Source organism: Prescottella soli, from assembly GCF_040024445.1.
Classification (GTDB): Bacteria; Actinomycetota; Actinomycetes; order Mycobacteriales; family Mycobacteriaceae; genus Prescottella; species Prescottella soli.
In genome coordinates this window covers 1,033,947-1,487,704 of record NZ_CP157276.1, presented here as the reverse complement: position 1 = coordinate 1,487,704, position 453,758 = coordinate 1,033,947, and the positions used below count along the sequence as shown (strand labels likewise).

423 protein-coding genes, 2 tRNA genes and 3 rRNA genes (2 of these 428 cut by a window edge) are annotated in these 453,758 nt (G+C 68.9%); 245 read left to right on the top strand and 183 right to left on the bottom strand.

Annotated elements, in window-relative coordinates; translation table 11 throughout:
• On the top strand, positions 1-439 hold the 3' portion of the coding sequence (locus ABI214_RS06930) for a glycosyltransferase family 2 protein (protein WP_348611370.1). It extends 392 nt beyond the left edge of the window; 439 of the gene's 831 nt are visible here — the last part of the coding sequence; the start codon falls outside the window, past its left edge; the stop codon is at positions 437-439.
• 28 nt (positions 440-467) lie between these two features.
• Here the strand turns inward: ABI214_RS06930 and ABI214_RS06925 are convergent, their stop codons facing one another.
• Positions 468-1,922 (bottom strand): exopolysaccharide biosynthesis polyprenyl glycosylphosphotransferase, encoded by a 1,455-nt coding sequence (locus ABI214_RS06925; RefSeq protein WP_348607776.1) that lies wholly within the window; start codon positions 1,920-1,922, stop codon positions 468-470.
• Complete coding sequence (locus tag ABI214_RS06920; RefSeq protein ID WP_348607773.1) at positions 1,919-3,076, bottom strand: methyltransferase domain-containing protein; 1,158 nt, start codon at positions 3,074-3,076, stop codon at positions 1,919-1,921. Before ABI214_RS06920 ends, ABI214_RS06925 begins: the two co-directional genes overlap by 4 nt.
• A 62-nt stretch (positions 3,077-3,138) precedes the next feature.
• Between ABI214_RS06920 and rfbC the strand changes: the two genes are divergently transcribed.
• Positions 3,139-3,696 (top strand): dTDP-4-dehydrorhamnose 3,5-epimerase, encoded by a 558-nt coding sequence (gene rfbC / locus ABI214_RS06915; protein WP_348607770.1) that lies wholly within the window; start codon positions 3,139-3,141, stop codon positions 3,694-3,696.
• Between the two features lie 7 nt (positions 3,697-3,703).
• Here the strand turns inward: rfbC and ABI214_RS06910 are convergent, their stop codons facing one another.
• From ABI214_RS06910 to efeU, 7 genes are all read right to left on the bottom strand, one after another.
• Positions 3,704-4,744: an NAD-dependent epimerase/dehydratase family protein gene (locus ABI214_RS06910; RefSeq protein ID WP_348607767.1), complete on the bottom strand. Its 1,041-nt coding sequence runs from the start codon at positions 4,742-4,744 to the stop codon at positions 3,704-3,706.
• Between the two features lies 1 nt (position 4,745).
• On the bottom strand, positions 4,746-5,396 hold the full coding sequence (locus tag ABI214_RS06905; protein ID WP_348607764.1) for a PIG-L deacetylase family protein: 651 nt from the start codon (positions 5,394-5,396) through the stop codon (positions 4,746-4,748).
• The gene (locus ABI214_RS06900) at positions 5,393-6,187 is read right to left on the bottom strand and encodes a glucose-1-phosphate cytidylyltransferase (protein WP_348607761.1); all 795 of its coding nucleotides are present in this window, start codon (positions 6,185-6,187) and stop codon (positions 5,393-5,395) included. The genes ABI214_RS06905 and ABI214_RS06900 overlap by 4 nt, the downstream gene beginning before the upstream one ends.
• 24 nt (positions 6,188-6,211) lie before the next feature.
• Positions 6,212-7,438: a class I SAM-dependent methyltransferase gene (locus ABI214_RS06895; protein WP_348611365.1), complete on the bottom strand. Its 1,227-nt coding sequence runs from the start codon at positions 7,436-7,438 to the stop codon at positions 6,212-6,214.
• A gap of 711 nt (positions 7,439-8,149) precedes the next feature.
• Positions 8,150-9,451, bottom strand: coding sequence for an iron uptake transporter deferrochelatase/peroxidase subunit (gene efeB, locus ABI214_RS06890; RefSeq protein ID WP_348607758.1), 1,302 nt, complete (start codon positions 9,449-9,451; stop codon positions 8,150-8,152).
• Entirely contained in the window at positions 9,432-10,565 is a 1,134-nt protein-coding gene (efeO, locus tag ABI214_RS06885) for an iron uptake system protein EfeO (protein WP_348607755.1), read from the bottom strand. Before efeO ends, efeB begins: the two co-directional genes overlap by 20 nt.
• A gap of 26 nt (positions 10,566-10,591) precedes the next feature.
• On the bottom strand, positions 10,592-11,497 hold the full coding sequence (gene efeU, locus ABI214_RS06880; RefSeq protein WP_348607752.1) for an iron uptake transporter permease EfeU: 906 nt from the start codon (positions 11,495-11,497) through the stop codon (positions 10,592-10,594).
• Positions 11,498-11,764: 267 nt separating this feature from the next.
• Between efeU and ABI214_RS06875 the strand changes: the two genes are divergently transcribed.
• The 6 genes from ABI214_RS06875 (at position 11,765) to ABI214_RS06850 (ending at position 16,396) form a co-directional block, all read left to right on the top strand.
• Positions 11,765-12,547, top strand: coding sequence for a lytic transglycosylase domain-containing protein (locus ABI214_RS06875; protein ID WP_408586134.1), 783 nt, complete (start codon positions 11,765-11,767; stop codon positions 12,545-12,547).
• A 204-nt stretch (positions 12,548-12,751) separates the two neighbouring features.
• A complete protein-coding gene (gene eno, locus ABI214_RS06870) occupies positions 12,752-14,047 on the top strand; it encodes a phosphopyruvate hydratase (protein ID WP_348607746.1) in 1,296 nt (431 codons plus the stop codon).
• 302 nt (positions 14,048-14,349) lie between these two features.
• Positions 14,350-14,763, top strand: coding sequence for an FtsB family cell division protein (locus ABI214_RS06865; protein WP_348607743.1), 414 nt, complete (start codon positions 14,350-14,352; stop codon positions 14,761-14,763).
• Complete coding sequence (locus tag ABI214_RS06860; RefSeq protein WP_348607741.1) at positions 14,760-15,293, top strand: DUF501 domain-containing protein; 534 nt, start codon at positions 14,760-14,762, stop codon at positions 15,291-15,293. The genes ABI214_RS06865 and ABI214_RS06860 overlap by 4 nt, the downstream gene beginning before the upstream one ends.
• Positions 15,290-16,246, top strand: coding sequence for a Ppx/GppA phosphatase family protein (locus ABI214_RS06855; RefSeq protein ID WP_348607738.1), 957 nt, complete (start codon positions 15,290-15,292; stop codon positions 16,244-16,246). Before ABI214_RS06860 ends, ABI214_RS06855 begins: the two co-directional genes overlap by 4 nt.
• Positions 16,247-16,322: 76 nt before the next feature.
• Positions 16,323-16,396: transfer RNA gene (locus ABI214_RS06850), tRNA-Leu, on the top strand.
• 309 nt (positions 16,397-16,705) lie between these two features.
• On the opposite strand, the gene ABI214_RS06845 is transcribed toward ABI214_RS06850, so the two are convergent.
• The 4 genes from ABI214_RS06845 to ABI214_RS06830 all read right to left on the bottom strand — a co-directional run bounded on the left by ABI214_RS06845 (position 16,706) and on the right by ABI214_RS06830 (position 19,907).
• Complete coding sequence (locus ABI214_RS06845; protein ID WP_348607735.1) at positions 16,706-16,993, bottom strand: hypothetical protein; 288 nt, start codon at positions 16,991-16,993, stop codon at positions 16,706-16,708.
• 742 nt (positions 16,994-17,735) lie between these two features.
• Positions 17,736-18,188 carry a DUF5994 family protein gene (locus tag ABI214_RS06840; RefSeq protein WP_348607732.1) on the bottom strand — a complete coding sequence of 151 codons (453 nt, stop codon included), beginning with the start codon at positions 18,186-18,188 and terminating at the stop codon, positions 17,736-17,738.
• Positions 18,189-18,850: 662 nt separating this feature from the next.
• Positions 18,851-19,186 carry a GNAT family N-acetyltransferase gene (locus ABI214_RS06835; RefSeq protein WP_348607729.1) on the bottom strand — a complete coding sequence of 112 codons (336 nt, stop codon included), beginning with the start codon at positions 19,184-19,186 and terminating at the stop codon, positions 18,851-18,853.
• A gap of 7 nt (positions 19,187-19,193) precedes the next feature.
• Positions 19,194-19,907, bottom strand: a complete 714-nt coding sequence (locus ABI214_RS06830; protein ID WP_348607726.1) for a class I SAM-dependent methyltransferase — start codon at positions 19,905-19,907, stop codon at positions 19,194-19,196.
• A 135-nt stretch (positions 19,908-20,042) separates the two neighbouring features.
• On the opposite strand from ABI214_RS06830, the gene ABI214_RS06825 reads away from it, so the two are divergent.
• Positions 20,043-20,702 (top strand): response regulator transcription factor, encoded by a 660-nt coding sequence (locus tag ABI214_RS06825; protein WP_348607723.1) that lies wholly within the window; start codon positions 20,043-20,045, stop codon positions 20,700-20,702.
• Here ABI214_RS06825 and ABI214_RS06820 read toward each other — a convergent pair.
• Both ABI214_RS06820 and ABI214_RS06815 read right to left on the bottom strand, forming a co-directional pair.
• Positions 20,678-21,859 (bottom strand): sensor histidine kinase, encoded by a 1,182-nt coding sequence (locus ABI214_RS06820; RefSeq protein WP_348607720.1) that lies wholly within the window; start codon positions 21,857-21,859, stop codon positions 20,678-20,680. The genes ABI214_RS06825 and ABI214_RS06820 overlap by 25 nt on opposite strands.
• Positions 21,860-21,886: 27 nt before the next feature.
• Entirely contained in the window at positions 21,887-23,524 is a 1,638-nt protein-coding gene (locus tag ABI214_RS06815; protein WP_348607717.1) for an acyl-CoA dehydrogenase family protein, read from the bottom strand.
• 156 nt (positions 23,525-23,680) lie between these two features.
• Between ABI214_RS06815 and ABI214_RS06810 the strand changes: the two genes are divergently transcribed.
• Genes ABI214_RS06810 through ABI214_RS06800 form a run of 3 tightly spaced genes read left to right on the top strand, consistent with a single transcriptional unit; the run spans position 23,681 to position 26,501 of the window.
• Positions 23,681-24,769 (top strand): LLM class flavin-dependent oxidoreductase, encoded by a 1,089-nt coding sequence (locus tag ABI214_RS06810; RefSeq protein WP_348607714.1) that lies wholly within the window; start codon positions 23,681-23,683, stop codon positions 24,767-24,769.
• On the top strand, positions 24,766-25,392 hold the full coding sequence (locus ABI214_RS06805) for an FMN reductase (RefSeq protein ID WP_348607711.1): 627 nt from the start codon (positions 24,766-24,768) through the stop codon (positions 25,390-25,392). The genes ABI214_RS06810 and ABI214_RS06805 overlap by 4 nt, the downstream gene beginning before the upstream one ends.
• A 53-nt stretch (positions 25,393-25,445) precedes the next feature.
• Positions 25,446-26,501: an alpha/beta fold hydrolase gene (locus tag ABI214_RS06800; protein WP_348607708.1), complete on the top strand. Its 1,056-nt coding sequence runs from the start codon at positions 25,446-25,448 to the stop codon at positions 26,499-26,501.
• 3 nt (positions 26,502-26,504) lie between these two features.
• Here the strand turns inward: ABI214_RS06800 and ABI214_RS06795 are convergent, their stop codons facing one another.
• Positions 26,505-27,302, bottom strand: a complete 798-nt coding sequence (locus ABI214_RS06795; protein ID WP_348607705.1) for an SDR family NAD(P)-dependent oxidoreductase — start codon at positions 27,300-27,302, stop codon at positions 26,505-26,507.
• Positions 27,303-27,467: 165 nt separating this feature from the next.
• Between ABI214_RS06795 and ABI214_RS06790 the strand changes: the two genes are divergently transcribed.
• Positions 27,468-28,601 carry a class I SAM-dependent methyltransferase gene (locus ABI214_RS06790; RefSeq protein WP_348607702.1) on the top strand — a complete coding sequence of 378 codons (1,134 nt, stop codon included), beginning with the start codon at positions 27,468-27,470 and terminating at the stop codon, positions 28,599-28,601.
• Here ABI214_RS06790 and ABI214_RS06785 read toward each other — a convergent pair whose 3' ends face one another.
• Complete coding sequence (locus ABI214_RS06785; protein WP_348607699.1) at positions 28,602-28,949, bottom strand: hypothetical protein; 348 nt, start codon at positions 28,947-28,949, stop codon at positions 28,602-28,604.
• Between the two features lie 244 nt (positions 28,950-29,193).
• Here ABI214_RS06785 and ABI214_RS06780 point away from each other — a divergent pair, with 244 nt between their 5' ends.
• Positions 29,194-30,036 carry a Bax inhibitor-1/YccA family protein gene (locus ABI214_RS06780; RefSeq protein ID WP_348607696.1) on the top strand — a complete coding sequence of 281 codons (843 nt, stop codon included), beginning with the start codon at positions 29,194-29,196 and terminating at the stop codon, positions 30,034-30,036.
• Positions 30,037-30,204: 168 nt separating this feature from the next.
• Here the strand turns inward: ABI214_RS06780 and ABI214_RS06775 are convergent, their stop codons facing one another.
• A complete protein-coding gene (locus ABI214_RS06775) occupies positions 30,205-31,422 on the bottom strand; it encodes an acetyl-CoA C-acetyltransferase (RefSeq protein ID WP_348607692.1) in 1,218 nt (405 codons plus the stop codon).
• Between the two features lie 282 nt (positions 31,423-31,704).
• On the opposite strand from ABI214_RS06775, the gene ABI214_RS06770 reads away from it, so the two are divergent.
• The 4 genes from ABI214_RS06770 (at position 31,705) to ABI214_RS06755 (ending at position 36,467) form a co-directional block, all read left to right on the top strand.
• Positions 31,705-33,087, top strand: coding sequence for a cystathionine beta-synthase (locus tag ABI214_RS06770; protein WP_348607689.1), 1,383 nt, complete (start codon positions 31,705-31,707; stop codon positions 33,085-33,087).
• Positions 33,088-33,164: 77 nt separating this feature from the next.
• Positions 33,165-33,755, top strand: coding sequence for a hypothetical protein (locus ABI214_RS06765; RefSeq protein WP_348607686.1), 591 nt, complete (start codon positions 33,165-33,167; stop codon positions 33,753-33,755).
• Positions 33,756-33,789: 34 nt separating this feature from the next.
• On the top strand, positions 33,790-34,941 hold the full coding sequence (locus tag ABI214_RS06760; protein ID WP_348607683.1) for a cystathionine gamma-synthase: 1,152 nt from the start codon (positions 33,790-33,792) through the stop codon (positions 34,939-34,941).
• Positions 34,942-35,105: 164 nt separating this feature from the next.
• Complete coding sequence (locus ABI214_RS06755) at positions 35,106-36,467, top strand: bifunctional lytic transglycosylase/C40 family peptidase (protein WP_348607680.1); 1,362 nt, start codon at positions 35,106-35,108, stop codon at positions 36,465-36,467.
• A gap of 69 nt (positions 36,468-36,536) precedes the next feature.
• On the opposite strand, the gene greA is transcribed toward ABI214_RS06755, so the two are convergent.
• Both greA and ABI214_RS06745 read right to left on the bottom strand, forming a co-directional pair.
• Positions 36,537-37,031 carry a transcription elongation factor GreA gene (gene greA, locus ABI214_RS06750; protein ID WP_280762760.1) on the bottom strand — a complete coding sequence of 165 codons (495 nt, stop codon included), beginning with the start codon at positions 37,029-37,031 and terminating at the stop codon, positions 36,537-36,539.
• Between the two features lie 247 nt (positions 37,032-37,278).
• Positions 37,279-37,704 (bottom strand): DUF4307 domain-containing protein, encoded by a 426-nt coding sequence (locus tag ABI214_RS06745; protein ID WP_348607675.1) that lies wholly within the window; start codon positions 37,702-37,704, stop codon positions 37,279-37,281.
• Positions 37,705-37,909: 205 nt separating this feature from the next.
• Here ABI214_RS06745 and mca point away from each other — a divergent pair, with 205 nt between their 5' ends.
• From mca to ABI214_RS06730, 3 genes are read left to right on the top strand one after another with little or no spacing between them, the layout of a single operon-like run.
• Positions 37,910-38,785, top strand: coding sequence for a mycothiol conjugate amidase Mca (gene mca / locus ABI214_RS06740; protein ID WP_348607672.1), 876 nt, complete (start codon positions 37,910-37,912; stop codon positions 38,783-38,785).
• Positions 38,786-38,787: 2 nt separating this feature from the next.
• Entirely contained in the window at positions 38,788-39,108 is a 321-nt protein-coding gene (locus ABI214_RS06735) for a hypothetical protein (RefSeq protein WP_348607669.1), read from the top strand.
• A 9-nt stretch (positions 39,109-39,117) separates the two neighbouring features.
• Positions 39,118-41,133 (top strand): thioredoxin domain-containing protein, encoded by a 2,016-nt coding sequence (locus tag ABI214_RS06730; protein ID WP_348607666.1) that lies wholly within the window; start codon positions 39,118-39,120, stop codon positions 41,131-41,133.
• A gap of 69 nt (positions 41,134-41,202) precedes the next feature.
• On the opposite strand, the gene ABI214_RS06725 is transcribed toward ABI214_RS06730, so the two are convergent.
• From ABI214_RS06725 to trhA, 6 genes are all read right to left on the bottom strand, one after another.
• Complete coding sequence (locus ABI214_RS06725; RefSeq protein WP_348607663.1) at positions 41,203-41,343, bottom strand: hypothetical protein; 141 nt, start codon at positions 41,341-41,343, stop codon at positions 41,203-41,205.
• A 976-nt stretch (positions 41,344-42,319) separates the two neighbouring features.
• Positions 42,320-43,297: an alpha/beta hydrolase gene (locus ABI214_RS06720; protein ID WP_348607660.1), complete on the bottom strand. Its 978-nt coding sequence runs from the start codon at positions 43,295-43,297 to the stop codon at positions 42,320-42,322.
• Between the two features lie 80 nt (positions 43,298-43,377).
• Entirely contained in the window at positions 43,378-44,445 is a 1,068-nt protein-coding gene (locus tag ABI214_RS06715) for an alpha/beta hydrolase (protein ID WP_348607657.1), read from the bottom strand.
• Positions 44,446-44,830: 385 nt separating this feature from the next.
• On the bottom strand, positions 44,831-45,022 hold the full coding sequence (locus tag ABI214_RS06710) for a hypothetical protein (RefSeq protein ID WP_348607654.1): 192 nt from the start codon (positions 45,020-45,022) through the stop codon (positions 44,831-44,833).
• A gap of 165 nt (positions 45,023-45,187) precedes the next feature.
• A complete protein-coding gene (locus ABI214_RS06705; protein WP_348607651.1) occupies positions 45,188-46,606 on the bottom strand; it encodes a wax ester/triacylglycerol synthase domain-containing protein in 1,419 nt (472 codons plus the stop codon).
• A gap of 136 nt (positions 46,607-46,742) precedes the next feature.
• The gene (gene trhA, locus ABI214_RS06700) at positions 46,743-47,420 is read right to left on the bottom strand and encodes a PAQR family membrane homeostasis protein TrhA (protein WP_348607648.1); all 678 of its coding nucleotides are present in this window, start codon (positions 47,418-47,420) and stop codon (positions 46,743-46,745) included.
• Between the two features lie 185 nt (positions 47,421-47,605).
• On the opposite strand from trhA, the gene ABI214_RS06695 reads away from it, so the two are divergent.
• Entirely contained in the window at positions 47,606-48,373 is a 768-nt protein-coding gene (locus ABI214_RS06695; protein WP_348607645.1) for an isoprenyl transferase, read from the top strand.
• Positions 48,374-48,407: 34 nt separating this feature from the next.
• Here the strand turns inward: ABI214_RS06695 and ABI214_RS06690 are convergent, their stop codons facing one another.
• Positions 48,408-49,058, bottom strand: a complete 651-nt coding sequence (locus ABI214_RS06690; protein WP_348607643.1) for a TetR/AcrR family transcriptional regulator — start codon at positions 49,056-49,058, stop codon at positions 48,408-48,410.
• Between the two features lie 106 nt (positions 49,059-49,164).
• On the opposite strand from ABI214_RS06690, the gene ABI214_RS06685 reads away from it, so the two are divergent.
• Entirely contained in the window at positions 49,165-50,499 is a 1,335-nt protein-coding gene (locus ABI214_RS06685) for a flavin-containing monooxygenase (protein WP_348607641.1), read from the top strand.
• Positions 50,496-51,635 (top strand): serine hydrolase domain-containing protein, encoded by a 1,140-nt coding sequence (locus tag ABI214_RS06680; RefSeq protein WP_348607639.1) that lies wholly within the window; start codon positions 50,496-50,498, stop codon positions 51,633-51,635. Before ABI214_RS06685 ends, ABI214_RS06680 begins: the two co-directional genes overlap by 4 nt.
• 51 nt (positions 51,636-51,686) lie before the next feature.
• Here the strand turns inward: ABI214_RS06680 and coaA are convergent, their stop codons facing one another.
• A complete protein-coding gene (gene coaA, locus ABI214_RS06675) occupies positions 51,687-52,619 on the bottom strand; it encodes a type I pantothenate kinase (protein WP_348607636.1) in 933 nt (310 codons plus the stop codon).
• Between the two features lie 160 nt (positions 52,620-52,779).
• Between coaA and ABI214_RS06670 the strand changes: the two genes are divergently transcribed.
• Together ABI214_RS06670 and glyA are read left to right on the top strand one after the other, a co-directional pair.
• Positions 52,780-54,009 (top strand): DUF885 domain-containing protein, encoded by a 1,230-nt coding sequence (locus ABI214_RS06670; protein ID WP_348607633.1) that lies wholly within the window; start codon positions 52,780-52,782, stop codon positions 54,007-54,009.
• 58 nt (positions 54,010-54,067) lie between these two features.
• Positions 54,068-55,378 carry a serine hydroxymethyltransferase gene (gene glyA / locus ABI214_RS06665; protein ID WP_348607630.1) on the top strand — a complete coding sequence of 437 codons (1,311 nt, stop codon included), beginning with the start codon at positions 54,068-54,070 and terminating at the stop codon, positions 55,376-55,378.
• A 102-nt stretch (positions 55,379-55,480) separates the two neighbouring features.
• On the opposite strand, the gene ABI214_RS06660 is transcribed toward glyA, so the two are convergent.
• On the bottom strand, positions 55,481-56,254 hold the full coding sequence (locus ABI214_RS06660) for an SDR family NAD(P)-dependent oxidoreductase (RefSeq protein WP_348607627.1): 774 nt from the start codon (positions 56,252-56,254) through the stop codon (positions 55,481-55,483).
• 364 nt (positions 56,255-56,618) lie between these two features.
• Here ABI214_RS06660 and ABI214_RS06655 point away from each other — a divergent pair, with 364 nt between their 5' ends.
• The 3 genes from ABI214_RS06655 (at position 56,619) to kstD (ending at position 60,750) form a co-directional block, all read left to right on the top strand.
• On the top strand, positions 56,619-57,929 hold the full coding sequence (locus ABI214_RS06655) for a PhoH family protein (RefSeq protein WP_348607624.1): 1,311 nt from the start codon (positions 56,619-56,621) through the stop codon (positions 57,927-57,929).
• A 573-nt stretch (positions 57,930-58,502) separates the two neighbouring features.
• Positions 58,503-58,994: a hypothetical protein gene (locus ABI214_RS06650; RefSeq protein ID WP_348607621.1), complete on the top strand. Its 492-nt coding sequence runs from the start codon at positions 58,503-58,505 to the stop codon at positions 58,992-58,994.
• A gap of 52 nt (positions 58,995-59,046) precedes the next feature.
• Positions 59,047-60,750, top strand: coding sequence for a 3-oxosteroid 1-dehydrogenase (gene kstD, locus ABI214_RS06645; protein ID WP_348607618.1), 1,704 nt, complete (start codon positions 59,047-59,049; stop codon positions 60,748-60,750).
• On the opposite strand, the gene ABI214_RS06640 is transcribed toward kstD, so the two are convergent.
• The 5 genes from ABI214_RS06640 to glpX form a co-directional block, all read right to left on the bottom strand.
• On the bottom strand, positions 60,737-61,147 hold the full coding sequence (locus ABI214_RS06640; protein WP_348607616.1) for a carboxymuconolactone decarboxylase family protein: 411 nt from the start codon (positions 61,145-61,147) through the stop codon (positions 60,737-60,739). The two genes, kstD and ABI214_RS06640, sit on opposite strands and share 14 nt — an antisense overlap.
• Positions 61,148-61,286: 139 nt before the next feature.
• Positions 61,287-62,411 (bottom strand): hypothetical protein, encoded by a 1,125-nt coding sequence (locus ABI214_RS06635; RefSeq protein WP_348607614.1) that lies wholly within the window; start codon positions 62,409-62,411, stop codon positions 61,287-61,289.
• 197 nt (positions 62,412-62,608) lie between these two features.
• On the bottom strand, positions 62,609-63,022 hold the full coding sequence (locus ABI214_RS06630) for a limonene-1,2-epoxide hydrolase family protein (protein ID WP_348607611.1): 414 nt from the start codon (positions 63,020-63,022) through the stop codon (positions 62,609-62,611).
• Between the two features lie 4 nt (positions 63,023-63,026).
• Entirely contained in the window at positions 63,027-64,445 is a 1,419-nt protein-coding gene (locus ABI214_RS06625; RefSeq protein WP_348607608.1) for a class II fumarate hydratase, read from the bottom strand.
• A 91-nt stretch (positions 64,446-64,536) separates the two neighbouring features.
• Positions 64,537-65,577 carry a class II fructose-bisphosphatase gene (gene glpX / locus ABI214_RS06620; RefSeq protein ID WP_348607605.1) on the bottom strand — a complete coding sequence of 347 codons (1,041 nt, stop codon included), beginning with the start codon at positions 65,575-65,577 and terminating at the stop codon, positions 64,537-64,539.
• Positions 65,578-65,759: 182 nt separating this feature from the next.
• Between glpX and ABI214_RS06615 the strand changes: the two genes are divergently transcribed.
• Positions 65,760-66,329 (top strand): DUF4245 domain-containing protein, encoded by a 570-nt coding sequence (locus tag ABI214_RS06615; protein ID WP_348607602.1) that lies wholly within the window; start codon positions 65,760-65,762, stop codon positions 66,327-66,329.
• 5 nt (positions 66,330-66,334) lie between these two features.
• Here the strand turns inward: ABI214_RS06615 and ABI214_RS06610 are convergent, their stop codons facing one another.
• The 3 genes from ABI214_RS06610 to ABI214_RS06600 are packed head-to-tail and all read right to left on the bottom strand — an operon-like array spanning position 66,335 to position 68,420.
• The gene (locus tag ABI214_RS06610) at positions 66,335-66,565 is read right to left on the bottom strand and encodes an exodeoxyribonuclease VII small subunit (protein ID WP_348607599.1); all 231 of its coding nucleotides are present in this window, start codon (positions 66,563-66,565) and stop codon (positions 66,335-66,337) included.
• Positions 66,562-67,818 carry an exodeoxyribonuclease VII large subunit gene (gene xseA, locus ABI214_RS06605; protein ID WP_348607594.1) on the bottom strand — a complete coding sequence of 419 codons (1,257 nt, stop codon included), beginning with the start codon at positions 67,816-67,818 and terminating at the stop codon, positions 66,562-66,564. Before xseA ends, ABI214_RS06610 begins: the two co-directional genes overlap by 4 nt.
• Entirely contained in the window at positions 67,815-68,420 is a 606-nt protein-coding gene (locus ABI214_RS06600) for a lipid droplet-associated protein (RefSeq protein WP_348607591.1), read from the bottom strand. Before ABI214_RS06600 ends, xseA begins: the two co-directional genes overlap by 4 nt.
• Positions 68,421-68,541: 121 nt before the next feature.
• Here ABI214_RS06600 and ABI214_RS06595 point away from each other — a divergent pair, with 121 nt between their 5' ends.
• Entirely contained in the window at positions 68,542-69,546 is a 1,005-nt protein-coding gene (locus ABI214_RS06595) for a 4-hydroxy-3-methylbut-2-enyl diphosphate reductase (protein WP_348607587.1), read from the top strand.
• A gap of 64 nt (positions 69,547-69,610) precedes the next feature.
• On the opposite strand, the gene ABI214_RS06590 is transcribed toward ABI214_RS06595, so the two are convergent.
• Positions 69,611-70,444 (bottom strand): DUF6542 domain-containing protein, encoded by an 834-nt coding sequence (locus tag ABI214_RS06590; protein ID WP_348607584.1) that lies wholly within the window; start codon positions 70,442-70,444, stop codon positions 69,611-69,613.
• Positions 70,445-70,676: 232 nt separating this feature from the next.
• Here ABI214_RS06590 and ABI214_RS06585 point away from each other — a divergent pair, with 232 nt between their 5' ends.
• Together ABI214_RS06585 and ABI214_RS06580 are read left to right on the top strand one after the other, a co-directional pair.
• Complete coding sequence (locus tag ABI214_RS06585) at positions 70,677-71,870, top strand: metallophosphoesterase family protein (protein ID WP_348607581.1); 1,194 nt, start codon at positions 70,677-70,679, stop codon at positions 71,868-71,870.
• On the top strand, positions 71,867-74,848 hold the full coding sequence (locus ABI214_RS06580) for an SMC family ATPase (protein WP_348607579.1): 2,982 nt from the start codon (positions 71,867-71,869) through the stop codon (positions 74,846-74,848). The genes ABI214_RS06585 and ABI214_RS06580 overlap by 4 nt, the downstream gene beginning before the upstream one ends.
• On the opposite strand, the gene ABI214_RS06575 is transcribed toward ABI214_RS06580, so the two are convergent.
• Complete coding sequence (locus ABI214_RS06575; protein WP_348611361.1) at positions 74,845-76,068, bottom strand: AI-2E family transporter; 1,224 nt, start codon at positions 76,066-76,068, stop codon at positions 74,845-74,847. The two genes, ABI214_RS06580 and ABI214_RS06575, sit on opposite strands and share 4 nt — an antisense overlap.
• A gap of 186 nt (positions 76,069-76,254) precedes the next feature.
• On the opposite strand from ABI214_RS06575, the gene ABI214_RS06570 reads away from it, so the two are divergent.
• On the top strand, positions 76,255-76,752 hold the full coding sequence (locus ABI214_RS06570) for a hypothetical protein (RefSeq protein ID WP_348607576.1): 498 nt from the start codon (positions 76,255-76,257) through the stop codon (positions 76,750-76,752).
• Here the strand turns inward: ABI214_RS06570 and ABI214_RS06565 are convergent.
• On the bottom strand, positions 76,733-78,340 hold the full coding sequence (locus ABI214_RS06565) for an FMN-binding glutamate synthase family protein (protein ID WP_348607573.1): 1,608 nt from the start codon (positions 78,338-78,340) through the stop codon (positions 76,733-76,735). The two genes, ABI214_RS06570 and ABI214_RS06565, sit on opposite strands and share 20 nt — an antisense overlap.
• Before the next feature lie 96 nt (positions 78,341-78,436).
• Here ABI214_RS06565 and ABI214_RS06560 point away from each other — a divergent pair, with 96 nt between their 5' ends.
• The 6 genes from ABI214_RS06560 to ychF all read left to right on the top strand — a co-directional run bounded on the left by ABI214_RS06560 (position 78,437) and on the right by ychF (position 83,463).
• On the top strand, positions 78,437-78,868 hold the full coding sequence (locus ABI214_RS06560) for a MarR family winged helix-turn-helix transcriptional regulator (RefSeq protein WP_348611358.1): 432 nt from the start codon (positions 78,437-78,439) through the stop codon (positions 78,866-78,868).
• 86 nt (positions 78,869-78,954) lie between these two features.
• Positions 78,955-79,410 (top strand): MarR family winged helix-turn-helix transcriptional regulator, encoded by a 456-nt coding sequence (locus ABI214_RS06555; protein ID WP_348607570.1) that lies wholly within the window; start codon positions 78,955-78,957, stop codon positions 79,408-79,410.
• A 70-nt stretch (positions 79,411-79,480) separates the two neighbouring features.
• Complete coding sequence (locus tag ABI214_RS06550; protein ID WP_348607567.1) at positions 79,481-81,157, top strand: MDR family MFS transporter; 1,677 nt, start codon at positions 79,481-79,483, stop codon at positions 81,155-81,157.
• Between the two features lie 81 nt (positions 81,158-81,238).
• Positions 81,239-81,826, top strand: a complete 588-nt coding sequence (locus ABI214_RS06545) for a class I SAM-dependent methyltransferase (protein WP_348607564.1) — start codon at positions 81,239-81,241, stop codon at positions 81,824-81,826.
• A 66-nt stretch (positions 81,827-81,892) separates the two neighbouring features.
• Positions 81,893-82,309 carry a CD225/dispanin family protein gene (locus tag ABI214_RS06540; RefSeq protein WP_348607561.1) on the top strand — a complete coding sequence of 139 codons (417 nt, stop codon included), beginning with the start codon at positions 81,893-81,895 and terminating at the stop codon, positions 82,307-82,309.
• A 74-nt stretch (positions 82,310-82,383) separates the two neighbouring features.
• The gene (gene ychF / locus ABI214_RS06535; RefSeq protein ID WP_348607558.1) at positions 82,384-83,463 is read left to right on the top strand and encodes a redox-regulated ATPase YchF; all 1,080 of its coding nucleotides are present in this window, start codon (positions 82,384-82,386) and stop codon (positions 83,461-83,463) included.
• A gap of 407 nt (positions 83,464-83,870) precedes the next feature.
• Here ychF and ABI214_RS06530 read toward each other — a convergent pair whose 3' ends face one another.
• On the bottom strand, positions 83,871-84,920 hold the full coding sequence (locus tag ABI214_RS06530) for a DUF389 domain-containing protein (RefSeq protein ID WP_348607555.1): 1,050 nt from the start codon (positions 84,918-84,920) through the stop codon (positions 83,871-83,873).
• A gap of 986 nt (positions 84,921-85,906) precedes the next feature.
• Positions 85,907-86,272, bottom strand: coding sequence for a hypothetical protein (locus tag ABI214_RS06525; RefSeq protein WP_348607552.1), 366 nt, complete (start codon positions 86,270-86,272; stop codon positions 85,907-85,909).
• 781 nt (positions 86,273-87,053) lie between these two features.
• On the opposite strand from ABI214_RS06525, the gene ABI214_RS06520 reads away from it, so the two are divergent.
• Positions 87,054-87,572, top strand: coding sequence for a hypothetical protein (locus ABI214_RS06520; RefSeq protein ID WP_348607549.1), 519 nt, complete (start codon positions 87,054-87,056; stop codon positions 87,570-87,572).
• Between the two features lie 117 nt (positions 87,573-87,689).
• On the opposite strand, the gene ABI214_RS06515 is transcribed toward ABI214_RS06520, so the two are convergent.
• The 4 genes from ABI214_RS06515 to ABI214_RS06500 form a co-directional block, all read right to left on the bottom strand.
• Positions 87,690-88,664 carry a pseudouridine synthase gene (locus tag ABI214_RS06515; RefSeq protein WP_348611352.1) on the bottom strand — a complete coding sequence of 325 codons (975 nt, stop codon included), beginning with the start codon at positions 88,662-88,664 and terminating at the stop codon, positions 87,690-87,692.
• Complete coding sequence (locus ABI214_RS06510; protein WP_348607546.1) at positions 88,664-90,280, bottom strand: FAD-dependent monooxygenase; 1,617 nt, start codon at positions 90,278-90,280, stop codon at positions 88,664-88,666. The genes ABI214_RS06515 and ABI214_RS06510 overlap by 1 nt, the downstream gene beginning before the upstream one ends.
• A 254-nt stretch (positions 90,281-90,534) precedes the next feature.
• Positions 90,535-91,536, bottom strand: a complete 1,002-nt coding sequence (locus ABI214_RS06505) for a hypothetical protein (protein WP_348607543.1) — start codon at positions 91,534-91,536, stop codon at positions 90,535-90,537.
• Positions 91,537-92,120: 584 nt separating this feature from the next.
• Complete coding sequence (locus ABI214_RS06500; protein ID WP_348607540.1) at positions 92,121-92,390, bottom strand: GlsB/YeaQ/YmgE family stress response membrane protein; 270 nt, start codon at positions 92,388-92,390, stop codon at positions 92,121-92,123.
• 393 nt (positions 92,391-92,783) lie between these two features.
• Here ABI214_RS06500 and ABI214_RS06495 point away from each other — a divergent pair, with 393 nt between their 5' ends.
• The 5 genes from ABI214_RS06495 to ABI214_RS06475 all read left to right on the top strand — a co-directional run bounded on the left by ABI214_RS06495 (position 92,784) and on the right by ABI214_RS06475 (position 97,022).
• Entirely contained in the window at positions 92,784-93,794 is a 1,011-nt protein-coding gene (locus tag ABI214_RS06495) for an ABC transporter substrate-binding protein (RefSeq protein WP_348607534.1), read from the top strand.
• Positions 93,791-94,633, top strand: coding sequence for an ABC transporter permease (locus ABI214_RS06490; RefSeq protein ID WP_348607528.1), 843 nt, complete (start codon positions 93,791-93,793; stop codon positions 94,631-94,633). The genes ABI214_RS06495 and ABI214_RS06490 overlap by 4 nt, the downstream gene beginning before the upstream one ends.
• Entirely contained in the window at positions 94,606-95,340 is a 735-nt protein-coding gene (locus ABI214_RS06485) for an ABC transporter ATP-binding protein (protein WP_348607523.1), read from the top strand. The genes ABI214_RS06490 and ABI214_RS06485 overlap by 28 nt, the downstream gene beginning before the upstream one ends.
• Complete coding sequence (locus ABI214_RS06480; protein ID WP_348607519.1) at positions 95,337-96,434, top strand: LLM class flavin-dependent oxidoreductase; 1,098 nt, start codon at positions 95,337-95,339, stop codon at positions 96,432-96,434. Before ABI214_RS06485 ends, ABI214_RS06480 begins: the two co-directional genes overlap by 4 nt.
• Positions 96,435-96,533: 99 nt before the next feature.
• Positions 96,534-97,022, top strand: a complete 489-nt coding sequence (locus tag ABI214_RS06475) for an FBP domain-containing protein (RefSeq protein WP_348607514.1) — start codon at positions 96,534-96,536, stop codon at positions 97,020-97,022.
• A gap of 35 nt (positions 97,023-97,057) precedes the next feature.
• On the opposite strand, the gene ABI214_RS06470 is transcribed toward ABI214_RS06475, so the two are convergent.
• Positions 97,058-97,675: a hypothetical protein gene (locus tag ABI214_RS06470; protein ID WP_348607511.1), complete on the bottom strand. Its 618-nt coding sequence runs from the start codon at positions 97,673-97,675 to the stop codon at positions 97,058-97,060.
• Between the two features lie 115 nt (positions 97,676-97,790).
• Positions 97,791-98,690, bottom strand: coding sequence for a carboxymuconolactone decarboxylase family protein (locus tag ABI214_RS06465; protein WP_348607507.1), 900 nt, complete (start codon positions 98,688-98,690; stop codon positions 97,791-97,793).
• 165 nt (positions 98,691-98,855) lie between these two features.
• Between ABI214_RS06465 and ABI214_RS06460 the strand changes: the two genes are divergently transcribed.
• Positions 98,856-100,052 (top strand): RtcB family protein, encoded by a 1,197-nt coding sequence (locus tag ABI214_RS06460; protein ID WP_348607503.1) that lies wholly within the window; start codon positions 98,856-98,858, stop codon positions 100,050-100,052.
• A gap of 262 nt (positions 100,053-100,314) precedes the next feature.
• Here the strand turns inward: ABI214_RS06460 and ABI214_RS06455 are convergent, their stop codons facing one another.
• Both ABI214_RS06455 and ABI214_RS06450 read right to left on the bottom strand, forming a co-directional pair.
• Entirely contained in the window at positions 100,315-100,794 is a 480-nt protein-coding gene (locus ABI214_RS06455) for an SRPBCC domain-containing protein (RefSeq protein ID WP_348607496.1), read from the bottom strand.
• 52 nt (positions 100,795-100,846) lie between these two features.
• Positions 100,847-101,767, bottom strand: coding sequence for an SDR family oxidoreductase (locus tag ABI214_RS06450; protein ID WP_348607491.1), 921 nt, complete (start codon positions 101,765-101,767; stop codon positions 100,847-100,849).
• Between the two features lie 194 nt (positions 101,768-101,961).
• On the opposite strand from ABI214_RS06450, the gene ABI214_RS06445 reads away from it, so the two are divergent.
• From ABI214_RS06445 to ABI214_RS06435, 3 genes are all read left to right on the top strand, one after another.
• Positions 101,962-102,447, top strand: coding sequence for a VOC family protein (locus ABI214_RS06445; protein ID WP_348607488.1), 486 nt, complete (start codon positions 101,962-101,964; stop codon positions 102,445-102,447).
• 40 nt (positions 102,448-102,487) lie between these two features.
• Positions 102,488-103,057, top strand: a complete 570-nt coding sequence (locus ABI214_RS06440; protein ID WP_348607482.1) for a mismatch-specific DNA-glycosylase — start codon at positions 102,488-102,490, stop codon at positions 103,055-103,057.
• Between the two features lie 124 nt (positions 103,058-103,181).
• Positions 103,182-103,784, top strand: a complete 603-nt coding sequence (locus tag ABI214_RS06435; RefSeq protein ID WP_348607475.1) for a methyltransferase family protein — start codon at positions 103,182-103,184, stop codon at positions 103,782-103,784.
• Between the two features lie 16 nt (positions 103,785-103,800).
• Here the strand turns inward: ABI214_RS06435 and ABI214_RS06430 are convergent, their stop codons facing one another.
• Together ABI214_RS06430 and ABI214_RS06425 are read right to left on the bottom strand one after the other, a co-directional pair.
• Positions 103,801-104,814 (bottom strand): alcohol dehydrogenase catalytic domain-containing protein, encoded by a 1,014-nt coding sequence (locus ABI214_RS06430; protein WP_348607473.1) that lies wholly within the window; start codon positions 104,812-104,814, stop codon positions 103,801-103,803.
• Positions 104,815-104,996: 182 nt separating this feature from the next.
• On the bottom strand, positions 104,997-106,694 hold the full coding sequence (locus ABI214_RS06425) for a fumarate hydratase (RefSeq protein ID WP_348611348.1): 1,698 nt from the start codon (positions 106,692-106,694) through the stop codon (positions 104,997-104,999).
• 239 nt (positions 106,695-106,933) lie between these two features.
• Between ABI214_RS06425 and ABI214_RS06420 the strand changes: the two genes are divergently transcribed.
• On the top strand, positions 106,934-107,695 hold the full coding sequence (locus tag ABI214_RS06420) for a CPBP family intramembrane glutamic endopeptidase (protein ID WP_348607470.1): 762 nt from the start codon (positions 106,934-106,936) through the stop codon (positions 107,693-107,695).
• A gap of 18 nt (positions 107,696-107,713) precedes the next feature.
• On the opposite strand, the gene ABI214_RS06415 is transcribed toward ABI214_RS06420, so the two are convergent.
• Entirely contained in the window at positions 107,714-108,838 is a 1,125-nt protein-coding gene (locus tag ABI214_RS06415) for a winged helix DNA-binding domain-containing protein (protein ID WP_348607467.1), read from the bottom strand.
• A 55-nt stretch (positions 108,839-108,893) separates the two neighbouring features.
• On the opposite strand from ABI214_RS06415, the gene ABI214_RS06410 reads away from it, so the two are divergent.
• A complete protein-coding gene (locus tag ABI214_RS06410; protein ID WP_348607464.1) occupies positions 108,894-109,490 on the top strand; it encodes a TetR/AcrR family transcriptional regulator in 597 nt (198 codons plus the stop codon).
• Between the two features lie 3 nt (positions 109,491-109,493).
• Here the strand turns inward: ABI214_RS06410 and ABI214_RS06405 are convergent, their stop codons facing one another.
• The gene (locus tag ABI214_RS06405; protein ID WP_348607462.1) at positions 109,494-110,420 is read right to left on the bottom strand and encodes an alpha/beta hydrolase; all 927 of its coding nucleotides are present in this window, start codon (positions 110,418-110,420) and stop codon (positions 109,494-109,496) included.
• Between the two features lie 21 nt (positions 110,421-110,441).
• Positions 110,442-111,377, bottom strand: a complete 936-nt coding sequence (locus ABI214_RS06400; protein WP_348607459.1) for an SDR family NAD(P)-dependent oxidoreductase — start codon at positions 111,375-111,377, stop codon at positions 110,442-110,444.
• A 276-nt stretch (positions 111,378-111,653) separates the two neighbouring features.
• Between ABI214_RS06400 and ABI214_RS06395 the strand changes: the two genes are divergently transcribed.
• Positions 111,654-113,591: a flavin-containing monooxygenase gene (locus tag ABI214_RS06395; protein ID WP_408586027.1), complete on the top strand. Its 1,938-nt coding sequence runs from the start codon at positions 111,654-111,656 to the stop codon at positions 113,589-113,591.
• A 177-nt stretch (positions 113,592-113,768) separates the two neighbouring features.
• Here ABI214_RS06395 and ABI214_RS06390 read toward each other — a convergent pair whose 3' ends face one another.
• The 3 genes from ABI214_RS06390 to ABI214_RS06380 are packed head-to-tail and all read right to left on the bottom strand — an operon-like array spanning position 113,769 to position 115,994.
• Positions 113,769-114,320 carry a hypothetical protein gene (locus tag ABI214_RS06390; RefSeq protein ID WP_348607457.1) on the bottom strand — a complete coding sequence of 184 codons (552 nt, stop codon included), beginning with the start codon at positions 114,318-114,320 and terminating at the stop codon, positions 113,769-113,771.
• Between the two features lie 49 nt (positions 114,321-114,369).
• A complete protein-coding gene (locus ABI214_RS06385; RefSeq protein ID WP_348611341.1) occupies positions 114,370-115,107 on the bottom strand; it encodes a class I SAM-dependent methyltransferase in 738 nt (245 codons plus the stop codon).
• On the bottom strand, positions 115,107-115,994 hold the full coding sequence (locus ABI214_RS06380; protein WP_348607455.1) for a hypothetical protein: 888 nt from the start codon (positions 115,992-115,994) through the stop codon (positions 115,107-115,109). Before ABI214_RS06380 ends, ABI214_RS06385 begins: the two co-directional genes overlap by 1 nt.
• A 102-nt stretch (positions 115,995-116,096) precedes the next feature.
• On the opposite strand from ABI214_RS06380, the gene ABI214_RS06375 reads away from it, so the two are divergent.
• Entirely contained in the window at positions 116,097-116,690 is a 594-nt protein-coding gene (locus tag ABI214_RS06375) for a hypothetical protein (RefSeq protein WP_348607452.1), read from the top strand.
• 16 nt (positions 116,691-116,706) lie between these two features.
• Positions 116,707-116,997, top strand: a complete 291-nt coding sequence (locus tag ABI214_RS06370) for a transcriptional regulator (protein WP_348607449.1) — start codon at positions 116,707-116,709, stop codon at positions 116,995-116,997.
• Here the strand turns inward: ABI214_RS06370 and ABI214_RS06365 are convergent.
• A complete protein-coding gene (locus ABI214_RS06365) occupies positions 116,925-117,524 on the bottom strand; it encodes a hypothetical protein (RefSeq protein WP_348607446.1) in 600 nt (199 codons plus the stop codon). The two genes, ABI214_RS06370 and ABI214_RS06365, sit on opposite strands and share 73 nt — an antisense overlap.
• A gap of 69 nt (positions 117,525-117,593) precedes the next feature.
• Here ABI214_RS06365 and ABI214_RS06360 point away from each other — a divergent pair, with 69 nt between their 5' ends.
• Entirely contained in the window at positions 117,594-119,012 is a 1,419-nt protein-coding gene (locus ABI214_RS06360) for a cellulase family glycosylhydrolase (RefSeq protein ID WP_348607443.1), read from the top strand.
• A 3-nt stretch (positions 119,013-119,015) separates the two neighbouring features.
• Here the strand turns inward: ABI214_RS06360 and ABI214_RS06355 are convergent, their stop codons facing one another.
• Complete coding sequence (locus tag ABI214_RS06355; RefSeq protein ID WP_348607440.1) at positions 119,016-120,200, bottom strand: CaiB/BaiF CoA transferase family protein; 1,185 nt, start codon at positions 120,198-120,200, stop codon at positions 119,016-119,018.
• A complete protein-coding gene (oxc, locus tag ABI214_RS06350) occupies positions 120,197-121,879 on the bottom strand; it encodes an oxalyl-CoA decarboxylase (RefSeq protein WP_348607436.1) in 1,683 nt (560 codons plus the stop codon). Before oxc ends, ABI214_RS06355 begins: the two co-directional genes overlap by 4 nt.
• Positions 121,880-122,060: 181 nt before the next feature.
• Between oxc and ABI214_RS06345 the strand changes: the two genes are divergently transcribed.
• From ABI214_RS06345 to ABI214_RS06335, 3 genes are all read left to right on the top strand, one after another.
• Entirely contained in the window at positions 122,061-123,116 is a 1,056-nt protein-coding gene (locus tag ABI214_RS06345) for a saccharopine dehydrogenase (protein WP_348607433.1), read from the top strand.
• On the top strand, positions 123,113-123,724 hold the full coding sequence (locus tag ABI214_RS06340) for a TetR/AcrR family transcriptional regulator (RefSeq protein ID WP_348607430.1): 612 nt from the start codon (positions 123,113-123,115) through the stop codon (positions 123,722-123,724). Before ABI214_RS06345 ends, ABI214_RS06340 begins: the two co-directional genes overlap by 4 nt.
• Positions 123,725-123,912: 188 nt before the next feature.
• Positions 123,913-124,983: a zinc-dependent alcohol dehydrogenase family protein gene (locus tag ABI214_RS06335; protein ID WP_348607427.1), complete on the top strand. Its 1,071-nt coding sequence runs from the start codon at positions 123,913-123,915 to the stop codon at positions 124,981-124,983.
• 31 nt (positions 124,984-125,014) lie between these two features.
• On the opposite strand, the gene ABI214_RS06330 is transcribed toward ABI214_RS06335, so the two are convergent.
• The 5 genes from ABI214_RS06330 to ABI214_RS06310 all read right to left on the bottom strand — a co-directional run bounded on the left by ABI214_RS06330 (position 125,015) and on the right by ABI214_RS06310 (position 130,142).
• Positions 125,015-126,484, bottom strand: a complete 1,470-nt coding sequence (locus tag ABI214_RS06330) for an FAD-dependent oxidoreductase (RefSeq protein ID WP_348607424.1) — start codon at positions 126,482-126,484, stop codon at positions 125,015-125,017.
• A 91-nt stretch (positions 126,485-126,575) separates the two neighbouring features.
• A complete protein-coding gene (locus tag ABI214_RS06325) occupies positions 126,576-126,992 on the bottom strand; it encodes a carboxymuconolactone decarboxylase family protein (protein ID WP_348607421.1) in 417 nt (138 codons plus the stop codon).
• The gene (locus tag ABI214_RS06320) at positions 126,989-127,843 is read right to left on the bottom strand and encodes an NAD(P)-dependent oxidoreductase (protein ID WP_408586136.1); all 855 of its coding nucleotides are present in this window, start codon (positions 127,841-127,843) and stop codon (positions 126,989-126,991) included. The genes ABI214_RS06325 and ABI214_RS06320 overlap by 4 nt, the downstream gene beginning before the upstream one ends.
• A 50-nt stretch (positions 127,844-127,893) precedes the next feature.
• The gene (locus ABI214_RS06315; protein ID WP_348607415.1) at positions 127,894-128,643 is read right to left on the bottom strand and encodes an SDR family oxidoreductase; all 750 of its coding nucleotides are present in this window, start codon (positions 128,641-128,643) and stop codon (positions 127,894-127,896) included.
• 26 nt (positions 128,644-128,669) lie between these two features.
• Complete coding sequence (locus ABI214_RS06310; RefSeq protein WP_348607412.1) at positions 128,670-130,142, bottom strand: aldehyde dehydrogenase; 1,473 nt, start codon at positions 130,140-130,142, stop codon at positions 128,670-128,672.
• Between the two features lie 192 nt (positions 130,143-130,334).
• On the opposite strand from ABI214_RS06310, the gene ABI214_RS06305 reads away from it, so the two are divergent.
• The 10 genes from ABI214_RS06305 to ABI214_RS06260 all read left to right on the top strand — a co-directional run bounded on the left by ABI214_RS06305 (position 130,335) and on the right by ABI214_RS06260 (position 141,851).
• Entirely contained in the window at positions 130,335-130,895 is a 561-nt protein-coding gene (locus ABI214_RS06305) for a TetR/AcrR family transcriptional regulator (RefSeq protein ID WP_348611336.1), read from the top strand.
• Positions 130,896-130,899: 4 nt separating this feature from the next.
• A complete protein-coding gene (locus ABI214_RS06300; protein ID WP_348607409.1) occupies positions 130,900-132,105 on the top strand; it encodes a cytochrome P450 in 1,206 nt (401 codons plus the stop codon).
• The gene (locus tag ABI214_RS06295) at positions 132,105-132,908 is read left to right on the top strand and encodes an SDR family oxidoreductase (RefSeq protein ID WP_348607406.1); all 804 of its coding nucleotides are present in this window, start codon (positions 132,105-132,107) and stop codon (positions 132,906-132,908) included. Before ABI214_RS06300 ends, ABI214_RS06295 begins: the two co-directional genes overlap by 1 nt.
• Positions 132,905-134,326 (top strand): cytochrome P450, encoded by a 1,422-nt coding sequence (locus ABI214_RS06290; RefSeq protein ID WP_348607403.1) that lies wholly within the window; start codon positions 132,905-132,907, stop codon positions 134,324-134,326. The genes ABI214_RS06295 and ABI214_RS06290 overlap by 4 nt, the downstream gene beginning before the upstream one ends.
• Before the next feature lie 2 nt (positions 134,327-134,328).
• Positions 134,329-134,523, top strand: a complete 195-nt coding sequence (locus ABI214_RS06285; protein WP_348607400.1) for a ferredoxin — start codon at positions 134,329-134,331, stop codon at positions 134,521-134,523.
• Between the two features lie 51 nt (positions 134,524-134,574).
• On the top strand, positions 134,575-135,126 hold the full coding sequence (locus tag ABI214_RS06280) for a nuclear transport factor 2 family protein (protein ID WP_348607397.1): 552 nt from the start codon (positions 134,575-134,577) through the stop codon (positions 135,124-135,126).
• Positions 135,120-136,382, top strand: a complete 1,263-nt coding sequence (locus ABI214_RS06275) for a hypothetical protein (RefSeq protein WP_348607394.1) — start codon at positions 135,120-135,122, stop codon at positions 136,380-136,382. The genes ABI214_RS06280 and ABI214_RS06275 overlap by 7 nt, the downstream gene beginning before the upstream one ends.
• A gap of 26 nt (positions 136,383-136,408) precedes the next feature.
• Positions 136,409-138,034 carry an acyl-CoA synthetase gene (locus tag ABI214_RS06270; protein ID WP_348607391.1) on the top strand — a complete coding sequence of 542 codons (1,626 nt, stop codon included), beginning with the start codon at positions 136,409-136,411 and terminating at the stop codon, positions 138,032-138,034.
• 544 nt (positions 138,035-138,578) lie between these two features.
• The gene (locus ABI214_RS06265; protein ID WP_348607388.1) at positions 138,579-141,173 is read left to right on the top strand and encodes a beta strand repeat-containing protein; all 2,595 of its coding nucleotides are present in this window, start codon (positions 138,579-138,581) and stop codon (positions 141,171-141,173) included.
• A 9-nt stretch (positions 141,174-141,182) separates the two neighbouring features.
• The gene (locus ABI214_RS06260) at positions 141,183-141,851 is read left to right on the top strand and encodes a class F sortase (protein WP_348607385.1); all 669 of its coding nucleotides are present in this window, start codon (positions 141,183-141,185) and stop codon (positions 141,849-141,851) included.
• Between the two features lie 21 nt (positions 141,852-141,872).
• Here the strand turns inward: ABI214_RS06260 and ABI214_RS06255 are convergent, their stop codons facing one another.
• Positions 141,873-142,094 (bottom strand): PLDc N-terminal domain-containing protein, encoded by a 222-nt coding sequence (locus ABI214_RS06255; RefSeq protein WP_348607382.1) that lies wholly within the window; start codon positions 142,092-142,094, stop codon positions 141,873-141,875.
• Positions 142,095-142,267: 173 nt separating this feature from the next.
• On the opposite strand from ABI214_RS06255, the gene ABI214_RS06250 reads away from it, so the two are divergent.
• Complete coding sequence (locus ABI214_RS06250; protein WP_348607379.1) at positions 142,268-143,881, top strand: amidohydrolase; 1,614 nt, start codon at positions 142,268-142,270, stop codon at positions 143,879-143,881.
• A 79-nt stretch (positions 143,882-143,960) separates the two neighbouring features.
• On the opposite strand, the gene ABI214_RS06245 is transcribed toward ABI214_RS06250, so the two are convergent.
• Positions 143,961-145,067 (bottom strand): hypothetical protein, encoded by a 1,107-nt coding sequence (locus tag ABI214_RS06245; RefSeq protein WP_348607376.1) that lies wholly within the window; start codon positions 145,065-145,067, stop codon positions 143,961-143,963.
• A 143-nt stretch (positions 145,068-145,210) separates the two neighbouring features.
• Here ABI214_RS06245 and ABI214_RS06240 point away from each other — a divergent pair, with 143 nt between their 5' ends.
• The 5 genes from ABI214_RS06240 to ABI214_RS06220 all read left to right on the top strand — a co-directional run bounded on the left by ABI214_RS06240 (position 145,211) and on the right by ABI214_RS06220 (position 149,759).
• Entirely contained in the window at positions 145,211-145,795 is a 585-nt protein-coding gene (locus tag ABI214_RS06240; RefSeq protein WP_348607373.1) for a TetR family transcriptional regulator, read from the top strand.
• Between the two features lie 121 nt (positions 145,796-145,916).
• Positions 145,917-147,353 (top strand): FAD-dependent oxidoreductase, encoded by a 1,437-nt coding sequence (locus tag ABI214_RS06235; protein ID WP_348607370.1) that lies wholly within the window; start codon positions 145,917-145,919, stop codon positions 147,351-147,353.
• Between the two features lie 119 nt (positions 147,354-147,472).
• Positions 147,473-148,441, top strand: coding sequence for a restriction endonuclease (locus ABI214_RS06230; RefSeq protein ID WP_408586036.1), 969 nt, complete (start codon positions 147,473-147,475; stop codon positions 148,439-148,441).
• 141 nt (positions 148,442-148,582) lie between these two features.
• Complete coding sequence (locus ABI214_RS06225; protein WP_348607363.1) at positions 148,583-149,317, top strand: DUF1906 domain-containing protein; 735 nt, start codon at positions 148,583-148,585, stop codon at positions 149,315-149,317.
• A 79-nt stretch (positions 149,318-149,396) separates the two neighbouring features.
• Positions 149,397-149,759 carry a hypothetical protein gene (locus ABI214_RS06220; protein ID WP_348607360.1) on the top strand — a complete coding sequence of 121 codons (363 nt, stop codon included), beginning with the start codon at positions 149,397-149,399 and terminating at the stop codon, positions 149,757-149,759.
• A gap of 69 nt (positions 149,760-149,828) precedes the next feature.
• On the opposite strand, the gene ABI214_RS06215 is transcribed toward ABI214_RS06220, so the two are convergent.
• From ABI214_RS06215 to ABI214_RS06205, 3 genes are all read right to left on the bottom strand, one after another.
• Positions 149,829-150,329, bottom strand: a complete 501-nt coding sequence (locus tag ABI214_RS06215) for a nuclear transport factor 2 family protein (RefSeq protein WP_348607357.1) — start codon at positions 150,327-150,329, stop codon at positions 149,829-149,831.
• Positions 150,330-150,441: 112 nt separating this feature from the next.
• The gene (locus tag ABI214_RS06210) at positions 150,442-150,684 is read right to left on the bottom strand and encodes a maltose regulon activator MalT (RefSeq protein WP_348607354.1); all 243 of its coding nucleotides are present in this window, start codon (positions 150,682-150,684) and stop codon (positions 150,442-150,444) included.
• A gap of 345 nt (positions 150,685-151,029) precedes the next feature.
• A complete protein-coding gene (locus ABI214_RS06205; RefSeq protein WP_348611333.1) occupies positions 151,030-152,412 on the bottom strand; it encodes an MFS transporter in 1,383 nt (460 codons plus the stop codon).
• A gap of 175 nt (positions 152,413-152,587) precedes the next feature.
• Here ABI214_RS06205 and ABI214_RS06200 point away from each other — a divergent pair, with 175 nt between their 5' ends.
• Positions 152,588-153,070 (top strand): MarR family winged helix-turn-helix transcriptional regulator, encoded by a 483-nt coding sequence (locus tag ABI214_RS06200; protein WP_348607351.1) that lies wholly within the window; start codon positions 152,588-152,590, stop codon positions 153,068-153,070.
• Here the strand turns inward: ABI214_RS06200 and ABI214_RS06195 are convergent.
• From ABI214_RS06195 to ABI214_RS06185, 3 genes are all read right to left on the bottom strand, one after another.
• Positions 153,067-153,405 (bottom strand): hypothetical protein, encoded by a 339-nt coding sequence (locus ABI214_RS06195; RefSeq protein WP_348607348.1) that lies wholly within the window; start codon positions 153,403-153,405, stop codon positions 153,067-153,069. The two genes, ABI214_RS06200 and ABI214_RS06195, sit on opposite strands and share 4 nt — an antisense overlap.
• Positions 153,406-153,463: 58 nt before the next feature.
• Positions 153,464-153,769 (bottom strand): alkylmercury lyase, encoded by a 306-nt coding sequence (locus tag ABI214_RS06190; protein ID WP_348607345.1) that lies wholly within the window; start codon positions 153,767-153,769, stop codon positions 153,464-153,466.
• An 80-nt stretch (positions 153,770-153,849) separates the two neighbouring features.
• Positions 153,850-154,587 carry an Rv1157c family protein gene (locus ABI214_RS06185; protein WP_348611330.1) on the bottom strand — a complete coding sequence of 246 codons (738 nt, stop codon included), beginning with the start codon at positions 154,585-154,587 and terminating at the stop codon, positions 153,850-153,852.
• 388 nt (positions 154,588-154,975) lie between these two features.
• On the opposite strand from ABI214_RS06185, the gene ABI214_RS06180 reads away from it, so the two are divergent.
• Positions 154,976-156,244: a mannosyltransferase gene (locus tag ABI214_RS06180; protein ID WP_348607342.1), complete on the top strand. Its 1,269-nt coding sequence runs from the start codon at positions 154,976-154,978 to the stop codon at positions 156,242-156,244.
• On the opposite strand, the gene ABI214_RS06175 is transcribed toward ABI214_RS06180, so the two are convergent.
• Positions 156,186-156,476 (bottom strand): 4a-hydroxytetrahydrobiopterin dehydratase, encoded by a 291-nt coding sequence (locus ABI214_RS06175; protein ID WP_348607339.1) that lies wholly within the window; start codon positions 156,474-156,476, stop codon positions 156,186-156,188. The genes ABI214_RS06180 and ABI214_RS06175 overlap by 59 nt on opposite strands.
• A gap of 33 nt (positions 156,477-156,509) precedes the next feature.
• Between ABI214_RS06175 and ABI214_RS06170 the strand changes: the two genes are divergently transcribed.
• Entirely contained in the window at positions 156,510-156,902 is a 393-nt protein-coding gene (locus tag ABI214_RS06170) for a (deoxy)nucleoside triphosphate pyrophosphohydrolase (RefSeq protein WP_348607336.1), read from the top strand.
• 9 nt (positions 156,903-156,911) lie between these two features.
• Here ABI214_RS06170 and ABI214_RS06165 read toward each other — a convergent pair whose 3' ends face one another.
• Positions 156,912-157,094 (bottom strand): hypothetical protein, encoded by a 183-nt coding sequence (locus ABI214_RS06165; protein WP_005514508.1) that lies wholly within the window; start codon positions 157,092-157,094, stop codon positions 156,912-156,914.
• Positions 157,095-157,223: 129 nt separating this feature from the next.
• Complete coding sequence (locus tag ABI214_RS06160) at positions 157,224-158,636, bottom strand: FAD-binding oxidoreductase (RefSeq protein WP_348607331.1); 1,413 nt, start codon at positions 158,634-158,636, stop codon at positions 157,224-157,226.
• Between the two features lie 112 nt (positions 158,637-158,748).
• Between ABI214_RS06160 and ABI214_RS06155 the strand changes: the two genes are divergently transcribed.
• The 4 genes from ABI214_RS06155 (at position 158,749) to mshB (ending at position 164,816) form a co-directional block, all read left to right on the top strand.
• Entirely contained in the window at positions 158,749-159,873 is a 1,125-nt protein-coding gene (locus tag ABI214_RS06155; RefSeq protein ID WP_348607327.1) for a LuxR C-terminal-related transcriptional regulator, read from the top strand.
• A gap of 253 nt (positions 159,874-160,126) precedes the next feature.
• Positions 160,127-162,022: a translational GTPase TypA gene (typA, locus tag ABI214_RS06150; protein WP_348607324.1), complete on the top strand. Its 1,896-nt coding sequence runs from the start codon at positions 160,127-160,129 to the stop codon at positions 162,020-162,022.
• Positions 162,023-162,141: 119 nt separating this feature from the next.
• Positions 162,142-163,917 (top strand): ABC transporter family substrate-binding protein, encoded by a 1,776-nt coding sequence (locus ABI214_RS06145; RefSeq protein ID WP_348611327.1) that lies wholly within the window; start codon positions 162,142-162,144, stop codon positions 163,915-163,917.
• Positions 163,918-163,937: 20 nt separating this feature from the next.
• Positions 163,938-164,816, top strand: a complete 879-nt coding sequence (gene mshB, locus ABI214_RS06140) for an N-acetyl-1-D-myo-inositol-2-amino-2-deoxy-alpha-D-glucopyranoside deacetylase (RefSeq protein ID WP_348607321.1) — start codon at positions 163,938-163,940, stop codon at positions 164,814-164,816.
• A 93-nt stretch (positions 164,817-164,909) separates the two neighbouring features.
• Here the strand turns inward: mshB and ABI214_RS06135 are convergent, their stop codons facing one another.
• The gene (locus ABI214_RS06135) at positions 164,910-166,652 is read right to left on the bottom strand and encodes an alpha/beta fold hydrolase (protein ID WP_348611324.1); all 1,743 of its coding nucleotides are present in this window, start codon (positions 166,650-166,652) and stop codon (positions 164,910-164,912) included.
• A gap of 374 nt (positions 166,653-167,026) precedes the next feature.
• On the opposite strand from ABI214_RS06135, the gene ABI214_RS06130 reads away from it, so the two are divergent.
• Positions 167,027-167,185, top strand: coding sequence for a hypothetical protein (locus tag ABI214_RS06130; RefSeq protein ID WP_348607319.1), 159 nt, complete (start codon positions 167,027-167,029; stop codon positions 167,183-167,185).
• A gap of 49 nt (positions 167,186-167,234) precedes the next feature.
• Positions 167,235-167,642 (top strand): hypothetical protein, encoded by a 408-nt coding sequence (locus tag ABI214_RS06125; RefSeq protein WP_348607316.1) that lies wholly within the window; start codon positions 167,235-167,237, stop codon positions 167,640-167,642.
• Positions 167,643-167,688: 46 nt separating this feature from the next.
• Here the strand turns inward: ABI214_RS06125 and ABI214_RS06120 are convergent, their stop codons facing one another.
• Together ABI214_RS06120 and ABI214_RS06115 are read right to left on the bottom strand one after the other, a co-directional pair.
• Positions 167,689-169,308, bottom strand: a complete 1,620-nt coding sequence (locus ABI214_RS06120; RefSeq protein WP_348607313.1) for a 4-hydroxyphenylacetate 3-hydroxylase family protein — start codon at positions 169,306-169,308, stop codon at positions 167,689-167,691.
• Between the two features lie 25 nt (positions 169,309-169,333).
• On the bottom strand, positions 169,334-169,897 hold the full coding sequence (locus tag ABI214_RS06115; protein ID WP_348607310.1) for a flavin reductase family protein: 564 nt from the start codon (positions 169,895-169,897) through the stop codon (positions 169,334-169,336).
• 200 nt (positions 169,898-170,097) lie between these two features.
• Here ABI214_RS06115 and ABI214_RS06110 point away from each other — a divergent pair, with 200 nt between their 5' ends.
• The gene (locus ABI214_RS06110) at positions 170,098-171,024 is read left to right on the top strand and encodes an AraC family transcriptional regulator (RefSeq protein ID WP_348611321.1); all 927 of its coding nucleotides are present in this window, start codon (positions 170,098-170,100) and stop codon (positions 171,022-171,024) included.
• 15 nt (positions 171,025-171,039) lie between these two features.
• On the opposite strand, the gene ABI214_RS06105 is transcribed toward ABI214_RS06110, so the two are convergent.
• Positions 171,040-171,810 (bottom strand): IclR family transcriptional regulator domain-containing protein, encoded by a 771-nt coding sequence (locus tag ABI214_RS06105; protein ID WP_348607307.1) that lies wholly within the window; start codon positions 171,808-171,810, stop codon positions 171,040-171,042.
• Positions 171,811-172,015: 205 nt separating this feature from the next.
• Between ABI214_RS06105 and catA the strand changes: the two genes are divergently transcribed.
• The 3 genes from catA (at position 172,016) to catC (ending at position 174,386) form a co-directional block, all read left to right on the top strand.
• On the top strand, positions 172,016-172,873 hold the full coding sequence (gene catA / locus ABI214_RS06100; protein ID WP_348607304.1) for a catechol 1,2-dioxygenase: 858 nt from the start codon (positions 172,016-172,018) through the stop codon (positions 172,871-172,873).
• A gap of 73 nt (positions 172,874-172,946) precedes the next feature.
• The gene (locus tag ABI214_RS06095; RefSeq protein ID WP_348607301.1) at positions 172,947-174,074 is read left to right on the top strand and encodes a muconate/chloromuconate family cycloisomerase; all 1,128 of its coding nucleotides are present in this window, start codon (positions 172,947-172,949) and stop codon (positions 174,072-174,074) included.
• 30 nt (positions 174,075-174,104) lie between these two features.
• On the top strand, positions 174,105-174,386 hold the full coding sequence (gene catC, locus ABI214_RS06090) for a muconolactone Delta-isomerase (protein ID WP_348607298.1): 282 nt from the start codon (positions 174,105-174,107) through the stop codon (positions 174,384-174,386).
• Here catC and ABI214_RS06085 read toward each other — a convergent pair.
• Both ABI214_RS06085 and ABI214_RS06080 read right to left on the bottom strand, forming a co-directional pair.
• Positions 174,383-175,915: a PH domain-containing protein gene (locus ABI214_RS06085; protein ID WP_408586045.1), complete on the bottom strand. Its 1,533-nt coding sequence runs from the start codon at positions 175,913-175,915 to the stop codon at positions 174,383-174,385. The two genes, catC and ABI214_RS06085, sit on opposite strands and share 4 nt — an antisense overlap.
• Positions 175,912-176,391, bottom strand: a complete 480-nt coding sequence (locus ABI214_RS06080) for a PH domain-containing protein (protein ID WP_348611315.1) — start codon at positions 176,389-176,391, stop codon at positions 175,912-175,914. The genes ABI214_RS06085 and ABI214_RS06080 overlap by 4 nt, the downstream gene beginning before the upstream one ends.
• 133 nt (positions 176,392-176,524) lie before the next feature.
• Between ABI214_RS06080 and ABI214_RS06075 the strand changes: the two genes are divergently transcribed.
• From ABI214_RS06075 to ABI214_RS06045, 7 genes are all read left to right on the top strand, one after another.
• On the top strand, positions 176,525-176,752 hold the full coding sequence (locus ABI214_RS06075; protein WP_348607295.1) for a hypothetical protein: 228 nt from the start codon (positions 176,525-176,527) through the stop codon (positions 176,750-176,752).
• 41 nt (positions 176,753-176,793) lie between these two features.
• A complete protein-coding gene (locus tag ABI214_RS06070; RefSeq protein WP_348607292.1) occupies positions 176,794-179,418 on the top strand; it encodes a bifunctional FO biosynthesis protein CofGH in 2,625 nt (874 codons plus the stop codon).
• A 155-nt stretch (positions 179,419-179,573) separates the two neighbouring features.
• Complete coding sequence (fdxA, locus tag ABI214_RS06065; RefSeq protein ID WP_348607289.1) at positions 179,574-179,897, top strand: ferredoxin; 324 nt, start codon at positions 179,574-179,576, stop codon at positions 179,895-179,897.
• Positions 179,898-179,933: 36 nt separating this feature from the next.
• Positions 179,934-181,034 carry a succinyldiaminopimelate transaminase gene (dapC, locus tag ABI214_RS06060; protein WP_348607286.1) on the top strand — a complete coding sequence of 367 codons (1,101 nt, stop codon included), beginning with the start codon at positions 179,934-179,936 and terminating at the stop codon, positions 181,032-181,034.
• Between the two features lie 201 nt (positions 181,035-181,235).
• Positions 181,236-182,885: an L-glutamate gamma-semialdehyde dehydrogenase gene (gene pruA / locus ABI214_RS06055; protein ID WP_348607283.1), complete on the top strand. Its 1,650-nt coding sequence runs from the start codon at positions 181,236-181,238 to the stop codon at positions 182,883-182,885.
• Entirely contained in the window at positions 182,882-183,850 is a 969-nt protein-coding gene (locus ABI214_RS06050; RefSeq protein WP_348607280.1) for a proline dehydrogenase family protein, read from the top strand. The genes pruA and ABI214_RS06050 overlap by 4 nt, the downstream gene beginning before the upstream one ends.
• 25 nt (positions 183,851-183,875) lie before the next feature.
• Positions 183,876-185,306 carry an acyl-CoA synthetase gene (locus ABI214_RS06045; protein WP_348611312.1) on the top strand — a complete coding sequence of 477 codons (1,431 nt, stop codon included), beginning with the start codon at positions 183,876-183,878 and terminating at the stop codon, positions 185,304-185,306.
• 22 nt (positions 185,307-185,328) lie between these two features.
• Here the strand turns inward: ABI214_RS06045 and ABI214_RS06040 are convergent, their stop codons facing one another.
• Positions 185,329-186,186, bottom strand: coding sequence for a 3-hydroxyacyl-CoA dehydrogenase (locus ABI214_RS06040; RefSeq protein ID WP_348607277.1), 858 nt, complete (start codon positions 186,184-186,186; stop codon positions 185,329-185,331).
• A gap of 92 nt (positions 186,187-186,278) precedes the next feature.
• Here ABI214_RS06040 and ABI214_RS06035 point away from each other — a divergent pair, with 92 nt between their 5' ends.
• Positions 186,279-187,313 (top strand): NADP-dependent oxidoreductase, encoded by a 1,035-nt coding sequence (locus ABI214_RS06035; RefSeq protein WP_348607274.1) that lies wholly within the window; start codon positions 186,279-186,281, stop codon positions 187,311-187,313.
• Positions 187,314-187,316: 3 nt separating this feature from the next.
• Here the strand turns inward: ABI214_RS06035 and ABI214_RS06030 are convergent, their stop codons facing one another.
• From ABI214_RS06030 to dapD, 6 genes are all read right to left on the bottom strand, one after another.
• A complete protein-coding gene (locus ABI214_RS06030; protein ID WP_348607271.1) occupies positions 187,317-188,279 on the bottom strand; it encodes a TauD/TfdA dioxygenase family protein in 963 nt (320 codons plus the stop codon).
• A 4-nt stretch (positions 188,280-188,283) separates the two neighbouring features.
• Positions 188,284-188,934, bottom strand: coding sequence for a TetR/AcrR family transcriptional regulator (locus tag ABI214_RS06025; protein WP_348607268.1), 651 nt, complete (start codon positions 188,932-188,934; stop codon positions 188,284-188,286).
• A gap of 92 nt (positions 188,935-189,026) precedes the next feature.
• On the bottom strand, positions 189,027-189,836 hold the full coding sequence (locus ABI214_RS06020; protein ID WP_348607265.1) for an enoyl-CoA hydratase: 810 nt from the start codon (positions 189,834-189,836) through the stop codon (positions 189,027-189,029).
• A gap of 127 nt (positions 189,837-189,963) precedes the next feature.
• Positions 189,964-191,283 (bottom strand): YncE family protein, encoded by a 1,320-nt coding sequence (locus ABI214_RS06015; protein WP_348607262.1) that lies wholly within the window; start codon positions 191,281-191,283, stop codon positions 189,964-189,966.
• A gap of 126 nt (positions 191,284-191,409) precedes the next feature.
• Positions 191,410-192,798 (bottom strand): amino acid permease, encoded by a 1,389-nt coding sequence (locus ABI214_RS06010; protein ID WP_408586051.1) that lies wholly within the window; start codon positions 192,796-192,798, stop codon positions 191,410-191,412.
• 10 nt (positions 192,799-192,808) lie between these two features.
• Positions 192,809-193,762, bottom strand: a complete 954-nt coding sequence (gene dapD, locus ABI214_RS06005) for a 2,3,4,5-tetrahydropyridine-2,6-dicarboxylate N-succinyltransferase (RefSeq protein ID WP_348607259.1) — start codon at positions 193,760-193,762, stop codon at positions 192,809-192,811.
• 118 nt (positions 193,763-193,880) lie between these two features.
• Here dapD and dapE point away from each other — a divergent pair, with 118 nt between their 5' ends.
• The 10 genes from dapE to ABI214_RS05955 all read left to right on the top strand — a co-directional run bounded on the left by dapE (position 193,881) and on the right by ABI214_RS05955 (position 202,365).
• Positions 193,881-194,978, top strand: coding sequence for a succinyl-diaminopimelate desuccinylase (dapE, locus tag ABI214_RS06000; RefSeq protein ID WP_348607256.1), 1,098 nt, complete (start codon positions 193,881-193,883; stop codon positions 194,976-194,978).
• Positions 194,979-194,996: 18 nt separating this feature from the next.
• Entirely contained in the window at positions 194,997-195,806 is an 810-nt protein-coding gene (locus tag ABI214_RS05995) for a TIGR00730 family Rossman fold protein (protein WP_348607253.1), read from the top strand.
• Positions 195,803-196,360 (top strand): TIGR00730 family Rossman fold protein, encoded by a 558-nt coding sequence (locus tag ABI214_RS05990; protein WP_408586054.1) that lies wholly within the window; start codon positions 195,803-195,805, stop codon positions 196,358-196,360. Before ABI214_RS05995 ends, ABI214_RS05990 begins: the two co-directional genes overlap by 4 nt.
• A gap of 89 nt (positions 196,361-196,449) precedes the next feature.
• Entirely contained in the window at positions 196,450-198,225 is a 1,776-nt protein-coding gene (locus ABI214_RS05985; RefSeq protein ID WP_348607248.1) for a long-chain-acyl-CoA synthetase, read from the top strand.
• Positions 198,226-198,254: 29 nt separating this feature from the next.
• Positions 198,255-199,163 carry a dihydropteroate synthase gene (folP, locus tag ABI214_RS05980; RefSeq protein WP_348607246.1) on the top strand — a complete coding sequence of 303 codons (909 nt, stop codon included), beginning with the start codon at positions 198,255-198,257 and terminating at the stop codon, positions 199,161-199,163.
• Entirely contained in the window at positions 199,160-200,083 is a 924-nt protein-coding gene (locus ABI214_RS05975) for a glucosyl-3-phosphoglycerate synthase (protein ID WP_348607243.1), read from the top strand. Before folP ends, ABI214_RS05975 begins: the two co-directional genes overlap by 4 nt.
• 45 nt (positions 200,084-200,128) lie before the next feature.
• Positions 200,129-200,473, top strand: coding sequence for a DivIVA domain-containing protein (locus ABI214_RS05970; RefSeq protein ID WP_348607240.1), 345 nt, complete (start codon positions 200,129-200,131; stop codon positions 200,471-200,473).
• Positions 200,470-201,069 (top strand): DNA-3-methyladenine glycosylase I, encoded by a 600-nt coding sequence (locus tag ABI214_RS05965; protein ID WP_348607237.1) that lies wholly within the window; start codon positions 200,470-200,472, stop codon positions 201,067-201,069. The genes ABI214_RS05970 and ABI214_RS05965 overlap by 4 nt, the downstream gene beginning before the upstream one ends.
• A gap of 154 nt (positions 201,070-201,223) precedes the next feature.
• Entirely contained in the window at positions 201,224-201,391 is a 168-nt protein-coding gene (locus ABI214_RS05960; RefSeq protein ID WP_003931055.1) for a DUF3117 domain-containing protein, read from the top strand.
• Between the two features lie 101 nt (positions 201,392-201,492).
• The gene (locus ABI214_RS05955; protein WP_348607230.1) at positions 201,493-202,365 is read left to right on the top strand and encodes a putative RNA methyltransferase; all 873 of its coding nucleotides are present in this window, start codon (positions 201,493-201,495) and stop codon (positions 202,363-202,365) included.
• On the opposite strand, the gene glgA is transcribed toward ABI214_RS05955, so the two are convergent.
• Positions 202,352-203,524 carry a glycogen synthase gene (gene glgA, locus ABI214_RS05950; protein ID WP_348607228.1) on the bottom strand — a complete coding sequence of 391 codons (1,173 nt, stop codon included), beginning with the start codon at positions 203,522-203,524 and terminating at the stop codon, positions 202,352-202,354. The two genes, ABI214_RS05955 and glgA, sit on opposite strands and share 14 nt — an antisense overlap.
• A gap of 100 nt (positions 203,525-203,624) precedes the next feature.
• On the opposite strand from glgA, the gene glgC reads away from it, so the two are divergent.
• On the top strand, positions 203,625-204,839 hold the full coding sequence (gene glgC / locus ABI214_RS05945) for a glucose-1-phosphate adenylyltransferase (RefSeq protein ID WP_348607225.1): 1,215 nt from the start codon (positions 203,625-203,627) through the stop codon (positions 204,837-204,839).
• A gap of 3 nt (positions 204,840-204,842) precedes the next feature.
• Here glgC and ABI214_RS05940 read toward each other — a convergent pair whose 3' ends face one another.
• The gene (locus ABI214_RS05940; protein WP_348607222.1) at positions 204,843-205,475 is read right to left on the bottom strand and encodes an O-methyltransferase; all 633 of its coding nucleotides are present in this window, start codon (positions 205,473-205,475) and stop codon (positions 204,843-204,845) included.
• Between the two features lie 414 nt (positions 205,476-205,889).
• Between ABI214_RS05940 and sigE the strand changes: the two genes are divergently transcribed.
• The 4 genes from sigE (at position 205,890) to tatB (ending at position 208,932) form a co-directional block, all read left to right on the top strand.
• Positions 205,890-206,471: an RNA polymerase sigma factor SigE gene (gene sigE / locus ABI214_RS05935; protein WP_348611306.1), complete on the top strand. Its 582-nt coding sequence runs from the start codon at positions 205,890-205,892 to the stop codon at positions 206,469-206,471.
• Positions 206,472-206,485: 14 nt separating this feature from the next.
• Positions 206,486-206,845, top strand: a complete 360-nt coding sequence (locus tag ABI214_RS05930) for an RNA polymerase subunit sigma-70 (RefSeq protein ID WP_348607219.1) — start codon at positions 206,486-206,488, stop codon at positions 206,843-206,845.
• A 103-nt stretch (positions 206,846-206,948) separates the two neighbouring features.
• Positions 206,949-208,457: a S1C family serine protease gene (locus tag ABI214_RS05925; protein WP_408586059.1), complete on the top strand. Its 1,509-nt coding sequence runs from the start codon at positions 206,949-206,951 to the stop codon at positions 208,455-208,457.
• 82 nt (positions 208,458-208,539) lie between these two features.
• Positions 208,540-208,932 carry a Sec-independent protein translocase protein TatB gene (tatB, locus tag ABI214_RS05920; protein ID WP_348607217.1) on the top strand — a complete coding sequence of 131 codons (393 nt, stop codon included), beginning with the start codon at positions 208,540-208,542 and terminating at the stop codon, positions 208,930-208,932.
• Between the two features lie 82 nt (positions 208,933-209,014).
• On the opposite strand, the gene ABI214_RS05915 is transcribed toward tatB, so the two are convergent.
• The 4 genes from ABI214_RS05915 to ABI214_RS05900 form a co-directional block, all read right to left on the bottom strand.
• Positions 209,015-210,151 carry an Mrp/NBP35 family ATP-binding protein gene (locus tag ABI214_RS05915; protein WP_348607215.1) on the bottom strand — a complete coding sequence of 379 codons (1,137 nt, stop codon included), beginning with the start codon at positions 210,149-210,151 and terminating at the stop codon, positions 209,015-209,017.
• Positions 210,152-210,185: 34 nt separating this feature from the next.
• Complete coding sequence (locus tag ABI214_RS05910) at positions 210,186-211,247, bottom strand: lytic transglycosylase domain-containing protein (protein ID WP_348607212.1); 1,062 nt, start codon at positions 211,245-211,247, stop codon at positions 210,186-210,188.
• A 213-nt stretch (positions 211,248-211,460) separates the two neighbouring features.
• The gene (locus tag ABI214_RS05905) at positions 211,461-211,994 is read right to left on the bottom strand and encodes a DUF1003 domain-containing protein (protein ID WP_348607209.1); all 534 of its coding nucleotides are present in this window, start codon (positions 211,992-211,994) and stop codon (positions 211,461-211,463) included.
• Positions 211,987-213,258: a magnesium transporter MgtE N-terminal domain-containing protein gene (locus ABI214_RS05900; RefSeq protein WP_348607206.1), complete on the bottom strand. Its 1,272-nt coding sequence runs from the start codon at positions 213,256-213,258 to the stop codon at positions 211,987-211,989. The genes ABI214_RS05905 and ABI214_RS05900 overlap by 8 nt, the downstream gene beginning before the upstream one ends.
• A gap of 56 nt (positions 213,259-213,314) precedes the next feature.
• On the opposite strand from ABI214_RS05900, the gene ABI214_RS05895 reads away from it, so the two are divergent.
• Both ABI214_RS05895 and ABI214_RS05890 read left to right on the top strand, forming a co-directional pair.
• Positions 213,315-214,277, top strand: a complete 963-nt coding sequence (locus ABI214_RS05895) for an HpcH/HpaI aldolase/citrate lyase family protein (protein ID WP_348607203.1) — start codon at positions 213,315-213,317, stop codon at positions 214,275-214,277.
• Between the two features lie 95 nt (positions 214,278-214,372).
• Positions 214,373-214,861 carry a general stress protein gene (locus ABI214_RS05890; RefSeq protein ID WP_348607200.1) on the top strand — a complete coding sequence of 163 codons (489 nt, stop codon included), beginning with the start codon at positions 214,373-214,375 and terminating at the stop codon, positions 214,859-214,861.
• Here ABI214_RS05890 and ABI214_RS05885 read toward each other — a convergent pair.
• The gene (locus ABI214_RS05885) at positions 214,792-216,276 is read right to left on the bottom strand and encodes an MFS transporter (protein ID WP_348607197.1); all 1,485 of its coding nucleotides are present in this window, start codon (positions 216,274-216,276) and stop codon (positions 214,792-214,794) included. The genes ABI214_RS05890 and ABI214_RS05885 overlap by 70 nt on opposite strands.
• A 256-nt stretch (positions 216,277-216,532) precedes the next feature.
• Between ABI214_RS05885 and ABI214_RS05880 the strand changes: the two genes are divergently transcribed.
• From ABI214_RS05880 to ABI214_RS05860, 5 genes are all read left to right on the top strand, one after another.
• Positions 216,533-217,138, top strand: coding sequence for a suppressor of fused domain protein (locus ABI214_RS05880; protein ID WP_348607194.1), 606 nt, complete (start codon positions 216,533-216,535; stop codon positions 217,136-217,138).
• Between the two features lie 35 nt (positions 217,139-217,173).
• Positions 217,174-218,067, top strand: coding sequence for a PHP domain-containing protein (locus tag ABI214_RS05875; RefSeq protein WP_348607191.1), 894 nt, complete (start codon positions 217,174-217,176; stop codon positions 218,065-218,067).
• Entirely contained in the window at positions 218,064-218,387 is a 324-nt protein-coding gene (locus tag ABI214_RS05870; RefSeq protein ID WP_348607188.1) for a hypothetical protein, read from the top strand. Before ABI214_RS05875 ends, ABI214_RS05870 begins: the two co-directional genes overlap by 4 nt.
• A 382-nt stretch (positions 218,388-218,769) precedes the next feature.
• Positions 218,770-219,960 (top strand): NAD(P)-dependent malic enzyme, encoded by a 1,191-nt coding sequence (locus ABI214_RS05865; RefSeq protein ID WP_348607185.1) that lies wholly within the window; start codon positions 218,770-218,772, stop codon positions 219,958-219,960.
• A 113-nt stretch (positions 219,961-220,073) separates the two neighbouring features.
• Positions 220,074-220,949 carry an alpha/beta fold hydrolase gene (locus ABI214_RS05860; protein WP_348607182.1) on the top strand — a complete coding sequence of 292 codons (876 nt, stop codon included), beginning with the start codon at positions 220,074-220,076 and terminating at the stop codon, positions 220,947-220,949.
• On the opposite strand, the gene ABI214_RS05855 is transcribed toward ABI214_RS05860, so the two are convergent.
• Genes ABI214_RS05855 through ABI214_RS05840 form a run of 4 tightly spaced genes read right to left on the bottom strand, consistent with a single transcriptional unit; the run spans position 220,912 to position 224,389 of the window.
• Positions 220,912-221,619, bottom strand: coding sequence for an ABC transporter permease (locus tag ABI214_RS05855; RefSeq protein WP_348607179.1), 708 nt, complete (start codon positions 221,617-221,619; stop codon positions 220,912-220,914). The two genes, ABI214_RS05860 and ABI214_RS05855, sit on opposite strands and share 38 nt — an antisense overlap.
• A 1-nt stretch (position 221,620) precedes the next feature.
• On the bottom strand, positions 221,621-222,301 hold the full coding sequence (locus tag ABI214_RS05850; protein ID WP_348607176.1) for an ABC transporter permease: 681 nt from the start codon (positions 222,299-222,301) through the stop codon (positions 221,621-221,623).
• Between the two features lie 4 nt (positions 222,302-222,305).
• Entirely contained in the window at positions 222,306-223,427 is a 1,122-nt protein-coding gene (locus ABI214_RS05845) for an ABC transporter ATP-binding protein (RefSeq protein WP_348607173.1), read from the bottom strand.
• Positions 223,424-224,389, bottom strand: a complete 966-nt coding sequence (locus tag ABI214_RS05840) for an ABC transporter substrate-binding protein (protein WP_348607168.1) — start codon at positions 224,387-224,389, stop codon at positions 223,424-223,426. Before ABI214_RS05840 ends, ABI214_RS05845 begins: the two co-directional genes overlap by 4 nt.
• 212 nt (positions 224,390-224,601) lie before the next feature.
• On the opposite strand from ABI214_RS05840, the gene ABI214_RS05835 reads away from it, so the two are divergent.
• A complete protein-coding gene (locus tag ABI214_RS05835) occupies positions 224,602-225,456 on the top strand; it encodes an ABC transporter substrate-binding protein (RefSeq protein ID WP_348607166.1) in 855 nt (284 codons plus the stop codon).
• A 21-nt stretch (positions 225,457-225,477) separates the two neighbouring features.
• Here the strand turns inward: ABI214_RS05835 and ABI214_RS05830 are convergent, their stop codons facing one another.
• The 4 genes from ABI214_RS05830 to ABI214_RS05815 form a co-directional block, all read right to left on the bottom strand.
• On the bottom strand, positions 225,478-227,820 hold the full coding sequence (locus ABI214_RS05830; protein ID WP_348607163.1) for a hypothetical protein: 2,343 nt from the start codon (positions 227,818-227,820) through the stop codon (positions 225,478-225,480).
• The gene (locus tag ABI214_RS05825) at positions 227,810-229,666 is read right to left on the bottom strand and encodes an HSP90 family protein (RefSeq protein WP_348607159.1); all 1,857 of its coding nucleotides are present in this window, start codon (positions 229,664-229,666) and stop codon (positions 227,810-227,812) included. Before ABI214_RS05825 ends, ABI214_RS05830 begins: the two co-directional genes overlap by 11 nt.
• Positions 229,667-229,750: 84 nt before the next feature.
• Positions 229,751-230,581, bottom strand: a complete 831-nt coding sequence (locus ABI214_RS05820) for an SDR family NAD(P)-dependent oxidoreductase (RefSeq protein ID WP_348607155.1) — start codon at positions 230,579-230,581, stop codon at positions 229,751-229,753.
• Complete coding sequence (locus ABI214_RS05815; RefSeq protein WP_348607150.1) at positions 230,578-232,179, bottom strand: flavin-containing monooxygenase; 1,602 nt, start codon at positions 232,177-232,179, stop codon at positions 230,578-230,580. Before ABI214_RS05815 ends, ABI214_RS05820 begins: the two co-directional genes overlap by 4 nt.
• Positions 232,180-232,251: 72 nt before the next feature.
• Between ABI214_RS05815 and ABI214_RS05810 the strand changes: the two genes are divergently transcribed.
• The gene (locus tag ABI214_RS05810; RefSeq protein ID WP_348607144.1) at positions 232,252-232,860 is read left to right on the top strand and encodes a TetR/AcrR family transcriptional regulator; all 609 of its coding nucleotides are present in this window, start codon (positions 232,252-232,254) and stop codon (positions 232,858-232,860) included.
• A 26-nt stretch (positions 232,861-232,886) separates the two neighbouring features.
• Here ABI214_RS05810 and ABI214_RS05805 read toward each other — a convergent pair whose 3' ends face one another.
• The 3 genes from ABI214_RS05805 to ABI214_RS05795 form a co-directional block, all read right to left on the bottom strand.
• Positions 232,887-234,293: a selenium-binding protein SBP56-related protein gene (locus ABI214_RS05805; protein ID WP_348607141.1), complete on the bottom strand. Its 1,407-nt coding sequence runs from the start codon at positions 234,291-234,293 to the stop codon at positions 232,887-232,889.
• Positions 234,294-234,466: 173 nt separating this feature from the next.
• Positions 234,467-238,207, bottom strand: coding sequence for a multifunctional oxoglutarate decarboxylase/oxoglutarate dehydrogenase thiamine pyrophosphate-binding subunit/dihydrolipoyllysine-residue succinyltransferase subunit (locus ABI214_RS05800; RefSeq protein WP_348607138.1), 3,741 nt, complete (start codon positions 238,205-238,207; stop codon positions 234,467-234,469).
• Between the two features lie 112 nt (positions 238,208-238,319).
• On the bottom strand, positions 238,320-242,138 hold the full coding sequence (locus tag ABI214_RS05795; RefSeq protein ID WP_348607133.1) for an ABC transporter ATP-binding protein: 3,819 nt from the start codon (positions 242,136-242,138) through the stop codon (positions 238,320-238,322).
• Between the two features lie 88 nt (positions 242,139-242,226).
• On the opposite strand from ABI214_RS05795, the gene ABI214_RS05790 reads away from it, so the two are divergent.
• Positions 242,227-243,084, top strand: coding sequence for a DUF1707 SHOCT-like domain-containing protein (locus tag ABI214_RS05790; protein WP_348607129.1), 858 nt, complete (start codon positions 242,227-242,229; stop codon positions 243,082-243,084).
• A 2-nt stretch (positions 243,085-243,086) separates the two neighbouring features.
• Positions 243,087-243,959, top strand: coding sequence for a DUF1707 SHOCT-like domain-containing protein (locus tag ABI214_RS05785; protein WP_348607125.1), 873 nt, complete (start codon positions 243,087-243,089; stop codon positions 243,957-243,959).
• 12 nt (positions 243,960-243,971) lie between these two features.
• Here ABI214_RS05785 and ABI214_RS05780 read toward each other — a convergent pair whose 3' ends face one another.
• The 8 genes from ABI214_RS05780 to ABI214_RS05745 all read right to left on the bottom strand — a co-directional run bounded on the left by ABI214_RS05780 (position 243,972) and on the right by ABI214_RS05745 (position 250,651).
• The gene (locus tag ABI214_RS05780) at positions 243,972-244,748 is read right to left on the bottom strand and encodes an ABC transporter permease (protein ID WP_348607122.1); all 777 of its coding nucleotides are present in this window, start codon (positions 244,746-244,748) and stop codon (positions 243,972-243,974) included.
• Positions 244,745-245,848 carry an ABC transporter ATP-binding protein gene (locus ABI214_RS05775; protein WP_348611300.1) on the bottom strand — a complete coding sequence of 368 codons (1,104 nt, stop codon included), beginning with the start codon at positions 245,846-245,848 and terminating at the stop codon, positions 244,745-244,747. The genes ABI214_RS05780 and ABI214_RS05775 overlap by 4 nt, the downstream gene beginning before the upstream one ends.
• Before the next feature lie 123 nt (positions 245,849-245,971).
• Positions 245,972-246,631, bottom strand: coding sequence for a DUF305 domain-containing protein (locus ABI214_RS05770; RefSeq protein ID WP_348607117.1), 660 nt, complete (start codon positions 246,629-246,631; stop codon positions 245,972-245,974).
• Between the two features lie 62 nt (positions 246,632-246,693).
• Positions 246,694-247,092 carry a DUF6153 family protein gene (locus ABI214_RS05765; RefSeq protein ID WP_348607112.1) on the bottom strand — a complete coding sequence of 133 codons (399 nt, stop codon included), beginning with the start codon at positions 247,090-247,092 and terminating at the stop codon, positions 246,694-246,696.
• 31 nt (positions 247,093-247,123) lie between these two features.
• Complete coding sequence (locus tag ABI214_RS05760) at positions 247,124-247,942, bottom strand: alpha/beta fold hydrolase (protein ID WP_348607109.1); 819 nt, start codon at positions 247,940-247,942, stop codon at positions 247,124-247,126.
• A 28-nt stretch (positions 247,943-247,970) separates the two neighbouring features.
• Positions 247,971-248,711 (bottom strand): hypothetical protein, encoded by a 741-nt coding sequence (locus ABI214_RS05755; RefSeq protein ID WP_348607106.1) that lies wholly within the window; start codon positions 248,709-248,711, stop codon positions 247,971-247,973.
• A gap of 123 nt (positions 248,712-248,834) precedes the next feature.
• Entirely contained in the window at positions 248,835-249,812 is a 978-nt protein-coding gene (locus ABI214_RS05750) for a glutathione S-transferase family protein (protein WP_408586140.1), read from the bottom strand.
• Positions 249,813-249,946: 134 nt separating this feature from the next.
• Complete coding sequence (locus ABI214_RS05745; protein WP_348607100.1) at positions 249,947-250,651, bottom strand: GNAT family N-acetyltransferase; 705 nt, start codon at positions 250,649-250,651, stop codon at positions 249,947-249,949.
• 120 nt (positions 250,652-250,771) lie between these two features.
• Here ABI214_RS05745 and ABI214_RS05740 point away from each other — a divergent pair, with 120 nt between their 5' ends.
• Together ABI214_RS05740 and ABI214_RS05735 are read left to right on the top strand one after the other, a co-directional pair.
• Positions 250,772-253,141 (top strand): ATP-binding protein, encoded by a 2,370-nt coding sequence (locus ABI214_RS05740; RefSeq protein WP_348607097.1) that lies wholly within the window; start codon positions 250,772-250,774, stop codon positions 253,139-253,141.
• Between the two features lie 148 nt (positions 253,142-253,289).
• Complete coding sequence (locus ABI214_RS05735; RefSeq protein ID WP_348607094.1) at positions 253,290-254,159, top strand: alpha/beta fold hydrolase; 870 nt, start codon at positions 253,290-253,292, stop codon at positions 254,157-254,159.
• 3 nt (positions 254,160-254,162) lie between these two features.
• Here ABI214_RS05735 and ABI214_RS05730 read toward each other — a convergent pair whose 3' ends face one another.
• Entirely contained in the window at positions 254,163-255,308 is a 1,146-nt protein-coding gene (locus ABI214_RS05730; protein WP_348607092.1) for an acyl-CoA dehydrogenase family protein, read from the bottom strand.
• Between the two features lie 108 nt (positions 255,309-255,416).
• Here ABI214_RS05730 and ABI214_RS05725 point away from each other — a divergent pair, with 108 nt between their 5' ends.
• The 4 genes from ABI214_RS05725 (at position 255,417) to ABI214_RS05710 (ending at position 259,555) form a co-directional block, all read left to right on the top strand.
• Entirely contained in the window at positions 255,417-256,226 is an 810-nt protein-coding gene (locus ABI214_RS05725) for an enoyl-CoA hydratase/isomerase family protein (protein ID WP_348607090.1), read from the top strand.
• Between the two features lie 84 nt (positions 256,227-256,310).
• Positions 256,311-257,831, top strand: coding sequence for a class I adenylate-forming enzyme family protein (locus ABI214_RS05720; RefSeq protein ID WP_348607087.1), 1,521 nt, complete (start codon positions 256,311-256,313; stop codon positions 257,829-257,831).
• Positions 257,821-258,582 carry a crotonase/enoyl-CoA hydratase family protein gene (locus ABI214_RS05715; protein ID WP_348607084.1) on the top strand — a complete coding sequence of 254 codons (762 nt, stop codon included), beginning with the start codon at positions 257,821-257,823 and terminating at the stop codon, positions 258,580-258,582. Before ABI214_RS05720 ends, ABI214_RS05715 begins: the two co-directional genes overlap by 11 nt.
• 4 nt (positions 258,583-258,586) lie before the next feature.
• Positions 258,587-259,555, top strand: a complete 969-nt coding sequence (locus tag ABI214_RS05710) for an adenosine deaminase (RefSeq protein WP_348607081.1) — start codon at positions 258,587-258,589, stop codon at positions 259,553-259,555.
• A 42-nt stretch (positions 259,556-259,597) separates the two neighbouring features.
• Here the strand turns inward: ABI214_RS05710 and ABI214_RS05705 are convergent, their stop codons facing one another.
• Positions 259,598-261,553, bottom strand: coding sequence for a heavy metal translocating P-type ATPase (locus ABI214_RS05705; RefSeq protein WP_348607078.1), 1,956 nt, complete (start codon positions 261,551-261,553; stop codon positions 259,598-259,600).
• On the bottom strand, positions 261,550-261,936 hold the full coding sequence (locus ABI214_RS05700) for an ArsR/SmtB family transcription factor (RefSeq protein ID WP_348607075.1): 387 nt from the start codon (positions 261,934-261,936) through the stop codon (positions 261,550-261,552). Before ABI214_RS05700 ends, ABI214_RS05705 begins: the two co-directional genes overlap by 4 nt.
• A 175-nt stretch (positions 261,937-262,111) precedes the next feature.
• On the opposite strand from ABI214_RS05700, the gene ABI214_RS05695 reads away from it, so the two are divergent.
• Positions 262,112-262,252: a hypothetical protein gene (locus ABI214_RS05695; RefSeq protein WP_348612091.1), complete on the top strand. Its 141-nt coding sequence runs from the start codon at positions 262,112-262,114 to the stop codon at positions 262,250-262,252.
• A gap of 28 nt (positions 262,253-262,280) precedes the next feature.
• On the opposite strand, the gene ABI214_RS05690 is transcribed toward ABI214_RS05695, so the two are convergent.
• From ABI214_RS05690 to ABI214_RS05670, 5 genes are all read right to left on the bottom strand, one after another.
• Positions 262,281-263,564 (bottom strand): MFS transporter, encoded by a 1,284-nt coding sequence (locus ABI214_RS05690; RefSeq protein WP_348607072.1) that lies wholly within the window; start codon positions 263,562-263,564, stop codon positions 262,281-262,283.
• Positions 263,554-264,225 carry an ArsR/SmtB family transcription factor gene (locus tag ABI214_RS05685; RefSeq protein ID WP_348607069.1) on the bottom strand — a complete coding sequence of 224 codons (672 nt, stop codon included), beginning with the start codon at positions 264,223-264,225 and terminating at the stop codon, positions 263,554-263,556. Before ABI214_RS05685 ends, ABI214_RS05690 begins: the two co-directional genes overlap by 11 nt.
• A 116-nt stretch (positions 264,226-264,341) precedes the next feature.
• Positions 264,342-265,514 carry a thiolase family protein gene (locus ABI214_RS05680; RefSeq protein ID WP_348607066.1) on the bottom strand — a complete coding sequence of 391 codons (1,173 nt, stop codon included), beginning with the start codon at positions 265,512-265,514 and terminating at the stop codon, positions 264,342-264,344.
• A gap of 82 nt (positions 265,515-265,596) precedes the next feature.
• Positions 265,597-266,943, bottom strand: a complete 1,347-nt coding sequence (locus ABI214_RS05675) for an amidase family protein (RefSeq protein WP_348607063.1) — start codon at positions 266,941-266,943, stop codon at positions 265,597-265,599.
• Positions 266,944-266,993: 50 nt separating this feature from the next.
• Complete coding sequence (locus tag ABI214_RS05670; protein ID WP_348607061.1) at positions 266,994-268,304, bottom strand: D-arabinono-1,4-lactone oxidase; 1,311 nt, start codon at positions 268,302-268,304, stop codon at positions 266,994-266,996.
• Between the two features lie 77 nt (positions 268,305-268,381).
• Here ABI214_RS05670 and ABI214_RS05665 point away from each other — a divergent pair, with 77 nt between their 5' ends.
• Both ABI214_RS05665 and ABI214_RS05660 read left to right on the top strand, forming a co-directional pair.
• Positions 268,382-269,053 carry a TetR/AcrR family transcriptional regulator gene (locus ABI214_RS05665; protein ID WP_348607057.1) on the top strand — a complete coding sequence of 224 codons (672 nt, stop codon included), beginning with the start codon at positions 268,382-268,384 and terminating at the stop codon, positions 269,051-269,053.
• Positions 269,054-269,101: 48 nt separating this feature from the next.
• Positions 269,102-270,280: an amino acid deaminase/aldolase gene (locus ABI214_RS05660; protein ID WP_348607055.1), complete on the top strand. Its 1,179-nt coding sequence runs from the start codon at positions 269,102-269,104 to the stop codon at positions 270,278-270,280.
• 9 nt (positions 270,281-270,289) lie between these two features.
• On the opposite strand, the gene ABI214_RS05655 is transcribed toward ABI214_RS05660, so the two are convergent.
• Positions 270,290-273,760 (bottom strand): TM0106 family RecB-like putative nuclease, encoded by a 3,471-nt coding sequence (locus ABI214_RS05655; protein WP_348607052.1) that lies wholly within the window; start codon positions 273,758-273,760, stop codon positions 270,290-270,292.
• Between the two features lie 101 nt (positions 273,761-273,861).
• Between ABI214_RS05655 and ABI214_RS05650 the strand changes: the two genes are divergently transcribed.
• On the top strand, positions 273,862-274,497 hold the full coding sequence (locus ABI214_RS05650; protein WP_348607049.1) for an alpha/beta hydrolase: 636 nt from the start codon (positions 273,862-273,864) through the stop codon (positions 274,495-274,497).
• Positions 274,497-275,252, top strand: a complete 756-nt coding sequence (locus ABI214_RS05645; RefSeq protein ID WP_348607046.1) for a maleylpyruvate isomerase N-terminal domain-containing protein — start codon at positions 274,497-274,499, stop codon at positions 275,250-275,252. Before ABI214_RS05650 ends, ABI214_RS05645 begins: the two co-directional genes overlap by 1 nt.
• A 62-nt stretch (positions 275,253-275,314) precedes the next feature.
• Here the strand turns inward: ABI214_RS05645 and ABI214_RS05640 are convergent, their stop codons facing one another.
• From ABI214_RS05640 to ABI214_RS05625, 4 genes are all read right to left on the bottom strand, one after another.
• A complete protein-coding gene (locus ABI214_RS05640) occupies positions 275,315-277,102 on the bottom strand; it encodes an AMP-dependent synthetase/ligase (RefSeq protein WP_348607043.1) in 1,788 nt (595 codons plus the stop codon).
• A gap of 164 nt (positions 277,103-277,266) precedes the next feature.
• Positions 277,267-277,986, bottom strand: a complete 720-nt coding sequence (locus tag ABI214_RS05635; protein ID WP_348607040.1) for a heme peroxidase — start codon at positions 277,984-277,986, stop codon at positions 277,267-277,269.
• A gap of 68 nt (positions 277,987-278,054) precedes the next feature.
• Complete coding sequence (locus tag ABI214_RS05630) at positions 278,055-278,699, bottom strand: phosphoribosyltransferase (protein ID WP_348607037.1); 645 nt, start codon at positions 278,697-278,699, stop codon at positions 278,055-278,057.
• A gap of 272 nt (positions 278,700-278,971) precedes the next feature.
• Positions 278,972-280,255 carry a TrpB-like pyridoxal phosphate-dependent enzyme gene (locus ABI214_RS05625; protein WP_348607034.1) on the bottom strand — a complete coding sequence of 428 codons (1,284 nt, stop codon included), beginning with the start codon at positions 280,253-280,255 and terminating at the stop codon, positions 278,972-278,974.
• 297 nt (positions 280,256-280,552) lie between these two features.
• On the opposite strand from ABI214_RS05625, the gene ABI214_RS05620 reads away from it, so the two are divergent.
• Both ABI214_RS05620 and ABI214_RS05615 read left to right on the top strand, forming a co-directional pair.
• Positions 280,553-282,343: a DEAD/DEAH box helicase gene (locus tag ABI214_RS05620; RefSeq protein WP_348607031.1), complete on the top strand. Its 1,791-nt coding sequence runs from the start codon at positions 280,553-280,555 to the stop codon at positions 282,341-282,343.
• A gap of 170 nt (positions 282,344-282,513) precedes the next feature.
• Entirely contained in the window at positions 282,514-283,116 is a 603-nt protein-coding gene (locus tag ABI214_RS05615; protein ID WP_408586080.1) for an NlpC/P60 family protein, read from the top strand.
• Here the strand turns inward: ABI214_RS05615 and ABI214_RS05610 are convergent, their stop codons facing one another.
• From ABI214_RS05610 to ABI214_RS05600, 3 genes are all read right to left on the bottom strand, one after another.
• Positions 283,117-285,006, bottom strand: a complete 1,890-nt coding sequence (locus tag ABI214_RS05610) for an ABC transporter ATP-binding protein (protein WP_348607028.1) — start codon at positions 285,004-285,006, stop codon at positions 283,117-283,119. It lies immediately after the preceding gene.
• Positions 285,007-285,101: 95 nt separating this feature from the next.
• Entirely contained in the window at positions 285,102-285,743 is a 642-nt protein-coding gene (locus ABI214_RS05605; RefSeq protein WP_348607025.1) for an AMIN-like domain-containing (lipo)protein, read from the bottom strand.
• An 85-nt stretch (positions 285,744-285,828) separates the two neighbouring features.
• The gene (locus tag ABI214_RS05600; RefSeq protein WP_348607022.1) at positions 285,829-286,605 is read right to left on the bottom strand and encodes a deoxyribonuclease IV; all 777 of its coding nucleotides are present in this window, start codon (positions 286,603-286,605) and stop codon (positions 285,829-285,831) included.
• A 115-nt stretch (positions 286,606-286,720) separates the two neighbouring features.
• Between ABI214_RS05600 and ABI214_RS05595 the strand changes: the two genes are divergently transcribed.
• The 9 genes from ABI214_RS05595 to ABI214_RS05550 all read left to right on the top strand — a co-directional run bounded on the left by ABI214_RS05595 (position 286,721) and on the right by ABI214_RS05550 (position 297,709).
• Positions 286,721-287,482, top strand: coding sequence for an SDR family NAD(P)-dependent oxidoreductase (locus tag ABI214_RS05595; protein ID WP_348607019.1), 762 nt, complete (start codon positions 286,721-286,723; stop codon positions 287,480-287,482).
• A gap of 82 nt (positions 287,483-287,564) precedes the next feature.
• Positions 287,565-289,919 (top strand): arylsulfatase, encoded by a 2,355-nt coding sequence (locus ABI214_RS05590; RefSeq protein ID WP_348607016.1) that lies wholly within the window; start codon positions 287,565-287,567, stop codon positions 289,917-289,919.
• Positions 289,920-289,991: 72 nt separating this feature from the next.
• Entirely contained in the window at positions 289,992-290,759 is a 768-nt protein-coding gene (locus ABI214_RS05585) for an ABC transporter ATP-binding protein (protein WP_348607013.1), read from the top strand.
• Positions 290,760-290,763: 4 nt separating this feature from the next.
• Positions 290,764-293,289 (top strand): ABC transporter permease, encoded by a 2,526-nt coding sequence (locus ABI214_RS05580; RefSeq protein WP_348607010.1) that lies wholly within the window; start codon positions 290,764-290,766, stop codon positions 293,287-293,289.
• A 60-nt stretch (positions 293,290-293,349) separates the two neighbouring features.
• Positions 293,350-293,793 carry a hypothetical protein gene (locus tag ABI214_RS05575; protein WP_348607008.1) on the top strand — a complete coding sequence of 148 codons (444 nt, stop codon included), beginning with the start codon at positions 293,350-293,352 and terminating at the stop codon, positions 293,791-293,793.
• Positions 293,794-293,884: 91 nt separating this feature from the next.
• Complete coding sequence (locus tag ABI214_RS05570) at positions 293,885-295,060, top strand: acyl-CoA dehydrogenase family protein (RefSeq protein ID WP_348607006.1); 1,176 nt, start codon at positions 293,885-293,887, stop codon at positions 295,058-295,060.
• Between the two features lie 8 nt (positions 295,061-295,068).
• Positions 295,069-296,202, top strand: coding sequence for an acyl-CoA dehydrogenase family protein (locus tag ABI214_RS05565; protein ID WP_348607003.1), 1,134 nt, complete (start codon positions 295,069-295,071; stop codon positions 296,200-296,202).
• Positions 296,203-296,237: 35 nt separating this feature from the next.
• Complete coding sequence (locus tag ABI214_RS25430; protein WP_408586083.1) at positions 296,238-297,242, top strand: BTAD domain-containing putative transcriptional regulator; 1,005 nt, start codon at positions 296,238-296,240, stop codon at positions 297,240-297,242.
• Entirely contained in the window at positions 297,239-297,709 is a 471-nt protein-coding gene (locus ABI214_RS05550; protein WP_348607000.1) for a MarR family winged helix-turn-helix transcriptional regulator, read from the top strand. The genes ABI214_RS25430 and ABI214_RS05550 overlap by 4 nt, the downstream gene beginning before the upstream one ends.
• Positions 297,710-297,761: 52 nt before the next feature.
• On the opposite strand, the gene ABI214_RS05545 is transcribed toward ABI214_RS05550, so the two are convergent.
• From ABI214_RS05545 to ABI214_RS05525, 5 genes are all read right to left on the bottom strand, one after another.
• Positions 297,762-298,220 carry an acyl-CoA thioesterase gene (locus tag ABI214_RS05545; protein WP_348606997.1) on the bottom strand — a complete coding sequence of 153 codons (459 nt, stop codon included), beginning with the start codon at positions 298,218-298,220 and terminating at the stop codon, positions 297,762-297,764.
• 29 nt (positions 298,221-298,249) lie between these two features.
• Positions 298,250-298,732 carry a DUF6328 family protein gene (locus ABI214_RS05540; RefSeq protein ID WP_348606994.1) on the bottom strand — a complete coding sequence of 161 codons (483 nt, stop codon included), beginning with the start codon at positions 298,730-298,732 and terminating at the stop codon, positions 298,250-298,252.
• Positions 298,733-299,563 (bottom strand): shikimate 5-dehydrogenase, encoded by an 831-nt coding sequence (locus ABI214_RS05535; protein ID WP_348606991.1) that lies wholly within the window; start codon positions 299,561-299,563, stop codon positions 298,733-298,735.
• A 68-nt stretch (positions 299,564-299,631) separates the two neighbouring features.
• Positions 299,632-300,672: an ABC transporter substrate-binding protein gene (locus tag ABI214_RS05530; protein ID WP_348606988.1), complete on the bottom strand. Its 1,041-nt coding sequence runs from the start codon at positions 300,670-300,672 to the stop codon at positions 299,632-299,634.
• Between the two features lie 88 nt (positions 300,673-300,760).
• Entirely contained in the window at positions 300,761-301,147 is a 387-nt protein-coding gene (locus ABI214_RS05525; RefSeq protein ID WP_348606985.1) for a carboxymuconolactone decarboxylase family protein, read from the bottom strand.
• A 254-nt stretch (positions 301,148-301,401) separates the two neighbouring features.
• Here ABI214_RS05525 and ABI214_RS05520 point away from each other — a divergent pair, with 254 nt between their 5' ends.
• The 5 genes from ABI214_RS05520 to ABI214_RS05500 all read left to right on the top strand — a co-directional run bounded on the left by ABI214_RS05520 (position 301,402) and on the right by ABI214_RS05500 (position 306,616).
• Complete coding sequence (locus tag ABI214_RS05520) at positions 301,402-302,496, top strand: AraC family transcriptional regulator (RefSeq protein WP_348606982.1); 1,095 nt, start codon at positions 301,402-301,404, stop codon at positions 302,494-302,496.
• A 235-nt stretch (positions 302,497-302,731) separates the two neighbouring features.
• Positions 302,732-303,787 carry a 3-keto-5-aminohexanoate cleavage protein gene (locus ABI214_RS05515; protein WP_348606979.1) on the top strand — a complete coding sequence of 352 codons (1,056 nt, stop codon included), beginning with the start codon at positions 302,732-302,734 and terminating at the stop codon, positions 303,785-303,787.
• Between the two features lie 92 nt (positions 303,788-303,879).
• Entirely contained in the window at positions 303,880-304,905 is a 1,026-nt protein-coding gene (locus ABI214_RS05510) for an ABC transporter substrate-binding protein (RefSeq protein WP_348606976.1), read from the top strand.
• Positions 304,902-305,807: an ABC transporter permease gene (locus ABI214_RS05505; protein WP_348606972.1), complete on the top strand. Its 906-nt coding sequence runs from the start codon at positions 304,902-304,904 to the stop codon at positions 305,805-305,807. The genes ABI214_RS05510 and ABI214_RS05505 overlap by 4 nt, the downstream gene beginning before the upstream one ends.
• Complete coding sequence (locus ABI214_RS05500) at positions 305,804-306,616, top strand: ABC transporter ATP-binding protein (RefSeq protein WP_348606969.1); 813 nt, start codon at positions 305,804-305,806, stop codon at positions 306,614-306,616. Before ABI214_RS05505 ends, ABI214_RS05500 begins: the two co-directional genes overlap by 4 nt.
• A 91-nt stretch (positions 306,617-306,707) precedes the next feature.
• Here the strand turns inward: ABI214_RS05500 and ABI214_RS05495 are convergent, their stop codons facing one another.
• The 4 genes from ABI214_RS05495 to ABI214_RS05480 are packed head-to-tail and all read right to left on the bottom strand — an operon-like array spanning position 306,708 to position 309,626.
• Entirely contained in the window at positions 306,708-307,352 is a 645-nt protein-coding gene (locus tag ABI214_RS05495) for an NAD(P)-dependent oxidoreductase (RefSeq protein ID WP_348606966.1), read from the bottom strand.
• On the bottom strand, positions 307,349-308,170 hold the full coding sequence (locus tag ABI214_RS05490) for an SGNH/GDSL hydrolase family protein (RefSeq protein WP_348606963.1): 822 nt from the start codon (positions 308,168-308,170) through the stop codon (positions 307,349-307,351). The genes ABI214_RS05495 and ABI214_RS05490 overlap by 4 nt, the downstream gene beginning before the upstream one ends.
• Positions 308,167-308,871, bottom strand: a complete 705-nt coding sequence (locus ABI214_RS05485; protein ID WP_348606960.1) for a hypothetical protein — start codon at positions 308,869-308,871, stop codon at positions 308,167-308,169. Before ABI214_RS05485 ends, ABI214_RS05490 begins: the two co-directional genes overlap by 4 nt.
• Complete coding sequence (locus tag ABI214_RS05480; protein WP_348606957.1) at positions 308,868-309,626, bottom strand: SDR family NAD(P)-dependent oxidoreductase; 759 nt, start codon at positions 309,624-309,626, stop codon at positions 308,868-308,870. The genes ABI214_RS05485 and ABI214_RS05480 overlap by 4 nt, the downstream gene beginning before the upstream one ends.
• A 46-nt stretch (positions 309,627-309,672) precedes the next feature.
• On the opposite strand from ABI214_RS05480, the gene ABI214_RS05475 reads away from it, so the two are divergent.
• Positions 309,673-310,161 carry a MarR family winged helix-turn-helix transcriptional regulator gene (locus ABI214_RS05475; RefSeq protein WP_348606954.1) on the top strand — a complete coding sequence of 163 codons (489 nt, stop codon included), beginning with the start codon at positions 309,673-309,675 and terminating at the stop codon, positions 310,159-310,161.
• A 27-nt stretch (positions 310,162-310,188) separates the two neighbouring features.
• On the opposite strand, the gene ABI214_RS05470 is transcribed toward ABI214_RS05475, so the two are convergent.
• A complete protein-coding gene (locus tag ABI214_RS05470; RefSeq protein ID WP_348606951.1) occupies positions 310,189-310,506 on the bottom strand; it encodes a hypothetical protein in 318 nt (105 codons plus the stop codon).
• Between the two features lie 90 nt (positions 310,507-310,596).
• Between ABI214_RS05470 and ABI214_RS05465 the strand changes: the two genes are divergently transcribed.
• The 3 genes from ABI214_RS05465 to ABI214_RS05455 all read left to right on the top strand — a co-directional run bounded on the left by ABI214_RS05465 (position 310,597) and on the right by ABI214_RS05455 (position 315,025).
• Entirely contained in the window at positions 310,597-313,404 is a 2,808-nt protein-coding gene (locus ABI214_RS05465) for a DEAD/DEAH box helicase (RefSeq protein WP_348606948.1), read from the top strand.
• The gene (locus ABI214_RS05460) at positions 313,401-314,204 is read left to right on the top strand and encodes an SWIM zinc finger family protein (RefSeq protein ID WP_348606945.1); all 804 of its coding nucleotides are present in this window, start codon (positions 313,401-313,403) and stop codon (positions 314,202-314,204) included. Before ABI214_RS05465 ends, ABI214_RS05460 begins: the two co-directional genes overlap by 4 nt.
• A 323-nt stretch (positions 314,205-314,527) precedes the next feature.
• Positions 314,528-315,025, top strand: coding sequence for an SRPBCC family protein (locus tag ABI214_RS05455; protein WP_348606942.1), 498 nt, complete (start codon positions 314,528-314,530; stop codon positions 315,023-315,025).
• A 5-nt stretch (positions 315,026-315,030) separates the two neighbouring features.
• Here the strand turns inward: ABI214_RS05455 and ABI214_RS05450 are convergent, their stop codons facing one another.
• Both ABI214_RS05450 and ABI214_RS05445 read right to left on the bottom strand, forming a co-directional pair.
• On the bottom strand, positions 315,031-315,360 hold the full coding sequence (locus tag ABI214_RS05450) for a DUF1330 domain-containing protein (protein ID WP_348606939.1): 330 nt from the start codon (positions 315,358-315,360) through the stop codon (positions 315,031-315,033).
• 31 nt (positions 315,361-315,391) lie between these two features.
• Complete coding sequence (locus tag ABI214_RS05445) at positions 315,392-315,757, bottom strand: nuclear transport factor 2 family protein (RefSeq protein ID WP_348606936.1); 366 nt, start codon at positions 315,755-315,757, stop codon at positions 315,392-315,394.
• A gap of 127 nt (positions 315,758-315,884) precedes the next feature.
• Here ABI214_RS05445 and ABI214_RS05440 point away from each other — a divergent pair, with 127 nt between their 5' ends.
• The 3 genes from ABI214_RS05440 to ABI214_RS05430 all read left to right on the top strand — a co-directional run bounded on the left by ABI214_RS05440 (position 315,885) and on the right by ABI214_RS05430 (position 319,178).
• Positions 315,885-316,658: a helix-turn-helix domain-containing protein gene (locus tag ABI214_RS05440; RefSeq protein WP_348606933.1), complete on the top strand. Its 774-nt coding sequence runs from the start codon at positions 315,885-315,887 to the stop codon at positions 316,656-316,658.
• 75 nt (positions 316,659-316,733) lie between these two features.
• Positions 316,734-318,062: an alpha/beta fold hydrolase gene (locus tag ABI214_RS05435; protein WP_348606930.1), complete on the top strand. Its 1,329-nt coding sequence runs from the start codon at positions 316,734-316,736 to the stop codon at positions 318,060-318,062.
• A gap of 123 nt (positions 318,063-318,185) precedes the next feature.
• Entirely contained in the window at positions 318,186-319,178 is a 993-nt protein-coding gene (locus tag ABI214_RS05430) for a linear amide C-N hydrolase (protein ID WP_348606927.1), read from the top strand.
• Positions 319,179-319,241: 63 nt separating this feature from the next.
• Here the strand turns inward: ABI214_RS05430 and ABI214_RS05425 are convergent, their stop codons facing one another.
• Positions 319,242-320,918, bottom strand: coding sequence for a sulfatase-like hydrolase/transferase (locus tag ABI214_RS05425; RefSeq protein ID WP_348606924.1), 1,677 nt, complete (start codon positions 320,916-320,918; stop codon positions 319,242-319,244).
• 215 nt (positions 320,919-321,133) lie between these two features.
• Here ABI214_RS05425 and ABI214_RS05420 point away from each other — a divergent pair, with 215 nt between their 5' ends.
• The 6 genes from ABI214_RS05420 to ABI214_RS05395 all read left to right on the top strand — a co-directional run bounded on the left by ABI214_RS05420 (position 321,134) and on the right by ABI214_RS05395 (position 327,824).
• Positions 321,134-322,642 carry a CoA-acylating methylmalonate-semialdehyde dehydrogenase gene (locus ABI214_RS05420; RefSeq protein WP_348606921.1) on the top strand — a complete coding sequence of 503 codons (1,509 nt, stop codon included), beginning with the start codon at positions 321,134-321,136 and terminating at the stop codon, positions 322,640-322,642.
• A gap of 96 nt (positions 322,643-322,738) precedes the next feature.
• Positions 322,739-323,884, top strand: a complete 1,146-nt coding sequence (locus ABI214_RS05415) for an acyl-CoA dehydrogenase family protein (RefSeq protein WP_348606918.1) — start codon at positions 322,739-322,741, stop codon at positions 323,882-323,884.
• Between the two features lie 46 nt (positions 323,885-323,930).
• On the top strand, positions 323,931-325,079 hold the full coding sequence (locus tag ABI214_RS05410) for an acyl-CoA dehydrogenase family protein (RefSeq protein ID WP_348606915.1): 1,149 nt from the start codon (positions 323,931-323,933) through the stop codon (positions 325,077-325,079).
• Complete coding sequence (locus tag ABI214_RS05405) at positions 325,076-326,143, top strand: enoyl-CoA hydratase/isomerase family protein (protein ID WP_348606913.1); 1,068 nt, start codon at positions 325,076-325,078, stop codon at positions 326,141-326,143. Before ABI214_RS05410 ends, ABI214_RS05405 begins: the two co-directional genes overlap by 4 nt.
• Entirely contained in the window at positions 326,140-327,051 is a 912-nt protein-coding gene (gene mmsB, locus ABI214_RS05400) for a 3-hydroxyisobutyrate dehydrogenase (RefSeq protein ID WP_348606911.1), read from the top strand. The genes ABI214_RS05405 and mmsB overlap by 4 nt, the downstream gene beginning before the upstream one ends.
• Positions 327,048-327,824 (top strand): enoyl-CoA hydratase, encoded by a 777-nt coding sequence (locus ABI214_RS05395; protein WP_348606909.1) that lies wholly within the window; start codon positions 327,048-327,050, stop codon positions 327,822-327,824. The genes mmsB and ABI214_RS05395 overlap by 4 nt, the downstream gene beginning before the upstream one ends.
• Before the next feature lie 71 nt (positions 327,825-327,895).
• Here ABI214_RS05395 and ABI214_RS05390 read toward each other — a convergent pair whose 3' ends face one another.
• Together ABI214_RS05390 and ABI214_RS05385 are read right to left on the bottom strand one after the other, a co-directional pair.
• On the bottom strand, positions 327,896-328,432 hold the full coding sequence (locus tag ABI214_RS05390) for a MarR family winged helix-turn-helix transcriptional regulator (protein WP_348606906.1): 537 nt from the start codon (positions 328,430-328,432) through the stop codon (positions 327,896-327,898).
• Positions 328,433-328,484: 52 nt separating this feature from the next.
• Positions 328,485-329,744 carry a multidrug effflux MFS transporter gene (locus tag ABI214_RS05385; protein ID WP_348606903.1) on the bottom strand — a complete coding sequence of 420 codons (1,260 nt, stop codon included), beginning with the start codon at positions 329,742-329,744 and terminating at the stop codon, positions 328,485-328,487.
• Between the two features lie 529 nt (positions 329,745-330,273).
• On the opposite strand from ABI214_RS05385, the gene ABI214_RS05380 reads away from it, so the two are divergent.
• From ABI214_RS05380 to ABI214_RS05360, 5 genes are all read left to right on the top strand, one after another.
• Positions 330,274-331,221 (top strand): 3-oxoacyl-ACP synthase III family protein, encoded by a 948-nt coding sequence (locus ABI214_RS05380; RefSeq protein WP_348606900.1) that lies wholly within the window; start codon positions 330,274-330,276, stop codon positions 331,219-331,221.
• A gap of 1 nt (position 331,222) precedes the next feature.
• Entirely contained in the window at positions 331,223-331,972 is a 750-nt protein-coding gene (locus ABI214_RS05375; RefSeq protein ID WP_348606897.1) for an SDR family oxidoreductase, read from the top strand.
• Positions 331,972-333,033: a phosphotransferase family protein gene (locus ABI214_RS05370; protein WP_348606894.1), complete on the top strand. Its 1,062-nt coding sequence runs from the start codon at positions 331,972-331,974 to the stop codon at positions 333,031-333,033. The genes ABI214_RS05375 and ABI214_RS05370 overlap by 1 nt, the downstream gene beginning before the upstream one ends.
• The gene (locus tag ABI214_RS05365) at positions 333,026-334,189 is read left to right on the top strand and encodes a CaiB/BaiF CoA transferase family protein (RefSeq protein WP_348606891.1); all 1,164 of its coding nucleotides are present in this window, start codon (positions 333,026-333,028) and stop codon (positions 334,187-334,189) included. The genes ABI214_RS05370 and ABI214_RS05365 overlap by 8 nt, the downstream gene beginning before the upstream one ends.
• A gap of 181 nt (positions 334,190-334,370) precedes the next feature.
• Positions 334,371-335,222, top strand: a complete 852-nt coding sequence (locus ABI214_RS05360) for an alpha/beta fold hydrolase (RefSeq protein ID WP_348606888.1) — start codon at positions 334,371-334,373, stop codon at positions 335,220-335,222.
• Positions 335,223-335,227: 5 nt separating this feature from the next.
• Here the strand turns inward: ABI214_RS05360 and ABI214_RS05355 are convergent, their stop codons facing one another.
• From ABI214_RS05355 to ABI214_RS05340, 4 genes are all read right to left on the bottom strand, one after another.
• Positions 335,228-336,577 carry an alpha/beta hydrolase domain-containing protein gene (locus ABI214_RS05355; protein WP_348606884.1) on the bottom strand — a complete coding sequence of 450 codons (1,350 nt, stop codon included), beginning with the start codon at positions 336,575-336,577 and terminating at the stop codon, positions 335,228-335,230.
• 173 nt (positions 336,578-336,750) lie between these two features.
• A complete protein-coding gene (locus ABI214_RS05350) occupies positions 336,751-337,899 on the bottom strand; it encodes a sulfotransferase family protein (protein ID WP_348606881.1) in 1,149 nt (382 codons plus the stop codon).
• A gap of 22 nt (positions 337,900-337,921) precedes the next feature.
• Complete coding sequence (locus ABI214_RS05345) at positions 337,922-338,704, bottom strand: SDR family oxidoreductase (RefSeq protein ID WP_280760802.1); 783 nt, start codon at positions 338,702-338,704, stop codon at positions 337,922-337,924.
• 2 nt (positions 338,705-338,706) lie between these two features.
• Positions 338,707-339,873: a hypothetical protein gene (locus ABI214_RS05340; protein ID WP_348606877.1), complete on the bottom strand. Its 1,167-nt coding sequence runs from the start codon at positions 339,871-339,873 to the stop codon at positions 338,707-338,709.
• Between the two features lie 92 nt (positions 339,874-339,965).
• Between ABI214_RS05340 and ABI214_RS05335 the strand changes: the two genes are divergently transcribed.
• From ABI214_RS05335 to ABI214_RS05315, 5 genes are all read left to right on the top strand, one after another.
• A complete protein-coding gene (locus tag ABI214_RS05335) occupies positions 339,966-340,901 on the top strand; it encodes an IclR family transcriptional regulator (protein ID WP_348606874.1) in 936 nt (311 codons plus the stop codon).
• A 126-nt stretch (positions 340,902-341,027) separates the two neighbouring features.
• A complete protein-coding gene (gene cysD / locus ABI214_RS05330; protein WP_408586098.1) occupies positions 341,028-341,954 on the top strand; it encodes a sulfate adenylyltransferase subunit CysD in 927 nt (308 codons plus the stop codon).
• Positions 341,954-343,807: an adenylyl-sulfate kinase gene (gene cysC, locus ABI214_RS05325; protein ID WP_348606871.1), complete on the top strand. Its 1,854-nt coding sequence runs from the start codon at positions 341,954-341,956 to the stop codon at positions 343,805-343,807. The genes cysD and cysC overlap by 1 nt, the downstream gene beginning before the upstream one ends.
• A complete protein-coding gene (locus ABI214_RS05320) occupies positions 343,804-344,922 on the top strand; it encodes a 3'(2'),5'-bisphosphate nucleotidase CysQ (RefSeq protein ID WP_348606868.1) in 1,119 nt (372 codons plus the stop codon). Before cysC ends, ABI214_RS05320 begins: the two co-directional genes overlap by 4 nt.
• Positions 344,923-344,950: 28 nt before the next feature.
• Positions 344,951-345,205 carry a helix-hairpin-helix domain-containing protein gene (locus tag ABI214_RS05315; protein WP_348606865.1) on the top strand — a complete coding sequence of 85 codons (255 nt, stop codon included), beginning with the start codon at positions 344,951-344,953 and terminating at the stop codon, positions 345,203-345,205.
• Between the two features lie 26 nt (positions 345,206-345,231).
• Here ABI214_RS05315 and ABI214_RS05310 read toward each other — a convergent pair whose 3' ends face one another.
• The 3 genes from ABI214_RS05310 to ABI214_RS05300 all read right to left on the bottom strand — a co-directional run bounded on the left by ABI214_RS05310 (position 345,232) and on the right by ABI214_RS05300 (position 349,415).
• Positions 345,232-345,705 carry an SRPBCC family protein gene (locus ABI214_RS05310; protein WP_348606862.1) on the bottom strand — a complete coding sequence of 158 codons (474 nt, stop codon included), beginning with the start codon at positions 345,703-345,705 and terminating at the stop codon, positions 345,232-345,234.
• Positions 345,702-346,055, bottom strand: coding sequence for an ArsR/SmtB family transcription factor (locus ABI214_RS05305; RefSeq protein WP_348606860.1), 354 nt, complete (start codon positions 346,053-346,055; stop codon positions 345,702-345,704). The genes ABI214_RS05310 and ABI214_RS05305 overlap by 4 nt, the downstream gene beginning before the upstream one ends.
• A 66-nt stretch (positions 346,056-346,121) precedes the next feature.
• Positions 346,122-349,415 carry an arabinosyltransferase domain-containing protein gene (locus ABI214_RS05300; RefSeq protein ID WP_408586142.1) on the bottom strand — a complete coding sequence of 1,098 codons (3,294 nt, stop codon included), beginning with the start codon at positions 349,413-349,415 and terminating at the stop codon, positions 346,122-346,124.
• Between the two features lie 102 nt (positions 349,416-349,517).
• Here ABI214_RS05300 and ABI214_RS05295 point away from each other — a divergent pair, with 102 nt between their 5' ends.
• A complete protein-coding gene (locus ABI214_RS05295) occupies positions 349,518-350,555 on the top strand; it encodes a TIGR03617 family F420-dependent LLM class oxidoreductase (protein WP_348606855.1) in 1,038 nt (345 codons plus the stop codon).
• Between the two features lie 22 nt (positions 350,556-350,577).
• Positions 350,578-351,837: a hypothetical protein gene (locus tag ABI214_RS05290; RefSeq protein WP_348606852.1), complete on the top strand. Its 1,260-nt coding sequence runs from the start codon at positions 350,578-350,580 to the stop codon at positions 351,835-351,837.
• Between the two features lie 62 nt (positions 351,838-351,899).
• Here the strand turns inward: ABI214_RS05290 and ABI214_RS05285 are convergent.
• The 3 genes from ABI214_RS05285 to ABI214_RS05275 all read right to left on the bottom strand — a co-directional run bounded on the left by ABI214_RS05285 (position 351,900) and on the right by ABI214_RS05275 (position 353,787).
• Positions 351,900-351,972: transfer RNA gene (locus ABI214_RS05285), tRNA-Arg, on the bottom strand.
• 180 nt (positions 351,973-352,152) lie between these two features.
• Positions 352,153-352,878 carry a DUF305 domain-containing protein gene (locus ABI214_RS05280; protein WP_348606849.1) on the bottom strand — a complete coding sequence of 242 codons (726 nt, stop codon included), beginning with the start codon at positions 352,876-352,878 and terminating at the stop codon, positions 352,153-352,155.
• Positions 352,879-352,887: 9 nt separating this feature from the next.
• Complete coding sequence (locus ABI214_RS05275; protein ID WP_348606846.1) at positions 352,888-353,787, bottom strand: DUF3105 domain-containing protein; 900 nt, start codon at positions 353,785-353,787, stop codon at positions 352,888-352,890.
• Positions 353,788-353,954: 167 nt separating this feature from the next.
• Here ABI214_RS05275 and argS point away from each other — a divergent pair, with 167 nt between their 5' ends.
• The 8 genes from argS (at position 353,955) to prfA (ending at position 364,404) form a co-directional block, all read left to right on the top strand.
• Positions 353,955-355,607 carry an arginine--tRNA ligase gene (gene argS, locus ABI214_RS05270; protein ID WP_348606843.1) on the top strand — a complete coding sequence of 551 codons (1,653 nt, stop codon included), beginning with the start codon at positions 353,955-353,957 and terminating at the stop codon, positions 355,605-355,607.
• Positions 355,604-357,025 (top strand): diaminopimelate decarboxylase, encoded by a 1,422-nt coding sequence (lysA, locus tag ABI214_RS05265; protein WP_348606840.1) that lies wholly within the window; start codon positions 355,604-355,606, stop codon positions 357,023-357,025. Before argS ends, lysA begins: the two co-directional genes overlap by 4 nt.
• The gene (locus ABI214_RS05260) at positions 357,022-358,335 is read left to right on the top strand and encodes a homoserine dehydrogenase (RefSeq protein WP_348606837.1); all 1,314 of its coding nucleotides are present in this window, start codon (positions 357,022-357,024) and stop codon (positions 358,333-358,335) included. The genes lysA and ABI214_RS05260 overlap by 4 nt, the downstream gene beginning before the upstream one ends.
• Positions 358,332-359,423 (top strand): threonine synthase, encoded by a 1,092-nt coding sequence (gene thrC / locus ABI214_RS05255; RefSeq protein WP_348606834.1) that lies wholly within the window; start codon positions 358,332-358,334, stop codon positions 359,421-359,423. Before ABI214_RS05260 ends, thrC begins: the two co-directional genes overlap by 4 nt.
• A 35-nt stretch (positions 359,424-359,458) precedes the next feature.
• On the top strand, positions 359,459-360,391 hold the full coding sequence (gene thrB / locus ABI214_RS05250) for a homoserine kinase (protein WP_348606830.1): 933 nt from the start codon (positions 359,459-359,461) through the stop codon (positions 360,389-360,391).
• Between the two features lie 327 nt (positions 360,392-360,718).
• The gene (gene rho / locus ABI214_RS05245; RefSeq protein ID WP_348606828.1) at positions 360,719-362,782 is read left to right on the top strand and encodes a transcription termination factor Rho; all 2,064 of its coding nucleotides are present in this window, start codon (positions 360,719-360,721) and stop codon (positions 362,780-362,782) included.
• Between the two features lie 159 nt (positions 362,783-362,941).
• Entirely contained in the window at positions 362,942-363,175 is a 234-nt protein-coding gene (rpmE, locus tag ABI214_RS05240) for a 50S ribosomal protein L31 (RefSeq protein ID WP_348606825.1), read from the top strand.
• 149 nt (positions 363,176-363,324) lie between these two features.
• Positions 363,325-364,404: a peptide chain release factor 1 gene (gene prfA, locus ABI214_RS05235; protein WP_348606822.1), complete on the top strand. Its 1,080-nt coding sequence runs from the start codon at positions 363,325-363,327 to the stop codon at positions 364,402-364,404.
• A 6-nt stretch (positions 364,405-364,410) separates the two neighbouring features.
• On the opposite strand, the gene ABI214_RS05230 is transcribed toward prfA, so the two are convergent.
• Positions 364,411-364,818 carry an amidohydrolase gene (locus ABI214_RS05230; protein WP_348606819.1) on the bottom strand — a complete coding sequence of 136 codons (408 nt, stop codon included), beginning with the start codon at positions 364,816-364,818 and terminating at the stop codon, positions 364,411-364,413.
• Between the two features lie 141 nt (positions 364,819-364,959).
• Here ABI214_RS05230 and prmC point away from each other — a divergent pair, with 141 nt between their 5' ends.
• From prmC to ABI214_RS05165, 13 genes are all read left to right on the top strand, one after another.
• Positions 364,960-365,853: a peptide chain release factor N(5)-glutamine methyltransferase gene (gene prmC / locus ABI214_RS05225; protein ID WP_348606816.1), complete on the top strand. Its 894-nt coding sequence runs from the start codon at positions 364,960-364,962 to the stop codon at positions 365,851-365,853.
• 33 nt (positions 365,854-365,886) lie between these two features.
• The gene (locus tag ABI214_RS05220; protein ID WP_348606813.1) at positions 365,887-366,549 is read left to right on the top strand and encodes an L-threonylcarbamoyladenylate synthase; all 663 of its coding nucleotides are present in this window, start codon (positions 365,887-365,889) and stop codon (positions 366,547-366,549) included.
• A gap of 63 nt (positions 366,550-366,612) precedes the next feature.
• Entirely contained in the window at positions 366,613-367,791 is a 1,179-nt protein-coding gene (locus tag ABI214_RS05215; protein WP_348606810.1) for a glycosyltransferase family 4 protein, read from the top strand.
• 51 nt (positions 367,792-367,842) lie between these two features.
• A complete protein-coding gene (locus tag ABI214_RS05210; RefSeq protein WP_348611291.1) occupies positions 367,843-368,307 on the top strand; it encodes a hypothetical protein in 465 nt (154 codons plus the stop codon).
• A 388-nt stretch (positions 368,308-368,695) separates the two neighbouring features.
• Positions 368,696-369,475 (top strand): F0F1 ATP synthase subunit A, encoded by a 780-nt coding sequence (gene atpB / locus ABI214_RS05205; RefSeq protein ID WP_348606807.1) that lies wholly within the window; start codon positions 368,696-368,698, stop codon positions 369,473-369,475.
• A 70-nt stretch (positions 369,476-369,545) separates the two neighbouring features.
• Positions 369,546-369,800, top strand: coding sequence for an ATP synthase F0 subunit C (locus ABI214_RS05200; RefSeq protein ID WP_280760776.1), 255 nt, complete (start codon positions 369,546-369,548; stop codon positions 369,798-369,800).
• Positions 369,801-369,807: 7 nt separating this feature from the next.
• Positions 369,808-370,368: a F0F1 ATP synthase subunit B gene (locus tag ABI214_RS05195; RefSeq protein WP_280760775.1), complete on the top strand. Its 561-nt coding sequence runs from the start codon at positions 369,808-369,810 to the stop codon at positions 370,366-370,368.
• 5 nt (positions 370,369-370,373) lie between these two features.
• Positions 370,374-371,198 carry a F0F1 ATP synthase subunit delta gene (locus ABI214_RS05190; RefSeq protein WP_348606803.1) on the top strand — a complete coding sequence of 275 codons (825 nt, stop codon included), beginning with the start codon at positions 370,374-370,376 and terminating at the stop codon, positions 371,196-371,198.
• A 61-nt stretch (positions 371,199-371,259) separates the two neighbouring features.
• On the top strand, positions 371,260-372,903 hold the full coding sequence (gene atpA, locus ABI214_RS05185) for a F0F1 ATP synthase subunit alpha (protein ID WP_348606800.1): 1,644 nt from the start codon (positions 371,260-371,262) through the stop codon (positions 372,901-372,903).
• A 48-nt stretch (positions 372,904-372,951) separates the two neighbouring features.
• Positions 372,952-373,932: a F0F1 ATP synthase subunit gamma gene (locus tag ABI214_RS05180; protein ID WP_348606797.1), complete on the top strand. Its 981-nt coding sequence runs from the start codon at positions 372,952-372,954 to the stop codon at positions 373,930-373,932.
• Positions 373,933-373,935: 3 nt separating this feature from the next.
• Positions 373,936-375,384 carry a F0F1 ATP synthase subunit beta gene (gene atpD / locus ABI214_RS05175; protein WP_348606794.1) on the top strand — a complete coding sequence of 483 codons (1,449 nt, stop codon included), beginning with the start codon at positions 373,936-373,938 and terminating at the stop codon, positions 375,382-375,384.
• 6 nt (positions 375,385-375,390) lie between these two features.
• Complete coding sequence (locus ABI214_RS05170) at positions 375,391-375,759, top strand: F0F1 ATP synthase subunit epsilon (RefSeq protein WP_348606791.1); 369 nt, start codon at positions 375,391-375,393, stop codon at positions 375,757-375,759.
• A gap of 48 nt (positions 375,760-375,807) precedes the next feature.
• Positions 375,808-376,230, top strand: coding sequence for a DUF2550 domain-containing protein (locus tag ABI214_RS05165; protein ID WP_348606788.1), 423 nt, complete (start codon positions 375,808-375,810; stop codon positions 376,228-376,230).
• An 83-nt stretch (positions 376,231-376,313) separates the two neighbouring features.
• Here ABI214_RS05165 and ABI214_RS05160 read toward each other — a convergent pair whose 3' ends face one another.
• Entirely contained in the window at positions 376,314-376,892 is a 579-nt protein-coding gene (locus ABI214_RS05160; RefSeq protein ID WP_348606785.1) for a cob(I)yrinic acid a,c-diamide adenosyltransferase, read from the bottom strand.
• Between the two features lie 55 nt (positions 376,893-376,947).
• On the opposite strand from ABI214_RS05160, the gene murA reads away from it, so the two are divergent.
• The 4 genes from murA to rrf all read left to right on the top strand — a co-directional run bounded on the left by murA (position 376,948) and on the right by rrf (position 383,980).
• Positions 376,948-378,207, top strand: coding sequence for a UDP-N-acetylglucosamine 1-carboxyvinyltransferase (gene murA, locus ABI214_RS05155; RefSeq protein ID WP_348606782.1), 1,260 nt, complete (start codon positions 376,948-376,950; stop codon positions 378,205-378,207).
• 551 nt (positions 378,208-378,758) lie between these two features.
• Positions 378,759-380,275 (top strand): 16S ribosomal RNA (locus tag ABI214_RS05150).
• A gap of 326 nt (positions 380,276-380,601) precedes the next feature.
• Positions 380,602-383,731 (top strand): 23S ribosomal RNA (locus tag ABI214_RS05145).
• Positions 383,732-383,863: 132 nt separating this feature from the next.
• Positions 383,864-383,980: ribosomal RNA gene (gene rrf, locus ABI214_RS05140) — 5S ribosomal RNA — on the top strand.
• The 16S, 23S and 5S rRNA genes sit together here, the layout of an rRNA operon.
• 260 nt (positions 383,981-384,240) lie before the next feature.
• On the opposite strand, the gene ABI214_RS05135 is transcribed toward rrf, so the two are convergent.
• A complete protein-coding gene (locus tag ABI214_RS05135; protein WP_348606779.1) occupies positions 384,241-385,842 on the bottom strand; it encodes an adenylate/guanylate cyclase domain-containing protein in 1,602 nt (533 codons plus the stop codon).
• A gap of 43 nt (positions 385,843-385,885) precedes the next feature.
• Between ABI214_RS05135 and nucS the strand changes: the two genes are divergently transcribed.
• Positions 385,886-386,575, top strand: a complete 690-nt coding sequence (gene nucS / locus ABI214_RS05130) for an endonuclease NucS (RefSeq protein WP_348606776.1) — start codon at positions 385,886-385,888, stop codon at positions 386,573-386,575.
• Between the two features lie 31 nt (positions 386,576-386,606).
• Complete coding sequence (locus tag ABI214_RS05125) at positions 386,607-386,936, top strand: ATP/GTP-binding protein (RefSeq protein ID WP_348606773.1); 330 nt, start codon at positions 386,607-386,609, stop codon at positions 386,934-386,936.
• Here ABI214_RS05125 and ABI214_RS05120 read toward each other — a convergent pair.
• Together ABI214_RS05120 and mce are read right to left on the bottom strand one after the other, a co-directional pair.
• A complete protein-coding gene (locus ABI214_RS05120) occupies positions 386,933-387,874 on the bottom strand; it encodes a hypothetical protein (protein WP_348606770.1) in 942 nt (313 codons plus the stop codon). The genes ABI214_RS05125 and ABI214_RS05120 overlap by 4 nt on opposite strands.
• A gap of 98 nt (positions 387,875-387,972) precedes the next feature.
• Positions 387,973-388,452 carry a methylmalonyl-CoA epimerase gene (gene mce / locus ABI214_RS05115; RefSeq protein ID WP_348606767.1) on the bottom strand — a complete coding sequence of 160 codons (480 nt, stop codon included), beginning with the start codon at positions 388,450-388,452 and terminating at the stop codon, positions 387,973-387,975.
• A gap of 91 nt (positions 388,453-388,543) precedes the next feature.
• Between mce and ABI214_RS05110 the strand changes: the two genes are divergently transcribed.
• From ABI214_RS05110 to ABI214_RS05100, 3 genes are all read left to right on the top strand, one after another.
• On the top strand, positions 388,544-389,734 hold the full coding sequence (locus ABI214_RS05110; RefSeq protein ID WP_348606764.1) for an acetyl-CoA C-acetyltransferase: 1,191 nt from the start codon (positions 388,544-388,546) through the stop codon (positions 389,732-389,734).
• A gap of 108 nt (positions 389,735-389,842) precedes the next feature.
• Positions 389,843-390,214: a DUF3817 domain-containing protein gene (locus tag ABI214_RS05105; protein WP_348606761.1), complete on the top strand. Its 372-nt coding sequence runs from the start codon at positions 389,843-389,845 to the stop codon at positions 390,212-390,214.
• Positions 390,215-390,324: 110 nt separating this feature from the next.
• Positions 390,325-391,230: a tetratricopeptide repeat protein gene (locus ABI214_RS05100; protein WP_348606758.1), complete on the top strand. Its 906-nt coding sequence runs from the start codon at positions 390,325-390,327 to the stop codon at positions 391,228-391,230.
• Positions 391,231-391,242: 12 nt separating this feature from the next.
• Here the strand turns inward: ABI214_RS05100 and ABI214_RS05095 are convergent, their stop codons facing one another.
• From ABI214_RS05095 to ABI214_RS05085, 3 genes are read right to left on the bottom strand one after another with little or no spacing between them, the layout of a single operon-like run.
• Complete coding sequence (locus ABI214_RS05095) at positions 391,243-392,685, bottom strand: neutral zinc metallopeptidase (RefSeq protein ID WP_408586775.1); 1,443 nt, start codon at positions 392,683-392,685, stop codon at positions 391,243-391,245.
• 40 nt (positions 392,686-392,725) lie between these two features.
• The gene (gene glgB, locus ABI214_RS05090) at positions 392,726-394,921 is read right to left on the bottom strand and encodes a 1,4-alpha-glucan branching protein GlgB (protein WP_348606755.1); all 2,196 of its coding nucleotides are present in this window, start codon (positions 394,919-394,921) and stop codon (positions 392,726-392,728) included.
• Entirely contained in the window at positions 394,918-396,927 is a 2,010-nt protein-coding gene (locus ABI214_RS05085; RefSeq protein ID WP_348606752.1) for a maltotransferase domain-containing protein, read from the bottom strand. The genes glgB and ABI214_RS05085 overlap by 4 nt, the downstream gene beginning before the upstream one ends.
• 158 nt (positions 396,928-397,085) lie before the next feature.
• Between ABI214_RS05085 and glgP the strand changes: the two genes are divergently transcribed.
• Positions 397,086-399,686 (top strand): alpha-glucan family phosphorylase, encoded by a 2,601-nt coding sequence (gene glgP / locus ABI214_RS05080; protein ID WP_348606749.1) that lies wholly within the window; start codon positions 397,086-397,088, stop codon positions 399,684-399,686.
• A gap of 120 nt (positions 399,687-399,806) precedes the next feature.
• Positions 399,807-400,457, top strand: a complete 651-nt coding sequence (locus ABI214_RS05075) for a zinc ribbon domain-containing protein (protein ID WP_348606746.1) — start codon at positions 399,807-399,809, stop codon at positions 400,455-400,457.
• A gap of 43 nt (positions 400,458-400,500) precedes the next feature.
• Here ABI214_RS05075 and gabT read toward each other — a convergent pair whose 3' ends face one another.
• The 6 genes from gabT to ABI214_RS05045 all read right to left on the bottom strand — a co-directional run bounded on the left by gabT (position 400,501) and on the right by ABI214_RS05045 (position 408,458).
• Positions 400,501-401,853, bottom strand: a complete 1,353-nt coding sequence (gabT, locus tag ABI214_RS05070; RefSeq protein ID WP_348606743.1) for a 4-aminobutyrate--2-oxoglutarate transaminase — start codon at positions 401,851-401,853, stop codon at positions 400,501-400,503.
• A gap of 17 nt (positions 401,854-401,870) precedes the next feature.
• Positions 401,871-403,520: an ABC transporter permease gene (locus ABI214_RS05065; RefSeq protein ID WP_348606741.1), complete on the bottom strand. Its 1,650-nt coding sequence runs from the start codon at positions 403,518-403,520 to the stop codon at positions 401,871-401,873.
• Positions 403,517-404,437, bottom strand: a complete 921-nt coding sequence (locus tag ABI214_RS05060; RefSeq protein WP_348606738.1) for an ABC transporter ATP-binding protein — start codon at positions 404,435-404,437, stop codon at positions 403,517-403,519. Before ABI214_RS05060 ends, ABI214_RS05065 begins: the two co-directional genes overlap by 4 nt.
• 70 nt (positions 404,438-404,507) lie before the next feature.
• Positions 404,508-406,568, bottom strand: a complete 2,061-nt coding sequence (locus tag ABI214_RS05055; RefSeq protein WP_348606736.1) for an ATP-dependent DNA helicase — start codon at positions 406,566-406,568, stop codon at positions 404,508-404,510.
• A gap of 25 nt (positions 406,569-406,593) precedes the next feature.
• Positions 406,594-407,169 (bottom strand): isochorismatase family protein, encoded by a 576-nt coding sequence (locus ABI214_RS05050; RefSeq protein WP_348606733.1) that lies wholly within the window; start codon positions 407,167-407,169, stop codon positions 406,594-406,596.
• A complete protein-coding gene (locus tag ABI214_RS05045) occupies positions 407,166-408,458 on the bottom strand; it encodes a nicotinate phosphoribosyltransferase (RefSeq protein ID WP_408586777.1) in 1,293 nt (430 codons plus the stop codon). Before ABI214_RS05045 ends, ABI214_RS05050 begins: the two co-directional genes overlap by 4 nt.
• A gap of 145 nt (positions 408,459-408,603) precedes the next feature.
• Here ABI214_RS05045 and clpS point away from each other — a divergent pair, with 145 nt between their 5' ends.
• The 7 genes from clpS (at position 408,604) to rdgB (ending at position 413,703) form a co-directional block, all read left to right on the top strand.
• Positions 408,604-408,945: an ATP-dependent Clp protease adapter ClpS gene (clpS, locus tag ABI214_RS05040; RefSeq protein WP_348606727.1), complete on the top strand. Its 342-nt coding sequence runs from the start codon at positions 408,604-408,606 to the stop codon at positions 408,943-408,945.
• Positions 408,946-408,991: 46 nt separating this feature from the next.
• Positions 408,992-409,567 (top strand): DUF2017 domain-containing protein, encoded by a 576-nt coding sequence (locus tag ABI214_RS05035; protein WP_280761030.1) that lies wholly within the window; start codon positions 408,992-408,994, stop codon positions 409,565-409,567.
• A complete protein-coding gene (locus tag ABI214_RS05030; protein WP_348606723.1) occupies positions 409,564-410,652 on the top strand; it encodes a P1 family peptidase in 1,089 nt (362 codons plus the stop codon). Before ABI214_RS05035 ends, ABI214_RS05030 begins: the two co-directional genes overlap by 4 nt.
• 108 nt (positions 410,653-410,760) lie before the next feature.
• Positions 410,761-411,363: a rhomboid family intramembrane serine protease gene (locus ABI214_RS05025; protein ID WP_348611285.1), complete on the top strand. Its 603-nt coding sequence runs from the start codon at positions 410,761-410,763 to the stop codon at positions 411,361-411,363.
• A 123-nt stretch (positions 411,364-411,486) separates the two neighbouring features.
• Entirely contained in the window at positions 411,487-412,245 is a 759-nt protein-coding gene (locus tag ABI214_RS05020) for a cyclic nucleotide-degrading phosphodiesterase (protein ID WP_348606721.1), read from the top strand.
• A 67-nt stretch (positions 412,246-412,312) separates the two neighbouring features.
• A complete protein-coding gene (gene rph, locus ABI214_RS05015; protein ID WP_348606719.1) occupies positions 412,313-413,095 on the top strand; it encodes a ribonuclease PH in 783 nt (260 codons plus the stop codon).
• Entirely contained in the window at positions 413,092-413,703 is a 612-nt protein-coding gene (gene rdgB, locus ABI214_RS05010; RefSeq protein WP_348606717.1) for an RdgB/HAM1 family non-canonical purine NTP pyrophosphatase, read from the top strand. The genes rph and rdgB overlap by 4 nt, the downstream gene beginning before the upstream one ends.
• A gap of 71 nt (positions 413,704-413,774) precedes the next feature.
• Here rdgB and ABI214_RS05005 read toward each other — a convergent pair whose 3' ends face one another.
• On the bottom strand, positions 413,775-414,155 hold the full coding sequence (locus tag ABI214_RS05005; RefSeq protein WP_408586554.1) for a DUF3817 domain-containing protein: 381 nt from the start codon (positions 414,153-414,155) through the stop codon (positions 413,775-413,777).
• A complete protein-coding gene (locus ABI214_RS05000; protein ID WP_348606715.1) occupies positions 414,152-414,568 on the bottom strand; it encodes a transcriptional regulator in 417 nt (138 codons plus the stop codon). Before ABI214_RS05000 ends, ABI214_RS05005 begins: the two co-directional genes overlap by 4 nt.
• 267 nt (positions 414,569-414,835) lie before the next feature.
• On the opposite strand from ABI214_RS05000, the gene rpsP reads away from it, so the two are divergent.
• From rpsP to ABI214_RS04970, 6 genes are all read left to right on the top strand, one after another.
• Positions 414,836-415,291, top strand: a complete 456-nt coding sequence (rpsP, locus tag ABI214_RS04995) for a 30S ribosomal protein S16 (protein ID WP_348606713.1) — start codon at positions 414,836-414,838, stop codon at positions 415,289-415,291.
• Complete coding sequence (locus ABI214_RS04990) at positions 415,291-415,533, top strand: RNA-binding protein (protein WP_005513947.1); 243 nt, start codon at positions 415,291-415,293, stop codon at positions 415,531-415,533. The genes rpsP and ABI214_RS04990 overlap by 1 nt, the downstream gene beginning before the upstream one ends.
• A 7-nt stretch (positions 415,534-415,540) precedes the next feature.
• Positions 415,541-416,107, top strand: a complete 567-nt coding sequence (gene rimM, locus ABI214_RS04985) for a ribosome maturation factor RimM (protein WP_348606709.1) — start codon at positions 415,541-415,543, stop codon at positions 416,105-416,107.
• A gap of 10 nt (positions 416,108-416,117) precedes the next feature.
• Entirely contained in the window at positions 416,118-416,816 is a 699-nt protein-coding gene (trmD, locus tag ABI214_RS04980; protein ID WP_348606707.1) for a tRNA (guanosine(37)-N1)-methyltransferase TrmD, read from the top strand.
• A gap of 67 nt (positions 416,817-416,883) precedes the next feature.
• Complete coding sequence (locus ABI214_RS04975; protein WP_348606705.1) at positions 416,884-418,257, top strand: flavin monoamine oxidase family protein; 1,374 nt, start codon at positions 416,884-416,886, stop codon at positions 418,255-418,257.
• Between the two features lie 76 nt (positions 418,258-418,333).
• Positions 418,334-418,951: a transglutaminase-like domain-containing protein gene (locus ABI214_RS04970; protein WP_348606703.1), complete on the top strand. Its 618-nt coding sequence runs from the start codon at positions 418,334-418,336 to the stop codon at positions 418,949-418,951.
• 15 nt (positions 418,952-418,966) lie between these two features.
• Here the strand turns inward: ABI214_RS04970 and ABI214_RS04965 are convergent, their stop codons facing one another.
• Positions 418,967-419,908, bottom strand: a complete 942-nt coding sequence (locus ABI214_RS04965) for a serine hydrolase (protein ID WP_348606701.1) — start codon at positions 419,906-419,908, stop codon at positions 418,967-418,969.
• A gap of 73 nt (positions 419,909-419,981) precedes the next feature.
• Here ABI214_RS04965 and ABI214_RS04960 point away from each other — a divergent pair, with 73 nt between their 5' ends.
• Entirely contained in the window at positions 419,982-422,357 is a 2,376-nt protein-coding gene (locus ABI214_RS04960; RefSeq protein WP_348606699.1) for a Tex family protein, read from the top strand.
• A gap of 75 nt (positions 422,358-422,432) precedes the next feature.
• On the opposite strand, the gene ABI214_RS04955 is transcribed toward ABI214_RS04960, so the two are convergent.
• A complete protein-coding gene (locus tag ABI214_RS04955; RefSeq protein WP_348606698.1) occupies positions 422,433-423,104 on the bottom strand; it encodes a GAP family protein in 672 nt (223 codons plus the stop codon).
• Positions 423,105-423,266: 162 nt separating this feature from the next.
• Here ABI214_RS04955 and ABI214_RS04950 point away from each other — a divergent pair, with 162 nt between their 5' ends.
• The 9 genes from ABI214_RS04950 (at position 423,267) to dprA (ending at position 430,594) form a co-directional block, all read left to right on the top strand.
• Positions 423,267-424,190 carry a formylglycine-generating enzyme family protein gene (locus tag ABI214_RS04950; protein ID WP_348611281.1) on the top strand — a complete coding sequence of 308 codons (924 nt, stop codon included), beginning with the start codon at positions 423,267-423,269 and terminating at the stop codon, positions 424,188-424,190.
• Positions 424,190-425,074: a hypothetical protein gene (locus ABI214_RS04945; protein ID WP_348606697.1), complete on the top strand. Its 885-nt coding sequence runs from the start codon at positions 424,190-424,192 to the stop codon at positions 425,072-425,074. Before ABI214_RS04950 ends, ABI214_RS04945 begins: the two co-directional genes overlap by 1 nt.
• 75 nt (positions 425,075-425,149) lie before the next feature.
• On the top strand, positions 425,150-425,491 hold the full coding sequence (rplS, locus tag ABI214_RS04940) for a 50S ribosomal protein L19 (RefSeq protein WP_137797915.1): 342 nt from the start codon (positions 425,150-425,152) through the stop codon (positions 425,489-425,491).
• A 154-nt stretch (positions 425,492-425,645) separates the two neighbouring features.
• A complete protein-coding gene (lepB, locus tag ABI214_RS04935) occupies positions 425,646-426,368 on the top strand; it encodes a signal peptidase I (protein WP_348611278.1) in 723 nt (240 codons plus the stop codon).
• Entirely contained in the window at positions 426,365-427,045 is a 681-nt protein-coding gene (locus ABI214_RS04930) for a ribonuclease HII (protein WP_348606696.1), read from the top strand. Before lepB ends, ABI214_RS04930 begins: the two co-directional genes overlap by 4 nt.
• Positions 427,046-427,082: 37 nt before the next feature.
• Positions 427,083-427,400, top strand: a complete 318-nt coding sequence (locus ABI214_RS04925; protein ID WP_280761046.1) for a DUF2469 domain-containing protein — start codon at positions 427,083-427,085, stop codon at positions 427,398-427,400.
• A 211-nt stretch (positions 427,401-427,611) separates the two neighbouring features.
• On the top strand, positions 427,612-427,968 hold the full coding sequence (locus ABI214_RS04920; RefSeq protein ID WP_348606693.1) for a YraN family protein: 357 nt from the start codon (positions 427,612-427,614) through the stop codon (positions 427,966-427,968).
• Positions 427,968-429,476, top strand: coding sequence for a YifB family Mg chelatase-like AAA ATPase (locus ABI214_RS04915; protein WP_348606692.1), 1,509 nt, complete (start codon positions 427,968-427,970; stop codon positions 429,474-429,476). The genes ABI214_RS04920 and ABI214_RS04915 overlap by 1 nt, the downstream gene beginning before the upstream one ends.
• Positions 429,473-430,594: a DNA-processing protein DprA gene (gene dprA / locus ABI214_RS04910; protein ID WP_348606690.1), complete on the top strand. Its 1,122-nt coding sequence runs from the start codon at positions 429,473-429,475 to the stop codon at positions 430,592-430,594. The genes ABI214_RS04915 and dprA overlap by 4 nt, the downstream gene beginning before the upstream one ends.
• A 13-nt stretch (positions 430,595-430,607) precedes the next feature.
• Here dprA and hadA read toward each other — a convergent pair whose 3' ends face one another.
• Positions 430,608-431,141 carry a (3R)-hydroxyacyl-ACP dehydratase subunit HadA gene (gene hadA / locus ABI214_RS04905; RefSeq protein ID WP_348606688.1) on the bottom strand — a complete coding sequence of 178 codons (534 nt, stop codon included), beginning with the start codon at positions 431,139-431,141 and terminating at the stop codon, positions 430,608-430,610.
• A 150-nt stretch (positions 431,142-431,291) separates the two neighbouring features.
• On the opposite strand from hadA, the gene ABI214_RS04900 reads away from it, so the two are divergent.
• Both ABI214_RS04900 and ABI214_RS04895 read left to right on the top strand, forming a co-directional pair.
• Positions 431,292-432,425: a GIY-YIG nuclease family protein gene (locus tag ABI214_RS04900; RefSeq protein WP_348606686.1), complete on the top strand. Its 1,134-nt coding sequence runs from the start codon at positions 431,292-431,294 to the stop codon at positions 432,423-432,425.
• Between the two features lie 71 nt (positions 432,426-432,496).
• A complete protein-coding gene (locus tag ABI214_RS04895) occupies positions 432,497-433,276 on the top strand; it encodes a siderophore-interacting protein (RefSeq protein WP_348606684.1) in 780 nt (259 codons plus the stop codon).
• A gap of 17 nt (positions 433,277-433,293) precedes the next feature.
• Here ABI214_RS04895 and ABI214_RS04890 read toward each other — a convergent pair whose 3' ends face one another.
• Positions 433,294-434,451, bottom strand: a complete 1,158-nt coding sequence (locus tag ABI214_RS04890; protein WP_348611275.1) for a multidrug effflux MFS transporter — start codon at positions 434,449-434,451, stop codon at positions 433,294-433,296.
• 85 nt (positions 434,452-434,536) lie between these two features.
• On the opposite strand from ABI214_RS04890, the gene ABI214_RS04885 reads away from it, so the two are divergent.
• A complete protein-coding gene (locus tag ABI214_RS04885) occupies positions 434,537-435,475 on the top strand; it encodes a tyrosine recombinase XerC (RefSeq protein ID WP_348606682.1) in 939 nt (312 codons plus the stop codon).
• On the opposite strand, the gene ABI214_RS04880 is transcribed toward ABI214_RS04885, so the two are convergent.
• Entirely contained in the window at positions 435,460-436,029 is a 570-nt protein-coding gene (locus tag ABI214_RS04880; protein ID WP_408586564.1) for a M23 family metallopeptidase, read from the bottom strand. The genes ABI214_RS04885 and ABI214_RS04880 overlap by 16 nt on opposite strands.
• Before the next feature lie 330 nt (positions 436,030-436,359).
• On the opposite strand from ABI214_RS04880, the gene rpsB reads away from it, so the two are divergent.
• The 7 genes from rpsB (at position 436,360) to ABI214_RS04845 (ending at position 442,690) form a co-directional block, all read left to right on the top strand.
• A complete protein-coding gene (gene rpsB, locus ABI214_RS04875) occupies positions 436,360-437,184 on the top strand; it encodes a 30S ribosomal protein S2 (RefSeq protein WP_069854996.1) in 825 nt (274 codons plus the stop codon).
• A gap of 114 nt (positions 437,185-437,298) precedes the next feature.
• The gene (gene tsf, locus ABI214_RS04870; protein ID WP_348606679.1) at positions 437,299-438,123 is read left to right on the top strand and encodes a translation elongation factor Ts; all 825 of its coding nucleotides are present in this window, start codon (positions 437,299-437,301) and stop codon (positions 438,121-438,123) included.
• Between the two features lie 276 nt (positions 438,124-438,399).
• Positions 438,400-439,128 (top strand): UMP kinase, encoded by a 729-nt coding sequence (gene pyrH, locus ABI214_RS04865; protein ID WP_280761057.1) that lies wholly within the window; start codon positions 438,400-438,402, stop codon positions 439,126-439,128.
• 67 nt (positions 439,129-439,195) lie between these two features.
• A complete protein-coding gene (frr, locus tag ABI214_RS04860; RefSeq protein WP_348606676.1) occupies positions 439,196-439,753 on the top strand; it encodes a ribosome recycling factor in 558 nt (185 codons plus the stop codon).
• A 2-nt stretch (positions 439,754-439,755) separates the two neighbouring features.
• Positions 439,756-440,616, top strand: coding sequence for a phosphatidate cytidylyltransferase (locus tag ABI214_RS04855; protein ID WP_348606674.1), 861 nt, complete (start codon positions 439,756-439,758; stop codon positions 440,614-440,616).
• Complete coding sequence (locus ABI214_RS04850; protein ID WP_348606672.1) at positions 440,613-441,344, top strand: class I SAM-dependent methyltransferase; 732 nt, start codon at positions 440,613-440,615, stop codon at positions 441,342-441,344. Before ABI214_RS04855 ends, ABI214_RS04850 begins: the two co-directional genes overlap by 4 nt.
• A gap of 59 nt (positions 441,345-441,403) precedes the next feature.
• Positions 441,404-442,690 (top strand): lipase family protein, encoded by a 1,287-nt coding sequence (locus tag ABI214_RS04845; RefSeq protein WP_348606670.1) that lies wholly within the window; start codon positions 441,404-441,406, stop codon positions 442,688-442,690.
• A gap of 2 nt (positions 442,691-442,692) precedes the next feature.
• Here the strand turns inward: ABI214_RS04845 and ABI214_RS04840 are convergent, their stop codons facing one another.
• Positions 442,693-443,526: an HpcH/HpaI aldolase/citrate lyase family protein gene (locus tag ABI214_RS04840; RefSeq protein WP_348606668.1), complete on the bottom strand. Its 834-nt coding sequence runs from the start codon at positions 443,524-443,526 to the stop codon at positions 442,693-442,695.
• 70 nt (positions 443,527-443,596) lie between these two features.
• On the bottom strand, positions 443,597-443,983 hold the full coding sequence (locus ABI214_RS04835) for a LapA family protein (RefSeq protein WP_348606666.1): 387 nt from the start codon (positions 443,981-443,983) through the stop codon (positions 443,597-443,599).
• An 80-nt stretch (positions 443,984-444,063) separates the two neighbouring features.
• Between ABI214_RS04835 and rlmN the strand changes: the two genes are divergently transcribed.
• Positions 444,064-445,176 (top strand): 23S rRNA (adenine(2503)-C(2))-methyltransferase RlmN, encoded by a 1,113-nt coding sequence (rlmN, locus tag ABI214_RS04830; protein WP_348606664.1) that lies wholly within the window; start codon positions 444,064-444,066, stop codon positions 445,174-445,176.
• Between the two features lie 128 nt (positions 445,177-445,304).
• The gene (locus ABI214_RS04825; RefSeq protein ID WP_348606662.1) at positions 445,305-446,972 is read left to right on the top strand and encodes an alkaline phosphatase D family protein; all 1,668 of its coding nucleotides are present in this window, start codon (positions 445,305-445,307) and stop codon (positions 446,970-446,972) included.
• Between the two features lie 70 nt (positions 446,973-447,042).
• Here ABI214_RS04825 and ABI214_RS04820 read toward each other — a convergent pair whose 3' ends face one another.
• Entirely contained in the window at positions 447,043-447,312 is a 270-nt protein-coding gene (locus tag ABI214_RS04820; protein WP_348606660.1) for a DUF2631 domain-containing protein, read from the bottom strand.
• 148 nt (positions 447,313-447,460) lie between these two features.
• On the opposite strand from ABI214_RS04820, the gene dxr reads away from it, so the two are divergent.
• The 4 genes from dxr to ABI214_RS04800 all read left to right on the top strand — a co-directional run bounded on the left by dxr (position 447,461) and on the right by ABI214_RS04800 (position 452,042).
• Positions 447,461-448,618 carry a 1-deoxy-D-xylulose-5-phosphate reductoisomerase gene (gene dxr / locus ABI214_RS04815; RefSeq protein ID WP_348606658.1) on the top strand — a complete coding sequence of 386 codons (1,158 nt, stop codon included), beginning with the start codon at positions 447,461-447,463 and terminating at the stop codon, positions 448,616-448,618.
• A 6-nt stretch (positions 448,619-448,624) separates the two neighbouring features.
• The gene (locus ABI214_RS04810) at positions 448,625-449,854 is read left to right on the top strand and encodes a M50 family metallopeptidase (protein WP_348606656.1); all 1,230 of its coding nucleotides are present in this window, start codon (positions 448,625-448,627) and stop codon (positions 449,852-449,854) included.
• A 61-nt stretch (positions 449,855-449,915) separates the two neighbouring features.
• Positions 449,916-451,079, top strand: coding sequence for a flavodoxin-dependent (E)-4-hydroxy-3-methylbut-2-enyl-diphosphate synthase (gene ispG, locus ABI214_RS04805; protein WP_348606654.1), 1,164 nt, complete (start codon positions 449,916-449,918; stop codon positions 451,077-451,079).
• Between the two features lie 126 nt (positions 451,080-451,205).
• Entirely contained in the window at positions 451,206-452,042 is an 837-nt protein-coding gene (locus ABI214_RS04800) for a DUF4081 domain-containing GNAT family N-acetyltransferase (RefSeq protein WP_348611269.1), read from the top strand.
• Between the two features lie 43 nt (positions 452,043-452,085).
• Here the strand turns inward: ABI214_RS04800 and ABI214_RS04795 are convergent, their stop codons facing one another.
• Both ABI214_RS04795 and ABI214_RS04790 read right to left on the bottom strand, forming a co-directional pair.
• Positions 452,086-452,886, bottom strand: coding sequence for a transporter (locus ABI214_RS04795; RefSeq protein ID WP_348606652.1), 801 nt, complete (start codon positions 452,884-452,886; stop codon positions 452,086-452,088).
• Between the two features lie 49 nt (positions 452,887-452,935).
• On the bottom strand, positions 452,936-453,758 hold the 3' portion of the coding sequence (locus tag ABI214_RS04790; protein ID WP_348606650.1) for a helix-turn-helix transcriptional regulator. 44 nt of this gene lie beyond the right edge of the window; only the last 823 of its 867 coding nucleotides appear in the window; the start codon falls outside the window, past its right edge; it ends in the stop codon at positions 452,936-452,938.

The window sequence follows — 453,758 nt, the reverse complement described above, 5'->3', positions numbered from 1 at the left end:
GGGAATCCCGGGGCTCGACGGTTGGCAATCGCCCCGTACGCTCGCTCGTAGCATTGTCCGACGCGGACCGGCGGACTTCGGTCCCACGGCAGCAGCGATGTTCCGGCGTGAGCACTTCGATCGGGTAGGTGGCTTCAGGGGCGACTTGGTCTTCCCGATGGACGTGGATCTATTCGTTCGCGTCTCATCCTTCGGCATGTTCTTCGGAATGTCCGAATGTATTGCGGCATGGCGTGACTCGGACTTCAACCTGTGCAGCAGGACGTCCTCGTTCAGCAAGTTGACGGACATGATGCGCTTTCACCACCGAATCGCGAAGGAATACTCGGATCTGGTTTCCATGGGGGACGTGATCGCCGGCGACGCGAGATTGGCGCGTGCGGCACTCGAGCGGGTTTCGGTGCGATCGCGCGGGCTGGTCGCGTCCGTGCGCCCCTGAGTTGTCGCTCGGCGGTTCCCCGTGCACGTCAGCCACCCTTCATCGTGAGCACGGCTGACACAGTCCTCAACACGATCTTGGTGTCGAACCACAGTCCCCAGTTCTCGATGTAGTAGTTGTCATGCCTGGCACGCGACGAGATCGACGTGTCGCCACGCAGGCCGTTCACCGCGGCCCAGCCGGTCAATCCTCCCGGAACACGCTGTCGTGCAGAGTAATCAGGAACTGTCACGTTGAACTGTTCGACGAAGTGTGGCCGCTCCGGGCGTGGACCGACGAGCGTCATATCGCCGCGGACGACGTTCCACAACTGCGGCAGTTCGTCGAGGGATGTCGAGCGAAGGAGTTTGCCGACGCGCCCGAGTCGTGCGTCGTTCGCGATGCACCAGTTGGTGGCTGCTTCGTTCTCGTTCGCCGGCATCAGAGTGCGAAACTTCAGCAGCTCGAAGGCCTTTCCGTCCATGGTTATTCTCTTTTGCCGGAACAGGATCGGCGCCGACCGATCCGAGAGCCACACTGCTGTGGCGGTAACGAGGAGAGCTGGTGCAAGGAAGGCCATTGCGGCAGCGGCGATCAGTCGACCCATCCACAGTTTGATCCCCCACCGCAACGAACGATGGGCGGTTCGCCGGATCCTTCTGAGCGGAACCGCGCCAAGTCTCTCCATGTCGCCAGTCATCGCAGTCATCTCCCACAGCCGTGGAACGACATAGATCTCGCAGTCGAGGCGGTCGCACTCGCGCAGAACTCTCAGTGTGTCGGAGTCGTCGAGTGGTGTGAACGCGAGGAGGACCGTCTCGATGCGCTCGGATGTGATCACCGTTCGAAGGTCCCCGGCGACGGATGGTGCGGGACTACCTTGGTCCGAAGCTCGAGGGATTTCGTCGAGAATCCCGACCAACTCGAGCCCACTCGCTGGCCCGTCTGCGATTGCCTCTGCGAGGATCGAGGCGACCGTACCCCCACCGACGATGACGGTGCGCTGCCTGTGACGCGGGTTCCGCCTGAGCCGCCGTTCGACTGCGTAGGCCGCGGTGCGGGACATCGTCACGAACGCCAAGCTCGCCGTGGCCAGTTCGATGGCGTCGAAGGCCGAACCGGCAGGCACGAATGCCAATGTGGTGACGACGCCGGCAACCAGGCTGGCGGCGAGCATGCGGGGCACTTCGTCGAGCGCCGAAAGGGTCAGGTGTGCGCGGTATGAGCCCACTACCGCCATGATCAGAACGAGCGTCACCGTGGCGGGGATCGGGTTGCCGATGGGCGTGAGCGCAAAGGCCGCGGGGAGCGCCGCGAGGTCCACGAGGAGCGGCAGCATATCGACGTGTGCCCGCAGTCTCGACGTGAGGAGCCTTGGAGTGCGTGGGCCCGGGGGCGCTGATCGGGTTTCGGCGACGGCGACGGCGACGGTGTCGTCGTCGCGAATGAGCCGTGCTCGGGGAAGCCGCACGGATCGCGGGCCACGGCGAACATTGGTGGTCACGGGTGCACCTCATTTCCGACGTCGAAGGAGTCCCGCCGGGAGCGCCGGCTTGTCGTGGGCGCCGGCGGAGTTCCGTCCGCGGCGATCCGCCACCGACCGTCGAGTTCGGGATAGTGCCGCTGCACTTCGGGCAGCAGATCGGGCAGAGTCAGCAGGACTCGGTCAGGCCGGGCCTGTAGCAGTTGTTCGGGGGAGATGATCGGAACGTCGGTTCCGGGCATCCGGCGGCCCTGCTTGGCGTAGGAGGCGTCAGCCACCGCCGTGACGAGAGTGCGATCCACACCGGCACGAGCGAACAAGGACACCGATCGGGATGCGGCACCGTACGCAAAGATCCGGCGCTCTCGCCGGGCCTCCGACTCGAGCCATGTCCGCAGGGTTGCGGCTTGCTCGTCAGCAGTGCCTTGCAACTGGTGGATCATTGCGGCCACGGTTACCCCGGCTGCGGCCTCTTCCGCGAGGATCCGTCGGACGGCTGGTGCCGGCCGCGTACCCGGCGTTCGTTGCGCGGCGAGCAATACGGTGCCGCCGTACAGATCGAATTCCCAGGCGTCGACCACGTGCAGTCCCGCGTCGTGGAGTAGGCGCTGCAGCGCGGTCAGCGAATAGTATGCGAAGTGACCGTGCCGCAGCGCATTCCATTCTCCGCTCGACAGAATCGCCGCGAGCGAATGGAACTGCAGCAGCAGGACGCCGTCGTCGGCGACCGCTGCGGCGCGCTCACGGAAAGCTGCCCGCTGGTCGGGCTCGTGCATGATTCCGAACGAATCGAGCACCACCGCGGCCGGCGTGCCGGGGGCCTCCACCTGGAACCCGCGCTCGGCGAGGAGCGGTAGCCAAGTGCCGCCGTGGGGGCTGCCGAACTCGACAACCGTCCGGCCGCGCAGCCAACCCTCCGACGCGACGGCCTGCACAGCCGCGACGGCCTGGTCCCTCAATGCCTGCGGTTCGATGCCCAGCGGTACTTCGGGTTCGGTGTCGTCGTCGCCGAGTTGGGCGAGTGCACAGCCGTGGCATAGATGCAGTGTCAGATGATGATTCGATTCATTCTCGGTCACGGGAGTTGCCGCGGGAGGAAAGTGGTCCGCGGCGGGAACCCAACCGAGATCGAGGACCGGTTCCAGGTCGCCGCTGCAACCTCGGCACGCCTTCATCGAGGCCGCCAATCTGCGTCAATTGCCCGCTGACGGCGCTTGGAATGGGACAGAATGCAGGAATGCATGTCGAAACGACTTCCCTGGCCGGTGTTTTCGTCCTGCGGCCGGAACTGCATCGGGACCCCCGCGGGTTCTTCACCCGAACATTCGACGCCGGCGTGTTCGATGCACAGACCGGTCCCGACGGTGTCCGAACAGCGAACTTCGTCCAGGACTCGCAGTCCCGGTCGTCGAAGGGCGTGGTTCGTGGCATGCACGGCCGCGCAGGTCGCGGAGAAGCGAAGCTCGTGCGCTGTTCTCGTGGCGCCGTGTACGACGTGCTCGTCGACATCAGGGCCCAGTCGCCGACATTCGGCATGACTCAAGCGTTCATCCTCGACGACGAGGGCTTTCGGCACCTGTTCGTGCCACCGGGATTCCTGCACGGGTTTCAGGTGTTGTCGGAGTTTGCGGACGTCTGCTACCGCATCGATCGTGAGCACGATCAGGCGGAGGACCTTGCTGTGGCGCACGACGACCCCGTCCTGGGAATCGATTGGCCACTGCCCGTCACGCTCATCAGTGAGCGGGACGCCGCTGCTGGGAGCTGGGCCGAGCTTCTGGCCACCCTCCGATAAGACGTACTCATCCATAGGTGACCCCGATCCGGCTCGGACGCAGCGTCTCATCCAGCGATCCCCGGGCCACCAGGGTCTCGAGACGTGCCAGCCGAGTGAACTTTTGGGTGAAATCCCCAGCGACCAGTCCGAACTCTCGGTACCGCCGATACAGTTCGGCGGCCCCGTCTGCGACGCTCCAGCTCGGACGGTAGTCCGGGAATGCGGCGCGGATCGCGGAGAAGTCGACGCGGTACGAACGCGCGTCGGGACCGCTCTCACCGGTGATGACCACTCGGGAATCGGGAACCACGGCGGCGACGGTCTCGGCGATCTCGCGCACCGTGACGTTGTTGTCTTCGTGACCCACGTTGTATGCCGCGCAGTGAATCTTGTCGATCGGAGCGGTCAGTGCGCTCGCGAAGGCACCGGCAATGTCCTGGGCATGCACCAATGGGCGCCACGGCGTGCCGTCGGACAGCACTCGCACCTCCCCTGTGAGGAGCGCAGAGCCGACCAGATTGTTCAGCACGATATCCGCGCGCAGGCGCGGCGAGTAGCCGAACGCGGTGGCGTTCCTCAGGAAAACCGGTGAGAAGTGCGAGTCGGCCATGTCGACGAGGCTGCCCTCGACGCGGACCTTGCTCTCCGCGTAAGGAGTGAGGGGGCGCAGCGATGCGGTCTCGTCGACCAATCCGTCGCCGGCGCTGCCGTACACCGAACAGGTCGACGCGTAGAGGAATCGCCGTACGCCCGCTTCCTTCGCGAGCTGGGCCAGCCGGACCGATGCGTGCTGGTTGATGTCGTACGTGATCTGAGGCGAGAACGATCCGAGTGGATCGTTCGACAGCGCGGCGAGGTGCACGACCGCGTCGAAACCGGTCAGAAGATCAGCGGTGACATCACGGAGATCTACGGTCGTTCCTGGCGGATCCTCCGGACGAGGTCCCAACAGGCAGTCGGCGAACAGACCCGTGTCGAGTCCTGCGATCTCGTGGCCGTGAGACCGCAGGATCGGGACCATGACGGATCCGAGATAGCCCCGGTCACCCGTGACGAGTACGCGCATCTCATTCCCCTCCGAATCTGATCGACGCCTTTTCGAGGACGAACGCCTCGGCGTACTCGTGGTGGCACTGGACTCCCCGCAGGCGCATCAGTCCCCGGAATGCCTGCTCGTCGAACCAGTCGTGATTCGACTGGGAGGGATAGTGCTTACGCAGGATCCGCACCTTCTCCTCGGCGACTGTCGTGGGCAAGGGGTGGTAGATCGCGGCCTGCGGGGTGTCCGATTCCCACTTGAGAATCTCGTACCCGAAGATCAGGTGGTCGCGGAAGACGGTCGGCACCAACTCTGCCAACAGCCTGTGGTCCTGATGGGCGTCGCGGCGGTGCGGTGCGAACACCAGATCCGGGTCGGATCCGCTCCGGAACGCCTCGAGTGCGGATTTGACGCGACCCCAATGCGCTGGCGCGTGGCCGTCCGGCACCTCGAGGACGGTCAACTCGAGTTCGGCGCCGGGGCACAGGGCTGCGAGGGCGTGACGTTCCTCGTCCTCCCTCTGACTTCCCTTACCGGACAGTACAATTGCTCTGATTCGCAGTCTCGATACGGAATAGGCGAGGGTCATCAGCGATCCGCCCATCCCGATCGCGATGTCGTCACAGTGAGCGCCGAGGACGGCGATCTCCCTTATCTGGGAGGTGCGGAGGTCTTTCATGTGCGTGCGCCCGGAGTCGGCTGCTCCCAGACCGTCCAGGGGTGGATTCCCCGGGCGAAATCATGATCCAGTTCGGCGCGTTCCTTGAACGTATCGGCCGGCTTCCAGAAGCCCTCGTGGCGGTAGCCGAACAGTCGGCCCTCGCCGGCCAGCGTGGTGCACACGTCGCCGACCAGATCGCCACCGGGTGGAAGCAGATCGAAGATCTTCTGGCTGAGGACGAAGTACCCCCCGTTTTCCCAGATCGGGAACTCCGTCACCGGGGTGATCTGCTTGACCTCGCCGTTGTCCTGGACGTCGACGCAATGGAACGACGACTGCGGCGGCACCACCAGCATGGAAGCCGTCGCGCCGGACGCGTGGTACGCGTCGACGACCTTGTCCAGCGGGGCATCGGTGAGGACATCCGCATAGTTCGCAAGGAAGTACTCGTCACCATCGAGGTGATCACGCACTCGGCGGAGTCGCTCACCGATCGACGATTCGAGTCCGGTATCGACGAAAGTGATCGACCAGTCGCCGATATCGCTGTTCAGCAACTCGATCTCATCGCCCCGCAGAACGAAGTCGTTGGATTGTTCCTCGTGGTAGTCGAGGAAGAATTCTTTGATGCTCGCGGCCCCGTAGCCGAGGCAGAGGATGAACTCTTTGTGGCCGTAGTGTGCGTAGTACCGCATGATGTGCCAGAGCAGCGGCCTCGGCCCGACCATCTGCATCGGCTTCGGCGTGACGTCGTCGTGTGCATTGCGCATGCGCATGCCGTATCCGCCGCAGAACAGAACAACTTTCACGGCTCCTCCTGGGTTCGTCGTTGATCAGCCGATTGCGGTGTGCAGTGACGGGAGCGGAAACACAAGCCGGCCACCCCATTTCGAGATGAACTGCAACTGTTCGGTCAGCTCGGGCTCGAGATTCCAAGGCAATCCCAGTACCACGTCGGGACGGTCCTTCTCGAGTTGCTCGGGTTCCAGGATCGGCAGTCGCGTCCCCGGGGTGTACCTGCCGTGCTTGTAAGGATTGCGGTCGACCGTGTACTCGAGTAGGTCCGGGCGAATTCCGCAGTAGTTCAACAAGGTATTGCCTTTGCCCGGCGCGCCGTATCCGACCACGGACAGGCCTTGTCGGCGACAGTCGAGTAGGAAGCGCAACAGTTCCTGCCTTGCAGTACGCGCGCGGGGTTCCAGGTGGCGATAGCCGTCGATGTCGTGGAGGCCGGCCTGCCGTTCCTGGTCGAGCACGGCGGCGACCCGGGGGCTCGGTGCCCCAGCCGCGCCGGAGGGGCGCGCCCAGAGGCGGATCGAGCCTCCGTGCGTGTCCAGAAGTTCCACGTCCACCACGGTCAGATCGCCGACAGCGAGGGCGCGCTGCGCGGAGAGCACGGTGTAGTACTGGAAGTGCTCGTGGTAGATCGTGTCGAACTGACCGAGGGTTACAAGGTTCAGCGCGTGATGCACTTCGATACTGATCCACCCGTCGTCGTCGACCAGTGTCCGCAGGGCGCGGGTGAAACCGCGCAGGTCCGGGACGTGCGCGTACACGTTGTTCGCCACCACCAGATCTGCCGGGCCGTACTCCTCGCGGATGCCGCACGCGAGCGCCTCGTCCAGGAACGCGGTCAGGGTTGGAATGCCGGCCTCGCGTGCCGCCGTGCTGACGTTGATGGAGGGCTCGATGCCGAGGCACGGGATTTCGGCTGCGACAGCATGTTTCAGCAAGTACCCGTCATTGCTGGCGACTTCGATGATCGAGGATGATCGGTCCAATCCGAGTCGGCTGATCGACTGGTCGACGAACTGCCGCGCGTGCTCCACCCAGGTATCCGAGTAGGAAGAGAAGTAGGCGTACTCGGTGAACGTGTCCTCAGGTGTCACGAGGGCCGGGATCTGCAGCAGCATGCAGTCAGCGCACAGGCGGAGGTGCAGCGGATAAGTCGACTCGGGAAGGTCGAGGTCCTCCGTGGTCAGGAACAGCTCGCAAGGGGGAGTCGCGCCCAGGTCCAGGACGCTGACAAGTCGTTCGGAGTCGCACAGGCGGCACTTCATGGACACGCACCTCCGGGTCGTTGCCCCGCGGTCCGGTGACGATTGCCGAGGGCGCTTCGGGTCGACCCGACCAATAAACCATACTGAAATGCGGTCAGATGCTGGAAGAACAAACTTTCCCCCTGTTTTACCGGAGTGTTGCTCTCGCGTGAAGGGCCGCGATGGTGCACCCATCCGCAAGAATGGGCGTTACATCCGGATTGGTGGGCGGTTCATCCATGATTGGGGTCATTTATCGCCGGTCGATGGGCTGCGGAAAGAGTCCCCAGGTATCTTTCTGGCTTTCGATTGCACGGCACAGACGGTTTCGGCCACCTCTACACGCCTTGTCGATTACCGTCTTGCTGCCGGAGACCGTTTCGTCGCGACGATCGAGGTGTTCCGCGGTGAAGCCGATGTCGTGCGGGAAGGTCGACCTCGCGGACGCGGTCGATCCGACCCGACGCGGGCCGAAGTAGCCCAGTGATCAGCCGTGGCGGCGTGGGCTTGCCTGCTCCGGTCCGGCCGGCGAATCTGGAACGGTCTCTCCCCAAGCGGGATTCGGGAAGTTCACGAGAACAGGAACGGTTGCCTTCCGCTGTGCCCGGCGATGGCGGGCACGGGAACGACAGGCGCGATTCTGTCGGCCGCCGAGGCGCGGATCGTGCCTTCTCGGTCAAGGCCGCTGGTAAGTCCGGTGGGTTGCCGAGTCGGATGTTTTCGGGGGAGGCGTCACGCCTCGAACAGCGTCGACCCCCAGTAACCGCCGTCGCCGACGCCCGGCGGTACCGCGAACACCGCGGAACCGACGTGCTTGATGTACTCGTTGAGCGCGTCGTTGCGGGAGAGGTTCTGCTGCATCGGCACGAACTGCTTCTGTGGATCGCGGCAGTAGGCGATGAAGAACAGTCCGGCATCGAGGTGGCCGAATCCGTCTGTGCCGTCGGTGAAGTTGTAGCCGCGGCGCAGGATCTGGATGCCGCCCAGTTCCTCGGCGGACGCGAGCCGCACGTGCGCGTCCTTGTCGATCACCGGCTTGCCGCCCGCGCCCTTGGCGTCGAGTTGGAGGTCGTCGAACTCGTCCTTCCGGCCGAGCGGGGCGCCACTGCCCTTGGTGCGTCCGAACACCCGCTCCTGCTCGTGCAGGGTGGTGCGGTCCCACGGTTCGATGAGCATCCGGATCCGCCGGGCCACGAGGTACGAACCGCCGGCCATCCACGCCTGGTCGTCCTGCGGGTCCACCCAGACGAACTCCGACACCGCCGCCGGGTCCTCGGCCTTGATGTTGCGCGTTCCGTCCTTGAACCCGAACAGGTTTCGCGGCGTCGTCTGGCTCGTCGAGGTCGACGACGTGCGGCCGAACCCGAGTTGCGACCAGCGCACCGCGACCACGCCGAAGCCGACCCGGGCGAGGTTGCGTACCGCGTGCACCGCGACCTGCGGGTCGTCGGCGCACGCCTGGATTGCGATGTCGCCGCCCGAGCGCGCGGGCTCGAGAGCGTCGCCGGTGAACTTCGGCAGATCGACCAGGGCCGCCGGCTTCTTGTCGGCGATGCCGAACCGGTCCTTGCCGTCGACGCCGAACAGTGACGGCCCGAAGCCGATCGTGAGCGTCAGCTTCGAGGCGTGCAGGTCGAGCGCCTCGCCGGTGTCGCTGGGCGGGTTGTACTCGCCGGCGCCGGTCGCTCCGTGCTCGGTGGCCTCCTCGCCGGCGGTCATCCGCGCGGCCATTTCGGTCCACTTCTTCAGCATCGCGATCAGCTCGTCACGCGAATCGGTGATGACGTCGAACGCGACGAAGTGCATGCGATCCTGTGCGGGCGTGACGATTCCGGCCTGATGGGCGCCGCGGAACGGCACCATCTCGGAGGTCGACGCCGCCGCCTCGGGGGCGGTCAGACGCCCCACCGCGACACCCGCGCCCGCGAGCACCGCGCCCGCGCCGACGGCGCCGAAGAGGCGCCGCCGGGACAGGCCCGGACGAGATTCGGGCCGGGCCGTGCCGTCCTGCTGATTACTGTCCTGCGATGACACCCTGCACCTGACTCACTTCTGCGGACAACGCGTCGATCTTCTGCGACAGGGCCTGACGCTGCGGCTCGGTCACGGTGTCGTAGGAGACGAATCCGTCGCCCTGGCGGTACTTCGCGAGCTCGGCGTCGAGGTCGGCGAAGCGCTGATCGATGCGCTTGGCCAGGTCGGCGTTGCGCTCATCGAGGATGGGGCGGACGGCGGCGATGGCTGCCTGCGAGCCGTCGACGTTCGCCTGGAAGTCGTACAGGTCGGTGTGCGAGAAGATGTCCTCCTCGCCGGTGATCTTGGTGCGCGCGATCTCGTCGAGCAGCGTCTGCGCGCCGCCGGCCATCTGGATCGGGTCGATCGCGAAGTCGGGCGCGGCGACACCGTCGACCAGCTCCTGCAGGTCGGCCAGCAGTTGGTCCGCGATCGCGTTCGTGTCGGGCTGCAGACCCTGGGCCCACAGATCCTTCTCCAGGCGGTGGAAGCCGGTCCAGTGCCAGCCCGGCTCGACGTCGACCTCACGCAGATCGAGGCGCGGGTCCAGCTGGTCCGGGAAGCTCGAGCCGATCGGCTCGATGCGCTCGTAGTACGTGCGAGTCGTCGGGTACAGCGCCTTTGCGGTGGCGATGTCGCCGGACTTGATCGCGGCCACGAACTTTGTCACGCTCTCCTGCAGCGCCGCGATCTGGCTGTCGACGTACCGCTTGTAACCGGACGCGGCCTCGACGAGCCGGCTGTCCTGGTCGGTGCCGACCACCGAGTCGCCGGTCACGGTGAACTCGGCTCGAATGCCGTCGCCGACCATGCCCGGCTTGCACGCGGTGTGGTACGTCCCGGCCTCGGCGAGGTTGACGATCAGCTGGCGGGTCAGACCCGGTCCGACGTTCTCGACCTCACCCATCACGCGATCGCCGTCACCGTAGACGTAGAACTCGGTGACCTTGGAACCGTTGTTGGTGATGGAGAAGGTGGTGTTGCCGGTCTCGCCGCTGTTCGCCGAGATATCACAGGTGGTGTCGTTGGCGGTGACCGTGATGGCCTCGCTTTCGGCCGACGACTTGGACGTGCAGGCCGCGAGGGCGAGGGGAGCGATCGCGAGTAGAGCGAGCGCGGAGGTGGTACGACGCACGGGCGGAACCTTTCGAGAAACGGTGCTCAGGAAGCGGCGACGGAGGTGTCTTCGGCGTCCGGCTCGGGCCGCACGGCATCGGAGTCGGGCTTGACGGGGCGGAGGAACAACGGCATCACGACGGCGAGGTAGGCCACCCACGCGACTACCTGGAGGACCGTCGGGTCCGGGCGGAAGTTGAAGATGCCCTGCAGCACGGTGCCGTACCAGCTGGAGACGTCGAACACGGACGAGATGTCGAACGCGAGTGTCGATCCGCCGGGCAGCCAACCGGCGATCTGCAACGCCCGGACGCCGTACGCGAGGATGCCCGCCGCGACGACGACGAGGAACACGCCCGTGTAGCGGAAGAAGCGCGCGAAGTTGATCCGGACCGCGCCCACGTAGAGCAGCACGGTGAGGACGGCGGCGACGACGATCCCGAGCAGCAGACCCACCAGCGGCCACGCACTGCCGGCGGCGTTCTCGGCGTAGCCGACGAGCAGCAGCGCGGTCTCGACGCCTTCGCGGCCGACGGCGAAGAACGCCATCGCGGCCACCGCGGCGGGGCCGATGGCCAGCGCCCGGTTCAACCCGGCGCGCAACTGTCCGGAGATCGAGGATGCGGCGGTGCGCATCCACAGCACCATGGCGGTCACGATCGCGACCGCGACGAGCGATGCGAGACCGCTGATGAGTTCGGCCGCCATCCCGGTCACGGTCGAGGTGCCGAAATGGATGAGGGCGAAGATGGCGACGACCATCGCGACGGCGGCCCCGACACCGGTCCACACCCACTTGAGGGCGTCGCGGCGTCCGGACTTGACCAGGAACGCGACGAGGACCATCACGACGATGCCGGTCTCGAGGCCCTCCCGGACGCCGATCAGTCCGCTGCCGAACAACTGTGTCGCGATGGACGGCGCTTCGGCGCCGGCGGCGAGGACTGACACTGAACGTTCTCCTGGGGCGAGTCGGGACGGCCGGCGTCCTGATCCCGGAGGCGGTCTCTGGGAAGGCAAGGCAAACCTGGAATGGCCGTGGTGAACGTAGCATTCCCTAAGATCGCTTGGAAACCGCCCCCGGGCAGGTCTTTTTGTCCGTAATAGGGCTTTCGTCCCGATGTCGACAAGCGTCACGACCGCGCGGTCTGGATGATGGACGCCGTGACGAGACAAGCCGTGACCCGGAGTGGGGCTCCCCGGACGAACACGGCAGGGATGCCGCCGGACCCCTTTCCTCGGCGACCGCGGCGGCGGCTCCGGACGTTCCTCGTCGTGACGTCGGCGACTCTGGTGGCCGTCGCGGCCGTGACGGTCGCGTCGGGGTTGGACGAGTTCGACCAGCGTCAACCTCGCATCGAGATCCCCGAGGGCATTCCTCCCGGGCCCGGCGCGCCGCTGCCGCCCATCGACGTCGACGCGCCCGGCAGAGCCGCGACGCAGTTGGCGCACTGGGCTGCGCCGCTGTCCGACAGCCTCGCGATCTCGCCCATCGCCCTCGAGGCCTACGGGTACGCGGCCGCGGTCATGGCCCAGTCCCGGCCCGAATGTGGCATCGGGTGGACGACGCTCGCGGGCATCGCCGCCGTCGAGAGCAAGCACGGAACCCACGGTGGGGCGCGGGTCGGGGACGACGGCCTGGTGAGTCCGCCGATCCGGGGCATCGCGCTCGACGGGTCGCCCGGCGTCGCGGAGATCCCCGACACCGACGGCGGCGCGATGGACGGCGACGCCACCCACGACCGGGCGATGGGGCCGCTCCAGTTCATCCCCGAGACGTGGAAGCGGTGGGGTGTCGACGCGAACGGTGACGGGGTCGCGGACCCCGACAGCATCGACGACGCCGCCCTCACCGCCGCGCGCTACCTGTGCGCACGCGGTGGCGACCTCACCACCGAGGACGGGTGGCGCACCGCACTGATGGCCTACAACCTGTCCGGCGAGTACCTCCTGGACGTGCGGGACCGCGCCGCCGCGTACTCGGTGGGGGTCCGGCGGTGACCGGTGCGACACGCGCGCCTCGGCGCGGGAGTCGGTTACTCCGGTTAGGCTCAGACCTGGCACTATGCTTCCGGCGGCTCCCGGCCGCTGGCAAGTGGCGGCTCGCTGCCGCCGCCCGCCCGTAGACAACCCAGACGCTGCCTGTCCGGACCGGCATTGTCCGCCCGGCCGCAGCCGAACGAAGCCGCCGAAGGAGAACCATTCGTGGCCATCATTGAGCAGGTAGGAGCTCGCGAGATCCTCGATTCCCGTGGCAACCCCACGGTGGAGGTCGAGGTGCTGCTCGAGGACGGCAGCTTCGCGCGTGCCGCCGTTCCGTCCGGTGCCTCCACCGGTGAGCACGAGGCCGTCGAGCTGCGTGACGGCGGCGACCGCTACCTGGGCAAGGGTGTCCAGAAGGCCGTCGAGGCCGTGCTCGGCGAGATCGCGCCGGCCATCATCGGCCTCGACGCCACCGAGCAGCGCACCGTCGACCAGGCTCTGCTGGACACCGACGGCACCCCGGACAAGTCCCGCCTCGGCGCGAACGCGCTGCTCGGCGCGTCCCTCGCCGTCGCCCGCGCCGGCGCCGAGAGCTCGGGCCTGGAGCTGTTCCGCTACGTCGGTGGCCCCAACGCCCACGTGCTGCCCGTCCCGATGATGAACATCCTCAACGGTGGCGCCCACGCCGACACCGGTGTCGACGTCCAGGAGTTCATGGTCGCGCCCATCGGTGCGCCCACCTTCAAGGAGTCGCTGCGCTGGGGTGCCGAGGTGTACCACTCGCTCAAGGCCGTCCTGAAGCAGAAGGGCCTGTCCACCGGACTCGGTGACGAGGGTGGCTTCGCTCCCGACGTCGCCGGCACCCGTGAGGCGCTGGACCTGATCAGCGAGGCCATCGCCAAGACCGGCCTCAAGCTGGGCACCGACGTCGCGCTGGCGCTCGACGTCGCGGCCACCGAGTTCTACACCGACGGCACCGGCTACAAGTTCGAGGGCAAGATCCGCACCGCCGAGGAGATGGGCGCGTTCTACGCCGAGCTGCTCGGCCAGTACCCGCTGGTCTCGATCGAGGATCCGCTGGACGAGGACGACTGGAGCGGCTGGGTCGCGCTCACCGAGCAGATCGGCAACAAGATCCAGCTCGTCGGCGACGACCTGTTCGTCACCAACCCGGAGCGTCTCGAGGAGGGCATCGCCAAGGGCGCCGCCAACGCTCTGCTGGTGAAGGTCAACCAGATCGGCACGCTCACCGAGACGCTGGACGCCGTCGACCTGGCGCACCGCAGCGGCTACAAGACGATGATGAGCCACCGCTCGGGCGAGACCGAGGACACCACGATCGCCGATCTGGCCGTCGCGGTCGGCAGCGGTCAGATCAAGACCGGTGCGCCCGCTCGCAGCGAGCGTGTCGCGAAGTACAACCAGCTGCTGCGCATCGAGGAGAGCCTCGGCGACGCCGCCCGCTACGCCGGCGAGCTGGCCTTCCCGCGCTTCGTGTTCGAGGGTGCCGCCAGCTGATGAACCAGCGCGGTAGGTCGCGGTCGGGTCGCCCGGGTGGGCGTCCCGCTCGCCGCGGTACCGGATCGGACCAGGGGCCGCGGCGCCCCTCGCGGATTCGGTCCGGCGCGCCTACCGCAGCTACCGACCGCCTCCAGGCGGCCGCCCCGGGGGACTCCGGGGCGGCCGGCCGAGGCGGTACCGACGCAGCCACCTCGTCCCGTGCCCGCGCGTCGCGCCGCACGGGGCGGGGATCGGCTCCCGCCAGGTCCGAGCGCACGTTCTTCGGGCTCTCGACCGGGCGTGCCGTCATCCTCGGAGTGGTGATCTGCGCGTTGGCGCTCACCCTCGCGGTGCCGCTGCGCACCTACCTGACCCAGCGTTCCGAGGCCGATCGGCTGGCCTCCGAACAGCTGCAGCTCGAACGGCAGCTCGAGGAACTGCAGCGGCAGAAGGAACAGATCGACGATCCCGCGTGGATCGCCTCGCAGGGCCGCGAGCGGCTGGGCCTGGTACGGCCGGGGGAGACGCCGTACAAGGTGCAGTTGCCCGGTGACTACAAGCCGCCGCAGAAGGATGCACCGCCCCCACCGCCGTCCACCGGCGCCTGGCACAGTGATCTCTGGCAGCGGCTCACCGAACCGCCGCCCACCACCGAGCCTCGACCAGATGCACCGCCGGCGGCCCCCGCGGTGCCGGCTCCCGCACCAGAAGAACCAGGAGTACCCACCGGGTGAGCGAATCGTCCGTCCCCCAGGAAGACCTCGACGCGGTGGAGGCCCAGCTGGGCCGTGTCCCGCGCGGAGTGCTCGCCATCGCCTACCGGTGCCCGGACGGGCTTCCCGGCGTCGTCAAGACCGCTCCCCGGCTCCCGGACGGCACCCCCTTCCCGACGCTCTACTACCTCACCGACCCCCGCCTGACCGCGGAGGCGAGCCGGCTCGAGTCCGCCGGTGTGATGCGTGAGATGACCGAGCGGATCGGGACCGATCCCGAACTCGCCGCGGCATACCTCAGGGCCCACGAGTCCTACCTCGCCGAACGTAATGAAATCGATTCCCTGGGAACGGATTTCACCGGCGGTGGCATGCCGGACCGGGTCAAGTGCCTGCACGTGCTCATCGCGCACTCCCTCGCGAAGGGGCCGGGTGTCAACCCGCTCGGCGACGAGGCCGTCTCGCTCGCCGCACGAGGTGACCTGCGGGGCACCGCGATTCCGGCCGACTGGCCCGAATACCGCGGCCCGTTCACCGAGGGCGACGAGTGACCAGGGTCGCCGCGATCGACTGCGGCACCAACTCGATCCGACTGCTCGTCGCGGACGCCGACGAGAACGGACGGCTGACCGACGTGACCCGGCTGATGCGCATCGTGCGCCTCGGGCAGGGCGTCGACGCCAACGGTGCCTTCGCACCCGAGGCGATCGAGCGCACCCGCGTCGCGCTCACCGAGTACGCCGACATCATCCGCGAGACCGGCGCGACCGCCGTACGGATGGTCGCGACGTCGGCCGCCCGCGACGCCGCGAACCGCGAGGACTTCTTCGCGATGACCCGGGAGGTGCTGGGTGCGGTGATCCCCGGCGCCGAAGCGGAGGTCATCACCGGTGACGAGGAGGCGCGACTGTCGTTCGCGGGCGCGGTCGGCGAACTCGACTCCGCCGCGGGGCCGTTCGTCGTGGTCGATCTCGGCGGCGGATCCACCGAGGTCGTCCTCGGCGACGACACCGGCGTCCACGCCGCATACTCCACCGACGTGGGCTGCGTGCGGGTGACCGAGCGGTGCCTGCACGACGACCCGCCGACCGCCGAGCAGGTCTCTGCGGCACGCGAATTCGCGGCCGAGCGGCTCGCGGAGGCATTCGCCCGCGTGCCCGTCGAGCAGGCGCACACGTGGGTCGGCGTGGCCGGGACGATGACGACGCTGTCGGCCGTCGCGCAGAACCTGCCCGAGTACGACGCCGACCGAGTGCACCTGTCGCGGCTCAGCCTCGCCCAGTTGCACGACGTCGCTCACCGTCTCGTGACGATGACGCACGACGAGTGTGCCGCGCTCGGCCCCATGCATCCGGGCCGGGTCGACGTGATCGGCGGCGGCGCGATCGTCACGGCCGTTCTGGCGGACGAACTCTCGCGCCGCGCCGGCATCGGCGAACTCGTTGTCAGCGAACACGACATTCTGGATGGAATTGCAATGTCGGTCCCGCTGGGCGGGTCGTGAATTAGCTCACTATTAGTTCCGCCTACACTGTTCTGAGTTCCACGGTCGTGGGCCACCGGAGTCGGGCCGGTGGTGGGCCCCCATAGCCCAATTGGCAGAGGCAGCGGACTTAAAATCCGCAAAGTGTGGGTTCGAGTCCCACTGGGGGCACAGGTCAGGGCCTATTTCCTGGTCTACCACCGGCCCTCAGCGGCTGAGATTGTCGCGGATTGTCACAGCCGGTGCGGAACTCGCGGCGTGCAGTCGCACAGGGTCCTGTGAACACGACGCCGCTCGAAGCCCCATTTGCAGGGCAACAACTTTCGCCGCTTCTCGGATCGGCGGCGGCGTCAACGCTGACACACCCACAACTCCACCACTCATGCAGCGTTGGCTTTGCCCATGCAGCGTTGGCTTTGCCGCGGACGGCGGCCCGAGGTCGTCACGGCACATCCGCGAACCGTCCGATCAAGGTCGCCACTACGGGTCGGGGTGTTTCGGGTCGTCGTGGGTGTCGATGCCGGCGAACGATGAGATCGCTCGCCGCATGCACTGCTCGAGCTGCACGGCCGATCGGCCCACTGGGGCCGCCACCATGTCCGTCTCCGGCGCCCACAGAACCGCCGAGTCCACCGCAACCGAGGCATCGCGCAGCCCGACCGCCCACGCACCCAGATCTGTGGGCTCGAGAAGCGGATCCCACGCGAGCACCCAGAGTGACAACTGACCCCATTGAAGGTCAGGATTGTCGACCTTGCGCGATTCCACCCCGCCAGTTTCCAGGTGGAATGCCAGGCCCGCTTCACCCGAGGCGGGTGAGACATTCGCGCGATGGTTAGGGTCAGGTGCCACACAGGCCGCGCACACTGCCATCGAAGCGCCGTGCCGCGGTAGCGCTACAAGCCGAGGCTGTCGTACTCGGGCGGAAGGTGTCGGCCGCTGTCCGGGAACCGTCCCAAAACGTCGGGTTCGCGATGGAACTGCCCGATGACCCAGGCAAGGCCCCACCAGTTGCAGGTCGACGTCGTCGGTGTGTGGCGCGTGTGGTGCATCGTGGCCTTCTCCTCTCTCCAGTCATCGGATTGCGGTCATGGTGTCATGTCGGTCCGAGGAGAGGCACCGGTAGAACTACCCGTTGACTTACCTGCCCGAGCGGGGAACGGTGCCCCGGATCTCGCCCGTCACACGACGCCGCCCAACCCGCAACCCCACCGCGCGCGATGCGTTCGGCGTTGTTGCGGGCTGTCGCCCCGCCACGGAGGCATCAACATCCGCGTGGTGACGGGGCCCCTACCCCTCGCTGTCGACGGTGCCCTCGAAACGATGCGCGGTGTAGGCGCTGGCGTCGATGACTGGTCCGCAGTTGATCCACCGGGGTCGTTCGCAGGCCCCGCCGCGGCCTGACGAGAGTGCCTGCCAGATGTCGCGTGCCATTCGTTGGATCTCGTTCGTCCCTATGTCGCTGCGTTCGACGACATCGAAGGCGATGATTCGATTCGGCATGACATCATCACCCCTGGCGGGGAGATTCGGTTTGCGGTTCGATGATGCGGGCCATGAGCTGGTAGCCATAGGCGGTGTCGACGCCGGGTTCGACGATCGCGATGTCGATGCGGCCGCCGTCGCGGCCGTACAGTCTCATGACTCGGCTCTGCTGGTCGACTTCCGGGCCCCTGACATCCAACCCGTCATCCGGGTCGATGTGGCGTTGCATCGCGCTGACTGCGTTCCAGTCGAAATGGATGCGCGCGACGGGGCCGATTCTCGGGGTCAGACCGACGACCAGGTCGTGCAGTTCGACGCTGAGGTTCTGAGTGCGGGGCCACCACACGCCGCCCACGTCGCTGAAGTCTCCAACGGCGAACAACAGCCGTGTGGTGCGGGTTGGGGCGGGAAATGGCTGCCCTCCATCCGGTGACAGGATGTCCCGGCGAAGGTCGAAATAGGCAGGAGTGCGCGTCACTGAGACGCTCCTTAAGGTGGCCGCGAATCGGCCTTGATTTCCAAACGCGGCCCGCACGAGAAAAACCCATGCGTGAATAACCTGCGATGTATTCCACAGTACACCCGGCGACACCCAGGGGCTGGAATGCTGAACGCCACAGCTGGCGAACGGGGCGTTCGTGTCGCGCGCTGCCCTCTGGCCACGGCGCGCACTGCATGCGTGGGGTCCGACAGATCGACTCGGTGGCCGACACTGCCCGTGCAGGCCGACGAGGCGCAGGTCGGCGACTCCACGGAGATGAGAGTCGTTGTGTACGTGCCGAATTCGGTGGGGGGCGAGTCTCGTTGGGCGCACCGCCGTATGCCTGCACCGGACATGTGTGCTCAACGGTCACTCACCCGCGCCGTGTCGCAAGCGAGCATCGCTGCGGTCGTCGAGCGCTGCCGTCCACCCCGCCGATGCGTCGAACCGTCAACTCCGAGAAGGCTTCAGGCGCCCGCCGGCGCGCTAGGGCGAGCGCTACCGGCAGTGCCGATGCCCGCAGGTCTGCGGGTTCCGCCGGCGCCGGCACGGGGTAGTGCCGCGAACGTGGCCGTGACGAGAGCCTTTGCAAGAGGGCGCAATCCGCCTATGGCGCCCCGCACTGGGGCGTATGCCTGATATTCACCGAGCGGCGCCCGTCATTGCTGGGATGCGATGACGGCCTGCTGCGCGGCGGGTGTGACCGCATCGACGTAGCCCGCGAAGTCGTCGTGCTTTTCGAGGAAACCGGCGACGAACGGACAGATCGGCACGATGCGCTTGACGTGGGCGGTGGTGTCCTCGAGCGCCGCCCGGATCAGCGTGCTCGCCAGGCCCCGGCCCGAAAAGCGTTCGTCGATCTCCGTGTGGAAGAAGATGCGCTGCTCGCCGCTGTCCACGAACTCCGTGAAACCTGCCGTTTCGTTTCCGACGCGGATCTCGTACCGCCGGCTGTCGGCGTGGACCTCGGGTTGTGCGTCCAGTTCGTCGCTCATGATCCCACTATGACGCGGGCGGTCGGCTCGCGCGACCGTTCGGGAGGTGTGCCTCGGCGGGCCTGGTCAGCGTCCACGCGTGGGCGGGTGGGACGTTGGCCCAGACGGTTCGCCGACTCTGCCGAAATCCGGTCCGGAACTCGGCGAGCGCCTGTGCGCTGTGTCGTCGACGCCGACTGTGCCGGTCGCCGGTGAAGTTGTCGACGATGGAGGCGCCGAGGTAGGAGAAGTACGTCAGCGTGCCGCCCGGAACGAGGGCGTCGTCCAACGCATGGCAGATCGCCCGTGTCTCGCTCGCGGTGAAGTTCGCGAACGGCAGTCCCACGACGATCGCGTGGTACTTCTCGCTCATCACGCCCTCCACCACGTCGGCTTCACGGACGGTGATCCGATCGCCGAGCACCCGCAAGCTCGTGTCGGTGTCGACCTGCCTGCGGAGGTACTCGACGAGGCGAGGGTTCTTCTCGACGCACGTCAGGGTGTCCGTCGGTCCCATGCAGGTGGCCAGAGCCCGGGTGAGCGCGCCCGTTCCGGACCCCACCTCGAGGATCGAGAGTGTGGGCCGCACGGATCTCCGGACCGGCTCGATGAGGGCGTGGGCGAGCTTGGAACCGCTCGGCGCGATCGCGCCGGTGGTTCGCAAGTCGCGTCCCGCCTCGGCAGCGAAAAGCAGGCGTCCGGTCAGTCGCGGGGGCCGGGCCCGGTCGGCGAAATTCGTCATGGACCGACTGTGTGCCGGGTGCGGGCGGCGCCGCATCGGACGCTCGGCGACCGGCACCCCCGACGAAAGTCGAAGTGTCCGCGAACGATCGGTGGAGAAGCCGAATCCCCGATGCCCCCGCGGTACAGTCTCCGCGTGATCTCGGTTCTGGTCGTGGACGACGATCCGTTCGTCCGTCAGGGGCTGACCGAACTGCTCGCCACCGACGGCGAAATCGCGGTGGTCGGTCACGCCGCCGACGGCGGTGAGGCCGTCCGCTCGGCGTCGTCGAACCGGGTCGACGTCGTCCTGATGGACGTGCGAATGCCGATCATGGACGGTATCGAGGCGACGCGGCGGATGGCGACGCTGCCCCGACGGCCGCGCATCCTCGTCCTGACCACCTTCGATCTGGACCGGTACGTGTACTCGGCACTGGCGGCGGGGGCCGACGGCTTCCTGCTCAAGGACACGCCGCCGGCAGAGATCCTCAGGGCCGTGCACGTCGTCGCCGACGGCGGGTCGATGCTCCACCCGGGCGCCGCCCGCGCCCTCATCGACCGGTTCCACCGGCAGACGTCCGACGCTGCGCGCACGGCGGTCGAACGCATCGAGCGGTTGACCCCACGCGAGAAGCAGGTGCTCGAGCGGGTGGGCGGGGGAGATTCCAACGCCGATATCGCGCGGGCCCTCGCGATGCGGGAGAGCACGGTCAAGGCGCACGTCAGCCGCATCCTCGCGGCGTTGGACGTTTCGAACCGCGTGCAGGCGGCGCTCGTGGTCCGCGATGCTCAGCTGCTGGCCGACCCGGATTGACCGTCGGGCCAGGGCGAACTGGCGAACACGCGCCACCCGCCGTCCGGTGTGGGGCCGTGTTCGAGGCGGCCGGAGGCCAGTCCCACCCGTTCCCGCAGACCCACCAGACCCGCGCCGGAACCGGCCAGTCCCGACGGCGCCACCGGGTGGGCCGGAGCCCCGTTGACGATCTCGATCGTGAGACGGTCGCCGGGACGTCCGTGGATCTCGACCGTGGTTGGGGCGCCCGCGGCGTGCTTGTGAATGTTCGTCAGGGCTTCCTGCGTCACCCGGTAGGCGGTGAGCGCCAGCGCCGCCGGAGCGGGAGTCGCGAGATCCGCGGAGATGTTCTCCGCGATCGGGATTCCGGCCTCGCGAGAGGCCGCGACGAGCGCCGGCAGATCCACCAGCCGCGGCTGCGGTGGATCCGGGCGATCGCCGTCGGGCGACTCTCGGAGCACCCCCAGCACACTGCGCAGGTCGCTGAGCGCGGCGCGGGCCGTGTCGGCGATCAGTTCGGCGGAGCGATGGACGCGGTCGGCGTCCGGCGCCGCGGTCATCTGGAGTGCGCCGGCGTGGAGCGCGATGAGCGAGACCTTGTGCGCGACGACGTCGTGCATCTCGCGCGCAATCCGGCCGCGCTCCGCGAGCCGTGCCTGAGTGGCGCGGACCTCCCGCTCGGCCTCCGCGTGCCGCACCCGCTCGTGCAGCCCCTCCAGATGCTTTCGGCGCAGCCCGATGTAGGCGCCGAGCACGACGTAGGTGAGCACCGAGAAGAGCGATGAACCCAGGTAGCTCGCGTAGCCGTCGGTGCCCGCGCGGAGGAAGCCCGACGTGGCATTCGTCAGGACGCCGATCGCCGCGACGGCCCACAACCACCGGTCGTGTCGTCGAACCGACAGTGTGCAGATCCCGAGCATCATCATGACGTTGGACCCGGACACGGCGCACACCACGATGCCGACGCCGGCGACGGCGATCGGGTAGCGGCGCCGGCACATCAGCGTCGTCGCCGCGGCGATGGACAACGCCGTCGCCCAGACCGCGGCGGTCGAACCGGATCCCGTCTGAACGAAGCGCACGATCAGGAGCGCGATCGTCGCGGCCGTCAGCACCACGTCCCGCACTCGGGGCAGGTGCGGTTCGAGCCTCCGCCGGTACCGCTCGAGGGCATTCACGCGCTGCAGGATAGCGAGGGTGGCCTGTCAGGAACCCGCCTTCGGGGTCGCTCGTTCGATGATCGGTGCCAGGTCGAGCCCGGCCGGCAGGGTGCCGAACACCGTTCCCCAGTCCCCGGACAGACGGCTGGCGCAGAACGCGTCCGCGACGGCGGGGTATCCGGTGCGGACCAGGAGAGCCCCCTGCAACGCGAGCGCCATGTCGCCGACCACCCGCCGGGCCCGGTGCTCGAGGGTGTCGACGTCCGTGAACGACGCCTTCAATGCCGCTACCGCGGCGTCGAGGCGGGCGTCGGCGCCGGCGCTGTCGTCCAGTTCGTCGAAGAACGCCTCCACCGTCTCGGGCCGGCGGGCCATCGCCCGCAGGACGTCGAGCGCGGCGACGTTGCCGGACCCCTCCCACACGGACAGCAGCGGCGCCTCCCGGTACAGGCGCGGCATCCGCGACTCCTCCACATATCCGTTGCCGCCCAGGCATTCCAGGGCCTCGGCGGCGTGGATCGGTCCGCGCTTGCACACGTAGTACTTGCTGACGGCGAGGGCGATGCGGCGCAGCGTCGCGGCTTGCGGATCACCGGTCGCGGCGCGGTCGGTGAGGGCGGCGAGCCACAGCGCGACGGTGGTCGCAGCCTCCGATTCGACGGCCAGGTCCGCGAGCACATTCCGCATGAGGGGCTGGTCGATCAGATGCGCGCCGAACGCGCTGCGGTGCACCGCATGGTGGGCGGCCTGCGTGACGCCGACGCGCATCCCGGTCGCGGTGCCGATGGTGCAATCCAGGCGGGTCATGTTGACCATCTCGATGATCGTCGGCACACCCCGGCCCTCGTCGCCGACCCGCCACGCGACGGCCTCGTCGTACTCCACCTCGCTGCTCGCGTTCGACCGGTTGCCGAGCTTGTCCTTGAGCCGCTGCAGGAGCATCGCGTTGCGGGTGCCGTCGGGCAGGACCCGAGGCAGCAGGAAGCACGTCAGCCCGCCAGGAGCCTGCGCGAGCACGAGAAAGATGTCCGACATCGGCGCCGACGTGAACCACTTGTGGCCGGTGAGCAGGTAGGTGCCGTCGGGCTGCGGGACGGCGCGGGTGGTGCCGGCACGGACGTCGGAGCCGCCCTGCTTCTCGGTCATCGACATGCCCGCGATCAGCCCGGGCTTCGTCAGTGGCGGCCGCGGTTCCGGGTCGTAGACGCGGGCGGCCAGCAGCGGCTCGTACTGCAGCGCCAGTTCGAGGTTGTGGCGCAGCGCCGGCACCACGGCGTAGGTCATCGAGATCGGGCACCCGTGCCCGGCGTCCACCTGGCCCCACACCGCCATCTTCGCGGCCCGCACCAGGTGCGAGTGCGGGTCGGGGTCGGTCCACGCGGCGCCGTGCAGTCCCAGTTCCACGGCGGTATTCATGAGCTGGTGGTAGGCGGGGTCGTAGTCGACCTCGTCGATGCGGTGACCGTAGCGGTCATGCGTCCGCAGCACCGGGGGATGGGCCTCGGCCAGATCACCCCACCGCTGCGCCTCCGCGCCGCCGGCGAGCCGGCCGACTCGGTGCAGGTCGTCGAGGGCTTCGTGTGCGCCCTCGCGTCGCAGCGCTTCGAGGATCGGCGGATAGTCGGCCGCGTCGTAGTCGATCAGCGGCGGGACCTGATTGGTGACCTCGTGCGTGACCCTCATGCGACCCCCTGTGCGGTGGTGACGGTGATCCTCGTCTGCAGTCAATGACGGTCCGGCCGGTACGTCAAGCAATTGCCGACCGCGCCGGTGGAATATCCGCGGGGCGGACACGGTTCGTGGCTATAGTTGAAACTTGAAATACTTCGGAGGTAGGGCATGCAGTTCGGAATCTTCACTGTCGGCGACGTGACCATGGACCCCACGACCGGTCGGACCCCGACCGAGGCCGAGCGAATCAAGGCGATGGTCGCGATCGCGGAGAAGGCCGAGGAAGTGGGCCTCGACGTATTCGCCACCGGCGAGCACCACAACCCGCCGTTCGTGCCGTCCTCGCCGACGACCATGCTCGGCTACATCGCGGCGCGCACCGAGCGCATCCAGCTCTCGACGTCGACGACGCTCATCACCACCAACGACCCGGTGAAGATCGCCGAGGACTTCGCGATGCTCCAGCACCTGGCCGACGGCCGCGTCGACCTCATGCTCGGCCGCGGCAACACCGGCCCGGTGTATCCCTGGTTCGGCAAGGACATCCGTGAGGGCATTCCGCTCGCCATCGAGAACTACGCACTGCTGCACAAGTTGTGGCGTGAGGACGTGGTGAACTGGCAGGGCCGGTTCCGGACGCCGCTGCAGTCGTTCACGTCGACGCCGCGCCCGCTCGACGACGTCCCGCCGTTCGTGTGGCACGGGTCGATCCGCAGCCCCGAGATCGCCGAGCAGGCCGCGTACTACGGCGACGGTTTCTTCGCGAACAACATCTTCTGGCCCAGGGAGCACTTCGTCCGATTGATCGACCTGTACCGTCGCCGCTACGAGCACTACGGTCACGGGTCGGCCGACCAGGCGATCGTCGGCCTCGGTGGCCAGGTGTTCATGCGCAAGAACTCGCAGGACGCGGTCCGCGAGTTCCGGCCGTACTTCGACAACGCCCCGGTCTACGGCCACGGCCCGTCGCTCGAGGAGTTCACCGAGGAGACCCCGCTGACCGTCGGCAGCCCGCAGGAGGTCATCGACAAGACCCTCACGTTCCGGGAAAGCTTCGGCGACTACCAGCGGCAGCTGTTCCTCATGGATCACGCCGGCCTGCCGCTGAAGACGGTCCTCGAGCAGCTCGACCTGCTCGGCGAGGAGGTCGTGCCGGTGCTGCGTCGCGAGTTAGACGCGATGCGTCCCGCGCACGTGCCCGACGCCCCGACCCACGCGAGTCTGCTGGCACGCAAGAACGCGGAGGTGCTGTCATGAGCGACACGAAAACCCGTGCGCTGACGGTGATCTCGGCGGGGTTGACGCAGCCGTCGTCGAGTCGGCTACTCGCCGACCGCCTCGCCGCGGCCGCCGTGGACGCGCTCACCGAGCGGGGCATCGACGCCGACGTCGAGGTGGTCGAACTCCGCGAGCACGCGCACGCGCTCGTCGACAACCTGCTCACCGGTTTCCCGAGCGGCGCGCTCCGGTCGGTGACCGAGCGGGTCGCGGCGTCCGACGGGCTCATCGCGGTGACGCCGATCTTCAACGCCTCCTACAGCGGGCTGTTCAAGTCGTTCTTCGACGTCCTGGAACCGGGAACGCTCGACGGTGTGCCGGTGCTGCTGGGCGCGACCGGCGGCACCGCGCGGCACTCGCTCGCGCTCGAGCACGCGATCCGTCCGATGTTCGCGTACCTCCGGGCGGCCGCGGTGCCGACGGCGGTCTACGCGGCGTCGGAGGACTGGGCGGGATCCGATGACCAGGCATTGGGGCGGCGGATCGCGCGCGCCGGACGTGAACTGGTCGCGGCGATGGCTGAGCGCCAGAACACGGGCCCTGTCGACCCGTTCGCGAACTCGGTTCCGTTCGAGGAGTTGCTGGAGCGGCAGGCGCCGTAACTGACTCTCCAGTAAGATGCCCGCAACGAAGGTCGACAGGGCGGGGGAGAGTCGTGCGGGAATCGGACTGGTGGACACGGGTGAACGCGCAGCTGCGCAATGCGTGGGGGCTGACGCTGGGTGACGGTGTCGCGCCGGTGGAACGGACGCCGTCGACGCCGATTCACCTGGAGTTGCATCGCGATCTGCACCGCTACGGGCCCGCCGGCGACGGCCGCCCGGTGCTGCTCGTGCCGCCGCTCGCGGTGTCGATGCACTGCTACGACCTGCGGCCCGGTCAGAGCCTCGCGGCCCACCTGCTGGGCGCCGGGCGCACGCCGTACGTCGTCGACTACGGGACGATGAGCTACGCCGACCGGGGCCTCGGCTTCGAGGAGTGGATCGACGACATCGTCCCGGACGCGCTGCGTCGGGTGAGCGAACTGCACGACGGTGCCGACGTCGATGTCATCGGATGGAGTCTCGGTGGGACGCTCTCGCTGCTCACCGCGTCCGCCCACCCCGACCTGCCGATTGCGTCGATCGCCGCGCTCGGCACGCCGGCCGACTACTCGCGGATCCCGATGATGGCGGCCGCTCGCGGCGTGGGTCGCTTCACCGGGCACCGCCCGGTGACCGAACTGACCCGACTGATGGGCGGGCTGCCAGCCCCGCTCGTCCAGGTGGGCTACCGGGCCACCGCCCCGCAACGGGAGTTGCTCAAGCCGTGGTTCGTCGCCCGCAACCTGCACGACACCGAGACTCTCGCCCGGATGGAGGCGATCGACCGGTTCATGGCCGAGATGCCCGGCTATCCGGCGCGGCTGTTCTACCAGATGGCGGAGGAGTTCGTGCTCGCCAACGGCCTCGCCGAGGGGCGGATCACGCTGGGCGGCAGAACGATCAAACTCGCCGAGCTGTCCGTGCCGGTGCTCGCGGTCGGTGGAACGGGCGACGTCATCGCCACCGCGGACTCGGTCCGCGCGATCGTCGACGTCCTGCCCGGATCGCCGTCGGTGCAGTTCGAGTCCGTTCCCGGCAGCCACCTGGGGCTGCTCGCCGGACCCGGCGCGAAGGACACCACGTGGCGGCACATCGACGCGTTCCTCGGCGAGCTCGAGGCGGCCTGAACGTCAGTCGTCGAGCAGGACGCGTCGACTCGCCGCGATCGGGCTCTGCGCGGTGAGGCCGCCGTCGAGCACCAGCGTCTGCCCGCTCATGTATCTCGACTCGTCCGACGCGAGATATACCATCGCCCAACCGATGTCGTCCGGTTCGCCGATCAGGTCGAGCGCATTGTGTCGCTGGATGTCCGCGATGACGTCCTTCGGTAGGTTGTCGCGCAGTGCCGGTGTCATGATCGCGCCGGGCGCAATCGCGTTGCAGCGCACGTTGTGTCGGCCGTACTGCGTGGCCACGTACTGCGTCAGGCGGATCACCGCGGCCTTCGACGCGCCGTAGGCGCACTGCAGGACGTCGCCGATGATCCCGGCGACCGAGACCGTGTTGACGATAGAGCCGCCACCTGCCTCGATCATGTGTGGCAGCGCCAGCCGCGACGCGACGACCGTGCTCCGTGCGTTGAGGGCTATCGCGCGGTCCCACTCGGCGAGGTCCATCCGCAGCAGGTCCAGATCGGTGCGCGGATTGCTGCCGCCGACGTGATTGCAGAGCACATCGAGGCCGCCGAACTCGGCGACCGCCAGGTCGATCATCGCGGCCACCGACTTCTCGTCCATGACATCGACGCCGATCCCGACGGCCCGCCCGCCCTCGAGCCCGATCTGCTCGGCGGCCTCGTCCGCGGCGTCCGCGTCGAGGTCCGCGACCAGGACCCGCGCACCCTCGGCGGCCATCAGACCCGCGGCGGCCCGGCCGATGCCGCTCGCGGCGCCCGTGATGACGACCTTCTTCTCAGCCAGACGGTCCATGGCGGTCCCTTCCTCGGGAAGTCCCCACCCCGCTCCAGTGTGGCCCCGCGATCGGCCTGAGCCCCCACTTCCGGCCGGCCTGCGCGGAAATCCGCGTCCGACGGTGAGGAATGGGCGGCCAGGCCGATCGCCGAACGTATCCGGGCGTCGAGGACAATTGGCGTCATGCTCTCCGTCGAAGACCTGTTCAGCCGGATGCGGCGCTTTCCCGACGTCGAGGCGCTCAACCTGTTCGCCGTCGACGCGGCCGACCGGCTGATCCTCGACGAGGCGGCTGACGCCCTCGCCGCCGCGCCGGACGGCGCGGTGACGGTGATCGGCGACCACTACGGCGCGCTCACGCTCGGTTCCGCGGTGCGATTCGGCGCGAACGACGTTCGGGTACACCAGGATCCGATCACCGGTGAACGGGCGCTGGTGAACAACGCCGAGACGGCCGGACTGTCGGACAGCTATCGATCGTGCGAGCTGGGGGAGGACCTGCTCGCTGGGGCGCGGGTCGTGCTGCTGCAGTTGCCGCGCAGCCTTGACGAACTCGACGAGGTCGCCGACACGATCGCGCGGTACGCCGCCCCCGACGTCGTCGTGTACGCGGGTGGCCGGAACAAACACATCACCCCGGCGATGAACGACGTCCTGCGGCGGTCATTCTCGAACGTCCGGGCGACGCTCGGACGGCAGAAGTCGCGGGTGCTGATCGCCGACACGCCCCGGCCGCCGGCCGCGTCGTCGCGTTTCCCCGTCACCGAACACCTCGACGAACTGGGGCTGGACGTCGTCGCGCACGGCGCCGTGTTCGCGGGCCCCAAGCTCGACATCGGAACGCGGTTCCTGCTCGAGTTCCTGCCGCGGATGCGGGACGCCGACACCGCCGTCGACCTGGGGTGCGGCACGGGCATACTCGCCGTCAGCCTCGCACAGGCCCGGCCCACCGTCACCGTCGTCGCGAGTGACCAGTCCGCGGCCGCCGTCGCATCCGCCGTGGCGACCGCCCGGGCCAACGGGGTCGGCGACCGGGTACAGGCGCTGCGCGACGACGCCATCGCGTCGCTGTCCGACGCGAGCATCGACCTGGTCGTGTGCAATCCGCCGTTCCACGTCGGAGCGGCGGTGCACACCGGAGGCGCGGGCAAGATGTTCGACGCCGCCGGCCGCGTGCTGCGACCGGGTGGGGAGCTGTGGACCGTCTACAACTCCCACCTGGGTTACAAGGGCGCGCTGACGCGGGCCGTCGGGCCGACCGAAGTGGTCGGTCGCAGCGCGAAATTCACCGTCACGCGGTCCGTCCGCGCGCGATAGCTACTGCACGGGCCCTCCGCCGGCCGCGTCTCCGTCTACCTGGCCACGGTGCAGCCCGATGTCCTCGACGATGACCCCGTCGACGATCTCGGCGCCCTGGAGTTCGGCGGTGTCTTCGTCGTACTCACGCTCCTCGCCGAACGGCAGCACGTCCGGCTCCTCCTCGGCGAGGCGCTGGTCGAGGCTCTCGCCCTGCTCGGCCTCGCGCAGCGTGGTGCCGAACCGATCGGCCTCGCTCCACTCGTCGGGCGCGTCGACCACGTCGTCGCCGTCTTCGTTGCGGACCTCGTCAGAATCGAGGCTCTCGCTGACATTCAGTGTCTCGCCGGATCCGTCTTCGATTCCCATGTCGCCATTGTCTGTCGAATCGTGATTTCGCGCTGGATTGTCGAGGCACGAGATACCGTTTGGTCGGATCCTCGGATAGCGATTGCGACGGTACGCCCGGTACAGTCCGAAATGTCCAACTCGGCGGTGCGGTCGGGAACTTTCCCCGCGCTGCCGGACGTTTCAAGGACAACGACGCCGGGCGACACCGGCCGACTCGGGCCCCACCGGGCACGACAGACGACCACGAGAAGGGATGTGCACGGTGCGCACCACCAGCAACCCGGTGTTCAAGAACCTGCCGAAGCAAGAGGGTGGGGGCTACGCCACATTCGGATCTGCGCAGGCGGGTGCTGCGCAGGTTGCACAGGAATACGGCCAGCAGTACCCGGCGCAAGAGCAGTACCAGACGCCGCAGCGGGCCATGACGATCGACGACGTCGTCACCAAGACCGCCATCACGCTGGGTGTGCTGACGATCTCGGCGATCATCTCGTACTTCCTGGTCGACGGAAACGAGAGCCTCGCGGCGCCGCTCGTCATCGGTGGTGGCCTCGTCGGCTTCGTCCTCGTCATGGTGGCGTCGTTCGGCCGGAAGATGGACAACCCGGCGATCGTGCTCGCGTACGCGGTATGCGAGGGCCTCTTCCTCGGCGCGTTCTCGTTCATGTTCGCGAACTGGGCCATCCAGGGCGTCGACGCATCGGTCCTGATCGGGCAGGCCGTCCTCGGCACCTTCGGCGTGTTCTTCGGCATGCTGGTCGTCTACAAGACCGGCGCCATCCGCGTCACGCCGCGACTGACCCGCATGATCATCGGCGGCCTCATCGGCGTCCTGGTCCTGATGATCGGCAACCTGATCGCGAGCTTCTTCACCCCCGGCGGCTTCGGCCTCCGCGACGGCGGCACGATCGCGATCATCTTCAGCCTCGTGTGCATCGCGCTCGCCGCGTTCAGCTTCCTGCTCGACTTCGACGCCGCCGACGAGATGATCCGCGCCCAGGCGCCGGAGAAGGCCGCGTGGGGCGTCGCCCTCGGCCTCACCGTCACCCTGGTCTGGCTGTACGTCGAGATCCTGCGCCTGCTGAGCTACCTCAACAGCGACTAGTCTCACCACGCCTCACGAACGGGCGGTCGTCGCGGATGCGACGGCCGCCCGTTCTCGTCGCCTGTGCCATAGGCCACCCGCCACAAGCGCCGAACGCAGAACGGGCGGTTCCCCGACGGTCGGCCGTGTGGCCCGTCGGAGAACCGCCCGTTCGCGGACGCTGAGGGATTACGCGAGGCGCTCGAGCACCATCGCCATGCCCTGGCCGCCGCCGACACACATGGTCTCGACACCGAACTGCTTGTCGTGGGTCTGCAGGTTGTTGAGCAGCGTCGCGGTGATGCGGGCGCCGGTCATACCGAACGGGTGGCCGACGGCGATGGCGCCACCGGAGACGTTCAGCTTGTCCTCGTCGATGCCGAGGGCGCGGGCCGAGCCCAGCACCTGCACCGCGAAGGCCTCGTTGATCTCGAACAGGTCGATGTCGCTGATCGACTTGCCGGCGAGCGCGAGCGCCTTCTTGGTGGCCTCGATCGGGCCCAGGCCCATGATCTCGGGGGACAGGCCGGAGACACCGGTCGACACGACGCGGGCGAGCGGGGTCAGGCCCAGCTCCTTGGCCTTGGTGTCGCTCATGATGACCAGCGCGGCCGCACCGTCGTTCAGCGGGCAGCAGTTGCCGGCGTTGATGGTGCCGTCGGGGCGGAAGACCGGCTTCAGCTGGCTGACGGCGTCGTAGGTGACGCCGGCGCGCGGGCCGTCGTCGGTGCTGACGACCGTGCCGTCGGCCAGGGTGACCGGGGTGATCTCACGCTCGAAGAAGCCGGCCTTGATGGCCTCCTCGGCGCGGTTCTGCGAACGGACGCCCCACTGGTCCTGATCCTCGCGGGTGATGCCGGTCAGCTGCGCGACGTTCTCGGCGGTCTGGCCCATAGCGATGTACGCGTCGGGGACGATGCCGTTCTCCCGCGGGTCGTTCCACTGAACGCCGCCCTGGGCGGCGGTGGCGGTGCGCTCCATGGCGTCGGCGAAGAACGGGTTCTTCGTGTCGGGCAGCGAGTCCGAGGTACCGGCGGCGAAGCTCGACACCGACTCGACACCGGCGGAGATGAACACGTCGCCTTCGCCGGCCTTGATCGCGTGCAGCGCCATGCGGGTGGTCTGCAACGACGACGAGCAGTAGCGGGTGATCGTGGTGCCGGGCAGGGTGTCGTAGCCCAGCTTGATGGCCACGATGCGGCCCATGTTGAAGCCGGCCTTGCCGCCCGGCAGGCCACAGCCCAGCATCAGGTCGTCGATCTCGGTGGGATCGAGCTCGGGAACCTTGGCGATCGCGGCGGCGACCATCTGCGCGGCCAGATCGTCCGGACGCATGCTTGCCAGCGAGCCCTTGACGGCACGGCCGATCGGCGAACGGGCAACGGAGACAATGACTGCCTCGGGCATGGGAACTCCTTCTCGGGTTGGTCTCTTCGACCATGAACTTACGTTGCCGCGTCGGTATATCCACCCTGCTACCACCCGTTGCCGTCGGAAACGGCGTCTTCGACCCGATTTCCGGGGTACGCATGGCCTGCGAGCTGGGCAAACGAGCGCCGTTCTGGAACACGTTCGGTGCCGCGCGGCGAGGGACGCCCCGTCCCACTGAGCGAGAGACGCCGTCGGCGCGCACGAGCACTCGAGCCCAGCGGGTGGGCGTGTCCGATTCCGATCTGGAAGCATGGGGTCATGCGCATCGCGGATCATGTCGTCGACCTCATCGGCAACACCCCCTTGGTCAAGCTGTCCTCCGTGGTCGGAGAGGGCTCCGGGCTGGTGGCCGCCAAGGTCGAGTACCTCAATCCGGGCGGCAGCTCCAAGGACCGCATCGCGGTCAAGATGATCGACGCCGCCGAGGCGTCCGGCGAGCTGCAGCCGGGCGGCACCATCGTCGAGCCCACGTCCGGCAACACCGGCGTCGGCCTGGCCCTGGTCGCGCAGAAGCGCGGCTACAAGTGCGTGTTCGTCTGCCCCGACAAGGTCAGCGAGGACAAGCGCAACGTGCTCCGTGCCTACGGTGCGGAGGTCGTCGTGTGCCCCACCGCGGTCGCGCCCGAGCATCCGGACAGCTACTACAACGTCTCCGACCGCCTGGTGAAGGAGATCCCGGGCGCCTGGAAGCCCAACCAGTACGCCAACCCGGGCGGCCCCGACAGCCACTACGAGACCACCGGTCCGGAGATCTGGCGCGACACCGACGGCAAGGTGACGCACTTCGTCGCCGGCGTCGGCACGGGCGGCACCATCACCGGCACGGGCCGCTACCTCAAGGAGATCTCGGGCGGCAAGGTCAAGGTCATCGGCGCCGACCCCGAGGGCTCGGTCTACTCGGGCGGCACCGGCCGGCCGTACCTCGTCGAGGGCGTCGGTGAGGACTTCTGGCCCACCGCGTACGACCCGTCCGTGCCCGACGAGATCATCGCCGTCTCCGACGCCGACTCGTTCGAGATGACCCGCCGTCTTGCCCGCGAGGAGGGCCTGCTGGTCGGCGGCTCGTGCGGCATGGCCGTCGTCGCGGCGCTCGAGGTCGCGAAGCGTGACCCGGACGCCGTCGTCGTGGTGCTGCTGCCCGACGGTGGCCGCGGTTACCTGTCGAAGATCTTCAACGACGAGTGGATGGCGTCGTACGGCTTCCTGCGCTCCCGCCTCGACGGCGACAGCAGCGAGCGGACCGTCGGCGACGTGCTGCGCGGCAAGTCCGGCGAGCTGCCCGACCTGGTGCACACGCATCCGGGTGAGACGCTGCGCGACGCGATCGAGATCCTGCGCGAGTACGGCGTCTCGCAGATGCCCGTCGTCGGCGCCGAGCCGCCGGTCATGGCCGGCGAGGTCGCGGGTAGCGTGTCCGAGCGTGACCTGCTGAGCGCGGTCTTCGAGGGTCGCGCCGGGCTGGCCGACCCGGTCGAGAAGCACATGAGCAAGCCGTTCCCGCTGATCGGTGCGCACGAGCCGGTTTCGGCGGCGACCAAGGCCCTCGGCGACACCGACGCCCTGATGGTCGTCGACGACGGCAAGCCTGTCGGTGTCATCACTCGACACGATCTGCTCGGGTTCCTCAGCGCCGGAGCCTGATTGCTCGAATCCTGACGAATTCCCGGCGGACACCCGCCGGGAATTCGTCGTTTCGGGCCTCGGATAGGCTCTGCGCCATGCAGTGGGGGAGAAACATAGGGGCTGTCGCATGTCTTGCGGCGGTGGTGGTGTCGGGTTCGGCGTGCGGGGGCGCGGTCGAGGGGACTGCGAAGGCGGCCGGTGGGGAGATGGTCTCCACGCACCCGTCGGCACAGGCTTCGGCGCAGGCGTCGCCACGGTCGTCGGCGGCGCCGACGCGCGGGCCCGGTGCGGCCGCCGGCGCCGCGGTGGCACTTCCGACGTGTGCCGAGGTCGAGAAGGCCATCGCCCGATACGCGAGCGGCTACAAGATGTCGGTCCTGTCGGAGCACGGCGGGACGATGTGCTCGTTCGCAGGCAAGGGCGAGTTCACGGTGAGCGTCGAACCGACGGACGCGACCGCGGAGGAGGTCGACAAGCTCCGCCCGGCGATCGCCCGCTCGAACATCTACCTGCCCAGCAAGGAAGCCGAGGCGATCGGTGGTTACATCACGACGTTCGACGGCGTCGGCACCACCTACAACTCACCGCGCGCGAATCTCTTCCTCTTCCCCCGCGGCGGGGCCACGTTCTCGAAGGAGGACTCCGCCGCGCTGCTGGTCGCGGTGCGGTCGACGATGGCGAACTGACCAGGGACCGGGCCCGGCCGTTAGGCTGAACGCCATGAGTGAGCAGGGATCCACAGGGTTTTCCACCAGGGCCATCCACGCCGGATACGAGCCCGACCCGCAGACCGGTGCCGTCAACGTGCCGATCTACGCCAGTTCGACGTTCGCGCAGGACGGCGTCGGCGGGATGCGCAACGGGTTCGAGTACGCGCGTACCGGCAACCCCACCCGCCGTCCGCTCGAGGCGAACCTCGCTGCGCTCGAATCGGGCACGTTCGGGCGGGCGTTCGGGTCCGGCATGGCGGCGACGGACTGCGTGCTGCGGTCGGTGCTGCGTCCCGGCGACCACCTGGTGATCCCGAACGACGCGTACGGCGGCACGTTCCGGCTCATCGACAAGGTGTTCACGCAGTGGGGGATCGAGTACACCCCGGCGGCGGTGTCCGACGTCGATGCGGTTCGCGCCGCGATCCGCCCCGAGACCAAGCTGGTGTGGGTCGAGACGCCGACCAACCCGCTGCTCAACATCGGTGACATCGCCGCGATCTCCGAGGTGGCGCACGCTGCGGGCGCGAAGTTGGTGGTGGACAACACCTTTGCGTCACCGTACCTGCAGCAGCCGCTGACGTTGGGTGCCGACATCGCGCTGCACTCGACGACGAAGTACATCGGCGGCCACTCCGACGTCGTCGGCGGTGCGCTGGTGACGAACGACGCGGAACTCGACGCCAAGTTCGCGTTCCTGCAGAACGGCGCGGGCGCGGTACCCGGCCCGTTCGACGCGTTCCTGACGATGCGCGGCATCAAGACCCTCGCGCTGCGCATGGAGCGTCACAGCGACAACGCCGAGAAGGTTGTCGACCTGCTGGCCGGCCACTCCGCGATCTCCCACGTCATCTACCCGGGCCTCGAATCGCACCCGGGCCACGCGGTGGCGGCCAAGCAGATGCGCCGGTTCGGTGGCATGGTCTCGGTGCGGCTGAAGGGCGGCAAGCAGGCTGCACTCGACTTCTGCTCGCGCACGCAGATCTTCACGCTCGCCGAGTCCCTCGGTGGCGTCGAGTCGCTCATCGAGCACCCGGGGGCGATGACGCACGCGTCGACCGCGGGCTCCGCTCTCGAGGTTCCGGAGGACCTGGTGCGCCTGTCGGTCGGCATCGAGGATGCCGCCGACCTGCTCGCCGACATCGAGCAGGCCCTCGGCTGACCGGCCGTCCGACCTGAGGTTTTGCACGCTTGCCGTCGCCGTGGGTGAACGCCCGGCGACGGCAGGCGAGCGAAAGCCTGAGGGTTTCCTGAATCCTGCACGCGCCAGTCAGTTTGCCCGTTACGGTGAGTCCTCGGAACTAAGCGCGACCCCAGGAGCGGTGTATGTCATGGGAGCCTGCAGCCATCCTCGTGGCTGTTACTGCAGCAACAGGTGCAGCATTTCCAGCAGCCGCGAATGCGGCACCGGACCCGGCTCCGATAGCCCCGCCCATAGAGCAGCCTGCCCCGCAGCCCACACCGCAATTGGTGGAGCCCGTGAACAGCATCATCGCGCTGCTCCCGCCGGATATGCGGCAGCAGGCGGCGTCCGATCTCGCGAAGGCCATCCCCGCCCTCCAGGCGCCGGCCGCCCCGACCGCGCAGCCTTCGGCGACCGAGGCGCCCGGGCAGCCTACGACGCCTCAACCGGCCCCGCCCGCGCCCGCGACGGCCGCCCCCGTGGCGCCCCCGGCCGAGGTCCGTGCGCCTGCGCCGGTCGCGGCCCCTGAGTTTGCGCTTCCGGGGATCGGTTCCGTCACTCTCCCAGCACTTCCCGCTGTTCTGCCCTCGAATCCCGCTCTGGGGCAGGTAGGTTCGATCGCGGTGTTCGCGCCCTGGCTACGCAAGGCCGGCGAGATCTGCGACGGCGTCAAGGCGCCCACGCTGGCCGCGTTGTTCTCGGTGGAGAACGACTTCCGGTACGGCCCGACGGCGCCGGTCTCGCTGGCCGGCGGACGCGGTCCGGCCAAGTTCATGCCCAGCGACTGGGCCAAGTACGGCAAGGACGCCGACGGCGACGGCACCGCCGACATCCTCGGCGTCGCCGACTCCGTCATGGCTGCCGGGCACATGCTGTGCGACAACTACGCGCAGATGGACACCTGGAAGCAGGAAGGCCTGGTCCAGGGCGACACCCTCGACCTCGCGCTCGCGGCCTTCAACGCGGGAACCCGAGCGGTCCGCAAGGCCGGCGGCATCCCGACCGGCGCCGACGATGCGGCCAACCAGTCCGGTGTGTTCGTGCAGAAGATCCGGGCGTCGGAGGGCCAGTTCGAGCAGTTGCTGTCGCCGTTCGCGAACTTCAACTTCGACATCAACCTGCCCACCACCGGTCTCGGCGGTGCGGCGGTGCAGTTGGCGATGCGGTACCTCGGCCTCCCGTACGTGTGGGGTGGCGGCAACATCGGTGGACCCACGATGGGCGGCTTCGACTGCTCGGGCCTGACGTCGGCGGCGGTGTTCGCGGCCACCGGCGGCAAGGTCGTCCTGCCGCGCACGTCGGAGACGCAGTGGGGTGTCGGCACCGAGATCCCCATGTCCGCGGCGCAGCCGGGCGACCTCGTCTTCGGTAACTGGCAGGCGGGCGGTCCCGGCCACGTCGGCATCTACATGGGCAACGGGCTCATGGTCCACGCGCCGCAGACCGGGGATGTCGTCAAGATCGGGCCGGTCTTCGCGGACATGAAGGCACGCCGGGTGCTCTGACGGAGACCGAAAGCGAGAACCCCGGCCGGGCAGCTGCCCGGCCGGGGTTCTGTCGTCTGGGGGCTGTGATCAGCCGTGGTACGGCTCGGCGCTGACGAGGGTGACCTTCATCAGGCTTCCGTTGGGGAGGTTGTACTCGCGGGTCTCGCCGACCTTGGCGTCGATCAGCGCGCCGCCCAGCGGGGAGCCCGGCGAGTAGACCTCGAGCTTGTCGTTGCGGGCGCCTTCCTCGCGGGTGGCGATCAGGAAGGTCTCGGTGTCGGTCTCGTCGCCGTCGTAGTAGACCTTGACGACCGAGCCGGGCAGCGCCACGCCGGACTGCGTCGGGGCCTCGCCCACCTTGGCGCTGTTGAGCAGCTCCTGCAGCTGGCGGATGCGCGCTTCCTGCTGGCCCTGCTCCTCGCGAGCAGCGTGGTAGCCGCCGTTCTCCTTGAGGTCGCCCTCTTCGCGACGCTCGTTGATCTCGGCGGCAATGACCGGACGATTGGCGATGAGCTGGTCGAGCTCAGCCTTGAGCCTGTCGTGAGACTCCTGAGTAAGCCAGGTCACCTGGGTCTCGGTCATTGTCGATCACTCCCTTGTTGTCGAAGTCCCTCGTGGACTCCCTCGGCAGATCGCTGCGAACAGCAACGATCAACGGGCAGGCCGCTCTTGTCCGTGGCGGTTATCCCCCCAAGTCGCCCACTTCGTGAGCAGACTCGTCCTGCCGTCAATGCAGCAATACACGGCTCCGAGTGGAACCGTGTATCAACCGATTTTAGCACGGAGGGGCTTTTCGGCCCGGTCTAACGAAGACCGGTCGGTCCGAACGTCAGCCCGCGTGAAGATAGTCCGGAACGTCCAGACTGCATCCGTACAGATCACCCATAGCGGGCGGCTGGGAGGTGTGGACGGGTGCGGTGACCTCGACAGTCTTCGACTCGGACGGTGCGATGTACACCTCACGGCGTCCGGTCTCGGAGCCGTCCTTCGAGCGCGCGCGGACGATGCACACGGCGGCTTGGGAGGGGTCCTCGCGCGTCACGGTGATCTGGATGTTCATCGTCCGGTCGTCGACGATGTCGAACGCGACCTGTTTGCCGTCGACGTCGCTCACGGCGAACTTGTTGTAGGCGATGTACGCGATTCCGATGCCGGCGACGATGACGAGACCGGTCAGCACCCACTTGCCCCAGTTCTTCGGGCGGGCAGTCCGCGGCGCGGACCCGTAGCGGTCGGTGGGAGGTGTACTGCTCATCACTTCGCTCTCGAGCCGGTTGTGGTGGTGCTCCGTCGGGCCGTCGGGATCGCCGTATGCCACGCGTAGCGGGGGTACGACAGACGGTCGTATGTGTCAGGTGGAACTATAGGGGAAGGACGACGGCGCGCCGTGCGCGGTAGCGGTCGACCACTGCAGGTGACACGCCACGACGGTGACACGCGAAGCTGAGGTGAATACACACGTGAGCGGATTCCGACTCATGGCCGTTCATGCCCACCCCGACGACGAGTCGAGCAAGGGCGCCGCGACGATGGCTCGTTATGCCGCGGAGGGCAACGAGGTGCTCGTCGTGACGCTGACGGGCGGTGAACGTGGCGACATCCTGAATCCCGCGATGGACGTCCCGGGCATCCGCGAGCGGATGGACGAGGTCCGTCGCGAGGAGATGGCCGAGGCCGCCCGGATCCTCGGGGTGCAGCAGACGTGGCTCGGGTTCGTCGACTCCGGCCTGCCGGAGGGCGACCCCAAGCCGCCGCTGCCGGAGGGCTGCTTCGCGCTCGAGCCGCTTGAGGTGCCGACCGAGGCGCTGGTGAAGGTGATCCGCGAGTTCCGTCCGCACGTGATGACCACGTACGACGAGAACGGCGGCTACCCGCACCCCGACCACATCAAGTGCCACGAGGTCTCGATGGCCGCGTACGAGGCGGCGGGAGACCCGGAGCAGTTCCCCGACGCCGGCGAGCCGTGGGAGGTGCAGAAGGTCTACTACTCGCACGGGTTCATCCGGAAGCGCCTGGTCCAGTTCAAGGAGGAGTACGAGCGCCGCGGGGAGGAGTTCCCCATGGCCGAGTGGCTCGCCAAGTGGAAGACCGAGCAGGGCGACCTGATGGCGCGGGTGACGACGCAGATCCAGTGCGGGGACTACTTCCCGCAGCGGGACGACGCGCTGCGCGCCCACGCGACGCAGATCGACCCGAATGGCTCGTTCTTCGCGGTTCCGCTGGACATCCAGCAGAAGATCTGGCCGACCGAGGAGTTCGAGCTGGCCAAGACCCGGGTACACACGGCGATCCCGGAGGACGACCTCTTCGCGGGCATTTCGGAGGATGAGAAGTAGTGATGACGACGTTGGCGTGGGACCTCCTGGCGCAGGGGACCAGTACCCCGAGCAGCCCGCAGGGCCCCGAGTTCGGCAAGGCGTCGCCGCTCGGTCTGGTGCTGGTCGTGGCTCTGCTGGCCGGCACGATCCTGTTGGTCCGGTCGATGAACAAGCAGCTGCGGAAGCTGCCGGACACCTTCCAGCCGGAGCATCCGGAGGCTGATCAGGCAGCCGACGAGGGCACGGAGCGGGGCGCGGCGGTCGCCGAGGTCATCGAACCGGAGCAGCCGGCCGATGGCTCGCAGGCCGACCAGGACCCACCCACGAAACCGACGAGTTAGGGGAGAGTCGTGTCGCTCGAGCGGAATACCCTGGGCGGCGCGACCAGCCCGTATCTACGACAGCACGCGGACAATCCGGTCCACTGGCACGAGTGGGGTCCGGAGGCGCTCGCGTGGGCGCGTGAGCGCAACGTCCCGATCCTGCTGTCGATCGGGTACGCGGCGTGTCACTGGTGTCACGTCATGGCGCACGAGTCGTTCGAGGATCCGGCGACCGCGGCAGTGATGAACGAGCACTTCGTGTGCATCAAGGTGGACCGCGAGGAACGCCCCGACCTCGATGCGGTCTACATGAACGCGACGGTCGCGATGACCGGCCAGGGCGGCTGGCCCATGACGTGCTTCCTCACGCCGGACGGCGCTCCGTTCTACTGCGGCACCTACTACCCGGTGCAGCCCCGGGGCGGGATGCCGTCGTTCACTCAGTTGCTGAACGCGGTCGCGGACACCTGGCGCACGCGACGCGGTGACGTCGACGACGCGGCCGCGTCCGTGGTCGCTGAGCTCCGGCGCAACAGTGCCCCGCTGCCGGCCGGCGGACCGCCTGTCGACGTGCCGTTGCTCTCGGGCGCCGTGTCCAGCGTGCTGCGTGACGAGGACCGCGCCCGTGGTGGGTTCGGCGGCGCACCGAAGTTCCCGCCGTCGATGCTGCTCGAGGGGCTGCTGCGCTCGTACGAGCGGACGGGCGCCGAGCCGGTGCTGCGAACGGTCGAGCGCACCGCCGACGCGATGGCGCGTGGCGGCATCTACGACCAACTCGGTGGCGGCTTCGCGCGTTACTCGGTGGATGCGGACTGGCTGGTGCCGCACTTCGAGAAGATGCTCTACGACAACGCGCTGCTGCTGCGTTGCTACGCGCACCTCGCGCGGCGCACCGACTCGGCCCTCGCGCACCGGGTGGTGGAGGAGACGGCCGAGTTCCTGCTGCGCGATCTGCGTACCAGCGCGGGGGCCTTTGCGTCGGCGCTCGACGCCGACACCGACGGGGAAGAGGGGCTGACGTACTCGTGGACCCCCGAGCAGCTGATCGAGGTGCTCGGCGCGGACGAGGGGGCCTGGGCGGCCGAGACGTTCGCGGTGACGGCGGAGGGGACGTTCGAACGCGGCGCCTCGGTCCTGCAGCTTCTCTCGGATCCGTCCGACGGCGCCCGTCTGGCCGACGTGCGGTCGCGGCTGTTCGCGGCGCGCAGTCGACGGCCGCAGCCCGCACGAGACGACAAGGTGGTCACTGCGTGGAACGGGCTCGCGATCACCGCGCTCGCGGAGGCCGGTGCGACCCTCGACCGGCCGGAATGGCTGTGGGCCGCAGCCGAATGCGCCCGTGTCCTGCTGACGACTCACGTGGTGGACGGGCGGCTGCGACGCGCATCGCTCGCCGGAGTGGTGGGGGAGCCGGTGGGAATCCTCGAGGACCACGCCGCGCTCGCGACGGGACTGCTCACCCTGCACCAGGTGACCGGCGCGGGGGAGTGGTTGGACGCCGCAACCGGTTTGCTGGACACCGCGATGGCGCGTTTCGCCGACCCGGATCAGCCGGGTAGTTGGTTCGACACCGCGGACGACGCCGAGGTCCTGGTGACCCGTCCGCGGGATCCTCTCGACGGGGCGACGCCGTCGGGGGCGTCTGCGATGGCGGAAGCGCTTGTGACCGCGTCGGCGTTGGCGGACGCGGAGCGGGCGTCGAAGTATGCGGGCGCTGCGGCGGATTCGCTGGCCCGCGCGGCGATGGTGTTGCAGCGCGCGCCACGATCGGCGGGGCACTGGCTCGCGGTCGCGGAAGCCTCGGTACGTGGGCCGATCCAGATCGCGGTGTCGGAGACCGAATCATCCGAATTGTCCAGGCAGGCGCGGCGTCTCGCTCCGGGTGGTGCCGTCGTGGTTGCGGGCCCTGCGGATTCGACGCCGCTGCTCGCCGACAGGCCGCAGGTCGACGGCGCCCCGACGGCGTACGTGTGCCGCGGATTCGTGTGCGATCGGCCGGTCACCGACGTCGGCGCGTTGCGTGGGCTGGTGGACGCGGACTGACACGAAAAGAGCCGTGCGGCAATGCCGCACGGCTCTTCTGCGATTCCCGTCCGGGAATCGGCGATCGGACTAGGAGCCGATGCGGCCCAGAAGGCCGCCGGCGAGATCGCCCAGGCCGTTGAGCGTGCGGTCGATCGAGTCGATGAAGCCGGTGAGGATGGCGTCCGCGCTGCCGACCGGGATGCGGATGGCTTCGATGATCGAGCCCATGGTGTACCTCCGAGATGCGGCAGGGCCGACTGTTCGGCCCTGCAAGTGATGGGGATGCTCCGACGGGAGCGAAGTAACCGCGTCGGCGCTCAGCCGCGCCCGCGGTTCGTGTCAGCTTCTCAGCTACCGAAGATGTTCTCGACCGAGGTGCTGATCGTGCCGAACAGGTGCTTGACGGCGTCCAGCGAGCCGAAACCCTTGAAGATGTCTTCGAACGATCCCATGAAACTCTCCTTCGTGAATGGCTATGGCGACTGCCTCTCGCAAATCGATTGCGGGACAGCCGCCTTCGTCAGACCGCAGGGGTGAACCCCGCGACTGCAGAGAAGATAGCAAGCCTGCGGAGGTCACGGTGGCAAAACGAACAAAACTGTTCAGTTGTTCAAATCGGGCGTGAATTGCAGGAAGGGTCCGTGCTCAACGGGCACGGACCCTTCCTGCATTGCGGGGTGCGGAGCGGTGTTCTGTGGTCCTGATTCCTCAGCTGAACGCGCGCGTCGTGTAGTCGACGAGGTTCCTGAAGGACTGAAGGATCCCGACGCCCAGGGCATCGATGCTCATGACGGGAATCCTGACGAGATCTGCAAGCGAACCCATGTGCTTTCCTCCTGATCGTGCAGGCCTGCCGGCGCTGCGGTCCTAGTGGGCATGGAGGTCGTTGCGCCGCAGAGACGCAACGACCTGTGTCAGTTGGAGGCGCTGCCGGTGAGGAGTCCGCCCAGCCACGCGAGCACGGTCCCGATGGTGCCTTCGGTCAGATCCACCGACTGGACGTCGGCGAGGATATCCGCGATAGAACCCATGATCCCTCCCAGTTTCCCGGTGCGGTGCGGGGGAGTCCTTCAAACCAGTTGTGCAGTCCCGCAATCGCGTTGTCTCTGCCACGGGCAACCGCCCGTGACATTGGACGCTAGCAGCAACTGGTGAAGTATGCGCGTTATGATCCCGAATCAATTAGTCAGTTGTTTGATTCCGGCTATTGGTGAAGTGCTGCCTCGATGGTCGGCCACGAGCGTCCGAGCTCGTCTCGCCAGTAGATCCACGCATGCACCCCAGCCGGTTGAGCGCTGCGGGTCACGTCTGCTCCGGCGCTCCGAAGTGCCTGTGCCAGTTGGTCGGTGCACACGTTCGAGCCGGCCTCGAGGAGTCCGCCGACCACGACGGTGTTGGCGATGTCGGGCTGGTCGAGGGATTCGTGCGGGCCGGGTAGGCCGTTCCCCGACGACAGGTAGACCCTCTTGCCGGCGAGGCGGGAAGCGTTGCGGAACAGATCGTGATCGCGCCAGGCGTCGTCGCCTTGCGGGCCCCACATCATGTCCGAGGTCGCCATCCCGTTCATGACGATCAGATCGGTCAGAATCTGCCCGACTGGCCCCTCTGTCACGTAGCAGCCGCTGTACCCCACGGCCCCGTCGTACAGTTCCGGATCGCGGGCGGCGAGCATCACGGCGCCCTGGGCGCCGGAGGAGATCCCGCCGATGACGTTGCGCCCGCTGGTGTCGAAGCGGGCATCGATCAGGGGAGGTAATTCCTTGGACAGGAACGTCTCCCACTGGGTGCGTCCGAACTTGGGGTGGTCCTCGGTCCAGTCCTGGTAGAGGCTGCCGGTGCCCCCGACGGGCATCACGACGTTGACGTTCTTGTCGGCGAAGAACGCCTGGGCGTTGCCCTTGGTCGGATCGAGCCAGTTGGTGCTGTCCACCTGCCCGGAATTGCCGTCGAGCAGGTAGAGAACGCCGCGTGGTTCGCTGCGGTCGGCGGGCAGCAGCACGTTCACGGGCACCTCGCGGCGCATGGCAGGGGAGGCCACCTGCAGCAGGAGGATCCGGTCGTCGACCGTGGTGACGCTGGTGATCTCGGGCTGTGCGTCGGCCGCGACCTCCACGTAATCCGGGACTACGGTCCCGACCTCCGGATCGAAGTCGGCGTTCGCGATGGCAGGAGAGCCCGCCATCACCCCCGCCGCGAGCAGCCCAGCGGCTACGGCACGAATGTGTCGGTGCTGCATTGGTTTCGCCCCCTGCTTCGATTCGATCAGATGCCGAGCGAGCGGGCGATCATCGGCCACGACTCGTGCAGATCGTCCTCCCAGTATCCCCACGAGTGGGTACCCGCCGGCCGGAAGTTGTAGACGATGTTGTCCATCCCCAGCGCCCGGGTCTTCTTCGAGAGCTGGTCCGTGCAGTACTGCGTGGACGCCTCGATGATGCCGCCGACGACGACCTGGCTCGCCAATGTCGCGAACCTGCCTTGGATTCGGGGGTTGTCCATGTTGTCGTGGGGACCGGGGAGCCCGCTCGCCGTGGAGATGTACATGGGGATGCGGGGGAGCTTGTCGGCGTTCACGTACGGATCGCGCGCCACCCATTCGGGGTCGTCCTGCGGTCCCCACATGTTGTCGACGTTGCCGTCGCCGAGTCCCACGACGAGCTTGACGAACTGGCGGCCGGGCGTCTGGCTGGTGATTGCGCATCCGCTGTACGAGCCGACGCTCTTGTAGAGGTCGGGTGCTTCGATGGCCAAGTCGAGGACGGACGTCCCGGTCATGGAGATGGCGGCGATGGCGTTGTCGCCCGTCGTGTCGAAGGCGTCGCCGATGACCGGAGGCAGTTCCTCGGTCAGGAATGTCGTCCACTTGTTGATGCCGTTGTTGCCGCTGGTGGCGGCAAGTCCGGGGTCGGGATTGCGCCAGTCGGTGTAGTAGCTGAATGCGCCTTCCATCGGCGTCACGACGTTGACGTGCTTGTCCGCGAAGAACTCTCCGACATCCGTCTGGAGATCCCATGCGGCTCCGTCCTCGCCACCACCGGCACCGTTGAGCAGGTAGAACGTGGGCGCGGGAGTGCTGCTGTCCTTGGGGCGGAGCACCTGCAGGGGGATGTTGCGCTGCATCGACGGCGAGTACACCTCGATGTCGACTTGCTGGCCTGCGCGTTGCGTGGAACTGACCAGCCGCGCACCGGACGTGCCGTCAATCGCGGTGGGACCCGGCGACCCTGGAACCTCCGCTGTCGCAGGGATTCCGCCGAGCAACGGAAGTGTTGCCGCGGCCAGGACGACACATGCCGTCCGCAGTCGTCGGGTTCCGTGGGGATTGTTCATGGATCGGTCCTGGTTCGGGGCGGCCGGTGCGGTTGCAGGAAGGGCAGCTGCGGAGGTCGCGTCGCTCGATGGAGCTCTGACATGCGCAATCGGGACCCGCAAAGATGCGGATCCCGATTGGGGTGCCGGACGGCACCAGCGCCAAGCGCTGTTACTTGGCCGCGGGGTTGGTGCCGCCGCTCAGTGCGTAGAGCGCGTTGACAACCTTGGTGATCGCCGGGCCGGCGCTGCCAGTGAAGACGCCGAGAGCATCGTAAACGGATCCCATGATTCTCCTTAGGTATGGCGTATTGGTGCGGTTATCGAGGCTGTTTCAGGGCGAACTGGTATCGCTTGGATCCCGTACGCCCCAGCCGTCAATCGCGTGGTCGGTAAGGCCGGTTGCTTACTTCGGCGGTGCGGCGGAGAAGCTCTGGATCGAGCCGAAGCCGATGTCGACCAGGTCGCCGAGCGAGCCGAGCCCGCCCTGGATGGTGGACTGAGCCGAGCCGATGAAGGTGCCGAGGAGTCCGTCGGCACCCAGCGAACCCATGCCGCCCTCGAGCAGCGCGCCCATAATTCCCTGGAGAGAACCCATGTTTGCCTCCTGAAGAGATATGTAGTTACCCGGTTTCGAATCCGGCAAGACACAATTGATCGGATCGGTACCGGTCCACGTATCACGGTCGGATTGCCCGTGACGCAATGAGACGGTAACAACCGGTCGCAGCATGTCGGGTCGGTTTCAGGAAATTTCTCTGGATTATGTTGATATCGACCTATTTGAACGGTCGACCAACTTCTGGAATTCCCTGGTGAGGAGTTCTTTGTAACGATCCGTGTCCGGCATCATCGCGGTGTCGGTGCAGAACGAGATCTCGATTTCGTCGTCGTGATGGGACACGATGAGGTGCCTCAGTCCGACCTTGTCGATGATCCCGAGAATGCCGAAACTCCGGACCAGGGGCGCGCCGCGCAGCACGAGGTCGTCGCCCGTCCATGGGATGTTGCTGACCATCGTGTTGACGGTTTCGACGGTTCCTTCCGGTTGCTTGCGCAGTTGCATCAACCAATTGACCCCGCGCAGCAACCATGCTGGTGCCGTTTCCACCCGCGACGCTGCGATCTGGACATCGGGATGGCGGTGGCGGTGCTTTTCCGCGCGGACCGACGCATTGATCGCCCGTAGGCGTTCGAGTGGGTCGTCGATGTCGGTGTGTAGATCGACGCTCATCAGCGCGAGATGATTGGCGCGATTGTTGTCCGGTTGGTTCGCGACGCCGGGTCGGGTACCCCGCAGCGACATCGGGACCACTGCGGACAGCGATGCGCTGGGGGTCTCGCCCTTCTCGGCGAGGTAGGCGGCGAGTCCACCCGAGATGGTCGCCAGGAGAACGTCGTTGAAGGTTGCACCGTCGACCGAGGCCTGCACGGTGCGGATGTCCTTCGGTGAGAAGCTCACGACGTCGAAGATCAGATCGGGGGTGATCTGCTGGTTGAACCGCGTCGCGGGCCGGCGCGGTCCGGGCGGGGCGATCGTGCCGGCCGCGACCTCGTCGGTGACCCGCTTGGCGGCGTCGCCGGTCGTGGCCAGCCCTTCGCGGAACGTGCTCCACCGGGAGGGGAGCCGGCCGATCGCTTTCACGAACTCCGTCGGCAGGGACCAGTTTTCGGAGGTCGACGGAATCGGTGGATGAACCTCGGACCGTCCGAAGATTCGCAGCCCCAGGTCGCGGGCGGTGAGTCCGTCCCCGGAACTGTGGTGGCACCGCAGCACGGCCACCGTCATCCGGTCGGGAAGCCCCTCGATGCCGGTGACACCGGTGAGGAAGTGCAGCTGCCACGGCGGCCGGGTGAGATCCAGCGGCTTGCCCGAGAATCGGGAGATGTGGCGCCGCAGGGCGTCCCATCCAGGCCCGTCGACCGGTTCGACGACCACATGCTTCGCGAGGTCGAGTGTGGGATCCGGGACCCAGAACGGGTAGTCCAGCTCCAGCGGTAGGTGCCGAAGTCGCCGCGTGAACACGCCGCTGTAGCCGAGGCGCGCGCGCATCCATTCCTCGGCCTCGCGCTGGGTGATCGGAGCGGTCTCGCCGGTGGTGTCGAACATATAGATACCGGTCGAGTTCGAGATATGGCGCTCGCCCTCGTGGTAGACGAATTCGGCATCCTGTGGCGCCAATTGGGCAACTCCACCAACTGTTTGCTCGGTTGTTGTCACTGCACTCCTTCCCCCAGGTAGATAGGTCAGGGTAAGCAGATCGCCTGAAACTCCGGGCCGTTTCCGGAACCTTCGGCGCAATTCGGACGAGTCGGATCTAACCGAAGACCACCAGGCAGACCGCCACGAAATGGCAGACGGCAGCGACGGCGGTGGCGGCGTGAAAGAACTCGTGGTGGCCGAACGTCTGCGGCCACGGGTTGGGCCATTTGGTGGCGTAGAGGATCGCCCCGACGCTGTAGAGGACACCGCCGACGGCGAGCAGCACCATGGCCGCGACGCCGGCCTCGTGGACCAGTTCGCCCGCGACCGGGACGATCGCCCAGCCGAGCAGCAGATAGAGGGGTACACCCACCCAACGAGGCGCGGTGGGCCACAACATCTTCAGCGCGATCCCGGCGAGCGCACCACACCACACGACTGTGAGCAGGACCGTGCCGGTGTGCGGCGGCAGGGCGAGGAGGCCGAACGGCGTGTAGCTGCCGGCGATGAACAGGAAGATCATCGAATGGTCGGCGCGCTTCATCCAGGTCCTGGCGCGGACCGTGTTCCAGTGGATGCGGTGGTACGTCGCGCTCACCGCGAACAGCCCGCACACGGTGGTGCAGTAGACGAGGGTCGCGAACCCGGCCCGGGCGGATTCGAGTGTGAATGCCAGTGTCACCAGCACGACGCTCGCGACCGCGGCGACTACGAGCGACCACGCGTGGATCCATCCGCGCAGACGCGGCTTGGCCGGTGGCGCGATGAGGTCGTCGAGCCCGAGAGCCGTCATTGGCTGCCCCTGTCGTCGGTGAGGGCCGGGACGCGCCCGGCGAACTTACGGAACCGTAACCTACGGTGGAGTAACTACGGTAGGGGTTCGACGTGAGGTGTACACGACACCGGAGCGTCGTCGCGGTGCTCGTCGTCGGTGGAACGTGTTGGCGGCGTACTCTTTGTTCCCGTGGTGATGTCCAGGTGAAGTTGCGCGGCCTGCTGTACAGCATCTACGAGCGACGGCTGCTGCGCCGTCTCGACGGTTTACAGCATCCGCGCCATGTGGCGGTGATGTGCGACGGCAATCGGCGTTGGGCGCGGGAGAACGGATTCACCGACGTCAGCCACGGGCACCGGATGGGTGCGCGCAAGATTGCCGAGCTCCTGAGCTGGTGCGACGCGGCCGGCATCGAGATGGCCACGATCTACCTGTTGTCCACCGAGAATCTGCGCCGCGAACCCGAGGAACTCGACACGCTGCTCGAGATCATCACCGAGGTGGTCGAGGAGATCTCGGGTCCCGGGAAGAACTGGAGCGTCAAGATCGTCGGCACGCTCGACCTGCTGCCCGAGGATCAGGCGCGGCGGCTGCGCGAGGCCGCCGAGGGGACGCGGGGCCGCACGGGCACCCACGTCAACGTCGCGGTCGGCTACGGCGGCCGGCAGGAGATCGCCGACGCCGTCCAGTCGTTGCTGCGGGACAAGCTCCGCGAGGGCCTCACCGGCGACGACCTCGTCAAGGCCATGAGCGTCGAAGGCATCGACGGCCACCTCTACACGTCGGGCCAGCCGGACCCCGATCTGGTGATCCGGACGTCCGGGGAGCAGCGGCTGTCGGGCTTCCTGCTGTGGCAGAGCGCGTACTCGGAGATCTGGTTCACCGAGGCGTACTGGCCGGAGTTCCGTCGCGTCGACTTCCTGCGTGCGCTGCGCGACTACGCGGCCCGGCACCGCCGCTTCGGCGCGTAGGCGCCGACATCGGCGCAGCGGCGCCTAGGGGCCGTCACGACGCCGGCGGTGTGAGCGCCGGGAACCAGATGTCGGTGAGGACCTCCGCGGCCTGCTCGCGGGGGATCTCGATCGTTCCTTGGACGGCCCATCGGGTGAAGAACCGTTCGAGCTGGGTGACCAGGAGTTCGATCCGCACGCGGGCCTCCCGCTCGCGGTCGGCGCCCCAGCGTGCCAGGTAGGACGGCATCGCGTTCGGCAGTGCTGCGATCGCTTCCCGCGCCGGTTCGCGGAAGTCGGGCTCGAGCACCAGCGCCTCGTCCCACGCCGGCAGGATTGCGCGATTGCGGTCGAACCAGTCGATGGCCCGCTCGATCCACCGGGTGAACTCGTCGCGGGATCCGGATTCGAGTACCTCGTCGAGGTCGGCGTAGATCGACACCGCGCGGGGATCCATCGACTCGGCTCCGATCCGGCGCAGCACATCGGTCTTGCCGGTGAAGTGCAGGTAGAACGTGGCGCGGCTGCAACCGGCCGCGGATGCGATGTCGTCGATCTTCACCGCCGCATAGCCGTTGGCGGCGAACTGTTCCCGAGCGCAGTCCAGGAGGCGCCGCCGCGTCAGCCGTTTCTGCTCGTCCCGCAACGTCGGCTTCCGTTCGGGGGCCTCGTCGATCTCGTTCACTGGACACCTCCCGATCGGCATCGTACGGCGACGCTCGCTTGACAGCGTGTCAGTGAATCCGGTTCTATGACGCAGATCACGTTCTTGCTGAAGGTCTATGTAATCCGATTGCGGGAAAGGAACTTCCATGCCTCAGCTGCCCAAGGTGTGCATCATCGGTGCCGGTTGTTCCGGCTTCACCACGGCCAAGCGCCTCAAGGACCACGGCATCCCGTACGACTGCTTCGAGGCGTCCGACGACATCGGGGGGAACTGGTACTACAAGAACCCCACCGGCATGTCGTCGTGCTACGAGAGCCTGCACATCGACACGTCGTCGACGCGGTTGCAGTTCGAGGACTTCCCGGTCCCGGCCGACTGGCCGCACTTCCCGCACCACTCGCTCATGCACGGCTACTTCCGCGACTACGTCGAGAAGTTCGGCCTGCGCGACACCATCACCTTCGACACGATGGTCGAGAAGGCCGACCGCCTCCCCGACGGGACGTGGGCGGTCACGCTCGACAGCGGCGAGACCCGCACGTACGACGCGTTGGTCGTCGCGAACGGTCACCATTGGGATCCGCGGATGCCGGACTATCCGGGCAAGTTCGACGGACAGATCATCCACAGTCACGACTACCTCAACGCGTTCGACCCGATCGACATGCGCGGCAAGAACGTCGTGGTGGTCGGCATGGGCAACTCCGCGCTCGACATCGCGTCGGAACTCTCGCACCGATCCGTCGCCAAGCACGTGTGGGTGTCGGCGCGACGCGGTGTCTGGGTGCTCGCCAAGTATCGCGAGGGCAAGCCGGCCGACAAGATGATGATGCCGCCGTGGATGCCGAAGAAGCTGGGTCTGGCCATCGCGCGTCGCAAGATCAAGAAGTCCCTCGGCCGGATGCAGGACTACGGGCTGCCCGAGCCCGACCACGAGCCGCTCGGCGCGCACCCGTCGGTGAGCATCGACTTCCTCGCCAAGGCCGGTTCCGGTGACCTGACGTGCGTCCCGGCGATCGAGTCGCTCGACGGCGATCACGTCCGGCTCGTCGACGGCCGTCGGATTCCCGCCGACGTCATCGTGTGCGCCACCGGGTACAACATGAGCTTCCCGTTCTTCGACGACCCGACGCTGCAACCCGATTCGCAGCACAGGTTCCCGCTGTTCAAGCGAATCATGCAGCCCGGTGTCGACAACCTGTTCTTCATGGGCCTCGCGCAGGCGTCGCCCACGATCGTCAATCTCGCCGAGCAGCAGAGCAAGCTGGTCGCCGGCGTGCTCAGCGGTTCGTACGCGCCGCCGACCGACGCCGAGATGCGGCGGATCATCGCGGTAGACGACGCGGCCAGCCTCGCGCAGTACTACCAGGCGCCGCGGCACACCATCCAGGTCGACTTCGCGCGGTACGTGCGCGACCTGAAGAAGGAGATCGCGGCCGGAGAGAAGCGGGCACAGGAGACGCCGGTGGGCGCGCGGTGACGTCTGTCGAGGGGTTCGCCGATCCCTCGTTCGGGGGGCTGCGAGAGCTGTTGCAGCGCAACCTCGACGACGGCACCGACACCGGTGCGTCCGTGTGCGTCGTGCGTGAAGGCGAGACCGTGGTGGACCTGTGGGGCGGTGTCGCCGACGTCGACACCGGGGCGCGCTGGGTCAAGGACACCGTCGTCAACACGTACTCGCTGACGAAGACCATGACCACGCTGGCCGCGCTGGTGCTCGTCGACCGCGGTCTGCTGGACCTCGACGCCCCCGTCGCCCGCTACTGGCCGGAGTTCGCCGCGAACGGCAAGGACGGCGTGCTGGTGCGGCACGTCCTCGGGCACACGTCGGGGGTGAGCGGCTGGCAGCAGCCGGTCACGATCACCGACATCTGCGACGACGTCCGTGCGGAAGACCTGCTCGCACAGCAGGCGCCGTGGTGGGAGGCGGGCACGGCGTCGGGCTACCACGCGACCAACTTCGGGCACCTGGTCGGCGGGATCACCCGACGCGTCACCGGGCGCAGTCTCGGCGACTTCTTCGCCACCGACGTCGCCGGCGTGTGCGGCGCCGACTACTTCATCGGCACCCCCGCCGACGTCGACCCGCGGGTCGCGCCGCTGATCGCGCCGCCGCCCACGGGATTCGACTACGCGTCGCTTCCGCCCGACAGCGTGTTCGTCAAGACCATGGCCAACCCGGTGATCCCCGTACCGGAGACGTCGAGTCGGCTGTGGCGCGGCGCCGAGATCGGCGGCGCCAACGGGCACGGCAACGCGCGGTCGGTCGCGCTCGTGCAGTCGGTCGTCTCGCACGGCGGACGGACACCGTCGGGGGAGCAGTTGCTGCGCCCCGAGACGGTCGAGCGGATCTTCGACGTGCAGGCCGACGGCGTCGACCAGGTACTCGGGGCATCGCTGCGGTTCGGTCTCGGCTACGCGCTGCCCGCCCCGGGCATCCACCCGTCGGTCCCCGACGGCCGGGTGTGCTGGTGGGCCGGGTACGGCGGGTCGATCGTCGTCAACGACCTCGACCGCCGAATGACGTTCGCGTACGTGATGAACAGGATGACCCCGCAACTCCTGGGTGCGCCGCGCACCGAGGAGTACGTCGCGCAGGCCTACGCGAACCTGTGACCCGGGTGTCCTTTGCATCGTGAGCGGGATGCATAGGACACCCGCCTCCGATCAGAGCTTGCGCAGGCGCAGCCGGTTGATGGTGTGGTCGGCGTCCTTGCGCAGTACCAGTGTCGCGCGCGGGCGGGTGGGCAGGATGTTCTCCACGAGATTCGGCCGGTTGATCGAGTTCCAGATGTCCTCGGCCGCGAGTGTCGCGTGCTCGTCCGACAGCGCCGCGTAGTGGTGGAAGTGTGCGTCGGGGTCGGAGAACGACGTCTTGCGCAGCGCGAGAAATCGTTTGATGTACCAGCGCTCTATGTCCTCGATGCGGGCGTCGACGTAGATCGAGAAGTCGAACAGGTCCGAGACCATCAGGCGCGGACCGGTCTGCAGCACGTTGAGACCCTCGATGATGAGGATGTCGGGCTGCCGGATGAGGTGGTACTGGCCCGGGATGACGTCGTACGAGATGTGCGAGTACACCGGGGCGGCAACCTCTTCGGCCCCGGACTTGACCTCGGTGACGAACCGCAGCAGCTTGCGCCGGTCGTAGCTCTCGGGGAACCCCTTGCGGTGCATGATGCCGCGTCGCGTCAATTCGGCAGTGGGGTAGAGGAACCCGTCGGTCGTGACGAGGTCGACGCGCGGGTGGTGCTCCCAGCGGGCGAGCAGGGCCTGCAGGACGCGAGCGGTGGTGGACTTGCCGACGGCGACGCTGCCCGCGACGCCGATCACGAACGGCACCTGGCGGTCCGGGTGCTTCTCGCCGAGGAAGGTTGCGGTCGCGGCGAACAGACGCTGGCGCGCGGCGACCTGGAGGTGGATCAGACGAGCGAGCGGGAGGTAGACCTCGGCCACCTCGTCGAGGTCGATCTGTTCACCGAGACCGCGGAGCCCGACGAGCTCTTCTTCGGTGAGCACGAGCGGCGTCGACTTGCGCAGCTTGCGCCACTGCTTGCGGTCGAATTCGACGTAGGGGCTGGACTCGCTCACCCGTGCCATCGGAGCACCTTCCGGGAGAGCGGCTTCGGCTGCGATCGGTGCATGCGCGTGCTGAGGGGAGGCAGGTGCATGAGGCAAATTGTGCTCGCAGCCACACGGGGGCGGTGCGCCGGGTCCGCCTCACGACGGAAACCACAGGTAAAGGACTACTGTCCCGAACATGGAACCGGACGCATTGGTACGCGACTATCTCCTGCTGGGTCTGCGTTTCGACCGCCTCGAAGAGGGCTTCGTCGACGCCTACACCGGTGACCCCGCCCTGCGTCGGCAGGTGGAGAACGAGCCGCGGCCCGATCCGCGCCGGCTCGCCGGCGACGCCCGTGCGCTGCGTGCGGATTTCGCATCCGCCGGGTTGTCGGGCGAGCGGACACGGTTCCTCGACGCGCACCTGACCGCCCTCGAGTGCTCGGCCCGCAAGTTCGCCGGCGACGACATCGGTTTCGTCGACGAGGTGGCGGCGTACTTCGACGTGCGGATCGAACCGGGCGACGAGGGCGAGTACCGCGAGGCCCACCGTCGGATGGACGCCGTGCTGCCCGGCCCGGGCACGCTCGCCGAGCGCATGGAGGCGCACCGGATCGCCGACCGCATCCCGCCGGAGCGGCTGCAGGAGTGCGTCGAGGCGTTCAACAGCGCGCTGCGGGACCGCGTGCGTGCCGAGTATGCGCTGCCGGAGACCGAGCGGGTCGAGTACGAGGTGGTCGGGGACAAGCCGTGGTCCGGGTTCAACTACTACCTCGGCGGCTACCGGTCCACCGTGGCGATCAACTCCGACCTCGACCAGCACATGTCGAACCTGCCGCGGCTCATCGCGCACGAGTCCTACCCGGGTCACCACACCGAGCACTGCCGCAAGGAGGCGGGTCTCGTCGGGACGGGGCAGCTCGAGCAGACGCTGTTCGTGGTCAACACCCCGCAGTGCCTCATGGCGGAGGGGCTCGCGGACCTGGCACTCGAATCGATCGTCGGCGAGGGTTGGGGTGCCTGGGCGCAGGAGATCTACGCCGACCTGGGTCTGCGGTTCGACGGGGCCCGGGCCGAGGAGTTGTCCACCGCGTCGAGCGGGCTGCTCGGCGTCCGGCAGGACGCCGCGCTGCTGCTGCACGACCGTCGGGCGAGTGCCGACGACGTCCAGGCGTTCCTGCAGCGCTGGAGCCTGTCGAGCCCCGAGCGGGCCAAGCAGAGCCTGCGGTTCCTGTCGTCGCCGCTGTGGCGGGCGTACATCAGCACGTACGTCGAGGGCTACCGGCTTCTCGGTGGCTGGCTGGCGCAGGCTCCGGTGGGCCCGCAACGGTCCGAGCGGTTCCGCCGACTGCTCGACGAACCGCTCACTCCGGGGGCGCTGCGCGACGAGGTGACGAGCGGCGGCGGAGCCGCGTTGGGGAGCTGACAACCCCGTTCCTTAGACTGGAGGGGATACTTCCGCAATCCAGCCTGGAGATTCGCTGATGACTGCTGTGCCTGCCACCGACGTGAACACCGCGTCCCTCGCCCAACTGGACCCCGAGGTCGCCACCGCGATGGCGGGTGAGTTGTCGCGTCAGCGTGACACCCTCGAGATGATCGCGTCCGAGAACTTCGTTCCCCGTGCCGTCCTCGAGGCCCAGGGCAGCGTGCTCACCAACAAGTACGCCGAGGGCTACCCGGGTCGCCGTTACTACGGCGGCTGCGAGTTCGTCGACGTCGTCGAGGACCTGGCGCGTAACCGCGCCAAGGAGGTCTTCGGCGCCGAGTTCGCGAACGTCCAGCCGCACGCCGGCGCGCAGGCCAACGCCGCCGTGCTGATGGCGCTGATGAACCCGGGCGAGAAGCTCATGGGCATGGACCTCGCGCACGGCGGTCACCTCACCCACGGCATGAAGCTGAACTTCTCCGGCAAGCTGTACGAGGTCGCGTCGTACGGCGTTCGTGAGGACACTCACGTCGTCGACATGGACCAGGTCCGCGAGACCGCGCTGCGCGAGAAGCCGCAGGTCCTGATCGCCGGCTGGTCCGCGTACCCGCGTCACCTCGACTTCGCGGCGTTCCGCTCGATCGCCGACGAGATCGGCGCCAAGCTGTGGGTCGACATGGCGCACTTCGCCGGTCTGGTCGCCGCGGGTCTGCACCCGTCGCCCGTCCCGCACGCCGACGTCGTCTCCACCACGGTCCACAAGACCCTCGGCGGCCCCCGCTCCGGCATGATCCTGGCCAAGAAGGAGTGGGCGAAGAAGCTCAACTCCTCGGTGTTCCCCGGCCAGCAGGGCGGCCCGCTGATGCACGCGATCGCCGCGAAGGCCGTCGCCATGAAGATCGCCGGCACCCCGGAGTTCAAGGCGCGCCAGGAGCGCACCCTCGCCGGCTCGAAGATCCTCGCCGAGCGTCTCGGTGGCGCCGACGTCGCCGGCAACGGCATCTCGGTCCTCACCGGCGGCACCGACGTGCACCTGGTCCTGGTCGACCTGCGTCACTCGCAGCTCGACGGCCAGCAGGGTGAGGATCTGCTCCACGAGATCGGCATCACCGTCAACCGCAACGCGGTGCCGTTCGACCCGCGTCCGCCGATGAACCCGTCGGGCCTGCGCATCGGCACCCCGGCGCTGGCGACGCGTGGCTTCGGCGACGCCGAGTTCACCGAGGTCGCGGACATCATCGCGACCGCGCTCGCGAAGGGCGCCGACGCCGACGTGCCGGCCCTGCGTGCCCGCGTCTCCAAGCTGGCGCAGGACTTCCCGCTCTACGACGGCCTGGAGAACTGGGGCCTGCTGCCCAAGGCCTGATCTTCGGTTCAAGACGGCCCGCACCTCGAGGGGTGCGGGCCGTCTGGCGTCTCGGCGTCCGGAACTTGTTGCGGTCATTGACGATCCGCGGGAGCGGTGGGCTCATCCGAACATCCACTGGCCACCGTTGACATGGATGACGGCCCCGGTGATGGCAGCTGAGCGCTCCGAACAGAGGAAGGCACACGCCCACGCGAGCTCCTCGGGCGTCGGCTGGCGTCGGATGGGGATGTCCTGGAGAAACGCCTCCGTTCGCTCCCGGGTCACCTCGGGGTGGGTTTCCATGTCGCGGACGGTGTCGATGAAGCCGGGAGACACGTCGTTGACGGTGATGCCGTACTGGCCCAACCCGTGGGCGAGCGACTTGGTCAGCGTACGAAGGCCACCCTTTCCGACCGAATGGGGGATCCGGCTCCAGCCGCCGAGCCAGCCGTCCTCGCCGTTGATGTGCACCACTCGGCCCCAGCCGCGATCACGCATGCCGGGTACGAACGCTTCCGCCAGGTACCACGAGGCCGTGAGCTGTTGGTTGAGGTGGGAGTGCCAGTCCTCGTCAGTGGTCGCGAAGAAGTCCTTGTAAAGCCGGCGAGCCGCGTTGCTGACGTAGATGTCGATGCCGCCGAACGTCTCCTCGGCCGCCGACCGCATGCGTTCCACCGTTGCCTTGTCCGCGGCGTCACCCATCACCACCAGCGAGCGGGCGCCGAGACCCTCTGCCTCCGCGGCCACCCCGTTGGCCTCCGCCTCGTTGGTGCGGGCGTTGACGATGACGTTCGCCCCACGGCCTGCGAACTCGAGCAGGATCGCCCGCCCGATGTTCCGCCCCGAGCCCGTGACCAGTGCGGTCTTTCCTGCAATCCCGAAGTCGTCACTCATATCGGACTCCCCGACCTCGCCGTCCACCAGGAATCGACATCCCGGTGGCTCTGAGATCGAAGCTACGCAGAAACCGGGCGACGTCAACACTCGCGAACACGAACACCCCCGTGATCGTCACTTCGCGGCACCGCGCGGTTCAGTCGACACGCCGTATTCGTTCACCGTCCGGTTGGTCGACAGGCGTAGCGTCCCCGGATAACAGGCAGCAGGTGAAGCCGTCTGTACGGGAGGTCCTGATCGTGGCTGATCTGTTCAGTGCGAGGGGGCCGGCACCCGGCCCTCGTGTCGATTGACACATCGGGTTCGGACCGGTCCAGCGAATAGGTCTGCGCGGGTGCCACGCAGATACGAGGAGCCTCACGTGACCGCAATCAGCTCCGTCCGCACCTACGTCCTCGACACCTCGGTCCTGCTCTCGGATCCGTGGGCCGTCACCCGTTTCGCCGAACACGAGGTGGTCCTACCGCTGGTCGTGATCAGCGAACTCGAGGACAAGCGTCACCATCACGAGCTGGGATGGTTCGCCCGCGAAGCGCTGCGGATGCTCGACGATCTTCGTCTCGAGTACGGTCGCCTCGACCGCCCCGTGCCGATCGGCTCGGAGAACGGCACCCTGCTGGTGGAGCTCAATCACACCGACCCGTCGGTGCTCCCAGTCGGATTCCGCACCGACAGCAACGATTCCCGGATCCTCGCCTGCGCCCTCAACCTCGCGGCCGAGGGCAAGGACGTCGTGCTCGTCAGCAAGGACATTCCGTTGCGCGTCAAGGCCGGTGCGGTCGGTCTGCCCGCTGACGAGTTCCGCGCCCACGACGTCGTCCCGTCGGGCTGGACGGGCATGACCGAACTGGACGTCGCGTCCGGGGTCATCGACCAGCTCTTCTCGGAGGGGTCCGTCGACCTCGACGAGGCGCGGGAGTTGCCGTGCCACACGGGCATCCGGTTGCTGGGCGGTACGTCGAGTGCGTTGGGGCGGGTCACCCCCGACAAGCGGGTCCAGTTGGTGCGGGGCGAGCGGGAGGCGTTCGGTCTGCACGGACGGTCCGCCGAGCAGCGGGTGGCGTTGGACCTGCTGCTGGACGAGAGCATCGGGATCGTCTCGCTCGGCGGCAAGGCCGGCACCGGCAAGTCGGCCCTCGCGCTCACGGCCGGACTCGAGGCGGTGCTCGAGCGTCGCAGTCACCGCAAGGTCGTCGTGTTCCGGCCGCTCTACGCGGTGGGCGGTCAGGAACTCGGCTATCTGCCGGGCAGCGAGAGCGAGAAGATGGAGCCATGGGCGCAGGCCGTCTTCGACACCCTCGACGGCCTGGCGAGCCCCGAGGTGATGGATGAGGTGATGAGCCGCGGCATGCTGGAAGTGTTGCCCCTCACGCACATTCGAGGCCGGTCGTTGCACGACTCGTTCGTGATCGTCGACGAGGCGCAGTCCCTCGAGCGCAACGTGCTGTTGACCGTGCTGTCCCGACTGGGCACCGGATCACGGGTGGTGCTCACGCACGACGTCGCCCAGCGGGACAATCTGCGGGTCGGCCGGCACGACGGCGTCGCCGCCGTCATCGAGAAGCTCAAGGGGCACCCGCTGTTTGCGCACATAACCCTCACCCGCAGCGAGCGGTCGCCCATCGCGGCGCTCGTGACCGAGATGCTGGAGGAGTTCGGGCCCAACGCCTGATCGTTTTCACCGACGGGGGTGGGTGCAGTTGGATCCAGTCACCAGCCCGGCACTCCGAGGGGAGGAGTGCCGGGCGGTGGCGTTCAACCGGCGTGACCGAACCCACCGCCCGGCGGCTGAGCGCTCGCCCGCGTCGGGGGATGGGCGAGTGCTCGATACTGCTTTGACAGAGGACAAGCAGCGCCTGTGACGCTATCCGCCAGGAACGCCCTCGGCAATTCGAAAAACGCCGAAGGTGACATTTCATCCTGGTATTTCACCCTCGACGGCGTATCGCGGAGCAGTCCGGTCTTGCTAAGGGCGCCCGACGCCGGGCACTGTCCGGCGAGACTGGTGGGCAAACGATATGGGGGAGCGACGAGAGGTGCCGCAGCACATGCCTGCAGTGGAACCTTCAGCAGGACCGATCGAGTACGAGGACACCGGCGGCGACGGTCCCGTCCTGGTGTTCGTCCATCGGACTGCTCGTGGACGGCTCGGTGTGGCGGCATGTGGTCGACGCACTGCGCGACGACTACCGATGTGTCGTTCCCACTTGGCCGTTGGGTGGACATCGGAAACCGATGAACCCCGATGCTGACCTTTGAGGCCTTCGACAACTATCCGCCCCGGCCGGCACGGACGATCGTGGCCGCCGCCCGGATTCCCGGCGGGCTCCGCGCCGTGATGGCGGTGCTCGGCACCCGACTGGGTCGGCGGGGGCCTGCCATGCGGGGGTGGATGAGCAAGCGTCCCGTGCCGAAGGAAGTGATGGATGCCTGGTTCCGTCCTGCCACCGCAGATCGGAACATCCGACGGGACCTCGCGAAGTACGTGGTGTCGGTTCCGCGGCGGGCCGAACTGCGCGACATCGCGGCCCGGTCGGTGGAGTTCACCGGCCCCGTCCTGAAGGAACGATCGGGTGATCGCCATGGCGTCGGCCACGGCCGGGCGATAGCTGGGTTCGGGTCTGCGGCACCAGCAGTCCGATTTCCTGGAAGGAATACCTGCCTGCAGTCGTGGACCGAACGGGATGTTTCTCCTGGTCACGGGCGATCCGACTCCCAAATCGTTGTTCAATACTGAAACGTGTTCTAGATTCGTTGCATCACTTTCCAATGCGCACCGAGGGGCGGTCATGGCAGGGAATTCCGAATCGGACGAGCGTTTCGACGTCGTGGTGGTGGGTGCCGGCGGTGCCGGTATGGCAGCGGCGATCACGGCCGCCACACAGGGGCTGAAGACCGTCATCGTCGAGAAGTCGCAGTACTGGGGCGGTTCGACGTCGCGCTCCGGTGGCGGCGTCTGGATCCCCGGCAATTCGGTGCTGAATCGGGACGCGCCGGCCGACGACGTCGAGGACGCTCGCCGCTACCTGCACAGCATCATCGGCCCCGGTGTTGACCCGGCGCGGATCGACACGTACATCGACCGCGGCCCGGAGGCGCTGCAGTTCCTCATCGACAACTCGCCGCTGAACCTCGAGTGGGTCAAGAACTACTCCGACTACTACCCGGAGGCGCCGGGCGGATTGTCCACGGGACGGTCGTGCGAGCCCAAGCCGTTCGACGCCCGCGCGCTCGGTGACGATCTCGACACGCTGCATCCGCCGTACAGCAAGGCGCCGTTGAACGTCGTTGTGAAGCAGTCGGATTACCGCTGGCTCAGCACCGGTCTGCGGCACTGGCGGGGGCCGGTCCGGATGGCCCGTGTCGGACTGCGCACGTTCGTCGCGAAGGCCCGGCACCGCAAGCTCATCGGCATGGGCGGTGCACTCATGGCGGAACTGCTGCTGGGTGTGCGGCAGGCGGGAATCCCGTTGCGGCTGAACACCGGTCTGGTCGACCTGGTGGTAGAGGACGGGCGCGTGACGGGCGTCGTCGTCGAATCCGGTGGGGGCAAGCGCACGCTCCGCGCCGAGCACGGCGTCATCCTCGCCTGCGGCGGGTTCGACGCCAACGACGAGATGCGCAAGAAGTACCAGCGCGCCCCCATCGGTGCCGACTGGACGATCGGTGCGCCGTCGAACACCGGTGACGGCATCAACGCCGGTCTGAAGGTGGGCGCCGCAATCGATTTCATGGACGACGCATGGTGGGCGCCGTCCATCCCGCTGCCCAAGGGTCCGTGGTTCGCGCTCGCCGAACGGTCGCTGCCGCGCAGCCTCATGGTCAACGACCGCGGCGAGCGCTTCATGAACGAGTCGCTGCCGTACGTCGAGGCGACGCACCGCATGTACGGCGGCGAGTTCGGGCAGGGCGACGGCCCCGGCGAGAACCTGCCGTGCTGGCTGATCTTCGACCAGACCTACCGCGACCGCTACCTGTTCGCCGGCGTCACCGCCCGGGCCCCGCTGCCGCGCAAGTGGCTCGAGAGCGGGGCGATCGTCAAGGCGTCGACTGTCGAGGCGCTCGCCGAGAAGATCGGCGTGCCCGCCGACAAGTTGGCAGCAACGGTCCAGCGCTTCAACGGGTTCGCGCGCACGGGCGTCGACGACGACTTCCACCGCGGTGAGAGCAAGTACGAGCACTACTACGGTGACATCACCAACAAGCCCAACCCGAGCCTGGGGGAGCTGAGCAAGGCGCCGTTCTACGCCGCGCAGATGGTGCCCGGCGACCTCGGCACCAAGGGCGGCATCGTCACCGACGTCGCCGGGCGTGCGCTCCGCGAGGACGGTTCGGTGATCGACGGGTTGTACGCGGCAGGCAACACCAGTGCGCCCGTCATGGGCCACACCTACGCCGGTCCGGGCGCCACCATCGGGCCCGCGCTGGTCTTCGGTTACCTTGCGGCGCTCGACATCGCGGAGAAGGCGGGCGATCCGGTCAGTCGCCGCTGAGCGGACCCAGTTCGGCCTCGAGGACCTCCTGCACCACCCGCATCGCGGCCAGTCCGGCGGGGGCGCCGCAGTACGCGCTCGCGTGGATGACGGCCTCGACGATCTCGGTGCGGGTCAACCCGTTTCGCAGGGCGCCGCGGACGTGGCCGCGGAGCTCGTTCTCGGCGCGCAGCGCGATGAGCATGCCGAGGTTGAGCAGGCTGCGGCTGCGGCGGTCCAGTCCCGGTCGCGTCCACACCGATCCCCACACGTGCTCGGTGATGAACTCCTGGACGTCCTCGGAGTCGGTGCCGCGGGTGCGGTCGAACGCCCGCTCGACGAAGTCGGCGCCCATCACCTCGGTGCGGACGTCGAGTCCGGCCTGGAATGCGGGGGAGGTGTTCTGCTGCTCGGTCATCGCCGTCGGCTTCCTGTGCGGGGTCCAGCGGCACATCTCGCCGGTACCGCTCAGCGGGAGCCTACTAGGTCGACGGTGGCGTCGGCCCGTGCGCTCGGCGGCGACGAACCGCCGAGCACACGCTGCCGCCGCACCCGTGTCAGTTGGTGCTCGGCGTGAATCCGCTTCCGACGACGCCGCGGGGGTTGAGATCCGCGAGGATGTTCTTCGCCGACGTGTTCACCCACGGCATCAGCAGGGTCCTGTCGACGGCCGTGATGAGGCCGACCCACTGTCCCGTGCCGCGCAGAGCCACCGGACCGCCCGAATCACCGGGTACGAATACCGCGCCCGAACGGAACAGTCCGCCGTCCATGGCCGCCCCGACGACGCCGGAACTGGGGGCGCTGGCCTGGAACAGCAGGTCGTCATCGAATTCGTTGAATCGGTCTGCGAAAGTGCGGCGATCGGACGCCGACCCGAAGTTCTCCACGTACTGCGGTTTGGTCGGGACCGCGACCGCGCCGCTCGCATCCCGGTAGATCGAGTCGACCTTGAATTTCGTCTTCCCGGTGGTGCTCATCACCTCGTGACCGTCCTTGTCCTTGACCTGACCGGTCAAGTGCATGCGCGGCGCGAACTCGATGACCATGTAGTCCGTCGTGCTCTTCGGGGAGGTTTCGTTCGCGTTGACCACGGCGTTACCGGTGACGGGGTCCTTCAAGGGCTCGCCTTGCTGATTCCACTTGACGCACTGGGGAGCCTCTTCGGCGGTCTCGCAGGTTTTTGCGTCCACCCAGCGGATCCATCCGATCGGTTCGGCACCGGTCTTCGTGCGGGTGTTGAACACCGGATGGTCGTTGTCGAGGACCTTCTCGCCGCGGGGCGCGCCCCCATACTTGGGATTGACGTCCCACTGCGCCGCGCCGGGGTTGCAGTGCCCCGCCGTGATGCCGACGTGGCGTCCGGCGGAATCGGTGCCGACGACCCCGAGCGTGCAGACTCCCGACGTCCCCTTCCTCCCGTCGCCGAGGTCGCTGCCGAGGTACCCCTCCTGGCCGTCGAAGTTGATCCGCATTCCCGGGAATGCCTCGTCCAGGTTCACCTCGGCAGGTCCGTCGCTGCCGGTCCCGAGGGACCGGAGACTGCCGGTCCCGATGTTCCCCAGACTGCCGATCTCGGCGGACCCGAGGCTGCCGGTCTGGGCGGACGCGACCCCGGTGAGGGTCGTCAGCACCGCTGCCGACGCGACTGCTCCGGTGAGAAGTCGAGCAATTCTTGCCAACGAACACTCCTTCGGACGGCTGGAATCGGCGCGTGAAGCCGCGCCCGGCGGAGGATATCTGCGCGAAGGCCTACTGCGAGCGTGAATCGGAAACTTGACTGAAGGCGTCAGGATTCGGCGGTTTGTCCGAATGAGTATGTATGTCAAACGCATTCATCTGTCGAGCCGGTGCCGATCCGGGGTTGCACTTCGGGTTGCTACCGCCGAAGCAGGGAACGGGCCGTCGCCCTGACGGTGCCCACTGCGACGTTGCCCCAACTGAAGCGGTCCCGCCACAACGTAATTCGGCCGTCGCGCAGTTCGAAGGTTCCGCACACCCAGAAGGTCGACCGCAGCGGGCCGACGACCAGCGTGTCGATCCGCTCGGTGAGCACCGTCGCGCCGTCGCTCGTGATGTGCTGCATCTCCGCCTCGAACCGGAGCGCCGGCCGGTTCGCGAACGCGAGTGCCCGCCGCACCGTGGGCAGTCCGCGCAGCGTCGGCAGGGTGGAGTTCTGCCACACGACGTCCGGTGCGAGGTACCGGCAGGCGCGGTCGACGTCCCGGTCGGTGAGGGCGGCGAAGAAGTCCTCGACCACCTGCACGGCGGCGCCGGCGTCCGGGGTCGTCATCCGATCACTCCCCGGGCGTCGCGTCGTCGACGTTCGTCATCGCGAGCACGTCGAGGCGGCGATCCAGTTCCGCCTCGGTGAGACCGTCACCGATCAGCCCCCGGTCGATCACCGTCTGCCGAATCGTCTTCTTCTCCTTCAACGCCTGCTTCGCGACCGCCGCGGCCTCCTCGTACCCGATCGCCGAGTTCAGCGGCGTCACGATCGACGGCGACGACTCGGCCAGCATGCGCAGATGCTCCTCGTTGGCCTCGAGCCCTGCGATGCAGCGGTCGGCGAAGAGTCGAGAGACGTTGGCGAGCAGGCGGAACGACTCGAGGAGGTTGCGGGCCATCACCGGGATGTAGACGTTCAACTCGAACGCGCCCGCGGCGCCGCCCCACGCGACGGCCGCGTCGTTGCCGACCACCTGTGCCGCGACCTGTGTGACCGCCTCGGGCAGAACGGGATTGACCTTGCCGGGCATGATCGAGCTCCCCGGCTGCAGGTCCGGCAGCCGGATCTCCCCGAGACCGGTCAGCGGGCCGGAGCCCATCCACCGGATGTCGTTGGCGATCTTGGTCAGCGACACCGCGACCGTGCGCAGCGCACCCGACGCCTCCACCAGACCGTCCCGGGCGGCCTGCGCTTCGAAGTGATTGCGCGCGGGAGTGAGGGCGTCGAGGCCGGTGGCGCGCACCAGTTCCGCGACCACGCGGGGACCGAAGCCGTCGGGCGCGTTGAGGCCCGTGCCGACCGCGGTGCCACCGATGGGTAGTTCGCCGAGTCGCGGCAGTGTCGCCAGGACACGCTCCATGCCGGCCTCGATCTGGTGGGCGTAGCCACCGAACTCCTGTCCGAGCGTGACCGGCACCGCGTCCATCAGGTGGGTGCGTCCGGACTTCACCACCGTCCGCCATTGGGCGGCCTTGTCGAGCAAGGCGAGTCGCAGGTGGTCGAGCGCGGGCACGAGATCCTTGACGGCGGCCTCGGTCGCGGCGACGTGCGTGGCCGTCGGAAAGGTGTCGTTCGACGACTGCGACATGTTCACGTCGTCGTTGGGGTGCACGGTCACGCCGGCCGTCGCGGCGAGGCTCGCGATGACCTCGTTGGCGTTCATGTTCGAACTTGTGCCCGAACCGGTCTGGAACACGTCGATCGGGAACTGGTCGTCGTGGCGGCCGTCCGCGATCTCGTTCGCGGCGGCGATGATCGCGTCGGCCTTTTCCGGCGCGAGCAATCCGAGATCCTTGTTGACCTGTGCGCAGGCCGCTTTCAGCAGGCCCATCGCGCGGATCTGCGTGCGTTCGAGGCCGCGGCCCGAGATGGGGAAGTTCTCGACGGCACGCTGCGTCTGCGCGCGCCACAGCGCGTCGACCGGGACCCGAACCTCGCCCATCGTGTCGTGTTCGATACGGAACTGCGGATCGCTGCTGTCGCTCATGGATCCAGCTTGCCACCGCGGCAAAGCTGAAGGGTCCCTTCACGCGCGGGCAGCGCACGAAGGGACCCTTCAGCTGGGAACTATGGGTCGATCAGGGCATCGGCGGCTGCGCGCCGTCGACGCCGTCGAAGTTGATCGACGAGAACTCGTGCAGCTTCTCGAGGCGGTGGTAGGCCTCGATCATGCGGACGGTGCCGGACTTGCTGCGCATGACGATCGACTGCGTCGTCGCACCGCCACCGTAGTAGCGCACGCCCTTGAGCAGGTCACCGTCGGTGACGCCGGTCGCGCAGAAGAAGATGTTCTCGCCCGTGACCAGCTCCTCGGTCCGCAGGACGCGGTCGAGGTCGTGGCCCGCGTCGAGCGCCTTCTGACGCTCGGCGTCGTCGGTCGGGGCCAGGCGGCCCTGCAGCGCGCCGCCCATGCAGCGCAGCGCGGCCGCGGCGATGATGCCCTCCGGGGTGCCGCCGATGCCGAGCAGCATGTCGACGCCCGACTCGGGGCGGGCCGTCGCGATCGCGCCGGCGACGTCGCCGTCGGAGATCAGGCGGATGCGCGCGCCGGTCTCACGGATCTCGCGGATGATGTCGGCGTGGCGCGGACGGTCCAGGATGGTCACGGTCGTGTCGGAGACTGCGCGGTTCTTGGCCTTCGCGACGCGACGGATGTTCTCGGCGACACCCGCAGACAGATCGATGACGTCGGCGGCCTCGGGGCCGACGGCGATCTTGTCCATGTAGAACACGGCGGACGGGTCGAACATCGCGCCGCGCTCGGCCACCGCGAGGACCGCGATCGAGCCCGGGGCGCCCTTGCTCATCAGCGTGGTGCCGTCGATCGGATCGACCGCGACGTCGCACAGCGGGCCGTCGCCGTTGCCGACTTCCTCACCGTTGTAGAGCATCGGGGCTTCGTCCTTCTCGCCCTCGCCGATGACGACGACGCCCTGCATCGAGACCGAGCTCACCATGTGGCGCATGGCATCGACGGCGGCCCCGTCGCCGCCCTCCTTGTCACCCCGGCCGACCCAACGGCCTGCAGCCATGGCGGCGGCTTCTGTGACTCGTACCAGCTCGAGAGCGAGGTTGCGGTCCGGGGCCTCGCGGCGACTCGATGGGGTGCTGGCCGTCATGGGCAGTGCCTCCTGCAGCAGTCAAGGTCGGCGCAATGTGGTGGCCGACACTTCGGGGCGGTCGACCGCGTTGCGGTCGGGCCGTCGATTCGGTGGACGAATCTCGGAGTGATTCTCTCAGAACCCCCACGATGAGTGGGGGGCTGGGCCACCCGGAGGCGGGAACAGGAATACTGGACACCGTGCCCGATAAGAAGCCCCGCATTCTGCAGAACGGCCAAGACATGGCGTGGTCCCTGATCCCGCTGGTGGTGGCGTGTCTGCTGATCGCGGTGGTTGCCCAGTCCTGCTCGTTCAGCCCGGGCGGTCCGAAGCAGGGCCCGATCCCCAGCTTCGACGCCGAGGCCGCGTTCAAGTACGACTCACGGGAGCTGGGCTTCCCGATCCGTCAGCCCGAAACTCCTCAGGGCTGGACCCCGAACTCGGGTTCCCGGAGCATCGTCTCCGGTAACGGGGGCGGTGACTCGAGCAACATCGGTTTCATCACCGAAGCCGGCCGATACATCCAGCTGACGCAGAGCGACGCCTCCGAGGAGGCGCTGGTCCCGTTCATCGCCGGCGAACCCCGGTACGCGACCGGCACCGAGCAGATCGGTGACCACACGTGGGATGTGTTCGGTGGCGACGGCGTCGAGGCCATCTGGGTCAGCGACTTCGGTGCCACCCGGATCCTGATCACCGGGCCCGCGCCCGCGGCGAACTTCACCACACTCGCGACCGCGGTCGGGTCGGTTCAGCCGCTGCAGCAGTAGGGGGCCTACTCGTCCGAGTCGTCGGCGGCGTCGTCGGCGTGGGCGAGTGCCTGCTCGACGCGCTGGCGGGCGCCCGCGAGGTGTTCCTCGCAGCGCTTGGCCAGCGCCTCGCCGCGCTCCCACAGTGCGAGCGATTCGTCCAGGTCCAGGCCGCCCAGCTCGAGGGTCTTCACGACGACGACCAGCTCGTCCCGCGCCGCCTCGTAACCGAGTTCGGCCACATCTGCGTTGCTCATGACTCTCTTCCCATCACGGCGGCGCGCACCGCGCCGTCGGCCAACCTGACTCGGATCTGCGTGCCCGGTGGTGCGTCGTCCACGGACCGCAGCACCTCAGGCTCGTTGTCACCGAGCACCTTCTGCACCACGGCGTACCCGCGGGCCAGCGTCGCGGCCGGCCCGAGTGTCGTCAGCCGCGCCCGCAGATGCTCGACGGCCGTCGACTCCGCCGCGATCGCGCGGCTCACGTCCCGGCGAGCGGCGTCGCGCAGCCTTTCGACCTCCTCTGCCCGACGGTCGATCCCGGCGAGCGGATCGGCGAGCACCGGGCGGCTGCGGAGCTGTTCGACGAGGTGTGCCTCGCGCTGCACCCAATTGCGCAGGGCCGCGGCACTGCGCCCGCGCAGCTCGGACACCAGCGCCTGCTCGGCCACAGCGTCGGGCACGACGCGTTTGGCGGCGTCGGTGGGCGTCGCGGCGCGCAGGTCGGCGACGTGGTCGCTGAGCGGGCTGTCCGGCTCGTGGCCGATCGCGCTCACCACCGGCGTCGTGCACGCCACGATCGCGCGGCACAGCGTCTCGTCGGAGAACGGGAGCAGATCCTCGACGCTGCCACCGCCGCGGGCCAGGATGATCACGTCGACGTTCGGATCGTGGTCCAGCTCCTCGAGTGCCGCGATGATCTGCGGCACCGCCGTCGGACCCTGGACCGCGGTGTTGCGGACCTCGAACCGCACCGCCGGCCACCGGCGCTCCGCGACGCTGAGCACGTCGTGTTCGGCGGCGCTGGCCCGACCGGTGATCAGGCCGATCGTGCCGGGCAGGAACGGCAGTGGCCGCTTGAGCCGCGGATCGAACAGGCCCTCCGCCGCGAGCAGCGCGCGCAGCCGCTCGATCCGGGCGAGCAGCTCGCCGATGCCGACGGCCCGGATCTCGGTGACCCGCAGCGACACCGACCCGCGGCCGGTGTAGAACGACAGCTTGCCGAACATCACGACGCGGCTGCCCTCGGTGAGCGGGACCGGGGCGTCGCGCAGCAGCTGCGGCGAGCAGGTCACCGACAGCGACATGTCGACCGAGGGGTCGCGCAGCACGAGGAACGCCGTCCGGGTGCCCGGGCGGGCGTTGATCTGCGTGATCTGGCCCTCGACCCACACGCTGCCGAGGCGGTCGATCCACTGCGCGACCTTGGTGGAGACGGTCCGTACCGGCCAGGGCTGCTCGGCCGTGCTCGGGGACGGGCCGCTGGAAGCGGGGCGAGCGGAGGTCACTTGGCTTTGGCGGAGGTGATGCGGTTGGTGAGCATGGTCTGGAACGGTGCTCGGGCCGCAGTGCGCTCCTCGTATTCGAGCAGCGCCGTCAGGTCCTCCACCGACAGCGACCGCAGCCGGGTCCGCAGTTGGGCCAGCGTGAGGGCCGCGTAGTCGAGTTCCTCGGCGATCTCCGGAACGGGAACGTCGTGGGCGGTGGCCCCGGTGTCGGCGGTCTTCTCCGTGCGGTCCGCGGCGTCGTCGCCCTCGGCGGGGGTCATCGAGTACAGCGCGAACCGGCCCGGCGTGCTCGGGCGGTCGGGTGTGTCGGCGTCCGCCGGGCCCTCGACGTCCACCTCACCGTCGGTGTCGAAGTCGCTGCGGTCCTCGTCGAACACCGCCCACGACGGCTCTTCCTCGTTGCGGTCGAAGAGACAGAACGCCTGGTCGCCCTTGATGGCGAGCGCGGTCATGGACTGCTGAACCCGCATCGTCGTCTGCAGCACCTGACTGACCGCGGTCATCGGCAGCGTCATGGCGGTGGACGGCAGCTTGAGTGCCTCTTCGTACGCCGTGATGGCCATACCGGCGGCGACGCGCGCCACGAACGGAGGACGGATCATGCTCACAGCCTGCCTCACGATGGCGCGATTTGGTAGCCGACGCCCCCGGTGATCCGGCCCCCGATCCCGCATCGCCGTGTGCTGGACGGGGCCCCGGCGGCATGCACCGTACGCTGGAGTCATGTCTTCGGCTGTTCCTCTCAATCTGGGTATCGCCCGATCCGTCGGTGCCGACGCCGCCGATCAGGGCAAGCGGGTTCTCCTGGCCGAGCCTCGCGGCTACTGCGCGGGCGTCGACCGCGCGGTCGAGACCGTCGAGAAGGCCCTCGAGAAGCACGGCGCGCCGATCTACGTGCGCAAGGAGATCGTGCACAACCGCCACGTCGTCGACACGCTCGCAGAGCGGGGCGTCGTCTTCGTCGACGAGACCGACGAGGTCCCCGCGGGATCGGTACTGGTGTTCTCCGCGCACGGCGTGTCGCCGGCGGTCCACGCCGCCGCCGCCGAGCGGAGTCTGCACACGATCGACGCGACGTGCCCGCTGGTGACGAAGGTCCACCAGGAGGCCAAGCGGTTCGCGCGCGACGACTACGACATCCTGCTGATCGGGCACGAGGGCCACGAGGAGGTCGAGGGCACCGCCGGCGAGGCCCCCGATCACGTGCAACTGGTCGACGGCCCCGACGCGGTCGAGAACGTCACGGTGCGCGACGGCGCCAAGGTCGTCTGGCTGTCGCAGACGACGCTGTCCGTCGACGAGACGATGGAGACCGTGCAGCGGCTGCGACAGAAGTTCCCGCAGCTCGAGGACCCGCCGAGCGACGACATCTGTTACGCCACGCAGAACCGTCAGGTGGCCGTGAAGGCGATGGCACCGGAGTGCGACCTGGTGATCGTGGTCGGATCGCGGAACTCGTCCAACTCGGTGCGGCTGGTCGAGGTGGCGCTGGGCGCCGGTGCGCGCGCCGCGCACCTGGTCGACTACGCCCGGGAGGTCGATCTCGAGTGGCTCGACGGCGTGCGGACCGTCGGCATCACGTCCGGCGCCTCAGTGCCGGAGATTCTGGTCCGCGGCGTCATCGACCTGCTCGCCGAGCACGGCTTCGCGGACGTGCAGTCGGTGACCACCGCCAACGAGACGCTCGTCTTCGCACTGCCGCGGGAACTGCGCGCCGCCCGCAACTGACGACTGACAACGGGAACGCCCCGGGAAGAATGTTCTTCCCGGGGCGTTCCCGTTGCCTTCAGGTCTAGCCGTCGATCGGGGGCTCGCGGCGCTCCCGGTAGCGCACTCGCGGCGCCGGACGCGGCGGCATGTCCATCGTCGGGCGGGCGCGGACCGGAATCGGGTCGCGCTGGATCGGTTCGCGATCGCGGGCGATCGGCTCGCCGTACACGGTCTCGCGCCGGGGGCCTTCGCGTCGCACCGGCTCGCGGTAGCCGCTGTCGCGCCCACCGTAGCCGGAAACGTGTGCCGTGACGGGCTCGTGGGTGGGGCGGGGCGGACGTTGGTCGTTCACCGGAGCGCGGCGTCGGGGGCGACGGTCCATCGGTGTCTCGTAGTCGTCGCTACGTGTGTAGTCGTCGCTTCGTGTGCGGTCGTCGCGGCGCGATGCGGCGCGCGACGAGCGGGTGGGGGCGTCGCGACGACCTGCCGACGAGTCGGCACGAGCGGTCCGCGGCTGGGTGCGTCGGGCCCTGGACCGCGCCGGGGCGCCCGTGCCCTGCCGGACGAGGAACACCCGCCCGCCGGCGATGAGTCCCACCACGAGGGTGGCCACCAGCATCAACGGGAATCGGTTGACCAGGGGGTACGCGACGTTGAGTGCGAGATCCTTCAGGCCGGTACCGGTGCCGCCGGTGAAGAACTGCTGAGCGAGCGGAACCGCGACGAACAGGAGAAGTGGAGGCTGGACGACGGCGGTGAACATTCCCCGGTGGCGAACGGCGAGGACCGCCAGGACGCAGCCGAAGAAGTACAGCACCGAGAACGTCGATGTCAGTTCGCTCCCCGACATTGCGTCGAGTGCGAAGCCGATGAAGGTCAACCCAGCGGCGACGACGACAGCCCCCCAGGCAGGCACACCGGGAACGGTGGGGAGGGCCGATCGTTGGTCGAGCGGCACCCCGGAACGAGCACGTTGGGTTGCAGACACACTTTGACAGTAGTCGCTGACGGTCGGCTTGCTTCGTTGGCGGGACCGGCAGACGCCGAGAATTCGCTGAGAATCCACAGCTCGGCCGGGTCGATGGCCGCGTCCGACCGGCATGTCCGAATCGATGGGCTGTCGGTCGGGTGCTCTACCGTCGTTCGCCATGAGGATCCTGCACACATCCGACTGGCACATCGGGCGCACCTTCCACGGCGTCGACCTGCTCGCCGACCAGTCGCGGGTGCTCGACGCGATCGCGGATCTGGTCGTCGCCCACGGCGTCGACGTCGTGGTGGTGCCGGGGGACGTGTACGACCGTTCCATTCCGAGTGCCGACGCGGTCGCGGTGTGCAACAGGGGCTTCGAGGCGATCCGCGCGGCGGGTGCTGTGATTGTCGCCACGTCGGGCAATCACGACTCGCCGGTGCGACTCGGCGCCGGTGCGGCGTTCTCGGCCGCGGGCGGTCTGCACCTGCTCACCCGGGTGGGGGCGCTGGACACCCCGGTGCTCCACGACGACGAGCACGGCCCGGTCGCGTTCTACGGCATCCCGTACCTCGAGCCCGAGATCACGCGTGCCGAGTTGGAGTCACCTCAGGCGCGGTCCCACGCTGACATCCTCGATGTCGCGATGACACGGATCCGCGCCGATCTGGACACGCGACGGACTGCGGCGCCCGGACTGCGATCCGTGCTGCTGGCGCACGCCTTCGTGGTCGGCGGGGAGGCGACGGGGTCGGAGCGGTCGATCTCCGTCGGCGGCGTCGAGACGGTGGCGGCGGCGGCGTTCGACGGCGTCGACTACGTCGCGCTCGGGCATCTGCACTCGCCGCAGACCCTGGCCGAGAACGTCCGCTACAGCGGTTCGCCGTTGCCGTATTCGTTCGGAGAGCGGTCGCACTGCAAGGCGGTGTGGCTGGTGGACGTCGATGCCGCCGGTCTCGCCGCAGTGGAGCGGATCGACCTGCCGGTGGTGCGCGGGCTCAGCCAGCTCACCGGGACGCTCGACGAGCTGCTGCACGACGCGGCGTTCGCGTCGGCGGAGGACCACTATGTGTCCGCGGTCCTCACCGACTCGCTGCGCCCCGTCGACGCCATGCGAGCGCTGCAGGCCCGGTTCCCTTTCGCGGTTCACATGGAATGGCAACGCCCCGAAGGCAACCCGGAGCTCCGATACCGTGAGCGGGTCCGTGGACGTTCGGATATCGAGGTGGCGGGGGGCTTCCTGTCGGACGTGCGTAGCGAGGCCAGCGCGGGGGAGATCCGGCTGCTCGAGGACGCGCTGCGCAGTGCGACGGCCGCCGAGGTTGCGTCGGTCGGTAGCGAGCCGGTCGATGCGCTGGAGGTGTCCGCGTGAGGCTGCACCACCTCGAGGTGGCGGCGTTCGGCCCGTTCGCCGAGACCGTCGTGGTCGACTTCGACGAGCTGGGTGCCGACGGGCTGTTCCTGCTGCACGGCCAGACCGGAGCCGGCAAGACCACGATCCTCGACGCCGTCGCGTTCGCGCTGTACGGCACGGTGCCCGGCGCCCGCAAGGAGGGCAAGCGACTGCTGTCGGACCACGCGCCCGCCGGGTCGGTGCCGACGGTGATGCTCGAGGCGACCATCGGGGGACGGCCCCTGCGCATCACCCGCAGTCCCGAGTACGAACGCCCCAAGAAGCGTGGTGCGGGGACGCTCACCGAGAACGCGAAGGCAACTCTCGAGTGGCTGGACGGCAAGGGCGAGAACCTCTCTCGTATCCCGGACATCGCGCGTGAGGTCGAGCGTCTGCTCGGCATGACGGCCGACCAGTTCTTCCAGGTGGTGCTGCTGCCGCAGGGCGAGTTCGCCAAGTTCCTGCGGGCCGACAACGAGGAACGCGGCAAACTGCTCGAGAAGCTGTTCGACACCACGCGGTTCAAGTCCGTCGAAGACTGGTTCGTCGACCGCAAGCGGGCCAGCGCGTCGCGCGTCGAGGACCACCGTAAGCAAGTGGACCTGTTGGTTGCGCGGGTGTCGACGGCAGCGGGAATCGAGATCGGGACCGACGGCGACCCGCTGACCTGGTCGCGGCGGCTGCTGGACCAGTCCGTCGAGACGGCTGACCTGACAGCGGCAGAACTGAACCGCGCCCGGACCGCGGAGGAGAAGGCCCGCGCCGCGGCCCTGGAGGCCAGACGGGTGCGTGAGCTGCAGGCTCGACGCGACCGCGCCCAGGCGGCGCTCGCCGAACTGGAGACCGGGGCCGCCGAGCGTGATGCGCTCGCCGCCGAAGCGGATCGCGCATCGCGGGCCGCCGTTGTCGCAGCGGCGGCTGCTGAAGCGGACTCCGCGGCACGAGAATCCGAGTCCGCGGTATCCCGTGCACGCACGGTCGCCGATCGGCTCGGTGCGTCCGAGGACGGCGCGGGTCTGGTCGCGACGCTGTCGTGGCCGCAGACGGGAGCCGATCGCGACGCGATCCGTGCGCAGGAGCGGGAATGGGCCGCGGAGGTGGTCAGGCTGGACGGCCTGCTCGGCGAGGCCCGAGCCATGGAACAGCTCGACCGCGAACTCGTCGAGATGCGCCGTGGCAGTGCGGATCTGGCGCGGAAGGCCGAAACGCTGGCGATCGACCGCGCCCAGTGGCCCGCGGCACTGGATTCAGCCGAGGAGTCGTTGCGCGCCGCCGAGCAGGCGCACGCGGCACTGCCCGCGCTCGAGGAGGCGGCCGTACGCGCTACCGATGCGTCCGTCGCCGCCGACGAATTGGTCTCGGCCAGAACGTCTCTCGAGAAGCAGCGCGTGGCGGTTGCGGGTGCCCGCGACGCGCAGCAGAACGCGCGGGACCGGCTCCTCGACCTGCGCGAGCAGCGGATCACGGGCATGGCGGCGGAGCTGGCCGCGCAGCTCGTTGCGGGGGAGAAGTGCGCCGTGTGCGGCTCGGTCGATCACCCCGAGCCCGCGCGGCCGGGCGATGCGACTGTCACCAAGGAGGACGAGGAGACGGCCCGGCTCGCCGAGCAGCGGGCCGCCGGGGTCCTGGAAACGGAGACCGAGCGGCAGGCACAGCTCGAGCGGACGGTCGATCTACTGGCCCAGCGTGGCGGCGACGGCGACCGCGACGAGCTGCGGCGACAGCGCGAGACCGCCGCGGCGGCGCTCGACCGTGCCCGATCGGTCGCCGCGGGCATCGCGCGGGCGTCCGCGTCGGTCAGTGAACTCTGTGCCCGCGGTGCGCAGTTGGACGAGCAGTCCCGCGCGGTGGACACCGAGCGGGCCGCGCTCGACACCCGCATCGAGGCCGCCGATGAACAGGTGGCGTCGCTGCGCACCAGGCTGTCCGTGGCCGCCGGCGGCGACCCGAGCGTGCAGGCCCGGCGCGACCGGTTCGACGACCTCGCGACGCGGGCCTCACAACTGCTCGACGCCCGGGACCAGGCCGCGACGCTCGATGCCGCCGCACGCGACCTCGATGCTCGCGTACAGACCGCCACGACCGACGCCGGCTTCGAGTCGCTCGCCGCGGCGTCGGCGGCGGTTCGTCCGGCCGCTCGTATAGGACAGATCGAGGCCGCGCTCACCGCGGCCCGCGATCGCCTCGCGGCCGCCCGTGCGGTGCTGTCGGAACCCGAGGTCGTGGCGGTCGCCCACCTCGAGCCGATCGACACCGCCGGCCCCGACGCACACGCGCGTGAGGCGGCGACGGCGGTCGAGGCGGCCGCGGCCGCGGCGGCGGAGGCGGACACCACGCGCGGAAACCTCGAGCGCCTCGTTGCGCACCTGGAGGAAACCATGGCCGCGCTGGGCCCGGTGCTGGCGGCCCACGACGAACTCGCCGGACTGGCCGACGTGGTGGCCGGGCGTGGCCAGAACTCACGCAAGATGTCGTTGCGGTCGTACGTGCTCGCGTCGCGGCTCGAGGAGGTCGCGGTGTCGGCGTCGGCGCGGCTGCGTCGAATGTCCGCCGGGCGGTACGAGTTCGTCCACTCGGACGAGGCGGGCTCGCGTGGTCGTCGTGGCGGACTCGGGCTCGATATCCGGGACGACTACACCGGCGTGGTCCGGTCGGCGAAGACGCTGTCGGGCGGCGAGTCCTTCCTCGCGTCGCTGTCGCTGGCGCTGGGTCTCGCCGACGTCGTGGCCGCCGAGTCGGGCGGCGTCGTGCTCGACACGATGTTCATCGACGAGGGATTCGGGACGCTCGACGCCGACACCCTGGACCTGGTGATGGGCGTCCTCGACGAACTACGGGCGGGTGGTCGGGTGGTCGGGATCGTCAGCCACGTCGACGAGATGCGACAGCGGATCCCGAGCCGGCTGCACGTCGTGCGCGGCCGGACCGGGTCCACGTTGGAGATGATCGCCGGCTAGTTGCGAGCGGGCCCCGCCGAGCTGGTGTCGGCGTCCGCAACGGCCGGGACCGGCTCGGTGTCCGCGATCGGGGTCGGCACCGCGCTCTCCGGCTCGCCGGTGTGCTCGGTGACCGTTCCGTCCGCGGTCGCGTCGGCGGCGTCGAGCAGTGCGTCCCGCTCGAGGCGGTGATCGATCTGCTCGCCCAGGTACCGGATGACCACGGCGGCGACCGCGGCGGCCGGGACGGCGAGGAAGGCGCCGACGATGCCGTACAGCGAGCTGCCGGCGGCGACCGCGAGCAGCACCACGACGGCGTGCAGCTTCATGCTCTTGCTCTGCAGCACCGGCTGCAGGACGTTTCCTTCGATCTGCTGCACCGCGATGATGATCGCCAGCACGATCAGCGCGGTCGTCACGCCGTTGGCGACGAGCGCCACGAGGACCGCGAGGGCGCCGGCGACGAAGGCGCCGACGATCGGGATGAAGCCGCCGATGAACGTGAAGATCGCCAGCACGGGCGCGAGCGGCACACCGAGGATCAGCAGGCCGGCGCCGATGAACACGGCGTCGATGAGGCTGACCAGCGCCTGGGTGCGGATGAAGCCGCCGAGGGTGTCCCACATCCGGCCCAGCACCTCTTCGAGGTGGCGTCCGGCGCGGCCGCCGCCGACGCTGTGCAGCCACGGGATGAACCGCGGGCCGTCCTTGACGAAGAAGAACGCCAGCACCATGACGAGGCCGAGCGTGACGATCATCGACCCGGCGGTGGTGACACCGCTGAAGACGCCCGACGCGATAGCCGTGCCGCTCTGCTGGAGCTTCGTCGTGAGTGCGTGGATCGCCGTGTCGATCTGTTCGTCCTGCAGGTTGACCGGCGGGCCCTTCAGCCAGTTCTGCACCTGCTGGATGCCCTGGGTCGCCTTGTTCGCCAGCTCCGGCGTCTGGTCCACAACCGACGGCACGATCAGCGCTATCACTCCGCCGAGCAGTGCGAAGAAGACCAGCAGCGTGATGGCTGCCGCGCCGGCCGGGGGGACGCCGCGCCGGGTGAGCGCGCGTGTCGGCGGCCACAGCACCGTGGAGACGATGATCGCGAGGAGCACAGGCAGCGCGATCACCCAGAGCTTCTCGAAGACCCAGCCCACGACGATCGCTCCGAGCGCGATCGCGGCCAGGCACAGCGACCACTTCGCGAGAAACATCCCGCCGGCCCCGATCACCTCACCGCGGTCGCGCATGCGGGTGCGCGGGGAGGGCTGGACGATCTTCTTGACGCTCACAGTCGAGGGGGTCCTTCCGGCGGTCGGGTGGTGGTTCTCGTCAGAATCTACGCATTTCTCTCCGAATCGGCGCGAGCAATCGATCCGGTCACGGCCTGGTCAATCCCGACTTTGATGCTCCGGGGCGAACGTAGGATCCGGCACATGAGGAGCATCATCGGGAAAACAACCGCAACGATTGTCACCGCATCTGCCCTCGCGTTCGGGCTCTCGGCGTGCACCAACAACGGCGGCACCTCCGAGGAAACCAAGGAGAAGATCAGCTCGGCGGTCACGTCCACGCCGGAGACAGGTCCCGGGGAGGCGCTGCGTTCGAGCGTCCAGCAGACGGCGTCGGGCCTGGTATCGAGCGTCCAGGAGACGGCGTCGAGCGTGGTGTCCGGCATCGGCGGGGCGTGGGATCAGGCCAAGCTGACCGCGTTCACCGCCACCTTCCGGACGGCGTACCCGAACCTGTCGAGCGACCGCAGCGACGATTCGATCGAGTCGATCGTCAAGGAGACGTGTACGGCCATCGACGCCGGGGCGAGCGACCAGGCGTTGGTCGCGAAGGTGACGCAAGTCGCAACCAACGACGGCACCGTTCCGACCGAGGACCAGGCCAACCGGATCCTGCAGTTGGTCAGGCCGGCGTGCCCGTAACGGTCCGGGGCCGGAACGAGTAGGGGTCGGCGGCGAGCCAGTCGCGCCGCCATTCCGTCGGCGCGTGGTCGAGCAGTTGACCAGGTTCGAGCCACTCGTACAGTTCGGCGTAGTTGCGGGTCGTGACGCCGTCGATGCGTCGGTTCAGCATGGACGGGTGCAGCTCGTCGAAGTCGTCGAGTCCCATCGAGGCGATCATCTGCTTCGCGCTCGCGACGGTGGCCTTCTGGAATCGGTACACGCGGGCGGTCTTGTCGGGCACGTCGAGGGCGCGGGTCCGCGCCGGGTCCTGGGTCGCGACGCCTACGGGGCACCGGTTGGTGTGGCACTTCTGGGCCTGGATGCAGCCGACGGCGAACATCATCGCCCGCGCCGCGAGGGTGAAGTCGGCGCCCTGGATGATGCGCTTGACGATGTCGGCGCCGCTCGCGATCTTGCCGGACGCGCCGATCTTGACGCGGTCGCGCAGTCCGGTGCCGACGAGCGCGTTGTGGACCGTCATCAGGCCCTCGGTGAGCGGCATCCCCATGTGGTCCTCGAACTCCACCGGTCCCGCTCCGGTCCCGCCCTCGGCGCCGTCGACGATGATGAAGTCCGGGGTGACGTTCCGTTCGAGCATCGCCTTGCAGATCGCCAGGAACTCGACGCGGGACCCGACACACAGCTTGAGCCCGACCGGTTTGCCGCCCGAGAGGATTCGCAGTTCCACGATGAAGTCGATCAGTTCGTCGGGGGTGGTGAACGCCCGGTGCGCCGGCGGCGACGTCACCGTCTCGCCGATCGTGACGCCTCGGGCCTCGGCGATCTCCGCGGTGACCTTGGCGCCGGGCAGCACACCGCCCATGCCGGGCTTGGCGCCCTGCGACAGCTTGATCGAGATGGCCTTGATCTGCTCCTCGGACGCCTTGGCGGCGAACAGTTCGGGGTCGAACTCGCCGGCGGGTGTCCGGCAGCCGAAGTAACCGGACGCGATCTCCCAGATCAGGTCGCCGCCGTGCTTGCGGTGGTAGCGACTGATGCTGCCCTCGCCGGTGTCGTGCGCGAAGCCGCCGCGCGCGGCGCCGGCGTTCAGTGCCTCGATCGCGTTCGAGGACAACGCCCCGAAACTCATCGCCGAGACGTTGAGCAGCGCGATGTCGTACGGCCGGGTGCAGTCCGGGCCGCCCAGTCGCACCGTCGGGGTGGCCTCGGATGCGGTGCGGGCCCGAAGCGAGTGCGCCATGAACTCGTAGCCGATGGCGTGGACGTCGCGTTCGGTGCCGAACGGTTCCTCGTCGAGCGTCCCCTTCGACCTCTCGTACACCAGGTCTCGCGTCTCGCGGTCGAACGGCGTTCCGTCGGTGGGGGATTCGATGAAGTACTGCTGGATCTCGGGGCGGATTCCCTCGAGGAGGAAGCGGGCGTGGCCGAGAACCGGGTAGTTGCGCAGGATGTTGTGCCGGCGTTGCGTCAGGTCCCACGTGCCGAGGACGGCCGTGGCGGCGAGAGGGACGGCGGCGACGAGCCACCACGGGGACACCGCCGGGACCGCGATCCCGGCGGCCAGTGCGAGCGCCCAGAAACAGGCGACGATCGAGATGCGAGCCATGCGGCGATGGTAAGCGCCGGCGTCGGGCCGTACCCTGTCGGCGATGCGAGTCGGTGTGTCCACCGACGCCGGTAGAGCGAAGGGATGCCCACGAACATGAACTCGGATCCGATCACCGAGCTGGAGGCCGAGCTGGTCGACATGTGGCGGCGCGGGCGGATCCAGTCACGCGAGCGTGCCCGGGCGATCAACCCGAAACTCGACCCGGCGTGCTATCCGCTCCTGGCGATCCTCGCCTGCGGGGACGCGGTGCCGATGTCGGCTCTCGTCGCCGAGTTGGGAGTGGAGAAGTCGACGCTCACCCGGCAGATCGACGCCGTCGTCCGGCTCGGGCTCGTGGAGCGCCGGCCCGACCCGCAGGATGCGCGGGCTCGCCTGGTCGTGCTCACCGAGCCGGGGCGGGCCCAGCTGACCGAGTTGCGCGAGTCGGCGATCGCGCAGTGGCGCGAGCGGCTGTCGCGCTGGGATCCCGCCGACGTCCGGCAGCTGACGACGCTCCTGCGGAGGCTCGCGGAGAGCGCGAACTGAGCCGAGTCGGCGCTCCCCGCACCCGATAGTTGCGCGCTGCAACTATCGGGTCTATAGTTGTACTACTCAACTAATCGGGAGGCTTCATGATTGCGCCGGACACCGCGGAGGTGCTCATCGATCACCTGCGCGACATCGTCCGGAGCAGTCGCGAGGTGTCGGCGGCGCTCGTGCGCGAGCCCGACGGCGAGTTGCTCACCGTGCCGCTGGGGGCGCTGCTGTCCCATGTCGCCGCCGGTCAGGGGCGACGCTGCAACGCCCTGGCGGATCGGATGCACATCACCCCCTCGACGTTGAGTCGGCACATCGCCCATGCGGAAGAACTCGGCTATCTGGAGCGAGTTCCCGATCCTGTCGATCGCCGGGCCACGCTGCCCGCGTTGACCGACGAGGGGGCCGCGGTTCTGCGTCGCCACCGTGCGCGGCAGAGGGAATGGTTGCTGGAATCGATCGCGGACTGGACGGACGCGGAGGTGCAACAGCTCGTGGACGGGTTGGCGCGCCTGAGTTCGTCGATGCGGGACGCGGTCTCGGCGCACTGACGCCGGAATCCCAATTCACTTTTTACGCAACTGTTTTCGGGGTATCCCGAAGAATTCGCGAGGTTTCTGCATGAGCACATCCGTCAGCCGGGCGACCGGCGCACCCGATCTGGCGGCGGACTCGCCGATGACGCACCCGCAGCGCATCCAGGCGCTCGTGGGCCTGCTCCTCGGCATGTTCGTCGCGTTCCTGTCGTCGACCATCGTTTCCAATGCGCTGCCGACCATCATCACCAGCCTGCACGGCACGCAGGACCAGTACACGTGGGTCGTCACGGCGACGCTGCTGGCGTCGACTGCGACCACCCCGATCTGGGGCAAGTTCTCCGACCTGGTCAGCAAGAAGCTGCTGGTCCAGCTGGCGCTGGTGATCTTCACGATCGGCTCGGTCCTGGCGGGTCTGTCGCAGTCGGTCGGCATGCTCATCGCGTTCCGTGCCGTTCAGGGTCTGGGCCTCGGCGGCCTGCAGGCGCTGGTCGTCATCGTCATCGCGACGATGTTCAGCCCCCGCGAGCGCGGCCGCTACCAGGGCCCGATGGCCGGTGTCATGTCGATCGCGACCGTCGCCGGACCACTGATCGGCGGCGTCATCGTCGACACCAGTTGGCTCGGCTGGCGCTGGACGTTCTTTGTCTGCGTCCCCCTCGCGGTCATCGCGCTGCTCGTCATCCAGCGGACCCTCAACCTGCCGGTCGTGCGCAAGAACGTCAGTATCGACTACATGGGCGCGCTGCTCATCGCATCCGGCGTCAGCACCCTGCTGATCTGGGTCACGTTGGCGGGCAAGAACTTCGACTGGGCATCCGGTGCGTCGTTCGGGTTGGTCGGACTCGGTGTCCTGCTGCTGATCGGTGCAATCTTCGCCGAGACCAAGGCCAAGGACCCGATCATCCCGCTGCGCCTGTTCAAGGATCGCACCACCGCGCTGGCGACCCTCGCCAGTGTCTCGGTCGGCGTCGCGCTCTTCGGCGCCTCGGTGTTCCTGGGGCAGTACTTCCAGATCGCACGTGGCTACTCGCCGACTGTCGCGGGCCTGCTGACGCTGCCGATGGTCATCGGATCGATGGTGTCGTCGGGCGTCTCGGGGGCGCTGATCACGAAGTTCGGCCGCTGGAAGGGCTTCCTCGTCGGTGGCGCGGTCATGATGACCGCCGGATTCTTCCTGCTGTCGACGATCGATCACGAGACCAACATGGTGCTGCTCGGCAGCTTCCTGCTCGTGCTCGGTATCGGCATGGGCATGACGATGCAGAACCTGGTCCTGGCCGTGCAGAACACGGTCAGCCCGTCCGACCTGGGGTCGGCCAGTTCGGTGGTCTCGTTCTTCCGCTCGCTCGGTGGCGCGGCCGGTGTCTCCGTCCTCGGTGCGGTGCTGTCGAGCCACGTCGGGGATCTGACGATCAAGGGCCTGACGGCGGCCGGTGTCGACATGAGCCACGCCGGCGGCTCGGGTGCGGGCCTGTCGAACCTCAAGGAACTGCCGGGTCCGATCGCGGACATCGTCCGCGGCGCCTACGGCGACGCGACGGCACGGATCTTCCTGATCTCCGGCATCGTCTCGCTGATCAGCTTCGCGGCGATCTTGTTGATCAAGGAGGTCGCGCTGCGCACCTTCAGCGCGGACGAGGCGCGCCGCGCCGAGGCGGCCGGCGAGGACATCGACGCCGAACTGGCCGAGATCGTCCAGGGCGACCCGGTTCTCGTCGACCCCGTCCCCGCGGACCCGACAGAGGTGAAGCGCAGGTAGCGCAGGACCGACTCGGTTCGGGGCCGGGTGCCGTCGTCGACGACACCCGGCCCTTCTGCTGCCTCGGCCTATTGTGGGCGCATGGGCAGCACCCGATGGCAGCGTGAACGATCCGCGTCCGACTCCCTCGCCTACATCGAGCGGTTCGCTCGGCTCGAGGCCGAGGGGACCGACCTGCACGGCGAGGCGCGGGCGGTGGACGCGATGCTGCCGCGCGGGGCCCGCGTTCTCGACGCCGGTTGCGGCACAGGGCGGCTCGGCGCGGAACTGGCCCGACGCGGTCACCACGTCACCGCCGTCGACCTGGACCCGGTGCTGGTCGCGGAGGCCCGCAAACATGCCGAGCTGACGGTGCACGAGGCCGACTTGGCGACGTTCGACCTGCCGGGGGAGCGGTTCGACGCCGTCGTCGCCGCCGGCAACGTGATGATCTTCGTCGCGCGCGGCACCGAACGGCAGGTGCTCGGGCGCCTCACCGACCACCTGGTTCCCGGCGGGCTGCTCGTGACCGGGTTCGCCACCGACTACGAGTACACCGTCGACGAGCTCGACACCGACCTCGCCACGGTCGGGCTGGTGCGCGAGCACCGGTTCGCGACCTGGGATCTGCGGCCGTGGCACGACGGCGCGGGGTGGGCGGTGACGGTGGCCCGCAAGCCCGGGCGCTGACCGACGAGTCGGTTTCGGTTACCTTCTGTGCCGACAATTTCGTCGACCACGAGGGGGACATCAAACGTGTCGGAACCGACCTACAACCAGCCGCCGACGGGCGAGCCGTTCGGCGGCCAGCCCGGCTATGCGCAGCAGCCGTACCCGAGCGCGCCGCAGTACCCGACAGGGTCCGCACCGGCCCAGTACGGGGGACAGCCGCCGGTGCCGCCGTCGAACGCCGGCTGGGCCGTCGCGTCGATTCTCTTCTTCTGGCCGCTCGCGTTCGCCACCTTCAACCACCTGCATTCGATCCTTCCCAGGTGGGCGATGGGCGACTACCAGGGCGCGCAGTACGCGTCGGAGCGCGTCAAGACGCTCGGCAAGATCGCGCTGGGTATCGGCATCGGCCTGTTCGTGCTCTCCATCATCTCGTGGTTCATCATGGTCGCGGCGTTCGCGAGCGCCGTGGACTCCGCCACCACCACGACCTACCAGTGGTGAACGGTGGCGGTGGTCGGCCCTGGAGCACGGCCGACCACCGCCACCCCGCCGTGACGCCGTAGAATCCCTATACCGTGAGCCTTACCCTCGGAATCGTCGGACTTCCCAACGTCGGCAAGTCGACCCTTTTCAACGCGCTGACCAAGAACGACGTGCTCGCCGCGAACTACCCGTTCGCCACGATCGAGCCCAACGTCGGCCTGGTCGAGCTGCCGGATCCGCGGCTGAACAAGCTCGCCGAGATCTTCGGTTCCGAGCGCCTCCTGCCCGCCACGGTGTCGTTCGTCGACATCGCCGGCATCGTCAAGGGCGCCTCCGAGGGTGCCGGCCTGGGCAACAAGTTCCTCGCCAACATCCGTGAGGCCGACGCCATCTGCCAGGTCGTCCGCGTGTTCGCCGACGACGACGTCGTGCACGTCGACGGTCGCGTCGACCCGGCCTCCGACATCGAGATCATCGAGACCGAGCTCGTGATCGCCGACATGCAGTCCCTCGAGAAGGCGCTGCCGCGGCTCGAGAAGGAAGCGAAGAAGAACAAGGACCTCAAGCCCCAGCACGAGGAGGCGCTGAAGGCGCAGGAGATCCTCAACGAGGGCAAGACCCTGTTCAGCGCGAAGGACAAGCTGGACTTCGGGCTGCTGCGCGAGCTGCACCTGCTCACCACCAAGCCGTTCCTGTACGTCTTCAACGCCGACGAGGCCGTGCTCACCGACGAGGCGAAGGTCGCCGAGCTGCGCGCGTCCGTCGCCCCGGCCGACTCGGTGTTCCTCGACGCCAAGGTGGAGCACGAACTCCTCGAGCTCGACGAGGAGGACCGCCAGGAGATGCTGGACTCCATCGGCCAGTCCGAGCCGGGCCTGCACGCCCTCGCCCGCATCGGCTTCCACACTCTCGGCCTGCAGACCTACCTCACGGCCGGTCCGAAGGAAGCGCGCGCCTGGACCATCCACAAGGGCGACACCGCCCCGCAGGCCGCCGGCGTCATCCACACCGACTTCGAGCGCGGCTTCATCAAGGCCGAGATCGTCTCCTTCGACGACCTCGTCGAGGCCGGCTCCATGAACGCCGCCAAGGCCGCCGGCAAGGTGCGCATGGAGGGCAAGGAGTACATCATGCAGGACGGCGATGTCGTGGAGTTCCGCTTCAACGTCTAGAGGATCTGGTCAGAGGATCATTTCCGACCCTCCGTCCGCAGTGCGTCCGCAGCAGAACCCGCAGAGGCCCGGAACATCTCGTCCGCGGCCCTGCGGGTTCTGTCGTTCGTATCCGGCCACAGATGTGAGTAGCTGTTCAGCGTGACCGTGGGGGAAGAGCAGACAGGGCTGTGGCCGGGCCGGTCTTCCCGGCGGTACGCAGCAACAAGGCTGCGCCGGCCTGCGCCACGACACCGCTTCCAGCGGCATCGACGGACATGCGGGGATAGGGGCCGGGAGACTTACTCACCTGAATGGTGCTCCTCGAACTGGTGTTGATTCAACTGTCGCAAGTCGAATTGTCCCAGTTCATGGCACCATTCTTCGTTTGTGGCACGGGCTTCCGCAGTCAGCGTGCAAGTGCGAGGTCAGTCCTGACACTCGTGCTCGCCCGGGATGGGACGATCTGGCCGCAACGTTGGGCGGTGCGGCTCCGCGGTGGACGCGGGAGCTCCGTGTCTCCGAGGCGTCACGGAACCGGCCTCCCGGCGCATGGCCGACCGGCCCTGGCGACCGGCCCGCATCAACAACAACAGCAGCACAGCCACCCCGGCGAGCACAATGCCGATCAGATTGACGCCGAGTTGAGCAAGCGAGCTCAGCACGACATGCCACTTTCCCGTGAAGACCGCGACGACGGCCAAACCGGCAGCTGGCACCGTTGTTACCGAAATGAACACGCCCACCAGGACCGTGGAGGAGTAGGTGACCAGCGCCAACATGCCTGCCGCCCCCGCCAGCAGCGCCACCACCAGCGAGAATGGCCCCACCTCGTAGATGAAATCGAAGGCGCGGGCGTTCTCGACATCACCGACCCCGATCCAGCCGAGGCGTATCCATAGCAGTGTGGCCAGCGCGGTGACCACCATCGCGGCCGGAAACGAGATGGCCAGGGTGCGTGCCGAATTCCGCACGAGCCCGATGTCCCGGCGGACCAGACCGACCGAAAGCGCTGCCAGCGGTCGGAATTCGGGCCCAACCACCATCGCGCCGACCAGGGTCAGCGGCGAGGCCGTCGCCACGCCTACCGCCGACAGCAGGAACGCGATCGCCAGAAACGCCAGGAACGTGGGAGTGAGTCGGGCCCCCTCGCGCGCCTGACCGAGCAACTGCTCCCACACCACCGTTCCGTCCGGCCGTGTCGGAGCCGCAGCGTCCGCCCGCTCCCCGGCGCAGGAAAGCACGGTCCCTGTCGGCTCGAACAAAATTCCGCCCGTCCGCACCAGATCCAGAGCGGTCAACGCGGCGAGCACATCATTCGCGCAGGCACGCGCCACATCCGCCTCGATCACATCGCCGGGCGGATCGATGGAGGCACTGATGGCGAGCGTCACATGGGTAGCGCCGGGTTCGGCGGCCAGCATGTGCAGCACTTCTCCGGTCCGCTCACTCGGCGAGATGACGCGCAGGTGAAGCACAGTATGGCCTCCTTCAGTCGGCGGTGGTCTGAGGTGCGAGCAGCATCGACGGCCGGTTCATCACGAGCAACCGTAGCGGGCGTACTTGGCCACCCCTGGCCTACTGGTGTCCTTCTCGGGTTCGGTCATGACACTTCTTCGACGTCCTGGAGTAGGTCAGGATCGTTGGTTTCGGCTTCGATGTCTCCACGTCGAAGAATGTTCTCTCTCAATAGGCAGTCGAGTCGTCGAGAACACCGCGGTGGCTATTACCAGACTTGCGCACCTGAAAGGTGCTCCTCGAACTGGTACGAATTTGTCCCTAGACGATCCCATTCGTCGCAGTTCAGGGGACCCTTCTTCTTTCGCGACAAGGGTTTTCGCTCAGTCAGCGTGAAAGCCCGAGGTTGGGAGTGTAAGGGTCGTCGTTCCGGTGGGGTCTGTCGTGTCAGAGGCCCTCGCGGTGGTGTCACGTGGACATCTTAGAGTGGTGGGGCGCTTCAGATTGTGCCCTGTTGATGCGCCGGCGAACGCGACGACTACAGCTGCTGAGGCCGGGGGCCGGAGGCGCGGTTCGCCGCTGGGATCGCGTTGTCGGCGGCGGCCATACCGCGCAGGACGTTGGCACCGGCTCCGTAGGAATGAAGCCGGGCATCTCACGTGCATCCCCCTGTTTGCCCGCGCCCCGACCTCGGACGGTGCCGGATGCGGATACTTCGGTCCCAGCTCGGAACGGAGCACATCGAAGTTCGACGCAGAGCGCTCGTGTTCGGTGCCACCGGCATCGCCGCGGGTTGCTGACGCATTTTCGACAGCCCGTCCGCAGGGCGTCCGCAGCAGCACGAAGACAGTCCAAGACAGCGATCCGGACCGGATGAGAGCACCCGCCCGCGCGGGCGGGGCTTGTCGTCATGTCAGGGCCGAGGAGTTGGCGGCGTCAGCGGAGAAGCAGCCCGCAGGACCACATTCCTCGCCGCATGCACCGCTACTGGAACCCCAAAGACCGGTCAGGAGCCGAGCGAGCCCGTACTCAGTGACCCGAAGTCGAGTGAACCACCCAACGATCCGGCATCGACGGAGCCGGGTCCACCAACTGGATTCCACGATCGGCAGCCAGTGGCTATGAATCCGTCGTCGCCGGGCTCAATCGTGACGGTGACCGGCCCAAAGGAATTCCCATGCTCAATCGTGGCGATGCCGCCCAAAGGCAGCTCCTTGATGCGGGACCACGTGCAGGGCAGCAGGCCGCCAGGCCAGGCGCCGGCCGTCGTGTACGTCCCCGGCTGAACGTCGAAGCCGACGCGGTAGACGCCGTCCACCAAGATCCGGGTTCCTTTCACGTCCAGAGATCCGGTATCAGCGGCTGATGCCACACCAGCTCCGCCCACCGCAATCGCGGCAGTGGCGGCCGCGGCGACCACGCCCACAACCAACTTCGTCGGCCTGCGCACGGGCATGACTGATCGACCAGGCATCTCGGAACCTCCCCCAAGTAGTCTCTCGCGCTCGGCCTGCGCGTCCGGGGGATCGTAGCCTGAACCCGACCGTGGAGCCGTCGAAACGACCGGGGAAGTCTGCAGGCCGCGTGCATGCACGCGCGGTCGCTGTCGACCTCTTCTCTCCGGCGGCGAGCGCGGCCGATGATGCCTCTTGATTTCCGAGGTGGGCGGAACGGCACCGTGCAGTTCGCTTTGGGACACGGATGGACACGGTGCCGCCCGATCGCCGGCGGTCATCCATCCCTGCCGCAAGATGCCTGCCGCCGACTACGGCCCGATTTGGAAGCGCGCTGCACCGCGGAGAACCGCGTGCATTGTGCGGCCCGGGCCGCAGGGTCGACGGTACTCGCGTCCATTTCGACCGGGAAGTGCAGAAGACCCCGCACCAAGGGGTAGCGCGGGGTCTTCGATGCGCTGATGGCACAGTCGTGTAGCGAACCTATCGGGCGAGATAGTTGAAGATCAAATCACCGAACCTGCGAGTGGCGCGCGGGATGTTCGGTGACAGGCGCGTTACCGCGCCAATCGAGCACAAAACGGCAGGTGAACACGCCGGCCGTTCACCCCGGCAATTCACCCCGCAAACGAGCCCGATAGGTCTGTTCTGCCGACTACTGTCTCCGGGACGCGACCATGGAACCCAGGGGGAAACGGAATGCGCAAGTCCATCGCTGCCGGCGTCGTTGCGGCAGCATCGGTAGGAATCATCCTCGGGGGCACAGGAATTGCCTCCGCCGCATCCAAGACCATCCCCGAGGGGTGGGGTGTCTACCTCGTGAACAGCCAGATTCGACCCGGCATCTACACCACCCAAGGTGCGCCCGCCGGTCAGACCTGCAGCTGGGTACGCGGTCGCGGCGAGCCGCTCCGAGTGGAGACGATCGCGTCCGGTAAGGCCAAGGGCCCGGCCACGGTGAAGATCGAAGAAACCGATGACGTGTTCATCACCAGCGGGTGCAGCGGGTGGACGCTCGAAAAGCCGCAGCACGAGGGCTTCCTCTCCTCCGGATCCCTGTCCGGTTCACTCGACTTCGGCTCGCTGACGCGCACCCTGACAGGCTCTCTGGAGGTTGGTTCGGCGGCCGGTGCGCTCGGTGGCTCCGTTGCTGCTGGTTCCCTGATCAACGGATCGTCGGCAAACGGATCCGCTGCGAACGGATCGGCTGGTTCTTGACAGCAGTGAAGCGCGCCCCAACCGGTTTCGGTTGGGGCGCACTGCTTTCAGGACAGATTGCGGGCAGTTTCGCCGAGACGCCGACGTCACGCCGTCGCACGCACGCGTGGCGCCCGCTCAGTGCCCTGACAAGGGCGCCTCGCTCAACGTCCGGTGGGTGACGAACCGTCGCGGCATATCCGACAGTGGATCGGTGAATTCCAGTTCTCGCGCCAGCAATTGGAGTGGGAGGGAGTGATCGTCCGGCGTCTCCGGTAGGAGGTCGGGATACCAGTGGTCGCCCAGGATCCCGACGCCGAGCGCCGCCAGATGCACCCGCAACTGGTGCATGCGTCCGGTGTGCGGACGCAGGATCGTGTGCAGCACAGCGCGTCCGGAGGCGCTCACGCCGGTCCCGCGCACCTCGATCATCGTCTCGGAGTTGGGCTCACGGGCGTCGTCGATGACGACCCGCAGCTCGCCGCGTCGCGACTCGATGTGGTTGCGGTAGACGACGGGGACGGCGTGCCCGGCGAGCGTCGGTGCGTCCGGGTCCCACCCGAGCGGTAGTGCGGACACCGCCTCGTAGACCTTTGTGACCTGCCGCTTCTCGAACAGCGACTGGTAGGCGCCGCGCGTTGCGGGGCGGGGCGAGAACATCACCAGTCCGGCGGTCGCCCGGTCGAGTCGATGGATCGGCGTCAGGTCCGGGTTGTCGAGGCGGGTCCGCAATCGGACGAGCGCCGACTCGCGCAGGTAGCGCCCGCCCGGGGTGGTCGGGAGGAAGTGCGGCTTGTCGATCACGACGAGGTCGTCGTCGACGTGCAGGATCTCCTCGTCGAACGGCACCGGATCCTCCACCGGCAGATCCCGGTAGTACCAGATGAACACTTGATCGCCCAGCGCCGTGTCGCGACCGACCGGACGGCCCTCGGCGCCCACGATCTCCCCGGCGTCGAAGCGCCGGTACAGCTCGTCGGCGTCCATGTGGTCGAACCGCGCGACGACGTAGTCGGCGATCGTCGCCCACGGCCCGGACGTCGGGACCCGCAGCCGCGTCGGTCCGACCCCGTCTTTGACGGGCAGCGGTGAGGGCATCGGCATGTGCGTCATCATCCCAGGGCGAGGATGGCCGAGAGCGCACGCCCCAGCGCGTCGGCGGGGTCCGCCGGCATCTCGTCCGCTCGCCATCCGACGAAGTCGTCCGGCCGGATCAACAGGGCCCCGGACGGGGCCAGCCCGGTGGCCGCCGCCCAGGCGCCGTCGGTGTCGACGACATCGCCGTCGGCGCCGATGCGGTGCACCGCGATGGGGATGCCCAGGTCGGACGACGTCGAGGCCGCGGCGACGGACCAGCCGACCCCGTCGTCCGCGGTCAACAAGGTGAACCCGGTACCCAGCAGGTCGAGCGTCGAGACGCGCTCCCCGTCTCGCCGCACCCAGACATGCGGCACCCGGGTGCCCGGTTGTGCTCGCAACTCCTCCACCAGTGACACGGCATCGGGGTCGTCCGGCGCGGGCTCGTCGGTCACCACCGCCGCCGACCAGTACCGGTAGCCGACGAGCATGTCGAACAGCGGCCGCTCCTCGCCGGCTGGGAGTTGCGGTCGGTCGTCGTCCAGCCGCAAGAACGCCATCGCGGGCCCGGTCAGTGACTGGCGGGCACTGAACCGCCCGATCGGGTGCCGCTCGGCGTGATACGTGGCGAGCAACCCCGGTCCGGCCGTGCCGTCGAGAAGTGCGGCCAGTTTCCAGGCCAGATTCTGTGCGCTCTGGATGGCCGCGTTGGCGCCCCCGGCCTTGAACGGCGGCATGGTGTGTGCCGCGTCGCCGACCAGAATGACCCGTCCGCACTGGAACTGGGCGGCCACTTGCTCATGGGGCTGCCACGGCGCGATGTCGACGATCTGCACCTCCATCGGCTCACCGATGGCCGCGAGGAGCATGTCGTGACAACGCTGCGCGGTGAACTGCTCGGCGGTCTCGCCCTCGCGGGGGAAGTAGGTCGTCACGAACATGCCGAGATCCCCCTGGGCCACGAGGAAGATCCCCTCCACATCGGAGTTCTCGACCTGAACGCCGTCACCGTCGCCCAAATCGGGAACCAACCGTCGCCAGGGCGCGCGGAAGTAGACGAAGACGACGAAGATCGGTATCGGGCCGTACCCGGCGGTGGCCACCCCCAGCGTGTCGCGAATGCGGCTGTGGACACCATCGGCGGCGATCAGGTAGTCGGCTCGCGCGGTGTGCTCCGTACCCGAATCCAGGTCGTGCAGAACCGCGGTGACACCCCTGTCGTCCTGCTCGAACGACGACAGCGATGTCCCGTACCGCACCTCGCTGCCGTGCCCGCGGGTGTACGCGAGCAGGAGCGGCTCGAGCCTGCTCTGCGGTAGGTACTGTGCGGACGGTTCGGGGCTCAGCTCGTCGAACTGAGAGAAGATCGCGGCGACGCCGAGAGCCGGCTTCTGAACAGGGCTGTTCAGCGTCGGCTTGACGACCATGTCGGATACGCCTTCGGCGACCGCGTGCACCTCGTCGGCCAGCCCCAGGCCACGCAGGATCTCCAGAGTGCGGAAGCTCAGGTTGCGGGCCTTGGGGTAGATGAAGATCTCGCGCCGTTTTTCGACCAGCAGCGACCGAACTCCGTGCTTGACGAGCAACGCCGACGTTGCCAGCCCGCCCGCCCCGGCACCGACGATCAATACAGGGACATGCTCGGCATCCATCACCACAACCGTCCTCGGCCGTCCAAGCCGAATCCACCGGCGTTGCGCCCGGTTCGGTCGACGCGTGTCGGGCGGTGGCGTCGCGGTTGAGCTCAGACGGGCGGGACGCCGCCTCGCCGGGCGGTGTCGACATATGCGGGGCAACGACTTTCAACGTTACTCGGGTTGTCGACCGTGAGCTGCGTGGTCCGACGCCCTATCGAAAAGTGGCAATCCGTTGGTTTGGTATTGCGGCGTTTACGCTTTGCGTCGGATCAGGAACCGAGCGACCCCGAGTCCACGGAGTTGGTCCCCAGCGATCCGGTATCCAGCGAACCGAGAGAACCGGCGCCGAGCGAGCCGAAGGCGTCGGCCGAGCCCAGCGAGCCGGAGCCGAGGGAACCGGAGCCCAGGGAACCGAAGACGTCGAGTGAGCCGAGCGAGCCCGACGCGGGTTCGGGATCGTTCTTGGCGAAGTTGGTCGTGCACCCGTTGAACTTCACATTGTCGACCAGCGTCGAGGTGGCCTCTGAGCCGGTGCCGATGCTCACGCCGTAATAGTCGACGACTGCATCCGGGTTGAGTGCCGCGATGTCGGCGAGCGGGACGAGGTCGCTACGGTTCGGAGCGCCGGCAATGGGCGAGGTGCTCCACCACTTGCCGTCCTGCAGGTTGGAGTGGACGCCGCCCTTCGAGGTGTCGGTCGTGTCAGCGTCGGGAACCCACACCAGGGTCGTGAAGCCGTTCTCGAACTTCGGGTGCTCGGAGGACGTACCGGTCAGCCGCAACTGGAACGAGGCCGTCGGGTGCTCGGCGCGCTCCGAGAATCCGATCTCCTTCGCGATCGCATCGGACAGCTTGATGCCGCCGGCCTCGTGGTAGCTGACCGACCTGTCCGTGGAATCCTCGACCTCGAGCTTCAGGGACCCGTCGTCGTCGAGCACGGCGTCGTCGGTGTAGAAGGCGACCTGCTCCTTCTCATCGTCGAACGGGATGCCCCATCCGTTGGGGGTGGCTTCGGTTGAAAGCTCCGCGCACCTGGATTCTTCCGGCGCGTCGCTCGAACCGCTCGACCCGAGCGAACCCGAGTCACTCGACCCGAGCGAACCCGAAACGCTCGAACCGAGGGGCCCGCCCGAAACGGTCGAACCGAATAAACCGCTCGAAATGCTCGAACCGAGCGGCCCGTTCGACGCGGCGGCCAGTGCGGGCGCAACGAGCGCCGCCACGCTGACGACAGCCGCCGCCGAACCGATACGGAATGCGTTCTTGGGCATACTCTTCACTCACCTCATTGGGAGTAATGGACACGGTTCGACGCCCCGGCCGGTCATGCACGCCCGCGTGGGAGGTCGTTCGAATCGATGAGTCGCGCGGCAGCACTTCGTAGTTCCCGATGCAACCCCCCGTGTAGCCGCAAACGGCACGGATGCCGGTCCCTGTTCATGAATGCGAACAGTTCAGCGATTGTCAGAGACAGTAAACAACCGGACGAGAGTAATCAATACGACTAGTCGGCCCATTACTGTGTTGCGCTGGCGTGTCGCGCTCACAGTTCTTCAACACCCGGATACTGCGGCGACAGGTCGGCAGACGTCGAGCTACGGTGAGCCCCACTTCTGGCGCGCCATCGTCAGCGGCGGCGTTCCGCCGTATCTGCCGGAGGCCGACGAGCAGACATGCATCGCCCGCCATTACGTCGTGCTGCGACCAGACCAGGCCAAGACGATCGAACGCGCGGTGGCGCGAACAGGGCCGGATGCGCTGACCGATGTCGCACCGCTCTTGCACGGTTCCGTGCGCCAACGGTCTGCCGATCAGCCCGGACCTCCAGGTGCTGCGCCGGGGGTGAGCGTCCGGCTCAGCTCACCGACGACGCAGCCCGCGTCTTCCACCACGACCACAGGGCGGTCACGATGATCGCGCCGGCAAGCGAGCCGATGATGCCGCTCGGGCGGAGCGCGAGACCGTCGCCGGCGAGCAGGCTGATGAGCAGGCCGCCGACAAACGACCCTCCGACCCCCGCGGCACAGGCCAGGCCCCAGTCGATTCCGGCCTTGGACTTGCCCACGACGAGCTGGGCGGCGGCGCCGATGAGCAACCCGAACAGGATCATCCCGAGGATCAGCATGGCGGGAGTATAGGCAGCACAATCCTGCGGAATCCCCGTTTTGCCGCGCGGACACGCTGATTCGTTCGCGGCGACGACCGGATCGAACTCGTGTGATCGGAACTCTTGAACGCCGTGCCCAGGGGCCGTCCGGCCGGGGGAGACGCGTCCGCGCCTGCGTTGACGGTCGGATCGGTGGCGCCCAGGATTCCGGCATGACCTTCGGCAGCGTCGAAACCCCGGCACCCCGGCACGCCACCTCGGCGTGCTGCACGTGTGTGCCCTGTCCGCGCTCCTGTTGACGTTGTCGGCCCGCGTGAACTGAGCAGGCCCTTCTCTCATCTCATCCCGCCGGTCCTCCCGACCGAGGCCGGGTTTCTCGTGCATTTCCTCACGTACGTATCGGAGGTTTCCATGCGTCGTTCGACGCGAACACGTTTCGTCCTCACCGCACTCACGGCCGTCGCGGCCCTGACACTCGGCGCGTGCAGCACTTCCGGCGCCTCGGAATCGTCCGAATCGGCCGGCAACCCGACGTCCGGGGTCACGCTCCGAATCGGCGACCAGGTCAAGAGCACCCAGTCGCTGCTCGAGGCCGCCGGGGAACTCGACGGTCTCGGCTACGGCATCGAGTGGTCAACCTTCGAGGCAGGACCGCCGCTGCTGGAGGCGTTGGGCGCCAACAAGATCGATGCCGGGGGCACCGGCGACGTGCCTCCGGTGTTCGCGCAGGCGAACGGCAACTCGGGCCGCATCGTCGCGGTGCAGGCGCGGACCGGCACCAACGACTTCCTGCTGGTGCCCGCGAACTCGACGGCGTCGTCGATCGCCGACCTGAAGGGCAAGAAGATCGCGGTCACCCAGGGATCGAGTTCGCACGGCCTGGTGCTCGGTCTGCTCGAGCAGGCGAAGCTGCCGGTGTCGGACATCCAGTTCCAGTTCCTCGGTCCCGCAGACGCATTGAGCGCCTTCACCTCCGGACAGGTAGACGCGTGGGCGGTGTGGAACCCGTACGCGACGATCGGTCGGAACACCGCGGGCGCCAAGGTGATCGCCGACGGCAGCGAGGTCACCACCGGCCAGTCGTACTTCTCGGCCGCGTCGGACGCGCTCGCGGACCCGACGAAGTCGGCGGCGCTCGCCGACTTCTTCCAGCGCCTGGCCCGCGCCCAGGTGTGGGCGGACGCGCACCCCGAGGCGTGGGTGCCGATCTTCGCGAAGCTGACCAAGCTCCCGCAGGACGTCGCCGCGGCGTCCTTCGACACGTCGAAGGGCTCGTACGTTCCGATCGACGACCAGCGCATCGCGAAGCAGCAGAAGCTGATCGACCTGTTCGCCGCGGCGGGACTGCTGAAGCAGGCCCCGGTCGCCGGCAACTGGTTCGACGCCCGGTTCAACCAGCAGATCCAGGCGGGTGCGAAATGACCGCGGTCCTGACCAAGGGCCTGCCACAGGTCGACGCGACGGACGCTGCCGCACCTGAACGCGCCAAGCAACCGGGACGCTCGTGGAAGCCGTTGCTGCGACTGATCTCCCCGCTGGTGCTGCTGGTGCTGTGGCAGGTGGTGAGCAGCGCCGGACTGGTGTCGGACAAGACGCTCGCCTCGCCCGCGCAGGTGATCTCGGCGGCCGCCGAGCTGTGGTCGGACGGCAGCCTGCAGGACGCGCTGGCCGTCTCGGTGCAGCGGGTGCTGCTGGGGGTGGTGCTCGGCGTCGCGGTCGCGGTCCTGCTCGGGGTGCTGGCCGGGTTCTCCCGGATCGTGGAACTCGCGATCGATCCGCCGATCCAGATGCTGCGGACCGTGCCGTTCCTCGGTCTGATCCCGCTGTTCATCATCTGGTTCGGGATCGGGGAGGAGCCCAAGGTGTTCCTGGTAGCCCTCGGTGTGATGTTCCCGCTGTACCTCAACCTGTTCGCGGGGATCCGCAGCATCGACGGCAAGCTGATCGAGGCCGCGGAGACCCTGGGGCTCGGCAAGTTCCAGCTCGCGGCGCACGTGGTCCTGCCCGGGGCGCTGCCGCAGGCGTTGACCGGGCTGCGGCTGTCGCTCGGGGTGGCGTGGCTCGCGCTCATCGTTGCCGAGCAGATCAACGCCGACGCGGGACTCGGCTACCTCGTCAACAACGCCCGCATCTACTTCCGCATCGACATCGTCATCTTCGGCCTGCTCGTGTACGCGTTCCTCGGTCTCGCGACCGACGCGCTCGTGCGGGCCCTGGAGGGAAGGCTGCTGACATGGCGCAAGACGTATCAGGGCGCGTGAGCGACGCCGTCGTCGCCGCCCGCGGCGTGCGCCGGGTCTTCGGAGCCGACGTCGTGCTCGACGGCATCGACCTGACGCTGCGTCGCGGCGAGATCGTGGCGCTGGTGGGCCGCAGCGGATCCGGCAAGTCGACGCTGCTGCGCGCCATCGCCGGGCTCGACCGCGGACACGAGGGCCGCATCGACGTCGACGGCTCGGTCGCCGTCGCGTTCCAGGAGCCGCGGCTGCTGCCGTGGAAGCGGGTGCACCGCAACGTCTCCCTCGGCCTCGCCGACCGTGACGGCAAGCAGCGGGCGATCGACGCCCTCGGCGAGGTGAACCTGAGCCACCGCGTCGACGCCTGGCCGCTCACGCTCTCCGGCGGTGAGGCGCAGCGCGTGTCGCTCGCCCGTGCGCTGGTCCGCGAGCCGGACCTGCTGCTGCTCGACGAACCGTTCGGGGCGCTCGACGCGCTGACCCGAATCACGGCGTACGAGTTGCTGATCCGGCTGTGGAAGCGGCACGGGTTCGCCGTTCTCCTCGTCACCCACGACGTGGAGGAGGCGGTGCTGCTCGCCGACCGGGTGCTCGTCCTCGACGCCGGCCGGATCGCCCACGACGTCGCGGTGACGGTCCCGCGGCCGCGGCTGCGCGCCGACCCCGACGTCGTCGCCCTGCGCAAGCAAGTTCTCGCTCACCTCGGTGTTCTCGAAGGGATTCCAGCATGACCCTCCACTTCCACTGGTACCTGCCCACCTCCGGCGACGGACGGGAGGTGATCGGTGCGCTCGAACCGCGGGAGGCGTCGGGCCGGGCGTCCGAGTTCCGTCCGGCGTCGCTCGACTACCTGACGCTGGTCGCGAAGACCGCCGAGCAGCTCGGCTTCGAGGCGGTGCTCACCCCGACGGGGACGTGGTGCCCCGACGCCTGGATCACCACGGCCGCGCTCATCCGGGAGACCAGCACGCTCAAGTTCCTGGTCGCGTTCCGTCCCGGGCTGATCACCCCGACGCTCGCGGCGCAGCAGGCCGCCGCGTTCCAGCAGTTGTCGGGCGGGCGGCTGCTGCTCAACATCGTCACCGGTGGCGACGCCGAGGAGCAGCGGCGGTTCGGTGACTTCCTCACCAAGGAGCAGCGGTACCAGCGGACCGGGGAGTTCCTCGACATCGTGCGCGGCGCGTGGGGTGCGGCGCCCTACGACTTCGCCGGGAAGTACTACACGGTCGAGGGAGCGGCGGCGTTCCCCGCACCGTCCCCGGCGCCGGGGATCTTCTTCGGCGGGGCCAGCGAGCCCGCGCTCGACGTGGCCGCCGCGCACGTCGACACCTACCTCACGTGGACCGAGCCGCCGGCGAAGGTGGGCGCGCTCATCGACGACGTCCGCCGCCGCGCCGCGGCCCACGGCCGGACGCTGAGCTTCGGCATCCGCGCCCATGTGATCGCCCGCGACACCTCCGAGGAGGCGTGGGCCGAGGCCGACAAGCTCGTCGCCCGGATGAGTCCGGCGCAGATCGAACTGGCGCGGACCCGGCTGGCGCAGAGCGAGTCCGAGGGGCAGCGCCGTCAGCTCGGGCTCAGCGCCGACCTGCGCAACCTCGAGGTGTACCCGGGGCTGTGGGCCGGCTACGGGCTGGTCCGCGGCGGCGCGGGCACCGCGCTCGTCGGCAGTCACGCCGAGGTGGCGGCGCTGATCCGGGAGTACGCGGCGGTGGGCGTCGAGCACTTCGTGCTGTCGGGCCAGCCGCACGTCGAGGAGGCCTACTGGTTCGGGGAGGGGGTGCGGCCGATCCTGTCGCGGCAGGGGCTGCTGCAGGTCGCCTGACCTTCCCGGCGGGCCGGAAAACCGATTGTCCGTCCCCGAGATCCGGTCGTATCGTGGCGGCGGTCAGCGGCCCGAACGATCGAAGGAGACGGCCCGGTCATGGATCCGATCACCGAACGCGACATCAGGGCGTCGTTCGTCAACTGCTCCAAGGGCGACGCCAAGCGCCTGCCGGCGCCTCGCGACCTCGATGACCGGCCCTGGGACGACCTGGACTTCCTCGGCTGGACCGACTCGTCGTTCCCGGGACGCGGATACGTGGTGGTGCCCCGGGACGACGGGCCGGTCGGCATCGCGATGCGGTTCGAACCGAACGGGTCCGGCAAGTCCCAGATGTGCGCGATCTGCCTGACGACGCACAGCCGCGGTGGTGTTGCGCTGATGACCGCCAACAAGGTGGGCGAGTCCGGACGCGCGGGCAATTCGGTGGGCATCTACATGTGCATCGATCTTGCGTGCTCGCTGTATGCGCGGGGCAGGAAGCGGCCCGCGCTCGGCAGCCGGTACCGCGAGGACCTCTCCGAGGAGGAGAAGACCGAGCGGGTGCGGGAGAACCTGAACGCCTTCGTCGAGCGGCTGTACGCCTGAACCCAGGACGGCCGCTCACGTCGGTATGTCGACGGTCAGACCATCTCGGGCACGTGCAGGTGCGCGATCGCGAGCTCGAACTCGCACACCTCCAGTAGCTCGGCTCCGGCCTCGCGGAGGAAAGCGGTCCGGGCCGTTTCGGCCTGCGCGCGACTGGCCCGCATCTGTTCGACGCTGTCGAACGTCACCGAGGTCACCGCCCGTCCGGCCGAGTGGTCGACCATCAGGCTCGCGCTGCAGAATCCGTCAGCGCCTTCCATCGCGGGCAACCTCAGCTTGAAGACGTCGACAGCATGCGTCATCTTGCCGGGATCGACCTTGAACCAGGTCGCGCGGACGCAGGCGCCCACGCGGGACGTGTGGTTGCGGTGCAGGACTTCGATGTCCCACCGCTCGACGTGCGCGGTGCCGTGGAAGACCTCGGTGGCCTGATCTCGAAGGTGTATGGCGGGCGCCTCGCTCGCACGGAGAGTGTCCTCGTCCATCCACGAACTGGTCGCGATGCAGCGCCCGGAGTCGCGGTCGACCAGTAGTGACAGTCCGGCGCTGCCCTCGATGTCGGCGAGCGCCGGCATCACGGTGTCACGGATGTGCTTGATTCCGGCGTCGATGAACGAGGGATGCGCCTGAATGGTTGTAGAACGCGCGTACACGATCAACTTCCTTTGCTCGAGGCGGCGCCCCGGTGGCGCCACCGGTCCCGTTCCTCACTTCACCTTCCTCCCGTCGCCGGGGCCTGGCAATGGCGTCGCGGCCGCGCGAGGTCTGTCAGCCGGGTAGCGCCAGACCGAAGTCCACGCTGCCGTCGGGGTTGACGTCATAGACCTCGATGCCGTCGTCGACGTTGGCCTGGTCGGTCCCCGTCGAGACCGCGATCTTGTTGCACGAGTTGCGCATCATGTCGATCACCAGTTCCACCGCCTCGGCGGGGGAGAAGTGTGCGCGCACATCCGATGCGACCCGCGGATCCAGGTGTCCGGGCTGCCACGTGAGGGCGTCGGCCCACTCGAGCGCTGCCTTGTGCCGCGGCGACAGGTCGCTGCGACGGAAGTCGTCGATCGCGTCGTAGAGGCTCTCGTCACCGCCGGACATCATCGCGGTGCGATTGCGCAGCGACTTGCACAGTCGGCAGTTGTGCTGGCGTGCCTGGTGCAGCCGCACCACCTCGGTCGTGACCGGGTCGAGCTCACGGACGCGGGCGACCTCGACGAGCGTGCGTTGGATCAGCGGCCAGGGCTCGCCGGTGGTGTCCCAGACGGTCGGGACGGACCACGCCGGCTCGGGTGCCCCGAACAGGGCGTCGAGCCCCGCCCGCACGCGCGGCACCCAGTCGGCGACGTAGAGTTCCTGCACGAACACGCCGGTCCGGTCCCCGAGCGCCCTCGCCAGCGCGGTCCGCATGCCGTCGTCGATTCCGGACACGTCGACGCAGAACTGTTCGGCGAACGCGAGCGCCGCCGACGGGGCGTCCGGTGCCGACGGAGCGGGCTCGGGGTACGGCAGGGCGGGCAGCGACAGGGTCACCGCGCACGCCTGTCGGGCCTGCGTGGTGAGCGGGCCGTCACCGACCACCGGCACGAGCGCGACGAGGCGGTCGAGCGTGGCCGCGACGGCGGGAGCGAATCGCCGCAGCGCCGACGCGCCACTCTCGTTGGTCCAGTCCGTCACTGCCACCACCGTCCTCTGGGGTACGACATCGTCGTACCCCATTGAACTGCAACGGACGATTATTCGTTTGCTTTGTCCCGGTATCGCAATACGGTTGTGGTACCAACCATTTTCGGACGCGACGCGGGCGATCCCCGCGCCGATGTCCACGACCGGAGAAGGATAGTGACCCCCACCGAGCACGGCCACAACCTGTTGAACTTCGCCAGCCACATCGACGACGGAACCCTCGCCCAGGCTTGCGAGACCGCCTCCATGCCGTTCGTGTACCCGCACGTGGCGCTGATGCCCGACGCCCACGTCGGCAAGGGCTCGGCGGTGGGGACGGTGATCCCCACCCGCGGTGCGGTGATCCCGGCGGCGGTCGGCGTGGACATCGGATGCGGAATGATCGCTGCGCGAACGCAGTTCACGCTCGCGGACGTCGAGCGCGCCGAGCGGCAGGGGCGGACCCTGCATGCGCTGCGGTTGCGGATCGAACACGCGATCCCGCTGTCCCCGGGGCACTACAACCTCACCGCATCGCTCGGAAAGTGGTTCGCGGAGCCCAAGATCGCCGAACTCGAGGAGCGCGCCGCGAAGGACGGCGTCGATCTGTCTCATTCCCCGAAGTGGCGCGAGCAGCTGGGGTCCCTGGGCGGCGGCAACCACTTCATCGAGCTGTGCCTCGACGAGCAGGACCGGGTGTGGCTGTTCCTGCACTCCGGTAGCCGCGGGGTGGGGAACAAGATCGCGCAGAAGCACATCGCGATCGCCCAGAAGCTGTGCCGGACATGGCACATCGAGCTGCCGAACCGGGACCTCGCCTACCTGGCGGAGGGTGCGCCCGAGTTCTGGGATTACATCCGGGAACTGCGCTGGGCGCAGCGGTTCGCGCTGCTGAACCGGGCAGAGATGATGGACCGCTTCAGCAAGCTGTTCGGTGAGTGGATCGGTGCCCCGGTGGTCGAGGCGGAGCGGATCAACTCCCACCACAACTACACCGAGCAGGAGGAGCACTACGGCGAGAAGGTCTGGCTCACCCGGAAGGGGGCGGTGAACGCGCACGAGGGCGTGGCGGCCGTGATTCCGGGTTCGATGGGGACCCGCTCGTACATCGTGGTCGGCAAGGGCGACGCCCGAGGACTGTGCTCCGCCCCGCACGGCGCCGGCCGCCGGTTCTCCCGCACACAGGCGCGTAAGCGGTTCACGGTCGACGACCTGGCCCGGCGCATGAAGGGGATCGAGTACCGGCACGGTGCCGCGTGGGTCGACGAGATCCCCGACGCCTACAAGGACATCGACGTGGTGATGGACGACGCCAGGGATCTCGTGGACGTGCGGCACGAGTTGCGGCAGATCCTCAATGTCAAGGGGACGTAGCCGCCGCGAACTCGGTTGAAACGGAACCTGCGGAAGTTACAGGCTGAAGTGGAACGAGCTGCCGAAGTCCAGGAGGCTGTCGATAAACAGCGCGGGGAACAGCGAGATGAGGTTGAGGTTCATTGCGGACCCTTCCAGGGCAGGCCGGTTGACTGACTGTTATGCGGCCGAAATATAGCCCAGGGGGATGCGGGACACGCCGGTTTGCGAAAAGAAGGATGGACGCCCGTCCAGGATGTGGGCGCCGCGGCGGGATCGGCTGCTAGGCGATTCGGGTGAGGAGGGCATCGAGCGCGGCGAAACTCGCGTTCATGCCCTCCTCCATACCCGACTGGACCATGCCGTCTCGGTCCTCCGCGGTCATGAACAGCGAGTCGATTACCACCTTTGTGCGGCCGTCGCCGAGGTCGACGAATTCCGTGGCCTCGATGCACACGTGCGCCGGCATGCCGTCCCACTCGAACGACCGCACGATGCGGTTCTCCGGGCTGATCTCCCGGAATCGTCCCTCGAAACCATCCGCCCGACCGTCGTGGTGTTCGACGAACCGCCAGTGCCCGCCGGGTTCGGGTTCCCATGTCTCGATGTCGAGCCTGTTCCCGCGGCCCCACCACTGCGCGATCGACTTCGGTTCGTTGTAGGCCTCCCAGACCCGGTCGAGCGGAGCGTTCAGCGTGCGTTCGATGTGGAGGCCGCGCTCACCCGGGGTGGTGACGGTGGCGGCGGGTGTGCGGTCGGTCATGGGTTCCCATCCGTTCGTCATTGTATGCGTCCTGTTCGTCCGTGTGGACTTCTCAGTAGGGAAGTGTTGTGTCGGTGAGCTTTTCGGCGACCGCCCACAGGGACGACGCCAGGTCGACGCCGCGCGAGCTGCGTGGCTGTTCGTACTTCCGGGTCGGCCCGATCAGGCCCATACGTCCGCCCGGGCCGTAGTAGCCGCCCTGGACGGCACCGGGGCTGGTCGCCGCGTACAGCAGCGGCTCGACGCCGTGCTGGACGTCCTGGGAGGGCAGCATCGTGCGGTCGCTTCCGGAGAACAGGCTGTGGCGCGGCTTGTCCCGGCCCAGGCTCGCTCCAGCGGTCTGCAGGTTGGTACGGGTGTAGCCGGGGTGTGCGTACGCGCTCAGCAGGTTCCAGCCGCGTTCGTCGGCGATCCGGGCGAGGTGCTGCGCCATCAGCATGTCGGCGAGCTTGGACTGGGCGTAGCTCAGCGCCGGACTGTAGCGATGGGTCGAATGCAGGTCGCGGAAGTTGATCCGCCCGTAGTGCGCGGTGCCGCTGGTCATGGTGGCAACCCGAGGGGCGGGTGCGTCCAGCAGCAGTGGCAGTAGCAGGTTGGTGAGCGCGAACGGTCCGAGGAAGTTACTGCCGAACTGCAACTCGAAGCCGTCGACCGTTTCGAACCGCTCCGGCGGGGACATCACGCCGGCGTTGTTGACCAGCAGGTCCAGCGGGCGGCCGTCGTCGAGGAAGCCGGCGGCGAACTCGCGCACCGACCCGAGGTCGGCGAGGTCGATCCGTCGGATCTCCAGCTGGGCCTGCGGGATCTCGTGCATGATCTCCGCGCACGCGGTCTCGGCCTTGCTCGCAGTGCGGCAGGCCATCACGATGTGCGCGCCCGCCGCGGCCATCCGGCGGGTGGCCTCCTTGCCGGTGCCGCTGTTGGCGCCGGTGACGACGACGTATCGGCCCGTCATGTCGGGAACCTGATACATGTGAACCCCCTCGGCGATCGACGATGCACGGGTCCGTTCCCGTCCCAATCTACCGCCGGAGCGGCCGCGTTCCGGGCGGTTACCGCCGCATCGTCGTACGCTCGCGATCGGCGGCTGATCCGTCTCCAATGCCGCCACGGTCTATCCCGACAGAGCACGTCTCGACGACGAACGACCGGAAGGACGAACCGACGATGCAGAAGATCACCCCGTGCCTGTGGTTCGACACCGAGGGGGAGGAGGCCGCGAACTTTTACGTCTCGGTGTTCAAGAATTCGAAGATCCGGAACATCTCCCGCTACGGGCCCGGCATGCACCGCCCCGAGGGTCTCGCGCTCACCATCGAGTTCGAGCTGGACGGGCAGGCCTTCACGATCCTCAACGGCGGGCCGGAATACACGTTCGACGAGGCGATCTCCTTCCAGGTCAGCTGCGCCGACCAGGCCGAGCTCGACGCGTACTGGTCCCAGCTGACGGCCGACGGCGGTGAAGAGGGCCGGTGCGGCTGGCTCAAGGACCGGTGGGGAATGTCGTGGCAGATCATTCCCGCGCAGTTGGGGTCCTACATCGGCGGCTCCGACCCGGCGGGCGCCCAGCGCGCCACGCAGGCGATGCTCGAGATGCGCAAGCTCGACATCGGAGTCATCCGCGCGGCCTATGAGGGTGCCGCGCGCTCCTGACGGTTTGTCCGCTGCGTGATCCATGGGGTTCGCTGTTCCCATGGGATTCAGCCGTGCCGAACTGGAGTCGTTCCGTGACGCCGAGGTGCCCGACCTGATCGGTCCGGGCTGCCGCCTGCTGTTCGTCGGGATCAACCCGGGGCTGTGGACGGCGGCGACCGGCGCCCACTTCGCCCGGCCCGGCAACCGCTTCTATCCGGCGCTACTGCGCGCCGGCATCGTCGACCGCCCGATCGATCCCACGGCCGGAATGTCCGACGCCGATCGGGACCTGCTGGTGTCGCGCGGCGTCGGCATCACGAATCTCGCCCAGCGCGCGACCGCTCGGGCCGACGAACTGACGGCCGAGGAACTGCGCGACGGCGGTCTGCGCCTGCGCCGCCTGGTTGCCGAACTGCGCCCGCGCGTGGTCGCGGTCGCCGGCATCACCGCATACCGGGCCGCGTTCGGCGTGCGTAAGGCCGTGAAGGGCCGCCAGGCGGGGGATTTCGAGGGCGCCGAGTTGTGGGTGGTGCCCAACCCGAGCGGACTGAACGCCCACGACACCGTGGACACGTTGGCGGAGGCGTACCGGGCCGCGGCCGTCGAGGCCGGTGTGGTCCGGGAGTGACCGGCCGAATGTCACATTCGGTCACTTGGACTGAACGTGTGTGACATTCGGCCGGCGGGGGTGGGTCGCACGCGGCACACTCGGAGCATGACGGAGTGCAGGGCACGCCGAATGGCCGCGGCCGGTGGCTGACTCGGGATCGCCCCTCCCACTGTTCGCGACCGACCCGGTCGCGGCGGTGGTGCTCGCGCTCGCGTTCCTCGCCTTCCTGTTCTCCGAGTACCGGATCGGCCGCACGCACCCGGATTCGGGCTCGACACACGACGCCTGGTCGGGCATCGCGTTGGGACTCGGCCTCGCGACGGTCTACATCGGTGGGGCGGCGGTGGCCGTCTTTTCCCGCGCCACGGTGATCACCACCGGCGCCTGGTGGTTCTTCTGGGGCGGCCTGGCGGTGGCCGCCGCGGGACAGGCGATGCGGCTGCGGGCCGTCCACGAGCTGGGGTCGTCGTTCACGTTTCGCGTGCAGACCACGCCGGAACAGCGGGTGGTGGACACTGGGCTCTATCGCCGAATCCGGCATCCCTCCTATACCGGCGCCCTGGTGTGCGCGCTGGGATTCACTGTGGCCTACACCAATTGGCTTGCGCCGCTCACGGTGCTCGCGCTCGCCGCCGCGTACGTCGTCCGAATTCCGCACGAGGAGCGGGTGCTCGTCGAGGGACTCGGCGAGCCGTACCGGCGGTACATGGACCGGACGAAGAGACTCATTCCGTTCGTGCTGTGACGGCGCCGTCCCTCGGTCACATGGTGAGAACCATGCGGTACCGCGCCCGCCCCTCGTCCATCCGGGCAAACGCTTCTGCCGCCTCGGCCAGCGGGCGCTCCTCGATCTGTGCCCGCACCCCCGACAGCACCGCGAACTGCATCGTCTCCTCGACCTCGCGGGCGGTGCCGGAGGCGTGACCGGTCACGCTCAGCGCCGGCGTGATCAGCTGGAGCGGGCTGATCGGCAGGGGATCGGACGTGACGCCGATGATCACCAGCTCGCCCAACGGAATCAGCCCACCGACGGTGTCGGCCATCGCTCGAGAATTCGCGGCGGTCGCCAGGACCACCGACACGCCGCCGAGCGCCTGCAGCGCCGACCCGACGTCGCCCGCGGTGGAGTCGACGTAGTGGTGGGCGCCGAGCCGGCGGGCGTCGTCGGCCTTGCCCTCGCCGCGGGCGACGGCGATCGTCTCGAATCCCATTGCCCGGGAGAACTGGACGCCGAGGTGGCCCAGTCCGCCGACCCCGACGACGGCGACGCGGTCACCGGGCCGCGCCTTCGTCTTGCGGAGGGCGTCGTAGGTGGTGACGCCGGCGCAGCTCATCGGCGCCGCCTCCGCGAAGGAGAGGCCGTCGGGGATGCGGGCGAGGGCGTTGGCGGGGGCCGTCACCGACTCGGCGTAGCCACCGGGGTACTGCCAGCTCGGCACCTGCAGCTTCTCGCAGTACATGAAGGTCCCCTTGCGGCAAGGGATGCACTTGCCGCAGTGCCCGCCGAACCACCCGACCGCGACACGGTCGCCGACGGCGAAGTTGTCGACGCCGGCGCCGAGTTCGGCGATCGTTCCGGCGATCTCGTGCCCCGGCGTGAGCGGCCAGGACATGCCGGGGAATCCGCCGCTGACGAATCCTCGGTCGGTGCCGCAGACCCCGCACGCGGCGACGGCGATGCGGACGTGCCCGGGCTCGGGGGACGTCGTCTCGACGTCGACGAGTTTCAACGCTTCGCCGGGGGACTGGACGTGGACTGCACGGTGGGTCGACATCAGCTACCTCGCTCCGTGTACGGCGGTGGGCGATCGCACGGTCCAGTCAATAACCTCCGTGAAGTCGCTGGCAAGGGTCGGGCCTGGATCGGTATCGAACCGGGGGCGAGGGAGCCGACAAAGACGGCGAAAGCCCGGGGGAGTGAATACTCCACCGGGCCTTCGTTGTTCGGTGCGTCAGCTCACAGGCCGGGGCGCTTGCCGATCGTCAGGGTGACCTCGCCGGTGTGGGCGAAGAAGTCGTTGCCCTTGTCGTCGACGACGATGAACGCGGGGAAGTCCTCGACGTCGATCTTCCAGACCGCCTCCATGCCGAGCTCTTCGTACTCGACGATCTCGACGTTCTTGATGCAGTCCAGCGCCAGACGGGCCGCCGGGCCACCGATCGAACCGAGGTAGAAGCCGCCGTGCGCGTTGCACGCGTCGGTGACCTGCTTGGAGCGGTTGCCCTTGGCCAGCATGATCATCGAGCCGCCCGCCCCCTGGAACTGCTCGACGTACGAGTCCATGCGTCCGGCGGTGGTGGGGCCGAACGAGCCCGACGCCATGCCCTCGGGGGTCTTGGCGGGGCCGGCGTAGTACACCGGGTGGTCCTTGAGGTACTGCGGCATCTCCTCGCCGGCGTCCAGGCGCTCCTTGATCTTCGCGTGCGCGATGTCGCGCGCGACGACCAGCGGGCCGGTCAGCGACAGGCGGGTCTTGACCGGGTGCTTCGACAGCTCGGCCAGGATCTCCGGCATCGGCCGGGTGAGGTCGATCTTGACGGCCGCGCCCTTGCCGGTGCCCGAGACGCCGTCGGTGTCCGAGTCGAGCTGGGTGTCGGTGACCTCGGGCAGGAACTGGCCGGGGTTGAACTCGAGCTGCTCGAGGAAGACGCCCTCGGGGGTGATCTTCGCCTTGGCCTGGCGGTCCGCCGAGCAGGAGACGGCGATCGCGACGGGCAGCGAGGCGCCGTGGCGGGGGAGGCGGATGACGCGGACGTCGTGGCAGAAGTACTTGCCGCCGAACTGCGCGCCGATGCCGATCTTCTGGGTGAGCTCGAAGACCTGCTTCTCGAGCTCGTGGTCGCGGAAGCCGCGGCCGGTGATCGCGCCCTCCGTGGGCAGCTCGTCCAGGTAGTGCGCGGACGCGTACTTCGCCGTCTTGAGCGCGAACTCGGCGGAGGTGCCGCCGACGACGATCGCCAGGTGGTACGGCGGGCAGGCCGCGGTGCCGAGCGAGCGGATCTTGGCCTCGAGGAACTGCATCATCGAGTCCGGGTTCAGGATGGCCTTGGTCTCCTGGTACAGGTACGACTTGTTGGCCGATCCGCCGCCCTTGGCCATGAACAGGAACTTGTAGGAGTTCTCGTGGCCCTTCGCGGTGTCCGCGTACAGCTCGATCTGCGCGGGCAGGTTGTTGCCCGTGTTCTTCTCCTCCCACATGGTGATGGGAGCGTTCTGCGAGTAGCGCAGGTTCAGCTTGGTGTACGCGTCGTACACGCCGCGGGCGATCGACTCCTCGTCGTCGCCGGGGGTGAGCACGTGCTGGCCGCGCTTGCCCATGACGATCGCGGTGCCGGTGTCCTGACACATCGGCAGCACGCCGGCCGCGGAGATGTTCGCGTTCTTCAGCAGGTCCAGCGCCACGAACTTGTCGTTGTTGGATGCCTCGGGGTCGTCGAGGATGCTGGCGACCTGTTTCAGGTGGTCGGTGCGCAGGTAGTGCGAGATGTCGTGCAGTGCCGTCTCGGTGAGCAGCCGCATGGCCTCGGGTTCGACCTTCAGGAAGGTGCGGCCGTCGGGTCCTTCGACCGTGGACACCCCCTCGGTGGTGAGCAGCCGGTACTCGGTGGGGTCTTCACCGATCGGAAGCAGGTCCTCGTAGAGGAATTCGGCCATCATCTCTCCTGAACACGGGGCTGTGAAGTTCGTACTCAGGCTAACGGCGTTGGTTTACTCGTCCGAACCGGGGCGGGGCGGGGCGCCGTAGCATCGAAGGTGACCGTGCGAGGGGTGTGGGCGAGTTCACCACACGCCGCCGACGCACGGAGGCGTACTCTCGAGATTGGTAACGGACGGATAACGATCTGTGTTCTCTCGGTGTCGGGTTGATCGCAGAGACTGGGGATGCGCACCGCATGAATCTCGCAACCGCGAACGCCGGCGCCGTGTCGACGACGGGTATTCACCGCATCCGTGCCGCGCATGCGTGGTTGGACGTCGCTGTGGTCGTCGTCGTGCTGGTCGCGACCAACATGATCGCCCACTTCACCACCATCTGGGCGAGCATCGCGACCGTGCCGATCGCGGCGGTGATCCTGGTCGGGCTGACCCGGCGTCGTGGTCTGGGCTGGTCCGAGTTGGGTCTGTCGCCGCGTCACTGGCGCAAGGGGACGGTGTACGCGCTGGCATCGGTCGGCATCGTTCTCGCGGTCGTCGCGATCGGCGTGGCGCTCCCGATCACGCGGCAGTTCTTCATGGCCGATCGGTACGCCACCATCTCCGGTGCGCTGGTCGCCTCCATGATCGTCATCCCGCTGCAGACCGTGATCCCCGAGGAGCTCGCCTTCCGCGGCGTGCTGCACGGCACCCTGTCCCGCGTCTCGGGCGCGCGGGGCGTCTTCGCCGCCGGGTCCCTACTGTTCGGTCTGTGGCACATCGCGTCGTCGCTCGGGTTGACCTCGGGCAACGAGGGGCTGAGCGCGATCCTCGGCGGCGGTCCGCTCGGGCAGGCGCTCGGTATCGCCGGGGCCGTCGCCGCGACCGCGGCCGCGGGCTTCGTCTTCACGTGGCTGCGCCGCCGCAGCGGCAGCCTGCTCGCCCCGATCGCCCTGCACTGGTCGCTCAACGGGGTCGGCGCCCTTGCCGCGGCCCTGGTCTGGCACGTGTCCTTGAGCTGACCCAGCGCCGGGCCGACGTCAGTCCCGATCGACGATGCCCGTGAGCGTCACGCCGCGGAAGTCCGCCAGCACCTGCGCCTGCTGCTCGATCCCGCCCCGCACCGGCTTCGTGAGCCGCGTCCACGGCGTCACCTCGACGGTGAACTTCTTCCCCGAGGTCCGCGGCCGCCACAGGCCGACGATTTCCCCGCCGACGGCGACCGCTCCCGGTCGGCCGAGCGTCGGCCACAGCGCCTTGCGTCGCGACTCGTCGGCCACGAGCAGCTCCCGGTCCTTCAATTGCAGGTAGGGGTCGAACGGGCCGAGGAGCCGCACCCCGTCGTCGGTGGGCGAATCGCGCAGGGCGTCGAGATCGGCCGGCAGGATCCACCGCTCCGCGCCCTCGACCGAGACCGGCGTCGCGTCGTCCGGCCAGTGCTGTTTGACGTCCTTGACCGGGGCGTCGATGTATCCGGCGGTGGCCTTCGGTTCGGACGGGCCGAAGAATCGCAGGTACCCGCGGATCACGTCGAAGCGGGTGTCCGCGTCCGCGCCGGTGCGGGCGTACGGTTTCCCGCGCCAGCCCGGAATGCGTTCCAGCACGGGCGGCGAGGTGTCGGGTCGCAGTTCCAGACCGGCCTGCAGCGCCGCGAGCCGGAACGGCATCTCGTACATGTGCGTCGCGTTGCACGGGCGGCAGAACCGCAGATAGGGCTCGCCCATCCGCGCGGTGAGCGCCGCCGACATCTCGCCCTTGACGGTGGGCTCGCGGACGATGTCGCGCATCTCGTCGGCGACCGCGCGCAGCGCGTCCAGCGTCGGAATCCCCGCGGCCTTCAAGGGGCGGTTCGCGTCGAAGATGCGCTTGGCCGCGTCGGCGTCCGACAGCGGGGCGGTGGCCGTCGCGATCGCGGGCAGGTCCGCGCGCCGGTAGCAGTGCGGCGCGGCCCGCAGCGTCCACGCCAGCGCGAGGTCGTCCGTCGTGCCGGGCGGCGTGCCGCGCAGGAGCAGCGCCCAGGCGGCGCCGTCCGGGCCGGTGTTCTGGATGCCGAGGTCGAGGATGTCGCAGTCGGTGGGTCCGGACGCGACGCCCGCGGCGCGGTCGAGTTGCTGGGCGTGCCAGCGGTACGAGAGCACCTGCGCGCGAGTCACTTCGACGGCCATGGCGTGAGTGTAAGGGCGGTCACAGACAATTGCGCACGGACACTAGACTGCGAGTATGGAAACCGAACCCGACGAGAAACTGTCGCTGCGTGAACTGCAGAAGCGGAAGAGTCGGGCACATCTGATGGACACCGCGGCCCGCCTGATCGGGCAGCGCGGCTTCCGGGAAACGACGATCGACGACATCGCCAAGGCGGCCGGCGCCAGTCGGGCCACCCTCTACTCGTACTTTCCGGGCAAGGACGCGATCGTCCAGGCCGTCGTCGTCGAGGTGTGGGACCGAGCCGAGGCGCTGTACCGGGACTTCGGTCGGCTCACCGACTGGTCACGTCCGACGATCCGGGAGTGGGTCGTGGGGGTCGTCGAGGCGTGGGAGGCGAGCATCGACAAGTTGCGGGTCCAATCCGCGGGGCTGGTCCGGTTCGACGACTTCTATCTGGACTACCACCGCCGGTTCGTCTCGGCGCTGACCGCGAACGACGAGTTGTGGCAGCGCTTCGACGACGCGGAGGTCGAGCGCCGGGCGCTGCTGTTGATCAGTGGACTCGAGCTGTTCCTGAACACCTGGATGGTGCGCGGGTGGTCGGCCGATCGCGAGGGTGCGATCGACACGATCACCGACGTCTGGTGTGCCGCGCTGCCGTCGGACTAGGGGTCAGCCGACCGCGAACTTGGCGCGCATGAGACCGCCGATCTCGGCCAGCGCCAGGCGGGCGCGGGCGTGCTGGTCGGCGTGCATCAGGAAGCCGTGCGCCACACCGGGATAGCGCAGCACCGCGGTCTGCACACCCGCGTCGCGCAGGCGGTGGGCGTAGTCCTCGGCGCCGTCACGGCTGGGGTCGTGCGACGCGGTCACCACGATCGCCGACGGCAGGCCGGACAGGTCCTCGGCCAGGCTCGGCACCCCGTACGGGTGGTCCCGGCTCGGGTCGTCGCCGAGGTAGAGGTTCTTCGTCCACGCGAAGTCGCCGGCGGTGATGATCGGGCCGTCGGCGAACTCGAGCACCGAGGGCTTGGTGTCGTCGCGGTCGATGCCCGCGTAGATGTGCAGCTGGAACAGCAGCGGCACTCCGCCCTCGTCGCGCGTCTGCAGCGTCACCCCGGCCGCGAGGGTCGCGCCGGCTGAGTCCCCGGCGACGGCGATCAGGTCGGAGTCGACGCCCAGATCGGCGGCGTTGGCGCCTGCCCACTGCGTCGCGAAGTACGCCTCGTCGGTGGCGACCGGATAGGGGTGCTCGGGGGCGAGTCGGTAGTCGACGCTGACGACGACCGCGCCGGACGCCTGCGCGAGCAGACGGGCGAGTCGGTCGAAGGTGTCGATGCTGCCGATCACCAGTCCGCCGCCGTGGAAGTACACGATCGCCGGGAGGTCCGGTGCGTCGACGGGGCGGTAGATCCGCAGCCGCAGCGGGCCGTGCGGGCCGTCGACGACGCGGTCCTCGACGTGGTGCATGTCGGGGCCGGGGGGCTGCGGCAATGCCTCGAAGGCGGCGCGGGCGGCGTGCACGCCCGCCACGTGCATGGGCACCCAGTTCTCGCGGGTGCCGAGGTAGGCCGCGACGTCGGGATCGAGTTCGAGCATGTCGGTTCCTCCTCTCGGGGTTCAGGCCTTGACCTTGCCGTCGACGTCGGGTGCGACGCGGATCGCGTCCCAATTCGCGCGGGCCTGTGGGCTCATCCGGGCGACGAACGAATCGAGCTGGGACCAAAGTGATTTGGAGATGATCATGTCGCCGGGCGCCATCACCCGGTCGATCAGTGCCGGCCAGGCCTCGGGGGTGTGGTCGGCGGTGAGTGCGCCAGCCGTCTCGGCCTGCACCACCCGCGAGACCAGACCGCCGCCCACCGCGAACGCTTCGCCGGTGAGCGTGGTGTCGGCATGCAGCAGGTAGGCGGCGAAGGCCGCGACCGCCTCGGGCGGGAAGTGATCCTGCATGAACTCCCCGAATCCCGGCTGCTCGATCCCGGCCGTGGATCGGGTCCAGGCCGCGGGCAGGATCGCGTTGGAGCGCACGCCGATTCGGTTGCCGAGGATGGCCTGCGTCCGGGTGAGGGAGAGTATTGCGCCCTTGGCGGCCGCATAGCCAGGCAGGGCGGGGGCACCGAAACTGCCGTTCGACGAGATGTTGAGGATCCGGCCGTTTCCGGTGGCGGACAGGTGCGGCCAGGCGGCCTCGGTGATGCGGTTCGCCCCGCGCAGGTGCACGTCGACCATGGTGTCGAAGCTCCCGCCGGCGCCGGCGTTGTTGACGACGACGTCGAGCCGGCCGAAGGTGTCGATCGCCGTCTGCACAATCCGGTCGGCCTCGGTGACGACGTCGCCGGTGACACCCGTCGCGGTCCCGCCGTCGGCTCGGATCAGGCGGACCGCCTCGTCGGTCCCCGGGGCGTTCGCGGCCCCGGCCCAGTCTCGGCCGAGGTCGTTGACGACCACCGAGCACCCGCGGGAGGCCAGCAGGCGGGCGTAGGTGAGGCCCAACCCGAAGGTGGACACGCCGGTGATCAGCGCGACTTGGCCGTCGAAACGTAGTTGATCCATGGCAGACAACGCCTTTCGTCTGGAGTGGGCGCGGAGCACGTTCCCGGTGCGGTGCGACGACTCGGACGGTAACCCACTCCGCGTCGCTTGGGTAGACCTTTGAGCAAAAAAGCAGACTGTCAGTCTGGTAAATGGGATGTAGGTATGGACAGGCTCGCTTCGGTGGCCTACTGTCCCGGATCACATCGCCCCGCGCGCCGGATGCGCGCGTCCCTCCCGTCCGGCTGCTCACGACCGTCGTCGGACTCGGACATCCAGGCCTGCAAGGAGATCCCCATGACATCCAGTACCGCCGTTCCCCTGATGGCCGACGCCGGTGGCCGCGCACTCGATCCCGACACGTTGCGGGCGCACCTGCACCGGGCCGACCCGGCCGTGCTGTTGGTGGTGCTAGCGCAACTCACCGGCGACGTCGGCGTGCTCGATCGCTACGGGGCCGCGATCTCCCATGTGCCCGACGCGCCCGAGATGGCGGGCGTCACCGACCCGGCGACGGCCACGGCGATCGTCGACGACCTGATCGTCGCCGTGACCTCGGACGGGATCGTGGACGGCGCCGTCGCCCCGGACGATCCCGCCCTGTTCGCGCGCCTCGTCCCGCTGGCTCTCGGTGTGACACCCGGCGACGAGTTCCTGCCGATGCTCCTCGAGCAGGGCGGCTTCCGCCGGCCGCAGCCCGTCGTCCCGCGTACGACGCCGCTGCCGGACACGCTCGACCTCGCGATCGTCGGCGGAGGGCTCGCGGGAATCGCGGCGGCTATCGCCGCGGCCCGTGAGGGGATCGCGTACCAGGTACTCGAGCGGAACGAGGACGTCGGCGGCACATGGCTGATCCAGAACTACCCCGGCGTGGGGGTCGACACTCCGTCGTCGTACTACTCGCTGTCCTCGGAACTGAATCCGGAATGGACCAGCTACTACCCCAAGGGCGGCGAGTACCGGGACTACCTGCGCGCCGTCGCCGACCGGCACGGGATCCGCGACCACACCCGATTCGGGACCGAGGTCGAGGCGCTGGTGTGGGACGAGGTATTGCATCGCTGGGACATCCACGTGCGGGCGTCGGACGGCACTCCCTCGGTGACGCACGCCGCGGTGGTGGTCACCGCGCTGGGCTACCTCAACCGACCCAAGTTCCCCGGGGTCGAGGGACGGGAGTCGTTCGCGGGGATCAGCGTCCACTCGGGGGAGTGGGACCCGACGCTGGACCTGACCGGCAAGCGGGTCGCGGTGATCGGCGCGGGCTGTACCGCCGCGCAGATCGTCGACTCCATCGTCGACGACGTCGCCCACCTGACACTGTTCCAGCGACAGCCGCACTGGGTGGCGCCGCGCAAGCGGGACAGCGACGACGTCCCCGCGCACCACCGCTGGCTGAACCGGCACGTGCCCTTCTATGCGAACTGGTTGCGGGTCAAGGCCTTCTGGGGGTCCGCGGACAGCGCGTACCCCGTGGTGATCGTCGACCCGGAGTGGGCGTCCACGCACCTGTCGATCTCCCGGGCCAACGACATGCTGCTGCAGGACTGCCTGGCGTACATCGACCGCACGTTCGGCGCGGGGTCCGACCTGGCCGCGAAGGTCACGCCCGACTTCGCGCCGTTCGGCAAGCGCATCATCCGCGATCCCGGCGGCTACTATCCCGCGCTCACTCTCGACCACGTCGACGTGCTGGTCACCGAGCCGGCCCGGATCGTGCCGGAGGGGATCGTGACCCCGGACGGTGACCTCGTCGAGGTCGACGTCATCGTCTACGCCACCGGATTCCACCTGGACTTCCTGTCCACCATGGACATCCGGGGACGCGACGGCCGGGCCCTGGTCGACGAGTGGTCCGGCAACCCGCGCGCCTACCGCGGCGGTACGGTTCCGGGCTTCCCCAACCTGTTCGTCACTTCGGCCCCCAACACCAATCCGAGCCACGGCGCCGGCAACAACTTCGGCATCGAGGTGGCCGTCCACTACATCGTCGAGTGCCTGCACCTGCTCGCCGAGCGTGGCGCGCGCTCGCTCGAACCCACCCGCGAGGCCTACGACGCGTACGTCGCGGAGATCGACCACGCGATGGAGAACACCGTCTGGCGACACACGCCGAGCGCGCACACCTACTACCGCAACGACAGCGGCCGGGTGATCGTCGCCAGCCCCTGGCGGTTGGTCGACGTGTGGAACCAGCACCGTACGCCGATCGAGGAGCACTTCGTCCTGCGATAGTTTCGGCAGGTCAGGCGGATTCCCTCCGGCGGGGCGCCGTGAGCTGTCGGCTACGCTCTTCGCATGGCCCGCACGATGCCGAATCGACAGGGTGACGCCACCCGAGTCCGCCTGATCAAGACAGTCGAAAAGCTGTTCGGGCTCACCCGACACTTCTGAGCGGGACGGTCGGGCTCGTCATCCGTCGGTGTCGAGCCCAACCAGCACGCCGACCTCGCGCACCCAGGGACGGTCGTGGGGCGGTTCCATCGACACCCAGCCGCCGCCGTCTGCGTTCTTCCAGACCGACCGGCCGGCGACGAGCCCGGAATCGAAGCCGCGTCGTCCGGCCGGTACGTCGGCGAGTGTGACCGTGCCGTTGCGCGGATGGCGGCCCGACGCGTCGGGTTGGGAGGTGACGGTCACCATCCGGCGGGAGCGCACGGTTCCGGTTACTTGGGCGGCGCTGGGCACGAGGGCGCCGAACTCGGCCGAGAGTCGCCCCCTGACGCGAGGTGGAAGCTTCAGCGGTCCGGAGTAGCTCGCGGCGAAACCATCGCAGTGGAGCAGGTGCAGGTTCTCGGCGAGATTCTCCTGGCGGGCGGTGAACTCGGTGCGCAACTCGGCTGGCGTGTCAGCGGACGCGGGTTCGAATATCAATGTGTATCTTGCCTTTTCGCCGATCTCGGGAAAGGGGCATTGGCCGTCCTCGATCAACTCGGCCGGCACGAAGACCTGGAGGATCGTCATACCCGATTATGGATCGATCCAAGTACCGAGTGGTGAAATCCGTTGTTGGTTACAGGTCTGCGATCACCAACCGGTAGCCGAGGTCGAGCGAATCCAGCTCGAGAAGATCGGCGTATCGTCGCTCCCATCCGCCCGACGCGATATCGGCACGGAGCCGGGACAGCCCCGTCTCCAACTCTGGACGCGAAGTGAGTGCGAGCATCGACATTCCTGCTTGCACCAGGGGGTCAAGGTAGGCGCGGGGACGACGCCAGTAGGCACCCCCGAACCCGTCGGAACAATCGTGCGGAACCGGTACCTCCTGCACGGTCGCACCACCGAGAAGCTCGACCAGGCGGGTGATCGGAACTGCCAGCCGGCCGTCGGTCTCGGCTGCGGAGGGCAGATAGTCGCGGAGCAACCAGAACTCCCGCGTGATCCGGTGATCCCAACCAAGGATCACGACCCGGCGCCGGGCGACCCGCATCAGTTCGGCGATTCCACGTTCGAGGTTCTGCCAGTGATGCACGGTGAGCACCGCAAGCGCAGCGTCGACGGAATCGTTCTGCAGGGGAAGGCGCTCGGCGATCGCGCGCAACGCCGGAGCTGCACCGGACGTCCGCTGGGCGATCATCACGTCGCTGGGCTCGATGGCGACGACAGTGTGGTTGGGTTCGTAAGACCCTGCCCCGGCGCCGATGTTCGCGACCGAATCGGTGCAGGCCAGGGCTGCGTCGATCGCTGCGGCGATCCGTGGATCGGGCCGTCGGGTCAATGAGTACGTCAGCCCCTGCTCGTCGTAGCGCATCACGACGATTCCGCCATATGACTTCCGACGTCGACCGGCGCCAGACGGTAGTGCAGTCGGACGGCCGTTGCTCCCCAGATCTTCAGGACGTGGTCGGTGCGGGCGACGCCTTCGTCGTCGACGTACAGGCGGAACTCCTCGTGGACCGGCACGCGGGCGGCGTACGTCCGGCCGCCGTCGACGACCGTCACGTACGCGCCGTCGTCGCCGAAGCCGCCCGGCGGGGACGACAGCGTCATCGATCCGTCGGGTCCGTTGGACGGGCGGAGGTACACCTGCACGTTGCCCTGCTCGAGGGGGAAGCTGACATGCACGCTCGGCTGATCGTGACCGGGGAGTCGGCCGACGCGGTAGTACCCGCTGAACATGTAGTCGCCGGTCCGCCGCAGGGTCCGTAGCCATGCGGACCCTGCGTGGCTTCCGTTCGGGCCGAGGATCGTCACGATCTCGCTGTCCACCCCGTGTGCGACGGCCAGCGTATCGACCGGCAGCGCAAGTTGTTGCAGCCGTTTGCCGTACAGCGATTCGATCACGGCGCCCGGCCCGGCGAAGCCGCGCGACCACTTGGTCCATGCGTCCACTCGCCAGGACGCCGTGTGCTCGTAGAACCCTCGGATGGCCGGATGCACGGCTGCCGGATCGAACTCGGGACCGGCGAGGGCATCCATGCTCGGCAACAGCCCGGTCCCGGAGCCTCCGTCGCGAACGAGGCTGCCGCCGATACGTTCCGCCTCCGCGGGCAACCAGCGGTCGGCGACTGCACCGCGCCCGGACGTCGGTGCGGCCAACCACGAATGATCGCCGTCGAGATCGATCCGTCTGCCGACGGTTCGCCACCACAGTCGTGTCCCGCGATCGAGCATCGGCCAGCCTCGAGTTCTCCCCATGCATGCGAGGCTCTCATGCCCGGCCGGTGCGACGGGTGACGCCGCACGGATCGGCATGGTGCGAGCATTGACAGCACGCACTCTGCATTGCAGAGTGAGTCCATGGCTGGACAAGGCGCGGAGTACTGCCCGATCCCCTCGGTCCTCGTCGCGACAGATGCCGCCCGCACCGGCCGCCAGCGTCTCCGAGTCGAGTCGACGAATTTGCTGGTCCTGGGCGCTGCGGCGTCGGCCATCGGGCTGGGATGGATGTTCGGCGGCAGCCTGCCGTTCGTGTCGGGACTGCTGATTCCGATCGCATTCGTGGGGTTGGCCGTGCTGATGTCCCATCGGAGCAACCGGATCGGTATGAGGGGACGGCAGATCGGGTACACGTCCGTGGCCGTGGTGTCGGTCGTCGCGATCCCGTGGGTCCTCACAGCGGCAACTGTCTTCGGCGCCCTCTCCCTTCTCGGCGCGGGATTCGTGGTGTTCGGGTGGAGGGAGCGCTGCCAACGGCTTTGGGTTACGGGGGCGCTCGGATCGCTGCTCGGGCTGATCACCGCCTCGGAGCCGATCCGGACGATGCTTTCCGTCAACGCGGCCGAAGGTTCTGTAGCCACCGGCGTCGTGACGGCATCGTTCGGGGTGATCGCGTTCGCGCTCGGAGTCCTCAGCTATCTCGCCGAGTCGGAAGGGCTGGCGCGGATTGGATAGCGCTCAGCGTCGAGTCGTGGGACTCGACGAGATCGTTCACCAGAAGACCCGACTCGCGATCCTGTCGATGCTCGGCGAATCCGACGAGGTCAGTTTCGTCTTCATTCGTGACGGTCTCGGTCTCACCGACGGCAACCTCGGTCGTCACCTCGATGTTCTGCTCGGGGCGGGGTGCGTCGAAGTGCGCCGTGAATACACGGGGCGGCGCACTCGCTCGTGGATCCGGATCACCGATCATGGTGTCGACAAGCTGCGCGAGGAGGCCGAGGTGCTTCGGGCGCTGCTCGCTGTCCTGGACAGCCGCTGAACCTCCGGGGCTCTTCGGAGCCTGCGGTCGAGCAGATGCACCGGTCCGACGACCAGGCCGACGGCGGCGCCCCACAGCGCCGACACGATCACGCCGAGCACCACCGCCAGCGCGTATGTGCCCAGACCCTGGTGGGTCTCGAAGCTGAGGAACACGATCCGCACCAGATTGCCGACGATGACGCCGAGCATCGTCGCGAGAAGTCCGGCGACGAAGGGCCGCCGCGGGCTGCGGACCAGCTGTGCCCACACCACCGCGACCATCGCGAGGGCGGCGACCACGTCGACGAGCCAGAACGTCCACGTGGTGTCGCCCAGCGGGGAGACGCGCAGCGGCGGGATCCCGAAGGGCAGGCCGATCGCGCTGGGAACCAGCAGTTCCGGGTTGAATGTGAGGATCCGGCCGGCGAGCGACCACGTTCCGAACAGCATCGCCGCGAGCAGGACGGTGACCGCCGCGGGCCACGGACCCGCCGGGATCCGGCGGACCAGTGCCCTTGCCGAAAACGCCCCGTGCTCGTCAGACATGGCGCAACATTAACGCACTGAACGGGACGATCGTCCAGGTTTGGCCTGGATGCGAGAGTTGGTGGAGCGGTGAGGCGTTCGAGGATGCTGGCGGCGGTCGTCGGAGCGCTGGTGCTCGTCGGCGGAGTCGGGGCCGCGCTGCGGGCGGCCCCGGCACCGTCCACCGCGTTTCTCACGGACGACGCGGGACGGGCGCTGATCCTCAACGGATTCAACACCGCGTCGAGCGCCAAGATCGCGCCCGACGGCATGCCGACGTTCACCGAGGCCGACCTCGACCGCGAGCACACCGACATGGGAACCAACTTCGTACGGTTCCTCATCTCGTGGCGTTCGGTTGAACCCGAACCGGGCGTCTACAGCCAGGAATACCTGGACCGGGTGGCCGAGCGCGTCGGGTGGTATGCCGAGCGGGGCTACAGCGTCATGCTCGACATGCATCAGGACGTGTACTCGAGCGCCGTCACCCCGAGTGGGCAGAACGGCAACGGGGCGCCCGCGTGGGCGACGTACCTCGACGGGCTTCCCGTGGGCGACAACGACATGTGGGAGATGTACTACCTCGAGCCGGGTGTGATGCGGGTGTTCGACAACTTCTGGAACACCACCGGCGCCCACCCCGAGTTGACGGATCACTACGCGAACGCGTGGCGGGCGGTCGCGGAGCGCTTCGCCGACAGCCCGGCGGTGGTCGCGTACGACCTGATGAACGAGCCGTACGGCGGCACACTGCAGGGCCCGTCGTTCGAGGCGGGCCCGCTGACTGCGTTGTACCAGAAGACCTCCGACGCCATCCGTACCGTCGACCAGGACACGTGGGTCTGCGTCGCGCCGCAGGCGATGGGCACCAACTGGGGCACCCCCAGCGGACTGCGCGCGGTCGCCGACGCCCGTGACGGGGAACAGCGGATCGCGTACTGCCCGCACATCTACCCGCTCCCCATGGACCTCGGCGGCGGGTACACCGGAAGCTCACGCGCACAGGTGGACGCGACGATCGACGCGTGGCGCGGCAACACGCTGCGCACCGCGGCCGCGCTGGGGAACGCGCCGATCATCCTGGGGGAGTTCGGACTCGACACGACGCTGCCCGGCGCGCTCGACTACGTCGAGCGGATCTACGACACCGCCCGCGCGATGGGCGCGGGCGTGTCCTACTGGTCGCGCGATCCCGGCCCGTGGGGGCCGTACGAGGCGGACGGCACCGAACGCAACCTCGCGGCGACGCTCGACAAGCCGTACCCGCGGGCGATCGCCGGCTCCCCGCTGGAATGGTCCGCGGGGGCGGACCGCCTCGAATTCTCGTACGTGCCCAACCTGTCGATCACCGCGCCCACCGAGGTGTATCTGCCCGCGCGGACGTTCCCGCACGGCGCGAACGTCGAAGGTGTACACGTCGCGAACTGGAACCCCGACACGCGCATCCTCACCCTGCGGGCACCGGACACCCGTCAGCCGGCGACGGTCACGGTCACACCCCGGCGGTGAGGCTCACGCGTCGGGACCCGGCGCGAACTCCCGGCGCAGCATGTCGCCGCAGTCGTCGAGTTCCGGCGACGGGATCGTCGCGCCGATCGAATCCCAGGTCCCGAACTTGAGCGGTGTGCCCGGAACGTCGAATCCGCCGACGTTCTTGATCATGCCGCGCGCCGCGATCTGATCGAGCCTGCGGGTGTCGTCGACGTTGAGGACGATACCCACCGGGACGCCGGCCGCGATCAGCCGTCCGCGCCACGCCTCCGAGGTGTCGGTGCGCAGCACGTCCTCCATCGCGGTCTTCAGCTCCGTGTGGTTGGCGCAGCGGTCGACGTTGGTGGCGAACCGCGCGTCCGACGCCAGATGCGTGAGCCCGAGTGCGCCGCACAGTAGTTCGAAGAGATGATCGTTGCCGACCGCGATCGCGATGGTGCGGTCGCTGCACTCGAACGTGTCGAACGGGTACATGAACGGGTGCCGGTTGCCCAGGCGGGTCGGACGCACGCGCGGGCCGAGCGCATCCATCAGCCCGTGCTCCATCAGCGCGAACGTGCTGTCGAGCATCGCGACGTCGACGGTGGTTCCGCGGCCGGTGCGTTCGCGGGCGACGAGGGCGGTGACGATGCCGCAGTAGCCCATGATCCCGGCCGCGATGTCCGAGATCGACGTGCCCACCCGGGTCGGGGGACCGTCGGGCCACCCGGTGGCGTCCATGATGCCCGACAGCGCCTGGACCACCGTGTCGTAGGCCGACTCCTGGTGCATCGGCCCGTACTGGCCGAACCCGGAGATCGAGCACACGATCAGCCGGGGATGCGCGGCGACCAGGTCGTCCGGGGCCAGGCCCAGCCCCGCCATCACACCCGGCCGGAAGTTCTCGACCACCACGTCGGCGTGCCTGATCATCGACCGGACCAGCGCCATGTCGTCCGCGTCCTTCAGATCCAGTGCGATGCTCTCCTTGCCGGTGTTCGCCAGGCGGTAGTACTCGGAGCTGCCGTCGTCGGTGAACGGGCCCATCTGTCGCGTGTCGTCGCCGGTGTCGGGACGTTCGATCTTGATGACCCGGGCGCCGGCGTCGGCGAGCATCCGTGTACACGTGGGTCCGGCCAGCACGTGGGTGAAGTCGACCACCGTGATTCCCTCGAGCGCTTGCGGTTTGGTCGGGTCGAGGTGTCCGCCGGGGTCGTGTTCGGTCATGATTCCTCCTCGTGCGCCGGGCGGTTGAGCTTCTGCAGATGGCCGCTCTCGGTGCCGACGGCGGGGTCGATGATGCAGTCGATCAGCGCGGGCCCCGCCGACTCGATCGCGGAACGCAGCGCGACTGTGACCTCCTCGGGTGTCTCGGCGCGGTACCCGACGCCCCCGAACGCCTCGATCAGTGTGTCGTACCGGCTCGAGCGCAACAGCGCCGTCGGCGCCGGATCCGCCGAGTGCACGTTGACCTCGTCGCCCCGGTAGACGCCGCCGTTGTTGAACACGATCACCACGATGGGCAGGTGGTAGCGGCAGATCGTCTCGATCTCCATGCCGCTGAACCCGAATGCACTGTCGCCCTCGATTGCGACCACACGGTGGCCCGTCTCGACCGCGGCGGCGATCGCGTACCCGAGACCCACGCCCATCACACCCCACGTTCCGACGTCGAGCCGGTGCCGCGGGTAGTGGATGGGAATGATGTTGCGCGCGTTGTCGAGCGTGTTGGCGCCTTCGCTGACGACGACCGTGTCGCGATGCCGGTCGAGAACGTCGCGCACCGCCCGCAGTGCGACCGCGAAGTTCATCGGGTGGACCTCGCTGTGCAGTCGGTCCTCCATCTTCGCGTTGTTGGACCGTCGCGCCGCGACGATCTCGTCCAGCCAGTCGCGGGACGGCCGGACCCCTCCCGGGCGTAGCGTCGCGAGCAGTGCGGCCGTCGACGACCCGATGTCGCCGAGGACCGGGGCCGCGATCGGTCGGTTGCTGTCGAACTCGGTTGCGCAGATGTCGAGTTGGACGAACTGCGCGTCCGGGGACCAGCGCGGCGATCGACCGTGTTCGAGGAGCCAGTTCAACCGCGCGCCGATCAGGACCACGACGTCGGCCGTTTCGAGCGCCAGCGATCGCGCGGCCGCCGCGGACTGCGGATGATCGTCCGGTAGAAGTCCTTTCGCCATCGACATCGGCACGAACGGGGCCCGCGTCGCCTCCACGAAGTCGCGGACGACCCTGTCGGCGCGCGCGTACGCCGCCCCCTTCCCGAGCACGATCAGCGGGCGTTGCGCACCCTCCAGGAGGGCCACTGCCCGCTCGACGGCCGCCGGTGCCGGGATCTGGCGAGGAGCCGGGTCGACGATCGGTGGCCGCGCTGTGGGCGGCGCGGAGCCGGCCAGGACGTGGGCGGGCAGATCGAGGTACACGCCGCCGGGGCGTCCGGAGACCGCCGCGCGGATGGCGCGGCCGACGCCGACGCCGATGAGGTCGGGGGAGTCGACGCGGTACGCGGCCTTGGCGAACGGGCGGGCCGCGGCGAGTTGGTCCAGCTCCTCGTAGTCACCCTGCTCCAGGTCGACCACGGAACGGTCGCTGGACCCACTGATCTGGATCATCGGGAAGCAGTCGGTGGTCGCGGTGGCGAGGGCGACGAGCCCGTTGAGGAAGCCCGGCGCCGACACCGTCAGGCAGATACCGGGTCGCCCGGTGAGGTAGCCGGCGGCCGCGGCGGCGTGACCGGCGGCCTGCTCGTTGCGGAAGCCCAGGTAACGGATGCCGCGGGCCTGGGCGGTGCGGGCGAGATCGGTAATCGGGATCCCGACGACCCCGTAGATCGTCGGGATCCCGTTCGCCGTGAGTGCATGGACGACGAGTTCGTTCCCGTCGACGGATTCGGGCTCGGTCATGAGGGCATCCCCGGACGGCTGGACTCCGCACCTCGTGCGGCGGTCGCTTCCGAGTATCCCTCGCGCGGCAATGGCGGGTGGCCCTCTCGGGCACGCCTGACCGGATCGTCCGCCATGTCGGCTCGTCGGGGCGAGGCCTCGCCCGTTCGACAGAATTGGTCATATGACCTAGTTTTGTGTGATGAACAACGACGAACTCGAGTACGACTCGTCCGGACCGGTGCTGATCGTCGGCGGGTACGGCACTGTCGGCGCCGCGCTCTCCGAACTTGCGGCGCCCGAATTGCCGCTGTTGCTCACCGGCCGTCACCCGGAAATGGGTGCAGCTGTGGCGCGGCGACACGGCGCGACTGTGCGGCGGTGGGACCTGGCGGACCCGGAACCGTTCGGGGCGAACGTCCGCGCCGTGGTCGGCGCGGTCAACGACCCGGACGATCGGGTGCTTCGCGCGGCGGTGCGAGGTGGGGTGCCCTACGTCGACATCACACGCTGGACCACCAGGCTCGCGCGGGCGGTCACGGCCGCGACGCTCGCGGAACCGTCTGCGCCGGTGCTCTTCTCGTCGTCATGGATGGGCGGCGTGACGAGTCTGGTGACGGCGGCCCTGGTCGCCGAGCGAGTCGGCGACGTGACCTCGGTCGACATCGCGATCCGATACGACATGCAGGACTCGGCCGGCGTCGACTCGGTCGACTTCATCGACCGACTCGGCTACGACTACGAGGTCCGGCGCTCCGGTGTTCCGGTGACGGTAGCGCCGCTCTCCGACGCCCGCTGGGTGGACATCGCAGGCTCCCGGACGAAGGTCGTCCGACTCGACACCCCTGAGCAGTTCACGCTGCCGATGACGTTGGGTGTGGACACCGCGACCACCCGGATCGGGTTCAGCTCCAACTCGGCCACGACCGCCCTCCTCGCGGCGAACAAGATCGGCCTCTTCCGCTGGGGGCGCGGTGACCGTTGGACTTCCGTGCGCCGATCGCTGCTGTATTCACCCGGCGACGGGGGAAGTGCGCAGATCCGTATCGACGTAGCCGGTGACGCCGGCGCGACGTCCGCGACGATCGTCGATTCCCGCGGTCAGGCGCATCTCACCGCGCTCGGCGGATTCCTGGGACTCCGCCGGGTACTCGCCGCCGACGCGGTCGCCGGCGTCACGTTCCCCGAACTGCATCCTCGGCCCGAGTCCGCGCTGCGGGAACTCGCGGAGCACGGGGTGGAAGTATTGCGGGCATGACCTCGTCCAAGGGCGCGCAGCGACAGGCCGAACTGCTCGACGCCGCCGAACGTGTGCTCACCACACGAGGCAATGCGAACGCTGCGCTCCGGGACTTCGCGGCGGAAGCCGGGGTGCGAATCGGCCACCTGCAGCACTACTTTCCCACCCGCGCCGACTTGATCAGGGCGGTGCTCGACCGCGCGCTGGCGCGTTCGCTGGCGCGCTTGCAGGAGGCGACGGGTCTGGGCGTCGACGACGGGTCGGAACGGACGGTGACCCGTGAGGAAACCGGGCGGATGCTCGAGGTTCTGCTCGCCGAGCACGATGACGCCGGTTGCGTCCGCCTGTTCCGGGAGATTTGGGCGATCGCAGGGGGAGACGAGCAGACCGCGGCGGTGGTGCGGAGCTTCTATCGCAGGTACGTCGGCCTCGTCGCGGACCTGATCGAGTGTGTCCGATCGGATGTCTCCGAGGGGCGACGAATCGCGTTGGCGGAGACCGTGGTCAGCCTCCTCGAAGGCTCCTCCGTCGTCCGGTCGGATATCGGGGTACGGCGTTCCGCGGAAGGGGACCGCGAGTTGGTGCGGACCGCGGTGATGCTGATTCACGGCGACGGAGCGCCGTGAACCGGCGCAGCGCGCGTTCGCGCCACGCTGCATCGTCCGCCGCGGGGACTCTGTCCGGGGCCGGGCGTAGCGATTCCGAAATGACAGATCCATAATCAGAGTACGTGCGCTGCGGCGAGCGGTCCCGATCACAGACCTCGGTAGGCCGCACGAAGGTTCGTCGGGCGCTGAGAGACGAGAGGTCACTCATGTCTCGATCGATGCGCGCGCTCGTAGCCGGACAGGTCGGCGAACCCACCGATGTCCTGCGGCTGGAATCTCGGCCCGTTCCGACGCCGAAGGCCGGTCAGGCGTTGATCCGCGTGACGGCGACTCCGATTCACGCCAGTGATCTGCACGTGCTGCGGGGCCGCTACGGTTTCGCCCCCGAGTTCCCCACCGTCGGGGGTCACATGGAATGCGTGGGCCGTATCGACGCCCTCGGCCCGGATACCGACGGGCCGAAGATCGGCGAGCGCGTCGCGACCGTCGCGGTCCCGGCGGTGCCCGGGCCCCGTGTGGACGGTACGTGGCAGGAATACCTCGTTGCCGACACACGAAGGCTGCTGCCGGTTCCCGACCGACTGAGCGACTCGAGCGCCTGCCAGCTCGCCGTCAACCCGTTGACCGCGCTGCTCCTCGTCACGCGCGAACTCGACGTACAGCCGGGTGAATGGTTGTTGCAGACGGCCGCGGGCTCCACCGTCGGCCGACTCGTCATTCAGCTGGCCAGGCATCTGGGCATTCGCACGATCAACGTCGTGCGGCGGCGCGACGCCGTCGACGAGATCACGGCGCTCGGTGGTGACGAGGTCATTTGCACCGCGGACGAGGACCTGCTGCAGCGCGTGACCGAGATTGCAGGACCGGCCGGCGTGCGCAAGGCCACCGACTGCGTCGCGGGACCTCTGGGCGCCCAGGTATCCGAGGCGTTGGCTCCAGGGGGAGAGGTCGTGGTCTACGGCGCGCTCTCCACCCATCGGCAGACCGACCCGGCGGCGCTGACGATTCCGCTGCAGGCACGCTCGGTCATCTACGAGGCCAAAGCGGTCCGTGGCTTCTGGCTCAACCGCTGGTTCGGCACTGCGTCACCCGAGGATGCGCTGCGCGCGCTGTCCCAGGTTCGCAGTCTCGTCGCCGATGACGTGCTGAGCGTCCCGGAAGGCCGGCCGTTCCCGCTCGAGCGGTTCCCCGAAGCCGTCGCGCTCGCCGAGTCACCCGCACACGGCGCCAAGCCACTCTTCGTCTTCGAAGACGGCCGGGACGAGGGCGACGGCTAGGAATCGCCCCCGCCGTCAGGTCACCCCGTCGTCAGCCCTTCGCGGCGCTGACGCCGGCGCGACGGCCGAAGAAGCTGCCGTCGCCGAGCGAGGTGCCCGACGCGTAGCCCCACGCGCACACGCCGGCGGTGCAGCGGCCGGCGGCGAACAGGCCGGGGATGGGCTCGCCGGAGACGTGCAGCACCTCGGAGTCGACGGTGGTGCGCAGCCCGCCGAGCGTGAAGCCGGCGGTGAAGTTGCGCAGGTCCAGCGCCGCGATCGGCGACCCGATCGGCTTGACCCACTCGGACTTCTTGCCCAGGACGGGGTCCTGACCGGTCGCGGCGTGCTTGTTGTAGACCTCGACGGTGGCCTGCAGGGTGCCCTCGGGCAGACCCATCTCCGACTCGAGTTCCTCCACCGTCTCGGCCACCCACTTCGGCTGGAACCGGAAGAACGGGGTGGACGTCGGCGTCGTCTTCGCCTCCTCGTAGGCCTCCTCGTCGATGATCAGGTAGGCCTGATTGTCGTTGTGCAGCAACGTGAGCTGACCGATCCGGCCGGGGTAGGTGTCCTCGTTGACGTAACGCTGGCCGCGGCCGTTGACGAGGATGCCGCGGACCATCATCTGCGGATCACCGAAGAACGCGACCTCGGTGGCATCCATGTGCGCGAGGTCCGCGCCGAGCGCCTGCGCCATGCGGATCGCACGGCCGTCGTGCTCCTCGATCGCGGCGCCGGGACGGCCGATCAGCCGCGGCGCGAACGCCTCGACCATCTCCTTGTTGTAGGCGAAGCTGCCGGTCGCCAGCACGACGCCCTTGCGGGCCCGGACGGTGACGTCCTTGCCGTACTGCTTGGCCTGCACACCCACCACGCGGCCGGTGGCGTCGGTGATGAGCGTCTGGACCCGCATGTCGTACTGCGCCTGCACACCCAGGGCGGTCGCGGTGTCGACCAGCGGCTTCATGAGCATGTAGCCGCCGCCCTTCTCGCCGACCTTCTTGTCGGTCATCTGCGGGATGTGTCCCCGCGGGGCCGGGGTCGCGATCGCATTGAAGGGAGCCGAGTTCTCGCCACCCGAGTACATCAGGCCGTCGTCGAACGGCGTCTCCCAACCGGGCTGGCCGTAGAAGCTCTCCTTGAAGGGGACGCCGCAGTCGACGAGCCAGTTGTAGTGGTCGACGCTGCCCTCGCAGTAGTCGGTGATCTTGGCTTCGTCGGCACCGGGTCCGAGGGCGGCCATCATGAACGACTTCATGTTCTCGGGGGTGTCGTCGAATCCGAGTGCCTTCTGCAGCGGCGTACCACCGCCCATGTAGATGAATCCGCCGGCCAGGGACGCCGCGCCACCCCAGCCGCCCGCCCGCTCGAGCACCAGGACCTCGGCACCCGCGCGGGCCGCCTCGACCGCGGCACTCGCGCCGGCGACGCCGTAGCCGGCGATCACGACGTCGGCCTCGTAGTTCCAGGTGTCGACGGTCTCGGCGGACAGGGGACGGATGGGGGTGGCCTCGGCCATGGGGAAGGTCCTTTCGACGCGCACTGGGTAGAACGTGTTCTATTTTCTAGTATTCACCCTCGCGGCCGGGCGTTGTAGTCGAATCGCCGGACTACTGCTCGCGCTGCTTCTCGGCCGCGCGGGCCGCCTTGCGTCGATCGGCCTTGACGGAGATCAACGCGTTGTTCAGTCCGGTGCCCAGTGGCCAGCCGACGTAGTGGCAGAGGAAGATCGCGGCCTCCTCGACCTGCTGTTCGGTCAGCTCCTCGTTGTGCAGCGCGGCGTTGATCTGGATCTTCGCGACATCGGTCTGTCCCTGCGCCGCGATCGCCCCGAGCAGCAGCAGGCGCCGGTCGCGCAGGCTCAGGCCCGGACGGGTCCAGATGTCCGCGAACAGGTGGTCGGCGGTGACGGCGAAGAAGTCGCCCGGCACGTCGGCGGGCATCTCCCAGCCGTACACCTGGTTCATCATCGCGACGCCGCGCGCTCGGCGCTCCGACGCGACGGCGTCACCGTTGTGGTCGGTCATGCGGTCTCCTTCTGGTGGGACGACTGGTCGGCAACGGTTCCGGCACCGACGCCGAGGCCGGGGCCGAGCCCGGTAAGGGCCCGCGCGGCCAGGGGAAGGTCCACGTCGAACCGGTCGCCCAGATCGAGCGCGAGGGCGAGGTCCTTCTCCCCGAGGTTGCGCACGTGCGAGAGGATCGAGAACCAGGGATCGTCGGGGGCGACGGTCGCCGTGGTGTCGCGCAGCATGATCGCGCCCGCCCCACCGGTGATCGCGTCGGTGTGCCGCACCACCTTGCCGAGCGCGCGGACGTCGAGGTCCGCGGCCTCCGCGAGCCGCCCCGCCTCGCACGCGGCGGTGAACGAGACGAAGTGGAGCAGGTTGCGCGCCAGTTTCATCCGCGTGCCCGCCCCGACCGGTCCGGCGTGGACGACGAGTTCCGCGAAGTAGCCGAACGGTTCGCGGACCGCCTCGAACGCCTCGTCGCTGCCGCCGACCATCACGGCCAGCCGCCCCTGCCGCGCTCCGGGGGCGCCCCCGCTGACCGGGGCGTCGACGAGGGCGACGCCCTTCGCGCGGCACGTCTCGGCCAGTTCGGTCGCCGTGACGTCGCTGATCGTCGAGTGCACCGCGATCACCGTCCCCGGCCGGGCCGTCGGCAGGATGCCGTCCGGGCCGACGACGACGTCGCGGACCTGGGCGTCGTCGAGCACCGTCACCGAGATCACCGTTGCGCGCGCGGCGACCTCCGCCGGTGTCGCCGCCACGAGTGCGCCGGCCTCGGTGAACGGCTGGGTGGCCTCGGGCCGGGTGTCGCACACGACGAGGGTGCCGGGTCGCTCGAGCAGGCGGGTGGCCATCGGCGCGCCCATGTTGCCCAGCCCGATGTAGCCGATCGTGGAAGCTGTTGCGCTGTCGTCACTCACGACCGGATCACCTGCCCGCCGTCCACGTTGAAGATCTGCCCGGTGATCCAGCTAGCCTCGTCGGACAGCAGGAACAGGCACATGCCCACCAGATCCTCGGGGGTGCCCATGCGCTGCAGCGGGATTCGCTTGACCATGTCCGCGACGATGTTGCCGGGTGTGACGGTGCGGGTGGCCTCGGTGTCGATCGGTCCCGGCGCGATGGCGTTGATCCGGATCTTGGACCAGCCGAGCTCGAAGGCGAGTTGCTGAGTGAGACCGTTGATCCCGACCTTCGCCAGGCCGTAGAAGTTCGAATACACCCAGGCGGCCGTCGACGACTGGTTGACGATCGAACCGCCGGCCGCGCGCATGTGCGGGACCACGGCCCGGCACACGTTGAGTGCGCCGTCCATGTTCACGCTCATGAACTTCTTGTAGTAGTCCCACGGCACCGTGAGCAGCGAGTCGAGCTTCATGCCGCCGTAGATCGCCGCGTTGTTCACCAGATGCTCGATGCTGCCGAATCGATCGATCGTGAACGCCGCCAGCTCGAGGGCCGAATCGGGTTCGGCCACATCGACTTCCTTGAAGGCTGCGGAACCGCCGTCGGAGACGATCTGCTTGGCGACCGTCTCGCCCAGTTCGCGGTTGAGGTCGGCCACCACGACGTTGGCGCCCTCGGCGGCCAGCGCCCGCGCGTACGCCTCCCCGATGCCCTGCGCCGCACCGGTGACGATGGCGGTGCGTCCGTCGAAACGTCCCATCTGCCCACTCCTTCTCTGTCGGTCGGTCAGGCCTGCGCGGGCTCGGCCACGAGCTTGGTCTCCAGGTACTCCTCGAAGCCGGCGATGCCCATCTCGCGCCCGATGCCAGACTGCTTGTAGCCCCCGAAGGGGGCGTCCGCGGCGTACCAGACGCCACCGTTGACCGCGAGCGTGCCGGTGCGGACCCCGTCGACCACCTTCCGGACGCGGTCGGGATCGGTTCCCCACACCGACCCCGAGAGTCCGTAGGGCGAGTCGTTCGCGATCCGGATCGCGTCGTCGTCGCCGTCGTGGGGGAGGATCACCAGCACCGGGCCGAAGATCTCCTCCTGCGCGACGCGCGAGGAGTTGTCGAGGCCTGAGATCAGGGTGGGCTCGACGAAGAACCCGCGCTCGCGTTCGGCCGGTCGACCGCCGCCGACGACGATGGTGCCGCCCTCCTCGACGGCGAGCTCGAGGTAGCCCTCGACGCGGGCGCGCTGGCGAGCGGAGATCAGTGGGCCGCAGACGGTTCCGCGTTCGGCCGGGTTGCCCGGACGGATCCCGGCCATGGTGTGCGCGGTGGCCTCGACGGCCTCCTCGTAGCGCTCGCGGGGGACGAGCAGGCGCGTCGTGATCGCACACCCCTGTCCTGCGTGCGTGCAGACGGTGAACGCCGCGATCGCGCAGCCGGCGGTCAGGTCGGCGTCGTCGAGGACGATGAACGCCGACTTGCCGCCCAGTTCCAGGAACACCTTCTTCAGCGACTCCGACGCGGCGGCCATCACCGCCTTGCCCGTCGCGGTGGAGCCGGTGAAGGAAACCAGGTCGACCCGGGGGTCGCGGGAGAGCTGGGCGCCCAGCTGGTGGTCGGTGGAGGTGACGATGTTGATCACGCCGGCCGGGATGTCGGTCTCCTCGGCGATGACCTTGCCGACCAGGGCCGCGCACCACGGGGTGTCCGGAGCGGGCTTGAGGACCACCGTGTTGCCCGCGGCCAGCGCCGGGCCGATCTTCGCGAAGTTGATCTGGTGCGGGAAGTTCCACGGGGTGATCGCGCCGACCACTCCGACCGCTTCCTTGAGGACGCGCCGACGGGTCCTGATCCCCATCGGCGCCGCCACACCGAGATCGGTTTCCCACGAATAGGATTCGGCGAGGTCGGCGAAGTAGCCGAGGTCGGCGATCGGCCCTTCGAGCTGGGGGCCGGCGGTGAGCATCGCGGGCGCACCGACCTCGGCGATCGTGATCTCGCGCAGTTCGTCGATGTGCGACTGGAGGGCGTCGCGCAGTTGTCGCAGGCAACGGGCGCGGAAGGCGGGATCGCGCGACCAAGGGGTGTCGTCGAACGCCCGGCGTGCCGCCGCGATCGCCGCGTCCATGTCGGCGGCGGTCCCCTCGGCGGCGTAGCCGATGACCTCCTCGGTCGCGGGATCGGTCACCTCGAACACCCCGCCCGAGCCGGGGGTGAGCTTGCCGTCGATCAGGAGCGCGGAGCTGTCGGTAGGTCGAAGCGTCATTGCGCAGATCCCTTTCTGATCTGGACAGGTGTCTGGACTATAGTACGAACGAATGGTGATGGCAATGCTGTTCTGCGGGAATGAGTCTCGCTACTACTTGCAGGGCGGGTGGCCGTCGGCGGGCGTGACGGGAGGCGTTGAACGGGTCCCGTTGAACGAGGATCTGTAGTAATGTCCGGACACGTGTCTAGTATGAGTTTCGAGTCGACGCGCAGGCGCTTGACGCAGAAGCAGGCGGACACCGTCGAGAGGCTGTGCGAGGCGGCGGTGGAGGTCCTGCGTGAGGAGGACTTCGCCGGCCTGACGGTTCGGGCGGTCGCGTCGCGTGCCGGGGTCGGTCCCGCCACCGCCTACACCTACTTCTCCTCCAAGGAGCACCTCGTTGCCGAGGTGTTCTGGCGCCGGCTCTCGCGGTCGCCGCGGCCCGCGTCGGACGGGCTCGACCGCACCGGCCGCGTCGTCGCGGTGCTCCGTGGGATCACGCTGCTGCTCGCCGACGAGCCCGGCCTCTCGGGCGCGGTCACCAACGCGCTCCTCGGCGGTGACCCCGACGTCGAGCACCTGCGCGTGCGCATCGGTATCGAGATCCGTGGCCGTCTCGAGGAGGCGTTGGGCGAGCCCGGGGATCCCGAGATCCTCGAGACCCTCGACATTCTCTACGCCGGAGCGCTCCTGCGGGCCGGCATCGGCTACGGCACCTACGAGGACCTCGCCGGAAGTCTGGAGCGTTCCGCCACAATGATTCTGGAGTGAGAACATGACCGAAGCGCTGATCGACCCCGTGGTCTTCAATCCGTATGACTACGACTTCCACGAGGACCCGTACCCCACGTACGCGCGGCTGCGGAAAGAGTCTCCGCTGTACCACAATTCGGAGATCGGATTCTGGGCACTGTCGCGTCACGCCGACGTCCTCCGCGCGTTCCGCGACAGCACGCGACTGTCGAGTGCCAACGGTGTCTCACTCGATCCGGCGGCGTACGGGCCGCACGCCCACCTGGTGATGTCGTTCCTCGCGATGGACGACCCCCGGCACGCGCGGTTGCGCCAGCTGGTCTCGCGCGGATTCACCCCCCGGCGCGTCGCCGAACTCGACGGCCGGATCCTCGAACTCACGCGGCAGTACCTGGAGCCGGCGCTGGAGGCCGGCGAGTTCGACTGGGTCGCCGAGGTGGCCGGCAAGCTGCCGATGGACGTGATCTCGGAACTCATGGGGGTGCCGGAGGCGGACCGCGCGGAACTGCGCCGGCTCGCGGACCTGGTGGTGCACCGTGAGGACGGCGTCCTCGACGTGCCGCAGGCGTCCGTGGAGGCGTCGATCAGCCTGATGACCTACTACAAGGACATGATCGCGCGGCGGCGCCGCTCGCGCACCGAGGATCTCACGTCGGCGCTCCTCGACGCGGAGATCGACGGTGACAAGCTGTCGGACCAGGAGGTCCTCGGATTCATGTTCCTGATGGTGGTCGCGGGGAACGAGACCACGACCAAGCTACTCGGCAACGCCGCGTACTGGGGCGCACGTAATCCCGACCAGGTGGCTCCGGTGCTGAACGACCCTGACCGGGTGTCGGATTGGGTCGAGGAGACACTCCGATTCGACACCTCCAGCCAGATCGTGGCCCGAACCACCGCCGTCGACCTCGAGTACTACGGGCAGACGGTCCCCGCCGGGGAGAAGATGCTGCTGCTGATCGGTTCCGCCAACCGGGACGAGGCGGTGTTCGAGGACGGTGACGAGTACCGGATCGGCCGGGACTCCACCAACAAGCTCGTCAGCTTCGGCGGCGGCGTGCACTTCTGCCTCGGCGCGCACCTCGCCCGCCTCGAGGCGAAGATCGCGCTCGCCGAGTTCGCCAAGCGGGTAAAGCAATACGAGGTCGACGAGTCCGGAATCGAACGTGTCCACTCCACGAACGTGCGGGGCTTCGCGGCCCTGCCGATGAAGGTGCAGGTGAGCTGATGCCCCGCTTCGAACCCAACCCCACCCGCCGGCCGACGCTGATCAGCGGCGCCTCGTCCGGAATCGGCGAGGCCACCGCGTACGCGCTCGCCGAGCTCGGTCATCCGGTTGCCCTCGGCGCCCGCCGGGTGGCCGAGACCGAGGCGATCGCCGACAAGATCCGGAGCAACGGGGGAGAAGCGTTCGCGCACTTCCTCGACGTCACCGACGACGCCTCCGTGGACGCCTTCGTCACCGCCGCCGAGGACGCGCTCGGTCCGACGGAGATCGTGGTCTCCGGCGCCGGCGACCTCGAGTTCGGCGCCGCCGACCAGATGGACACGGCCCGATTCGCGAAGCAGATCGACGTGCACCTCGTCGGCGCGCAGCGGTTGGCGCACCGCGTGCTGCCCGGGATGCGGGAGCGGCGCCGGGGCGATTTCGTGCTCATCGGGTCGGACTGCGCCGACCGCCAGCGGCCGCTGATGGGCGCCTACGACGCGGCGAAGGCGGGGCTCGAGGCGATGGGGCGCCAGATGCGAATGGAGCTCGAGGGAACCGGGATTCGCGCGTCGATCGTCCGACCGGGGCCGACCTTCACGGGAATGGGCATGAACTCCACCCCGGAGATCCTCGCGCCGGTCGCGAAGATGTGGACCAAGTGGGGGTTCGCCCGCCACGGCTACATGCTGCGCGCCGCCGACATGGCCAACGCCGTCCTGGCGGTGGTGGGCGCACCCCGCGGCGTCCACCTCGTCCTGATCGAGGTCCAGCCCGAGGCGCCCCTCGCACCGCTTCCGGCTTCCGAGGAGACGAACCAATGACCCTGCCCGATCCGCCCCGCGCGTCCGGCGGCGACCACGAACACGGTCACCTCGAGGAACTGCGCACCGACCCGATCGCGCTGATGCGGCGCGTTCGACAGGAGTGCGGGGACGTCGGAGTGTTCCGGCTGGTCGACCGTGACGTCGTTCTGCTGTCCGGCGCCGAGGCCAACGAGTTCTTCTTCCGCTCCACCGACGGCGATCTGGACCAGCAGGCCGCCTACCCGTTCATGAAGCCGATCTTCGGTGAGGGCGTGGTGTTCGACGCCAGCCCCGAACGTCGCTCCGAGATGCTGCACAACTCCGCACTGCGCGGTGAGCAGATGAAGGGCCATGCCGCGACCATCGGCGTCGAGGTGGCGAACATGGTCGCCGACTGGGGCGACGAGGGCGAGATCGATCTGCTCGAGTTCTTCGCCGAGCTGACCATCTACACGTCGTCGGCGTGCCTGATCGGCAAGAAGTTCCGGGACGAACTCGACGATCGGTTCGCGAGGCTCTACCACGAGCTCGAGCAGGGTACCGACGCGATCGCGTTCGTCGACCCGTACGCGCCGATCGAGAGTTTCCGGCGCCGTGACGCCGCCCGCGCCGCGCTGGTGGAGCTGGTCCAGGGAATCATGAACGGCCGGATCGCGAATCCTCCCCGGGGCAAGGAGGACCGGGACATGCTCGACGTCCTGGTCTCGATCCGGGACGACGCGGGCAACCTCCGGTTCAGCGCCGACGAGATCACGGGCATCTTCATCTCGATGATGTTCGCGGGCCATCACACGACGTCCGGGACCGCCGCGTGGTCGCTGATCGAGCTGCTGCGGCACCCCGACACCTCGGCCGAGGTCACCACCGAGCTGGACGAGCTGTACGCCGACGGCGCCGACATCAGCTTCCACGCACTCCGGCAGATCCCGGTCCTGGAGGCGGTGATCAAGGAGACACTGCGGCTGCACCCGCCGCTGATCATCCTGCTCCGCGTCGCGCGCGGCGAGTTCGAGGTCGGCGGATTCTCCATCCACGAAGGGAATCTGGTGGCGGCGACGCCGGCGATCTCCAACCGGATCCCGGAGGACTTCCCGGACCCCGACCGATTCGATCCGGGCCGGTACATCGATCCCAACCAGGAAGACATCGCCAACCGCTGGACGTGGATCCCGTTCGGTGCCGGGCGCCACCGGTGCGTGGGGGCCGCGTTCGCGCAGATGCAGCTCAAGGCGATCTTCTCGATCCTGCTGCGCGACTACGAGTTCGAGATGGCGCAACCCGCCGACTCCTACCGCAACGACCACAGCAAGATGGTGGTGCAGCTGCAGCAGCCGTGCCGGGTGCGTTACCGCAGACGGACGAGCCGAGCGGCATCCGTGGGTGCCGCGGCGGCAGCGCCTTCCGGGTGCCCCGTCGCCCACACGAGCGAGGCCTGATCATGCGCATCGAAGTCGACCTCGACCTCTGTCAGGGGCACGCCGCGTGTGAGCTGGAGGCGCCCGACGTGTTCGCGGTGCCCAAGCGCGGCAAGGTCACGATCCTCGCCCCGAGCCCGTCGGAGTCGGTGCGTGCCGACGTCGAGAACGCCGTCCGCTACTGCCCGACACAGGCCCTGCGGATCGTCGAGGACTGACGAGACCGCCGAATATTCCGCACGACAACGACTTTCGAAGGAGACGGCAGCATGACCGGATTCGATCGCGCCGAGCTGGACGAGATGGTCCAGCGCTGGGTGGATGCCAACAAGAAGGCAGAGACCGCCGGGGACTGGAAGCCGTTGGCGGACTTCTACACCGAGGACGCGACCTACGGTTGGAACTACGGCCCCAAGCAGGACTTCATGGCGATCGGACGCGACGAGATCCGCGACGTCGCGCTCGGCCTGGAGATGAACGGGCTCGAGGGCTGGGAATACCCGTACCAGGAGTTCGTGATCGACGAGGTCAGCGGCAACGTGATCGGGCTGTGGAAGCAGATCTCCGATGCCGAGCGCCCCGACGGCTCCAACTACTCGGTCTACGGCATCGGCGGCAGCTGGTTCCGCTACGGCGGCGACTTCCAGTGGTCGTGGCAGCGTGACTTCTTCGACTTCGGTAACGTCTCGGCGCTGTTCCTGGAGATGATCCAGAACAAGGCGCTGTCGAAGGGCATGCAGGCACGCATCCAGCGCTCCGTCTCGGGTGAGAAGCTGCCGGGCTGGCACCCGGCCGGCCAGGCACCGGTGCCGCTGTGGTGAGCACCCAGGCACAACCGTCTCGGTCGTTCGCGGCGCTCTCGCGAGCCGACCTCGCCACCCTGGTGCCGGAACTGCTGCTGTGCGGTCAGCTGATCGACCGCTCCGGGATGGCCCACCTGATCGTCGAGTTCGGGCGCGAGGGTATGGCGCAGGTGGCGATCGAGGAATGGCAGGCGGCGAGCCCCTGGTACACCCGCCGCATGCAGCGTGCCCTGCGCTACGAGGGCGACGACGTCGTGACCATCTTCAAGGGTCTGCAGCTCGACATCGGTGCGCCGCCGCAGTTCATGGACTTCCGCTTTCGGGTCGACGACCCGCACCACGGGGAGTTCTGGCTCGACCACTGCGGTGCGCTGATGGACGTCGAACCGCTCGGCGACGAGTACGTGACCGCGATGTGCCACGACATCGAGGACCCCACCTTCGACGCGACGGCGTTGGCGACCAACCCGCACGCGCAGGTCCGCCCCATCCACCGTCCGCCCCGTCGGCCCGCGGACCGTCACCCGCACTGCGCGTGGACGGTGATCATCGACGAGAAGCACGTCCCGCCGACGATGCAGCCGCACACCGAACAGATCGGCCGAAGCGCGGCCTACACAGTCGATCTCAGCACGATCGACGCCGGCGACGCCGGCAACCACGACTACGCCGGACCGCTGCTGTCGGACCTGCGGTTCCAGGACTTCTCCCGGTCGGCGCTGATTCGGATCGCCGAGGAGGTGTGCCTGCAGCAGCATCTACTCGCGCTCGGCTTCCTGCTCGCGGTCCGCAAGCGGGCGAACGAGGACAAGGCCCGCGAAATCACCCGCAAGCAGCTCACCGGCATCGCCGGCGTCACCGCACAGCGGATCCGGGACGCGCTCGGCCTACCCGATGACCTCGCGGGCCTGTCGATGGTGCTGTCGCTGCATCCGCTGCTGAATCCGAGACAGTACGTCGAGAGTGAAATCCTTTTCGACGGTGAACAATTGAGGTTGCGGATCGGCCGCCACGGACTCGTCGATGCGGACGGTGGCTGGCCCACACTGATCGACGGAGAGCACCTCGAGGCGTTGCAGGCGTTGGTGCGCGGTGTGAATCCACGATTCACCGTCCGTGTCGCCGGCGAGGACACCGCAGGTCTGCTCGTCGTCGTCGATGTCACCGACGAACCTGCGCCCGAATGCGTCGAGGTCGCGATCACCAAGGTCAGCACCGGCGCGACGTTCGTATTCGAAGACCGCGGAATTCCGTTGCCGCTGTACGTAGTCTGAGCGGCCGACCCCGACAGGACACCCGCATGGCCTACACGTTCGCCGACCTGTTCGAGCACTCCGTCGACGCGATGCCCGACCGCCTCGCCATGATCGTCTCCGGCGAGGAGGTGACCTACCGTGAGCTCGACGAGCGCGCCAATCGCCTCGCGCACCACCTCGAGGGCGCCGGATTCGGGCCGGGTGCCCACATCGGTATCCACATGCACAATTCGATCGAGACCATGGTCGCGATCATCGCGGCGTTCAAGATCCGCGCGATCCCGGTCACGGTGAACTACCGCTACACCTCCGACGAACTGCGCTACCTGTACGACAACGCCGATCTCGAGGGACTGGTGTTCCATCAGGGATTCGCGGACCGGGTCGCCGAGGTCCTGCCCGAGGTGCCGCGCATCCGGCATCTGATCTCCGTTCCGGACGAGTTGGCGACGGGAGCCGAGGGTGCAGGAACGCGTGCGGTGGGATACGAGGACGCCCTGGCGGGGAGCAGTCCGGAGCGGGGATTCGGGGAGCGCAGTCCCGACGACCACTACATCTTCTACACCGGCGGCACCACCGGCCGGCCGAAGGGCGTGGTCTGGCGGCACGAGGACATCTGGCGGGTCCTCGGCGGAGGGCTGGACTTCTACACCGGCGAGCCCGTCACCGACGAGTTCCAGCAGTCGCGGGGTGGGGTGGCCGCGGGGGAGGCGATGCGCTGGGTGATGCTGCCGCCGCTGATCCACACGTCCGCGATGATGCCGACCTTCACCGCGTTCTTCACGGGCAACACCGTCATCATGGAACCGAAGTTCGACGCGGCCCGCGTCTGGGAGGTCGTCGCCGAGTACCACCCACAGGTCATGGTCATCACCGGCGACGCGATGGGCCGGCCGCTCGTCGAGGCGTTCAGCGAACAGGACCGGGACACCTCCAGCCTCGGGGTCGTCGCGTCCGGCGCCGCGCTGTTCTCCGCTGCGGTGAAGGACGCCTTCTTCGAGGCGATGCCGAACCTGATGATCTCCGACTCGGTCGGCTCCTCCGAGACGGGATTCGGCGGAATCGGATTCGCGACCAAGGGCTTCGAGCAGCACGGCGGCCCCAGAGTCGGAGCCAACAGATACTCGGTCGTCGTCGACGACGAGAATCGCATCCTGCCGTCGGGATCCGGCGGTGAAGGGTGGCTGGCCAAGCTCGGCAACGTGTCGGTCGGCTACTACAAGGACCCGGTCAGGTCCGCGGAGATCTTCCGGATCGTCGAGGGGCAGCGTGCCGTGGTCACCGGGGACCGCGCCCGGATTGAGGACGACGGATCGATCACCCTGCTCGGACGCGGCAACATGGTGATCAACACCGGCGGCGAGAAGGTCTTCGCCGAGGAAGTCGAGGCGGCGGTGAAGGCGCACCCCGACATCTACGACGCGATCGTGATCGGCGTCCCCGACGAGCGCTGGGGATCGCGCGTGGCCGCGGTGATGCGAGTTCGCGACGGCGTCGAGCCGGACTTCGATTCCATCGAGAAGCATGCCCGCAATCAGCTTGCCGGCTACAAGATCCCGCGGACGTTCTGGATCGCCGACGAGGTGATTCGGACGCCGAGCGGCAAGCCCGACTTCGGCTGGGCGAGGGAACACGCGGCAGCCAACGACCACGCTCACCGGATCGACTAGACCGCAACGGGAGTCGGGTGAACGCGGTGACTCCCGGCGCGCGGAGCCGACGTTCGTCCGAGGGTTCGAGTGCGCGGTTCGCGCAGTGAATTCCGGTCCGGTGGTTGGGGATCGGCGCACGGTGTCGGCGATGGCGCGAGGCCGGTGTGAGGGATCCTCCTTCGTGGACTGAGACATCTCGGTTGCATGACGAATCGGAGACCATGGGGCGAGCGTTACAGGCGGTGGACAAACGGGCCTGAGGGCGCATCGTTCGAATGTTCGTTGTCGAGGAAAGGCGCAGGTCAGCCCGGTCCGCGCGGTCGATGGATCAACCATGCGAACGGGTTTCGCGGAAATCGCCGAGCGAGATCGGTGATCGATCGGGGTGCGAGGTGCTATCTTGATCGCGCCTGTATGCATGTGGCCGGGGGGATTGCTATCCGTTTCAGCGGGGGCTGGCGGATTTTTGGGGGGCGTTTTTCGTCATTTCTGTCTTCATGCGACTGGGCTGTCTATGTCTACATATGCATCTGGACACGCCGATCGAGGAGGTCGAAGAACGATGTCTACCCACAGGGCCGAGAACGTCCGAACGCGAAAGATGAAGAGTCGCATCATGGTTGCCGCCACTGCGGTGGGCGCATTGACGATTGCCACTCCGGCCATCGGTCACGCTGCGCCGGTGCCGGCAGGCGGGATCGGTAGCAGTGCGAACGGTGGTGCCGGCGGCGGACTCTCGGGTCTCGGAAGCAGCATCGGGGGCAACGGCGACGCCGGCCTCGGGAGCGCGGCGGGTCCCGGCGGTGCGAACGGTGGCATCAACGCGGGAAGCGCGGGCAACCTCGATCTGGCGAATCTTGCCCAAGCCGCACTCGGCAGTCTCGGAAACATCGGCGCCGGAAGCCTCGTCGGCGGTGGGCTCGACACCGGCAGCGCCGGCGGCGGTGAGCTGAACACCGGAAGCATCGAGCAGGCCGCTGCGGATCTCGCGCTCGGCAGCCTCGGGAATGCGGGTGGCGGCAGCACCGGAGGAACCGGTAGCGGTGCCGACACCGGCAGCTCCGGCAGCCTGCAACTGGGACTCGACGTCCTCGGCGGGCTCGCGGCGGGTAGCGCGGGCCAGGCCGATACCGGCAGCATCGGCGCGATCGGAAGCGGCAGCACCGGCAGTGGCAGTGTCCAGAGCGGCAGCGCAGAACTCGATCTCGGCAGCCTGGCCGATCTCGGCTCCGGCAGCGCCGGTGACACTGGGAGTACGGCGGGCGGCAGCCTGGACGCGCTCACCCAACTTGCACTGGGCAGCACCGGCAATGCCGGTCTCGACCTGGGGAGCCTGTCGGAGCTCGCGCTCGGGAGCCTCGGACTCGGCGGCGGAAGCTCCGATTCGGGCAGCGGCACCGGCAGCGGCACTGGCAGCACAGGACTGGATCTCGGCAGCCTGGCCGACCTCGGGGCCGGCAGTCTGGGCGACCTCGTCGGGGGTAGCTCGGGGGACACCGGCAGCGTGGATCCGGGCAGTGTCGAGTCCGGCAGTGCCAGTGGTGCCGGGGTGGATCTGGGCAGCCTGGGTGAGTTGGCTCTGGGTAGCCTGGCGCTTCCGTTCGGCAGCCTGGCGTTGCCGGTGTCGGGAAGTGCCGGCGCGCTGGGTAGCGCCGGTGATTCGGGTAGTGCGGGTGGTGTCGACACCGGTAGTGCCGGTCTGGATCTGGGGAGCCTGAAGGATCTGGCGCTGGGCAGCCTGGGGCTGGGCAGCACGGGTGGCGTGGATACCGGCAGCCTCCGTGACCTGGCGACGGGAAGTGCTGGAGACACGGGCAGCCTGGGTGACCTGCCGACGGGAAGCGCCGGCGACACGGGCAGCCTCGGTAACCTTCCGACCGGCAGCGCCGGGGACACGGGGAGCGCGGGGGATCTGGGCAGCCTGGGGCAGTTGGCTCTGGGTAGCCTGGCGCTTCCGTTCGGCAGCCTCGCGTTGCCGGTGTTGGGAAGCGTCGGCGCGCTGGGGAGCACCGGTGACACGGGCAGTGCGGGTGGTGTCGACACCGGTAGTGCCGGCGTCGATCTGGGGAGCCTGAAGGATCTGGCGCTCGGCAGCCTGGGCCTGGGCAGCACGGGTGGCGCGAACACCGGCAGCCTCGGTGATCTGCCAACCGGCAGCGCCGGGGACACGGGGAGCGCGGGGGATCTCGGCAGCTTGGGTGAGTTGGCCCTGGGCAGCCTGGCGCTTCCGTTCGGCAGCCTGGCGTTGCCGGTGTTGGGAAGCGCCGGCGCGCTGGGGAGCACCGGTGACACGGGCAGTGCGGGTGGTGTCGACACCGGTAGTGCCGGTGCGGGCAGCAGTGGCAGTGGCGATCTCGGTGCCGGTTCGTCCGGTGATTCGGGTAGTGCCGGTCTGGATCTGGGGAGCCTGAAGGATCTGGCGCTCGGCAGCTTGGGTCTGGGCAGCACGGGTGGCGTGGATACCGGCAGCCTCGGTGACCTGCTGACCGGGAGCACCGGAGGTGCCGGGAGCCTCGGTGACCTTCCGACCGGCAGCGCCGGGGACGCGGGGAGCGCGGGGGATCTGGGCAGCCTGGGTGAGTTGGCCCTGGGTAGCCTGGCGCTTCCGCTCGGCAGCCTCGCGCTTCCCTTTGCCGGTAGTGCGGCGGGGCTCGGCAGCACGGGTGGAACGGATACCGGCAGCGCTGGTGGAGCAGACACCGGCAGTGCCGGCAACCACGGGTCCGGTGGCTCCGGCAGCGCGACCGTTCCCGGTAGCTCGGGCGACACTGGCAGCGCGGGTGGCGGCGGGGCCGGTGTGGATCTCGGCAGCGCGGTGCTCGGCAGTGCCGCGCTCGGCAGTGCGATCGCCGGCGGCGTGGCGCTCGGCAGCCAGGCCGGTGTCGGCGCGAACGGTGCGGCCAACGTTGCTCTTCCGGTCGCCGTGAATGCCGTTGTTGCACACGATGTCAGTGCTCAGACCCGCACCGCCGAGGTGAGCGCCGCCCGAGCCGGTGGCCAGATCACCGCGGTGCCCGTGGGCGGCGTCGAGGCCGGCGACAAGGGCATTGCCGACGACTCCTCGAACCGTGGCGTGCTGGTGGGCACGGCATTGCTTCTGGCGGCCCTCGCAAGTGGCGGGTCCGTAGCGACCATGCGGAATCGCCGCAAGTCCTAAGATCCGAACATGCCGATGAGCATTACATCGACAGGCCGCTGCCGGCGCTCGTCCGGCAGCGGCCTGTCGGCGGGCCTGGCCGCCTGCGCGCTGTTCGTTGCGGCATTGAGTGGTTGCACCACAAGCGACACCGAGGGGCCGCCGCAGCCGAACGTCGTGCAGCAGGCGCCCGGACCGGTAGTCGACACCGGCACCGCCCCCGGGTCGATCGCGGCTACTCGTCCGGTCCGCCTGTCGATCCCGGCCATCGATGTCGACTCCGACCTGATGAACCTCGGACTCGACGCGAGCGGGGCGCTCGAGGTGCCGCCGAGCGGCTTTCCCGCCGGATGGTATTCCGGCTCACCGGTTCCCGGGGAACTCGGACCGGCGGTGATCGCCGGCCACGTCGACTGGGGCGGCAAGCCCGGCGTGTTCTTCCGACTCCACGAACTGGCGCCGGGCGACGAGATCTATGCCGACCGCACTGACGGCCTCACCGAGGTGTTCCGGGTGGCGAGCGTGGAACGCTATGCGAAGGATGCATTCCCGACCGCCAAGGTCTATGGCGACATCGACCACCCCGGGCTGCGACTGATCACCTGCGGAGGCGAGTTCGACACCGCCGCGCGCAGCTACCGCGACAACACCGTCGTGTTCGCCGACCTCGTCGGCACGCGGGGCGCGAACGCGAACTGACCGCGCCCGGACCCCGCTGGATCAGGCCGACTTCTTTCGGCCCCAACGGAAGTACGACAGCGGGCCGATGATGTTCACCGCGATGATCGCGGCCCACTTGCCCTTGCTGCCGTTGATCTCCTCGCGGCGCCGCGTCGCGAGGTCTGCCCACGCACTGACCGCCAGGCTCAGCTCAACCGCGGCCAACGCGATGATCGATGCGCGCTTGGCCGGGCTCAGGTCTGTCCACTTCGACTTCGCCATGGTGCTTTTCCTTCCGCGTCCACGGTTGCTCGGGTGCCTTCTCCATTCCTACCCGACGACGACACGATTGCGTCGTCACGGTCCTGTCGACGCGCGTAGTGAACGGTCGGTCTGTACCCTGTTTTGTGCGAGAAGCCGGCCCTCAGGAGGCTGGGGCAGAACTGGGAGGGTCAATGGCTGACCTGGTGTTGTTCGGTGATGTGCTGACCATGGACGAGGCCAACCCTCGGGCGACTGCCGTGGCCGTCGAGGGCGGGCGCATTGTGGCGGTGGGCTCGGACGCGGACGTCGCGTCGCTCATCGGTCCGGAGACGGTCGTCCACGACGTGGGCGGGGCCTGCATCATGCCAGGCTTCATCGAGGCACACGGTCACCCGATGAACGAGGCCGTCCTGCTGGGCGATCCGGTGGTCGACATCCGCCCCGTCACGATTCCCGATGCCGACGGCGTGCTCGCCGCGATCGACAAGGCGGTCGCCGATGCGGGCCCTGAGGGCGCCGTACTCAACGGGTGGGATCCCTTGTTGCAGAAGGGTCTCGCCGATCCGACCATGAAGTGGATGAACGAGCTGTCACCCGACAAGCCGTTGATCATCCTGCACAACTCGGGTCACGCGGCCTACTTCAACTCGCATGCCGCCACCGCCGCCGGGGTCACCCGCGACACCCCCGACCCGGAGGGCGCCCGTTTCGGCCGCGACGAGTCCGGTGACCTCGACGGTGTCGCGTACGAGTCGTCGGCGGTCATCGCGATCGCCGGCCCGGTCCTCGCGTCGGCGGCCGCACGATTCGGCGAACTGATGGCCGCCGAGTGCGCCCGCATGAACGCCGTCGGCGTGACCACGGTGAGCGAGATGGCGTTCGACCCGAAGATGCGCGCCCCGCTGGCCACGGCCGTCGATGCGGGGGTGCTCACCACGCGACTGCGCCTGTACGAGATGTCGGGGCCGGAGCGTGCGTCCGACGTCGAACCGGGGGCGGGCGACGACCTGGTCCGCCAGGTGGGCATCAAGATCTGGTCGGACGGATCGCCGTGGATCGGGAACATCGCGCTCAGCTTCCCCTACCTCGACACTCCGGCGACCCGGGCGCTGGGCATGGCGTGCAGCCACGGCCACGCGAACTACACCGGCGAGCAGATCCTCGCGATCAGCACCCCGTACTACGAGCGGGGCTGGCAGATCGCGTGCCACGCACACGGTGACGAGGCGATCACCATGGTGCTCGACGCGTGGGAGAAGATGCTCGCCGCCGACCCGCGCCCGGACCATCGACTGCGCCTCGAGCACGTCGGTGCGATGCGGCCCGACCAGTTCCGGCGCGCCGCCGCCCTCGGCGTCACGTGCAGCCTGTTCGTCGACCATCTCTACTACTGGGGCGACGTCCTCGTCGGCGACCTTTTCGGCACCGATCACGGCGGGCACTGGGCCGCAGCGGGTTCGGCGCTCGCCGCCGGACACCGCATCTCGTTCCACAACGACGGCCCGGTCACCCCGACCAATCCGCTGCGCAACATCGCCGACGCGGTCAACCGGCGCTCCCGCAGCGGACAGGTCCTCGCGCCGGACGAACGCATCCCCGTCGAGGCGGCGCTGCGCGCCCAGACCGTCGATGCGGCGTGGCACCTGTTCAGCGACGACGCCGTCGGATCGTTGAAGCCGGGATTGCACGCGGACATGGTTGTGCTGTCGGCGAATCCGCTCACGGTGGAGTCAGAGAACCTCGCCGACATCGAGGTGAAGGCCACGGTGTTCGCGGGGGAGACGGTGTACGGCAGCCTGAGCTGAGACGCTACGACACTGCCCGGGACTCGTGGTCCCGGGCAGTGTCGTGTTTGCGGGCGGTTGTGCTGCCCAACGATATTCGTCAGCTCGCTGCGTGCTGCGGGACCTGGGTGGGGGTGGGCTTGCGGAGCTGGGTCAGCCCGAGCAGGACCAGTGCCGCGACGAACCATCCGCCGATGACGAGCAGTCCGTGCCCGACACCGGTGCCGTCGAAGTAGATGATCGAGCGGACCGCGTCCACCGCGCCGGCGCCGATCCAGAAGTGGCTCAACCCCGACCAGAACCCGGGCAGGAAGTCCGCGGGGAAGGCGCCGCCGGCGCTGGGGAAGTTCACGAAGATCATGAGGACCATCACCACCATGATCGCGGCCTTGCCGAATACGCGGTTGACCAGGATGCTGACCAGACCCACCGCGATCGTGTAGGCGATCACCACTGCGAGCATCGCGAGATTCTCCGCGAACGAGGCGCCGTAGAAGCCGACGAAGATCGCCGAGACGAGATAGGCCGCGAGGACACCGATCACCGACATCGCACCGAGGATGCCGACCTGCTGGCGCAGCTTCAACCGCGGCGCGACCTGGGAGAGCACGGTGATGGTGAGGTAGCCGACGATCGTGCTCACCATCACGAGGTAGAAGAGACCGGTGCCGGTCGGGTCGTCCGCGGCCAGCGGCGCATGGTCGACGGTGTTCATCTCGACGCCCTGGGCTGCGGCGAGCGGCTGGGCGAGGCCCTCCACCGCCTGCACCCGCATCGTGCCCTCGGCGGAGGCGATGTGCACGTTCATCGTCGAGCCCAGTTCGATGACGCCCGCGATCTCGCGGTTCTGCAGGCGATCGAGTGCGCCTGCGGCATCGGTGGCCGTCTCGAGTTCGAACTTGTCGCCGACGGTCGGTGCGAGCCGCTCGACCAGGGTGGTCGCGGCGGACTCCGGCCCGACCACGACGACCTCGACGCCGCGGGGCGCCGGGTTGTGGAAGGCGCTGACGTAGCAGAGGGCGAACATCACCGCGAAGAACAGCGGAAACACCATCGACTCCACGATCATGTGCCACGGCGGGCGACCGGGATCGGTCGGCTGCGGCGACGTTCCGTGATCGAGATGGAGCGCGGGGGCAACCGCCTCCGTGTCGGCCTCGATGGCCTGGGTCCACTCCTGCTGCCGTTGATCGTGCGTGTTCGGCAAATCTGCACCGCCTTCCTGTCCGTACACACTGTCAACACTGTTGACGAACGGGTAGTCAACAGTGTTGACACTCGATTGTCAACACTGTTGACGTAGGGTGTGCGGCAAGGTTGGCGGCAACCACTCCGAACGAAGGACGATCGATGACCGTCGAGACACCTGGGCCCCACTCGCGCGCCGGCAGCGCCCACAACCGTGAGGCGGTGCAGCGGGCCGCCGCCGAGTTGTTTGCCGAGCAGGGGTTCGCGGCGACCGGGGTGCGGGACATCGCGCGGCACGCCGGCGTCGACCCGGCACTGGTCATCCGCTACTTCGGGTCCAAGGAGAATCTGTTCGTCCGCACCATGACCATGTCCAACGCCTTCGTCGAGGTCGTGGAGGGTCCGTTGGACGGATTGGGAAGGGCTCTAGTCGATTTCGTGGTCCGTCGAACGCGTCGCCGGCAGGCCGACAAGGCCACCGCCGTCTATTCGGCACTCATTCGCGCATCCGACCGCCCCGTCGTGCGCGAGCACCTCCAGGAGGCGATCGACCAGATGATCGTCGCGCCCCTCGCGCCCCGACTCCGCGGCGACGACGCCGAGCTGCGTGCGCACCTGCTCGCGGCGCAACTCTCCGGGCTGATGGCTGCGTTGTACGTCATGGAGAGCCCGTGGCTGCGCGCCGCCCCGATCGACGACATCGTCGAGCGCTACGGCGCCGCCATCCAGGTGCTCGTCGACAGCTGACGCGGAATGTGTTCCGTTGGGCGGGAAGTGTCGAGCGCCCGGCGCCACCGAGATCGGAGGATGTCGTGGATCACATCAGTTGACGATGGCGATCCATGTCACATCAATCGAGGGGGCGAACGTGGGCGTTGCGGGCTTCGACGAGGAATTCGACGTTGTGGTGGTGGGGTCGGGAGCGGCCGGTGCGGCCGCTGCGCTCGGTGCGCACCAGGCCGGTGCCTCCGTGCTGGTCGTCGAGAAGTGCGACGAGGCCACGGCCGGTGGCAACACCCGTGTCAGCGGCGGCGGCTGGTGGGTCAATCGTGACCCCGAGCGCGCGCAGGTCTTCCTGCGTTCGCTGAACGGGGCATTTCCGGTGGCCGACGACGTCGTCGAGGCGTGGGCGGCCGAGACGGCCGAGAACTCGCGTTGGCTCGAGGACTTGGGCGCCGACGTCGCGATGAGCGCCGATTACCACACCGAGCCCGAGTATCTCGAGCTCGAGGGCAGCGACTGCTACGCCGGAATGGACACCATCGCCGGACGCATGGGCCACTCGCTGCTCCACGACTTCCTGCACGGTGCGCTCGCCGAGCGCGGCATCGAGATCCGTTTCGAGACACCGGCGGTCGAGTTGATCACCGACGGCGGCACCGTGGTGGGCGTCGAGGTGGAGGCCGCCGACGGTCGGCGCCGGATCGGCGGGCGCGGCGGCGTGGTGCTCGCGACCGGAGGCTTCCAGGCCGACCCGGGGATGGTGCGCGACTACCTGCGCGTCGAGGACCACGTGCTGTGGGGCTCGCCCGCCTCGACCGGCGACGGCCACCGGATGGCGCAGGCGGCGGGCGCCGACCTGTGGCACATGGACAACATGATGACCATCACCGGTGTCCGCGGCGACGACGGCAGCGGCTACTACCTGGCGCTGTGGAACGCGCACAACTACCTGTGGGTGGCCGCTGACGGCCGCCGTTTCATGGACGAGGCCGCCGACCCCTATCACGGGCACGTCCGCCGTAACGGTGGGTACGAACTGTTCCCGCAGCGCCCGTTCCACCTGATCTTCGACGAGCAGATGCGCACCGCCGGCCCGCTCAGCCCGACGCCCGACGTCCTGCCGGTGGGGTGGAACCTCCTCGTCAACGGCGCACGCTGGAGTCTCGACAACGCCGACGAGATCGCGAAGGGCTGGATCGAGCGCGCCGACTCGATCGCCGAACTCGCCGAGATCGTCGGGGTGGACCCGTCGACGCTCGGGCGCACCGTCGAGCAGTACAACGAGGCCTGCGCAGCCGGGCGCGACGACCACTTCGGTCGGGCTCCGGAGAAGCTTGCTCCGGTCGCGCAGGCGCCGTTCTACGTCCTCGAGGTGACCCCGCTGCTCGGCTGGAGCAACGGCGGCCCCCGCCGCGACGGGCGCGCGCGAGTGCTCGACACCCGCGGCGCCGCGATCGACGGACTGTACGCGGCCGGCGAGATCAGCTCGACCTACAGCTGGCGCAAGGACGGCGGATTCCACGTCGGTGACGCCCTCGCGTTCGGCCGCGTGGCCGGACGCGACGCGGCCGCCCGCGCCTGATCCGGCCCGGTGGCTCCCCAGGCGCGCGGAGCCACCGGATTCGGGGCCAGGCGCGTTTCCCGATAACATCCAGGTCGGCTGGCCGATCCGGTGTCGAACGGCCGGCGACCGACGTTGCGATGGGAGCGGGTGTGCAGGTGCAGGAGCCACGACGTGGGGACGTCGCCGATCAGGTGAATCTGATCGCCCAGCTTCCGCCGTACACCGAATTGCTCTGGCCCACCCTCCAGGCGCTGATCGCCCTCGGCGGCTCGGCGTCCAACAACGAACTCGACGGCGCGGTCGTCGAGCGGGAGGGCTGGTCGCCCGACGTGCAGGGCATCCTGCACGGTGACGGTCCGGGCACCGAGGTGGAGTACCGATTGGCTTGGGCGCGTACCTATCTCAAAGGAATGGGTCTGCTCGCCAACAGTCGTCGCGCGGTGTGGAGTGTGACCAAGCGCGGACGCGAGGTGACCGAGGGTGACATCCGTCCGCTGCTCGCGACCTTCACGGCCGACAAGCGGCGCCAGCGTCTGAGCCGCAAGGCCAACATTCCTGGTGCGCAGTCTCTTCCGCACTCCGAGACCAGTTCTTCCGAATCGGATGCGTCGTACGGCGAATCGGGGGATGCCGTCGAGTGGAAGGCCGCGCTGCTGGAGTCGATCCTGCGGATGTCGTCCACCGCGTTCGAGCGGCTCACCCAACGGCTGCTGCGCGAGGCAGGATTCTCGACCGCCACCATCACCGGCCGCGGGTCGGACGGCGGGATCGACGGCATCGGGATGTGTCAGATCTCCCTACTCAGCTTCCCTGTCGCCTTCCAGTGCAAGCGGGTCAGTGGGAGTGTGGGGGCGGGCGCCGTGCGGGATCTGCGCGGTGCGATGGCCGGACGCGGCGAGAAGGGCCTGCTGATCACGACCGGTACCTTCACGAGTGAGGCGCGGGCCGAATCGCGTCGCGACGGCGCCCCGCCGGTCGACCTCATCGACGGCGACCGCCTCTGCGAGCTCCTCAAGGAACACGCGCTCGGTGTGCGCACGACGACCCGCGTCGTCGAGGACGTCACGGTGCAGGCCGACTTCTTCGCGGGCCTCGAATCCGACTGAAGCCGAAGTCACCCATGTGACTGACGGAACCAGAGTGACTGTGGTGAAATAGCCCTCGAATCCAAACGGTCCGAGACGAATCGGTCGTGGGCGCCCAGTCACAGCTATGCCGGGATCCGCCGGTGATGCGAGGTTTTGCCAGTGCAGGTCTCCAGACGACAACTGTTCAAGTACGCCGCGGCCGGCACCGCAGCGGCCGGACTGGCTGCCGTGGCGGGTCCCGCGATCGCGAATGCCGGACCCGCGACACTCGTCGACTACGCGGCAGGCGTCCCGTCGCCGCTCGGCATCCGGCTCGCCGGACACGTCGGCGCCATCCGCTACGTCTCCGACCGGCGTCCGGGTGCGGAGTGGATGCTCGGCAAGCCGATGCAGTTCGGCGAGGCCGCCGCCATGGCGGCCATCGGGCTGCAGATCGTGTCGTGCTACCAGTTCGGCAAGGGTGCGACGTCGGACTGGCGCGGTGGCTACGACGCGGGCGTCCGGCACGCGCAGCGCGGCCGCGAACTGCACCTGGCGGCCGGCGGCCCGCAGAACAGCCCCATCTACGCGTCGATCGACGACAACCCGTCGGCGGGGGAGTTCGACAACCTCATCGCGCCGTACCTGCGCGGCTGGGAGAGCGTGATCGGTCACAGGAACGTGGGTGTCTACGCGAACTCGCCGACGATCGACCGCTGCGTGCGGGCGGGTGTCGGTTCCTGGTTCTGGCAGCACAACTGGGGCACTCCCGCCGGCTTCGTGCACCCCAGGGCGCACCTGCACCAGTTCGAGATCGACAAGCGCCAGATCGACGGAATCGGCGTCGACGTCAACTCGATCCTCAAGCCCGACTACGGGCAGTGGTCGATGCAGAGGCCGTTCTTCCTGTCGTAGCCTGACGAAACGTCCAACCAAGGATTGATTTTCCGGTCGACGCGCAGGTCCACCCCGTACGTAAAGCTAAGGTAATGGTATGTCTGTCCTCTACAACATCCTCGTCGCCGTGCACCTGCTGGGCATGGCCGCGATCGTCGGCGGTTACCTCTCGGTCCTGAAGGCTCCCCGGATCAGCGAGGTGATGGTCTGGGGCGCCCGCGTGCAGCTGCTGTCGGGCATCGTGATCGTCGGCCTGGGCGAGTCCGTCGAATCGCTCGGCAAGGACTACAACATGTCCAAGATCGGCGTGAAGCTGCTGATCACGCTGGTCATCGTGGCCGTCGCGGAGATCGGGCGGGCCCGCCAGAAGCGGGGCGAGGGCAACCCCAACTTCGCGCACATCGTCGGCATCCTGGCGATCGTCAACGCGCTCATCGCGGTGCTCTGGACGAGTTACTGACGTCCGCCTCGCGCACACGAAACGGGCGCCCTCCACACGGAGGGCGCCCGTCGTCGTTCGCGGCCCCTGTCAGCCCGGGACGTTGGCCATCTTGTCGAGCCAGACCCGGGCGTCGTCGGGCAGATTCCCCGACTTGTCGGCGTGCCGGCACCACTTCTTCGCCATCGACAGAAAGTTCATCGGGTTGTAGGCGTCCTCTTCGTGCGACCACAGGTTGTCGCCCGCGTAGTGGAGGATCGTGATGTTCGCGGCGCCGTGCTCGGTGCCGTCACCCGGATCCTCCATCGGGTTCTGCACCTCGCAGATCACCCAGCCGCGCTCCTCGTCGATCACGTACCACGAGACCGGGAACTCGGGCATCCGGTTGCCGGGGAAGGCGGTCATGGTGCGCGTCACCCAGCGGCGGATCTCCTCTCGACCGGAGAAGCTCCCGAACGCGTGCTCCAGGTAGGTCGCGTCCTCGGTGAACTGGTCGGCAAAGATGTTCCAGTCCCTGGTCTGCGTCGCCTCGACCACGGTCTTCTGGTAGTTCGCGAATGCGGCCTCGAGTTCGTCGCGGGTCCACGCCATCGCTGCGCTCCTCCTGCTCGGTTGCGGTCACCCGCCGCGTGGGCGAGTTCTCCTGCAACCTAACGCACGGCTGGAACGTGTTTCAGTTTTTTGCCCGGAATGGGGTGAACTGTCAGGAGCCGTGAAGTTCCATCCAGTTGCCGAACGGCGGTGGGCCCTCGCCGAGCACCTTGAGTGCATGTGCCGGAGTTCCGGTTTCGGCGTCGTCGTGCTTGACGTGCATCCACTGATACCCGGCGAGCACGTGTTCCTCGGACGTGGCCCGATTGACGACCACGTGATCGCCGTTCGGGCGCTGTTCGAGGGACCACCCGCTTTCGGGCCCCGCCAGCACCCACCACTTCTCTTTGCTCACGGTCGTGACTCCCGTCTGGAGTGACTACACGATGCGAGTTCAACGCTACCGCACCGACGGGAGGTGAAACGGAGTCGAGCGGGCCGGCGATATGCCCGGTACAGGTCCGACCGACGGACCGGTTCGGACAGGGTCAACGGTCCGAATGCTGCTACTACGTGGAGGGTCTCGTGGATTTCCTCATCAACCTGCTGTACGCGATCGCCGCAAACCTGTGGGTGGGATCGTCCGGCGGATCGTCCGGCAGTGGTCAGGCCCCGACGACTCCGACGCCGTAACGCCCGAACGACGCGAAGGCCCGCACCGGATTGCCGGTGCGGGCCTTCTGCGTCTCGACGGCGCTCGTCAGGCGTGCTGCTTGCCGGCGGCTGCGGACTGCTTCGACTTCGGGATGAGGAAGGCGAACAGGAGAGCGACGACGGCCGCCACGATGGCGATGACGAACGTGGCGCGGAACGCGTCGAACGAGGGAATCGTGGCGGTCCCGAGGGTGACCGTCATGCTGGCCAGCACGACGCTGATCACCGCTGCGGCGCTGGACGTTCCGATCGACCGCATCAGCGAGTTCAGCCCGTTCGCGGCCGCGGTCTCGGACACCGGAACGGCACCGATGATGAGGGCCGGCATCGATGAATAGCTCAGGCCCACACCCGCGCCGATGATCATGCCGCCGACGACGATCATCCACACCGACGAGGACAGGAAGTAGACGAACACGTAGCCGAGGCCGACCACGACCGAGCCCACCATGAGGGTGAACCGCGGTCCGCGCCATGCCGAGATCTTGGCGGAGACCGGTGACAGCGCCATCATCACGAGGCCGCCCGGCGCCAGCGCGACACCGGCCTTGATCATCGAGAGCCCCAGTCCGTAACCGGTCGACTCCGGGGCCATCAGCAGCTGGGGAAGCGTCAGCGAGTTCCCGTACATGCTGAACCCGATGGCGATCGATGCCAGGTTCGTGAACAGCACGTTCGGACGCGCGGACACCCGCAGGTCCACCAGCGGGCGCGCGGTCCGCAACTGGATGAACCCCCACACGACGAACACCGCGGCCGACGCCGCGAGCAGGCCCAGAGTGAGGGGATCGCTCCAACCCCACGTGCCGCCCTTCGTGATCGGGAGCAGGAACAGGATCAGGGCCGCGCTGAGTCCGACAGCGCCGACGAAGTCGAAGCGCCCGGGGGTGCGGACCGGCGACTCCGGGATCATGACGAGCGCAAGCGCCATGCAGGCCAGGCCCAGTCCGGCGGACACCCAGAAGAGCACATGCCAGTCCGCGACCTGCGCGATCGCCGCCGCGACCGGCAGGCCGATCGCGCCGCCGACACCGAGCGTCGCGCTGACGATGGCCATTGCGCCGGCCACCTTCCGCGGGGGCAGTTCGTCGCGCAGGATGCTGATGCCGAGCGGAATGACGCCGACGGACGCGCCCTGGAGTGCGCGACCGACGATGAGCGGGATCAGGGAGTTCGCGAAGGCGCAGACCACCGATCCCAGGACGACGAGCAGCAAGCTCGCGACCAGGACGCGCTTCTTGCCGTACATGTCGCCGAGTCGGCCGCTGATTGGCGTGACGACGGCGGCGGCGAGAAGCGTCGCGGTGATCGCCCACGAGGCGTCGGCCGGCGAGGCGGAGATCAGGTGCGGGAGCTGGGGAATGATCGGCACCACGAGGGTCTGCATCAGGGAGACGACGATGCCGCAGAAACCCAGGATCGCAACGATGACGTTGCCGCCGGATCGGGTGCCTGTGGACGCCGTCGACGCAGACGCGACGGATGAGGTCAAGGGATACTCCTCGAAAAAAGGGCTAGAAGACCGAAATCGCAAGAGTGTGTACGGTACACACCGTGTGCATGGCGCACAAAGACTGTGTTCACTGGGCGAGAAGGCGGCGGGTGTGTTCGAGGCGGACGGGACGCAGACGGAGATCGAGTACGAGTTGACGCTGCTGTCCCGGTACCACGCGCTGGCTCGTCAGCGCGGAGGTCAGAAGCTCGACCGGTCGGCCTACCTGATCCTTGCCCGCCTCGAACTGGAACCGCCGATGAGCCTCAAGGAACTTTCGGAGGCGTTCCGGCTCGACATCTCGACCATCAATCGGCAGGTCGGGGCCCTCGAACGGCGCGGCTACGTCGAGCGTCTGGCCGATCCCGACGGCGGCGCCGCACGCAAGATCACGCCGACGCGGGCCGGGCTCGATCAGCTGCACGAGGACCGCGACCTCAACCGCCGCGGCATCGGAACCGTGCTCGACGGCTGGTCGGACGAGGACGTCGTGGAACTGCGCAACGTCCTGGCCCGATTCAACAGCGACGTCGAGCGCCTCGAGGGTCGGTCCTGGCCGCGGCCCTTCGGGGAGTGGCGTCCGAACGAGAACTAGGACTGCACGTGACGGGTCGGTGACTCGACGAGGTCGGGTTCGTCCGGGACGACCACGAACCGCGGCCGTTGGTCGGGGGAGTGACCCACCGCGCGCCACGACAGCAGCGACCACCGCGACAGACCCGACAGCGCCGAGCCGACGCTCGCGAACGAGAGCGACGACAACACCGATCCGGCCGAGCCGATCGAACCGATGGACAGGATCGACCCGATGCTGCCGACGGACAGAATCGACCCGACGCTGCCGATCGACAGGATCGATCCCTCGGAGCGGATCGAGAGGATGGACCGCCGCGAGTTCCGGGAACGAATGGACTGCGTGAAGTCGGCCATTCCTCGGTCTACCACGAACGACCCGGCCTCGAAAGCGGAACGGGCGACGGCCTTCGCGCTACGTGTGGTCGAGGAACGCGTCGGTCAGTTGCCCGACCGTCGGCAGGCCCGCCGGCCCGCCCGGCGTCGGGTAGACCCGGCACGCGAGCCGCGGCACCGGTTCGCCGCCGAAGGCGTCGGCGCCGTCGATCAGGATCGTCGGTGAACCGGCGAACGGCAGCGCGGCTGCCTCCGCGTCAGTCTCGACGCGCCGATAGGTGATCTCGGGCTCCGGGAGTGCCGCGGCCACCGCCGCGTGCCTCACGCGCGCACCCGCCTCCCGCCAATTTGGGCACCCGTCGAAGTACAGGATCTCGACCTTCATCCCGCAATTGTGCCCGAGAAACACGAGCGCCCTGCCTCGACCGGTCGTCGGTCGAGGCAGGGCGCTGCGAGTGTGGGGAGTTACGCGACCGTGAACATTCCGACGGTCGGCAGGAAGTTGCACGTGATCGGTGCGGCGCCCTCGGGTTCGGTGGTCAGCGAGCCGGAGATGACCGCGAGGACACGTCCGGGGCCGGTGTTGGCGATCGCCGACAGCGTGGCCGGACCGTCCGGGTTGATCCGCGCCTCGGTGGTGAGGTTCTGCGTCTCGCGACGACCGTTGTCGACGTTGATCCACGTGACCGTCATGCCCTGGTTCGGGGCCGCCTTCGCGGTGCCGAGCGCGGTGAAGACGAAGCCGGCCTGGCCGGCGGCCGGTCCGGGCGGGGGCAGGTGCGCCGGGCCGGGGACCGCGAGCGCGGTGCCGACGGAATCGCTCGACGGGGCGATGCAGCCCTTGCCGATGGTGGGGTAGAGGAACTGCGCGATGACCGGGCCGTCCTTGGGGATCTCGGGTCCGCCGCCGCCGCTGCCGTCGAGGAAGGTGATGACGCGCTCGAGCGTGGACTTGAGCTCCGGCGGCAGGTTCGCACCCTCGAGCAGGGCGCGGGCCTGTGCCAGCAGATCGGCCTTGGCATCGACGTCGTTGAGGTCCGGCGGGGCTGCGGCCGCGCCGAGGATGGCGGGGGCGAGGGAGGCCAGCGCATCGATCGAGACGCCCTCGGGGATGCCGGGAGGCGTCGGCTGTGCGGCCGCATTGGCCGGGACAGCGAGCGCGGCGGCGGCCGCAACTGCACACGCGGTGACTGCTCGTCGCATTCCTCGGTTACGAATCACGGTTTCCCCATCCTTGTCTTCAGACGCCGGCGGTGCAGCGTCGGTCTACCGGGTGGACGCTGCCGTCCGTCCCGGTCGCGGGCCACTCTAGGGATCGGCCCCTGGTGTGTACAGACTTGTCCGTACGACCCATTCGTGATCTGCGTCGCGGAGAAGTCTATGCAAGCTGTGACGTGACTGCCATTGCCTGGTGACAATATCGCGTGACATATGGGGAGAATGTGATCCTTGATGCAACTGTTACTGATGAGCAAGGTATTTTCGGACGCCGTTCCCATCGGGTTAGGCTGACGCGACACCTGGTCCTTCCCGCCGCTGGGCCACACTGGGTGCTTCCAGTCAGCACACCGATCAGGGAGAGCGTCGACCAGTGACTCAGCATTCACGTGCCGAGCGGGGATCGCGCATCCGCGCGGCGTACCGCGGGCTCGTCCGGTGGGCGCCGCTCGTACTCGCCGTGGCGGTATCGACGAGGCTGCTGTGGACCGTCCTCACGCCGAACGGCACGAATTTCGTCGACCTCCACGTCTATGTCGACGGTTCGGCGGCGCTGCTGCGGGGCGATCTCTACGGGTTCACCTACTCGGAGCAGACTCCGGATTTCCCGCTTCCGTTCACCTACCCGCCGTTCGCGGCACTGGTCTTCCTGCCACTGCACTACCTGCCGTTCGGGCTGGTCGGCTTCTGCTGGCAGTTGGGAACCGTCCTCGCGCTGTTCTGGGTGATCCGGATCAGCCTCGAGTTGCTGCTCGGCGAGACCGCCCGTGAGCGCCACTGGCAGCACGTCGCGATGTTGTGGACCGCGATCGGGGTGTGGACCGAACCGGTGCGCACGACCCTGGACTACGGCCAGGTCAACGTATTCCTGGTGCTCGGCGCGATGCTGGCCGTCCGCAGCACCCGTTGGTGGGTGTCCGGTGGAATCGTCGGCATCCTCGCCGGTATCAAGCTCACACCCGCCGTGACGGGGTTGTACTTCCTCGCACAGCGACGGTGGCGCGCCGCGGTGTTCTCCGCGGTGGCCTTCGCGGGGACCGTCGGTGTGAGCTACCTCGTGATCAGCGCCCAGGCGCGCGACTACTTCTCCTCCAAGTTCGGCGACGCCGACCGGATCGGCCCCGTCGGGTCGGCGTGGAACCAGTCGTTGCGCGGCGCACTCAGCCGCCTCGCCGGCCACGACGTGGGCTCCGGCCCGGTGTGGATCGCGGGGGTCGTGGTCGCGGCGGCGCTCGCCTTCTTCGCCTGGAGCGCGCTCGCCCGCGACGACCGGCTGGGCACGCTCCTGCTGGTGGAGTTGTTCGGGCTGCTGGTCTCGCCGATCTCGTGGGTCCACCACTGGGTGTGGGTGCTGCCGATGCTGATCTGGCTGTTCTACGGCCCCTACCGGCACCTCGTCGGCACCCGGGTCGTCGCGGCGTGCTGGCTCGCCGTCACGGTGATCGGCGTGCCCTGGGTCCTCCACCAGTTCGAGGGTGAGTCGATCTCCCGCGCCGGCGCCCTCGCGTGGGCGGGGGCGGTCAACGTCGCCGGCGCGCTCGTCGTCTTCCTGTGGGTCGGGTACGCGGGCCGCCGGTACGCGGCTATGCCGACTCGGCCAGTTCGTCGATCCGTCGAGCCAGCTCCAGATCGAATTTCGTGATCCCGCCGACGGCGTGCGTCGAGAGCGAATACGTGACCTTGCGCCAGCGGATGTCGATGTCGGGGTGGTGGTTGATCGACTCGGCGACCTCCGCGACCCGGTCGACCAGGGCGATCGCGTCCGGGAACGTCGCAGACGTGACGGTCCGGGTCAGCGCGCCGCCGTCGCGGCTCCAGTGCGAGAGATTCGTGAGTGCGGTGTCGATCTCGGTGTCGGACAGCAACTCGGCCATACCTCATGATGGTGCGATGGCGAAGGGACCGCAATGATCCGGGAGCGCGAGGTCGTCGCGGCCGCGATGATCCGGGACGGGCGACTGCTGCTCGCGCAGCGCACGCGGCCGGTGGAATTGGCCGGATTGTGGGAGTTGCCGGGCGGCAAGGTCGAGCCCGACGAGTCGCCGGCCGACGCGGTACGCCGCGAACTGCGCGAGGAACTGGGCGTCGAGGCGGTCGCGGGGGCGCGGATCGGGGCGGACGTTCCCCTCCGTGACGGAATGGTGCTGCGCGCGTACCGTGCCGAACTCGTCAGCGGGACGCCCCGGGCGCTGGACCACGCAGCGCTGTGCTGGGTCGACGCAAGGGAACTGCTCGAGGTCGACCTCGTCGACAACGATCGCGGCTGGGTTCCGGAACTCGTGGCACTGCTCGACGAGTGACGGCGCCCCTCAGGCGGCGCGGGCCTTCTTGAGGCCCTTCTTCAGTTCCTTCTTGGTCGCGCCTTCGTTCTCGAGCTTCTTCATTCGCATGATCACGACCGGGCACTTGAGGCAACGCGTCTTCTTCCGGCAGCACTTCTTCTTGGGCTTGAGGCCAGAGACCTTGCTGGCCTTCACCTTTCCCTTGCCCATGTGCGAGACCGGCCTTCCTCCCGAGTGCGGCGCCCGAATCGCTGCCGCACGCAGTTAGCCTAGCCTCATTCGGTCTCCGCGCACAGGTGGCCCGGCGTCGGATCCGGGCCACCCGTGGTCGAACGTTCGTCAGTGTCCGTGCAGCGGGTAGTTGCCGCGCACCACGTACGACGGGTCGGTGGCCTCCTTGAGCCGGCGCAGCGCCGCCAGGGTGGGCGCGTCGTACGCGCGTTCCGGCGACTCGCCGGGGCCGAGCAGCGTCGGGACGGTCGGACCGGCGCACCAGGGGGAGAGCTCGTCGAACAGGTCCGCCATGGCTGCGGCACCGGCGTCGAGCAGCTCGGGGACGGGAGCGAGCGTCAACGTCATCACCGCGAACTCCGCGCCGTCTCGACGCAGATCCACGGCGCCGGCCCGACCCGTTCGGGCGGGGCCACCCAGATGCCGGAACTGGACCTGGGTCAGCGGTGTCGCGCCGGGCGTCCCGGCACGATCCACGACGAGGTCGACGACGGCGTCGTCGAGTGCTTTGAGCATCATCGACGAATGGACGCCGGGAGACGGGTCGACGGGCTCCTCACACACCCCAGCGATCTCACTCGGCTGCAGCGGTCGGACCGTGTCGCGCAGGACGGCGCCGGCCGCCCGGATCGGGGACAGGTGCGCCGCGAGGGCCTCGGGCGGACCGAGCAGCAACGTGTCGACGAAGCAGAACGACTGTCCCCGGATCTCCTCGGGCAGGTCCGGGATCGGCGGGAAGTGCATGATCGACGCCCACACCGTCAGCTCCGCCGGCGCGACCTCGGTCAGCGCGGTGACCGCCCGCAGCAGCGATCGTGCCTCGGCCGCGGGGAAGGCGAGCCGTCCGCCGGTGATCGCGGGCGCCGGGAACAGGTCGATCTCGACGGCGGTGACGATGCCGAATTCGCCGCCGCCACCCCGCAGCGCCCACATCAGCTCGGGCGACTCGTCGTCACTGACCCAGCGGTGGACGCCCTGCGCGTCGACCAGTTCGACCGCCGACAGCGATCCCGAGCCCGGCCCGTGGGGGCGCGTGAGCCACGACAGGCCACCGCCCAGGCAGAAGCCGACGACGGAGACGTCCGGGTTGGAGCCGACGAGCCCGGTCAGACCGGTGCCGTCGAGGGCCGACTGCAGCGCACCCCACTTCACGCCCGCCCCGACGCGGGCGGTGCGTGCCGCGGTGTCGATCCAGATGTCGTCGAGCGCCGCGGTCCGGACCAGGACCGTGTCGTCGAGGGCCCGGGTCGCGCCGTGGCCGCTCGGCTGCGCGGACACCCGGATGCGGTGGGCGGCCGCGAAACGCACGGCCTTGACGACGTCGGCGGTGTTCGTGGCGGTCACCACCGCGGCCGGGCGCTGGGCGATGCTCAGGTTCCAGGCCTGCGCCACGGTCGGCCAGTCGGGGGAGTCGGGCAGGTCGAGCCGGCCGTCGAGATCGGCGGCGAGACCGTTCCAGGTTCCGGCGTCGAGACGGACGGCCGGGCGGGCGGTGTCGAGGTGGATCGGCGTGTATGTCATGGCTGGAAGCGTCACCCGGGCGCAGCGGCCGCCGACATCCCTCGGCATGGGGGTTTCGTGATCCCAGACTTCTGGGGTTCACAAGTCCCGACCGGTCGGTCAGAATTCTTTGATGAGTACCTACCAGGCAGGATCTGCCCGGGATCGGGTGAGCGCACTGGCCCGCGCGGGGTTGCCGTGGACGGAGTTCGGTGAGCAGGCGCTCGCGGTACTCACCAAGGCGGTGCCGTTCGACTCCGCGTGCTTCGGCACGGTCGATCCGACGACGACGTTGGTCACCGGGTCCGTCAAAGCCGGCCTGCCCGAGCCGTGCGAAGCCGAGTTCGCTCGCCACGAATACATCGAGGACGACGTCAGCCTCTTCGCGGATCTCGCCCGGCGGAACGGCGACGTGAGCGTCCTGCACGAGGAGACAGGCGGTGACCCGCGGCGAAGTTCCCGGTTCCGGGAACTGTTCGAGCCGACGTTCGGGTTGGGGCACGAGATGCGCGTGATGCTCCGGACCGGTGGGGTCGTCTGGGGTGCGCTGGCGATCTACCGCCGCGCGGGCGCGAGTGGGTTCAGCCCGGCCGAGGCGGATTTCCTCGGTGGGCTGTCCGGCCAGTTGGCGGTGGGCGTTCGGGCGGGACTCATCGCCGACGCGCTGCCGGGCCGCGAGATCGCGGACGCGCAGGCCGGTCCGGCGGTGCTCACGTTCGATCACCACAACGCGCTGTCCCAGGCCACTCTGGCCGCGCAGGTACGCGTCGACGAACTGGGCGGAAGCATGTGGGGTGAGCTGCCGCAGTCGGTACTCGCGACGGTGTCCGCGACGCGCGCGCTCATTGCCGGACGGACGGGAACCGTGCCGCGAATGCGGGTCCGTTCCCGGACCGGGGAGTGGCTGGCCGTCCACGGTGCGCCGCTCGCCGGGCGTGACGGCTGTCCGTCGCAGATCGTCGTCACCATCGAACGGGCCGGTGCGCCCGAGGTGGTGCCGCTCGTGGTCGCTGCGTTCGGCCTGACGCCCCGCGAGCGAGACGTCGTCGACTGTGTCTTGCGGGGGGCCACCACGGCGGAGATCGCGAAGGGCCTGCATCTGTCGCCGTACACGGTGCAGGACCATCTCAAGATCGTCTTCGACAAGGCCGGCGTCTCGAGCCGCCGGGAGTTGACCGCACGGGTGTACTTCGACCACTACGCGCCCCGCAAGCACTGTCGGCTCGGGCCGTCCGGGTGGTTCGTGGAGGACGCCTGACGGGGCAGTGGCGCAGATCACTATCCGCAGGTCAGGGGGTGTGATCCCGGGCCGCGATGCGAGAAGTTGCAGCGCGGGCGGGTAGGGTATTCGCTGGCCGCAATCCCTGCGTCGGCGCAAATGTCGGAGACTCTCGATCGGCGTTCGGCGCCCTGGGGTCGCGAATGGGAATCACGCATGCGCGTAGCGGCAGCCAGAAGCCGTGCGACACCAACTTCGTGTGGCCCCGTCAGCAGCCAGGAGAACGCCCCGCGTGAGCACCACCAACTTCCGTAACGTCGCCATCGTCGCGCACGTCGACCATGGCAAGACCACCCTCGTCGACGCCATGCTGCGCCAGTCCGGCGCCTTCGCCGAGCGGGCCGAGCTGGTCGACCGCGTGATGGACTCCGGTGACCTCGAACGCGAGAAGGGCATCACCATCCTCGCGAAGAACACCGCCGTGCACCGTCACAACCAGGACGGCACCGTCACCGTCATCAACGTGATCGACACCCCGGGCCACGCCGACTTCGGTGGCGAGGTCGAGCGCGGCCTGTCGATGGTCGACGGCGTCGTGCTGCTCGTCGACGCGTCCGAGGGTCCGCTGCCGCAGACCCGTTTCGTGCTGCGCAAGGCGCTCTCCGCGTCGCTGCCGGTCATCATCGTCGTGAACAAGACGGACCGTCCCGACGCCCGCATCGAGGAGGTCGTCACCGAGGCGCAGGACCTGCTCCTGGACCTGGCGTCCGACCTCGACGACGAGGCCGCCGCTGCCGCCGAGGCGCTGCTCGACCTGCCGGTCCTGTACGCGTCGGGCCGCGAGGGCAAGGCGTCGATGAACCGTCCCGAGGACGGTCAGGCGCCCGACACCGAGAACCTCGACGTCCTGTTCAACGTCCTCATGGAGCACGTGCCGGCCCCCAAGGGTGATTCCGCCGCGCCGCTGCAGGCCCACGTCACCAACCTCGACGCCTCCGACTTCCTCGGTCGCCTCGCGCTGGTCCGCATCCACAACGGTGAGCTGCGCAAGGGCCAGAACGTCGCGTGGATGCACGCGGACGGCGTCAAGAACGTCAAGATCACCGAGCTGCTCAAGACGGTCGGCGTCAACCGCGAGCCCGGCGAGGTCGCCGTCGCCGGTGACATCGTCGCCGTCGCCGGTATCCCCGAGATCATGATCGGTGACACCCTCGCCGACATCGAGAACCCGGTCGCACTGCCGACGATCACCGTCGACGAGCCCGCGATCTCCGTCGTCATCGGCACCAACACGTCGCCGCTCGTGGGCCGCGTCAAGGGCCACAAGCTGACCGCTCGCATGGTCAAGACCCGCCTGGACTCCGAGCTGGTCGGCAACGTGTCGCTGCGCGTCCTCGACATCGGTCGCCCCGACGCGTGGGAGGTGCAGGGCCGCGGCGAGCTGGCGCTGGCCATCCTTGTCGAGCAGATGCGTCGTGAGGGCTTCGAGCTCACGGTCGGCAAGCCGCAGGTTGTCACCAAGCACGTCGACGGCAAGCTGCACGAGCCCTTCGAGGAGCTGACGATCGACACCCCCGAGGAGCACCTCGGCGCGATCACCCAGCTGCTGGCCAACCGCAAGGGCAAGATGGTCCAGATGACGAACCACGGCACCGGCTGGGTGCGGATGGAGTTCATCGTCCCGTCGCGTGGCCTGATCGGTTTCCGCACCGACTTCCTCACCGAGACCCGCGGCACCGGCATCGCCAACGCCGTCTCGCACGGCTACGCGCCGTGGGCCGGCGAGATCCGCGCCCGCCACACCGGCTCGCTGGTCTCCGACCGCACCGGCTCGGTGACCCCGTTCGCGATGATCCAGCTCGCCGACCGCGGCACGTTCTTCGTCGATCCGGGCTCGGACACGTACGAGGGCATGGTCGTGGGCATCAACCCGCGCGCCGAGGACCTCGACATCAATGTCACCAAGGAGAAGAAGCTCACCAACATGCGCTCGGCGACCGCCGACGCCACGGAGACCCTCGCCAAGCCGATCGAGCTGACGCTCGAGGCCGCGATGGAGTTCTGCGCCGCCGACGAGTGCGTCGAGGTCACTCCCGAGGTCGTCCGCGTGCGCAAGCTGCACCTGTCGCAGACCGACCGCGCACGCGAGCGTTCGCGCGCGAAGTCGCGTGACAAGGCCGCACTGTAAGTGCGTGACGCGTTCCGTGCGCGTTGTGCGAGGCTGAACCCTCGCGCAACGCGCACGGCTGTGAGAGCCGCTCGCGGAGGGGAGGACCGGTAGTGGCGCTGCACTGGAACGCGGGGGTGATGGGCCGACGCGTCGTCGGGGCCGTCGCGGTCGGCATGGTGCTGACCGCCGCCGCCTGCACCGCCAACCCGCCGCCGCCGGTCGAGAGCACCGACAGCCCCAAGCCCACGACGGCGGTCCCCACCAAGAACACCGTCTTCGTCGCGATCGACGACGTGGGCATCGGGTTCAACCCGCACCTGCTCGCCGATCAGTCGCCCGCGAACTCGGCGGTGAGCTCGCTGGTGCTGCCCAGCCCGTTCCGCCCGGTGCTGGACCCGGCGCGGCCGGGCGTCACCGACTGGGTGCTCGATCCGTCGGTGCTGGTGTCGGCGACGGTCAACCCGCCGGCGCCCGATGCGCCGTCGTCGATCACCTACCAGTTGCGCAACGAGGCCCAGTGGTCCGACGGTGCACCGATCGCGGCCGAGGACTTCCGGTACCTGTGGCAGCAGATGATCAGCCAGCCCGGGGTCGTCGACCCCGCCGGATACGGGTTGATCGAGGACGTCGAGTCGTCCGGGGGCGGCAAGACCGTGACCGTGAAGCTGTCCGCGCCGTACCCGGCGTGGCGGGAACTGTTCACCGACCTGCTGCCGTCGCACCTGGTGAAGGACACGCCGGGTGGGTTCGCGCGGGGCCTGTCCGACAACATCCCGGTGTCGGGTGGACGGTTCCACATCAAGTCCGTCGACCGCGGCCGGGACGAGATCGTGCTCGAGCGCAACGACCGGTTCTGGGACACCCCGGCCAAACCCGACCAGATCCTCATGCGCCGAGGCGGGTCGCCCGCCCAGCTCGCCGACTCCATGCGTTCGGGCGACGCGCAGGTCGCGCGCGTGCACGGCAGCGGCGCGACGCACGCGCAGCTGTCGGTGATCCCCGACGTCCGCACGGGCACCGAGTTGCAGCCGCGGGTGCTGTCGATGACCCTCAACGGTCGTGTCCCCGAGCTCGCCGATGCGCAGGTGCGCAAGGGCCTGCTCGGGCTGGTCGACCCGAACCTGCTCGCCACGGTGGGCGCGGGTAGCGAGTCGTCGGCGGTGCCGGCGCGAGCGCAGGTGCTCTCCCCGTCCGACCCCGGGTACGCCCCGACGGCCCCGCCCCAGCCGACCCGCGAGCAGGCGTCCGGGCTGCTGGGAGCAGCCGGCTACCAGCTCGTCCCGAACGTCACCCAGGACATCGACCCCGAGACCCAGACGCGGGGTCGGATGATGCGCGGTGACGCGCAGTTGACGATGGTGATCGGCGCCCCCGCGAACGACGACATCGCGATCGCCGTCGCGAACACCGTCGCGGATCAGTGGCGCGGCGCCGGGATCGCCGCGTCGGTCCGGGCGATGCGCGCCGAGGATCTCTACGGTGACGCGCTGGCGTCCGGGGAGGTCGACGCGCTGGTCGGGTGGGAGCGCGCCGGCTCGGATCCGGCGACGTCACTCGCGTCCCGCTTCGGGTGCCTGCCGTCGACGCTGCCGGTAGCGACGCCCGAGCCGTCGTCGGAGCCGTCGTCGACCCCCGATGCCGGGCCGACGCGACGTGCCCCGAGCAACTTGTCGGGTCTGTGTGATCCGACGCTGCAACCCGCGATCGACGAGGCGCTGCGCGGTCGGGCCGACACGGCCCGGGTGATCGCGGACGCCGAGCCGCGACTGTGGGACCTGGCGGTGACGCTGCCGGTGATGCAGGACAACACCGTCGTCGCCGCGGGCCCCGGAGTGCTGGGTGTCGCGTTGACCGGTCCGGTGCAGGTCGGGATCTTCGCGGATGCCGCCATGTGGACCCGGACGTCGAAGTGAGTAGAGGTGGACCAGCCGTGGTGAGCGGTCGACGGATCCTGTTCGTGCACGCGCATCCCGACGACGAGACGCTGACCACCGGCGGCACCATCGCCCGGTGCGCGGCCGACGGCGCCGAGGTCACGGTGCTCACCTGCACCCTCGGCGAGGAGGGCGAGGTGATCGGCGACCGGTGGGCCGGTCTGGTCGCCGACCGCGCCGACCAGCTGGGCGGCTACCGGATCCTCGAACTGACCCGGGCGCTACGGGCGCTGGGCGCGGCGGCACCCCGGTTCCTCGGCGGCGCCGGCCGCTGGCGCGACTCGGGCATGGCGGGGACGCCGTCGGCGCGCAACCCCCGCGCGTTCGTCAACGTCGACCCGGACGAGGCGGTGGGCGCACTGGTGGCGGTGATCCGCGAACTGCGCCCCGACGTCGTCGTGACGTACGACCCCGTCGGGGGATACGGACACCCGGATCATGTTCAGGCGCACCGACTCACGACGGCGGCGGTCGAGGCCGCCGGCACCGGGGCGTTTCCCGGCGCGGGTGCTCCGTGGGAGGTCGCGAAGTTCTACTGGACGGTCACCGAGCACAGTGCGCTCGCGGCGGGCATCGCGGCGATCGACACCGTCCCCGCCGGGTGGCGGATGCCGCAACCGGACGAGCTGCCGAGCGTGCCGGATTCCGCGGTGACCGCCGCGGTGGACGTCTCGGGCGTGATGGAGGCGAAGCTCGCGGCGCTGCGCGCCCACGAGACGCAGGTGACGGTGGCGCCGTCGGCCACCGAGTTCGCGCTGTCGAACGACGTCGTCCAGCCGGTCCTCACCGAGGAGCACTTCGTGTTGGTCCGGGGACAGGCCGGCCCGGTCGACGAGCACGGTCGCGAGTGGGATCTCTTCGGCGGACTCGGGTCCTGACAGCGGTCCAGGATCTGTCGAATCACACGAGCCTTGTCCTCGCGCCGGCCGATCGGGGACGCGGCCGGTCCCGCACCAAGCAGGGGACACGCCCTAGCCGGGTTGGCAGCTTTGGTCGTCGACGGGAAGCTCACCGGTTGTCAGATAGCGGGTAGCGGTGGCGGTTGCGCACGAACTGGTTCCGGGTACGCCGCCCGGTAGGCCGAAAGGCATCCGCTGAGGCAGCACCAGGTGCGCCGACTTGCTCTCGACGGTCACCAGTCGCGCTCCTGGAATGCGATCACGAAGGTTGTGCGCTCCACTCGCGGGGGTGACGGTGTCGCCTTGGTTCGTCAGCAGCAGAATGCCCGGCACCCGTTCCAACCCTGTCTGCGGGTCCTGCTGTCCGGGATACGGCCACTGAGCGCACGCGGCGGAGAATCCGAGGCCCAGGTACGTCAGGGGCGCGTCCTGTGCAGCTTCTCGGTGCTCTGCCAGGATCGCGTCGGTGTCCTTGCTCCAATCGGCGGAGTTGCAGTTGAACGCGGTCCACCATCCTTGGCGGGGCCCGCCTGCGAGGACCGAGCCGAGTTCACGATCAATGAACGGTGAGGCCTGGAACTGTGTGAACATCCCGATCGCGGCTTGCACCGATGCGACGGACGTGCCCGCGGATCGAGCCGAACGAATGGTGACGAGCTTGGCGAGTACGGCCTCGTTCGCCGCATTGCCCACGCCGAACAGAACGGAGTTCAGGTTGTTCGCCGTGAACCTCTGGCCGCCGAGAAGCTGGATCGGCTGGACAACCAGATCGGCGCGAAGCTGCTCGATCGACGACAAGACCTTCGTAGCGGTGTCGCCGAGCACTGTGCCCTGCGCAGCAGCCCAAGGCGCGAACTCCGACTCGACCGCGCGCTGCCGTGAGCGATACCGCTCTTGCAGAACATCATTCGGACTCTTGACGGGGTCGGCTACGGAGTCGAGCACCCACCTGTCGACGCGGTCAGGGAAGGTACGTGCCAGCTCGCGTCCGAGTGCCGTTCCTTGCGATACCCCGAGATAGCTCCATTTCGGTGCACCCAGCAGTTGCCGGACGAGGTCGAGGTCGCGAACGGTCTGCCAGTAGTTGACGTACGGTGCCGTCGATGCATCGTCGCCGGTCTTGGCTGCTCGGTCGAGGCAGGCGGCGGTCCACCGTCGAGCTTCGTCGAGTTGCCGATCAATCGACCGGCCAGCGGTGTCGAGGACGTCGTACCCATCCCTGGCGCTGGTGCCGAGGACAATAGGGTCGCCTGAGATGCCGGGATCGCACGACTGTGCCGTCGAGGACGTCGAAGTGCCTCGCGCATCGAAACCGATCAGGTCGAACGAGTTTCGCAGTTCGGGCATCCCGCCGGAGAAGCTGTAGGGATCGAGGAGGGTGCCCGCGCCCGCGCCGCCGGAACTTGTGAGCAGTGGGCCTGATCCGGGGTGAGTGCCGGGAAGTCGTGAAACCCAGAAACTGGCCTGTCGACCGTCATCGGGGTGGGCCCAGTCGAGTGGGGTCCGGACGCGAGCGCATTCCAAGCCTGACAGGATTGCCGATCGGGCCGCCGCGTACCCGTCCCCCGCAAGTGCATGCTCGACGACATCTGCCGGGCACGGGTGCCAGGCCAGCTTCTGATCGACAATCCCTCCATCCTCGGATGCGGAAGCCGAAGCTGCGCTTGCAGTCGCACCGACGCTGCCGGTGCACCAAACAAGCAGTACCGATGCGGCGGCGACGAGACTCCCCGTCGCACGAACGCGCAAAGTCCGTCGATCACCCCTAGAGGCGGAAGCGCCATCGAACGACTTCGCCAATCCCCCCACCACCATGCGCACGAAACGCCTTTCCCGAAAAGAGTTGCCACCGCCTGCACTGTCCGCGTGTGACGTAATTACGTCCAGAACGACATCGAGCCCGAAACCTCATACGGCCGCGGCATCTTCGGCTCGTCAGGGGACAGCACTCACGAGTCCTCACGACGAAAAGATGCGCTTCACGGTCGATCCCCCCGCATAACGTAACGGATGGTTCGCTTATCGGCCCCGGTTCTGCCGCGTTACAGACGCAGGTGAACCGGCAACGTGACCGCCGGAACCGACCCGGGCCTGCCGCCGCCCAGTTCCCCGTATGCTGTGACCCACGCCACGCATCGTGGGGGTCCGATCGTCGGCGTCTCGGGTTGTCGATCGGGAGGGGCCGGCGCATGTACAACTGGGACGTGCAGAACGCGATCGTCGCGTTCGTGGACAGCTTGCGGCCGATGTCGCAGTACTACCGCGACCTCTATTTCGGCTCGCTCTATTCGTTCGCGGATCAGCAGAGCGAACTGTTGACGATGCTCGGCTATCCGCCGGTGCCGTGACCCCGACCCCACTGTCGCGGGCGGCGCGGCCACAAGGGACGATCGAGGTATGACCGCCCCGAGTCCCGCCACCGACAGGCCGACCACTGCCGAGTCCCGCACGACTCTGGCGCTGCTCACGTTCGACGGGTTCCTTTGCGCGGTGCTGTCGGTACTGTTCCTGCCTGCGTACATCGGGACGACGCCGTTCCCCGTGACGATCCTGGTGGCCGCGGTGGTGAATCTGCTGCTGGTGCTGGGGGCCCGCAAGTTCGCCGTCGGCGCGCTGGGCGCCGCGCTGCCGCTCTTCGGTTGGCTGTTCGGATTCGGGGTGTGCATGATCGGCGGTCCGGGTGGCGACGTGCTGGTGTTCCAGGACTGGCGGACGCTGCTGCTGTTCGTCGCGGCGCTGATGCCTGCGGGGTTGTATCTGTTCCGTCTGCGTCTCGAGTCGCTGATCGCGAAGGCCCAGGGCTGACCCGTGCGCGGGTGGGGGCCCCACCCCCGCACGGCGCGAGACGGCGCTACTTGCGGTAGAAGGCCGTCACGTCGTCGTTCCCGATCAGGTCCGGAACGGTCCAGCCGTCGAGGTCGTACTCGCTCATGAACTGTTCGGCCAGGCCCTTCATCGCGGAGACCCCGCCGCGATTCTCGGCGGCGAACAGCAACTCGGCCTTGACGTTCTCGTGGTTGCCGGAGTAGTTGCGTTCGTAGAGTTCGTGGCGGCCGCCGAACTCGGAGCCGATCGAATCCCACAACGCCTTCATGACCTTCACCCGCTCGACGGCGGTGATGCCGTCGCTGCCGCGCACGTACTTGTCGAGGTAGGGGCGCACGTCCGGATTCTTGAAGTCGGCCGCGCTCGAGGGCAGGTAGATGAGTCCGGACGCGACGTCCTGCTCGATGATCTCCTTGATCCGCGGGTAGCCCTGGATCATGAACATCCGGTACGTCAGGCCGTATTCGAGCTTGGGGATGACGGTGTCACCGATCCACGCTTCCGGGTCGCGCGCCATCGATTCGCTCAGGGACCAGAACAGGTTGCGCCAGCCGATCACTTCGCCGACCCGCGTCTGCACGCCGCGGAAGCCGCCGGCGCCGGTGCAGTCGAGGGCCTTCATCAGCAGTCCGGCGATGAAGTCGAGCTTGACCGCGAGACGGGTGCAGCCCTGGAAGGTGAACCGCGGCAGGAAGCCGGACTGCGGGAAGAACGCGTTGATCTTCTCGACGTCGCCGTACATGAAGACGTTCTCCCAGGGCACCAGCACCTTGTCGAAGATGAAGATGGCGTCGTTCTCGTCCATCCGGCTCGAGAGGGGATAGTCGAACGGCGATCCGACGACCGCGGCGTTCTGCGAGTAGGAGGCGCGGGAGATGAGCTTGATGCCCGGTGCGTCCATCGGCACCGTACAGATCAGCGCGTACTCCTTCTTCTTGATCGGCAGGCCGTAGTGCGCGATGAAGTTGTAGTTGGTGATCGCCGATCCGGTCGCCACCACCTTCGCGCCGGAGACGATCAGGCCGGCGTCGGTCTCCTTCTCCACCTTCATGAACACGTCGCCGACCTGGTCGGGCGGCAGTTGCCGGTCCACCGGCGGGTTGATGATCGCGTGGTTCCAGTAGAGGACCTTCTCCTGCGACTCCCGGTACCAGCGCTTGGCGTTGTCCTGGAAGGGCGCGTACAGCTCGCTGTTGGCGGCGAGGGTGCCGAGGAAGGAGGCCTTGTAGTCGGGCGAGCGCCCCATCCAGCCGTACGTCATGCGCGCCCAGGTGGCGATCGCGTCCCGCTCCTTCAGCAGGTCGTCGGACGACTTGGGGGTGCGGAAGAACGGCATCGTCACGCCGCCGTTGCCGGTGTCGGTGGGGCACGTCAGCGTGTCGACGTGCTCACCGGTGTGCAGGGCGTCGTACAGGCGGGCCGTCATCCGGATGGAGTTCCGGAACGCGGGGTGGTTCCAGAACTCCTTCACCTTCTCGCCGTGCAGGTAGATCTCGCGGCCGTCCTTGATCGACTCGATGTACTCGTCGCCGGTCATGGGCCGGGACGCGAAGTTCGTGGTCCGGTTCGCCTCGGAGTCCGCCGCGACGTTGACCTTCGAGCGGTCGACGTCGGGCGCGGTGGGGCGGGGTTCGGTGGTGGTCATCGTCTCTCCTGCGTGAGGGGGTCGGTCAGTTGGTCGCACCGGACAGGTGCATGGGCGTGAAGGTGGCGGTGGCGTCGAACCAGCCTCGATGCGGATCGTCCATCGATCCGTTCCAGGCCGCGTTCCCGCTCGGCGCACCGAGATCGTGAAACGTGCTGCGGTAGAACAGCAATGGATCGGTTTCCCGGCACTGGGCGTCGACGATCTCGCCGATGAAGATCACGTGATCGCCGCCGTCGTACTCGCGCCAGGGAACACACGACAGGGTGGCGGCGCTGCCGGCCAGCACGGGTGCGGTGGGCCCCTGGACCCATACCGGTTCGGGAGACTGCGGGCGACCGGCGAAGTGGAGCGCGACGTCGGTCTGGTCCGCGGCGAGGATGTTGACAGCGAACGGGGCGCCGGACAGGAACGAACACGCCTTGGACGTCCGGGTCAGGGTCACCTGGCACAGTCGTGGTTCGAGCGAGACTGCGGTGAAGGCCGTCACCGTGGCGCCGTGGGGTGTGCCGTCCTGCTTGGCGCAGGTGATGACGGTGACCCCACTTGCGAACTGTCCGAATATGTTTCGCAGTCGACGCGAATCCATGTCGGGCTCCTTGCTGGTGGTCGTTGACTGTGACGGAGACCATAGGTCGATTCGGTCCGGGTCGGCGATCCGCTGAGCGGCCTCGCTATCCGGAATGCGCGGTCGGTTCGATGGCTCGTTGTTGCCAGGGGAGGTGTTCCCGATCACACTGGGGCCGAAGTCCCGAATTGGACGGGACGGGAAGGTGCGAGGCGATGGCGATGAACGGGACCGCCGATCCGGGTGATTGGGGCGAGGCGGAGAACGTGGTCTCGGACGCGTACTTCCCGCACGACCTGTCGCCGCTGTCGGCGGGTTCGGGGCCGCACCTCAACCTGCGGGCGACCCGGATTGGCCCGCTACGCCTGGCTCGGATCGGTTGGGGAGCAGAGGTTTCCGTGGACACGGAGCATCCCGGTGGGTACGCGGTGAACATTCCGCTCTCGGGTCGGATCGAATCCGAGAGTGCCGGCAGCGCGGTGGTCTCGGGTGTGGGGACGGCGTCGGTGTTCCGGCCGGACACCCCGGCCGCCATCACGCGGTGGACCGAGGACTGCGAGATCGTCGGCGTCCGGATCGATCGCGAGTATCTGCACCGCGAGATCACGCGCGTCCTCGGCCGTCCCGATCGCCGGCTGCCCGATCAGGTGGATCTGTCGACGGCCGCCGGGCGGAACTGGATGGGGTTGCTGAACTCGATCGTCCAGCAGGTGCGGGGCGGTGAGGGACTGTGGCAGACCCCGGTTGTCGCCGAACAGCTGTCGGGGGCGATCACCAGCGCGTTCGTGCTCGCGGTGATGCCCGGCGATCCGGCGGCGGCGCCGCGGCCGCGGATCGTCAAGCGGGTACTCGACCGGATCGACGAGGATCCGTCCCTCGCGTGGACCTCGGGCGACATGGCGGAGGCTGCGGGCGTGAGTGTGCGGCGGTTGCAGGAGGGGTTCCGCGAGTACCTCGGCATGTGTCCGCGGGACTACCTGCTGGATGTTCGGCTCTCGCGGATCCACGACGACCTGGTGGCGGGCCACCCGTCGGTCACGTCCGTGACCGACGTCGCCGTGCGCTGGGGCATCACCCACACCGGACGGTTTGCGGCCGCCTATCGACGCAAGTACGGATGTGCCCCCTCGATCACGTTGCGTTCCTGAGGTTCTCGGGTCGGATCATCCGCGGTGGCCGAGGTCTGCGCTGAGCGCCTTCGCGGCCTCGACGACGTGTGGCGCGGCCGCGTCGCGGAACTGTTCGGGCGTGTTCCGTCCGGACGAGGTGGAGCACGCGGTCACCGCGACGACCGCGCCCGACGCGTCGTGGACGGGGGCGGCGAGCGAGATCAGGCCCTCTTCGAGTTCGGCGGCGGTCAGTGCGAACCCCTGGTCGCGCACTCGGGCCAGTTCGGTGCGCAGGTCGTCGGGCGTGCCGACGGTCGCCGAGGCCAGCTTGTCGAAGTGGGTCGCGGCGATGACACGGTCGACGGTTTCCGTCGGCGCCCACGCGAGCAGGGCGCGGCCCATCGACGTGGCGTAGGCGGGCACTCGGGTGCCGACGGACACGTTGATGCTCATGATCCGTCGCACGGGTACTCGTGCCGCGTAGACGACGTCGGTGTCGTCGAGCACGCCGAGCGAAGCCGACTCGCCGGTGCGCTCGGACAGCTCGACGAGGCGCGGCATGGCGGCGTCCGCCAGTCCGTGGGATGCGGAGTAGTGCTGGCCGATGCTCAGCACCCGGGGGGTGAGCGACCAGCGGCTGCCGTTCGCACTCACGTAGCCGAGTCGCTGCAGCGTCAGCAGGATGCGACGGACCGCGGGCCGCGAGAGTTCCGTCTTGGCAGCCAGTTCGGCCAGCGACGGCTCGGGGTCGTGCTCGTCGAAGGCCAGCAGCACGGCGAATCCCCGTTCGATGCTCTGGATGAAGTCGCGTTCGTCGTGGGCCATCGGCGCTCCTCGCAAGCCTTTCCGCGCCGGCGGGGCCGCCGGCTGTTGACAAAGTGTGTGACTCGACGCACAGTATCTACACGCACAGCGTGTACGCCCTGCGAATCAAGTGTACGCATAGCGTACTCCCATCGGGGAGGCGAAACCCGCCCTCGATCCCACGACTTCTCGACTGCATCGTCCGAACCCTCGACCAGGAGGATCCATGACAGACACCGATACCGCCGTTGCGACGGCGCATGCATCCGGCAACGCGGCCACCGACAAGTTCAAGACCGCCCGTGTCTCGTGTGACACGTCGCCCGAGCGGGCCGGTGCGATCTACCGGGACGTGCTGAGCGCGCTGGGGGAGATCATCCACCGGCACGAGGTCACCTACGACGAGTACCGGGTGGTCAAGCAGTGGATCATCGACGTCGGTGAGTACGGCGAGGTGCCTCTGTGGCTGGACGTGTTCGTCGAACACGAGATCGAGGACGTCAACTACAGCCGCAACGCCCTCGCGGGTACCAAGGGCAGCATCGAGGGCCCGTACTACGTCGCGAACGCGCCCGAGCTGCCGTCCACGTGCACGATGCCGATGACCGAGAAGGATGCGCAGGCAACCCCGTTGGTGTTCTCCGGCCAGGTCACGGACCTCGCGGGCAACGGTCTCGCCGGCGCCACCGTGGAACTCTGGCACGCCGACGAGGACGGCTTCTACTCGCAGTTCGCGCCGAACCTGCCGGAGTGGAACCTGCGCGGCACCATCGTCTGCGACGACGAGGGCCGCTACGAGATCGCGACGATTCAGCCTGCGCCGTACCAGATCCCGCACGACGGACCGACGGGCTGGTTCATCGAGTCCTACGGTGGTCACCCGTGGCGGCCGGCGCACCTGCATCTGATGGTGAAGGCGCCCGGCAAGGAGGCCATCACGACCCAGCTGTACTTCGCGGGCGGTCAGTGGCTCGAGAACGACGTCGCGACCGCGACCAAGCCGGAACTGATCCTCGACCCGAAGGCCGGGGACGACGGCAAGAACTACGTGACCTACAACTTCGCACTCGACCCCGAGGCCTGAGCCGAAGCGAATGCCGGTGTCCCCCTGGGGCACCGGCATTCGGTGCTTCCCGATCCGATTGAGAGCTGTTTCGATGCCCGACCCCGATCTCGCCATCGTCTCCGTCGAGACGACCATCATCGACGTGCCCCTGGTGCGTCCGCACAAGTTCGCCACCACCACCGCCGAGAAGCAGCCGATCCTGCTCGTCGCGATCACCACCGCCGGCGGCGTCACCGGCCACGGCGAGGGCGTGGTCCCCGGCGGGCCCTGGTGGGGTGGTGAATCCGTCGAGACGATGAAGGTGATCGTCGACCGCTACATCGCGCCGTACATCGTCGGCCGGGGTGTCGACGAGATCACCGGCATCATGGTGGATCTCGAGAAGATCGTCGCGAACGCGCGGTTTGCGAAGGCCGCCGTCGACGTCGCACTGCACGACGCGTACGCCCGGCACCTCGGCGTCGGGGTGCACACGCTGCTCGGTGGCGCGTTCCGCACCGGTGTCGACGTCCGCTGGGCGCTCGGCGCCGCCCCGGTCGAGGAGATCCTCGAGGAGGTCGCGCACAAGATGGAGGCGCGGCTGAACTTCTCGTTCAAGCTCAAGATGGGTGCGCTGGACCCGGCCGTCGACACCGAGCGGGTGGTCGCGATCGCGCAGTCGCTCGGCGGCAAGGCGGGCGTGAGCATCGACGTCAACGCGCGGTGGGACCGTCTGACCGCGTTGCGTTTAGTGCCCGAACTCGTCGACGGCGGCGTCGAACTGATCGAGCAGCCCACCCCCGCCGAGCAGATCGAGGTGCTCGCCGAACTCAACCACCTCGTCGCCGCACCGGTGATGGCCGACGAATCGGTACACACGCCGCACGACGCACTCGAGATCGCTCGACTCGGCGCCGCCGACGTCATCGCCCTCAAGACAACGAAATGCGGTGGGCTGCAACGCAGCAAGGAGGTTGTCGCGGTCGCGAAAGCGGCCGGCATCCGCTGCCACGGTGCCACCTCCATCGAGGGCCCGATCGGCACCGCCGCGTCGATCCACTTCGCCTGCGCCGAACCGGGCATCAACTTCGGAACCGAACTGTTCGGCCCTCAGCTGTTCGCCGTCGAACTGTTGCAGACGCCACTCGACTACTCCGAGGGGCAGGTCCACCTGCCGCCGGGACCCGGGCTCGGGGTGGAACTGGACATGGACGTCGTCCGGCACCTCGCCCGCGACTGATCCCACGCACGCAGAAACGAGGAGAATTTCATGGCACTCTTCCATGTCCGGATGGACGTCGACATTCCCCGCGATCTGGATCCCGCGGTGCGCGAGGAGACGATCACGCGCGAGCGCGCATATTCACAGGAGCTCCAGCGCCAGGGCAAGTGGGCGCATCTGTGGCGAATCGTGGGTCAGTACAGCAACATCAGCATCTTCGATGTCGACTCGGCCGACGAGCTCCACGAGATCCTGTGGAACCTGCCGCTCTTCCCGTACATGACCGTCGAGGTGATGCCGCTGACGAAGCACGGCAGCTCGATCCGTTAGGCCGGCCGCCGCCAGATCCCGCCCGCACCCGGGGTGACGGCCTCGACGAGCGCCCACGCCTGCTCGACGGGAAGGTCGTGCACCACGTACTTGCCGGTCCCCGCCGGGGTGGCGGCGATCACGGTGGCGACACCGACGCGACGCTGGAAGAACGTCTGCCGCACCGTCCATCCGATGATGCCGGCGGCCTCGACGGCGTCGCGGCGACGGTCGAGCGAACCGCTGCGGGTGATCAGCCAGCCCGGCAGCACCGCGTGGCCGAGGCCGCGGTAGCGGTCCCAGGCCAGTCCCGCACCGGCCAGCGCGAGCACCACGACGCCCGTCCACGCGGGCCACGGCACGTGTCGGCCGGCGACGGCGAACCCGGCGGCGATCACCGCGGCGAGGGCCGCCGGCCACAGCGCCCGGGTGTACCGGCGACGGCGCGCGGCCGGGCCGTGCGCGGCGAGCGGGATGTCGGCCTGCCGGTCGTCGCCGAGGACGGTCGCCATCACCCGCGTCGCCTCGGCGCGCGGGCTCTGCGGCAGCAGCAGTGACGACTCGCGGTGCTCGGCGCTGACGCCGGTCATGATCGCGTCGAGCGCGGCGCCGCCCGCGAGGCGCAGCAGCAGGGGCTCCTTCAGCGTCGTTCCCCGCAGCCGGGCACGGTCGAGGGTGGTCTGCCTGGTCCGCAGCAGGCCGTGGCTCACGTGCAGGGTCCGCCCGTTGTCGGTGACCGTCATGCGTCCGTAGACGACGAGGTAGCGCACGCACGCGAGGACGGACGCGGCGACGAACAGCACGATCAGCGCGAGCAGGCCCAGCAGCGCCAGCACCAACGTCCCGGCGCGCTCGGCGGAGTCGAACCCGTTCTCGAGGGCGGGCGAGTGGGCGATCCGCTCGGCCAGGCCGTACTGGAAGATGATGCCGACGAAGGCGCCGATCGCGATCAGACCGGTGACGGAGAACGGGGCGTACCTGACCCAGGACGGCGACCAGTGGCCGATCTCGGCGCCTGCCGGGACGTCCGGTGCGGCGACCTGCTCCGCGGTCTCGGCGGGCCGTTCGTGACCGGCCAGCAACGCGGCGCGCATCGCCGGGACGAGCGACGCGTCGAGGGCGTCGAGTTCGAACCGCTCCTCGTGGCGGGCGGTCTGTCGACCCGTCCCGATCCGGACCACCGCCAGCCCGAGCAGGCGGTGCAGGACGCGGGCCTCGACGTCGACGGACCGGATCCGGCTGCGGGGGACCGAGAGCACCTTCTTCTGGAACACCCCGCGGCGCAGCTGCACGTGCACCGGCCCGATGCGGTACGTCGTGGTGAACCAGCGCAGCACGCCGTACACGACGAGCGCGGCGACAGCGGCCAGCCCCCAGTAGTGATTGCCGCTGCGGCTGCCGACGATCCACGACACCGCGATCACCGGCAGCAGCTTCAGGACCTCGTTGACGGGGTGCACCAGCAGCATCCGCTTGTCGAGCCGCAGCCACGGCTGCTCCTCCTCGACCGCGAGGGCGCCCGCCCCGGACTGTTCGACGGGGACGGTCACGTGGCGTCCCCGGCGGCGGCAGCAGCGATCTCCGTGAGGTGTTCGACGGCACGGTCGGCGACGTCGAGGTCGAGCGCCGCGATCTTGACGGCGCCAGCCGACGAGGCCGTGGTGACGGTGACCGTCGCGAGGCCGAACAGCCGGTCGAGGGGGCCGCGTTCGGTGTCGACGGTCTGGATGCGCGTGATCGGGGCGATGCGACGCTCCTGGTTGAACCAGCCGGTGCGGGTGTAGACCGCGTCGGCGCTGATCTCCCACCGATGCACGCGATACCGCCACCGCGGCACGACGAGGAGATCGACGGCGGCGGCGACCAGCGTCGCCGCGAACACCGTGACGTGCGGCCACGTGGTCCAGTTGCCGTCCACGACTGCCCACACGATCTGCGCGAGGAAGACCGGCAGCCAGAGCAGGGCGGCCGTCGTGGCCCACAGCCGCGGCGCCCGGGTGCTCGGTCGCCACTTCGGGTCGGCCATCGACACCGTCCGGGGAAGGGTTGGGTCGGGAGGGAAACTCACGGTTTCATCCTGCCCGAGGCGGCGCGCGGCGTCCTATGGTGGAGGTGGCCGGACAGGGCTGCGCTGTCTGTCGAGACGGGAGGTGGTCGTGATGGTTCCGTTCGAAACCGATGACACCGAGAACGACGTGGAGGCTGCCGAGTCTTCGGCGTCCCCGGACGTCTCCGAGGCCGACCTCGTCGAGCAGATGACCCCCGCCGACACCGACGACGAGCGTGACGAGTCGACGCCCGAGTCGACGCCGCTCGAGGTCGATCCGGCCGACGCCGCCGAGCAGCGACGCAGCGTCCCCGCCGACGAGGATTACCCGCACGGATAGCCAGGGCGACTGGGGACCCACGGTGGCAGGTTGCCCGGTCGGTGGCGCATGATCGTCGGGTGAGTCACACGAGCGATGACACCGATCGGTCCACGATCCTGCCGATTCCGTCGGTTCCGGGGCGTTCCGGGCACATCGAAGCCCCGTCCGCGAGTGCGATGCGGCGTGTCCTGCGTCGGGCGCGGGACGGCGCGACGCTCAACGTCGACGAGGCCACCACGCTGCTGCACGCGCGCGGCGCCGACCTCGAGGACCTGTGCGCGTCGGCCGCGAAGGTGCGCGACGCCGGCCTGGTCGCGGCGGGTCGGCCGAAGACGGTGTCGTACTCGCGCAAGGTGTTCGTCCCGATCACGCGCCTGTGCCGGGACAAGTGCCACTACTGCACGTTCGTCACGGTGCCCGGCAAGCTGCGCGCCGCGGGTCACGGGATGTACCTGGAGCCGGACGAGATCCTCGACATCGCGCGCCAGGGCGCCGAATTGGGTTGCAAGGAGGCGCTGTTCACGCTCGGCGACCGGCCGGAGGATCGCTGGCCGGAGGCCAAGCAGTGGCTCGACGAGCGCGGCTACGACTCCACCCTGGACTACGTGCGGGCGATGGCGATCCGGGTGCTCGAGGAGACCGGCCTGCTGCCGCACCTCAACCCGGGTGTCATGAGCTGGGAGGAGATCTCCCGGCTCAAGCCCGTCGCGCCGTCGATGGGGATGATGCTCGAGACCACGTCGAAGCGCCTGTTCACCGACAAGGGGGAGTGCCACTACGGCAGCCCCGACAAGGATCCCGAGGTGCGCCTGCGGACGCTGACCGACGCGGGCCGACTGTCGGTGCCGTTCACGACCGGCATCCTGGTCGGCATCGGCGAGAGCTACGCGGAGCGCGCCGACTCGATCATGGCGATCCGCAAGCTGCACAAGGCCTTCGGGCACGTGCAGGAAGTGATCGTGCAGAACTTCCTGGCCAAGCCGGACACCGCGATGCGCGACGCGCCCGACGCGAACCTCGAGGAGTTCCTCGCGGCCATCGCGGTCGCGCGCCTGCTGCTCGGCCCGGGCATGCGGATCCAGTCGCCGCCGAACCTGGTCTCGGAGGCGGAGTGTCTCGCGCTGATCGGCGCCGGCGTCGACGACTGGGGCGGCGTCTCGCCGCTCACCCCCGATCACGTGAACCCGGAGCGGCCGTGGCCCAACCTGGACACGCTCGCCGAGATCACCGCGCGCGCCGGGTACACCCTCGTCGAGCGGACCGCGGCGCAACCGCAGTACGTCCTGGCCGGACATCCGTGGATCGACCCGCGGATCGGGGTGCACGTCCGCGCGCTCGCGGACCCGGAGACCGGTCTGGCCCGCGAGGGCGTGAAGCCCGTGGGGCTGCCGTGGCAGGAACCGGACGAGGAGTGGGTGTCGTCGGGCCGGGTCGACCTCAACACCGAGATCGACACCGACGGTCGCAACACCGAGACGCGGTCCGACCTCGGGAGCGCGTTCGGCGACTGGGAGACCGTGCGGGAGCAGGTCCTCGAGCTGGGCCGCGCCGCGCCGACGCGGGTCGACACGGATGTGCTGGCCGCGCTGCGCAGCGCCGAACGCGACCCGGCCGCGCTGACCGACGACGAGTACCTCGCGCTCGCGACCGCGGACGGCGACGGACTGGAGGCGGTCGTCGCGCTCGCCGACGCGCTGCGCAAGGAGGCCGTCGGCGACGACGTCACGTACGTCGTGAACCGGAACATCAACTTCACCAACATCTGCTACACCGGCTGCCGGTTCTGCGCGTTCGCGCAGCGCAAGGGCGACGCGGACGCCTTCACGTTGTCGGCCGAGGAGGTGGCCGACCGGGCGTGGGAGGCGCACGTCGCCGGCGCGACCGAGGTGTGCATGCAGGGCGGCATCGACCCCGAGCTGCCGGTAACCGGCTACTCCGACCTGGTGCGGGCGGTCAAGCGCCGAGTGCCGGCGATGCACGTGCACGCGTTCAGCCCGATGGAGATCGTCAACGGCGCCTCCCGCGGCGGCCAGAGCGTCCGGGACTGGCTCACCGAGCTCAAGGCCGCCGGGCTCGACACCATCCCGGGCACGGCCGCGGAGATCCTCGACGACGAGGTGCGGTGGGTCCTCACGAAGGGCAAGTTGCCGACGTCGGCGTGGATCGACGTCATCACCACCGCGCACGAGGTGGGTCTGCGCTCGAGCTCGACGATGATGTACGGCCACGTGGACAGCCCCAAGCACTGGGTCGGCCACCTGCGGGTGATCCGCGGCATCCAGGACCGGACCGGGGGATTCACCGAGTTCGTGCTGCTGCCGTTCGTGCACCAGAGCGCGCCGCTGTACCTGGCGGGCGCGTCGCGACCGGGACCGACACAGCGCGACAACCGGGCGGCGCATGCGCTCGCGCGGATCATGTTGCACGGGCGGATCGCCAACATCCAGACCAGCTGGGTCAAGCTCGGCATCGCGGGCACGCAGGCGATGCTGCAGGGTGGCGCGAACGATCTGGGTGGCACACTGATGGAGGAGACCATCTCGCGGATGGCGGGCTCGCAGCACGGATCGGAGAAGACGGTCGCGGAGCTGCGCACGATCGCGGAGGGGATCGGCCGCCCGGCCCGGGAGCGGACGACGAGCTACGCGCTGCGGGAACCGACGACGGTCCTGCCGATGGCCTGACGACACCTCGGGCCGCGATATGAGGTCACCCTAACCGAATTGTCGCGGCCGCAACGCTTCATACTGGACACTCCGGATGTTCGTCGGGCGGGAGCCCGTCGGCCGGCTCGCCGAGGCGCCCCGGCGCCCGTGTCAGAAAGGCAGGGAGAGCAGCAGTGACCTACACGATTGCCGAACCGTGCGTCGATGTGTTGGACAAGGCCTGTATCGAGGAGTGTCCGGTCGACTGCATCTACGAGGGCGGTCGCATGCTCTACATCCATCCGGACGAGTGCGTGGACTGCGGTGCGTGTGAGCCTGTCTGCCCCGTCGAGGCCATCTTCTACGAGGACGACGTTCCGGACCAGTGGACCGGTTACGTCAGCGCGAACGTCGATTTCTTCGACGATCTCGGCTCGCCGGGTGGTGCCGCGAAGCTCGGCAAGGTCGACTACGACCCGCCGATGATCAAGGCCCTGCCGCCCATGAACGAGGACTAGTCGAGTTCCATTCGGAACGGTTTCGAGGAAGATCAGTTGCCGCGCATCTCTGTAGCCAAGACCCTGCCCGACTTCCCGTGGGATTCCCTCGCGTCCGCGAAGGAGAAGGCGGCCGCGCATCCCGACGGCATCGTCAACCTGTCGGTCGGGACGCCCGTCGACCCCGTGGCTCCGGTCATCCAGGAGGCGCTGTCGTCGGTGGCGGCCGTGCCCGGCTATCCGACGACGCACGGCACCGATGCGCTGCGTGAGGCGACGGCGGCGTCGCTGGGGCGCCGCTACGGGATGACCGGTGTCGATCCCGCGGCCATCCTGCCCGTGATCGGCACCAAGGAGGCCATCGCGTGGCTGCCGAGCCTGCTCGGGCTGGGCGCGGACGACCTGGTGGTCATCCCGGAGGTGGCGTACCCGACGTACGAGGTGGGCGCGCTGCTCGCCGGTGCCCGGGTGCTGCGCGCCGACGGCACCGCGCAGTTGGGCCCGGAGAAGCCGGCACTGATCTTCGTCAACTCGCCGTCCAACCCCACCGGCAAGGTGCTCGGCGTCGAGCACCTGCGCAAGGTGGTCGAGTTCGCGCGTGAGCGCGGCGCGATCGTCGCGTCCGACGAGTGCTACCTGGGCCTGACCTGGGAGGCCGAGGCGGTGTCGATCCTGGATCCGCGTGTGTGCGGCGGCGACCACACCGGTCTGATCGCGATCCACTCGCTGTCGAAGACGTCGAACCTGGCCAGCTACCGGGCCGGGTTCCTCGCCGGCGATCCCGCGCTGATCGCCGAACTGCTCGAGGTGCGCAAGCACGCGGGCATGATGATGCCGACGCCGATCCAGGCTGCGATGGCGGCTGCGCTCACCGACGACGACCAGGAGAAGGCGCAGCGCGAGCGGTACCGCGAGCGCCGCGAGGTCCTGCTGGCCGCGGTCCGCGCGGCGGGCTTCACGGTCGACGACTCCGAGGCCGGCCTGTACCTGTGGGCGACGCGCGGCGAGGAGTGCCGCGCCACCGTCGACTGGTTCGCCGAGCGCGGCATCCTGGTCGCACCGGGCGACTTCTACGGCCCGCGCGGTCAGAAGCACGTCCGGATTGCGCTCACGGCGTCGGACGAGCGCATCGAGGCGGCGGCCGCGCGCCTGTCCTGACCACACCGGGAGTACCCGGGCTCTAGCGTTTTGCGCACTTGTCGCGCGCGCCGAGCCCGGGTTCTCGCGTTTTGCGCACTTATCGCGGGGGTGGGGCCCCGGGATCGGGCGCTTCGCGCACTTGTTGCGGGACGCGCGAGGCGGTGTCGGGCGTAGCCTGAGCTTGGTTGCAGTCACTTGGCTCTGGCTGAGGAGGGCAGCATGGATGCCGTCACGCACGTACCGGCGCCGTACAACGAGCCGGTCCACTCCTACGCGCCGGGCAGCCCCGAGCGCGATCGATTGACCAGGGCGCTGGCGGACCACTCGTCCGCGGTCCTCGAGATCCCGCACGTCATCGGCGGCGAACACCGCCACGGCACCGGGGAGCCGATGGAAGTGGTTCAACCACACCGGCATTCCGCAATCCTCGGTACCTACACGAATGCGACGTACGACGACGCGAGCGCCGCGATCGACGCCGCGACCGCGGCCGCCCCCGCGTGGCGGGAATTGCCGTTCGACGAGCGGGCGGCGGTCCTGCTGCGCGCCGCCGATCTGCTGTCGGGGCCGTGGCGGGAGAAGTTGGCCGCCGCGACGATGCTGGGGCAGTCCAAGTCGGTGCAGCAGGCCGAGATCGACGCCCCGTGCGAGCTGGTGGACTTCTGGCGGTTCAACGTGCACTTCGCCCGGCAGATCCTCGCCGAGCAGCCGATCTCGTCGCCGGGGGTGTGGAACCGGCTCGAGTACCGGCCGCTCGAAGGGTTCGTGTACGCGATCACCCCGTTCAACTTCACCGCGATCGCCGGGAATCTGCCGACGGCTCCGGCGTTGATGGGGAACACGGTGATCTGGAAGCCGTCGCCGACGCAGACGCTCGCCGCCTACTGGACGCTGCGACTGCTGGAGGTGGCAGGGCTGCCGCCGGGAGTGATCAATCTGCTCACCGGTGACGGTCTCGCGGTTTCCGATGTGGCGCTGCGTGATCCGCGGCTGGCCGGGATCCACTTCACCGGCTCGACCGCGACGTTCCAGCACCTGTGGCGCGAGGTGGGATCCAACATCGCGGGCTACCGCAGCTACCCGCGTCTGGTGGGCGAGACCGGGGGCAAGGACTTCGTGGTCGCCCACGCGTCGGCCGATCCGGCGGTGCTGTCGACGGCCCTGATCCGCGGCGCGTTCGAGTACCAGGGGCAGAAGTGTTCGGCCGCGTCGCGCGCGTACGTCCCGCGGTCGCTGTGGGCCGGGATGAAGGATCAGTTCCTCGCCGAGGTCGACGCCCTCACGTACGGCGACGTCGGCGATCTCGAGAACTTCGGTGGCGCGCTGATCGACCGCCGTGCCTACGACAAGAGCGTCGCGGCGATCGAGCGCGCTCGGGGCGCCGCGGGGGTGGAGATCGCGGTCGGCGGCAAGTACGACGACAGCGTCGGGTACTTCGTGCGGCCCATCGTGCTGCTCGTGGACGATCCCCGGGACGAGGCGCTGGCGAAGGAGTACTTCGGTCCGATCCTCTCGGTGCACCTGTACGACGACTCGGCCCCGGGCGCGTTCGCCGACGTCCTCACTGCGGTCGACACCGCGGCGCCGTATGCGCTCACCGGTGCGGTCGTCGCGAACGATCGGGATGCCGTCGAACAAGCTTCGGCCGCGCTGCGTTTCACGGCGGGCAACTTCTACGTCAACGACAAGCCGACCGGTGCTGTGGTGGGGCAGCAGCCGTTCGGGGGCGGGCGGGCGTCGGGCACCAACGACAAGGCCGGCTCGCCGCTGAACCTGCTGCGGTGGGTGTCGGCGCGAACGATCAAGGAGACGTTCGTCCCGCCGACCGATCACCGCTACCCGCACATGGGGCCGGAGCGCGGTCGATGACGCCTGGCGTCCTGTCGAATCCGCTGCGGCCGGCGATCCTCGCGGCCGCGCGGTCGACCCGGGTCAAGAACGCGGTGACGCGGGCGCCGGTGACGAAGTCGATCGTGCGGCGCTTCGTCGCGGGGGAGACGCTCGCCGACGCGATGGCCGCGGCGTCGATCCTGCTCGTCTCGGGGCGGTCGGTGAGCATCGACTACCTCGGCGAGGACACGCTGGACGCCGGTCAGGCCCGAGACACCGTCGTCGCGTACCTCGAGTTGCTGGGCGAGTTGGGGCGGTTGCCGCAGGCCGGTGCCGACGGGGTGCGCCCGCTGGAGGTGTCGGTGAAGCTGTCGGCGCTGGGGCAGGGGCTGCCGGTGGACGGGGACAAGATCGCCCTCGATCACGCCCACACGATCTGCGCGGCCGCGCACGAGCACGGGGTGTGGGTGACCGTCGACGCCGAGGACCACACCCGGACCGATTCGACGCTGTCGATCGTGCGCGAGCTGCGCGCGGACTTCCCGTTTCTCGGCACGGTGCTTCAGGCGTACCTGCGGCGGACCGAGGGCGACTGCCGGGACCAGGCGGGCGCGGGCTCGCGGATCCGGCTCTGCAAGGGCGCCTACCGCGAGCCCGAGTCGGTGGCGTTCCAGTCCCGCGCCGACGTGGACTCGTCGTACGCGAGGTGCCTGGCGATCCTGATGCGCGGCGACGGCTACCCGATGGTCGCCACCCACGATCCGGCACTCATCGGCTCGGTGGACGGACTGCTCGCGGAAACCGGCAGGGGAGCACGAGATTTCGAACACCAGATGCTGTTCGGAATCCGCGACCTCGAACAGGGGAGGCTGGTCGACGCCGGACGCCGGGTGCGGGTCTACGTGCCGTACGGCGTGCAGTGGTACGGGTACTTCATGCGCCGACTCGCGGAGCGGCCGTCGAACCTGAAGTTCTTCCTGCGGTCGACGCTCACGCGACGCTGACAGGCGGTGTGAGACAGTGAGCATCGTGCTGCTGACATCGCTCGACCCCCTCGCCGTCGCGCGCGGCGACGACATGCCCGACGCCGTCCGGATCGGCGATACCACCCTCTCGCGCACCGACATCCTCGGTGCCGCCGGAGCGCTGGCCAAGCGAATCGGTGGCGCGCGGCGTGTCGCGGTCCTCGCGACACCGACTCCCGCCACGATCATCGCGATCGTGGGTAGCCTGCTCGCGGGCGTCACGGTCGTTCCGGTGCCGCCGGATTCGGGCCCGGCCGAGCGCGAGCACATTCTCTCCGATTCCGGAGCCCAGGCGTGGCTCGGTCAGGCCCCCGACGACACCACCCTGCCGGTCGTCCCGGTGCGTGTGCACGCCCGGGACTGGCACACCCATCCGGAACCGAACCCGTCGTCGATCGCGTTCGTGCTGTACACCTCCGGGACCACGGGCGCCCCCAAGGGGGTACTGCTCAGCCGCCGCGCCATCGCGGCGGGCGTCGACGCCATGGCCGAGGCCTGGGACTGGACGTCGAAGGACGTGCTGGCGCACGGTCTTCCCCTGTTCCACGTCCACGGGCTGATCCTCGGGGTGATGGGCGCACTCCGGGTGGGTAGCCGACTGATCCACACCGTCAAGCCGACGCCGAAGGCCTACGCGGACGCCGCCCGCGCCGGCGGCACGCTGTTCTTCGGGGTGCCGACCGTGTGGTCGCGGATCGTCGAGGACGAAGAGTCGGCCCGCGCGCTCGGTACCGCCCGACTGCTGGTGTCCGGCAGTGCCGCGCTGCCGGTCCCGGTCTTCGAGCGGATGCGGGAACTCACCGGACTGACTCCGATCGAGCGGTACGGCATGAGCGAGACGATGTTGACGATCAGCACCCGTGTCGACGGTGAGCGCCGCCCCGGCTGGGTGGGGCTGCCGGTGCGCGGGGTGGAGACGCGACTGCGCGACGAGCGCGGGGGAGACGTGCCGCACGACGGCGAGAGCATCGGCGGGCTGCAGGTCCGCGGCCCGATGCTGTTCGACGGCTACCTGAACCGCCCCGACGCGACCGAGGAGGCATGGACCGACGACGGCTGGTTCAAGACCGGTGACGTCGCGGCCATCGACGAGGGCGGGTTTCACCGCATCGTCGGACGGGAGTCGACCGACCTGATCAAGTCCGGGGGCTTCCGCATCGGCGCGGGTGAGATCGAGACGGTGCTGCTCGGATACCCGGGGGTGAAAGAGGCAGCCGTCGTCGGGCTGCCGGACACCGACCTCGGCCAGCGCATCGTGGCGTTCGTCGTCGGTGACGGCTTCGACGAAGCGACGCTGATCGAGCATGTCGCATCGCAGCTCTCGGTGCACAAGCGGCCGCGTGAGGTGCGGATCGTCGAGTCGCTGCCACGCAACGCGATGGGCAAGGTCCAGAAGAAGCTGCTCGCCGCGGATTCGACACCACCGGCATCGTAACCCGCGGCGAGCGCACCGCGCGTCAGTCCGTGTAGCGGTAGAAGCCCTCGCCGGACGCGACGCCGAGCTTGCCCTTGTCGAGGTAGTTCTCCTTGAGCCACACGGCCAGCTTCTGCGAGGCCGCGTCGCCGTGCGCCATGATGTTGTACGGCGTGGTGAGGCCGATGATGTCGAGGATCTGGAACGGTCCCAGAGGCGCGCCCGTGGCGATCTTCCAGGTCTTGTCGACGTCGGCCGGTTCGGCGTAGCCGCCGGCCGCAAGGGTCGCAGCCGAGTTGAGGAACGGCACGAGCAGTGAGTTCAGCACGTAGCCGGCCTTCTCCTTGTGCAGTTCGATCGGCACCATGCCGATCGCGGTCGCGAAGTCGACCACCCGCCGGTACACCTCGGGATCGGTCCGCTCGGTGCCCATGATCTCCGCGGTGTTGGAACTCCACACCCGGTTCGCGAAGTGCAGCGCCAGGAACCGGTCGGGGCGGCCGGTGGCGTCCGCGAGGTCGCTCGGCAGCAGCGTCGACGAGTTCGTCGCGAAGATCGTCCGCTCAGGCGCGGCGCTGCCGATCCGGCGGTACGTGTCCTGCTTGAGCGAGAGGATCTCGGGAATCGCCTCGATCACGAGATCCGCGTCTGCGACCGCCGCGTCGAGATCGGACGTCAGCGTGATGCGGCCGGGCGTTGCGGCGGCGCTGCCGTCGTCCGCGCCGGGAACCTCCTTGCGATAGGTGTCGACCAGGCCCGCGAAACGTCCGCGCGCCGCCTCGAGCGCCTTGTCGTCGATGTCGTACGAGACGACGTCGAAGCCCGTGAAGGCTGTCTGAAATGCGATCTGGGAACCGAGAACTCCGGCGCCCAGCACAGTGACCTTCCGAATGTCCGTCATGAACTTCCTTCCGCTGGCGTGGCCGAATCGGACGGCCGCCGGTTCTCTGTGACCATATCCCCGGGGAGCACCGAGCGGCGTACCGTCGAGGTATGAGCGCTGTCACGAGCACCCGCATCGTTCTCGCCTCGCGACCGCACGGAGAGCCCACCTCGGACAATTTCCGTACGGAGACAGTCGAATTGCCCGACCCGTCCGACGGGCAGGTGCTGTTGCGCACGGTCTACCTGTCGCTCGACCCGTACATGCGCGGACGGATGAGCACCGCCGAGTCGTACGCCGCGCCGGTCGAGGTGGGCGACGTCATGGTCGGCGCGGCGGTCTCGCAGGTGGTGCAATCGCAGAGCCCGCAGATCGCCGCGGGCTCCTACGTTCTCGCGTACTCCGGTTGGCAGACGCACGCCGTGGTCGACGGCAACGCCGTGCGCGTCCTCGACCCGTCCCGGGCGCCCCTGTCCACGGCGCTCGGTGTGCTCGGTATGCCCGGGTTCACCGCGTACTCGGGCCTGCTGAAGATCGGGCAACCCAAGGAGGGCGAGACCGTCGTCGTGGCCGCCGCGGCTGGGCCCGTGGGGTCGACCGTCGGCCAGATCGCGAGGATCCACGGGGCCCGTGCCGTCGGGATCGCCGGCGGGCCGGACAAGTGTTCGTACGTCCGGGACGAACTAGGGTTCGACGCCGCGATCGACCACCGGTCCCCGGACTTCGCCGAGCGGCTGAAGGCGGCGGTACCGGACGGCATCGACGTCTACTTCGAGAACGTCGGTGGCCCGGTCACCGCCGCGGTGCTGCCGCTGCTCAACTCGTACGCACGGATCCCGGTGTGCGGGTTGGTGTCCCAGTACAACGTGGCATCGGCGCCGGAGGGTCCGGACCGGTTGCCGGCGTTCATGGGGCTCGTGCTCACCAAGAGCTTGACCGTGCGCGGCTTCATCCAGTCCGAGTTCGTGCAGGAGATGTACGCGGACTTCGAACGCGACGCCTCCCGGTGGATTGCCGACGGACGACTGAAGTACCGGGAAGACGTCGTACACGGACTGGACAACGCTCCGGCGGCCTTCCTGGGAATGCTGCACGGCAAGAACTTCGGAAAGCTGGTGGTCCGGGTCGGCCCCGACGACGCGTGAGCGTCAGGCCGGGACGCCGACAGGCCTGTCGCCGACGATCGAGATGCGATCCATGACCCGACGGGCTGGGTAGTAGTCGCTCGCGGCGTAGTGCTGGCACGCTCGGTTGTCCCAGAACGCGATCGTGTTCGGCTGCCACCGCAGCCGCACCTGGAACTCGGGCCGCTGGACATGGCGATAGAGCATCGTCAGCAGCTCGTTCGACTCCGCTTCGGACACTCCCAGGATGCGTTGTGTGAAGCCGATGTTCACGAAGAGCACGCGCCGACCCGTCTCCGGGATCACCCGCACCACGGGATGCGTCACCGCGGGGAAATGGGGCCGCAGCATGTCGACGGCGTCCTTCGGCATGCCCCGACCGAACGAGTTGATCCAGTCGTGCTCGGCCTCGAGATGGTCGATCCGCGCCCGGATGTCCTCCGGCAGAAGGTCGTACGCCGCACCGGTGTCCGTCCACAGAGTGTCGCCACCGACCGCCGGAACCTCGACTGCGCGGAGAACTGCTGCGAATGAAGGAAACTCGTGCCATGTCACGTCGTTGTGCCACAGGTTCTCGACACCGACGGCCATGGCATCCTTCGCGAGGGTCGCGACGTCGGCATCACTCTGGCCGGGCTGGGTGTACTTGAAGAACGGGTGCTGCTCGAGCTCGCCCCACCGGCCGGCGAAGGCGCGATGCTGGGTGCGGTCGATGTCCTGGTCACGGAAGAACAGCACCTTCCACTCCAGCAGCGCCCGGAGCAACTCGGCCAGCACGTCGTCGGGCAGGTCGCCGCCGAGGCGGAGACCGGTGATCTCCGCCCCGATCGTGGGAGTCGCCGGTGCGAGCGAGAACAACTCGTAGGGGCGCTGCTCGACCGATTCCGGCAGACGCGGTGCGACGAGCGGGCCGAACGCGGCCAGCGGATCGGTCGGGCGCGGTGCGACTGAGGTGTGGAATGCCGGGGGAGTGGACGTGGCGGTCATGGTGTTACTCCTTCGGAATCGCGGTGCGGCTCTCATCGTGGTCGATCGGAACGGGGGTGGAGGAAGGCGCCTCGAGCACGGCGACGCACGTGTCGATGAGATCGGCGATGAGTGCCGATGCCTCGGTCGCGGTGCGGTCGCGACCCTCGCGGGCGGCAAGTGTGACGATGCCGAGCATCATCACGTTGTCGGCCCGCCAGAGCGCCACCTCGCGCGGAACCGGCGCCAGGTCGATGATCAGTTGCTTTGCCGACCAGTAGCTTTCGGCGCGAAGATGCCGCTGGACGATGTCCGCGAGCGCCGGATCGAGCATGGTCTGGGCCAGGAACCGGGCGTAGTGGCTGCCGGGGCGTCCGAGCGTCTCGGCGGCCAGCGGTCGCAGGAGGGCCTCGACGGCCCGGCGCACGGTCGGTTCGCCGGCTCGGGTGATCTCGTCGAGCAACTCCTGGCGGCGGGTGTTCACGGGTGCCATACGGGACTCGATGACGGCCTCGATGAGCCCGTCGCGCGACCCGAAGTGGTACTTCGCGGCGGACTTGTTCGCCTGGTTGGCCGCGAGCTGGACGTCCTTGAGTGTCATCGCCGGCATCCCGCGTTCGGCGACGATCCTCTCGGCTGCGTCGATCATGGCCTGGCGAGAGGGGGTCTGAGTCACAACCGCGAGATTAAGGCTGTTGCCTTAGGCTGTCAACGGATAGCTGGGGATGCAATCTGACTGGGACCTGCCTGAGGCTGCCGCGACAGCTCCTAGCGGGTGTCCCGGAACATCGGATCCCGCTTCTCGCGCCGGGCCAGGGTGGCCTCCTCGAAGTTGTCGGTCATCAGTCGAATCATCAACTGGCCGAGTCCTTCCTGGTTCATGTGCTGCGCCATCGACGACGCGTCGAGGCTCGACCACAGGGTGCGCTTGGTGAGCTCGACGCCCGGGCGCGAGAACATCGCGATCCGCTGCGCCATGTCGAACGCCTCCTCGAGGAGATCCTCACCGGCGACGATGCGGGACACGAGCCCGATCCGTGCGGCCTCGTCGGCGTCGACGTCGCGGCCGGTGAGCATGATCTCGAATGCCCGCGACGATCCGATCGCTCTCGGAAGCAGATAGCTGAGGCCGAGTTCGCTCGCCGTCAGGCCGTTGTTGATGCCGGCCGCACGGAAGTACGCCTCGGGGGCCGCGAGGCGGATGTCCGCGGCCAACGACAGGCAGAGGCCGCCGCCGATCGCGGCGCCGTTCACCGCCGCGATCACCGGCTGATGCATGCGGCGCAGCGTGAGGATGACGTCGTCGAGCAGTTCCATCGAGCGCAGCGCGATCGATGGGCGGGTCAGCCCGTCGATGTGCGGTATGGGGCCCGCCGACGTCTGGTCGGCACCCGAGCAGAACCCCCGGCCGGCGCCGGTGATCACGACGGCACGCACCGAGTTGTCGTTGCTGATGGCCTCGAGCGACTCCCGGAACGGGATCATGACGTCGAACGCCATCGCGTTCATGCGTTCCGGGCGATTGAGGGTCACCAGTGCCACGTTCTCGCGCGGCCGTTCGACGACGATGAAGCTCAACGGATCTCCTACTGGCGAGGGTCGATTCCCGCCGACCCTACGCCGGTGGAGCGTCCGATGTGCCCGTTATCCCGCATCTCCCCGAACGCCTGTTTCGCGAAGCGACACACAGGATAGGGGGCTCGTCTCACGATCCCGAGCTGCCGGACGACCCGGGGGTGCCGAGCGAGTCGAGGCTGCCGGTTCCGCCCTCGTCGCCGCCGGTCGGCGCGGTCCACCCGGCCGGCACGTGACCGAGACGAACCCGTTGCGGGTGGTCTCCCACCGGCACCGTCGCGACCTTCTGTCCGGTCGCGAAGTCGATCGCGCTGACCGTGTCGTTCGCGCTCTCGGAGATCACGCACTGCGTGCCGTCGCCGTTGACCGTGGCCCAGTACGGCTTGCCTGCCGGGACCAAGGCCGATTCCTGCAGCGTCGTGGTGTCGACGGTCGTCACGTAGTCGTCCATCGTCCCGGCGATGCACAGCTTGCTGCCGTCGCGGTTGATCGACATGCCGTGGTGCCGGGAGTCGTTGACCCAGGTGGTGCGGTCCGGGTTGGTGGCCGGGTTCTTCGGCAGTTCCTTGATGCGGGTGATCCGGTCTGCGGCGATGTCGTACTCGACGAAGCCGTTGAAGAACGACACCTGGAAGTACAGCGTCCGCTCGTCGGGGCTGAAGGCCACGGGACGCACCGAGTTGGACAGGTCCTTGCGCCCGAACGCGTCGAGTCGATCACGCATGTTGATCACCTTCACGGTCTGGAAGGTCTGCGCGTCGACGATGGTGATCCGGCGGTCGCCCTTGGTGAAGTCCAGCTCCGGTGCGTCCAGCGGGGTGTTCACCTCGCCGATCGACATGTTCCACAGGTACCGGCCGCCGTCCGTGAAGACGTTCTCGTGCGGCTTGTCACCCGTCGCGAACGATCCGACCTGCGTGCCCGTGGCGATGTCGAGGACATGCACGGTGTTGCTGGTGGAGGCGGAGACCGCGACGCGGGTGCCGTCCGGGGAGACGGCCATGTGGTCGGCGCGGAAGCCGGACACCGGGAACCGCCAGTTGATCTTGCCGGAGGTCAGGTCGATCGAGACGACGTCGGCGAAGCTGGGCCGGGACGCGACCACCGCGGATCCGTCGGGTGTCGTGTACATGTCGTCGACGAACTGGTCGTGCCCTTCGCCGGCCGTCGCCCGGATGCCGAGGTAGAAGGCGAGCTTGACCGGGTTGAGGTAGATCTCGCGCAGCCGCTCGTCCTTGTCGGGGATCATGTTGATCCGGCCGAGCTTGTCGTAGCTGCCGGTCGACTTGATGACGTCGGCGGTGCCCTCCCAGTTGTTGCCGACGAACAGCACCTCGTCGAGCCCGGCCGGGGTCGCGGCGGCGGTCGGCGTTCCGGCCAGCGCCGAGAACACCGCGGCGGCCGCCACGGTGACGGCGCACCCTCTCCGAACGGTCCTACGTGATGTCACTCGCGCCCCTTTGTCGACTCGATTTGTCGGCGGGAGGTTAACAAGTGAATCCGCGCCGCACGCGGAAAACGCGAACACCGCCCGCGCGACAGGATCCGCCGGCGCCGGGGTGAGCGCCGCGCGAGGCTAGTTCGTGGGCTCCACCGCGGCCGCGGTCTTGCGCGCGCGGCGCCGCGAATTGATCATCCCGAGGACGAGGATCACGAGGAACAACACCGCTGTGGAGATCAGCTGCTCACGCGCGTCGCTGTCGAACGCCATCAGCACCACGAAGCCGGCCAGCAGTGCCAGGGTGAGGTAGCTGAGGTACGGGAACAGCCACATCCGGACCGTCAGCTTGCCCTCGCGCTCGAGGCGAGGCCGCAGCCGTAGGTGGGCGATCACGATGAACACCCAGATCACCAGCAGCGCCGCGCCGACGGCGTTGAGCAGGATGCCGAGCAGCGAATCGGGAAGCAGCCAGTTCAGCAGGACACTGACGAAACCGAAGAAGACCGACAGCAGCACCGCGTTGGTGGGGACTCCGGACTTCGACAGTTTCGCGAGCGCCGCCGGTCCGTCGTTGCGGCGGGCCAGCGAGAACGCCATGCGCGAGGTGCCGTAGACGTTCGCGTTGAACGCGGACAGCAGCGCGATGACCACGACCAGCTCCATGAGGCCGGAGACGTACGGGATGTTCGCCTTCTCCAGGACCGCCACGAAGGGGCCGTTCTGGAGTTCGGGGTCGTCCCACGGCAGTACGAAGACCATGATCGCGATCGCGCCGATGTAGAAGACGCTGATCCGCCACATGACGGTGCGGACGGCCGTCGCGATCGACCGTTCGGGGTGCTCGGACTCGGCCGCGGCGATCGTGACGATCTCGATGCCGCCGAACGCGAACGCCACGACCAGCAGGCCCGCGGCGATCCCGGCGAAGCCGTTGGGCATGAACCCGCCGTCGCCGAGGAAGTGGGTGAACCCGACCGGTTCGGTGCCGGGAAGCAGACCGAAGACGAGCAGCGCCCCGACGACGAGGAAGCCGATGATGGCGGCGACCTTGAGCGCCGCGAACCAGAACTCGAACTCGCCGAAGTTGCTGACCTTCGCGAGGTTCACGACCGCGAAGAACGTCACGAACACCAGCGCGACCACCCACTGCGGCACGCCGGGCAGCCAGTCGTTCACGATCGCCGACGCGCCGGTGATCTCCGCGCCGAGGACCATGATCAGCATGAACCAGTACAGCCAGCCCATCACGAAGCCGGCCCACTCGCCGATGCCGATGCGCGCGTAGTGCGAGAAGGATCCGCTCGCAGGCAGAGCGGCGCCCATCTCGCCGAGCATGCGCATCACGCACACCACGACGAAACCGGCGATCAGGTAGGAAACGAGGACCGCGGGGCCTGCCTTCGCGATCCCGACGCCGGTCCCCAGGAAGAGACCGGCGCCGATTGCCGACCCGAGGCCCATCATCGTGAGATGACGGACCTTGAGGCCGTGCCCTAATCGAACTGGGGTTTCGGTGGAGCTCACAAGCCGAGAATCAGTCGTTGGCGTGCAGTGCCGCGTTCAGTTCCACGCCGGTTCCCTTCCACGGGACCACCTCGACGGCGCCGGAGACGGAGTTGCGGCGGAACAGGATGTTCGACTGTCCGCTGAGGTCCGCGGCCTTGACGACGGTGCCGTCGGGGCCGGTGACCTTGGTGCCCGCGGTGATGTAGAGGCCGGCCTCGACCACGCAGTCGTTGCCGAGCGAGATCCCCAGTCCGGCGTTGGCGCCGAGCAGGCAGCGCTCGCCGACCGAGATGACCTGCTTGCCGCCGCCCGACAGGGTGCCCATGATCGAGGCGCCGCCACCGACGTCGGAGCCGTCACCGACGACGACGCCCGCGGAGATGCGGCCCTCGACCATCGAGCTGCCGAGCGTGCCGGCATTGAAGTTCACGAAGCCCTCGTGCATGACGGTGGTGCCGCTCGCCAGGTGGGCGCCCAGGCGGACCCGGTCGGCGTCGGCGATGCGGACGCCCGACGGAACGACGTAGTCGACCATGCGCGGGAACTTGTCCACGCCGAACACCGTCACCGGGCCGCGGATCCGCAGGCGCGAGCGCACCAGTTCGAAGCCGTCGACCGCGCACGGGCCGAAGTTGGTCCACACGACGTTGGCCAGCAGACCGAAGATGCCGTCGAGGTTGATCGCGTGGGGCGCGACCAGGCGGTGCGACAGCAGGTGCAGGCGCAGGTACGCGTCGTGCGCGTCCACCGGCGCCGCGGACAGATCGGCGATGGTCGTGCGCACCACGACCTGCTTGACCTCGCGCGCCTCGTCGTGGCCGGCGAGCAGCGCGAGGTCCGACGGGATGTCGGTGCCCTCGAGCGCGACGGTTCCGTTCTCCTGGTACTCGCCCAGTTCGGGGGCCGGGTACCAGGTATCGAGAACCGTGCCGGACTCGGTCACGTTGGCGACGCCTACTGCTGATGCTCCCTGTGCACTCACGGATGCACAGATTACGCGAGTGGGCGGACACGCTCCGGATGTGGTGAGCCGATCGCGGCCCGGGGGATGCGTTCCGACCGGTCGGCCGTGGCAGCCCGGCTGGCCCTAGTCTGGAGCGGTGAGCCTTCTCGATCTGCACGCCGACCCCATCGATCTCACCGCCGCCTTGGTCGACATTCCGAGCGTGTCACAGGACGAGGCCGTCATCGCCGGCGCCGTCGAGGCCGCGCTGCGGGAGCAGACCTCGGGGTTCGAGGTGATCCGCAGCGGCAACGCGGTGCTCGCCCGCACCAACCGCGGGCTGCCCAGCCGCGTCATGCTCGCCGGCCACCTCGACACCGTGCCGATCGCCGACAACGTGCCCAGCCGCCGCACGTCCGACGAGCGGGGCGACCTGTTGCACGGCTGCGGCACCGTCGACATGAAGTCCGGCGACGCGGTGTTCCTGCACCTCGCGGCGACCGTCTCGGATCTCGCCCACGACCTGACGCTGGTGTTCTACGACTGCGAGGAGATCGCGGCGCAGTACAACGGACTCGGCCGGATCGAGCGCGAGCTCCCGGAGTGGCTGCGTGCCGACGTCGCGATCCTCGGCGAGCCGACGGGCGGATTCATCGAGGCCGGCTGCCAGGGCACGCTGCGAGTGCGGCTGACGGCGTCCGGCACGCGTGCCCACTCGGCGCGTTCGTGGCTGGGCGACAACGCGATCCACAAGTTCGCGCCGGCGCTCGCGCGGCTGTCGGCGTACGAGGCGCGGTCGGTCGACATCGACGGCTGCGTCTATCGGGAGGGGCTGTCCGCGGTGCGGATCTCCGGCGGTGTCGCCGGCAACGTCGTGCCCGACGTCGCGGAAATGGACGTCAACTTCCGGTTTGCCCCCGACCGCAGCGTCGAGCAGGCGATCGACCACGTCCGGGAGATCTTCGCCCCGTCGGCCCTGGGTGGCCTCGAGCTGGGGTTCGAGGTCACCGACAGTTCGGCGGGCGCGCTACCGGGCCTGTCGCATCCCGCGGCCGCGGCACTGATCGACGCGGCCGGCGGGCAGTACCGTGCCAAGTACGGCTGGACGGACGTCTCGCGCTTCTCGGCGCTGGGGATTCCCGCGGTCAACTACGGTCCGGGCGACCCGAACCTCGCCCACAAGCGGGACGAGCACGTCCCCGTCCACCAGATCACCGACGTGACGCGCGTGCTGCGTGGGTACCTGAGCTCGTGAACGCCTAGCCTTGGCCGCATGGCACCAGAGAGGAAGACCGGGGAGGCGGCCCGACGAGGCACCGCCTCGGTGAAGCATCGCGGCCCGGTCATGCTGCGGCGCGATCGCAAGGCAGAGGCCACGACGGCCGACCGGCGACTGCTCGATCAGCGCGGCCCCACCGACTGGGTTCACACCGACCCGTGGCGGGTGCTGCGCATCCAGAGCGAGTTCGTCGAAGGATTCGGTGCGCTCGCGGAGGTGCCGCGCGCGGTCACGGTGTTCGGCTCGGCGCGCACGTCCGAGGAGACGGCCGAGTACGGGTTGGCCCGCGAACTCGGCGCCGCGCTCGTGCAGGCCGGGTTCGCGGTCATCACCGGTGGCGGCCCCGGCGTGATGGAGGCCGCGAACCGCGGTGCCAGCGAGAGCGGGGGCTACTCGATCGGACTCGGCATCGAGCTGCCGTTCGAGCAGCGTCTCAACGACTGGGTCGACCTCGGTATCAACTTCCGCTACTTCTTCGCGCGCAAGACGATGTTCGTGAAGTACTCGCAGGCATTCATCTGCCTGCCCGGCGGGTTCGGCACGCTCGACGAACTGTTCGAGGCGCTGACCCTGGTCCAGACGCGCAAGATCACCCGGTTCCCGATCATCCTGGTCGGCACCGAATTCTGGTCCGGGCTCGTGGACTGGCTGCGCGGCGTCATCGAACCGACCGGCAAGATCTCGCCCGGCGACATCGATCTGATCCACGTCACCGACAGCATCGACGAGGTGGTGCGCATCGTCGTCGAGTCCCAGCAGGGCGTGGACGAGGCGGCGCTCCTGGGAGACGAGGACGAGTGGTGAGCGGCGAGACGTCCGGCGAGAAGTTCGCCGTCTGTGTGTACTGCGCATCGGGTCCGGTGGATGCGCAGTTCCTGGAGTTGGCCGCGGAGGTGGGCGCCGCGATCGGTCGCCGTGGATGGCAACTGGTTTCCGGTGGCGGCAACGTCTCGATGATGGGTGCCGTCGCGCAGGCGGCCCGCGAGGCCGGCGCATGGACCATCGGTGTCATCCCGAAGGCGCTGGTGCACAGGGAGGTTGCCGACGTCGACGCGGACGAGCTGATCGTCACCGACACGATGCGCGAACGCAAGCGGATCATGGAGGACCGCGCCGACGCGTTCGTCACCCTCCCCGGCGGCATCGGCACGCTCGAGGAGCTGTTCGAGACGTGGACGGCGGGATACCTCGGGATGCACGAGAAGCCGGTGGTGATGCTCGATCCGGTGGACCACTTCCGGGGGCTGCTGCATTGGCTCGAGGGCCTGAAGGCGCAGGGCTTCGTCGCCCAGCGCGCGCTGGACGGCCTGATCGTCACGGGCGATGTCGAGGACGCGCTGGACGCCTGCACGCGCTGAAAGTGCTTCCCGTCGAGGGGTTCCGGGGACGGGACGCAAAGGTTACTGTGAAGTAAGAACCGACCGTTCCCCTCCCGTGAAGGATGCCGATGAGTTCCGACGCCACCGCCCCGACGATCGGTCTCGTGCAGCTGGCGCTGCAAATCCCGCGGATGGCGACCGAGCTGCCCAGCCTGGCGCGTGGGGCGCTGGGGTTGACCCGCACGCCGGACAGCCGACTCTCCATCGGGCGGGTCTTCCAGGAACTGGCTCGGCGGCAACCGCACCACCCGTTCATCCGATTCGAGGGCGCGTCCGTCACCTACGGTGACGCGAACGCCCGGGTGAACCGGTACGCCGACGTCCTCGCGCGTCGCGGTGTGCGGCACGGCGACGTCGTCGGGATCCTCATGAAGAACCGGCCCGAGGCGCTGCTGCTGACGCTCGCGGCCGTCAAGCTCGGTGCGATCGCGGGGATGCTGAATCACAACCAGCGCGGCGACGTCCTGGCGCACAGCCTGTCGCTGCTGGACAGTCGGGTTCTCGTCGTGGGGGAGGAGTGTGACGAGGCGATAGCGTCGCTCGACGGCGATCCGCATGCCGCGACCATGCTCTCCAGCGCCGAACTCGATGCCGCCGCCGAGTCCGCGGATGCATCGAATCCTGCTGTGTGCGAGCGTATCCAGGGCAAGGATCGGGCGTTCTACATCTTCACCTCGGGCACGACAGGGCTGCCCAAGGCGAGCCTGATGAGCCACTTCCGCTGGCTCAAGAGCATGTCCGGACTCGGTGCGATGGGAGTTCGCCTGCGCCGCAGCGACACTCTCTACTGCGCGCTGCCGCTCTACCACAACAACGCGCTCACCGTGTCGCTGTCGTCGGTGCTGTCGTCCGGCGCCACCTTCGCCATCGGGCGCACGTTCTCCGCATCCCGGTTCTGGGACGACGCGAAGGTCAACGGCGCCACCGCCTTCGTCTACATCGGCGAGGTGTGCCGGTACCTGCTCAACCAGCCGCCCAAGCCCTCGGACCGCGACAACGACATCCGTCTGATCGTCGGAAACGGGCTGCGACCGGAGATCTGGACCGAGTTCACCGAGCGGTTCGGCATCGACCGGGTCGCCGAGTTCTACGGCGCGAGTGAATGCAACATCGCCTTCGTCAACGCACTCGGTGTCGAACGCACCGCCGGGATTTGTCCGCTGCCGTACGCGGTCGTCGAGTTCGACCCCGAAACCGGCCGGGCCCGCCGGGATTCGGCTGGACGCCTGCGCCGCGTCGGCTCCGGCGAGGTGGGTCTGCTGCTGTCGAAGGTCACCGACCGCGCGCCGTTCGACGGGTACACCGATCCCGATGCCAGCGAAAAGAAGCTCGTCCGAGACGGTTTCAAGGACGGCGACTGCTGGTTCGACACCGGGGACCTCGTGCGCCGCCAGGGATTCATGCACGTTGCGTTCGTCGACCGACTGGGGGACACGTTCCGGTGGAAGGGCGAGAACGTCGCCACGACCGAGGTCGAGGGTGCGCTGTCGGCGCATCCCGCGATCGACGAGTCCGTCGTGTACGGCGTCGCGGTGCCCGGAACCGACGGCAAGGCGGGCATGGCCGCGGTGACCCTGCATCCGGGACACGAGTTCGACGGCGGGCTGCTCGCGAAGGAATTGTTCGACCGACTACCCGGGTACGCGATTCCGCTGTTCGTGCGGGTGGTCGAGTCGCTCGAGACGACCTCGACGTTCAAGAGCCGCAAGGTGGGACTGCGTGAGGAGGGGTACTCCGCGAGCGTCGACCGACTGTACGTGTTGGCCGGCCGGGCCGACGGCTACGTGCCCGCCTACGACGACTACGCGCGGCAGGTCGCCGAGGGGAATGCTCCCAGGGCGTAGTGCGATCCCCGTCATGCGACTATGGGGGCATGGCACCGCGCCCCGCCTCTGATGACACCTCGGCCCCCGGCCACGTCCTGCCCACGCTCTGTGGCAGGCCGGTCGCGACCGATCGTGCACTGGTGATGGCGATCGTCAATCGCACCCCGGACTCGTTCTACGACCGCGGCGCCACGTTCAGCGACGAGGCGGCCATGGCGGCCGTCGATCGCGCCGTCGCCGAGGGCGCCGACCTGGTCGACATCGGCGGGGTCAAGGCGGGCCCGGGCGCCGTCGTCGACAGCGCCGAGGAGATCCGCCGCGTGGTCCCGTTCGTCGAGGCGATCCGTGAGCGTCACCCGGACGTGATCATCAGCGTCGACACGTGGCGCAGCGAGGTGGCGCGACTGGCCTGCGCCGAGGGCGCAGATCTGATCAACGACACGTGGGCGGGCGCCGACCCGTACCTCGTGGAGGTCGCCGCCGAACTGGGCGCGGGAATCGTCTGCTCGCACACCGGCGGCGCCGTGCCGCGCACCCGCCCGCACCGCGTCCGCTACACCGACGTCGTCGCCGACGTCGTCGACGAGGTGGTCCGGGCGGCCGAACACGCGGCCCGACTGGGCGTGAAGCCGGACTCGATCCTGATCGACCCGACCCACGATTTCGGGAAGAACACCTTTCACGGGCTCGAATTGTTGCGCCGCGTGGAAGATCTCGTTAAGACCGGATGGCCCGTCCTGATGGCGCTGAGCAACAAGGACTTCGTCGGGGAGACTTTGGGTGTGGAACTGGCCGAGAGGTTGGAGGGCACCCTCGCGGCGACCGCGCTGGCGGCCGCCGGTGGCGCTCGCGTGTTCCGCGTCCACGAGGTTGCCTCGACCCGGCGTGTGGTCGACATGGTCGCCGCGATCATGGGTACCCGGCAGCCGGTCCGCACCGTACGGGGGTTGGCATGAGCATCACCGAAGCGTCACGCACCTGGACGGACGCCAACAGCTGGGATCACCCGTGCTGGAGCATCACCGAACTCGAGCGAGCCAAGGCGGGGCGCACGGTGTCGGTCGTGCTGCCGGCACTCAACGAGGAGAAGACCGTCGCGGGCGTCGTGGACACCATCCACCCCCTGCTGGGCGGGCTGGTCGACGAGCTGATCGTCCTCGACTCGGGCTCGTGCGACGCGACGGCCGAGCGGGCCGCGGCCGCCGGGGCGAAGGTCATCAGCCGTGAGGACGCCGTCCCGGGTCTGCCGCCCGTGCCCGGCAAGGGCGAGGTGCTGTGGCGTTCGATCGCCGCGAGCACCGGCGACCTGATCGCCTTCGTCGACTCCGACCTGGTCGACCCCGATCCGGCGTTCGTCCCCAAACTGCTGGGCCCGCTGCTCACCGTCGACGGGATCCACCTGGTCAAGGGCTATTACCGGCGTCCGCTGCGGGTCAGTGGCACCGAGGACGCGAACGGCGGCGGCCGGGTCACCGAACTGGTCGCACGGCCCATGCTCGCGGCGCTGCGCCCCGAGCTGACGTGTGTGCTGCAGCCGCTCGGCGGCGAGTACGCCGGCACCCGCGAACTGCTGTCGTCAGTGCCGTTCGCCCCGGGCTACGGCGTCGAGATCGGCCTGCTCCTGGACACGTACGACCGACTCGGGCTCGCCGCGATCGGACAGGTCAACCTGGGGGTGCGCAAGCACCGCAACCGGCCGCTGTCCGACCTCGGCGTCATGAGCCGGCAGATCATCGGCACGATGCTGCGGCGGTGCGGAGTCGAGGACAGCGGCGGCGGGCTGACGCAGTTCGTCGCCGACGGCGACTCGTTCGTCCCGGCGCGAACCGACGTCTCGCTCGCGGATCGCCCGCCGATGAACACGATCCGTTCCTGACCCGCCCCCGGGATACATGTCGGCGGTTCGTGACAGTATCGGGGCATGCTGACGGTCCTGCTGTACCTGGTGATCATGGCGCTGGTCGGTGGTCTGCTCTACCTCGCGGCGAGCATGGTGTTCGGTCGTTCCGAGGAACTGCCGCCGCTGCCCGCGGGTACCACCGCGACAGTGCTGCCCGCTGAAGGGGTCAGCGGAGCCGACGTGCGCGCGCTGCGGTTCCAGCAGACGCTGCGTGGCTACAAGGCCAGTGAGGTGGACTGGGCGCTCGACCGTCTCGGTCGGGAGATCGATTCCCTGAGAGCGCAATTGGCGGAACGTGTCGACGCCGGGGTGGCCGATGGTCCCGACGAGGCGGACGGACCCGACGAGACGGAGGCGGACCGATGAGCGCGGCTGTGGGGGAAGATGTTTCGTTGTCGGACGATCGGGCGCGCTGTCCGTGGGCCGTCGACACCGACGGTTCCCGAATCTACAGCGACTACCACGATTTCGAGTGGGGGCAGCCGCTGCACGGCCGCGACGCCCTGTTCGAGAGGCTGGCCCTCGAGGCCTTCCAGTCGGGGCTGTCGTGGATCACGATCCTGCGCAAGCGAGAAGCGTTCCGGGAGGTGTTCGCCGGCTTCGACCCCGACGCCGTGGCGGCCTTCACCGAGGACGACGTCGCTCGACTCCTGGGCGACGCCCGCATCGTCCGCAACCGGGCGAAGATCGAGGCCGTCGTCACGAACGCGCGCGCCGTGCTGGACCTGGCCGACACCGACCTGGACACGCTGCTGTGGTCGTTCGCCCCGCCGCGGCGCGCGCGGCGGTACGAGCGAGTCGAGGACGTGCCCGCAATCACTCCCGAGTCGACCGCGATGGCCGCCGAGTTGAAGCGCCGAGGCTTCCGATTTGTGGGTCCGACCACGGCATATGCGCTGATGCAGGCCACCGGGATGGTCGACGACCATCTCGCCTCGTGCTGGGTCGAACTGCACGGGTAAGGCTGTCTGATTCGAGTGGTTTTTTCGACTCAGCTACCCGGCAACCCGCTCGATAGGGAAGAATGGAGCGCAGAGCCTCGCTAAGTGCTGGCGGGGCACCCGCGGTAACTCGAGGCGCTAGCGATATCCGGCGCAGATGTGGAGGGAGCAGAGGATGGCGGCCATGAAGCCCCGGACCGGGGACGGTCCCCTCGAGGCAACCAAAGAGGGACGAGGAATCGTCATGAGGGTGCCGCTCGAGGGCGGCGGACGTCTGGTCGTCGAACTCACCCCGGAGGAAGCTGCGGCGCTCGGGGACGAACTCAAGGGCGTCACCAGCTGAGAGGATCTTCCCTCTTCGGCGTTTCCGGCCGGGTCGATTCGTCGACCCGGCCGACGCCTGCCGGTGACCAAGGAACTTCCGGAAAGGGCACGGCGGTACAGGTGCTGGCGGATGTGTGTGCACTTCTCGCGTGCCCACAATGCGGCGAGGAGCTCGACCTCGAAGGAGACGCCGGCCGCGCCTTGGTGTGTCTGCGCGGCCACAGCTTCGACGTCGCCCGTCAGGGCTACGTGACGCTGCTGACCGGCGCCGCGACCAAGTTCACCGGCGACAGCCCCGAGATGATCGCGGCGCGCAGCGAATTCCTCGACGCGGTCCACTTCGACCCCCTGATGGATGCCGTGGCCCACGCTGTCGCGGAGACGGTCGGGGACGCGGAGGGCGCGGTCGAACCGCGAATCCTCGAGATCGGTGCGGGCACTGGGCACTACCTCGCCCGAGTGCTCGACGCGATCCCGGCGGCGCAGGGCATCGGCCTCGACGTCTCCAAGCCGGCCGCACGGCGACTGGCGCGGGCCCACCCACGAGCCGCGGCCGTCGTCGCCGACGTCTGGCGGGCACTGCCCGTCCGCGACCACGTTCTCACGCACGTCCTCTCGATCTTCGCACCGCGCAACGCCGCCGAGATCGACCGTGTGCTCGCCGATCGCGGCACCCTCGTCGTCCTCACCCCCACGGACCGGCACCTCGCGGAGCTGATCGACCTGCTCGGCATGGTCCGGGTCGACGACCGAAAGGTCGAGCGACTCGGCGAGACCGTGGCCGGGCGGTTCGACCGCGTCGACCGCACTCCGGTCGAAGTCCGGATGACGTTGTCGCACCGGGACGTCGAGAATCTCGTCGGAATGGGGCCCTCGGCCCGGCACCTCACCGCCGAGCGGCGGGCGGAGGCGATCGCCGCGCTGCCGGAGCCGTTCGTCGTGACGGCCTCCGTCGTCGTCTCGACCTATCGGCGGGCCGCTACCGCCGACTGAGCACGTCGGCGTACACCTCGAGGGTCTCCTGCGCGATGCGTGCCCACGAGAACTCCGCGGTCGCGCGCGCACGTCCCGCTCGGCCCATCGCCGCTGCCCGGTCCGCGTCGGTCGCGATCTCGTTCACCGCCGCCGCGAGCGCGTGCTCGAATGCCTCTGTCTCGTACGAGTTGTAGTGCACCAGCCAGCCGGTGACCCCGTCCTGCACCACCTCGGGGATGCCGCCGACGTCGGACGCGACCACGGCCGTCGCGCACGCCATCGCCTCGAGGTTCACGATGCCCAGCGGCTCGTACACGGATGGGCAGACGAACACTGTTGCCGCGGAGAGGATTTCGCGTACCTGTTCGGTGGGGAGCATGTCCCGGATCCAGACCACCCCGTTCCGGCGCGCCGAGAGTTCGGCGACGGCGGCCTCCGTCTCGGCCGCGAGTTCCGCGGTGTCCGGGGCGCCCGCGCACAGGACGAGTTGGATCGACGGATCGAACGCGTGCGCCGCGGCGACGAGGTGGGCGAGCCCCTTCTGGCGCGTGATCCGGCCGACGAACACGACGATCGGGCGGCCCGGGTCGATGCCGCGCGCCGTCAGCACCGAAGTGGTCCCAGGTGCCGCCGGACCCGGATGCCACACCTGCGAGTCGATCCCGTTGTGCACCACATGGACCCGCGCCGGGTCGATCGCCGGATACGTGTCGAGGACGTCCGCGCGCATCCCGGCGCTCACCGCGATGACGGCATCGGCGTGCTCCATCGCGTTGCGCTCGGACCACGACGAGACGCGGTAGCCGCCGCCGAGTTGTTCCGCCTTCCACGGTCGCCGCGGCTCGAGCGAGTGCGCGGTCACGATGTGCGGGATGTCGTGCAGCGCGCCGGCCAGGTGGCCCGCGAGCCCCGTGTACCACGTGTGCGAATGCGCGACGTCGGCGCCGTCCGCTGCCTGTGCCATCCGCAGTTCCGCCGACAGCGTGCTGAGGGCGGGATTGGCGCCGCCGAGTTCGGGGTCGGGGCGGTGCACGAACGCACCGTCACGGGGGGCGCCCATGCAGTGCACGTCGACGTCGCACAGTCGCCGCAGGTGCGCGACCAGTTCCGTGACGTGGACCCCCGCGCCTCCGTAGATCTCCGGGGGATACTCCTTCGTCATCATCGCGACCCGCACCGGGTAAACGTAACCGCCGGAACCCGTTCCGGCCAGCGGGCTCGCATGTGTTCCGGGCAACGGTGGCGGCGGTCGGGGGCCGCCGGATAGGTTGACTGGTGTGAGGAGTCAGCCCCATGTGCTCGGGATCGTGCTCGCCGGCGGCGAGGGCAAGCGCCTGTACCCGCTCACCGCCGACCGGGCCAAGCCCGCCGTGCCGTTCGGTGGGGCCTATCGGCTCATCGACTTCGTGCTCAGCAACCTCGTGAACGCCGGTTACCTGCGTATCTGCGTGCTCACCCAGTACAAGTCGCATTCGCTGGACCGGCACATCTCGCAGACCTGGCGGCTGTCCGGGTTCGCAGGCGAGTACATCACCCCGGTGCCCGCACAGCAGCGGCTCGGGCCGCGCTGGTACACCGGCAGCGCGGACGCGATCTTCCAGTCGCTCAACCTGGTCTACGACGAGGACCCCGAGTACATCGTCGTCTTCGGTGCCGACCACGTGTACCGCATGGATCCCGAGCAGATGGTGCAGCACCACATCGACTCCGGTGCCGGAGTGACGGTGGCCGGCATCCGCGTTCCGCGCAGCGAGGCGTACGCGTTCGGCTGCATCGACAGCGACGAATCGGGGCGGATCACCCAGTTCCTCGAGAAGCCCGCGCACCCGCCGGGCACCCCGGACGATCCCAACGTGACCTTCGCCTCGATGGGCAACTACGTCTTCACCACGAAGGTGCTCGTCGACGCGATCCGCGCCGACTCCGAGAACTCCGACTCCGACCACGACATGGGCGGCGACATCATCCCGGCGCTCGTCGAGGCGGGCCTCGCCTCGGTCTACGACTTCAAGAACAACGTGGTCCCGGGCGCGACGGACCGCGATCGCGGGTACTGGCGGGACGTCGGGACCATCGACGCGTTCTACGACGCGCACATGGACCTGGTGTCGGTGCACCCTGTCTTCAACCTCTACAACCGGCGCTGGCCCATCCGCGGCGGCGCCGAGAACCTCGCTCCCGCCAAGTTCGTCAAGGGCGGGCTCGCCCAGGAGTCCGTCGTCGGGGCCGGCTCGATCCTGTCCGCGGCAACGGTCCGGAACTCGGTCCTCAGCTCCAACGTGATGGTCGAGGACGGCGCGACCGTCGAGGGCAGCGTCCTGATGCCGGGCGTCCGGGTCGGCAAGGGCGCCGTGGTGCGTCGCGCGATCCTCGACAAGAACGTCGTCGTCGGGGAGGGCGAGATCATCGGAGTCGACCTCGAACGCGACCGGCAGCGCTTCGCCGTCAGCAACGGCGGTGTCGTGACGATCGGGAAGGGTGTCTGGATCTAGGCCTCAGTTCCGCGCGGCGCACAGCAGGCCGTCGCCCACCGGGAACAGCACACGCGTGAGCCGATCGTCGTCAGCGATCGCCCGCGCGGCCTCCCGGACCGCAACCGTGGTGGCGTCGCGCTGACCGGGATCGGCGACCCGGCCGCCGAGGAGCGCGTTGTGCAGCACGATGACGCCGCCGGGCCGCAGCAGGCGCACACCCTCGCGCACGAAGTGCGGGTGGTCGACCGGGGCGTTGTCGATGAACACCAGGTCGTAGGCCGAGTCCGCGAGCCGCGGCAGGACGTCGAGCGCGCGGCCGTTGATCAGCCGCGTGCGGGACGGGGCGATACCGGCGAACCGGAATGCCTGCTTGGCCGCGCGCTGATGCTCGGGTTCGCTGTCGATCGTGGTGAGGACGCCGTCCTCGCGCATGCCGCGCAGCAGCCACAGGCCACTGACGCCTGCGCCCGCCCCGACCTCGACCACCGTCTTCGCGTCGAGCATCTTGGAGAACAGTGCGAGTGCGGCACCCACCGGCGGTGGCACCGGGGTAGCGCCGAGTTCCGTCGCCCGGTCGCGGGCGGCGGTCAGCATCTCGTCCTCGAGGATCGAGTCCTCGGTGTGGGTGAGAATTCGTTCGGCGTTCGTGTGCACGCAATAGAGGCTAGCCTTGCCGCGAAGTCCCGGCGTCAAGGCTCGCTCGCGGTCACATCGCAAGGCCCGCCTCGGTCACATCGCAAGGCCCGCCTCGGTGAAATTCTCAGGCACAGCTCAGCTTGCTCATAGTGCGCACATATCGCCGTGCGACAGGGTGAGTGCAACGCCGGACGACTAGACCGCACGGCGTGAAGATCGCGCAGACCGACCCCTGCGGACGGTGGCGGGAACAATTCCGTGCACTCGGGAGTTGAACCCACACAATCCGGTGTCTCCGTGATCCGCGGTCCTGAGTAGGAGGATCCACCCATCCACATGATCAATGCCGAACGCACCCTCCACGACACCGCCGACGAACTCGTCGCGGCGGGCACAGATTCAGGTGTGTCCGCACCCGGCGTTGACGATGTGATGTCAGAACCGACCGGCACCGCTGTCTTCGACGCTACAGGCGACAAGGCCGCGATGCCGTCGTGGGACGAACTGGTCCGCGAGCACGGCGACCGGGTCTACCGGCTCGCCTACCGGCTGTCGGGCAACGCGCAGGACGCCGAGGACCTCACCCAGGACACCTTCATCCGGGTGTTCCGCTCGCTCCAGAACTACCAGCCCGGGACGTTCGAGGGCTGGCTGCACCGCATCACCACGAACCTGTTCCTCGACATGGTCCGCCGCCGCAACCGCATCCGGATGGAGGCGCTGCCCGAGGACTACGACCGTGTCCCCTCCGACTCGCCGAACCCCGAGCAGATCTACCACGACGCGCGCCTGGCGCCCGACCTGCAGTCGGCGCTCGACTCGCTGGCCCCGGAGTTCCGCGCCGCCGTCGTCCTGTGTGACATCGAAGGACTGTCGTACGAGGAGATCGGTGCCACACTGGGGGTCAAGCTGGGTACTGTGCGCAGCAGGATCCACCGTGGACGCCAGGCGCTGCGCGAGCACCTCGCCGCGAATGGCAAGGTGGACTCGGATCGGATCGGTATCGGCCATTGATGCAGGAGGGCTTGATGACGCAGGCGCGCGGACCTCGTCAGTTCGGCTCGACCGAACACCTGGCGAGTGAGGCGATCGCCGCGTATGTCGACGGCGAACTCCGTATGAACGCGTACCTGCGAGCTTCCCAGCACCTGTCCCTGTGCCCCGACTGCGCGGCCGAAGTCGACGCGCAGCAGCAGGCGCGGGTCGCCCTGCGCCGCGCCGCGTCCGACGTCTCGATGCCGAGTTCGCTGCTCGGACTGCTGAGCCAGATTCCCCGATGCCACCACCCCGAGCCGGAACCGCCGTCCGGGCGTGATCAGGTTTCCGGGATCATCTCGTTCGATCGTGACGACATCAATCGCCGTTGGCCGTTCCGCCGTCGCCGTTGACGGCCCGGATCGCGCCCGTGCCGAGCGCATCGGTGTCACCGGCGCGGGACCGATCGGTGATACTGGCAGGCGTGACTGACGCACACGAGGGGGACATGCGCGCGTGACGGCCGATTCGAGGACGCCGGGAGCGGCGCAGGACGAGACCCCGGCGAAGGGCGGATGGCCCGATCGGTCCGAGGGCCCGCGTCTGGCTCCGCGTCCGATCTACCGTCCCGACGTCGACCCGGCTGCGCAGCACGCGTTCGGCCGCCCCACGGACGTGGCCGGCTCGTTCGGCCCGCGGTCGGTGCAGTCGAACCGTTCGCCCGTCGGTGTCGGCCGCCCCGACGAGGCGCTCGCCGAAGCTTTCGGCCGCCCCGACGGTGAACCCGACTCCCTCCAGCGCGGACCCGACAACGCCGACGTCGCCCCTGCCGACGCGCAGTCCGCTGACCCCTGGCGCGATCCGAATGCCCCCGTCCGACTCGGACCTCCCGCGCAGGGCAGCACGGCCCCGTCACAGCAGCCGGACGCCCCCAAACTGACGGTGCGCGACGTGCTGTTCGGTGAGCGCATCGAGCGCAAGGCGTTGGTGGTCCTGGCGGCGATGGCGCTCGCCATCGGACTCGTCGGTGGGCTGATCGCGACCGCCGCGACGTCCGATCGGGGATCCCTCACCAGCAAGCGGGTCACCCTCTCGCAGTCCGGCGGCGCCGACGATGCGCCCGAGGGCCGGATTGCCGAGGTCGCGGACGCCGTGCTCCCGTCGGTGGTCTCGATCCAGGTGTCGCACGGCGACCAGTCCGGCACCGGTTCGGGCGTCGTCGTCGACGGTGCCGGCTACATCGTCACCAACAACCACGTCGTCTCGATGGCCGCGTCCGATCCCGGGGCGGCGACGATCCGGGTGACGTTCTCCGACGGCACCAAGGTGCCGGCGCAGATCGTCGGTCGCGACACCAAGACCGACCTCGCGGTCCTGAAGACCGACGCACAGAATCTCACCGTCGCCGACCTCGGCAAGTCCTCCGACGTGCGGGTGGGACAGGACGTCGTGGCGGTCGGCTCGCCCCTCGGCCTGAACAAGACCGTGACCCGCGGCATCGTCAGCGCCCTCAACCGGCCGGTGCGGCTGTCCGGCGAGGGCACCGACACCGACGCGGTCATCGACGCGGTGCAGACCGATGCCGCGATCAACCCGGGCAACTCCGGTGGGCCGCTGATCGACATGGAGGGCCGCGTGATCGGCATCAACTCCGCGATCCGCTCGGAGAGCGGCGGCTCGGTCGGTCTGGGCTTCGCGATCCCCATCGACGACGTCACGGCGGTCGCGCAGGAACTGATCCGGGGCGGCGTCATGCACCACCCGGAGATCGGGGTGAACGCCCGCACCGTCATCAACGACGCCACCAGCGGCGCCCAGGTCGCGAACGTGCAGGCGGGCAGCCCGGCGGAGAAGGCAGGCATCGCGGAGGGCGACGTGATCGTGAAGGTCGGCGACCGGACCGTGGCCGGCGCCGACGAGCTGGTCGTGGCCGTTCACGACCAGACGGTCGGCCAGCCGGTACCCGTCCAGCTGATCCGGTCCGGGCGGACCGTGGACGTGCAGGTCACGCCGACATCGGACTGACCGGTCGCCCCCGCACCGGGAATTCATGTGATATTTCCAGATCGTGGGGGCGCATTCGGCCACGACCACGTACCCTGAAGCCGTGTTTGGCAACATCGGCTGGGGCGAGTTCTTGGTGCTCCTCGTGGCAGCGCTCGTGATCCTCGGACCCGAGCGGCTCCCTGGTGCCGTCAGCTGGGTGACGAAGACGATGCGTCAGGTCCGCGACTACGCCAGCGGCGCCAGTCAGCAGCTCAAGGACGAGCTGGGACCGGAGTTCGACGATCTGCGCAAGCCGCTGTCCGAGCTCAACGAGCTGCGCGGGATGTCGCCGCGCGCCGTCATCACCAAGCACCTGCTCGACGGCGACGACTCGATTCTGACCGGCAACTTCGACACCAAGCCGAGCACCAACGGATCGACGCCGTCCACCGAACCCGCGTCCAAGCCGCTCGCGGCGGGCGAGCGGCCCCCGGTCGACCCCGACGCCACCTGAGCCGCCCCACAGGCGGCATCACCGCTACCAGAACGAAGGGCCGGATCCGCACTGCGGATCCGGCCCTTCGTGGTCTCTGTGGCTAGAGGTGACGGACGGTGTCGATGCCGAGCGACATTCCGGCCAGGCCGCGCGCCCGCACCGACAGCTTGTCCGCGATCGCGCGCAGCGCCGTGCCGGCGGGAGAATCGGGGGCGCCGAGCACGATCGGAACGCCCGCGTCGCCGCCCTCGCGGACAGCCTGCTCGAGCGGAATCTGCCCCAGCAGGGGAACGTCCGCGCCCACCGCGCGGGTCAGACGGTCCGCGACGGCCTGGCCGCCACCCGAACCGAAGACCTCCATGCGGGTGCCGTCGGGAAGCTCCATCCACGACATGTTCTCGACGACGCCGGCGATGCGCTGACGGGTCTGCAACGCGATCGCGCCGGCCCGCTCGGCAACCTCGGCCGCGGCCTGCTGCGGGGTGGTCACGACGAGGATCTCGGCGCCCGGGATGAGCTGGGCAACCGAGATCGCCACGTCACCGGTGCCGGGCGGCAGGTCGAGCAGCAGCACGTCCAGATCACCCCAGAAGACGTCCGCGAGGAACTGCTGCAGCGCGCGGTGCAGCATCGGCCCGCGCCACACGACCGGCGTGTTGCCCTGCGTGAACTGGGCGATCGAGATCAGCTTCACGTCGTACGACTGCGGCGGCATGATCATCCGCTCGACCTGCGTGGGCTTGGCGTCGGTGCCGAGCATGCGGGGCACCGAGTGGCCGTAGATGTCGGCGTCGAGCACACCCACCGACAGCCCCTTCGCGGCCATCGCGGCCGCGAGGTTGACTGTGACGCTGGACTTTCCGACGCCACCCTTGCCGGACGCGACGGCGTACACGCGGGTGAGCGATCCGGGCTGGGCGAACGGGATCACCGGCTCGGTGGAGTCGCCGCGGAGCGAGCGACGCAGTTCGGTGCGCTGCTCGTCGCTCATCACGTCGAGCTCGACGCGGACGGAGCCGGCGCCCTCGACGTCGGCGACTGCCTTGGTCACCCGTTGGGTGATCTCGGTGCGCAGCGGACAGCCCGCCGTGGTCAGGTAGATGCCGATGTCGACACTGCCGTCGTCACCGATCGCGATGCTCTTGACCATGCCCAGTTCCGTGATGGGCTTACGGATCTCGGGGTCCTGCACCTTGGACAGTGCGGTGCGGACGGCGGTCTCTGTCAGGGCTGCCATGCCCCCATGGTATGCGGAGCGGTGCGGGCGCCGATCAGGGCGTCGGGGCTGCGACCGGCGCCGGGGTGGGCGGAGGGCAGAAGACGAGGCACGGCAGCTGCGGCAGCTGCGGCAGGGCCGGCAGCGGTAGGGGTGCGGGTGCGGGTGCCGGTGCCGGTGCGGCGGGAGGCGCCGTCGCTGTCGGGCTGGCGGGTGCGGTGGCCGACGGTCCCGGCGCGGTAACGTCTGCGGCCGCCGACTCGGAGTCGGCGGAGCGCTCCGGCGGCGTCGGTGCGACCGGGACCGCGGGCGCCGCGGTTCCGCCGGTGCGGTATGCGGACGACCAGGCGAGCACGTTCGACAGGTACGTCGTCGAGTTGTTGTAGCGGAGCACGGCGCGCGCCTCCTGCGCGGGATCGCGCAGGTCCAGGCCGCCCGAGCACAGATAGCGTGCGGCCGCGAGGGAGGCGTCGAACACGTTGTTCGGGTCGGCGATGCCGTCGCCGTTGCCGTCCGATGCGTATCGCACCCACGTGCTCGGGATGAACTGCATCGGCCCGACGGCGCGGTCGTGGACCGGATCGCCGTCGAGCTGGCCGTGATCGGTGTCGGTGATGATCTCGTTGCCGGCCAGGTGGCCGTTGAGTGTCGGGCCGAGGATCGGCGTCACCGTGGTGCCCGCCGCGTCGGTCTGCCCGCCACCGGCGTGGCCCGATTCGATCTTCCCGATGCCGGCGAGCAGATTCCACGGCAGGCCGCAGCCGGGTTGGGCGCTCGCCATCGTGAGTTCGGCGGAGCGGTAGGCGTTGAGCACGATCTCGGGAATGCCGAGGGGGCCGACGACGACCGGAACGGGCACCGAGCGCGGGGCGGTCCCGGGCACCAGCCCGGCCGGATCGGGCAGCACCAGGGTAGTCGCGGGCTTGGCCGTGCGGAGCTGGCGTTCGGGTCGCGGCGCCGCCGGCACGAGCCCGACGGTCGGGATGAGGGCCGCCTGCCCGTCCGGGGCCGCGGTGGTGGTCGGGCCGCCGGCGTCCAGCTCGTGCGCGACGGCGGTCGACGCGGACTCCGGGGCGGGAGTCTCGAACACGCCACCCATGGATGACGCTGCTGTCACGAATCCGGCAAGAACGAGGGCGGACACACCGACAGTTCCACGGGCACGCACTCTTCAATCCCCTCCTTGCAGGAAACCTGCATCCGCGCTTACGGATCTCGTTCCGAGCGTTCCAGCGGATACATCTCGGTCGATGTGACACACGTTACATATCGGTGACCGGTTGTGCGTGCGGAACTGCGGCAGGCGAGGGGATGACCCGAAGCGTCCGGGTCACTTGCGGCTGCCGCGCGCCTTGGAGGCAGGGCCGGGCTCGCCGTCCTCGTCGCCACGGGCGTCCCGCTCGACGAGCATCTGCCGGATGTCGTCGAGCTCGCGGCGCAGGTAGTCGCGGGTCGCGACCTCGCCGACCGCCAGCCGCAGGGCGGCGAGCTCGCGCGCCAGGAACTCGGTGTCGGCCTTGGTCTGTGCGGCGCGTGCCCGGTCCTCCTCCAGCGAGACTCGGTCGCGGTTCTCCTGCCGGTTCTGCGCCAGCAGGATCAGCGGCGCCGCGTACGCCGCCTGCGTCGAGAACGCGAGATTCAGCAGGATGAACGGGTAGGGGTCCCACTGCAGCTTCACCGCGAAGATGTTGAGGATGATCCACACGATCACGATCACGGTCTGGATCAGCAGGTACCGGCCGGTGCCGAGGAACCGGGCGATGCTCTCGCTCACCCGGCCGACGGCCTCGACGTCGATGTGGAACCCGAGGCCCCGCGTGCCGCGCGGGGTCTCCAGGCGCTGACGCCCGCTGGGTTCACTCATCGCCGGCCTCCTCGCGCCAGTCGGTGGGCAGGAGGTGGTCGAGCACGTCGTCGACGGTAACCGCGCCCAGTAGATGGTGCTCGTCGTCGACGACGGGCGCACACACCAGGTTGTAGGTCGCGAAGTATCGCGTGACGCTCGTGAGCGAGTCCTCGGGGTCGAGACGGGGCAGGTCGTCGTCCAGGACGCCGCCCACGAGGCTCGCGGGCGGCTCCCGCAGCAGCCGTTGCAGGTGCACACACCCGAGATATCGCCCGGTCGGGGTCGCGGTGGGCGGCCGGACCACGAACACCATGCTGGCGAGGGCCGGGGTCAGGTCGGCGTTGCGGGCGCGGGCCAGGGCCTCGGCGACCGTCGTCGACGGCGTCAGTACCACCGGCGAGGGCGTCATCAGGCCGCCCGCGGTGTCGGGGGAGTGCTCGAGCAGGCGTCGGACCGGTTCGGAGTCCTCCGGGTCCATCAGCTGCAGGAGCGACTCGGCGTCCGTCTCGGGGAGCTCGCCGAGGAGGTCCGCGGCGTCGTCGGGATCCATCGCCTCGAGGACGTCCGCCGCACGCTCTACCTCGAGATGCAGCAGCAGGTCGGTCTGGTCGTCGGCCGGCAGCTCCTGCACGACGTCGGCGAGCCGCTCGTCGTCCAGCGCGAGTGCCACCTCGTGCCGGCGTTTCTCCGGCAGCTCGCGCATCGCGTGCGCGACGTCGGCCGCCCGCATGCCCTCGAACTGCAGGAGCAGCTGGGAGACGCCCTGGCCGGGCATCGCGAGCGCGGTGGGGGTCAGGCCGTGAACGTGCGGCCAGTCGACGACGTGGATCGCCGAGCGTCGGCCGAGGCGTCCGCGGTGGGCCCGCACCGCCACGCGGGAGACCACCCAGTCCCGGGTGCGGGTCAGTTCGATGCCGAGGTCGACGATCACGACGTCGGTGCCGATGGTGTCGGCGACCTCCGGGTCGTCGATCGTGACGTGGGAGTCGAGGACCTGGGCGAGCGCGAGGACCTCGGTGGGGCGCTGATTGAATCGGCGCAGACTCACGTTGCCGGTCTTGAGGGTGACCGAGCCCGGCTCGATCGCGGTGACGCGCAGCATCGGAACGAAAATCCGTTTGCGTGTGAACATCTCGATGACCAGGCCGAGGACCCGGGGCGGCTGCCGGCCCACGCGGATCGTGAGCACCACGTCCCGCACGCGCCCGATCGACTCGCCGTCCGGTCCGAGGACCACCAGGCCGGCGAGCCTGGCTGCGAATACCTTGCTCACAGCTGCCATGATGAAAAGGCTAAATCCTTGCTTGCTGATCACTGAATTCGGAGGGCCCGTCGGCCATGACTTCCCGCTTCCGGCCACGTCGTTCGGTTCTGGCCGTCCCCGGTTCGAGCCGCAAGATGATCGACAAGGCGAAGGGTCTCCCCGCCGACGAGATCTTCCTCGACCTCGAGGACGCCGTCGCGCCGATCGCGAAGGCCGAGGCGCGGGTTCGGATCGTGGAGGCCCTCAACGAGGACGGCTGGGGCGACCAGATCAAGGTCGTGCGGGTCAACGACTGGACCACCGAATGGACGCACGCCGACGTCGCGACCGTGGTGGGCGGGGCGGGTGCGAACCTCGACGCGATCCTGCTGCCGAAGGTCCCCGACGCCAGTCACGTTCAGGCCCTCGACCTCCTGCTGACGCAGATCGAGAAGGCCAACGGACTCGAGGTGGGGCGGATCGGCATCGAACCGCAGATCGAGAACGCGATCGGCCTGACGAACATCAACGCCATCGCGACCGCGAGCCCCCGCGTGCAGACCCTGGTGTTCGGTCCGGCGGACTTCATGGCCAGCATCAACATGCGCACGCTGGTCGTCGGCGAGCAACCCGAGGGCTACGACCGGGGCGACGCCTACCACCACATCCTGATGACGATCCTGATGGCGGCGCGGGCCCACGACCTGCAGGCCATCGACGGCCCCTACCTGCAGATCCGCGACGTGGACGCGTTTCGCCGCTCGGCTCAGCGCACCGCCGCGCTCGGGTTCGACGGCAAGTGGGTGCTGCATCCCACCCAGATCGAGGCGGCCAACGAGGTGTTCAGCCCCCGCCAGGAGGACTACGACCAGGCCGAGATGATCCTCGACGCCTACCAGTTCCACACGTCCGCGGCGGGCGGTGCCCGCGGCGCGGTGATGCTCGGTGACGAGATGATCGACGAGGCGAGCCGCAAGATGGCGCTGGTGATCTCCGCGAAGGGGCGGGCCGCCGGGATGACCCGGACGACGTCGTTCACGCCGCCTGCGAACCGGTAGGCGAGCTCGGCTCGGGGCGGGCACAATTGATATGCGGGCCGGAGATCGGTAGAACCGGACATATCGCACGCCCCGAGCAAAGAGAGACGAAGACGATGACGAATCCACTCTCACAGCCGAACCGCGCCGGGCGGGGGCTGCCGACGCCGCCCACCGGGTGGCCGATCGGTTCGTACCCGACCTACGCCGAGGCGCAGCGCGCCGTGGACTACCTGTCGGACCAACAGTTCTCGGTCGAGGACGTGACGATCGTCGGCGTCGACCTCATGCAGGTCGAGCGTGTCCTGGGGCGCCTCACGTGGGCCAAAGTCATTGGCGGCGGAATTGTTTCGGGTGCCTGGCTCGGTGTGTTCTTCGGTCTGCTGCTCGGCATCTTCACGGGCGGATTCCTCGGCCCGCTGCTCGTCGGCATCTTCGGCGGCATCATCTTCGGCCTGATCTCCACGACGATCCCGTACGCGGCCGCCCGTGGTACACGTGACTTCTCGTCCACGATGCAGTTGGTGGCCGGCCGCTACGACGTGCTCTGCGATCCCAAGACGGCCGAGTCGGCGCGGGACATGCTGGCCAAGCTCGCGCTCTGATCCGGCTCGTCCGGCTCACCGGTGCGGTGTCGTCCCGACGTACCGATGAACACCAGTAGCGGCGACACGGCCGCGCACACCGCGCCGAACCCGAACGCGACGAGGTACGCGTCGACCCGGGCGTACGCGGTGTCGCCGATCGTGAGGGCCGCGAGCAGCGTCGCCAGCAACGCGCTGGCGACCGAACTGCCGGCGGTCCGGGCGATCGAGTTCACGCTGTTCGCGACGCCCGTCTGGTCCCGGTCCACCTCGGCGACCAGGAGCGCCGGCATCGCGGCGTACCCGAGGCTGGTGAACGCCGACGCCACCATCGATCCTCCGATCACCTGCCACGTGGTGTCGTGGGCAACGATCAGGGAGCAGAACCCGATCACGCCCAGCACACCGGACGCGGCCATGACCGCCCGGGCGCCGAAGCGGTTGATGAGGGTGCCGCTGCAGATCGACACGACGACGCCGATCGTGGCGCCCGGCAGGATGTAGACCAGACCGGCCTGCATCGGGCCGGCGTCGAAGCCGTACCCGGTCGCCGCTCGTGTCGTCTGCACGAAGTAGGTGAGGGCCGTGATGTTGACGAACATTCCGGCCCCGACGAGCAGCCCGGCGAGGTGCGTGCAGACGACGGGCCGGCGGGTGAGCATCTCGGTCGGCACGAGTGGCTGGGCGATGCGGCGCTCGAACGCGAACCAGCCCGCGAGGACGACGATCCCGGCGACCGCGCACCCGATCGTCCGGGGCGACGCCCAACCCCAGCTCCCGCCCTCGGACAGCGGCAACAGGATCAGCACCAGCCCCGCGCCCAGCAACACGGCACCGGTCCAGTCGACCCGGCCCGGTGCGGGATTGGGGCGGGAGGGCACGACCGCGATCACGGCCACGACGGCGATGACGGTGAGCGCGGTCGCGAGCCAGAACGCCCGCCGGTAGTCGGCGCCGGCGGGCACCACCAGTCCGGTCAGCACCATGCCGACGCCACCGCCGAAACCCAGCGTGCCGGACAGCAATCCCATCGCCGACGCCAGCCGGCGCGGCGGCAGTTCGTCCCGCAGAATCGCCAGGCTGACGGGGAAGGCGGCGAACGAGACACCCTGCAGCACCCGCGCGAGGAGCAACAGCGGCAACGACTCGGTGACGGCCGCGAGGACCGACCCGGCGAGCATGATCGTCAACACGCCCAGCAGAACGGTGCGTTTGCGCCGCAGGTCGGCCATACGCCCCGCGACGGGGGTCATGACGGCGGCGGCGAGGAATCCGGAGCTGATGGTCCACCCGATGGCGGTGGTGCCGATGTCCAGTTGGTGGCCGATGACGGAGGACAGCGGCATCACGATGGTCTGCTGGGTCGATACGACGAGGATGACGAAGCACAGCGTGGCCGTCAGCAGCGATGCCGAGGCCTGTGCGGGACGAGACAAGTGGGCTCCCGGGAACTCTGGTCAGAAGTCGAGCAAAGATGAGCAAGGGATGGTGCAAGAAATCGGTCAATTGGTTAGCTCATTAGCTAGTGGGTCCGTGCCGGTATGTCCAATCGCTCTCCCTGTGGGCGGGAAGACCGCCGAATCGGCTCGCGCCCATGGGTGTTCGACGTCACCCGTCGGTCGGCCGGACGCGCGAGGAGGTCGGCTCGACAGCCGTGATCGGGCCCGCCCGGCGCGGGTGTTAGATGAACGTGTGACTGACAGCGTTGTCTCGGCCGTCCGCGCCCATCTCGACCGGCACATCGGGGGACCCGAAGCAGCCGAGCCGACGGAGCCCTCGGTGGCATCGGTGACGTTTCTCGGTGTCGAGCCCGTCGACGTCCTCCGGTACCCGGGGGACGGCGACGCTCCGGTCCGATACGCGACCCTGGGGTGCTCGCGGCACCCGATGGGCGATCCCAGCGAGATGATCGCCGACCCCACGCGCGGCCCGCGCGCCGAACTGGTGCTGAGCCTCGCGGGCGGTGCCGGTGTGGCGTCCGGCGTGCACAAGACCCTCGCGGTCCTCGCCGCCGCGCCGTCCGTCGAAGGGGTGGTGCTGCGCCCGGACGGGCTGATCGACCTGGGCGAGCCGCTGTGGAAGGGAGTGCCGTTCACCGCGGTGCTGCTCGGTCCGAGCGACATCCCCGACCTCGTCCTGCCCGAGCCGCTGGATCCGGTCCAGTTCCTCGAGGTGGCGCCGCTGACCGGCACCGAGGCGGCGTGGGTGCGCCTGCGCGGTGCAGCCGCTCTCCGGGAGGCCTGGGCCGAGGCCGGCATCGACGTCCGCGACCCGAACCGCGGGGCCGCGGCGCTCTGACAGGACAACGCTTCCGGACCTGAGACACTGGACCGGTGCGTATCGATCTCCACACCCACTCGACCGCGTCAGACGGCACGGACACGCCCGCCGAACTGGTGCGGGCGGCGGCCGACGCGGGGGTCGACGTGCTCGCGATCACCGACCACGACACCACCGCCGGCTGGGGCGAGGCGGCCGCGGCGCTGCCCGCGGGGCTGCAGTTGGTGCGGGGCATGGAGATGTCGTGCGAGGGACGTGGCGAGGACGGGCGCCCGGTGGCCGTCCACCTGCTGGCCTACCTGTTCGACCCGACCTCACGCGAGTTCGCCGCCGAGCGTGAGCGATTGCGCGGCGAACGGGTCGCTCGGTTGCGGGCGATGGCGACGCTGATGGCCGAGGACGGGCTGCCGATCGACCCCGACGCGGTGATGGCCGAGGCGGGCCCGGCGGTGGGCCGTCCGCACCTGGCGCGGGCGCTCGTCCACGCGGGCGTCGTGGAGAGCGTGGGGGAGGCGTTCACCGACCTCCTGTCGACCCGCAGCCCCTACTACGTCGAGAAGGCGGACACCCCGCTCGAGCGCGGTGTCGAGATGGTCGCCGCCGCGGGCGGGGTCAGCGTGATCGCGCACGCTCGGGCCCGCACGCGCGGACGGCTGCTGTCGCTCGACCACATTCGCGAACTCGCGGACCACGGCCTCGGCGGTCTCGAGGTCGATCACCCCGACCACGGCGCGCACGACGTCGCACTCCTGCGGTCGCTCGCCGCCGAACTGGGCCTGATCGCCACCGGGTCGTCGGACTACCACGGCTCGAACAAGACGATCGAACTCGGCCGGCACACCACCGCCCCCGAGGCGTTCGAGGCGCTCGTGGCGCGCGCGTCCGGGGTACCGGTGCTGTCGGGGCAGCCTAGCGGCGACGTCGTCACCCGCGGAGCCGGTCGGTGAGCCTCGACGGCTTCGGCGACCAGCGGCGCCGGCGGTCGTCGGACCTGTGGGCGGTGCGGGTGCTGCGGGGGCTCTCGGGTGTCGTCGCCGGCGGGGTCGTGGTGCTCACCCTCGTCGTCGTCGGCGTCGCATACCTGGCGTCAAACCGGGACTTCCCGGGGCCGGGGCGCGAATCGGTCGCCGCGCACGTGGTGGCGAGCGTCGTCGTCGTGGCGGCTCAGGTGCTCGCGGATCGCCGCCGCGGGGCCGGTGCCGTGCTCGCATCGGCCCCGGTTCTGGTGGTTACCGGGCTGTTGCTGTGGACGCAGTGGTGGATGTGACCTCCCGCTGATCGGAACGGGCCGGCGGTTCGGGTCACATTCGGACCGTCACGCGCATCCTCACAGGTAGATGCCGGTTTCGGTGAGATTTCGATCGATCCGGAGGATTTGATTCCTGCCAGTCGATGGTGCAGAATTACGGCACTCTCGCGTGGGTGCTACCGCCCTTCGCAGGAGGTTTGGAAGGTGGCAGAACTTGTGCCAGGGCTCACCCCGCCCGGCGCCATCACGCTCCGGCAGTAGTGCAGCAGATCGCGCGCCCCGGTAGTTGCAACTGATCAATCCTGTGTTCGAAGTGCCGTGTCGTATTTCATCCCTGCCGACCCGGTTACTTCTCAGTAACCAGGACCCGAGTGAGTCTGGCCTCAAGAGGAGTGTCATCGTGTCCCCTGTGTCTGAAGCTTCCGTAACGCCAAAGGTCGAAATTACCGACGAGGAGATTTTCGCGGGCCACATCGGTGGCAAGCTCTCGGTGGAGACCACCGCGCCCCTCGATTCCCAGCGTGCGCTCTCGATCGCGTACACGCCCGGCGTCGCGCAGGTCAGCCGCGCGATCCACGCCGACGAGACGCTGGCCGATCGCTACACGTGGACCAACCGCCTGGTGGTCGTCGTGAGCGACGGCTCGGCCGTTCTCGGCCTCGGCGACATCGGCGCCCGCGCGTCGCTGCCGGTGATGGAGGGCAAGTCGGCGCTGTTCAAGAACTTCGCGGGCCTCAACTCCATCCCGCTCGTGCTCGACACCAAGGACCCCGACGAGATCGTCGAGACGCTGGTGCGCCTGCGCCCGAGCTTCGGCGCAGTGAACCTCGAGGACATCTCGGCGCCGCGCTGCTTCGAGATCGAGCGCCGGGTCATCGAGGCACTGGACTGCCCGGTCATGCACGACGACCAGCACGGCACCGCGATCGTCGCGCTCGCCGCGCTCCGTGGTGCCGCGAAGGTTCAGGACCGTGACATCGCGGGCCTGCGCGTCGTGATCTCCGGCGCGGGTGCGGCCGGTGTCGCATGCGCCAACATCCTGCTGGCCGCCGGCGTCGCCGACGTCACCGTGCTGGACTCGAAGGGCATCGTCTCGTCCGACCGCACTGATCTCAACGAGATCAAGGCGGACCTGGCTTCGCGCACCAACCCGGCCGGCCGCAGCGGCGGACTCGTCGAGGCGCTCGACGGGGCGGATGTGTTCCTGGGCGTCTCCGCGGGCACCGTGCCCGAGGAGATCATCGCGACGATGGCGCCCGAGTCGATCATCTTCGCGATGTCGAACCCGGACCCGGAGATCCACCCCGACATCGCGGCGAAGTACGCGGCGATCGTCGCGACGGGTCGCAGCGACTTCCCGAACCAGATCAACAATGTGCTCGCGTTCCCGGGCGTCTTCAAGGGTGCGCTGGACGCCGGCGCGCGTCGGATCACGGAGGGCATGAAGCTCGCCGCGGCCGACGCGATCCTGTCGGTGCTCGGTGACGAGCTCGCGGCCGACAAGATCGTTCCGAGCCCGCTGGACCCGCGGGTCGCCCCGGCGGTCGCCGCGGCCGTCGCGCAGGCCGCCAAGGACGAGGGCGTCGCCTGACCGTAGGACAGCAACTCGTCAGCGGGGCCCCGTCGCATCAGCGACGGGGCCCCGCTGCGTGACATCGGCCGATCTCCCGTGCGCGCCCGGCGTTCTCGGACAGGATGGTCCGCATGCGTGAGATCACCCTGGACCTCGACACGGTCCGATTGCGGGCGCTGACCTGGGGGCCCGAGACCGGCCGGCTGGCGGTTCTCCTGCACGGGTTCCCGGACACCGCGCACACCTGGCGGTACCTCGGTCCTGCGATGGCCGACGAGGGATGGCGGGTGATCGCGCCGTTCACCCGCGGCTACGCGCCCTCGGCCGTGCCGGCGGACCGGAGCGTGCACGTCGCCGCACTGATGGACGACGCCGCCGCGATCCACGCCCTCTCGGGCGGCGGATCCGACGCGGTCCTGGTCGGACACGACTGGGGCGCGATCACCGCGAACGCACTGGCCGCCCACGCCGAGAACCCCTTCACGGCAGCCGTCGCGCTCGCGGTGCCGCCATTCCCGTCCCTGCGGACGCCGGCCGTTCTGCGCGTGCTGCCGCGCCAACTGCGCAACAGCTGGTACGTCCTGTTCAACCAGTTGCCGGTCCTGCCCGAGCGCTGCGCGGGGCGGTTGGTGCCGCGCCTGTGGGCGGACTGGTCACCGGGCTACGACGCGGGCGAGGACCTGCCGGCCGTGCTCGAGGCGATCGCGGATCCGGCGCACCGCCGCGCCGTGATCGGCTACTACCGCAGCTACACTCGGCCCCTCCCGCGCCCACCGCAGCGCTACCGGCGCTGGGCCGGCGCGGAGATGCGACGCCCGATCACGCCGACGCTCTACCTGCACGGTGATCGCGACGGCTGCCTCGACCGCCGGCTGGCGGTCGTGGCCGCGTCCGGGTTGTCGCAGGGGAGCGCCTTCCACCAGGTCGCGGATGCGGGCCATTTCCTGCACCTGGAGCGGCCTCAGGAGGTCAACGATCGGATCCTGAAGTTCCTCGCAGCGCAGTGACGTCGACGGGGCGGCGCAGGCGTCCGGTGCCGGGCACCGACGCCCACACGGCGGCCGCGAGGATCGCGTCGACGATCAGGGCGAGGGCGGCGACGAGGATCGCACCGACGAGGACGCGGTCGTAGCTGCGCAGCGCCAGGCCGTCGAAGATGTAGCGGCCGAGCCCGCCGAGGTTCACGTAGGCCGCCACCGTCGCGGTCGCGATCACCTGCAGCGCCGCGCTGCGCACGCCGCCGAGGATCAACGGCAGCGCGTTGGGGATTTCGACCCGGCACAGCACCTGCAGCGGCGTCATGCCCATCGCCTCCGCGGCGTCGACCACCGACCGGTCCACGTTCGCGACGCCCGCGTACGTGCCGGCGAGCAGCGGCGGGATCGCCAGCAGGACCAGCGCGAGGATGGGCGGCACCAGTCCCAGGCCGAGCAGCAGCACCAGCAGCGTCAGCACGCCGAGGGTGGGCAGCGACCGCAGCGCGTTGACGACGCCCACGACCACGATCTGGCCGCGTCGGAAGTGCCCGATCGCGAGCCCGGCGGGCACCGCGACGACGGCCGCGCAGGCGACGGCCAGCAGGCTGTACCAGAGGTGTTGCAGGATCCGGGTGCCGATCCCGGTCGGGCCCGGCCAGTTCGCCGGGTCGGTGATGTATTCCCATGCGCTCGTGAACATGTCAGGCCGGACCCTCCGACAGCTCGACCGTCGCCCGGCGCGCCCGGCGGCCCGGCCGCTCCCACGGGGTCAGCAGGCGGCCCACCACGTACAGTGCCGCGTCGAACGCGAGCGCCAGCGCGACGATCGCGATGATGCCCGCGACGATCTGCTCCGGATAGTCGCGCTGGTAGCCCTCGGTGAACAGTTCGCCCAGGCCGCCGACACCGATGAGCGCGCCGACCGACACGAGCGAGATGTTGGTGACCGCCACGACGCGGACGTTCGCGACGAGCACCGGCAGCGCGAGCGGCAGCTCGACGGTGAGCGCGCGGCGAACCGCGGTGAATCCCATTGCCGTCGAGGCGTCGACGACGTCGTCCGGGACCGCGTCGAGGGCTTCCGGGACGACGCGCACGAGCAGGGCGGTCGAGTAGACGGTCAGCGCGATCACGACGTTCGCCGGATCGAGAACGCTCAGCCCGAACAGGCTCGGCACGGTGACGAACAGCGCCAGCGACGGAATCGTGAACGCGATGCTCGCGGCGACGACGGTGGTGCGGCGCAGCCACGCCACCCGGCGCACCACGGTCCCCAGCGGTACCGCGATCGCCAGACCGAGGAGCAGCGGCAGCAAGGCCAACTGCAGATGCTCGCGCGTCAGTTCCAACACGCGCGGGAAGTTGTCGATCAGCCAGCGCACGGGCTCACCGTCCGTTCCGGACGCGATCCTCCGCGCGCCGCTGCTCGTCGAGCGCCGCGACCACCTCGGCGGCGTCGATGCCGCCGACCACCACTCCGTCGGCATCGACCGCGACCCCGATGCCGGACGGCGACGAGATGGCCGCGTCGAGGGCCTGCCGCAGATCGGTGCCCAGGGTGAACAGCGAACCGCCGGCGGCCGAGGCGTCCGCGATTGCGCGCCCGGCGCGGGCCGCGTCGATCCCGGCGGCGTCGATCCACGCGTGGGGGCGGCCGTCGTCGGAGACGATCAACGCCCACTCTCCGGAGTCGAGAATGGTTGCGGTGATTGCCGATTCGCGGACGCTGCGGATCTCGTGCAGCGGGAGTCCGTCGGCGCTGCGGAACGACAGCCCCCGGTAGCCGCGGTCACGGCCGACGAAATCGGCGACGAAATCGGTTGCGGGGGAGGTGAGCACGGTCTGCGGGGTGTCGTACTGCTGGAGCCGGCCGTGCGGCCCGAAGACCGCGAGACGGTCACCGAGACGCACCGCCTCGTCGATGTCGTGGGTGACGAACACGATCGTCTTGCGCAGCTCGGACTGCAGGCGCTGCATCTCGGCCTGCAGATCGGCCCGGACGACCGGGTCGACGGCGCTGAAGGGCTCGTCCATCAACAGGATCGGCGGGTCGGCGGCGAGCGCCCGGGCCACGCCCACCCGCTGCTGCTGACCGCCCGACAGCTGCGCCGGGTAGCGGCCCGCGAGCGCGGGATCGAGCCCCACCCGTTCGAGCACCTCGAGTGCGCGGCGCCGTGCCGCCCGCCGTGACTCGCCGCGCAACACCGGCACGGTCGCGACGTTGTCGACCACCGTGCGGTGCGGCAGCAGCCCCGCGCTCTGGATGACGTACCCGATACCGCGCCGCAGCTCGACGGCGTCGAGGGCCGCCACGTCCCGGCCGTCGACGCCGACGGTGCCCGCGGTGGGTGCCACCATGCGGTTGATCATCCGCATCGACGTCGTCTTGCCGCAGCCGGACGGTCCGACGAAGACCGTGAACGAGCCGGCCTCGACCTTCAGGTCCAGACCGTCGACGGCGACCGTGCCGTCCGGAAAGCGTTTGGTGACACCCGAGAACGTGATCACGAGATCGGAGCGTCCAGCCCCTGCCGCGCGACCCACTGCTGCGCCGCCGCCTGCGGCTCGGTCTTGGCGGCGCCCGACACCGCGTCGTTGAGCGCCACCAGTTCCTCGGTGGTGAGCTTGGCGGAGACCGCGTCCAGGACCCGCGTCAGCTGCTCGGTCTTCGCACTCGCGCGCAGCAGCGGGACCACGTTCTGGGCCGGGAAGTTGTTCGCCGGGTCGGCCAACACCACCAGGTCGTTCGCCTTGATCGCGGGCGAGGTCGTGAAGATGTTCGCGGCGGTCACCTGGCCCGACGTCAGTGCCTTCACCGTGGCGGGGCCGCCGCCGTCGGCGATCGGCACGAAGTTGGCGGCGCTGATGTCGAGACCGTAGTTCTCCCGCAGCCCGGGCATGCCCACGGGTCGTTCCTGGAACTCGGCCGGTGCCGCGAACTTCACCTCCGCCGAGTGCGGCGCCAGGTCGGCGATGGACGACAGGTTCCACTTCTCGGCCGTCTCGCGGGTCACGACGACCGCGTCCTTGTCCTCGGCGGGTGCCGGGGTCGTGGTCGCGAGATCGGGCGCCAGCGCGGCCGGCAGGGCCGCGTCGATCTCGGCGGCGCTCGTCGCCGTCGACGACGGATCGAGGTACTGCAGCAGATTCCCGGTGTAGTCGGGGATCACCGTGAGCGAACCGTCGCGCAGCGCCGGGACGTACGCCTCGCGGCTGCCGATGTTCATCTTCGTGTCGACGTCGAAGCCGTTGGCCCGCAGCACCTCGGCGTAGATGTAGCCGACAGTCGTGGACTCCGGGAAGTTCGCCGAGCCCACCACGATGGTGTTCGCGTCGACGTTGCCGCCGGAGCCGCCGCTGTCGAGCGGGTCGTTGCTCCCGCACGCGGTGAGCATCGTCAGGGACACTGCAACGATCGCCACAGCGCCCCGAACGAGGCGGTGGGGCAGGCGGATCCGGGAACCGTTCATGTCGTCCTTCCATCGGATCCGGCGTAGCGGCCCCGCCCGATGCGGCAGCCGCCGCGCGGTGACAAGCCGGATCTCTCGACCGCTCGTGATGGTGCGCGCCGTCAGTGTAACGATAGGAGCGACCAACGCACGGTCGACGAGCGGAGAGGGACACGGTGTCACCGAACAGGAATGGGCGGACGGGCAGGCGCGCGGCGCTGGCGGTCGTTCCCATGCTCGCGATCGTCGCCGCGTGCGGCGTCGACACGAGCAGCAGCGTCAGCGGCCCGCCGGCACCCGGACCGGTCGTCGTCGGTGCGTCGAACACGATCGAGAGCGAACTCGTCGCACGCCTCTACGCCGGCGCGCTCGAAGCGGGCGGGCGCAGCACCGAACTCGTGCTGGGGCTGAGAGACCGCGCCGACCGTGTCGCCGCCCTCGACTCGAACCGGGTGGCACTGGTGCCGGACTACACCGGGCGCCTGCTGCACTGGTTCGACCCGGACGCCGACGTCACCGAGGCCGAGGACGTGTTCGAGGCGCTCAACAAGTCTCTGCCGGAGGGCCTTACGGTCTCCGACTACGCGCCGGCCGACGACCGGTCGGCGCTCGTGCTGTCCGCGGCGCAGGTCGACCGACTCGGCGCGCACTCGATCGACGACATCGCGCGCGACTGCGGCGGCATGACTTTGTACGCGTCCGCCGCGTTCCGCGACGATGCGCGGGCACCGGAGCACCTTCAGGCCGCGTACGGGTGCACGTTCGGGTCCGTCGTACCGGTCGGAACCACCACCGACGTTGCCCGTGAACTGATCGTCGGCGCGTCGCCGATCGGGGGCGCCACCGCCGCCTCACCCGACGTCGCGCACGACGAACTGGTGGTGTTGGCCGACGACGAGAACGCGTTCACCGCGCAGAACGTGGTGCCCCTCTACCGCGGCGGCGTGCTGCGAGCCGACGACGTCAAGGGGCTGAGCGTGGTCCTGCAGCTCACCACCGCGGATCTGACCGACATGGTGGTCCGGATCCGCGATGGCGAGATCACCTCGGCCGACGCCGCCGCGGAGTGGCTCGCCGACCACCTCTGACGGCGCCGGCGTCGGTCGTCGTCAGCCGCCGACCCGCGCCCGTGCCGCCGCGGCGGCGTCATACCGGCCGAGGGCCTCGTGAGCGTCGCCCTCCAGCAGTGCCACCCGGACCGCGAGCGGCGGCGCCTCGGTCACCCGCGGCGCGGCGTCGGCGAGCACGGCCAGGGCCTCCTCGTGGCGGTCGGTCGTCAGCAACGCCTGCGCGACGACGATCAGGGCGCTGCCGGAGCCGACGACATCCTCGGCCGCGGCGTAGGCATCCGAGGCCGCGAGCCCCGTCCGCACCGCCTCGTCGAACCGGCCCAGCTGGGACAGTGCCCGCGCGGTCGAGTCCTCGATGTCCGCGCGGGTCCACGGGTCGGCGTGTTCGGCCGCGGTCCGCAAGTCCTCGAGCCCGTCCTCGTCGCCGAACTGGCACCGGGCCCGCCCGCGCGTGTGCAGAAGGTCGGCGAGCGCGTCGGGCTCATCGGTGAGCCGCCGGGCGTCCTCGACCGCGTCGTCGAGGACCTCGACGGCGTCCTCGTCGTCGAACCGCATCATCAGGAGCCCGAGTTCCCTGCCGACCCGCACGGCCACCGCGTAGTCCTCGCCGACCCGCGCCAGCTCCTGGCCCTCGGTCCACACCGCGACCGCTGCTCCCGGCTCGCCCGCGTCGCGCCTCGCGTAGCCGAGCCACAGCAGCGTCAAGGCGCGGGACCCGGCCTCCTCACCCTGCGCCTCCTCGGTCTCGGCCACCGAGGTGAGCTCGTCCACGGCCTCGTCCGGGTGCCCTGCCCGCACGAGCGTGACGCCGAGCCGGTAGCGGTGGCCGACGGACTCGGCCCCGGCCAGCTCGGCTTCCCGCGTCGCCAGCCGCAACCTGCCGGCGGCCTCGTCCAGCCGGTCGAGGTCGTCGCAGATCTGGGCGCTCAGGGCAGCCAGCGGAGCGGTCAGGGACCGGGCCGCGTGCGCAACCGACAGGTCGAGCGCACCGTCGACGGCGGTCAGCGCTTCCTCGAACCGGCCGCTGCTCGCCAGCAGCTGGGCCTGCAACCGCAGTAGCACCGCGCGGTGACCGGGCGCCGTCGTGGCGACCAGTTCGGCCTCGACCCAGGTCAGTGCCGCGTCCAGGCCCTCGGCGTCGAGGATCGTGTCGACCCGCTCGGCCAGCGGGCTCGCGCTCGCCACCTCGTCGACGAACGCCGTGGCCGCGGCCGGGTCCGTGGCGACGGGCGGCGCCGGCACGGTGTGCGCGGCCCCGATCGGCAGGTCCCAGCGCTGTCCGGCGAGAGACCGTGCGGCGGCGACCTTCTCGCTGCGGTACGCGCTGCCGTTGCGCTCGTCGAAGCGGCCCGCGAGCTCCTCGGCGGCACGCCAACAGGCCTGCGCCAGTTCGTCGACAGTCCACGGGCCCGCGTGCGCGCCCAGGAACGGGCGCAGCTGCGCAGCGTCGGCTCCGCGGACGTCCTCGCGACCGAGCCCGGCCTGGCCCGCCGCCGTGCACGTCACCGCGAAGGCGGTGAGCGCGTCGAGGTGCGCGGTCGCGTTGAGGTTGTCGTGTGCCAGCCAGCTGATGTGCCGCTCGAGCATCTCGAGGGCACGTTGCTCGTTGCCCGTGACGGACAGGAAGATCAGGTGCCGACCGATCATGTCGATGTTGTCGGCGTTGCCGCGCGCGAGTCGGTAGCCCCGGACGTGCATGCGCTCGGCGTCCTCGAGACGGCCCACCTGCAGCAGCGGCACCAACGCGTGGGCCATCGCCCGCTCGGGTTCGTCGGCGCACCCCAGATCCTGGTCGAGCATCTCCTGGACCAGACCCAGCCCCGCCTCCAGCTCCCCGGTGACGAGCCGGAACTGGGCCTCCTCGGAACGCACGCACGCGTCGCAGTGGCTGTAGTCGTCGCGCGGGGTGCGACCCAGCTCCTCGAGGTAGCGGGCGGCCTCCTCGAGCCGGCCCGCCTCGAACGCCTGCCAGAACCGGGTCTGCACGACGCCGGACAGGCCGACGCCGGCCTGTCGGTACGCGGACTCCATCTGCTCGATCGCGTCGGCGATCGTCGTGCGCGGGAACATCGGGTTCGACGCGAGCGCATCGGCGATCCACTTGTGGAACCACAGCAGGTCGTGGTCGTCGACCTGGGTGGGGAAGGTGGTCGGGTCAGCGGCGTTCCGTCCGGCGCACCACGCGAAGGCGGTCAGCAAGGCGTCGGTGTCCCCGGTCATGGAGGCGGACTGGATCAGGCGCATCCGCACGGCGTAGGCGGCGGCCTCGTCGCCGGCCTCCTCGGCGAGCGTGATCGCCCGCTCGATGAGCTCGCGTTCGGCCGGTCCGTACGGCGTCGCGTCGATCTCGCTGATCAACGCGTCGGTGGTCTCACTCGGCATGGTCGTCCTTGTCTGTGCTGGAGGGGGAGTGCGGTGCAGGATCGACGGTGACGTCCGCGTCGAGGCCGACGGACAGGTGCACGATGTCGGTCATGGCGTCGGTGAGGGCGGCGCGGTCGGCCGCCCGCAGCGGCCGGTGTCCGGCGAGCAGCGCCTGGACGTAGAGGATCCGCACGGCGCGCGACAGCACGGCCTCGTCGTCGACGGTCGCGAGGGTGCGCACCAGCCGGTTGCGCCAGTTCAGCGCGAGTCGGCCGGCGGTGTCCGCGCCGGCGGCCGCCGCTGCCTCGCCGACACGTCCGAGAACGTCGGCCCAGAATCCACCGGCCTCGCTCGCCTGGTCTCGGCGCAAGCCACGGAGCACCGACTCGTCCGCGACGTACAGGGCGGGGACGGTGTCCGGCTGGAACGCCCGCACCGCGGTAGCGCAGTCGAGGTCCGCGAGCGCGGCGTCGGCGCGCTCCTGCAGTCGGCGCGAGGCGGCCCGTTCGGCCAGCGGCGGCACGTCCAGGTGGTCGATCTCGTCGGCGACGGTGACGATCTCGACCTCGGCGCCGGGCACGAACTCCGGCAGCCGGGCCGCGATCTCCGCGTCGTAGACGTAGCCGCCGTTGACGATCGGGGCGCCGGGGCGGGAGATGCCGGCGAGCTGCCGGAACTCGTCGACGGTCCGGGTGTACCGCACGGTGCCGCGGCGGGCCGCCTCGCCGAAGGTCGTCGGACCCTCGGTGGTCTCGATCGGTAGGTGGGGGACGATGAACCGGGCCAGCTCGTCGTCGTGGACGACGAGCGCCCGCAGGGCCAGATGGTGCACGGACAGGAACGCGGCCAGCCGGTGCGGCGCCTCCGCGGCCAGACCGATGACCCAGCGGCGAACCGCGGCCCCCAGCTCGGCGCGGGTCGACTCGAGCGCGTTGTCTTCGATCAGGGACTCGCGGGAGGCGGTCGGGTGCAGCCCGGTGGTGTCCACGACGGCCCGCACGAAGAACGCCCAGTCCGGCAGGAGGTCGTCCATGCGCTCGGACAGCAGCATCCCGCCCAGGTAGACGCGGCTCGACTGCCGCTGACCGGGGGAGAGCTGGAACGGCAGCACGAAGGCGGTGCCCCGGGTGCCGGTCGACGGCACGTGCAGCGGAATCGTGGCGAAGGGTTCGGCGCCGACGATCTCCCGGCCCAGCTCGCGGAGCTCGGGCGACGGGACCGCCGTGCGCTCGACGAAGGGCGCGGGCCGGGTCACCGTCTCGCCGGCCACGGTCACCCGCACCGGCAGGTGCCGGCCGAACCGGTCGGCCAGCTCGCGCACCCCGGCGGGCGAGACGAGCCCGGCGGCGTCGTGGCGGGGGACCAATTCGACCCGGGTCCCGACCGGCAGGTCGTCGGCCAGCTCGGTCACCGTGAACGTGCCGTCGGTGCGCCCGATCCATTCGACGGCGGGCGCACCGGTGGCCGACCGGGACCGGACCCGGATCTCGTCGCTCACCATGAAGCAGCTGAGCAGTCCGATCCCGAACTGGCCGAGACGGTCGGTGCGGGGCAGATCGAGGATGTCCCGCTTGGAGGTGCGGCCCACCGTGGCGAGCAACTCGCCGACCTCGGCCGCGGTCAGCCCGACCCCGTCGTCCTCGACCGCGAACACGGACCCGGCCCCGTCGGCGGGCAGGACCCGGATGGTGCCGACGTGGCCGGGTTCACGCTCGCAGCGGGCCGCGATCGCGTCGCACCCGTTCTGCAGGAGCTCACGGATGAAGACCTGCGGCCCGGTGTAGATGCTCGCACTGAGCAACTCGATGATCCCGCCGAGGTGTACCTGGAATGGACGGCTGCTGCCGTCGGCTCTTGTCGTCATCGAGGGCAGAGCCTAGCGGCCGAATACGACAAAACAGTCGGTACGGGTATCGGCCCGGATGTCAGGAGCGCGGCGCCCTGCCCGTCAGTTCGACTTCGGCAACACGCGTGACGTGACCGTCGCGACCACCCATTGGTAGCTGGGGCCGACGATGCGCACCCACGCGTCGAGGAACTTCGCGTCGGCGCCGATCAGCACTCGTGCCTTGCCCTTTCGCACGCCGCCCACGATGGTCTTCGCCGCGTCCTCGGGAGTGGTGCGCGCGAGGTGCTTGTCGAAGAACTGCGCGAAGGTCACCTGGTCGTCGCCGTCGGGCATCGTCGCGTTGCGGGCGATCGCGGTCTTGATGCCGCCCGGGTGCACACACGTGACCTTGACCGGGTGCTTCGCGATGAGCATTTCCTGGCGTAAGGACTCGGTGAATCCGCGCACCGCGAACTTCGCTGCGTTGTAAGCGCTCTGGCCCGGAATCGACAGGAGGCCGAACAGGCTCGAGATGTTCACGACGTGCCCGTCACCGGACGCGATCAGGTGCGGCAGGAACGCCTTGGTGCCGTTGACGACGCCCCAGAAGTCGACGTCCATGATCCGCTCGATGTCCTTGAACTCCGAGCGCTCCACGTCGCCGTGGAAGGCGATGCCCGCGTTGTTGTAGACCTGGTGCACCTTGCCGAAGTGCGCGACCACCGCGTCGGCGTACGCCAGGACCGCCTCGCGCTGGGTGACGTCGAGATGGTCGGACTTGACCTCCGCGCCGACTGCCTCGACCTGACGCACCGTCTCGGCCAGTCCCGACGAATCCATATCGGACAGAGCAAGTTTCGCGCCCTGCCCGGCGAGGTTCAGGGCCACTGCCCGCCCGATGCCCGAACCTGCGCCCGTGATGACGCAGACCTTGCCCGCGAACTCGCTCACTGTGCAACCACCTTGTCGTCGCCCCGATCGGTCAGTTCGGTGTCGAGCGCGTCGGCCGCCACCGTCTGCGCGGCGACCGCCGGGACCGGCAGATCGCCGGCGGCGACGCTGCGGTAGGCGCCGAGGTCGAACTGCTTGGTGAGGCGGCGGAACTCGAACGTGAAGCCCGGCCACAGCGTCGTGTTGTTGCCGTGCTTGTCGAGGTACCAACTGGCGCAGCCGCCGTTGTTCCACACGCTCTTCGACAGCTTGGCCTGCAGGTCGCGGTTGTACGCGTCCTGGGCGTCCTGGCGGACCTCGATGGTGCCGATGTCGTAGCGCTCGACCACGTCGATCGCGTCCACGACGTAGTTCAGCTGCGACTCGATCATGAACACCATCGAGCTGTGGCCGAGCCCCGTGTTGGGGCCGACCAGGAAGAACATGTTGGGGAAGTTCGCGATGGCCGCACCCTTGTAGCCCTGCTGGCCGCCGTCGTCGAAGGTCTGGGCGAGCGAGCGCCCGTCCTTGCCGAAGATGCCTGCGAACGTGGGGGAGTCGGTGACGTGGAAGCCGGTCGCGACGACGATCGCGTCGACCTTTCGCTCGGTGCCGGTGCGGTCGACGATCGAATCCTTGCGGACCTCCGTGATGCCGTCGGTGACGACGTCGACGTTCGGCTGCGCGAGCGCGGGGAAGTAGTTGTTGGAGATCAGCATGCGCTTGCAGCCGATCTGGAAGTTCGGGGTGACCTTGCGGCGCAGCTCCCGATCCTTGATCTGGCGGCGCAGGTGCCGCTTGGCCGTGAACTGCAGCGGCTTCATGAAGATCGGCGCCTTCGCCAGACCCACCACCTGCGACTCGCGCATCCAGTAGATGCCGGTGCGGCACAGCTTCTGGAAGCCGGGCAGGTACTTGAACGCGAGGTGCTCGGCCTTGGTGTACTCGCGGTCGGCGCGCGGCAGGATCCACGGCGCGGTCCGCTGGTACACGTCGAGCTGGGCGGCCTTCGCCGCGAGCTGCGGCACGATCTGGATGGCCGAAGCGCCGGTGCCGATCACCGCGATCCGCTTGCCGGCCAGATCGGCGTCGTGGTTCCACTGCGCGGAGTGGAAGATCTCGCCCTCGAATCCCTCGATGCCCGCGATGTCGGGCAGCGACGGCTCGCAGAGCGCGCCCACGGCGGCGACGACGATCTTTGCGACGAACTCGCCCTGGGAGGTCTGGACCTCCCAGCGCGCGGTGTCGCCGTTCCAGCGCGCGGACTGCACCTCGCAGCCGAAGATGTGCTTGTCGAGCACGTTGTAATTGCGCGCCACCGACGAGATGTAGTTCTGGATCTCGGGCTGCGGTGAGAACGACCGCGTCCATTCGGGGTTGAGCGCGAACGAGTACGAGTACAGGTGCGAGGGGACGTCGCACGCCGCGCCCGGGTACGTGTTGTCCCGCCAGGTGCCGCCCACGTCGTTGCCGCGCTCGAGCACGACGAAGTTGTGCTTGCCCTGCTGAACCAGCTTGATAGCAGCGCCGAGGCCGGCGAAGCCGCTGCCGATGATCAGTGTGTCGACCTGGCGCGGGGTCGCGGCCCGGGCGGAAGTATCTGTGACTGGGAGACTCATGTAGGGGAGCGTAGGGCGTTGTTGATCGGCGGTCAATAGCTAATTGACTGCAATTCAGTAAGGTGGGGGCTCATGGACGTCGTCAAACGCACCAGGCTCAGCCCCGAGGAGAGGCGGGCGCAGCTGATCGACCTGGGCGTGCGGATGCTCGCCGAACGGCCCCTCGAGCAGATCTCCGTCGAGGACATCGCCGACGAGGCCGGTGTGTCCCGCGGGCTGCTGTTCCACTACTTCGCGTCCAAGCACGACTTCCACGTCGCCATCGTGCGCCACACGAGCGCGGACATGCTCGCCCGCACGGCCCCGAACCCGGACCTCGCACCCATCGAGATCCTGCGCGACGCGATGGCGTCGTACGTCGACTACGTCTCCGAGAACCGCGACACCTACGTCTCGCTGCTGCGGGGGACCGCCAGCGGCGACCCCGCTATGCGGGAGGTGTTCGAGGCGACCCGCGCCGAGATGGCCCGGCGCGTGATCGACCAGCTCCCGATGCTCGAGATCGCACCCGATCCCCGCATCGCGCTGTCGGTGCGCGGCTGGATCGCGTTCGTCGAGGAGGCCACGATCACGTGGCTGCGCGCACCCGAGATCTCGCGGGACGAGCTGATCGAGCTGCTGGTCACCGCGTTGCCGGCGGTCGCGCTGACGCCGGACACCGCGGCCTCGCTGCTGCGGTAGCGGCGGCGCAGAATCGCCCGAAACTGCTAGCGGTAGCAGTACGAATCGGACGAGGCGTCGCCACCCTGGAGGCGGACCTGGTGCGGTCGTAGGCCGCGGAAGTCGCCGTCGTGCGGGAAGAAGTGCTCGTCGACGGTCATCCCGCCGCGCGGATCGGTGTGGACCAGTGCCATCCAGGCGCCGACCCCGTCCGGGTAGAACTGGTCGTCCCACGCGCCGTACAGGGAGTTGGTGACGTACACCCGCTTTCCGTCCCGGCTGATCTCGACCATCTGCGAACCCCCGGACAGCGGCTGGGTCGGCATCGCCGGATGCGCGACGCGGCCGACGATCCCGCCGAGTCGAACGGAGCCGGTCTTCCTCGGGTGGGCTGGGTCGCGCACGTCGAACTGCTCGAGTTCGCCGGTGCCCCAGCACGAGACGTAGAGGAACTGGTCGTCGACCGACAGATCGATGTCGGTAACCAGCGGTGGCACCGCCCCGAACGGCTTCAGTGCGGGTGGCAGCAGGTCCGGGTCGGCAGGCTCGGCCGGGATGGTGATCACCTTGTCCACCGCCCAGGTGCCGTCGTCGCGGTGCCAGCGCCACACCGAGGCCGACAGGTCCTCGGTCGAGATGACCACGCCGACGAACCCCCACGTGGCCTCCGGGTCGTGCGACGGGCGAAGTTCGAGCGGCATCTGGTGCTGTGCGCCGAGGTCCACGCGCTGCCGGTGCTCGCCCGTGGCGAGGTCCCAGAAGTGGATCGCGTGGCCGTACTCGTTCGCCAGGAGCAGTTCGGGCACCAACCCGTCCTCGATCATCGACGGGGTGCCCCATTCGCTGCTGATCAGCGTGTTCTGGTTGAGATGCCACCAGGCGTCGTACGCGAAATACTGTGGCCCCCGGTCGGTTTCCCATTGCCGGAGTACGTCGAACGTGTCGTGATCGAGCAGGGCGATCCCGCCCGGGCCATCCGATCCGTCGGCGCCCCCGAGGCAGGTCAGGAACATCCCGTCCGGCCCGCAGTGCAGGGTGTGCGGTCGGGAGTAGCCGGCCTTGGCGGCGAGATCCGCGGCGTCCACGACCCGGGTCACGGTGGGTTGACGCGGGTCCGGTCCGGTGTCGAGCACGTACAGGTTGGACGAACGCAGTCCCGGCACGATCAGATACCGACGGGCCAGGCCCGTCATGTCGTGGCCCTCGTGCTTCAACGCGCTGCTACACGCGTTCCAGCCGAAATGGTGCAGTTCGTTCCCCCGCCCCGGAATCTCTGTCCAGCCGACCACCCGGCCGTAGGTGTCCGAGCCCGGATCCACGTCGATCACGCTCATCGCGTCGGGTTTGTCTGCGGCGCGGTCGAACGCGGCGACGTAGCCCAGTCGTTCAGGTGGCGCGGCCGCCGCGTCCGCTGCCGTTCGGTAGAAGGTCGGGTCCGTGGTTGGCTGACTCATCTTCAGCCTCCTTCGTGGAGACGACGAGACCCGCTTCACAGAATATGAGAACCGCGCGCGGAGCGGAACCGCGGCCGCACGACCGCGGTGACCGGGACGCCGAAACGAAACCGGCCCGCCCACTCGTGGAGAGTGGGCGGGCCGGTTTCTCGTGTCTCAGCCGATCAGGCGGATCACTTCGTGGCCGTGAACGCCGCGTCGATGATCTCCTGCTGCTCGACAGCGTGGACCTTGCTCGAGCCCGAGGACGGTGCCGACATCGCGCGACGCGAGACGCGCTTGATGCCCGCCAGCTTCTCGGGCAGCAGCTCCGGCAGGGCCAGGCCGAGGAACGGCCATGCACCCTGGTTCGCCGGCTCCTCCTGGACCCAGAAGAACTCGTTCACGTTCGGGTAGCGGTCCAGGGTCTCCGCGATGCGGCGACGCGGGATCGGGTACAGCTGCTCGATCCGGACGATCGCGACGTCGTCGCGGTTCTCCTTCTGCTTCTTGGCCAGCAGCTCCCAGTAGATCTTGCCGGACGTCAGCAGCACGCGCTTGACCTTGGTGCGGTCGCCGCCCTGCGTGTCGTACGACGGCTCCTCGAACACCGAGCGGAACTTGCCGGTGGTGAAGTCCTCGAGGTTGCTGACCGCGGCCTTGTTGCGCAGCATCGACTTCGGCGTGAACACCACGAGCGGGCGGCGGATGCCGTCCAGGTGGTGACGACGCAGCAGGTGGAAGTAGCTGGCCGGGGTCGACGGCATCGCAACCGTCATCGAGCCCTCGGCGCACAGCTGCAGGAACCGCTCGATGCGGCCCGACGTGTGGTCCGGGCCCTGGCCCTCGTGGCCGTGCGGCAGCAGCAGCACGACGTCGGACAGCTGGCCCCACTTGGCCTCACCGGAACTGATGAACTCGTCGATGATGGTCTGGGCGCCGTTGACGAAGTCGCCGAACTGCGCCTCCCACAGCACCAGCGCGTCGGGGTTGCCGACCGAGTAGCCGTACTCGAAGCCCAGGCCCGCGAACTCGGTGAGTGCCGAGTCGTAGACCATGAACTTGCCGCCGTTGTCGGCTGCCGTGGCGAGGTCCGCGATCGGGTTGTACTCGTCGCCGTTCTTGCGGTCGATGAGGACCGAGTGGCGCTGCGTGAACGTGCCGCGGCGCGAGTCCTGACCGGCGAGGCGCACGAGGGCGCCCTGCTCGGCGAGCGAACCGAACGCGAGCAGCTCGGCGAACGCCCAGTCGATGTGGCCCGCGCGGGACATCTCGTGACGCTTCTCGATCACCGGCTTGACGCGCGGGTGCACCGTGAAGCCCTCGGGGACGTTGACGAACGCGTCGCCGATGCGGGCGAGCGTGGCCGCGTCGACCGCCGTGGTGAGGCGGGCCGGCGGGGTCTGGTCCAGCTCGACGGACTCCGACGGTTCGGGCTTGTACTTCTCGAGCTCGCGGACCTCGTTGAACACCCGCTCCAGCTGGCCCTGGTAGTCGCGCAGGGCGTCTTCGGCTTCCTTGAGCGAGATGTCGCCGCGGCCGATCAGGGCCTCGGTGTAGCTCTTGCGGACGCTGCGCTTGGTGTCGATCAGGTCGTACATCGCCGGCTGCGTCATCGACGGGTCGTCGCCCTCGTTGTGGCCGCGGCGGCGGTAGCAGATCAGGTCGATGACGACGTCCTTGCCGAACTTCTCACGGAAGTCGACGGCCAGCTGCGCGACCCAGACACAGGCCTCCGGGTCGTCGCCGTTCACGTGGAAGATCGGCGCGCCGATCATCTTCGCGACGTCGGTGCAGTACTCGGACGAACGCGAGTGCTCCGGCGCGGTGGTGAAGCCGACCTGGTTGTTGACGACCACGTGCACGGTGCCGCCGGTGCGGTAGCCGCGCAGCAGCGCCAGGTTCAGGGTCTCGGCCACGACACCCTGGCCGGCGAACGCCGCGTCACCGTGCAGCATGAGCGGCATGACGGTGAAGCCGTCCTGGCCCTTGTCCAGCAGGTCCTGCTTCGCGCGGACCAGGCCCTCGAGGACCGGGTCGACCGCCTCGAGGTGCGACGGGTTCGCGGTCAGCGACACCTTGATGTCGTTCTCGCCGAACATCTGGATGTAGGTGCCCTCGGCGCCCAGGTGGTACTTCACGTCACCGGAGCCGTGTGCGGCCGCCGGGTTCATGTTGCCCTCGAACTCGGTGAAGATCTTCGAGTACGGCTTGCCGACGATGTTCGCCAGCACGTTCAGGCGGCCGCGGTGCGGCATGCCGATGACGACCTCGTCGAGGCTGTGCTCGGCGGCCTGGTCGATGATCGCGTCCATCATCGGGATGACGGACTCGGCGCCCTCGAGCGAGAAGCGCTTCTGGCCGACATACTTGGTCTGAAGGAAGGTCTCGAACGCCTCGGCGGCGTTGAGCTTGCTCAGGATGTACTTCTGCTGCGCGACGGTCGGCTTGACGTGCTTGGCCTCGACGCGCTCCTGCAGCCATGCCTGCTGCTCGGGCTCGAGGATGTGCGTGTACTCGACACCGGTGTGGCGGCAGTACGCGTCCCGCAGGATCGACAGGACGTCGCGCAGCTTCATGCGGGCCTGGCCGTGGAAGCCGCCGACGTTGAACTCGCGGTCCAGGTCCCACAGGGTCAGGCCGTGGGTGGTGACGTCGAGGTCCGGGTGGCTGCGGAACTTGTCCTTGACGAACTGCAGCGGGTCGGTGTCGGCCATCAGGTGACCGCGGTTGCGGTACGCCGCGATGAGCTCGAGCACGCGGGTGTTCTTGTCGACCGCACCCTCGGGCACGTCCTTGCGCCAGCGGACCGGCTCGTAAGGAATGTGCAGCGAGTGGAAGATCTCGTCGTAGAACTCGTCGCTGATCAGCAGGTTGTGGATCGTGCGCAGGAAGTCGCCGGACTCGGCGCCCTGGATGATCCGGTGATCGTAGGTCGAGGTCAGGGTCATCAGCTTGCCGACGCCCATGTCCGCGATGCGCTCGTCGCTCGCGCCCTGGAACTCGGCCGGGTACTCCATGGCACCGGCGCCGATGATCGCGCCCTGGCCCTGCATCAGACGCGGCACCGAGTGCACGGTGCCGATGCCGCCGGGGTTGGTCAGCGAGATCGTGACACCGGAGAAGTCCTCGGCGGTGAGCTTGCCGTCACGGGCGCGCCGGACGATGTCCTCGTAGGCGCCGTAGAACTGCACGAAGTTCATCGAGTCGCAGCCCTTGATCGCCGCGACGACGAGCGAGCGGCTGCCGTTCTTGCCCGGCAGGTCGATCGCGAGACCGAGGTTGGTGTTCGCCGGCGTGACGACGTTCGGCTTGCCGTCGATCTCGGCGAAGTGCCGGTTCATGTTCGGGAACGACTTGACCGCCTGCACGATCGCGTAACCGAGGATGTGGGTGAACGAGACCTTGCCGCCGCGGGTACGGGCGAGGTGGTTGTTGACGACGATGCGGTTGTCGAACATCAACTTCGCGGGGACAGCGCGGACGCTGGTCGCGGTCGGGATCGTGAGCGAGGCCGACATGTTGCGGGCCACCGTGGCAGCCGCGCCGCGCAGGACCTGGTTGGTGTCCTGAGTGGGGGCTTCGGCGGCAGCCGGCTTGGGAGCAGCAGCAGGCTTCGGGGCGGCAGCCGGCTTGGGTGCGGGCGGGGCGGCCGGAGCCGGAGGCGGGGTGGCCGCCTTGGGCGCCGGAGCGGGCGCGGTCGCGGGAGCTGCGGCAGGTGCCGGAACTGCGGCACCGTTCGCGGCCTTGGTGGCGACATCACCGGCGCCGAGCGCCTCGCCGTTCCCGGTCGCGTTCGCCGCATCGGGCGAGTAATCCGTCAGAAACTCGTGCCAACTTGCGTCCACGGATGAGGGATCATCCTGGAAGCGTTGGTACATCTCGTCAACCAACCACTGGTTCTGTCCGAACTGGGAAGTAGAGCTGCTGCTCACGGCAGGTGTTCGCCTCGTTTCTTTCTTCGGTACCCGATCAGAGCGCCTATACACATGAGGCTAGCCTCCGCGCGTCGAGCTCGGCCATCCGGTCCGTCGCGTGTCGGCTGTCTCACATTGTTGCGATGGGATCACCATCGATGACGGTTCTCGCCGACGAATTATTCCCCTGTTCACTCTCCGCTGCATCACAGAGCCGCGCGTAATGTCCATCCGCGCGTCGAAGGGTGTCGTGAGCACCGGTTTCCACGATGCGACCCCGGTCGACGACCACGATGAGATCGGACCGCGCGGCGGTCGCGAGACGGTGCGCGACCACCACTGACGTGCGACGTCGAGTGACCATTCGGTTCGATTCGAGGACCAGTCGCTCGGTCGCCGGATCGAGTGTCGCCGTCGCCTCGTCGAGCAACAACAGGTCCGGGTCGACCATCTCGGCGCGGGCGAGCGCGATCAGCTGGCGCTGGCCCGCGGACAGCCCCTGCCCGCGTTCCCCGATCGGCTGATTCATCCCCCCGGACAGGGCCGCGATGGTCGGCAGCGCGCCGACCGAACGCGCCGCGGCCTCGATCTGCTCGCGCGTCGCATCCGGTCGGCCGTAGGCGATGTTGCTCGCGACGGTGCCGGTGAACAGGTGTGCCTCCTGCGGGACGACGCCGAGTCGTCCCCGGTAGCCGTGCAGCGGATAGCGCCGCAGGTCCTCGTCGTCGACCCGGACCGAGCCGGACGTCGGGTCGTAGAAGCGCGCGAGCAGCTTGACGACCGTCGACTTGCCGGCACCGGTGCGGCCCACGAGCGCGACCGTGGTGCCCGCCGGGATGCGCAGGTCGATGTCGCTGAGGGCGTCGGACTCGGCGCCTTGGTAGCGGAAGCTGACGTCGTCGAAGGCGACGTCACCGCGCAGGTGACCAGCGATGGGCACGGTGTCGCCCGGGTCGGCCGTCTCGATCGAACTCGGTGTCGCGAGCAGGTCGGCGATCCGGCGCAGGCCGACGTCGGCCTGCTGGTAGCCGTCGAACACCTGCGACAGCTGCTGGATCGGGCCGAACAGCAGACCCAGGTACAGCACGAACGCGACCAGCGTGCCGGCGGTGGTGGAGCCGTCGGCGACGCGCTGCGCGCCGACGAACACGATCGCCGCGAGCGCCAGGTCGGACAGCAGCGTGATGAACGGGAAGTACACCGAGATCGCGCGCTGCGATCGCATCCGGCTGCGGCGGTAGCTGTCCGCGCGCTCGGCGAATCGCCGCGCGGCGAACTCCTCGCGCCGGTACGCCTGGGCCGCCCGCAGACCCGCGATGTTCTCCTGGAACTCGGCGTTGACCAGCGAGATCCGCTCCCGCGACACGCTGTACGCGGCGCCGGACACGCGCCGGAACACGAGGGTCGCGACGGTCAGCGGGAGCAGCGCCGCGAGTGCGACCAGCGCCAGCGTCACGTCGGTCACGAGCAGCGCCACCGCGATCCCCGCGAGGGTGAGCAGCGCGACGACCGCCGTCGACAGGCCCGTCTGGATGAACGACGACAGCGCGTCGACGTCCGTGGTCATGCGCGTCATGATCCGGCCGGACAGCTCGCGTTCGTAGTAGTCCAGGCCGAGTCGCTGCAGGTGTGCGTAGCTGCGCACCCGCAGCCCGAACAGCACCCGCTCGCCGGCCCGCGCGGTGATCACCGTGAGGACCGCCACGACGAGCCAGCCGACGAGCGCCAACGTGGTCCCGACGGCGGTGGCCGCCCACAGCGGGCCGTACTCGCCGGGGACCACGCCGTGATCGATCGCGTACCGGACGATCGACGGGAACGTGATGCCGATCACCGAGTCCAGGGCCAGGCACAGCACGACACCGGCGAGGAGCCAGCGCACCGGGTGGAGCAGCCGACCGAGCCGGAACTCGGAGTCGTCGCGGCGCAGCCGGGTGGTGTCGGTGCTCGGATCCTCGTCCGCCGGCGGGAGCGCGTCGACGGCCCGCTTCAGCTCCGGAGTCGCGGCCACCCCGCCGAGCGCGCCGGCCATGTGTCCGCCGCCGCCGTGGCCACCCGGGCGGCCGGGATCGGACGGTGCACCGGCGCCGGCCCCGTCGTCCGTCGCGACATCCGGCCACAGTTGCGCTGCGGTCGGCTCGGCCACCGGCGTGGTGACCTCACCGTCCGACCCGACGTCGAGCGGGTCCGGGGCGGACAGCAGCGTCCGGAACAGCGGGCACCGCGCGTCGAGTTCGTCGACGGTGCCGATGTCGATGATCCGGCCGCCGTCGAGGACCGCGACACGGTCGGCGAGGGTGAGCGTCGAGCGGCGGTGGGCGAGGATGAGCGTCGTCCGGCGGCGACCGTCCCGCAGCGCGTCGAAGATCGTCGCCTCGGTGCCCGCGTCCACCGCCGAGGTCGCGTCGTCCAGGATCAACACCCGCGGATCGACGAGCAGCGCGCGGGCCAGCGCGACGCGCTGGCGCTGGCCGCCCGACAGCGTCAGCCCCCGTTCGCCGACGACGGTGTCGTAGCCGTCCGACAGTGCGGAGATGAACTCGTCGGCCTGCGCGAGCTTCGCGGCGATGCGGATCTCCTCGGCGCTGGCGTCGGGACGGCCGAGCGCGATGTTGGCGGCGATCGTGTCCGAGAACAGGAACGGCTCGTCGAACACCAGACCCACCGCCTCGCGCAGCTGCTCGGCGCGCAGCTCGGAGACGTCGACGCTGCGTCCCTCGCTCGTGAGCGACACGGTCCCGGAGGCCGGCGTGTAGAAGCGGGGGAGGAGCAGCGAGAGCGCGGTCTTGCCGGAGCCCGCCGGGCCCACGACCGCGACGGATTCGCCGGGGGCGATCGTCAGGTCGAGGCCGGTCAGGACGTCGCGGCCGTCCTCGAAGCCGAAGGAGACGTCGCGCAGCTGGACGCCGAGCGGGCCGTCGGGGAGGTCGGTCGGGTGCGGCGGATCGGACACGTCGGGCTCGGTGTCGATCACCTCGTAGACGCGCTCGACGGCCGCGCGCGACAGCTGCGCCATGATCACGACCTGCGACAGCGTCCGGGTGGCTGCGGTCATCGTCGCGACGTAGGTCGCGAAGGCGAGGAAGGTGCCGACGGTGATCGAGCCGTGCAGCGCGAGCACGCCGCCGAGGGCGATGACGCCGACCAGGCCGAGCTGGGGGAGGGCCGCCATCGACGGCGCGAACCGTGCGTTGATCCGCGCCGCGCGCATCCGTTCCGCGTACAGGGTGCGGCCGAGGTCCTCGAGCTGATCCACCGCACGGGACTCCTGCCCGAAGCCCTTGACCACGCGGACACCGGTCACGGTCTCCTCGACGTGCTGGGCGAGGTCGGCGGCGCGCTGCTGCGCCGACCACGTCGCCGCGAACAGCGTCGGCCGGACCAGGTACACCACCAGCGCGACGGCGGGCACCACGACGAGCGCGACCACCGTGAGCAGCGGCGACAGCCACGCCATGATCACCAGCGCGAGCGCGAACTGCAGCACCACACCGGCCGACATCGGGACCATCGCGAGCAGGCCCTGCACCAGTTGCAGGTCGGTGATCGAGCGGGACACCACCTGGCCGGTCCGGATCTGGTCCTGGCCGCGGCCGTCGAGGCGTTGTAGCGAGCCGAGCAGCCCCAGCCGCAGGTCGTGCTGGACGTCCAACGAGAGCCGACCGGCGAGCATCCGACGCCCGTACTGGCACGCGAAGCGCACGCACGCGAGGCCGGCGATGAGCACCGCGATGACGGCGATCACCCTCGTGGCGGTGGCCTCGCCGCCCGACGCGGCGTCGAGCGCAACCTTTGTCAGCAGCGGGAACACGATGTCGATGACCGCGGCGATCACGGTCACGGTGAGCGCGCCGACCGCGGTCCGGCGGTGGTTCCAGCACTCGGCGCCGAGTCGTCGCATCCAGCCGCGGTGACCGTCCGCCGCCCGTGTCACGTCCTGTGTAGCCATCGCCGCCAACGGTAGTCCGGGGTCCGGACACCCTCGGTCGCGTCGGCGTCGGTGGTTTCTGTCGCAGGGCGTTTCCTAGGATCGGGGCGTGCCCGATTCAAGATCACCCAAGGCCCGGGCGCGGGACATCGACCGCGCGCAGACCTGCAGCCTGCTCGATGCCGCGTACGGCGACGGTCAGCTCGGCGTCGACGACTACGAGGCGCGCACCGCGGCCGCGATGCACGCGGAGACACTCGGCGAGCTGTGGGCGCTCACCGAGGATCTGCAGGTCCCGGACCATCTTCGCGAGTCGCCGGAGCCGCCCGCCGACGAGGCCGGACAGTCGCACCGCCGTGGCCTCGTGCTGGTCGCGGTGCTCGTTGCGGCGGTGGTGGTCTGTGGCGTCGTCTACCTGCTGTCCAGCAGTGCCGCCGGTGGTGACCGGTCGACCGGTGCGTCGGGATCGACAGCTGCCCGGCCTGCGGCGGCCGGTGAACCGGACCCGATCGCGGTCGAGCCGATCGACCTGCACACCGCCGACGGCATCCGCGAATTCGTGCGCTTGTTCGAACTGCAGTTCCACGACACGATCGCCGACGATGTCGACTTGTACCGGGACGATGCCATCGTCGAGCGGATGGTCCCCAACCAGCCGCACCGCTACCTGCAGTGGCGGTTCAGCGGCGGGTTCGAGCAGTGGACCAACCTACCCGGTCCCCGGGATCGGGATCAGCAGACGGTCGACCTCACTCAGCTCGACGCCGACCGCATCGGCGCGCTCATCGCCAGCGCGCCGCAGCAGGTACTTCGGCCCAGCGGCCGCATCGATCTCGTCGCGATCCGCGCCTACGACGGCCAGCCACTCGTCACGGTGTACGTCGTGGACAACGACGAGTCCAAGGGGAGCGTGACGGCGACACTCGGCGGCGAGATCGTCGACGTCCAGACTGCAAAGCAGGGCTGACCGTGCCGCTCCGCGCTCGCGACCTCGACCGGGGCGACGCCCGCGCCCTCCTCGACGCCGCCTACGAGACCGGGCAGTTGAGCCCCGACGAACACAGTGCGCGCGTCGCTTCCGCCGCCGCCGCGGCGACCCTCGACGAACTCGACCGGCTCGTCGGCGACCTGCAGCTCACCGACGAGGTCGTCGGGAGAACACGGTTCACGCCACTTCCCCCGGATCCGCAGCCCGCGCCGACGACTTCGACTGCGACGACTTCTACTACGGCGACCCCCACCGCGGCGACGCCCCCGAAGCCCACGCCACGGCGCCGCGCCGTGGTCCTGGCCGGGGCGGCACTGGTTGCTGGGCTGCTGTTCGTGACGCTGGTGGGCAAGGCGCCCGACTCGGGAACGAACTGGGCGTCGCCCGAGACGTCGGACCGCAATGCACTGTTCACGGTCGCGGGGTTCGGGCAGATGCTCGACGACATCCAGCGCGAGTTCGGTGACCTGGTCGTCGACCGCATCACGATCTACCCTGACCGCGCCGAGATCGAACGGCCCATCTCCGGCAAGCCCGGCCAGGACCAGAGCTACGGCTACCGAATCACCGCCGGTACGGGAGAACTCACCGACCAGGGCACGACCTCACGTAGCAGTGACGCGATTCCCAACGATCTCGCTCCGCTCCGGCAGAACCTGCCACGCGTGATCGGGCTGTTCTCCGGAGCGGACCGGACCCTGCGGGTCGAGAACCCGACCTCGGCACATGTGCTCGTCGGAGTGAGCGGGCCGATCGTGGAGATGAACCTGACGAACGACGAGCAGGGCACCAGGGGTTATCTCAGCGTCGGGTTCGACGGGGTCATCCGACGTATCCACCGATCGGACCAGTGAGCGCGGACCGGCTCAGGTGATGTCGCGGGTTCGGGTGGCCCACCAGCCCAGACCGCACGCCGCGGCGGCCCACAGGACCAGGCACAGCAGCGACAACCCCGTGCCGGGCTCCGACGTGCGGGCGTGTTCGTCGACGATGCCGACGAACGCACTGACGGTGACCGAACCGGGAAGCCACTGACCCACCGACGAGAGGTGGAGCCCGCCGAGGATGGCCCGGACTATCGCCTCGCCCATCACGTACCAGACGACGATCGTGACGGTGCTTGCGATCGACGACGCGGTCAGCAGCGCCAGTCCGGCGCCGATGAGGGCCCACAGCATCGATGCGACCAGTCCGACGACGAGGACCGCGGTCATCTGCCCGTCGAGTCGCACGTCACCCGACCCGGCGAGGAAGAGCACCGGGACGCTGACGAGTTCGATGGCGAGGCAGTACAGCGTCCCGAAGAGTGCGCTGACCAGGAGCTTGGCGGCGACGACGCTGTCCCGTCCGCGGGCGGTGAGGAAGGTGGTCGTGAGCGTGCTGTGCCGGTACTCGGTGCCGGCGTTGACAGCGCCGAACAGCGCCGAGAACACGAACACGAGCGCGAGCGCGACCAGGAGTCCGATGGCACCGACGGCCGCCTTCACTCCGTCGTCGCCGACCTCGTCGGCGATCCCGGAGATGAGCGGGAGGCTGATCGCGCCGGAGAGAAGTCCGACGAGAAGCGGTGCGAGGCCGAGTGCCCACCAGAACTTGAGGGTGGTGACCTTGCGGAACTCGGACAGCAGCAGGTTCGTCGTCACTGGCCGACTCCGTTCGGACCGGGGCCGTAGCCGGGCGGGGGTGGGTAACCGGGCGGGCCGTAGCCGGGCTGCGGCGGGTAGCCGGGAGGCGGCCCGTAGCCGGGCGGCGGGGGGCCGTACCCCGGCGGCGGACCGTAGTACCCGGCGGGGGCGGCGGGAGTGGGCGCTGCGAACTGTCCGGACGTCATCGCGAGGAACACCTGCTCGAGGTCCACGTTCTCGGTGGTGGCGCCGAAGACGGTGACGTCGGCGTTCGCGGCGATCCGTCCGACGGCGACCGGATCCGATCCCGCGACGGCGATGCGGCCGTCCGGGAGGTGCTGGACGTCGGTGATGCCGGTGGAGGCGAGCTCGGTGGCAAGGCGTACCGGGTCCGAGCAGGCCACGAGGAGCCGGGCGCGGTGGCTGGCGCGGAGTTGGTCCATCGAGCCCTGGTGGACGAGGACGCCGCGGCTGACGACGACGAGGTGATCGATCATCTGCTCCACCTCGCGGAGCAGGTGGCTCGAGATCAGCACGGTGCGACCCGATCGGGCGAAGCCGACGAGGAACTCGCGCAGCCACGCGATGCCCTCGGGATCGAGTCCGTTGGACGGCTCGTCGAGGACGAGAATCTGCGGATCACCGAGCAGCGCCGTCGCGAGGGTCAGGCGTTGCCGCATGCCGAGCGAGAACGTGCCGGCCTTGCGGTCCGCGGCCTCGGACAGCCCCACGAGGTGCAGTGCCTGCCGGGCGCGATCGTCCGGCACGCCGATGGCCGACGTGTACACCCGCAGGTGGTCGAGCGCAGTGCGTTTCGGGTGGAGGCCGCGGGAATCGAGCACCGCGCCGACTGCGCGGGCGGGTTCGGTGATCGCGCCGAACGGGACGCCGAACACCGTCGAACTGCCCGCGGTCGGCCGGACGAGACCGAGCAGCATCCGCAGCGTCGTCGTCTTCCCGGAGCCGTTGGGGCCGAGGAACCCGGTGATCGAGCCCTGCGGAACGGTGAAGCTCAGATTCGACACGGCCTGAACCGATTTGAACTGTTTCGACAATCCGTGCGCCTGGATGGCGGCGGGTGGTCCCGTCGGTACACCCGCGGGCGGCGCGGGTGGCATGGCTGAATTCACTGATCCCCCCTGGATTGTCAGTCGAGTGAGGGTACCCGGGGAACCGGTCGGTCGGGTTGCGCACCCGGCGAAGCGCCGCGGCGGCGCCACCGGGTGCGCAACCCGGTCGGGCTACCGACCGAGCAGGGCCTCCATCTGGGCGATCTCGGCCTGCTGGCTCGACACGATCTGCTGCGCCAACTGCCGCACCTGTTCGCTCTGACCGGTGGTCAGGATCTGCTCCGAACTGGCGACGGCGCCCTGATGGTGCTCGATCATCATCTCGAGCCACATGCGATCGAACTCGGGGCCCTTCGCATTTTCGAGGGCCTGCATCTGTTCGGCGGTCATCATGCCGTGGCCCATCCCGCCGTGGTCCATGCCGCCGGCGCTGGTCTCACCGTGTCCCGGCATCGGGACCATGCTCGGCTCGCCCCACGCCTTCAACCACCCCTCCATCTGTTCGATCTCGGGTGCCTGGGCCTGCTCGATCTGCGCGGCGAGCGCGACGACGTCGGGGTTACTGCTGCGACTCGGGACGAGCTCGGCCATCTCGACCGCCTGCTCGTGGTGCGGGATCATCATCCGGACGTACGCCACGTCGGCCTCGTTGTGGGCGCCGCCCTGTTCGGCGGTGCCGGACGCACTCGCCGACGTCGAGGCGGCGGAGCCGTTCGACGTGTTGTCGCTGGACTCGTCGGTCGCGCAGCCGACGACGAGGGTGACGGCCGCGGCGGCGGCGCCGATGCCGACGATCATTCGCTTGGTGTTCATGACCTGTGCTTTCTTCATGAGTGATCCAGGGAACCGGACTGCGGCCGGGACGGCGTCGACGCCGCGCCGCAGTGGCCCTGTCACACCCGCAGGATGCACAGTGACGACAGGAATTCGGAGGTCGTCGGGGTGAACGGGGGTGCCCGCCCGGCGCGTCGGGCGGGACCCGACGCGCGATGGATTCGCACGCGCTGCACCCGGGCGGTCCTCAGCAGTAGCCACACGGCCAAGGCGAGGGTCGCGGCCAGCAGCACCGCCAGACACATGTGGAAGGCGGGATGGTCGCCGGGGTGACCGGGTGCCGGCGTCGGGTCCGTTGGTGATTCGGAACCGCCTGTCGCGTGCTGCGTTCCGTGGTGGCCGACCGTCACGACCGGGCCGAGGGGTGCGGCGGTCACGTGGTGCATCGCGAGGACGCCGAACACGAGGGCGCACAGCGCCGCCGAGCGCGTGATCGACGCTCGAAGCTGCCCGGCCATGGCTTCGACTGTACCGACCGGGAGGACGCCTTCAGCGGTGCAGGAACGGAAGCACCTCGGCGAGGAACTCGCTGGGACAGTCCAGTTGCGGGCAATGTCCGCAACTGGGGATGATCGCGACCTGACGGCCCGCGTGAGGCGTGATCCGGCGGGCCGCTCGGGCGGGAGTCAGCAGGTCGTCGGCTCCCCACAGCAACAGCGCCGGCATCTCCAGGCCGTCGATCATCGCCGGGATCGGCAGATCCGCGATCTCCCGGATGACGACGCGGCCGAGCGCCAGCAGGTCGGCCACCTGCCGCTTGGTGGCGTAGTGCTGCGCGTAGTCGGCGCGCACGCGCGCGTCCGCGCGGCGGGGATGGCGCAGCGCTGCGCCCGCGTAGGCCGCGCCGATCAGCTGCTGGACGTACCGGTCGAGGACCGGCCCGGCCAGCACGCGCGCCACTCGGTCCATGCGCAGTTGCGTGCCGCGGGTCCAGGACCGGGGGATCGGGGAAACCCCGGGCATGTCGGACAGGACGACGTCCGCGACGCGGTCGGGGCGGGCGGACGCCCACGCGAGTGCGGTCACTGCGCCGAGCGAATTGCCGATCACGCTGACCTGCCCGGCCTCGTCGTCGGTGAGGGCGCTGAGCGTCTCCACGTACCCGTCGATGAGCGGTTCGCGCCAGGTGCCCGCGCTGCGTCCGAATCCGGGCAGGTCCACGACGAGCACCCGGAAGTGTCGAGCGAGCGTGGGCGTCACCTTCTGCCAGGTGCCGCCGTGGTCCGAATAGCCGTGCAGCAGAACGACCGTGCGATCACCGGATCCGGCGGACCGGACGTGGAGTCCCTCGAAACGTTCGGTGCGCACGGCGACGTCCTCTCGTCGGGTCGACCGGTCAGGACCGGGCGCTGCGCGGTTCGCTCGGCGGCGGGACGACGTGCAGTCGAGCCCTGTTGTCGGTTGTGGCGGGCCGATCCGGCCAGACCGCCGGGGCCGGGCCGAACGCCGCACGTGCATTGTCGATGACCCCGCGGCCGATCGCGCGGTTTCCGGCGCCGCCGATCACCGCACCGACCCCGGCCGGGAGGAGTTTGCCCAGGATGAGGGCACTGCGCTTCGCGGCGTATTTCGTAACGAACTTGCGTACGAGCGAGCTGTTCATCGCCCGCATGGTCCCGGGCGGGATCCGGCCGGTGACGAGCCGCGCCCAGTTGGTCGCGGTCAGCCCGGTGGCCCGCTCGACGATCTCCATGCCCGATTCGCCCAGTGCGACGGCCAGGACGAGGGCGCGGCGTTGCTGATGATCGTGTGGGGAGATGCCGTGGACGGAGGCGATCGCGAGCGTCAACAGGGCTGACGCCTCGAGGAAGAACGCGGTCTCCGCGCCGACCGCGGCGATCGACGCTACCGTCCCGACCGCCGGCACCGCGGCGGTGGCGCCGACCGCGCCGCCGCTGCTCGTCACCGCGGTCAGGAACATCTTCTCCATTCGCGCGACGCTCTGGGCGGGTGTGTCGTCGGGGTGGGCCCGGCGTACCCGCTCGACGTACTTCGCGACGGCAGGTGCCTGTAGCCGGCTCGCGTTGTCGAGCACCGAGACGATCGTCGATTCGATCCGTCCCTGCTTCTCGGCCATCCCAGTCCTCATCTCGGTATCCCGTTCCCGGCACGCGGGCGGTCACTCGCTGTCCGACTATATGGAAACCGGGCCTGCGACCCCGGAATTCCCAGGCGGGCGGAGCTTGCCGCCGACAGCGACTCAATCACGCTGTGTCGTAGCCCAGTGTGACAGCGGCACAACCTCTTCCGGCCGCGGCGGGTGCGGGGGAGTGCCGTTGCCGAAGGGTCGCCCGCCGAGCACCTCGCGGTTGTGCGGTTCGAGCCAGTGCGACAGGTCGGGCCCCTTGGGCACGATCTGCGTCGGGTTGATGTCCTTGTGGACGATGTAGTAGTGCTGCTTGATGTGGGTGAAGTCGATCGTGTCCCCGAAACCCGGGGTCTGGAACAGATCCCGCGCGTAGTTCCACAACACCGGCATCTCCGACAGCTTGCTCCGGTTGCACTTGAAGTGCCCGTTGTAGACGGCGTCGAACCGGGCGAGCGTCGTGAACAGGCGCACGTCGGCCTCGGTGATGGTGTCGCCCACGAGGAACCGTTGCGTCGACAGTCGTTCGGTCAGCCAGTCGAGGCGCTCGAACAGTCGGTCGTACGCGGCGTCGTATGCGTCCTGTGAGCCGGCGAATCCGCACCGGTAGACGCCGTTGTTGACGTCCTGGAACACGAGGTCCGCGACCTCGTCGATCTCGCCTCGCAGGTCCTCGGGGTACAGGTCCGGTGCGCCGTCGCGGTGGAACTCCTGCCACTCGGTCTCCAGGTCCAGCGTGATCTGCGGGAAATCGTTGGTGACGACCTCACCGGTCGCGATCTCGACGATGGCGGGCACCGTGATGCCGCGTGGGTAGCCGGGGAAGCGGGCGAAGTACGCGTCCTGCAGCCGCGGGATCTGCAGCACCGGGTCGACGCCGCCGGGATCGAGGTCGAAGGTCCAGCTGCGTTCGTCGTGAGTGGGTCCGCAGATGCCCATGGACAGAACGTCTTCCAGTCCGAGGAGTCGCCGCACGATGATCGAGCGGTTGGCCCACGGGCAGGCGCGGGCGACGATCAGGCGGTACCGGCCCGGCTCGACGGGATAGCCGTCGCGCCCGTCGGCGGTGATCCGTGTCGGGATGTAGTTCATGTCCCGGCTGAACTCCTCGCCCGGTTCGACGAAAGCTGCGCCGACATCCGTCGGGTGGGCACCGTCGTCGCTGTCGGTGGTGCGTTCCGTGCCGTCGTCACTCATCGCTCATCAGCTCCGTGTGTCGCCCCCTCTCACACGGTACTGGGCGCCACCGCGATCGACACGTACGTTCCGAGTTCCTCGTATCCGAGGCCGGCTGCCAGCCGACGGGACGCGACGTTGTCCCGGTGGGCACGCCACTGCGGGATCAGTCCTGCGTCGAGAGCGTCGTTCGTGGCGAGTCGGGTTGCGGTGGCCCCGAACCCGCGTCGCCGGGCGGACGGCGCGGTGAGCGCGCCCATGTCCGCGATGATCCCCTGCCACTCCGCGTACCCGGCGGACGCGAGCGGACGGTGGGCGTCGTCGACGACGGTGAACCAGTTGGCCTTGTCGCTCAGACCGGCCTCGGCGACGTCGTCGGGCGGGCACACCGTCTGGAGTTCGAGGACGTGTTCGAACTCGTGCGAGACCAGCGGCTCCTCGACGGCGATGCCCTTCCCGAAGTCGGCGGCCCAGCCCAGCTCGACGGGCCCGGAGCTGCGGCCGGAGTGGTCCTTCGCGAGCGCGAGCAGGCCCCCGGACCGGGCGAGTTCCTCGTCGGAGTGCGACTGTGCGCGTTCCACCGCCCATCCGGGACCGACCAGGGCGCCGGCGCCGGCGATCGTCACGAAGCGAATCCGGTCGTCCGAGTCGTCCACCCGGACGTGGCGGACCCCGGAGTCGTCGAGGGCGCGGTCGGTGAGACCGAGCTCGCGCGCCCACGCGAGCCGGATGATGTCGATCTGATGGCCGTCCACGTCGTCAACGGTAGTGCCGCCCCCAGGCCGTGACGCCGACCGGATCCGTTCGCCGAGCGTCGACCCGCCCGGTCGGGGGTACCGTCGAAGCAGCAGGGGCTCGAGGGAGTGGGGCGGTCCATGTCACCCACCACACGGAGCAAGGTCGGAAATCTTCCCTCCGCGCTGACGACGTTCGTGGGACGCCGCCGCGAGGTCCAGGCGGCCAAGCGATTGCTTTCCGAATCCCGATTGGTGACGTTGACCGGCATCGGCGGAGTCGGCAAGACGCGGCTCGCGCTGGAGGTCGCCGGAAGCGTGCACCGCGACTTCCCGGACGGGGCGTGGCTCGTGGAGTTGGCGGAGGTGCACGAGCCGGACCTGGTTCCGGACACGGTCGCCGCGGTGTTCGGGTTGCACGACATGGCGAGCCGTTCGCCGACGGACCTGCTGATCGAGCATCTCGCCGGTCGAGACCTGCTGTTGGTCCTCGACAACTGTGAGCACCTGGTGGATGCGGCCGCGAAGCTCGTCGACGAGCTGCTGCGCGAATGCCCGGGGCTGCGTGTCCTCGCGACGAGCCGTGAGCCGCTCGGCGTCGGTGGCGAGGCGCTGTTCCTGGTCCAGCCGCTACCCGTCCCGGATCCGACGTCGTCGCCCAGTCTGGAGGCGCTGCCGCGATACGAATCGGTGACGTTGTTCGTCGAGCGCGCCCGCGCCGCTGTTCCGGATTTCGTTGCCACCGAGGACAATCGGAAGACGATCGCCCAGATCTGCCACCGGCTCGACGGACTGCCGCTGCCGATCGAGCTGGCGGCTGCGCGCATGCGGGCGCTGTCGGTGGAGCAGATCCTGCAGCGACTCACCGATCGTTTCCGGTTGCTCACCACCGGCAGTAGGGTCGCACCTTCCCGTCAACAGACACTGCGTCTGAGTGTCGACTGGAGCTACGAACTGTGTACCCCGGAGGAGCGCCGGTTGTGGAGCCGGCTGTGCGTGTTCTCGGGCGGGTTCGAGCTCGACGCCGTCGAAGGCATCTGCGCGCACGCGGCCGGAACGGGCATGGTGCTGGACCTGGTGGCGTCGTTGGTCGACAAATCGATCCTCGCCGTCGAGGAATCCGGCGCGGCCGTCCGATACGGGATGCTCGAGACCCTGCGCGACTACGGCCTGGAGAAGCTCGACGAGATGGGCGAGCGCACGGAGTGCCGGCGTCGACACCGGGACTGGTACCTCGGGCTCGCCGAACGTGCCGACGCGGAGTGGATAGGTCCTCACCAGGTCGAGCTGATCGCGCGGCTCACCCGGGAGACGGCGAACCTGCGCGACGCGCTGAAGTTCTGTGTGCGCGAGTCGGGCGAAGGCGCGCGGGGGGTACGGATGGCGAGCGCCCTGTTCCCGTTCTGGTTCTGTCAGGGAATGTTCGGCGAGGCTCGGCGCTGGCTCGCCCGCGTGCTGGCGGTGTCCGACGAGCAGCCCGAACCGGTGCGCGTCACCGCGCTGTGCGTCGCCAGCCATCTCGCGGCGACGCAGCAGGACTTCGCGGACGGGGCCGAACTCGTCGGACGGGCGGCGCGGCTCTCGGCGGTCATCGGCGATCCGGCCGTCGACGCGATGGTCGCCCAGTCCGCCGGCCGGCAGGCGCTCTACCGGGGTGACTTGGGGGCTGCGCTCGCGCTTCTCGAGCGGGCGGTGCCGCCGCTCCGGGAGCTTGCCGATCCCCATCGATTGATCTGGGCGCTTCAGGCTCTCGGTCTCGTCGGTGGGACGACGGGTGACGTAGCACTCGCCCAGGCCTGCCACGAGGAGGTCCTCGCGATCACCCGGGCGCGCGGCGAGTGCGAATACCGGGCCCGGTCGAGTTACCTGCTGGCGCTCTCGTTGTGGAGGCAGGGCGCTCGGGATCGGGCCTCTGCGCTGCTCACCGAGGCTCTGCCACTGACCCGATTGGTGGACGACCACTACGCGGGCGCGGGTTGTCTCGAGGCGGTGGCGTGGGGTGCGGCCGCTGCTCGGCAGGGGGAGCGGGCCGCGGTCCTGTCCGGTGCGGCGGAGGCGCTCCGGCAGGCGATGGGCGTACCGCCCGTTCTGATCCCGACGATGCTGGCGTGGCACGAGGAATGCCGCAGGCAGTGCCGCCGGATTCTCGGCGACCGCGCGTTCGAGGCGGCCTTGGCGAAGGGCGCCGAACTGACCCTGGCGGACGCGGTCGACTATGCGCTCGGCCGGAGGGACGCCCTCGGCCTGTCGCGGGCCGACATGGAGGCACCGACCGCGCCGATGCGGATCGTGACGCCGTCGGCCGACACGCCGGCCCTCACCCGCCGCGAGCGTCAGGTTGCCGACCTGGTCGCGCGTGGACTCACCAATCGGGAGATCGCCGAGACACTCGTGATCTCGCAGCGGACGGCGGAGGGGCACGTCGAGCGGGTGCTCGCCAAGCTGGGGTACGGATCGCGCGCGCAGATCGCAGCGTGGGTCGTCGAACAACGCCGCGAACCGACATCCTGACCTGGGCGGACATCCCGAGAGCGAACCACCTGGGCGGTTTTGCGGCACAAAACACGTATACGAACCGGGTAGATCTACCGTCCCGCGGATCCGGGCATGCAGCCAGGCTGACGTCGGCCAGCACCGACTGCACGAGACGAGGTACCCGATGCGCCGCCAGCCGCAGTTCCACCCGACGATCGACGCCGATCCGCGGTCGAAGATCGGACCGTCGTGGCGGGAGCTCGACGTCGACGGACAGGCGGTTCCGTACGGGGTGGCCGGACGGGGCCGTCCGGTGGTGTTCCTGCACGGCTTCGGTCTCACCCACCGCACCTACGCGGGGGCGATCGGGCGCCTCGCCGCCACCGGCGTGCGTGTCTACGCGCCGGCGCTGCCGGGCTTCGGAGGCACCGGCGCCCTGTCGGCGCGGAGACACGGGTTCGGCGGATACGCGCAGTTCGTGGGCAGGTTCCTCGACACCCTCGGGATCGACGAGCCGGTCACCGTCGTCGGTCATTCGTTCGGCGGCGGGGTGGCGATCGCGTCGGCCCACGACCTGGGCGAGCGGGTGTCGGAGCTGGTGCTCGTCAATTCCGTCGGCGGCGGGGCCTGGGCGCCGAACGGGGCGGTGCTCGACATCCGGCACCGGCCGCTGTGGCGGTGGGGCGCGTCGGCCGCCGTCGACGCGGTCCTGACCGGTACCCCGGTGTCCGCGATCGCGTCGATCGCCGGCGACGCGCTGCGCAACGTCGTCCGCGATCCGGCCGGGCTGTGGCGGATCGGCGAGCTGGCCCGGACGGCGGACCTGCGGGTCGAGGCGACACGGATCGCCGAGCGGGGCGTGTCGACCACGCTGCTGTGGAGTCGCGGCGACACCTTCATCCCGTACGCGAGCTTCGAGTCCCTGCGCCGCGCACTGCGCGACCCGCGCGTGCACCGCGTCGGCGGCTGCCACGGTTGGCTGATCGGCGACCCCGACGCGTTCGGCCGGGCGGTCGGCGAGATCCTCGGCTCGGCGACCGCCCACGCCGCCTGACCGCTACAGCCCCAGGTCGCGGCCGATGAGTTCCTTCATGATCTCGTTGGAGCCGGCCCAGATCTTGGTCACGCGCGCGTCCATCCAGGCGCGGGCCGCGCGGTACTCCTTCATTAAGCCGTAGCCGCCGTGCAGCTGGACGCAGTGGTCCAGGATCTCGTTCTGGACCTGCGCGCTCCACCACTTGGCCTTCGCGGCGTCGACCGCGGTCAGCTCGCCGGTGTCGTGCGCGGCGACGCAGCTGTCGACGTACGCCTGCGCGACCTCGAGCTTGGTGACCAGCTCCGCGATGAGGAACTTGTTCCACTGCATCTGCCCGATCGGCTGCCCGAACGCCTTGCGCTCCTTGGCGTACTCGATGGTCTCCTCGAGGATCGGCCGGGCATGCGCGAGGTTCGCGACGGCGGCGCCGATCCGCTCCTGCGGCAACAGCTGCATCATGTGGATGAAGCCGCCGTCGAGCTCGCCGATCATGTTGCTGCTCGGCACCCGGACGTTGTCGAAGAACAGCTCGGCGGTGTCGGACTCGGGCTGGCCGACCTTGTCGAGCTTGCGGCCCCGCTCGAAGCCCTCGGTGCCGGCCTCGACCGCGAACAGCGTGATGCCGCGGGCCTTCTTCTCCGGGCTCGTGCGGGTCGCGACGATCACCAGGTCGGCGCTGTAGCCGTTGGTGATGAAGGTCTTCGAGCCGTTGATCATCCAGTCGTCGCCGTCGCGCACCGCGGTGGTCTTGAGCGCCGCGAGGTCGGAGCCGCCGGACGGTTCCGTCATGCCGATCGCGGTGACCATCTCGCCGCTGCAGAACTTGGGCAGCCACCGCTCCTTCTGCTCGTCGGTGGTCAGTTTCACCAGGTACGGCGCGACGATGTCGTAGTGGATGCCCAGGCACGAGCTGAACGAGGCGCTCGCGCGGGCGAGTTCCTCGCCGAGGACCGCGTTGAAGCGGTAGTCGCCGGCGTCGCTGCCGCCGTACTGTTCGGGCACCTCGAGGCCGAGGAAGCCGTTGCGTCCCGCCTCGAGCCACACCTCCCGGTCGATGTACCGCTGCTCGATCATCTTCTCCTGGTGCGGCATCACGAAGCGGTTCACGAACTCGCGGGCGGATTCGCGGAACGCTTCGTGATCGGGGCCGTACAGGGTGCGCTTCATGCCTACCTCCGGTGGGGATTCACTCGTCGCGAGCGAGCATACTCACGGGTAACTTAGGGCCCGCCGTGGTGCCGTCCGGTCCGGAGCAGGTTGTGGCACGCTGTCGCCATGGCAGCAGAATCCTCCATGCCCTCGGGGCCGACCCGGCTCGAACGCTCGACCACCGGCGCCGGCGCCGAGATCGCGATCCTCACGCTCGCGCACGGACCGTTGAACCTCTTCGATCAGGCCATGTTCGACGCCGTCACCGCCGACGTCGCCGCCCTGACCGCACGACCGCCGCGCGCGGTCCTGGTGCGAGCCGAGGGCAAGGTCGTCTCCGGCGGGGTCGACGTCCACGTGTTCGACGGCCTGACGCCCGACCAGGGGGCCGCGCTGTGGGAGTCGTTGTTCGCGCGGATCTGCCACCCGCTCGAGGCGCTGCCGTGTCCGGTCGTGTTCGCGGCCCACGGGCTGACGCTCACCGCGGCGTTCGAGATCGCGCTCGCGTGCGACCTCGTCGTCGCAGCGCCGAAGGCCCGGTTCGGCCTCGTCGAAACCGTCGTCGGGCTGACGCCCTCGATGGGCGGCCCGCAGCGCCTCGCGGAACGAGCGGGTTCCGGCCGGGCTCGCGAACTGGTGATGACCGCGGATCTGTACGACGCCGCGACCCTGCGCGACTGGGGCGTCGTCAACTACGTGTCCGAGGATGTCGACGCCGACGCACGGGCTCTCGTCGCGAAACTCGCGGACGGGCCGACGCGGGCGCACGCGGCGACCAAGCAGATCGTCGAGGCGTGGCGGTCGGGCGGTGTCGCGCACGCGGACTCGGTCACCCCGCGGGTGTCGGGCGCGCTGTTCGGCACCGACGACCTGCGGGGCGCGGTGCGTTCCTTCCTGGACGTCGGACCAGGCCACGCGACGTACACCGGGAAGTGACGGCGCGCGGACCGCGCGGTTCGTCCCGCGCCGGTGTGACGGGGGTCATATAGTCGGGGCCAAACCGACTCGGTGGAGGTGGCTATGGCGTCGCTGCTCGAGTGCTCCGTCCCGATCGATCGATCCCGCGACGATCGGATGGTGCGCTGCGCCGACGGGCTGCTGCACTACTCCGGTCTGACGTCGTGCCTCACCGAACTCCTCGACGTCGCGGCGCACCGCTACGCGGGGTGCGAGGCGGTCGTCGACACCGTCACCGGTGCGCGACTGACGTACGCACAGCTGTGGACGTCGGCGTCCCGGGTCGCGGGGGGCCTGCTCGATCGGGGCGTCGACATCGGCGACCGGGTCGCGATCCGACTCCCGAACGGGGCGCGGTGGGTGCAGGCGTTCCTCGGCGTGTTGCTCGCGGGCGGCGTGCCGGTACCGGTCCACCCCGGGTACCCGGATGCGATGGTGCGGCACATCGTGGCGGACAGCGGCAGCGACTCCGTACTGGACGGCGAGCTGCCCACGGGGACGCCGTTCATCGACGACGGTGCGGCACTGGGCGATTCGGCCCTCCTCTTCTACACCGGCGGCACCACGGGGCCACCCAAGGGCGTCGAACTCTGTCACGAGAACGTGCTCTCCACGATCGAGGCGGTCGTCCGGTCCTGGGGTGCCGACCCGGGCGGCGTCCGGCACGCCGTCGCGCTGCCGCTGAGCTCCGCGGCGGCGTGCGTGCTGCAGTTGCTGCCCACGCTGGTGTCCGGCGGCACCGTGGTCCTCGCGGCCGAGTTCGACGCCGACGGACTCCAGCACGCGATCGATGTCGAAGGCGTCGAACGGCTTTCGGCTCCCGGGCGGTTGTGCCGCGACCTGGCCCGCGCGTCGGGCGTCGGCTCCGGATCGTTGCGGTCCCTCGCGCTCGACGACGAACTGGTCTCGGCGGCGACGTCGGCCCGGCTGCACCGACGGTTCCCGGCCGCCGAGATCGTCTCGGGCTGGGGAATGACCGAGACCGGGGGCGCCGGCATGGTCCTGCGGACGGCCCCGACGTCGGGTCGACTCGAACGACCGCACGGCGGGATGGAGTTCGCCGTCTCCGGTCCCGAGGTCGATGCGGGGGTGGGGGAGCTGTGGTGCCGCGGGCCGAGCGTGATGCGCGGGTACTGGGGCGATCCCGAGGGAACCGCCCGCACCACCGCCGGTGGCTGGCTCCACACCGGGGACGTCGTACGGATCGATCCGAACGGGGACTTCCGATTCGTCGGCCGCGCCGCCGACGCGGTCGAGATACCCCGCGGCGTCGTCTACAGCCGGGAGATCGAGGATGCGCTGCTCGACTGTCCGGGTGTGGAGGAGGCGGTCGTGGTCGGGGTGATGACGCCGCGCGGGCCCGATCTCGGCGTGGTCGTCGTGCCGGAACCGGGCACCGAGCTGCGGCTCGACGCGGTCCGTGATTTCCTCGACGCACCACTCGGGCACCGTCTGCCTCGACGGCTGTGCGCCAGCGCGGCGGTGTTGCCGCGGGGTGCCACCGGGCGAGTCGACCGACGGTCGGTCCGTTCGTGGCTCGAGGATGCCTGTTCCACGACGAAGGGACGTGTCGATGTCTGCTGAGGTTCTTCTCGAACGGCGTGACCGCGTGCTGGTGATCACGATCAACCGCCCGGAGGCGCGCAACGCGATCAACGGTGCGGTGAGCCGCGGGCTCGCCGCCGCCGTCGACGAGTTGGACGACGACGCCGGGCTGTCCCTCGCGGTCCTCACCGGGGCCGGCGGGAACTTCTGCGCGGGAATGGACCTCAAAGCGTTCGTGGCGGGGGAGAACGTCGTGGTGCCCGGCAAGGGGCTGGGGTTCACGGAGGCGCCGCCGCGCAAGCCGATCATCGCGGCGGTCGAAGGCTACGCCCTCGCCGGTGGCACCGAACTCGTCCTCGCCACGGACCTGGTCGTGGCGTCGAGAGAGGCGAGGTTCGGGATCCCCGAGGTCAAGCGCGGCCTCGCGGCCGGTGCGGGCGGCCTGCTGAGGCTGCCCCGTCGGATCCCGTACCAGAAGGCGATGGAGTACGCCCTGACCGGCGACTCGTTCACGGCGGAAGAGGCCGCGGCGTACGGGTTCGTCAACACGCTCACCGAGCCGGGCGGGGCGCTCGCCGGTGCGCTCGCGCTGGCCGAGCGCATCACGGCCAACGGGCCGCTCGCGGTCGCGAAGACCAAAGAGGTTATCGTCCAGTCCGGGCAATGGGCCGACGACGAGGCCTTCGCTCGTCAGCTCGAGATAATCGGACCGGTGTTCGGTTCGGAGGATGCGCGCGAGGGCGCGACCGCGTTCGCGGAGAAGCGTGCGCCGGTATGGAAGGGACGCTGACGACATGACCGCGACACCGTTTGCGGAGCTGCACATGCACATCGAGGGTGCGCTCGGACCGGAGCTGATCTTCGCGCTGGCCGAACGCAACCGGATGCACCTTCCGTACAGCGGTCTCGCGGACCTCGAATCCCGTTACGAGTTCACCGATCTGCAGTCGTTCCTCGACCTGTACTACGCGAACATGGCGGTGCTCCGGACCGAGGAGGACTTCGCCGACCTCACCCGCGACTACCTCCGACGGGCCGCGGCCGCGGGGGTGCGGCACGCCGAGATCTTCTTCGATCCGCAGGCGCACGTCTCGCGGGGCGTGCCGCTGCAGGTGGTGCTCGACGGCATCCTCGACGCGCTCGCGGCCAGCGAGCGCGAGTTCGACGTGAGCAGCGGACTGATCGCCTCGTTCCTCCGGGACGAGCCGGTGCACGACGCGGAGGAGGTGCTCGCGGAGATACTGCGGCTGCAGGCGCCGATCATCGGCGTCGGGCTCGATTCGGCGGAGGTGGGGTACCCGCCGACGCTGTTCGAGGACGTGTTCGCGCGGGCCCGTGCGGAGGGGCTGCACGTCGTCGCGCATGCCGGCGAGGAGGGGCCGCCCGAATACATCTGGCAGGCTCTCGACCTCCTCGGTGCCGAGCGGATCGACCACGGCGTCCGGTGCCTCGAGGACCCGGCGCTGGTGGACCGTCTGGTGGACGAGGAGATTCCGCTGACGGTGTGCCCGCTGTCGAACGTTCGTCTGCGCGTGGTGGATTCGATGGACGAGCACCCGCTGCGGACGATGCTGCGCGCCGGACTGCGAGTGACCGTCAATTCCGACGACCCGGCGTACTTCGGCGGTGACCTCGGTGAGAACTTCGCACAACTGCGGGATCGGCTGGCCCTCACCGACAGCGAGGTGGACCTGCTCGCGCGCAACTCGATCGAGGCGTCGTTCGCGTCCCCGGCTCGCAAGGCGGAACTGCTTCGCATGTAGGTCGGTTCGCGTCGATCGCGGACGCGGCCGCCGAGATGCTGGTCACGGATGGGCCCCTGCGAGCGGAGCGGTCGCCGGGGTTGCCGGCGCCGGGGTGATCAGGGGCCGGACGCGTCCCGCACGGACACCGTTGGCGATGATGACGATCTCGGCGACTTCGTGGACCAGGACCACCGCCGCCAGGCCGAGGACACCGAACAAAGCCAGCGGCACGAGTGCGGTGATGACGACCAGCGAGAGGCCGACGTTCTGCAGCATGATCTGCCACGAGCGTCGGGCATGGGTCAGGGCCTGCGGCAGGTGGCGGAGGTCCTCACCCATGAGGGCGACGTCTGCTGTTTCGATGGCGACGTCGGTTCCCATCGCACCCATCGCGATTCCGAGGTCCGCGGTGGCCAGAGCAGGGGCGTCGTTGACGCCGTCGCCGACCATGGCCATCGACCGCTGTTGACCGAGCCGGCCGATGATGCGGGCCTTGTCCTCGGGCCGCAGGTCGGCGTGAACGTCCTCGATCCCGACATCGGCGGCCAGGGCGCGGGCGGTGCGTTCGTTGTCGCCGGTGAGCATCGCGACGTGGTAACCATCGCGCCGCAGCTGCGACACCACCTCGACGGCCTCGGGCCGCAGTTCGTCGCGGACCGCGATCGCGCCGACGGCGCGGCCGTCGCGCTCGATGAGGACGGCGGTGGCTCCGGCGCGCTGCATGCGCTCGACGTCGGCAGCCAGCGGGCCGGAGGCAATCCATCCCGGCCGGCCGAGTCGCAGCTGCGCCCCATCCAGCTGTCCTGTCAGGCCTGCTCCGGTGACGGCCTCGACGTTCTCGGCCGGAGCGACGTCGTCGACAGCGTCGAGGATCGCCCGGGCGAGGGGATGCTCGCTGCGTGACTCGAGTGCCGCGGCGATCGCGAGGACCTCGTCGCGGGTGGCTCCGTCTGCCGTCGCGACGTCGATGACGGTGGGCCGGTTGCGGGTGAGGGTGCCGGTCTTGTCCAGGGCGATGCCGCGGATCTTGCCGAGAGCTTCGAGAGCGGCGCCTCCCTTGACCAGGACGCCGAGCTTGCTGGCGGCGCCGATCGCGGCGACCACGGTGACAGGGACGGCGATCGCGAGCGCGCACGGCGAGGCGGCGACCAGCACGACCAGTGCGCGTTCGATCCAGGTCCGCGGGTCGCCGAGCAGGCTGCCGGCCACGGCGATGACGGGGGCGGCCACCATGATCGCAGGGACGAGTGGTTTGGCGATCTTGTCGGCGAGCCGCTGGGCCTCACCCTTGCGGGTCTGCTCGGCCTCGACGATCCGCACGATCTTCGCGAGCGAGTTGTCGTCCGCGGACACGGTGACCTCGACCTCGAGGACGCCGGTGCCGTTGATGGATCCGGCGAACACCTCGTTGCCGGGGCCGACCTCGACCGGCACCGACTCGCCGGTGATCGCCGACGTGTCCAGGGCGGTGCGGCCGCTGCGGATGATGCCGTCGGTGGCGATCCGTTCTCCCGGTTTGACGATCATGATCTCGCCGAGCCGCAGCTCGGCCGGGGGCACGCCCTTCTCGGCGCCGTCGCGGATCACCGTCGCGGTTTCCGGGACCAGCGACAGCAGTGCCCGCAGGCCGTGGCGGGTGCGGGAGACCGCGTACTCCTCCAGGCCCTCGCTGATCGCGAACAGGAAGGCGAGCATCGCCGCCTCCCCGACCTCCCCGAGCACCACCGCACCGACGGCCGCGATCGTCATCAGGGTGCCGACCCCGACCTTCCCCTTCACCAAGCGGGTGAGGGTGGACGGGACGAACGTGTAGCCGGCGACCATCAGCGCCCCGGCCTCGAGCAGCGTCCGCGCCACCTGCGGACCGTCGGACAGGTTGACGATCAGCCCGGCGAGCAGCAGCACTCCGGCGACGGCGGCCGCCCGGATCTCGGTGACCTGCCAGAGCTTTCCCGGTTCCCGCTCCTCGCCTTCCTCGGTGGGCTCGTCGTGGCCGCAGCCGCACGCGTCGCTCATTCCGTCACCCCCGCCGTCGACTCGGTGCCGTAGTTCGGGCACAACGCGACCGCGGAACCCGTCGCCGCCAGAACCGTCTCGGCCGCCGCGAGCAGATCGAGCAGCTCCGGCCTGGCCAGCGAATAGAACACCTGCCGGCCCTGCGGGCGCCCCTCGACGAGCTTGCAGTCCCGCAGACACGCCACGTGTGCCGACACAGTCGACTGCGCCAACCCGAGCTCGCCGACGAGATCCGCGACCCGTGCCTCCCCCCGGGCGAGGCGACGCACGATCGCCAACCGTGTTCCGTCGGAGAGGCTGTGGAACAACGCCACCGCGGAATCGAGGGCCGACGTCGACCCGGTATCCGCCGAGAGGCAACCCCCGACACCATCAATCGTCATACGGCGATGATAGCCGACCTCGACGATTATTTGCCTGAAGGCGGCAGGGTGCGAGGGTTGCGCGGCCGCCGCCAGGGGAATGCAGGTGGGGTGAGCTACTCGTTGGGCCGGCCACGACGTGCTCGTCTCCCGGTCGAGAGTTCGGAAGTGGCGCGTAGTGGTGATCGTGCTCGGCTTGATCTTGTTGCTTCTCGGATTTCCCGCCGGGACCTCCGTCGTCTGGGCCGTCGGAATCGCTCTGCTGGTCGTCGGCGTGGTCCTCGCGCTGATCGGCTCGCGCTGGCGCGCGGTCGGTGGTCGGCGCCGCTGGCACTAGCTGGGGAGTCCTCGAAGCGCCGGCCGACTCATCTCGAGGCGGTCGAGACCGGTGCGTTCCGATCGCGGCGTGCCCAGAACAGGACCGGGATGAGGAGCAGGGCCAGCGCGCCACCGCCGAGGGACAGCGTGGCGTAGTCGGTCGCGGACATCACCACCCCGGAGACCGCACCGCCGCCGGCGCCGGCGAGGGCGATCAGGACGTCGATCGTGCCCTGGGTGCGCGGACGGTTCTCGGGCACGGTGGCGTCGACGACCAGGGCGGTCCCGGCGATCAGCCCGAAGTTCCAGCCGAGGCCGAGCAGCGCCAGGGCGACGATGAGCAGCGCGAGCGAATCGCCGGGTGCGAACGCCGCGGTGACACCGGCCAACAGCAGCGTGACCCCCGAGGCGGCGGCCATCGGCAGACGTCCGAGCCTGTCGACGAGGACGCCGGTGACCAGGGAGGGGAGATACATCGAGCCGACGTGGATTCCGATCACCAACCCCACCTCGCCGAGTCCGTGGTGGTGGGCGCGCATGTGCACGGGCGTCATGGTCATGATCGCGACCATCGCGATCTGGGTCAGCACCATCACCGCCGCGCCCACGTAGGCCCCCGGCCCCGGCCGCGGCGCGGCACCGGTGGGGGCGTCGGCGACCGATTCGCCGGGGTCGATCCGGCGTGCGAGGAGGAACGGGTCCGGGCGCAGGAGCGCGAACAGGGCCGCGCCGGCGGCGAGATACGCGAACGCGGCGAGGAGGAACGGACCCGACAGCGGGGGCAGGCCGAGGCTGATCGCCAGGTCGCCGAGCGGTTCGACGAGGTTGGGGCCCGCGACCGCGCCGAGCGTGGTGGAGACCATCGCGATGCTGATCGCGGTGCCGCGCTGGGCGGCCGGAGCGAGATCCGTTCCGGCATAACGTGCTTGCAGATTGGTCGCCGTGCCCGCGCCGTACACGAACAGCGACACGAACAGCAGCGGCACGTTGTCGAGCATCGCGGCGAGAACCACACCGATCGCGCCGACACCGCCGGCGCCGAACCCGAGCGCGAGTCCGATCCGGCGACCGCGCGACTGCGTGATCCGGCCGACGAGGAACGCGGCCAGCGCCGACCCGAGCGTGAACAGTGCGGTCGGGGCGCCGGCCAGGCTGTCCGAACCGAGCATCTGCTGGGCCAGCAGTGCGCCGACCGTGATGCCGGCGGCCAGGCCCGCGCCACCGAGGATCTGGCTCACGACGACAACGGTCAAGGTGCGCTTCTGGACCCGTCGGCGCTCCGCGTCGTCGAGGGCGATCGCCTCCGGGACGCGAGCGTCACTACGCGACACCAAGGTCGACCTCCTTGCTCACGCGCCACTCGACGACGCCCTCGTCCATCGCCTTCGCGTCGACGCCGTGATCGCTCAGCCACCGGGCCGCCTCGCGTGCCAGGCTGCAGAACTCGCCGCGGCAGTACACGACGACCTCCGCGCCGGCCGGGAGCTCCCGATACCGATCCGGGAGTTCGGCCAGTGGTATCGACACCGCACCGGGGAAGTGGCCGGCCTCGAACTCCTCCTGCGGACGTACGTCGACGACCGTCATCTCCGCCGTGACGGCCGACGGATCGATCGACGGGGCGGTCCGACCCGCATCCGCCTGCTCCATGTACTCGACCAGCGTCTGGCGCAGATCGGGGTAGTGCCGCAGTCCCACCCGCTTGGCCGCCAGGAAGAGCTCGGCGACGTCGTCACCGGCGAGCCGGTAGAAGATCGTGGTGCGCTCTCTCCGGGTGTCGACCAGCCCCGACTGCTTCAGCGTCTGCAGGTGACCCGACGCGGTCGTCACGCCCATCCCGGACATCCGGGCGAGGGTCTCGACCGAGTGTTCCCCCTGGGCGAGCAACTCGATCAGCTCGAGTCGGCGGCCGTTCGCCATCGCCTTCACCACACGCGCCAGCGATTCGAAGACCGAGGCCTTGCCCGCTGATCCGATATTCCCGGGATCCATGGAATAGGAATCTAGCAGCCGGTGGGGACGGGGATCCGGGTCCGGGGCCCGAGACGCAGCGGAGGCGGCCGACCCGGGTTGGGTCGGCCGCCTCCGTCGCTGCGCGGTTGCTGAGGTCAGATGCGCTCGTAGATGGTGGCGTTCGCGGTGCCGCCGCCCTCGCACATGGTCTGCAGGCCGTAGCGGCCACCGGTGCGCCGCAGGTGGTTGATCAGCGTCGCGGCCAGGCGCGCGCCCGAGCCGCCGAGCGGGTGGCCGAGGGCGATCGCGCCGCCGAGCGGGTTCATCTTCTCCATCGACGCGCCGGTCTCGAGCTGCCACGCCAGCGGCACCGAGCCGAACGCCTCGTTGACCTCGAACGCGTCGATGTCGTCGATCGACAGGCCCGACTTCTTCAGCGCCAGCGCGGTCGCGGGGATCGGGCCGGTGAGCATCTTGACCGGGTCGTCGCCGGCGACGACGGCGGTGTGGATGCGGGCGAGCGGCGTCAGGCCCAGTGCCTTCGCCTTCTCGGACGTCATCACCAGCACTGCCGCGGCGCCGTCGGAGATCTGCGACGCGCTGCCGGCGGTGATGACGCCGCCCTCGAGGAACGGCGACTTCAGCTGGCCCAGCTTCTCGGTGGTCGAGCCGCGGCGGATGCCCTCGTCGGCGGAGAACACCGTGCCGTCGGCGAGCGTGACCGGGGCGATCTCGGCGTCGAACGCGCCGGCGTCCTGGGCGGCTGCGGCGCGCTCGTGCGAGGCCACCGAGTACTCGTCGAGCTGCGCGCGGGAGATGTTCCACTGCTGCGCGATCAGCTCGGCGCCCACGCCCTGGTTGAAGCGGCCGTTGAAGCCGGGGGCCTCGAGCTGCGTGGCGTAGCGCTCACGCGCCGGTCCGGCGGAATCGCCGGTGCCCGGGACGTTCGAGGAGCCGAGCGGAACCGCGGTCATCATCTCGACGCCGCCGGCGACGATGACGTCGGCCTGGCCCGAGATGACCGACGCGGCGGCCATCGAGATGGTCTGCTGCGACGATCCGCACTGGCGGTCGACGGTCAGACCCGGCACCGACTCGGGCCAGCCGGCGCCGAGGACGGCCATGCGGCCGATGTTGCCGGTCTGCATGCCGACGCTGTTGACGTTGCCCCAGTAGACGTCGTCGACGACGGCCGGATCGATGCCGGTGCGCTGCGCGATCGAGCGGAGCACGTGGGCGGACAGCTCCACCGCGTGCACGTCGGCGAGCGATCCCTTCCGCTTGCCGATGGGGGTACGGACTGCCTCGACGATTACTGCGTCACGCATGGCGCCTCACTCTCTCCGATGGAAATGGATTGAGTGTAATCAGTTAGAGGAATGTGCAACGAATGCGTGTGAGTGACCTCACTCAGCGGTGTGCGGCGACGCCGGTCCGGGCCACCTGTTCGGCGAGGGCGAGCACGTCCCGGTCCCGCCCGGCGGGCCCGACGACGGACAGCCCCACCGGTATGCCGTCGGCGCCCTTCACCGGGACCGTCGCGGTGGGCAACCCGGCGACCGAAGCCACCGCCGTCAGCAGTCCCGTGGTGCGGAGCAGCGCGGTGAGGTGGATGTTGCCGGGATCGTCCTTGGTCGAGGGGGCTTGCGATCCGGTCGTCGGCAACAGCAGGACCCGGGGTCCGAGGAAGTCGCGCACGATCCGGCCCGCCGCCCGCACCTCCTCCAGGCGACGCTGGTACGTCGATTCGGAAACCTTCGACGCCGCCAGGAAGTTCGCGCGGGCCTCGTCGCTGATCGTTCCCGTCGCCGTCGACACCCAGCCGCCGTGCTGCTGCCACGCCTCGTATCCCTGTACCGCCACGACCGCGTCGTACCAATCGGGCAGGGCCGCGATGTCGAGGTCCTCCTCGGTGAGGGCGGGCAGGCCGGAGCGCTTCCACTGCGCCAGCGCGTCGCGGATCGCCGACTGGACGCGGTCGTCGGCGACGGCCAGCAGTCCGGGGCACGTGACCGCCGCCTCGAACTCGGCGTCCGGCGCCGGTGGCAGCAGAACGTCGCCGACCGTGGCGAGGGTCGTCGCGTCGGAGCACACCCATCCGACGCTGTCGAGCGAGCGGGAGAGCGGCAGCATGCCGTCGACGGGTACCGCACCGTGGGTGGGGCCGAAACCGTACAGGCCCTGATAGGACGCGGGGATCCGCACCGAACCGGTCGTGTCCGGGCCCAGTCCGACCGACGCCGTGCCGCGGGCGACGGCGGTCGCGGCGCCGGACGTCGCGCCGCCGGGAACCCGTCCCGCGGCGGCCGGATTGGGGGGAGTCCCGTAGGCGGCGTTGACGCCGGAGTGGCCGAACCCGAAGTCGATGGTCTGGGTGATGCCGACGACGGTCGCGCCGCCCGACAGCAGCCGGGACACGGCGTCCGCCGTGGTGGTCTCCGTGGATGCCTGACCGAGCCAGACCGGGTTGCCCGCGCCGACGCGTTGCCCCTGCAGTGCGAAGAGGTCCGTGACCGCGACCTTCAGTCCGTCGGCGGACCCGGAACGGGTTGCGGGCAGAAGCGGATCGCCCTGGATCCGCCACGTCGCCTTGTCGTCGGCGACGACGTTCCCGCCGGGGAGCGGCGGGACACCGGGATTCCGCGGGTCGTCGCCGCACCCGGAGATCAGCGCGGCCCCACCGAGCACGGTGCCGAGGGCACCGACTCGCAGGAACGAACGGCGGTCGAGGCGTGGCGGGTTCGGTCCGGTCGGCACGCGCTCACAGTAGCCACGTGTCGACCGGATCCGCCGGATCCGCTCTCGTGTCAGCCGAGAACCTGTCGGAGGTACTCGTTGTCGAACGTCCGAGCGGGATCGAACTTGTCGCGGACGGCGCAGAAGTCGTCGAACCGCGTGTAGGTGGGGCGCAGGTCGGCGGCCGTGCGGCCGTGCATCTTGCCCCAGTGCGGGCGACCGTCCACTGCGCGTGCGATGGACTCGACCGCGTCGAAGTACTCCCGGTGATCGCGACGGTGGTACTGGTGCACCGCGATGTACGCGCTGTCCCGGCCGTTCGCGGTCGACAACCAGACGTCGTCGGCGGGCGCGAAGCGCACCTCGACCGGGAACGCGATCCGGCAGTCGGAGCGGTCGAGCCAGCTCGAGATCTCGCGCAGGGTGTCCTTCACCGCCTCCTGCGGCACCGCGTACTCCATCTCCTTGAACCGCACCCGGCGGGGCGACGCGAACACCTCGTAGCTCCGGTCGGTGAACTCCCGCGCCGAGAGTGCGCGCGCCGAGACCTGGTTGATCTGCGGAATCGTCGACGGGAATGCTGCCGTGAGCCGGTTGATCCCCTCGAATAGCGTGTTGGAGAGCAGTTCGTCGTCGATGTAGCCGCGCACGCGGCCCACCGGTTGCAGCGGCGTGTGCCCGGGAAGTCGGGTGTTCCGCTTCGTCAGAACGCGATTGGTGTGCGGAAACCAGTAGAACTCGAAGTGGTCGACGGTCGAGAGGTCGTGTTCGAGACCCTCGAGCGTCTCGTCGAGCGCCGCGGGGCCCTCGACCGCCCGCATCGCGTACCTGGGCTGGACCGCCAGATCGAGCTTGGTGATGATGCCGATCGAGCCGAGGCTGATCTTCGCGGCCTGGTAGAGGTCGGGGTTCTCGGTGTCGGAGCAGTCGACGACCGAGCCGTCCGCGAGGACGATCTGCAGTCCGCGGATCAGCGTCGCGAGGCCACCGAATCGTGCTCCGGTTCCGTGGGTTCCGGTCGAGAGCGCGCCGGCGATCGACTGCACGTCGATGTCGCCGAGGTTGATCATCGCGAGTCCGCGGTTCCAGAGCTGCTCGTTGAGGCTCCGCAGGCGGGTGCCCGCCCACACGGTCGCGATCGGTCCGTCCGGAGTGGTGCGTACGGATTCGATCCCCGCGATGTTGTCGAGGCTGACCAGTACGCCGTCGGTGACGGCGACTCCGGTGAACGAATGGCCCGCCCCCACTGCCTTGACGCGCAATCCTCGTTCGGTCGCGCTCGCGACGAGCGTGCTCAGTTCGGCCACCGATCGGGGAGTTTCGAATCGGTGCGGTGTCGACGAGTGGGTCCCCGCCCAGTTGCGCCACGTGTCCTGTGCCATTCCGGCAACTATTCACCTGGACGAGCGTCCAGGCAAATGAAACACGAAAATTCGGCTAAGGGTTTTACGATCGGGGGATGTTGAATCGGCTCCCCGCGGAAGAACGCCGCGCCCAGCTCATCGAAGCGGCGCTGAATATCGCCGAACGTGGCGGGATCGCGTCCGTGACGATCCGCGCCGTCGCGGAAGAGGCGGGCGTTTCGCTCGGCGTCGTGCATTACTGCTTCGAGAGCAAGGAAGCCCTGGTCGCGGCCATGGCCGAGAATCTGGTTCTGCAGCTCAGCGCCGGTATGCGCGAGGCGTTCGCGGCCGTGTGGGACTCCCAGGAGCTGCACGGCCTGCGGGACCTGCGCGAAGTTCTGCACACGGGTCTGACCGGGATGTGGCCGCTCGTCGAGGCCACCGCCGACCGTCAGCTGCTCACCTACGAGATCACCGCCTACGCGCTGCGTCACCGCGCGGCCGGTGCGCCGATCGCCGGGAGTGTCGCCGACGAGCAGTACCGGATCATGGACATCGAGGCCACCGTCTTCCTGCAGGAGAGTGCCCGCCGGACCGGTTGCGCATGGACCGAGCCGGTCGAGGCGATCGCCCGATTCGCGCTCGCGGTCATCGACGGCATCGTGCTGCGCTGGCTCGTCGACCGCGACAGCAACGCGATCGTCACCGAGCTCGACGACCTCGTGCGCATAGTCGCGAGCAAGGCGGTCGAAGCCGAAACAGACCTGGACAATCGTTCAGGAGAGTGATCGACTGTTCCGGACGCCGGCCTACTCGGACTGACGAACGGAACTGATGTGACTGCCACGATCGACCGACTCACCGCCGCCACCGCCCATCTCGATCCTCCGTTGGCGGCACTGGATCTCCCGACGCTGCACACGAATGCGGCCGATCTCGTCCGGCGGGCGAAGGGCACGCCGGTACGGGTCGCCAGCAAGTCGGTGCGGTGCCGCGCGGTCCTCGAGATCGCGCTCGGATCCGGCCTGACCTCGTCCGGCGGCTTCCGCGGCATCATGTCGTACTCGCTGCGGGAGGCGATCTGGCTCGCCCGTCAGGGCGCCGAGGACGTCCTGATGGGCTATCCCACCGTGGACCGGGCCGCCCTTGCCGAACTCGGAGCCGACACCACGTTGCTCGATCGGATCACCCTCATGGTCGACGACGTCGCGCAGCTCGACGTCGTTCGCGCCGCAGTAGGTTCCGACCGCGTGCGTCCGCGGATCTGCCTCGACGTCGACGCGTCGCTGCGGATCGGGCCCGCGCATCTCGGTGTCCGGCGGTCGCCGCTGCGCGAGCCCGGCGAGGTGGCCCGGCTCGCGCGGCTCGCGAGCGACCGCGGATTCGCGGTGGTCGGCGTGATGTTCTACGAGGCCCAGATCGCGGGCCTGCCCGACACCAGTTTCGCGGTGCGGATGGTCAAGAAGGCGTCGGCGGCCGAGCTGTCCACGCGCCGAAAGGCTGTCGTCGACGCCGTCACCGATGAGGTCGGCAAGCTGGAGATCGTCAACAGCGGTGGGACCGGATCGCTCGAGGTGAGCTCGGCCGACGCGAGCGTCACGGAGGTCACCGCCGGCTCGGGTCTCTACGTGCCGACGCTGTTCGACCGCTACCACTCGTTCACGCCGCGTCCGGCGATGTTCTTCGCGCTGCCGGCGGTCCGCAAGCCGACGCCGAAGGTCACGACCCTGTTCGGTGGCGGCTACATCGCCTCCGGGCCGGCGGGCAACACCCGGGTTCCGGCGCCGGTGTGGCCGCGCGGACTGAAACTGCTGCGCAACGAGGGTGCGGGCGAGGTCCAGACGCCGGTCACGGGCGCTGCGGCCGCGGAACTGGCCGTGGGGGACCGGGTGTGGTTCCGGCACGCGAAGGCCGGTGAGCTGTGCGAGCGCTTCACCGAGGTGCACCTGGTGGACGGCGACGGCAAGGCGACGTCGGCACCGACCTATCGCGGAGAGGGCGGCTGCTTCGGGTGACCACGCAGGTCACCGTCCCTCGCCGGCCAACCGCATGAACGCCCCAAGCTCCGCCAGCCCGGCGGGCGTCGCGGGCAGGTAGTGCGTGAGAGCGCGCGACCGCACGATCACCGCACACCACTTGCCCCGCGACACCGCGACGTTCAACCGGTTGCGGGAGAGCAGGAACGACATGCCGCGGGGGACGTCGTCGACCGACGACGCCGTCATCGACACGAACACCACCGCGGCCTGACGCCCCTGGAACTTGTCGACGGTCCCGACGAGGACGTCGGTGAACCCGGCCGCCGCGAGGTGCTGCCGGATCAGTCCGACCTGCGCGTTGTAGGGCGCGACGACGAGGATGTCGGACTGGCCCAGCGGCCGGGTGCCGTCGAACGCGCCCGGGTCGGTCCATGACCGTCCCAGGAGTTCGTCGATCCGGGCGACGATCTCCCGGGCCTCCTCGGCCGACGCCGTGGCGTTGCCGCGATGGTCGAGCATCGCGGTGTGCACCCCGGGGGCGACGCCGGCGAGACGGCGGGCCGTGGTCACCGGTTCCTCCGAACGCAGCCTGCCGTCGTACGACAGCGCGGACACCGGGGCGCACAGCGCGGGATGCATCCGCCAGGTGCGCTCGAGGAAGTAGCCGCGGTCGGGCGGAAGCGCGTCGTGCCCCTGTGCGAGCCAGCCCAGTGCGGACTCGTCGACGGGCTCGGGGTGGGTGCCCTGACTGACCTGCGGCAGCTGTTGCGGGTCGCCGAGCAGCAGCAGGTTCCGGGCCGCGGCGCCGACCGCCACGGTGTTCGCGAGCGCGAACTGTCCGGCCTCGTCGATCACCAGCAGGTCGAGGCTGCCGGGCGGAATCCGATCGGCGTGCGCGAAGTCCCACGCGGTGCCGCCGATGACGCAGCCGGTACCGGCTGCGGTGTCGAGGAACTCCGGGTACGCGTTGGCGGTGATGGCCGTCCACCGGCGCTCCTGCGCACGTCCGTCCTTCTTGGCGACGAGTCCGCCGCCCAGCCCGGCCGCGACGACCGCGTCGAGCATGTTCTCGACCACCGAATGCGACTGGGCCACCACGCCGATCCGCCACCGGTGCCGACCGACGAGCTCGGCGATCACCCGCGCGCCGGTGTAGGTCTTGCCGGTGCCGGGCGGTCCCTGCACGGCCACGTAGGAGTCGTCCAGGTCCAGCAACGCCGCGGCGATGGTCGCGACCGGATCGTCACCGCGCCCGAGGTCGGGGAGCGGGCGGCCGCTGCGGGTGCGTGGCGGGATCCGTCGCAGGACGTCGACCGCGGCGTCGCGCGGCAACGCGGGTAGCGCCTCCGCCATCTCGTCGCCGGCGGCCTCGACGGCCTTCTCGATCCGAACCGTCGCGATCGGATGCCCGGGCGTGGTCGCGACCGGCAGCGCGGCGTATTCGACCGTGCCGGTGAGCAACTCTTCGACCACGACGACGTCGTCGAAGTTGGCGTCCGAGCCCACGGACAGCACGACCGCGGTCGACGTTCCCCGCTGGGTGGGCCTCTCACCGGCCAGCGCGTCGGGGACCGGAGGTTCGTAGAGCGTGAACACCTCCGCACCCGGCACGACCGCGCTGCCGGTGCCGAATCTGCCGGTCAGGCGGAGGTGTCGGCGCAGCTTCCGCTGTTTCGGGGTGCTCTTGTGCCAGTCCTGCAGCACCTCCACGTGTTCCACCTGGAGCACGTCGCGGGTGTCGGACCAGTCGTCCACCGGTTGGGTGAGCCTGTCGAAGTGCGCCCACCAGAACGGCTTCCGTTCCCGGCCGTGGTAGCCGATCGCCGCGGCCATGAGCGCGGCGGCCTGCTGGTCGGCCGACCGGGCCTCGCGGGGGCCGTCGCCGGCGAAGCGCCGCAGCGCGCGTTCGGTGTGCCCGGCCGTGTCGTCGTCGGCGGCGGGAGCGGCGGGCGCTCGCCGGTGCGGGGACACAGCGTGCTGGGCGGCCCGGGCCAGCAACCAGTTCCGCAGCTCGCGCGTGGAGACGCAGTCGTACTCGTTGTAGTCGGCGATGCCGCGGAGCACTTCGTCCGCGGCCTCGGTCCGCCCCCGATCGCGCAGATCGCAGTAGCCGGCGTAGGCCACGACGGAATCGGCGGCGTTGGTGACGTCGCCCGCGCGCAGGCGCTCGCCCATGTAGAGGGGCTCGAGCTTCTTGATGCTGTACGAGCGTTCCCCGATCCGCAGCGACGCGCGGACGATCGGGTACAGGTCCACCAGCACGCCGGCGCGCAGCAGGTCGTCGACGGCGTCCTCGCCGGCGCCGTGTCGTCCGGCCAGGCGCAGCAGAGCGGACTTCTCGTAGGCGGCGTAGTGGTAGATGTGCATGCCCGGATGTTCGGCGCGCCGGTCGCGGACGTACTCGAGGAAGTCGATCAGCGCTCGCCGCTCCTGTCGGCGATCGTGGGCCCAGAACGGTCGGAACACCGGAGCGGTCGACCCCGTCCTCGGCTCCTCGACCACGCCGAAGAGGTATTCGAGACCCCAGTCGGCCGAACCTGCCTCGGACCACAGCGGATCGCCCTCGAAGTCGAAATAGACGTCACCCGGGTCGGGTTCGGGCAGGACCGCGAGGGCGCCGGGGTCGAACACCTCGAAGGCGTTGCCGCCCTCTCGTTCCCCGCGCAGCTGGATGGCGGCCTGCGCCCGCAGGGCCGCGAGGGTCCGGCCGGACAGATCCGCGACCGGGGCGGTGTGCTGGGCGAGAAGGTCGATGGTCGAGACGCCACCCGATATCAGCTTCTGGCGACTGGTCGCACGAATCCCGGCCACCAGCAACAGGTCCCGATGCCTGTCGATCTCCGGCGCGCACGTCTCGCAGCGACCGCACGCGAGGTACCGCTCGTCGCCCCACACCACGGGAATACCGGCGGCCCGGTGTTCGTCGAGGACTCGTTGTAGGTCGACGCGGCGCGACGTGTACACCGGGGCGAGGTCGGAGAGATCGTGGACCGAATCGGAACCGTCGCCGAGCAGGAGGTGCACCAGCGGTGCCGGACGGATCCCCGACGCGGAGAGCGCGTCCGCGTATGCCGCCAGTTGCAGCAGTGCCGGAACCTCGGCGTGGCGGGCGAGTTTGGTGTCGTACACCGCGTACGCGTCGTCGTCCCGGACGAGGAAGTCGCAGAACCCGAGGAAGCGTCCGTCGAAGAACGTGCCCTGGTAGATCACCGGGACGCCCGCGCGCGCCGCGTCGACGGTCGCCCGGTGCGCGTCGTGCAGGCCGGTCGCCGTGTACTCGGGACGGGCGATGGTCTCGACCCGGCCGAAGCGGCGTTCGAAGTCGTCGCGGACGCTGTGCTCGTGTGCCGCTCCGAGCCGAGAGGCCCGTTCGAGCATGGGATCGGCTGCGGATCCGGCTGTGGCAGGAGCGAACCCGAGGAGGCCGTCGAGGCGCCGGAGCAGTGCGAACTCGCACGTCGCAGCGAGCGTCAGGTCGCCGGAGCTGTAGACCACGACGTCGTCGAGGAGGAACATCGCACCCCTTTCCGGGTCGGTTCCGGCCGATTGTGCCACCGGACGCCGACAAGACGGGTGCCGTCGCGCGACCCGTCGATCGTGTTCCGCACAATGGGGGCATGCCGTTCTTCGCCGGTGCCACCGGACAGATCCACTACCGTCGCTGGCCCCTCGACGGGCCGGGCCGGCCCCGCGCCGGGCTCGTCTTCCTGCACGGGATGGGGCAGCACACCGGTCACTATCACCGGTTCGCCGCCGGCCTCGCCGCCCACGACATCGAGCTGTGGGGCATCGATCAGACCGGGCACGGACTGTCCGAGGGGACACCCGGCACGCCCGGCGCGCTCACCGACCTGGCCGACGATGCCGCCAGGCTCACCGCCATCGCAGCCGACGACCGACCGGGTCTGCCCCTGGTGCTCATGGGGCATTCGCTCGGCGCCGCCGTGTCCGTCACTCTGCTCCGTCGCGGACTCGCCCCCTTCCATGCGGCCGTGCTCTGCGGCACCCCCAAATCGGTTGTGCAGCATGCGGAGACGGCGGACTTCGCGGATCCCGGGTTCCCGGTGCTCGCGATCCACGGCGTCGACGACCGGCTGGCGCCGATCGACGGCGTGCGGACCTGGACGTCGGGGCTCGCGGGCGCGACGTTGCGGGAGTACCCGGACGTCGGACACGACCTGCTGCACGAGAAGACGCACCGGACGGTGACGAACGACGTCGCCGAGTTCGTGCTCGGCGTTACCGTGGCCTGATGGATTCCACAAGTCTGCTGTCTGCGCTGCGCGAGCAGGGCGAGATGCTGGCCGCGACCCCGATCGTGGCGTTGTCCGAACCCGTGCCGACGGTTCCCGGTTGGACCGTCGAACACGTGGTGCGACACACCGGCAAGGTGCACCAGTGGGTGCTGGCGGCACTGCAGGCCTCGGCCGACACACCGCTGCCGAAGATCGTTCGCGTCGGTGACATGCCGAGGGGTCCGGAATGCGTTGCCGCGTACCGGCTCGCGTTCGATTCGCTCGTGGAGACCTTCACCCGTCTGGACCCCGAACACCCGGTGCCGACGATGGTCGGGCCGGGCACGGCGTCTTGGTGGCTGCGGCGGCAGACCCACGAGGTGTCGGTTCACCGGATCGACGTGTCCGACACCCTGCGGGCCGCCGGCGGCCCGAGCGTTCCCGAACTCGACCCGGAGGTCGCGGCGGACGGGGTCGACGAGTGGGCGCACGTCTTCCTGGGTCGTCTCGCCCGGGACGGTCGACTGCCGGACTCGCTCGACGGCCGGACCATCCACCTGCACGGGACGGACACCGAGTCGGCGGAGTGGCACCTCGCGTTCGAGTCCGGTGCGGTGACGGTGACGCGCGAACACCGCAAGGCCGATGTCGCGCTGCGCGGTCGCGCGCAGGACCTGTTGCTCACCATGTGGCGGCGGCGTCCGCTCGCGCGTCTCGAGGCGGTCGGGGACGTGGCCGTCGCGCGTGACCTGCTCGAGTCGGCGGCGTTGTAGGTTCCGGACGGCTCGGGGCCCGGACGCCGACGGCGTCCGGGCCCCGAATCATCTTCTCGCGCTTACGTGTAGATGCGCGCGATGGCCTCAGCGTGCTGCTCGTGGATGATGTTGCGCTTGAGCTTGAGCGTCGGGGTCAGCTCGCCCGAGTCGACGGTGAAGTCGACTTCGAGGATGCGGTACTTCTTGATCTGCTCCGGATTGGAGACCTTCTTGTTGCCCTCGGAGATCGCCGCGTCGATCTCGGCGACCAGGTCGGGGTGCGTCACGAGTTCCGCGATGGGGGTGTCGGCGGCCAGGCCGTTCCGCTCCTTCCAGCCGGGCAGGGCCTCGGGGTCGAGCGTGATGAGCGCGCCGATGAAGGGCTTCGCGTCGCCCACGACGAGGCACTGGCTGATCAAAGCGTGCGCGCGCAGGGCGTCCTCGAGCACCGCCGGCGCGACGTTCTTGCCGCCGGCCGTCACGATGATCTCCTTCTTGCGGCCGGTGATCGAGACGTAGCCCTCCGTGTCGATCGATCCGAGATCGCCGGTGTGGAACCAGCCGTCGTGGATCGACTCGGTCGTGGCCGCCTCGTTGTGCCAGTAGCCGCCGAATACGACGGGGCCCCGGATCAGTAGTTCGCCGTCCTCCGCGATCTTCGCCGCGTGGCCGTCGATCGGCTTCCCGACCGTCCCGACCTTCTGGTCGCGCGTGGTGTTCACGGTGACGGCCGCGCTGGACTCGGTGAGACCGTAGCCCTCGTACACCGGGATGCCGACACCGCGGAAGAAATGGCCGAGACGGGCGCCGAGCGCGGCACCGCCGGACACGGCGCGGTCGCATTCACCGCCCAGGGCCGACCGCAGCTTCGAGTAGACGAGCCTGTCGAACAGGGCGTGACGCAGGCGCAGGCCGAGTCCGGCGCCACCGGTCTCCTGAGCCTGACTCCACGCGATCGCGGTCTCGGCCGCCGTTGCGAAGATCTTGCCCTTGCCGCCGTCCTCGGCCTTCTGCTTGGCCGAGTTGTAGACCTTCTCGAACACGCGGGGGACCGACAGGATGAAGTTCGGCTTGAACACGGCGAACTGGTCGAGCAGCGTCGACAGGTCCGCGGTGTGCGCGACGGTGACCTTCGCGTCGAACGCGCCGAACGAGATGGCCCGCGCGAACACGTGCGCGAGCGGCAGGAACATCAGCGTGCGCTTGCCCTCTTCCAGCGCGTCGCCCAGTGCGATCCGCACGGCGGCCGACTCGGCGTAGAAGTTCGAGTGGGTCAGCTGCACACCCTTGGGCCGGCCGGTGGTGCCGGAGGTGTAGATCAGGGTCGCGGGCGACGACGCGCGCACCTGGTGGCGTCGCTCGTGGAGGTCGTCGTCGCTGATGCCCGCACCGCGGGTGACCAGCTCGTCGATGGCGCCGGCCTCGATCTGGAGGACCTCGCGCAGTGCGGGGGCGGCCTCGGCGACGTCCTTGACGGTCTCGGCGTGGGTCGGCGTCTCGACGACGAGTAGCGACGTGGCGGAGTCCTCGAGGATCCATTGGGCCTGATCGGCGGACGACGTGTCGTAGATCGCGACCGTGCAGCCGCCCGCGGTCCAGATCGCGTAGTCGAGGACCGCCCATTCGTAACGCGTGGCCGACAGGATCGCGACGCGGTCACCGAGTTCGATGCCGGAGGCCATCAGACCCTTCGCGACGGCCTTGACCTCCGCGGCGAACTGGGCCGCGGTGACGTCGACCCAGCCACCGTTGCCCGGCTTCTTGAAGGGCACGAGATTCGGGCATTCCGCTTCGTAACGAAAGACCGTGTCGGCCATCGACGCATCTTCCGGGATTGCGAACGACTGTGGAACCGAATACTCACGCACTTTGACCCCTCCAAGAAATGACATGACGGATGTGCATTGCATCACACTTGGAGTTTCATTGCACTAAGTCAAACGCCCGTTTTGCGGCATTCCGCGCCGCCACCTGGGGAAATAAATGTAACCGTAAGTGCTGCTAAGTTTCTGCAGGTAGGGGGCCTACGGTGTCACGCGACAGGCACGGAGTGGTCCTCGCGGGTGCAGCTCCATCGCCGCACGGCATGCTCGAGTGCGGCCGGGGGGACGTCGAGGCGGTCGGCCGCCGCGGCGAGGATCGTCGACGGCTGGGCGTCGCGAGTGGGGCCGGCGGCCGTGTTCGCGAGCGCCGATTGCACGAACTCGGCGACGGCGAGGATGGTGTCGTCGGCGCCCGGAACCCCCGCGAGCACCAGCAGGTGCTGCCACGTGGTGTCGTCGCGGGCGCCGCTGGACTCGTCCCACGCGGCGCGCACGTGGTGTCGGGTCCCGGCGGTGCGGGTCGCGCCCACCAGGTCCCCGACGGAGTCGATCTGCAGCGTGTGGAGGCGCTCCGCGGTGCGCTGAATCTCACTGGCGCGCAGCGGTGCCGTCGACTCGGAGTAGCGGCGCTTGTAGTTGCCGATCTTGCCGGCCCACAGATCGGCGCTGCCGGCCTCCTCGAACGTGCGCAGCAGTGCGCGGGCGCCGTCGGTGATCGGACCGGACTCGTGGGCGCGTCGGTACGCGAGGTACCGGTCGACGACGGTTCCGGCGTCCGCGAACCGGGTTCCGGCGGCCTGCACCGACTCGATGATGCACAGCGCAAGACTGTGTCGGTACTCGTCGGGTGGCACCCACCCGGCCGGGTCGCCCAGCCTGTCGCGGCACGCCTGTGTCACCGCCTGTACTTGCTGCTCCGGGACGCTCACGGATCCTCCCTGACTGCGTGGGGCCTCCGAAACGTGTATCGGCGCCGGGGTGCCGGGTGTTGCACCCGTCACGCGCCGGGTTCGCAGGCCCGCGCCAGTAGATCTGTCACCTCGCGGTCGTCGAGCTGGTGGAAGTCGATGTAGGCCCCGCCGACGCCGCCCAGATTCGCGGGGACGAACGGGCACACCACCTCGTCCGCGGTGATCCTCAGCCGCGACATGGCCTCGGGGGATGCGACCGGCACGGCGACCACGATCCGACTCGCGCCCTGGGCTCGGGCCACCTGGCACGCGACCGCGGCGGTGGCGCCCGTGGCCATGCCGTCGTCGACGAGGACGGCGGTCCGCCCGGTCAGCGGTGTCCGTGGATGGCCGCCCCGCAGTGTGTCGGCTCGCCGGATCAGTTCCTGCCGCTCCTTGGCCCGCACCGCGTCCACCGACTGGCGCGACACATGACCCAGGCGGACGACGTCGTCGTTGATCACCTCCGCGTCGCCCTCGCCGATCGCGCCCATCGCGAGTTCCGGCTGCCACGGCACTCCGAGCTTGCGGACCAGGATGATGTCGAGGGGGGCGCCGAGCGCATGTGCAACCTCGAATGCGACCGGGACGCCGCCGCGGGGGAGTCCGAGTACGACCAGGTCAGCCCCACGGAGGTGGCTCAGCGACTTGGCCAGCGCGCGACCGGCTCTCGCGCGCGTCGCATAGTGCATCCGCGTGCTCCGTTTCGCTCTCGATTTCGACGATACGCCCGCGAGCCCGGGCATGGGCACGGACGGATGCAGTTCGACCAACCAGTTGATTGGTTGAGTGGCGATACGTCCGGCCGCGAACGGGGAATCCTCGAATCGGATTACGGCGATTCAGGAATGTCGTTGCACGTCTTCGGATTCGACGACGGCCGGGAGTGTGTGCGGTTCGACAGCCTTGGGGAGCGACGCGCGGGCCGCGGCGGAGCACTCCGCCGCGGCCCGCGCGGTGTCGGCTAGGACGTCGAGACCAGGTTGCCGTCGATGTGCGACTGGTAGGCGGGCAGGTCGAGCATGCCGTGGCCGGACAGGCCGATCACGAGGACCTCGGGCTCGGTGAGCCCGCGGGCGTACTCGGCGGCCGCGGCGATCGCGTGCGCCGACTCGGGTGCGGGCACGATGCCCTGCGTGCGGGCGAACAGCACACCCGCATCGAACGAGTCGCGCTGATCCACGGCCTGGCCGGTGACGTAGCCGAGCTCGACGGTGTGGCTGAGCAGCGGCGCCATGCCGTGGTAGCGCAGGCCGCCGGCGTGGATCGGGTCCGGCACGAAGTCCTGGCCGAGCGTGTGCATCTTCAACAGCGGCGTCAGGCCGGCGACGTCGCCGTGGTCGTAGCGGTACTCGCCCTTGGTGATCGACGGGCACGCGGCCGGCTCGGCGGCGATGATCCGCGTCTGCGCCTTGCCGTGCAGCACCTCACGGATGAACGGGAACGCCAGGCCAGCGAGGTTGGAACCGCCACCGGCGCAACCGAACACGACGTCGGCGTTGGCCTCGCCCGCGGCACGCAACTGTTCGACGGCCTCGAGGCCGATCACCGTCTGATGCAGCACCACGTGGTTGAGCACGCTGCCCAGTGCGTAGCGCGCGTCCGGGTCGTTCGCGGCGACCTCGACGGCCTCGGTGACCGCCATGCCGAGCGAGCCCGGGGTGTCCGGGAAATCGGCGAGCATCTTGCGGCCCGACTCGGTGAGATCCGAGGGGCTCGGGTGCACCGTGCCGCCGTAGGTCTCCATCAGGTGGCGGCGGTACGGCTTCGACTCGTACGACGCGCGCACCTGCCACACCTCGAGGTCGATGCCGAACTTGGCGCACGCGAACGACAGCGCGCTGCCCCACTGGCCGGCCCCGGTCTCGGTCGTGATCTTCTTGACGCCGTCCTGCGCGTTGTAGTACGCCTGCGCGACCGCGGTGTTGGTCTTGTGGCTGCCGACCGGGCTGACGCCCTCGTACTTGACGTAGATCCGGGCGGGCGTCCCCAGCGCCTTCTCGAACTCGCGGGCACGGATCAGCGGTGCCGGCCGCCACGTGCGGTAGGCCTCACGGATCGGTTCGGGGATCTCGATGTACTGCTCGGTGGTCGCTTCCTGCTCGATCAGCGCGCTCGGGAACAGCGCGGCGAGGTCGGCAGGGGTGACCGGTTCCTTGGTGCCCGGGTGCAGGTGGGGCGGCGGGGCGACCGGCAGGTCCGCGACGATGTTGTACCAGTGGGTGGGGATGGGTGTCGTGTCGGACACTGCTGGTTCCTCTCGGAGAGTGGCAGGACGGTTGTCCACATTGTGATCGCGGTCATTGTCGGGTTGCATTCGGGGTCCCGTCGGTCCGCCGCCGGCGAGCGCCGCGCGTCCCGCCCGACGGGAGTTCACGGCACGCACGCGGCCCGAGAGCGATCGCCGACTTCCCGTTCGAGGGGTGGAGTCGCGCGTGAGAACAGGTGAGAACAGTTCGACGCCGGTGCAGGTAATCGCGTCGATGCATGTAGAAGGCACTCGGATCGAGGGCCATACCACGCATCGACTAAACTCACTGGTCAAATGAGTGACACCGAGCGCGACCCGCAGACCGACGACAATCCCATCACCTTCGCCGACCTTCAGATCGACGAACGGGTGCTGAAGGCCCTTTCCGACGTCGGATACGAGTCGCCCTCGCCGATCCAGGCCGCGACCATCCCGACGCTGCTCGAGGGCAAGGACGTCGTGGGCCTGGCCCAGACGGGCACCGGCAAGACGGCTGCGTTCGCAATTCCGATCCTGTCCCGCCTCGAGGTCGACCGGAAGGTGCCTCAGGCGCTGATCCTGGCGCCGACCCGTGAGCTCGCGCTGCAGGTGGCCGAGGCGTTCGGCAAGTACTCGGCACACATCCCGGGTCTGCACGTGCTGCCGATCTACGGCGGTCAGGCGTACGGCGTGCAGCTGTCGGGTCTGCGCCGCGGCGCCCAGATCATCGTGGGCACGCCCGGTCGCGTGATCGACCACCTGGAGAAGGGCACGCTCGACCTCTCCAACCTCGAGTATCTCGTCCTCGACGAGGCCGACGAGATGCTCAAGATGGGTTTCCAGGACGACGTCGAGCGGATCCTCGCCGACACGCCCGAGTACAAGCAGGTGGCGCTGTTCTCGGCGACCATGCCGCCGGCGATCCGCAAGATCTCCAAGCAGTACCTGCACGATCCCGTCGAGATCACCGTCAAGGCGAAGACCGCGACGGCGTCGAACATCACCCAGCGCTGGGTGCAGGTTGCGCACCAGCGCAAGCTGGACGCGCTCACCCGGATCCTCGAGGTCGAGACCTTCGAGGCGATGATCATCTTCGTCCGGACCAAGCAGGCCACCGAGGACCTCGCCGAGCGCCTGCGGGCTCGCGGGTTCTCCGCCGCCGCCATCAACGGCGACATCGTGCAGGCGCAGCGTGAGCGCACGATCGGCCAGCTCAAGTCGGGTGCCCTCGACATCCTCGTCGCCACCGACGTCGCGGCCCGTGGTCTGGACGTCGACCGCATCTCGCACGTGGTCAACTACGACATCCCGCACGACACCGAGTCGTACGTGCACCGCATCGGTCGCACCGGCCGCGCCGGGCGCACCGGTGACGCGTTGCTGTTCGTCGCCCCGCGCGAGCGGCACCTGCTCAAGTCGATCGAGCGGACCACGCGGCAGCCGCTCACCGAGATGCAGTTGCCGACCGTCGAGGATGTCAACGCGCAGCGTGTCTCGAAGTTCGGGGACTCCATCACGGCGAGCCTGAGCTCCGACAACCTGGCGCTGTTCCGCAAGCTCATCGAGGACTACGAGCGCGAGCACGACGTTCCGCTCGCCGACATCGCCGCCGCGCTGGCGGTGCAGTCGCGCGACGGCGAGTCGTTCCTGATGGAGCCCGAGCCGCCGGCCCCGCCGCGCCGCGAGCGCGAGCCGCGGGAGCGGCCGGCCCGCCGATTCGACGAGAGCGGTCCGAGTGGCCCGCGTGTCGGTCGGGACGGCCAGGAGTTCGCCACGTACCGGATCGCGGTCGGCAAGCGGCACAAGGTCGTTCCCGGTGCCATCGTCGGAGCCATCGCGAACGAGGGCGGCCTGCGCCGCAGCGACTTCGGGCACATCAGCATCCGCCCCGATCACAGCCTGGTCGAGCTGCCGGCGAACCTACCCCGCGAGACCGTCGAGGCCCTGCGCGCGACCCGGATCTCCGGTGTGCTGATCCAGCTGCAGCCGGACCAGGGTGCGCCGTCGGCGCGCCCGTCGACGCGCGGCGGCCGGGACGACCGGGCAGCCGGCAAGTTCAGCCGCGGCAAAGGCGACAAGTTCGGCAAGCGTCGGCCGCGTGACTGACGTCTGACCAGGGCGAACGGCTTCCGAAGGGGTGCCGGCGGGTGCAGAGCCTGCCGGCACCCCTTTTCGTCGATGATGCGGAATCTGTGACGGGAGTGATTCCTGCTCTGTAACGTGCCTCACAGTTTGTGGTCGGGGGATCCGCGCATTCTGAGCAAGGAGGCACAAGCGTGTCCCATACGATTCGTCGAGGATTGATCGCAGCAGGAATCATCGCCGGTGGCGCCGTCGCATTCGCCGCGCCCGCCGCCGCGCAACCCGACATCATCGGTTCGATCACCAACGCAACCGACATGGTCAACGGTGTCACCGACGTCCTGTCGTCCGGTAGCTCCGGCAGCAGCGGGGGGAACGGGAGCGCCAGTCTGTTCGCCGGAAGTGGCGACATCGCCATCCCGCTACCGATCGCAAGCCCCCGCGCGCTCGGGGCACTCGCGGCGGCCACCACCCAGGCCGGGAAGCGGTATGTCTGGGGCGGTAACGGACCCGATGTCTGGGACTGCTCCGGTCTGGTGCAGTGGGCGTTCCGTTCTGTGGGCATCAACATGCCGCGCACGAGCCAGGAGATGGCCCGTTTCACCGGAGGCATGCTCGTCCCGCTGTCGGCGCTGCAACCGGGCGACGTGATCACGATGGACACGTACGACATCGCCGGGCACGTCGGTATCTACGCCGGCAACGGCATGGTGTTCAACGCATACAGCTCCGGCGTCCCGATCGGTCTGACACCGTTGTCGGACTTCAGGATCCACAACATCCGACGGTACTTCTGATCAGCGCAGGACCTCAGTGAGGACCGGCGAGCCGGTGTCGAACTGCGTCCGGTACAGCTCGGTGTAGCGTCCGCCGGCGGCCAACAGTTCGGTGTGGTTGCCGCGCTCGACGATTCGGCCGTCCTCGACGACGAGGATCTGGTCGGCGGCGCGAATGGTGGACAGTCGGTGGGCGATCACGACCGCCGTCCGTCCTTCGAGGGCTTCGCCGAGCGCGTCCTGCACCGCGGCCTCCGAGGTCGAGTCGAGGTGTGCGGTGGCTTCGTCGAGGATCACGACGCGCGGCTGGGCCAGCAACAGCCGCGCGATCGTGAGACGTTGCCGCTCACCGCCGGACAGGCGGTACCCGCGTTCGCCGACGACGGTGTCGAGGCCGTCGGGCAGCGATTCGATGAGCGACGCGAGGTTTGCGCGGCGCAGCACGTCCCACAGGTCGTCCTCGGTGGCGTCGGGCCGGGCGAGCAGGAGGTTCGCCCGCACCGACTCGTGGAACAGGTGCCCGTCCTGCGTCACCATGCCGACGGTCGCACGGATCGAATCGGCCGTCAGGTCGCGCACGTCGACGCCGCCGACCAGGACGGCACCGGAATCGACGTCGTACAGGCGCGGAAGTAGTTGTGCGATGGTCGATTTACCCGCGCCGGACGAGCCGACCAGTGCGACCATCCGGCCCGGTTCCACGCGGAACGAGACGTCGTGCAGCACGGTCGCGCCGCCGCGTGTGTCGAGGCCGGCCACCTCCTCGAGCGAGGCGAGCGAGACCTTGTCGGCGGAGGGGTAGGCGAAGCCGACCGACCGGAACTCGACGGACGCCGGTCCCTCGGGGACGTCGACGGCGTCGGGTTTCTCCGCGATGAGCGGCTTCAGGTCGAGGATCTCGAAGACCCGCTCGAAGCTGACCATCGCGCTCATGACGTCGACGCGGGCACTCGCCAGCGAGGTGAGCGGCGAGTACAGCCGTGTGAGCAGCAGTGCGAGCGAGACGACGGCGCCGGCCTCGAGTTGCCCGCGCAGCGCGTAGTAGCCACCCAGGCCGTAGACGAGAGCGAGGGCGAGGGCCGAGACGAGGGTGAGCGCGGTGACGAACACCGACTGCAGCATCGCGGTGCGGACACCGATGTCGCGGACGCGGCGGGCACGCACCGCGAACTCGGCCGATTCCATCGAGGGACGGCCGAACAGCTTCACCAGGGTTGCACCGGGCGCGGAGAAGCGCTCGGTCATCTGGGTGCTCATCATCGAGTTGTAGTTGGCAGCCTCGCGGCTGAGTTGGGCGAGTCGGGTGCCCATGCGGCGGGCCGGGATCACGAACACCGGCAAGAGCAGCAGCGACAGCAGCGTGATCTGCCACGAGATGTTCACCATCACGACCAGTGTGATCGCCAGCGTCACCAGGTTCCCGACGACGCCGGAGAGGGTGTTGCTGAACGCCCGCTGGGCGCCGATGACGTCGTTGTTGAGACGGCTGACGAGCGCACCGGTGCGGGTGCGGGTGAAGAACGCGATCGGCATCCGCTGGACGTGATCGAACACCGCCGTGCGCAGGTCGAGGATGAGGTCCTCGCCGATGCTCGCCGACAGCCACCGGGTGAGTACCGCCATGCCCGCCTCGAACAGCGCGATGGCCGCGATCGCCGACGCCAGCACCACCACGACGCGGACGTCGTCACCGGCGACGATCGCATCGACGACGCGGCCGGCGAGCACGGGGGTCGCCACCGCGAGCGCGGCGGTGACGATGCTGAGCAGCACGAACCAGAGGATGTGGCTACGGTGCGGTCGCGCGTACCCGGCGACCCGGCGCAGCGTGGCCCGGGAGAAGGGGCGACGGTCCTGTTGCGCGTGCATCGCGTTGTACATCGCGTTCCGCGCGGTCACATCCATGCTCATCCGTCGCCCCTCTCGTCGGCCCCGTCACCATAGGACGGGGGTACGACAACGAAGGTAGAACCTCGAGAATGGTTGAGGTCAAACTCGACGGGGTGTCAGCGCGCGATGTCGACCACCAGGCGCGTCGGTTCGGTGAGCGTGTAGACGCGGTAGGAGACGTTGCGGTCGGAGAGCCCGATGAACGTCTGGTCGGTGCCCTCGAAGATTCCGGCGTCGCGGACCTCGGTCACGACGACGGGGTTCTCGACCTCGAGAGGGTTGGGTCCCGAGTACGGCTCGACATTGGTCATGAACGGCATCGAGGACCCGTCGACGAGGACCTGCAGGATGCCCTGACCGGCGACCGCGAGGGGGGTGCCGCTGCCCTGCTGGGTCGCGGTGGACACCATCTCGGCGCGCCAGCCCGGGGTTCCGGTGCCGCCGAACTCGTAGACCACGCGGTCGAAGCCGTCGTGCTTGCCGACGCGGATGTCTCTGATGGTGAGCGCGGCGTCCGGCGACGCCGCGACGCTCTCCGGGGCCTGACCGGTCGGCGCCGCGGTCAGCGTGCCTTCGGCCGCGGCCTGGGGTGCCGACATCTCACGCTCCGTGTCGCCGGAGTCGGCGGCGGACGAGGTGGTGATCGACGTGGTCGAGGCGGTCGGCTCGGATTCGGCGCTGGTGCAGCCCGCGAGGGCGAGCGCGGCGACAGCGACGGACGACATGGCGAGAGTGCGGCGGGACCGGTAGTGCGTCATGTTCGGGATGGTAGGTGCCGGTGGCCGGTCGGCTCGCCTTCGACGCGGCGTCGTAGCCGATTCGGTATGTGATGTCGGAGACTCGTCAGTCCCCGGCCAGCGCGTCGCGCAGGTAGGCGAGATCGTCGGCGATCCCGTCGGCGGGGGTCTCGAGGATCACGGGGGCTTCGGCCGCGGAGGCGACGGCCGTGAGCATCGCGGGGTCGATCATGCCGGTGACCAGGTTCGCGTGCCGGTCGCGGGCGGAGTCGAACTCGTCGCGCGAGTTGTTCAGGTGCACCAGGTCGATCCGGCCGGTGATCGCCTTGACGCGCTCGACGATGCCGAGCAGTTCCTCACCCCCCGCCCACGCGTGGCACGTGTCGAGGCAGAAGCCGGCGCCGAACTCGCCGACGGCGTCCCACAATCGCGCGATCGCATCGAGATGCCGGGCCATCGCGAAGTCGCCGCCGGCGGTGTTCTCGATGAGGATCGGCACCGGGAATCCGCCCTTGTCCTGTTGACGTTCGAACAGCTTTCGCCAGTTCGCGACACCCGCGGCCGGATCCTCGCCGTCGCGCACGTGGCCGCCGTGGACCACGAGGCCGACCGCGCCGATGTCGGCGGCCGCCGCGGCCTGATCGGCGACCGCCTTGCGGGACGGCATCCGGAGTCGGTTGTTGAGGCTGGCGACGTTGATGGCGTACGACGAGTGCACGACGACGTCGATCGGGCTCTGCAGGATCTGTTCCGTCTGCGGATGCGGTTCGGGCTTGTCCCACTTCTGCGGGTCGGTGAGGAACAGTTGGACGATGTCCGCGCCGAGGCGCTCGCCGGCCCCGATGGGGTCCGCGTCCTGCCGGACATGGGCTCCGATCCGCATGACGTCGAGCGTAGCGGCGAACCGGTCCCGATCAACGGGAAACGCGACGTGGCGGTCGGCCGGACCTGGTTGTGTGTGCGTCGACACATCGATTGATGCGGGAGATTGAAACCACATGGGCAAGTTGGATGGAAAGGTCGCGCTCATCACGGGCGCAGGCCAGGGCGTCGGTCAGGGCATCGCGTTCGCGCTCGCCAAGGAGGGCGCGCGGATCGCGGTGTCGGGGCGGACCGAGTCCAAGCTGATCGACACCTGTGAGGCGATTGCCGTATTCGGCGGCGTTGCCGAACCGGTCGTCGCGGACGTGTCGGACGCCGAGGACATCGCGCGCGCCGTCGACGCGACTGCGGCGCTGTTCGGGGGCGTCGACATCCTGGTCAACAACGCCAGCCTCAACCCGCTCGGTCCGATCAACGACCTGAAGCCGGACCTCCTGGAGCGGGCCTACACCTCCGGTCCGATCGCGGCGCTGCGCACGATGCAGGCCTGTTACCCGCACATGAAGGAGCGCGGCGGCGGCGCGATCGTGAACATGGTGTCGTCGGTGGCGGTCCGGTGGGACGCCAGCGGCTACGGCGGGTACGCGTCGGTCAAGGAGGCGGTCCGCGCGCTGACCAGGGCGGCGGCATGCGAGTGGGGTGTCGACAACATCCGAGTCAATGCTGTTGCGCCGCACGCGATGTCGCCGGGACTGCAGCGCTGGACCGAGGCGCGTCCGGAGGAGGCGGCCGCGTTCGTCGCGAGTATCCCGATGCGCCGGATCGGCGACCCCGAGACCGACATCGGCAACGCGGTCGCGTTCCTCGTCGGGCCGGACTCCGGATACCTGACGGGCGCGACGATTCCCCTCGACGGCGGTCAGGCTCGCTGGTCGTGAGTCCCGCGTAGTTCGACGAACCGGTCCGGCCGCCTCCCGATGCGTGTGATGATGGGGTACCATGCATCGGGAGGACCCGGCCATGGCTGCGGAGTTCACGGGCAAGGTTTCGGTCGACATCCGGGATTCGACGCCGGACTGGGCGCCGTTCGCGGAACCCCGTGCGCCAGAAGGCGCCCCGAACGTCCTGTACCTGGTGTGGGACGACACGGGGATCGGCACGTGGGACTTCTACGGCGGTCTGGTCGAGATGCCGAATCTCCGGCGCATCGCCGAGCGTGGGGTGTTGCTCAGTCAGTTCCACACCACCGCGCTGTGCTCGCCGACGCGGGCCGCGCTGCTGACGGGACGCAACCCGACGTCGGTGGGGATGGCGACGGTCGAGGAGTTCACCGACGGGTTCGCCAACTCGAGTGGACGGATACCGGCCGACGCGGCGCTGCTGTCGGAGGTGCTGAGCGATCGCGGCTGGAACACCTACGCCGTCGGCAAGTGGCACCTGACTCCTTTGGAGGAGTCGAATCTGGCGGCCAACAAACGGAATTGGCCGCTTTCGCGAGGATTCGAGCGCTTCTACGGATTCCTCGGCGGTGAGGCCGACCAGTGGTATCCCAACCTGGTCTACGACAACCACCCGGTCGATCCGCCGTCGTCACCGGAGGACGGCTATCACCTGTCGAAGGATCTGGCCGACAAGTCGATCGAGTTCATTCGCGACGCCAAGGTCATCGCGCCGCACAAGCCGTGGTTCCTGTACCTGTGTCCGGGCTGCGGGCATGCGCCACATCATGTTTCGAAGGAATGGGCGGACCGGTACGCCGGCCGGTTCGACATGGGGTACGAGCGGTACCGCGAGATCGTCCTCGACAACCAGAAGCGGCTCGGCCTGGTTCCCGCGGAAACCGAACTGTCGCAGATGAATCCGTACGCGGACGAGGTGAGCGCGGACGGGGCACCGTGGCCGGTGGGGGACACAGTCCGCCCGTGGGACTCGCTCGACGACGGCGAGCAGCGCCTGTTCTGCCGGATGGCGGAGGTGTTCGCCGGGTTCCAGAGCTACACCGACGCCCAGATCGGCCGCCTGCTCGACTATCTCGAGGACTCCGGCCAGCTCGACAACACGATCGTCGTGCTGCTGTCCGACAACGGCGCCAGCGGTGAGGGCGGACCCAACGGCTCGGTCAACGAGTACAAGTTCTTCAACGGCTACCCGGACCGGATCGAGGACGGTCTGGCACAGATCGACGACCTGGGCGGTCCGGAGACGTACAACCATTACTGCACCGGGTGGGCGATGGCGTTCAACACCCCGTACAAGCTGTTCAAGAGGTACGCGTCGCACGAGGGAGGGATCGCGGACCCGTGCGTGATCTCGTGGCCGGACGGCATCTCCGCCCGCGGTGAGGTCCGCGACAACTACATCAACGTCTGTGACATCACCCCCACCGTGTACGAACTGCTCGGTGTCGATCCGCCGCTGCTGGTCGGCGGGGTGCCGCAGCGGCCGCTCGAGGGGGTGAGCTTCCGACCCGTCCTCGCGGATCCGGAGGCGGCGACCGGCAAGACGACCCAGTTCTACTCGATGCTCGGTACCCGCGGGATCTGGCACGACGGCTGGTTCGCGAACACGGTGCACCCGGCGGCCCCGTCCAACTGGGGGCACTTCGACGACGACCGCTGGGAGCTGTTCCACATCGAGCGGGACCGCAGCCAGATCCGTGACCTCGCGGCGGCGCGACCGGACAAGCTCGACGAGATGCGCACGCTGTGGTTCGAGGAGGCCGCGAAGTACGACGGGCTGCCCCTCAACGACCTCGACGTGCTGTCCGCGTTCCTGCGCTTCCGGCCGTACCTGACCGGTGCACGCGAGTCGTTCGTCTACTACCCGGACGCGGCCGAGGTGGGGCCGGGCGCCGCGCTCGAGATGCGGGGCCGGTCGTTCTCGGTGCTCGCGGACGTGCGGATCGAATCCGACGACGTCGACGGTGTCCTGTTCGCCCACGGCGGCCGACTCGGCGGCCACAGCCTGTTCGTGCAGGACGGGCACCTGAAGTACGTGTACAACTTCCTCGGTGAGGACGAGCAGGTCGTCGTCTCGACCGAGCCGGTCCCCACCGCCGGTGCCCACGTCCTCGGGGTGCGGTTCGATCGGACGGGGGCGGCCGCCGACGGGTTCACGCCGGTCGGGGACATGACCCTCCACATCGACGACCGCGAGGTCGGTTCGCTCGGCGGCGTGCGGGTCCAGCCGGCGATGTTCTCCGGGGTGGGGGAGGGAATCCGGGTCGGACGCGACACCGGCCAGTCGGTCTCGAGGCTCTATGGGGCGCCTTTCCGGTTCCGTGGGGGAACCGTTCGGAAGGTGACCGCCGACGTCTCGGGTACCCCGTACCTCGACCTCGAGCGGGAAATCGCCCGCGCCTTCTCCCACGATTGACGAACCATCCCTGGGTCGGGGTACAAGATCAGGGAAGTCCCCGATGGTTTTCCGTCACCCCGACGGGTGAGGATGTTGGGCATGCCAACCGAAACCGAGATGCCCACCGAGACCACCGTTGCCGCGCGAGCGGTCAACCTGATGAAGGTATACGGGTCGGGGGACACCCAGGTCCACGCCCTCGCGGGTGTGTCCGCGGAGTTCGCGCGGGGGGAGTTCACCGCCATCATGGGGCCGTCCGGCTCCGGCAAGTCGACGCTCATGCACTGCCTGGCCGGTCTCGACGCGGCGACGTCGGGTTCGGTGCTGATCGGTGCGACGGACCTGACCACGCTCTCGGACAAGCAGATGACGCAGCTGCGCCGGGACCGGATCGGGTTCGTCTTCCAGGCGTTCAACCTGGTGCCGACCCTCACGGCGCTCGAGAACATCACGCTGCCGCTGGACATCGCCGGCCGGAAGGCCGATCAGCAGTGGCTCGACACCGTGATCGACCGGTTGGGTCTGCGCGATCGGCTCGACCATCGTCCCGGTGAGCTCTCCGGCGGTCAGCAGCAGCGTGTCGCGTGCGCGCGTGCGCTCGCCGGGCAGCCGGAGATCATCTTCGGTGACGAGCCGACCGGCAACCTGGATTCGCGTTCGTCGGGCGAGGTGCTGTCGATCCTGCGGGCGGCAGTCGACGAGTTCGACCAGACCGTCGTGATCGTCACGCACGATCCGCGGGCCGCGAGCTTCGCCGACCGCGTGGTGTTCCTCGCCGACGGTCAGATCGTCGACGAGTTGCGCGAGCCCACCGCGGAGTCGGTCCTGGACCGCATGAAGAACCTCGAGACGGTCTGACGCCATGGCCGTGACAAATTCCCCGATGCGCAAGGTTTCCCTGCGCAACCTCGCCGCGCACAAGGTGCGACTCGTGCTGACCGTGCTGTCGGTGGTGCTCGGCACGGCGTTCGTCGCCGGATCCTTCGTCTTCACCGACACTCTGCAGAAGACGTTCGACAGCATCATGGACGGCGGCGCCAAGGGCGTCGACGTGCGGGTGAGCCCCGTCGAGCAGGGCTCGAGCGGTGTCCCGATCGCGGACGTCGACACCCTCCGCGCCGTCGACGGTGTCCGCGCCGTCGCACCGTCCGTGGGCGGACAGATCGTGGTTCTCAACTCGGCCGGCAAGCCCCTGCAGAACGGCGGCGCGCCGAGCATCGGTACGTCGTACCTGCCACCGGACCAGCAGCTCGGCGAACCGGACAAGTTCGTCGGCGGTACCCCGCCGCAGCAGGCGGGCCAGATCGCGCTCAACGAGAGCGCCGCGAAGCGGGCCGGCCTGGCGGTCGGCGACCACACGCGCGTGTTGACGATGAGCGGCTGGAACGATGTGACGCTGTCGGGCGTCTACGCTCCCGAGACCGACACCGGCGGGTACGTCGGCGCGTTGTTCACGGACACGCAGGCTCGCGAGCTGTTCACCGACGGCAGCCACGTCGGCTACATCGACGTCGCCGGTACCGGTGTCTCGCAGGACCAGCTGCGGGACCGGATCGCGGCCGCGGTGCCCGACACCAAGGTCCAGACGGCCGACGAGGTCCGCGAGGAGACCAAGGACGAGGTGGGCAAGGCGCTCAGCTTCGTCAACTACTTCCTGCTGGCGTTCGGCGCGATCGCGCTGCTGGTCGGCACCTTCATCATCTACAACACCTTCTCGATGATCGTCGCGCAGCGCCTGCGCGAGCTCGCGCTGCTGCGCGCGATCGGTGCCAGCCGCAAGCAGGTGGGCCGGTCGGTGGTCTTCGAGGCCATCGTCGTCGGCGTGATCGGCAGCGCGCTCGGCATCGCGGGCGGTGTGGGACTCGCCTACGGTCTGCGCGGGCTGCTCAACGCCTTCGACCTGGGCCTGCCGCAGGGCCCGCTGCAGATCGAGCCGCGCACGATCATCGTCGCGCTCGTGCTCGGCCTGATCGTGACCGTCGTCAGTGCCTACGCGCCGGCCCGCCGGGCGTCGAAGGTGCCTCCGGTCGCGGCCATGCGCGAGGAGTTCGCGTCCACCGGCGACACCCTGAAGGTGCGCACCCTGATCGGTGCGATCTCCGCCGTGCTGGGTGTCCTCGCGCTGGTCGTCGGCGCCCAGTCCACCGGTGGCGGCGCGGCGGCGCTCGTCGGGCTCGGGGCGCTCGCGCTCGTGCTCGCGGTCCTGCTGGCCGCGCCGGCGCTGTCCCGGCCGGTCGTCGGTGCCCTCGGGGCGGTGTTCGCCAAGCCGTTCGGCCCGGTCGGACGACTGGCCCGCACCAACGCGGTGCGCAACCCCAAGCGCACGGCCGCGACGGCGTTCGCGCTGACCCTCGGCCTGATGCTCGTGTCGGTGATCGGTGTGTTCGGTGCGTCCGCCAAGTCCAGCGTGAACGCGCTCGTCGACAAGGGCGTCGAGGCCGACTTCGTGCTCACCGGACCGCAGGGCATCGGCGTCCCGGCGGGGGCCGCCGCGGCCGCCGCGAAGGTGACCGGGGTCGAGGAAGCGGTCTCGCTCCACGGCGTCGCCGTGAAGATCGACGACAAGGACGTGTTCGGCACGGCGCTCAGCGGTTCACCCGACGGCGTGCTCGACTACACGATGAAGGAGGGCACCACCTCGATCACCGGCACCGACATGCTGGTCAGCGAGTCCGAGGCCACCGATCACGGCTGGAAGCTGGGCACGCCGGTCACCCTCACCGACCGCGACGGCGAGCAGGTCACCACGACGGTGACCGGCGTCTACGCCGACAACCAGCTGCTCGGTCCGTGGGTCGTCTCCGACCAGGTGTACCAGCAGGTGACCCCGCTCAACATGCGCACCGAATGGGCCGTGCTGGTCAAGGCGGCGGCGGGCTCGAACATGACGATGATGGCGTCCGATCTCGCGACCGCGACCGACCCGTTCGTCGTGGTGCAGGTCCAGGACCGGGAGCAGTTCAAGGGCACCCAGGGGCAGCAGATCGACACGCTGCTCGCGGTGCTGTACGGCCTGCTTGCCCTCGCGGTCGTCATCGCGATCCTCGGCATCGTCAACACCCTCGCCCTCTCGGTCGTCGAACGGCGGCGTGAGATCGGCATGTTGCGGGCGGTCGGGATGCAGCGGGCGCAGGTGCGACGCACCATCTATCTCGAGTCGGTGCTGATCGCGGTGTTCGGTGCCCTCGTCGGTGTCGTGCTCGGCGTGGTCTTCGGTTGGGGCTTCGTGCGGACGCTCGCCGACCAGGGCCTGGACCAGGTCTCGGTTCCGTGGGGGCAGGTCCTCGGGATGCTGATCGGGTCCGCGGTGGTCGGCGTCCTCGCGGCCCTCTGGCCGGCGAGCCGGGCGGCGCGAACCAAGCCCCTCGAGGCCATCGCCGACATGTAGGAGCGGCCGCCCGGGGACGGTACCGCCGCGGCGCCCCGCCGCGGCGGTACCGTCTTCACGGTGAGCAACCTGCAGGACATCGGTGAACGCGACGGCTGGCGCTGCTGGCTGTGCGACGAGCCCGTCGATCCGGACATGTCGGTGAACGATCCGCGTGGGCCGAGCGTCGACGGCATCAGCACCGCGAAGAAGAGCAAGGGCAAGTCGGTTCAGGAGCGCCTCGCGCACCGCGCGTGCAATACGAAGAAGGGCGCGATCAAACCTGTCGTGCCCTGGTCCGACGAACTCTTCGTCGTCGACCCGGCGCCGATCATCGGCGTCGTCGAGCAGCTGAGCCGCAAGGGCGGCCGGGTCGCGGTGGCCCGTTGTCCGGGTGAATCGGACGCGGCGGCCGCCGGGGAGTGGCTGCTCGATCGGCTCTCCCGGCTCGCACCGGAGCTGGCACTGACGACCCGGGTGGACGCCGGCGGCGGGGGATATCTCCTGGTCCTGGAGACGCGCTAGCCGCCGCTCAAAGCCGCCGTTCGTCGCGCCGGAGGGAGTAGCGTTCGCATCGAGGTGCACTCCAGATCCGCGCGCGTGGAGGGAATCGTCGATGAACCTGGCCCTGACCGCGGAAGAGCGCGCGTTCCGGGAGGAGATGCGGACCTTCTTCCGCACCGAGATCCCCGTCGAGATCCGCGAGCGGGTGGCGTCGGGCGCACAGCTCGGCCGGGACGACTTCGTCGCGACACAGCGCATCCTCAACGCGGCGGGGCTCGCGGTCCCGCACTGGCCGGTCCGGTGGGGTGGCCGGGACTGGACGGTGGTGCAGCGGCACATCTGGCTCGACGAGATGCAGTTGGCCGCGGTGCCCGAACCGCTTGCGTTCAACGTGAACATGGTCGGCCCGGTGATCGCGACGTTCGGATCGCAGGAGCAGAAGGAACGGTTCCTGGCGCCGACCGCGAATCTCGACATCTGGTGGTGTCAGGGGTTTTCCGAGCCCGGATCCGGGTCGGACCTGGCGTCGTTGCAGACGCGCGCGGTGCGCGACGGTGACCACTACGTCGTCAACGGGCAGAAGACGTGGACGACGCTGGCCCAGTACGCCGACTGGATCTTCTGCCTCGTCCGCACCGACCCGAACGCACCGAAGAAGCAGGCGGGCATCTCGTTCCTGCTCGTCGATCTCACGTCGCCGGGCGTCACGGTCAGGCCGATCCGGTTGATCGACGGCAGCTACGAGGTCAACGAGGTGTTCTTCGACGACGTCCGCGTTCCCGCCGAGAACCTCGTCGGCGAGGAGAACGCCGGCTGGAGTTACGCGAAGTTCCTGCTCGGCAACGAGCGTACGGGCGTGACGGGAGTGGGCCGCGCCAAGATCAGGCTGGCACGGGCGAAGGAACACGCGGCGCACACGCCCCTCGGATCGGGCAGCCTCCTCGACGATCCGCTGTTCGCGGCCCGCGTCGCGGAACTCGAGAACGAGCTGCTCGCGCTCGAACTGACGCAGCTGCGCGTCGTGGCCGCCTCGGCGCACGGCAAGCCCGACCCCGCGTCGTCGTTGCTGAAGCTGCGGGGTTCGGAACTGCAGCAGGCCGCGACCGAGCTTCTGGTGGACGTGGCGGGACCGGACTCGTTGCCGTTCGACGCCGGGCCCGACATCGAGACACCGCTGTGGGCGCAGCGCGCGGCCCCGACCTACCTCAACTATCGGAAGGTGTCCATCTACAGCGGGTCGAGCGAGGTGCAGCGCAGCATCATCGCCTCCTCGATCCTCGGACTGTGAGGCGGGGCATGGACTTCGAACTCGACAACGAACAGAAGCTGTTGCGGGACACCACGAGAGGCCTGCTCGAGCGCAGTTACGACGCGGAGACCCTTGCCGCGGTGAAGGCGTCGCCGTGCGGATGGAGCGCGGACGTGTGGCGTCGGCTGGCCGAGACCGGACTGCTCGGACTCGGATTCGACGACGAGGACGGCGGATCGGGGGCCGGCCCTGTCGAGGTAGGGCTGGTGATGACGGAGCTAGGGCGGCGACTGGCCCCCGAACCCGTTCTCGACGCGGTCGTGGTGCCCGGCAGCGTGATCGCGGATGTGGGCAGTGAGGCGCAACGTCGCAAGATCCTGCCCGTCGTCGCCGACGGCGGCCTGCTGCTCGCGTTCGCGCACGCCGAGCCGGGGACCCGCTGGCCGGCGGTCGATGTCGGCACTCATGCTGTCCGGCAGGGGGATTCGTGGACGATCACCGGGACCAAGAACCCGGTCCCACACGGCGACTGCGCCGACACGGTCGTCGTCTCGGCGTCGCTCCCGGACGGTGGGGTCGGTCTGTTCCTGGTGGACACGGACGCCCCCGGCGTGGTCCGGCGTCGGTATGCCACGCATGACGGCCTACGGGCCGCGCAGATCGAGTTGCGCGACGTCGCCGCCGAACCGCTGGGTGACGGTGGGGACGCCGTCGTCGCGATCCGGGCAGCGCAGGTTCGGGCGCAGGCCGCACTGTGCGCCGAGGCCGTCGGGGCGATGGAGGAGGCATTGCGGCTGACCACCGAATACCTCCGCACCCGTAAGCAGTTCGGTGTTCCGTTGGCGAGTTTCCAGACCCTGACCCAGCGTGCCGCGGACATGTACGTGTCGCTGGAGCTGGCGCGGAGCATGAGCCTGTACGTGACGATGTCGCTGGCGGACGGCGTGGTCGATCCCGTCGTCGCGTCGCGGGCGAAGCTGCGGATCGGCAGGTCGGCGCGGCACATCGGGCAGGAGGCGATCCAGATGCACGGCGGGATCGGCATGACCGCCGAATATGCGGTGGGCCACTACGTGTCCCGGCTGACCGCGATCGAACACACACTCGGCTCGGCCGACGACCATCTGCGGGTACTCGCCGCCGACGTCGCCGGGCACGACATGGTCGACGTCGCGGACTAGCCGTGCCCGCGGGACGGCCTGAAGGGAGCAAGGTGGTGGCGAGGGGAATCGAGTTCACGGTCCTGGGTCCCGTCGCGGCCACCCGGGGCGGCCGGCAGATCGTCCTCGACCAGCAGCAGAGGGCACTGCTCGCCGCACTGCTGGTGGCCTTCCCCCACTCGGTCGACATCGAGCGCTTGCGCGCCCAGGTCCGGTACACGCGCGCCGCCGCGGCCGGGAACGGTCAGGTCGGGGGCGGACCCGACCCACTCGCGCAGGCGCTCGAGGGGCTCCGCGGTCGGCTGGACGACGGGGGCACCGAGGGCAGCGTGCTGGTGCGGGACGGCACGCGGTACCAGTTGGCGGTGCCGCGCGACGCGGTGGACGCGGCGCGGTTCGTCGACGAGGTCCGTCGGGGTGACGCGGTGCTGCCGCACGCCCCGGACACGGCCGCGGATGCCTACCGCGAGGGCCTGCGCCAGTGGCGCGGCCTCGCGTACGAGGGCCTCCCGGTGCCGGCGTTCGCCGACACCGTCTTCATCGAGTCCGAGGTGGCGCGCCTGACCGAACGCCGGTTCGAGGCACGGATCTCGCTGGCCCGAGCGGAGCTCGAGGCGGGATCCCCTGCGTCGGCCGCGGTGGAGGCCGAGGCCGTCGTGGCCGATCACCCCCTCGACGAACGCGCGTGGGATTGGAACACCGACCAGTTCGCCCCCTTCGCCGCCAAGGCTCGCGAGTTCCTCGACGCCGGGGTTCCGGTCGCCGCGATCTGCGGTGCGACCGGCGGGCTGGCGATGGCCGGACTGCTCGACGACCGCGAACACACGAGCAACGCGGCCGAGTTCCTGAACTCGGTCGGCTACGGGGGCGGGCACCTGTACCGAGACGAGCCCGCCGTCACCGATCGCGATCTCGTCACGGCCGCGGCCAACGCTCCGGTGCACTTTGCCCGCGAGATCCTCGAGCGTCTCGACGTGTTCGAACCGAACGTCCTGGCCTCGTGGTTCAAGCTCTACGGCCGGCGCGATCCCGCGGGTTTCTACGAACTGATGGCGGGATGAGCACGCGGGTCGAACAGGACCTGCTGAGCGGTCTCGCGCTGGGGACCTTCCGGCTCAACGGACAGTTCCTCGACGTCGCCGAGGGCCTGGCGCGTCCGGCCGGGCTGACCGCGGCGTGGTGGCAGGTCCTCGGCGCCGTCCTGCCGGCGCCGCTGTCGGTCTCCGACATCGCGCGCGAGATGGGGATCACCCGGCAGAGTGTGCAGCGGATCGCGGATCTGCTCGTCACCCGCGGCCTCGCCGAGTACCGGCCCAACCCCTCCCACCGCCGCGCCAAGCTCGTCGCGCCCACGGAGGAGGGACGCCAGGCGAACTCCCGGATCAACCCTGCCCATGCGGAATTCGCCGCCCGCCTGGCGCAGGCCGTGGGGCGAGACGAACTGGCCGACGCCCTCGCGGCGATTCGTCGACTGTCCGTCGTCCTCGACCAGCTGGCCGACGACGACGCATCCGGAAGCGCTCACTGAATCGACCCGAGCGGAGCCGGCGGAATCCCTCGGAATCCCTCGGAGCGTGTCGTCAGTCGTCGGAGACGACCAGCAGGCTTGCGGCGCTGCGGATCTCAGGCGGAATCGGGACCGGCCGGCGGGTGTCGGGGTCGATGTACACGTGGACGAACCGTCCGGTTGCGGCCAGTTCCAGGACATCGTCGGGGTCCTCCCGGAAGATCGCCAGCGCGTAGACGATGCTGCTGGTGCCGAGGCGCTCGACGGACAGTCCCACATGCAGCTGGTCCGGGAACGACAGTTCGCGCACGAACCGGCACGACGTCTCGGCGACGATCCCGATCGCGGGCAGCTCGCGGATGTCGAGTCCGGTGCTGGCCATGAGCCATCCGTTGACCGCAGTGTCGAAGTACGAGTAGTAGGTGACGTTGTTGACGTGCCCGTAGTGGTCGTTGTCGGCCCAGCGGGTCGGCACCGGCCACAGTGCGGGATACGCCTCGGCGCGCGGTTCGGGCTCGTCGGGGGCTGCCATGGGATCAGACGATAATGCCTCGTGCGCGGCTAGCGCAGTTCGTCGTCCGGACGCAGCAGCCGGGGAACCACGAACCACAGAACGCCGAACACCAGGGCCGTGAGTGCCCCGATGAGTTTCGCGACCCAACCGTCGACCGCGACCTCGGCGATGATGAGGACCGTTCCGACCATGGTGGCGGCGAGGAAGACCGAACCCGCGAGCGCGCACATATTGGCGTAGCGCAGAATCTCCTCGCGCCGCCGGTGCCGGAACAGGATGCGATGCCACACCGCGGGGGCGATCAGCAGCGCCGACGACATTGCGGCACACAGCATCGTCGCCAGGTGCAGACCGCGCACGAACGGCGACTGTTCCTCGTATTGGCCGGTGAACACGATCGCCAGGAGGAAGGCGAACAGGATCTGCACGCCGGCCTGTTCGACCCGCAGCTCCTGCAACAACTCGCTGAAGTTGCGGGCGAGGCGCGCGCTTTCGGATTCGCCGGGCTCGCCCGGCGGCAACTCTGTCATCTACGACCTCGAAAATGCCGACGCACGTCGGATCTGTTCGTCGGTGGGTCGCACCCCGGTGTAGAGCACGAACTGTTCCGCGGCCTGCAGCGCGATCACCTCGGCGCCGGTGATCACGGTCTTGCCGTGGGCGGTGGCGGTGCGGACCAGCGGCGTGTCGGGCGGCATCGCGACCACGTCGAACACCGCTTCCGCCGCAACGATTGCCGCCTCGGAGAACGGCAGCGCGTCGGCGTCTGCGCCGCCGGCCATACCGATCGGGGTGGCGTTGACGAGAAGCTGGGGGTGGGCCTCGCCGAGGTCGGGGCGCCACTCGAAGCCGTAGGTCTGGGCCAGCGCCGGACCCGCCTCGTGATTGCGCGCGACGACGGTGACGGTGCGGAATCCGCTGTCCCGCAAGGCGGCGACGACGGCCTTCGCCATGCCGCCACTGCCCGCGACCGCGACGGTCAGGTCGGGACTCAGCTGCGCACGACCCAGGAGGTCGGCGACCGCCTGGTAGTCGGTGTTGTACGCGTGCAGTTCACCGTCCTCGTTGACGATCGTGTTCACCGAGTCGATCGCCGACGCCGACGGATGCACCACGTCGACGTGCTCGATGCACGCCTCCTTGAACGGCATCGACACTCCGCACCCGCGGATGCCGAGGGCGCGGATCCCCGCGATCGCCGCCGGCAGGTCGGTGGTGGTGAACGCCTTGTAGACGAAGTCGAGACCGAGCTCGTCGTACAGGTAGTTGTGGAAGCGGGTACCGATGTTGCTGGGACGGCCCGACAGCGACATGCACAGTCGGGTGTCCTTGGTGACGGTGTCGGTGATCGTGCGGCTCACCCGTCCACGCTAACCGCCGCCCGGCGCTCGTGTCGGCGACTCGTCACCGACACGAGCGGACGCGGGACTTACCGGGGATCACCGCCCGCGCACGGCGCATAGGTCGAGGCGGCGAAGTCCGGTACTTCCGGGGCGGGCGAGGCGACCAGGGGCGCCTGGGCCGCCCACGCGTCAGCCCGAATCGTCGGCTCGATGAATGCGTTCTTCAACGTGGTCCAGGCCTTCGCGCCTCCCGCGGGCGTGTCCCCGATCAGCTCTGCGAGCCACTTGGCCATCGCGTCGTCATTCCGCGGGTCCTGCGAGAAGTCGTAGGCATCCCAGATGGCCTTGCAGTAACTCATGATGTCGCCCGGGCGCTGTTCGACCGCCTCGCACGAGGTCGTGTAGTACGCCTGGACCAGCGGCGAGAGCGCGTTACCGTCCCGGCCGACGATGTCGGTGACGCGAACGACGTCCGAAGGCGGCAACTGCTCCTCCATCGTCGGCCCGTAGTACATGGCGTCGACCTGCTTGGCCTTGAACGCCTGGATGGCGGTCGCGGGCGGGCCGACCGCCACGAACGTGACGTCCTTCGCGGGGTCCATGCCCGCCTGGTTCAGCAGTGCAGTGATCCACAGCTCGGTTCCCGACCCGCGTGCGATCACACCGATGGTCTTGCCCTTCAGGCCCTTCATGGTGGTGTGGGGATCGGTGGGGTCGCCTTTGATCTCCGTGCCGGGCTGCGCGACGACCTCGAGTGTGTTGCTGATGGTGCCGCCCATGGCCTTGACGCAGGCGCCCTTGTCGATCGCCGGCCACATCAGCGGGGGCACCATGGTGTCTACCGCGATGTCATTGGAGATCAGCGCGGTTGCGAGGCTGTTGGCGTTGTCCATGGTGACCAGTTCGACGTTGACCCCGCGCTTGTCGAAGAATCCTTCGTTCTCCGCGACGTAGGTCATCAGGTCGGCGGGCACACCACGCGACAGGCCGACCTTCAGGACGACGCCCTCGCCGTCGGCTCCGGAGCCGGCCCCACCGGCGCTGCTGCACGCTCCCAGTGAGAGTGCAGTGCCCGCTGCGGCGAGGAGGGCAAGCGCGTTGCGCGTCCAAATACGTTGACGACTCATCTGGTTCCTCGTGTGGCTTTCGTAGATGTGCGGGTTGTGCGTTGTGATGCGCGTGCTCGCGCAGGGAGGTCCGTCGACGTCGCCTGGATCAGCCTTCGGACTGCGGCTGCCGGCGTGCGGCCATCTCCTCGACCAGGATGGGGACGCCGAGGTTGCACGAGTGGATGCCTACGATCGTCGCGAGCTTGAGCACCTCGAGGATCTCCTCGGGGGTTACTCCCATGTCCAACGCGGCCTGGATGTGACGCCTCGTGCCGGGCGCGTACATGTGGGTCGCCGACGCATCGACGGCGATGCACAGCAACTGCACCACCTTCGGTGGGATGAGGCCGCTCTGGAACGGTTGCATCGCCATCTTCATGTACAGCTCGGTCCACTCGGGGTCCATCTCGTACAGCCCGTCCCAGAGCTCGTTCCAGCCGCCCCCGGCCTTCATGCCCTCGACAACCGGGTATTCGCTGTCCGTTCGAGTCATCGTGTCCTCCTGTCGGCCGGAATCGGCCGGGTCTGCTGTTTGCCGGAATCGGCGAAGTGGAATCGAATGGCGGGTGCCCTGCGGGTTCGCGCGCGAGGATCGTGCGCGGGGCCGTCATCGGCAGCGCATTCACGAACCGTCGGGTCGACGTCGCTCGCGGCTACCGGGTGACGAGGGTCACAGTAGCGCGAGGGCTGAACTGACACTTGACGGTTCGGGTCGCCAAACTTGACGATTGGGGCTAACTTTCTCGGATGCTGATGCTCAGAAGTGCTGTTCTGAACGGCTACGTCGAGTTGGCGGAGTCGGTGGGCTTGAACCCCCATCCGCTGATGCGAGTCGTCGGGATCGACCCCGGGGCCTTCGCCTCCACCACCGGGTGGATCTCGGCGCACTCGGTGGACCGTCTGCTCGAGATCTCCGCGGATCAGTCCGGCTGCGCGGATTTCGGCATCAGGATGTCTGTCGACCGCGGACTGTCCGCCCTCGGCCCGGTCGGGCTCGTCGCCCGCGAGGAGCCCGACGTCCGCAGCGCGTTGGGCATCGTGCTGCGCCACCTGAACCTGCACAACGAGGCCATCAGCCTGAGTCTGGCCGAGGCCAGGGGCCTGGCCACCTTTCACGTGCAGTCCGCCCCGGGGATCACGATGGGGCGCCAGTCCATCGAGTTGGTGGTCGCTTCCGTCTTTCGGATCCTCGCGGACCTACTCCCCGTGGGCTGGCGGCCGGTGGCCACCTATTTCGCGCACGAGGCGCCTGCCGACGTCGGGATGCACAACCAGGTGTTCGACACAACCGTGGTCTTCGGGCACGAGATCGACGGGATCATCATCCCGTCCAGCGACCTCGACACGCCGAACCCGCTGTCCAACCCGCTGCTGCGCCCCTTCGTCCAGGAGTACCTCGAGCTGCTGGCCCCGGCCACCGGCACCTCGATGTCCTTCCAGGTTCGCGATCTGATTGCCACGCTCCTGCCCACCGAGAGCTGCTCGGCCTCACGGATCGCTCGCAGCTTGGGCATGGACCGGCGCACGCTGCACCGCCATCTGGCCATGTCGGGCGACTCGTACTCCTCGCTTCTCGATGCCGTGCGAAAAGAGCACGCCCAACTCGCGATCGAGGACGGAGACTGCTCCCTCACCGAGCTCGCCGCGGAGTTGGGGTTCTCGGAGCTGAGTGCGTTCTCGCGGTGGTTCCGGCAGCGATTCGGCGTCAGTCCACGAGCCTGGGCGAAGAGGTTCGCAGCCGACACCTCGGAGGTGCGGAGGGGGCGGAGGCTGTCGCCGAAACGGCCAGTTCCGCTGGGAAGTTCGGCTCCGAAATCCGCTTCCGGCACGAGGCTGGCCTGAGCGGCACCGCCTGCTCGTCCGCCGCGGCCGCGGCGCGTGGAAGTCTCTCCCAATTGGTCAAGTATTGCGACCCGAACCGTCAAGTTTGAGTTCGCGACCCGCGCTAGCGTGATCTGCGTCACCCCGGTAGCCGCGTGTGGTGCCGTCCGAGTCGTCGATGGATGCGACGGCATACCGCGCGTTGGCCCAGTCCGTGTTCCCGGCTGGCGCCCCCTTCCACGAACGGAGATCCGCAATGCATTTCCACGATGACGCCCTGTTCCCGGAGAACCAGGAGAAGCTGGTCATCACCGTCGCGCCGTACGGCCCGGAGTGGGCGGTGGAGGACTTCCCCGAAGACCTGCCGCTGACGATGGACGAGCACGTCCAGCAGGCGGTGGACTGCTACGAGGCCGGCGCGACCGTGCTGCACATCCACGTCCGCGAGGAGGACGGCAAGGGCTCCAAGCGGCTGTCGAAGTTCAACGAGCTCCTCGGTCGCCTCCGTGAGGCCGTGCCGGAGATGATCCTGCAGGTCGGCGGCTCGATCTCGTTCGCGCCGGAGGGCGACGGCGCCGACGCGAAGTGGCTGCCGGACAACGTCCGCCACATGCTCGCGGAGCTGGATCCGAAGCCGGACCAGGTGACGATCGCGATCAACACCAGCCAGATGAACATCATGGAGCTGATGACGCCGGGCGACATCAAGGGCACCTCCCTGGAGAACGCCGAGCTCGCCTCGACGTACCGCGAGATGACCGTCCCCGCCGGCCCCGAGTGGGTCGAGGAGCACCTGCGTCGTCTGCAGGCCGCCGGTATCCAGCCGCACTTCCAGCTCTCGTCGATTCCTCAGCTCGAGACGGTGGAGCGGCTGATCCGTCGCGGCGTCTACACCGGCCCGCTGAACCTGACGTGGGTTGCCATCGGCGGCGGCTTCGACGGCCCGAACCCGTACAACATGATGAACTTCATCGATCGGGTCCCGGACGGCGCGTGCCTGACGCTCGAGACGCTGATGCGTTCGGTGCTGCCGGTGAACACGATGGCCATGGCGATGGGTCTGCACACCCGCTGCGGCAACGAGGACAACCTGTGGGCGCCGAACGGCGAGGTGAAGATCACCTCGGCCGAGCAGGTGCGTCAGCTGGTGCGCGTCGCCAAGGAGCTCGGCCGTGAGGTCGCCACCGGCAAGGAGGCCCGCGACATCTACAAGATCGGCACCACGTACGCGAACGCCGACGAGACCCTCGCCAAGCTCGGCTACGCCCCGAACCGGAAGCCGGGTCAGGTCGGGTTCACCGCCCACGCCTGACGATCCGCCGGCGGAAGCCTTGCCGTTGTCGAGGCAGGACGCGGCGTACACCCGACTGCTTCCACCAAAACCGAGTAACCAGAGGACTTTTCATGACCACATTCCGCACGCGCGCGGCCAAGACGGTTGCGGTCGCCGCAACCGCCGTCGGCGCGATCACGTTGGCAGCATGCGGTGGGGACACCTCCGCCGCAGAGGGCTCCGTGATGAAGGTCGGTATCACCCAGGGTGTGCCCGGCGACCTGATGGCGGTCGTCGCGGAGAACGAGGGCTTCTTCGACAAGCGCGGGGTCAACGTCGAGTTGATGCCGCCGTCGTTGACCACCGCCCAGTCCGCCGCTGTCATCTCCAATGACCTCACGGTCGGCACCATGGTGCCCGGCACGCTGTGGCCGGCGATCGACAAGGGTGCCTGTGTGAAGGCGCTCGGCTCGACCCTGGGCAACACGCTGGAGGTCGTCGCGCAGCCCGGCACGGAGATCAAGGGTGACCCCACCGATCCCGACACCACCATGAAGAGCCTGAAGGGCAAGACCATCGGTGTCACTTCCCGCGGGTCCGGCATGGAGCTGTGGATCACCGAGCTGCTGAACCAGGCGGGCATGGACCCCGCGAAGGACGTCACGTTCGTGGCCGTCGGCGCGCCCGCGACCGCCGTCCAGGCGTTCAAGGCCAAGCAGGTCGACGCCATGTACTACGGGCCGACGATGGAGGAGCAGCTGCCGCCGTCGGACGTCGTTCGCGTCACCGACATCGTCGGCCGGGACGGTAACGCGCTCTCGCCGCTGGTCCAGGGTTACCCGTCCGCGTCGTGCAGCACGATCGAGCAGCGCCCCAACGACGTGCTCAACTACTGCAAGGCCATGTGGGATGCCTACGACTTCGCGCAGGATCCGCAGAACGCGGCGACGATGGCCAAGCGGCTCGGTGAGCTCGTCGGTGTCTCGCCCGAGGCCGCGCCCGCGCTCTGGGAGTCCGTCAAGGACGTGTACGTGCCCTTCTCCATCACCGAGGAGTCGTGGAAGGCGCAGTCCCCGCTGGCAGGTTCGCCCGCTCCCGAGGCGCCGAACTACGCCGACACCGTGTACGAGCCGTGCGCAGGCGGTGATCCCCGATGAGTGTGACTCCCGCTGGGGTGGCCCGGTCCGCAACACCCGCCCCGAACGCGGCGGTGGGCGACACGCGTGCCGCCGGCAAGGTGAAGAAACAGAAGAAGAACAAGGTCGTCGTCGGTGCCACCGGCGCGAAGGCCAAGCTGTCGGGTGCGTCGCTGCTGGCGGTGCAGTTGCTGCTGCTGGTGGCGCTGCTGGGACTGTGGCAGCTCACCTACAACTTCGCCGGTAGCAACAAGCTGGTGGTCTCGAACCCGCAGCTGGTGTGGAAGGCGTTCGTGGCCTGGCAGGACAAGGGCACCTTCTGGCCGGATCTGTGGTCGACGGTCTCGGCGGCGTTGATCGCGCTGGTCGCCAGCGCCGTGATCGGCATCGCCGTCGGCATCGGCCTGGCGCTGTCCCCGAGCGTGGAGGCGGTGGTCTCCCCGTTCCTGGACGCGATCAACGCCATGCCCCGCATCGCGCTGGCCCCGGTGTTCGTGATCTATTTCGGCATCGGCTCGACGTCGAAGATCGTGCTGGCCTTCACCCTGGTGGTGTTCATCATCACCATCAACACCCGCGCGGGTGTCGCGAGCGCCGACCCGGAGTTGCTGCGACTGTCGGTGGTGATGGGCGCGAACAAGTGGCAGCGCTTCTACAAGGTGCTGCTGCCGGTGGCGGTGCCCTCGATCTTCGCGGGCCTGCGACTGGGCCTGATCTACTCGCTGCTCGGTGTGGTCGGCGCGGAGCTGATCGCGTCCACCGCCGGCCTGGGCCAGCAGATCTCGGCGTCCTCGGCCGCGTTCGACCTCGGCACCGTCTACGCGGCGCTGATCGTGCTGGCGATCATCGCGGCGGCGTTCAACGCGGCGTCGGGCCGTATCGAAAAGGCGATTCTCCGTTGGCAACCCCCTCAGGACTCATGATGACGCATTCGGACGTGACGACAATGGGCGCCGCTGGCGCCGCCACCATCGAGGATCCGGCCTTCGAGATCCGCTCCGCGACACTGGATTACACCCCGCCGGGGGCGACCACGTACTCGGGTGTGCGGGATCTGTCGATCACCGGCAAGCGGGGCGAGCTGCTGGTACTGGTCGGGCACAGCGGCTGCGGCAAGACCACCGCGCTGAACCTGATGGGAGGGCTGATCCAGCCGACCACCGGTTCGGTGTCGGTGCTGGGCACCAGCCCGGCGCAGGCGCGCTCGCGGATGGGCTACATGTTCGCCCGCGACGCGCTCTACCCGTGGCGCACTGCGCTGCGCAACGTCGAGCTGGGGATGGAGATCGCCCACGTCGACAAGGCCGAGCGGCGCGAACGTGCGATGGACATGCTGCGCAGAGTCGGCCTCGAGTCGGCGGCGGACCGCTACCCCTGGCAGCTCTCACAGGGCATGCGCCAGCGGGTCGCCCTCGCCCGGACCTGGGTGATGAAACCCGCCATGATCCTGATGGACGAGCCGTTCTCCGCCCTCGACGCGCAGACCCGCGACATCGTGCGCGACGAATTCCTCAACGTGTGGAGTCAGGAACGGCAGACCGTCGTGTTCGTCACCCACGACCTCAATGAGGCGCTGCTGATCGCCGACCGCGTCGTCGCGATGCGCGAAGGCCGCATCGTGATCGACATGAAGGTCGACCTGGACCGGCCCCGCGACACCATCGACATCGAGAGTTCCGCCGAGTACCGGGACATGCTCGCCGAACTCCGCGAAACACTCAACAAGCACTGACCGCCTTACTCCCTCGTACGACCGCGGGGCCGGCCCAACGCATGGGCCGGCCCCGCGGTCGTGGTCGAGAATGGCGGTTGATCGACCTTCATCAGGGACCGCTGGAGATTTCCACTGTCGCTTTCCATGTCGAGCGATCATCGATTGCAGACAACATGTACCGAGCCAGGTCGGCACGGGCAATGGTTCTGGCGTCGGTCAAGCCCGCGTCGACAGCGGTGCGGTAGTTGCCCGTTGGGGGCTTGTCCGTGAGCATCGGCGCTCGAATGATTGTCCATTCGAGCTCTTGGGTGCGTAAAGACGCCTCCATTCGTCTCATGTCCGCGTACCCGTGCCGGTACATCCGCTGGACGACGAGACGAGTGACGATCCTCTGGAGGACGGGCGTGTCCGGAGAGATGTCGAGTCCGGCAGACGACAGGCAGAGGAGCCGGCGTGACGGACTCGTGCCCATCGCGGCGAGCACGTTGAGGGTTCCTTCGGAATAGACCGTCGTGGGGCGTTTCCGGTCTGTGCTTCCCAAGCAGGAGAGCACCGTATCGTGCTCGGCGGCAGCGTTTTTCCAGTCGCCGGCCTCGAGAACATCGCCCGGGACGATTCGCAGCGAGGAACTCTCCGGATGGGCGATTCTCTCCGGATGGCGGGCGATCACAGTAACGTCGTGTCCAGCAGAGACAGCCTGGGCAAGCACTTCGGCTCCGGTTCCACCGGTCGCGCCGAGCAGGAGAATTTTCATTGCTCATCACCTTCGGAGAGTGCTTCCAGAATTCGGGCAGTGAGCGCTTCTTGAGTCGCGATGCTGAGGTGCAGGCCGTCCTCGGTGAACCCGTGCGGATCGGAAACGGCGGGCGTGCTGTCGACTGCGAGGCCGGGCATGTCGAGGATCGCTGCGGCGAGCGATGACAGATCGGCGTTCGTCCACGAGATTCCGGAGTCGCGGAAGAACGGGAATGCGGCGACCAGTGTTTCGTCGACCGGTGTCGGGGTCACCCATACCCAGCGAGAGTTGTCATCCGGGAATGCTTGGGCGCGCAGCTCGGTGAGATTTCGCAGTGTCTCTTGTCGGGTCACCAACTGGGGTCCGTCAGCAGAGCCCAGACGTTGGGAGTCGTTCCCGCCGAGCATGCAGAACATCCAGTCCGCGGACTGCCGCCGGATCGCAGGTACCGCCGCGAGCATCTGCGTGCTCGTGGCGCCGGCGACAGCAAGATTGGCGAAACGTAGCTCGAGATCAGGCCGCTGTGTTTCGAGGATCGTGCGCAGAATCTCGAACCAGGAAAGACGGTCGGCGGTGGTGCTCTCGCCGATGGCCACCAGGCGCGCGCCCCGTTCGAACGGCAGCTTCTCGAGATGTGCGCTGACCTGTGGGTCGGCAGCGAGCCGGGCCGCCACCTCCGTGCGCTGGACGTCGAGGGCTTCGAGGACGGAGCGATATTGGTCCTCGTCGGTGCCGAAAATACCGGACAGTGTCTCAACGCTCAGATTCCGAGCGTAGGGCAGCGTGTGCTCGGGGCGCTGGAATCGGATGAGTTTCTCGAGCATCGGGTTGGTCATTTCTGGTCCTTCCTGTTGATGACATGGGTCTCGGTCGGAATGACGAACGCGGCCACGACGATCCAGGCCAGCGATGTAAATCGCACGATCGGGAGCAGGATCGACAACGCGGGAAGCGCGACGGCCAGCGTTGCCGACATCGCGAGGCCGGCGATGCCGAGACCTACCCGGGCATGCCAGCGCGGCAGAATTCGAACGATCAAACCGGGCACGGCGATTCCTGCGATGAGCAGGCCGTTGGGCACGATGAATCCGGGGCCGCCGGTGATGAACGCGAGGTCGTGCACAAGTCGCACGAGCTCGGTGCTTTCCAAGATCTCCGGCCGGGTGAGAGCCCAGGTGAAAAGTGCCGACGAGGCCATCGACGCCGAGGCCAGAATCCCGCCCGCGAAACCGATCGTCGGCCCCGGCGCACGGACGCCGAGGCGGTTCAGCCGCACCGACACCGTGGCCGCGAAGATCGCCAGCGGAAGCGCGGCGGCGAACTGCAGTAGTGCCGTGACGAGGACCGGGGTGGTATCGGCGCGGAAGTACTCGACGATGGCGGCTTCGTCGGAGTAGGGGGACGGGTAGGTCGCGCCTCCGGCGAGAACTGTCGGAAGTATCAGCGAGGCTATGAAGAGTGCGACGGTCGCGATCGCGATGGGCGGCAACGGCGGCCCTGTTCGGGGGCGCCGCGGACTGGTGAGTGTGGCGGTCATAACGTCATTCCTCCTGTGACGTCGAGAGTTGTCCCGGTGATCCACGACGCGCGGTCGCTGACGAGAAAGGCGATCGCTTCGGCGACGTCGACAGGCTGTCCGATGCGGCCCAGAGGTACCCGGGCGGCAATCGCGTCGAGCTGTGGCGAAGGTATGCGCTCGTTCAGTGCGGCGGTTTCGATGATTGAGGGCGCCACGCAGTTGGCCCGGACAGCCGACTCTGCGTACTCCTTCGCGATGTGCTCGGTGAGCATGACCACGCCTGCTTTCGCGGCAGCGTAGGCCGCGTTTGCCTGGGACGGTCGACGACCGGCACTCGAGGCGACGGTCACGATCCGCCCCCCGCCCCGCTCCAGCATCCCGGGGAGCACCGCACGAATGGTGAGGAACACCGACGTCAGGTCCGTGTCGATCACACTTCTCCACCGATCGGGATCGAGGGTCGCGGTCGGAACGGGCGCCCCGGCGCCGCCGGCGAGCGTGACGAGCACGTCGATCGGCCCGAGTCTCTGTGCCACATCGGCTACGACCTCGGCGAGATGATCGGCGTCACTGACATCTCCGACGTAGCCGGCGCTGGCGCCGCCCTCCCTGCGCACCTCGGAGGCGAGCGCGTCGAGAGCGGCTGGGGTACGTCCGTGAACAGCGACGTCGGCACCGAGTCGTGCGAGCGTCCGGGTGACCTCGGCGCCGATGGAGCCCGATGCCCCGGTGACCAAGGCGACGTGACCGGACAGCGATTTAGTATTTGTCATGAATCATTCATAGCAGTGAATGATTAAGTTGCGCTAGCGTTGTGTGGTGCCCGACCCCACGCAAAAGCCTCGACACCCCCTCGCCACGCCTCCCGTGAGCTTCCTGCTCTCCCAAGTGGGAGCCTTCGCCGCGGCACGCTTCGCGGAGCGATTGGAGGCTCTTTCCGTGCAGCCCAGCGATGTCGGGATCCTGAGACTCATCGCCACCGAGCCGGGTCTCAGCCAGCAGGCTCTCGCGGACAGGCTGGGCGTCGCCCCGAGCCGCGTCGTCGTTCTGATCGACGGACTGGAGAAGAAGGGCCTGGTCGCTCGTGAGCGGAGCACGCGCGACCGGCGAATCTACGAACTTCAACTCACCGACGAAGGGCACGCGGTCATGGGTCGGATGCGCCATGTCGGTGCCGCCCATGAAGCCGACATGGCGAAAGCGCTCACCGCGAAAGAACGAGACACCCTCGCGAGCCTGCTGAACAAGATCGCGGCGAGCCACGAGCTCACACCCAACGTGCATCCCGGGTACCGCGCGGGAGGTTGATCCCGCCGATGTATTGGACGGTGCCGGTCAGGAGTGTGGGAACTTCGCCGCGTGGATCGTGCCGGCGTCGACACCGTCGTGGCCGATGAGCCACGAGCCGCCGTTCTGCCGGCATTCGGCGATCTTGCCGAAGATGCTCAGGAGGAAGTAGATCGCCTGCTCCGGCGACCCGGTGGTGGCCAGCCGGTGCGATTCGCCGTGTTTGGTGACGTCGAGCCACACCCCGGCCTGACCGTCGAGGCGCATCGCGACGATGTGATCGGCGTCGACGAACGCGACCTTGCGCTGCTGCCACGGCGTGTTGGGCGAGTACACCTGTTCGAAGACTTGAATCATGATCGGCATGACCGCCTCCAGACTTCCGTCTGGGCCCAGTATGGCCTGGTGGCGGGGCGAACTCCAGGCATGTCGGCGGGGCCTGGTTGGATGGATCGCATGCTGCACGGGCTCTGGTCGCCGGGCGCGGGCCTCTTGCTGTGGCGAGGCCCGGAGTCCGAGCTGCCCGATCTGCCCGAGCCGCTCGGCCGGGTGCTGCGGCGCCGTTTCCGTCGCCACCACACCGTGCAGGTCCCCGGACCGGTCGGGGTGCAGTCGCAGCGGGTGCCGGTTCTGGCGCTCGCGCCCGCCGAGGCGGCCGACGTCCTGCTCGCCGTCCCGGACGACGCCCCGCACGTCTCGGGCGATCTGCGGTACCTGGCGCACGTGGCGCGCGGTGTCGAACGGTGGGCGCGTGCCGGCCGCGTCGTGCCCGAGCTGTACAGGGCGGAGGGGCACTGGTGGCCGCGGTGGCGGCTGCTGGGCGGTGAACGTCAGCGGGCGTGGCTGGCCGAGTTGTCGGCGGCGATGCCGCCCGTGCAGCGGTTCGAGGGCGGCCCCCGCGAGATCCTCGACGACTTCGTCGCCGAACTGACCGACGCGGTGGTCCGGGAGCTGCTCGGCGACCGGGACTCGGAGCATCCGCTGCTGCGGGCGCTGCTCCGCGGCGAACCGTACGAGGGCGGCAACCATCGGATGGCCAGCGGTCTCGACGCGTGGCGCGAGAGCCTCACGGCCGACGAGCCCGAGTTGGTGCTGCGGCTGCTCGAACCCGAACTCGGGGAGGGCGACGAGTCCGACCTCGCCGACGACGCACTGTGGCGCCTGCAGGTGTGCCTGCGACCCGAGGGTGAGGCGCCCGCGCCGATCCGGTTGCACCGCACGGAATCCCGGTTGCTCGAGATCGCGGTCCGGAAGTTGGGTGCCGCAGTCGCGGCGTACCCGCGGCTGCGCGACCTGCCCACCGATCCGGACAGCCTCGATCTGCTGCTCCCGACCGCGGTGGTCACCGACCTGGTGCTGCACGGGGCCCGGGCGCTCGAGCACGCCGGGATCGCCTTGCTGCTGCCGCGTGCGTGGGCGGCCGCATCGCCGTCGCTGCGGGTGAAGGTGTCCTCGCCACCGGTGCCGGCCGCCGCCGAGGACCGCGCCGTCGGCATGAACGAGATCGTCGGGTACGACTGGGAACTCGCACTCGGCGACATCGTCCTCACCCCGGACGAGCTGACACGGCTCGCGGACACCCAGAGCGACCTGGTGCGGTTGCGTGGGCAGTGGGTGCAGGCCGACGCCACCGTGCTCGCGCAGGCGGCCCGCTATGTGACGCAGCGTAATTCCGCGAACGAGGGGACGCTCGGAGGCCTGCTGGGGCAGCTGACGGAGGCGGAACGGCCGCCCGTCCCGGTCGACGAGGTCAACGCCACCGGCTGGGTCGGCACGCTGCTCGACGGCACCCTCGAGCCGTCGCCGGTACCGACGCCGCCCGGTCTGCGGGCAGAGCTGCGGCACTACCAGCAGCGGGGTCTGGACTGGCTGGCGTTCATGAGCGAGACGGGACTCGGCGCCGTCCTCGCCGACGACATGGGCCTCGGCAAGACGTTGCAACTGCTGGCGCTGCTCGCGCACGAGCGATCCGACAAGCCGACGCTGTTGGTGTCCCCGATGTCGGTGGTCGGAAACTGGCAGCGCGAGGCCGCCAGGTTCGTGCCCGGCCTGCGCGTCCACGTCCACCACGGAGCCGATCGCAGCCGCGGCGAGGACCTGGCGACCGCGGTCCGATCCAGCGACCTGTTCATCACGACCTACTCGCTGCTCGCGCGCGACGCCGCCGCGCTGGGGGAGCAGACGTGGCGCCGGGTGGTGCTGGACGAGGCGCAGCACATCAAGAACTCCGCGACCGCGCAGGCCCGCGCCGCGCGCAGCATCCCGGCCGAACACCGCATCGCCCTCACGGGCACACCGGTGGAGAACCGGCTCGACGAGCTGCGGTCGATCCTCGACTTCGCCAACCGTGGAATGCTCGGCAGTCCACAGGCTTTCCGCGCCCGGTTCGCGGTACCGATCGAGCGGGAGCAGGACGAGGCCGCGGTGACGCGACTGCGAGCGGTGACGTCACCGTTCATCCTGCGTCGGGTCAAGACCGACCCCTCCGTCATCTCCGATCTGCCGGAGAAGCAGGAGATGACGGTGCGGGCCAACCTGACGGTCGAGCAGGCCGCGCTGTACCGGGCCGTGGTCGACGACATGCTGAAGAAGATCAAGGACACCGAGGGCATGCAGCGCAAGGGCGCGGTGCTCTCGGCGCTCACCCGGCTCAAGCAGGTGTGCAACCATCCCGCGCATTTCCTCGGCGACGCGTCCGGGGTGCTGCGCCGCGGGCGGCACCGGTCCGGCAAGCTCGGCCTGGTCGAGGACATCCTCGATTCGGTGACCGCCGACGGGGAACGGGCGCTGCTGTTCACACAGTTCCGGGAGTTCGGCGACCTGGTGGAGCCGTACCTGGCCGAGCGGTTCGGGGTGGACGTGCCCTTCCTGCACGGTGGCGTCCCCAAGGCGCGACGCGACCGGATGGTCGAGCGGTTCCAGAGCGACGACGGCCCGCCGATCATGCTGCTCTCCCTCAAGGCCGGCGGTACCGGCCTGAACCTCACCGCTGCCAATCACGTTGTGCACCTGGACCGGTGGTGGAACCCGGCGGTCGAGAACCAGGCGACGGATCGTGCGTTCCGGATCGGGCAGCGGCGTGACGTCCAGGTGCGCAAACTGGTGTGCGTCGGGACGCTCGAGGAGCGCATCGACGCGATGATCTCGAACAAGCAGGAACTCGCGGACCTCGCGATCGGAACCGGCGAGAAGTGGATCACCGAGATGAGTGCGGACCAACTGCACGACCTGTTGATCCTCGGCGACGAGGCGGTGGGCGAATGAGTCCACAACGGGGTCGTCCGGACTTCAGCGCCTTCGGCAAGCGCCGCCCCGTGGTCGGCGGCGTCGAATCCGCGTCCAAGCGGGGCGCGTTCGCGCGCGGCTGGTGGGGGCGCGCGCTGATCGAAGCGCTCGAACGCGTCGGCGACACCGGTCGACTCAGCCGGGGCCGCACCTACGCCCGCGGCGGGCAGGTGATCGCGCTCGACATCGCAGCCGGTCGTGTCACCGGCGAGGTGCAGGGCAGCCAGATCGCGCCGTTCACCGCGGTCCTGACGCTGAGCACCCTCGACGAGGAGCACACCGCCGAACTGGTCGACACGATCCGGTCGACACCGGGTACGCTCGCCGCGCTCGCCGCCGGGTCGGTGCCGCAGGAACTGGCGCCGATGCTGCTGCCCGACGGCGGACGCGAGCTCGACTTCGACTGCACGTGCCCCGATCCCGGGTGGCCCTGCAAGCACGTCGCCGCCGTCGCGTACCTGCTGGCCGAGCGTGTCGACCGCGACCCGACCACGATGCTCACGGTGCGCGGACTCCACCTCGACACGCTGATGCGGGCCGTCGGCGGCGAGGACGAGGAAACCGGCCCCGACGCCGATCACGACCACTTCGGCGACGACGTGCGGTACGCGCAACTGCCGGAGATCGAATTTGCTTCGGCCCCGGATGATCTCGATGCGACGCTGCTGCGCAAGGTGTTGCGCGCGGGAGTCGAGGAGGAGGCCGACGTGGCCGCGGCGCTGCGTGACCTCGACGAGTGTTACCGCGCGCTGGGGAGCGGGTTCCGGCGTCGGCGTTAACGTTCGGACCGTCTGGTCGGATAGATGGGACATGAACCGGACCAGAGCTACAGCAGTCGTCGCATTAGTGGGTGTGTTGTTGTTCGTGGGCGGCGGTGTCGCGAGCGCGACCCCGCCTCCGCCGGACCCGTTTGCGGATTGGCCGGAGGCGCTGCGCCCACTCGGTATGGCGTCCCTAGAAGGTCTCGCCTTTCTGATGAACCTCTTCGGCAGTGTTTCGCAGTTGCTGATCTTCGGTTCGTGACCGCGTGGGGTGACGCAGCGTGCCGGAGCATCGGCGTTGCGTCACCTCCGAACCGCGAACCCGAAACTGAAGGAGCCTCATGCGTCTGCGCGACACCCCCACCGTCGAGGTCGTCGAACGTCTGTCGTGCAGTCCCGAGCAGGCGTGGGCGCTGGTCACCGACATCGAACTGCCCACCCGTGCCGACGGCGAACTGCAGCGGGTCGAGTGGCTCGACGGGGCAACGGGTGTCGCCCTCGGCGCCCGGTTCCGCGGATACAACGCCAACCCGCAGATGGGGGAGTGGCAGACCGAATCCGAGGTCGTGGAGGTCGAGGCCGGTCGACGTTGGGTGTGGTGCGTGGGCTCGGTCGAAGCGCCCCTGGCTGTCTGGGGCTTCGAGGTCGAATCCGACGGCGACGGCTCCATCGTTCGGCAGTGGGCCAAGGTGGGCACCGGACGATCCCCGCTCTCCGATTTCATCGACAAGCACCCGGACAAGGAGGGTGCGATCGTGGCCCGCCGGTTGAGCGTGTGGCGTGACGGCATGGCGGCCAACCTCGCGATGCTCGCGCAGTTGGCCGCCGCGCCCGTCTGACGAACCTACGACGCCCGCACGATCACGTCCGTCGCGCGGTGCGGATGGGTGACCTCGTCGACGATGATGGCCGTGCCATCGGAGTTCTCGGTGCGCAGACCGACGATGTCCTGATACGCGGGGGAGTGGTACCACTCCAATGCCAAACTCCGGCTGGGGAACTCGATCACGACGAGGTCGCCCTCCCAGTCTCCTTCCAGGACAGTCGTCTCGGATCCGTGGACGACGAAGCGGCCGTCGAACGGCGCGAGGGTGGCGTCGATCCGCTCGAGATACTCGACGACGTCGGCGCCGAAGTCGACGGACCGCAGGTGGGCTATTGCGAATGCGGACATGATTCCTCCGGGTTGTCGTTGGTGGGAGAGGTCAGGCTGTGGGGACCTTGTCGAGGAATCCGAGTACCAGGCGCACCTGCCCGGCCGGGTCCCGTTCGAGGACGTCGAAACCGATCACGAGGGGTTCGGCGCCGGCCGGACCGAGCGCCCACGTGAACCGGGCCTGGTCGTGGTGGGCGTCGATGTCGCCGACGAGTTCGAAGCGCATGCCGTCGAACTGTTGCTGCACCGACCCGATGAGGGCGCTCACCGCGTCGGGCCCCTCGGCGCTGCCGATCGGGTCGACGTAACGTCCGTTCCCGGCCCACAGCTCCGTGACTCGTGCGTTGCGCTTGTCGGCGTCCGTCTCGTTCCAGGCATCCAGGTAGCGCTGGATCAATGAATCGAAGTCGCTCATGGTGAATCCCTTTCGGTCCCGGCCGCTCGCCGCGGCCTGTGTGGACGACACTGCTCGGTTGCGGGTCTGCGGTCGATTACCTCGGAGGTAATGGGGCTTGCTACCGAGACCGCCTAGGGTCGACCGCATGACGCGGTCACAGGAGACGGTGGGCGAGCTGATCCGGCAGTGGCGTGGCCAGCGCCGGATGACCCAACTCGACCTGGCCAACCGGGCCGAGGTGTCGGCGCGGCACGTGAGTTTCCTCGAGACCGGTCGCGCACAACCGACCCGGTCGATGCTGCTCCGTCTCGGTGAGCACCTCGACATCCCGCTGCGAGGCCGCAACGCGCTGCTGCTCGCGGCGGGCTTCGCTCCGGCGTACCCGGAGCACGTGTTGTCGGATGTGCCGATGGCCGTCGTCGCCGACGCGATCGCCTCCATCCTCGCCGCGCACGCCCCGATGCCGGCGGTGGTGGTGGACCGGCACTGGAACCTCGTCGACGCGAACGACGCGGTGGCGCTCTTGACCGACGGTGCCGCCGGCTGGCTGCTCGAGCCGCCCGCCAACGTCCTGCGGCTCAGCCTGCACCCGGAGGGGATGGCGCCGCGCATCACCAACCTCGCGCAGTGGCGGGCCCACGTGTTGCACCGACTCGACCACCAGGCCGACGTCACCGGCGACCCCGAGCTGCGCCGGCTCCGCGCCGAACTCGCGGACTATCCCGGTGGAGTGGCCCCCGCCGAACCCGGGCCGGCGCTCGTCGTCCCGCTGCGCATTCGCGCGGGGGACCGTGAGCTGGCGTTCCTGAGCACGACCACCGTCTTCGGGACACCCCTCGACGTCGCGGTCTCCGAGCTCGCGATCGAATCGTTCTTCCCTGCCGACCTCGCCACATCGGAGTACCTGACGTCGCGGTGAGGCGGCGCCGACCAGCGCGGTTTCGGTGAGCCTCTACCGTGGAGCCCGGCGTGTGATCGGCACAGGAGGAATCGCGTGAGGCTTCGTCGGGCGACGGTACTGCTCAGCGCTGCCGCGTTGGGTGCTGTGTCCGTGTCCGGCTGCGGCAGCCCGAGCGGTGGCGGCCCCGCCACGGTGGCGTGGGGGCCCTGCTCGGACCTCGCGGCCTACGTCACCGATCTCGGCATCGAGCCGGGCGTCGTCGACCGCCTGCAGTGCGCGTCGGTGGACGTCCCGCTCGACTACGCCCACCCCGACGGCCGCACGGTCGAGCTCGCGCTGAGCCGCGTGGTCGGCACGGATCCGACGGCGCCGACGACGTTCGTCAATCCCGGCGGCCCGGGCGTGGAGGGTCGCAGCATGGCGGCGACCGTGGCATCGGATCTCGGGCTCGGCGGCACCGTCGTCGGTATCGATCTGCGTGGGATCGGGTCCTCGACCAGCGTCACCTGCACCGAGCCCGACGCCCCCGACTTGCGCGACGACGCGACCCTGACGACCTACACCGATGCGATCGCCGACGCCAACCGGGACTGCATCGACGCCGACCCCGACTTCGTCGCGAGCCTGACCACCGCGAACGCGGCCCGCGACCTCGACCGGGTGCGGCAGGCGCTCGGGCTCGACACCGTCGACTTCCTCGGTGTCTCGTGGGGCACGGTCCTCGGTGCCGAGCTGCAATCCCGGTTCCCCGGCCATCTGCACCGAGTGGTGCTCGACAGCATGGACTACACGGGCACCTCGACGGAGGAGGCGCTGCGCGCCCTCGCTGCGGCCGATCCGGACGTCCCGCCGGAGGTCGTGCCCGAGCCCGCCGACCTCGGACCGGTCGGCGTCGGAGGCCCGGCGCCCGACGATCCCGAGATCCCGCCGGGTACTCCTCCGGCGCCCGACGACAACGACGCCCCGGTCGACCCGGCCACGTCGGACTTCCTCGACCGCGCGGTCAACGGGGCCGCCGGCGTCGCGTACATCTGCAACAGCCTCGACCCGGTCGGCGACACCGCCGATCAGCTGGCTGCACACCGGGCGCTCAACGCTGATATCGCACGAAACCCACAGCGGCGCATCGAGTTCCCCGCCGACTCCGATGTTCCCGGCATCAGCCTGTGTAGCGGTTGGCCCCTGCCGGCGGAGCCGACAGCGGTCGCGAACACCGGCACCGACCTGCTGATCATCGGCCACCGCGTCGAGAACGTCACCCCGTACGGGTGGGCCCTCGATGCGCAGGCGGCCATCGGTGGCCGGTTGCTCACGATCGAGGATGGCGTCCACGGCTCCACCGTGGGTTCGTCGTGCGGCGGTTTGGTCACCGAATTCCTCGCGTCCGGTGACCTGAGTGAGAGCGACTGCACCCCAAGCTGATTACGCGACACGTCGACAGTTCTCCGGGCCGCCTCGGCGCCCGAATCGCTGCTAGCATTTTGTCCGGTTCACCTCCATGCCTCGTTGACAGATCTGCTCTCTCGACCACGAAAGGTGGAGCGAATGTGCACTAGGGTGATGTGGCCGGATGCCGCGGGATCGGTGCTCGTCGGCCGCAACATGGACTACCACCGAGACACCGGGACGAATCTCTGGTCCCTGCCTCGGGGAATCGAGCGGAACGACGGCGTCGGCGGATCGCTCCGCTGGACCTCGAAGTACGGAAGTGTCGTGGCCGGTGCCTTCGACATGATGTCCGTCGACGGGATCAACGAGGCCGGCCTGTCCGGCCACGTTCTCTGGCTGACCGAATCCGAGTACGGAACATTCGACAAGTCGCGGCCCGCGCTCAGCATGGCGATCTGGCTGCAGTACTTCCTCGACAACTTCGCGACGGTCGCCGATGCCGTCGCATGGATCGACGAGACCAAGGTTCAGGTTGTGCCACTGGGGGATCCGGCGACGGGTGAGGTTCCCGCGGTGCATCTGGCGCTCGACGATGCGACCGGCGACTCGGCGATCGTCGAGTACGTCGACGGCGGTGTCGCGAGTGTCTGGCACGACCGCAGCTACCGCGTGATGACCAACTCGCCCACCTACGACAAGCAGATCGAGATGCTCCAGGAGGTCGCGGGTTTCGGCGGTGACAAGCCGCTTCCGGGCACCACGCAGGCGTCCGACCGGTTCGCGCGCGCCGCGCACTACGTCGGGCACCTGCCCGAGCCGAAGACCCGGGTGGAGGCCGTCGCGGGGATGTTCAGCGTCATCCGCAATGCCGCCCAGCCGTTCCGCGTGCCCGAGCCGGGCAAGCCGTACTCGTCGCAGACGATCTGGCAGACGGTGGCCGACCTGACCAACAGGCAGTTCGTCTTCTCGTCGACCACGCGACCCAACGTCGTCTGGGTGAACCTCGCCGAACTGGACTTCGGTGAGGGCGCCTCCGCCCGCAAGCTCGACCTGATCGGTGACACCGCACTCGAAGGCGGACTCGGCGGCAACGTCACGGGCCGATTCACCGACACCGCTCCGATGCAGTTCCTGGAACTGGTGCACTGATCCGACGGGTCCGGTTCCCGGTGAGGCGGCCACCGCGTGATCGTGGTGGCCGCCCGCGCGTCGTCACGAACCGACGAGCGGAAGGGGTGCGAGTCCGCGCTGGGGTGTGGTGCCGCACCTGTTCATGACCTCGAACAGGGTCGCGTGCATCCGGGCCGCCTGGACCGGATCGAAGTAGCCGATGTTCAGCGGGTCGGCGCGGTTGTGCAGTTCCAGCGGGTCGGTCTGCAGGTCGTACATCTCGTACTGCGGTGGCGTGACACCGGCCGGGTCGAAGTACGCCGAGTACTTCCACCGGTGGTCGCGGATGGTGCGCATGTGGTTGGGCTGCGTGACGATGTTCTGCCCGTCCGGGGTGGCGCAGTTCTGGTCGTCGTAGGTGAAGTGCACGACGTCCTGCACCTCGGCACTGGGCGCGCTCGGGTTCGCGGCGGCATCGGTGACGATCGGCATCAGATCCACACCCTTGAAGTCCCACGCGGACCGGTCCGGAACGTGCGCCAGTGCTGCGAGGGTGGGCATGACGTCGATCAGCGATGCGAGCGCTCCGGTGTGCACCGGCTGCGGGAACATCACCGGGTTGCTGATCACCATCGGCACCCGCAGCGTCTCCTCGTACGCGTTGAACACCTTCTGGCGCAGCCCCCCGTGCGACATACCCATCTCCCCGTGGTCGGACATCCGGATCACGACCGTCGAATCACGCATCCCGGGACGGGATTCGAGGGCGTCGAGCACCGCGCCGATGTGCTCGTCGACCACCCTGTGCATGTACGCGTAGAAGTTCACGTAGTTGCGGGCCGACTCCTGGCCGGGCAGCGGGCCGAGTCCGGCGGCGAGCAGTACCTGCGACTGGATCTGAGCGGTGGGCTTGAAGTTCAGCGCCAGGGACTCGTCGTAGGTCGGGGGGAGGTCTATGCCCTGCTCGAAGATGCCGGGGGCGTCGGAGCCGTAGTTGTCGCACGTGCCGTTGATCGCGTCCCACGTCTGCGGGTACGCGAGGACGTCGTGCGGGTTGACGAACGAGACGATCAGCGCGAACGGGCGGTCGTCGTTCGGGTCGAGGCCGCGGAGGAAGCCGACGGCCTCGGACGCGTAGCGGCCGTCGAGGTCGGCGCAGCCACCGCCGAAGTGGTCGGGGTTGGTGTCCTGGCCGCCCTCCGGTGGAATCCAGCCCTGAAACCCGTACGCGGCGACCTCCGCGCTGGAGGGATCGCCGCCGTCGGCGCCCTTGCTCATGTGCCACTTGCCCCGGTAATGCACGTTGTACCCGGCGGAGTCGAGCAGCCTGGCCATGTTCTGGATGTCCAGCGGCAGGGTCGGCTCGGTGGGCGAGACGGTGCTGCCCTCGGTGAGCGTCGCGGTGACACCGTGCTGGGCGGGGTAGAGCCCGGTGAAGAACGTGCTGCGACTGGGGGAGCACATGGCCGCGTTGCAGAACGCGTTGTCGAACGACAGTCCGGTGTCGGCGAGGCGCTTGCGATTGGGCAGGTTCTGTTCGGGCCAGCCTCCGGGCCAGAACATCGGTAGGCGTTCCTGGTCGGTGATCACGACGACGATGTTGGGGCGGTGGGGCAGCTCGCCGGGCTGACCCGCGCGCGCGGGTCGCGGTGACGCGGTCGCGTGGGTGGTCGCGCCCGCCATGCCCGCGACGAGCAGGGCGCCGGCGCCGCCGAGGAAGGTCCGACGCGAGAACGGTTGATCGAGGGTGTCGAGACTCGGTTCGCTCAGGGAGTCCATCGGCTGATCTCCGTCCGGGAAGCGATCGCTGAATCCAGGCGCTGGGATCGCCATTGTGTCCGAGGAATCCGCCCTCTACCTGCGGTTCGGGCAATTGTCGGGATCAAACCCTGGACTTACATGGACTTCCAACTATAGGATGAGCGAAGAATGTCGGAGGTGACGCACGTCTCCTTCGCGTCTCCGTGACGACCAGCAAAGGACGGGTTCGGACAATGAGCGTTCGAGAGCTCTCTCATTTCATCGGCGGCAAGCGCATCCCCGGGGCATCGGGCCGATTCGCCGACGTCTTCGACCCCAACACGGGGCAGGTGCAGGCCCGTGTTCCGCTCGCCGATCAGTCGGAGACGGAGGCCGTGATCGCGAACGCTGTCGAGGCGCAGCGCGAGTGGGCGGCGTGGAATCCGCAGCGCCGCGCCCGTGTCCTGATGCGTTTCCTGCAGCTGATCCAGGAGGAGATGGATCCGCTCGCGCGCCTGCTGTCCTCGGAGCACGGCAAGACGATCCCGGATGCGAAGGGTGACATCCAGCGCGGCCTCGAGGTGGTCGAGTTCGCCACCGGCATCCCGCACTTGCTCAAGGGCGAGTACACGGAGTCCGCCGGCACCGGCATCGACGTGTACTCGATGCGTCAGCCGCTCGGCGTGGTCGCCGGCATCACCCCGTTCAACTTCCCCGCGATGATTCCGCTGTGGAAGGCCGCGCCGGCGCTCGCGTGCGGCAACGCGTTCATTCTCAAGCCGTCCGAGCGAGACCCGTCGGTGCCGCTGCGGATCGCGGAGCTGTTCCTCGAGGCCGGGCTGCCGCCGGGCGTGTTCAACGTCGTCAACGGCGACAAGGGCGCCGTGGACGTGCTGTTGACCGATCCGCGAGTCAAGGCCCTCGGCTTCGTCGGCTCCACCCCGATCGCGCAGTACATCTACGAGACCGCGGCCGCGCACGGCAAGCGGGCGCAGTGCTTCGGCGGCGCGAAGAACCACGCGATCGTGATGCCCGACGCCGACCTGGACCAGGTCGCCGACGCGCTCGTCGGTGCCGGCTACGGCTCCGCGGGCGAGCGCTGCATGGCGATCTCCGTCGCGGTGCCGGTCGGTGAGGAGACCGCGGACGCGCTCGTCGCGAAGCTCACCGAGCGGGTCGGCAAGCTCCGCATCGGCCGCTCCGACGACGAGACCGCCGACTTCGGTCCGCTCGTCGGCGCCGACGCCCTCGCCCGGGTGAACAACTACGTGCAGATCGGTGTCGACGAGGGCGCCGAGCTCGTCGTCGACGGCCGCGGCTTCGCGCTCGACGGCCACGAGGACGGATTCTTCGCCGGCGCAACGCTGTTCGACCGCGTCACGCCGGACATGCGGATCTACAAGGAGGAGATCTTCGGTCCCGTCCTGCAGGTGGTGCGCGCGCACGACTACGAGGAGGCGTTGCGCCTGCCGTCCGAGCACGAGTACGGCAACGGCGTCGCGATCTTCACCCGTGACGGCGACACCGCCCGCGACTTCTGCGCCCGCGTCGACACCGGCATGGTCGGCGTCAACGTCCCGATCCCGGTCCCGATCGCCTACCACACGTTCGGTGGCTGGAAGCGCTCCGGATTCGGCGACCTCAACCAGCACGGTCCGGACTCGATCCGCTTCTACACCAAGACCAAGACGGTGACGCAGCGTTGGCCGTCGGGCAAGAAGGAAGAGGCGTCGAACCACTTCGTCATCCCGACGATGGACTGAGACGGCGCCGGTCGATGAGACCGGTGTCGGGCCAACCACTTCGGGTGCATCAAGTGCCCCGAGAACCCACGGACGACCGATTCGAGGACTTCGACAGTGAAAAAGTACGTACCGACCTGGCACGACGACGAGGTCAGGGCGCTCTCCGAACTTGCGGTCGGATTCTTCGAACGCGAGGTCGTCGCCAACAACGAGAAGTGGGAGGCGCAGCGCCGCATCGATCGCGACGTGTGGCTGACGGCAGGAGAGCTGGGACTGCTCTGCTGCTCGATCCCCGAGGAATACGGTGGCGGCGGCGGAACATTCGCGCACGATCTCGCAGTGTTCGAGGCACAGGGCTACTCGGGTGACCTGGCGTTCGGGATTTCCGTGCACAGCGGAATCGTCGCGCACTACATCAACGAGTACGGCACCGAGGAGCAGAAGCGGACCTGGCTTCCCGGCATGGCGTCTGGGGAGATCCTCGGCGCCATCGGGATGACCGAACCGGGAGCCGGGTCCGACCTCAAGGCCATCCGGACGACCGCAGTCAGGGACGGCGACCACTACGTGGTCAACGGTTCGAAGACGTTCATCACCAACGGTTCCTCCGCCGACGTGATCGTCCTGGCAGTCAAGACCGATCCCAAGGCCGGCGCCAGGGGAGTGTCGTTGTTGATCGTCGACCTGCGGGGCTGCCCCGGGTTCACGGTGGGGAGGGTGCTCGACAAGGTCGGGCAGCACTCCGCGGACACCTCCGAGCTGTCCTTCGTCGATGTGAGGGTTCCCGTCTCGAACCTGTTGGGTGAGGAGGGGCAAGGGTTCGGTCAGCTCATCGCCCAACTCGTCCAGGAGCGGTTGATCATCGCGGCCCAGGCGTCGGGTGCGATGAACCGGGCCGTGGAGGAGACCGTCGCCTACGTCAAATCCCGACAGGCGTTCGGCCACAGCCTGTTCGAGTTCCAGAACACGGCGTTCGAACTCGCCGAGTGTCAGACGATCGCTCGGACGTGCGAGGTGTTCCTCGACCACTGCATCCAGGAACACCTGCGGGGCGACCTCGACGCGGCGGAGGCGGCCATGGCGAAGTACTGGCTCACCGACAAACAGTGCGAGGTCGTCGACCGCTGCGTGCAGTTGCACGGTGGTTACGGGTACATGCGCGAGTACCTCGTTGCCCGCATGTACGAGGACGCGCGGGTGCAGAAGATCTACGCAGGTGCCAACGAGGTCATGAAGGGGATCATTGCGAAATCCCTGTGACGACGGCGATTACCGGCATCACGACGATGGACTAGGAGCTAAGGCCATGTTCAGACTTTCCGACGACGAGCGCGCGATCAGCGACACCGCGCGCGACTTCGCCGCGGAATTCCTGGCGCCCCACGCAATCGAGTGGGACCAGACCAAGCACTTCCCGGTGGACGTGCTGCGCAAGGCCGGTGCGCTCGGCATGGGCGGCATCTACATTCGTGAGGACGTGGGCGGCTCGGGGCTGACCCGGCTCGACGGCGTCCGGATCTTCGAGCAGCTCGCCACGGGCTGCCCGTCGATCGCGGCGTACATCTCGATCCACAACATGGTCACGTGGATGATCGACGAGTTCGGTGACGACGAGCAGCGTCGGCGCTGGGTGCCCGGACTCGCCTCGATGGAGCAGCTGGGCAGCTACTGCCTCACCGAGCCCGGTGCCGGCTCCGACGCGGCGGCCCTGTCCACCAAGGCCGTTCGCGACGGCGACGACTACCTGCTGACCGGCGTCAAGCAGTTCATCTCCGGCGCGGGCACCTCGGACGTGTACGTCGTCATGGCGCGGACGGGCGACGCCGGCGCGCGGGGCATCTCGGCGTTCATCGTGCCGAAGGACTCGCCGGGACTGTCGTTCGGTGCCAACGAGAAGAAGATGGGCTGGAACGCCCAGCCGACCCGGCAGGTGATCCTCGACGAGGTGCGGGTGCCGGCGGCGAACCTACTCGGCGGCGAGGGCGAGGGCTTCCGCATCGCGATGAAGGGCCTCAACGGCGGGCGGCTCAACATCGCCGCCTGCTCGGTGGGCGGCGCGCAGGCCGCGCTGGACAAGGCCGTCGGCTACCTCGGCGAGCGGAAGGCGTTCGGTTCGGCGCTGATCGAGTCGCAGGCGCTGCAGTTCCGGCTCGCCGACATGCGCATCGAACTCGAGGCCGCGCGGACCCTGCTGTGGCGGGCCGCGGACGCGCTCGACGCGGACACCGCCGACAAGGTGGAGTTGTGCGCGATGGCGAAGCGCTTCGCGACCGACATCGGTTTCACGGTCGCGAACGAGGCGTTGCAGTTGCACGGCGGCTACGGCTATCTGGCGGAATACGGATTGGAGAAGATCGTGCGAGACCTGCGGGTGCACCAGATTCTCGAGGGCACCAACGAGATCATGCGGATCGTCGTTGCGCGCTCGGTGGTCGGTTCGGTGGGTGCGGCGTGAGCGAACCTGAAGTCATCGTCGAGCGGGTCGGCGGCCTCGGCCGCATTACCCTCAACCGGCCCAAGGCCATCAACGCCCTCAACCACGCGATGGTGCAGACGATGGCCCCGGCGCTTCTCGAGTGGGCCGACGACGAGTCCGTGCGTGCCGTCCTGCTCACCGGCGCCGGTGAACGCGGGCTGTGCGCGGGCGGCGACATCGTCTCGATCTACCACGACGCCCGCGAGGGCGGCAACGGGTCCAAGGACTTCTGGCGCGACGAGTACGTTCTCAACGCCGCGATCGCCCGGTACGGCAAGCCGTACGTCGCGATCATGGACGGCATCGTGATGGGCGGTGGGGTCGGCGTCTCGGCGCACGGCAACGTCCGCATCGTCACCGAACGGTCGACCATCGGAATGCCGGAGGTGGGCATCGGTTTCGTGCCCGACGTCGGCGGCACCTACCTGCTGTCGCGGGCGCCGGGTGAACTCGGCACCCACATCGCGCTGACGACGGCGCGGTTGAGTGCGGGCGACGCGATCGTGAGCGGCTTCGCCGACCACTTCGTCCCGTCCGACCGGCTCGCGGAGTTCGAGCAGGCGCTCGCGACCGGAACCGTCGAAGACGCGATCGCGCGGTTCGCACAGCCCGCCCCGGCATCGGAACTGGCCGCGCAGCGCGGCTGGATCGATGCCGCGTACGCGGCCGACACCGTCGAGGAGATCGTCGCGAATCTGCGATCGAGTGGTGTTCCCGAGGCGGCCGCGGCCGCCGAGCAGATCCTCGCGAAGTCCCCGACCGCCGCGAAGGTCACGTTGCGGGCGTTGCGGCAGGCACGCGAACTCGACACGCTCGAGGCGGTGCTCGATCAGGAGTACCGGGTGTCGTTGGCGTGCCTGGGATCCCGCGATCTCGTGGAGGGCATCCGCGCGCAGGTGGTAGAGAAGGACCGTAACCCCGCATGGTCGCCGTCGACCCTCGAGGCGGTCACCGACGAACACGTGGATCGATTCTTCGAGTCGCTCGGCGAAGCCGAACTCGGTTTGGCCGCAGCACTCGTGAGTGGGGAGGAAGTGCGATGAGCACAAGCGACATCACCGTCGGATTCGTCGGACTCGGCCACATGGGTGGACCGATGGCGGCGAACCTGGCCAAGGCCGGATACGTCGTGCGGGGCTTCGACCTCGCGCCGGCCGCGCTCGAGCAGGCTGAACGCGACGGCATCACGGTCGTGGGATCCGCCACCGAGGCCGCCACCGAGGCCGACGTCGTGATCACGATGCTGCCCAGCGGCAAGCACGTGATCGGTCTGTACGAGGGTGGGCTGCTGGCCGCTGCGCGCCAGGGCACGCTGTTCGTCGACTGCTCGACGATCGACGTCGCCGATGCCCGCGCCGCGCACGAACTGGTCGAGCAGGCCGGTCACCGGGGCGTGGATGCGCCGGTGTCGGGTGGCGTCATGGGCGCGGCGGCGGGCACGCTCGCGTTCATGGTCGGCGGCGACGACGCGGACTTCGAGGCGGCGCATCCGCTGCTCGAGGTGATGGGCCGCAAGGTCGTGCACTGCGGCGGCCCCGGCGTCGGGCAGGCCGCGAAGATCTGCAACAACATGATCCTCGGAGTCTCGATGATCGCGATCAGCGAGGCGTTCGTGCTCGGCGAGAAGCTGGGGCTGAGCAACCAGGCGCTGTTCGACGTCGCGTCGAACGCGTCGGGCCAGTGTTGGGCGCTCACCACCAACTGTCCGGTGCCCGGTCCGGTCCCGGCCAGCCCCGCCAACAACGACTACCAGCCGGGCTTCGCTGCCGCGCTCATGGACAAGGACCTCGGGCTGGCTGCGAACGCGTTGCGCGCCAACGGCGTCGACGCCGAACTCGGTATGCGGGCCGCGGAGCTGTACCGGAGGTTCCACGAAACCGGGCACGGCGGCGAGGACTTCTCGGCGATCATCAGGGACATCAGGGACAGGTCGAACGGAGAGACTCGATGACGGACTACCAGACCATTCAGATCGGACGAACCGGTCGCGTGGGCATGATCACGCTCAACCGGCCGGAGGCGCTCAACGCGCTCAACGCCCAGCTGATGTCGGAGGTCGTCGCGGCCGTCGACGAGTTCGAGAAGGACCGGGGCATCGGTTCGATTCTCATCACCGGCTCGGAGCGCGCGTTCGCGGCCGGCGCCGACATCAAGGAGATGCAGAGCAAGTCCTTCATGGACATGTACCTCGACGACTGGTTCTCGGCGTGGGACCGTCTGGCGGCGGCGCGCAAGCCGATCGTCGCGGCCGTGGCCGGCTACGCGCTCGGCGGCGGATGCGAGCTGGCGATGATGTGCGACGTGCTGATCGCCGCCGACTCGGCCAAGTTCGGCCAGCCCGAGATCAAGCTCGGCGTGCTGCCCGGCATCGGCGGCTCGCAGCGCCTGACCCGCGCAATCGGCAAGGCCAAGGCGATGGACCTGTGCCTCACCGGCCGCACGATGGACGCCGAGGAGGCCGAGCGCGCCGGACTGGTCGCTCGCATCGTCCCGGCCATCGACCTGCTCGACGAGGCCATCGCGACCGCATCGAAGATCGCCGACATGTCCCTGCCGATCGCGATGATGGTCAAGGAGTCGGTCAACCGGGCATTCGAGTCGACGCTGTCCGAGGGCGTGCGATTCGAGCGGCGCGTGTTCCACTCTGCGTTCGCGACCGAAGACCAGAAGGAAGGCATGGCCGCGTTCACCGAGAAGCGCGACCCCAACTTCGGGCACCACTAGGCGTACGGCGCAAGACACTTCGGCCCCGCATCGAATCGATCGATGCGGGGCCGACGTCTGTCACGGACGTGTCAGTGCCACTTGCCGGGCTTCTCCCCGGTATCGAAATCGCCTGCGCGGTAGCGCAGTTCGGCGAGGATCCGGACGAGGGAGTCGAGCCGGTCGGGGGCCAGCCCCGGCTCCGCGAACACCTTGGCGTTCAGTTCCTCGGTGGCGCGCAACGACAACTCCCGACCCTCGGCGGTGATCTCGACGAGCGTCGCGCGGCGATCGGTCGGATGCGGGACGCGGCGCACCAGCCCCGCGGTCTCGAGGCGGTCGACCGCGTTGGTCACGCTCGTCGGGTGCACCTGGAGTCGGGCGCTGGCCTTAGCCATCGGTAGCGCGCCGGTCCGGGTGAAGGTCAGCAGCGTCAGGAGTTCGTAGCGGGAGAACGTCAGCCCGAACGGCTTGAGCGTCTCCTCCACGCGCGCCATCATGATCTGCTGCGCCCGCATCACCGACGTCACCGCGGCCATCCCGTCGGCCACCGCACCCCAGCCGTGCTGCGTCCACTGGCGGTGCGCTTCCTCGATGGGGTCCAGTGGCAGCGGCGACGGTGACGGCATGCTCCGATCATCCCACGCTGACGGCGTCGGTTCGTGCACCGGGCGTGCGGGTTCATGTACGCGGCGGTCGGTCTGATATTCGCGCGCTCACGAGCATCGTCGCCAGCGCGATCGCGAGGCACACGGTCATGCTCGACACCAGTGCGGTGCTGGTGTTGCCGAGCAGACCGACCAGTGGCGCCACGACCGCACCTACGGCGTACTGCATCGAACCCAGCAGGGCGGCCGCGGTGCCGGCGGCCTCGCCGTGACGGGACAGTGCGAGCGCGGGCGCGTTGGGCAGCACGAAACAGACGGCCCCGAGCATGATCCACAGCGCGGCGACGAATCCGGCCATTCCGCCGATCGTGAAGAACGCCACGACGACCGCGACGAGGCCGAGGGCGACCGCGGCGATCAACGACGACTGCACGATCTGGCGCGGTGTCCACCGGCGCAGAAGGCGGACGTTGAGTTGCGTCGCCCCGATCATGGAGAACGCGCCGGCGCTGAAGACCAGAGCGAACTGCTGCTGGTCGAGGTCGAACTGGTCCTGGTACACGAAGGACGCACCCGAGACGTACACGAAGAGCGACGCCATCACGACGCTCGCGACGAGCGTGAGTGCGACGAAAGTGCGGTCACGCAGGAGCATTCCGTAGGTGCGAAGCACCGGCCCCAGCCCGCCGGGTCGACGTCGTTCGGGCGGAAGCGTTTCCGGCAGCGCGAAGACGGCGATCAGCGCGATGACGACGCCGATCAGTGCGAGGGCGACGAAGATCCCGCGCCAGTCCACGGCCACCAGCAGGGCGCCACCGATACTCGGCGCGAGCACGGGTGCGACGCCGAGGACGAGCATCAGTCGTGAGATGACCACCGCGACCGCGCTGTCGGAGTAGAGGTCTCGAACCATCGCCATCGTGACCACGGCGGCCGCGGCGGCACCGACGCCCTGGAAGACGCGGAGGACACCGAGCATCGCGATGGTGGTGGCGAAGACCGCGAGCAGCGCGGCGACGATGTGCAGCGCGATCCCGGCGACGAGCGGTCTCTTGCGGCCCAGCGTGTCCGACAGTGGACCGATCACCAACTGCCCAAGCGCGAGCCCGATCAGCGTGCCGGTGATCGTCAGCTGCGCGCCGGACGACGAGGAGTCCAGTGCCGCAGCGATGTCCGGCAACGCCGGCAGATACATGTCGATCGTGAAGGGGCTCAGGGCCGTCATCGATCCGAGCGCCACGATGGTGCCCAGGCGCGGCTCCTGCACGGCGCCGGCCGCCTCGCCGACCGGGGCGTCGGAGGCGGTCGGCTGAAGGGTGTCGTCGGCTGTCATGCGCCGACGATGTCGGATGTGTTCTCCGTCATGCCAGTTCCGTCCCGCAGGACGGAATCCGGGGTGGTGCCGATCCGACCCGGTCCCGGAACGCCGAACGGGCCGGACTCGTGGAGCCCGGCCCGTTCGGCGTGTGTGGGAGAAGTCAGCTCAGGGAGCTGAGCTGCTGGATGATCGCCATGATGGTCTTGACGCTGTCGATGACGGCGCTGAGCGTGGTGAAGGAACCCATGTTTCAGTCCTCTGGGGTGAGATCGGCTAGATGTGGCCCTTGGCCACTGTCGGTAAAACTAGCAGCCGTTCGGGGGATTTGAGTGAATTGCACGAAAACGCCTGGACGTTTGTTCATGTCGGTTTCGTGCGGCCGGAACCGGACGAATGCCCGGAAATCCCTCCCTGCGTGCAGTCGTCTGGTGTAGAACAGGGCTTCGGCGCAGGTCCGGCGTCCAAGGCACGAGGGGGATCGGTGATGCAGTCCGCGCGACATCGAGGCGAGGGCTCGGCGGGGTACGGCGTTCTGGGAATGGGAATGTACATCCCACAGCGAGTGTCGACCAACGCCGAGATCGGGGCCGCGGCAGGCGTCACTGAGGAGTGGATCGTCGAGAAGACCGGTGTGCTCGAACGCCGGCGGGCCGCGATAGGGGAGAACACCGCGGACATGGCGGCCGAGGCGGGTCGACTGGCCCTGAAGGATGCGCGCGAGCGCGCGCTGACGCCGGAGGCCGCGGAGGAACCGGGGATGCTGATCGTCGCGACGTCGACACCCGATCGGCAGGTGCCGGCGCCGGTGTCGGACGTGCACGCACGCGTGGGGCTGGGACCCATGCCGGCGCTCAGCCTCGACGGTGGGTGCGCCGGATTCGCGCAGGCGATGGTGACCGCCGAGGCGTATCACCGGATGGGGCAGGCACGGACCGCGCTGGTCGTCGGATCCCACCGCATCGAGAACTTCGTGGTGCCCGCCGACCGCAAGACCACGCCGCTGTTCGGCGACGGTGCGGGCGCCTACCTCATGGGCCCGGTTCCACCCGGCTACGGCATCCTCACCAGCCATCTCGTCACCGACAGCACGTTCGTCGAGGCGCTGCGAACCCCGTATCGCACACCGGATTCGGCAGGCGTCGAACCACTGCACATGGACGGGTACGTGCTGGTGGACGTGTTCGTACGGGAAATCCCCGTACTGCTCCGGCAGTCGCTCGACGAGGTGGGGCTCACGATCGCGGACATCGACCACCTCTTCGTGCACCAGGCCAACGTCCAGATGGTGCGGACCCTCGGGCAGGTGCTCGGACTCGAGGCGGAGAAGGTGCCGACCAGCGGGCAGTGGGTCGCGAACACGGCCTCGGCGTCGTTGCCGATCAGCACCGTCATGGCCGAGCGCGAGCGGACGCTCGAACGCGGGGACATCGTCGTGATGGTCACCGCGGGTGCGGGTGTCAGCGGCGCGGTAATCGTCATGCGGTGGTACTGACATGGCGGATGCGAAGCGGACCGCGGTGGTCACCGGCGGTGCAGGCGGAATCGGGTCGGCGATCTGCGCGCGGCTGGCCGACGACGGTTTCGACGTGGTGATCGCATACCGCGCCAACGAATCCGGTGCGGAGAACACCGCCCGCAGGTGCCGGGACGCGGGTGTGGGCGCTGTGACCGTGCAGGCCGACCTGGCCGAGCCCGCCGGCGTGCGGCGGGTCGTCGACACGGCCGTCGACGGGTTCGGCCGCCTCGACGCGTTCGTTCACAACGCGGCGACCGCGGTGTTCGGTTCACTCCCCAAGCTGGCGTCGGAGCGGCACGACGAATACCTGCAGGCGTTCGCGCTCAACACTCATGCACTGCTGGTCGCTGCGGCCGAGTGCTCGAAGCGGATGGAGGACGGCGGCCGCATCGTGAACATCTCGTCGGTCTCCACCGTGCAGGGGCTGTTCGGTGGAGCCGCCTACGCGGCGAGCAAGGCTGCCGCCGAGTCGATCACGCGCACCGCAGCGACCGAGCTCGGTGGGCGCGGGATCACCTGCAACACAATCCAACTCGGCCTGGTCGACACCCCGACCGCGCGGGAGGTCACCAATCAGCAGGTGATCGACTTCTACGCCATGCAGGCGCCGGTCCGGCGCGTCGGGCAGCCGTCCGACGTCGCCGCCATGGTGAGTCATCTGCTGGGCACGGAATCCGCCTGGCTCACCGGCCAGACCATCGGACTCAACGGGGGGTACCGGTTCTGATGACGCAGTCCACGATCAGTCGAGCACTCGGCGACGCCGAGTCCGAGGACCTCTCACGCTGGCTCGCGGACCGGCTGCCGGGCGCGGGCGCGGTGACGATCGCGCCGCTCGCGCAGACCGCAGGACGCAGTCACGCGGTCTATCTGGTGGCCCGCGCCAACCAGCGGTGGGTGCTCCGTGTCGCCCCGGACCATCACGAGGCGTCGGTCGGCGGAGCCTTCGACCTGAGCCGGGAAGGGAAGATCCTGGACGCCCTGTCCGGGACCGACGTCCCGCACCCGGCCGCGGTCGTCGTCCGCGACGAGTCCGCGCCGACCCGGCGGGACTTCCTGGTCACCGAGTTCGTCGACGGGATCACGCTCGATCGGACGCTGCCGGAACCGTTCGCGAACCAGCGCGACGGCCGGGCGATCACGGAATCGATCGTCGACACACTGGCCCGGGTGAACACGGTGGACTGGCGCGCGACGACACTTGTCGACACCGCGCGCCCCGACGGCTACCTGGCGCGGCAGTTCGACAAGGCGGCGTCGATGCTCGACAAGTTCCGCACGCGCGACACCCCGACCCTGGACGAACTCCTCGACGGGCTGCGCCGGGACCAGCCCGCGAACTACCGGCTGGGGCTGATCCACGGCGACTACAGCGCCATGAACATCATGGTGGCGCGCGAGCGGGCGGAGGTGAAGGCGGTACTGGACTGGGAGACCGCGACCGTCGGCGACGCGATGATCGACATCGGGTACCTCACCGCACGCTGGGCGCGACCCGAGGAGAACCCGCTGATGGCCGCGTTCGCGCTCGGTGGCGGCGACCCGGCCGTGCACGACCTGCTGCCGTCGCGCAGCTACGTCGCGGAGCGGTACGCCGAGGCCAGCGGGCAGCCGATCGACCGGTTGCCGTTCTACCAAGGGTTGGCGATGGCGAGGCTGGCCGTGGTGCTCGAAGGCCGGGTGGCCGCCGGCCGCCGTCGGGGGAGGTCCGAGGTTGCCGAGATGTTCGCGACGATGGCGGACGGTTGTGCCGCGCACGGCCTGCGACTGGCGAATGCCGATGGCTGAGCCGCTGCTCGCCGGGGTGCGGGTGGTCGAATCGGCCAGCCTGCTCACCGGAGCGACGGTCGGGATGCTGCTGGCCGACCTCGGGGCCGACGTCGTGAAGGTCGAACCACCGCACGGCGATCTGATCCGGTGGGCACTGGGCCAGGTGACCCCCGGCTACAGTCCCGCGCACCTGCAGCTCAACCGCAACAAGCGGTCGGTGACACTCGACATGCGGGCGGTGGAGGGGTTGACCCTGTTCCGCCGGCTGATCGAGGGCGCGGCGGTGCTCGTCGACGGAAACGCCCCGGGCACGCTCGCCAAACTCGGATTGTCCGATGACGCACTGGCACAACTGAATCCGGGTCTCGTCCACTGCTCGGTCAGCGGCTACGGCGCGAGCGGCCCATACGCCGCGATTCCGACGCACGGTCTGATGATGAGTGCGCTCGTGGGGGCGAACCCGACGACGGTCACGCCCGACGGCGGGCTGCTTCCCGCCGAGTACGAGGGCGCGTCGATCAGCGGGCGGGGCGGTGATGCCGCGATCGCCGCCGGCAGTGCGGCGGCGATGCAGATCTGCGCCGCGCTGGTCCGTCGGGAACGGCACGGCGTCGGCTGCCGGATCGATGTCTCCGGCGCTGATGCGCTGCTGGCCCAGTCGATGATTCCCGTTGTCTACCAAGCAAACCTGGACAGGATCGCCGACACGACGACGTTGCCGTTGATCAGCGACGGCACCAGCGGCCCGCGGTATCGGCTGTACGCGACAGCGGATCGCCGCGCGGTGGCCTTCACGGCCCTGGAATCGAAGTTCTGGGCCCGATTCTGCAGCGCCGTGGGGAGGGAGGACCTGCTCGACGCGCGCCCCGACGACGCGAGCCTGGAGCACCCGCTCACCGAGGTCTTCGCGACGCGGACGCAGCAGCAGTGGATGGACCTCGCGATCGAGGTCGGTCTCGCGATCGGCCCGGTTCGCAGCACGCTGGGGGAGATCGCGGCCGACGAACACCTGCGGCACCGGGGCATCTTCGTCGAATCGGAACACCCGGTCGCCGGTGCGTTCACCCACGTCGGCATGCCGGGTCTGATCGACGACGCGTCCTTCGGTGTTCGATTGCATGCCCCGGGTCTGGGCGAACACAACGACCTGTTCGCGTCCGGCTGGCCCAGCTGACCGGTAAGGCCGGTCTCGACGCGTCGTGGGGCGACCAGCTCAGCGTGCTGACCAACTGGCAGGAACGGGCGGATTCGGGTGAGCCACCCGAAATCGCATGGGCTCGGTCCACTTGCGCACGTGTTGACGGGCCACGGTGGCGCTGCCTACCGTGGCAGGACCCGCATCCGGGAGGGGTCGCATGGATGCTCACACGCACAATCCGGCGAGGATCACCTCGTACGCCCGCCAGGGTTGGAGGTTCGACGTCCGTGACGAGGGGCCGCTCGGCGGCAAGCCCGTCGTCCTGCTGCACGGGTTTCCGCAGGACTCCCGTTCGTGGGATCGACTCGTTCCCCTCCTGCACGCCCGCGGCTTCCGCACCCTCGCGGTCGATCAGCGCGGCTACTCGCCGGGCGCCCGGCCGCGTTCCCGTTGGGCGTACAGGCTCTCGGAACTCACCGCGGACATCGTTGCGCTGATCGACCAGTACGAGCTGGGCCCGGTGCACGTCGTGGGGCACGACTGGGGAGCGGCCGTCGCATGGACACTCGCCGCCCGCAGGCCCGATCTGGTCCGAACGCTCACGGCGCTGTCGGCTCCGCATCCCGCGGCGTTCGTCCGCGCGCTGCTGACGAGTAGTCAGATACGGAAGTCGTGGTACATGTTGGCGTTTCAGGTGCCGGTGCTACCCGAACGGACGTTCACGCCAAGAGGATTCGCCCGTCGAGCCCTGCTCGCCAGCGGCATGACGGAGGCGCAGGCCGATCGCGACCTCGCGGCGATGCGGGAGCGGAGTCGCATTCGCGGGGCGCTGAACTGGTATCGCGCCATGCCGTTCACGACTCCGAAGTCCACCACCGCAGAGGTGCGGGTGCCCACCCTGTACGTGTGGAGCGACCGCGACATCGGGATCGGTCCAGTCGCCGCCAGGCTGACGGAGCGATTCGTCACGGGCCCATACAGGTTCGAGACGTTGCCGGGCGTGAGCCACTGGATTCCGGAGCAGGCGCCCGAACAGGTCGACGCGCTGCTGGGCGCCCACCTCCGCTAGCGGCCTCAGCCTCCGATGCGAGTGCTGCGCGCCGCGGCCACGAGCGTTCGGCCGTCCTCGAAGCGCAGAAACCCTGCGGCGACGGCGCGATCGGTGGCTTCGGAAAAGCGGGTCACGTATGTCTCCTGGTCGGGGTACAGCGACGCCAGGGTGTCCGTGTCGAGGGCGACCGTCGCGCCGTTGTTCGGTACGTGAACGGTCTCTCCCGTCAGCGAGCCGATCGGGACGTCGACGATCGGTGTGCGCACCCCGCCACGGGCATTGCCGAAACGGTCGCGAACGATGCCGGAGTCCGTGGTCTCGATCGGCTCTGCCGACGGGGGCGTGACGCCGTCCGAGACCCAGGTGCGCAGCGCGCGCAGCGCCGATGAGACGACCTGGGCCTGTGGTCCGTCGTTGACGATCGGGATCATCGCGCTCAGGTCGCGGACCGCGCCGAACTGCGCGGTGTACTGCGTGTGGAGGATTCGCAGCGCGTGGGCGTCGGAGTGCGCGGCTCCGGCGATCTCCCACGTGCGGATCCGCTCGGTGTCCGGCTGGCGGGCCGCGACGAACGACCTTGGGCCGGCGCCGCCCCCGAGTTCGAACAGTTCGGTCTCGGTGATCACCTGGAAGACGGGCACGTCCACGTCGGTGCGGATGCGCGCGGGAGCGACCACGGCTGGTCCGTTCGGTCCGTCCAGCTTCGGCAGACCCGTGCCGGATCCGATCGGCGCCCCGAACCCGGCACGGCTGTGAACGAAGAATCCGTCGAACACCCGAGCACGAGGATGAATCGCGTTGACGTAGGTGAGCATTCGCATCGCCGACTGCGACTGGCCCGCCGCCACGAGGCGCTCGACCGTCAGTCCGGCGAGCGGGTCGGCGCCCCGAGGCGCACGCAGCGCCGCACCGGCCTGCGAGAAGATGTCGTACGAGTAGGCATCCCCCGGATGGTGCAGTGGGCCGTATCGCTGCGGATCCCACGCCTTGAGGCCCACGACGTCGGGGCCGAGGGGGCTGCCGCCGGTGCTGTTGACACCGGCGGCCTGGGCGGAGACGCCCACCCACGCGTACCCCTGCAGCAGTTCGGGGTGCATGTACCCGAACTCGACATCCACGTCGACGTTGCCGCTCACGTTCAACCACTCGACGACGACCGTGCCGTTGAACCGCTCCGGATCCTGCGGGGCCCGCACCAGCAGCCGGGTGCGGTACGGGGCCTGCCCTGCGTCGGCGACCGCCCAGCGTCCGTCCGAATCCCACGCGCCGTCCTCGCGGAAGGCGGTGGCGGTGCCGCTGAGGAAGAACTCGTGTTCGGTGTACCCGTACGCGGGCAGGTCGACCGATGTCGCGGTGGCAGGGGTGTCGTGCATCCCCTCGGGGAGTAGGTGGTGGTCGGTGTCGAATCGTCTCGCGTGCAGGAACATCCGGATCGAGCCTCTCTGACAGGGGTCTGCGCCGTTGCAGCCCCCGTGAACAGAAACCCTGCCCCAAATGTGTCTGTGATCACACTGCAGGTCTCGCTGGGTGGGACGTCTTTCTCGGTTCAGCCGCCCGCGTAGTCGCCGAAACGCTCGTCCACTTCCTCGGCCGTGAGCCCGTACTCCTCGAGGGTGTACTTGTGTGCGGGCTTGCGGCTGCCCGACCGGCTCTCCGCGTGCATGTCCTCCATCGCGCGGTGCGCCTGCGCCGACAGCGGGATCGAGAAGTGCGAATAGACCTTCTCCACCGTGCCCAGGGGATCGGCGACGAAGTCGCTGTAGTCGACATCGATGAACTGGGCGGGGTCGTACTTCGACCGCGCTGCGGTGAAGTCCTCGAGCCCACGTGCCCACAGGTCGAGCTGGCTGCGACCGATGACCTCGCCGCGGAACTTGTTCGACCACCCCTCGGTGGCCTGCTCGGCGAGGCTGCACATCGACGGGACGAGCGTGCGCGGCGGGCGGTGTGTCTGGATGATCAGGGCGTCCGGGTACACGGCCATCAGCTCGTCGAGCGCGAACAGGTGGCTCGGGTTCTTGAGAACCCAGCGCCGGTCCTGGTCGTGCAGGCCGATCAACTGCAGGTTCTTCCGGTGCCGCTCGTACGCGTTGGTCCAGTCCTGGCCCTCGAGCCACTTCGAGTACGTCGGCAGGTTCGCCAGACACTCGTACGACACCGATTTGAAGGTCTGCCGCAGCAGCTGCCAGCACTCCTCGACCTCGCCGGCCGACATGTAGTGCACGCCCATGAACTCGGGATGCTCCACGTGATGCTTGCTGAACTGCTGCTCGATCGCCTGGAACACCGGGTTCGATTCCCAGGTGTCCCGGGGCGGACGCGGCTGCGGCATCTCGGTCAGCCACATCTCGAGACCCTGGTGCGCCGGGTCCACCGTGAGCAGTCGGTGCAGCGCGGTGGTGCCCGTGCGCGGCAGCCCGGTGACGAAGATGGGGCGCTCGATCGGCGCCTCGGCGTGCTCCGGGAACTGCTTCCACGCGGCCTCGCTGAGGAGCCGTGCGACCAGGGCGCCGCGCAGGAAGACGCGGGAGATCTTGCTGCCGAACGGCGTCAGGTCCTCGTCCCGCGCGTACGAATCGAGCAGGACCCCGAGTGCCTCGGTGTAATCGTCGGCGCCGAAGTCGTCGAGGCCGGTCATCCGGGTCGCGGACGCGTGCAGGTCCTCGATGGTGCCGACGGTCGTGCGTTCAGTCATGGTGCTCCTTCAGGTCCCAGCTCTAGTGGTGGAACTCGCCGCAGTTGACGTCGAGGCACTGGCCGGTGATCGCGTTGGCCATCGGCGAGGCCAGGAAGATCACGGCGTCGGCCACCTCGTCGGTGGTCGGCAGGCGCTTGAGGTCGCTGTTCGCGGCGGTGTGCTCGTAGATCTGGTCGACCGTGATGCCGAACTTCTCGGCCTGGTGCTCGAAGTACTTCTTCAGGGTGTCGCCCCAGATGTAACCGGGGGCAACGGAGTTCACTCGAATTCCCTGCGGGCCGAGCTCGGTGGCGAGGGACTGCGACATCGCCAGCAGGGCCGACTTGGCCAGCTTGTAGCTGCCGTACCGTTCCTGCGAATGTCGCAGCACCATCGAGTTGACGTTCACCACCGCACCCTTGGACTCCGCGAGGGCCGGCGTGAACAGCTGGGTCAGGCGGAGCGCGCCGAGCACGGTCAGCTCGATCGCGTCACGGATGTGCTGGAAGTCGGTGCGGCCGAACGGCTTCATCGACGGCACCGTGAACGCGTTGTTGATCAGCCCGTCCACGCGGCCGTAGGCGTCGGTGGTGGCGGCCAGCAGGTGCGCCGCCGAGGCGTCGTCGGTGATGTCGGTCGACACCGTGACCGCGCGTCGACCCAGGTCGGTGACCTCCTTGGCGACCTCGTCCAGCCGCGCCTGCGTGCGGGCGGCCAGCACCAGATCGGCGCCGGCCTCCGCGCAGCGCAGCGCGAGGGTGCGGCCCAGCGCCGGTCCCACACCCGAGATGACGATTACCTTGTCCTGCAACAGATTTGTCATGTCTACCCCAGCATTCGGTCGGCGACGGCGGCCTGCCGCTCCGCGATGCGGGCGGCGAAGTCCTCCGGCGTGATCTTGTTGTGTTCGTGGAAAGGCAGTTTCGAGGCGATCTCGTCGAACTTGACCACCTCGACGGTCGGGCCGTCCTCGGGCGTGTACTCGCGTGACGTCCGCTGCCACCGGAACTGCAGGTAGCCACGCGGATGGCCGAGTGCCTCGAGCCAGTTGGTGACGCCCGGGTTCCGCTCGCTGAGGACCATGCGGATCATGCCGTCCGGATCGACCTGCGCCTGGGCGTTGTTCAGCGACGTCTGGTGGTTGATGTAGTCGAGCGAGATGTACCACAGGCTGCCGAGTTGGAAGCCCTGGTACGGCGCATCGGACTTCGGGACGGTGATGATCATCGCCTCGTCGTCGGTGAGTTCGTAGTGGCCCACCGACGAGTACTGCGTCGCCAGGCCGCCCGGCGTGAGGCGCGGCGCGGTGATCGTGTTGACCGGCAGGTTGTCGTAGAACCACTGCGGGAACTGCAGCCACGTCTTGACCCGGCTCACCAGGGCCTTGCCGGCGCGGGCGAACCGCTTCTCGGTCTCCTCGCGCGTCAGTGGCGGCACCGGGACGCCGATGCGGTCGGCGCGCTCGATGCGGATGGTGCCGCGCTTCTGGCTCCAGTCGCTGTAGACCTCGCGGACCACGAGCTGGCTCGAACCGGTGGCGAGCGTGAAGTGGTTGCGGCGTCCGTCCGCCGGTCCGGGGCCGAACGTGGCGACGAACGTGCCGTCGTCCTCGATGTGCAGTTCCCGGTCATCGAAGGCGATCTCGCTGCCGGGGACGTTCGCGTTCGTGTAGTTGCCGCTGAGCACCTGGAAACTCAGGTCCGCCGTGGTGCCGCGGGTGCCGGTCACGATGTACTCGGCGTCGTCGTTGATTCGCGCGCCCCAGTACAGGGTGTCGGGGTTGTCGAGCCCCATCTTGGTGAACGGCCCGGTGCCCTCGAGGAAGCTCGGATGGGTCTTCTCGGTGGCCCAGGCCGCGTGGACGGTCGCGAGGATGCCGCCCGCGAGGTACTGCATTCCCTCCAGCAGATCCTGCTCCGACCGGATGTGGGGGGCGCTCTCGACGAGCTTCTCCGCCTCGGCGATGGCCTCGGCCAGTGGATCCGTCAGCACACCTTGCTCCTTCGATCTGGTGGTACAAATATGTACCTCAGTGGTAGATCAAGCGTTGATCAGACGATAGAACGTGTTTCAAGGAGTGGTCAATGATTTCCGGGGTTGCCGAATCGAGTGAGCCGAGCGGGCGCCGATCCCCGCCCACCGAGCGGGTGGTCCAGGTGCTCGACTTCCTCGTCGCCCGCGACGAGCACCGCTTCGGCCTGTCCGAGCTGGCCAGAGCGCTGTCGATCAGCAAGCCGACCTGTCTCGGCATCCTCTCGGAACTCGTCTCGGGCGGATATCTCACCCGCGACCCGGTCTCGAAGACCTACGGCCTGGGACCGGCGCTCATTGCCGCGGGTCGCGCCGCTCAGCGCGGCTTCGCCGTCGGGCCGATCGCCCGCGCCCAACTCGACAAGATCGCCGCCGAGTTCGGCGCGGTGTGCACGGCGTCCGCGGTGGTGGGTGATCGGGTGATGATCCTCGAGACCGTCGCCCCGCCGGGGATGACGCTCGGGCGGACCGCGGCCCGGGCGGGACAGGCGTACCCGTTCGCGCCGCCTGTGGGCCTGATGTACGTGATCTGGGGTGGCGACGACGCCCTCGAGGCGTGGCTGCGGCGGGAGCCGGCGCTACCGGTGGTGCTCGATCGCGGCCTGCTGCAGCGCGTCGTCGACGACTGTCGGCGCACCGGATACCTCGTCGAGCGGCTCACCCCGGTCGGTCGCAAACTCTTCTCGCTCATGGCGGGCGTCGCCGGGCGGGACCTGCCGACCGAACTGCGCGAGCTGATCGGCGAGATGGTCTCGAGCCTCGGCGAGCGCGTCTACCTCGGCACCGAGACCGCGGTCGACGTCGAGTATCCGGTGAGTCTGATCGCCGCGCCGTGCTACGACGCCGACGGCCACCAGTCGCTGGTGCTGACGCTCGACGTCGGCGGCTCGATCAGCGGCTCGGAGATCGCCCGGCGGGGCGCGGCGCTCGTGGCCGCGGCGGATGCGGTGACGGCCGAGGTTGGCGGACGCCGCCCCGTCCGCCCCTGACGCGATGGTCGGGATGTGGGCCGTTGACCGGTGCATGGAACGCGTTCTATTCTCGGCTCACAGTCAGTATGCGTACCGAGTCGGTACAAAAATGTACCGGTGCGTCGATCCGTCGAGGAGCCGCGCGTGACACCCCTGGCATCCCCGTCCACCTACGAGCTGTCGCACCTGCAGGCGCTCGAGGCCGAGGCGGTCCACATCTTCCGAGAGGTAGCCGCGACGTTCGAGCGTCCGGTCCTGCTGTTCTCCGGCGGCAAGGACTCCGTGGTGATGCTCCACGTCGCCGCCAAGGCGTTCTGGCCGGCGGCGCTGCCGTTCCCGGTGATGCACGTCGACACCGGTCACAACTTCGACGAGGTGATCGAGTTCCGCGACCGGACCGTCGAAGGGCTCGGCCTGCGGCTCGTGGTGGCGAGCGTCGAGGACGACATCGCGGCCGGACGGGTCGTCGACGAGACCGGGCCGCGTGCCAGCCGCAACCGCCTGCAGACGCATTCGCTGCTGCGCGGCATCCGGGAGAACAAGTTCGACGCCGTCTTCGGCGGTGCGCGCCGCGACGAGGAGAAGGCCCGCGCCAAGGAGCGCGTCTTCAGCTTCCGCGACGAGTTCGGCCAGTGGGATCCCAAGGCGCAACGACCCGAACTGTGGAATCTCTACAACGGGCGGCATCGCCGGGGCGAGCACATCCGGGTCTTCCCGCTGTCGAACTGGACCGAGCTCGACATCTGGCAGTACATCCTCGAGGAGGAGATCGAGCTGCCGTCGATCTACTACGCGCACCGGCGTCCGGTCGTCGAGCGCGACGGAATGCTGCTGGCGCACACGCGGTTCCTGGCCCTGTTGCCGGGGGAGGAGGCGCGCGCGGAACTCGTGCGGTTCCGCACCGTCGGCGACGCGACGTGCACCGGCTGCGTCGAGTCGTCGGCGGCCACCGCCGCCGAGGTCGTGACCGAGGTCGCGGCCAGCCGCATCACCGAGCGCGGCGCCACCCGCGCGGACGACCGGATCTCCGAGGCCGGCATGGAGGATCGCAAGAAGGAGGGGTACTTCTGATGGTGCACACCCAGCAACTCCTCCGTGTCGCGACGGCGGGCAGCGTGGACGACGGCAAGTCGACGCTCATCGGACGTCTGCTGTACGACTCGAAGTCGATCTTCGAGGACCAGCTCGAGGCGGTCGAACGCAGCAGCCGCGAGCGCGGCACCGAGTACACCGACCTGGCGCTGCTCACCGACGGGCTCCGGGCCGAGCGGGAGCAGGGCATCACGATCGACGTCGCGCACCGGTACTTCGCCACGCCGCAGCGCAAGTTCATCATCGCCGACACCCCCGGCCACGAGCAGTACACGCGCAACATGGTCACCGGCGCCTCGACCGCCGACCTGGCGCTGATCCTCGTCGACGCCCGCAAGGGCGTGCTCGAGCAGACGCGTCGGCACGCGTTCCTGTCGACGCTGCTGGGGATCCCGCACCTGGTGCTCTGCGTCAACAAGATGGATCTCGTCGACTGGTCGCAGGAACGCTTCGAGGAGATCAAGGACGAGTTCGGGCAGTTCGCGACCAAACTTGACGTCCACGACCTCACGTTCATCCCGGTGTCGGCGCTCAAGGGCGACAACATCGTCACCCGCACCGAGAACATGCCGTGGTACGAGGGCTCGTCGCTGCTGCACCACCTCGAGGACGTGCACATCGCGTCCGACCGCAACCTCATCGACGCGCGGCTGCCCGTCCAGTACGTGATCCGGCCGCAGCGGCAGACCGACGCCGATCTGCACGACTTCCGCGGCTATGCGGGCACCGTCGCCAGCGGCGTCTTCAAGCCTGGTGACGAGGTGGTGGCGCTGCCGTCGGGATTCACATCGACGATCTCGGCGATCTGGGGGCCGGGCGGCGAGGAGGTGAAGGAGGCGTTCGCGCCGTCGGCCGTGTGCGTGCAACTCGCCGACGACCTCGACGTCAGCCGGGGCGACACCCTCTGTCGACCGAACAACCGACCACTCGTCGGTCAGGAGATCGACGCGATGATCTGCTGGTTCACCGAGCAGTCGTCGCTGAGCCCCGACGCGCGGTACACCGTCCTGCACACCACGCGGTCCACCAAGGCGCAGGTGGTCCGGCTCGACTATCGACTCGACGTCAACACCCTGCACCGCGACGAGACCGCGCAGTCGTTGACGCTCAACGAGATCGGACGCGTCCAGCTGCGAACCCAGCAGCCGCTGCTGTTCGACCCGTACCGCCGCAACCGGGTGACCGGCAGCTTCATCCTGGTCGACGACACGACCGGCAACACCGTCGCCGCCGGCATGATCACCGGGCCCACCCTCAAGGAATCGAAGGTGGTGTGGCACTCGGCCGCGGTGTCCCGCGACGAGCGGGCGACCCGCGGCTCGACGGTGTGGCTCACCGGTCTGTCGGCGTCCGGGAAGTCCACGGTCGCGGTCGAACTCGAACGACGCCTGGTCGCCGCGGGCGTGCCCGCGTACCGGCTCGACGGTGACAACCTGCGGCACGGTCTCAACGCCGATCTCGGGTTCAGCGCCGAGGACCGGGCCGAGAACGTGCGGCGCGTCGGATCCGTCGCGCAGTTGCTCGCCGACGCCGGCATGGTCGCGGTGGCCTCGCTCATCAGCCCCTATCGCGACGACCGCGACCGCGTGCGGCGTCTGCACGAGGAGGCCGGACTGCCGTTCGTCGAGGTGTTCGTCGACACCCCGATCGAACAGTGCGAGGCGCGCGACCCCAAGGGCATGTACGCCAAGGCGCGGGCGGGGGAGATCACCGGGTTCACCGGCGTCGACGACCCCTACGAGGCACCCGAGAACGCCGAGCTGGTGCTGCGGCCCGAGGACGGCGACCCGGTCGCGCAGGCGGCCAGGATCATGGAGTATCTGAACCTGTGACCACCGACGCCGAACTTGCCGCCGAACTCGCCGCCCGCGCCGGCGAGCTGTTGCTCGAGCTCCGGGCCCGCGAGCTGGGGGAGACCCCGTTGGACAAGGCGGCGGCCAAGGAGCTGGGCCGCCGGGGCGACAAGGCGGCCAACACCCTCCTGCTGGAAGGGTTGGCCGTCGCTCGCCCCGGCGACGCCGTCCTGTCCGAGGAATCCGCGGACGACCCTGCGCGCCTGGGCAATCCGCGGGTCTGGATCATCGACCCGCTCGACGGCTCTCGCGAGTACGGTCTGGCCGGGCGCGCCGACTGGGCCGTGCACGTCGCGCTGTGGGAACGCGATCGGGGCATCACCGCCGCCGCAGTTGCGCAACCCGTACTCGGTGAGGTCTACGTCAGCGGGACCTCGCAGGCGGTGTCGTCGGATCGGCCGCGTCCCCGAATTCTGGTGAGCGACAGCCGCCCTCCCGAGTTCGTGGACGCGCTCGCGCGGCACGTGGGTGGTGACGTCGCCCCGATGGGTTCCGCGGGCGCGAAGGCCATGGCGGTGCTGCGCGGCGACGCCGACGCCTACGTGCACGCCGGCGGACAGTGGGAGTGGGACTCGGCCGCCCCGGTGGGTGTCGCCCTCGCGGCGGGCCTGCACTGCTCCCGCATCGACGGCACTCCGCTGCAGTACAACGAGCCGCACCCCTACCTGCCGGACCTGCTGATCTGCCGGCGTGATCTCGCGGTGCCCCTGCTCACAGGCATCGCCGACCTGGCCGCGACGGCCGCGCCGGTCAGTCCGCGCGTGGCGATGGCGCGCGAGTACATCGACTCGCTCGTCACGCACGACGCGAGCAAGGTGCGTCTCGCCCGGCACTGCCACCGCTACGAGAACGGGCAGCGCACAGGCGATTCCGGCGACGAGATCCGCTCGATGCTCGAGACGGGTGGGCAGTACCGGCCGATCAGCGGGGTCCGTGACCTCGAGTTCCGCGAGTGGGGCTCCGACGTCGTCGCGCGGTTCCTGCTCGACATGAACACCGGCCGTGACACCCTCACCGTCGCGATCACCGAACACTTCTCGATCCCCAGCGCGGAGATCGACTCGATCACCGCGATCATCGAGCCGCACGGCTGAGTCGGGGGCGACCGGTAGGGTCGCCCCCGTGGCATTCGATGACGATGAACGGGCGGCTCTGCTGGCGTTGAAGGGGGTCGGGCCCACCGTCGTGCGACGGCTCGAAGATATGGGCCACGACAGCTTCGACGCGTTACGGTCCGTCCGCGCCGAGGACATCCTCGACGCGGGGGCCTCGATGACCGGGTCGACCTGCTGGCGCAACAGTCCGCAGGCCAGGGCGGCGGTCGCCGCGGTCCTCGAGCGAGCACAGCAGGATCGACCGGAGTCCGCGACCCCGTAGTCGGCCCGCGCTGTCGGGAACTGCGATCACGCTGATGCGGACTCCGCGGCGAGGGCGGCGCCCAGCGCGTCGAGCAGCAGATTGGTGCCCGCCTCGCGGGATCCGGCGTCGTCGTGGCCGTCGAGGAACGCGCCCTGCTCGGTCATCACCAGGCGGGTGCCGGCGCCGGCCGGGAAGAACTCGATGGTGGCCAGCGACACCGAAATCCGGACGTCGTCCATGTGCATGTCGTAGCTGTAGACGATCCGCTCGTTCGGGACGATGTCCTGGTAGATCGACGAGAACGAATGCACAGGACCGCTTTTCGGTCCGCCGCTGATGCTCTCGCGGCCGCCGACGCGGAAGTCCATCACGCCCTCGTTCGACACCCACTCATCGGGGTGGCTGAACCAACGCGCCTTGGCTTCGGGATCGGCGAACGCGTGGAACACGCGGGCGGGGGGCGCGTCATAGACGCGCTCGACGACGAATGTGGAATGGGTGACCGATCGGGTGCTCATGGCGACTCCTCGCTGTCGGGTACTTCGTCGGTCTCGGCGAGATACTCGCCGAGTCGGTCGAGGCGGCGCTCCAGACTCGTGCGCCGCTGGGCAATCCACTGCGCCGCACCGTCGAGCGCGTCCGGGACCAGATGGCACGTTCGGGTCCGGCCGACCTTCTCCGACCGAACCAGACCGCTGGCCTCGAGCACCTGGAGGTGCTGCACGACGGCGGGCAGTGACATGTCGAGCGGGGCCGCGAGCTCGCTGACCGAGGCCGGCCCGCGGCTGAGCCGCTCGACCATCCCGCGCCGACTCGGATCCGACAGTGCATGGAACACCTGGTCGAGCGGTGCGGAATACTTAAGCACACTCTTAAGTATTGCCGAATGTCGAGCAGAGTCAAGACCGAATCGACGAAATACGAGGCCCGGTTGTCAGAAGTGCAGCACCATCGGCCCCGGATTCCACAGACCCGAGCGCCTCTCGTCGACCGTCGTGATGTCCGCCGAGACGGCCGAGCGGTCGCGCGGAGCGAACTGCTCGATCTCTCCCCAGTCGCGGCGCCAGTCGTGATTCAGATACGACGGGATCGTGCGGGCCTCGAGCAGCTGATCCGTCCAGCCGAGTGGTCCGCCACCGAAGTGGTCCTGCCACAGATTCGTCGAGACCGCACCGCCGCGGTCCGGGAGGATCCGGTAGTGCGGCACCTCCGCGACGCCCTCGTGGTGTGTGAACGGCTGCTGACACGGGAACTGGAGCCCCACCGCCCAGTCGGCGAGGACGGGGGTGTTCGAGCCGACGACGTCGTTCAACGTCCGGGTCTGCGGCACGCGCGGGGGAGTGACCGCGATCCACTGGTCCGGGTCACGGTTCTCGTCCGAGGCGACCAGTCGGACCGCGTCGGCGTCGACGGGCAACTGGTCGAGCGGTACCCGCAGATTTCGCCACGACGGGGCCGGCCCGATGTCGAGCGGGGCCGCGCGCCCGAGCACCGTCACCGATCCGTCGGGACGTCGCGCGCCGTATTCGACGTCGAGATCCTGCCCCGGCGTGACGATGCCGTCCGGATCGACCGTGCGGATGCGGCCGGCGACTGCGATCGAGACGATGTCCCCGCGGGTGCCGTCGTCGCCGATGGCGGGCAGCCCGTACCAGCCGCTGACGAGCTTCGCCGGCGCCTGTTCGCCGCGGCTGTAGCTACCGAGCACCGGGGTGGTCGCCGGGTCGAGGCCGTACGGCAACGCGACGGTACTGCCGTTGACGCCGATCGCGCCCTCGCCGCCGCCGGTGCCGGCCGACGCGTCGGTCGAGGTGGGCTTGGTGTCGGAATCGACGAGATTGGCCGCACCGGATGCGGCCGTGCCCGCGTCCGCGCTCAGGTCGGACGCGACGCCGTTCGGGGTGAATCCCGTCGATTCCTCTCCGGCGAGCGCGTGCGCAGCGTCTCCCGAGATTGGCTGCAGCATGGACGCATTGGGATTCATCTCGAGTAGGACGTCGTTCGCGAGTCCGCAGTTCTGGCCGCGCAACGCGTCGAAGTTCGATCGTGCCAGCGAGTACGCCGGGTACTGGGTGACCGCGCCCTTCGCGAGCGAGAGCACCTCGAACAGCACCATGGCGGCGACCGCGATGGTCAGCGGCGGCAGGGCCCAGATCCGGCGAGTGGGCGTGCCCGGCCGGGGAGCCCCGGAGTCGCGCAGATGGCACCACGCGGCGACCGCCAGCATCAGGATCGACGCCACGAACAGCATCTTGGCCGCGCTGACACCGCTGATCGACGGTGGCTTGTCCCACCACGGCACGCCGTAGTACGAGACGTACCACCAGCCGTTGGGGCCGTTGAAGGAGAGGGCGAGGACGAACAGGACCGCCGCCGCGAACAGCGCCCGATTCCGTGGTGAACGGAGGACGGCCGTGCCGACGGCCACCGATGCGAGCACCGCAATCGCGCCCGCGAGGCCGGCGTAGATGCCGAGATGATGCGTCCATTTGGTGGGGGTGAACATCATCAGGGCCATCGCGCCGAGGGTGATACCGATGATCCGGCGTGACGGCCCGGCCGCGGCGCCCGGGATCCGCCCGCCCTTGCGCAGGATCGTGACGATGCCGACAACGATGCCGAGGAACATCGCGAAGATGCCGAATCGCCGCGTGAGCGAGCCGTCCGGCGCGATGTTGAACAGCCACTGGTACCGGAGGAATTCGGTGGTCCAATGCTCGTTCGGTCCGGCGGCGACGTGGGCGTCCTGCATCGGCGACACCACTGCGAGGGTCTGGTCGGCGAAGATCGCGACCAGGATCACCGTGCCAGACGCGACGAGCGGCAGCAGGAGTGCCGCGTAGCCGACGGTCTTCGCGCGGGCGACGAGGATCCGCAGCAGCGGCCGCGCTCCGGCGAGCAACGCTGCGAAACAGATGATTCCGGACGGGCCGACCGAGAGTGTCGCGGCTGCGACGAGGATCGCGACCGCCGCCGGCAACAGTCGCCGGGTCGCGATGGCGCGCTCGATCGAGCACCACGTGAGCAGTACTCCGGCCGCGACGATCGGTTCGGGCCGCAGGCCGTTGTTGTACGGCAGCCACACCGCGAGGAACGCGAGCGCTCCCGTCCACAGTGCGACCCGACTGGTCCGTGCGGCGATGCCGAGTCGGGGAACGACCTCTCGGCTGAGCACCATCCACGTGACGACGCCCGCGAGCAGCGCCGGTAGGCGCACCCACACGCTCGCGCTCCAGATGTCGTCGAGCAGGCCGAAGATGTAGTAGTACGGCGTGCCGAACGGCGTCTCGGGGACGCCGAAGTAGCGGAAGTAGTTCGACATGTAGCCGGACGACTGCGCCGAGCGGGCCATCGTGTACTGGTAGCCGTCGTCGGCGGTGGTGGCGCCGATGAAGTGCCACAGCACGAGCGTGCCGACGACGACCGCGTCGGCGATGCCGAACCGCCACCAGCGGGCGGGCAGGAACCGTCGGGCACGGCGGCCGTCGGAGCAGTCGAGGCGGTGCAGCGCAACCAGACTCACGAGCGTCGCGAGGATCGCGACGATCATCGCGACGACCTTGATCGGCGTCGGCGACGACGAGAAGCGCGAGTCGATCTCGGCGTTGACCTGCAGTCCGGCCGGAGCGGCGCCGTCGAGATCGCTGAAGACGCCGACCATCTGGGGGCGGAAGTCGCCGTCCAGGGTCTTGGGCGGAATCGCCTCGGCCGCCGGAGATCCGGTGACCGCCGCGACCGTGCGGGTCGCGTCCGACGAGATCGTCACCGCGCAGTCGGCGCCGGTGAGTTCCGGCAGAGGAGCGGAGAGTAGCGCGGTGTCGCGAAGGATCACCTCGAGCCGCGCGGGCGAATCACCGGATGCCGCCACGGTCTTCGCGATCAACCCGTAACGCTCTGCGCCCGGCGCGCCGGCCGGCATCGTGGCGGCCACGAAGCCGCCGGACTCGAGACGCTGCGCCGCCGAACACGGGATCCGGGCATCGAACGTCAGCGGTGCGTACGACACGAGCGGCGCCTCGACGCTCGTCGTCACGCCGTTCTGCGGCCACGACAGGGAGGACTGCTGCTGATCGACCGGAAGCAGCGGAATCGCCACCGCCGACAGCACACCGATCACCGCCGCGACGATCGCGATCACGCGCGCCTGCGCGGCTCCCCACCACCCCGGACCCGCCGGTTCGGCGCCCCGTGTCGGATCTCCTGCGGATGCCTGCTCCGCCCCCACCATGCTCTCGACCACGAGAAGGGATGGTAACGGTAATCACACCTGCCGCGGGCACACTCACCGTGCCGTCGCGAAATCCGGCAATTCGCCGGGTAGAACGAACTGATGAAGGTCTACACAGGAACCGACGCCGCCATCGATCCGACGGCGGTCGCCGACTTCGCTCGTCGCGCCGAGGCGGCCGGCTACGACGGTCTGCACGTCTCGGAGACCGTCCACGATCCGTTCCTCCTCGCGCTGTTGGCGCTGCAGGCCACCGAGCGGATCGTCGTCCGAACGTCCGTGGCGCTGGCGTTCGTGCGCAGTCCGCTGCTGACCGCGTACACGGCGTGGGACCTGTCGAAGCTGTCGGGCGGGCGGTTCCACCTCGGCCTCGGCAGTCAGATCCGTCAGAACATCGAGGAGCGGTACGCCATGGAGTGGTCCGCGCCCGCACCCCGCATGCGGGAGTACGTCGGGGTGGTCCGCGCCGCGTTCGAGACCTTCCGCACCGGCGAACTCGTTGCATACGAAGGGGATCGATACCGGTTCACCCGGATGCAGCCGTACTTCAACCCCGGACCCGATCGGGACACCGTGGTTCCGCCGATCTACCTCGGTGGAGTCGGCAGGCAGATGTGCCACGTCGCGGGCGAGGTGGCCGACGGGTTGGTCACGCACCCCACCAACTCCGATCCGCAGTATCTCGCCGACGAGTGCCTGCCGGTGCTGGCCGAGGGCGCCGCCGCGGCCGGGCGCCCGCTCGACGGCTTCGAGGTGGTCGCGGGACTGCAGGTGATCACGGGGGCGACCGACGAGGATGTGGCCGAGGAGCGGGAACGGCGCCGCCGGCTCTTCGCCTTCCTGTACTCGACCCCCGCGTACCGAGGGGCCCTGGAGCGCCACGGATTCCCGGACCTGCAGGAGCAGTTGGCCGCGTTGGTGCGGCGCGACGAGTGGGATCGCCTGCGGTCGGTCGTCACCGACGACGTCCTCGGCGAGATCGTGCCCACCGCGCGCTACGACGAACTGGCCGAGGTGATTCGACGGCGGCTCGACGGCGTGGCGGACGCGTTCCGTCCGGCGGTCACGCTCGCGTTGCCGGAGAATCCGCACCACGACCGGTGGATGGCCGGTGTCGTCGCGGAGTTGCAGGCGGGATAGCCGAACAGGGGAGGAGATCAGGGTGGTTCGACTCGCTTGGATCGCGGGAGTGGTGGCGGCGCTAGTCAGCGGCATGCTCGCCGGCCGGGTCCTGTGGTCACCGCTGCCCGACGGGTACGTCAGGGCCGAGAGCGCGCTCCCCGCGGTTCTGGTCGCGAACGGGACCGCCGTCGCGTGTGCGGCGGTGGTGGGACTGCTCGTCACCGTGGCGCTGACGCGTCGACGGTCGGTCGCGCTGGTGGCGACCGTCGCGGTGGCGGGGCTGTTGCTCCTCGCGCTGCCGGAAGTGGTGCAGTACCCGAGTGAGCCCGCAGCGCTCCTGTACTCGAATGCCGTTGCCGCCGGACTGGTTCTGGGTGGCGCGTCGACTCTCTCGGGCCGCGACGTGATCGGCCAGGCCGCCCTCGCCGCCGGTGCGATCGGTGCCTTCCTGCTGTCCGGCGCCGTCGTGGAACTGCGTCGGTTCGGGGCGGGAGACACCGGTTGGACCGTGTACAGCCCGCTGCGGGAGGTGGAGTCGAGCGGCGTCGTGGGCCTGTGGCCCGCGGTCGTGGCCGCCGTGGCAGTGGTCGTGACGGCTCTCCTCGACCGTCGGTCGTCGTGGTTTGCTCGCGTCGACACACGGTGGCTCGCAGTAGCTCTCGCCCTGCCCGTCGGGGCGTTCGTCGCCAACTGGATCCTGATGCAGTCCGGCGCCGGCCCAGAGTGGTGGTACGCCTACGTCGGTGTGGCGGTGGCACTCGTAGCCTGGATCGCCTGGCAACTGCCGGGGGCCGACGGGCGGGTGGTGTTCGCGGGGACGGCCGTGCTCGCGGCCGCCACCGGGGGCGTTCCCGCGTCCGGCGACGACTGGTGGACCCTCGCGATCCCCGCGGCATTGATCGCGGTCGGTGTCGTGGCCGGGATCGGACGGCCGATTCCGGCCGTCGGTTTCGTCGCGCTCGCCGTGACGGCTGCTGCCTCCGTGGTGAACTCCGATCAGTGGGACGTGTCGGCGATCGCGTATCTGCTGGTGTTGCCGGCCGCCGCCGGGTACGTCGTCGGGGCCTGCCTTCCCACATCCGCCCCCGCGGCCACCGTCGGACTTTCGCTCCCGTTCACCATCGCGATCCCCAGCGCTGCGGCGGCCGCCTGGACGATCAGTGAGCGGTTCCAGGACGCCGCGTCGCCGTTCGAGGAGCACGCCGCGGTCTCGACGCCCGCCGCCGTCGTCGCGGTCGCCGTGATCGTCGTGTGCGGGGTGGGCGCGTGGGGACTGGACCTGCGGTCCGCGGCACGCTGAATCGGATCCGGTCCGGAAAAGGCCGAAGGCCCCACTCTCGAACGAGAGTGGGGCCTTCCCGGTGCCCCCGGCAGGATTCGAACCTGCGGCCTTTCGCTCCGGAGGCGAACGCTCTATCCCCTGAGCTACGGGGGCGCACCGCGATTTCCGGTGTGCCAGTGGGCGGAGTTAGCGTAGCGCATTGTCGGCGATCATCCACATCGCCTGGTAGATCGGCATTTTTCGCGCCGTGCCGCGACGGCGGAACGAGGTCGGGCGGCGCTCCCGGTGGGGAGCGCCGCCCGACGACGAGTCCGACGAGTCGCGGCAGACCGATCAGTTCATCGGCAGCGGAGTCGCGCCGCGCTCGGTGAGCATGCTCGTCATGAGCGTCGACTCGCCCTGCTGCGTCTCGACCATGGTCTTCGCCAGATTGCGGACCGCGGGCACGTCCGCGTACTGCGCGCCGTACTCCATCATCGGCAGCCCGCCCTGGTGGTGACGCAGCATCAACTGGAGGAACATCACGTCGAGATCGCGGCCCGACGCCTGACCCAGCGCCGAGATCTCCTCCGGGGTCGCCATGCCCGGCATCTTGCCGGTGTCGTGCGCCGCGGGTGCCGCGGTCCCGGTCGCTGCGTGACCCGAATGGCCGGTGTGGCCGTCACCCTCGGTCATCCACGTCATGTACCCACCGCTCGGGAGCGGCGCACGGTCCCACAGCGCGAGCCAGCCCTGCATCTGCCCGACCTGGTTCTGCTGCGTCGTGAGGATGTCGTACGCGAGGTTCTTCACGGCCGGATCGCCCGACTTCGTGAGCGCGATCGTCGCCATGTCGATGGCCTGGTTGTGGTGCACAGTCATGTCCTGTGAGAACCCGACGTCGACGGAATCGGCACTGGGCGTGGCGGATTCGTGGTCGCCGATCGGGAGCCGCGCGAAGAACCCGAGCGCGAACCCGATGGCCAGCACGCCGATCAGCCCGACGACGGAGAGAGCCGTCCGCTGGCTGCGCTTGCCCGGTGCCGTGTCGCCGGCGGTCTGTGCCTCGATTTCGGTCATGGTCATCCGTCAGCCGTTGCCGCCGGCGCCGGGCTGCGGTGCGCCCGCCGGGAGCTGCATGTCGGTCGGAAGACCGGCGCCGCCACCGACCTCGCTGGTGTCCGGCGTGAGGCCGGCACCGCTCATCGCGACGGCGTCCGGGCCCGGTGCGGTCGGATCGAACGGCGGCGGGTTCTTGGGATCGAACGAGTCGGGGATCGTCGAGCAGCTGGCGCCGACCTCGGGGTACGCGTAGCGGTTCAGGCGCAGCGCGGCGATGAACTGGTCGATGCGCTTGTCGTCGGAGCTGTCGAGCTTGAGCTGGTGGCCCCACGACTGCAGCGAGATCGGGGTGTCGAGGCCGGGGTACGGCGACATCAGCATGTAGCCGGAGTTCTTCTCCACCCGGTCCGCGAGCTGCTGGCGCTGATCGTCACTGACCTTGTCCGGGTTGTACGCGATCCAGATGGCGCCGTGCTCGAGCGAATGGACGGCGTTCTCGCTGCGGATCGGCTCGGGGTACACGGTGCTCATGCACGTCGCCCAGATCGCGTCGTGCGGCCCGCCGAACGGGGGCGTCTGGTCGTAGGCGACCCGTTGCGTCGGCTGCACGTGCATGCCGGCCGGGTAGTCGACCTTGACGACGCCATCGATCGCGGTCGACGGATCCTGGTTGGCGGCGGACGGCGCGAACTTGTCCGCCTCCTCCTTCGCCTGGTACTTCGGCGCGAGGTTGACGGCGAGGACGGCGATGAGAGCGACGACCGCCACGACGGCGCCGATGGTCAGCCAGGGCAGCTGGCGCGTCGTGCTACCTCCGCGCTTGGCCGCGGGCACGCCGCCCTTCTGCTTGGCCGCCTTGATGGCCTTGGCTGACTTGGCCCCAGTGTTCTTGCTGCCGGGACCGCGATTTTCCGAACCGCTGGGCATCGATGAGTGCTCTTTCGGTGATTGGACAAGGGCGTCCCCGAGGGGTATTGGGCCTCGTGGGCTCAATCACTGTACGTTCCCACCCTGAGGGAAACCTGGGAGAGGCCGATCCTGGTAATCGGCACTGGTTATCCGGCCCTGCGCCCCACGCAATAAGATGGACTCCTGTGACTCCAGCCGACCTTGCCGAACTGCTCCGAGGAACCGCCGCGAAGGTGCTCGCCGAGCACGGACTCGACGTTTCCGTACTGCCCGCGACACTCACGGTCGAGCGTCCCCGCAACCCCGAGCACGGTGACTACGCCACCAATGTGGCGATGCAGGTCGCCAAGAAGGCCGGCACCAATCCGCGCGATCTGGCCACGTGGCTGGCGGCGGCCCTGACGGCGGCCGACGGCATCGACTCGGCCGAGGTGGCGGGCCCGGGCTTCCTCAACATCCGCCTCGCTGCCGACGCCCAGGGTGCGATCGTCGCGAAGGCGCTCGCGGAGGGTGCGTCCTACGGCGCGGGCGACGCGCTCGCAGGTAAGCGCATCAACCTCGAGTTCGTCTCGGCGAACCCCACCGGTCCCATCCACCTCGGTGGTACCCGCTGGGCGGCGGTCGGCGACGCCCTCGGCCGGATCCTGACCACCCAGGGCGCGGACGTGACCCGGGAGTACTACTTCAACGACCACGGCGCCCAGATCGACCGCTTCACGCGCTCGCTCATCGCCGCGGCCAAGGGCGAGCCGGCACCCGAGGACGGCTACGCCGGCGACTACATCGTCGACATCGCCGCCGAGGTGCAGAAGCAGGCCCCCGGCGCCCTCGACCTGCCCGAGACCGAGAGTCACGAGACCTTCCGGTCCATCGGCGTCGAGCTGATGTTCGCGCACATCAAGCGCACCCTGCACGAGTTCGGCGTCGACTTCGACGTCTACTTCCACGAGAACTCGCTGTTCGAGTCGGGCGCGGTGGAGCAGGCCGTCGAAACCCTCAAGGGTTCGGGCAACCTGTACCACGAGGACGGTGCGTGGTGGCTCAAGAGCACCGACTTCGGTGACGACAAGGATCGCGTCGTCATCAAGTCCGACGGGAACGCCGCGTACATCGCCGGCGACATCGCCTACTTCCAGAACAAGCGCGCCCGCGGCTTCGACCTGTGCATCTACATGCTCGGCGCCGACCACCACGGATACATCGGCCGCCTCAAGGCCGCGGCCGCCGCGTTCGGCGACGATCCCGACACCGTCGAGGTCATGATCGGCCAGATGGTCAACCTCGTCCGCGCGGGCGTCGCGGTGAAGATGAGCAAGCGTGCCGGCACCGTCATCACCCTCGACGACCTGGTCGAGGCGATCGGCGTCGACGCCGCCCGCTACTCGCTGGTGCGCTCGTCGGTGGACCAGAGCATCGACATCGATCTCGAGCTGTGGACGAGCACCAGCAACGAGAACCCGGTGTACTACGTCCAGTACGCGCACGCGCGCCTGTGCTCGATCGCACGCAACGCCGCCGACCTGGGGCTGAGCTCGCAGGACCCGAACCTGGGCTTGCTCACCCACGACCGCGAGGGCGACCTGATCCGCACGATCGGCGAGTACCCGCGCGTCGTCGCGAAGGCCGCCGAGCTGCGTGAGCCGCACCGCATCGCGCGGTACCTCGAGGAGCTCGCGGGTACCTACCACCGCTTCTACGATGCGTGCCGCATCCTGCCGCAGGGTGACGAGGAGGCCACCGACCTGACCACCGCTCGTCTGGCGCTGTGCGACGCGTCGCGTCAGGTCCTCGCGAACGGCCTCGAGCTGCTCGGCGTCAGCGCCCCGGAGCGCATGTGAACGCGCACCCCGCCGGACCCCGGCACGCCGAGATCCAGCACGCCCCCGGGCTGCCCCCGCGTCCCGTGACGTCGTCCGAGATGACGACGCTGCCCGCGCAGGTGTGGCCTCGCGGAGCCGAGCGCGGCGAGGACGGCGTCGTGCGCCTCGCCGGCGTCCCGGTCACCGAGCTCGCCGAGAAGTACGGCACCCCGCTGTTCGTGATCGACGAGGACGACTTCCGCTCCCGCTGCCGCGAGATGGCGAGCGCGTTCGGCGGCGCCGAGCGTGTGCACTACGCGTCCAAGGCGTTCCTGTCGGCCGAGATCGCGCGCTGGGTGCGCGACGAGGGCCTGTCGATGGACGTCGCGTCCGGCGGTGAACTTGCCGTCGCGCTGCACGCCGGGTTCCCGGCCGAGCGGATCACGATGCACGGCAACAACAAGTCCGTCGCCGAGCTCGAGACCGCGGTCGCCGCGGGCGTCGGGCACATCGTGCTCGACTCGATGGTCGAGATCGACCGCCTCGACGAGGTCGCGGCCCGCCACGGCGTCGTGCAGGACGTCCTGATCCGGATCACCGTCGGCGTCGAGGCCCACACGCACGAGTTCATCGCGACCGCGCACGAGGACCAGAAGTTCGGCTTCTCGCTGTCCGGCGGCAAGGCGATGGCCGCCGCCTCACGGGTCTTCGCCACCGACAACCTGCGCCTGGTCGGTCTGCACAGCCACATCGGCTCGCAGATCTTCGAGGTCGACGGCTTCGAGTTGGCGGCGCACCGCGTCATCGGCCTGATGCGTGAGATCGTCGACCGCTTCGGTACCGAGAAGACGGCGCAACTGTCGATCGTCGACCTCGGTGGCGGTCTCGGCATCTCGTACCTGTCCAGCGACAATCCGCCCCCGGTCGACGAGCTCGCGGGCAAGCTCGCGCACATCGTCGCGACCGAGTCGAAGGCGGCGGGCCTGCCGGTTCCGACCCTCATGGTGGAACCCGGCCGCGCCATCGCGGGTCCCGGCACCGTCACGCTGTACGAGGTCGGCACCATCAAGGACGTCACGCTCGACGCCGGTGCGACCCGCCGATACATCAGTGTCGACGGCGGAATGAGCGACAACATTCGCACGTCGCTGTACCAGGCGGAATACGATGCCCGTCTGGTCTCGCGCGACAGCGAGGGCGAGCCGGTGGTTGCGCGTGTCGTGGGCAAACACTGTGAGAGCGGTGACATCGTCATCCGCGACGTGTGGATGCCCGACGATCTCGGTCCCGGAGATCTGCTCGCGGTCGCCGCGACCGGCGCATACTGCTACTCGATGTCGAGCCGCTACAACCTGCTCGCGCGACCCGCGGTGGTGGCGGTGCGGGACGGTGCTTCGCGCCTAATCTTGCGTAGGGAAACTGTCGAAGATCTGCTCAGCTTGGAGGTTACGGAGTGACCAGCGAATCGGCGCAGCGCGCCATCGGGGTGGCTGTTCTCGGCCTCGGGACCGTGGGCAGCGAGGTGGCCCGGATCATCCGGGAACACTCGTCGGACCTCGAGGCCCGAGTCGGTGCGCGCCTGGAACTGCGCGGTGTGGCTGTGCGCCGCATCGACGGCGATCGTGGCGTGCCGCAGGAACTGCTGACGACCGACGCCGAGGCGTTGGTGACCCGCGACGACGTCGACGTCGTCGTCGAGGTGATCGGCGGCATCGAATTGCCGCGCAAGTTGGTGCTCGCCGCGCTCAATGCGGGCAAGTCGGTCGTCACCGCGAACAAGGCGCTACTCGCCGAGTACACGGGTGAGCTGGCCGAGGCCGCCGAGCGGGAGAGCGTCGACCTGTACTTCGAGGCGGCGGTCGCCGGCGCGATCCCCGTGATCCGCCCGCTGACGCAGTCGCTCGCCGGTGACCGGGTCGATCGCGTGCTCGGCATCGTGAACGGCACCACCAACTTCATCCTGTCCGCGATGGACGAGACCGGTGCCGACTACGCGGAGACGCTCGCCGAGGCCGGACGCCTGGGCTACGCCGAGGCCGACCCGACCGCCGACGTCGAGGGCTTCGACGCCGCGTCGAAGGCCGCGATCCTCGCGTCGATCGCGTTCCACACCCGCGTCACCGCCGGTGACGTGTACCGCGAGGGCATCTCGAAGATCAGTGCCGCGGACCTCGACGCCGCCAAGTCGCTCGACTGCACCATCAAGCTGCTGTCGATCTGCGAGCGGATCGTCGACGGGGACGGCAGCGAGCGCGTCTCCGCGCGCGTCTACCCGGCCCTCGTCCCGCGCGAGCACCCCCTCGCCGGTGTGAACGGCGCGTACAACGCCGTCGTCGTCGAATCGGCCAACGCCGGTCGGCTGATGTTCTACGGCCAGGGCGCCGGCGGTGCCCCCACCGCGTCCGCGGTCATGGGCGACGTCGTGATGGCCGCCCGCAACAAGGTGCACGGCGGACGTGGCCCGCGCGAGTCCAAGTACGCGGACCTGGCCATCGCGCCTATGGGGGATATCCCCACCCGTTACTACGTCAACATGCAGGTGGCAGACCGGGCCGGCGTGCTCTCGGCGGTCTCCGCCGAGTTCGCCAAGCGTGGCGTCAGCATCTCCACGGTCCGCCAGGAGGGTGCCGGCGACGGCGCACGCCTGGTGGTCGTCACCCACCTCGCGACCGACGCGGCGCTGGCGGAAACGGTTGCCGCCCTTGCCGAACTCGAATCTGTAACCGCTGTGACCAGCGTGCTCCGACTGGAAGGTACCTCCGAATGACCGCGGCCGAGAAGAAGACCACCCCCGTCCACACCCCGTGGCCGGGACTGATCGAGGCCTACCGCGACCGGCTCGCGATCGGACCGAACTGGAAGACCGTCACGCTGCGTGAGGGCGGCACGCCGCTGCTGCCGGCCGCACACCTGTCGGAGCTCACCGGGTGCGACGTGTACCTCAAGGTCGAGGGTCTCAACCCGACCGGTTCGTTCAAGGACCGCGGCATGACGATGGCCGTCACCGACGCCCTGGCCCGCGGCCAGCGCGCCGTGCTGTGCGCGTCCACCGGCAACACCTCGGCCTCCGCCGCCGCGTACGCCGCGGTGGCGGGCATGGGCTGCGCCGTGCTGGTGCCGCAGGGCAAGATCGCGATGGGCAAGCTGGCGCAGGCCGTCATGCACGGTGCGCGAATCATCCAGGTGCAGGGCAACTTCGACGACTGCCTCGAGCTGGCGCGCAAGACCACCGCGGAGTTCCCGACGATCGGTCTGGTCAACTCGGTGAACCCGGTCCGCATCGAGGGCCAGAAGACCGCCGCGTTCGAGATCTGCGACGCGCTCGGCAAGGCGCCCGACGTGCACGCGCTGCCCGTCGGCAACGCCGGCAACATCACCGCGTACTGGCGCGGCTACTCCGAGTACTACGCGGACGGCATCACTTCGGTGCGCCCGCGGATGCTCGGCGTCCAGGCGGCCGGCGCCGCGCCGCTGGTCCAGGGTGCCCCGGTCAAGGATCCGGAGACCATCGCGACCGCGATCCGCATCGGTGCGCCCGCGTCGTGGGACGGCGCCGTGGCCGCCAAGGAGGAGTCCAACGGTGCGTTCCGTGCCGCGACCGACGAGGAGATCCTCGAGGCGTACCGCCTGATCGCCGCCACCGAAGGTGTCTTCGTCGAGCCGGCGTCCGCGGCGAGCGTCGCGGGTCTGCTCGCCGCCCGCAAGGAGGGCTGGCTGGACTCGGGCCTGACCGTCGTCTGCACCGTCACCGGCAACGGACTCAAGGATCCGGACACCGCGCTCGCGGGTATGCCTGCGGTGCAGCCGATTCCGGTCGACCCCGTCGCCGTGGCGTCGGCCCTCGAGCTGGCGTAGTGACGACGGCTCCGGACACGGCAGTGAACCAGGCGATGACTCAGACCCTCCCCACCGGACTCACGGTGACCGCGCGTGTTCCCGCTTCGAGCGCGAATCTCGGACCGGGATTCGACACGTTGGGTCTCGCGCTCGGTCTGTACGACGAGATCACTGTCACGACCACGGATTCGGGACTGACGATCCGGGTCGAGGGCGAAGGTGCGGACGACGTGCCGTGGGGTCCGTCCCACCTCGTCGTCCGCGCCATCGAGCGGGGCCTCGAGGCGGCCGGCCTGTGGGCCGACGGTCTGGACGTGGTGTGCCGGAACGCCATTCCTCACTCGCGGGGACTCGGCTCGTCGGCGTCGGCCGCGGTCGGCGGCCTGGCCGCGGCCAACGGTCTGGCTCGCAAGGCGGCGCCCGAACTGGCGCTGACCGATGCCCAGCTGGTGCAGCTGTCGTCCGAGTTCGAAGGCCACCCCGACAACGCCGCCGCCAGCGTCCTCGGCGGCGTGGTCGTGTCGTGGAGCGAGACCGAGGTCGACGACGAGTCGCAGCGTCTCTACAACGCGGTGCGGTTGTCGGTCCACCCGGACATCCGGGTCGTGGCGCTGGTCCCGTCGGAGCGGTCGTCGACCGCGCTGACCCGGGGGCTGCTGCCGGAGACCGTGCCGCATCGCGACGCGGCCTTCAACGTCAGCCGCGGCGCGCTGGCGGTGGTCGCGCTCACACAGCGTCCCGACCTGCTGATGACCGCCACCGAGGACAAGCTGCACCAGGCGCAGCGCGCGCCCGCGCTTCCGCTGACGACGCGGTGGATCGGGAAGCTCCGTGAGGCCGGGATCGCGGCCACCGTCTCGGGCGCGGGCCCGACGGTGCTGGCGCTGTCCGACCAACCGTTCCCGGACGCGCTCCGGAACGAAGCCGAGCAGGACGGACTGCGGGTCCTCGAGCTCGAGATCGCCGACGGCGTTCAGGTGAACTGAATCGGACGCGCTCAGGATCGGTTACCCATCGGTTCTTGCCGAGTAGGGCATTGGCCGCTATCCTGAGCGTGTCCGTACATCGTGCGCTTCAGACGCCGGTGCTTCACCAGGACAATCACTCCATTTCTTCGGGGGATACCTGGCATGATCCTCACGCGCTTCTCTCGCGTTGATGGATCGACAGCACTCGCCTTCTCGGGTGATGTGATGGGGGACAAGCCGAAATTCCATCCAGCGGATACGGCACATCCGAGTTCAGTTGTCGACTGAACTGCGGGACGAACCCTCGACTTTGCGCAGCGCGAGCGAGGGAAGGAAAGGACCTCCGTGACCGATACGGACCTGATTGCCACGCCTGTTCAAGATTCCCCGGCAGAGGCCGCGGGTGCCCGGGCGGGCAATCCTCCACAGACTTCTGACGCTGCACCGCGCGAGGGCGCGGTCGCCGCGTCGACCAAGCGCGCCGAGGCCCGTCGTGGCGCCGGACTCTCCGGCATGGTGCTCGCCGAGCTGCGTTCGCTCGCGGGCGAACTCGGCATCAAGGGCACCTCGGGGATGCGCAAGGGCGATCTGATCGCCGCGATCAAGGAGCGGCAGGGTGGCGCCGCCGCCAAGGCCGCCAACGGCACGCCGGCCGCCGAGGCGCCCGCCGCAGAGAAGCCGGCCGCGCGCAAGGCGCAGGCCGCATCTGCGCCCGCCGACGCCGACGCGCAGGACGCCGACGGCGACCAGGCACCGCGCCGGGGTCGTCAGCGCCGCGGGTCGTCCCGCCGCGCGGGTGCCCCCGAGCAGGCCGGTGCGGATTCCGCCGACGCCGCGTCGACGAGCACCGCAACCGAGGACGCGCCGGCTGAGAGCCGCACGGCCGAGGTCAAGGACGGCGAAGCCAAGCAGGGCGAGGCGCGCGAGCAGGGCCGCGAGCAGGGCAAGGACCAGCAGGCCGACGAGCGCGGCGAGCGCGGTGGCCGTCGTGAGCGCGGTGAGCGTGGCGAGCGCGGTGAGCGTGGCGAGCGCGGTGAGCGCGGTGGCGAGCGTGGTGACCGTGGTGACCGCGGCGAGCGTGGTGACCGTGGCGACCGCAGCCAGGGCGGCAACGGCCCGCGCGGCGAGGGCCGTGGCGAGCGCCGTGACGGCGACGACGAAGAGGGCGGTCGCGGACGGCGCGGACGTCGCTTCCGCGAGCGTCGTCGTGGTCGTGACCGCGGCGAGGCGGGCGAGGGCCGCGAGCCCGAGATCCGCGAGGACGACGTCCTGCAGCCGGTCGCCGGCATCCTCGACGTCCTCGACAACTACGCGTTCGTGCGCACGTCCGGCTACCTGGCCGGCCCGAACGACGTGTACGTCTCGATGAACCTCGTTCGCAAGAACGGCCTGCGCCGCGGTGACGCGATCACCGGCGCGGTCCGCGTCCCGCGCGAGGGCGAGCAGAGTAACCAGCGGCAGAAGTTCAACCCGCTGGTCCGCCTGGACACCGTCAACGGCCACGATCCCGAGGCCGCGCGCAAGCGTCCGGAGTTCAACAAGCTCACGCCGCTATACCCGAACCAGCGTCTGCGCCTCGAGACCACACCGAACATCCTGACGACCCGCGTGATCGACCTGGTCATGCCGATCGGCAAGGGCCAGCGTGCGCTCATCGTGTCGCCCCCGAAGGCCGGTAAGACCACCGTCCTGCAGGACATCGCGAACGCGATCTCGGTCAACAACCCCGAGTGCTACCTGATGGTCGTCCTCGTCGATGAGCGTCCGGAAGAGGTCACCGACATGCAGCGGTCGGTGAACGGCGAGGTCATCGCCTCGACGTTCGACCGCCCGCCGGCCGATCACACCTCGGTCGCCGAGCTCGCCATCGAGCGGGCGAAGCGTCTCGTGGAGGCCGGCCGTGATGTCGTGGTGCTGCTCGACTCGATCACCCGACTGGGCCGCGCGTACAACAACTCGTCGCCGGCCTCCGGGCGCATCCTCTCCGGTGGTGTCGACTCGACGGCGCTGTACCCGCCCAAGCGTTTCCTGGGTGCCGCGCGCAACATCGAGAACGGCGGCTCGCTGACGATCATCGCCTCCGCCCTGGTGGAGACCGGATCGACCGGCGACACCGTGATCTTCGAGGAGTTCAAGGGCACCGGCAACGCCGAGCTCAAGCTCGACCGCAAGATCGCCGAGCGGCGGGTGTTCCCGGCCGTCGACGTCAACCTGTCGAGTACCCGCAAGGACGAGCTCCTGATGAGCCCCGACGAGTTCGCTGTCGTGCACAAGCTGCGGCGCGTGCTGTCCGGTCTGGACACGCACCAGGCGATCGACCTGCTCGTCGACCGGCTCAAGAAGAGCAAGAGCAACGTCGAGTTCCTCATGACGGTCTCGAAGACGGCTCCGGGCTCACTCGCGGACTGATGTCCGATCGGCGCCCGTCGGGAATCTTCCCGGCGGGCGGCGCGTTTAGGAGAAGCACCGGCGATCTGGCAGAATGATCGACCGCGTGACAACTATGTCCGGTTCCGGTTCACGTCCTCGAACGGCGAGGTCGACCCGGCGGCCATTGAAAGGGACACCATGAAGGCTGGAATTCACCCCGAGTACGTTGCGACGACCGTCGTGTGCGGTTGCGGCAACACGTTCGAGACCCACAGCACGGCGACCAGCGGACGTATCAACGTCGAAGTTTGCTCGCAGTGCCACCCGTTCTACACCGGCAAGCAGAAGATCCTCGACACCGGCGGCCGCGTGGCTCGCTTCGAGGCTCGCTACGGCAAGCGTGCCCCCAAGAAGGCCGCTGCCGACCAGTAGCTGCCCCGCCGACGCCCGTCCTGCGAACCTGCAGGCCGGGCGTCGGCTTTTTTGTGCCGTCCCCGAACCCCGCTTTGCGCACTTGCCGCTGTTCGGAGGGCCTCGACAACACCGACAAGTGCGCAAATCGCGGAAAACAGGAGCCAACCATGGCAGGGACGACGCAGCCGTCGGCGATCGACGACATCCTGGCCGAGCACGCGGGTCTGGAGCAGCAGCTCGCGGATCCGGCGTTGCACAACGATCCGGCAGCGGCCCGCAAGGCGGGTAAGCGCTTCGCCGAACTCGCACCTGTCATGGCCACCTACTCCAAGCTCAAGGCCGCGCAGGAGGATCTCGAAGCCGCCCGTGAGCTGGCCGCCGACGATTCCGCGTTCGCCGCCGAGGTTCCCGTCCTCGAGGAGGCGGTGGCCGAACTCGACAAGACGCTCACCGACCTGCTCGCCCCGCGTGACCCGCACGACGCCGACGACGTGGTGCTCGAGCTCAAGTCCGGTGAAGGTGGCGAGGAGTCCGCGCTGTTCGCGTCCGACCTCGCGCGCATGTACGTCCGGTACGCCGAGCGCGCCGGGTGGCGGGTCGAGATCCTCGACGCCACCGTGTCCGACCTCGGTGGCTACAAGGACGCCACGATCTCGATCAAGTCGAAGGGCGACGTCCGTGACGGCGTCTGGTCGCGGCTCAAGTTCGAAGGTGGCGTGCACCGCGTGCAGCGCGTCCCGGTGACGGAATCGCAGGGCCGAGTCCACACGTCCGCGGCGGGTGTCCTCATCTACCCCGAGCCGGAGGAAGTCGAGGAGGTGCAGATCGACGAGACGGACCTGCGCATCGACGTCTACCGGTCGTCGGGCAAGGGTGGGCAGGGCGTCAACACCACCGACTCCGCGGTCCGCATCACTCACCTGCCGACGGGCATCGTCGTGACCTGTCAGAACGAGCGTTCGCAGCTGCAGAACAAGGCCCGCGCCATGCAGGTTCTCGCGGCGCGCCTGCAGGCGGCGGCCGAGGAGGCCGCCGACGCCGAGGCGTCCGCCGGTCGGCAGAGCCAGATCCGCACGGTCGACCGCTCCGAGCGCATCCGCACCTACAACTTCCCCGAGAACCGCATCACCGATCACCGCATCGGGTTCAAGGCGCACAACCTCGACGCCGTGCTCGACGGCGACATGGGTGCGCTGCTCGACGCCCTCGGCCAGGCCGACCGGGAGGCCCGCCTCGCCGCGGAGTGAGCGGCGTCAGGGCACGACGGTCGTCGCGACGCCGCCCTGCACGAGAACGCAGGGTTGGCCGGCGCCGTTCGTGTAGACACCGTCGAGCACGGTGACGACGGTGCCGGGTCCGGTGTCGGCGACGAACTCGGCCCGGCTGCCGTTGTTGGTGAGCGTGGCGATGCCGTTGGCGCCAGTGCTGGTGTTTGTCCACACGACCCGGCCCCCGCCGGCCGGCGGGCCCTCGGGGACGCTGATCGCCAGGCGACCACCCGGTAGGGGAGTGGCGTCGGCCGGGGCCATCCCGTTGGGGCAGATCGCAGGGGCGGGTTGCACGTTGAACGGTGCGGCGAGCGCGATCGCCGGTCCGATCGACACGGTGGCTGTGGTGAGCAATGCGGCGGCGAGAACGCGGGCCGCTGTGGCGGAGAACATGGGACGTTCCTTAGTCCGACCTCGGTCTGACGATATTCAGACCGGTCGCATTTTATCTCCGGTGGGCGCCCGAAAGACGCGATGCAAGCCGACCGGCACCTATCCGTGCTGTGTCCGTGACCGACGTGGCAGGCTGTACCCGTGAGTCGACAACCTCTCCGCCTGGCCATCATCGAGGCAGCCGCCGAGTTGGAGCGGGCGGGGGTTCCCTCGGCCCGCGTGGACGCCGAGCTGCTCGCCGCCCATCTACTGGGTGTGGAACGAACCCGTCTGGGTCTGGTGCCGCTCGTCGATCCGTCCGTCATCGAGGAGTACCGCGACCTGGTCGCCCGCCGAGCCCAGCGGATCCCGCTGCAGTACATCACCGGTTCCACGGCCATGGGCAACATCTCGCTCGAGGTGGGACCCGGTGTGTTCGTGCCCAGGCCCGAGACCGAACTACTGCTCGCGTGGGCACTCGCCCAGCTCGAGGCGTGTGGTCGACGCGCGCCGGTCGTGATGGACCTGTGCACGGGATCCGGGGCGCTTGCGCTCGCGATCGCGCACGCCCGCCCGGACGCTGTCGTGCACGCGGTGGAGCTCGAACCGCGGGCGCTGGCGTGGGCGCGACGCAATGCCGACCGTCGCGGGGCCGCCGGGGACACCCCGATCAACCTCGTGCAGGGTGACGTCACGGACCGTGGACTGCTGACCGCGCTCGAAGGCGGCGTCGACCTGATCGTGTCGAATCCGCCGTACATCCCGGAAGGTGCGGTGCTGGATCCTGAAGTGGCGGACCATGATCCGCACTCGGCGCTGTTCGGCGGCGCCGACGGTCTCTCGGTGATCAAGCCCATGGTCAACAACATCGCGCGGTGGCTGCGCATCGGCGGCGCCGTCGGCGTCGAGCACGACGACACCAACGGTGCACAGGTCGCGGAGCTGTTCCGGACCCGTCGCGTGTTCGGCCACGTGGCCGAGCATCCGGACCTCGCGGGCCGGCCCCGTTTCGTCGTGGCACAGCGCGTCGCCACCGACGTCGAGGCGGCGCGATGACGGCGGCTCGAACGTGGGTGAAAGGATGAGGGCGTGAGCACTGTCTACGACTGCAAGGATCCCGACAACCGCGAAGCAGGACTGACCGCCGCGAAGAACGCGCTCAAGGCCGGTCGGCTCGTCGTCCTCCCGACGGACACCGTGTACGGCCTGGGCGCCGACGCCTTCGACGGCGACGCCGTCGCGAGCCTGTTGCGCGCGAAGGGCCGCGGTCGCGACATGCCGGTGCCCGTCCTGGTCGGCTCGTGGACCACGATCGACGGTCTGGTCTACTCGGTGCGCCCCCAGGCCCGGGAGCTCATAAAGGCCTTCTGGCCCGGCGGCCTCAGTGTCGTTGTGCAGCAAGCACCTTCGCTTGCCTGGGACCTCGGTGACAGCCGTGGCACCGTCATGCTCCGGATGCCGCTGCACCCTGTCGCGCTCGAGTTGCTGCGCGAGGTCGGGCCGATGGCCGTCTCCAGCGCGAACATCTCCGGACGTCCCGCGGCGACGACCGTGGACGAGGCGCGGGACCAGTTGGGCGGCGCGGCCAGCGTCTACCTCGACGGCGGACCGGCCACGCACGCCGTCGCCTCGACGATCGTCGACCTCACCGCGGACGAGCCGCGGATCCTGCGCGAGGGCGCCGTTGCCACGGCCGCCGTCGCCGAGGTGCTCGGAGTCACCGCCGACAGCCTGCTCCCGGAGGGACAGTGACCGTGATCGGACGCGTCGCACTCAATCCCGTCCGCGGGCAGACGTGCCGGTAGCGTCGTCGAGGTGAGTTCTGCGGATACGGCGGTGCTGGCGCTCGCCCAGGGTGGAAATGGGGCTGGTGTCCCGCTGCGCGAACTGCTGCTCGTGCTGTTCACGGCGGCCGTGGTCACGTTCCTCGGGACGGGTGCCGTCCGGGTGGTCGCCATCCGGTTCGGGGCCGTCGCGGTGCCGCGAGATCGTGACGTGCACGTCCAGCCGATCCCGCGGCTGGGCGGGGTCGGCATGTACATCGGCATGCTCGTCGCGTTGCTCTTCGCGCAACAACTCCCCGCGCTGACGCGAGGGTTCGAGTTCACCACCGACATCAGTGCCGTCCTCGTGGCCGGTTTCGTGATCGTGTTGGTCGGGGTGATCGACGACCGCTGGGGCCTCGACGCCCTCACCAAGTTCGTCGGTCAGGTCACCGCGGCCGGGATCCTCGCGGTCATGGGGGTGAGTTGGTACATCATCTACCAGCCCTTCGGCGACACCACGGTGATCCTCGACCAACTCCAGGCCGGCTTGGTGACCGTCGCGGTGACGGTCGTGATGATCAACGCGATGAACTTCGTCGACGGACTCGACGGTCTGGCGGCCGGCCTGGGTCTCATCGCATCGCTGGCGATCTGCGCGTTCTCGGTGGGGTTGTTGCACGACCAGGGCGGCGACGTCAGCGCGTACCCACCGGCGATGATCGCGGCGGCGCTCGCCGGAGCCTGTCTCGGCTTCCTGCCGCACAATTTCCAGCCCGCGCGGATCTTCATGGGCGACTCGGGGTCGATGCTGATCGGTCTGACACTGGCCGCGGTGTCGACGAGTGCGTCGGGTCGGATCAGTCTGAGCGCGTACGGATCCCGCGATCTCGTGGGTCTGCTCACGCCGCTGCTGCTGGTCAGCGCGGTCATGTTCATTCCGATCCTCGACCTGTTGCTCGCCATCGTCCGGCGTACCCGGGCCGGCGTCAGTCCCTTCAGCCCCGACAAGATGCATCTGCATCACCGGCTGATGCAGATCGGACACTCGCACCGGCGGGTGGTCCTGTTGATCTACTTGTGGGTCGGGGTTCTCGCGTTCGGCGCCGTCGGCTCGTCCCTGATCGACCGGCGCGTGGTCGTCCTGCTCGTTGCGGCGGGACTGGTGTTCGCGCTCGTGGTGACGGCTGTGCCGTCGTGGCGGGGACTGCAAGAGGATCGTCGCCGGTAGGAGGCGTCCGTGCGGGCGGGGGCGGATGTCCTCTACCAGCGTTCCTCTAACCTGGGTTCCGTGACTTCGACACCAGAGCCGTATTCTTCCGATCCCACCGCAGCGCTCCGCCGAGGGCTCCGCTACGGCGTGCTCGGACTGCTCGTGCTCGCCGTCGGCGGTGCGATCATCGCGACCCTCTTCGCCGGTGTCGCCGGACTGTGGGGTGCGCTGCTCGGTGCCGCGGTCGGCGGCGGCTTCATCCTGTGCACGGTGCTTGCCGTCCTGCTCACCGCCAAGTTGCCCGCCACGACGGCGGGCGCGGTGCTGCTCGGGAGCTGGCTGCTCAAGATGATCCTGGCAATCGCGGTGCTCGCGATCCTCGATCCGCTCGACTTCTACAACCGTCAGGCGATGGTGATCGTGATCGTGCTGTCGCTCGTCATCGTGCTGGGTGCGGAGACGTACGGCGTGCTGCAGACGAGGGTCCCGTACGTGAGTCCGGCCGAATCCGACGAGGAGTCGGGAACCGCCTGACTGGGTCCTGCCGCAGGTTTATGGAACGTGTTTCAGAGTTCAAGGGGACCCCATCTACACAACGTCGTAGATGTCTTGATAGTCTCTGGGCCAAGCAAGTGCGCTGACGACGGGAAAGTCCAGAAATCCCGACGTGTGGCCGACGCTTGTAGGCAGCCGGGGTCGTCGGAGTTGTCCGAATATCGGATTCGGATGGAACCGCCCTCTTGTTGCCGAGTCGACGACAGTCGCCGACACCGACAGACGCCAGGACCGGTTCACCGAGTCTCCAGCTGCTGACGAATACGCGAGCCGACCTGGTCGACTTGTTAGATCGTCAATGTCCGATCGAACCGCAGACAGCGATGCCTGCGGCCGACTACGGGAGAGACCGCTGAGCGTCACCTTCATGGCCGCGGGTGAATACCATCCGCCGTCACTCGATGATTTCTACCCGCCTGCAGTGCTGTTCGAGGGCACCCCCTTCGAGCTCGATCGTCTGATGCTGATCCGTCTCCTGATGTCGGCAGTGGTCGCACTGTTCTTCATCATCGCGATGCGCAGCCCGAAGATCGTTCCGCGCGGTGTCCAGAATGTTGCCGAGTACGCGCTCGATTTCGTTCGGATCCACATCGCGGAGGACATCCTCGGCAAGGAACAGGGCAAGCGCTTCCTGCCCATCATCACGACGATCTTCTTCATCGTGCTGGCAAGTAACGTTGCGAGTGTCATTCCTTTCCTCAATATCTCGCCCAACGCGAAGATCGGGATGCCGCTCGTGCTCGCCGCGCTGGCGTACATCACGTTCAACTACGTGGGTATCAAGAAGCACGGCTTCTTCAAGTACGTCCGGTCCAGCGTCGTCGTTCCCGGCGTCCCGCCTGCGCTGCACGTGCTGCTGATCCCGATCGAGTTCCTCTCGACGTTCGTGCTCCGGCCGTTCACGCTGATGGTCCGACTCATGGCCAACATGCTCGCCGGCCACATCCTGCTGGTGCTGTTCTTCGGCGCCACGCAGTACTTCTTCTTCACCTCCGGAGGGTTCCAGGCGATCTTCGGTGTCCCGTCGATCCTCGCGGGCGTCGCCATGACCTTCTTCGAGTTGCTGGTGATCGGCCTTCAGGCTTACGTCTTCGCGCTGCTCACCGCGGTGTACATCGACCTGGCCCTGCACGCCGACTCGCACTGACAACTCACATCGATAGACCTGCCCCACCGGCCGACCGGCGGTGGGCAACAGAAAGGGAACGGAACACCAAATGAGCGTTGCGCTTCAGGCAGTCGACGTCCTCGCGCAGACTGCGGAGACCAAGTTCAAGGGTCTCGGTGCGGTCGGTTACGGCCTCGCGGCCATCGGCCCCGGCGTCGGTATCGGTATCGTCGTCGGTAAGGCGATCGAGGGCATGGTTCGTCAGCCCGAGATGGCCGGCCAGGTGCGTACCACGATGTTCCTCGGTATCGCGTTCACCGAGGCCCTGGCGCTGATCGGCCTCGTCGCCGGCTTCATCTTCTAAGAACACCATGTCAACCACCATCGCATTGCTCGCGGCCGAGGGGGAGGAACACAACCCCCTCCTGCCCGCGACGTATGACATCGTGTGGTCGATCGTCGCCCTGGTGGTCGTCGGGTTCGTCTTCTGGAAGCTTGTTCTTCCGATGTTCCAGAAGGTTCTCGCCGAGCGCACCGAGCAGATCGACGGCGGCATCAAGCGTGCCGAAGAGGCTCAGGTCGAGGCCAAGGCCGCGCTGGAGCAGTACCATGCCCAGCTCGCCGAGGCTCGCACCGAGGCCGCACAGATCCGCGAGGAAGCACGTACTCAGGGCCAGCAGATCATCTCCGAGATGAAGGCGCAGGCCCAGGAGGAGAGCGATCGCATCGTCGCCGCCGGTCACAGCCAGCTGGTCGCACAGCGCCAGCAGATCGTGACCGAGCTGCGGGCCGACCTCGGCAAGACCGCGGTCGACCTGGCCGAGAAGGTCATCGGTGAGTCGCTGGCCGACGACGTCAAGCGCGCCGGAACGGTCGATCGCTTCCTCAACGAGCTGGACGCAGTCAGCGCCGATTCCGCAGCAGGAAAGTGAGCACCATGTACGCAGCGAGCCGTGAAGCCCTGACGCAGACTCGTGCTGCGCTCACCGCGGCGTTGGATTCCGTTTCCCCCGGCGCGGCCACTGCGGCCGCGGCGCAGGCCGGATCCGAGCTGTTCTCGGTGGTCGAGGTTCTCGACGGCCAGCGCACTCTCCGGAGTGCCCTGGCCGACGCGTCCACGCCTGCCGCTGGTCGCCAGGGCCTGGCCCGCCAGGTGTTCTCGGGGAAGGTCGGCGCCGAGGCGCTGGCGGCCCTCGAGGCCGCCGTGGGCCAGGACTGGTCGTCCTCGGCCGACCTGCTGAACTCCCTGGTCACGCTCGGACGTGAGTCCCTGCTTCGGGCTGCGGCCGGCCAGAACCAGAGCGACGCCGTCGAGGACGAGCTCTTCCGCCTCGGTCGCATCGTTGCCGGCAACCCGCAGCTGGAGCAGGTCCTTTCGGATCGTTCGACGCCCGTCGCCGGCAAGCGCGAGCTGCTGTCGAAGCTGCTGTACGGCAAGGTCACCGCGATCACGGAGGCCCTCGCCATCCAGGCCGTGGGTCGCCTGAAGACCGCCCCCGCGGACGCGTTCGACGAGCTGTCGGCCCTTGCTGCGGCTCAGCGAGACAAGGCCGTTGCGCACGTACGTAGCGCCTCTGCGTTGTCGAGTGAGCAGGTCGAGCGGCTCGCGGCGACGCTGACCCGCACCTACGGCAAGCCCGTCACCGTGCACGTGGAGGTCGAACCGGCCCTCCTCAGCGGCATGGTCGTCCGGGTGGGCCATGAGGTCATCGACGGGAGCGCGGCCGGTCGCCTCGCTGCCCTGCGGAAGACTTTCAAGTAGCCGACGACCGAACACATACTCCCGATCTTTTCGAAGACCAGATACCGAGAGCAGGAAAAACATGGCGGAGCTGACGATCTCCTCCGACGAGATCCGTAGCGCGATCGAGAACTACACCGCGAGCTACTCACCGGAGGCCTCCCGCGAGGAGGTCGGCGTGGTGTCCGACACCAGCGACGGCATCGCTCACATCACCGGCCTCCCGTCGGCGATGGCCAACGAGCTGCTGGAGTTCCCGGGCGGCGTGCTCGGTGTGGCCCTGAACCTGGATGCCACCGAGATCGGTGCCGTCGTCCTGGGTGACTACGAGCACATCGAAGAGGGCCAGGAAGTCAAGCGGACCGGCGACGTTCTGTCGGTGCCGGTCGGCGACGGCTACCTGGGCCGCGTCGTGGACCCGCTGGGTCGTCCGATCGACGGCCTCGGCGACATCGAGACCACCGAGACCCGCGCGCTCGAGCTGCAGGCCGCCACGGTGCTGGAGCGTCAGCCCGTCGAGGAGCCGCTGCAGACCGGTATCAAGGCTATCGACGCCATGACCCCGATCGGCCGCGGCCAGCGTCAGCTCGTCATCGGCGACCGCAAGACCGGCAAGACCGCGGTCTGCGTCGACGCCATCCTGAACCAGAAGGCCAACTGGGCGACCGGCGACCCGAAGCAGCAGGTCCGCTGCATCTACGTCGCTATCGGCCAGAAGGGCTCCACCATCGCCGGCGTCAAGCAGGCGCTCGAGGAGCAGGGCGCGATGGAGTACACCACCATCGTCGCCGCCCCGGCCTCCGACTCCGCCGGCTTCAAGTGGCTCGCCCCCTACACCGGTTCGGCCATCGGCCAGCACTGGATGTACCAGGGCAAGCACGTCCTCATCGTGTTCGACGACCTGACCAAGCAGGCCGAGGCGTACCGCGCCATCTCGCTGCTGCTGCGTCGTCCGCCGGGACGTGAGGCCTACCCGGGTGACGTCTTCTACCTGCACTCGCGTCTGCTGGAGCGTTCGGCCAAGCTGTCCGACGAGCTCGGTGGCGGTTCGCTGACGGCCCTGCCGATCATCGAGACCAAGGCCAACGACGTGTCGGCGTACATCCCGACCAACGTCATCTCCATCACCGACGGTCAGGTCTTCCTCGAGTCCGACCTGTTCAACAAGGGCATCCGTCCCGCGATCAACGTCGGTATCTCGGTTTCCCGAGTCGGTGGCGCCGCGCAGACCAAGGGCATGAAGAAGGTCTCCGGTTCGCTGCGTCTGGAGCTGGCTCAGTTCCGTGAGCTCGAGGCCTTCTCGGCCTTCGCCTCGGACCTGGACGCCGCTTCGAAGGCTCAGCTCGAGCGCGGCCAGCGCCTGGTCGAGCTGCTCAAGCAGGACCAGTACTCGCCGATCGCGGTCGAGGACCAGATCATCTCGATCTACCTCGCCGGCGAAGGCGTGTTCGACTCGGTTCCCGTCGGAGACGTGCGCCGCTTCGAGTCCGAGCTGCTCGAGGACCTGCACCGCAACGCTGCCGGTGTCTACGAGTCGATCAAGGGCGGCAAGGCTCTGGACGACGCGTCGATCACCGCTCTCATGGCGGCCACCGACAAGTTCAAGCAGGGCTTCCTCGCTTCTGACGGAAGCCGTGTCGTGAACGAGGCCGAGGCCGAGGCTCTCGACGCCTCCGAGGTCGGCCAGGAGAAGGTCACCGTCAAGCGCACCACTGTCAGCAAGTGAGCGTGGACCCCATGACTCAGCGTCACCCGAAGGGAGAGTGATCGATCGATGGCAAGCATCCGCGAACTGCGTTCTCGCATCAAGTCGGTCAACTCGACCAAGAAGATCACCAAGGCGCAGGAACTGATCGCGACTTCGCGCATCACGAAGGCGCAGGCCCGGGTTGCGGCTTCCAAGCCGTACGCCGAGGAGATCACCAAGGTGCTCTCCGAGCTGGCCAGCGCGTCGGCGTCGCTCGATCACCCGCTGCTCAACGAGCGCGCGAACCCGAAGCGTGCTGCCGTCCTGGTCGTCACCAGCGACCGCGGTATGTGCGGTGGCTACAACTCGAACGCTCTCAAGGAGGCGGAGGAGCTGTTCCAGCTGCTGCGCTCCGAGGGCAAGGAGCCCGTGATCTACGTGCTCGGTTCGAAGGGCCTCGGCTACTACACGTTCCGTGGGCGCAACATCGGCGGAGCGTGGACCGGCTTCTCCCAGGAGCCCGGCTACGCGGATGCCGCCAAGGCGAGCCGCCACCTGGTCGAGCTGTTCATGGCCGGCTCCGGTGCGGAGGTCGAGGCCCCGAACGGGGAAGGCATGATCGAAGGCGTCGACGAGCTCCACATCGTCTACACCCGCTTCGTCTCGATGCTCACCCAGAAGCCGGAAGTCCGGCGGATGGCCCCCCTCGAGGTGGACTACGCCGAGGATCACATCGAGTTGGGCGATGACATGCTGTCCAACGGGCAGCACGACGGCAAGTCGGGTCCGGTGGCTGGCTACGACTTCGAGCCCGAGGCCGGCACGCTGCTGTCGGCTCTGCTGCCGAAGTACGTCAGCACGCGCATCTACTCCGCTCTGCTGGACTCCGCCGCCTCGGAGTCTGCCGCCCGTCGTACGGCCATGAAGGCCGCGACGGATAATGCGAACGAACTGGTGAACACCCTGAGCCGTCAGGCAAACCAGGCTCGCCAGGCCCAGATCACCCAGGAAATCAGCGAGATCGTCGGTGGCGCGAATGCGCTGGCCTCGAGCGCAGGAAGTGACTAGCACATGACCGCAGCAGTAACCCAAACCAACGCGAACGGCGCGGACACCACGTCCGGCCGGGTCGTGCGGGTCATCGGTCCCGTTGTGGACGTTGAGTTCCCGCGCGGCCATGTTCCCGACCTGTTCAACGCCCTGCACTCGCAGGTCACCCTGCCGTCCGTGGCGAAGACGCTGACCCTCGAGGTTGCGCAGCACCTGGGCGACAACCTGGTGCGCACCATCTCGATGCAGCCGACCGACGGCCTGGTCCGCGGCGCTGCGGTGGCCGACACGGGCAAGCCGATCTCGGTTCCCGTCGGTGACGTCGTCAAGGGCCACGTGTTCAACGCCCTCGGTGACTGCCTCGACGCTCCGGGCACCGGTCGCGACGGCGAGCAGTGGGGCATCCACCGCAAGCCCCCGGCCTTCGATCAGCTCGAGGGCAAGACCGAGATCCTCGAGACCGGCATCAAGGTCATCGACCTGCTGACCCCGTACGTCAAGGGCGGCAAGATCGGTCTGTTCGGTGGTGCCGGTGTCGGCAAGACCGTTCTGATCCAGGAGATGATCACCCGTATCGCCCGCGAGTTCTCCGGAACCTCGGTGTTCGCAGGCGTCGGTGAGCGCACCCGTGAGGGCACCGACCTCCACCTCGAGATGGAAGAGATGGGCGTCCTCCAGGACACCGCCCTTGTCTTCGGCCAGATGGACGAGCCGCCGGGAACGCGTATGCGCGTCGCCCTGTCCGCGCTGACCATGGCGGAGTACTTCCGCGATGTCCAGGGCCAGGACGTTCTGCTGTTCATCGACAACATCTTCCGGTTCACCCAGGCCGGTTCCGAGGTTTCGACCCTGCTGGGTCGTATGCCCTCGGCCGTGGGTTACCAGCCGACGCTGGCCGACGAGATGGGTGAGTTGCAGGAGCGCATCACCTCGACCCGTGGCCGCTCGATCACCTCGCTGCAGGCGATCTACGTCCCCGCCGACGACTACACCGACCCGGCGCCGGCCACCACCTTCGCGCACCTCGATGCGACCACCGAGCTCTCGCGTCCGATTTCGCAGATGGGTATCTACCCCGCTGTGGACCCGCTGACGTCGACCTCGCGCATCCTGGAGCCCGGCATCGTCGGTGCCGAGCACTTCCGCGTCGCGAACGAGGTGAAGCGGATCCTGCAGAAGTACAAGGAACTGCAGGACATCATCGCCATCCTCGGTATGGACGAGCTGCAGGAAGAGGACAAGGTCCTCGTCGGCCGCGCCCGTCGTCTGCAGAAGTTCCTCGGCCAGAACTTCATCGTCGCCGAGAAGTTCACCGGTGAGCCCGGCTCGGTCGTGCCGCTGCGCGACACCATCGAGGCATTCGACCGCGTCTGCAAGGGCGAGTTCGACCACCTGCCGGAGCAGGCGTTCAACAGCTGCGGTGGACTCGACGACGTCGAGGCCGCTGCCAAGAAGATCGCCGGAAAGTAGACCGACATGGCTGAGATGACCGTTGAACTCGTTGCCGTCGAGCAGCGACTCTGGTCGGGATCGGCGAAGCTCGTCAGCGCCCAGACGACCGAGGGTGAGATCGGTGTCATGCCCGGGCATGAGCCGGTCCTCGGTCAGCTGGTGGAGGGCGGCGTGGTTGCGATCACGACCGCCGAGGGCGAGCGTGTGGTCGCGGCCGTGCACGGCGGTTTCCTCTCGGTGACCGCCACCACGGTGACGATCCTGGCCGAGTCCGCGGACATGGCACAGGATGTCGACGTCGAGGCGGCCAAGGCCGTTCTGGCGGAGACCACCGACGACCTCGAGGCGATTGCGGTCGCCAAGGGTCAGCTGCGTGCGGTCGAGCGCGCCTAGTCAGTTCACGACGAGCCGCGACGGAGCCGACGAGCAGTGACGATCGGGATGGTAGTTCTCATCATTCTGGTAGTCCTGCTCGCGGCCTTCGTCGCGGCTTTCGTGTATCGACTGATGGTGTTGCGCCGGGGCGGTACCGCGGCGATCCTGCGGATAACGCCTGCGCCCGGCGGTAGCGGCTGGCGGCACGGGGTGGTGCGGTACGGCGAGGGATCGCTCGTCTTCTACAAGCTGTCGAGCCTGCGCCCGGGACCGGACTCTCGGATGAGCCGGCAGGGCATCGAGGTCGGCGCGCGGCGCGGTCCGGTCGGCAACGAGTACGACATCATGACCGACGAGATCGTCATTCTCGAGGTCGCCGACGGGGACCGCACGTACGAGATCGCGCTCGATCGTGGTGCGCTGACCGCGTTCCTGTCGTGGGTGGAATCGCGGCCGTCGGGACGCTCCATGCGGGGGCGTCCGGCCTGAACCGGTGTCGGCCGGAGCAGGACGACGATCCGACATGAAAAAGGGAGGCCATCAGGCCTCCCTTTCGTCGTTCTCGTACCGGTCTAGGCGTTGCCGCCGGCACCGGGCTTCCACAGCACGTCGCCGCCGGGATTCGCGATTCTGCTGACGATGAACAGCAGGTCGGAGAGCCGGTTGAGGTACTTGGCGGGAAGCACACTCGTATCGTCCGGGCTGGCCTCGACGGCCGCCCACGCCGACCGCTCGGCACGACGGGCGACGGTGCGGGCGGAGTGCAGCAGAGCACCGAGAGGAGTCCCGCCCGGCAGGATGAAGGAGTTCAGCGGTTCGAGTCGCTCGTTGAACGCGTCGCACCAACCCTCGACCCGATCGATGTACGACTGCGTCACCCGCAGCGGCGGGTACTTCGGCTCGGCGACGATCGGAGTCGACAGGTCGGCACCGGCGTCGAACAGATCGTTCTGAATCTGGCGCAGCACCTCGACGATCTCCTCGGACGGCGCACCCAACGCGAGCGCGACGCCGATACTCGCATTCGTTTCGTCGCAGTCCGCGTAGGCGACGAGGCGGGGATCATTCTTGGACACTCGGGAGAAATCGCTCAGCCCGGTGGTTCCGTCGTCGCCGGTCCTGGTGTAGATCCGCGTCAAATGCACAGCCATGGGCTAACGGTACCGCCCAGCGGTGGGGCGGTAGCCCTGGCTAGGCTGTGCGACTGTGAGTGAGCGCTTTCTTGTCACTGGTGGAAACCGACTCGTCGGTGAGGTGCCAGTGGGTGGGGCGAAGAACAGCGTCCTGAAGCTGATGGCCGCGGCATTGTTGGCCGAGGGCACGACTGTCATCAGCAATTGCCCCGACATCCTCGACGTCCCCCTGATGGCCGACGTCCTGAGGGGCCTCGGCTGCGACGTGGAGCTCGAGGGCGACGTCGCGACCATCACGACGCCGGCGCAACCGAAGTACCACGCCGACTTCGCAGCGGTTCGGCAGTTCCGCGCGTCGGTATGTGTTCTCGGTCCGCTCGTCGCGCGATGCCGGAAGGCGGTCGTCGCACTTCCCGGCGGGGATGCCATCGGATCGAGGCCGCTGGACATGCACCAGTCCGGCCTTCGTCTGTTGGGCGCCCACAGCGAGATCGAGCACGGTTGTGTCGTCGCCGAGGCCGACGACCTGCACGGCGCGAACATCCGTCTGGCGTTTCCGTCTGTCGGCGCGACCGAGAACATCCTCATGGCCGCGGTTCTCGCCAAGGGGGAGACCGTCATCGACAACGCCGCGCGGGAACCGGAGATCGTCGATCTCTGCAACATGCTGACGCACATGGGGGCGAAGATCAGCGGCGCCGGCTCGACGACGCTGACCATCCGCGGTGTCGATCGACTCCAGCCGACCGCGCATCGAGTGATCGGCGATCGGATCGTCGCAGCCACCTGGGGCATCGCGGCTGCGATGACGCAGGGCGACGTGTTCGTGCGTGGCGTCAACCCGAAGCACCTGGCGCTCGTTCTCGACAAACTGCGTGCGGCCGGGTCCCAGATCAGTCTGGAAGCCGACGGCTTCCGCGTCGTGCAGACGAACCGCCCCAAGGCGGTCAACTTCGCGACGCTCCCGTATCCGGGATTCCCCACGGACCTCCAGCCGATGGCGATCGGACTCGCCGCGATCGCGGAGGGCACGTCGATGATCACCGAGAACGTCTTCGAGGCGCGCTTCCGCTTCGTCGAGGAGATGATTCGGCTCGGCGCGGATGCTCGGACCGACGGACACCATGCAGTGGTGCGCGGTGTGCCGGAGTTGTCGAGCGCGCCCGTGTGGTCGTCCGACATCCGTGCCGGTGCGGGACTGGTCCTGGCCGGCTTGGTCGCGGACGGTGTCACCGAGGTGCACGACGTCTACCACATCGATCGCGGGTACCCGAGGTTCGTCGAGGACCTCGCTGGTCTGGGCGGAGACATTCGTCGAGTGGCGGGGGAGTAGGAGCAGCTTTCGGGGCTGTGCTCGGCGTCACAAATCGCGATTCTGTCGAATCTGAGGCTTTTCGCACCTGGCGACCTGCGGAAATGGAGTCGGACGAACGTCCGACCTGGCGGTTTGACGCTCCGTGAACACTCGCGTAACTTATTCCAGGTCAGAGCGACACGGACACCGACCCGGCCGCGATCTTCACAGGTCAGCGAGGGAAAACGAGGTTGTACGGGGAGCGCCTGGCGAATCTGCTGAAACTCCTGCGGGGGCCGGATTTGCATCCGGTGCCGGTGCGGGTTAGGCTGGAACGGTTGCCCCGGAATGAGGAACTGCAAAGTTTCGAGTGATGGTGTGCGCGTGTTCTTTGAGAACTCAACAGTGTGTCGATGAATGTCAGTGCCAAATTTTGGTACTCCACCACTTTTTGTGGTGGGTATTTGCTGATCGTCTCATTCTTCCGTCTGGGATGGTCAGCGCAAACAGCTAGTTTGAGTTTATTTTGCTAGTGATTTGACTCGATGTCTATGACTGATTAGTGGCTTCGGCTGCGAAATCTAGAGTCTTCAACGGAGAGTTTGATCCTGGCTCAGGACGAACGCTGGCGGCGTGCTTAACACATGCAAGTCGAGCGGTAAGGCCCTTCGGGGTACACGAGCGGCGAACGGGTGAGTAACACGTGGGTGATCTGCCCTGCACTCTGGGATAAGCCTGGGAAACTGGGTCTAATACCGGATATGAGCTCCTGTCGCATGGCGGGGGTTGGAAAGGTTTACTGGTGCAGGATGGGCCCGCGGCCTATCAGCTTGTTGGTGGGGTAATGGCCTACCAAGGCGACGACGGGTAGCCGGCCTGAGAGGGCGACCGGCCACACTGGGACTGAGACACGGCCCAGACTCCTACGGGAGGCAGCAGTGGGGAATATTGCACAATGGGCGAAAGCCTGATGCAGCGACGCCGCGTGAGGGATGACGGCCTTCGGGTTGTAAACCTCTTTCAGCAGGGACGAAGCGAAAGTGACGGTACCTGCAGAAGAAGCACCGGCCAACTACGTGCCAGCAGCCGCGGTAATACGTAGGGTGCGAGCGTTGTCCGGAATTACTGGGCGTAAAGAGCTCGTAGGCGGTTTGTCGCGTCGTCCGTGAAAACTTGGGGCTCAACCCCAAGCTTGCGGGCGATACGGGCAGACTTGAGTACTGCAGGGGAGACTGGAATTCCTGGTGTAGCGGTGAAATGCGCAGATATCAGGAGGAACACCGGTGGCGAAGGCGGGTCTCTGGGCAGTAACTGACGCTGAGGAGCGAAAGCGTGGGTAGCGAACAGGATTAGATACCCTGGTAGTCCACGCCGTAAACGGTGGGCGCTAGGTGTGGGTTTCCTTCCACGGGATCCGTGCCGTAGCTAACGCATTAAGCGCCCCGCCTGGGGAGTACGGCCGCAAGGCTAAAACTCAAAGGAATTGACGGGGGCCCGCACAAGCGGCGGAGCATGTGGATTAATTCGATGCAACGCGAAGAACCTTACCTGGGTTTGACATATACCGGAAACACCTAGAGATAGGTGCCCCCTTGTGGTCGGTATACAGGTGGTGCATGGCTGTCGTCAGCTCGTGTCGTGAGATGTTGGGTTAAGTCCCGCAACGAGCGCAACCCTTGTCCTGTGTTGCCAGCGCGTAATGGCGGGGACTCGCAGGAGACTGCCGGGGTCAACTCGGAGGAAGGTGGGGACGACGTCAAGTCATCATGCCCCTTATGTCCAGGGCTTCACACATGCTACAATGGCCGGTACAGAGGGCTGCGATACCGTGAGGTGGAGCGAATCCCTTAAAGCCGGTCTCAGTTCGGATCGGGGTCTGCAACTCGACCCCGTGAAGTCGGAGTCGCTAGTAATCGCAGATCAGCAACGCTGCGGTGAATACGTTCCCGGGCCTTGTACACACCGCCCGTCACGTCATGAAAGTCGGTAACACCCGAAGCCGGTGGCCTAACCCTTGTGGAGGGAGCCGTCGAAGGTGGGATCGGCGATTGGGACGAAGTCGTAACAAGGTAGCCGTACCGGAAGGTGCGGCTGGATCACCTCCTTTCTAAGGAGCATTCTCCAGTCGAGGGCCGACACAGGTTGTGTCCTCGCTGGCAGAGGCCGTTTAGTCCCCACATGTGGGACTGCGGTTGCTCATGGGTGGAACACTGACAAGCATTTTCTTCATGACTGCCGGCCCGAGTGCCGGTGGGAAGAGAGTTATATCGGCGCACTGTTGGGTCCTGAGAGAACACGCAAGTGTTTCCTCGAAGGAAGAAACGACAACATCTGGGCGTGGTCATACCGCGGGGTTCTGCTCCGGCTGGTGCCACACGAAGTCTGGGTGTTGTGTGTTGTTTGAGAACTGCACAGTGGACGCGAGCATCTTTGTTGTAAGTAATTAAGAGCGTACGGTGGATGTCTTGGCACCAGGAGCCGATGAAGGACGTAGGAGGCTGCGATAAGCCTCGGGGAGCTGTCAACCGAGCTGAGATCCGAGGATGTCCGAATGGGGAAACCCAGCCACAGTGATGTGTGGTTACCCGCGCCTGAATATATAGGGCGTGTGGAGGGAACGTGGGGAAGTGAAACATCTCAGTACCCACAGGAAGAGAAAACAACATGTGATTCCGTGAGTAGTGGCGAGCGAAAGCGGATGAGGCTAAACCATGGGTGTGTGATAGCCGGCGGGCGTTGCATTCGTGGGGTTGTGGGATCCGTCTTGTCAATTCTGCCGGATTGGCCGACAGTAAGAAATCATCGTGTTAGTCGAAGTGGTCTGGAACGGCCCGTCGTAGAGGGTGAGAATCCCGTAGACGAAAACATGGTGACTGTCGTGACGGACACCCGAGTAGCAGCGGGCCCGTGAAATCTGCTGTGAATCTGTCGGGACCACCCGATAAGCCTGAATACTCCCTGGTGACCGATAGCGGACTAGTACCGTGAGGGAAAGATGAAAAGTACCCCGGGAGGGGAGTGAAATAGTACCTGAAACCGTGCGCTTACAATCCGTCAGAGCCTTCGCACCTTCGGGTGGGGGGTGATGGCGTGCCTTTTGAAGAATGAGCCTGCGAGTTAGCGGCATGTCGCGAGGTTAACCCGTGTGGGGTAGCCGTAGCGAAAGCGAGTCCGAATAGGGCGAGTCAGTGGCATGTTCTAGACCCGAAGCGGAGTGATCTACCCATGGCCAGGGTGAAGCGACGGTAAGACGTCGTGGAGGCCCGAACCCACTTAGGTTGAAAACTGAGGGGATGAGCTGTGGGTAGGGGTGAAAGGCCAATCAAACTCCGTGATAGCTGGTTCTCCCCGAAATGCATTTAGGTGCAGCGTCGCGTGTTTCACTCTGGAGGTAGAGCTACTGGATGGCCGATGGGCCCCACAAGGTTACTGACGTCAGCCAAACTCCGAATGCCAGAGTGTGAGAGCGCGGCAGTGAGACTGCGGGGGATAAGCTTCGTAGTCGAGAGGGAAACAGCCCAGATCGCCGGCTAAGGCCCCTAAGCGTGTACTAAGTGGAAAAGGATGTGGGGTCGCGAAGACAACCAGGAGGTTGGCTTAGAAGCAGCCACCCTTGAAAGAGTGCGTAATAGCTCACTGGTCAAGTGATCCTGCGCCGACAATGTAGCGGGGCTCAAGTACACCGCCGAAGCCGCGGCATTCACATAACACCCACTTCCTCCTGCGGGGGGTTGTGCAGTGGTGTGGATGGGTAGGGGAGCGTCGTGCAGCCATGGAAGCGCCGGAGTGATCCAGGTGTGGAGGCTGCACGAGTGAGAATGCAGGCATGAGTAGCGAAAGACGAGTGAGAAACTCGTCCGCCGAATGACCAAGGGTTCCTGGGCCAGGTTAATCCGCCCAGGGTGAGTCGGGACCTAAGGCGAGGCCGACAGGCGTAGTCGATGGACAACGGGTTGATATTCCCGTACCCGTGTGAACGCGCCCCTGGTGAATCAGTGATGCTAAGCGCCCTGAAGCCACTTTCGAACCTTCGGGTTCTCCGGTGTGTGGATGCGCGTGAACCGATCTGGTAGTAGCCAAGCGATGGGGTGACGCAGGAAGGTAGCTGAGCCAGTCAGTGGTAATACTGGTGTAAGCGTGTAGGGCGTGGCCTAGGCAAATCCGGGTCACATATAGCCTGAGACGTGATGCGTAGCCGATTGAGGCGAATTCAGTGATCCTATGCTGCCGAGAAAAGCCTCTAGCGAGCTTTCACACGGCCCGTACCCCAAACCGACACAGGTGGTCAGGTAGAGAATACTAAGGCGATCGAGATAACTGTGGTTAAGGAACTCGGCAAAATGCCCCCGTAACTTCGGGAGAAGGGGGGCCTCGTCTGGTGATCCAACTTGCTTGGTGAGCTGGGTGGGGCCGCAGAGACCAGAGAGAAGCGACTGTTTACTAAAAACACAGGTCCGTGCGAAGTCGTAAGACGATGTATACGGACTGACGCCTGCCCGGTGCTGGAAGGTTAAGAGGACCGGTTAGCCAGTAATGGCGAAGCTGAGAATTTAAGCCCCAGTAAACGGCGGTGGTAACTATAACCATCCTAAGGTAGCGAAATTCCTTGTCGGGTAAGTTCCGACCTGCACGAATGGCGTAACGACTTCTCTGCTGTCTCAACCACAGACTCGGCGAAATTGCATTACGAGTAAAGATGCTCGTTACGCGCGGCAGGACGAAAAGACCCCGGGACCTTCACTATAGCTTGGTATTGGTGTTCGGTTCGGTTTGTGTAGGATAGGTGGGAGACTGTGAAGCATGCACGCCAGTGTGTGTGGAGTCGTTGTTGAAATACCACTCTGATCGTATTGGACATCTAACCTCGGACCATGATCTGGTTCAGGGACAGTGCCTGGTGGGTAGTTTAACTGGGGCGGTTGCCTCCCAAAATGTAACGGAGGCGCCCAAAGGTTCCCTCAGCCTGGTTGGCAATCAGGTGTCGAGTGCAAGTGCACAAGGGAGCTTGACTGTGAGACTGACAGGTCGAGCAGGGACGAAAGTCGGGACTAGTGATCCGGCACCGGCAAGTGGAAGCGGTGTCGCTCAACGGATAAAAGGTACCCCGGGGATAACAGGCTGATCTTCCCCAAGAGTCCATATCGACGGGATGGTTTGGCACCTCGATGTCGGCTCGTCGCATCCTGGGGCTGGAGTAGGTCCCAAGGGTTGGGCTGTTCGCCCATTAAAGCGGCACGCGAGCTGGGTTTAGAACGTCGTGAGACAGTTCGGTCTCTATCCGCCGCGCGCGTTAGAAACTTGAGGAAGGCTGTCCCTAGTACGAGAGGACCGGGACGGACGAACCTCTGGTGTGCCAGTTGTTCCGCCAGGAGCACTGCTGGTTAGCTACGTTCGGAAGGGATAACCGCTGAAAGCATCTAAGCGGGAAGCCTGTTCCAAGATGAGGTTTCTCACCCCCTCGAGGGGGTAAGGCCCCCGGCAGACCACCGGGTTGATAGGCCAGAACTGGAAGTCCGGTAACGGATGGAGGTGACTGGTACTAATAGGCCGAGGACTTACCACAAAGAAGCTACGCGTCCACTGTGCGGTATCTGAAACAACACACAGATACCATTCACCCCCAACACCCCAGAGCCCTGTGTGGCCGGCGGGTGGTTCGGGCGGGGGAATTGAATGTGTGACAGTTTCATAGAGTTACGGCGGCCATAGCGGAGGGGAAACGCCCGGTCCCATTCCGAACCCGGAAGCTAAGCCCTCCAGCGCCGATGGTACTGCACTCGACAGGGTGTGGGAGAGTAGGACACCGCCGAACATCCTTTCCCGAAGGCCCCCACCATTACTGGTGGGGGCCTTCGGCGTTTCCGCATATATGCATGTCTTTCGTCTCCCCCCCCGGGGAGCCGGCGGCCTGTTTCCGTTGCGTCGGTCGCCGGCGGGGCCGATCGCGGTCGAGGGCGATCTGTCGCATCAGCCGTGCCAGCAGCACTCGCTCGTCGTCCGGTGTGGGACACGCACCAAGTCTGGTGGATGGCCTGTATGTCCTCGGACCGGTCGATTCGGCGGATGCCGGAATCAGTCGACGGTCGGAATGGCGGGCGAGTGATCGTTTCGGTCGATCTGGAACGGCCCGTCGAATGCGTGTGCGAGCCGGGTCGGTGCCGTCCTGCCGCGAAGAACCACCAGGTCGCCAGGCCTCCAGAGCTGAGCCTCCGGCGTTTGAGCCTGTTCGACCGTGACGGACGATGCGAGGAGGGCGTCCGGGTCGGACTTCGCGAGCTCGGACAGTCGTGCGGCCTCGTTCACCGGATCGCCGATCACCGTGTACTCGAACCGTTCTCGCGCCCCGACGTTGCCGGCGACCGCGGTGCCGGCCGCGACACCGATGGCGGCGTGGCATTCGGGTACCTCGACTGGCAGCCGTCGTCGAATCGCGCGGGCGGCGGCGAGCGCGCGGCCGGGTGCGTCGTCCAGGTCGCGCGGTGCGCCGAAGATCGCCAGCGCGGCGTCGCCTTCGAACTTGTTCACGAAGCCGCCGTGGCGGTCGACCTCGTCGACGACAACCTCGAAGAACCGGTTGAGGAGATCGACAACCTCACCTGGAGGGCGGGTAGCGGCCAGTTCGGTCGATCCGACCAGGTCGACGAAGAACACCGCGACATCTCGCTCCTCGCCGCCGAGCGTGGGTGGGGATACGAGAGCCGCCTCGGCCACGTCGTGACCGACGTGTCTCCCGAACAGGTCGCGAATGCGTTCGCGCTCGCGCAGGCCGTCGGCCATGCGGTTGAACCCGGACTGGAGTTCGCCGAGTTCGGTGCCGTCGTACACGACGATCGCGGTGTCGAGGTGCCCGTCCTCGATGCGGCTCATCCCGGCTTTGACCGACCGGATAGGCGCGACTGTGGCACGGGCGTTGAGAAGGATCAACAGCAGCCCGAAGACGAGCGTGATGGCGCCGAGCCCGACGATCGCGATAATCAGTTGGTTGGGTGTGGTGTCCTTGCTGAGATAGGCGTACGCCGCGACGATCATCAGGCCGGTGATCGGCACACCCGTGCCGAGAATCCATGCGAGCATCGTGCGTCCGACGACGCCGCCGAGGCGGACGTCGGGCCGCATGCCGGCCTCGAGGGCACGGGCAGCCGCCGGCCGCAGCGCGAACTCACTGAAGACGTGGCTGAAGGCGCAGATCGTGACGCCGCCGAACGAGATCGTGAAGCCGATCTTCGGCAGTGTCTGCGGGTCGACCAACCCGTAGGCGGTGGTGAGGAAGATCAGCGCAATCGTCCACTGGCCGATCTGCATCTTGGTCAGCCGCCACGGCATGTTCAGGGCCGTGAGCCGGTCGTGCTCGGTGGGGGTGCGGTCTTGCACGATCCATTGCAGGCTGTGCAGCGCACGCTGAGTCCCTCGAATCGTCCCGACCAGCAGGGCGACCGCCAGATACACGGGGACGACGACGAAGTTCAGGAACCGGAACTCCGGTTCGAGCAACTCGGGCCCGGGCACGACGAACGTCACGAGGACGGCCACGACCGCCGCGCCGATCAGGTTGGCCCCGACCAGCGAGGTGGTGAGCAGCGTCTGGACGCGGATGCGTCGGATACGCGGTGTCTCCGTGGGGGTTCCGAGCAGGCGGGAACCGAGGGGCTGGTCGGCGGATCGGCGCAGGTCCATGGTCGTTCGAGATTAGTCCGAATCCATCCACTAGGGTGGGCGAGTGCGTCTTGTCATTGCTCGTTGCCGTGTCGACTACGTCGGTCGACTGACCTCCCACCTGCCGATGGCACGTCGACTCCTCCTGATCAAGGCGGACGGCTCGGTCAGCATCCACGCGGACGACCGTGCCTACAAGCCGCTGAACTGGATGAGCCCGCCGTGCTGGTTGTCCGAGACCTCCGATGGTGAGAGCCCCGACGGTGCGGAGCAGCACCTCTGGGTCGTCACCAACAAGGCCGGCGAGGAACTGCGGATCACGATCGAGGAGATCGAGCACGACTCGAGTCACGAGTTGGGTGTCGATCCCGGTCTGGTCAAGGACGGCGTCGAAGCGCACCTGCAGGAGCTGCTGGCCGAGCACGTCGAGACGCTCGGCGAGGGCTACACGCTGATCCGCCGCGAGTACATGACGGCGATCGGTCCGGTGGATCTGCTGTGCCGCAACGCGGACGGCGCGACGGTTGCGGTCGAGATCAAGAGGCGCGGCGAGATCGACGGCGTCGAACAGCTCACCCGCTACCTCGAACTGCTCAACCGGGACCCGCTTCTCGCGCCGGTGACGGGTGTGTTCGCGGCCCAGCAGATCAAGCCGCAGGCGAAGACCCTCGCGACAGACCGCGGAATCCGATGCCTGATCCTCGATTACGAGGCCCTGCGCGGCACCGAGAGTACCGAGTTCCGCCTCTTCTGAGCGCTCGCGGCACCCCACCTAGACTGGTGGGGTGCCGCGTCGTAACCAGTCCCGCAAATCCAACCGTCGCACAGAGACGAGCGAGTCGGCGGTCAGCGGCAGTCTGTTCGGAAACGCCCTGGCCCGTGAGGAATCGGGACCTGCGGGTTACGAGGGCGAGCGGTACATGGTCCGCCAGGTGCCGGGTGCCCGCGCGACCAAGACGTACCGGTGCCCGGGATGCGACCAGGACGTGCGTCCCGGTGTCGCACACGTGGTGGCGTGGCCGTCCGACCCCGGCGGTGCCGACGACCGACGCCACTGGCACACCGGGTGCTGGAGCGGGCGCCGAACGCGCGGGCTGACGCGGCGCTGGTCCTAGCTCTTCGCCGGGGCCTTCTCGGAAACCGCTGCGTCGTTCGCCTTCGACGGGGCCTTTCCGTCCTCGTTCGCCGGCTCCGCGGCCTCCGCGTTGTCGAGCAACTCCGCCTCGCGATTGACGGACGCGAGCATGGCGGGCACGGAATCGAGTTGACCGCGAATGCCGAGGAGCTGAGCGAGGATTCGGCTGCGCAGCACACGCAGTTCCTCCGCGAGTTCCTTCGCGTGCGCGATCTTGCGATCGGACTGTTCGGTGGCCACCTGGAGTCGGCGCTGCGCCTCCTGGCTTGCCTCGGTGACCCGACGGTGAGCGTCGGCCTTGCTGGTGGCCTCGAGTTCCTCGATTGCGGCGATGACCTTGGCGCGGCGCTCGGCCATGGTGATCTCGAAGTCCTGCTGGACCTGGGTGCGCTTGGCCTCAGCCTCGGCGGTCAGCCGATCGCGCTCGGCCTGAGCCGCCTCGACGAGACGGGTGGCCTCGGCGCGCGCGGTCTTCATGGTCTGCTCGTGCTCGCGTTCGAGTGCGACGCGGCGCTCCTCGAGCTCGGTCATCTTCGATTCGTACTGTCGGCGGAGGCGCTGACTGTCCTGCTCCGCCACCGAAACCATCTCGGCAGCATCGGCTTCGGCCTTCGCCCGGACCTCGGACGCCTCGTCGGATGCGAGGCGGAGCATGCGGGAGATTCGCTCGCTCATGCCCTCCGCAGTGGTGGGCGGGACCGAGAGACGATCGACGTCGCGGCGCAACTCGTCGATCTCGTCGCGCGCGTCCTCGAGCTGATTGGCCAGTTCGCGGGCCTGTGCCGCGGCCGCGTCCCGATCCGTCGCGGTCAGGCGGAACTCGGAGTCGAACCGGTCGAAATAACGCCGAACCTCGTCCTTGTCGTATCCCTTGCGGACGATGGTGAACGGCATGCCGCGGTCTTGATCGTAGGCCATGCCTGCCAATCTACCGGCGGCAATCGGCGCCGCGCCTGCGGAGTGGGACCGATGTCGTCACATCGCCCCCACTCCGGGTCGGCGCCGGAAGGCGCGGGTCAGTGGCCGCCGTCGGCTGCCGGCTCGACCAGCTCGACGAGGACGCCGCCCGCATCCTTCGGGTGGATGAAGTTGATGCGCGAGTTCGCGGTGCCGCGCCGCGGTGCGTCGTACAGCAGGCGGACGCCGTCGGCGCGGAGCTGCGTGCTGATCGCGTCGATGTCGGTGACGCGGTACGCCAGCTGCTGGAGGCCGGGGCCGCTGCGATCGATGAACTTCGCGATCGTGGAGTTCTCGTTCAGCGGGGCGAGCAGCTGGATCGCCGGGGCGCCGGCGGGGGAGCCGACGACCGAGAGCATGGCTTCGCGGACACCCTGCTCCTCGTTGACCTCCTCGTGGGTGGAGACCATGCCGAGGTGCTTGGCGTACCACGCGATTGCGGCGTCGAGATCCGGCACGGCGATACCGACGTGATCGATCGCGGTCACGAGCTGCGAGGACAGTCCGCTCGCGGCGGGGCTGGGGGACGAAGATGTCATGTATCAGACGGTAGCGCTACGGTTTGAGGTGTTCGCGTCGGGCCACGGCACATACCGCTAGCTCGGACCAAGATCGACCGCTGGAGGAATCTTGACCACTTCTGTCATCGTTGCCGGGGCTCGGACCCCCGTCGGACGACTGCTCGGAACCTTGAAGGACCTTTCGGGCTCCGACCTCGGCGGTGTAGCGATCAAGGGCGCGCTCGAGAAGGCCGGGGTCGCACCGGAGCAGGTCGAGTACGTCATCATGGGTCAGGTCCTCACCGCCGGCGCAGGCCAGATGCCGGCCCGTCAGGCCGCCGTCGCCGCGGGCATCCCGATGAGCGTCCCCGCGCTCACGGTCAACAAGGTGTGTCTGTCGGGTGTCGACGCCATCGCGCTGGCCGACCAGTTAATCCGGGCGGGCGAGTTCGAGATCGTCGTCGCCGGTGGCCAGGAGTCCATGTCGCGCGCGCCGCACATGCTGGAGAAGAGCCGCGAGGGCTTCAAGTACGGCGATGTCACGCTGCGCGACCACATGGCGTACGACGGCCTGCACGACATCTTCACCGACCAGCCGATGGGCAACCTCACCGAGTCCGAGAACAGGGACGCGCGGTTCGTCAGCCGGGAAGACCAGGACGCGTTCGCGGCCGCCTCGCACCAGAACGCGGCGCGCGCATGGAAGGACGGCCTGTTCGCCGACGAGGTCGTGCCGGTCACCATCCCGCAGCGCCGCGGTGAGCCCGTCGTCGTCAGCACCGACGAGGGCGTGCGCGCGGACACCACCGTCGAGACCCTGGCCAAGCTGCGCCCGGCCTTCGCGAAGGACGGTGCGATCACCGCCGGCACCGCGTCGCAGATCTCCGACGGCGCGGCCGCGGTGGTCGTGATGAGCAAGGCCAAGGCCGAGGCGCTGGGCCTCGAGTGGATCGCCGAGATCGGTGCGCACGGCGTCGTCGCCGGTCCGGACTCGACGCTGCAGTCCCAGCCGTCCCGCGCGATCGCCCGCGCCTGCGAGCGTGAGGGTATCGACCCCAAGGACCTGGACCTGGTCGAGATCAACGAGGCGTTCGCGGCGGTCGGCATCGTGTCGACCCGTGAGCTCGGCATCGACCCGGCCAAGGTGAACGTCAACGGCGGCGCCATCGCGATCGGACACCCGCTCGGCATGTCGGGTGCCCGCATCGCGTTGCACCTGGCGCTCGAGCTGCAGCGCCGCGGCGGCGGCGTCGGCGCGGCCGCCCTGTGTGGCGGCGGCGGCCAGGGCGACGCTCTGATCGTGCGCGTCCCGAAGAAGTAACCCAAGACGTTTCCGGGGCGGACGCGACGCCTCTACGACACCCCGTGGTGGGGACTGTGACCAGTCTCAACTACGGGGTGTCGTAATCGTTCGGGCACAATGGCGTCCATGGCTAACATTCTCGACGTGTCCACTGCCGCGAAGCGGTTCCGCCTTGTGGCCCTGTGGGAGGCCGTGACCTGGGCAGCTCTGCTGGTCGCGATGTTCTTCAAGTGGGTGCTCGGATACGAAGAGGCCGTCAAGATCCCAGGCATGGTGCACGGCATCGCCGGGTTCATGCTCTACATCCTCATCACCCTCCTCACGGCACGCTCGTTGAAGTGGGACTTCAAGACGCTCGTTCTCGCGCTCGTCTCCAGCGTTCCGCCGTTCATGACCATCTGGTTCGAGCGTCGTGCCGCGCGCAACGGGCAGCTCGGCGAGCTGTCGGTGGGTGCCGCCGGTCAGACCGGTGAGCCCACGCCCGTCTCCGCCCGGTAGCAGCACGGTCCTGGCGTGTCGGGTCGGAATGGCTGCCCGCCCGCCACTCGTGACACACTGAAACCGTGACTCGACCCGGTTCTCGTCCGTCCTCCCAAATCGCTGCGGCCATGTCCGGAGCCGTGGATCTGTCCGGTCTCAAGGACCGGGCTACGCCGCCGCCGAGTGCGCCCGCGGGCCCGCCGGCGGACGGATCCACACCCGTGAGTAGCACCGGTCTGGCGCCGGTCATCGACGTCACCGAAGCGACGTTCCAGACCGAGGTGCTCGAGCGGTCGATGCAGGTCCTGGTCGTCGTCGACCTGTGGGCCACCTGGTGTGAGCCGTGCAAGCAGCTGTCACCGGTGCTCGAGAAGCTCGCCCACGAGGGCGGCGGCGACTGGGTCCTCGCCAAGATCGACGTCGACGCCAATCCGGGTATTGCGCAGGCGTTCGGCGTCCAGTCGGTGCCGACCGTGGTCGCGATCGCCGGCGGACGCCCGCTCGCGGACTTCGCGGGCGTCCAGCCCGAGCCGCAGTTGCGGCAGTGGATCGCCGCGCTGCAGGAGGCCGTCGCGGGCAAGCTCGCCGGTCCGCCGACGGGCGCCGAGCCGGAACCCGAGCCGGAGGATCCCCGCTTCGTCGCGGCCGAGAATGCCCTGGAGGAGGGCGACTTCGCGGGCGCCGAGGCCGCCTACAACCTGATCCTCAATTCCGAGCCGGGCAACACGCAGGCGCAGGCCGCGCTTCGACAGGTCACGTTCCTGGCTCGCGTGCAGGGTCTTCCCGACGAGGCGATCGAGACCGCCGATGCCCAGCCCGACGCGATCGACGCGCAGTTCGCGGCCGCCGACGCGGAGCTGTACACGCAGCGTCCCGACGCGGCCTTCGACAGGCTCGTCGCGCTCGTGCGTCGTACCGCAGGTGACGACCGGACCCGGGTCCGCACCCGCATCCTGGAGCTGTTCGAGCTGTTCGACCCCGCCGACCCGATCGTGGTCGCCGCGCGGCGCAAGCTCGCCTCCGCCCTGTACTGACCTGCGCTCAGGTCATCGGTAGCGGCCGTCGCACGCCTTCTGCCCACCGAGCACGCCAGTGCGGAAGGCGTCGACGCGCGAGAACCCGCTGGGCACGGTGTTGCCGTCGACGTCGCTCGCGGCCAGGCCGTCGGCCAGCAGTCCGGAAATGGCCTCGTCGAGATCACCGGGGGAGAGCCACACCCGGCGCGTGCCGTCGGTCGACTTGGCGTTCTCCGGGCTCAGTGCAGCGGTGACGGCACCCGACAGGCACGCTGCCCGCAGCGCGGCCTGCGGTCCGGACAGCGACACCCCGGCCTCCCGCTGCACCGCCAGCGTGTAGCGCGACGCCAGGAGGACGTAGGCGCTGTAGTCCCCGGTGACATCGACACTGACGATCTCCTTGCCGTCGCCGGCACTTGGTCGTCCGCGTTCGGCGAGAGCGGGAAGATCGACGCCGATCGTGTTGGTGGCCGGGCAGAAGGAGACCGGTTCGGTGGCATCGGCGTCGGGGCATCCGGTGCCGACGCCGTCGAGATCGAGCTTGGGCGGGTCGGCGAGGGCGAAGACGCTGCCGAACGAGTCGAAGATCGCGCTCACCGATTCCCGCGTGACGGGGAGTTCGCCGTCGTCGCTGCGTTTGACGAAACGCTGCGGCAGGTCGGCGCGCCGGGACGTGATCTCGTCGGCGTCGATGCGTGTACACGCCGCCGGCCCGTCGGTGAAACCGATCTGCACCGCGGTGACCCGTTCGAACGCCGACCCGTGGATCGACTCGGGATCGTTGGGGTCGGTGTCGCGCACGGACACGGTGGCGGCGAGGACCGAGTTGAGACCGTCCGAGGTGTTGAGCGTGAAGTGCGGGGCTTTGTTCTCGGCGACGTGGCGCACGAACGCCCCCGCGAAGCAGTCGGCCTGCTGTTCGAACACGATCCCCGGATCGTCCTGGCCGACCAGGCCTGCCTTCTGCTGGATCGCGTGCCCGTACTCGTGGGCGAGCACCATGACCACCGCCATCGGGCCGAACGCGTCGACCAGTCCCGGTAGCAGGTAGGTGCGATCCCAGCCGATCATGTCCTGCTTGGTGCAGTACGCGGCGTTGACGAGTTCGTCGGTCTCCATGCCGCAGAAGCGCGGCCCGCCCTTGTCGTCGGGGTTCCACGACACGAGTTCGCTCACGGGGTGGAACGTGCCCCGGAAGATCGCCGGGTACTGCGCCGCCCAGTAGTCCTCGATGTCGGCGATGGCGTTGGCGGCCAGGGTGTCGATCGCGCCGCGGTCGGTGCCGACGACCGCGCGTGTGGTGTCGGGGACACCCGCCCGGGGTCCGCTCGGCCCGCCCTTCGCAGGGAGTCCGGCGACCGTGAACGGGTCGTCGTAGATCGACACGGCGCGGCCGGCGGTCGTCGACGAGCAGGCGGTGGCGGCGACCGTGACCAGCACGAGGGTCGCGAACAACGCGCGGGTTCGTGGCAGCCGTCTTCTCACCGGTCGCGCCCAGTCACCGAGTGCCCCCTCACCGTTCCAACCTCATCCAGATCGCCGCGCTCGCCGGCAGTGTCACCTCCGCCGAGGCGGGGCGCCCGTGCCAGGGATGCTCGGTCGCGGTCACCGCGCCGAAGTTGCCGATCCCCGCGCCGCGGAAGTCCCGCGCGTCGGTATTGAGGATCTCAGACCATGTGCCGGGTTCTGGCAAGCCCACCCGGTAACTCGAGTGCGCGGATCCGGAGAAGTTGAACAGGCACGCGACGATCGAGCCGTCGCTGCCGTACCGCAGGAAGCTGAGCACGTTGTTCTCGGTGTCGTTGGCGTCGATCCACGAGTAGCCGCCGGGGGAGGTGTCGAGCGTCCACAGCGCGGGGGTGGCCCGATAGGCGGCGTTGAGATCGCACACCAGTTGGTGGATCCCGTGGTGCAGGTCGCCGGTGGCCGGGTCCTCCAGCTCGAGCCAGTCCAGGCCGTGTTCCTCCGACCATTCGCTGCTCTGGCCGAACTCCTGGCCCATGAAGAGCAGCTGTTTGCCCGGGTGCGCCCACAGGTAGGCGAGGAGCACGCGGACACCGGCCGCCTTCGCGTGGTCGTCGCCGGGCATGCGGGACCACAGTGTGCCCTTGCCGTGGACCACCTCGTCGTGGCTGATCGGGAGCAGATAGTTCTCGCTCCACGCGTACATGAGCGAGAACGTGATCTCGTTGTGGTGGAAGCTGCGGTGGATCGGGTCGCGGCGCAGATACCCGAGCGTGTCGTGCATCCAGCCCATGTTCCACTTCATCGTGAACCCGAGACCGCCGACGTTCGTGTTGCGGGTGACCCCGGGCCACGCCGTCGACTCCTCGGCGATCGTGACCACGCCGCGGTGGAGCTTGTGCACCGTCGCGTTCATCTCCTGCAGGAAGGCAACCGCCTCGAGGTTCTCCCGGCCGCCGTGCACGTTCGGTGTCCACTGCCCCGACGGCCGCGAGTAGTCGAGGTACAGCATCGATGCGACGGCGTCCACGCGCAGGCCGTCGACGTGGAACTGGTCGAACCAGAACAGCGCGTTCGCGACCAGGAAGTTGCGCACCTCCCGCCGGCCGTAGTCGAACACGTAGGTGCCCCAGTCGAGTTGCTCGCCGCGCTGCGGATCGGCGTGCTCGTACAGCGGGGTGCCGTCGAACCTGGCCAGCGCCCACTCGTCCTTCGGGAAGTGCGCGGGCACCCAGTCGACGATGACGCCGATGCCGGCCCGGTGCAGGTGGTCGACGAACGCTCGGAAGTCGTCGGGGGTGCCGAACCGCGCAGTGGGCGCGTAGTACGACGTCACCTGGTAGCCCCACGAGCCGCCGTACGGATGCTCGGCCACGGGCAGCAGCTCGACGTGCGTGAACCCGGATTCGATGACGTACCGGCTCAGTTCGTCGGCCAGTTCGGTGTAGCTCAGGCCCGGGCGCCACGAGCCGAGATGCACCTCGTAGACGCTCATCGGTTCGCGGCTGGGCTCGAGACCGCCGCGGGCCGCGATCCACTCGTCGTCTGTCCACCGGTGCGCCGACTGCGTGACGATCGACGCGGTCGCGGGCGGGACCTCGGTCGCGAACGCCATCGGGTCGGCCTTGTCGCGGACGGTGCCGTCGCCGCCGTGGATCCGGAACTTGTACATCTCGCCGACGCCGACGTCCGGGACGAACACCTCCCACACACCGGTGCCGCCGAGCACCCGCAGCGGGAACGTGCGACCGCCCCACAGGTCGAACTGGCCCAGCACGCTCACTCCGCGGGCGCCGGGCGCCCACACGGCGAACGACGTTCCGCGCACGACACCGTCCGGCGTCTCGTACGAGCGGGGGTGCGCACCGAGGACGTCCCACAGCCGCTCGTGCCGGCCCTCGCCGAACAGGTGCAGGTCGAGGTCGCCGAGGGTGGGCCAGAACCGGTAGCCGTCCGCGGTGACGACGACGTGGTCGCCCGGATACGTCACGACCAGGCGGTAGTCGGCGAGGTCGCGGATCGGGAGCAGGGCACTGAAGACGTCGTGCGCCACCCGGTGCAGGGGGTGGTCGCGGCCGCTTATCCGCACCGAGACCGATTCGGCACCCGGACGCAGTGCGCGCACGACCGTGCCGTCGGGCCGGGCGTGCGCGCCCAGCACCGAATGCGGGTCGTGGTGGGTGCCCTGCGCGATCAGTGTCAGATCGTGCGGGTCGGGCGGGCACACCGCGTCCGGGGCCGTCACGGGTTGTGCTCCCGGTCGGCGAGGCGCCGGCGGGCCTCCAGCGGGATCGGCGGCAGCGCGAGGATGTGCGCGCACGCCCGCCACGGCTCGAGCCGGACGAAGTTGTGCTGACCCCACTCGTACTGTTCGCCGCTGACCCGGTCGTGGACCGACAGGTGGTCGTGCCAGTCCCGGCCGATCGCCGGCATGTCGAGCGAGACGAATCCCTGCTGCGCCCCGAAAGGGTCGAGGTTGACGACGGTCAGCACGGCGTCGCCGGTGATCGGATCGAACTTCGAGTACGCGATGAGGGCGTCGTTGTCGATGTGGTGGAAGTGCAGATTCCGCAGTTGCTGCAAGGCCGGGTGGGCGCGGCGGATCCGGTTGAGCGTGGCGAGCCACGGTTCGAGCGACTCGCCCCGGGAGCGGGCCCCCGCGTAGTCGCGCGGTCGCAGCTGGTACTTCTCCGAGTCCAGGTACTCCTCGCTGCCCGGGCGCACGGCCACGTGCTCGAACAGCTCGTACCCCGAATAGACGCCCCACGTGGGCGACAGTGTCGCGGCGAGCGCGGCGCGCAGCGCGAACATGCCGGGGCCGCCGTGTTGGAGGCTCTCGTGGAGGATGTCGGGCGTGTTGACGAACAGGTTGGGCCGGGCCTCGTCGGCCTTGGCCGCGATCTCGTTGCCGAACTCGGTGAGTTCCCACTTGTTCACCCGCCACGTGAAGTACGTGTAGGACTGCGTGAATCCGCGCTTGGCGAGCCCGTAGAGCCGCGCCGGTCGGGTGAACGCCTCGGAGAGGAACAGCACGTCCGGATCGGTCCGCTTGACCTCCGCGATCAGCCACTCCCACAGGTCCGGCGGCTTGGTGTGCGGGTTGTCGACCCGGAAGATCTTGACGCCCAGGTCAACCCAGTGCCGCACGACGCGAAGCACCTCCGCGTGAATGCCGGCTGGATCGTGATCGAAGTCGATCGGGTAGATGTCCTGGTACTTCTTGGGCGGGTTCTCGGCGAACGCGATGGTCCCGTCCGGCAGTTGCGTGAACCACTCGGGATGCTCACGCGCCCAGGGATGGTCGGGCGCGCACTGCAGCGCCAGGTCCAATGCCACCTCGAGTCCCAGCCGGGCGGCGTCGGCGACGAACGCCTCGAAGTCGGTCGCGGTGCCCAGCCGGGGGTGGATCGCGTCGTGCCCGCCGTCGGCGGACCCGATCGCCCACGGCGAGCCGACGTCGTCCGGATCCGCCGTCAGGGAGTTGTTGGGGCCCTTGCGGTTCACCTCGCCGATCGGATGGATCGGGGGCAGGTAGACGACGTCGAAGCCCATGGCGGCGATCCGGGGCAGATCCTCCGCCGACGTCGCGAACGTCCCGTGCCGCGGGGCGCCGTGCTCGTCCCAGCCGCCGGTGGAGCGGGGGAAGAACTCGTACCAGGAGCCGAACAGGGCGCGTCGGCGGTCCACGACCACCTCGTGCGCGCGCGACGGCGTCACCACCTCGCGCAGTGGCCGTGTCCGCAGCGCCTCGGCCACCTCCGCCGAGAACGCGGGCGCGACGCGGACCGGCAGTTGCCGATCCGACCGCAGGGCCGTCGCGACCGCGAGGAGCCGAGGGCGGTTCGCGGGCTCGGCGCCGTCGGCGGCGCGCTCGAACAGGCGCGCGCCCACCTCGAGGTCGTTCGCCAACTCCGCGGGCCCCTGACCGACCGCCAGTTTCGCCTCGACCGCGCCGCGCCACGTCTGGATCGGATCGCCCCACGCCTCGATCCGGTACGTCCAGCGGCCGACGCTCGTCGGGGTGAACGTCGCGTGGAACGTGTCGAGCAGCGGGCCGGGATGCATGGGAATCCACAGCGATTCGGTGGGGCCGGCGGGACCCTCGACGACGAGCGTGGCGGCCACCGCCTCGTGGCCCTCGCGCCACACGGTCGCGGACACTGGGAACACCTCGCCGACCACGGCCTTGGCCGGGAAGCGGCCCCCGTCGATCGAGGGCAGCACGTCGTCGATGGCGAGGCGACCTGTCACACGTACTCCGTTCGGTCTCTGAACGTCCCGATGGACCGGCCGTCCCGGAGACGGCGCTGGATCAACCGTAGTTCAGTGGGTCCCGCGGTGTCGGGAGCGTTCCGTGGACCTGGCTGCTCGGCGGGTCGTCGGCGTCGATTGTGGGTAGTCTTCGCGGCGTGAAAGCCCTGCGTCGGTTCACCGTCCGAGCCCACCTGCCCGAGCGTCTCGCGGCACTGGGGCCGCTGTCGACCAATCTGCGTTGGTCCTGGCATCCGCAGACGCAGGATCTGTTCGCGTCGATCGACCCCGAGTTGTGGACTGCCGTGCGCCACGACCCCGTCCGGATGCTCGGCGAGGTCGATCCGTACCGGCTGGACGACCTCGCGGTCGATCCGACGTTCCTCGCCGACCTGGACCGCGCGGCCGCGGATCTCGACGACTATCTGACCCGTCCGCGCTGGTACCAGGACCAGCTCGACAAGGGCGCCGACCTGGCGACCGGCATCGCGTACTTCTCGATGGAGTTCGGCGTCACCGAGGTGCTGCCGAACTACTCCGGCGGGCTCGGCATCCTGGCCGGCGACCACCTCAAGGCCGCCTCGGATCTGGGTCTGCCGCTGATCGGTGTCGGGCTGCTGTACCGCTCGGGGTACTTCCGGCAGTCGCTCACCGCGGACGGCTGGCAGGCCGAGCACTACCCGGCGCATGACCCGCAGGGCCTGCCGCTGCGGCTGCTCACCGAGACGTCGGGCGACGGCGGGGCAGGCGCCCCCGTCCTGGTGCACGTCGCGATGCCCGGTGGCCGGGTGTTGCGGGCACGCGTGTGGATCGCACAGGTCGGCCGGGTGCCGTTGCTGCTGCTCGACTCGGACATCGCCGAGAACGACCCGGAACTGCGCGCGGTCACCGACCGGCTGTACGGCGGCGACCAGGACCACCGGATCAAGCAGGAGATCCTCGCCGGCATCGGCGGCGTCCGGGCGGTGCGCGCCTACACCCGCGCGCACGGGCTCGCCGACCCTGAGGTGTTCCACATGAACGAGGGCCACGCCGGGTTCCTCGGTCTCGAGCGCATCCGCGAGCTGATCACCGGCGCCGGACTGGACTTCGACGCCGCCCTCGCGGCGGTGCGCGCCGGCACCGTGTTCACCACCCACACCCCGGTGCCGGCGGGCATCGACCGATTCCCGGCCGACCTGGTGCGCCGCTACTTCGGCGGCAACGAGGGCGAGCGCGAATCGACGCTGCTGCCCGGGCTGGCCGTCGACCGCATCCTCGGCCTCGGCTCCGAGAACGACCCGGGCGTGTTCAACATGGCCCACATGGGACTGCGCCTCGGGCAGCGCGCCAACGGCGTCTCGAGGCTGCACGGCGAGGTGAGCCGCGAGATGTTCGAGTCGCTGTGGCCGGGATTCGACGCCGCCGAGGTGCCGATCGGTTCGGTCACCAACGGCGTCCACGCGCCGACGTGGGCGGCCCGCGAGTGGATGGACCTCGGCCGGCGCCTGGTCGGACCCGAACAGCTCGAGGAGGCGCGCGGCTGGGAGCGGCTGCGCGAGATCGATCCGGGCGAGCTGTGGTCGACCCGGAACACGCTGCGGGCGCAGCTGGTGGACGAGGTGCGCCGACGCGTTCGCGCGTCGTGGCTCGAGCGCGGCGCGACCGAGGCCGAACTCGGTTGGACCGCGGAGGTGTTCGACCCGAGCGTGCTGACCGTCGGGTTCGCGCGTCGGGTCCCGACCTACAAGCGGCTCACGCTCATGCTGCGCGACCCCGAGCGGCTGAAGGCCCTGCTGCTCGACGCCGAGCGCCCGGTGCAGCTGGTCGTCGCCGGCAAGAGCCACCCGGCCGACGAAGGCGGCAAGGCCCTGATCCAGCAGGTGGTCCGCTTCGCCGACCAGCACGACGTCCGGCACCGGATCGTGTTCCTGCCCGACTACGACATGTCGATGGCCCGGTACCTGTACTGGGGCTGCGACGTGTGGCTCAACAACCCGCTGCGGCCGCTCGAGGCGTGCGGGACGTCGGGCATGAAATCGGCGCTCAACGGCGGGCTCAACCTGTCCATCCGCGACGGGTGGTGGGACGAGATGTTCGACGGCGAGAACGGCTGGGCCATCCCCACCGCGGACGGTGTCGCCGACGAGGTCCGCCGCGACGACCTCGAGGCCACCGCCCTGTACGAGCTGCTCGAGCGGTCGGTGCTGCCACGGTTCTACGACCGCGACGAGCGCGACCTGCCGACCCGCTGGATCGAGATGGTGCGTCACACGCTGCAGAGTCTCGGGCCGAAGGTGCTGGCGTCGCGCATGGTGCGCGACTACGCCGTCGAGTACTACGCCCCCGCCGCGGTCGCGGTCCGGAACACGCTGCCCGACAACTTCTCCGGCGCCCGCGAGGTCGCGGAGTACCGGCGGCGCGTGGAGTCCGCGTGGCCGGGCGTGCAGGTGGCGCAGGTCGACAGCGCCGGCCTGCCCGACAACCCCGAGATCGGTGCCGACCTGTCGCTTCGGGCGTTCGTCCGGCTCGGTGGGCTGTCGCCGGAGGACGTCGTGGTGGAGGCGGTACTCGGCCGGGTCGGCCCCGACGAGGACCTCACCGACGTGACGACCGTGCCGATGGCGCACGCCGGCGCCGACGGGCTGGGGGAGATGTTCGTCGCCACCACGCCGTTGCCGGTGTCCGGGTCGGTGGGATACACCGTCCGGGTGCTGCCGCGCCATCGGCTGCTCGCGACCGACGCCGAGCTGGGACTCGTTGCGGCGCCGTACGTCTAGCGCCGCGCCGAGGCGTTGCGGATCACACCCGATCTAAGGTAGGAATCTGGCGACCAGCGTCCGGTCCATCCCGGCGCTGATCACAGTAATGCCCGCTGCAGTAAAGGAACTGATCGCGCCATGGCCGAACCGGTGGCCTTCACGAGTTACTACTCCGACGAGTCGAACGACGACGGGTTCCAATGGAAGTTTCGGTGCGAGCGCTGCAGCACCGAGTACCGCTCGTCGTTCCAGCAGAACGTCTTCTCGCGCGGACGGGGTGCGCTGCGGGTGCTGCGCGACCTGTTCGGTGACAGCGTCGGCGTGCTCAACAAGGCCTCGTCCGCCGCGGAGAGCTACTCGAACAGCTGGGGCGGCTCGGCGTCGCGCTCGAAGGACAAGGCCTTCGCGGGTGCCGTCGAGGAGGTCGAGCGCGACTTCCGGCTGTGTGGCGGCTGTGGCTCGTGGGTGTGCGCACGCGTCTGCTGGAACGACCAGGTGGGCGAGTGCTCGCACTGTTCGCCCCTGGTTGCGCACCAGATTGCACGCGCGCAGGCGGATGCTCGCGGCGAGCAGATTCGCGACGCCGCCCGGCGACAGGACTGGACGCAGCAGTACGACATCGCGACCCCGGCCCGCGTGAACTGTCCCACCTGCGGCACCGACACCGATGGTGGCCGATTCTGCTCCACGTGCGGCACCGCGTTCGATCTGCGCTCCGACTGCAGCGGGTGCGGCCACACAGTGCAGGCCGGGGCGGCATTCTGCTCGAATTGTGGTCAACCCCAGTAGGTTCCGTAGAACTTCCCCGACTGCCGACGGCGGTCGCCGCGGACTACTGTCGGTCGATCACATCGGCGAGCACGTCGAGTCCCTCGGTGAGCAGCGCGTCCGGGATCACGAGTGGCGGCAGCAGGCGGATGACGTTGCCGTAGGTGCCGCACGTGAGCACCACGACGCCGCGCTCGAGGGCCTGTGCCGCGATCCGTCGGGTGGCCTCCGGGTTCGGTTCGCGGGTGCCGGGCCGGACGAACTCGAGCGCGAGCATGGCGCCGCGGCCGCGGACCTCGCCGACGATGTCGACGTCGTCGGCGAGGGCCTCGAGCCGGGGCCGGGCCAACTCCTCGATGTGCCGCGCCCGCGCACACAGGTCGAGGTCACGCATCTGGTCGAGCGTCGCGAGCGCGGCAGCGCACGCGACCGGGTTGCCACCGTACGTGCCGCCGAGCCCTCCGACGTGCACCTCGTCGATCAGGTCGGCGCGGCCGACGACGGCCGAGAGCGGCAGGCCCGAGGCGATGCCCTTCGCGAGCGTCATCAGATCCGGGACGACGCCGTCGTGTTCACACGCGAACCACGCACCGGTGCGGGCGAATCCGGTCTGCACCTCGTCGGCCACGAACACGATCCCGTTGGCGTGCGCCCACACCGCCAGAGTCGGCACGAATCCCGGTGCCGGCACGATGAACCCGCCCTCGCCCTGGATCGGCTCGAGCACGATCGCCGCGATGTGTCGGGCGCCGATCTGTTTGTCCATCAGGTCGATCGCGCGTCGTGCCGCCTGCTCGCCGGTCATCGGGGTGCCGTCGGGATTCGGGGCCTCGCGGAACGGATACGACATCGGCATCCGGTAGACCCCGGGAACGAACGGGCCGAAGCCGTCCTTGTACGGCAGGTTCTTCGCCGTCAGCGCCATCGTCAGGTTGGTGCGGCCGTGGTACGCGTGCTCGAACGCGACGACAGCGCCGCGCCCGGTGGCGTGACGGGCGATCTTCACTGCGTTCTCGACGGCCTCGGCACCACTGTTGAACAGCACCGCCCGCTTCTCGTGGTTGCCTGGAGCGAGGGCGACGAGACGTTCGCAGACCTCCACGTACTCCTCGTACGGGGTGACCATGAAGCACGTGTGCGTGAATCGCGTCGCCTGCTCCCGGACCGCCGCGGCCACCGCCGCGTTGGACGCCCCGGCGCCGGTGACCGCGATGCCCGAGCCGAAGTCGATCAGCGAGTTGCCGTCCACGTCGACGATCACGCCGCCGTCCGCGTCCGCCGCGTACACCGGAACCGACGATGCCACGCACGACCCGACGGCGGCCCGTCGACGCGCGGCCAGATCCGCCGACCGCGGGCCGGGCAGCGACGTCCGCAATCGGAGCTCCTGCGGGAGGCGGTATTCGATGTCGGGCACGGCAACCTCCCGGGTGGTCAGGACTGGATGTCGCGGCGACGGAACCCGACCAGGGCGAGCCCGTAGAGCGCCGCCGCGATGACGAGCAGCACGATGAACGGCACCACGTCGAACGCGTCGGCCGGCATGTTCGACGTGAAGTGGAACGGCGACGCCCACCCGGTCCAGGCGGGCAGCACCTCGAGGAACATCCCGATCACCAGCGCGTAGCCGAGGTACACCCACATCACCGCCAGCAGTCGCGGGAACCACCCGTACACCGCGGCGGTCAGCGCGATCACCGTCAGCGTCGCCGGCAGGAAATTCGCGGCCGAGCCGACGAGCCGGCCGAACATCGACCCGTCGTGCAGCGTCGCGGCCGCGGTGATCCCCATCGCGGCCCCGGCGGCCAGGACGATCAGCGACGTCGCGACACTGATCACGGCCAGCTGTGCGCCGAGCCACCGCCACCGCGACACCGGGCTCGCGAGGACGTCCTCGGCGCGCCCGGACGTCTCCTCGTTGCGGGCCGACTGAACCGCGGTCATGGCGTACATGCACGCCATGATCGCCAGGAACACCAGGTAGAGCGCGAACGCGCCCTGCGCGGCGTTGCTCGCCCCGCCCGGCAGCAGCCCGGCCAGGCGGGGGTCCTGATCGAGGAACTCGGCCACCTGCTGGCCCAGGGCGCCGATCGGGAACGCGAGGGCAGCGACGCCGATGCCCCACGCCACGATCTGGTTGCGCTGCATGCGCACCGTCAGCGCCGCGATCCCGGTGAGTGCGGCACTCGCGCGGGGCCGGCCGCCCCGCGGCGCCACCAGGCCGGCGCCGACGTCGCGCCGACCCACCACCAGGTACGCGAGCACGATGCCGACGACCACCGCCGCGAGTCCGAGCAGCAGCGGCCACCACCGCTCGTCGACGTAGGCGCGCGTGGACTGCGCCCAGCCGATGGGCGACAGCCACGACCACAGGCTGCCGTCCTCCTTGGCCCGGACGTCGCCGATCGCGCGCAGCAGATACGCGACGGCGACAGCGACCAGCCCCATTCCGCTTGCGGTGCGGGCGTGCTCGGTGACCTGTGAGAACAGCGCCGACGTCGCGCCGAACGCGAGGCCCACCATGAAGATGCCCGCGGCGAGGTTCCACGATCCCAGCGCGGGTAGGCCGACGGCGGTCAGCCCGAGGCCCAGAACGAGCCCGATCAGAAGGTTCGCCAGCAGCACCACCGCGAGCCCCGACGTGATCGGCGCGAACCGGCCGACGACGCCGGAGCGCAGCATCTCCGCGCGTCCGGTCTCCTCCTCGGTCCGCAGGTGCAGCGTCACCAGCAGCACCGACATGATCGCCACCGCGATCATGGTCATGCCCGCGATCTCGTTGGCGACCATCGCACCGAGCGTGTAGTCCGACAGCCCGTACCCCGGGCCTGCCAGCGCAGTCGCGGCGGGCGATTCGATCAGCGCGGCGCGGGCCTGCCGGGACTCGGGGGTGGGGTAGAGGGTCTGGTAACTCGACGCCAGCAGCACGGTCGAACCGCCGACCGCGATCACCCACGCGGGCAGGCGGATCCGATCGACCCGCAACGCCAGCCGGGTCAGCGTCCACGTCCCGGCGAGCGGGTCCGTGGTGGAGGTGTCGGCGGGCCGCGTGGCCTGCACGGGTCCCGCGACCTGCGTCGTCATCGCCGCTCGATGCCGAGCGAATCGAACTCGTCGCTGTACTCGCGCAGGAACAGATCCTCCAGCGTCGGCGGGTGCGCCGTGATCGTGACGACGCCGAGCCCGGCGAGCGAGGACATCACCGGGTCGACGCGGTCGGAGTCGACGTCGAACGTCACGGTGTTGTCCTGGTCGTCGAGGGCCTTCAGGTTGTGCACTCCCGGCACCGACGCCAGCCCGCCCGGGGACTCACGGGTGGTGGCCGTGACCGTGGTGCGGGTCAGGTGCCGCAGCTCGCGCAGCGTCCCGCTCTGCACGGTCCGACCGGCGCGGATGATGGTCACCACCCCGCAGAGTGACTCGACCTCGGCGAGGATGTGGCTCGACAGCAGGATCGTGCGCCCGTCCTGTGCCGCCTCGCCGATGCACTGCTGGAACACCGCCTCCATCAGCGGGTCCAGACCGGACGTCGGCTCGTCGAGGATCAGTAGTTGCGCGTCCGCCGCGAGCGCCGCGATCAGCGCGACCTTCTGGCGGTTGCCCTTCGAGTACGTGCGGCCCTTGCGCGTGGGATCGAGTTCGAACCGCTCCATCAACTCCTGACGGCGCTTGTCGTCCAGGCCGCCGCGCAGCCGGCCGAACAGGTCGATGGCCTCGCCGCCGGTGAGATTGGGCCACAGGTTCACGTCGCCCGGGACGTACGCCAGGTGTCGGTGCAGGCTGACCGCGTCGCGCCACGGGTCCGCGCCCAGTACCGACACGTCACCGCCGTCGGCGCGCAGCAGACCGAGCAGCACCCGGATGGTGGTGGACTTGCCGGAACCGTTGGGGCCGAGGAAGCCGTGAACCTCGCCGGGGCCGACCTCGAGATCGAGACCGTCGAGGGCATGGACGTCGCCGAAGCGTTTGGCGAGTCCGCGAACCGAGATCACCGGGTCCATCGCCCGAGCATAGGACGATGCGGATGCCGTCGGCCGCGTTTACCGGGTATCCCGGCCGCGTCCGGCGCGTTCAGGAACGCGGGCGCGACGCCGCGATCCGCGCGAGTGCCTGCCGAACCACCTTCGGATCCGCCGTCTCCCAGAACGGGGGCAACGACGCGCGGAGATAGCCGCCGTACCGGGCCGTGGCCAGGCGCGAATCGAGCACCGCGACCACGCCCTTGTCGTCGGTGCTGCGCAGCAGGCGGCCCACTCCCTGCGCGAGCAGCAGCGCCGCGTGGTTCGCCGCGACGGAGAGGAATCCGTTCCCGCCGCGGGACTCGACCGCCTGCTGACGCGCCACCAGCAGCGGGTCGTCGGGCCGGGGGAACGGGATGCGGTCGAGGATCACCAGGCTGAGCGAGGGGCCGGGCACGTCGACGCCCTGCCACAGCGACAGCGTGCCGAACAGCGTCGTCGGCTCGTCCTCGGAGAACTGCTTCACCAGCGTGCCGGTCGCGTCGTAACCCTGGCACAGGATCGGGACGTCGAGGCGCTCGCGCATCTCCTCGGCCGCGGCCTTCGCGGCGCGCATCGACGAGAACAGACCCAGCGTGCGGCCACCGGCCGCGGTCACCAGCTCCTCGATCTCGTCCATGAAGACGGGGGACAGGCCGTCGCGGCCCGGCGGCGGCAGGTGCCGGGCGATGTACATGATCCCGGACTTGGCGTGATCGAACGGCGAGCCGACGTCGAGCGAATTCCAGCGCATCTCGCCGGCATCCGACGGCGCCTCCTTGCCGATCGCGGTCGCGGTGTCGCTGCGCGCCGGCGACTCCGGCGGCAGACCCCAGTTCACCGCGAGGCCGTCGAACGAACCGCCGACCGTCAACGTCGCCGACGTGAGGACCACCGTGGACTCCGCGAACAGACTCGCGCGGAGCAGCCCGCCCACCGACAGCGGTGCCATCCGCACGACGCGCCGGACGTTGCCGCGGTTCTCCTCGACCGACAACCACACGACGTCCTTGCGCTTCGCGGGATCGGGTTCGTCGAACGCGGTGAGCACCCGCACGGCGCTGTCGTGGACCTCGTCGATCGCCGACAGCGCGGCATTGCGTGCCGCCGCGGCCTCCGGGTCGGCCGCGGCCATCCCGGGCTTGGACGGCCCGATCGCGGTGCGCACGTTCCACGCCGCGTCGCGGACGGCGGCCAGCGCGAGCGGGACGCCGTCGGGCAGCGCGTCCCAGCGCTCACCGGGCAATTGCTCGAGCAGTTCCGCCCAGCTCTCGGCGGCGGCCTCGAGCCGATCGACGTCCTGCTCCTCGACGAGCTTTACCGCACGGCGGGCGGCGGCGCTGATCGCCGACGCGCCCAGCTCCGCCGTCGCGACACCGGTGACCCGGTCGACCAGCTCGTGGGCCTCGTCGATCACCACGACGTCGTGCTCGGGCAGCACCGCGATCCCGGAGATCGCGTCGATCGCGAGCATCGCGTGATTGGTGACCACGACGTCCACCTGCGCGGCCTCGGCGCGGGCACGTTCGGCGAAGCAGTCCTCGCCGACGGGGCAGCGGGACTTGCCGAGACATTCGCGGGCGCTGACGCTGACCTGCCGCCACGCCTGGTCGCTCACGCCGGGCACGAGGTCGTCGCGGTCACCGGTCTCGGTGTCCGACGACCATTTGGTCAGCCGCTGCACCTCGCGGCCGAGCCGGGAGATCGCGAACGCGTCGAACAGTTCCGCCTCCGGCGGATCGTCCTGTGCCATCCCGGTGTGGATCTTGTTCATGCACAGGTAGTTCCCGCGACCCTTGAGGATCGCGAACCGGGGGAGGCGTCCCAGGGCGGGCTTCAATGCCTCGGCCAGCCGCGGCATGTCCCGGTCCACCAACTGGCGCTGCAGCGCGATCGTGGCGGTCGAGACGACGACGGTGCGGCCGGACTCGACGGCGTGCCGGACGCTGGGCACCAGGTACGCGAGCGACTTGCCGGTGCCGGTGCCGGCCTGCACCGCGAGATGCTCGCCGGTGTCGATCGAGTGCGCGACCGCCGACGCCATCGTCAGCTGGTTGTGGCGTTCCTTGCCGCCGAGGGAGCGGACCGCGAGCTTCAGGAGGTCGGGGACGTTCGGAAGGTCACGGTCGGGCACCGCAACAGGGTACTGCCCGCCACCGTCAGGTGCGGTCGGCGACCTGTCCGACCAGTTCGACGCCCGCTTCGTCGAGTTCGGTCAGCGTGGTCGCGACGGTGTCGGGGGAGACGCCGGCGGTGTAGGAGAGCAGGACGCGGGTCTGGAAGCCCTCGGTCACCGCGTCGAGGGCCGTCGCACGCACGCAGTGATCGGTGGCGATGCCGACCACGTCCACCGCGTCGATGTCGCGGTGGCACAGCCAGCCGGCGAGCGACTCGCCCTTCGGTGACACGCCCTCGAAGCCCGAGTAGGCGGCACTGTAGGCCCCCTTCGAGAACACCTCGTCGATCGGCTCGGTCTCGAGCGCCGGATGGAACTCGGCCCCCGGCGTCCCGGCCACGCAGTGCGGTGGCCACGTGTCGACGAAGTCCGGGTGATCGGAGAAGTGCGAACCGGGATCGATGTGCTTGTCCCGCGTCGCGACGATCGTCGCGTACCCCTGCCCGGAGAACAGGTCGTTGACGTCGGCCGCTACCGCGGCACCACCCGTGACGGCCAGCGATCCGCCCTCGCAGAAGTCGTTCTGGACGTCGACGACGATCAATGCGCGTCGGGTCACTGCCGCCACCCCTCTCCGGTGATCGTCGGCTCGGCCGCCGCCGCGAAACGGGTCGGCACGGCCGGCTCGCCGTGCGAGAGCTTGAGGCCTTCCCACGGCAGGCTCACGAGGTTCCGCGCCAGCAGCGCGCGGCTGTCCTCGAGAGACGGCAGATCGTCGGCGATCTTGCCGCCCCGCACGAGCGGGATCAGCAGCTCGCGCGCCTCGAACTCGCCAGGATCGGGCGCCGGCGTGCCGGCGCGGTACAGGACCTCCTCGACGACCGTCCCCGACGCACGACTCAGTCGCACCGCACGCTTGGTGCCACCGCGGGACTGCTTGTGGGCGCTGCGCTTCTCGACCGGGACACCGTCGACCTCGACGAGCTTGTAGACCATCCCCGCCGTCGGTGCGCCCGATCCCGTCACCAGCGACGTCCCGACGCCGTACGAGTCGACCGGTTCGGCGCGCAGCGCGGCGATCGAGTACTCGTCGAGATCGCCCGACACGACGATCCTGGTGCCCGTCGCGCCGAGCACGTCCAACTGGTCGCGGACCTGCCGTGCGAGCACGCCCAGGTCGCCCGAGTCGATTCGGACGCCGCCCAGCCCGGTGCCGGCCGCCGCGACCGCGTTCTTGACGCCCTGGGTGATGTCGTAGGTGTCCACCAACAGCGTCGTGCCGACCCCGAGCGCCGCGACCTGGGCCCGGAAGGCGGCCTCCTCGTTCGCGCCCCCGTCGGTGGTGTGCAGCAACGTGAAAGCGTGTGCGCTGGTGCCCGCCCCGGGCACCCCGTGCCGACGCACCGCCTCGAGATTCGACGTCGCGTCGAACCCGGCGAGATACGCCGAGCGCGCACACGCGACCGCGGACTCCTCGTGCGCGCGCCGCGACCCCATCTCGATCATCCGCCGGCCGTCGGCGGCACTGACCATGCGCGCGGCCGCCGACGCGATCGCGCTGTCGTGGTTGAGGATCGACAACACCAAGGTTTCGAGCAGGACACATTCGGCGAACGTTCCGCGTACCGACAGAATCGGGGATCCGGGGAAGTAGAGCTCGCCCTCGCGATAGCAGTCGATGTCACCGGAGAAGCGGAACTCGCGGAGCCATTCGACGGTCGCGGCGTCCAGGAACCGCGAGACGATCTCGAGCTCGGGTTCACCGAACCGGAAGCGCGCCAAGGCATCCGGGATCCGGCCCATCCCTCCGACGACGCCGTAGCGGCGTCCGTCGGGCAGGCGCCGGGCGAAGACCTCGAAGCTGCACGGGCGGTTCGCGGAGCCGTCGGCGAGGGCCGCCTCGACCATCGTCAACTCGTACTGGTCGGTGAGCAGCGCGGTACTCGGACGGTCTCCGGCGCGCTGTGCAGGAACGGTTGCCACGGGCCCAACTTTACGATTCGGCTGCCGGGCGCGGGTGTCGAGTTCGGAGCCCACGCCGTACCCTGGACCCATGGCGCAGTGCTCCACAGTGATTCCCCCGACCGCGGTTCCGGTCGGCAAGATGCCCGCCGCAGCGCCCCAGGAGGCGGAAATCGAGCAGATGACCGAGGCGCTCGACCGGCCCTGGGTCACCGTCGTCTGGGATGATCCCGTCAACCTCATGCACTACGTGACGTACATCTTCCAGAAGCTCTTCGGCTACAGCAAAGCCAAGGCCACGGACCTCATGATGCAGGTCCACAAGGAAGGCAAGGCGGTCGTCTCGAGCGGCTCGCGCGACAAGGTCGAGAACGACGTGCGCAAGCTGCACGCCGCCGGCCTGTGGGCCACCATGCAACGCGACAGCAGCTAGGCGCCCATCCCATCCATCTCGACCGTAAGGAATCCCGGGTACAGACGTGCGGACTTGGACGAGGAAGAACTCACTCGGCGGATTGAAGCTGCGTTCGGAGATGGACGCGCACGAGGCGGCAGTGCTGAGGTCGCTGGTGTCCTCGGTGACCGGGCTGCTCGAGGAGCGGGCCGCATCGGCGCCGACGGACGAGCTGGCGGCGCTCACCGGCATGCGGACCGGCAACAGCGACACCCCGTCGGACGCCGCCCTCGCCCGGCTGCTTCCGGACTTCCAGCGCGCGGACCCCGACGCACCCGACAACGATCCCGAGCGGGGCAACGTCAACAGCGCGCTGCGCAGCCTGCACGAGCCGGACATCATCGACGACAAGATCGCGGCCGGCGCGGTGATGCTGCAGACCGTCCCCGCCGAGGGCGGCAAGGTCGCGCTCACCCCGGAGCAGGCGGACGCCTGGCTCGCCGGTCTCAACGACATCCGCCTGGCGCTCGGCACCAACCTCGGCATCGACGCCGACACCCCCGACGAGTTGGAGGAAGGTGACCCCCGGGCCCCGCATCTCGACGTCTACCACTGGCTGACGTGGATGCAGGACTCGCTCGTCCAGGCGCTGATGTCGTGACGGCGCCCCGGCGGGCGGTCGTGACCGGGCCGTCGGACTCCCTGTGCGACGTCGAGGGTGTCCTGGTGGGGCACGACTACCTGCTCGACGCCGACGCGACTCTCGGCTCCGGCGCGGCGACCGGCTGCACCGTGGTGCGGGTCCCGTCCGGGGCCACCGCAGCCGTCGACGTGCGCGGCGGCGGCCCCGGCACCCGGGAGACCGACCTGCTCGACCCGAGCCATTCGGTGCAGCGGGTCGACGCGGTGCTGCTGTCCGGCGGCAGCGCGTACGGCCTGGCCGCGGCAGACGGTGTCATGCGCTGGCTCGAGGAGCACGATCACGGCATCCCGATGGGCGCGCCGGGCCAGGTGGTCCCCATCGTGCCGGGCGCGGTGATCTTCGATCTGCCCGTCGGCGACTGGCACACCCGCCCGACAACCGAGTTCGGCTACCGGGCGACGGACCGGGCGGGTACCGCCGTCGAGACCGGCAGCGTCGGCGCCGGCACCGGCGCCCGGGCCGGGGTCCTCAAGGGCGGTGTCGGCACCGCCAGCACGGTCATCCAGGGCGGACCGGCCGACGGCGTGACCGTCGCCGCGCTCATGGTCGCCAATCCGGTCGGCTCGGTGTGGGATCCGGAGACCGGCCTGCCGTGGGGCCTGTCGCTCGCGGACGCGGAGCGGCGCGGGGTCCGGCGGCCCGCACCCGACGAGCTCGCCGCGGCAAACGCGCTGGGAGAGAAGGCGACCGTCCTCAACACCACGATCGGGGTCGTCGCGACCGATGCCGAGCTGTCGAAGGCGTCGTGCCGCCGGGTCGCGGTCGCCGGGCACGACGGCATGGCCCGCGCGATCCGGCCCGCGCATTCACCGCTCGACGGCGACACCATCTTCGCGCTCGCGACGGGGACCCGCGAGACCCCGACACCGGACGGCGTGCCCGCGGCGTTCCCGGCCGAACTGCCGATCCTGGACGCGGTCTGTTCGGCGGCCGCGCAGTGCGTGCAGCGCGCCATCGTCGACGCGATCCTCTCGGCCACCACCGTCGCGGGCATCCCCAGCTACCGGGACGTGTTCCCGTCGGCGTTCGGGACTTCCGGCTAGATCGCGCGGTCGTTCGGCACCCGTCGCGTGTCGGACGGCGTCGGTAGGCTCGACGCCGTGACAGCCGGATCCGAACTGACCGCGCGGCCGCCGCGCACCCCCCGCCCGATGTGGCAGCGCGCCGCGATGACCATCGGTGGTTTCGTCGCGGTCCTCTACGTGCTCGAGGCGATCGACACCGTCGCCGGAAACCGGCTGGACGCATGGGGCATCCAGCCGCTCTCGGTCGACGGGCTGAGGGGCATCGCGTTCGCGCCGATGCTCCACAACGGCTGGGGGCACCTGTTCGCGAACACGGTGCCGCTGCTGGTGCTGGGGTTCCTGGTGCTGATGTCGGGGATCGGGCGAGGTCTGGCGGCCACCGGGATCATCTGGGTGATCGGCGGTCTCGGCACGTGGCTGACGGGCGGCCACGCCCTGCATCTCGGCGCGTCGGTCCTGGTCTTCGGATGGCTCGCGTTCCTGCTGGTGCGCGGGGTCTTCACCCGCAGCGTCGGTCAGATCCTGCTCGGCGTCGTCGTACTGTTCGTGTACGGCGGCATCCTGTGGGGCGTGCTGCCGGGGCAGAACGGGATCTCGTGGCAGGGGCACCTGTTCGGGGCGATCGGCGGGGTCGTGGCGGCCTGGGTGCTGTCGTCGGACACCCGGCGCAAGCGCGTGGCGGCGCCCGCGGCGGGCGGCATCTCCACCGCATCGCGCCCGCTGGGCTGACTCGGCCGTCACACACCCCGACACCGAAATGCCGCATCACAATCCGACGTCGGATGTGAGTTGACGCCGCCGAAAGTGACCGAAGCTTTTTGAGAGCTGGGTGATCGTGGCAGCATAGCTGGCATGCGCATTACGGTCCTGGGATGTTCGGGCAGCGTCTCCGGACCTGACTCGGCTGCGTCGGGCTACTTGTTGACCGCGCCCGGCACCCCGCCGGTCGTCATGGATTTCGGCCCCGGCGTCCTCGGAGCCCTGCAGAAGTACGCCGATCCGGGCGAGGCGACGATCCTGCTGTCGCACCTGCACGCGGACCACTGCCTCGACATGCCCGGTCTGCTGGTGTGGCGCCGGTACCACCCGAATCCGCCCGCCGGCCGCGCCCTGGTCTACGGGCCCACCGACAGCGCCTGCCGCATCGGTGTCGCGTCCGCGGAGTGCGGCGGCGAACTCGACGACATCTCCGACACCATCGAACTGCGCAACTGGTCCGACGGCCACGTCGCGGAGATCGGCGAGATCACGGTGCAGGCGTGGCAGGTGAACCATCCGCCGGAGTCGTACGGCTTCCGCGTCACCAGCGGTGAGGGCCGTGTCCTCGCGTACACGGGTGACACCGGCATGTGCGACGCCGTCGTCGACCTCGCCCGCGGCGCGGACGTGCTGCTGTCGGAGGCGTCGTGGACGCACAGCCCGGACCGGCCCCAGGGCATCCACCTGTCCGGCACCGAGGCCGGCCAGGTCGCCGCCCGCGCAGGGGTCGGGGAGCTGCTGCTCACGCACATCCCGCCGTGGACGTCGCGCGAGGACGTCATCGCCGAGGCGAAGGCGGAATTCTCCGGCCCGGTGCACGCGGTGTCGGCCGGGGACGTCTACACCGTCTGACGCCACCGCCTCGCCCGCGCGGCCTGCGACGGGGCTCACGTCGGCGGTGCCGACTAGGCTCACGGACGTGACGACACGAGAAGACGGTAGGGCGGACGACGAGCTCCGCGAGGTCCGGATCACCCGCGGATTCACGAACCATCCCGCGGGTTCGGTGCTGGTCGAGTTCGGCAACACGCGGGTGATGTGCACCGCGAGCGTCGAGGCGGGTGTGCCGCGCTGGCGCAAGGGCTCCGGGCTGGGCTGGCTCACCGCCGAGTACGCGATGCTGCCCGCCGCGACACACACCCGCAGCGGCCGCGAATCGGTCAAGGGCAAGGTCGGCGGCCGGACCCAGGAGATCAGTCGACTGGTCGGCCGCTCGCTGCGCGCGTGCATCGACCTCGCTGCGATCGGTGAGAACACGATCGCCATCGACTGCGACGTGCTCCAGGCCGACGGCGGCACCCGCACCGCCGCCATCACCGGCGCGTACGTCGCGCTGGTCGACGCCGTGACCTACCTGCGCGCCGCGGATCGCCTGGCCGACCCGCAGCCCATCTCGTGCGCGATCGCCGCCGTCAGCGTCGGCGTCGTCGACGGCCGCGTCCGGCTGGACCTGCCGTACGAGGAGGACTCGCGCGCGGAGGTCGACATGAACGTCGTCGCGACGGACACCGGCACGCTCGTCGAGATCCAGGGCACCGGCGAGGGCGCGACGTTCCCGCGCTCCACGCTGGACAAGCTCCTCGACTCGGCGCTGGGTGGCTGCGAGAAGCTGTTCGAGGTGCAGAAGGCCGCGCTCGCCGAGCCGTACCCGGGTGTGCTGCCCGAGTCGTCCGAGCCCAAGAAGAAGGCGTTCGGGAGTTGAGCGGCAAGATCCTGGTCGCCAGCCGCAACGCCAAGAAGCTCGGTGAGCTGCGCCGGGTCCTCGCCGCCGCCGGCATCGAGGGACTCGACGTGATCGGCCTCGACGAGGTCCCCGAGTTCCCGGAGACGCCGGAGACGGGCGCGACGTTCGAGGAGAACGCGATCGTCAAGGCCGTCGACGGTGCCGCGGCCACCGGGCTGCCGTGCGTCGCCGACGACTCCGGACTCGAGGTCGATGCGCTCAACGGCATGCCGGGGGTGCTGTCGGCGCGATGGAGCGGCGGTCACGGCGACGACGGCGCCAACACGGCGCTGCTGCTGGGACAGCTGTCGGACGTGCCCGACGAGCGCCGCGGCGGCGCGTTCGTGTCGGCGTGCGCCCTCGCGATCCCGGGGCAGGACACCGTCGTGGTGCGCGGTGAGTGGCGCGGACGGATCGTCCGCGAACCGCGCGGCGTGAACGGGTTCGGCTACGACCCCGTCTTCGAGCCCGAGGGCGAGGAGCGGACGTCGGCCGAGCTGTCGCCGCAGGAGAAGGACGCCGCCTCGCACCGGGGCCGCGCGTTGGCGCAGCTGGTGCCGGCGCTCGCGCAGCTGGCGAAGGCCTAGCGCATCGCGCAACACGAAGGGCCCGTCTCGAACGAGACGGGCCCTTCGTGTTACGCGGGGATCGAGGTCGCTCAGACCCCGAAGTCCTTCTTGACCTGCACGGTGCGCCAGTGCTCGACGAAGAACGACAGGAACGGGACGGTGCCGGCGAGCAGGGTGCCGATGGTGCGGCCCGCGGGCCAGCGCACCTTGACCGCCAGATCGATCGTCATGATCAGGTACACGAAGTACACCCAGCCGTGGACGATCGCGATCCAGGTCGGCAGGTTGTCGACTCCGAAGATGTACTTGGCCACCATCTCGGCGGTCAGCACGAGGAGCCAGATGCCGGTGGCGTACGCGAGCACGCGGTAGCGCAGGAGCGCGGAGGCGATCTTCTGGTTGTCCTGGCCGGCGGGTGCCGTCGTGGGTCGGGTCTGCTGCGGTGTGGTCTCGTGGGGGCCGCCGCTCACTTGTCGCTCCTATCGGGCTCGCGAGCGGAGAGCTCGGCGAGGTAATCGTTGTACGCGAGCATCTGTCGCGCCTCGGGGTCGTCGAGATCCGTTGCGCTCACCGATTCCGCCTTCGGGCGTTCGGGAAGCAGTCCCTCGGGGACCTCGGTCGGCTGGTCGTCCGCGGCACCGTCGGCCGAGCCGTCGGCCGCGGTCTCGTCGCGGCCGTCCTCGAGCTGGACGAACCGCCGGTAGGCGTAGACGACGAACGCCGCGAAGAGCGGCCACTGGAACGCGTACCCGAGGTTCTGGCCCGTGCCACCCACGGACTCGAATCGTGTCCACTGCCACCACCCGAGCGCCAGGCACCCGGCGGCGGCGACGACGACCAGCAGGATCAGTGCTGGTCGGCTCTTTCGACTGGTTCGGGCCACATATCGACGGTACCCGAGGTGGGAAGGGTCGCCGTCTGCGTGCCGGGTGGTTCTGGTCACCGGACCTGCACGTGAACGGGGGTGACGGCCTGCGTTTCCGTTCCGTGCGGGTCGTCTGGCAGAATGAACCGCTGTTCGTCGCATCCGGTTACGTACCGCGCGACGGTCACAGGAGAGAGGCAAAACCGGACTCACCGACCTGGTGGGTCGCTGAATTGCACGTGACACGTGTGCACCGATGTGCGCACTGAAGGAGATACGCAGCGCATGGCTGTCAAGATCAAGCTCACCCGCCTCGGCAAGATCCGCAACCCGCAGTACCGGATCATCGTCGCGGACTCTCGCACCCGCCGCAACGGCCGTGCGATCGAGACCATCGGCAAGTACCACCCGAAGGAAGAGCCGTCGCTCATCGAGATCGACTCGGAGCGCGCTCAGTACTGGCTGGGTGTCGGCGCGCAGCCGACCGAGCCGGTCGAGAACCTGCTGAAGATCACCGGTGACTGGCAGAAGTTCAAGGGCCTGCCGGGCGCCGAGGGCACCCTCAAGGTCAAGGAGGCCAAGCCGTCCAAGCTGGAGCTGTTCCAGGCTGCGCTGGCGCAGGCCGAGAACGAGCCGGTTTCCGAGGCCATCACGCCCAAGAAGAAGAAGGCTGCGAAGGAAGAGGCCGCTGAGGCCGAGGCTCCCGCGGCTGACGCCGAGTCCACCGAGGCTGCCGAGTAATGAGCGCCGTTGTCGCCGATGCCGTCGAGCATCTCGTCCGTGGGATCGTCGCCAACCCCGACGACGTTCGCGTCGAGCTGATCACGGGGCGTCGGGGGCGCACCGTCGAGGTGCATGTGCACCCCGACGATCTCGGGAAGGTGATCGGTCGCGGTGGTCGCACCGCGACCGCCCTGCGGACCCTCGTCTCCGGTATCGGGGGCCGTGGGATCCGCGTCGACGTCGTCGACACCGACCTGTAAGTCCGCAGTGGAACTCGTCGTAGGCCGCATCGCCAAGTCGCACGGCATCAAGGGAGAGCTGGTCGTCGAGGTTCGCACCGACGAACCCGAGGAGCGCTTCGCCGTCGGTACCGAGCTGCGGGGCCGCAAGCCGCGCGAGAACAAGCTGCACACGTTCGTGGTGGAAGCCGCCCGGGAGCATTCCGGGCGGCTTCTGCTGCGCCTGCGCGGTGTCACCGACCGCACCACCGCGGACGGCATGCGCGGCATGTTGTTCCTCATCGACACCGCCGATCTCGCTCCGTCCGACGATCCGGACGAGTTCTACGATCACGAGCTCGAGGGCCTGGCCGTGCGGATGGCGGCCGGCCGCCCCGACGCCGGCGACCCGGTCGGCACCGTGATCGAGGTATTGCATTCCGCCGCAGGAGAATTGCTGTCCATCCGACCGGAGGGGCAGACGTCGGGCGAGGTTCTGGTGCCGTTCGTGACGGCGATCGTGCCGACCGTGTCCGTCGCCGACGGCGTCATCGAGATCGACCCGCCGGAAGGCTTGCTGGATCCGAATTTCGGGGACAGCTCCAACGAGGAGTGACCGAACCACCGTGCGTCTCGACGTAGTCACGATCTTCCCCGAGTACCTCGAGCCGCTCCGGGCCGCACTGCTCGGCAAGGCGATCGACAAGGGACTCATCTCCGTCGGCGTCCACGATCTGCGCCGCTGGACCCACGACGTCCACAAGGCCGTCGACGATTCCCCGTACGGCGGTGGGCCGGGCATGGTCATGAAGCCCACGGTGTGGGGCGACGCGCTCGACGAGGTTCTCACCGACGACAACGGTGACCCCGATTCCGAGGCCCTCCTGGTCGTCCCCACTCCCGCGGGTGTGCCGTTCACCCAGGCCACCGCGCACCGCTGGGCCGAGGAGAAGCACCTGGTCTTCGCGTGCGGCCGCTACGAGGGCATCGACCAGCGGGTCTTCGAGGACGCGTCCCGCCGGGTGCGAGTCGAAGAGGTGTCCATCGGCGACTACGTGCTGATCGGCGGCGAGGCCGCGGTGCTCGTCATGGTCGAGGCCGTCGTCCGTCTCCTGCCGGGTGTGCTCGGCAATCAACAGTCCCACCAGGAGGATTCGTTCTCCGACGGTCTCCTCGAGGGGCCCAGCTACACGCGCCCGGTCAGTTGGCGCGGACTCGACGTCCCGCCGGTGCTGCTGTCCGGTGATCACGCGAAGGTCGCGGCCTGGCGGCGGGCGCAGTCGCTCCAACGCACGGCCGAGCGTCGGCCGGATCTCCTTTCCTGATCGGTTCGCACCGACCTTTGACCCCGCGCGGGTCGCCCGAGTAGGCAGGAACTCGAGGTGACCTGTGATGACCGATGTCGACTACTGCGTCGTGGGGGCCGGGTTCGCGGGGCTGACCGCCGCTCTGCGACTGAAACAGGCGGGCCGCTCCGTCACCGTGCTCGAGGCCCGTGACCGGCTCGGCGGCCGCACCTTCACCGAAACCCGCGACGACGGCGTGTGGATCGACCGCGGCGGCGCCTGGATCGGTCCCGGCCAGGACCGGATCCATGCGCTGATGACCGAGTTCGGAGTGCCGAGCTACAAGCAGTACACCGACGGCGACGCGATGATGATGGTCGACGGCAAGAGGTACCGCTACCAGGGCACGATCCCGATGACGATGAGCCCGTGGGCCGTCGCGAACCTGGGTACGGTGTTCCTCGAACTCGGGGAACTGTGCAAGTCGATCCCGCTGGACGCGCCGTGGGAGGCGAAGCGGGCCGCCGAGTGGGATCGGATCACCCTCGCGAAGTGGCTCGACGACAACGTGCACTCCAAGCCCGCACACGAACTGCTCGAGATGGCGATCGCCGGTTGCTACACGTCGGCCGCGTCCGAGGTGTCGTTCCTGTTCGTGCTGTACCAGATGGCGTCCGGCGGCGGACCGGGCTTCGTGCTGGGAGTCAAGGACGCGGCGCAGGATTCGCGTCCGGTCGGCGGGATGGGGGCGATCTACCGACCGATGGCGGCCGAGCTCGGCCGATCCGTCCACCTGTCGCAGCCGGTGCGCACGATCGTGCAGGACGACGGGGGCGTCACCGTCAAGACCGATCAGCTGACGGTCCGTGCCCGGCGGGTGATCGTCACGGTGCCGCTCGCGGTCGCCGCGCAGATCCGCTACGAGCCGCTGCTGCCGGTCGATCGGACGTTCCTGCACCAGCGGACGCCGAGCGGCGCGATCCGCAAGATCTCGGTGCTGTACGACGAGCCGTTCTGGCGCGCGGACGGGCTGTCCGGTCAGTCGGCCGCACCCGGATCGGCGGCGATGGTCACGATCGACGCCGGCACCGATGCAGTGAGCCCGGGTGTGCTGTGCGTGATCGTGGAGGGGCCGGGTGCCCGCGAACTCGGCCGGTTGACGGCGCCGGAGCGCCGGACCGCCGTCGTCGCAGCGCTCACCGAACGATTCGGCAGCGCGGCGGCGGCGCCGATCGATGTCGTCGAGCAGGACTGGAGCGCCGAGCGGTACTCCGGCGGCGGCATGCTCAGCCACGCGCCGACCGGGGTGCTCACCGAATTCGGGCCGGCGCTGCGCGCGCCCTGTGGCCGCATCCACTGGGCGGGCACCGAGAGTTCCGCCGTGATGTGTGGGTGGATCGACGGGGCGGTGCGGTCGGGGGAGCGGGCCGCGCGGGAGGTCATCGCCGCCGACGACCTGGTGGGCGCCGGGCGTAGCTAGCGCGGGCGAGCCGGAGACTGCCTCCCGTGTGGAAATGTCGGTGCGCCAGTAGACGACTCGCTCTAGGGTTCCGGGTATGGCGAACACCGACCTAACGCTGGAAGCGGCTGCCCCGGATACCTATCTCGGAGACGACGGGATCATCCAGGCGCAGTCGCCGACTGTCCGGCTGCTGGCGCGTCGGCTGCGCGAGCGAGCAGGTGGAGACGTGCCGTTCGCCAAGGCTGCGTTCGAGTGGGTCCGCGACCGCGTCGGTCATTCGTACGACGTCCAGGACGCCCGCGCGACACTGACTGCGAACGACGTTCTCGCAGAGCGCGTAGGGCTGTGCTACGCAAAGTCGCACCTGCTGGCTGCGCTCTTGCGATCCGAGGGTATCCCGACCGGCCTCTGCTACCAGCGCCTCGTGCACAACGACGGCCACGTACTGCATGGGTTGGTCGCGATCCATCTCGAAGGAGACTGGCATCGCCAGGATCCACGCGGCAACAAGCCGGGTATCCACGCGGAATTCTCGCTCGATGTGGAAAGGCTTGCCTGGAGGGTCGATCCGTCGTTCAGTGAGGTCGACTACCCGAAGGTGTTCGTCTCGCCGGCCCGCTGCGTCGTCGACGCGCTTCGTGGCACGACCGACGTGCTTTCGCTCTACGACACAGGCCTGCCGACCGGGCTCGACGCATCAGACGCCGTATGAAGGAGAAGGCAGGCTCTAGTCGATTCGCTTCTGCGGGAACACCGTTCGCACGACGTCGGTGATCGTCTCGCGGGCGTGCGCCGCGCTGACGTCGTCGACGGCCGCGGTGAGCGAGGTGTCCGGGTATTCGGCGTCACTGTCGCCGTAGTCGAGGTTTTCGCGGGAGACGAGCACCAGCACGTAGCGGTCGTCGGGTCCGATCACGCCGGTCGACAGGTGTGTCCACCGGTCGTCGATACAGCACATCCAGCCTTGCTTGACGGCGATCTCCGTCTCGTCGGGCAGGCCCGCGGGGATCCCGAAGCTCTGGTCGTAGCCGTCCGCGGCGGTCGGGCTGGATGCGCGCAGGTAGGTCATCATCTCGTCGCGGTGTGCCGCGTCGAGGCCGCCGCGGCCGTCGAGCACCGCCGAGTAGTAGTCGACGAGGTCCCGTCCGGTCGTCATGGTGTTCCACCAGTGGTCGTCGTACGGAACCGACGTGTCCAGTAGCCCGTACCGAGACACCACGTCGACGATCATGTCCGAGGTGCCGTACTGGTCCCACAGCTGGTTGGCGGCGTCGTCGTCGGAGTACTCGAGCATCCGCGCCACGAGGGCGTGCTCGTCGCCGCCCAGGGCGAGTTCCGCGGTCGCCTCGCGGTAGAAGAGGTCGTCCGCGATGAACAGTTTCGCGACCGACGCGGTCGCGAACGGCGTCGCGTCCGCGAACGATTCGTAGTGTCCGTCACGTCGGTCGAGCAGCGCGATGGTGACGTCCGCGCCGCGGTCGGCGGCGTCCACGACGGACTGGGTGATCCGCCCCTCGAGAGTGAGCGGCGCGGTCTCGACCGTCGCGCTGTCGGCCCTGTTCGCGTGTCGGCTGTCGGGCGTGGTCCCGTCGTCGAACGGCGTCGCGCAGGCAGTGATCGCGGCGATGGCGAGGCACACGCCGGCGAGGCGTCGTACTCGTCCCGCCACTGGATCCTCCACCACATCGTTCGCCGTCCTCATTACCGACGCCCCGGACAGGGTAGCGGTAGGGTCGTTCGCCGTGACGACTGCTCTCAAATCCGTGAACCAGCGCATCGCCGACGAGCTCGACGTACGGGAGGGGCAGGTCGCCGCGGCCGTCGACCTCCTGGACGGCGGCGCCACGGTCCCGTTCATCGCCCGCTACCGCAAGGAGGTCACGGGCGCCCTCGACGACGCTCAGCTGCGTCAGCTCGAGGAGCGGCTGCGTTACCTGCGTGAGCTCGACGAGCGGCGCGTCGCGGTGCTCGAGTCGATCCGCTCGCAGGACAAGCTCGACGCGCAGCTCGAGCAGCAGATCATGCTGGCCGAGACGAAGGCTCGGCTCGAGGACATCTACCTGCCGTACAAGCCGAAGCGGCGCACCAAGGCCCAGATCGCGCGTGAGGCCGGCCACGAACCGGTCGCGGACGCGCTGATCGGTGATCCCACCGTCGACCCCGCCGGATACGACGCCGAGCAGCTCGACGGCGCCCGCGCGATCCTCGTCGAACGGTTCGCCGAGGACGCCGACCTGGTCGGCGAGCTGCGCGAGCTGATGTGGACCCGCGGCCAGGTCGAGTCGGCGGTCCGCAAGGGCAAAGAGGCCGAGGGCGCCAAGTTCGCGGACTACTTCGAGTTCTCCGAGCCGTTCGAGAAGCTGCCGTCGCACCGGATCCTCGCGATGTTCCGCGGGGAGAAGGAAGAGGTGCTGTCGCTGACCCTGGCATCCGACCGCGAGCCGCTGGAACTGGGCCAGACCAGCGTGTACGAGGGCCGGATCGCGAACCGGTTCGACATCGCGGACCGCGGCCGTCCGGCCGACCGCTGGCTGCTCGACACCGTCCGCTGGGCGTGGAAGACCAAGATGCTCATCACGCTCGGCATCGACACCCGGATGCGGCTGCGCCAGTCGGCGGAGAAGGACGCCGTCGACGTGTTCGCGGCCAACCTCAAGGACCTGCTGCTCGCGGCGCCCGCAGGCACCCGCGCCACGATGGGCCTGGACCCGGGCTTCCGCACCGGTACCAAGGTCGCGGTCGTCGACGCCACCGGCAAGGTCGTCGCGCACGACACGATCTACCCGCACCAGCCGCACAACAAGTGGGACCAGTCGCTCGCGACGCTCGCCGCCCTCGCCGCCAAGCACGGCGTCGAGCTCGTCGCCATCGGGAACGGCACCGCGTCCCGCGAGACGGACGCGCTGGCCACCGAACTGATCTCGAAGTTCCCCGAGGCGGGGCTGACGAAGGTCATGGTGTCCGAGGCCGGGGCGTCGGTGTACTCGGCATCGGCCTACGCGTCGCAGGAGCTGCCCGACCTCGACGTCTCGATCCGCGGCGCCGTCTCGATCGCGCGCCGCCTGCAGGATCCGCTCGCCGAGCTGGTGAAGATCGACCCCAAGTCGATCGGTGTCGGCCAGTACCAGCACGACGTGTCCGAAACGATGCTCGCGCGCTCGCTCGGCGCGGTCGTCGAGGACGCCGTCAACGCGGTCGGCGTGGACGTCAACACCGCGTCGGTGCCGCTGCTGTCGCGAGTGTCGGGCATCGCCGGCTCGCTCGCCGAGAGCATCGTCGCGCACCGCGACCAGAACGGCCCGTTCCGCAGCCGCAAGGGACTCAAGGACGTACCGCGGCTCGGGCCGAAGGCGTTCGAGCAGTGCGCCGGCTTCCTGCGCATCCCGAACGGCGACGATCCGCTCGACGCGTCCGCCGTGCACCCCGAGGCCTACCCGGTGGTGCGCCGGATCGTGCAGTCCTCCGGGGCGGGGGTGGGTGAGCTGATCGGCAACACCGCCGTCCTGCAGAAGGTGAGGCCGGCCGACTTCGTCGACGAGAAGTTCGGCCTGCCGACGGTCACCGACATCATCGCCGAGCTGGACAAGCCGGGGCGTGACCCGCGACCGGAGTTCAAGACAGCGACGTTCGCGGCCGGCATCGAGAAGGTCGCGCACCTGAAGCCCGGCATGGTGCTCGAGGGCGTCGTCACCAATGTCGCGGCGTTCGGCGCCTTCGTCGACGTGGGTGTGCACCAGGACGGCCTGGTGCACGTGTCGGCGATGTCGCGCACCTTCGTCAGCGACCCGCGCGAGGTCGTCAAGTCCGGCGACGTCGTCAAGGTCAAGGTGCTCGAGGTCGACGTCGACCGTCAGCGGATCGGGCTCACGCTGCGCCTGGACGACGAGGTCGGCGCCGGCGCGAGCCCGAAGGGCGGACAGGGCGGACGCGGACCCCGGCCGAACGGCCAGGGCGGCGGTCAGCGGCAGGGCGGACAGCGCCAGGGCGGTCAGCGGCAGGGCGGGCAGGGCCAGGGCGGTCAGCGGCAGGGCGGGCAGGGCCGGGACCGACGGTCCGATGCGCGTCCCGCGGGCGGATCCATGGCCGACGCGCTCCGCAAGGCGGGCTTCGGGAAGTGACCCGTCCGACGGGCGTCCCGGTTCCGGGGCGCCCGTCGGCGTCGGTCGAGGTCGCTCGGTGGCTGATGGTGGCTCTCAGTAGCCGCCGATGCCCTTGCCGATCAGCGACACGCCGATCACCAGCAACAGCACCGACATCACCGCGGCGTTGTTCGCGGTCAGCCAGGTCTTGAGCCCCTTCAGCCACGACGTGGCCCGCTCGCGCATCGTGAAGTAGCCGATGACCGGCACGGCGACGGTGCTCGCCGCGAGCACGGTGAACACGATTCCCACGACGACGATCGACCCGGCGCTGAGGGCGAGCTGCGAGACCGCGACCGCGGCCCCGACGATCATCAACAGGTTCTTGGGGTTCACCGCCGACAGGGCGAACCCGAGCACGACGGCCTTCACGGGCGTGACCTGGTCCATCGCCGACAGCCACGCCGGCATCGTCGGCTCCTCGCCCGGAGCCGGTCGGCCGCGCCACTGTTTGGCGGCCAGGCCGAGCATCAGCAGACCGAGCACCAGGCGAATGGTCGCGGTGACGGCGTTACCGTCCGAATTGGCAGACAGATCGATGGCGCTGCCGACGACGACGAAGATCGCGTAGGCGACGGCGATCCCCAGCACCCACCCGGCGAGGAACGCCGTCGCGGTGCTCCCGGCCCGCGGTGTGAGCAGCATGAGGATCGTCGCGATGATCGGGATCGGGCTGACTGCGACGCCGATCGCGAGGGGGAGCACGTCCCCGATTGCTGTACCCATGGAACGCATGTTGCCGGGACCGCCGGGTCTCCGTCCCCACCCGATTCGGGTGAAACGCCGGGCACGGCTCCTGCTTTCGCGGCGGTGCGGCGGGTGGAACACTCAGGATCCATGCAGTCGATCGCGTCCGTGCACCGCAACTCGTCCCGTGCGCCGAAGAACATGGTGTGGGTCCCCGGTGGCACGTTCTGGATGGGGTCGGAGGACTTCTATCCCGAGGAGCGCCCGGTCCACCAGGTGACCGTCGACGGCTTCTGGATGGACACCCACCAGGTGACGGTCGCCGAGTTCCGCCGGTTCGTGAAGGACACCGGGCACGTCACGACCGCCGAGACCGCGCCCGACCCCGCGGACTACCCCGGCGCGGACCCGTCGCTGCTGGTTCCCGGATCGCTGGTCTTCACCCCGCCCGACCATCCGGTCTCCCTCGACGACTACCAGCAGTGGTGGTCGTGGGTGCCCGGCGCGGACTGGCGGCACCCCGAGGGGCCCGGCAGCAATGTCGGCGGCCGCGACCGGCACCCCGTCACCCATGTCTCGTACGCCGACGCGCTCGCGTACGCGGCGTGGGCGGGTAAGGAACTGGCGACCGAGGCCGAGTGGGAGTTCGCGGCCCGCGGTGGCCTGGACCGCAAGACCTACGTCTGGGGCGACGACTTCACCCCCGGCGGCAAGCATCAGGCCAACACGTGGCAGGGCCAGTTCCCGTGGCAGAACCTCGTCGACGACGGGTTCGTCGGAACCTCGCCGATCGGGAGCTACCGGCCCAACGGCTACGGCTTGGCGGACATGGCCGGCAACGTGTGGGAGTGGACATCAGACTTCCACACCGCCGACCACAGCGCCTCCGGGAAAAACGTGGCGCCGACGTCGTCGTGCTGCATCCCTCGTAACCCGCGTGTCGAGGTCGGTGAGGCCCGCGACGGCGAGGTGTACGCGCGGCGAGTCATCAAGGGCGGATCGCACCTGTGCGCACCCAACTACTGCCTGCGGTACCGGCCCGCGGCGCGGCAGGGGGAGACGGAGGAGACGTCCACCTGCCACATCGGCTTCCGCTGCATCGTCCGCGGCCCGGATCGTTCCTGATGCGCGAGTGGCTCGATCGCGAGATCATCGCGAACGGGCGCCTCCCACTGCTCTTCTTCCTGATCGGATTCCTGCTCGCGTTCCTGTTCATCCGCGTCAGCGTCCGGATGATCCGCGCCGAGGTGCGCTGGTGGCCCGGCAACATCACACCCGGTGGCCAGCACATCCACCACGTCGTCTTCGGGGTGGTCACGATGTTCGCGTCCGGGGTCGCGTTGATCGCGGTCTACGAGACGGCGACGCAGGCCACCGGCGCGGTGCTGGCCTTGTTCTTCGGGATCGGCGCGGCGCTCGTGCTCGACGAGTTCGCGTTGATCTTCTATCTCAAGGACGTCTACTGGGAGGACCAGGGACGGGCATCGGTCGACGCGGTCTTCGTCGCGCTCGCGGTGACCGGTCTGCTGCTACTCGGGTTCCAACCGCTCGAACTGTTCGACATCACCGAGTTCCGCAAGGATCCGCACTTCGCGGTCCGAGCGGCGATCGTGGCGCTCGCGATCGCGAATCTGGGGTTGGCGGCAATCGTGATCCTCAAGGGCAAGATCTGGACCGGACTGGTCGGGTTGTTCGTGTTCCCGATCCTGCTGGTCGGCGCGATCCGGCTCAGTCGGCCCGGGGCGCCGTGGGCGCGCTGGCGCTACGTGAAGAAGCCCCGCAGGATGCGCCGCGCGGTAGAGCGGGAGAAACGGTTCCGTCGTCCGATGATCCAGGCGAAGATCTACGTGCAGGACCTCGTCGCGGGAAAGCCCAGCGTGGAGCACGCGCTCACCGCCACCGAGGAAGAGCTCGAGCGGACCGTACACGCCGCGCCGGCGCCGATTTCCACGCATCGATCGACGTCTGGCACAATGGTCGGGTTGCCCGGTGAGGGTGACGGAACCTGATCTGAGCACGAACCAGTCGAGCACCAGCCGCTCGGTTCCTCTGCTCCTGCGATGAACGCAAGGATGGAACAACCGATGAACACCTTGGACTTTCTGGACGCCAAGTCCCTCCGCGACGATATCCCGGAGTTCCGTCCCGGTGACACCCTGAACGTGCACGTCAAGGTTATCGAGGGCTCGAAGGAGCGCGTGCAGGTCTTCAAGGGCGTCGTGATCCGCCGCCAGGGCGGCGGCGTGCGCGAGACCTTCACGGTCCGCAAGGTCTCGTTCGGTGTCGGTGTCGAGCGCACCTTCCCGGTCCACAGCCCCAACCTGGCCCAGATCGAGGTCGTCACCCGCGGTGACGTCCGTCGCGCCAAGCTGTACTACCTGCGCGACCTGCGCGGCAAGGCTGCGAAGATCAAGGAAAAGCGCTGAGCTTCGACGCTCCGAGCTTGATCGATTGGCCCGGCACCGTTTTCACGCGGTGTCGGGCTAATCTGTCTCAGTGGCAGATGCACCGCAGGACCCGGCCGTGACGCCGGATGCGAACAACGGCGACGGCGCAGGGAACGACAACGGGGGGAAGGGCGTGCGGGGCACGGAGAAGAAGCATCGCTCCTTCTGGCGCGAGATACCGATCCTCATCGTCGTCGCGCTGCTCCTGAGCTTCCTGCTCCAGACCTTCATCGCCCGCGTCTACCTCATCCCGTCCGAGTCGATGGAGCCGACGCTGCACGGCTGCCCCGGCTGCACCGGCGACCGGATCGTGGTCGAGAAGATCAGCTACCGCTTCGGCGATCCCAAGCCCGGCGACGTCATCGTCTTCAAGGGCCCGGACTCGTGGTCGACCGGTTACACGTCGACGCGATCGTCGAACGTCGTGATCCGAGGTTTCGAAGAGTTCGGCTCACTGGTGGGACTTGTCCCGCCGGACGAGAATGACCTCGTGAAGCGTGTGATCGCGACCGGCGGGCAGACCGTCGAGTGCTGCGACGACCAGGGCCGCGTCCTGGTCGACGGTAAGCCGCTCGACGAGCCGTACATCAAGATGGACTTCCCGTTCATCCCGGGCGTCCAGACCTGCACCACCGCGGTCAAATCGGGACGCTGCTTCGGCCCGGTCACCGTTCCCGATGGGAACGTGTGGGTGATGGGCGACAACCGCAGCAACTCGGCGGATTCGCGGTTCCACGTGTCCGACGAACTACAAGGCACCATCCCGATCGACAACGTGATCGGCAAGGCGACGTTCATCGTGTTGCCGCCGTCGCGTTGGGGCAAGATCTCGTCTCCCGATATCCAACAGCAGTGAGTACCTGGCCACCGAGAACAGTCATTCGCAGAGCGTCCGGCTTGCGGACCATGGAGTCTGCACTGTTGCGGTGCGGGCTCGGTCCGGTCGCCGGTGTGGACGAGGCAGGCCGGGGCGCGTGTGCGGGACCGTTGGTCGTGGCCGCATGTGTGCTCGGTCCCAAGCCGCACGCGGCGTTGGCGGGGCTCGACGACTCGAAGAAGCTGACCGAGAAGGCTCGCGACGAGTTGTTCCCGGTCATCAAACGACTCGCGGTCGCGTGGAGCGTGGTCGAGATCCCGGCCGAGGAGATCGACCGCATCGGCGTGCACGTGGCGAACATCGAGGGGATGCGCCGCGCGGTCGCAGGCCTGACGGTGGCGCCCGGTTACGTGCTCACCGACGGGTTCCGCGTTCCGGGTCTGCCGGCGCCGTCACTGCCCGTGATCGGCGGTGATGCGGCCGCGGCCTGCATCGCCGCGGCGAGCATTCTGGCGAAGGTCACGCGGGATCGGACGATGATCGCACTGGACGACGAGCTTCCCGGGTACGGTTTCGCGGGGCACAAGGGGTACAGCACCCCGGTGCACACGGCAGCGCTGTACGAGCTGGGGCCGAGCCGTGAGCATCGGATGTCGTACGCGAACGTGTCCGCCGCGAGTCGGGCGTTCGAATCCGTGGCGGTCGGTGCGCGATGATGAATGTTCACAACAACGCAGGAGGACGTCGAGGCCGATGAGTGCCGAGGATCTCGAGAAGTACGAAACCGAGATGGAACTGTCGCTGTACCGCGAGTACCGGGACATCGTCGGTCAGTTCTCGTACGTCGTGGAGACCGAGCGCCGGTTCTATCTCGCGAACTCCGTGGAGTTGATTCCGCACAGCGCGGACGGCGAGATCTACTTCGAGGTGCGGATGTCCGACGCCTGGGTGTGGGACATGTACCGTCCGGCTCGGTTCGTGAAGTACGTGCGAGTCATCACCTTCAAGGACGTCAACATCGAGGAGCTCGAGAAGTCGGACCTGCGGCTTCCCGAGAGCGGCCTGGGCTGACACGAGCCTTCCGGAACCGCGCACCACGAATCGTGGTGCGCGGTTTCGTGTTTCCACGGGCAGATGCCCGAGGTTGCCGGGGTTGTCCACAGCTGTCCGCTCATCCACAGGGGTAGTTGTCGGCGCAGGTCGGGCGCGCCGCCGCGCCCACCCGGGACGGCACAGTGGCCTCGAGCGGCGGGGTGTCCCGTCGGCTGAGGGGAGGCCTGAGATGGGACGGAATCTCGCGCTGGGCGCGATGGGGGAGGAACTCGCGGCCGAGTGGCTGACGGCGTCCGGATTGCGGATCCTGGACCGCAACAGGCGGTGCCGTCACGGCGAACTCGATCTCGTGGCGGTCGACGGTGACACCGTCGTGTTCGTGGAGGTGAAGACCCGGTCGGGTCTCGGGTTCGGCAGTCCGGCGGAGGCGGTCACGTACGCCAAGCAGCGCCGGATCCGAATGCTGGCGCAGCGCTGGCTGTCCGCGTCCGATCGGCACTGGCCGCACGTCCGGTTCGACGTGGTGTCGGTGCTCGTCGGTCGGAGTCGTGAGCCCGAGGTCACGCACCTGACGGCGGTGTTCTGATGGCGCTGGGGCGGGCGCATTCGGTCGCAGTGACCGGCGTCGAAGGACAGATCGTCGAGATCGAAGCCGACATCGGACGCGGGCTGCCGGGTGTGCACCTGGTGGGTCTGCCGGACACTGCATTGCAAGAGTCCCGGGATCGGGTGCGGGCGGCGGTGACCAATTCGGGTGCGAAGTGGCCGGAGTCGCGGGTGACGCTCGCGTTGTCACCGGCGACGCTGCCGAAGGTCGGGAGTGTCTACGACTTGGCACTCGCGTGCGCGGTGCTCGACGCGGCCAGGCAGGTGCCCCGGACGCGACTCGAGAAGACCGTGCTGCTGGGGGAATTGGCGCTCGACGGTCGGCTGCGCACGGTGCGGGGCGTGCTGCCCGCGGTCCTGGCGGCGAAGAACGCCGGATGGTCGGCAGTGGTGGTCCCGATGGCGGCGCTCGCGGAGGCCGGCCTGGTCGACGGGATCGAGGTGTTCGGTGCCGATCGGCTGACTGCCGTCACAGAGTGGTTGCAGGGCAAGGGGCAGCTCGCGGCGCCGGCGCCGTTCGACGCCGAGAGCACCTCGGCGCGAAGTGATCTCAGCGAGGTCGTGGGACAGCCCGAGGCGCGGTGGGCCATCGAGGTCGCCGCGGCCGGCGCCCACCACCTCATGTTGACGGGCCCGCCGGGGATCGGGAAGACCATGCTGGCCCAACGGTTGCCGGGTGTCCTGCCGGCGTTGGTGGAATCGGAGGCGTTGGAGGTCACGGCAATTCACTCGGTGGCCGGGCTCCTCACGTCCGAACGCCCGCTCATCACCGAACCGCCGTTCATCGCGCCGCACCACACGTCGTCGGTCAGTGCCCTCGTCGGTGGCGGCAGCGGCATGGCCAAGCCGGGCGCGGTCAGCAGGGCGCACCGGGGAATCCTCTTCCTCGACGAATGCGCCGAGATGGGCACCAAGGCGCTCGAGGCGCTGCGCACACCGCTCGAGGACGGAGAGGTGCGAATCGCCCGACGGGACGGGGTGGCTCGGTACCCGGCACGGTTCCAACTGATCCTCGCCGCCAATCCGTGCCCGTGCGCACCCGCGCGGGAGGCCGACTGCGTGTGCGCGCCCACGGCCCGGCGACGCTACCTCGGCCGTCTGTCGGGGCCGCTGCTCGATCGGGTGGATCTGCGCATCCGGATGCACGCCGCCTCGACCGATGCGCTGATGGATGGGGTGGGGGAGAGCACCGATGAGGTGCGTGCCAGGGTTTCGGCGGCACGGGCCGCCGCGGCCGAGCGATGGAATCCGTACGGCTGGCGTACCAATGCCGAGGTGCCGGGTCCGGCTCTGCGGCAACGGTTCCGGCTCTCCCGTGACGCTCTCGGCCCGCTCGAGAAGGCCCTGCGTCGAGGCTCCGTCACCGCGCGGGGTGCCGATCGGGCGCTCCGGGTGGCGTGGACCCTCGCGGACCTCGCCGGCCTGGGTTCCCCGGGCGCCGACCAGGTGGGGACTGCGCTCGGGTTCCGGGATCGGGGTGCGCCGTGACCGGACATGATCCGCGTTTGTCGGCGTGGGCGTACCTGTCGAAGGTGGTGCAGGGTTCGTGTCCGCCGCTGGCTCAGTTGGTCTCGGCGGTGGGGCCGGAGGAGGCCGCGCGCGCCGTGCGGGAGCGGGACCTGTCCAGCTTCCTGGACCGGCGGACGTCGGCGCGGGCGCACCTCGATACCTCGGCGCGCGATCTCGACCTGCTGCGGGCCATGGGCGGGCGTCTCGTCACGCCCGACGACGACGAGTGGCCGCGGTGGCGCCTGCTGGCCTTCGACGGTCTCGGGCACGGTCGCGACGACGGTGGCCCCCTCGCGCTGTGGGTGCTGGGCAGTCGACCGGTCGACGAACTGGTCGCGAGGTCGATGGCGGTCGTCGGCACCCGCGCGGCGAGTTCCTACGGCGAGCACGTCACCGCGGAGATCGCGGGTGATCTCGCGGCGGACGGGTGGACGATCGTGTCCGGAGCGGCGTTCGGGATCGACGCCGCCGCGCATCGGGCCGCCCTCGGCACGGGCGGACTCACCGTCGCCGTCCTGGCGTGCGGTGTCGACCGCGCCTACCCGGCCGGGCACGGGCGGCTGCTCCAGCAGATCGCCCGCGACGGAGCGGTGATCAGCGAGTATCCGCCCGGGACGACGCCGGCCCGCTATCGGTTCCTGGCCCGCAACCGTTTGGTGGCCGGGCTGTCCGACGGTGTGGTCGTCGTCGAGGCGGGGTGGCGCAGCGGGGCACGGAACACGGCCACGTGGGGGCGTCGCCTGGGACGTCCGGTGCTCGCGGTGCCGGGGCCGGTGACGTCGGCGGCATCCACGGGATGCCACCGCATGATCCGGGAGGGCGAGGCACGGCTGGTGGCGAGCGCCGCCGACGTCGCGGAGGAAGCGGGACCGATCGGACTCGACGGCGACGACACCGGGCCCGCCCGGGCGCTCGACGTGCTCGTGGGGGACGCGGCCGCGGTGTACGAGGCGCTGCCGGCCCGCGGCACGCGGGGTGTTCGGGAGATCTCGGAGGATTCCGGGGTGGCGATCGACCGCGTCCGCGCGGTCCTGCCGGTGCTCGAGCTCGACGGCTTCGTCGGCTCGGACGAGATGGGGTGGTTCCGCGCGCGGTGATCGGTGCGAGCCCTCACGGCTCGCGCATCATCACGTCCTTGATGCGCCGGATCCGCTCCGCGTCGGGCTCCTCACCCGTGCGTCCGACCAACGTGGTCAGCGTCGTGATGACCGTTTCGCCTGTCGCGTCGCGTACGACGTTCTTGGTGACGATGATGTCGCTGCCGGCGGTCTGCCGAAATGAATCGAGCGAGACGTCCAAAGTCAGTCGGTCGCCGGCGCGTATCGGTCGGTGAAACACGAGCTTTTGATCCGTCTGGAGAATCTGACTCAGGTCGAATCCGGTGAGGATCTGCTCGAGCAGATACTTCTGCGCGAGGATCCCCATCACCGACACGAACGTCAGCGGCGCGATCACGGTGGGGTACCCGAGGTCCTGCGCAGCCTTCTCGTCGTAGTGCGCAGGGTGGTCGTTCTGCACCGCCGCCGCGTACTCGCGGACCTTCTCCCGACCCACCTCGTAGTAGTCGGGCATGCGGTAGCTGTAGCCGACCAGCCGCGCTGCGCGGGAGGCGCGGTCGTCCGTCGATTCCGCGGATCGGGTCACGAGTCGAGTGTGACGGAAGAACCGCCCCCGTGCCTGATATCAGGCGGAGATCGACCTGACCGCGCCCAATCGTTTCCGATCGGAAACGATTGCGTCCGGTGGTCAGCAAGGCGTGCCGCATGCGGTGCCTGGATCGCCTACAGTCGCGTCATGGCTACCGTCTGGACCGTTCCCGAAGACATCACCCGAGTGCTGCTGGCCGCGCCGGGTATCCGCGACTTCATCACCGATGACGAAGGTCGTGGCGTGGTGAGCGATCCCAAGGTGCGGCTCGCCGAGTTCACCGCGGTGGTCAACTCCCTGCATCTCAACGCAGGGCGCACGTTCACGTCGGTGCGCGATGCGGCGGGGGTCCTGTTCGACGCCCCGGCGACAGGTGGCGTCGTCGTCTCGGATGCGTTGCGTCTGGCCGTCATGCGGGTGATCACCGCCGAGCCGAGGGAGCGTAAGCCCGCGCCGAACCCGCTGTCGCCGCGCGTGGTCGAGAACCTCGGGCTGTACGTCTACGCGCTGCGGGATCCGCGGGACCGGACGATCTTCTATGTCGGTGTGGGACGCGGGAACAAGGTGTACTCGCACGACTGGGACGCGCTCGGGGAGGCCGGGACCCTCGACGCCGAGGGCGTGGGTGAGGCCGATCGGGACGAGACCCGCAGCGCCTGGATCCAGCGGATCCGCGACATCTACGCCGCCGGGCACTCGGTCGAGCACATCGTGCTGCGCCACCGGATCGACGCCGCCCACGACGCGGCCTCGGCGGCCAAGGAAGCCGCGCACGTGGTGGTCGACGCGCTGCGCCTGCTCGAACACCGCCCCGATCACCCCGTGCTGACGAACATCGCCGGGGAGCCCGCCGATCTCGAGAAGCGCGCGATGTCCGTCGAGGAGTTGGCGGTTCAGTACTCGGCGCTCCCGGCGCCCGAGTTGCCGGTGCCGGGGGCACTGGTCCGAGTTCCGGCCGCGGCCGGTGCCGGGTTGACCGCCGACGATCTGTACGGCCTTTCGCGCGGGCCGTGGCGGGCCGGCGCGGCCGCCCGCAATGCCGTCGACCTGCCGGTGATCGTGTTCGCGGACAACATCGTTCGGGCGGTGTACCGGGTGAGCACCTGGGAGGGCGTGGGCCCGGCCGGTGAGCAGCAGTATCGCTTCTCGGGTGCGGTCGATCCGGAACTCGAGGCCAAGTACGTGGGGACCCGCGTGACCCCCGACCGGGCCGGGCTCAAGGCGTGGCCGGTGCACGGTTGGGTCCAGCGTCTGACCATGGCGCGCCCGCACGGGCGCTGACACTGTCGTCCTCGCTCGCCGGCTATGGTTAGCTTTACCTAACTGTCGCTCGTGAGTGGAGGAGTGTTGCCGTGGCGCGGAAGACGTCGACGTTGACGGTGGTGCGGACCGAACGGATCGCGCCGCACATGGTCCGGGTGTTTCTGGGTGGCCCCGGCTTCGACACCTTCGAACCGTCCGAGTTCACCGACTCGTACGTCAAGATCGAGTTCGGGCCGGCCGACGCGCCGGTCCTGCGGACCTACACCGTTCGCTCGGTCGATCCCGTCGCGCGGGAACTCGCGATCGACTTCGTCGTGCACGGGGACGACGGGGTCGCGGGTCCGTGGGCCGCGTCGGTGCAGCCGGGCGCGTCGGTGACAGTGCGCGGGCCCGGCGGCGCGTACGCGCCGCGGCGGGACGCCGACTGGCACCTCATCGCCGGTGACGAGTCCGCACTGCCGGCAATCTCGGCGGCGGTCGAGGCGCTCGGCCCCGACGCGGTCGCGAAGGTGTTCGTCGAGGTCGCCGACGAGCGCGACCGGATCGCGCTGTCGGCGGGCCCCGCCGTCGAGATCACGTGGTTGTACCGCGGAACGACCTCGGACCTTGCCGGGTCGGGCATGGCCGGCGTCAACGCCCCGCTGGTCGGCGCGGTCCGCGAGATGACGTGGCTGCCGGGCGACGTCCACGTCTTCATCCACGGCGAGGCGGACACCGTCATGCACCACCTGCGCCCGTACATCCGTAAGGAGCGAGGAGTGCCCGCCGCCTCGGCGTCGATCTCCGGATACTGGCGCCGAGGGCGCACCGAGGACGGGTTCCGGGTGTGGAAGTCGGAGCTGGCGGTGGCCGAGGCGAACGCGAACTGAACCTCCCGGCCCGCGCCTCAGGCGGCGCGGGCCAGGACCTTCAGTGAGGTCATGGCGATCAGCCCCGAGGCCAGGATCGCGATCGCCATCGGGACGGCGGTGTCGGCTCCGGCGATCCCGACCAGCGGCGAGACGACGGCCGCCAGGCCGAACTGGCACGCGCCCATCAGGGCGGAACCGGTGCCGGCCGCCTCGCTCACCTGTCCCTGGGCAAGCGCGGTGGCGTTGCCCATGATGAATCCGATGCTCGAGACGACGCCGAACATCATGGGCAGCACGAGCCAGATGCGGCTGCCGCCGATCGTGGTCGCCAGCGTCAGCAGCGCGCCCGACGTCACGAGCAGGCCCACCCCGAACGTGAGCAGCTGGCGGGGCTGGAAGGTCCCGATCAGCTTCGTGTTGACGATGCTGCCCGCCAGGATTCCCAGCGAGTTGATCGCGAACACGATCGAGAACTGGCCGGGCGAGAGCCCGAGGACATGCTCGGCGACGAACGGCGACGCCGAGATGTACGAGAACAGCGCGCCGAAACCGAACGCGAACGTGAAGGCGTAGCCGACGAACACCCGATTGGTCACGACGTAGCGGAGATTGCCGACCAGTGCCGTCAGCCCGCCGCCGTGTCGGCGCTCGGCGGGCAGCGTCTCGGGCACGAGGGTGAGCACGCCGATCAACATCACGGTCGCCGCGCCGGCCAGGACCCAGAAGATGCCGCGCCAGCCGATCGGGCCGAGCAGGGCGCCGCCCATGAGCGGTGCGACGACCGGGGCGACGCCGCCGATGATCATCATGATGCTGAACAGTCGCGCCGCCACGTCGCCGCGGGCGCGGTCGGCAATCACCGCGCGCGCCAACACGATTCCGGCGCCGCCACTGAAACCCTGCAGCAGACGCGCGGCGATCAGCACGCCGATGCTCGGCGCGATCGCGCACAACACGCCGCTCACGGCGCACAGGGCGGTGCCGCCGATCAGCAGCTTGCGACGACCCAGACCGTCGGACAGTGGTCCGATCACGAGCTGGCCGATACCGAGGCCGGCCATGAACGTGGTCAGCGTCAGCTGCACGCTGGTGGTGGAGGTGTCGAGGCTCTTCTCCATCGTCGGTAGGCCCGGCAGGTACATGTCGGTTGCCAGGGGAGCGATCGCCGAGAGGAGAGCAAGAACGCACAGCATGGGGACGGGAATCGCTCGTTTCACCCGAGAACCGTACCGGCGCGGGAGCTTGCGAATTATCGCGGTCACCACGACGGTGGTCGGCATGGACGTCGATCCGAACCGAACGCTGCCGCCCGCGCTGCGGGCGCATCTCGACGACTACGCCGAGCATCTTCGCCTCGAGCGGGGCCGCTCCGCGCACACCGTCCGTGCCTACCTCGGGGACGTGACGAGCCTGCTCGAGTACGTGTGCCGCGACCGGTCCGACGCGACGCTCGCCGACCTGGACCTGCGCGCGCTGCGCGGCTGGCTCGGAGTCCAGGCCGCGTCCGGGGTGGCCCGCACGACGCTCGCCCGGCGGACGTCGTCGGCCAAGGGATTCACCGCGTGGGCGCAGCGCACCGGACGGATGGACGTCGATCCGGGTGTGCGGTTGGTCGCGCCAAAGGCGCACCGCACGCTGCCCCCGGTGCTGCGCCAGGAGCAGGCGGCGGAGGCGATGGCTGCCGCGGAATCGGGCGCGGCGCAGGAGGATCCGATCGCGCTGAGGGACCGGTTGATCGTCGAGCTGCTGTACTCGACAGGCATCCGGGTCGGGGAGCTGTGCGGGCTCGACGTCGACGACGTCGACGGTGATCGACGCGTGCTCCGTGTGCTCGGTAAGGGGAACAAGGAGCGCGTCGTCCCCTACGGGCGACCCGCCGAGGACGCGATCGACGCGTGGCTGCGGGCCGGGCGACCCGAACTCGCGAACGCGCGCTCCGGCGACGCGCTGCTGCTCGGACGCCGCGGCGGTCGACTCGACCAGCGTCAGGCCCGCAGCGTCGTGCACGACGTCGTGCAGGCCGTACCGGGCGCGCCGGACCTCGCGCCGCACGGTCTGCGGCACTCGGCCGCGACGCACCTCCTCGAGGGCGGCGCCGACCTACGTGTGGTGCAGGAGGTGCTGGGACATTCGAGCCTCGCCACGACGCAGCTGTACACGCACGTGTCCGTTGCGCGGTTGCGCGCCGTGCACGACCAGGCTCATCCGCGCGCGTGACCGGCACCGGTCGGTAGCAGCCGGATCGGTACGGCCCGGATCAGCGGCAGGGGATCGAGGTACTCCCGGTCCCGCCGCAGGCCCCAGTGCAGGCACGCGGCCGCGGCGCATTCGGGATGGCCCACCACCACGTTCCCGAGGACCGCGCCGCGATCGACCAGTCGGCCCGCGGTCACCGTCGCCTCGACGGGCTCGTACGTCGTGCGCAGTCCGCCGGGGTGGTCGATCGAGACGACGGGTTTGCCGGCGACGGTCCCGGCGAACACCACGGTGCCCGCGCCCGCGGCGAGCACGCTCTGGCCCGGGGTGGCAGCGAGGTCCACCCCGCGGTGTCCGGGCAGCCAGTTCTGTGCGGGCTTCTCGAACGCCCGCACGACGCGCGGCCGCGGACGCAGCGGCCAGTCGAACGACGAGCGGGCGTCGTCGCCCGAGAACGCGGCGGCCGGAGGTGGAGTGCGCGGCGGAGCAGCGGCGGCCGGTGCCGCGCCGACGCACGCGGCTGCCATCGTCATCGCGGCGCCGACCCGCAGGGCCGCCCGAGCATCGAATCCCATACCCCGACTCTGTCCTGCCCCGACGGGGAACGGGCGGCCTTCGCGCCGACTGTGGACGGCGGATCGGGGTGTCCACAGATCGCCGTTTCCCATTGCGATGCCCGCTCACCTGTGTCTTCCGGAGTAACCGACCGTGAGTTAGGAGCGCGCGCGTCGAGGCCGTACACTTGTCAGGCGGTCTGTGCACGCACAGTCCGACTTCGCGCGTCCGCGCAAGTATCCGGTCGTCGGCTGGTCCCGCATTCGTGCAGGTCCGACACCGGGCGGACGCCAGGGCAGGGGTCACCGATCCCTGCGACAACCGGCAGACGAAAGAAGAGGTACACAGCCATGGCTGTTGTGACCATGAGGCAGCTGCTCGACAGCGGCGCACACTTCGGGCACCAGACCCGCCGTTGGAACCCGAAGATGAAGCGGTTCATCTTCACCGACCGCAACGGCATCTACATCATCGACCTGCAGCAGACGCTGACGTACATCGACAAGGCGTACGAGTTCGTCAAGGAGACCGTCGCGCACGGCGGCACCATCCTGTTCGTCGGTACCAAGAAGCAGGCGCAGGAGTCCATCGCGGGTGAGGCCACTCGCGTCGGGATGCCCTACGTCAACCAGCGTTGGCTCGGCGGCATGCTCACCAACTTCTCGACGGTCCACAAGCGCCTGCAGCGCCTGAAGGAGCTCGAGTCGATGGAGCAGACCGGTGGCTTCGAGGGTCGCACCAAGAAGGAAATCCTCATGCTCACGCGTGAGATGACCAAGCTCGACCGCACCCTCGGCGGCATCCGTGACATGGCCAAGGTTCCGTCGGCCATCTGGGTCGTCGACACCAACAAGGAGCACATCGCCGTCGGCGAGGCGCGCAAGCTGAACATCCCGGTCATCGCGATCCTGGACACCAACTGCGACCCCGACGTCGTCGACTACCCGATCCCGGGCAACGACGATGCGATCCGTAGCGCCGCTCTGCTGACCAAGGTCGTCGCCTCCGCCGTCGCCGAGGGCCTGCAGGCCCGCGCCGGTGCGAGCGCCGACAAGGACGCCAAGCCGGAGGCCGGCACGGGCGAGCCGCTCGCCGAGTGGGAGCAGGAGCTCCTCTCGCAGGCCGCCCCGGCCGCCGAGGCCGAGGCTCCCGCCGCGGACGCTCAGCAGTCCTAGTCGATTCGGCCCCGACCTTCCGGTCGGGGCCGTTTCGCTCACCTGCTTCGCCAGGTTTCGGCGCGAACCGCAGAGCCTGGCATCCCACCACTCATCCGAGGAGGATCGCCCCCCATGGCGAACTACACCGCCGCCGACGTCAAGCGGCTCCGTGAGCTCACCGGCTCCGGAATGATGGACTGCAAGAACGCGCTCACCGAGACCGACGGCGACTTCGACAAGGCTGTCGAGCTGCTGCGCATCAAGGGCGCCAAGGACGTGGGCAAGCGCGCCGAGCGCACCACGGCCGAGGGCCTGGTTGCGGCCAAGGACGGCGTCATGATCGAGATCAACGCCGAGACCGACTTCGTCGCGAAGAACGCGGAGTTCCAGGAGCTGGCCGACAAGGTCGTCGCTGCTGCCGCCGCCGCCAAGCCGGCCGACCTCGAGGCCCTCAAGGCCGTCGATGTCGACGGCAAGACCGTCGAGACCCTGGTCCAGGAGCTCTCCGCCAAGATCGGTGAGAAGCTCGAGCTGCGTCGCTACGTCGCCTTCGACGGCGCCGTCGCGACCTACCTGCACAAGCGTGCTTCCGACCTGCCCCCGGGCGTCGGCGTGCTCGTCGAGTACACCGGCGAGGGCGAGGCAGCCGCCGAGGCCGCTCGCGGTGCTGCGATGCAGGTTGCAGCGCTCAAGGCCAAGTACGTCACTCGTGACGAGGTCCCCGCGGACATCGTCGAGAACGAGCGTCGTATCGCCGAGCAGACGGCCAAGGAGGAGGGCAAGCCCGAGGCTGCGCTCCCGAAGATCGTCGAGGGTCGCGTCAACGGCTACTACAAGGACGTCGTCCTGACCGAGCAGTCCTCGGTCACCGACTCCAAGAAGACCGTCAAGGCTCTCCTGGACGAGGCCGGCGCCACGATCACCCGCTTCGCGCGGTTCGAGGTCGGCGCCAGCTAGTCGCACTCTCACACATCGGCCCCGCCGGCCGGGTGGGCGCACTCGTCGGTTCGTTCTCGAACCGACGATCCGCCCATTCCGTTCCGTGCGGGGCCGATCTGTGCGGCGGGTGGGGTCAACTGGGTCAACCGCCGGGGAATGAGGCAGGATGATTAGGGCCCGTTCCGGTGGATTCACCGGGCGGCCAGGTTCCCGGTCCGGCTCGGCCGTGGCCCCGCTCGCCGGCGAACCGTAATACTTCTAGAACCGCACTACCTGCAGAACCGAGGGAGAGTTATGACCGCACCGGCCGACGAACGTCCAGGATTCCGACGTGTGCTCCTCAAGCTCGGCGGTGAAATGTTCGGTGGCGGAGAGGTCGGGCTCGATCCGGACGTCGTGACGACGGTCGCGGAGCAGATCGCCGAAGTGGTCCGCTCCGGGGTACAGGTCGCCGTGGTGATCGGTGGCGGCAACTTCTTCCGCGGTGCCGAACTGCAGCAGCGCGGTCTCGACAGGGCGCGGTCCGACTACATGGGCATGCTCGGCACCGTCATGAACTGCCTTGCGTTGCAGGACTTCCTGGAGAAGCAGGGGATCGACACCCGAGTGCAGACCGCGATCACCATGGGGCAGGTCGCCGAGCCGTACCTGCCGCTGCGGGCTCGCCGCCACCTCGAGAAGGGGCGCGTGGTGATCTTCGGCGCCGGCATGGGCATGCCGTACTTCTCGACCGACACCACTGCCGCCCAGCGCGCGCTCGAGATCGGTGCCGAGGTGGTGCTCATGGCGAAGGCCGTCGACGGCGTCTACTCCGCGGATCCGCGGGTCGACCCGGACGCCACCATGTTCACAGAGATCACGCACCGCGAGGTGATCGAGAAGGGTCTCAAGGTCGCGGATGCGACCGCGTTCAGTCTCTGCATGGACAACCAGATGCCGATGATGGTGTTCAACCTCCTCATCGAGGGCAACATCGCGCGTGCGGTGTCCGGTGAGAAGATCGGAACATTGGTCAAGTCATGATGACGGGCAATGTGATCATGGATCGCAACGCACGCGACCGCGATGGAAACGAGACGGAGGAACAGCCGTGATTGATGAAGCTCTCTTCGAGGCCGAGGAGAAGATGGAAAAGGCCATCACGGTTGCGAAGGACGACCTCGGTTCCATTCGTACCGGTCGCGCCAACCCGGGCATGTTCAACCGGATCGTCGTCGAGTACTACGGCTCGATGACGCCCATCACGCAGCTGGCGAGCATCAACGTGCCCGAGGCTCGGATGGTCATCATCAAGCCGTACGAGGCGGCCCAGCTGGGTCCGATCGAGAACGCGATCCGTAACTCCGATCTGGGTGTCAATCCGAGCAACGATGGCAGCATCATCCGCATCTCGGTGCCACAGCTCACCGAGGAGCGCCGTCGCGAGTTCGTCAAGCAGGCCAAGGGCAAGGGCGAGGACGCCAAGGTCTCGATCCGCAACGTGCGCCGCAAGACGATGGACGAGCTCTCCCGTATCCAGAAGGACGGGGAGGCCGGTGAGGACGAGGTCTCGCGCGCCGAGAAGGAACTCGACAAGACCACCGCGCGCTACGTCAGCCAGATCGACGACCTGGTGAAGCACAAGGAAGCCGAATTGATGGAGGTTTAGCGGTGGGGAAAGCTGACGGCGCCTCCGCGGCGACCGCCACGCCGGCCTCCAAAGCTGGACGTAACCTGCCTGCCGCGATCGCCGTCGGTGGCGGTCTCGGCGCAGGGTTGATCTTGATCCTGCTGTACGCCCCCCTGGTGTTGATCGGGGTCATCGCCGTCGCGATGGCGATCGCGACGTGGGAGGTCACCAAGCGCCTGCGTGAGGCCGACATCAGCGTCCCGCTGATCCCGCTGCTGGTCGGGGGACAGGCCGTCATCTGGCTCAGCTGGCCGTACGGCCCGTCGGGTGCGCTGGGGGCCTTCGCGGGAACGGCCTTGGTGACGATGGTGTGGCGCCTGTTCGATCGCGGGCTCAAGGCCACTCCGCGCAACTTCCTCCGTGACACCGCGATCGCGGTGTTCGTCGCGGCCTGGATCCCGCTGTTCGCGTCGTTCGCGACGTTGATGGTGCTGCAGGACGACGGAGCCGGCCGGTTGTTCTGCCTGCTGATCGTCGTCGTGTGCTCGGACGTCGGTGGCTATGTGGCCGGCGTCTTCTTCGGCAAGCACCCGATGGTCCCGGCGATCAGCCCCAAGAAGTCGTGGGAGGGCTTCGCCGGTTCGCTCGTGTTCTGCGTGATCGGTGGTGTCCTGACCGTCACGTTCATCCTGGATGCGAATCCGCTCATCGGTGCACTGCTCGGTGTCGCGCTGGTGTTCACCGCGACCCTCGGTGATCTCATCGAGTCCCAGGTCAAGCGTGAGCTGGGGATCAAGGACATGGGCACGCTGCTGCCCGGCCACGGCGGCATCATGGACCGCCTCGATTCGCTCCTGCCCTCGGCGTTCGTCACCTGGCTCGTTCTCACCGTCCTGGTGTGAGCCGATTCCGCGGAGTTGGACGGGCTCGGGGACCGATCCCGAGCCCGAACATCTGGCACTGGCCGCACATCTACGAGGTGGAGAACCGGGCGCAGGACGTCGACGGTGTCGTGTTCCGCGCCCTCGCTGAAGTCGCCGACTGGCACGGTCGCGACGTCCTGGACGTCGGGTGCGGGGCCGGGTTCCATCTGCCGGTGTTCGCCGAGGCCGCACGGTCGGTCGTCGGGGTCGAACCGCATCCGCCGCTCGTCGCCGCGGCCCGCGAACGCGTCGCCGGGCGGGCGTCGGTCACCGTCCTGGAGGGTTCGGCCGAGTCTGTGCCGCTCCCGGACGCCAGCGTCGACGTCGTGCACGCGCGCACCGCGTACTTCTTCGGACCGGGGTGTGGGCCGGGCATTCTCGAGGCGATGCGGGTTCTCCGCCCCGGGGGAGTGCTCGCGATTGTCGATCTCGATGCCACGGTCGCGCCGTACGGGCAGTGGATGCGCGCGGATCTGCCGCGCTACGACCCGGCCGCGGTGGAATCGTTCTTCGCGGCGCAGGGCTTCGCGATGCGCCGGATCCGTACTCGGTGGGAGTTCGAGGACCGCGAGGCGCTGCGGGCGGTGCTCGGTATCGAGTTCACCGCGCGCACCGCGGCGCGCGCGTTCGTCGAGACCCCGGGTCTGGGGCTGGAGGTGGGGTACCGGATCCACACCAGGTCCGCGCCGACTGGACTCATCGTCTGACCGGTTAGTGGTACCCGGAGTATTGACAACGGCCGTTTCCATCGTGTGGTGTGTGTCACATGACGACGATCTCGCGCTGGACTCGTCGGGCGGTGGCGGTGTTGGGCGCCTGCCTGGCCGTCGCAACTGCGGGGACCGCATCGGCCACGCCGGTCGACTTCTACCAGGCCCCGTCGCCGCTGCCGTCGGGTGAACCCGGCGACGTGCTGCGGTCCGAGCCGTACGTGCCGACGCTGTCCGTTCCGAACCAGGCGGGACCGTGGCCGTCGGGGGCGACGCGGATCATGTACCGCAGCACGGACGCTCACGGATCTCCGGTGGCCGCGACCGCGACGTACTTCGACGCGAGCGCGCCGTGGACGGGCGGTGGCCCCCGCCCGCTCGTGGTCCTCGCGCCGGGCACCCAGGGGCAGGGCGACCAGTGCGCGCCGTCGAAGTTGTTCACCGACATCGTTCACTACAACCCGCCGCTCGACTTCGCGATCGAGTACGAGATCAGTCAGACATATGCATTACTCGACCGCGGAATGGACGTCGTCGTCGCCGACTACGAGGGTCTGGGCACCACCGGCGTCCACAGCTACACCGACCGCCGTGCACAGGCGCACGCGGTGCTCGACGCGGCGCGTGCGGTGAAGTCGTTGCCCGACATCCGGATCGGCGACGATAGCCCGATCGGGTTGTGGGGCTACTCGCAGGGCGGTGGCGCGGTGGCCGCGGCGTCCGAGATGCAGGCGTCGTACGCGCCGGAATTGAACGTCCGCGGAACCTTTGCGGGCGGGCCGCCGGCGGACCTACGGTCCGTCGCCGGGGCGATCGACGGGGGTCTGGCGACCGGGCTGCTCGGCTACGCGGTCAACAGCATCTATGCCGGGTACCCGGAGACCCGCGCGGAGATCGACGGCGCGCTGAGCCCGGCCGGGCGCCAGGTGCTCGACGACATCGCCAACCAGTGTGTGCCGGAGACGATCGCCCGCTACGGCCTGCACCGCACGTCCGAGTGGACGCGTGACGGCCGGTCCGTCGCGGAGCTGATCGACGCCCTGCCCACGGTGCGTGCAGTCGTCGACGAGCAGCGCATCGGGCGGTCGGCGCCCCGCAGTCCGGTGCTGATCGTGCAGGGGCGCAACGACGACCTGATTCCGCATGCGCAGGCCGAGCGGCTCGCCGCGGACTGGTGTGCCCTCGGCGCGACGGTCGACTTCAGCACCGAGGAGATTCCGCCGATCGCACCGGGATTCATCGTCGGTCACGGCCTGCCGATGGCGACCGGGATGCCGCGGGCGCTCGATTGGATGACCGATCGGTTCGCGGGCGCGGCGGCGCCGTCGACCTGCGCCCCCTGAGATCAGCCCAGGCCGAAGGCTTCGGCCAGGTGGGTGAACTTCTTCGCCCTCGCCAGCCGGGGGAGGTCGCTGCCGACCCGGACGCGCTCACCATCCGCGCCTAGGTCGGTGATGACGTCGTGAGCCCACTGGATGTCGTGGGCGCTCGGGCTGAGCGCCCGGTTGACGGTCGCGGCCTGCTCCGGGTGCAGACACAGCTTGCCCGTCAGCCCGAGCGACACGGTGGCCTCGCAATCCCGTTGCAGGATGGTGTCGTTCGCGGAGATCGTCGGTCCGTCGATGGGCCCGCCCGGCAGCCGCGCGGCGCGGCTGGCGATCACGAGCCGCGACCGCGGGTAGGCCATGGCCGTGGCGTCGTCGCTCATGCCGGTGTCGCGCCGGAAGTCGCCGCTGCCGAACGCCAGGCGGAACGTGCCCTCCGCGCGGGCGATCTCGGGCGCCGCCTCGAGACCCACCGCGGATTCGATCAGCGCGAGGATGGGAGTGCCGTGCGGGAGTCGCTCTGCGGTGGCGTCGACCTGGTAGCCGCTCTCGCTCTTCGCGAGCATCACGCCCGACAGCCCCGGTAGACCGGCGAGCGCGTCGAGGTCGTCGGCCCAGAAGGGCGTCGTCGCGTCGTTGACCCGCACCCAGGCGGTGTTCTCGCCGGCCCCGCCGCCGAGCCACTCGACGACGGTCTCACGTGCTCCGGGCTTGTCGTCCGGGGCGACGGCGTCCTCCAGGTCGAGGATCATCGCGTCCACGTCGGTGGGGCGCGGGAAGGTCCCCGGTTTCGTGGCGGCCGTCAGCAGCCAGGATCGCGCCAGATCGGCTCGGATGGTGGAGAAGGTCGTCACCGGGCAGCTCCTCGGCTCGAAGGCGTACTCGTGTCGTGAGTCCCATCGTGCCCTCGAAACGGCGGGGCAGCTACTCCGGCGGCGTGTTCTCGGCCACGGCGCCGGCGCGTTGCGCGACCCGACGGATCTGGATGATCCGTATCCCGCCCGCGAGCGCCATGATGAGCGCCCCGGCGATCGCCGCGAGCAGCAGGCTGATGCCCGCCGGCAGGGTGAAGTGCCACGCGAACAACTGGAACGTCACGGCTTCGAGGTTCTGCAGGATGAAGATCAGCAGCAGTATCGCGACGAAGATTCCGATGACCAACCCGGTCCAGGCCGACGCGGCACGCGTGCGGGCGAGTCGCCCCGCCTCGTGTGTGGCCTGCGGGCCGGCGGCTTCGTGCCGGCCGGGCGGGGGTGGGGTGGCCGGCTCCTCGACCGGGTCGGGGCCTTCTTCCCGCGGTGTCTCGGTCATGTGTCGATCATCACCCACCGTATGGCGTTGCGCACGCGCATCGGACAGCGGGAGCAGGTAGTGGGAGAATGGCGGGCACTATGACTGTCTCCCTTCCTCTCGTCTTCAACGCGCCGCGCCGCGGTATGCCGCCGCGCCACCTCGCCGACCTCGACGCCGACGAGCGCAAGGAGGCGGTCAAGGAGCTCGGTCTGCCGGGATTTCGTGCCGACCAGTTGGCGCGGCAGTACTACGGGCGGCTCGAGGCCGATCCGGACAAGATGACCGACCTGCCCGCCGCGATGCGCGAGCAGGTGGGGGCGGCGCTGTTCCCGCAGCTGCTGTCCGTCGTCAAGCACGTCGCCTGCGATGCCGGTCAGACCCGCAAGACGCTGTGGAAGGCGAACGACGGCACGCTGCTCGAGAGCGTCCTCATGCGCTACCCGGACCGCGCGACGTTGTGCATCTCGAGCCAGGCCGGCTGCGGCATGGCCTGCCCGTTCTGCGCGACCGGCCAGGGCGGACTCAACCGCAACCTGTCGACCGCCGAGATCGTCGACCAGGTGCGTGCCGCGGCGGCCGCCCTGCGTGACGGTGAGATCGACGGTGGCCCGGGACGCCTGTCGAACATCGTGTTCATGGGCATGGGCGAGCCGCTCGCGAACTACAAGCGCGTCGTCGCGGCGGTGCGACGGATCACGTCGCCGGCGCCGGACGGGCTCGGCATCTCGCAGCGCGCCGTGACGGTGTCGACCGTCGGTCTCGCGCCCGCGATCCGCAAGCTCGCCGACGAGGAGATGTCGGTGCGCCTGGCGGTGTCGCTGCACACCCCCGACGACGAACTCCGCGACACCCTGGTCCCCGTCAACAACAGGTGGCCGGTGGCCGAGGTCCTCGACGCCGCGCGCTACTACGCCGACAAGTCGGGCCGACGCGTGTCGATCGAGTACGCCCTGATCCGCGATGTGAACGACCAGCCGTGGCGCGCCGACATGCTCGGCAAGAAGCTGCACAAGGCGCTCGGTCCGCTGGTACACGTCAACCTGATTCCGCTGAACCCGACGCCGGGCAGTAAGTGGGACGCGAGCCCCAAGCCGGTGGAGCGGGAGTTCGTCCGTCGCGTGCAGGAACAAGGCGTCTCGTGCACCGTCCGAGACACCCGCGGTCAGGAGATCGCCGCGGCGTGCGGGCAGTTGGCGGCCGAGGGTTCCTGACGCCTGCGTCGCCCCGAGTTCACTGAGCGGACACTCTCAGTTCACCCGAGTTACGCAAAACCCACACGTGCGTAAACGGGCGACGTAGGGTCAGCGCCACCCGTGTCCGCGCGAACCCGAGGTGGCCCATGCCCTTCCCGCCCAGAAACGTCTCCCGTCGCACCTTTCTCGCCGGCCTGTCGGTGATCGGCGGCGCTGCCGTGCTCCCCGCCGCGGCCCACGCGACGCCGGTCCTGCGTCAGGCCCCGGACGCCGGTCCGGGGCTGATCCGGAACCCGGATTTCGGGAACGGCGTCATGGCCGGTGTGCCGCGCACCGACGGCGCGACGTTGTGGACGCGGGTCGGCGCGGCAGGCGGAATCGGCAGTCTCGCGGGCAGTCTCGGCGGAAACGCTGTGGGTGGGGAACTCGCGCTGATCGTCTCGACCCGAGAGGACCTGACCGCACCGGTTCTGGCCGAGCGGGTGCCGGTGCGCGAGGATGCCGACGGCACAGTACATTTCGATGCGACGGGGCTGGCGCCCGGCGAGACCTACTACTACCAGTTCCGCGGCGACGGGGGAGAGTCGCCGGTCGGCCGCTTCCGCACGCTGCGCCCGGCCGACTCCAACGAACCGGTCCGCATCGGCTGGTTCACCTGTCAGGGGTTCGAGGAGGGCTACTACGCGGCCCACCGCCACCTCGCCGAGGAGGATCTGGACTTCGTCGTCTGCCTCGGCGACTACGTGTACGAGTTCACGATGCCCGGCGTCCGGGGCATCGAGGTCAATCCCTTCCCGCAGGCACTCGACAGCATGCGCGAGAAGTACCGCAGGTACCGGGCGGACGCCGACCTACGGCTGATGCACAGCCGACACGCGTTCCTGCCGATCTGGGACGACCACGAGTTCCGCAACAACTACAGCAAGGACGGGTGGACGTTCCCCGTGATCTCACCGATCGACGGCGCGATCGGGTTCCAGCAGAAGAAGCAGTGGGCGTGGCAGGCGTGGTTCGAGCACATGCCGGTGCCCCGGTTCGGCGACGACCCGCTGCGCACCTACCGGTCGCTGAGGGTGGGGCGGACTGTCGAGTTGTTCGCGCCGGACACCCGGCAGTACCGCGACCGGCAGGCCTGCGGCGACTCGCTCGATCACATCCTATGCGCGGAGGCCGACGTGCCGGGCCGCACGATGCTCGGTGAGCCGCAGAAGCGGTGGCTGCTCGACGGCATGACCAGGTCGGACGCGACGTGGAAGGTGGTCGCGAACGCGAACATGATGATGGGCATGACGGTGGCGGACGACGGCACCCGGGCCTACCTGGACACCTGGGACGGCTACGGCGCCGAGCGGACCGAGATCCTGTCCACCGCGGCCCAGTCGGTCGAGAACATGCTCCTGGTCACCGGCGACGATCACGACGGCTGGGCGGGCGAGTTGTGGGACACCGGATTCGCGCCGGGCACCTCGAGCGGTGAGCAGGTGAACGCGCCCGGCACCCGGCGGGCGGGCGTCGAGTTCGTGGTCCCGTCGGTCACGTCCACCAACACCGGGGACGGTGGGTACTCGATCGGCAGCAGCGACGGCGGCGACCCGGTCGATGCCGCGCGCGCAGAGGAGGCCAGTCGTCGCGCTCACAACCCGCACGTCAAGCATGTCGACATGGTCAGCCACGGCTACGGTCTGCTCGACGTCGACGCGGGCGAAGCGCGCTTCCGTTTCCGTGCGGTCGACAAGCTGGACCCGAATTCCGATGTGACGACGTCGAAGTCGTTCCGTGTCCCTGCAGGGCAGGCGGTGATCGAGCCCGCCTGACGGCGCCCGGGAACGGCGAAGGCCCCGCACCGAACTGGTGCGGGGCCTCGACCTTTGATCGTGGTAGCGCCTACCGGGGCTTGCGCCGCAGGATGATGTCGCGAACCAGGATCAGGACGATTGCTCCGGCGAAGCCGATGAGGAACAGGTCCTCGACCTTGCCGCTGTGGTTGCCGATCATCATCAGCAGCAGGAAGGCTGCGAAGAACCAGCCGGCGAAACGGAACAGTCGCGGAGCCTCGCCACTCCAGCCCCAAGCGGCCGAGGGGACCTCGGCGGTGTCGACGTGCGCGGCGACGACGGGGTCGTACGAAGTGGGGTCCAACTGGGTACCGGCCACGGCTCGATCCTCCTGATCTTACGAATGCGCTATCTCTGCATATCGTGGCATACGACCGAGTGTCGTACGAAGCGGGGTCCCGGCGTCGTCCGCGATACCGGAGTAATCCTGTGTGATCCTCTCAGCTTCGGTCAGGAACAATGGTTGCGTGGCTGACACCCAACCGACTCGCGTCCTGCTGCTGGGCAGCACCGGCTCCATCGGCACCCAGGCCCTCGAGGTCATCGCCGCCAACCCCGACAAGTTCGAGGTCGTCGGCCTCGCCGCCGGTGGCGGGAACATCGACCTGCTGGCGCGCCAGATCCGCGAGACCGGCGTGACCCGGGTGGCGGTCGCCGACCCCACCGCGGCCGCGCGGTTGGACCTGCCGGGTGTGCTGTCCGGCCCCGGTGCGGTCACCGAGCTGGTCCGCGGGACCGAGGCCGACGTCGTGCTCAACGCGCTGGTCGGCTCGCTCGGGCTCGAGCCGACACTCGCCGCGCTCGCATCGGGTGCCCGGCTCGCGCTGGCGAACAAGGAGTCCCTCGTCGCCGGCGGGCCGCTGGTGACGGCGGCCGCCGCGCCGGGGCAGATCGTGCCGGTCGACTCGGAGCATTCGGCGTTGGCGCAGTGCCTGCGGGGTGGGCGCGCCGAGGAGGTCGAGCGGCTGGTCCTCACCGCGTCGGGTGGTCCGTTCCGCGGATGGACCGCGGCAGCGCTCGAGGACGTCACGCCGGAGCAGGCGGGTGCCCACCCGACGTGGTCGATGGGGCCGATGAACACGCTCAACTCGGCGTCCCTGGTGAACAAGGGCCTCGAGCTGATCGAGACGCACCTGCTGTTCGGGATCGACTACGACCGCATCGACGTCACCGTGCACCCGCAGTCGATCGTGCATTCGATGGTGACGTTCGTCGACGGCTCGACGCTCGCGCAGGCCAGCCCGCCGGACATGAAGCTGCCCATCGCGCTCGCTCTCGGGTGGCCCAACCGGGTCCCGGGCGCAGCGGCCGCGTGTGACTTCTCGACGGCGTCGACGTGGACGTTCGAGCCCGTCGACGCGACCGTGTTCCCCGCTGTGGACCTGGCCCGCCAGGCCGGCAAGGCCGGCGGCTGCATGACCGCGGTCTACAACGCCGCCAACGAGGTGGCGGCCGAGGCGTTCCTGGGCGGTGCGCTGAGGTTTCCGGAGATCGTCCGCACCGTCGAACGCGTTCTCGCGGCCGGCGGCGAATGGGCGGCCCCGCCCGCTACGGTGGACGACGTACTGGCGGCCGACGGGTGGGCCCGCGCCCGCGCGCGTGAACTCGTGAAGCAGGAGGGCTAGAGCAGCATGGTCTTCGCGTTCGGTGTGCTGCTCTTCGCCCTCGGGATCGGCGCGTCCATCGCGCTGCACGAGGCCGGTCACATGTGGACCGCCAAGGCGCTCGGCATGAAGGTGCGCCGGTACTACATCGGTTTCGGGCCGAAGATCTTCTCGTTCCGTCGGGGTGAGACCGAGTACGGACTCAAGGCGATCCCGGCGGGCGGCTTCTGCGATATCGCCGGCATGACTGCCGTCGACGAACTCGCACCCGACGAGGTCGACCGTGCGATGTACAAGCAGAAGGCGTGGAAGCGCATCGTCGTGATGTCCGGCGGCATCGCGATGAACTTCGTGCTCGGGATCGTGCTGGTGTTCGTCCTCGCGGTCGGATGGGGGCTGCCGAACACCGAGACTCGCGCGGTCGTCGCGGGCACCGTGTGCGTGGCCCCGTCTCAGGGCCCCGCGCCCAACTACGAACTTGCCGAGTGCTCGGGCGCCGGCCCCGCGGAGGCGGCCGGAATCCGCGAGGGTGACGTGATCACCGCGGTGAACGGCGAGTCGACCCCGACCTTCACGGACCTGGTGCGCAAGACGCAGCCGCTGACCGGAACCGCGGACTTCACCGTCGAACGCGACGGGCAGACCCTCGTGATCCCGGTTCAGGTCGAGCAGGCACAGCGATACGTCAACAACCCCGACTCCACGGAGAGCGATCCCAAGCCCCCGGTATCACAGAACGTCGGTGCGATCGGTATCCAGGCGCCGCCGCGTGTCGTGAAGTACTCGGCGCTCGGGGCCGTGCCGGCGTCGTTCGTGTACACCGGCGACATCTTCGTGCAGACGGTGCACGCGCTCACCGAGATGCCGGGCAAGGTGGTGGATCTGTGGACCGCGGTGACCGGCGGCGAGCGCGCACTGGACACCCCGATCAGTGTGGTCGGCGCTTCGGTGATCGGTGGCCAGGTCGTCGAACAGGGACTGTGGGAGGTGTTCATCAGCCTTCTCGCCACGTTGAACTTCTTCCTCGGCATCTTCAACCTGCTGCCCCTGCTGCCCCTCGACGGCGGGCACATCGCGGTGACGATCTACGAGAAGATCCGCAACTCGATCCGGCGGCTGCGTGGGCTCGGCGCCGGCGGCCCGGTCGACTACATGAAGCTGATGCCGATCACGTACGTGGTCGTCGTCATCGGCGGCGCGTACATGCTCCTGACCCTGACGGCCGACATCGTGAACCCGATCAAGCTGTTCCCGTGACCCGGTTCCGCCAAATGCTCGAACGATAGACTTGCCCCGTAGCAACGAAAGAAGGCGAAACGTGACCAGCCCCGTCGGTTTGGGCCTGCCAGGTGTTCCTAGCGAAATCCCCGTCCTCGCACCGCGACGCAAGACTCGCCAGTTGATGGTCGGGGGTGTGGGTGTAGGCAGCGACTACCCGGTGTCGGTGCAGTCGATGTGCACCACCAAGACCCACGACGTCAACGCGACCCTCCAGCAGATCGCGGAACTCACGGCGTCGGGTTGTGACATCGTCCGCGTCGCGTGCCCGCGTCAGGAGGACGCCGACGCACTCGCCGCGATCGCGAAGAAGAGCCAGATCCCGGTGATCGCGGACATCCACTTCCAGCCGCGGTACATCTTCGCGGCGATCGACGCCGGCTGCGCGGCCGTCCGCGTCAACCCCGGCAACATCAAGGAGTTCGACGGCCGGGTCAAGGAGGTCGCGAAGGCGGCCGGTGACGCCGGCATCCCGATCCGGATCGGCGTCAACGCCGGCTCGCTCGACCCCCGGCTGATGCAGAAGTACGGCAAGGCCACCCCGGAAGCGCTCGTCGAGTCGGCGCTGTGGGAGGCGGGCCTGTTCGAGGAGCACGGCTTCGGCGACATCAAGATCTCGGTCAAGCACAACGACCCGGTGATCATGGTGGAGGCCTACCGCCAGCTGGCAGCCCAGTGCGACTACCCGCTGCACCTCGGCGTGACCGAGGCCGGGCCCGCGTTCCAGGGCACCATCAAGTCCGCGGTCGCCTTCGGTGCGCTGCTCTCCGAGGGCATCGGCGACACGATCCGCGTCTCGCTGTCGGCGCCGCCGGCGGAGGAGATCAAGGTCGGCACGCAGATCCTGCAGTCGCTGAACCTGCGGCCCCGCAAGCTCGAGATCGTGTCGTGCCCGTCGTGCGGTCGCGCGCAGGTCGACGTGTACACGCTCGCGAACGAGGTCACCGCGGGACTCGAGGGCATGGAGGTGCCGCTGCGCGTCGCGGTGATGGGCTGCGTCGTCAACGGTCCCGGTGAGGCACGCGAGGCCGATCTCGGTGTCGCTTCCGGTAACGGCAAGGGCCAGATCTTCGTCAAGGGCAAGGTCATCAAGACCGTGCCGGAGGCGCAGATCGTCGAGACCCTGATCGAGGAAGCGATGCGCATCGCCGAGGAGATGGAAGGTGGGGAGGCGAGCGGCGCGCCGGTGGTCACCGTGAGCTGAAATCTGCCCACCCAGGCGCACCTTCATGGCAATGTGGTTCTCGAATCCGGCACTGACAGCCCGACGCTGACAGACATCACGCCGAACGGTCTCGACGACGAGGCACGGGACGAAGGGGGTGTGTCGGTGCTCAAGCTCCTCGGAGCGCGACAACTCAGTGGACGCGACACCGCCCAGGTGTTGCGCGTGCTCGAGTCCGATCCGGTCGCGGCGTGCATGGTCGCCGCTCGCGTCCAGCAGTCGGGTCTCGATCCCCGCACGCTCCAGGGCGAGATGTGGAGTCGTGGGGGACCGGCCGAGTCGCTGTGTTTCGCTGGGGCGAACCTGATTCCGTTGCTGGGCGACGTCGACGATCTGCGTTCGTTCGCGGATCGGGCCAGTCGGTTTCCGCGGATGTGCTCGTCGCTCGTGGGGCGCGCGGAGCTGACGCTGCCGCTGTGGGAGATGCTCGAGTCGGAGTGGGGTTCCGCGCGCGAGATCCGTTCGGAGCAGCCGTTGCTCGCGCTCGACGCCGATCCCGGTGTGCGTCCCGATCCGCACGTGCGTCAGGTGCGGATGGACGAGATCGAGTCCTACCTGCCGGCGGCGGTCGCGATGTTCATCGAGGAGGTCGGGATCAACCCGTGCGCCAACGACGGTGGCCGCAGCTACCGGCGGCGGGTCGCGAACCTCATCGCCTCCGGGCGCGCGTGGGCTCGATTCGAGAACGGCGACGTGGTCTACAAGGCCGAGGTCGGGTCGATGTCGGCCGCCGTCGGGCAGATTCAGGGCGTGTGGGTCGACCCGGCGCGGCGCGGCGAGGGACTCGGGGCGGCCGGGACCGCGGCGGTCGCGGCGGCCGTCATGGCCCGCGGGCGCATAGCGAGCCTCTACGTCAACAGCTACAACGCGCGGGCCCGCCGGGCGTATGCGCGGGTGGGCTTCACTCAGGTCGCGACGTTCGCGACCGTCCTGCTCGATTGATCCGCACCGCCGACCGGCGTCGTCGGCGGCGCGGATCGGCCGATCACGAGTAGATGTCGGCCTTCGTGATCTCGAACGTCTTGCGGTTCAGGTAGCAGAAGAGCACCGCGTGGGCGCCGTCGACGGTGCAGGTGGCGGTGACGGTGTCGCCCGCAGCGATGATCTTGGTGACGTCGCGGACGGTCCGGCCGCCGAGCAGGGCCGCCGCCCGAAGGTCGCCGCGCTGGGCGTCGGAGACCAGCCGTCGCACCGACCGCTTGCCGCGTTCGCCGACGCTGCGCACCGCCAGACCGAACGCGAGCGACCCCCCGACGCCCTGCAGTCGCAGCATGCGCGCGCCCATCGCGGCGCCGACACCGAGCCTGGCGCGGTCGATCCCGGCGACCTGGGCGAACATCGGCGCGACCTCCCAGTGCGCGGCGATCCGCCGGATCCGCGGGGCGCCGTCGTCGAGCGTCGTCTCGTACAGCAGGTGCATCGGGGCCTTGGCGACGACGCCGTCGCCCAGGCGCGTCTCGATCGTGACGTCGCGGATGACGTCCAGCCCGGACACGATGTCGTCGTGCTCGACGTGGAAGCGAATGTCGTTGGGCGCGATGAACGTGTCCCAGAACCGAGCGAGCGGTTCGCCACCGCGGACCCGGCTGCGCCGGTCGTAGAGCCCACCGAGGACGGGGCGGCCGCCGACCGGGTCCTCCACGACGTGCCGCTGCGAGAACAGGCCCAGCCAGGCCTCTTTGTCGTGGACGGCGACTGCCGCGGGGGACCCGAGCACGAGATCGAGTAGCTCCTGCGCGGTCGCACTTCGGGTCACGTTGGCCGATTCGGTCGGTGTCGCTGACATGGCCGCGAGTATGGCACAGCGGTGGAACGTGTTCCAGAAAATCGTGGCACTACGGCAGCAGTCCGAGCCGGCGTGCGGTGACCACCGCCTCCCGGCGGGAATTGGCGTCGAGCTTGCTCATCGCGCTGCGCAGGTAGCTCTTGACGGTTTCCGGCTTCACGGAAAGCCGTTCGGCGATATCGGCATTGGTGCATCCCAGAGCCGCGTGGCTGAGGACGTCGATCTCGCGCGGCGACAGCGTGACCGACGGCGCGGGACGGGTCGCGCCGTCGGGGGAGCCGACGGCCGCGAGCCGGCCGGACAGGGCTCGTAGTCGCTCCTGGAGTTCGGGCTGCTGCACCGTCTGCGCGATGCTGCGCAGCTCCGCGTACACGTCGCGGATCTCCTCGGTATCCACCGCGTGCGGGGTGGATTCGGCGGCCGCCGCGTCGAGCAATTGGATCCGTCGGTCCACCTCGTCGCGGATCGCGACCTCGTTCGCGAGCCGGCGTCCGGCCTGCATCATGATGTCGGCGATCCGGTCGCCCAACTGGACGCGCTCGCGGATCGCGGCGTACATGACGGCGCGGGAGCTCCCGCGGACGACCACGGGCACCGCCAGCACCGAACAGAGGCCCTCGGCGAGGACGGGACCGTCGTAGTGATGGGTGATGGTCCGGGCGCGACCGTAGTCGTGGACCGCGATCGGGTTCTTCCGCTCGACGACCCGTCCCCCCAGCCCGGCACTCTCGCGGACCGCGAGACCGCGCAGACCGTCGGTGAAGGTGCCCATGAACTCGCCCAGGTGGAGCGTGCCGTCCTGGACCTCGCCGCCGAAGACGACGGGAACGACGCCGGTAGAGGCGATTTTTCGGAGTTCGGTGCGTAGCGCA

What these genes read in the sequence shown, in the direction of transcription:
- ABI214_RS06305 (WP_348611336.1), top strand. Translation starts at nt 130,335, where the DNA reads ATGAGTTTCGAGTCGACGCGCAGGCGCTTGACGCAGAAGCAGGCGGAC.
- ABI214_RS05380 (WP_348606900.1), top strand. Translation starts at nt 330,274, where the DNA reads ATGTACATCCCACAGCGAGTGTCGACCAACGCCGAGATCGGGGCCGCG.
- ABI214_RS05570 (WP_348607006.1), top strand. Translation starts at nt 293,885, where the DNA reads ATGAACCTGGCCCTGACCGCGGAAGAGCGCGCGTTCCGGGAGGAGATG.
- ABI214_RS06395 (WP_408586027.1), top strand. Translation starts at nt 111,654, where the DNA reads ATGACATCCAGTACCGCCGTTCCCCTGATGGCCGACGCCGGTGGCCGC.
- ABI214_RS06230 (WP_408586036.1), top strand. Translation starts at nt 147,473, where the DNA reads ATGGGAGCGGGTGTGCAGGTGCAGGAGCCACGACGTGGGGACGTCGCC.
- ABI214_RS05960 (WP_003931055.1), top strand. Translation starts at nt 201,224, where the DNA reads ATGGCGGCCATGAAGCCCCGGACCGGGGACGGTCCCCTCGAGGCAACC.
- ABI214_RS06300 (WP_348607409.1), top strand. Translation starts at nt 130,900, where the DNA reads ATGACCGAAGCGCTGATCGACCCCGTGGTCTTCAATCCGTATGACTAC.
- ABI214_RS06790 (WP_348607702.1), top strand. Translation starts at nt 27,468, where the DNA reads ATGCTCTCCGTCGAAGACCTGTTCAGCCGGATGCGGCGCTTTCCCGAC.
- ABI214_RS05840 (WP_348607168.1), bottom strand. Translation starts at nt 224,389, where the DNA reads ATGAACGGTTCCCGGATCCGCCTGCCCCACCGCCTCGTTCGGGGCGCT.
- ABI214_RS06030 (WP_348607271.1), bottom strand. Translation starts at nt 188,279, where the DNA reads ATGACCGCCACGTCCACTCCCCCGGCATTCCACACCTCAGTCGCACCG.
- ABI214_RS06905 (WP_348607764.1), bottom strand. Translation starts at nt 5,396, where the DNA reads ATGAAAGACCTCCGCACCTCCCAGATAAGGGAGATCGCCGTCCTCGGC.
- ABI214_RS05540 (WP_348606994.1), bottom strand. Translation starts at nt 298,732, where the DNA reads ATGACAGAGTTGCCGCCGGGCGAGCCCGGCGAATCCGAAAGCGCGCGC.
- ABI214_RS06375 (WP_348607452.1), top strand. Translation starts at nt 116,097, where the DNA reads ATGGCTGGACAAGGCGCGGAGTACTGCCCGATCCCCTCGGTCCTCGTC.
- ABI214_RS05480 (WP_348606957.1), bottom strand. Translation starts at nt 309,626, where the DNA reads ATGACAAATACTAAATCGCTGTCCGGTCACGTCGCCTTGGTCACCGGG.
- pruA (WP_348607283.1), top strand. Translation starts at nt 181,236, where the DNA reads ATGGATGCCGTCACGCACGTACCGGCGCCGTACAACGAGCCGGTCCAC.
- ABI214_RS06600 (WP_348607591.1), bottom strand. Translation starts at nt 68,420, where the DNA reads ATGATCCGTCCTCCGTTCGTGGCGCGCGTCGCCGCCGGTATGGCCATC.
- ABI214_RS06175 (WP_348607339.1), bottom strand. Translation starts at nt 156,476, where the DNA reads ATGGCCGAGTTGCTGTCCGACACCGAGATCGACACCGCACTCACGAAT.
- ABI214_RS06640 (WP_348607616.1), bottom strand. Translation starts at nt 61,147, where the DNA reads ATGACCGAGCAGCAGAACACCTCCCCCGCATTCCAGGCCGGACTCGAC.
- ABI214_RS04970 (WP_348606703.1), top strand. Translation starts at nt 418,334, where the DNA reads ATGGCGAACACCGACCTAACGCTGGAAGCGGCTGCCCCGGATACCTAT.
- ABI214_RS05365 (WP_348606891.1), top strand. Translation starts at nt 333,026, where the DNA reads ATGGCTGAGCCGCTGCTCGCCGGGGTGCGGGTGGTCGAATCGGCCAGC.
- ABI214_RS05520 (WP_348606982.1), top strand. Translation starts at nt 301,402, where the DNA reads ATGCTGATGCTCAGAAGTGCTGTTCTGAACGGCTACGTCGAGTTGGCG.
- ABI214_RS05065 (WP_348606741.1), bottom strand. Translation starts at nt 403,520, where the DNA reads ATGACGACGCAGGTCGCGGGACCCGTGCAGGCCACGCGGCCCGCCGAC.
- ABI214_RS06345 (WP_348607433.1), top strand. Translation starts at nt 122,061, where the DNA reads ATGAACAACGACGAACTCGAGTACGACTCGTCCGGACCGGTGCTGATC.
- ABI214_RS05335 (WP_348606874.1), top strand. Translation starts at nt 339,966, where the DNA reads ATGATTTCCGGGGTTGCCGAATCGAGTGAGCCGAGCGGGCGCCGATCC.
- ABI214_RS05460 (WP_348606945.1), top strand. Translation starts at nt 313,401, where the DNA reads ATGAGTCCACAACGGGGTCGTCCGGACTTCAGCGCCTTCGGCAAGCGC.
- folP (WP_348607246.1), top strand. Translation starts at nt 198,255, where the DNA reads ATGGCACCGCGCCCCGCCTCTGATGACACCTCGGCCCCCGGCCACGTC.
- ABI214_RS05720 (WP_348607087.1), top strand. Translation starts at nt 256,311, where the DNA reads ATGGCGTCGCTGCTCGAGTGCTCCGTCCCGATCGATCGATCCCGCGAC.
- ABI214_RS05975 (WP_348607243.1), top strand. Translation starts at nt 199,160, where the DNA reads ATGAGCATCACCGAAGCGTCACGCACCTGGACGGACGCCAACAGCTGG.
- ABI214_RS05350 (WP_348606881.1), bottom strand. Translation starts at nt 337,899, where the DNA reads ATGACTGAACGCACGACCGTCGGCACCATCGAGGACCTGCACGCGTCC.
- ABI214_RS05445 (WP_348606936.1), bottom strand. Translation starts at nt 315,757, where the DNA reads ATGAGCGACTTCGATTCATTGATCCAGCGCTACCTGGATGCCTGGAAC.
- ABI214_RS06830 (WP_348607726.1), bottom strand. Translation starts at nt 19,907, where the DNA reads ATGACGAATTTCGCCGACCGGGCCCGGCCCCCGCGACTGACCGGACGC.
- ABI214_RS06190 (WP_348607345.1), bottom strand. Translation starts at nt 153,769, where the DNA reads ATGAAGGTCGAGATCCTGTACTTCGACGGGTGCCCAAATTGGCGGGAG.
- ABI214_RS06920 (WP_348607773.1), bottom strand. Translation starts at nt 3,076, where the DNA reads ATGAAGGCGTGCCGAGGTTGCAGCGGCGACCTGGAACCGGTCCTCGAT.
- ABI214_RS06400 (WP_348607459.1), bottom strand. Translation starts at nt 111,377, where the DNA reads ATGGATCAACTACGTTTCGACGGCCAAGTCGCGCTGATCACCGGCGTG.
- ABI214_RS05700 (WP_348607075.1), bottom strand. Translation starts at nt 261,936, where the DNA reads ATGACGATTGATGGTGTCGGGGGTTGCCTCTCGGCGGATACCGGGTCG.
- ABI214_RS05665 (WP_348607057.1), top strand. Translation starts at nt 268,382, where the DNA reads ATGTTGAATCGGCTCCCCGCGGAAGAACGCCGCGCCCAGCTCATCGAA.
- thrB (WP_348606830.1), top strand. Translation starts at nt 359,459, where the DNA reads ATGACTCAGACCCTCCCCACCGGACTCACGGTGACCGCGCGTGTTCCC.
- ABI214_RS05595 (WP_348607019.1), top strand. Translation starts at nt 286,721, where the DNA reads ATGGGCAAGTTGGATGGAAAGGTCGCGCTCATCACGGGCGCAGGCCAG.
- ABI214_RS06135 (WP_348611324.1), bottom strand. Translation starts at nt 166,652, where the DNA reads ATGGTGGTGGGGGGATTGGCGAAGTCGTTCGATGGCGCTTCCGCCTCT.
- ABI214_RS05160 (WP_348606785.1), bottom strand. Translation starts at nt 376,892, where the DNA reads ATGGCTGTGCATTTGACGCGGATCTACACCAGGACCGGCGACGACGGA.
- ABI214_RS05455 (WP_348606942.1), top strand. Translation starts at nt 314,528, where the DNA reads ATGCGTCTGCGCGACACCCCCACCGTCGAGGTCGTCGAACGTCTGTCG.
- ABI214_RS05430 (WP_348606927.1), top strand. Translation starts at nt 318,186, where the DNA reads ATGTGCACTAGGGTGATGTGGCCGGATGCCGCGGGATCGGTGCTCGTC.
- ABI214_RS05280 (WP_348606849.1), bottom strand. Translation starts at nt 352,878, where the DNA reads ATGACCGAAATCGAGGCACAGACCGCCGGCGACACGGCACCGGGCAAG.
- ABI214_RS06895 (WP_348611365.1), bottom strand. Translation starts at nt 7,438, where the DNA reads ATGAAGTGCCGCCTGTGCGACTCCGAACGACTTGTCAGCGTCCTGGAC.
- ABI214_RS05890 (WP_348607200.1), top strand. Translation starts at nt 214,373, where the DNA reads ATGACGAATCCACTCTCACAGCCGAACCGCGCCGGGCGGGGGCTGCCG.
- cysC (WP_348606871.1), top strand. Translation starts at nt 341,954, where the DNA reads ATGGTGCACACCCAGCAACTCCTCCGTGTCGCGACGGCGGGCAGCGTG.
- ABI214_RS06365 (WP_348607446.1), bottom strand. Translation starts at nt 117,524, where the DNA reads ATGTCTGACGAGCACGGGGCGTTTTCGGCAAGGGCACTGGTCCGCCGG.
- ABI214_RS06130 (WP_348607319.1), top strand. Translation starts at nt 167,027, where the DNA reads ATGTACAACTGGGACGTGCAGAACGCGATCGTCGCGTTCGTGGACAGC.
- ABI214_RS05735 (WP_348607094.1), top strand. Translation starts at nt 253,290, where the DNA reads ATGCGCCGCCAGCCGCAGTTCCACCCGACGATCGACGCCGATCCGCGG.
- ABI214_RS06050 (WP_348607280.1), top strand. Translation starts at nt 182,882, where the DNA reads ATGACGCCTGGCGTCCTGTCGAATCCGCTGCGGCCGGCGATCCTCGCG.
- ABI214_RS06075 (WP_348607295.1), top strand. Translation starts at nt 176,525, where the DNA reads ATGGTTCCGTTCGAAACCGATGACACCGAGAACGACGTGGAGGCTGCC.
- ABI214_RS06785 (WP_348607699.1), bottom strand. Translation starts at nt 28,949, where the DNA reads ATGGGAATCGAAGACGGATCCGGCGAGACACTGAATGTCAGCGAGAGC.
- ABI214_RS06270 (WP_348607391.1), top strand. Translation starts at nt 136,409, where the DNA reads ATGGCCTACACGTTCGCCGACCTGTTCGAGCACTCCGTCGACGCGATG.
- ABI214_RS05425 (WP_348606924.1), bottom strand. Translation starts at nt 320,918, where the DNA reads ATGGACTCCCTGAGCGAACCGAGTCTCGACACCCTCGATCAACCGTTC.
- ABI214_RS06770 (WP_348607689.1), top strand. Translation starts at nt 31,705, where the DNA reads ATGCGCATCGCGGATCATGTCGTCGACCTCATCGGCAACACCCCCTTG.
- ABI214_RS05810 (WP_348607144.1), top strand. Translation starts at nt 232,252, where the DNA reads ATGGACGTCGTCAAACGCACCAGGCTCAGCCCCGAGGAGAGGCGGGCG.
- ABI214_RS06450 (WP_348607491.1), bottom strand. Translation starts at nt 101,767, where the DNA reads ATGTATCAGGTTCCCGACATGACGGGCCGATACGTCGTCGTCACCGGC.
- ABI214_RS04915 (WP_348606692.1), top strand. Translation starts at nt 427,968, where the DNA reads ATGGCGCTGGGGCGGGCGCATTCGGTCGCAGTGACCGGCGTCGAAGGA.
- glpX (WP_348607605.1), bottom strand. Translation starts at nt 65,577, where the DNA reads ATGACGGCCAGCACCCCATCGAGTCGCCGCGAGGCCCCGGACCGCAAC.
- ABI214_RS06685 (WP_348607641.1), top strand. Translation starts at nt 49,165, where the DNA reads ATGCCTCAGCTGCCCAAGGTGTGCATCATCGGTGCCGGTTGTTCCGGC.
- ABI214_RS04825 (WP_348606662.1), top strand. Translation starts at nt 445,305, where the DNA reads ATGCCCTTCCCGCCCAGAAACGTCTCCCGTCGCACCTTTCTCGCCGGC.
- rpsB (WP_069854996.1), top strand. Translation starts at nt 436,360, where the DNA reads ATGGCTGTTGTGACCATGAGGCAGCTGCTCGACAGCGGCGCACACTTC.
- ABI214_RS06520 (WP_348607549.1), top strand. Translation starts at nt 87,054, where the DNA reads ATGCGCAAGTCCATCGCTGCCGGCGTCGTTGCGGCAGCATCGGTAGGA.
- ABI214_RS06040 (WP_348607277.1), bottom strand. Translation starts at nt 186,186, where the DNA reads ATGACGGACATTCGGAAGGTCACTGTGCTGGGCGCCGGAGTTCTCGGT.
- ABI214_RS05835 (WP_348607166.1), top strand. Translation starts at nt 224,602, where the DNA reads ATGCTCGCGATCGTCGCCGCGTGCGGCGTCGACACGAGCAGCAGCGTC.
- atpA (WP_348606800.1), top strand. Translation starts at nt 371,260, where the DNA reads ATGGCGGAGCTGACGATCTCCTCCGACGAGATCCGTAGCGCGATCGAG.
- ABI214_RS05775 (WP_348611300.1), bottom strand. Translation starts at nt 245,848, where the DNA reads ATGCCACCCGCGCCGCCCGCGGGTGTACCGACGGGACCACCCGCCGCC.
- ABI214_RS06035 (WP_348607274.1), top strand. Translation starts at nt 186,279, where the DNA reads ATGAGCGCTGTCACGAGCACCCGCATCGTTCTCGCCTCGCGACCGCAC.
- ABI214_RS05505 (WP_348606972.1), top strand. Translation starts at nt 304,902, where the DNA reads ATGAGTGTGACTCCCGCTGGGGTGGCCCGGTCCGCAACACCCGCCCCG.
- ABI214_RS05470 (WP_348606951.1), bottom strand. Translation starts at nt 310,506, where the DNA reads ATGCCGATCATGATTCAAGTCTTCGAACAGGTGTACTCGCCCAACACG.
- ABI214_RS05985 (WP_348607248.1), top strand. Translation starts at nt 196,450, where the DNA reads ATGAGTTCCGACGCCACCGCCCCGACGATCGGTCTCGTGCAGCTGGCG.
- ABI214_RS05490 (WP_348606963.1), bottom strand. Translation starts at nt 308,170, where the DNA reads ATGACCAACCCGATGCTCGAGAAACTCATCCGATTCCAGCGCCCCGAG.
- ABI214_RS05450 (WP_348606939.1), bottom strand. Translation starts at nt 315,360, where the DNA reads ATGTCCGCATTCGCAATAGCCCACCTGCGGTCCGTCGACTTCGGCGCC.
- ABI214_RS06725 (WP_348607663.1), bottom strand. Translation starts at nt 41,343, where the DNA reads ATGGGCTCGATCATCGAAGCCATCCGCATCCCGGTCGGCAGCGCGGAC.
- ABI214_RS06555 (WP_348607570.1), top strand. Translation starts at nt 78,955, where the DNA reads ATGATTGCGCCGGACACCGCGGAGGTGCTCATCGATCACCTGCGCGAC.
- ABI214_RS06255 (WP_348607382.1), bottom strand. Translation starts at nt 142,094, where the DNA reads ATGGCGAAGTCGAAGTGGACAGACCTGAGCCCGGCCAAGCGCGCATCG.
- ABI214_RS05795 (WP_348607133.1), bottom strand. Translation starts at nt 242,138, where the DNA reads ATGGCTACACAGGACGTGACACGGGCGGCGGACGGTCACCGCGGCTGG.
- ABI214_RS06575 (WP_348611361.1), bottom strand. Translation starts at nt 76,068, where the DNA reads ATGCGCGACCGCGGTGAGGTGATCGGGGCCGGCGGGATGTTTCTCGCG.
- ABI214_RS06755 (WP_348607680.1), top strand. Translation starts at nt 35,106, where the DNA reads ATGTCATGGGAGCCTGCAGCCATCCTCGTGGCTGTTACTGCAGCAACA.
- ABI214_RS06420 (WP_348607470.1), top strand. Translation starts at nt 106,934, where the DNA reads ATGAATCTCGCAACCGCGAACGCCGGCGCCGTGTCGACGACGGGTATT.
- ABI214_RS05930 (WP_348607219.1), top strand. Translation starts at nt 206,486, where the DNA reads ATGACGCAGGCGCGCGGACCTCGTCAGTTCGGCTCGACCGAACACCTG.
- ABI214_RS06595 (WP_348607587.1), top strand. Translation starts at nt 68,542, where the DNA reads ATGTCTTCGGCTGTTCCTCTCAATCTGGGTATCGCCCGATCCGTCGGT.
- ABI214_RS05765 (WP_348607112.1), bottom strand. Translation starts at nt 247,092, where the DNA reads ATGGCCGGGCAGCTTCGAGCGTCGATCACGCGCTCGGCGGCGCTGTGC.
- ABI214_RS06625 (WP_348607608.1), bottom strand. Translation starts at nt 64,445, where the DNA reads ATGAGCGACAGCAGCGATCCGCAGTTCCGTATCGAACACGACACGATG.
- ABI214_RS05545 (WP_348606997.1), bottom strand. Translation starts at nt 298,220, where the DNA reads ATGGCAGCCCCCGACGAGCCCGAACCGCGCGCCGAGGCGTATCCCGCA.
- ABI214_RS05420 (WP_348606921.1), top strand. Translation starts at nt 321,134, where the DNA reads ATGAGCGTTCGAGAGCTCTCTCATTTCATCGGCGGCAAGCGCATCCCC.
- ABI214_RS05230 (WP_348606819.1), bottom strand. Translation starts at nt 364,818, where the DNA reads ATGTTCTCCGCCACAGCGGCCCGCGTTCTCGCCGCCGCATTGCTCACC.
- ABI214_RS05585 (WP_348607013.1), top strand. Translation starts at nt 289,992, where the DNA reads ATGTTGGGCATGCCAACCGAAACCGAGATGCCCACCGAGACCACCGTT.
- ABI214_RS06335 (WP_348607427.1), top strand. Translation starts at nt 123,913, where the DNA reads ATGTCTCGATCGATGCGCGCGCTCGTAGCCGGACAGGTCGGCGAACCC.
- atpD (WP_348606794.1), top strand. Translation starts at nt 373,936, where the DNA reads ATGACCGCAGCAGTAACCCAAACCAACGCGAACGGCGCGGACACCACG.
- ABI214_RS04880 (WP_408586564.1), bottom strand. Translation starts at nt 436,029, where the DNA reads ATGGGATTCGATGCTCGGGCGGCCCTGCGGGTCGGCGCCGCGATGACG.
- ABI214_RS05410 (WP_348606915.1), top strand. Translation starts at nt 323,931, where the DNA reads ATGTTCAGACTTTCCGACGACGAGCGCGCGATCAGCGACACCGCGCGC.
- ABI214_RS06690 (WP_348607643.1), bottom strand. Translation starts at nt 49,058, where the DNA reads ATGCCGATCGGGAGGTGTCCAGTGAACGAGATCGACGAGGCCCCCGAA.
- ABI214_RS05680 (WP_348607066.1), bottom strand. Translation starts at nt 265,514, where the DNA reads ATGCGTGACGCAGTAATCGTCGAGGCAGTCCGTACCCCCATCGGCAAG.
- ABI214_RS05375 (WP_348606897.1), top strand. Translation starts at nt 331,223, where the DNA reads ATGGCGGATGCGAAGCGGACCGCGGTGGTCACCGGCGGTGCAGGCGGA.
- ABI214_RS06570 (WP_348607576.1), top strand. Translation starts at nt 76,255, where the DNA reads ATGAGGAGCATCATCGGGAAAACAACCGCAACGATTGTCACCGCATCT.
- ABI214_RS05725 (WP_348607090.1), top strand. Translation starts at nt 255,417, where the DNA reads ATGGCAGCAGAATCCTCCATGCCCTCGGGGCCGACCCGGCTCGAACGC.
- ABI214_RS05915 (WP_348607215.1), bottom strand. Translation starts at nt 210,151, where the DNA reads ATGGCAGCCCTGACAGAGACCGCCGTCCGCACCGCACTGTCCAAGGTG.
- ABI214_RS06165 (WP_005514508.1), bottom strand. Translation starts at nt 157,094, where the DNA reads ATGGGCAAGGGAAAGGTGAAGGCCAGCAAGGTCTCTGGCCTCAAGCCC.
- pyrH (WP_280761057.1), top strand. Translation starts at nt 438,400, where the DNA reads ATGACCGCACCGGCCGACGAACGTCCAGGATTCCGACGTGTGCTCCTC.
- ABI214_RS05020 (WP_348606721.1), top strand. Translation starts at nt 411,487, where the DNA reads ATGCGCATTACGGTCCTGGGATGTTCGGGCAGCGTCTCCGGACCTGAC.
- ABI214_RS06745 (WP_348607675.1), bottom strand. Translation starts at nt 37,704, where the DNA reads ATGAGCAGTACACCTCCCACCGACCGCTACGGGTCCGCGCCGCGGACT.
- ABI214_RS05105 (WP_348606761.1), top strand. Translation starts at nt 389,843, where the DNA reads ATGGCTAACATTCTCGACGTGTCCACTGCCGCGAAGCGGTTCCGCCTT.
- ABI214_RS05360 (WP_348606888.1), top strand. Translation starts at nt 334,371, where the DNA reads ATGGATGCTCACACGCACAATCCGGCGAGGATCACCTCGTACGCCCGC.
- ABI214_RS05620 (WP_348607031.1), top strand. Translation starts at nt 280,553, where the DNA reads ATGAGTGACACCGAGCGCGACCCGCAGACCGACGACAATCCCATCACC.
- ABI214_RS06760 (WP_348607683.1), top strand. Translation starts at nt 33,790, where the DNA reads ATGAGTGAGCAGGGATCCACAGGGTTTTCCACCAGGGCCATCCACGCC.
- ABI214_RS06910 (WP_348607767.1), bottom strand. Translation starts at nt 4,744, where the DNA reads ATGCGCGTACTCGTCACGGGTGACCGGGGCTATCTCGGATCCGTCATG.
- thrC (WP_348606834.1), top strand. Translation starts at nt 358,332, where the DNA reads ATGACCGCGGCCGAGAAGAAGACCACCCCCGTCCACACCCCGTGGCCG.
- prfA (WP_348606822.1), top strand. Translation starts at nt 363,325, where the DNA reads ATGGCAGGGACGACGCAGCCGTCGGCGATCGACGACATCCTGGCCGAG.
- ABI214_RS06545 (WP_348607564.1), top strand. Translation starts at nt 81,239, where the DNA reads ATGGGCAGCACCCGATGGCAGCGTGAACGATCCGCGTCCGACTCCCTC.
- ABI214_RS05580 (WP_348607010.1), top strand. Translation starts at nt 290,764, where the DNA reads ATGGCCGTGACAAATTCCCCGATGCGCAAGGTTTCCCTGCGCAACCTC.
- ABI214_RS06185 (WP_348611330.1), bottom strand. Translation starts at nt 154,587, where the DNA reads ATGCGACGAGCAGTCACCGCGTGTGCAGTTGCGGCCGCCGCCGCGCTC.
- ABI214_RS06480 (WP_348607519.1), top strand. Translation starts at nt 95,337, where the DNA reads ATGACCCTCCACTTCCACTGGTACCTGCCCACCTCCGGCGACGGACGG.
- oxc (WP_348607436.1), bottom strand. Translation starts at nt 121,879, where the DNA reads ATGACCGAGCCCGAATCCGTCGACGGGAACGAACTCGTCGTCCATGCA.
- ABI214_RS05830 (WP_348607163.1), bottom strand. Translation starts at nt 227,820, where the DNA reads ATGCCGAGTGAGACCACCGACGCGTTGATCAGCGAGATCGACGCGACG.
- ABI214_RS05370 (WP_348606894.1), top strand. Translation starts at nt 331,972, where the DNA reads ATGACGCAGTCCACGATCAGTCGAGCACTCGGCGACGCCGAGTCCGAG.
- ABI214_RS05495 (WP_348606966.1), bottom strand. Translation starts at nt 307,352, where the DNA reads ATGAAAATTCTCCTGCTCGGCGCGACCGGTGGAACCGGAGCCGAAGTG.
- ABI214_RS04925 (WP_280761046.1), top strand. Translation starts at nt 427,083, where the DNA reads ATGAGTGCCGAGGATCTCGAGAAGTACGAAACCGAGATGGAACTGTCG.
- ABI214_RS05895 (WP_348607203.1), top strand. Translation starts at nt 213,315, where the DNA reads ATGACTTCCCGCTTCCGGCCACGTCGTTCGGTTCTGGCCGTCCCCGGT.
- ABI214_RS05860 (WP_348607182.1), top strand. Translation starts at nt 220,074, where the DNA reads ATGCGTGAGATCACCCTGGACCTCGACACGGTCCGATTGCGGGCGCTG.
- ABI214_RS06340 (WP_348607430.1), top strand. Translation starts at nt 123,113, where the DNA reads ATGACCTCGTCCAAGGGCGCGCAGCGACAGGCCGAACTGCTCGACGCC.
- ABI214_RS06670 (WP_348607633.1), top strand. Translation starts at nt 52,780, where the DNA reads ATGGAACCGGACGCATTGGTACGCGACTATCTCCTGCTGGGTCTGCGT.
- ABI214_RS04990 (WP_005513947.1), top strand. Translation starts at nt 415,291, where the DNA reads ATGAGCGCCGTTGTCGCCGATGCCGTCGAGCATCTCGTCCGTGGGATC.
- ABI214_RS06390 (WP_348607457.1), bottom strand. Translation starts at nt 114,320, where the DNA reads ATGACGATCCTCCAGGTCTTCGTGCCGGCCGAGTTGATCGAGGACGGC.
- ABI214_RS06315 (WP_348607415.1), bottom strand. Translation starts at nt 128,643, where the DNA reads ATGGGACGTTTCGACGGACGCACCGCCATCGTCACCGGTGCGGCGCAG.
- rplS (WP_137797915.1), top strand. Translation starts at nt 425,150, where the DNA reads ATGAACACCTTGGACTTTCTGGACGCCAAGTCCCTCCGCGACGATATC.
- ABI214_RS05900 (WP_348607206.1), bottom strand. Translation starts at nt 213,258, where the DNA reads ATGGCAGCTGTGAGCAAGGTATTCGCAGCCAGGCTCGCCGGCCTGGTG.
- ABI214_RS06430 (WP_348607473.1), bottom strand. Translation starts at nt 104,814, where the DNA reads ATGTCGACCCACCGTGCAGTCCACGTCCAGTCCCCCGGCGAAGCGTTG.
- coaA (WP_348607636.1), bottom strand. Translation starts at nt 52,619, where the DNA reads ATGGCACGGGTGAGCGAGTCCAGCCCCTACGTCGAATTCGACCGCAAG.
- ABI214_RS04950 (WP_348611281.1), top strand. Translation starts at nt 423,267, where the DNA reads ATGGTGTGGGTCCCCGGTGGCACGTTCTGGATGGGGTCGGAGGACTTC.
- ABI214_RS06485 (WP_348607523.1), top strand. Translation starts at nt 94,606, where the DNA reads ATGGCGCAAGACGTATCAGGGCGCGTGAGCGACGCCGTCGTCGCCGCC.
- ABI214_RS06330 (WP_348607424.1), bottom strand. Translation starts at nt 126,484, where the DNA reads ATGGCCGAGGCCACCCCCATCCGTCCCCTGTCCGCCGAGACCGTCGAC.
- ABI214_RS05310 (WP_348606862.1), bottom strand. Translation starts at nt 345,705, where the DNA reads ATGAGCACCCGATCGGTCACCCATTCCACATTCGTCGTCGAGCGCGTC.
- mmsB (WP_348606911.1), top strand. Translation starts at nt 326,140, where the DNA reads ATGAGCACAAGCGACATCACCGTCGGATTCGTCGGACTCGGCCACATG.
- ABI214_RS06415 (WP_348607467.1), bottom strand. Translation starts at nt 108,838, where the DNA reads ATGGCCGTCGAAGTGACTCGCGCGCAGGTGCTCTCGTACCGCTGGCAC.
- ABI214_RS06405 (WP_348607462.1), bottom strand. Translation starts at nt 110,420, where the DNA reads ATGCTCGAACTCGATCCCGACGTCGCGGCCTACCTCGGCACCCGCGAG.
- ABI214_RS05165 (WP_348606788.1), top strand. Translation starts at nt 375,808, where the DNA reads ATGGTAGTTCTCATCATTCTGGTAGTCCTGCTCGCGGCCTTCGTCGCG.
- ABI214_RS06285 (WP_348607400.1), top strand. Translation starts at nt 134,329, where the DNA reads ATGCGCATCGAAGTCGACCTCGACCTCTGTCAGGGGCACGCCGCGTGT.
- ABI214_RS06240 (WP_348607373.1), top strand. Translation starts at nt 145,211, where the DNA reads ATGACCGTCGAGACACCTGGGCCCCACTCGCGCGCCGGCAGCGCCCAC.
- ABI214_RS06775 (WP_348607692.1), bottom strand. Translation starts at nt 31,422, where the DNA reads ATGCCCGAGGCAGTCATTGTCTCCGTTGCCCGTTCGCCGATCGGCCGT.
- ABI214_RS05755 (WP_348607106.1), bottom strand. Translation starts at nt 248,711, where the DNA reads ATGGCCGAGAAGCAGGGACGGATCGAATCGACGATCGTCTCGGTGCTC.
- ABI214_RS06505 (WP_348607543.1), bottom strand. Translation starts at nt 91,536, where the DNA reads ATGCCCAAGAACGCATTCCGTATCGGTTCGGCGGCGGCTGTCGTCAGC.
- ABI214_RS05135 (WP_348606779.1), bottom strand. Translation starts at nt 385,842, where the DNA reads ATGGACCTGCGCCGATCCGCCGACCAGCCCCTCGGTTCCCGCCTGCTC.
- ABI214_RS06805 (WP_348607711.1), top strand. Translation starts at nt 24,766, where the DNA reads ATGAGCGACACGAAAACCCGTGCGCTGACGGTGATCTCGGCGGGGTTG.
- ABI214_RS06660 (WP_348607627.1), bottom strand. Translation starts at nt 56,254, where the DNA reads ATGAGTGACGACTTCGGGATTGCAGGAAAGACCGCACTGGTCACGGGC.
- catA (WP_348607304.1), top strand. Translation starts at nt 172,016, where the DNA reads ATGACAGACACCGATACCGCCGTTGCGACGGCGCATGCATCCGGCAAC.
- ABI214_RS05195 (WP_280760775.1), top strand. Translation starts at nt 369,808, where the DNA reads ATGTCAACCACCATCGCATTGCTCGCGGCCGAGGGGGAGGAACACAAC.
- ABI214_RS06835 (WP_348607729.1), bottom strand. Translation starts at nt 19,186, where the DNA reads ATGAGCGACGAACTGGACGCACAACCCGAGGTCCACGCCGACAGCCGG.
- ABI214_RS05715 (WP_348607084.1), top strand. Translation starts at nt 257,821, where the DNA reads ATGTCTGCTGAGGTTCTTCTCGAACGGCGTGACCGCGTGCTGGTGATC.
- ABI214_RS06250 (WP_348607379.1), top strand. Translation starts at nt 142,268, where the DNA reads ATGGCTGACCTGGTGTTGTTCGGTGATGTGCTGACCATGGACGAGGCC.
- ABI214_RS05120 (WP_348606770.1), bottom strand. Translation starts at nt 387,874, where the DNA reads ATGGCCTACGATCAAGACCGCGGCATGCCGTTCACCATCGTCCGCAAG.
- ABI214_RS06385 (WP_348611341.1), bottom strand. Translation starts at nt 115,107, where the DNA reads ATGCGCTACGACGAGCAGGGGCTGACGTACTCATTGACCCGACGGCCC.
- ABI214_RS04845 (WP_348606670.1), top strand. Translation starts at nt 441,404, where the DNA reads ATGACGACGATCTCGCGCTGGACTCGTCGGGCGGTGGCGGTGTTGGGC.
- ABI214_RS05670 (WP_348607061.1), bottom strand. Translation starts at nt 268,304, where the DNA reads ATGGCACAGGACACGTGGCGCAACTGGGCGGGGACCCACTCGTCGACA.
- ABI214_RS06310 (WP_348607412.1), bottom strand. Translation starts at nt 130,142, where the DNA reads ATGACGCTTCGACCTACCGACAGCTCCGCGCTCCTGATCGACGGCAAG.
- clpS (WP_348606727.1), top strand. Translation starts at nt 408,604, where the DNA reads ATGGCGCAGTGCTCCACAGTGATTCCCCCGACCGCGGTTCCGGTCGGC.
- ABI214_RS06290 (WP_348607403.1), top strand. Translation starts at nt 132,905, where the DNA reads ATGACCCTGCCCGATCCGCCCCGCGCGTCCGGCGGCGACCACGAACAC.
- ABI214_RS05345 (WP_280760802.1), bottom strand. Translation starts at nt 338,704, where the DNA reads ATGACAAATCTGTTGCAGGACAAGGTAATCGTCATCTCGGGTGTGGGA.
- ABI214_RS06215 (WP_348607357.1), bottom strand. Translation starts at nt 150,329, where the DNA reads ATGGCGTGGACCCGCGACGAACTCGAGGCCGCATTCGCGAACTACCAG.
- ABI214_RS05970 (WP_348607240.1), top strand. Translation starts at nt 200,129, where the DNA reads ATGCTGACGGTCCTGCTGTACCTGGTGATCATGGCGCTGGTCGGTGGT.
- ABI214_RS06455 (WP_348607496.1), bottom strand. Translation starts at nt 100,794, where the DNA reads ATGACCGACCGCACACCCGCCGCCACCGTCACCACCCCGGGTGAGCGC.
- ABI214_RS05390 (WP_348606906.1), bottom strand. Translation starts at nt 328,432, where the DNA reads ATGCCGTCACCGTCGCCGCTGCCACTGGACCCCATCGAGGAAGCGCAC.
- ABI214_RS04810 (WP_348606656.1), top strand. Translation starts at nt 448,625, where the DNA reads ATGGTCTTCGCGTTCGGTGTGCTGCTCTTCGCCCTCGGGATCGGCGCG.
- ABI214_RS05565 (WP_348607003.1), top strand. Translation starts at nt 295,069, where the DNA reads ATGGACTTCGAACTCGACAACGAACAGAAGCTGTTGCGGGACACCACG.
- mce (WP_348606767.1), bottom strand. Translation starts at nt 388,452, where the DNA reads ATGACATCTTCGTCCCCCAGCCCCGCCGCGAGCGGACTGTCCTCGCAG.
- ABI214_RS06280 (WP_348607397.1), top strand. Translation starts at nt 134,575, where the DNA reads ATGACCGGATTCGATCGCGCCGAGCTGGACGAGATGGTCCAGCGCTGG.
- glyA (WP_348607630.1), top strand. Translation starts at nt 54,068, where the DNA reads ATGACTGCTGTGCCTGCCACCGACGTGAACACCGCGTCCCTCGCCCAA.
- ABI214_RS06220 (WP_348607360.1), top strand. Translation starts at nt 149,397, where the DNA reads ATGTCTGTCCTCTACAACATCCTCGTCGCCGTGCACCTGCTGGGCATG.
- ABI214_RS06650 (WP_348607621.1), top strand. Translation starts at nt 58,503, where the DNA reads ATGCTGACCTTTGAGGCCTTCGACAACTATCCGCCCCGGCCGGCACGG.
- ABI214_RS06875 (WP_408586134.1), top strand. Translation starts at nt 11,765, where the DNA reads ATGCCGCCGGACCCCTTTCCTCGGCGACCGCGGCGGCGGCTCCGGACG.
- ABI214_RS05465 (WP_348606948.1), top strand. Translation starts at nt 310,597, where the DNA reads ATGCTGCACGGGCTCTGGTCGCCGGGCGCGGGCCTCTTGCTGTGGCGA.
- ABI214_RS05170 (WP_348606791.1), top strand. Translation starts at nt 375,391, where the DNA reads ATGGCTGAGATGACCGTTGAACTCGTTGCCGTCGAGCAGCGACTCTGG.
- ABI214_RS06320 (WP_408586136.1), bottom strand. Translation starts at nt 127,843, where the DNA reads ATGGGCGCGCCGATGGCCACCCGCCTGCTCGAGCGACCCGGCACCCTC.
- ABI214_RS06815 (WP_348607717.1), bottom strand. Translation starts at nt 23,524, where the DNA reads ATGAGGGTCACGCACGAGGTCACCAATCAGGTCCCGCCGCTGATCGAC.
- ABI214_RS04885 (WP_348606682.1), top strand. Translation starts at nt 434,537, where the DNA reads ATGGACGTCGATCCGAACCGAACGCTGCCGCCCGCGCTGCGGGCGCAT.
- greA (WP_280762760.1), bottom strand. Translation starts at nt 37,031, where the DNA reads ATGACCGAGACCCAGGTGACCTGGCTTACTCAGGAGTCTCACGACAGG.
- ABI214_RS05300 (WP_408586142.1), bottom strand. Translation starts at nt 349,415, where the DNA reads ATGGTGGGGGCGGAGCAGGCATCCGCAGGAGATCCGACACGGGGCGCC.
- ABI214_RS05295 (WP_348606855.1), top strand. Translation starts at nt 349,518, where the DNA reads ATGAAGGTCTACACAGGAACCGACGCCGCCATCGATCCGACGGCGGTC.
- ABI214_RS05905 (WP_348607209.1), bottom strand. Translation starts at nt 211,994, where the DNA reads ATGAGTGAACCCAGCGGGCGTCAGCGCCTGGAGACCCCGCGCGGCACG.
- ABI214_RS05355 (WP_348606884.1), bottom strand. Translation starts at nt 336,577, where the DNA reads ATGCACGACACCCCTGCCACCGCGACATCGGTCGACCTGCCCGCGTAC.
- ABI214_RS05190 (WP_348606803.1), top strand. Translation starts at nt 370,374, where the DNA reads ATGTACGCAGCGAGCCGTGAAGCCCTGACGCAGACTCGTGCTGCGCTC.
- ABI214_RS05750 (WP_408586140.1), bottom strand. Translation starts at nt 249,812, where the DNA reads ATGAACTACATCCCGACACGGATCACCGCCGACGGGCGCGACGGCTAT.
- ABI214_RS05645 (WP_348607046.1), top strand. Translation starts at nt 274,497, where the DNA reads ATGGATTCCACAAGTCTGCTGTCTGCGCTGCGCGAGCAGGGCGAGATG.
- ABI214_RS05655 (WP_348607052.1), bottom strand. Translation starts at nt 273,760, where the DNA reads ATGTTCCTCCTCGACGACGTCGTGGTCTACAGCTCCGGCGACCTGACG.
- ABI214_RS06560 (WP_348611358.1), top strand. Translation starts at nt 78,437, where the DNA reads ATGAACTCGGATCCGATCACCGAGCTGGAGGCCGAGCTGGTCGACATG.
- ABI214_RS05590 (WP_348607016.1), top strand. Translation starts at nt 287,565, where the DNA reads ATGGCTGCGGAGTTCACGGGCAAGGTTTCGGTCGACATCCGGGATTCG.
- ABI214_RS06105 (WP_348607307.1), bottom strand. Translation starts at nt 171,810, where the DNA reads ATGGCCCACGACGAACGCGACTTCATCCAGAGCATCGAACGGGGATTC.
- ABI214_RS06715 (WP_348607657.1), bottom strand. Translation starts at nt 44,445, where the DNA reads ATGAACAATCCCCACGGAACCCGACGACTGCGGACGGCATGTGTCGTC.
- ABI214_RS06550 (WP_348607567.1), top strand. Translation starts at nt 79,481, where the DNA reads ATGAGCACATCCGTCAGCCGGGCGACCGGCGCACCCGATCTGGCGGCG.
- ABI214_RS05025 (WP_348611285.1), top strand. Translation starts at nt 410,761, where the DNA reads ATGTGGCAGCGCGCCGCGATGACCATCGGTGGTTTCGTCGCGGTCCTC.
- ABI214_RS05995 (WP_348607253.1), top strand. Translation starts at nt 194,997, where the DNA reads ATGGCACCAGAGAGGAAGACCGGGGAGGCGGCCCGACGAGGCACCGCC.
- ABI214_RS05385 (WP_348606903.1), bottom strand. Translation starts at nt 329,744, where the DNA reads ATGACAGCCGACGACACCCTTCAGCCGACCGCCTCCGACGCCCCGGTC.
- tsf (WP_348606679.1), top strand. Translation starts at nt 437,299, where the DNA reads ATGGCGAACTACACCGCCGCCGACGTCAAGCGGCTCCGTGAGCTCACC.
- ABI214_RS06265 (WP_348607388.1), top strand. Translation starts at nt 138,579, where the DNA reads ATGTCTACCCACAGGGCCGAGAACGTCCGAACGCGAAAGATGAAGAGT.
- ABI214_RS06295 (WP_348607406.1), top strand. Translation starts at nt 132,105, where the DNA reads ATGCCCCGCTTCGAACCCAACCCCACCCGCCGGCCGACGCTGATCAGC.
- ABI214_RS04955 (WP_348606698.1), bottom strand. Translation starts at nt 423,104, where the DNA reads ATGGGTACAGCAATCGGGGACGTGCTCCCCCTCGCGATCGGCGTCGCA.
- ABI214_RS06585 (WP_348607581.1), top strand. Translation starts at nt 70,677, where the DNA reads ATGAGGATCCTGCACACATCCGACTGGCACATCGGGCGCACCTTCCAC.
- ABI214_RS05180 (WP_348606797.1), top strand. Translation starts at nt 372,952, where the DNA reads ATGGCAAGCATCCGCGAACTGCGTTCTCGCATCAAGTCGGTCAACTCG.
- ABI214_RS06260 (WP_348607385.1), top strand. Translation starts at nt 141,183, where the DNA reads ATGCCGATGAGCATTACATCGACAGGCCGCTGCCGGCGCTCGTCCGGC.
- ABI214_RS06495 (WP_348607534.1), top strand. Translation starts at nt 92,784, where the DNA reads ATGCGTCGTTCGACGCGAACACGTTTCGTCCTCACCGCACTCACGGCC.
- kstD (WP_348607618.1), top strand. Translation starts at nt 59,047, where the DNA reads ATGGCAGGGAATTCCGAATCGGACGAGCGTTTCGACGTCGTGGTGGTG.
- catC (WP_348607298.1), top strand. Translation starts at nt 174,105, where the DNA reads ATGGCACTCTTCCATGTCCGGATGGACGTCGACATTCCCCGCGATCTG.
- ABI214_RS05605 (WP_348607025.1), bottom strand. Translation starts at nt 285,743, where the DNA reads ATGACGCACTACCGGTCCCGCCGCACTCTCGCCATGTCGTCCGTCGCT.
- ABI214_RS06515 (WP_348611352.1), bottom strand. Translation starts at nt 88,664, where the DNA reads ATGACGCACATGCCGATGCCCTCACCGCTGCCCGTCAAAGACGGGGTC.
- ABI214_RS06380 (WP_348607455.1), bottom strand. Translation starts at nt 115,994, where the DNA reads ATGGGGAGAACTCGAGGCTGGCCGATGCTCGATCGCGGGACACGACTG.
- ABI214_RS05610 (WP_348607028.1), bottom strand. Translation starts at nt 285,006, where the DNA reads ATGAGCATGGATGTGACCGCGCGGAACGCGATGTACAACGCGATGCAC.
- ABI214_RS06475 (WP_348607514.1), top strand. Translation starts at nt 96,534, where the DNA reads ATGGATCCGATCACCGAACGCGACATCAGGGCGTCGTTCGTCAACTGC.
- ABI214_RS05825 (WP_348607159.1), bottom strand. Translation starts at nt 229,666, where the DNA reads ATGACGACAAGAGCCGACGGCAGCAGCCGTCCATTCCAGGTACACCTC.
- ABI214_RS06115 (WP_348607310.1), bottom strand. Translation starts at nt 169,897, where the DNA reads ATGGATTCGCGTCGACTGCGAAACATATTCGGACAGTTCGCAAGTGGG.
- atpB (WP_348606807.1), top strand. Translation starts at nt 368,696, where the DNA reads ATGGCCGCGGGTGAATACCATCCGCCGTCACTCGATGATTTCTACCCG.
- ABI214_RS05650 (WP_348607049.1), top strand. Translation starts at nt 273,862, where the DNA reads ATGCCGTTCTTCGCCGGTGCCACCGGACAGATCCACTACCGTCGCTGG.
- ABI214_RS05550 (WP_348607000.1), top strand. Translation starts at nt 297,239, where the DNA reads ATGAGCACGCGGGTCGAACAGGACCTGCTGAGCGGTCTCGCGCTGGGG.
- ABI214_RS05395 (WP_348606909.1), top strand. Translation starts at nt 327,048, where the DNA reads ATGACGGACTACCAGACCATTCAGATCGGACGAACCGGTCGCGTGGGC.
- ABI214_RS05525 (WP_348606985.1), bottom strand. Translation starts at nt 301,147, where the DNA reads ATGACTCGAACGGACAGCGAATACCCGGTTGTCGAGGGCATGAAGGCC.
- ABI214_RS05530 (WP_348606988.1), bottom strand. Translation starts at nt 300,672, where the DNA reads ATGAGTCGTCAACGTATTTGGACGCGCAACGCGCTTGCCCTCCTCGCC.
- ABI214_RS05855 (WP_348607179.1), bottom strand. Translation starts at nt 221,619, where the DNA reads ATGTTCACGAGCGCATGGGAATACATCACCGACCCGGCGAACTGGCCG.
- ABI214_RS05510 (WP_348606976.1), top strand. Translation starts at nt 303,880, where the DNA reads ATGACCACATTCCGCACGCGCGCGGCCAAGACGGTTGCGGTCGCCGCA.
- ABI214_RS05710 (WP_348607081.1), top strand. Translation starts at nt 258,587, where the DNA reads ATGACCGCGACACCGTTTGCGGAGCTGCACATGCACATCGAGGGTGCG.
- ABI214_RS06710 (WP_348607654.1), bottom strand. Translation starts at nt 45,022, where the DNA reads ATGGGTTCTCTCCAGGGAATTATGGGCGCGCTGCTCGAGGGCGGCATG.
- ABI214_RS05815 (WP_348607150.1), bottom strand. Translation starts at nt 232,179, where the DNA reads ATGAGTCTCCCAGTCACAGATACTTCCGCCCGGGCCGCGACCCCGCGC.
- ABI214_RS04890 (WP_348611275.1), bottom strand. Translation starts at nt 434,451, where the DNA reads ATGCTGTGCGTTCTTGCTCTCCTCTCGGCGATCGCTCCCCTGGCAACC.
- ABI214_RS05075 (WP_348606746.1), top strand. Translation starts at nt 399,807, where the DNA reads ATGGCCGAACCGGTGGCCTTCACGAGTTACTACTCCGACGAGTCGAAC.
- ABI214_RS06795 (WP_348607705.1), bottom strand. Translation starts at nt 27,302, where the DNA reads ATGGACCGTCTGGCTGAGAAGAAGGTCGTCATCACGGGCGCCGCGAGC.
- ABI214_RS06565 (WP_348607573.1), bottom strand. Translation starts at nt 78,340, where the DNA reads ATGGCTCGCATCTCGATCGTCGCCTGTTTCTGGGCGCTCGCACTGGCC.
- ABI214_RS06095 (WP_348607301.1), top strand. Translation starts at nt 172,947, where the DNA reads ATGCCCGACCCCGATCTCGCCATCGTCTCCGTCGAGACGACCATCATC.
- ABI214_RS04795 (WP_348606652.1), bottom strand. Translation starts at nt 452,886, where the DNA reads ATGTCAGCGACACCGACCGAATCGGCCAACGTGACCCGAAGTGCGACC.
- ABI214_RS06125 (WP_348607316.1), top strand. Translation starts at nt 167,235, where the DNA reads ATGACCGCCCCGAGTCCCGCCACCGACAGGCCGACCACTGCCGAGTCC.
- ABI214_RS06500 (WP_348607540.1), bottom strand. Translation starts at nt 92,390, where the DNA reads ATGCTGATCCTCGGGATGATCCTGTTCGGGTTGCTCATCGGCGCCGCC.
- ABI214_RS06120 (WP_348607313.1), bottom strand. Translation starts at nt 169,308, where the DNA reads ATGACCACCACCGAACCCCGCCCCACCGCGCCCGACGTCGACCGCTCG.
- ABI214_RS06195 (WP_348607348.1), bottom strand. Translation starts at nt 153,405, where the DNA reads ATGGCCGACTTCACGCAGTCCATTCGTTCCCGGAACTCGCGGCGGTCC.
- ABI214_RS05685 (WP_348607069.1), bottom strand. Translation starts at nt 264,225, where the DNA reads ATGGATCCCGGGAATATCGGATCAGCGGGCAAGGCCTCGGTCTTCGAA.
- ABI214_RS05515 (WP_348606979.1), top strand. Translation starts at nt 302,732, where the DNA reads ATGCATTTCCACGATGACGCCCTGTTCCCGGAGAACCAGGAGAAGCTG.
- ABI214_RS04975 (WP_348606705.1), top strand. Translation starts at nt 416,884, where the DNA reads ATGACCGATGTCGACTACTGCGTCGTGGGGGCCGGGTTCGCGGGGCTG.
- ABI214_RS05600 (WP_348607022.1), bottom strand. Translation starts at nt 286,605, where the DNA reads ATGCGGATCGGAGCCCATGTCCGGCAGGACGCGGACCCCATCGGGGCC.
- ABI214_RS05200 (WP_280760776.1), top strand. Translation starts at nt 369,546, where the DNA reads ATGAGCGTTGCGCTTCAGGCAGTCGACGTCCTCGCGCAGACTGCGGAG.
- ABI214_RS06410 (WP_348607464.1), top strand. Translation starts at nt 108,894, where the DNA reads ATGGAAACCGAACCCGACGAGAAACTGTCGCTGCGTGAACTGCAGAAG.
- ABI214_RS06445 (WP_348607488.1), top strand. Translation starts at nt 101,962, where the DNA reads ATGCAGAAGATCACCCCGTGCCTGTGGTTCGACACCGAGGGGGAGGAG.
- ABI214_RS06160 (WP_348607331.1), bottom strand. Translation starts at nt 158,636, where the DNA reads ATGACATACACGCCGATCCACCTCGACACCGCCCGCCCGGCCGTCCGT.
- ABI214_RS06110 (WP_348611321.1), top strand. Translation starts at nt 170,098, where the DNA reads ATGAACGGGACCGCCGATCCGGGTGATTGGGGCGAGGCGGAGAACGTG.
- ABI214_RS06325 (WP_348607421.1), bottom strand. Translation starts at nt 126,992, where the DNA reads ATGACCGACCACAACGGTGACGCCGTCGCGTCGGAGCGCCGAGCGCGC.
- ABI214_RS06510 (WP_348607546.1), bottom strand. Translation starts at nt 90,280, where the DNA reads ATGGATGCCGAGCATGTCCCTGTATTGATCGTCGGTGCCGGGGCGGGC.
- ABI214_RS06155 (WP_348607327.1), top strand. Translation starts at nt 158,749, where the DNA reads ATGAGTACCTACCAGGCAGGATCTGCCCGGGATCGGGTGAGCGCACTG.
- ABI214_RS05740 (WP_348607097.1), top strand. Translation starts at nt 250,772, where the DNA reads ATGTCACCCACCACACGGAGCAAGGTCGGAAATCTTCCCTCCGCGCTG.
- rpmE (WP_348606825.1), top strand. Translation starts at nt 362,942, where the DNA reads ATGAAGGCTGGAATTCACCCCGAGTACGTTGCGACGACCGTCGTGTGC.
- ABI214_RS06490 (WP_348607528.1), top strand. Translation starts at nt 93,791, where the DNA reads ATGACCGCGGTCCTGACCAAGGGCCTGCCACAGGTCGACGCGACGGAC.
- ABI214_RS05485 (WP_348606960.1), bottom strand. Translation starts at nt 308,871, where the DNA reads ATGACCGCCACACTCACCAGTCCGCGGCGCCCCCGAACAGGGCCGCCG.
- ABI214_RS05770 (WP_348607117.1), bottom strand. Translation starts at nt 246,631, where the DNA reads ATGAAGAAAGCACAGGTCATGAACACCAAGCGAATGATCGTCGGCATC.
- ABI214_RS06080 (WP_348611315.1), bottom strand. Translation starts at nt 176,391, where the DNA reads ATGGCCGACCCGAAGTGGCGACCGAGCACCCGGGCGCCGCGGCTGTGG.
- ABI214_RS05805 (WP_348607141.1), bottom strand. Translation starts at nt 234,293, where the DNA reads ATGAGTCAGCCAACCACGGACCCGACCTTCTACCGAACGGCAGCGGAC.
- rlmN (WP_348606664.1), top strand. Translation starts at nt 444,064, where the DNA reads ATGACTGTCTCCCTTCCTCTCGTCTTCAACGCGCCGCGCCGCGGTATG.
- ABI214_RS06355 (WP_348607440.1), bottom strand. Translation starts at nt 120,200, where the DNA reads ATGACCGAACACGACCCCGGCGGACACCTCGACCCGACCAAACCGCAA.
- ABI214_RS06425 (WP_348611348.1), bottom strand. Translation starts at nt 106,694, where the DNA reads ATGGCCGAATTCCTCTACGAGGACCTGCTTCCGATCGGTGAAGACCCC.
- ABI214_RS04835 (WP_348606666.1), bottom strand. Translation starts at nt 443,983, where the DNA reads ATGACCGAGACACCGCGGGAAGAAGGCCCCGACCCGGTCGAGGAGCCG.
- ABI214_RS04900 (WP_348606686.1), top strand. Translation starts at nt 431,292, where the DNA reads ATGGCTACCGTCTGGACCGTTCCCGAAGACATCACCCGAGTGCTGCTG.
- ABI214_RS06145 (WP_348611327.1), top strand. Translation starts at nt 162,142, where the DNA reads ATGGGCCGACGCGTCGTCGGGGCCGTCGCGGTCGGCATGGTGCTGACC.
- rpsP (WP_348606713.1), top strand. Translation starts at nt 414,836, where the DNA reads ATGGCTGTCAAGATCAAGCTCACCCGCCTCGGCAAGATCCGCAACCCG.
- ABI214_RS05500 (WP_348606969.1), top strand. Translation starts at nt 305,804, where the DNA reads ATGATGACGCATTCGGACGTGACGACAATGGGCGCCGCTGGCGCCGCC.
- ABI214_RS06610 (WP_348607599.1), bottom strand. Translation starts at nt 66,565, where the DNA reads ATGAGCAACGCAGATGTGGCCGAACTCGGTTACGAGGCGGCGCGGGAC.
- ABI214_RS06810 (WP_348607714.1), top strand. Translation starts at nt 23,681, where the DNA reads ATGCAGTTCGGAATCTTCACTGTCGGCGACGTGACCATGGACCCCACG.
- ABI214_RS06720 (WP_348607660.1), bottom strand. Translation starts at nt 43,297, where the DNA reads ATGGCGGGCTCTCCTGCCATCGCGAACGCCGACTTCGATCCGGAGGTC.
- ABI214_RS06735 (WP_348607669.1), top strand. Translation starts at nt 38,788, where the DNA reads ATGACGACGTTGGCGTGGGACCTCCTGGCGCAGGGGACCAGTACCCCG.
- ABI214_RS06765 (WP_348607686.1), top strand. Translation starts at nt 33,165, where the DNA reads ATGCAGTGGGGGAGAAACATAGGGGCTGTCGCATGTCTTGCGGCGGTG.
- ABI214_RS05440 (WP_348606933.1), top strand. Translation starts at nt 315,885, where the DNA reads ATGACGCGGTCACAGGAGACGGTGGGCGAGCTGATCCGGCAGTGGCGT.
- ABI214_RS05965 (WP_348607237.1), top strand. Translation starts at nt 200,470, where the DNA reads ATGAGCGCGGCTGTGGGGGAAGATGTTTCGTTGTCGGACGATCGGGCG.
- ABI214_RS05630 (WP_348607037.1), bottom strand. Translation starts at nt 278,699, where the DNA reads ATGCACTATGCGACGCGCGCGAGAGCCGGTCGCGCGCTGGCCAAGTCG.
- ABI214_RS05730 (WP_348607092.1), bottom strand. Translation starts at nt 255,308, where the DNA reads ATGAAGCGCACCCTGTACGGCCCCGATCACGAAGCGTTCCGCGAATCC.
- ABI214_RS05060 (WP_348606738.1), bottom strand. Translation starts at nt 404,437, where the DNA reads ATGGACCCGGTGATCTCGGTTCGCGGACTCGCCAAACGCTTCGGCGAC.
- ABI214_RS04920 (WP_348606693.1), top strand. Translation starts at nt 427,612, where the DNA reads ATGGGACGGAATCTCGCGCTGGGCGCGATGGGGGAGGAACTCGCGGCC.
- ABI214_RS06630 (WP_348607611.1), bottom strand. Translation starts at nt 63,022, where the DNA reads ATGACGACCCCGGACGCCGGCGCCGCCGTGCAGGTGGTCGAGGACTTC.
- ABI214_RS06440 (WP_348607482.1), top strand. Translation starts at nt 102,488, where the DNA reads ATGGGATTCAGCCGTGCCGAACTGGAGTCGTTCCGTGACGCCGAGGTG.
- ABI214_RS05100 (WP_348606758.1), top strand. Translation starts at nt 390,325, where the DNA reads ATGTCCGGAGCCGTGGATCTGTCCGGTCTCAAGGACCGGGCTACGCCG.
- ABI214_RS04945 (WP_348606697.1), top strand. Translation starts at nt 424,190, where the DNA reads ATGCGCGAGTGGCTCGATCGCGAGATCATCGCGAACGGGCGCCTCCCA.
- trhA (WP_348607648.1), bottom strand. Translation starts at nt 47,420, where the DNA reads ATGACGGCTCTCGGGCTCGACGACCTCATCGCGCCACCGGCCAAGCCG.
- sigE (WP_348611306.1), top strand. Translation starts at nt 205,890, where the DNA reads ATGTCAGAACCGACCGGCACCGCTGTCTTCGACGCTACAGGCGACAAG.
- rfbC (WP_348607770.1), top strand. Translation starts at nt 3,139, where the DNA reads ATGCATGTCGAAACGACTTCCCTGGCCGGTGTTTTCGTCCTGCGGCCG.
- ABI214_RS06170 (WP_348607336.1), top strand. Translation starts at nt 156,510, where the DNA reads ATGATCCGGGAGCGCGAGGTCGTCGCGGCCGCGATGATCCGGGACGGG.
- ABI214_RS05275 (WP_348606846.1), bottom strand. Translation starts at nt 353,787, where the DNA reads ATGCCCAGCGGTTCGGAAAATCGCGGTCCCGGCAGCAAGAACACTGGG.
- ABI214_RS05705 (WP_348607078.1), bottom strand. Translation starts at nt 261,553, where the DNA reads ATGAGCGACGCGTGCGGCTGCGGCCACGACGAGCCCACCGAGGAAGGC.
- ABI214_RS05045 (WP_408586777.1), bottom strand. Translation starts at nt 408,458, where the DNA reads ATGGTCGAGGCGGCCCTCGCCGACGGCTCCGCGAACCGCCCGTGCAGC.